This window comes from Streptomyces sp. NBC_01171 (assembly GCF_045039805.1).
Taxonomy (GTDB): Bacteria; Actinomycetota; Actinomycetes; order Streptomycetales; family Streptomycetaceae; genus Streptomyces.
In genome coordinates this window covers 4,157,686-4,617,915 of the sequence record NZ_CP108609.1, presented here as the reverse complement: position 1 = coordinate 4,617,915, position 460,230 = coordinate 4,157,686, and the positions used below count along the sequence as shown (strand labels likewise).

Here is a 460,230-nt window from a genome sequence, read left to right as displayed (position 1 = left end):
AGGTGAGTTCCTCGGTGAGGAAGAACCCGGTGACGAAGAAGCCGAGGACGGGTACGACGGTCTGGCCGACCACGGGCAGGAAGCCGAGCGCGAAGAGCAGGATGCCCCAGACGCAGGCGCGCACCAGGATGCGCAGGCTGTCGCGGGCGGAGATCCACAGCTCGCGCCACATGGGCCGGCCGGAGCTGGGCGCGGTGCCGTCGGGCGAGACGTCGGCGTCGGTCCGCTCCGAGAGGCTCTCGTAGAAGGGCTGGCCTATCAGCAGGGTGGCCGCCGTGAAGGTGAGGACGGCCAGCAGCAGCCCGAGGGCGAACAGGACGACGGTGAGGAAGCCCCGGAAGACGCCCTGCCAGGGGCTGGACCAGTCGTCGGCGAACGGGGTCGCCCAGGTGACGGCGTCGGAGCCCCACAGGGCGAGCGCGACCAGCACCACCACGTAGAGGACGAGGGTGATCAGGCCGGGCAGCAGGCCGAAGCCGTACTGCCGTCCGTGCTGTGCCACCCACCGCTGGCCGTTGAGGAGATGACGGAACCCCACCCCGAGATCGCGCATGGCGGGGACTTTACCCGCAGCCGCGTGGTTCAGGCGTCGAGCATGCGTCGCAGCAGGTCGCGCAGGGAGGAGCGTTCGGCGGTGGAGAGACCGGCGAGGGGTTCGCGGGCGAAGTGCAGGCCCTCGCGGAGATCGCGGGCGACCCGCTGGCCCTCGTCGGTGGCGGCGGCGAGCTTGACCCGCCGGTCGGCGCTGTCGGGGCGGCGCTCGACCAGGCCGCGCGACTCCAGCCGGTCCACGATCCCGGTCACGTTGGACGGCTCGCACTTCAGCCGCTGGGCGAGCTTGCGCATGGGCAGCGGCTCCAGGGCAAGGAGGCTGAGCAGGCGGGCCTGCGGGCCGGTGAGCGCGTGGGTGGCCGCCGCCTCCTCGTAGTCCGCGTGGAAGCGGGCCACGACGTCACCGATCAGCTCGACGACCTCCATGGTCAGGGGGTCGGCGGAGCGGTGACGCACGGTGGGACGCGGCGACTGGGTGGACATGCCGTCCAGGATACCGGGTTACTTGACATCCTGAAATATTTAGGAGCATGGTTGTTTCAGGTACTGAAGTAGTTTGAGGAAGAAGGCCCCCCACATGTCCGACTCCCCCGCCCTTCCCGCCGTGAGCCGCGAGTGGCACCTGTTGCAGCGCCCGGTGGGCTGGCCGAAGCCCGAGGACTTCGCGCTCGTCGAGGTGCCGATGCCGGTGCCCGGCGAGGGCCAGGTACTGGTGCGGAACGAATACCTCTCGGTGGACCCGTACATGCGGGGCCGGATGAGTGCCGCGAAGTCCTACTCCGCCCCGTTCGAGCTGGGTGAGCCGATGGAGGGCGGCGCGGTGGGCGTGGTCGTCGCCTCCGACGTCGACGGCATCGAGCCCGGCGACCATCTGCTGCACTTCCTCGGCTGGCGCGAGTACGCAGCCGTGGACGCGAAGCAGGCCGTCAAGGTCGATCCGGACGCCGCGCCGCTCTCCACCTACCTCGGCGTGCTCGGCATGACCGGCCTGACCGCGTACGCCGGTCTGCTGCGCACCGCCGGGTTCAAGGAGGGCGACATCGTCTTCGTCTCCGGCGCGGCCGGCGCGGTGGGCAGCCAGGTGGGTCAGCTCGCCAAGCTCAAGGGCGCCTCGCGGGTCATCGGCTCGGCCGGGTCCGACGAGAAGGTGCGGCTGCTGATCGACGAGTACGGGTTCGACGCCGCGTTCAACTACAAGGACGGCCCGGTGAGCGAGCAGCTCCGCGAGGCCGCGCCGGACGGCATCGACGTGTACTTCGACAACGTCGGCGGCGACCACCTCCAGGCCGCCATCGCCGAGCTCAACCTGCACGGCCGGATCGCCATCTGCGGCGCGATCTCGGTCTACAACAACACCGAGCCCGCCCCCGGCCCGAACAACCTCACCCGGCTGATCCAGACCCGCGGCCGGATCGAGGGCTTCCTGGTCGGCGACCACTACGACCTCCAGCCGGAGTTCGTCCGCGAGGTCGCGCCCTTGGTGGCGTCGGGCAAGCTGAAGTACCGCGAGACGATCGTGGAGGGCATCCAGAACACGCTGGAGGCGTTCCTCGGGGTGCTGCGCGGGGACAACACCGGGAAGATGATCGTCAAGCTCTGACCGGTGACGTACGGCCGGTGCCGGTCGTTGGACCTCACGGAGGCCGCATCCCTGGACGTGGGGTGCGGCCTCCGCCATGTCCCGGCGTCCCGGCTCAGCCGCCGAGCGCCGCCCGGTGCACGGCGGCGGCCAGCCGGTCGTTCTCCGGGGCCGCGCCGCCGGGGTGGGCGAAGCGGCGGCGGGTGTAGCCGTAGGCGAGGCCGCTGCGGGGGTCGGCGAACGCCTGCGAGCCGGACGCGCCGCAGTGGCCGACGGTGCCGGCGCCGAGGAAGGGGTGCCAGACCTCGGCCGTGCACTCGAAGCCGAGGCCGAACACCGCGTGGGAGCGGCACACCAGGTCGTGGCCGGCCGAGTGCGGCTGGCCGAACTCCGCGAGGGTGTCGCTCTTGAGCAGCGGCGCCTTCCCGTCCACCTCGCTGATCATCGCCGCGTACATCCCGGCCAGACCGCGCGCCGAGGCGACGCCGCCCACGGAGGCGGGGCCGTTCGCGCGGACGGCGCGGTCGTTCGGCAGCGACTCCAGGTCGGTGGGGGTGGGGGCGTGCTGGTTCCTGGCGATGGACGGCAGGGTGTGCGGACCGGTGCGGCGCAGCTCGGCCTCCGCCTGCTGGGCGGGGGTCGGCATCATCGGCTGGGTGGCGCGGAAGCGGGGCTCGCGGGAGGCGGGCAGGCCGAGGTGGAAGTCCAGCCCGTAGGGGGCGCGGACGCGCTCCTCGTACAGCTCCTGGACGGTGTGGCCGGTGGCCCGGCGGACCACCTCGCCGGTGAGGGCGCCCATGGTCAGCGCGTGGTAGCCGAAGGCGGTGCCGGGGCGCCAGAAGGGGCGCTGGTCGGCGAGGCGTTCGGCGAGCGCGCGGTCGTCGGCCAGCTCGGCCGGACTGAAGCCGGTGTCGGTGCCGACGAGTCCGGCGCGGTGGGCGAGCAGGTCGCGCAGGGTGAGGGTGCCCTTGCCCTCGACGCCGAACTCGGGCCAGTAGTAGGTGACTTTGCGGTCCAGTTCCAGGGTGCCGTCCTGCACCAGGAGGGCGGTGACCAGGTGGGCGGCGCCCTTGGTGCAGGAGAAGACGCCGTACAGCGAGCCGGCGTCGACGCCCTCACCCGCCCACAGGTCGACGACCCGGCGGCCGTCCACGTAGGCGCACAACTGGCCCTCGTAGTCCGGCAGTTCACCGGCGACGAAGGCGGCGAACTCCTCGCGCACCGCCTCGTACCCCTCGGCGACCGTGCCCTGGACGGTGCTGTCCTGTGTCATCCGGTTCTCCTCAACTGAGCCGCTGCTCGCTGCTCCTCCTCGCACGGCGCCGGTTCCGGCCGGCGCATTCCGAGGTCGTGTACGGCGAGATGTACCTGTTCGACTCAACCGCCGCAGGGCCCGGTTGGTGTCACCGTTGCCCCGGATGGCGTACTGCACGGGGTTCGTATGACCGGTGAGGGGACGCGGACGGGCGGCCGGGTCGTCGGGTCCGCCTACCCGGGACGGGGCGGGTCACCCCACGTCACCGCAGGGCCGGCCGCGCGTCCCCTAGCTGCACCACCACAGGAAGCGGTCGCAGGTCCTGGTGGGGGTGGGGTCGGGGGTGGGCTTGGCGGTGGTGGGGGCCGCCGTGGGGGTGGGGGTGGGCTTTTCCGGGGCCGGGTGGTTGGGGGCGGGGGCCTCGGAGTGCTGGGGGGTGGTGGCGGGGCTGTCCGTGGTGGGGTTCGTCGTCGGGGACTCGGACGCCTTCTTCGTGGGGGACTTGGAAGGGGAGGCCGAGGGGGAGTCCGATGCGGAGGCGGAGGTGCTGGGGGTGGTGGACGAGCCTGCCGTGGTGCCGGTGAGGGGGGCGCCCGTCCGGGCCGGGGAGACGGAGGCGGAGCCGCCGTCCGGGGAGGCGTCGCCGGAGGCGGCGGGACGGTCGAAGGAGAAGGGGGCGTCCGCGCTCAGTTCGGCGAGGCTCAGGGCGGCCGCCGCGAGGACGAAGCCGGTCGCCACGAGGAGGGTGCGGCGTCTGCGGCGGCGATGGGCCGCGGCCTTGCGGTCCCGGCGGCTGCCGTCGGGGGCCGGGTCCGGGTCGTCGTAGGGGTCCTCGGGCTCCGTGGGCGGCTCGTAGGTGCCGCGCCGGTCGGCCTGCCGGGGGACCTTGGGCTGCTCGGGGGCGGCCGGGGGTTCGGGCGTGGGGGCTGGAGTGTCTTCCCCGTAGGGGGCTGCGGGGTCGTCCTGCGGATAGGGGGCGGCGGGGGCGTCCTGCCCGTAGGGGGCGGCGGGGGCGTCCTGCCCGTAGGGGGCGGCGGGGGCGTCTTGCCCGTAGGGCGCTGCGGAGGTGTCCTGTCCGTAGGGGGCTGTGGGGGCGTCCTGCCCGTAGGGGGCTGTGGTCTGCCCGTAAGCGGGCGCCGGGAGGCTCTGCCCGTAAGGGTCCGCCACCCCGCCGGAGGGGACGGTGGCGGTCGGCACGACGGCTGTCAGGGCGGACGCGCCGCAGCCTGGGCAGGCGAGAGCGCCGTTGAGGTGCCGTCGGCACGGGTGGCAGTAGTCCATGACGCGGGAAGACTAGATTCCACTCGGGTCACGTTCCTAGGTGCCGCTGTGAAGGTTTGGTGCGGGAGAGACGGCTGCGCTCACGCCTATGCCGGAACCGTTACGTGTTCGCCCCATTGACACCCCCCGCGCCCCCTCCCTACTGTCACGCCAGCATTTCGAACGCATGACGAAATTTCGAACACCGAGGGGTGGACGGGCGTGCGTATCACCGGAATCAGTACCCATGTGGTCGGCACACCGTGGCGCAATCTGACCTATGTGCAGGTCCACACGGACGAAGGGCTCACCGGCGTCGGGGAGACCCGCATGCTCGGCCACACCGACGCCCTGCTCGGCTACCTGCGGGAGGCCGAGGCCAACCACATCGCGGGCTCGGACCCGTTCGCCGTGGAGGACCTGGTCCGCCGGATGAAGTACGGCGACTTCGGCCGGGCCGGCGAGATCGTGATGTCAGGGATCGCGGTGGTCGAGATGGCCTGCTGGGACATCAAGGGCAAGGCGCTCGGCGTACCGGTGTGGCAGTTGCTCGGCGGAAAGGTCACCGACCGCGTCAAGGCGTACGCCAACGGCTGGTACACCACCGAGCGCACCCCGGAGGCGTACCACGAGGCGGCTCGCGCGGTGGTGGCGCGGGGCTACCGGGCGCTGAAGATCGACCCGTTCGGCACCGGCCACTTCGAGCTGGACCACGAGCGCACCCGGTACGCCGTCTCCCTGATCGAGGCCGTGCGGGACGCGATCGGGCCGGACACCGAGCTGATGCTGGAGATGCACGGCCGCTTCTCCCCCGCGACCGCGATCCGCCTCGCCCGCGAACTGGCGCCCTTCGACCCCGCCTGGCTGGAGGAGCCGGTGCCGCCGGAGAATCTCAAGGCGCTGGAGAAGGTGGCCGCCAAGGTGGACATCCCGGTCGCCACCGGGGAGCGGATGCACGACCGGATCGAGTTCCGGGAGCTGCTGGAGAGCCAGGCGGCGGACATCCTCCAGCCCGACGTCGGCCACATCGGCGGCATCTGGGAGACCCGCAAGCTGGCCGCGACCGCCGAGACCCACTACCTGCTGCTCGCCCCGCACAACGTGGGCGGCCCGGTCCTCACCGCCGCCTCGCTCCAAGTCGGCTTCGGCACACCGAACTTCAAGATCCTGGAGCACTTCAACGACTTCGCGGACGCGGAGATCAAGACGGTGGTCAAGGGCGCCCCCGAGGTGGTCGACGGCTACTTCCACCTCTCCGACGCCCCCGGCCTCGGCGTCGAGCTGGACACCGACGCGGCGGCCGAATTCCCGCAGCAGCAGGCCCGGTTCGACCTGTGGGCCGAGGGCTGGGAGCGACGCCGGCCGAAGGGGACGAAGTGAGCGTCCAGGTGGTGGTGGAAGCGCCGGGCACGCACCGGCTGGAGCCCCACACGCCCCGCCCACCCGGCCCCGGCGAGGCGCAGGTCGCCGTGCACGCGGTGGGCGTCTGCGGCAGCGACCGCGAGCTGTACATGGGCAACCGGCCCGCGCCGTACGTGCGTTACCCGATAGTGCCCGGCCACGAGTGGTCCGGCACGGTCCGGGAGGTGGGTGCCGGGGTGCCGGCGCTGCTGGTGGGCCGCAAGGTGGTCGGCGAGGGCTTCCGCAACTGCCAGGTGTGCGCCCGCTGTCACGCGGGCGAGACGACGCTCTGCGAGGCGGGGTACGAGGAGACCGGCTTCACCCACCCCGGCGCGATGGCCCCCACCCTCACCCTGCCCGCCCGGCTGCTGCACCCGCTGCCCGACGACGCCGACCTCACCGCGGCCGCCCTGCTGGAGCCCGCCGCCTGCGTCGCGGCCGCCGCCCTGCTGGCCGACGCCCGGCCGGGCGAGCGGGTCGCGGTGGTCGGCACGGGGACGCTCGGGATGCTCGCGGTGCGGTTCCTCGCCGCGGTCTCCCCCGCCGAACTGCTGGTGGTGGGCCTCGACCGCGAACGCGAGGCGCTGGCAAAGGAGTTCGGGGCCACCGACTTCACCGTGAGCGGCCCCGGCCTACCCGGCGGCTACGACGTGGTGATCGAGGCCGCGGGCTCCGCCGAGGCAGCCGGTACGGCCGCCGCGCTGCTCCGGCGCGGCGGACGCCTGGTCCTGACCGGCATCCCCGCACCGGGCGCCGGGGGCCTGGACCCGGCCGACCTCGTCCTGCGGCGGCTGGAGGTGCGGACGGTCTTCGGGGCGCCCCCGGCCGCCTGGGCGCACGCGGTCCGGCTGTTCGGCGCCGGTCTGCTGGACCCGCTGCCCCTGGTGTCAGACCGGCTGCCACTGACCGAGTTCGCGCGGGCGGTCGAAACAACGGGGCCCGGAAAGGTGCTGCTGCTGCCCTGAACTGGGCGTACGGGCTCCCCTTGGGGCCCTCTCGCCCGAAGATCCGAACCCTGTCCGGCATACCGAACACGAAAGGCAGCCCGTGACCGACCTTTCCGCTCCGGCAGTCCGCAGGCCCGGGGAGCAGGCGCTCGCCGCTCTGGGGCTGGCCGCGCCCGCCCCCGACCCCGCCGACGCCTCCCCGCACCGCTTCCCCGGCGGCGGGAGCTGGCGTACCGAGATCCCGTCGTGCGAGGGTCCCGAAGCGCTGGCCGTCGTGCTCGCCGAGGCGGCGCGGCTGGACGTGCCGGTGCACCGGATCAGCCAGGGCAGCGGCGTCTGGATGCTCACGGACGCCGAGATCACCGAGATGGCCCAGGCGACCGGGGAACACGGCATCGAGCTGTGCCTTTTCACCGGGCCACGCGGCACCTGGGACACCGGCGGCGCGGTGCGCTCGGACTCGCGTGGCGGCGGGCCGCGCGCCCGGGGCCACGACGCGGTGGCCGGCTGTGTCGAGGACGCGGTGCGCGCGACCGAACTGGGCGTGCGCTGCCTGCTGGTGGCCGACGAGGGCGTGCTGTGGGCGCTGCACCGGGCGCGGGAGTCGGGGGTGCTCCCGGCGGACACCACCCTCAAGGTCTCCGCGCTGATCGGCCCGGTGAACCCGGTCTCCTACGCGGTGTTCGAGCGGCTGGGCGCCGACTCGATCAACGTGCCCGGCGATCTCACCCTCGCCCATCTCACCGAGATCCGCCGGGTGTCCGGCGCCCCCATGGACATGTACATCGAGGCGCCGGACGACCTCGGCGGCCAGGTGCGGATGTACGAGGTGGCCGAGCTGATCCGGCGCGGCGCCCCGCTGTACCTGAAGTTCGGCCTGTCGAAGGCGCCCGGCATCTACCCCTGGGGCGCCCACCTCCGGAGCGTCGCCCTGGACACCGCGCGGGAGCGGGTGCGGCGCGGCCGGCTGGTGCTGGACCTGCTCGCCCGGCACGGCGCTGACGGCGGCATGGCCCCGCTCGGCAGCCGCCTCCCCGGCCCCCTGCACCGCTTCCCCACGACCGCGTGACCGTACGACCCCCGCACCACGCACGGCCCGACCCGCTCAACGCCGAGACGAACAAGGACGGTTCCCCATGCGCGACCGGTACACCGCACGCCCCCGCAGAGTCGCCCTCGCCGCGACCGCCGTACTCGCCCTCACCCTGACCGCCTGCGGGCAGAGCGGCGAGGGCGGAGCTGAGGAGAAGGGCGGCGACAGCAAGGGCGGCACCATCGGCGTCGCCATGCCGACCAAGTCCTCCGAGCGCTGGATCGCGGACGGCGCCAACGTCGTCAAGGACCTGCGCGCCAAGGGGTACAAGACCAAGCTGGTCTACGGCGAGGACGACCCGGACACCCAGGTCGCCCAGATCGAGAACCTGATCACCCAGGGCGTCAAGGGCCTGATCATCGCGGCGATCGACAACAAGTCCCTGAACAACGTGCTCCAGGAGGCCGCCGACGCCCACATCCCGGTCATCGCCTACGACCGGCTGATCCTCGGCACCAAGAACGTCGACTACTACGCCTCCTTCGACAACGAGAAGGTCGGCGAGCTGCAAGGCACGTACATCGCGCACAAGTTGGGACTGGACGGCGGCAAGAAGGGGCCGTTCTCCATCGAGCTGTTCGCCGGCTCCAACGACGACAACAACACCAAGTACTTCTTCGGCGGCGCGATGAAGGTGCTCCAGCCGTACATCGACAAGAAGCAGCTCGTGGTGAGGTCCGGGCAGACCGCGCTCAACCAGGTCACCACGCTGCGCTGGGACGGCACCACCGCCCAGCACCGCATGGAGGACCTGCTGACCTCGGCCTACCGGTCCGGTCGGGTCGACGCGGTGCTCTCCCCGTACGACGGCATCTCCATCGGCATCCTGTCCGCGCTGAAGTCGGACGGCTACGGCGGGAAGGGCAAGCCGCTGCCGGTCGTCACCGGGCAGGACGCGGAGCTGGCGTCGGTGAAGTCGATCATCGCCGGGGAGCAGACGCAGACCGTCTACAAGGATCTCCGCAAGCTCGCCGAGGTCGCCGCGAACATGGTGGACGCGACCCTCAAGGGCAAGAAGCCCGAGGTCAACGACTCCAAGACCTATGACAACGGTGCCAAGGTCGTGCCCGCCTACCTGCTCCAGCCGGTCAGCGTCGACAAGGGCAACTACCGCGAGGTGCTGGTCGACGGCGGCTACTACACCGAGTCCCAGCTCAAGTGATGGCCGAATCCGACGACTTGGAAGGCGCGGCCATGGCGGGACCCGTGCTCGAGATGCGCTCGATCGTCAAGACCTTCCCCGGCGTCACCGCCCTGTCCGACGTCACCCTGACCGTCCGGCGGGGCGAGGTGCACGCCATCTGCGGGGAGAACGGCGCCGGGAAGTCCACCCTGATGAAGGTGCTCTCCGGGGTTCATCCGTACGGCAGTTACGAGGGCGAGGTGCTCTTCGAGGGCGACGAGTGCCGGTTCCGGGACATCCGGGCCAGTGAGCGCCAGGGCATCGTCATCATCCACCAGGAGCTGGCGCTGGTGCCGTATCTCTCCCTCGCGGAGAACCTGTTCCTCGGCAACGAGCACGCCCGGCGCGGTCTGATCGACTGGACCGAGACCCTGCGGCACGCCACGAAGCTGCTGCGCCGGGTCGGGCTTGACGAGCATCCGGAGACCCGGGTCGCGGACATCGGCGTCGGCAAGCAGCAGTTGGTGGAGATCGCCAAGGCGCTGGCGAAGTCGGTGCGGCTGCTGATCCTGGACGAGCCGACGGCCGCCCTGAACGACGAGGACAGCGGCAAACTCCTCGATCTCATCCTGGAGCTGAAGGCCCAGGGCATCACCTGCATCGTGATCTCGCACAAGCTGAACGAGATCCGCCGGGTCGCCGACTCGGTGACCGTGCTGCGCGACGGCCGCTCGGTGGAGACGCTGGACGTGCGGGCCCCGGGGACCACCGAGGAGCGGATCATCGCGGGCATGGTCGGCCGCGACCTCGACCATCGCTTCCCCGAACGCCCCCCGCATCAGGCCGAGTCGGGTGCGGCTCCCGCGCTGGAGGTGCGTGGCTGGACCGTACGGCATCCGATCGACCGGCAGCGCAAGGTCGTCGACGACGTGTCCCTCGAGGTGCGCCGGGGTGAGATCGTCGGCATCGCCGGGCTGATGGGCGCGGGGCGTACCGAGCTGGCGATGAGCGTGTTCGGCCGCTCCTACGGCCGGTACGCGGGCGGCACGGTGCTGAAGGACGGCCGGGAGATCCGTACCCGGACCGTGGCGGAGGCGGTGGGGCACGGGATCGCGTACGTCACCGAGGACCGCAAGCACTACGGGCTCAACCTGATCGACACCGTGCACCGCAACGTCTCGCTGACCGCGCTCGGCAAGGTGGCCCGGCGCGGGATCGTGGACGAGCACGCCGAGCGGCGGGCGGCGGAGGGGTTCCGTACCGCCATGAACATCAAGGCGCCGACCGTGCTGGAGCCGGTCGGCCGGCTGTCGGGCGGCAACCAGCAGAAGGTCGTCCTCAGCAAGTGGATCTTCGCGGACCCGGACGTGCTGATCCTGGACGAGCCGACGCGGGGCATCGACGTGGGCGCCAAGTACGAGATCTACACCGTGATCGGGCGGCTCGCGGCCGAGGGCCGGGCGGTGGTCTTCATCTCCTCCGAACTGCCCGAGCTGCTCGGCATGTGCGACCGGATCTACACCATGGCCGCCGGCCGGCTGACCGGCGAGGTGCCACGGGCCGGGGCCACGCAGGAAGCGCTGATGCGCCTGATGACCAGAGACGAAGAGGTGACGCCATGAGCGCGGACGTGACGGCCCCGGCCCCGCCGGAGCGCGGCGGGCCGCCCGCCGGGCCGGGCGTGCTCCGGCTGATGCTGGACGGCCTGCGCCGCAACATGCGCCAGTACGGGATGGTGATCGCGCTCGGCCTGATCGTGGTCCTGTTCGCGGTGTGGACCGACGGCGACCTGCTGCTGCCGCGCAACGTGTCCAACCTGGTGCTCCAGAACAGCTACATCCTGGTACTGGCGATCGGGATGATGCTGGTGATCATCTCGGGGCACATCGACCTGTCGGTGGGCTCGCTGACCGCGTTCGTCGGGGCGTTCCTGGCGGTGCTGAACGTACGGCACGACGTGCCCTGGCCACTCGCGCTGGTGCTGTGTCTGCTGGTGGGCGCGGCGGCGGGGGCGGTGCAGGGGTATCTGATCGCCTATTTGGGCATCCCGTCGTTCATCGTGACGCTCGCCGGGATGCTGCTGTTCCGAGGGCTGACGGAGATCCTGCTGAAGGGGCAGACCCTGGGGCCGTTCCCGGACGGGTTGCAGAAGATCGGCAACGGCTTCCTGCCCGCGTTCGGCCCCGACACCGACTACCACAACCCGACCCTGCTGCTGGGCCTGCTGCTGATCGCGGCCGTGGTCTGGCAGGAGGTCCAAGGGCGGCGCAGGCAACGGGAGTTCGCGCTCCATCTGCCTCCGCTCAGGCTCTTCGCGCTGAAGCTGGCCGCGCTGGTCGCCGCGATCCTCGCGCTGACCCTGCTGCTCGCCAGCTACAAGGGCGCCCCGATCATCCTGATCGCGCTCGGCGCCCTGGTCGTCGGCTACGGCTACCTCATGCGCAACGCGGTCTTCGGGCGCCATGTGTACGCGATCGGCGGCAACCTGCCCGCGGCGAAGCTGTCCGGGGTGAAGGACAAGAAGGTCACCTTCCTGGTCTTCCTCAACATGGGTGTCCTCGCGGCGCTGGCCGGTCTGGTGGTCGCCGCCCGGCTGAACGCGGCCTCGCCGAAGGCGGGCGTCAACTTCGAACTGGAGGCCATCGCCTCGTCGTTCATCGGTGGCGCCTCCATGAGCGGTGGGGTCGGCACGGTGCTCGGCGCGATCATCGGCGGGCTTGTCCTCGGGGTGCTGAACAACGGGATGAACCTGCTGAGCGTCGGCACCGACTGGCAGCAGGTGATCAAGGGGCTGGCGCTGCTGCTGGCGGTCGGCTTCGACGTGTGGAACAAGCGCAGGTCGGGGGCGTGAGGCGAGCTTTCAAGTGAAGTGGCTCACATGGAAGGCGAGTTGAACACCATCCCGGAGTCCTCCGTATGCATGGATGGCCCGCGTCCCCCGCGCGGGCCACCCGTCCTCGGAGGTCCCCTTGCCCGACAACGTCACCTCGTTGTTCCGCAGCGCCGCCGCGCACAGCCCTTCGATGGCGGCGCTGGCGCGGGAGAGCGACGGTACGGGTCCGGTGGACTTCTGCATCCCCTGCAACCCCTACTTCCCGACCCCGGCGATGTTCGAGGAGATGGCGTCCCGGCTGCGCGAGATCATCACGTACTACCCGAGCGGCGCCGACACCATCACGGCCGAGCTGTGCCAGTTGCTCCAACTGCCGCCGCAGTGCGTGGCGATGGGGAACGGCTCGACCGAGCTGATCACCTGGATCGACCATCTGCTGGTCCGGGAGTCGCTCGCGGTGCCCGTACCCACCTTCGGCCGCTGGACCGACCAGCCGATGGAGACCGGCAAGCGGGTCGACATGTTCCCGCTCCAGGAGGCCAACGGCTTCGCGCTGGACCTCGGCCGGTATGCCGAGTTCATCCGGGCGCGGGGTACGCGGGTGGCGGTCATCTGCAACCCCAACAACCCCGACGGCGGCTTCCTGCCCCGGCAGTCGGTGGTGCAGTTCATGGACGCGATGGCCGACCTGGACCTGGTGGTGATCGACGAGTCGTTCCTGGAGTTCGCCGACGCCGAGTCCGAGCCGAGCGTGGTGCAGGAGGCGATGCTCAGACCCAACGTGATCGTGCTGCGCAGCCTCGGCAAGAACTTCGGCCTGCACGGCATCCGGTTCGGCTATCTGGTCGCGAACCCGGGCCTGGCGAACAAGGTCCGCTCGATGCTGCCCAAGTGGAACCTCAACTCCTTCGCGGAGTACGTGGTGTTCATGCTGAAGCAGCACGGCGCCGAGTACACGCAGAGCCTGCTCCAGGTGCGGCGCGACCGGCTGGAGATGGCCAGCCAGTTGTCGGCCCTGCCGGGGCTCACGGTCTATCCCTCGCAGGGAAACTTCCTGTTCGTGCGCCTCCCGCTGGGCGCCGAGGGCACCGTGGTCCGGGACCGGCTGCTCACCGAGCACCGGATTCTGGTCCGCGAGTGCGGCAACAAGATCGGTTCGTCCAGCCGCTTCCTGCGGCTCGTGGTGCGCCCCGAGACCGACGTCCACCGTCTGGTGGCCGGTCTGGAGCAGGTGCTCTACGAGCCCGCCGTGCCCGAGCTGGGCTACAGCTCGGGCACGGCGGCGGTGGACCGGCTGGTCGGCGAGACGAACGGGGCCGGAGCCCGGCTGACCGCCTCCTCCGGCTCCCCCGTCATCGCCGCCGCCTTGGCCGCCGGTACCGGCATGCCGCTCCCCGCCGCCACGCCCCCACCGGGCGGCGGGATGCCGGCACCGGCGGCCCAGCCGTCCCCCGTCCCCCAGCAGGTCCCGCAACCGCCGGTACCGCAACGGGTCCCCACGCCCCCGCCTGCGGCACCCCCGGCCCCGATGGCACCCCCGCCCGTCCCGGCGCCCGCGTCCCCGTACCCGGCGCCGGCCGCCGCAGCCGTCGCTCCCACCCCCATGGCCGCCCCCACCCCCATGGCCGCCCCCACCCCCGCCCAGGCCCCCGTCCCCGCGCCAGCCGCCGCCCTGGGCCCCACTCCGCCCGGCGTCCCCGCGCGCGGGGGCCTCACGGCCGCCCAGGTGCGCGGGATGACCGCTCCGGGCACGCCGGCCGCCCCCGCCACGCCCGGCCTCACCCCGGCCTCCGCCTCCGGCTGGCCCAACGCCCAGAGCTGGCCGAACGCGGCGGGCGCGGGGGCACCGGCACCGATGGGCTGAGGCCGTCCGGCGGGTCATGGCGCTGACACGGAGTCCGGCACGCCCACCTGTGACGTTGCATCCGTTGCCGACTCCCCCGGCGGTCGGCTGCGCCCGCGCGGAGAGGCCCCGCCGCCCGGCGCACGCACGGGCCCCCGCTCACCTGGCCGATCGGCACCGCTGCTCACCCGCACCCCGATCCGCCGCCACCCCCGCCGAAGCCGCGTACACCCGTGCGAGCCCCCCGTACGCCCGCGATTTCCCCGCACCTCACCGCGGCGCCATCCCCCCGTACCGGGTGATTCACCCGCGCCGGAGCCCCCTTGGTCGGGCGGTAGCTGACGGGGCGTGGAGAATGGCCGGAGCCACGCTTCTTATGGGGGCCGACCGGAGGACGACCTTGGCGCTCAGCAGACGTACTTTCAGTGCCCTGACCGGCTGTGCCGCGCTCGGCTTCGCCATGGGCGGCAGCGGTGGGCCGGGGGCGCCCTCGGCGTTCGCGGCGCGCGGGGTGCCGACCGGGCCGCCGCCCGCACCGCCGCGTGCGGACGGCCGGCGGCACACCATCGGGTACGACTCGTACTCGCTGCTGGTCGACGGACGGCGGCTGGTGGTGTGGTCGGGCGAGATGCATCCCTTCCGGCTGCCGAGCCCGTCCCTGTGGCGGGACGTGCTCCAGAAGATGCGGGCGCACGGCTTCAACGCGGTCAGCGTGTACGTCTCCTGGAACTACCACTCCCCCGCCCCCGGCCGCTTCGACTTCACCGGCGTCCGGGACCTGGACCTGTTCCTGCGCACGGCCGCCGAGACCGGTCTGTACGTCATCCTGCGCCCCGGCCCGTACATCAACGCCGAGGTCGACGGTGGCGGCTTCCCCGGCTGGCTGACGGTGACCAAGGGCACCGCCCGCACCGCCGACCCCACCTATCTGCGGCACGTCGACGCCTGGCTCACACAGGTCGACCGGATCGCCCGCAGGCACCTGTACACCCAGGGCCGGGGCACGGTCCTGCTGTACCAACTGGAGAACGAGTACGACTCCCACGTCACCGAGCCGACCGGCCGGGCCTACATGTCCCACCTGTACAAGAAGGTGCGGGCGGACGGCATCGACGTACCCCTCTTCCACAACGACAAGGGGCGCAACGGCTATTGGACGCCGGGCTCCTTCGACACCGGTGGTGAGGAGGGCGGTTATCTGTACGGCTTCGACGGCTATCCCTCGCCCTCGCAGAACCCGCCGGACTGGGGGAAGTTCGGGCCGGGCGGGCCGAAGGGAGGGTCCACCGCCTCTCCGGACACACCGGGCTTCGTACCGGAGTTCGGCGGCGGCTGGTTCGACCCGTGGGGCGGTGCCTGGTTCGACGGCAAGGGGTACCCGGAGGCGCGGTGCACCCGTGACTCGGCCTACGAGCGCCGCTTCTACCTGACCAACCTGGCCAACGGCCTCACCCTGCACAACGTCTACATGACGTTCGGCGGCACCAGTTGGGGCTGGCTGCCCGCGCCGGTGGTCTACACGTCGTACGACTACGGCGCGGCCATCGACGAGGCCCGCAACGTCACCGCGAAGATGGCGCCGATGCACCAGTTGGGCCATCTGTTCCAGCGCGTGCCGGACTTCGCGCGGCTGGACCGGGCGTCGGACGTGACGGCCGCGGGGCTGAAGGTCTACCACCTGGCCAACCCGGACACCGGCGCGCATGTGTACGTCACGCGCAACGACGGCACGAAGCCGGTCACCGCCGAGCTGCCGACCAACACCGGGAAGCTGCGGATCACCGTGCCCGCCCGCGACGCCCGCATGCTGGTGACCGGACTGCGCCTGGGCAAGCGGAAGATGAAGCACAGCACCGCCCAGCCCGTGATGAGCGTGACGGCGGGCGCACGGGACGTCGCCGTGTTCGCGGGCCGCCGGGGCGACATGGCGGACCTGGTGCTGGACTGCCCGCAGGAGCCGAACGTCACCCGGCTCGACCCGGAGGCCGGCTGGGCGTACGAGCGCGGGGAACTGCACGTCAGCGCCCCGCTCGGGGAGGCCGGGCTGAGCCGGGTGCTGGTCACCGGGGGCGAGACCGAGACCCCGCTGGTGCTGCTCTTCGCGGACGACGACACCTCGATGCGGATCTTCCCGTACGACACCGCCGCCGGGACCCTGGTGGTGTACGGCCCCGCGCTGCTGCGCCACGCCGAGGTGCACGGCTCGGAGGTGCGGCTCTCCGGCGACCTCGACGGCGAATCGGTGATGGAGGTGTGGGGTCCGCGCGGCGTCGACACCCTGGTGTGGAACGGGCGCCGGGTGCCGACCCGGGTCACCCTCTCCGGCAGCCTGATGACGACCGCCCCGCTGCCCGGTGTGCCCGAGGTACGGCTCCCGGAGCTGACCGGCTGGCGCATGCGCACCGAGAACCCGGAGGCGGGCCCGAGCTTCGACGACTCCACGTGGCGCCGGGCGGACCGCACGTCGTCCCACAGCACCACCCCGGTCCCCAAGGGCGGCCCGGTGCTGTTCGCGGACGACTACGGGTTCCACTACGGGGACGTCTGGTACCGGGGTACGTTCAGCGGGAGTACCGGGATCGAGGCGGTCCGGCTCGCCTACAGTTCCGGCACCCAGGGGCTGTTGATGGCCTGGCTGGACGGGGAGCCGCTGGGCACCCACCGGCTGCCGGTGCCGGACAAGACCACCACGATCCGCAAGGGCACCTGGGAGGCGACGGCCACCTTCCCCGTCCGCCCGGAGCTGCGCTCCTCCGGCCGCCATGTGCTGTCGGTGCTGGTGCGGCGCATGCAGCACGACCAGGACGGCAAGGGCGACGACACCCACAAGGCGGCACGCGGTCTGACCTCCGTGTCCTTCACGGGGGCGGCGCCGAGGGTGTCCTGGCGGCTCCAGGGCGAACGGGCCGTGGACCCGGTGCGCGGCCCGCTGAACACCGGCGGGCTGTACGGGGAGCGGGAGGGCTGGCACCTGCCCGGCCTCCACGACCGGGACTGGGAGCCGGTGACCTTCCCGAGGGAGGAGCGGCGGCAGGGCGTCACCTGGTACCGCACCACCTTCCGGCTGTCGGTGCCGGGCGACGTGGACGCCTCGGTGGGACTGCGGCTGGAGGACGATCCGTACCGGGCCTACCGGGCGCAGATCTTCCTCAACGGCTGGAACATGGGGCAGTACATCAACAACGTGGGTCCGCAGCACACCTTCGTGCTGCCGAACGGGATTCTGCGCACACGTGGCACCAACACACTGGCCCTGGCGGTGCTGTCGGAGTTCACCACCCTGTCCGGGCCGGGCAAGGTGGGCCTGACCCTCATGGGGGCCGCCGCGGGCGGCCTCCCGGTGACTCCGGTCCCCTCCCCCGGCCACTGAACGGCCGTACGCGCGCGGGTGGTTCCCCGTTGAACAACACCCGCTGATCCGCATGACGTGGACACACCCGTGCGCGTACGCTCGGACGGTCCGGCGACGGCGTCGGGGCGAAGGAGGAGAGGGCGGCACATGGTCAGCGCGGACGCACCGGCGCGAGCGGCACGACTGGCCGCCCGGCTGCGCCCCTCCCGTCCGGCCCGTGCGATGCGCACCCTGGCCAGGCAACTCGCCGCCGAAGTGGCCGGGTTGCCGCAGCCTCCGACCGATGTGCGCGGGGTCTGCCGTGCCCTGTGCGCGGCCATGAGTGCGCGGCGCGGCGGGCGGCCGGTGGAGCTGCGGTTCGAGCGCTTCCCGGACGAGATCGAGGTCACCGGGCTGTGGGTGGAGTTCCAGGACTTCGACCTGGTCATCGTGGAGGAACGCGCCGAGGCCGTGCAGCAACTGGTCATCCTGGGACACGAGTTGTGGCATCTGCACGCCGGGCACCGGCACCATCCGCCGCTCGGCCCGGCCACCCTGGCGCTCACGGACGGGTCCGGCTGGGAGGGGACCGCGCTGACGGTGGCCGCCCGTGACGGCTCCCGCGAGGCCGACGAGGCGGCCGCCGAGGACTTCGGCCACCGCCTGGCCACCCTGTTCCGGTCCCGGCTGGGGCGCCCGAGCGAGCCCTTGGACCTCGTGCAGCGTTCCCTCGGCTATCGCGGCCGGGGCGGGGCCGCGCGGTGAGCGTGCCGGTCATGGAGCCCGCCGCCACCCTGCGGGACTTCTCGATCTCCTTCTGGATTCCGACGGCGGTGCTGGGCATCGCGCTGGTGATCAAGCTGCCCACGATCATCCGGCTGTGGCGGGACCCGCTGCTGCGCGCGGTCGGCGGTCTGCTGCTGCTGGCCTGCGGTGTCTTCGTGTTCTGCTCGCCGTCCACCATCGCCCGGGTGAACCGGCTGACCGGGGTGCCCAACATCTCGGCGCCCTGGTGCTACTCGCTGCTCACCGCGTTCTGCGGTTCCTGTCTGCTGCTGATCATCACCTGGCGCAACGGCCCCGACCGCTCGGCGGTCACCCGGCGGGCCCGGCGCTGGGTGGTGTCGGTGTACAGCGGGGTGATCGCCGTGCTGTGGGTGCTGTTCCTGCTGGCCGACGTGCCGGTGGAGCGGCTGCGGGACCTGGACACCTACTACGCCACCACTCCGTTCATGCGCGAGGAGATCCTGCTCTACCTCTGCGCGCACGCCCTGGCCTGTCTGATCACCGCGCGGCTGCTGTGGAACTGGGTGCGCGCGGAGGGGCTGGACGCCTGGCTGCGCTGGGGGCTGAAGCTGCTCGGCGCGGGCTACGTACTCAACCTGATCTTCGACGCGGTCAAGCTGGTCGCGGTCGGCGCGCGCTGGGCGGGCGGCGACCTGGACTGGCTGAGCACCGACCTCGCGCCGCCGATCGCCGCGCTGTCCGCCATCCTCATCGCGGTCGGCTTCATCCTGCCGCACGCCGGCCAGTACGCGAGCGACCGCTGGCGGGTCCGCCTCGCCCACCGCCAACTGCGCCCGCTGTACCTGCTGATGCGGACGTCGGCCGGTGAGGGCGTGCCGTTCGTGCTGCGGGCGACCCCGGAGCTGCGGCTGACCCGGCGCGAGACGTTCATCCGGGACGTGCTGCTGCCGCTGGCCCGGCACCTCGACACCGCCCTCGGCGCCCGCGCGTACGAGGCCGCGCTGAGCCTCGGCCACCCGCCGGAGCGGGCGCGGGCGCTGGCCTCGGCGGTGACCATCCTGGACGCGGTCGAGGCGAAGGCCCGGATGCCCGAGCCGCCCGCGACGGTGGCCGCGCCCGACACCACCGACCTGCTTCAGGAGATCGGGCCCGTCTCCCGGGCCCTCCGCCGTCCCGACGAGATCGCGGCGGTCCGTGCCCGTGCGGCCGCCGACCCAGCAGAGAGCGTTGCCGCACATGAGTGAAGTGAAGCCCACGGCCGTCGTGCTCGGCGGCTCCCTGGCCGGCATGCTCGCGGCCCGCGCCCTGGCCTCGACGGGCGCCCGCGTCACGGTGGTGGAGCGGGACGCGCTGCCCGCCGGGCCCGAGCCGCGCAAGGGGCTGCCACAGGCCCGGCACGTGCACCAGCTCTGGTCGGGCGGTGCCCGCGCGCTGGAGGAGCTGCTGCCGGGCGCGCGGGTCGCGCTGAGCGCGGCCGGGGTCCGCCGGGTGCCGATGACCACGGACATGGTGGCGCTGTCGGCGCACGGCTGGTACCGGCGCTGGCCGGAGTCGGCGTTCATGCTGCCGGCCGGGCGGGACCTGCTGGACTGGGTGGTCCGGGACCTCGTGCGGGCGGACGGCGCGATCGAGGTGCTGGACCGTACCGAGGCCCTCTCGCCGACCGGCACCGGCCGCGCGGTGACCGGGGTGCGGGTGCGCGCCGACGGCACCGAACGCACCCTGGACGCCGATCTGGTGGTGGACGCCACCGGGCGTGGCTCCCGTGCCGCGCACTGGCTGGCGGGGCTGGGCCTGCCCGAGCCGGAGCGCCGGGAGGTCGACTCGGGGCTGACGTACGCCAGCCGGCTGTTCCGGGCGCCGGAGGGAGCGCGGGACGGCTTCCCGGTGGTCAACATCGAGCCCGACCAACGGGGTTCGCGCATCGGACGCGGCGGGGTGCTGCTGCCGGTGGAGGACGGCAAGTGGCTCGTCACCCTGATCGGCGCCCGGACCGACGAACCGCCCTCCACCGGGGTCGAGTTCCTCCGGTACGCGCACGAGGAGCTGCGGCACCCGCTGGTCGGTGAGCTGCTCACCCACGCCGAACCGCTGACGGACGTCACGGTGACCCGGACGACCGCCAACCGGCGTCTGTTCTACGAGCGGTTGCCCGAGTGGCCCGAGGGGTTCGTCGCCCTCGGGGACGCCCTGTGCGCGCTCAACCCGGTGTACGGCCACGGCATGTCGGTGGCGGCCCGGTCGGCGCTGGCCCTGCGGGACACGGTGCTCCGGCGAGGCGGGCTCGGTGCGCCGGGTCTGGCCCGGCGGGCGCAGCGGGCGGTGGGCCGTACGGTACGGACCGCCTGGGACCTGGCGATCGGCGCCGATGTGTTCTACCCCGGCGCCACCCCGGCCGGCCCCACGGTCCGGGACCGCCTGGTCGCCGCGTACGTCGGCCGGCTGCTGCTCACCGCCACGGGCAACGGCCGGGTGGCGCGCCGGGTGACCGACGTGACCTCGCTGGAGGCGGGCGCTCAGGCGCTGCTCGCGCCGCGCATGCTGCTGGCGGCCGCCGTGGGCCCGCTGCGCCCGCCGCTGCCGGGACCGCCGCTGACGGCGCGGGAGCGGAAGGCGGCGGGACTCCTCTAGCCGTCGAACGGCGGCTGCGGCAGCCCCTCCCCCGCGCCCGGCACCACCAGCACCGAGCCCGCCAGGGGTATGGGCGCGGTGAGGCCGACGCGGGCGGTGGTGACGTACAGGTCGGTCAGGCCGGGGCCGCCGAAGGCGCAGGCGGTGGTGCGCGGGACGGGGAGCCGGATCTCCCGGTCCAGGGCGCCGGAGGGGGTGTAGCGGCGGACCGCTCCGCCGTCCCACAGCGCCACCCAGACGCAGCCGGCCGCGTCGACCGTCAGCCCGTCCGGGAAGCCCGCGCTCTCCTCGACGACGGCCAGGGTGCGCCGGTTCCGGACGCCTTCGCCGTCGTGGTCGAAGACGTCGACGCGGCGGGTGGGGCTGTCGACGTAGTACATCAGCGTGCCGTCCGGGCTCCAGCCGATGCCGTTGCTCACGGTGGCGTCGGTGAGGATCGGGGCGGCCGTCCCGTCGCCGGTCAGGCGGGTCAGGGTGCCGCCGCCGGGGGCCTCGTCGTAGCGCATGGTGCCGGCCCAGAGGGAGCCGTCGGGGGCGACGGCCGCGTCGTTGGCGCGTCGGCCGGGCACCGGGTCGCGGTGCAGCCAGCGGAGCGCGTCGTCGGGGTCGAGGAGGGCGACGCCGTCGCGCAGGTTGAGCACCAGGCCGCCGTGGGCGCGGGGCTTGGCGGCGCCGACGTGCTGGCCGGTGGTGCGGACCGTGCGGCGGCCGGTGGCGGGGTCGTAGGTGTGGACGCGGCCGGCCAGGACGTCCACCCACAGCAGGCGGGCGGTGGCCAGGTCCCAGGTCGGGCCCTCGCCCAGTTCCGCCGACGCCGCGACGGCGACCTCGTAGCCGCTCACGCCGCCTCCCGGTGGCCGAGCCGCTCGGAGAGTTCGGCGGCGCCCTGGACGGCGAGCGCCTCCAGTTCGGTACGGCGTTCCTCGCTCCAGCGGACCGTCGGCACCGAGATGGACAGCGCGGCGACGACCCGCCCGGTGCGGTCACGGACCGGGGCGGCGACGCAGCTCACGTCCGGGTTGGACTCCCGGCGCTCCACCGCGACCCCCCGGCGCCGGATCTCCGCGAGAGCGTCCCGCAGTCGGCCGGGGTCGGTGAGGCTGTGCGGAGTCATCGCGGTCAGCTCGGCGCCGTCGGGGACGCGTGCGGCCAGCTCCGGTGCGGGCAGCGAGGCCAGCAGCATCTTGCCGACGGCGGTGCAGTGCGCGGGCAGTCGGCGCCCGGCCGCGGAGACCATGCGGACCGCGTGCGTGGAGTCGACCTTGGCGATGTAGATGACGTCGGTGTCCTCCAGCAGCGCCACATGGACCGTCTCGTCACAGGTCTCGGCGACACCGCGGGCCACCTCCCGGCCCTCGGCGGCGAGGTCGAGCTGCTCGGCGTACCGGCTGCCGAGCTGGTACGGGCGCACGCCGAGCCGGTACCGGCCGGGCTGGCCGGGCACCGGGACCAGGTAGGAGCGGGCGGCGAGGGTGGTGACCAGCTCGTGCACGGTGGTGCGCGGGAGGCCGAGTCTGCGCACGATGTCGGGCGCGGAGAGCGTGCCGTCCCCGTCGAGGAACAGCTCCAGGATGTCGAGGGCCCGCGTCACGGCGGGCACGAGGCGTCCCACGTCCGGCCTCCTTGCCTGCTCTACGGGCGCAGCGGCCCGTGTTCGATACCCCGACCGGCGACCGGTGGGGCGAACACAGGCTAGTCAGCGCGGGTCGCGCGGGCAACGGTCGCCCGAGCGCCGGGCACCATGGGAAGCATGGCTCGCGACTTCTCCCTGGTGCTGCTGCGCCGCATGGCCGACCACAATCCGGAGCTGGCCGAGGACGCCCGCAGGCGGCTCGGCGCCTCCGCGACCGAGATGCGGGAGGCGAACAAACACTGGCAGGCCATGGCCCGTTCGCCCAGGTCACGCCCGGCGGCCTCCCGGTACCGCGCGGTGCTGGGCGAGCCGGAGTCGGTCGAGCCGCGCCGGGTCGGCGACCTGGACTGCGAGGCGTGGCGCTGGACCCTGCCCCTCTGGCCGGACCTGCGCTTCGAGGTGCTGGTCGGGCAGGGCGGGGCGGTCTGGAACGAGTGGCTGGTGCGTGCCCCGGACGCCCCGGCACCCGAGCTGAGCACGCTGGAGGACCTCACCCCGTGGTCCTGCACGCTGGAGGAGGTGGCCCGTGCCTTCGCCCCGGCCCGCCCGATCCAGGGCACCGCCCCGAGCCGCCAGGCGCTGGCCTTCACCGCGCCGGACCGGGACGGGGTACGGCACGAGATGGCCGCCGAGTTCACCTGGGGGCTGCTCCAGCGGACCGCGCTGCGGGACTGAGCCTCAACTGTCCTTCGCCGCCTGGATGATGAGCTGGGCGACACGGGACACGGACTCGGGGTGCAGGTCGAGGAAGAGATGGGGCTCGATGAGTTCCAGCTCCAGCACGCAGGGCTGCCCGTCCTCGCCGTCGATCAGGTCGACCCGGCCGTAGAGCAGTCGCTCGGCGCCGGCGGGTACGGCTGCCAACGCCCGCTCGGCGATGTCCCGTTCGGCGGCGGTCGGCTGCCACTTCTCCAGCCTCGGGTGGGCGGTCTTGTCGGCGTCGAAGGGCGTGCCGGAGACGAGGACGGCACCCTTGCGGCTGGCGTGCAGCAGGCGCCCGCCGAAGAAGTGGAGTGCCCGCTCGCCGCGTCGGTCGACGCCCCGCATGTACGGCTGCACCATCGCGGTCAGGCCCTCGGCGTGCATGTGCGCCAACTGCCGTATCGCACGCTCCCGTTCCTCCGGCGCGTACCGGGCCGCGTACCGGGCTCCCGCTCCCGAGGCGGGCTTGATCACGTACTCGTGCCCGGTCGGCAGGTCGGGTTCGGCGCCGGGCGGGAGGTAGCGGGTGGGGACGGTGGGCACGTCCGCGTCGACCAGTTCACCGAGGTAGCGCTTGTCGGCGTTCCAGTGCACCACGTCGGCCGGGTTGAGCAGCCGGGTGAGCGCGTCGACCCGGTCCACCCAGGCCAGGAACTCGGCGGTGCGCCAGGTGTAGTCCCAGGTGGAGCGGATGAGGACGAGGTCGTAGCCGGCCCAGTCGGCGTCCGGGTCGTCCCAGAAACGGGCCTCCGCGTCGGCGCCCGCCGCCCGCAACTCCGCGACCAGCCCGGCCAGATCGGGGTCCTTGCTGGGCGCGGTGCCGGGGTCGTAGGTGGCGAGGGCGATACGCGGCACGGCGGGCTCCCTGTCGTTGCGTCGGCTCGGTGATCGCGAGGCTAGCAACCACCACGGAACCGGCACACCCCTGTTGACCTTCCCCTACGGTGAAGCCCCAGCATCGGTGGCGAAGCGAGGAACCGGCCTTTCGAGGAGCCTGGACGGACATGGATCTGCTGACCATCGGCGCGTTCGCCAAGGCGTCCGGGCTCTCCCCGAAGGCCCTGCGGCTCTACGACGAGCTGGGCCTGCTGCGCCCCGCGCGCGTCGACCCGTACACCGGCTACCGCTACTACGCCGTCGCCCAGTTGGACCGGGCCCGGCTGGTGGCGTGGCTGCGGCGGCTCGGGATGCCGCTGGCGGAGATCCGCGCGGTGTCCGCCCTGACCGGGGCGGACGCGGCGCGGGAGGTCCGGGCCTACTGGGCGCGTGTCGAGGCGGAGACGGCCGTGCGGCGGGATCTCGCCGCGTTCCTCGTGACGGAGTTGACCGAGGCACCGAGAGAGGGAACCACCATGCTGGAGCTGCGCTGTGCCGCCCACTCCGACCGGGGGCACGTCCGCCCCGCCAACCAGGACACCGTCTACGCCGGCCGCAGGCTGCTCGCCGTGGCCGACGGCTTCGGCCCGGCGGGGGCTCCCGCCAGCGGGGCCGCCGTCGAGGCGCTGCGGTTCCTCGACGAGGAGGCCGGGCCGCGACCGGGCAACGTGCTGAACCTGCTGGCCGACGCGGTGCGGGGCGCGGGCGATGCCGTACGGGACGTCACGGAGGGGGCCGAGGACGCGGGCACCACGCTGACCGCGCTGCTCTGGACGGGGTCGCGACTGGCCCTGGCGCACATCGGGGACTCCCGGGCCTACCTGCTGCGTGAGGGCGGGCTGTTCCGCATCACCCACGACCACAGCGTGGTCCAGTCCCTGCTGGACGAGGGCCGCCTCACCCCGGCCGAGGCCGAGAGCCACCCGCAGCGGTCGCTGCTGCTGAAGGTCCTCGGCGGCGACCCGGACCTCCGGCTGCACGAGGCCCTCCCCGGCGACCGCTACCTGCTCTGCTCGGACGGCCTGACCGGTGTGGTCCCGGACGACCGGATCAGGGAGCTGCTCGCCGCCGCCCCGGACCCGGAGACGGCCGTACGGTCACTGGTCGACGCGGCCAACACCGCGGGCGGCCCGGACAACGTGAGCTGTGTGGTCGGGGACGTGGTGCCGCCCGTGGGGTAGGAAGGGGCTGTCGTACCCGGCAGCGAAGGAGTCCCCCGTGTCCTCCCTGTTCCCCGCCCTGACGGACCCCCGGACGGCCGGAAGGACCGCGGTGCGCTTCGGCGCGCGGTCGCTGTCGTACGCGGAGCTGGCCTCCGCCGCCGGGGCGGTGGCCGGACGGCTGCGGGGCCTCGGCCGGGTCGCGGTGTGGGCGACGCCCGAGCTGGAGACCGCCGTGGCGGTGACCGGGGCGCTGCTCGCCGGGACGGCGGCCGTGCCGCTCAACCCGAGGTCGGGGGAAGGGGAGCTGGCGCACATCCTCGCCGACAGCGACCCGGCGCTGGTGCTGACCGCGCCGGGCGCCGAACTCCCCTCCGTCCTCGCGGACCTGCCCCGGCTGGAGGTCTCCGGCACCGGGCGGGTCCCCGAGGGCACCTACGGGGACGAGGACCCGGCGCTGATCGTCTACACCTCCGGCACCACCGGTCCGCCCAAGGGTGCCGTCGTCCCGCGCCGGGCGCTCGCCGCGACCCTGGACGCGCTGGCCGACGCCTGGCGGTGGACCGGGGACGACGTGCTGGTGCACGGGCTGCCCCTGTTCCATGTGCACGGGCTCGTGCTGGGCGTCCTCGGCCCGCTCAGGCGCGGCGGCTCGGTACGGCACCTGGGCCGCTTCTCCCCCGAGGGCGTGACCCGCGAGCTGAACGACGGCGCGACCATGGTGTTCGGCGTGCCCACGATGTACCACCGGCTGGCCGAGGCCCTGCCGTCCGACCCCGAGCTGGCGAAGGCGCTCGGCCGGGCCCGGCTGCTGGTCTCGGGCTCGGCCGCGCTGCCCGTCCACGACCACGAGCGGATCGCGGCGGTGACCGGTCGCCGGGTGATCGAGCGGTACGGCATGACGGAGACCCTGATGAACACCTCCGTACGTGTCGACGGCGAGGCCCTCGCGGGCACCGTCGGCGTGCCGCTGCCCGGTGTGGAGCTGCGGCTGGTGGAGGAGGACGGCGCCGAGGTGACCGCGCGGGACGGGGAGAGTGTGGGCGAGATCCAGGTGCGCGGCCCGAACCTGTTCACCGGCTATCTGAACCGCCCCGACGCGACCGCCGCCGCCTTCACGGCCGACGGCTGGTTCCGCACCGGGGACGTGGCGGTGCGGGAGCCCGACGGGTACGTACGGATCGTGGGCCGGAAGGCCACCGACCTGATCAAGAGCGGGGGTTACAAGATCGGGGCGGGCGAGATCGAGAACGCGCTGCTGGAGCACCCGGCGGTCGCGGAGGCGGCCGTCACCGGCGAGCCGGACGCGGACCTGGGCGAGCGGGTGGTGGCCTGGGTGGTGCCGTCGGACCCCGGAACCCCGCCCGAACTCGCCGAGTTGGCCGGCCATGTGGCCGCCCGCCTGGCCCCGCACAAGCGGCCCCGCGTCCTGCACCTGCTCCCGGCGCTCCCCCGCAACGACATGGGCAAGATCATGAAGCGGGCGCTGACACTCCCGGGCCCCGGAGGCCAGCCCGACACGGCATAGTCCGGCCGAAACCCCCCATTCAGCGGCGCCCCGCCCGGCCCCCTCCAGAAGGCACCCGCGCCGGTGCCCGCGCAGGATTCCAGTGAGGCCCGCCGAATCCGGCGGCCTGCCCATGGTCAGCGCACTCGGGAGGAACTGCCGTGACCGTCAGCCTGGAGCAGTTGAGCCGCTGCCACTTCGCCGTCGACCTGGGCGCGGCCCGCACCCGCGTGTACGTGAAGGGCGCCGGACTGGTCGTCGACCAGCCCTCGGTGGCGGCCGTGAACACCCGTACCGGGGCGCTCATCGCGGTCGGTGACTTCGCGGAGCAGATGACCGGGCGCACCCCGCAGTACATCCGGGTGGTGCGGCCGGTGTCCGGTGGCACGGTGGTCGACATCGAGATGGCGCAGCGCATGCTGCGGCATCTGATCGGCGACCGGATGCGCCGCGCCCTGCGCCGCAAGCCCCGGCTGCGCGCGGCGGCCTGCACCCCGCACGAGGCGGACCCGCTGGCCCGCCGGGCGACGATCGAGACGCTGGTCGGGCTCGGCGCGCGCCGGGTGGAGCTGGTGGACACCCTGATCGCGGCGGCCGTCGGCTGCGGACTCCCGGTGGAACGCCCCGAAGCCAGCATGATCATGGTGTGCGGGGCGGCGGCCACCCAGGTCGCCGTGCTGTCGCTGGGCTCGATCGTCACTGCCGAGCGCGTTCCGGTGGGCGGCGAGGCGGTGGACCGGGCGATCGTGCAACACCTGCGGCACGCACACGAGTTGATGCTGCCCAGCCAGTCGGTACGACCGCTCCAGATCGCCCTGTCGGACAACGGCCTCACCCCGCAGGGCCCGTCGTCCACCGAGATCCACGGCCGGGACGTGGCCACCGGCCTGGCCCGCAGCGTGCGGGTGGACACGGCCGCGATGCGCGACGCGATCCACACCCCGCTGCTGGCCGTCCTCGACGGCATCGGCAAGGTGCTGCGGGACTGCCCCCCTGACCTGGTGGCCGACCTGGTGGACCGGGGCATCATGATGGTCGGCGGCACCGCGCTGCTGCCGGGCCTGGACAAGATGCTCCACGAGGCCATCGGCATCCCGGTGCACATCGCGGAACGCCCCGACATCTGTGCCGTGCAGGGCCTCGGCGCCATGCTGGAGGGGCGGATCGCCCCCTTGGTCCTGACCCCGCTGGCCGCCTGAAGCCCGCGCCGGGGTCTCAGTACGGCAGGACGCGCCCCGACGGCGTCCTGCGGTCGATCTCCTGGCCCCGCGGAGCCGCTGGCCGACGACTGACCCGCACTCGAATCTGACGCTCCACGTCACCCTCCTCCCAACCGACACCGAACACCGGTAGGAGGACGGTGCCCAGAACGCGACCGCCCCAAGCCCGCGCGGCGAAAAGAATGCGATCACCCCGTTCCCCGGCCCCACCGCCGGGGAACCGGCGCACCCGGCACACAACCCCCTCGCACACCCCTTGCATTAGAGTGCTGTCACTTCGTACGTCCGCGGCCCCGGAAACCGGGCGGCCGCCGTACCGGAAGTCACGTCGTTCGCCCCTCGCCGCGCCGTCCGCGCGCCGTGGGGCATGAGCATCTGGGGTGGGGATGTCCAGCCATCGGCTGTCCAAGAAGAGTCGTTACATCGCCTGGGCCACCGCGGGTGTCGCGGTCGTCGCCGGGGCCGGCATCGCGGCGCAGGCGTCCAGCGCGGCCACCGTCTGGCCCGCGCAGAAGACCTTCACCGGCCGCGCCTTCGACACCTGCACCGCGCCGTCCGCGGCGGCGATGAAGGCGTGGAAGACCGGCTTCTACGGCGCCGCCGCCGTCTACATCGGCGGCAAGAACCGCGGCTGCGCCCAGCCGAACCTCACCGCGTCCTGGGTGAAGTCGGTCAACTCCCTGGGCTGGAAGCTGATCCCGCTCTACGTCGGTGCCCAGCCGCCCTGCCAGAAGAGCGCCAACCCGGAGAAGATGACCACCACCAACGCGACGTCCCTCGGCGCGACGGACGCCAAGGACGCGGTGGCCAAGGCGTCGGCGCTCGGCATGAAGCCGGGCAGCGCGGTCTACCTCGACATGGAGCCGTACGACACCACGGACAAGGCGTGCAACAACGCCGTGCTGTCCTACGTCCGTTCCTTCACCAAGACGCTGCGCGGCAAGGTCTACCGGGCGGGCTACTACGGCTTCACCAGCTCCAGCGCGAAGGCGGTGGCCACGGCGACCGACAAGACCGATCTGCCGGGCAACCTCTGGTACGCCCTGTGGGACCAGCAGAACACCACCACGGCCGACTGGCCCTGGGACCCCAAGGCGTTCACCAACCACAGCCGCGCCCACCAGTACATGGTGAACAGCAAGGAGTCACGCGGCGGTTACCCGATCACGGTGGACCGCAGCGCGTGGGACGCGCCGGTGGCGATCGTCGGCTAGCAGGACGCGTCGAGCCGGCGTACGTGAGGGTCCACGTGCGCCGGTTCGTCTCAAAGAGCCTCTGTCACCTACAGGCTGAGCGTGATGGCCGCCCCGATGCCGCCCAGGCCGAGGGCGACGGCGGCCGGCCACCAGCCGCCGGACCCCCACCGGAAGAACCGGTCGAAGGCCAGCCGGCCGGGGCCGATGGCGGCGACGCCCAAGGCGACGACGGCGATGCAGACGCTGTACTCCACCCCGCCGTCGGACTCCCACAGACCGTGGGGGCCGGTGACCAGCGCCATCGCGTTGATCATGACGCCGATCAGCGCGGCGGCGGCCAGGGGCGTCAGCAGCCCGACGGCCAGGCCGAGCCCGCCGAGCAGCTCGGACAGCCCGCCGATGGTGGCGAAGACCTTTCCGGGCCGGTACCCGAGGCTCGCGAACCCCTTGCCGGTGGCGGTGAGCCCGTCGCCGCCGAAGATCCCGAACAGCTTCTGCGCCCCGTGGCCCGCCATCAGCAGACCGAAGGTGAGTCTGATGAGCAGCAGCCCCCAGTCGGCGGCGGAGCCGAACACGGCGCGGTCCGTGGTGCCGGCGGGTCGGTAGGTGCGCGTAGTGGTCATGGCCGATGCTCCGAAGACCCCCCACCTGGTTGGGAAGGTATGGGTGTCTCCCCCCGCACGTCCCTTCCCAGGCTATTAGCGTCCGGCCTGCAGCGCGCCCCAGGTGGCCGGGCCGACCTGACCGTCGACGCCGAGCGAGCGGCTGGTCTGGTAGTCCCGTACCGCCTGCTGGGTGCCCGAGCCGAAGTCGCCGTCCGCCGTGACGGTCCGCCCGAGCGCCGCGGTCAGGGCCCGCTGGAGCCGCTGGACGGCGGCGCCGGTGCTGCCCTGACTGAGCGCGGGCGTGCTGCCGGCCGAGAGCAGCGCGGTCCAGGTACGGGCGCCCACCACACCGTCGGCGCCGAGTCCGCGGGCCTTCTGGAAGGCGGTCACGGCGGCGGTGGTCTTCGTGCCGAAGCTGCCGTCGACGGTGCCCGCGTCGAAGCCCTGCGCGTTGAGCAGCGACTGCGCGGCCGAGACCTGGGCGCCGGTGGAGCCGGAGCGCAGGGTGTCGTACGAGGGGAAGCTGAGCTGGACCTCGCCGCCGCCGGTGCTGCCGCCGACCAACTGCATGTAGTAGGTCCAGTTCCAGTTCGGACCGGGGTCGGTGTGGTCGTTGCCGGGCACCTCGGAGTGGCCGACGATGTGCGCGCGGTCCTTGGGGATGCCGTAGCGGGCGCAGATGGAGGCGGTCAGCGCGGCGGACGAGCGGTACATCGCGTCGGTGAACCAGCTCGGGTCGTTCACGTACCCCTCGTGCTCGATGCCGATACCACTGGCGTTCCCGGAGCGGGCGTGCCAGGCGGTGTCCTTCTCGCGCACCATCTGGGTGATCTGGCCGTCCGAGGAGCGCACCACGTAGTGCGCGCTGACCTGCGACGACGGGTTCTGGAACCAACTGATGGTCCCGGCGTACGAGCCCTCGGTGACGTGGATGACGACCTTGCTGATCGCGGCCGTGCGGCCGACGGCGTAGTTGGCCGTGTTGGCCGGGACCCAGAGGGCGGAGGGGTAGTCGGGGCTCTGCGCGGCCGGGGCCAGGGCCGACCCGTAGCCGCCGCGCTCGGGGGCGACCTTCCGGGCGGGGAGGGTCAGCTTCTCGCCGCCCTCGGCGCGGGCGGTGACGCCCTCGGCCAGGAAGGTGTAGACGGTGTCGGCGTAGAGCTTGGCGGTGGCGGGGTCGGTGGCGCCGCCGTACCGGGCGAGGAGCGGGTACCAGGTGTCGGTGTCACGGCGCTCGGCCCGGCTCAGTCCGGCGTGGTCGGCGTAGGAGCGCAGGACGGCGGCGCCGCCGCGGATGTTGGCGGCGGTGTCGGTGCGCAGTTCGCGGGCGGTGTCGCCGGTCAGCCGGGACGCCAGCTCCAGGGTGTGCTGGTCGGGGTTGCTGACCAGGTGCATCACGCCGTAGCCGCCCGCCTGGCTGGGCAGGCCGTGGTGGCCCTCGAGGTGGGTCTCGCTGTAGCCGAGGGCGATCAGGAGGTCGCGAGGCACGCCGTACTCGGCCGCCGCGCTGCTGAAGGCGTGCGCGACAGGGCCCTCGGCTCTCTCGGTACGGGGCGCGGCGCCGGCGGGCTGCACGGTGGCGGCGAGCACGGCCAGGGTGCCGAGGCCGGCGAGGGCCGCGCGGGCCAGGGGTATCCGGGGCATGGGGGTGTGACCTTCCGGGTGGGGGCGGGGGATGTGGGGAGGCCGGGGACCTGGTGCGCGGTCCCCGGCCATGCCTGCGGGCGGTCAGATGGTGCCGCTCTCCCACCACCAGGCGCGGCCGAGGTCGGCGCGGCTGTCGACGTGCTGGTGGTCGACGTCGTACCGCTCAAGGCCGGAGAAGCCGCAGGTCTCGGCCTTCTGGTAGACCGTGCGGTTGGCGACGCCGGGCACGTCGAGGTCTGCCGCGGTGCCGTAGAGGTGCATGCTGTCGCTGGCGCCGCCGATCTCGGCGTTGTGCGCGATGCTGCGGAAGCCGGAGTTGACGGTGATCGGCACGTTGCCGAGCTTCTTGCGCAGCGCCTCCAGCTTGTACATGGCCCGGCGGGCGTTCTCCTTGACGGCGGCCGCGCTCACCTTGCCGCCGTTGAAGTTGCCGCTCGAACGGTCGTAGAACTCACTCCAGTTGAAGTGCGCGGTCGAACCGTCCGACTGCTCCAGGGCGTTGAGCTGGGCCTGGGTGGCGGGCCCGGCACTGCCGTCGACCGAGAGACCGTACGCGGCCTGGAAGCGGCGCACCGCGGCGGCCGTGCCCGGACCGAAGTCGCCGTCGATGCTCACCCGCGAGTGGGAGGCGGAGTCGGCGGCCCAGCCGGCGACCCGGATCTGAAGCTCCGTCACATCGGCGCCGGTGGCGCCCTCGTTCATGGTGCGCGTCCAGTTGTACGCCTGCGCGCTGCCCGAGAGCAGGACGGGCCCGGCGAAGACGCCCGCGGTGGCGGCGAGGGTGCCGCGCAGGACGGTACGGCGGTTCGGAGAGAAGGTCATCGTGAACTCCCTTTTGTTCGCGGTCAGAAGGCGAGCTGGAACGGGACGTTCTGGGCGTCGGTGTCGTAGGCGTGCACGCGGAGCTTGAAGCGGGTGCCGTCCTTGACGTCGGTGGCGACGGTCGCCCACTGGGGGCCGAACGTCGAGTAGGTGTTGCCGTGGTTGCACAGCGTGGTGTGGTCCACGAAGACGACGCAGGCGTCCAGGAAGCCGGTGGCCGAGCTGCTGAGCTTGATGTTGATGTCGCCGCAGCGCGAGGTGGTCGTGTAGGTGCCGTACTCGACCGCGGCGGTGGAGTAGCGGTAGGTGAGGGACACTGCGCCGCCGTAGCAGGAGGTGGCGGCGGCCTGCTCGGGCTGGGCGACGGCCGGCGCGGTGGCGCCGGCGGCGAGCAGCGCGGTCGTGGCGGCGAGGACGGCCGCCGTTCTCCGGGTGCGGGTCATGTGGGGTCCGATCACTTGGGGGCCATTACGCGGTGCCCTTACGGGGGTCAGAAGGCGATCTGGACGCGCGCGGAGGAGCCTTCGAGGTCGACGCCGAGGGGCACGGTGAACGTGCTGCCGTCCTTGACGTCGGTGGCGATGGTCTTCCAGCTCCGTCCGACCTTGGTCCAGTAGTTGCACTCGCCGACGCGGGTGAACTTCACGCAGGCCCAGACGAATTCGGCGTCGCCGCTGACCATGCGGAGGTTGATGTCGGCGCAGCGGGAGGTCGTGGTGTAGGGGCCGAACTCGACGGCGTCGCCGTAGCTGACGGTGACGGCGCCGCCGTAGCAACTGGTGACTGTCGAGGAGGTGTTGACGGGGGCGGCCGACGCGGTGGCGGGCGCCGAGACGGCGAGGGCCGCGAGCAGGGCCGCCGCCGCGGCCGGGTGGGTGAGGATCTTCGCCATCGGGTTCCTCCGGTGTGCGGAAGGTGCGGGTGGTGCCTCGGGGATCGGTGCGGCGGAGCGAGTTCATGCTCCGGTGTGCGCTTTCGGCTGTCATGCTCATTCGAACAGGGTGAAATGACGCCGGTGGAAAGGGTGTTGAGCGTGCTTCGCTTCCATTTCTCGGCGGAGGATCTGGCCAGGACACGGGTCGCCGCAGCCCCGCACGCCCTGTGGGAGATCGCCGCGAGCCTCCACCGTTTCCAGACGCCGGCCGGCCGCTGGGCCTACGCGCACTGGTACCGCACGGCCCGCGAGCGGTTACGGGAGGCGGGGCTGGAGAGCGCGGTACGGCAGATCCTGCTGCCGCTGTATCCGCGCGCGTCGTACTGGCCGGACTTCCTCACCCCGCTGGAGGGCGCCGCCGGTCTGGAGGCGGGGCTGAAGGCGATCCTGGCGACGCCCCCGGCCCGGGTGACGGCGGAACTGGCGACGCTGGCCCGGATAAGACGGGTGCCCCCGCACCTCGCCCGCCTGCCGGAGAAGGAGGCACGCAACGAGCTGGTGAGCGTCCTGCGGGCCTACCACCGCGCGGTGATCGAGCCGCACGAGGAGTGGATGCACGAGGGCGTGCACACCGAGCGCGTACGGCTGGCCCGGCACTCGCTCGACGGCGGCACCGACGGCCTCCTGGGCGGCCTGGGCCCGGCGGTGCGCTGGCACCATCCCCGGCTGGAGATCGGCACCTACCCGACGGAGCACGACATCCGCCTGCAGGGCCGGGGGCTGCTGCTGATCCCCTCCTACTTCTGCTGGAAGGGTCCGGTCTCCCTGGCCGACCCCGCCCTCCCCCCGGTCCTCGCCTACTCCCTCCACCACGAACCGCCCCGCCCGACCGCGGGCTCACCCTCCCTGGAAGTCCTCCTTGGCCGAGCGAGAGCGAGGGTCCTCCGCGCGACGGCCGCAGGCGCCACGACCACCGAAGCCGCCCACCGCGCCGGCGTCACCCCCGCCACCGCCACCCACCACACCACCGCCCTCCGAGACGCCGGCCTCATCACCAGCCACCGCCACGGCAACTCGGTCATCCACACCCTGACCCTGCTGGGGGCGACGATGCTGAGCCGGAACGTGCAGGAGGCCGTACCGGGGGCCGGCGGGTGAAGCGGTACCGCGCCGCACGCGCCTGGAGGTCCCGGACCACCTCGGGAGCCGCCCCCAAGGCATCTGCCGCGAAACGGAGTTCGTCGTCCAGCGTGCGGCCGGTGTGCAGCGACACGTCGGAGTTGAACGCGACGGGAACTCCCGCCTCCAGGAACGCGGGGAGCGGGTGAGCGGCCGGTCCGGGGACGGCTCCCAGGGCCGCGTCGGAGGTCAGGGAGACCTCCAGCAAGATCCCGTCACGCGCCATCCGCCGCAGCAGGGCGGAGCTGGTGGCCGCCGACACCCCGTGGCCGATGCGCTGTGCGCCCAGTTCGTCGGGCGCCCGCCAGATGTGCTCCGCGGGACCGAACTCCCCTGCGTGGACGGTCCGTCCTAGCCCCAAGTCGACCGCGGCACGGAAGAGGGGCACGGCAGGTCGTACGTCGGGGTGCGGGATCTCGTCGCCGGCGAGGTCGACGCCGGGGGCGTCGGTCGGGAGCGGGCGTTCATCTGGTTTTCATCTGGCGGGACGGGCGCCGTCGGGCGTCGCTGGATTGGCGCGTACATGCTCATGGCGCATCACCAACGCCCGCTGATCACGGAGGTCAGAAGTGTCCGGCAGAAACGTCCACCGCCGCGGCCGTGCCGCCATGGCGTCCGCTCTCGCCCTCGTCGCCGCCGCGGCCGGGCTGTGGTCGGGGCTCGGCGGGTCCTCCCCCGCCCAGGCCGCGTCCGCGGTGCCGACCCCGGACCACACGGTCGTCGTGGTCTTCGAGAACCACGCCTACAGTCAGGTGATCGGCTCTTCCAGCGCGCCGTACATCAACTCGCTGCGCACCGGCGGCGCGAGCCTGACCGAGTCCTACGCCGAGACCCACCCCAGCCAGCCCAACTACTTCGCCCTGTTCTCGGGTTCCACCCAGGGCATCACCGACGACAGTTGCTACACCCCCGGTTTCTCCTCCGCCCCCAACCTCGCCTCGGAGCTGATCGGCGCGGGCAAGTCGTGGGCCAGCTACAACGAGACGCTGCCCAGCCAGGGGTCGACCACGTGCAGCAGCGGCGACTACGCGCGCAAGCACAACCCGTGGTTCGGGTTCAGCAACGTACCGACGTCCAGCGCCAAGACGTTCACGCAGTTCCCCACGGACTACTCCACGCTCCCGCAGGTCTCGTTCGTCGTCCCCGACCTGTGCAGCGACATGCACGACTGCTCGGTGTCCACGGGTGACACCTGGCTGAAGAACAAGCTGGGTGCGTACGCGACTTGGGCGAAGACCCACAACAGCCTCCTCGTCGTCACCTTCGACGAGGACAACCGGCTCAGCGGCAACCGCATCCCGACGGTGCTGTACGGCCAGCGCGTGACGGCGGGCGCGACCTCGTCGACCACGTACAACCACTACGACCTGCTGCGCACGCTGGAGGACATGCACGGCCTGCCGCACGCGGGCAACGCCGCCTCCGCGAAGGACATCACCGGCATCTGGACTCCGTGACATGTATGTAGCGGACAGCCGCGCCGGGGCGCCCCGGACGGCCGCGTCCGCGGCGGACGCCGTCCGGCCCCGGGCCGGGCGGCGCCTCACCGCGGTCGCGCCCACCGTGCTGGCGCTCGGCACGGTCAGCCTGATCACCGACGTCTCCTCGGAGATGGTCACCGCCGTGCTCCCCCTGTATCTGGTGGCGGGCCTCGGTCTGTCCCCGCTGGGCTTCGGGCTGCTCGACGGGATCTACAACGGCGTCTCGGCGCTGGTCCGGCTGGCCGGCGGGCACCTCGCCGACCGGGGCGGCGGGCGCCACAAGTGGGTGGCGGGCGCCGGGTACGCCCTGTCGGCGGCCTGCAAACCCCTGCTGCTGGTGGCCCAGACGCTCACCCCGATCGGCCTGGTACTGGCCGTCGACCGCACCGGCAAGGGCCTGCGCACCGCCCCGCGCGACGCGCTGATCTCCCTGTCCAGCATCCCCGCGACCCGGGGCCGCGCCTTCGGTGTGCACCGGGCGATGGACACGGCGGGCGCGCTGCTCGGCCCGCTGGCCGCCTTCCTCGTCCTGCGCGCCACGGTCGACGGCTACGACGCGGTGTTCACCGTGAGCTTCTGCGTGGCGGTGGTGGGCGTCCTGGTGCTGGTGCTCTTCGTACCGGGCGGCACGGCCGCTCCTCTCGAGCAGGACGCCACCCGCGCGACCCTGCGCGCCGCCTTCGCCCTCCTGCGCCGCCGCGACCTGCGGCGCATCGCCGTCTGCGCCCTCCTGCTCGGACTCGCCACGGTCAGCGACTCGTTCGTCTACCTGCTGCTGCAACGGCGGCTCGGCGTGCCGGACCGCTGGTTCGCGCTGCTGCCGCTCGGCACGGCGGCGGCGTTCCTGCTGCTGGCGGTGCCCCTGGGCCGGATCGCCGACCGGGCGGGCCGCTGGCGGGTGTTCCTCGCCGGCCACCTCGCCCTGCTCCTGGCGTACGGCCTGCTCCTGTCCTCCTGGCACGGCCCCGCCCTGCCGTACGCCGTCCTGCTCCTGCACGGCGCCTTCTACGCGGCGACCGACGGCGTGCTGATGGCGGCGGCCGCCGACAGCGTGCCGCCGGAGCTGCGCTCGTCCGGGCTCGCGCTGGTCCAGACGGGCCAGGCGCTGGCCCGCTTCACCTGCTCGCTGTCCTTCGGCGCGGCCTGGACGGCGTGGGGCGACCGCGCCGCGCTCACCGGGTCCGCCGTCGCGCTGGCGCTGTGCGGCCTGGTCGCGCTCGTCCTGCGCCCCACCGTCTCCGAAAGGCCGGCATGACCCTGCGTTCGCGCGTCCTGATCCTGGTATCGGCGCTCGTCGTACTGGCGGGTGTCGCGGCGGCGTCCGTGCTGCACGCGTCGGCCCGGGCCGACCGCCTGGACCAGGCCCGTCCGGGCGGCCCGCGGATCGCCTCCGGACGGCTCACGCTGACCGGGGGCGGTCCCCGTGTGGTCTTCCGGAACATGGCGTGGGGCCCGCACCGCGACGAGCTGGTGTCGGCCCCGGCCGCCGACCCATCCGGACCGCGCACCGCGTCCGGCGTCAAGTGCCTGCGTTTCTACGCCGCTTCGGGCACCGGGGTGTGCCTGCGGGCGGTGCACGGGCCGGTCCAGGACACCTACCGCGCGGTGATCCTCGACGCCCACCTGAAGGAGCGGGCCCACTACGACGTGCCGGGCATCCCCTCGCGCGCCCGGGTCTCCCCCAGCGGCCGGTTCGCCGCCTGGACGGCGTTCGTCGGCGGTGACTCGTACGCCGGCACCGCCTTCTCCACCCGGGCGGCGATCGTCGACACCCGCACCGGCCGGCTGACCCCCACCCTGGAGGCGTACCGGATCGTCAAGGACGGCCGGCCCTACCGGGCGGCGGACGTGAACTTCTGGGGCGTCACCTTCGCGGCCGACGACCGCACCTTCTACGCCACCATGGCGACGCGCGGCAGCACCTACCTGGTCCGCGGCGACCTGCGCGCCCGCACGCTCACCACGCTGCACCCGAACGTCGAGTGCCCGTCCCTCTCCCCGGACGGAACCCGGATCGCCTACAAGAAGCGCGTCAAGGGCGCCCCCGAGGAGGCCCCCTGGCACCTGTACGTCCTGAACCTGAGCACCGGCCGCGAAACGGCCCTCGCCGAACACCGCAGCGTGGACGACCAATTGGTCTGGCGCGACAACCGCACCCTCGTCTACGCCCTCCCGGGCGACTACGGCGCCGACCTCTACACGGTCCGGGCCGACGGCACAGGCACGACCCACCGCCTGACAACTGCCGCGGTGTCCCCGGCGTACGTCGGCCGGGACGTACCCGGGTGATGGTGTGGGTGGGGCGGGTGGGACTCGAACCCACGGCCGACGGATTATGAGTCCGCTGCTCTAACCGGCTGAGCTACCGCCCCTCGCGGCGTGTCGCGTACAACTGTGCGCGCCGTCTGCCGCAGCATAGCCGCTCATACGATCTCCTGCTTCGGATGGTCGGCTTCCGCGCTGCTTCCCTGACCTGGAACGACTCCCCGAGGCTCTCCCGGACTCTCCCGGACATGAAAAAGGACCCCGCAGGGCCCTCGTTCAACGCGCTCCCCCGACTGGACTCGAACCAGTAACCTGCCGGTTAACAGCCGGCTGCTCTGCCAATTGAGCTACGGAGGACCGAAGCTCCCCCGACTGGACTCGAACCAGTAACCTGCCGGTTAACAGCCGGCTGCTCTGCCAATTGAGCTACAGGGGATCGCTTCGTCTGCATCGAACGCATCCACCTGGGTATTCGCCAGGGGGCGGACGCTCGCTGCGACACATACATTAGCGCAAGCAGGGGGGTGCTCCGCCAATCGGTTCCCCTCGGGCGCCGGCCCAGCACCACAGACCCCGTCAGGGACTACGCAAGGAAGGGTGGCCCACATGCGCTACCGGCTCACGTTCGTCGCCGGACTGGCCGTCGGATACGTACTCGGAGCACGCGCCGGCCAGCAGCGCTACGAGCAGCTCAAGAAGGCCGCTCGCGGGGTCGCGCAGAACCCCGCCGTGCGCAACACCGCCGAGACCGCCGCCCAGCAGGGCAAGGTCTACGCGGGCAAGGCGCTGCACACGGTCAGCGAGAAGGTCGGGGATCACGTCCCCGAGTCGTTCACCGACCGCGTCCGCTCCCGTCTCGGGCGCAACGGACACGGCCGGCCGGCCGAGGACGACTGGGGCACCAGCCACCCCTGAACCGGCCACCCCGCGCACGTGCCCCCTGAGCAGCGGCTCCAGGGGGCACAGGCGTACCGGCCGGAGCAGCCCGCGTTCTGCGGCAGAATTTGAGCCATGGGGATAGTCGCCGGGTTGGACAGTTCGCCCGCATTCACTCGCATCGTGGTCTGCGACACGGACACGGGGTCCGTGCTGCGCCAGGGGTACGCCCCGCATCCGCTGGACGTGCCGGACGGCGCCCCGCGGCCCAGTGACGTCGACCCGCAGGCGTGGCTGCTCTCCCTGGGGGAGGCCGCGGGCGGCGGGCTGCTGGAGGGCGTGCAGGCCATCGGCGTCTCCACGCAGGCCAACGCCGTGGTTCCGCTGGACGCGCAGGGCAACACCGTGCGCCCCGCGATGGCCGGGGCCGACAAGCGGGCCCAGGTGGCCGCCGCCGACCTGATCGACGCGCTCGGCGGCCGGGAGGCGTGGGCGCAGGCGGTGGGCTGTGTGCCGCAGGCCGCCCGGCCGGTGACCAAGCTGCGCTGGCTGGCGAAGAACGAGCCGGAGAACGCCAGCCGTACCGCCGTACTGCTCCAGGCGCACGACTGGCTGGTCTGGCAGTTGCTGGGCCGGCCGGTGCGCCGGACCACCGACCGGGGCGGCGCCTCGGGCACCGGGTACTGGTCCGCCGCCACCGGCACCTACCGGCCCGACCTGGTCGAGCTGGCGCTCGGCCACCAGGTGGCGCTGCCCGAGGTGATCGGCCCCGCCGACGCCGCGGGCACCACCCCGGAGGGGCTGCTGATCTCCGCCGGTACGGGCGAGACCATGGCCGCCGCGTTCGGCCTCGGCATCGGCCTGGGCGACGCGGTCGTCTCGCTGGGCGCGTCCGGTTCGGTGATGGCCGTGCACACCGAGGCGCTGGCCGACCAGACCGGGATGATCACCTCCCTCGCCGACGCCACCGGCATGCACCTCCCGGTCGTCACCACGCTGAACGCCGTACGGGCCCTGCGCGGCACCGCCGAACTCCTGGGCCTGCCCGACCTGGAGGCCCTGTCCGAGCTGGCGCTGCAGTCCACGCCCGGCTCGCACGGCCTGGTCCTGCTCCCCTACCTGGAGGGCGAGCGCACCCCCAACCTGCCGCACACCGCGGGCACCCTGGCCGGGCTGCGCCGGGAGTCGATGAAGGCCCAGCACCTGGCGCGGGCCTCCTTCGAGGGCATGCTGTGCGGGCTCGCGGACGCGCTGGACGTGCTGCGCGGCCGGGGGGTCGCGGTGCGCCGGATCTTCCTGCTGGGGCAGGCCGCCGAGCTGCCCGCCGTACAGGCGATGGCGCCGTCGCTGTTCGGGGTGCAGGTGGTCGTGCCGCAGCCCGCCGACTACGCCGCGATCGGCGCCGCCCGCCAGGCCGCGTGGGCCCTCGGAGCCGCGCAGGGCACCCTGGACCCGCGTACCCCGCCCGCCTGGCACGGGGCGGCCGCGCAGGTGCTGGAGCCGGGCGACGACCTGGCCGTGGGGCAGGCGGTGCGCCAGCAGTACGTGGCGGTGCGGGAGCAGACCCATCCGGGGGCGTTCCAGGCATAACCACCCGTACCGGTCGGAGCCGGCGGGGCACCCGATGGGTTAATCGGTTGAGGTAACACCGGTGGAGTGTCCGACGATAGGGCCATGGGCAGTTCCACCGCCCCACCGCCGACTCCGAGAGACAAGCGTGCTCATACGACTTCTGCGGACCTGTCTCAGGCCCTACAAGAAACCCATCGCCCTGCTGGTGGTGCTCCAGCTCCTCCAGACCAGCGCCACGCTGTACCTGCCCACCCTCAACGCGCACATCATCGACAACGGTGTCGTGGAGGGTGACACGGGTTACATCCTGACGTTCGGCGCCCTGATGATCGGCATCTCGCTGGTCCAGGTCGTCTGCAACATCGGCGCCGTGTACTTCGGCGCCCGTACCGCCTCCGCGCTCGGCCGGGACCTGCGTGGCGCGGTCTTCGACCGGGTGCAGTCCTTCTCCTCGCGGGAGCTCGGCCACTTCGGCGCGCCGTCGCTGATCACCCGTACGACCAATGACGTGCAGCAGGTCCAGATGCTGGTCCTGATGACGTTCACACTGATGGTGTCGGCGCCCATCATGTGCGTCGGCGGCATCGTGCTGGCCCTCGGGCTGGACGTGCCGCTGTCCGCCGTGCTGATCGCGGTGGTGCCGGTGCTGGGCATCTGCGTGATGCTGATCGTGCGCCGGCTGCGGCCGCTGTTCCGGTCGATGCAGACCCGGGTGGACACCGTGAACCGGGTGCTGCGCGAGCAGATCACCGGCAACCGGGTCATCCGCGCCTTCGTCCGCGACGAGTACGAGCACGGGCGGTTCGGGAAGGCCAACGGCGATCTGACCGAGATGCAGCTCGCCACCGGCCGGATGCTGGCGCTGATGTTCCCGATGGTGATGACCGTGGTGAACGTGTCGTCCATCGCCGTGGTGTGGTTCGGCGCGCACCGGATCGACAGCGGCGGGATGCAGATCGGCGACCTGACCGCGTTCCTCGCCTATCTGATGCAGATCGTCATGTCCGTGATGATGGCCACCTTCATGTTCATGATGGTGCCGCGCGCGGAGGTCTGTGCCGAGCGCATCCAGGAGGTGCTGGACACCGAGTCCAGCGTCGTGCCGCCGGTGGCGCCGGTCACCGAGCTGCGCGGACGCGGACATCTGGAGATCCGGAACGCGGGCTTCCGCTATCCGGGGGCCGAGGAGCCGGTGCTGCGCTCCATCGACCTGGTGGCGCGCGCGGGCGAGACCACGGCCGTGATCGGCTCGACCGGCAGCGGCAAGTCGACCCTGCTCGGCCTGGTCCCCCGGCTGTTCGACGCCACCGAGGGCGAGGTCCTGGTGGACGGCGTGGACGTCCGCGAGGCCGACCCGGCCCTGCTGGCCCGCACCGTGAGCCTGGTCCCGCAGAAGCCGTACCTGTTCGCCGGCACCGTCGGCAGCAACCTGCGCTACGGCAAGCCCGACGCCACCGACGACGAGCTGTGGGCCGCGCTGGAGACCGCGCAGGCCAAGGAGTTCGTGGAGCGGCTCGAGGGCGGTCTCGAGGCGCCCATCTCACAGGGCGGCACCAATGTGTCGGGCGGTCAGCGCCAGCGCCTGGCCATCGCCCGCACGCTGGTCCAGCGACCGGAGATCTACCTCTTCGACGACTCGTTCTCCGCGCTCGACTACGCCACCGACGCGGCGCTGCGCGCGGCGCTCGGCCGGGAGACGGCGGACGCCACCGTGGTGATCGTGGCCCAGCGGGTGGCGACCATCCGCGACGCGGACCGGATCATCGTGCTGGACGAGGGCCGGGTGGTGGGCTCCGGCCGCCACCACGAGCTGATGGCGGGCAATGAGACGTACCGGGAGATCGTGCTCTCCCAGTTGACGGAAGCGGAGGCCGCCTGATGGCCGGTCCCATGGGACGCATGATGGCCGGGGGCGGCCCCGACCAGCGGTCGATGGACTTCAAGGGCTCGGGCAAGCGGCTCGTGGCCCAGTTCCGGCCCGAACGGGTCACCATCTACGGCCTGCTGGCCTGCGTGGTGATCAGCGTGGCGCTCAACGTGATCGGCCCGAAGATCCTCGGCCAGGCCACCGACCTGGTGTTCGCCGGCATCGTGGGCCGGAAGATGCCCGCGGGAGCGTCCAAGGAGCAGGTGCTGGACTCGCTGCGCGCGCGGGGCCAGGGCTCCGTCGCGGACATGCTGCGCAGCACCGACTTCACCCCCGGCCAGGGCATCGACTTCGACGCGGTCGGCCGGGTGCTGCTGCTGGCCCTCGGGGTCTTCCTGGTCGCGGGTCTGCTGATGGCGGTGGCGACCCGGCTGGTGAACCGGGCCGTGAACCGCACGATGTACCGGCTGCGCGAGCAGGTGCAGACCAAGCTGTCGCGGCTGCCGCTGTCCTACTTCGACAAGCGGCAGCGCGGTGAGGTGCTCTCCCGCGCCACCAACGACATCGACAACATCGGGCAGACGCTCCAGCAGTCGATGGGCCAGTTGATCAACGCGGTGCTGACCGTCATCGGCGTGCTGGTGATGATGTTCTACGTCTCCTGGCTGCTCGCGCTGGTCGCACTGGTGACGGTGCCGCTGTCCTTCGTGGTGGCCACGCGGGTCGGCAAGCGGTCCCAGCCGCACTTCGTGCAGCAGTGGCGCACCACCGGCACGCTGAACGCCCACATCGAGGAGATGTACACCGGCCACACCCTGGTGAAGGTGTTCGGCCGTCAGGAGCAGTCGGCGAAGCAGTTCGCCGAGCAGAACGACGAGCTCTACGAGGCCGCGTTCAAGGCGCAGTTCCACAGCGGGGTCATGCAGCCGCTGATGATGTTCGTGTCGAACCTGAACTACGTGCTGGTCGCCGTCGTCGGCGGCCTGCGGGTGGCCTCGGGCACGCTGTCCATCGGTGACGTCCAGGCGTTCATCCAGTACTCCCGCCAGTTCTCGATGCCGCTGACCCAGGTCGCCTCCATGGCCAACCTGGTGCAGTCCGGTGTCGCCTCGGCGGAGCGGGTGTTCGAGCTGCTGGACGCCGAGGAGCAGGAGGCCGACCCGGTGCCGGGGACGCGTCCCGCCGAGCGGCGCGGCCGGGTGGAGCTGGACCACGTGTCCTTCCGGTACGACCCGGAGAAGCCGCTGATCGAGGACCTGTCGCTCACCGTGGAGCCGGGCCAGACGGTCGCCATCGTCGGCCCGACCGGCGCGGGCAAGACCACGCTGGTCAACCTGCTGATGCGGTTCTACGACGTCACGGGCGGCCGGATCTCCCTCGACGGGGTGGACGTCCGCACCATGTCCCGCGACGACCTGCGGGCCGGGATCGGCATGGTCCTCCAGGACACCTGGCTGTTCGGCGGCACCATCGCGGAGAACATCGCCTACGGGTCCTCGCGCGAGGTCACCCGCGGGGAGATCGAGGAGGCCGCGCGGGCGGCGCACGCGGACCGGTTCATCCGTACGCTGCCCGACGGGTACGACACGGTGATCGACGACGAGGGGACGGGGGTGAGCGCCGGTGAGAAGCAGCTCATCACGATCGCGCGGGCGTTCCTCTCCGAGCCGGTGATCCTTGTTCTCGACGAGGCGACCAGTTCCGTGGACACCCGGACCGAGGTGCTGATCCAGAAGGCGATGGCGAAGCTGGCGGACGGGCGGACGTCGTTCGTGATCGCCCATCGGCTCTCCACGATCCGGGACGCGGACACGATCCTGGTGATGGAGAACGGTGCGATCGTGGAACAGGGCGCGCATACCGCCCTGTTGGCGGCCGACGGCGCCTACGCGCGGCTGTACAAGGCCCAGTTCGCCCAGGCGGTGGCCGAGGTCGACTGAGGCAGGGCGGGGGTGGGCGCACGCGCCCGCGTGAGCGGGGTGCCGCTGCGCCCACCCGTGCCGCCCTGGGCACCGCCCAGGCCCTCTAGGCACCGGGGGAGGCACGACTGCCCGCAGTTCAGGCCGACGGGGCTGCAGTTCCCCAGGGGCGCGGGGAACTGCGCGACCGGCCACGACGGGCCCGCAGCCGGAATCAGTCCAGATATCCCCGGAGTTGATCCGCGTACGCGTGATCCCGGAGCTTGCTCAGCGTCTTCGACTCGATCTGCCTTATCCGTTCGCGCGTGACCCCGAAGAGCCGGCCTATCTCCTCCAACGTCCGGGGCCGGCCATCGGCCAGGCCGTACCGGAGCTGGACCACCTTCCGCTCGCGCTCACCCAGAGTCGACAGCACAGCCTCCAAGTGCTGCCGCAGCAGCAGAAACGCGGCCGACTCCACAGGGCTCGCCGCATCCCCGTCCTCGATCAGATCGCCGAGGGCAACCTCGTCCTCCTCCCCCACCGGCGCGTGCAGGGACACCGGTTCCTGCGCCAGGCGCAGGACCTCACGGACCCGCTCGGGTGGGAGTTCGAGGTGGGCGCCGACCTCCTCGGGGGTCGGCTCGTACCCTCGCTCCTGAAGCATGCGCCGCTGCACACGGACGACCCGGTTGATCAGCTCCACCACATGCACGGGCACCCGTATCGTGCGGGCCTGGTCGGCGAGGGCCCGCGACATCGCCTGCCGGATCCACCACGTGGCGTACGTCGAGAACTTGTACCCGCGCGCGTAGTCGAACTTCTCCACCGCGCGGATGAGCCCGAGGTTGCCCTCCTGGACCAGGTCGAGCATGGTCAGCCCCCGGCCCACGTACCGCTTGGCGACGGAGACCACGAGCCGCAGGTTGGCCTCGATGAGGCGGCGCTTGGCCATACGGCCCATGACGACGATCCGGTCGAGGTCGAGCGCGAGCCCGCTGTCGAGCACGGGGGTGGTGCTGAGCTTCTCCTCGGCGAAGAGCCCGGCCTCCACCCGGCGGGCGAGTTCGACCTCCTCGGCGGCGGTGAGCAGGGGGATGCGGCCGATCTCGCGGAGGTACTGGCGGAACAGGTCGGCGGAGGGGCCGCCGCTCTCGGTGCGGGAGGCGCCGCGCACGGGCGTCACGGGCTCGTCGTCGCCGCCGGTCAGCGCCTCGGCGGGCGGCTCGGGGGCGTCCTCGGGCGTGGGTTCCGGGGCCGTCTCCGGGTCGCCCTGGCTCTGCGCGGGCACGGCCCCGAGCAGGCCTGGCTCGGCACCACCGCGGACGGTACGGGCTGTCTGCGTGAGGGTGTGGGTCTGCACGGGGGCGACCTCCAGGATGATCGCTGCTCCGGGGGGTGTGCGGCAGCGGCGCGGCGGAGCGCGAAGTCGACGGCCTGCGCTCCGGGGACTCGGGCACCGCCCTCAGTGTGGGGTACGACACATCTTCGCCACGAGAGTCGTGCGGTGACTTTTTGCTTCCGGTCCGTGACCGCGTGGTGATCCTGGGACGCCGGGGAACGTCTAGAGGGCGGCCGGACCCTCGTGCTGGAGCGCCCGGTCGTACCGGGTGAGCACCATCATCTCGTTCTGGACGGCCGCCGACTGGGCCGGATCGGTGTTGCCGATGCGGGTGAGCGTGCTCTGCAGCTCGGTGAGGCGGCGGGTGACGGCGCGGCGCCTGATCTGCACCAGCACCATGCCCGCGTACGTCTCGTCGACCGTGCGGCGCATGATCGTCTCCACGGCCAGCTCGGTCACCATGGCCCGGACGGTGTCGTCGGGGGCGGCCTCGCGGACGCGGACCACGTACTCCTGGGGGTCCTGGGTGCCGAACTCGGCACCGCCGGCCTCCGCGATGGCCTGGCGGACGGCCGCGTAGGGGGGTGCGGTGAACTCGTCGAGGCCGTACGCGTCGAAGGCGGGAGAGACCAACTCCGGGCGCTGGAGGGCGAGTTTGAGCAGTTCGCGCTCGGTGGCGTAGACCGGGTTGCGCAGGGTGAGGGCGGGGCCGCCGGCCTGGCGGGGGGCGGCCTCCCAGCTCTGCTGGGGGGCGCGGGACTGCTGCGGGGCGGCGCCGCCCTTGCCGCCGCGGTCGCGGGCCCAGCGGGCGAGCTGGGCGACGCGCTTGACGACGAACTGGGTGTCGAGGATGCCGAGCATGCCCGCGAGGTCGACCGCGACCTCGTGCTGGGCGCCGCTGTTCTTGATCCGGGCGACGACCGGCGCGGCCTCGTCCAGGGCGGCGGCGCGGCCGGCCGGGGTGTCGAGGTCGTAGCGGGCGACGATCTGGCGCAGCGCGAACTCGAAGAGCGGGGTGCGCGGTTGGACCAGGTCGGCCACGGCCTCGTCGCCCTTGGCGAGGCGGAGTTCGCAGGGGTCCATGCCGTCGGGCGCGACGGCGATGTAGGTCTCGGCGGCGAACTTCTGGTCGTCCTCGAAGGCGCGCAGCGCGGCCTTCTGCCCGGCCGCGTCGCCGTCGAAGGTGAAGATCACGCGGGCCGAGCCGTTGTCCATCAGCAGCCGGCGCAGGATCTTGATGTGGTCGCCGCCGAAGGCGGTGCCGCAGGTGGCGATGGCGGTGGTGACCCCGGCGAGGTGGCAGGCCATGACGTCGGTGTAGCCCTCGACGACGACGGCCCGGCTGGACTTGGCGATCTGCTGCTTGGCCAGGTCGATGCCGTACAGGACCTGGGACTTCTTGTAGATCGCGGTGTCGGGGGTGTTGAGGTACTTGGGCCCGTTGTCGGACTCGTAGAGCTTGCGGGCCCCGAACCCGACGACCTCGCCGCCGATGTCCCGGATGGGCCACATCAGGCGGCCCCGGAAGCGGTCGATGGGGCCGCGGCGGCCGTCCTGGGCGAGGCCGGAGAGGATCAGTTCCTTGTCGCTGAAGCCCTTGCCGCGCAGGTAGCGGGTGAGGTGGTCCCAGCCCTGGGGGCTGTAGCCGACGCCGAAGTGGACGGCGGCGGCCTGGTCGAAGCCGCGCTCGGCGAGGAAGATCCGGCCGGTGTCGGCCTCGGGGCTGGTGGCGAGCTGCTCGGCGTACCACTGCGCGGCGATCTTGTGGGCCTCGACCAGGCGGATGCGCTCGCCGCGCTGGTGGGCGGGGTTGTAGCCGCCCTCCTCGTAGCGCAGGGTGATCCCGGCCTGGCCGGCGAGGCGCTCGACGGCCTCGGAGAAGGAGAGGTGGTCCACCTTCATCACGAAGGTGATGGTGTCGCCGCCCTCCTGGCAGCCGAAGCAGTGGAAGAGCCCCTTGCTCGGGCTGACCTGGAAGGACGGCGACTTCTCGTCGTGGAAGGGGCAGAGGCCCTTGAGGTTTCCGCCACCCGCGTTGCGAAGCTGGAGGTACTCGGAGACCACGGCGTCGATCGGGACCGCGTCCCGTACCGCCTTCACGTCCTCGTCGTTGATCCGTCCTGCCACGGATGAATTCTACGGGGGTCCGGGGACACTCCCCGCGCCCCCGGTGCTCAGGGCACCAGGTTCGCGAGCGGGACGTGCGGGTCGGCGAGCGCCTCCACGTCCACCTCGGCGCCGGAACGGATGAGGCGCTGGATGTGCTCTGTGACGTCCCACACGTTCACGTTCATCCCGGCGAGCACCCGGCCCTCGCGCACCCAGAAGGCGATGAACTCGCGCTTGCCCGCGTCGCCCCGGATGACGACCTGGTCGTAGGAGCCGGGGGGAGCCCAGCCGCTGTACTCCAGCCCCAGGTCGTACTGGTCGGAGAAGAAGTACGGCATGCGGTCGTAGGTGACGTCCTGGCCGAGCATCGCGCGGGCGGCGGCGGGACCGCCGTTGAGGGCGTTGGCCCAGTGCTCGACGCGGAGCCGGCCGCCGAGGAGCGGGAAGTTCGCCACGTCCCCGGCGGCGTGGATGTCGGGGTCGGAGGTGCGCAGGTGCTCGTCCACCGCGATGCCGCCGCCCACGGCCGGGTCGGCCAGTTCCAGGCCGGCCGCCTCGGCGAGGCCGGTGCGGGGGGCGGCGCCGATGGCGGCGAGCACGTCGTGCGCGGGGTGTTCCTCGCCGTCGTCGGTGCGGGCGGCGAGGACCATGCCGTCCTGGCCGATGATCTCGGTGAGCCGGACCCCGAAGTGGAAGCGGACACCGTGCTCGCGGTGCAGCTCGGCGAAGAGGTTGCCCAGCTCGGGACCGAGGGCGCCGTACAACGGGGCGGGTTCGGGCTCGATCACGGTGACCTCGGCGCCGTACTCGCGGGCGGCCGCGGCGACCTCCAGGCCGATCCAGCCGGCGCCCGCGATCACCAGGTGGCCGTTGTCCCGGCCGAGGGCGGCCAGCACGCCCTTGAGGCGCTCGGCGTGGGCGAGGCGGCGCAGGTGGTGGACGCCCGCGAGGTCGGTGCCGGGGACGTCGAGGCGGCGGGGTTCGGCGCCGGTGACGAGCAGCAGCTTGTCGTAGCGGATCAGGGTGCCGTCGTCGCCGAGGCGGACGGTCCTGGCCGCGCGGTCGATGGCGTCGACGGTCTGGCCGAGGTGCAGCTCGATGTCGCTCTGGGCGTACCAGGCGGGCTCGTGGACGAAGACGCTGTCGCGCTCCTCCTTGCCGAGCAGGTGTCCCTTGGACAGCGGCGGACGCTCGTAGGGGTGGTCCCGTTCGTCGCAGATCAGTATCACGCGGCCGGTGAACCCTTCCGCGCGGAGCGTCTCGGCCGCTTTCGCTCCGGCGAGCCCGCCTCCGACGATGACGAACGTCTGATCCGCGTCGACCACTTGATGCCTCCTCGTAAAGATGCCGCCTTCAGGCGAGCGTCCCGCACGCGGCGTGGTGCGGGAAGAGGGGGTGACCGGAAACGGGCCACCCCCTGTCATTTTCCCGCTACATATGCCCGGTCAGCCTGGCGTGCAGCGTGCGGGCGGACGCGTCGGTCAGCGAGGCGATCTGGTCGACGATGACCCGCTTGCGCGCGTGGTCGCTCTCCGCCTCGTCGAGCAACGCCCTGAACTGCGGTTCCAGGCCGTCCGGCGCGCGCAGGGTGAGCGCCTCGGCCAGCTCGGCGACGACGATGCGCTGATCGGCGCGGAGCAGTTCCTGCTCGGCGCGCTGCATCACGTACCGGTCGGCGACCGCCTTGAGCACCGCGCACTCCATGCGCACCTCGCGGGGTACGACGAGTTCGGCGCCGTACCGGGTGAGGCGGCCGGTGCCGTACGCGGCGCGGGTGGCGGTCTCGGCGGCGAGGCAGAAGCGGCCGATGAGCTGGCTGGTGGCGTCCTTGAGCCGGGACTGGGCGACCGCGGTGCCGTCGTAGCCGTGCGGCCACCACTCCTGGTCCAGGAGCCGGTCGAGGGCCTCGGCGAGTTCGGCGGGGTCGGTGTCGGCGGGGACGTAACGGCCGATGGCGACCTCGAAGACCGCCTCCCGTTCGGGGTCGGCGTGCAGGCAGTTGGGGTCGACGTGACCGGCGTGCAGGCCGTCCTCGACGTCGTGCACCGAGTACGCGACGTCGTCCGACCAGTCCATGACCTGCGCCTCGAAGCAGGTGCGGGTGCCGGGGGCCTCCTTGCGGACCCAGTCGAAGACGGGGCGGTCGTCGTCGTAGACGCCGAACTTGGGGGACGCCGGGTCGGTGGGGTGGGCGCCGCGCGGCCAGGGGTACTTGGTGGCGGCGTCCAGGGTGGCGCGGGTGAGGTTGAGGCCGACGGAGCCCTCGGGGGTGAAGCGCTTGGGCTCGATGCGGGTGAGGAGCCTCAGGGACTGGGCGTTGCCTTCGAAGCCGCCGATGTCGTCCGCGAACTCGTTCAGCGCCTGTTCGCCGTTGTGGCCGAAGGGGGGATGGCCGAGATCGTGCGCGAGGCAGGCGGCTTCGACGAGGTCGGGGTCGCAGCCGAGGGCAGCGCCCAGCTCGCGGCCGACCTGGGCGCACTCCAGGGAGTGGGTGAGGCGGGTACGGGGGCTGGCGTCCCAGGCGTGGCCGCGGGTGCCCGGCGTGACGACCTGGGTCTTGCCCGCGAGGCGGCGCAGCGCGGCGGAGTGCAGGATGCGGGCACGGTCGCGCTGGAAGGCGGTGCGGCCGGGGCGTTTGTCGGGTTCGGGTGCCCAGCGTTCGACGGAGGTCGGGTCGTAGGTCGAGGGGTGTGCGGTGCCTTCCATGCCTCGACAGTAAGCGCCGGTACGGACATCGCGCGGCAGGGGTGACGGAATTGTGGCGATGTGCGAGGTCGGAGTGAACCACACGGCCGCGATTCACGTCCTCCGGCACGGGATCGAACACAGGGGGCGGGATGAGGATCGGCCGACCGAGGCTGCCGCGCACGGTGCGGGGGCGCCGACGGCTGGTGCGGGCCGTGGTCGCGGGTTGCGTGCTCGCGCTGCTGCCGTCGACCTGGCTGTACGTCTCCACGGCGGACCGGCTGCGCACGGCGTCGGACGTGCCGCGCACCGAGGTCGCGGTCGTCTTCGGCGCGGGCCTGTGGAACGGCGGCCCGTCCCCGTACCTGGCCCACCGCCTGGACGCGGCGGCGCGCCTGTACCGCGCCGGCCGCATCAAGGCGGTCCTGGTCACGGGCGACAACAGCCGCAAGGACTACGACGAACCGAGCGCCATGCGCGCCTACCTCAGCCACCACGGCGTCCCCGCCCGACGCATCGTCAGCGACTACGCGGGCTTCGACACCTGGGACTCCTGCGTCCGCGCCCGCCGTATCTTCGGCGTCCACCGCGCCGTCCTGATCAGCCAGACCTTCCACATCCGCCGCGCCGTCGCCCTCTGTGAAGCGGCGGGCGTCTCGTCGTACGGCCTCGGCGTGGCGGCCGAGCACGACGCCACCTGGTACTACGGCGGCACCCGCGAGGTCTTCGCGGCGGGGAAGGCGGCACTGGACGCGGCCTTCCACCCGTCCCCGGAGTTCCTGGGCCCACAGGAGCGGGGCATCCAGCGGGCGCTGGCGAGCGCCCCTTAGGTCGCCGGTCCCCTGAGGGATCTCCACGCACCGTCACGCCCCGTAGGGGATCTCCACGAGAACGCCATCAGGCCCCCTGACGGCGCTATGGACATGACATGTCATGCCCTCTTAAATCTCTAGGACATCAGCGCCACCCCCACGCCTCATAGGCGCCTCACCCAGGGAGACCGATGAGCCGGATACGGCAGCACGTCCGAGGGTCCCGTCGCATTGCCACCGCCACTGCCGCCGTGGCGGCGGCAACCTTGCTGGTCACCGCCCTCTCCCCCGCCGCCCAGGCCGACGCCGGGCCCCGGCGGGCGACCACGCTCGCGGATGCGGCCTCCCTCCTCGTGGCGCATGCCGCGAGCCTCGGCCTCACCTCCGACCAGGGCACCAGTGTCCGGGACGTGATCGTCGACAAGGACGGTACGCAGCACGTCCGTTACGACCGCACTTATCGCCAACTCCCCGTGCTCGGCGGGGACTTCGTGGTGCATCTGAACTCCGGCGGCGGTTACCGCGGCGCCGACCGCGCCACCCGTACCGCGCTCGCGCTGCCCACCGTCACCCCGAAGCTGACCGGCGCGAAGGCGGCCGGGATCGCGGTGGACGCGCTGCGCGCCGCCAGCCCCCGGAAGCTGACACGTGCGAAGGCCAAGCCGGAGCTGGTCGTCGACGCCCTGCACGGCAAGCCGAGACTGGCCTGGCGGACCAACGCGGTCGGCCTGGACACCCTGGGCAACCCGGTGGGCCGTACCGTGCTCACCGACGCCCGCACCGGCGCCCGGATCGACGCCTGGGACAGCATCGAGACGGCGGCGGGCGACGGCAAGTCGCTGTACAGCGGCACGGTTCCGCTGGAGACGACCCAGTCGGGCTCGTCGTACCAGCTCAAGGACGCCACGCGCGGCAACACGTACACCGGCGACGCGGCCAACAAGACCGACCTGTGCATCCTCGGCATCTGCCTGAGCCGCGCCCCCTCGACGGTGTTCACCGACGCCGACAACCACTGGGGCACCGGCGCCACCGCCGACCGCGCCTCGGCGGCCGTCGACGCCCAGTACGGGACCGACCAGACCTGGGACTACTACAAGGACGTCCACGGCCGGAACGGCATCGCCGGCGACGGCAAGGGCTCGTACAACCGCGTCCACTACGGCAGCAACTACAACAACGCCTTCTGGGACGACAGTTGCTTCTGCATGACCTACGGCGACGGTGACGGCACCACCTTCGGCCCGCTGGTCGCGCTCGACGTGGCCGGGCACGAGATGACGCACGGCGTCACCTCCAAGACGGCCGCGCTGACGTACTCGGGCGAGTCCGGCGGCCTCAACGAGGCGACCTCGGACATCCTCGGCACGATGGTCGAGTGGCACGCGGACAACGCCACCGACAAGGGGGACTACCTCATCGGTGAGCGCATCGTGAAGCCCGGCTTCGGCAAGGCCGCGCTGCGCTTCATGGACAAGCCCTCCAAGGACGGCAACTCGGCCGACTACTGGAGCAGTTCGCTCGGCAACCTGGACGTGCACTACTCCTCCGGCGTCGCCAACCACTTCGCGTACCTCCTCGCCGAGGGCAGCGGCGCGAAGACCGTCAACGGTGTCTCGTACGACTCCCCGACCGCCAACGGCCAGTCGGTGACCGGCATCGGCCGGGACAAGGTCGGCAAGATCTGGTACCGGGCGCTGACGGTGTACATGACCTCCTCCACCAAGTACGCGGGCGCCCGCACGGCGACCCTGAACGCGGCGAAGGACCTGTACGGGGCCGGGAGCGCGGAGTACAACGCGGTCGCGGCGGCGTGGAGCGCGGTGAACGTGAACTGAGCCGGCTTCGACGAGCGGTGACTGACGGTGCGTCGGGGTCCGGCGCACCGTCTTCGCGTTCCCCCCGGCCGCACGCCATTCGTGTGCACTTGTTCCCCTGTCCTCCGTGCGCCTCTGACCTGCTGTTATGTCGTGCCGCCTCACCCGTGCGGGGGTGGCGGGCGCCACCCGTTCACCGCAGCGGGGGCGCCGGCTCGGGAGGCGGACCGGGCGCGGTGGCCTTTACCTCAAAAGGGCAGGGGCACGCCCCCTGGATCACACGGAACACGAGTCGGACAAGCTCTGGGGAGCACCATGCGACGCACCGCCCGTCTGCTGACCGGTACCGCGCTGGCCGTAGCCGCGGCCGGGCTCGGCACCGTTCCGGCCCACGCGGGCGCGGCGCACCTCACGCCCGGCAGCCTCCAGGTGTACCCGTCCACCGCGCTGCCCGGAAGCCAGGTCACGGTGAACACGGCGGCCTGCGGGGAGAAGGGCGCGGCGGTCGGCGACGCGGGGGCCGTGGGCGCGGGAACGTTCGCGCTGGCGCCGACCACGCACGACGGCGAGGCGATCGGGCAGTTCCAGGTGCCGGCGGGGGCGCAGCCGGGGACGTACGAGATCGTCGCGCGCTGCGTGGAGGGCGAGAAGCGGGTGACGGGGGACCTGAGGGTGACCATGGCCGGGGCGCACGGGCAGGTGCAGCCGCACGGCAGTGTGAAGACGGGGGTCGGTGGCGCCTTGGGCCCCGGCCCCGTACAGACCACGGCGGGTGTGGCGGCTCTGGCCGTCGCCGCCGCGGGCGGTACCTGGCTCCTGCATCGCCGGGCGAGAGGCGACGGGATCTGACGGACACCCTCCGCTGTCCGTCGCCGGTACCGCGAAGCCCCGCCCCCTAAGGGTCCGATGCCCCTCGTGACCCCTAGGGGGCGGGCCTTCCCCCAAGGGCTGTCTCCGGGAAGGGATTCCCATGCGCAGGATCGGTGACACCGCCATAGCCGCCGTCACGGCGTTCGCGCTCGGCACCGGTGTGTGGCTGCTCAGCACCGACACCGGTACGCCCCCGCAGCCGTCCGCCGCCGAGGGCCGCCCCGATCCGGGCGGCGAACGCGGCGCGGCCACGCCGCTGCTGGCGTCCCCGCCGACCCGCGTCCGCATCCCCGCGATCCGGGTGAACGCCCCCCTGATGGGCCTCTCCCTGACCTCCTCGGGCAGCCTCGACGTCCCACCCCCCGCCGAGAAGAACCTCGCCGGCTGGTACGAGGCCGGCACCACCCCCGGCGACACCGGCACCGCCGTCGTCGCCGGCCACGTCGACAACACCGAGGGCCCCGCCGTCTTCTACGACCTCGGCGCCCTGAAGCGCGGCGCCACGATCGAGGTGGACCGCGAGGACGCCACGACGGCGGTCTTCACGGTGGACGCGGTCGAGGTGTACTCGGCGAAGGACTTCCCCGACGAGAAGGTCTACGGCGCCTCTTCCCGCCCCGAACTCCGGGTGATCACCTGCGGGGGCGGGTACTCCAGGACGACCGGGTATCAGGGCAACGTGGTGGTGTTCGCGCACCTGACCGGCGCGCGCGGTACCTGACGGCACGCACCCGGTCAGTCGATGCCGGAGCGCTCCACCCCCGTCACGATCCACCGCTGGAAGACCAGGAAGACGACGAGCAGCGGCAGGATCGACACGGCGGCCGCGACGAACAGTTCGTGCAGCCGGATCACCTGGGCGGTGGTGAAGGACGACAGGGCCACCTGGACCGTCCAGGCGCTCTGGTCCTGGCCGATGACCAGGGGCCACAGGAACGAGTTCCAGGCGCCGAGGAACACGATCGTGCCGACGGCGGCGAACACCGGCCGCGCGTTCGGTACCACGATCAGCCAGTACGTACGCCAGTATCCGAGCCCGTCGACCTGCGCCGCGTCCTCCAGCTCGCTCGGGAACCCGAGGAAGTACTGGCGGAAGACGAAGCAGGCGAACGCCGAGAACAGGGTCGGCACGATCAGGCCGCGCAGCGTGGAGATCCAGCCTAGCGAGGACACCAGCACGAAGCTGGGCACGAAGGTGACGGCGGCCGGGATCAGCAGGGTGCCGAGGATGCCGTAGAAGACCTTGCCCGCGTGCCGGTAGGGGATGCGGGCGAGGCCGTAGCCCGCGAGGGAGGCGAGCAGCAGGGTGCCGAGGGTGGTGGCGACGGCGATCAGCGCGGAGTTGACCAGGGAGCGGGCGAAGGGGACGGAGGTGTCCGCGAACAGCTCGTGGACGTTGTCCCAGCGCAGCTCGTGCGGGAAGAAGGTCCACTCGGGCGAGGTGATGTCCCGCTCGCTGGAGAGGCCGTTGCGGAGCAGCAGGTAGAAGGGGATCAGGAAGAGCAGCGCGAGCGCGATCAGCACCGCGAGCCTCAGGGCCCGGCCGGCCCGTACGAGGGCGTCATCCATCGGCGTCGGTCCTCCCGAGCTTCAGCCAGCGCGCCTGGGCGACGGTCACGACGGCGATGACCAGCGCGAGGATCACGGCACCGGCGCTGCCCAGCCCGAGGTTCTGCCCCTGGCCGAGGGCGGTGTAGTAGAGGTAGACGAGCGGGGGGCGGGCGTAGGGCGGGTAACCGCGGGCGTCGGAGAGCAGGTTGTAGAACTCGTCGAACGCCTGGAAGGCGTTGACGACGAGCAGCAGCACCACCGCGACGGAGGTGGCGCGCAGTTGGGGCAGCGTGATGTGGCGCAGTACGGTCCAGCCCGGCCGGGCGCCGTCCACGGCGGCGGCCTCGTACAGCGCCGGGTCGATGCGCTGGAGCCCGGCGAGGATGAGGATCATGTAGAAGCCGGCCTGGAGCCAGAGCCGTACGGTCACGATGACCAGCCAGTACCAGGGCGGGTCGGGGGTGGCGAGCCAGGCCACGGAGTCGGCGCCGAACCAGCCGAGGACGGTGTTGGCGAGCCCGAACCGGACCCCGCTGAAGAGGGACATCTTCCAGATCAGGGCCGCGACGACGTAACTGCACGCGGCCGGCAGGAAGAACACCGACCGGAAGAACGCCCGCGCCCAGCGGACCCGGTTGACCATCAGGGCGAGGGTCAGGGAGACCACGTAGGTGGTGGGCACGATGAACGCGGTGAAGACGAGGAACGTCTTCAGGCTGTCCCTAAAGGCGTCGTCCCGCAGCATCGCGGCGTAGTTGTCCAGGCCGACGAAGTGCGTGGGCGTGACGGTGTTGTGCGCGTCGAAGAAGCTCAGGCCGACGCTCCACAGCAGTGGGACATAGGTGAACAGGGCGAGTCCGGCGGCGAAGGGGCCGACGAAGACCCAGAACCACAGCGCTGACCGGTGCTTCACCGCTTCTTCTTCACCCGGTCGAGTTCGGCGGTCACCTTCCGTACGACCGCCCGCACTTCGCTCTCCGGGTTGGCGCCGCCCTTGATGATCCGGACCAGGGCGTCCTGGTAGGCCGTCTGGCTCGCCGGGGTCCACAACAGGGGCTGGGCGTGGCCGTGTTCGGTGGTGAAGCGGACGGCGTCGGCGGCGGGGCCGGACCTCAGCCTGGCCGCCTTGCGGGCGAGGGAGATGCGGGCCGGTATGTGGAAGCCGTAGGAGAGGGCGAAGTCCTCCTGATGATCGGTGCGTTCGACCCACAGCCACTTCACGTACTCCTTGGCGGCCGCCCGGTGCCGGCTGCGCGCGCTGACGGCGGAGCCGTACGCGCCGACGGGGACGGCGGGGGCGCCGTGCGGGCCGTCCTTCGGGAAGGGCAACACCCCGAAGTCGTCGCCGAGTTCCTTGGCCACCTGGGGCAGCGCCCACAGGCCCGACCACTGCATGGCCGTGAGCCCCTGGAGGAAGGCGGCCGGGTCCGACCAGTCGGTGGGGGCGCCGAGCAGGAGGGACTTGTCGGCGTACAGGTGGTGGAGTTTGCCGAGGGTGCGGGCGGCGGCGGGGTCGTCGAAGCCGACCTTGCCGTCGTCGGTGACGAGCTGAAGTCCGGCCGCGTCCAGGGGGGTTCCGGAGAGGACGCCCGCGCCGCCGTCGTTGCCGAGGAAGAGTCCCTTGACCTTGGCGTCGGTGAGCCGCTTGGCGGCGTCCACGAGGGCGTCCAAGGTCGTGGGCGGCTCGACACCGGCGGCCCTGAGCAGGCTCTTGCGGTAGTAGAGCATCTGCATGTCGATGACCTGCGGGATGCCCCAGATCTTCCCGTCGTACGTCTTGGGCGTCAGCACGGCCGGGTTGAAGTCGTCCCTCACCCCGTCCAGCAGCTCGGTCAGGTCGACGACCTGGCCGCCCTGGATCTGGTCGAGCGTCGGACTCCCCTCGAAGACGTCCGGCCCGGAGTCGGTGAGCAGCGCGGCGGCGGTCTGCCGGTCGTAGTCGCCGGGCCGCCACTGCACACTGACGTCGGCCTTCTCGTACCCGGCGGCATACCGCTTGACGGCCTGCTCGGTCCCCGCCTCGCCGTACTGGTGGTACCACTGCGAGAGCCGCGTCCCGCCCTTGTCACCCCCGCGCCCCGTGTTGCCCCCGCAGGCGGCCAGCAACCCGACGCCCGCCCCCGCACCCAACAGCCCCCTGCGGCTGACCGCCATATGAGCACCTCCTCGCCTTCCGTCATCGATGCCCGGCCCGGCGATCAACGATGCGGGACGAGTACGAAGAGGGTGTTGCGACGGTGTGTCACGCCTGGGGGCGACCTTTCGTGAGGCGGCTCGTTGTGCCTTTCGTACGAAAGGAGAGCTGATGGTCGGCTCGTCGCACGAGGCGCTGCACCGCATCTTCCAGAAGGGCCCGGCCCTGCTGACGCGGGCGCTGCAGCGGGTACTGCACGTACCGTTCCCCGAACCGCACGAGATCGCCGCGCTGAACGTCGATCTCACCGAGACCGAGCCGGTCGAGCGCCGTGTCGACACGCTGCTGCGCGCGGAGACGGACGAGGGCACATATCTCCTCGTGGTCGAGTCCCAAGGCAAAGTGGACGACCGCAAGCGGGGCAGTTGGCCGTACTACCTGTCGTACCTGTACGAGAAGTACCGCTGCGAACCCGTCCTCATCGTCATCACCCAGAACAGCGCGACCGCCCGCTGGGCCGCCCAGCCCATCCGCCTCGGCTTCCCCGGCTGGCACTCGCTGACCGTCCGGCCCCTGGTGCTGGGCCCCGACAACGTCCCGGTGATCACGGACGAGCGGCAGGCCGAACAGGACGTACCCCTCGCGGTCCTTTCCGCGATGACACACGGACGCGGACCGCAGGCCGCGCCCATACTGGAATCACTCGCCACCGCCCTGAAGACCATCGACCCGGACAGCGCCGCGGTCTTCGTACAGTTCGTCGACTCATGCCTGGCCGACCCCCAGGCGAAGCAGATGTGGAGGGACCTGATGACCGCGATCCAGTACTTCTGGCGCCACCCGCTGGCGGAACAGGTGCGGGAGGAGGGGCGGGAACAGGGCTTGGAACAGGGCCGCGAGGAGGGCCGGGCCCAGGCCAAGGCGGAGATGGTCCTTCACGTCCTCGAGTGGCGCGGAATCCCCGTCCCCGAGCACGTCTGCGAGCGGGTGAACACCTGCGACGACCCGGACCAACTCGAACTCTGGGCCCAGCGCGCCGTCCACGCCACCTATGCCGAGGACCTGTTCGTCGAGGAGTGACCCCGGCCCCCCCAAAGAGGCGGCACCCCGGCACATCGCGCGCGGCTGACTCCCCCGAGCCGGGTAGTCAGCCGTCTGCCGTACCTGAGGGCACTTCGCCAGGAGCAGCCGTACTCGCCGCCGGGATACGCCTGCGCGACTCGGCGTTCGCGGGGAGTCTTGGCCCCGCCTGTCAGCGGGGTAGCCGCACTGGCATGACGAAGCGATGGGGCCTGGGGCCGTGGCTGCGACACCGTCCTCTCTCGGTAAGGCTGCTGGCGGTACTGGCTTACTTCTTTGCCGTGGCTGGGCTCGCAGCCCTGTGCTTCCACTGGGTGATGGGCAAGCCCTGGGACGACTCGCTGTCGTTCGCGCTGACGGTAACGACAAGTGGCCTTGGTGTCCTGTGCGGGGCCGCGATCATCCGCTGGAAGGACAGGAGGGACAACCACTGATCGTCAGCCGTACAAATGGCTGCGCTTGATGACCCGCCCGGCCACCATCATCCTTTGCCACTGAGAGACTTCACTACACCAATCACTGAAGACATCAGAGCAATAATCGCACCCATGCTGGCCAGCGCTGTGGTCGCGTTCGGAAAGAGTTCAGATGACATTTGACGCCACCTGCGACGCAACACAAGCGCCTTCAACTTCTGCCACTGATGGTGCTTGATATGGCAGCCGCGCAGAACTCCGCGTCCGTTGTTCCTGCACTGGTCCACGTCACCTCGGTTGAGCGCACCGCACGGCACGGGCGCCTGAAACAGGAACCAAAGAAAGCTGAGAGCAGATAAGACAGTGATTCCGATAGTCCCTATATCGGCAGTCAGCCACCCGGCGATAGCGACTATGAAAGCAGCGATTCCCCAGTAACGCCAGAGTTCATTCTTCTTCTTCTTCGCCATGCAGGCGGACTGTACTCAACCGATGAAAATGATCACAGGCGCACGGACGGCGCACAGTGTCACGGGCTGGAGCGAACCCACCGGACGGCGACGTAGCTTGACAGTCCCCCAGCCCACACCCAAAGAGGCGGCACCCCCGCACAGGGTGCCGCCTCTCTTTGGTGCCGGAGCCCGTCGGCGATCGGTGGTGAGGGTCGGGGACCGACGAGGGGCTCCGGGGGATGGGGGGTCAGCGGTGGTCGCTGCCCTCCGACTGGGTGGCTGCGCGGCCGGCTTCCAGGCGGGCTACCGGGATGCGGAACGGGGAGCAGGAGACGTAGTCGAGGCCGACCTCGTGGAAGAAGTGGACGGACTCCGGGTCGCCGCCGTGCTCGCCGCAGACGCCGAGCTTGAGGTCGGGGCGGGTCGAACGGCCCGCCGTGACCGCCGACTTGACCAGCGAGCCCACGCCGTCCTTGTCGATCGTCTCGAACGGGCTGACGCCGAAGATGCCCTTCTCCAGGTACGCCGTGAAGAAGGATGCCTCCACGTCGTCCCGGCTGAAGCCCCACACCGTCTGCGTGAGGTCGTTCGTGCCGAAGGAGAAGAACTCCGCGGCCTCCGCGATCTGGCCGGCGGTCAGCGCGGCGCGCGGCAGCTCGATCATCGTGCCGATCGCCAGCTTCAGCTTGGTGCCCGTCGCCGCCTCGACCTCCGCGATGACCTGGTCGGCCTCGTCGCGGACGATCTCCAGCTCCTGGACCGTACCGACCAGCGGGATCATGATCTCGGCGCGCGGGTCGCCCTTGGCCGCCTTGCGCTCGGCAGCCGCCTCCGCGATGGCGCGGACCTGCATGGTGAACAGGCCCGGGATCACCAGACCGAGCCGCACACCGCGCAGACCCAGCATCGGGTTCTGCTCGTGGAGGCGGTGCACCGCCTGGAGGAGGCGGAGTTCGTTCTCGTGCGGCTCCTGCCGGGACTCGGCGAGGGCCACGCGGACCGACAGCTCGGTGATGTCGGGCAGGAACTCGTGCAGCGGCGGGTCGAGCAGACGTACCGTCACCGGCAGCCCGTCCATCGCCTCGAACAGCTCGACGAAGTCCTGCTTCTGGAGCGGGAGAAGCTGCTTCAGCGACTCCTCGCGCTCCGTCTCGGTGTCGGCCAGGATCAGCCGCTCCACCAGCTCACGCCGGTCCCCGAGGAACATGTGCTCGGTACGGCACAGCCCGATGCCCTGCGCCCCGAACCGCCGCGCCCGCAGCGCGTCCTCGGCGTTGTCGGCGTTGGCCCGTACCCGCAGCCGGCGCTTGCGGTCGGCGAAGGCCATCATCCGGTGCACGGCCTCGACCAGCTCGTCGGCGTCGTCCGCGCCCGGGTGCATCCGGCCTTCGAAGTACTCCACGACGGGCGAGGGAACCACCGGCACCTCACCGAGGTACACCTTGCCGGAGGAGCCGTCGATGGAGATGACGTCGCCCTCCTCCACCACGTGCCCGCCCGGCACGATCATCCGGCGCCGCTTGGTGTCGACCTCCAGCTCCTCCGCGCCGCAGACACAGGTCTTGCCCATGCCGCGCGCGACCACGGCCGCGTGGGAGGTCTTGCCGCCGCGCGAGGTGAGGATGCCCTCGGCGGCGATCATGCCGTCCAGGTCGTCGGGGTTGGTCTCCCGGCGCACCAGGATGACCTTCTCGCCCGAGCGGGACCACTTGACGGCGGTGTACGAGTCGAAGACCGCCTTGCCGACCGCCGCGCCCGGCGAGGCGGCGATGCCCCGCCCGACCTGCTCGGCCCTGGCGTCCTCGTCGAAGCGGGGGAACATGAGCTGCGCCAACTGCGCGCCGTTGACCCGCTGGAGCGCCTCGGTCTCGTCGATCAGACCCTGGTCCACGAGCTGGGTGGCGATACGGAACGCCGCGCCCGCGGTGCGCTTGCCCACGCGGGTCTGGAGCATCCACAGCTTGCCGCGCTCGATGGTGAACTCGATGTCGCAGAGATCCTTGTAGTGGTTCTCCAGCGTCTCCATGATCTGCATGAGCTGGTCGTACGACGCCTTGTCGATGTTCTCCAGCTCCGCGAGCGGCACGGTGTTGCGGATGCCCGCGACCACGTCCTCGCCCTGCGCGTTCTGGAGGTAGTCGCCGTAGACGCCCTGGTGCCCGGAGGCGGGGTCGCGGGTGAAGGCGACGCCGGTGCCGGAGTCGGGGCCGAGGTTGCCGAAGACCATCGAGCAGACGTTGACGGCGGTGCCGAGGTCGTGCGGGATGCGTTCCTGGCGGCGGTAGAGCTTGGCGCGATCGGTGTTCCAGGAGTCGAAGACCGCGTGGATGGCGAGGTCCATCTGCTCGCGCGGGTCCTGCGGGAAGTCCCGGCCGGCCTCGGTCTTGACGGTCTTCTTGAAGGCGGTGACCAGCTTCTTCAGGTCGGCCGCGTCCAGCTCGGTGTCGACCTGGACGCCCTTGGCCTCCTTGGCCTTCTCCAGCGCCTCCTCGAACAGCTCGCCGTCGACGCCGAGGACGGTCTTGCCGAACATCTGGATGAGGCGCCGGTAGGAGTCCCACGCGAAGCGCTCGTCGCCGGCCTGCTTGGCCAGGCCCTTCACCGACTTGTCGGAGAGGCCGATGTTCAGGACGGTGTCCATCATGCCGGGCATGGAGAACTTGGCACCGGAGCGGACCGAGACCAGCAGCGGGTCGTCGGCCTGGCCGAGCTTCTTGCCCATCCGCTGCTCCAGCGCGTCGAGGTGCGCACTCACCTCGTCACGCAGTGCCGCGGGCTCCTCACCGCTGTCGAGGTAGACCTTGCACGCCTCGGTGGTGATGGTGAAGCCGGGAGGGACCGGCAGCCCGAGGTTGGTCATCTCGGCGAGGTTGGCGCCCTTGCCACCGAGCAGGTCCTTGAGGTCCTTGTTGCCCTCGGTGAAGTCGTAGACGAACTTCGCTACGTGAGGCTCTTTGTTTTCCGACACGGGTCTCGACTCCTTGAGGCCACGGTGGCTGCCCTGACGGCGAGGAACATACCCAGATCGAAGGCACCTTGGTACGTCCAGTCGTGCGTCATAAGCCTGTAACCAGCCGTCTGCCACAGGATCTAAAGCAAAAGCATGGCAAGGCCAGGGCCACGCGAGTGTTCACTTCTTGAACGGACGGGTGTGCGGCGACGCCACATCCTGCTCATATGAGCGATGATCGGCACGCTTGATTTCGATCATTGAACGCCGACGGGGTGGCACCGAGTGCCACTCCTTGGAGAAGTGCAGCCGCCCAAGATCCGCTCATCTGAGCGCGACCCTTATCAAGGGTGGCGAGAATCACGCTGCCACACGGCACCGGATTTCACCATGCGGACGCCGTTCCGGGCCGGAAACCGGGCCGTCACACACCCAGCGCGGTGAGCCGTTCCTCCACCCGCTCCGGGGCGTACAGGTGCTCCACGACCAGCGCGCCCGCGCCGATCAGCCCCGCCCGCTCCCCCAGCCGCGCGGTGAGGACGTCGAGGTGGGCGGTGGAGCGGGGCAGCGCCCGCTGGTAGAGCAGTTCGCGCACTCCGGTCAGGAAAGGCGTCCCGGCGAGATCACCCGCGATCATCAGCACACCGGGGTTGAGCAGGGTCACGACGGTCGCCAGTACGTCCCCGACCCGGCGTCCGGCCTCCCGCGCCAGGGCCGCCGCCTCCGGGTGCCCGGCGGCCAGCAGACCCCGTACGTCCGAGCCGGACGCGGCCGGCACGCCCGCCTCCCTCAGCCGCCGGGCCACCGCACCACCGCTGGCGACGGCGGCGAGGCAGCCGTACGAGCCGCAGCGGCACAGCGCCTCCGTGCCGACCCGGATGTGCCCGAGGTCGCCCGCGCCGCCGTCCACGCCCCGGTAGATCGCGCCGTCCACCACGACCCCCGCGCCGATACCGGTGGAGACCTTGACCAGCACGAACGCCCGGCAGTCGGGGTGTCCGGTGCGCTGTTCGCCGTACGCCATGAGGTTGGCGTCGTTGTCGACCAGGACCGGGACGGGTCCGGCGCCGGTGTGCTCGGTGAAGGCGCGGGAGAGGCGGCCCCTTATGTCGTAGCCGTCCCAGCCGGACATCATGGGCGGCTGGACCACCCGCCCGGTCTCGCTGTTCACGGGGCCCGGCACGCCGAGTCCGATGCCGCAGACCGCCTCCGGGGCGTGGCCGGTCTCGGTGAGCAGTTCGGCGAACCAGCGGCCCAGCCCGGCGAGGACCACCTCGGGGCCGTCCTCCACGACCAGGGGGCCGGAGCGTTCGGCGAGGATCTCCCCGGTCAGGGTGAGCAGGGCCGCGCGGGCGTGCCGGGTGTCGAGGTCGGCGGCGAGGACCACGGCGTGCGAGCCGTCGAACTCCAGGGTGATGGCGGGGCGGCCGCCGAGCGGTGAGTCCACCGGGCCGTTCGCACCCTCGCGCAGCCAGCCCGCCCGGAACAGCCGGTCCAGGCGCTGGCCGACCGTGGCACGGGAGAGCCCGGTCATCTGCTGGAGCGCGCCGCGCGTGACGGCCCGTCCGCTGCGCACCAGGTCGAGCAGATCACCGGCGCTCGTCTGAGCGCCGCCCCTGGCCGTCCTGCCGGGCTTTCCGGTCATGCCACCCCCTTGTGTTCCTCAAGTTTGCATTACATATTGGGTTTTGCGTGTTAAATAGACGTAACCCTGCGATAGACACAACCGAACCAGGTCGGCCGGACGTCTTCGGGGAGCCCCGAGTGGATCGCACTGCCCAGCTCACCGCACGTGTCACCGAGCGCGGGATCGCATACGATCCGCCCTCCACCGCGCCTCGGGGTGCATCGCTGCACGTCAGGGCGGCCCGTGTGCTGGCGGCCAACTGGACGGGCAACTCGACGGTCCCCTCCCGGAGCCTGTATCCGCACCAGTGGTCCTGGGACTCGGCATTCATCGCCATCGGGCTCAGGCGCCTGTCGCCGCTGCGGGCGCAGACGGAGCTGGAGACGCTGCTCGCGGCGCAGTGGGGGGACGGGCGGGTGCCGCACATCGTCTTCTCCCCCTCCGTGCCGCTCGACGCCTACTTCCCCAGCCCCGACTTCTGGCGCTCCTCCACCGCCGGGCGGGCCGCGGGCGCCCCGCGCACCGTACAGACGTCCGGCATCGTGCAGCCACCCGTGCACGCGCTGGCCGCCTGGCTGGTGCACCAGGCAGACCCCGGCCTGTCGCGGGCGCGCGGCTTCCTGGCGCGGGTGTATCCCCGGCTGGCCGCCTGGCACCGCTATCTGCTGCGCCGCCGGGACCTGGGCGGGGGCGGGCTGGTGTCGGTGGTGCACCCGTGGGAGCAGGGCATGGACAACAGCCCGTGCTGGGACGGCCCGTTGGCTCGCGTCACCCCGGCCGCGGCCCGTTCCTTCCGCCGCGCCGACCTCGACCACGGCACCCCCGAGGACCGGCCGACCGATCTGGACTACGGGCGGTACGTGCGCCTCGCGGCCGACTACCGGGACGGTGAATACGCCCACGGCGGCGGGGAGTTCGCAGTGGAGGACCCGTCCTTCAACGCCCTGCTGATCGCCTCCGAGCACGCCCTCGCCCGTATCGCCGCCGAGTTGGGCGCCCCCGGCACCGCCCGGCACGCCCGCGCCGAGCGGCTCACGGCGGCCCTGGTGGACCGGCTGTGGGACGACGCCTCCGGGATGTTCCTCTGCCGGGACCTGCGGGGCGGCCCGCTCCGGGAGCGGAGCGTGTCGGGCCTGGTCCCGCTGCTGCTGCCCGGCCTCCCCCGCGAGGTGGCCGGCGCGCTGGCGGGCACCCTGCGCGGCCCGCACTTCGCGGCGCGCACCGGGCTCGTGCCCAGCTACGACCTGCGCGGACCGGCCTTCGAGCCGAACCGGTACTGGCGGGGCCCGGCCTGGTTCAACACCGCCTGGCTGGTGGAGCGCGGGTTGCGCGCCCACGGCGAGAAGGCGGCGGCCGACGCCCTGCGCACCGCCTTCCTGCACGCGGCCGGGAACTCCGGGTTCGCGGAGTACGTCGACCCGGACACCGGCGAGGCGTGCGGGGCGCCGGGGTTCGGCTGGACCGCCGCGCTGACGCTGGACCTGCTGCACGACAGGGGCGGGGCTGTGGAGACAGGGGAAGAGGGAGGGGACCGGGGATGACTCATCTGCTCGTACGGGGAGCCACGTTCGCCGCGGTGGGCGACCGGGGAGACATCAGCGGGGTGCGCGGCGGCGGCCAGGTGGACGGGCTGTTCGTGCGCGACGCCCGGCACGTGAGCCGCTGGCAGCTCACCGTCGACGGCGCGGTACCGGAGGTGCTGCGCCCGGTCGGTGAGGGCGACACGGCACGCTGCGTACTGGTGCCGCGCGGCGGGCGCCAGGAGCCGCCCGCGTACACCCTGTGGCGTGAACAGGCCGTGGGTGACAGCTCGTTCGTGGAGTCGGTACGCATCACCGGCAACCTTCCGACGGCCACCACGGTGCGGCTCGCGCTCACCGTCGACGCCGACTTCACCGACCAGTTCGAGCTGCGCTCCGACCACCGCACCTACGTCAAGGCCGGTGCCGTACGCAGCCGCCGAGTCCTGGACGACGGAATCGAGTTCGGGTACCGGCGCGGTGAGTGGCGGTCCTGTACGACCATCACCGCCGACCCGGCTCCGGAGGCGGTGGAGGAGACCGGTACCGGTGCCCGGCGGCTGGTCTGGACGCTCGAACTCGCCCCGCACGGCGAGGCGGAGCTGCTGCTGCGGGTGGTGGCCCGCCCGCACGGCGACCGGCACGCGGTGCGCGTACCCCGCTCCCCGGCCGCCGTGAGCGGTGAACTCCGTGCGGCGGAGGAGGAGTTCATGGAGGGCGTCGCCTTCCCCACCGCTTGGCCGGAGTTGGCGGCCTCCTGTGTGCGCGGGCTGTCCGACCTGGCCACGCTCCAGGTACCGGCGCGAGGGCCGGACGGGGAGGGGCTGCGGGTGCCGGCCGGGGGCGCGCCCTGGTTCCTCACGCTGCTCGGCCGGGACGCCCTGCTCACCTCGCTGTTCGCCCTGCCGTACCGCCCGCGGTTGGCCGCCGCCACGCTTCCTGCGCTGGCCGCCACCCAGGCCACCGCCGACAGCGCCTCCCCGGTCGCCCAGCCCGGCAAGATCGTGCACGAGGTCCGGAACGGCGAGCTGGCCCACTTCGGGCAGGTGCCCTACGGGCGTTACTACGGCTCGGTCGACGCCACCCCGCTCTTCCTGGTCCTGCTCGGCGCCTACACCGAGCGCACCGGCGACACGGCCCTGGCCCGGCGCCTCGAGCCGCACGCCCGCGCGGCGGTCGGCTGGATGCTGGACCACGGCGGGCTGACCGCGCGCGGCTACCTCGTGTACCGCGCCGACGAGGGCGGCCTCGCCAACCAGAACTGGAAGGACTCCCCCGGCGCGATCTGCCGCGCCGACGGCACCCGGCCGAGCGGCGCGGTGATGGCGGCGGGCGCGCAGGGGTACGCGTACGACGCGCTGCGCCGCACGGCGTGGCTGGCGCGGACGGTGTGGGGCGACGGGACGTACGCGGCGCTGCTGGAACAGGCGGCGGCCGACCTGCGCGACCGCTTCCAGCGGGACTTCTGGCTGCCCGAACAGGCTTTCCCCGCCCTGGCGTTGGACGGCGACGGCCACCGGATAGACGCGCTCGCCTCGGACGCAGGGCACCTGCTGTGGTCGGGGCTGCTGGACAAGGAGTACGGGGAGGCCGTCGGGCGCCGGCTGCTGGAGCCGGACTTCTTCTCCGGCTGGGGCGTCCGCACGCTGGCCGCCGGCCAGGCCGCCTACCACCCGCTCTCCTACCACCGGGGCTCGGTCTGGCCGCACGACAACGCGCTGATCACCCTGGGCCTCGCCCGCTACGGGCTGCACGACGAGGCCCGCGCGGTGGCCCGGGGCCTGGTGGACGCGGCGGCCACCGCCGGACACCGGCTTCCCGAAGTGCTGGCGGGTTACGGCCGTGACACCCACCCCGAGCCGGTACCGTACCCGCACGCGTGTGTGCGGGAGTCCCGTTCGGCTGCCGCGCCGCTCGCCCTGCTCACCGCGGTCGGGGGCGCCTGAGACCGGCCTTGACCGGGCGTTTGCCCGGTATTTGCCGTAGGCCGTGAACAGCGGCCCGCGGCGGACCGTACGGAAGGACGGCGGGCCAGGCGGACCGGCCTCGAACGGTCCTGCCCAGCCTCCCCAGCGTGGCCCGCCGCCTCCGTCGTCACCGGCCTCGCGCGGAAGGACCTCCGGGTTGCCTCAGCAGAAGAACACGCATACGTCACCCGACGCGCCGGGGGGAGCGGGGGGTGGTCCCTCGGAGGGCTCCGCCGAAGGCCGCGGGGTGGTGGGCACCGAGACCCTTGTCGAGCACGGGAAGAGTGATGACCGGGCGGCCGGTGGGGACGCCGAGGCATCGGGAGCGAAGACTCACGGGGGCGGGGTGGACGCCCGTACCGGGGCGCGCGCCGGAACCGGGGTGAACGCCGGAACCGGGGCGGGCCCGGACGAGGTGGGGCCGGCGGAGGCGGGTCCCGAGGTCGGGGACGCCGTCCCGGAGGCTGCCGCCGCGCCTGAAGTCCGCCCGGAGAACGCCCCGGAGGCGGAAGCGGGCGGGGGCGCCAAGACCGGGGCCGAACCCGAGCCGGTCCCTGACTCCGACCCCGAAGCACACCCGCACGATGCCCCCCAGGGGGGGCCGCAGGCAGAGGCGGGCGGCACGCCCGAAGTGAAGGCCGACCCCGAGGGCGCCCCTGACTCCGGCCCGCAGGCGGAGGCGAGCCACGTGCCCGGGGCGAAGGCTGCCCCTGAGGGCACCCCCGAGGTCTCCCCCGGCGCGGCGACGGCCCATGCGCCCGACGCGAAGGCCGACCCCGAGGGCGCCCCCGAGGCCGCCTCCGACACCGGCCCTGACGCGGACCCCACCCCCAAGGGCACCCCCGACACCCCCGCCAAGCCACCCCGCTTCGCCCGCCTCACCCGCTGGCAGGCGGAACACCCCCGGCGGGCCCGCGTCCTCTCCCGGACCATCACCGTCCTGTCCGCCATCCTGGTCGTCTGCACGCTGGTGATGCCCGCGACCATCGTCGGCATCGGCCCCGCCAAGTTCTTCCGGCTGCCCGGAGAGGCGATCGTCGGGGCGGCCATCCTGCTCGCGCTGCCCAGGAAGCCCCGGGTGGTGCTCGCGGCGGCCAGCGGGGTCGCGCTCGCCGCTCTGACGGTGCTGAACTGGCTGGACATGGGGTTCAAGCAGTACCTGGGCCGGACCTTCAACCTGGTGCTGGACTGGAGCCTGCTGGGCGACGCGCAGTCGTACCTGGAGGACTCGCTCGGCCGGGCGGCCACCCTCGCCGTGACCGCCGGTCTGATCGTCCTCGTACTGTTGCTGTTCGCCGCGCTGGCCTACGCCGTCGTACGCCTGAGCAACGTCCTCGCCCGGCACTCCGCCACCGCGACCCGGGGCACGCTGATCGCGGGCGTCGTCTGGATCACCTGCTCCTCCTTCGGGGTGCAGCTCGCGGGCGTGCCCCTCGCCGCCGACAGCGCCGCCGTCACCCTCCAGAGCCAGACCGAGCGGGTGTCCGACACGCTCAAGGACGAGGCCGAGTTCCAGAAGGTCGCCAAGGTGGACGCGTTCGGCGCGACCCCGCCCGACCAGCTCGTGCCGGACCTGCGCGGCAAGGACATGATCTTCACGTTCATCGAGAGCTACGGCCGCAGCGCGATCGAGGACCCGATCATGGCGCCCGGCGTGGACAAGACCCTCGCCGTGCGCACCGAGGCGCTGAAGAAGGCGGGTTACCACGCCAAGAGCGGCTGGCTGACCTCCGCGACGTACGGCGGCAGCAGTTGGCTCGGCCACTCCACCAGCCTGTCCGGGCTGTGGGTGAGCAACCAGCAGCGCTACCGCACGGTGATGGCGAGCGACCACCTCAGCCTGACCAAGGTGTTCAAGAAGTCCGGCGCCTGGGACACGGTCGGCGTGATGCCGGGTGTCCAGAAGGCGTGGCCCGAGCAGAGCTTCTTCGGGCTGGACAAGGTCTACAACGCCTTCGAACTCGGCTACAAGGGACCGAAGTTCAGTTGGTCCACGATGCCGGACCAGTACACCCTGGAGCAGTTCCAGCAGCGGGTGCACGGCAAGAAGCACGCCAAGCCGATGATGTCGGAGGTCATCCTGACCTCCAGCCACCAGCCCTGGGGCCCGATCCCGAAGATGGTCGGCTGGGACGAGCTGGGCGACGGCTCGATCTTCAAGGGCATCGAGGCGGCGGGCAACAAGCCGGCCGACGTGATCGCGGACACCACCAAGTCCCGCCAGGAGTACGGCAAGTCGATCCAGTACTCGGTCACCGCGCTCACCGAGTGGCTGGAGCGCTACGGCTCCAAGGACACGGTTCTGGTCTTCCTCGGCGACCACCAGCCCATCGCCCGCGTCAGCGGCAACCACGCCAGCAGGGACGTACCGATCTCGATCGTCGCCAAGGACCCGAAGGTGCTCGACAAGATCGGTGACTGGGGCTGGACGGACGGCCTGCGACCCGCGCACGACGCGCCGGTGTGGAAGATGAACCTCTTCCGCGACCGCTTCCTGACCGCCTACGGCTCCACGCCGCACCCGAAGAAGGGCTGATCACCAGGGTCCCTAGGGGCCTTGAGGGCAGGGCCGGTCCCTCAGGGGGCCGGCCCTGGTGCCGTTCAGCCGCCGGAGGTGTCCAGCTCGGCGTCCTCGCTGACGCCCGCGCAGTCGTACGGGTCCTTCAGCCAGCCGTCCGGCAGGACCACCCGGTTGTTGCCGGAGGTGCGCCCGCGCGGGCCGTCGGCGCCGGTGGGCCACGCCTGGTCGAGGTCCAGCTCGTCCAGGCCGGCGCGCAGCTCCTCCAGCGAGGAGGTGATGGCGAGCCGCTTACGCATCTCGGAACCGACCGCGAAGCCCTTGAGGTACCAGGCGACGTGCTTGCGGAAGTCGATGACACCGCGTGACTCGTCGCCGAGCCACTCCCCGAGCAGCGTGGCGTGCCGGACCATCACGTCGGCGACCTGGCGCAGCACGGGCCGCTGGAAGTCGTCGCGGCCCTCGAAGGCGGCGACCAGGTCGGCGAAGAGCCAGGGCCGGCCGAGGCAACCCCGGCCGACGACCACGCCGTCGCAGCCGGTCTCGCGGACCATGCGCAGCGCGTCCTCGGCGGACCAGATGTCGCCGTTGCCGAGCACCGGGATCTCCGGGACGTGCTCCTTCAGCCGGGCGATGGCACTCCAGTCGGCGGTGCCGCCGTAGTGCTGGGCGGCGGTGCGGCCGTGCAGGGCGATGGCGGTGACGCCCTCCTCGACGGCGATGCGGCCGGCGTCGAGGTAGGTGATGTGGTCGTCGTCGATGCCCTTGCGCATCTTCATGGTGACCGGCAGGTCGCCCGCGCCGGAGACGGCCTCGCGCAGGATGGCCCGCAGCAGGTTCCGCTTGTACGGCAGCGCGGAGCCGCCTCCCTTACGGGTCACCTTGGGGACCGGGCAGCCGAAGTTCAGGTCGATGTGGTCGGCCAGGCCCTCTTCCACGATCATGCGGACGGCCTTGCCGACGGTGACCGGGTCGACGCCGTACAACTGGATCGAGCGGGGCTTCTCGGTCTCGTCGAACCGGATGAGCTGCATGGTCTTGTCGTTGCGCTCGACCAGCGCCCGCGTGGTGATCATCTCGCTGACGAACAGCCCCTTGCCCCCGCTGAACTCCCGGCACAGGGTGCGGAAGGGGGCGTTGGTGATCCCGGCCATGGGTGCGAGCACGACGGGCGGCACCACGGCGTGCGGGCCGATGGACAGCGGCTGGGTCATCAGGGGGCTCCGGGACGGATGTACGGCATGGGCGTCGTCCATTGTCCCTCACCTCACCCGTGCCCCTCCCCCTACGGGGCGGATCATGTTCGGGTACCGGACGGATCATGTAGGGGTCATTAGTTAGCCGCACTATCGAAGCGCGTACGATGGGGCGCATGCCCGAGCTGAGTCACCGGCGGCGGATACTGGTGCTCGCGATCTGCTGCATGAGCCTGCTGATCGTGAGCCTGGACAACACCGCCCTGAACGTCGCGCTGCCCTCGATGCAGCGCGAACTGCACGCCACCACCTCCGGCCTCCAGTGGACGATCGACGCCTACACGCTGGTGCTGGCATCGCTGCTGATGCTGGCGGGGTCCACGGCGGACCGGATCGGCCGCAAACGGGTCTTCATGGCGGGGCTGGTGATCTTCACCGCCGGTTCCCTGCTCTGCTCGCTCGCGCCGAACCTGGAACTCCTCGTGGTGTTCCGCATGGTCCAGGCGGTCGGTGGCTCGATGCTCAACCCGGTCGCCATGTCGATCATCACCAACACCTTCACCGACCCGCGCGAACGGGCGCGGGCGATCGGCGCGTGGGGCGCGGTGGTCGGCATCTCCATGGCCGCCGGTCCGCTGGCGGGCGGGCTGCTGGTGGAGTCGGTCGGCTGGCGCTCGATCTTCTGGGTCAACCTGCCGGTCGGACTCGCCGCCCTGCTGCTCACGCTGCGCTTCGTCCCCGAGTCCCGCGCGCCCCGGCCGCGCCGCCCGGACCCGGTCGGCCAGGTGCTGGTGATCGCCCTCTTCGGCTCACTGACGTACGCGATCATCGAGGCGCCGAACGCGAGCCTCACCGAGGTGCTCCCCTTCGCCGCCGTGGCCGTCGCGGCCCTGCTGGCCCTCCTGATCTACGAGCCCCGGCGCGCCGAACCCCTCATCGACCTGCGCTTCTTCCATTCGGCGCCGTTCAGCGGGGCGACCGGGATAGCGGTGAGCGCCTTCGCCGCGCTGGGCGGGTTCCTCTTCCTGTCCACGCTGTACCTCCAGAACGTACGCGGTCTCGACGCCCTGCACGCCGGCCTGTGGATGCTGCCCATGGCGGTGCCGACCCTGGTGTGCGCCCCGCTGTCCGGACGGCTGGTCGGCAGCCGGGGGCCGCGGCTGCCCCTGCTGATCGCGGGTGCGGCGATGACGGTGAGCGGCCTGCTCTTCGCCCTCTTCGAGGCCGAGACCTCCGACGTCACGCTCTTCCTCGGCTACGTCCTCTTCGGCATCGGCTTCGGCTTCGTCAACGCCCCCATCACCAACACCGCCGTCTCCGGCATGCCCCGCGCCCAGGCGGGCGTCGCGGCCGCGGTCGCCTCCACCAGCCGCCAGCTCGGCCAGACCCTCGGCGTCGCCGTGATCGGCGCGGTCCTGGCCGCGGGCATCGGCACCTCCCCCTACCGCGACACCTTCGTCTCCGCCGCCCGCACCGGCTGGTGGATTCTCGCCGCGTGCGGCGCTGCGGTCTTGATCCTCGGCCTCCTGACGAGCGGCCGCTGGGCCCACCGGACAGCGGAGCGGACGGCTGAGCGGCTGGAGACGGAGGAGGTCCGGCAGCCGGCGGGGGTGTCCTGACCTCGGCCGGCTGCCGCCCTCACCCCTCCAGCGCCATCGCGTGCAGCTTCTCCAGGCGCTCTCGGGACTCCTCGTTCTTGGGCGGGTAGATCACTATGCGCGGGCCTGGGTCCGGGGAGAGCCAGAGGTCGGTGTGTTCCAGGGTGAGATGGCCTACTTGGCGGTTGAGGAACTCCTTGGTCTTGGAGCGGTTGCCGACCACCTCGTAGCGCTCCCAGTGCTCGCGGAACTCGGGGTATGCCTGGAGGCGCTTGAGGAGCATCTTCCAGGCGGGTTCGCCCAGGTGTCCGGCGAGCGAGGCGCGCAGCCGGGCCGCCATCAGCCGCAGGGCCTCGTCGAGGTGGACGATGGAGGAGCGCCACTCGGGGTTGGAGTAGGCGAGGAGGATGCAGTTGCGGTCCTCGGGCGCGACGGCGTCCATGTCGCACAGCAGCCGGGCATAGGTGCGGTTGTAGGCCAGGATGTCGTACCGGCTGTTCTGCACCGCCGCCGGGAACGGCTCCATCTGGCGCAGGGTCGCGCGCAGCGCCGGGGTGATGCTGGGGCAGATCGCGGCGGGCGTCGGGTCGGCGGCCCCGGCCAACTGGAAGAGGTGGGCGCGCTCGCTGGGGTCCAGCATCAGGCTGCGCGCGAGGGCGTCGAGGACCTGCACGGACACCTGGATGTTGCGGGCCTGCTCGAGCCAGGTGTACCAGGTCACGCCCACTGCGGAGAGCTGCGCGACCTCCTCCCGGCGCAGACCCGGCGTACGCCGCCGGGCCCCGCGCGGCAGCCCCACCTGCTCCGGGGTGATCCGCTCGCGGCGGCTGCGCAGGAACGCGGCCAGCTCGTGGCGGCGGATCTCCGCACCCTTCACCTCGGGGGTGGCGCTTTCCTGGGCCATGGTCGTCATGGTTCCAGGGTGCCTCCGCCCGGACCCCGTTGCCAGGTACTCCTGCCACCAGGATGAGCGCCCGCCACTACCAGGCTCCGGGCGGGACAAGGGCCGTCCGAGGGCATTGGCGGGTACTTCCGGTACCAGGATCGGCACACTCTGGTACCCGTCTGAGGGTGGGCGCACGCTCGGGGGCATGACCGAGACCACCCTCTCCACCGCGCCGGCCGTACGCGCTCCGGCGGCGGCGCCCACCCTGAGCGGGGCGGGCCTGGTGACCGTCCTGCTGGCCGCCTCGCTCCCCCTGGTCGACTTCTTCATCGTCAACGTCGCCCTCCCCGCCATCGGCAGCGATCTCTCCGCGAGCGAGTCCCTGCTGGAGCTGGTCGTGGCCGGGTACGGCGTCACGTACGCCGTCCTGCTCGTGCTCGGCGGGCGCCTCGGTGACCTGTTCGGCAGGCGTCGGCTGTTCATCGGCGGGATGGCCGCCTTCGGGCTGACCTCGCTGGCGTGCGGGCTGGCCCCGGACGCGTGGACCCTGGTCGCGGCGCGGGCCGCGCAGGGCGCGTCGGCCGCGCTGATGCTGCCGCAGGTGCTCGCCACCATCCAGTCCACCACCGCCGGTGGCCGCCGCGCCCGCGCGATGAGCCTGTACGGCGCGACGGCCGGCCTGTCCATGGTGGTGGGCCAGATCCTCGGCGGTGTCCTGGTCGCGGCGGACATCGCCGGCACCGGCTGGCGCTCGATCTTCCTGGTGAACGTGCCCGTGGTCGTGCTCGGCCTGGTCCTCGCCGTCCGCCACGTCCCCGACACCCGCGCCCGGCACCCCGAGCCGGTCGACGTCCCCGGCACCGTCCTGCTGGCGGTGGCCCTGCTGGCGCTGCTCGCCCCGCTGACCGAGGGCCGCGCGACGGGCTGGCCGCTGTGGACGTGGGTCTCGCTCGCCGTGTTCCCGGTGGCGGGGTGGGCGTTCTGGACGGTGGAACGGCGCCTGGACCGGCTGGGCCGCACCCCGCTGCTGCCTCCGAGCCTGTTCGCCACCCTGTCGCTGCGACGGGGGCTGCTGATCGTGGTGCCGTTCTGCCTGGGCTTCAGTGGGTTCATGTTCGTCATCGCGCTGGGCCTCCAACAGGGCGCGGGTCTGGGTCCGGTACGTGCGGGTCTGGCACTGGCGCCGATGGCGGTCTCCTTCCTCCTCGTCTCGCTGGCCGGGCCCCGGCTGATCGCCCGCTTCGGCACGCGGGTGGTGGGCGCCGGGGCGGTGCTCCAGGGCGTGGGTGTGCTGCTGATCGTGCTGGCCGTGTGGCGGGACTGGCCCGGTCTGGGGCTCGCCGGCCTGCTGCCCGGCGCCGCCGTCGCCGGGGCGGGTCAGGCGCTCCAGCTCCCCAATCTGCTGCGGATCGTGCTCTCCGAGGTCCCGGCCGCCCGTGCCGGGGTGAGCAGCGGGGTGCTGGCGACGACCCAGCAGGCATCGTTCGCCCTGGGCGTTGCCACCCTGGGCGCGCTCTTCCTCACCCTGGTCCCGCACCTCGGCATGCGGGACGCCCTGCTGATCGCTCTGGTCACCCAGCTCACGGCGATCCTCACCACCGGTCTGCTGAGCCTGCGCCTGCCCCGCGAGGTGGGTTGAGCCGGACCCGTGTGAGAGTTCCCACGCGGGGTTCCGTCCCTCGCTCCGCCCCGTGTGCCGCACACTCCGGGCATGACCGACAACAGAATCGGCACCAGCGTGCGCCGATGGGACCGGCACGGCCGGGAACACGTCGTACGGGTGGAACGGGCCGGACTCCAGCGGACCTTCGGCTGCGGCACCTGCGGCTGGCGCCGGGGTACCCGGCACCTGCCCTGGACGCCGACGGACGAGCACCCGGCGACGGAGCACCTGGCCGAGGCCCACCAGGCGACGCTGGACCCGGCCCGGCGATGAGCCTGCCGGAGCCCTGCTCCCTCGGACCACGGGCTCCGGGCACGACGGATGGCATGGTCACCATCGCCCTACCGCCCAGGTGCCGAGCCCGAGTGCCGGTCTCGTGGCACCCGGCGCAAGCCGACCGGGCGACACCGCACCCCGAGCGGCGATGAGTTCACGGCGCCGTGGGAGTCGTACCCCATGACGACCCGCGCCGACCGGAAGGCCAGCCCCATGACCGCACTGCACGACACCCTGCGCCGGTATGTGGACGACGGGAGCCTGCCCGGCGCGGTCGGCCTCGTCGCCGTGGGGGACGAGGTGGAGGCGGTGGCCGTCGGGTCCACGGACACCCGCCGGACCGTGCCGCTGGAGCGGGACTCGCTGTTCCGGCTCGCCTCCATCACCAAGCCCGTGACCGCCGCCGCGCTGCTGATGCTCGTCGACGAGGGGCTGGTCGGCCTGGACGACCCGGTGTCGCGCTGGCTGCCCGAGCTGGCCGCGCCGATGGTGGTGCGCACGCCCGAGTCACCGGTGGACGACCTGGTGCCGGCCGAGCGGCCCATCACCGTGGAGCACGTGCTCAGTTCCCGGTGCGGATGGGGGTTCCCACCGGACTTCTCACTGCCCGCCGTGGCCCCGCTGTTCGAGCTGCAGCGCGGCGGGTTCGCCCCGCACGCGGTGCCCGCCATGGACGAGCTGCTGGCCGACCTCGCCAAGGTGCCGCTCCTCCACCAGCCCGGTGAGGCCTGGCTCTACAACACCTCCTCCGATCTTCAGGGCGCCCTGATCGCACGGGCGACGGGCCGGACACTGCCGGACTTCCTGGCCGAGCGGATCTTCGAGCCACTCGGCATGAAGGACACGGGCTTCTCCGTGCCGGAACGGGACCTGCACCGGCTGCCCACCGCCTACCAGCCCGGTCCCGATGGCGCCCTCAAGGTGGCCGAAGCCTTCGACGGCGGCTGGGACCGGCTCCCCGCCTTCCCCTCCGGCGCCGGCGGCCTGGTCTCCACCGCCGACGACTACCTGGCCTTCGCCCGGATGCTGCTGGCCGGCGGCGAAGCGGCCGGTGAGAAGGGCGGCCGCACGCTGCTCTCGCCGGAGTCCGTCGCTCGGATGACCAGCGACCAGCTCACCCCGGCCCAGCGAAAGAGCAGTCCGCTCTTCCTGGAGAGCCAGGGCTGGGGCTACGGCGGCTCGGTCGACATCGACCGCACCGAACCGTGGAACGTGCCCGGCCGCTACGGCTGGGTCGGCGGCACCGGCACCGCGGCCCATCTGGTCCCTGCCACCGGCAAGGTGACCGTGCTGCTCACCCAGGTCGCCATGACCGGCCCGACCCCGCCCGCGGTGATGCGGGACTTCTGGCGAGTCACGGCCTGACGCGGCTCACGGCCTGGCAGGGGCGCCCAGCCCCCGTATCAGCAGGTCCACGATCACCTTGAAGTCCTCCTCGATACCGGGCTGCTGCCATTCGCGCGCGTAACAGGGGTCGTGGAAACGGGCGGTGGCCTGGAAGACGGCGCGGGCCTCGGCGGCCGGGTCCGCGGCCCGGAAGGTGCCGGACTCGGCGCCGTCCTCGATGATCCGGGCGAGTTGGTCGGTGAGGTCGGTGATGTGCTCACCGACCGTCACGCCGCTCTCCTCGGCCAGCACGCTGTAGGTGGCGAACAGCTCGGGATCGTCACCCGCCTTGCGTCGCTTGGCCTCGAACAGGGCGGCGAGCCAGTCCCGCAGCCGCCGCTCGACGGGGGTCTCCTCACCGGCGATGACCGCGAGCCGCTCCGAGCTGCGGTCCAGCCAGCGCTTGGTGACCGCCTCCCGCAGCGCCGCCTTGGTACGGAAGTGGCGGTAGACACTGCCGTGGCTGACGCCGAGAGCGCGGGCCACGTCGACCACGGTGGCCTTGGCCGGTCCGTGGCGGCGCAGCACCTCCTCGGTTGCCTCGAGGATGCGCTCGGCGGTCAGGGTCTCGGTCGCTGCCATGCCTAGACCGTACCCGGCGCGCCGGTCACCGGTTCCTGCTCATCGCTCGCTGTCCAGCATGGCCATCTGCGCGGGCGCGTACCGCTCGCCGGCCGCCGCGTCGGCCGGGACGGCCTCCTCGATGGCGGCGAGGTCGGCCGCGTCCAGGGTGATGTCCAGGGCGCCCAGCGCCTCGGACAGCCGCTCGCGGGTGCGGGAGCCGATCACCGGCACGATGTCGGAGCCCTGGGCGAGGACCCAGGCGATGGCGATCTGGGCGACCGTGGCCCCCTTCTCTTCCGCGATCTTGCGGAGGGAGTCGACCAGGCTGAGGTTGTGCCGGAAGTTGTCGCCCTGGAAGCGGGGCGAGAAGGCGCGGAAGTCATCGGCGGCGAAGTCGCGGTCGGCCGAGATGTGGTTGGAGAGCAGGCCGCGGGAGAGCACGCCGTACGCGGTGACGCCGATGCCCAGCTCGCGCAGGGTGGGGAGGATCTCCCGCTCGATGCCGCGCGAGATCAGCGCGTACTCGATCTGGAGGTCGGAGATCGGGGCCGTGGCGGCGGCACGGCGGATGGTGTCTGGGCCGACCTCGCTGAGGCCGATGTGCTTCACCCACCCCTTCTCCACCAGTTCCGCGACGGCGCCGACCGTCTCCTCGATCGGGACGTCCGGGTCGAGGCGGGAGGGGCGGTAGATGTCGATGTGGTCCACGCCGAGGCGCTGGAGGGAGTAGGCGGCGAAGGTCTTCACCGCTGCGGGCCGGCCGTCGAAGCCCAGCCAGGCGCCGTCCGGGTCGCGCAGGGCGCCGAACTTCACGCTCAGCACCGCATCGTCACGGAGGTGGGCCGGGGCGGTGCGCAGGGCTTCGCCGACCAGCATTTCGTTGTGACCCATGGCGTAGAAGTCGCCGGTGTCGAGGAGGGTGACGCCTGCTTCCAGAGCGGCGTGCACCGTGCGGACGGCTTCCGGGCGGTCCGCTTCTCCGTACATGCCCGACATGCCCATGCAGCCCAGGCCGAGGGCGGAGACCTGGGGGCCGGTGGTTCCGAGATTTCGCGTGGAGATCGTCATGCGTCCAGCTTGGCACGTGGACTGACAGAATTCAATATCTGTCAGTTGTTAGTTGTCAGCGGATTCCGGGCAGACCCCGTACAGACACGAAAAAGCCCACCCTCCGACCCGGAGGACCGGGCGGGAGGGTGGGCGGAAATGCGAAGGTCAGGCGCCGATCAGACGCGCGGCGAGGTAGCCCTCGATCTGGTCGAGGGAGACCCGCTCCTGCTTCATGGTGTCGCGCTCGCGCACGGTCACCGCGTTGTCCTCGAGCGTGTCGAAGTCGACGGTCACGCAGAAGGGGGTACCGATCTCGTCCTGACGGCGGTAGCGGCGGCCGATGGCGCCGGCGTCGTCGAAGTCGATGTTCCAGTTCTGGCGCAGCGCCTGGGCGAGACCCTTGGCCTTCGGAGACAGCTCGGGGTTGCGGGAGAGCGGGAGCACCGCGACCTTGACCGGCGCGAGGCGGTGGTCGAGGCGCAGCACGACGCGCTTCTCCATCTTGCCCTTGGCGTTGGGCGCCTCGTCCTCGGTGTAGGCGTCGAGGAGGAAGGCCAGCATGGTGCGGCCGACACCGGCGGCGGGCTCGATGACGTAGGGGGTCCAGCGCTCGCCGGCCTCCTGGTCGAAGTAGGAGAGGTCCTGGCCGGACGCCTTGGCGTGAGCGCCGAGGTCGTAGTCCGTGCGGTTGGCGACACCCTCCAGCTCGCCCCACTCCGAGCCGCCGAACGAGAAGCGGTACTCGATGTCGGCGGTGCGCTTGGAGTAGTGGGAGAGCTTCTCCTTCGGGTGCTCGAACCAGCGCATGTTCTCCTCGCGCAGACCGAGACCCGTGTACCAGTTCCAGCGCTGCTGCATCCAGTACTCCTGCCACTCCTCGTCCTCGCCCGGCTTGACGAAGAACTCCATCTCCATCTGCTCGAACTCGCGGGTCCGGAAGATGAAGTTGCCGGGCGTGATCTCGTTGCGGAAGGACTTGCCCATCTGGGCGATGCCGAAGGGCGGCTTGCGGCGCGAAGTGGTCTGCACCTGGGCGAAGTTGGTGAAGATGCCCTGGGCGGTCTCGGGACGCAGGTAGGCGACGGAGCCGGAGTCCTGGGTCGGGCCGAGGTGGGTGGAGAGCAGGCCGGAGAACTGCTTGGGCTCGGTGAAGGTGCCCTTGTTGCCGCAGTTCGGGCAGTTGAGGTCGGCCAGGCCGTTCGCCGGGGCGTGGCCCTTCTTCTCCTCGTACGCCTCTTCCAGGTGGTCCGCGCGGAACCGCTTGTGACACGAGGTGCACTCGGTCAGCGGGTCCGTGAAGGTGGCGACGTGACCGGAGGCGACCCAGACCTCGGGGGCCAGGATGACGGACGAGTCGATACCGACCACGTCCTCGCGCGACGTCACCATGTAGCGCCACCACTGACGCTTGATGTTCTCCTTGAGCTCGACACCCAGCGGTCCGTAGTCCCAGGCGGCACGCTGTCCGCCGTAGATCTCACTGCAGGGGAAAACGAAGCCACGGCGCTTGCTCAGGCTGACGATGGTGTCGATCTTGTCGGCGGCCACGGTGCTCTCTTCATTACGACGACGGGCGTTGAAGCGAGATGCTTCCAGCGAATGATTCAGGTTACCGGCGCATGCTCCCCCACGGCCAAATCGGCCCCCGCCGGCCCCCCTCCCGAAGCCGTCGAAGCCCGCCCGAACCCTTACCAAGCCGACCCGGAGAATCCGCGTCGCGGGCTCCGGACGGTCAGCTTGTTGACAATCGTTTCCAACTTTGTTGAAAATGACTGTCATGAACGTACGACGACGCCTCATATCCGGGTCCGCGATAGCGGCCGTCACCGCGCTGGGCCTGGGGACACTGTCCGCCTGCTCGGACAGCAGCGCCGCCTCGGGGGACACGGGGAAGTTCGACGTCGTCGCCTCGTTCTATCCGATGGCCTACCTCGCGGAGCGGATCGGCGGGGACCACGCGCACGTGACCACCCTGACCTCGCCGGGCCAGGAGCCGCACGACCTGGAGATCAGCCCGCGGCAGATAGGCGGCCTGGAGCGTGCCGACGCCGTCCTCTATCTGAAGGGGCTCCAGCCGTCGGTGGACAAGGCGGTGGACCAGTCGCCGGTGAAGACGAAGATCGACGCGGCCACCCTGACCACGCTGGAGGAGCACGGCACCGAGGTCGGGGGTCATGCCGCCGGGCACGAGGACGAGCACGCGGACCACGACCACGAGGGGGAGAACGGCGAGGACCCGCACATCTGGCTCGACCCGGTGCGGTACGCCGAGGTGGCCCAGGGTGTCGGCCGGGCCTTCGAGAAGGCGGACCCGGACCACGCGGCGGACTACAAGAAGAACACCGCGGCCCTGGTGAAGCAGTTGGACAAGCTGAACACCGACTTCAGGGAGGGTCTGGCGCACACCCGGTCCAAGGTCTTCATCACGACCCACGCGGCCTTCGGTTACCTCGCCGAGCGCTACGGCCTCACCGAGGAGGCGATCAGCGGGCTCGACCCCGAGTCCGAGCCGAGCGGGGCCCGGGTGCGGGACCTCCAGAAGCTGGCCGAGGCGGACGGGGTGTCCACCGTGTTCTACGAGACGCTGGTCAGCGACAAGACCGCGAAGACCGTCGCCGGGGACGCGGGCCTGACGACCGATGTGCTCGACCCGATCGAGGGCATCACGAAGAAGTCGCGCGGCCAGGACTACCTCGCCGTCCAGCGGGCCAACCTCAAGGCCCTCCAGAGCGCCCTGGGGTCCAAGTGACGGGCCAAGTGACCGCTGCCGAGCGAGAGTCGGCGTCCGTGCTGACCCTGCGGGACGTGCGGGCCGAGCTGGGCGGGCGGCCGGTGCTGCGGGGCATCGACCTGAGCGTGCGGCCCGGTGAGGTCGTCGCGCTGCTCGGGGCCAACGGTTCGGGCAAGTCCACGGCCGTGCGGACCGCGATCGGGCAGGTGCCGGCCACCTCCGGTGCCGTCGAGCTGTTCGGGACGCCGCTGCGGTCCTTCCGTGAGTGGGCCCGCGTCGGCTATGTCCCCCAGCGCACCTCAGCCGCCGGGGGCGTACCGGCCACGGTGTCCGAGATCGTGTCCTCGGGACGGCTGGCCCGGACCCGCTTCGGGTTCTTCCGCAAGGCGGACCGGGAGGCGGTGGAGCGGGCGCTGGAGCTGGTCGGCATGGCGGACCGGGCCAAGGACTCGGTGACGGCGCTCTCCGGGGGCCAGCATCAACGGGTGCTGATCGCCCGTGCGCTGGTGTCCGAGCCGGAGCTGTTGATCATGGACGAACCGATGGCGGGCGTCGACCTCGCCAGCCAGGAGGTACTGGCCGCGACCCTGCGCGAGCAGGTCGCCGCCGGGGCGACCGTTCTGCTGGTGCTGCACGAACTGGGCCCGCTGGAGCCGCTGATCGACCGCGCGGTGGTGCTGCGGGACGGCTGTGTGCTGCACGACGGGCCGCCGCCGAAGGCCGTCGGCCAGCACGCCCTGCCCGGCCACGACCACGTGCATCCGCACGAGGGCGCCGAACCGATCCGTACGGGACTGCTGAGCTGATGGACTTCCTGAACTACGCCTTCATGCAGCGGGCACTGCTCGCGGCCGTCCTGGTCGGCGTCATCGCCCCGGCGATCGGTATCTACCTCGTCCAGCGCCGCCAGCCGCTGATGGGCGACGGCATCGGGCACGTGGCGATGACCGGCGTCGGCCTCGGCTTCCTGCTGAACTCGTCGCCGGTCTGGATGGCGACCCTCGTCTCCGTGGCGGGGTCGGTGCTGATGGAGCTGATCCGCTGGTACGGCAGGACGCGGGGCGACATAGCCCTCGCCATGCTCTTCTACGGCGGTATGGCGGGCGGTGTGCTCTTCGTCAACCTCGCGCCCGGCGGGTCCAACGCCAACCTCACGTCCTACCTCTTCGGCTCGCTGTCCACCGTGGCGCCGGCCGACGTGACCGCGATCATCGTGCTCGGCGCGGCCGTGGTCGCCGTGACGCTGGGGCTGCGGCGGCAGTTGTTCGCCGTCAGCCAGGACGAGGAGTTCGCGCGGGTCACCGGGCTGCCGGTGCGGGCCCTGAACCTGCTCGTCGCGGTCACCGCGGCGGTCACCGTCACCGTGGCGATGCGCGTCGTCGGCCTGATCCTGGTGTCGGCCCTCATGGTCGTGCCCGTAGCCGCCGCCCAGCAACTGACCCGCAGCTTCGCGGCCACCTTCGCGATAGCGGTCGCCTTGGGCGTGACGGTGTCCATCGGCGGCACGATCACCTCGTTCTACGAGGACGTCCCCCCGGGCGCCACGATCGTCCTCCTCACCATCGCCGCCTTCGCCCTCATGACCGCCCTGGCCACCCCCCTGGCCCGCCGTCGCGCCCGAGCGGCCCGCCCGGCCGGGGACCCGGTCGAGTGCGCGATCCCGGCGACGCGGACGGCGGGGGACGAGGTCGGCGTCTGACTTCGGGTCCCCTCACCCGGTCGGCTGGGGACCGGGGGGCAGCGCCTGACCTCCCGGACCCCGGACCTCGCGGAGCCCGGGGCCCAGACCGGCCGCGACCCGCCCTGACGGAAGCCCGCACCTCGGCGCTCGCGGGAAACCATGACCGATGACCGCACCGGACGCCCCCGACTCACCACAGCCCGCCCGAGCGCCACTCCCCACCACGCGACCGGCCGGTGACGAGGGCGGCGGTCAGGCCGCAAGGGGGCCAGAGAGCCGACCCCCTGCGAAAGGCCCCCAGGGGACACGCCGGTCCCCCCTCAGCTCCGGCCCAGCGCATGCTCCCGGCTTCCGCGCCTGACCGCCGGCGGTCCGGGCTGGCACAATGGGCCGGTCAGAGGCGCAGACATGAGGAGGCACCCGGTGACGACCGCTGGACCGCCCGTGAAGGGCCGTGCGACGAAGCAGCGCGCGGCGGTGGCGGCGGCCCTCGACGAGGTCGACGAGTTCCGCAGCGCGCAGGATCTCCACGACATGCTCAAGCACAAGGGCGACTCGGTCGGGCTCACCACCGTCTACCGCACCCTCCAGTCCCTCGCCGACGCCGGTGAGGTCGACGTGCTGCGCACCTCGGAGGGCGAGTCGGTCTACCGGCGCTGCTCGACGGGCGAGCACCACCACCACCTGGTCTGCCGCACGTGCGGCAAGGCGGTCGAGGTGGAGGGCCCCGCGGTGGAGAAGTGGGCCGAGGCCATCGCCTCCGAGCACGGTTACGTGAACGTCGCCCACACGGTGGAGATCTTCGGCACCTGCGCGGACTGCGCGGAAGCCACCGGCTGAGCCGGCCGACCCCGCACGCCAAGAACGCCCCCTGCCGGACCGGCAGGGGGCGTTCTGGCATCAACTCACGCGCAGGGGACGGCTAAGACGCCGAGTCGTCGCCCTTCATCGCCGCCTCCATCGCCAGCAGTTCCTCGTTCGGGACCGCGCCCCCGAACCGCCGGTCGCGGGAGGCGAATTCGACGCACGCTCGCCACAGGTCGCGGCGGTCGAAGTCGGGCCAGAGGACGTCCTGGAAGACCATCTCCGCGTAGGCGCTCTGCCAGAGCAGGTAGTTGGAGGTGCGCTGTTCGCCGCTGGGGCGCAGGAAGAGGTCGACGTCGGGCATGTCGGGGTAGTACAGGTACTTCTGGATGGTCTTCTCGGTGACCTTGGCCGGGTCCAGGCGTCCCGCCTTCACGTCCTCGGCGATGGCCTGCGCGGCGTCGGCGATCTCGGCGCGGCCGCCGTAGTTCATGCAGAAGTACAGGGTGAGGAGGTCGTTGTCCTTGGTCTGTTCCTGGGCGACCTGGAGTTCCTTGGCGACCGACTTCCACAGCTTGGGCATCCGGCCCACCCACCGCACCCGGATGCCCAGCGCGTCGAGCTGGTCGCGGGACTTGCGGATGAAGTCGCGGTTGAAGTTCATCAGGAAGCGGACCTCGTCCGGCGAGCGCTTCCAGTTCTCGGTGGAGAAGGCGTAGAGCGAGATGTTGCGGACGCCCGCCTCGATCGCCCCCTGGAGCACGTCGAGCACCTGCTCGGCGCCCACCTTGTGCCCTTCGGTACGCGGCAGCCCCCGCTCCTTGGCCCAGCGCCCGTTGCCGTCCATGACGATCGCCACGTGCTCGGGGACCAGCTCACCGGGAAGCTTCGGCGCGCGGGCGCCGGACGGGTGCGGTTCCGGCGCCTGGTACTCCCGGCGCCGGCCCCCCAGAAATCCGCGTACGACCATGCTTCTCGTCTCCTCAGCCGTGCTTGCTGCTTACTTCTCTGCTTACTTCTCTACGTATCGCAGGGAGCGCAGACCCCGCTCCAGATGCCAGTGCAGGTAGGCGGACACCAGGCCGCTCCCCTCGCGGACGTGCCGCGCCTCGGCCGCGTCCGCGGTCTCCCAGTCTCCCGTAAGCAGCGCGCCCAGCAGCATCAGGGTCTGCGGGGAGGGGACCACGCTGCCCGGCACCCGGCAGTCCACGCACACCGAGCCGCCCGAGGCGACGGAGAAGAACCGGTTCGGCCCCGGCATCCCGCACCGGGCGCAGTCACCGAAGGTCGGCGCGTAGCCGTTGACCGCGAGGGAACGCAGCAGGAAGGCGTCGAGGACGAGGTTGGAGGCGTGCTCGCCGCGCGCGAGGGTGCGCAGGCCGCCGACCAGGAGCAGGTACTGCTGTACGGCGGGCTCGCCCTCGTGGTCGGTGAACCGCTCGGCCGTCTCCAGCATGGCCGTGCCGGCGGTGTAGCGGGAGTAGTCGGTGACGATGCCGCCGCCGTACGGCGCGATCGTCTCGCTCTGGGTGCACAGCGGCAGCCCCCGCCCGACCAGCTCGCTGCCCCGCGCGAAGAACTGCACGTCGACGTGGGAGAACGGCTCCAGCCGGGCCCCGAACTTCGACTTCGTGCGCCGTACACCGCGCGCCACCGCCCGCACCCGGCCGTGGCCGCGGGTGAGCAGGGTGATGATCCGGTCCGCCTCGCCCAGCTTCTGGGTGCGCAGCACGATGCCGTCGTCGCGGAACAGACTCATGCCGTCCATTCTCGCCCACGCCCGGACCCGCGAAGGCGTCACTCCGGTTATCCGCCCCCGGCTGTGACCGGCCCCACGCCCGGCTCTACGATCCCGCTGGACGTGACGCATGTGTGCGCACGGGCCGCCTGTGGCGGCAAGGGGAGAGGCTGGACATGAGAACAGAGGCAGGCGGCGCGCGGGCGCCGCGGGGGAGACGGGCCAAGATATGGCTCGCCGCCGGGACCGTGCTGGTGGCGGGGACGGGCGCGGTCGTCGCCCTCCGCGCCACCTCGGGCACCGACACGGCGGCGGAGGGGCCCCACGTGGTGCACACCTCGGTGGACTCGCTGGACCTGACCGGTTCGGCGGGCGAGCGCGCGCTCGCGGCCCGCTCGACCAAGGCGTTCCGGATGCTGGCGGTGAGCTGGCAGGACCCGAGCGTCCGCCTCGACGGGACGGTGCGGGTACGCACCCGGTCGTCGGCGACCGGCAAGTGGACCGACTGGCAGGCGCTGGGCGCCGGGGACGCGCAGCCCGACCCCGCCGAGCGCGACCGGGCCGGAGTGCGCGGTGGCACGGCCCCGCTGTGGGCCGGGCCCTCCGACGGTGTACAGGTGAAGGCCGACGGCAAGGCGCTGCCGAAGGGCCTGACCGTCGACCTGGTGGACCCCGGCAACGGTGGTTCCACCACCCCCGCGATGGACCCGGCCGCGTACGCGATGCCCGGCGACGGCGAGGAAACCCCGACGGACCAGCCGACCGACCCCGGCACCTCCACCCCGGAGCAGACCCCGTCGGACGACCCGGCCGAGACCACGCCCGCGCCCACCGACTCCGCGACGGAGACGCCGGCCGAGACCACGCCGCCGCCCACCCCGACCGCCGAGCCCTCGCAGAGCACCTCGGCCGGAACGACCGCTCCCACGTCGCCCAGCGCGCCGACCTCGACGGCGCCGCCGACCAGCGCGTCGCCCACCGCGCCGGGCTACCTGCCCTCGCTGTCGGCCGCGTACCCCTCCTGCGCGAGCGCCTCGGCCGTGCCGCACACGATGCCGAGCCCGCTGCCCGCGCAGCCCCCGGCGACGAAGGTGCCCGCTCCCCCCTTCGTCACCCGCGCGGGCTGGGGCGCGGACGAGTGCGCCCGTGACACCGGTTACCCGGACTACGGCCACACGGTGAAGGCGGTGTTCGTCCACCACACCGACACCACCAACGCCTACTCCTGCGCCGACTCACCCTCGATCGTGCGCAGCCTGTACGCGCTGCATCTGCACCAGGGCTGGCGCGACCTGGGCTACAACTTCCTGGTCGACAAGTGCGGCACGATCTTCGAGGGCCGGTTCGGCGGCGCCGCGATGCCGGTGATCGGCGCGCAGACCTACGGGTTCAACACCGACTCGATGGGCATCGCCGCGATCGGCACGTACACCGACCTCAGCGGCGGTGACTCCACGGCCAGCACCATCCCCGGTGCGGCGCCGAGCCAGGCCATGGTGACCGCGATCTCCCGGATCGCCGCGTGGAAGCTCGGCATGTCGGGGGTCAGCCCGACCGGCACCAGTTCCCTGACCGAGGGCGCCAAGGACAGCTACGGCTTCACGTTCGGCACCGCGTACACCCTGAACGCCGTCTCCGGGCACCGCAACGGCTTCGCCACCGACTGCCCCGGCAACCAGCTCTACGCGAAGCTGGCCACCATCCGCTCCTACGCCGCCGGTCCCCCCGCGGGGGTCGGGGTCACCAGCGTGGACACGCCGTCCGGCGCGGTGCGTTCGGGCACCGGGTACGTCACCGGCACCACGGCGACCGTGCGCTGGTCCACGTCGACGCCGACCTCGCTGCTCTCGGGCGCGGAGGTCCTCGTGGACGGCACCTCCGTGGCGAAGGTCGCGGGCTCCGCGACGTCGGCCTCCGTCCCGCTCGCCTCGGGCCGCCACACCGTCCAGGTGCGGGCGACCCACGTCTCGGGCAAGACCGCCACCTCGGCTGCCGTCACGGTGACCGCCGACACCACGCGGCCCACCTACCCCACCGCGCCGTCCGCCCAGTTGGGCAAGGGCACGGTCAACACGGCGGCCGTGCCGGTGACGGTGACCTGGAAGGCGGCCGACGACAACGGGCTGCGTTCGCAGGCCGCCACCTCGCCGACCGCCAAGACCCTGACGGCCACCTCCACGAACTGGGCCACCACCGCCAAGTCGGCGACGGCGACCAAGTTCGGTCTCACCGCCACCGACCTGGCCGGCAACACGGCGACCACGTCGGTCACCCGGACCGCCACCCTCCTCCAGGAGAGTTCCGCCAAGGCCACCGGCACCTGGACCAAGCGGTCCAGCAGCAGCTACCTCGGCGGCTACTCGTCCAGCTCCGGCACCAAGAGCGCCTCGCTGACCTGGACCTTCAAGGGCCGTTCGGTCGCGTGGATCGCCTCGCGCGCAAGCACCTCGGGCGCGGTCCAGATCTACGTCGACGGCACCCTGCAGACCACCGTCGACCTGAAGTCGGCCACCACGGCCTACCGCCAGGCGATGTGGACCAAGACCTGGAGCAGTGCGGCCCAGCACACCCTGAAGATCGTGGTCGTCGGCACCTCCGGGCGTCCGACGGTCACGACGGACGGCATCGCGGTCCTCAACTGACCTGATGCTTCCAGGAAGCGGCCTTCACCGGACTCCGGTCCGGTGGAGGCCGCTTTCCTTGTGCGTGGCAACCCGTCGTCACGGCACCTCGCCTCTGCTGCGGGCATTCGCGTACGCCGTCGCCGCGCTGATCCGCTCCACAGGGGTCGCCGCCCGCACCCGGTCCGGCGGTACGTCCCACTCCCGGCCGCCGCCCAGCGGTCTGAGCTTCACATACGGTCCCTGGTGTCCCATGACCACGCCCACTCTGTTCGTCCCGGTGTCCAACGCGTACGAGCCCAATGGCGGTCGCGCCGCCTTCATCGCAGCGCCGCCGCGAGCAGCGCCGCCGTCTGCACGGAGCACCGTCCCAGCTCCACCAAGGGGATCGGGGCCTCGCAGGCCAGCGAGATGGGATCCAGCCCGAGCGAAGGCAACTTGATCCCGACCTTCTCCAATGCGGTCCGCAATTCCTCGAGGGTTCGCTCCGCTTCCTCGACCCGGTCCGCTGAATCCTGTGTGTTCACTGTCCGCATCACTTCCCTTCCGTCCCGCCCTTCACGCTTCGTGTCCTCACGGTGACGCTCCACAACTAGACTCGGAAGGGGCCTGGGCCCTACAAGCACGTGGCAGCACAAGGGGGTTGGCAGTGGCCAACGGTTCACGTCAGGCGGTCTGGGAGTTCTTCGGAACCGAGCTGAAGCGTCGCCGCGAGGAGGCGGGGCTCACCCAGACGGAGTTGGGGGCGAAGGTTTTCGTCTCCGGCGGGTACATCGGCCAGTTCGAGCAGGCGATCAGGAAGCCGCAACTGGATGTGGCCCAGCGGATCGACGAGGTGCTGCAAACCGAGGGTATTTTCGAGCGGCTGTGCAGAAAGCTGATCGATGATCCAAGGTATGCGGATTATTTCGCGCACGTGGTGGAGCTGGAGCGCCTGGCGACGCGGATCTGCGAATTCGCTCCCACGGTGGTTCCGGGCCTGCTCCAGACGAAGGAGTACGCACGTGCGGTCACCATCGCGGCCAACCCCTTCCAGGCCGACGAGCACGTGGACGAGATCGTCACCGCACGACTGGAGCGCTCGCTGATTCTCAGCGACGCTGCAAGGCCGGAGTATTGGGTGGCGCTGCATGAGAACGTGCTGCGCAGTCCAGTTGGAGGACCGACGGCCATGGCTGCTCAACTGGACCACATTGCCGGTCTGATGCGAGCTCGCACGGCCATAGTGACGGTAATTCCGTATGAGACCGGAGCGCACGCCGCCATGAACGGCTCGCTGAAGCTCATGGAGTTCGAGGACGCACCCCCGGTCGCCTATACAGAGACCTCGTTTTCCGGGACGCTGGTGGACGTACCGGCCGTGGTGAAGCGAGCCCAGCGCGCATACGATCTTCTCAGGGTCGCCACGCTGTCGCCGGAGGCGTCCCTGACCCTGATCGTTTCGGCGGCGGAGGACTTCAGACGATGCGTGAGTACGACCTGACCAACGCCCGCTGGCACAAGAGCAGCTACAGCAACGGCGAGGGCGGCGACTGCGTCGAGGTCGCAGCGGGAGTCCCCGGTGTCTTCCCCGTACGGGACAGCAAGGTCCAAGACAGCCCCGTACTCCTCCTCAGCGCCTCCGCCTGGGCCAACTTCATTGACGCCATCCGGCACTGACATCCGCACCCCGCGCCTCGACCTGCTCCCCCTGCGGGTCGAGCACGCCGAGGAGATGGCCGGGGTACTGGCCGACCCCGCCCTGCACCGCTTCATCGGCGGGAGCCCGTACACCCCGGACGCGCTCGCCACCCGGTACCGCCGACTCGTCGCGGGCTCCCCCGACCCCGAGGTCACCTGGCTGAACTGGGTGATCCGGCTGCGCGAGGACTCCCGCCTGACCGGCACCGTCCAGGCGACGCTCAGCGCGGCGAACGGCACCGCCGAGATCGCGTGGGTGGTGGGCACACCCTGGCAGGGGCGGGGCATCGCCAAGGAGGCGGCCGTAGCGCTGGTCGCGTGGCTGACCTCGTACCCGGTGCCGAGCATCACCGCGCACATCCACCCCGACCACCACGCCTCGGCCGCCGTGGCGAGGGCGGCGGGCCTCGCGCCCACCCCGGAGCGTCAGGACGGCGAGGTCCGCTGGGCGTGTGGAGGCCACGCCAGGGGCACTGGGGACTCCGGGAGGGAACATGACGCGACGACCCAAGCCCCGTGAAGCACCGGCCTGGACGAAGCCCGGATCTCAGGGGGTCTTCTGGCTGTACCTGTCGATGCTGGTCCTCAACTTCGCCGTACTGGTCGTGCGGGTCCTGGCAGGTGACGGAGGAGGCCGGATCGGCTCCTCCCTCGGCATCTGCGTCCTGTTCGCCTTGCTCCTCGTGGCGAACCGGTCGGCGCGGCGCAAGCGGTCGATGTCCACGCGCTAGACCAGTGGATCACTCAGCTCGATCGCTCGTAGCGCCGCCGCCAAGGCACGCTCGTCCCCCACGTCCAGCGCGGTGTCCGTCAGTTTGATGACGTGCTCGTCGCCGTGGGCAAGGGCTCGCTCGGAGAGTTCTTCGGGGGTGAGGGGGCCCGGTGGGGCGTAGGGGACGGGCGCGTCGGGTGCGTACATCGCCGTGACCGCCGCCGACGCCGTCCACGCGGCCCGCATGCTCGGGACCCACAGGTCTCTCGGCAGCGCGGGCAGCGTACGCAGTACCGCGTTGGGCGCCGTCGCCGCGTGCACCAGCATCGTCGGCTCGCCGTGGGCGTGGGTGGCGTACCGGTGGGTGGCGGCCCGGACGAGGTCGGTGAGGCGGCGGTGCGCCTCGTCCGGGTCGGTGACGTCCGCCGCCCAGACGGGCAGGCCCGTGACGCGGTCGAGCCGCGCGGGGAAGCCGCCGTCGCGTACGGCGACGGGCCGCACCGCGTCCAGCGCGGCGGCGGCGCTGTCGGCACCGGGCAGCGGGGTGAGCCCGGTGACGGGCCGGTGCCGAGCGGCCCAGTAACCCAGCCCGTGCGCAAGCTCGTTCACCCGTGGCCCGGTCTCCCCCGCCAGCAGTGTCCGCACCGCGTGCCCCACCCGGATCACCGGATGCGTGGACCCCCCGTACATGCCGGGCAGCAGCCTTGGCCACCACTCCGCGAGTACCTCACGCCACCCGCGCTCCCCCACCTCCCCCTGGAAGTACCCGACCCAGTCGGCCACCCGCCGCGAATCCCCCAGCGCGGCGGCCCAGTTGGCCTGAGTCACCCGCTCCACCCCGGCCGGGAACTCCTCCAGCTTCCGTGCGTACAGGCCGACCCACCGGTGCACGCCGGCCGCCTGCCCCCGCGCCACCAGCGCCTCCACGGCCATGGGCGCGTGGTTCGTGAGCCGGCCCATCCGCTCCGGCCCCGCCCCGTGCAGCCGCTCCAACGCCTCGTCCAGAACCCCGGTCTCATCCATGCCGAGGACGGTAGAGCGGGGTGCGGGGGCGGCGTAACGGCCGGAAGACCTAGGTCTGATCCGACCGGGACCTAGGTCAGACCCTCGCTTTCATAGCGCGCCAATGTGCTGCGGGCACTCTCGGTGTCGGGGTGCCGGCTGCCCAATACCCGGTCGAGATCGGCCACCGCCCGCCGCAGGAGCCTGAGGCCCTCTTCCCTGCGCCCGGCCTCCCAGTGGGCGACAGCGAGATTGCCGCGACCCGTCAAGGTCGCGGGATGGTCAGCGCCCATCAGCCGCTCCCTGTCGGCGACCAGCGCCCCCAGCAGGGCGACGGCCTCCTCCACTCGCCCGGCCCGCCAGTAGTGATAGGCGAGGTGATTACGGACGTTCAGAGTCTCGGGGTCCTCGTACCCGAGCAACCGCTCGCAATCGGCAATCAACTGTGGGAGCAGCTCACCGGCCTCCTCCACCAGGCCGGCCTGCCAATAGCAGTTGATGAGATTGAGGCGTGCGCCCAGGGTGTCGGGATGCTCGGCTCCCAACAGCCGTTCACTGTCGGCGATCACCCACCTCTGAAGACCTACGGCCCACACGGCCCGGCCCACCTCCCGGTAGGCGGTGGCCAGGTTGCTCCGAGCCGTCAGGGTGTGGGGATGCTTGTCCCCGAACTGCCGCTCGCAGTCGGCGACCAGGCACTCGAACAGGCCGACGACCTCCTCGGTGCGTCCCGTCTTTCCGTAGGAGATCGCGAGATTGTTCCGGACGCCGAGAGTGAGAGGGTGCCGGTCTCCCACCAGTCGCCGGCAATCGGCGAGCACCCGCTCCTGAAGGCCGACTGCCTCCGGCACCCGCCAGGCGTCCGCATAGGCAGTGGCCAGGGCGCTGCGCACCGTCAGGGTCTGAAGGTGTTCATGGCCCATCCGCCGCTCACAATCGGCGGTCAGTCTCTGCCAGTAGGCGAGGGCGGGCGCCACGAGCCCCGATCTGCTCAGGCTCTCACCGGCGCGGCCGAGAACCGCGTGAGGCACGGAGTCCCACAGGGAGTCGGATGCGTGGTCCGCGAGGGCGTCCGTGTTGGCGCGCAGGGTGGCCGCGAGGTCGGGGCGGAGTTGGTCGGGGTAGGGCCAGATGTTCACGAGTGCGTCCGCCGCCGCCTCGGCCAGCTCGGGCAGCCGCGCCTCGGGAATCCCCTCCCGCACAGCCCGAGCCGTCAGGGCGTGGATGCGGACGGCACGCGGCTCCGCGCGGGTGTCGCAGGTGATCAGGGCGTAGCGGTGGAGGAGGCGCAGGGCCTTGTGGGCCTGATCCGGGGAAGCCTCGTCGGGGGCGAGGCAGTCCAGGAGGGGCTGGGCGGACCACAGGGCGTGGGGGTGGCCGGCCGGGTCCAGGAGGGCCACCAGGCTGAGCGCCGTGGTGGCGAAGCCCGTCGTGTCGGCCGCTCGGGCGGCCTCCAGCGACAGCAGGAGGGTCGTGGTGATCTGGCGGCCGTAGCCCTCGGTGTCGGCCGACTCGGGGAGGGCCTGCTCCAGCGAGGTGCGGTGGTCCGTGAACAGGGCCAGGTACGCCGTACATGTCAGCTCCTCGTTGATCATGTACGCCGTGGCGTGGCTCAGGGCCAGCGGTAAGTGGCCCAGAGCCGAGGCGAGTTCGGCGACCTGCTCGTCCAGCAGGTGCCCCATGCCCTCACCCGTCAGGCGGGCCCGCACGAAGGCGTGCGCCTCCTCCGGGGTGTACACGTCGATGTCGATCCGGGTCCGGCCACCGCCCGTCATCCGGGCGTCCTTCAGCCGCGTGGTGGCCAGCACCCAGCCCGACCCCGTACGGCTCGCGGGCCACCACGACGTGAGGACAGCGGGGTCGGTCACGTCGTCCAGCACCACCAGCCAGCGCCGGGAGGTGGTCGTCAGCCACTCCAGGAACAGGCGCGCGTCCGCCTCCGGGTCGTGCCCCGCCGCGCCCGGCACGCGCACGCGTGCAGCGGCCTGCGCGTACTGGGTGATGACCTGCTGGGCCTCCGTCGCGGCCGCCCACACCACGAGGTCGTACCCCTCGGTCACCGCGTCGGAGGCGCAGGCGGCGGCCAGTTGGGTCTTGCCCACGCCGCCGCCTCCGGAGAGGACTTGGGTCAGGACGGCCGTCCCGGCGTTCGCCCGCGCGTCTTCCATCTGCTCGCGCAGGTCCTGCCGGGGCTGGAACGCGGACGCCAGGGCCGGTACCGGGCCGATCTCCACCGGCCATGCCACCGCTGCCGTCGGGGCGTGGTGGAAATGGATGTTGGCGACCCGGCTGTTCTCCCCGAGCGCGCTCCCCTCGATGCTGCCCCCGGCACCGACACCTCCGGCACCCACGGTCAGCCCACCGTCGGAGGAAGCCTCACCGCGCCCCCACCGCCACCGAGAGCGCGGACCGCCGGTGTCGTTCGCCCCAGCCACCCCGAACCCCCGTCCGCCTGGCACACCTGCCGTAAAACGTAGCGCTCCCCACCGCACTGGGTGAACATGTCCCTGTCGGACGAGGGGTGGGGGTCCTGATGACACGGACGTGGGTGTGGGTGACCGCCGTGGTGGCCGGGGCGGGCACCGTGGGGCTGGTCCTGGTCGCCGTGCTGGCGGACCTGGACACCGCCGGTCAGGCCGCGAGCGTGGTGGGCGCGGTGGTGGCGCTGGCCGCGCTGGTGGTCTCGGTGCTCGCGCTCTTCGGAAGCCCGACGCCCACGCCCGGACGCCGGGTACGCGCCGGACGAGGCGCCGTCGCCGCCGGAGGCGACATCACCGGCTCCGCCCTCGGCAAGAACGCCAAGGTCACCGGCCCTCGTACCCCCACCACCCGCGCCCGCCGGACCCACGACGACATCCGCGCGGGCCGCGACGGCATCGCCGCCGGAGGCGACATCACCGACAGCGCCCTCGGCGAGGGCAGCGAACGGTAGGCCCGCTCAGCCCGCCACCAGGCTCTTGAACAGCTCGCCCGGCACCGTGTCCGCCGCGTCCGGGACCGTCACGCGCACCGGCTTGCCGAGGTCCGCGAGGTTCATCGTCGCGGTCACCCCCGCACCGGCGAGGTTCATGGCCAGGCGGGTCCGTACGAGGCGGCCGCGGCCGTCGATCCAGGCGTCCGCGAAGGCGGGCAGGTCGGCGCCGAAGTCGAAGCCGCCCGCGATGCCGATCCGGAACTCGCTTCCGCCGCCCGCGAGTTCCCTTCACACTGAACCGGAAACCCCGCCCATGCCGACAGGCGGCCCCCGTCGGACGACCTTACGCGGCGCCGCTCCGCCGCAGCTCGAGGCGGGTGCCGGACCAGCTCCCCGCCACGTCCAGGGGCACCCGGCTGAGCCCGGCCGCCGTCGCGCTCTCCGCGATCTCGGCGGGCTCCACATACCCGTCGCGGCCGAGGTGGGGCGTCAGGAGCCAGATGGGCCCGCCGGAGGTGAGGCCGGTCAGGGCGTCCGTGAGCGCGTCGAAGAGGTCGCCGTCCTTCTCGCGCCACCACAGCAGCACCGCGTCGGCGAGGTCCTCACCGGCCGCGTCGGCCAGCGCGTCGCCGGTCCACTCCTCGACGGCCGCGCGCAGGCGGTCGTCGCAGTCCTCGTCCCAGCCGATCTCCCGCACGACCTGTCCCGCCGTGATCTCCAGCCGGTCCGCGAGCACCCGCTCCGCAGTGGTCATCGCCGTCCTCCAGTTACGTAAGGCCGCGATGCTCAACGCCGGGGGACTCCCGCGCGTCACGCCCCCCTGGTCAGGAGGGCATACGCGCCGCCGTAAGGACCCGTTCCACCACCTCGGCGGGGAGGAGCAGGGCCTCGCCGGCCGTGGCGAGGGCGGTGTGTTCGGCGGGGGTGTAGGGGCCGTCCGCGAGGGCGATGAGGGCGGCGTCCAGGAGGAGGGACTCGCGGCCCGGCGCGGCCAGGTGGGGGGCGAGGGCGCTGAGGGGGGTGCGGGGGTCGCCGCCGTCGAGGGTCATGGCGAGGCGTTCCGCCGCGTCCTCCTCGCAGCCCGCCGCGCGCACGGTCTCGGCCGCCGTCTCCAGTGCGGCCCGCGACCCGGTGCCCCCGGCGACCAGCACGGAGACGGCGACCGCGTGGACCGCGTCGCGGAGCAGGACGGAGAGGCGGCGGGTGGTGGGGTGGTCGAGGGTCTCCACACCGAAGCGGTGCAGACAGGAGGCGCACTCCACGACCGGCTCGGTCGTCCCGCGCGCCAGCAGGGGCACCCCGAGCACGGTGAGGCGTGTGCGGCCGGTGAGGCGCTGGTAGTTGCGGTCGCCGCCGCAGCCGGGGCAGAAGAACTCCCCGTCGCCCTGGGGCGTCCAGGCGGTGCGGGAGCCCAGGATGTGCCGGACGAACCCGGTGGCTCGGCCGTCTCGTCCCCGTACTGGCAGCACGTCGCACCTCCGCACGTAACCACGCGGCAACATCGCCGCGCTGGCGTGATGTTAGCCACATCACGGAGCCCGAGTCAGCACCCCGGACGAGACCGGCCCGTGACCTGCGACGTTCCCTGGCCGGAAGACGACGGTGCCCCGGCCGCCGTATACAGCGGCCGGGGCACCGAAGCGCCGGGTCGGGGCGGGGTCAGCGGGTCGCGCGGTTCACCGCGGAGACGACCGCCTTCAGCGACGCACGTGTCGTGTTCGCGTCGATGCCGATGCCCCACAGCACCTTGTCGCCGACCGCGCACTCGATGTAGGAGGCGGCCTGCGCGGACGCGCCCTCGCTCATCGTGTGCTCCTGGTAGTCCAGCAGGCGTACGTCCACGCCGACCGACTGCAGCGCGTCGAAGAACGCCGAGATCGGACCGTTGCCGGTACCGGTCAGCACGGTGTCCTCGCCGTCCACCGTCGCCTCCACGGTCAGCGTGTCCACGCCGTCCGTGTCGGTGGTCGACTGGCCGGTACGGACCTGGATGCGGCCCCACGGGTTCTGCGGGTTGGGCAGGTACTCGTCCTGGAAGGCGGCCCAGATGTCGCGCGGGGTGATCTCGCCGCCCTCGGCGTCCGTCTTGGCCTGGATGATCTTCGAGAACTCGATCTGCATCCGGCGGGGCAGTTCCAGCTTGTGGTCGTTCTTCAGGACGTACGACACACCGCCCTTGCCGGACTGCGAGTTGACCCGGATCACGGCCTCGTAGGAGCGGCCGACGTCCTTGGGGTCGATGGGCAGGTACGGCACCGCCCACTCCAGCTCGCCCACGCCGACGCCCTGGGCGGCAGCGTCGGCCTCCATCGCGTCGAAGCCCTTCTTGATGGCGTCCTGGTGGGAGCCGGAGAAGGACGTGTAGACCAGGTCGCCCACGTACGGGTGGCGCGGGTGGACCTCCATCTGGTTGCAGTACTCCCACGTGCGACGGATCTCGTCGATGTCGGAGAAGTCGATCTGCGGGTCGACGCCCTGCGAGAACAGGTTCATGCCCAGGGTGACCAGGTCGACGTTGCCGGTGCGCTCGCCCTGCCCGAACAGGCAGCCCTCGACGCGGTCGGCGCCGGCCATCAGCGCCAGCTCGGCGGCGGCGACCGCCGTGCCCCGGTCGTTGTGCGGGTGCACGGACAGGACGACGTGCTCGCGGCGGGAGAGGTTGCGGTGCATCCACTCGAACCGGTCGGCGTGCGTGGACGGGGTGGAACGCTCCACCGTGGCGGGCAGGTTGAGGATGATCTCGCGGCCCGGACCCGGCTGGTAGACGTCCATCACCGCCTCGCAGACCTCCAGGGCGAAGTCCAGCTCGGTGTCGGTGAAGATCTCCGGGCTGTACTGGTACCCGAACTCGGTCTCCGGGCCCAGCAGCTTCTCCGCGTACTCCACGACCAGGCGGGTGCCGTCGACGGCGATCTGCTTGATGTCCTCCTTGGAGCCCCGGAAGACCACCCGGCGGAAGACGGGCGCGGTGGCGTTGTACAGGTGGACGGTGGCGCGGCGGGCGCCCTTCAGGGACTCCACGGTCCGCTCGATCAGGTCCTCGCGGGCCTGGGTGAGGACGGAGATCGTCACGTCCTCGGGGATCGCGCCCTCCTCCTCGATGATGGAGCGCACGAAGTCGAAGTCGGTCTGACCGGAGGCGGGGAAGCCGACCTCGATCTCCTTGTAGCCCATCTTGACCAGTTGGTCGAACATCCGGCGCTTGCGCTCGGGCGACATCGGGTCGATCAGGGCCTGGTTGCCGTCGCGCAGGTCGGTGGAGAGCCAGCGGGGGGCTGCGGTGACGCGCTTGCCGGGCCAGGTGCGGTCGGGGATGTCGACCTGGTCGTACTGGCCGTAGCGCTGGAACGGCATGGGGCTGGGCTGCTGGCGGTTCGCCATGATCGCGTGGGCTCCTCGGAAAGTCCTTGGGACGGCCGACGACGCAACGCCAAAAGCACCGCGGGGAGGGGGTCGGCCTTGCTTACAGGCCCTCGCCGCGGCAGCTAAGGAGAAGCAGCCCGAAACGCATGATGCTGTGCAGCCTAACCGAGGCCCGCCGGGCTCGCGGGGGCGTCTCGGCATGCGGAACCGGAGCGGGTGGCGCGGACCCGTGATCGGGTCCGCGACGAGGGTCCATACCACTCGGTGACGCGGAGTGACGAGAGATATCACCGTATTTCATCAATCACGGTTACACCTAGTGACTTTGCCATCGCTCGGTGCGACCATTTATTGGCATGACGACCAACGGGGGCCATGAGCCCGTCTTCTGCACGATCGTGCCGCCGCACCTCCTCGACAAGCTCGCGCGCGACTCCGACCCGGCGCTGTCCGGCCCGGCCCGCCGCTCCCTGGAGCGGGACGCGTTCGAGCGCACCCGCCGCCGGCTGACCACCGTGATCGGCGCGCAGGCCGCCGCCACGGCCGCCGACGGGGACCAGCCGGACCGCACCATCTTCGACGCCGGGCACACCCAGAACCTCCCCGGCAAGAAGGTCCGCGCCGAGGGCTCCGAGCCGGGCCCGGACGCCACGGTCAACCGGGCCTACGCGGGCCTCGGCGCCACCTTCGAGCTGTATCTGAAGGTGTACGGCCGCCGCTCCATCGACGGCCAGGGCCTCCCGCTCAAGGCCACGGTCCACTTCGACAAGGACTACGACAACGCCTTCTGGAACGGCGAGCAGATGGTGTTCGGCGACGGGGACGGCGAGATCTTCCTCGACTTCACCATCCCGGTCGACGTCATCGGCCACGAACTCACCCACGGCGTCACGCAGTACACCGCGAACCTCGCCTACTTCGGCCAGTCCGGCGCGCTCAACGAGTCGCTGTCCGACGTGTTCGGCTCGCTGATCAAGCAGTACACGCTCCGCCAGACCGCCGCCGACGCGGACTGGCTGATCGGCGCCGGTCTGCTCGCCCCGCGCGTCCAGGGCCAGGCCCTGCGCTCGATGAAGGCCCCGGGCACCGCGTACGACGACGACGTGCTCGGCAAGGACCCCCAGCCCGCCGACATGCAGCACTACGTGCACACCGGCCGGGACAACGGCGGCGTCCACATCAACTCCGGCATCCCGAACCACGCCTTCTACATCGCGGCCACCGCGATCGGCGGCTACGCCTGGGAGAAGACCGGCCAGATCTGGTACGACGTGCTGACCGGCGGCAAGCTCAAGGAGGACGCCCAGTTCGCCGACTTCGCCACCCTGACCGTGAAGGCCGCCCGCGAGCGGTTCGGCGCGGGCGGCGAACTCCAGGCGGTGGAGAAGGCGTGGGAGGAAGTGGGGGTGGAGACGCTGTAGCCGCGGTGCCGGACACTGGGGTCATGCGTATCCAAGTACGGCGTACGGGCGGCTTCGCGGGCATCGAGCGGCAGGCCGAGGTGGACACCTCCGGGCGCGCCGACGCCCAGGAGTGGCGCACCCTGGCCGACCAGGCCCTGGCCGCCGCGCCGGGCACCCCGGTACCGGGTGTCCCGGACGGCTTCCACTACGAGATCACGGTGGACGGCCACACCGTCCACGCGGCCGACCCCCGGCTGACCGAGGCCCAGCGGGAGTTGGTGTCGCGCGTGTTGAAAGAGGGGGCCTGAGGGAGGGGGCCTAGGCGAGCTGTTCGCCGAGGAACTCCTCCCAGGTGCGCTTGCCGGTGTCCGCTCCGGCGAGGGTCAGGTTGTCGCCCGCGCGGTAGGCACGGCCCGCCTTGCCGGGGATGCGGATCCCCAGCATCGGGCGGCGCTTGCCGCGGGCCTGGAGGTAGCTCCGGCCCAGCTCGCCGAGGCCGTACACCCGGGGTCCGGCGAGGTCGGGGACGAGTCCGGCCGGGGCGCCGAGGGTGAGGTCGGTGAGGCGGGCGGCCACGTCGCGGGAGTCGACCGGCTGGAGGCGCAGTCCGCCCGGGACCGGGAAGACGGGCAGCTTGACCATCGACTCGACCATCTTCAGGGTGAGTTCGTGGAACTGGGCCGCCCGCAGCGTGGTCCACGGCAGTCCGGAGCCGGCGATCGCCTGCTCGGCGGCCAGCTTCGACCTGAGCCAGGCGAGCGGTACGCGGTCGGCGCCGATGACGGAGATGTACACGAGGTGCCGGACCCCGGCCGCCTGTGCCGCGCGCACCAGGTTGCCGGTGGCGGTGTCGTCGCCCTTGGGGCCGCCGGCGAGGTGGAGCACGGTGCCGACGCCGTCCAGGGCGGCGTCGAGTCCGGTGCCGGTGAGGAGGTCGACGCTCACGTGGTCCGGGCCGTCCCCGCCCTTGCGGGTCAGGACGCGTACCTCGCGGCCCGCCTCCCGCAGCAGGGGGACGACATGGCGGCCGAGCGTGCCGGTGCCACCGGTGACCAGGACGGAAGTGCTGGAGGTCATGACTGCTCCCAGTTTCGCGGGAACCGGAACGCTTGCGTCCAGGTCCCTTCGGCGGGTTCTCGGTGTTCTACTTCCGTGACACCCCGCGCGGAAGGAATGTGACAGGTGGACGACGGCAGTTGGTCGGCGGAGGTCTTCGAGCGGCACCGGGCGCGGCTGCGGGCGGTGGCGTACCGGATGCTGGGCTCACTGAGCGAGGCCGACGACGCCGTGCAGGAGACCTGGCTCCGGGCCGACCGGGCGGGCGCCGAGGGGGTGGAGAACATCGCCGGGTGGCTGACCACGATCGTCGGGCGGGTGTGCCTGAACCTGCTGCGCGCCCGGGACCGGCGGCACGAGGACCCGCTGGAGGCCCGGCCCGCCGACCCGGTCACCGGCCCGGGGGACGGGGGTGCCCCGGAGGAGGAGGCGGTGCTGGCCGACTCGGTCGGGGTGGCGCTGCTGGTGGTGCTGGACCGGCTCTCCCCGGCGGAGCGGCTGGCGTTCGTGCTGCACGACCTGTTCGCGGTGCCCTTCGACGAGCTGGCCCCGCTGCTGGAGCGTTCCCCGGCCGCCGTAAGGCAGTTGGCGAGCCGGGCCCGGCGCCGGGTCAAGGGCGAGGGCCCGCTGCCCAAGAGCGATCCGGTCCGGCGGCGCCACGCGGTGGAGGCGTTCCTCGCGGCCACGCGGGGCGGGGACTTCGACGCGCTGGTGGGTCTGCTCCACCCGGACGTGGTGCTGCACGCCGACCGGTTCGTGGTCCCGACCCCGGAGCCGGTCACGGTGGTGGGTGCCGGCACGGTCGCGCGGGGTGCGATGGCGGCGACCGGCCGGGCCCGGTTCACCGGTCTCGCCCTGCTGGACGGCTCGGTCGGCCTGGTCATGGCCCCGCACGGCCGCCTGGCCCTGATCCTCGCCTTCACCTTCGCGGAGGACGGCGGGATCATCGGGATCGAGGTCGTCGCCGACCGGGAGCGGCTGGCCACGCTCGACATCGTGCCGCTGGAGGACTGACAGGGGCGTTGACGCGGCGGGGGCCGGGTGCGGATGATCCGGCCCATGGTGACGGACGCGCACGGCCCTCTCCCCCGCTTCCCCGACGGCTTCCTGTGGGGGGTGTCGACCTCCGCGCACCAGATCGAGGGCGCCGCCGACCTGCGCGAACCTTCCGTGTGGGATGTGTTCACCGCCGAGCCGGGCCGGGTGAAGGACGGCTCCACGGCCGCCGTGGCCTGCGACCACTACCACCGCTACCCGGAGGACGTGGCCCTGCTGGCGGGCCTCGGCGTGGACGCGTACCGCTTCTCGATCTCGTGGCCGCGCGTGAACTCCCCCGGCGGGCCGGACTTCTACGACCGGCTGGTGGACGCGCTGTGCGAGGCGGGGGTCCAGCCGGTGCCGACGTTGTTCCACTGGGATCTGCCGGCCGGGCTCGACTGGCTGGACCGGGACACCGCGTACCGGTTCGCGGACCACGTCTGCGGTGTCGCGGACCGGCTCGGGGACCGCGTACCGCGCTGGATCACCCTCAACGAGCCCGCCGAGCACACCCTGTTGGGCCACGCCCTCGGCACCCACGCCCCTGGCCGGGCCCTGCTCTTCGACGCGCTCCCGGCCGCCCACCACCAGCTCCTCGCGCACGGTCTGGCGGTACGGGCGCTGCGCGCGGCCGGGGTGAGCGACATCGGCATCGCCAACTCCCACTCGCCCGTGGAGCCCGCCTCCGCCGACCCGGCGGACGTGGAGGCGGCCGTGTTCTACGACCTGCTCCTCAACCGCCTCTTCGCCGAACCCGTCCTGCTGGGCCAGTACCCGGACGGCACGGCCGCCTTGATGCCCGAGGGCGCCGAGGACGACCTGCGGATCATCGCGGAGCCGCTGGACTGGTACGGGATCAACTACTACGCGCCCGCCAAGGTCGGCGCCCCCCAGGAGAGGCCCACCGCGTTCGGCGGGGTGACGCTGCCCGCCGAACTCCCCTTCTCGCTGCGGGAGTTCGAGGGTGTGCCGGTGACCGACTTCGGCTGGCCGGTCGTCCCCGAGGCGCTGACCGGCCTGCTCACCGGGCTCCGGGACCGCTACGGCGACCGGCTCCCGCCCCTCGTCATCACCGAGAACGGCTGCTCGTACGAGGGACTGGACGACCAGGACCGCATCGCCTACCTGGACGGCCATGTCCGCGCCGTGCACTCCGCGCTCGCCGAAGGGGTGGACGTGCGCGGCTACTTCGTCTGGTCGCTGCTGGACAACTTCGAGTGGGCCGAGGGCTACGCCCGCCGCTTCGGCCTGGTGGACGTGGACTTCGCCACGCTGCGGCGGACCCCGAAGGCGTCGTACCGCTGGTACCAGGAGTCGCTGCGGGCGCAGCGCTGAACGGTCAGAAACCGAGCTTGCGGAGCTGCTTGGGGTCGCGCTGCCAGTCCTTGGCGACCTTCACATGGAGGTCGAGAAAGACGGGCGTGCCGAGCAGGGCCTCGATCTGCTTGCGGGACTTGATGCCCACGTCCTTCAGCCGCTTGCCCTTGGGGCCGATGATGATGCCCTTCTGGCTGGGCCGCTCGATGTAGACGTTGGCGTGGATGTCGAGCAGCGGCTTGTCGGCCGGGCGGTCCTCGCGCGGGAGCATCTCCTCCACGACGACGGCGATGGAGTGCGGCAGCTCGTCGCGCACGCCCTCCAGCGCGGCCTCGCGGATCAGCTCCGCGATCATGACCTGCTCGGGCTCGTCGGTGAGGTCGCCCTCGGGGTAGAGCGCCGGGCCCTCGGGGAGCAGCGGCACGATCAGGTCGGCCAGCAGGCTCACCTGCTTGCCGCCGGTCGCCGACACCGGCACGATCTCGGCCCACTCGAAGCCCAGCTCCTTGCCGAGCTGGTCGATGGCGATGAGCTGCTCGGCGAGGGTCTTGGAGTCGACCAGGTCGGTCTTGGTGACGATGGCGACCTTGGGGGTCTTCTTGATCCCGGCCAGCTCCTTGGCGATGAAGCGGTCACCGGGGCCGATCTTCTCGTTCGCCGGGAGGCAGAAGCCGATCACGTCGACCTCGGCCCAGGTGGTGCGCACCACGTCGTTCAGCCGCTCGCCCAGCAGGGTGCGCGGCTTGTGCAGGCCGGGGGTGTCGACCAGGATCAACTGGGCGTCGTCCCGGTGCACGATGCCGCGCACCGTGTGCCGGGTGGTCTGCGGCTGGTCGGCGGTGATGGCCACCTTCTGCCCGACCAGAGCGTTCGTGAGGGTGGACTTGCCCGCGTTGGGACGGCCCACGAAGCACGCGAAGCCTGCGCGGTGGGCGTTCTCGCCCGACCGCTCGGATGACTGGGTACGAACGCTCATGCCGACCATTCTCCCTGATCCGCGAGCCCGTGCCGCACCAGTGTCCGAAGCACCCCCGCGACCAGCGTCTCAGACCGCCGACGCGTGCCGAAACACCACGGAAACGCCCCTGTAGGCGACCGGAAACGCGCACCCGTGACCCTCTGACGAGCCCGCTCCCCCGGATCACTGGAGACGCCCGTGACCCTCGCCGCCGCGCACGCGGACACCGGTGACACCGCCTGGCTGCTCGCCGCCACCGCCCTGGTACTGCTGATGACACCGGGCCTGGCCCTGTTCTACGGCGGCATGGTCCGCGCGAAGAGCGTCCTCAACATGCTGATGATGAGCTTCGTGTCCATCGCCCTGGTCACCGTGGTCTGGCTGGCGGCCGGCTACTCCCTCGCCTTCACCGACGACCTCGGCGGCGGCCTGCTCGGCGGGCTGGAGAACGCCGGGATGGCCCACATCGGCCCGTCCGCACTGCACGGCACGGTGCCGACGCTGCTCTTCGCCACCTTCCAGCTCACCTTCGCCATCATCACGGCCGCCCTGATCAGCGGCGCGGTCGCGGACCGCACCCGGTTCGGGGCGTGGCTGGTGCTGGTGCCGGTGTGGACGCTGCTCGTATACGTTCCGGTCACGCACTGGGTGTGGGGGCCTGGCGGGTGGATCGGCGCGAAGCTGGGGGCGCTGGACTTCGCGGGCGGTCTGCCGGTGGAGATCACGTCCGGCGCCTCGGGACTCGCCCTGTGCCTGGTCCTCGGACCCCGGCTCGGCTTCAAGAAGGACGCCATGCGGCCGCACAGCCTGCCGATGGTCATGCTCGGCGCCGGGCTGCTGTGGTTCGGCTGGTTCGGCTTCAACGCGGGCTCCGCGCTCGGCGCGAACGGCCTCGCCGCGGCCGCCTTCCTCAACACCATGGCCGCCGGCTGCACCGGTCTGCTGGGCTGGCTCCTGGTCGAGCAGAAGCGGGACGGCCACCCCACCACCCTGGGTGCCGCCTCCGGCGCGGTCGCGGGCCTGGTCGCCATCACCCCGTCCTGCGGGACCGTCTCGCTGCTGGGTGCGCTGGTCGTCGGCCTGGCCGCGGGTGTCGTCTGCTCGTACGCGGTGGGCTGGAAGTTCAAGCTGAACTTCGACGACTCCCTCGACGTCGTCGGCGTCCACCTGGTCGGCGGGGTGATCGGCACGCTGCTGATCGGCCTGTTCGCGGACAAGGCCATGACCGGCGGCCCGCAGGGGCTGTTCCACGGCGGCGGGCTCGGGCTGCTGGGGCGCCAGCTCGTCGCGGTGCTCGCGGTCGCCGGGTACGCCTTCGCGGTGACGTACGGGCTCGGCAGGCTGCTCGACCGCACGATGGGGCTGCGCGCGAGCGAGGACGAGGAGCGCACCGGGCTCGACCTTACGGTGCACGCCGAGACGGCCTACGATCACGGGGTCCTGGGCCATGGCGCCCCCGTCGCCCCCGTCCGGAAGGCCGAGAGCCCCGCATGAAGCTCATCACCGCCGTCGTGAAGCCGTACCGCCTGGACGAGGTGAAGTCCGCCCTCCGCGACCTCGGCATCGACGGCCTCACCGTCACGGAGGCCAGCGGCTACGGCCGCCAGCGCGGCCACACCGAGGTCTACCGGGGCGCGGAGTACCAGGTCGACCTCGTCCCCAAGGTCCGCCTCGAACTGGTCGTGGAGGACGCGATGGCCGAGGACGCGATCGACGCCATCGTCCAGGCCGCCCACACGGGCAAGATCGGCGACGGCAAGGTGTGGTCCGTGCCGGTGGAGACGGTGGTGCGGGTGAGGACGGGAGAGCGGGGACCGGACGCGCTGTGACCAGCCCCCGGACTCTCGACGTCAGTCAGTCGTGACGGTCGACCTGACGACACCGTCAGCCCCGGCGAGCAACACCGGCGTGCCAGAACCCCCGAGGTCGGCGACAGCGGCAAGGTCCTCCGCCGAAAGACCTTCCGCCTCGCTCACCACAGCCGCCGCCTCCAAGGACTCGGCCCCGGAAGCCACCGCCATGGCCACGGCAGTGCGCAGCGCGCTGAGCTGAAGCGAGGGAAGCGACACCGCCCCGGCCGCGTACGTCCGCCCCGTCGAGTCCCGCACCGCGGCCCCCTCCGGCACCCCGTTCCGCGCCCGCACCGACCGCGCCAGAGTCACGATCTTCCGGTCCTCAGGATCAAGCTCGTTCTCGCTCATGCCCCGAGCATACGAACCCCGTCGTCCCCGTTCGCCAGCCACTCCAGCTTCGCCGCGGTGTCCGCCTCCGGCAGCGGGGTGTGCAGCACGATCAGCAGGTCGGGCCGGGCGGGCACCTGCATCGCCGTGGACTCCACCGCCAGCAGCCCGGCCCGTGGATGCATCAGCTCCTTGCGGATCTGCCCCTGGTCCTCGATGTCCCGCTCGGCCCACAGCGCGTTGAACTCCGGGCTGACGGCGCTGACTTCGGCCAGCACCGCCTGGAACCCCTCGTCCTCGGGGTGGGCCGCGCAGGCGGCCCGGAACTGCGCGACGACCGTACGCGCGTTGGTCTCCCAGCTCAGCGAGCGGCTCCGGAACAGCGGGTCGGCGAAGAAGTCGACCAGGCAGTTCCGGGTGGTGGGCCCCTGCCCCATGCCGAACACCGCGGTCGCCGCGGCGTTGTACATCACGCAGTTGTAGTAGCGGTCCATGATGTGCGCCGGATACGGCATCCAGGTGTCGATCAGCCGCCGCAGCCCGTCGCACATGTCCCGCCGTACCGCCACGACTTCGGGGGCGGGCGGGTTGAGGCCGGCCAGCAGGTACAGGTGCCGCAGCTCGGCGTCGCTCAGCCGCAGCACCCGCGAGACCGCGTCGAGCACCTGCGGGGAGACGGAGATGTCCCGCCCCTGCTCCAGCCACTGGTACCAGGAGGCGCTCACCCCGGCCAGCACCGCGACCTCCTCCCGGCGCAGACCGGGCGTACGGCGCCGGGCCCCGCCGAGCGGGAGTCCGGCCTCCTGCGGGGTGATCCGGGCGCGCCGGGACACCAGGAACTCCCGCAGCTCGGTGCGCCGTTCACTCCGTGCCGTCCCCGGCATGCGCGTCACGCTCGCCGTACCCGCCGTCGCAGCCACGTACCGGTCCCCCTCGTCGCCGTGTCTGGTGGTGCCACCACCACCATAAGTTCCGACTCCCCACGTTTCTTCCGGCCGTCGGAAGCTCTTTGCCATGGCGATCGACACCCCAGCCCCCGTAACTCCCCCTACGACCCTGCCGGTCGGCCCCGTCCGGCTCTCGGCGCGTGACCGGCTCGTCCTGTTCGTGCTGTGCGCGGCCCAGTTCATGGTCGCGCTCGACTTCTCGGTGCTGAACGTGGCGCTGCCCGAGCTGGGCACCGGACTCGGCATGAGCCGCTCGGCGCTGCAGTGGGCGGTCACCGCGTTCGCGCTGCCGTCCGGCGGCTTCCTGCTGCTCTTCGGCCGCGTCGGCGACCTGTTCGGCCGCCGCAGGCTGTTCCTGGCCGGGCTCACCCTGTTCGGCGCGGCCTCGCTGCTGGCGGCCCTGGCCTGGGACCCGGCGTCCTTCCTCACCGGCCGCGCCCTCCAGGGGCTCGGCGCGGCGGCGATCGTGCCGACCGGCATGTCCCTGCTGACGACCACCTTCCCCGAGGGCCCGGCCCGCGACCGCGCGCTCGGCATCTCCGGCACGCTGCTGTCGCTGGGCTTCACCACCGGCATGATCGCGGGCGGCGCGCTGACCGACGCCTTCGGCTGGCGCTCCACGATGGCGCTGCTGGCCGTGTTCGCGCTGATCGTGCTGCCGCTGGCGCCGGGCCTGCTGCCCGAGTCCCGCACCCCGGAGCGCCCCCGGCTGGACGTGCCGGGCGCCGTCACCGTCACCGCCGGTCTGCTGTCCCTGATCTACGCCCTGTCCACCGCCGCCGCACAGGGCTTCGGCCGGCCGGACGTTTGGGCCACCCTGGTGGCCGGGCCGGCGCTGCTGACCGCGTTCACCGTGATCGAGTCCCGTACGGCCGCGCCGCTGGTCTCGCTGCCGATGCTGCGCCGCCGCACGGTGGCGTGGGGCAACCTGGGCGGCCTGGTCACCTTCTCGATGATGTCGGCCGTGGTGTTCGCGCTGACCCTGTACCTCCAGGAGGTGCTGCGGCTCTCGGCGTTCGAGACCGGGCTGGTCTTCGGGGTGCAGGGCGTGCTGTCGGCGGTGGCGGGCGTGCTGGCGCCGAGGGTGATCGGCCGGTTCGGCGCCCGGCGCACGCTGGCCGGCTCGCTGGCCGGGCAAGGTCTGCTGACCGCCGCCCTGCTGCCGCTGAGCGCCGGGGGCTGGTCGGTGTGGCTGGCCGTGACCGCCGTGTCGCTGGCCAGCATGTGCCACCTCGGCGCGATCATCTCGTACGGCCTCACCGTCACCTCGGGTGTCTCCGACGGTGAACAGGGCCTGGCCACCGGCCTGGTGACCTCCACCCAGCAGGTCAGCCTCACGCTCGGCGTGCCCCTGCTGGGCGTGCTGGCCACCACCACCGACGACCTGCTGGCCGGCGTCCACACGGTGATCGCCCTGGCCGCGCTGATCGTGCTCGGCGCGGCCGCCCTGATCGCCCTCGGGCTGCGTCCCGTAAGGGTCCGGGCCTGACCTCAGTCCAGGGTCTGGGTGATCGCGCTGCGCGCGGCCGTGTGCTCCACGCGGCCGCGCGCGCCGTTGACCAGCGGCAGATACGGGGCGACGTGCCCGCACTCCACATCGGCGACGATCGGCACGCCCAGCGGGCCGAGCGCGTCGAGCACCGCCTCGTGCTGGGTCAGGGTGGGGCTGTCCGGGGCCTTGGTGCGGCCGACCAGGATCGCGGCGGCCCGGTCGAAGAACCCGGCGAGCCGCATCCCGTGCAGGGTCCGGCAGATGCTGAACGCGCTGTCCTCGCAAGCCTCCACGTAGACCAGCAGCGGCTCACCGGGGGCGAGTTCGGCGGTGTCCAGGTACGGGGTCCCGGCGACGTTGGCCAGGATCTCGATGCAGCCGCCGATCAGCCGGCCACTCACGTCCACGTCCCCGGTGCCGTCCAGCCGGGTCCAGGTGCCCTCGGTGTCCAGCCTCGGATCGCGGACCTCGGGGTGGCGGGCGAAGTCGTCCCATCCGCCGGAGCGGTACCGGCCGGGCGGGGTCTGGGTGAACGGGCCGCCCTGCGGCGCCTCCACGATGTCCAGCCAGGACAGCAGGCCCTGGGGTGTCCCGTAGGGGGTGTCCATGAGGTTGTTGCCGTGCACGGTGGGCAGCCCGGACAGCAGGGTCAAGGGCGCGAGCAGGCCCGAGACGTCGGAGTAGCCGACGACCCAGGTCGGTTCGGCCCGGCCGATCTCCGCGAAGTCCAGCAGCGGCAGCAGGTCGATTCCGGTCTCGCCGCCCCACGGGGGCACGACGGCCCGGATGCCGGGGTCGGTGAGCATCGCGGTGAGTTCGGCGGCGCGTTCGGCGGCCGGGGCGCTGAGGTGGCCCGAGCCGTCCATGCACCGGCCCACCGTCACCTCGTACCCGCGCGCCTTCAGGTCGGCCACGGCCACGTCGAGCCGGCCGCGCAGGGCGTCCGGGACCCCGCTGGAGGGCGAGGTCACGCCGATACGGTCTCCGGGGCGCAGGGGGCGCGGGTAGCGAGGCGTCATGCGGCGGATTCTGACACGGGGTCACCGCACCCCGTAGGGATTTTCAGGGGCGGTCGAGCTTCAGGCGCTCGGCCCTCGGCAGGCCCGCGACGACGAGGTCGTAGGAGTCCTCGACCAGTTCCTTCACCAGGGCGTCGGGCAGGTCGGAGTCCACCGTGACGGTGTTCCAGTGCCGCTTGTTCATGTGGTAGCCCGGCACGATCAGGCCCTCGTGGTCGGCGCGGAGGCGCTGGGCGTCCTCCGGGTCGCACTTGAGGTTGACCGTCAGGGGCCGCGCGTCCAGTGCCGCGAGGGCGAACATCTTGCCCAGCACCTTGAAGACCGAGGTGTCCGGGTTGAAGGGGAACTCCTCCTCCACCGCGTTGAAGGACAGGCAGAGGGCGCGCAGCTCCTGGGGCTTCATTCCGTGCTCTCCTCCCGCGCCGGGACCCCGGCGGGCTCGACCAGTACCGTCACGATCTTGTTCCGGCGACCGGCGGCGGCCTCGGCGGTCAGCTTCAGCCGTCGCTCGTCGGGCAGTTCGACCTCGGCGCTCGCACCGGCGATGGGCACGCGGCCCAGGGCCTTCGCGAGCAGTCCGCCTACGGTTTCCACGTCCTCGTCGTCGTACTCCTCCAGCCCGTACAGCTCGCCGAGGTCGGTGATGTCCAGGCGGGCGGTGACCCGGTGGCGGCCCTCCCCGAGGTCCTCCACGGGCGGGAGTTCACGGTCGTACTCGTCGGTGATCTCTCCGACGATCTCCTCCAGGATGTCCTCGATGGTGACGATCCCGGCCGTGCCGCCGTACTCGTCGATGACGACGGCGACGTGGTTGCGTTCCTTCTGCATCTCACGCAGCAGGTCGCCCGCGTTCTTGGTGTCGGGCACGAAGACGGCGGGACGCATCGCGGTGGAGACGAGGTCGTTCTCGGCGTCCCGGTTGATGTGCGTCTTGCGGACCAGGTCCTTGAGATACACGATCCCGACGATGTCGTCCTCGCTCTCCCCGGAGACCGGGATGCGGGAGAACCCGGAGCGCAGGGCGAGGGTGAGGGCCTGCCGGATGGTCTTGTACCGCTCGATGACGACCAGGTCGGTGCGCGGCACCATCACCTCGCGGACCAGGGTGTCGCCCAGTTCGAAGACGGAGTGCACCATGCGGCGCTCCTCGTCCTCGATCAGCGACTCCTGCTCGGCGAGGTCGACCATGGCGCGCAGCTCCGCCTCGGAGGCGAAGGGGCCGCGCCGGAAGCCCTTGCCGGGGGTGAGCGCGTTGCCGATGAGGATCAGCAGCGAGGGCACCGGGCCCATGACGCGGGCCAGCGGCAGCAGCACGTAGGCGGCCGCGGTGGCGGTGGAAAGGGGGTGCTGGCGGCCGATGGTGCGGGGCGAGACGCCGACGGCGACGTACGACACCAGCACCATCACGGCGATGGCGACCAGCAGGGCCTGCCAGGTGGCGTCGAAGGCGCGCAGGCAGGCGTAGGTGACGAGGGCGGCGGCGGCCATCTCGCAGGCGACGCGGACCAGCAGGGCCACGTTGAGATAGCGGGTGGGGTCGGCGGCGACCTGCGCCAGCTTGGCGCTGCCCCGGCGACCGGACTTGACGGCCTCCTCGGCGCGGAAGCTGGAGACGCGGGCGATGCCCGCCTCGGCGCAGGCGGCGAGCCAGGCCACGACGATCAGCGCGACCGCGCCGACCACGATCTGCGGACTCATTCGGGTACCGGCCGCCCTACGAGACGGTCGGCGCCGGGGACGGCCCGGTCAGGCCGCGCTCGGCCCGCCAGCCGTCGACGATGGCGGCCTGGAGGCCGAACATCTCGGCCTTCTCGTCCGGCTCCTCGTGGTCGTAGCCGAGGAGGTGCAGGACGCCGTGGACGGTGAGGAGCTGGAGCTCCTCGTCCATGGAGTGCTGCGTGGGGGCGTCCTTGCCCTGCTGGGCCGCGACCTCCGGGCACAGGACGATGTCGCCGAGCAGGCCCTGCGGGGGCTCGTCGTCGTCCTTGCCCGGCGGGCGCAGCTCGTCCATCGGGAACGACATGACGTCCGTCGGGCCGGGCAGGTCCATCCACTGGATGTGGAGCTGCTCCATGGCGTCGGCGTCCACGACGATCACCGACAGTTCGGAGAGCGGGTGGATGCGCATCCGGGCGAGCGCGTAGCGGGCGATGTCGAGGACCGCCTGCTCGTCCACCTCGGTGCCGGATTCGTTGTTGACGTCGATCGACATGGTCGTGCTGGTCTACTTCCCCTTGGAGCCCTTGGCGCCGGTCTTGCCCGTGCCCTCGTGGCTGTCGTACTTCTCGTACGCGTCGACGATACGGCCCACCAGCTTGTGCCGGACGACGTCCTGGGAGGAGAGGCGGGAGAAGTGGACGTCCTCGACGCCCTCCAGGATGTCCTGCACCTGGCGCAGACCGCTCTTGGTGCCGCCGGGGAGGTCGACCTGGGTGACGTCACCGGTGATGACGATCTTCGAGTCGAAGCCGAGCCGGGTGAGGAACATCTTCATCTGCTCGGGGCTGGTGTTCTGGGCCTCGTCGAGAATGATGAAGGCGTCGTTCAGCGTGCGGCCGCGCATGTACGCCAGGGGGGCGACCTCGATCGTGCCCGCCGCCATCAGACGCGGGATCGAGTCGGGGTCGAGCATGTCGTGCAGCGCGTCGTAGAGCGGGCGCAGGTACGGGTCGATCTTCTCGTACAGGGTGCCGGGGAGGAAGCCGAGGCGTTCGCCGGCCTCGACCGCCGGGCGGGTCAGGATGATGCGGTTGACCTGCTTGGACTGGAGCGCCTGCACGGCCTTCGCCATGGCGAGGTAGGTCTTGCCGGTACCGGCGGGGCCGATGCCGAAGACGATGGTGTGCTTGTCGATGGCGTCGACGTAGCGCTTCTGGTTGAGCGTCTTGGGGCGGATCGTGCGGCCGCGCGAGGACAGGATGTTCTGCGTCAGCACCTCGGCCGGGGTCTCGGGGCCGTCGCTCGTGCCGTTGTCGCTCGCCTTGAGCATCGCGATCGAGCGTTCCACCGCATCCTCCGTCATCGGCTGCCCGGTGCGGAGCACCAGCATCATCTCGTCGAACACACGCTGGATCAGGGCGACTTCCGCCGGGTCGCCGACCGCGCTGATCTCATTGCCCCGGACGTGGATGTCGGCCGCCGGGAAAGCCTTCTCGATCACGCGCAGGAGGGAGTCGCCGGAGCCCAGCACGGTCACCATCGGGTGCTGTGCGGGAACGCTGATCCGTGCTCTCGCCTGGTCCTGCGCGGAGGTGTGAGCTGTCGGTGTCTGAGTCATGGGCCGGCGCTGATGGCCTGCGATTCCTCCTCATCCCGGCCGCCCCCCAACGGCGGCCTCGCTCCTCCAGCCTACGCCGCTCCCCCGTCAACCCCGCAGCGGTTTTCCCCCATGGGGGTGGCGGGTGGGTGTCTACAGGTGCCTGCGACGCCTCGGCGGGTGAGGGGGTGGTCGGCGGGGCCGGACGAGAGGGGATGCCGGTCTGTCGGCGGACGCCGGGGGGGGTGCGCCTCGGCGGGGCGAGCCGGCGTGGCGTCGCCCCCGGCCGGTCCCGGGCGCCTGCGGCGGGCCTTGCGTCGGGCGGGCGAGGGTTGCGAGCCCCGCACCCAGGGATGCCGGGAGCAGCCTGGGAAGTGGGGTCGCCGATGGCGGTACGGCGTAGACCGAGCGGCCGCCGCCGGGCTGCGGCCCGCCCCCCTGGGCCGGGCGGGGCGAGGCGGGGGCGAGCGGCGACCGCCACCGGCTGACCGCAGGGACCGGCGCTGATGCCGGTGCCCGGGCCTACGTGTTGCGACCGAAGCCGATCGTCGGGACCGCTCGGCGGAGGGGCCAGGGGCGGTCCAGGTGGGTGGGGATGAGGGGGTCGAGGAAGGCGTAGCGGCGTAGGGCTGCCGGGTTCTGGGTCTCCAGGGACTGGACCCTGCGCCACCAGGCGCCGATCTCGGACCAGCCGGGGGCGGAGAGGGAGCCGCCGAATTCCTGGACGGAGAGAGCGGCGGTGAGGCCGGCGAGGGCGAGGCGGTCGGCGAGGGGCCAGCCGGCGAGGGTGCCGGTGACGAATCCGGCCACGAAGACGTCCCCGGCGCCGGTGGGGTCGAGGGCCTCCACCGCGATGGCGGGCACCTCGGCGGTCTCGCCGGTGCGCCGGTCCACCGCGTACGCGCCGTCCGCGCCGAGGGTGACGACCGCGACCGGTACGTGCTCGGTGAGGGCGTGCGCGGCCGCCTTGGGGCAGGTGGAGCCGGTGTACCGCATCGCCTCCTCCGCGTTGGGCAGGAACGCCTCGCAGTGCTCCAGGTCGGCGAGCCCGGCCAGGTCCCAGGCACCGGTGTCGTCCCAGCCGACGTCGGCGAAGATCCGGGTGCCCTCACGGGCGGCCTGGGCGATCCAGGGCGCGCGTCGACCCGGAGTGAGGGAGGCGACGGCGGCACGCGCGGGCGGCGGGCAGTCGGGCGCGGGCTCCTCCGGAGGCGGCTCGTGCCCGTGGGAGATCATCGTGCGCTCCCCCTCGTACGCCATCGAGACGGTCACCGGCGAGTGCCAGCCGGGCACCGTGCGCGAGGGGGTGAGGTCGATGCCCTCGCCCCGCGCGAGCGCGTCCCAGCAGTACTCCCCGTAGTGGTCGTCCCCGAAGGCCGCCGCCAGCGAGGTGCGCAGGCCGAGGCGGGCCAGCGCGGCGGCCATGTTGGCGACGCCTCCGGGGCTGGAGCCCATCCCGCGCGCCCAGGACTCGGTACCGCGCACGGGCGCCGTGTCCAGGCCGGTGAAGACGATGTCGAGGAAGACGGTGCCGGTGAGATAGACGTCCCAGGGCGGATCGCCGGGGGCACGCAGCGCGGCCAGCGGGTCGATCTGGGCCTGGTGGCGGGCTGTCTGGGTGAGGTGCTCCGGGTCGCCTCCGGTTTCCTCTCCGGCGATCGCGTGGGACGGCATCAGTGCGGGCTCCCTGACGTGGTACGGATCTGGCCAGTGTGCACCACCGACCGGCCGGTGACCGAGGGTTCGGCGGCCGGAATCCGATGCTTACGGGGGCTCGCGGGGGCGCGGGAGCCATGGAGAAACCCCCGGCGCTCGAGTCCCCAGCCGGAGCCGTCAGAGGGTTGCTCCCCGGGCAGAAGCGCGGGGTACGCCCACCAGCAGCCGCCACTGGGGGCACACCCAGCTCCGGGGCTCTCAGGCGGTGGGCCCGTTCACCAGCGGGGCATCACTGGGGTCCGCCAGGAGGGGTCCGCGAGGCGCATCACCGCGCTGTCGTCCCGGTCGCGCAGCGCGCCGTCGTCGCTCGCCCACCGGTGGTGGAGGCGGGCGAGGGCGTCCCGGTCGAGTTCGACGCCGAGGCCGGGCCGGTCGGAGACGGTGACGTGGCCCCCGGTGAACGGCACCCGCTCGCTGAGCACGTCCTCGCCCTGCCACGGGTAGTGGGAGTCGCAGGCGTGGTGCAGGTTCGGCACGGTGGCCGCGACCTGGGTCATCGCGGCGAGGCTGATCCCGAGGTGGGTGTTGGAGTGCATGGACACCCCGACCCCGAAGGCGGCGCAGATCGCCGCGAGGTGCCGGGTGTTGCGCAGCCCGCCCCAGTAGTGGTGGTCGGAGAGCACGACCTGCACGGCGTCCCGGGTGAACGCCTCCTTGATCTCCCCGAACGTGGTCACGCACATGTTGGTGGCCAGCGGCACCCCGGTCCGCGCGGCCACCTCGGCCATGGCGTCGGTGCCCAGCACCGGGTCCTCCAAGTACTCCAGCAGCTCGGTGAGTTCGTCCGCCACCTTCAACGCGGTCGGCACCGACCACGCCCCGTTGGGGTCGAGCCGCAGCGGCCGGCCGGGGAACGCCTCGGCGAGGGCGCGTACCGCCGCGACCTCCTCCTCCGGCGCGAAGACCCCGCCCTTGAGCTTGAAGGAGCTGAACCCGTGCCGTTCGGACAGCGCACGGGCCTGCGCGACCACCCCGGCCGGATCGAGCGCGGCACCCCACTCGTCCGCGTCCCCCTCGGGATGCGCGGCCCACTTGTAGAAGAGGTAGGCGCTGTACTCGACGGAGTCCCGCAGCTTCCCGCCCAGCAGCGCGTGCACGGGCAGCCCGAGCGCCCGCCCCTGCGCGTCGAGGCAGGCGACCTCGAAGGCGGAGAGCACGGACAGCCGGAGCTTGTCGGCGCTCTGCACCCCGCGCAGCCCGCCCGCGTCGACCGCGCCCCGCACCCGGCTCTCGTCCACCGCGAGGTCGAGCGAGAACAGCGCGTTCACATCCGTGACCGAGTGTCCGACGAGCCGGTCGGCCAGCGGGCGGGCCAGCTCCAGGTATTCGGTGTCGCCGTAGGTCTCCCCGAGCCCGGTCGCCCCGCCCGCCGTGACCACCTCCACGATCAGCCGCGGGGTGTACGGCTGGTGCACACCCTGCGTGTTGAGCAGCGGCGGGTCGGCCACCAGGACCGGGGTCAGCCGCACCTCGGTGATGGTCAGCTCCGGGATCACAGGGCGGCTCCCACGAGGTCGAGTCCGGCGGCGAGGAGGTCCTTGAGCGCGGCGAGGTCGGCGGCGGAGGGGTCGACCAGGGGCGCCCGTACGGGTCCGACGCGCGCGCCCCTGAGCCGGGCGGCTGCCTTGACCAGGGAGACGGCGTATCCGGGCACCCGGTCCCGGAGTTCGACGAAGGGGACGTAGAAGCCGCGCAGCAGCCGGTCGGCCGTGTCGTCGTCCCCGGCGCACAGGGCGGTGCGGAAGGCGGCGGCGATCTCGGGGGCGAAGGCGTGCACGGCGGAGGAGTACGCGGGCACCCCGACGGCGGTGTAGGCGCGGGCCTGGACCTCGGCGGTGGCGGCGCCGTTGAAGAAGAGGAACCCCTCGGGCGCGGCGAGGGTGAGCCGCTGGAGCCGGTCGAGGTCGCTGTGCCCGTCCTTGAGCCCGATGACGTTCGGGATACCGGCGATGCGCCGCAACGACTCGACCGTGTAGGCGACTTGGTCCCGCTGGTAGGCGATGAGCGGGAGCCGGGTGCGGGCGGCGAGGTGGGCGAGCTGGGCGACCAGCCCGTCCTGCGGGGCGGCGACGAGGTAGTGCGGCAGCACCAGCAGGGCGTCGGCCCCGGCATCCTCCGCGATGCGGGCGAAGCGGGCGGCCTGCGCCCAGCCGTAGCCGGTGCCGGCGACGACGGGGACCCGGCCGGCCGCCTCCTCGACGGCGACGGTGACGACTTGGCGGTACTCGTCCTCGTCCAGAGAGAAGAACTCCCCGGTGCCGCAGGCGGGGAAGAGGGCGCCGGGGGCGGCGGCGAGGCGGTCGGCCACATGGGCGCGGCAGCCCTCGGGATCGAGGGAGCCGTCCTCGTGGAAGGCGGTGAGCGGGAAGGAGAGCACGCCCGCCGCCATCCCCTGCCGCAGCCGCCGGGCCACGTCCTGCGGAGCGCCGCTCACCCGCACCATCTCCTCTTGTGAATGCCGTCCATGTATGAGAACAGAGGCTAGGTACACACACCGGGGCCGTCAATGGGGCGGAACGCAGGGCGGGTCCGCACGGACGGAGGGAGCGTCAGGGAGTGCACGGAAGCAGGCGGGCGCGGAGCGGGGGCGCGCAGCAAAGAGCCCCACCCCGCTCGGAAGCGGGATGGGGCTCTGTTCGGAGCGCCGGGCAGGCCTTGCACCTGCATTTCCCCGCAGGAAGCGGGGCGTCTTTCCTTGGACCACCAACGCACTGTCCGCCACCGGGAGTTCCGGCGACCGCGACGTGAACAACCATAGCGCATCCCGGAGTTCTGTGCGATCACCGTCCGAGCGTTCGAGCGCGAAATCAATTGTGCCTACCCGTGGCGGCACGGTCCAAACGTGATAGTGATCTGAATCACATCGGCCCAGCTTCTTCTCGAAACCGCGTGCTTGATACAACTTGCTCGCGCGCTCCCGTCGAACAGACGGCCGTCGCCCTTCCCCCCTCTTTCACTCCTCGTCGAGCTGTCGCTCACGCCTGCCCTGGGAACGCCCGTGTTCGCCCCCCGCTCCATGCCCTGGCCCCTCGTCGCCCTTTTCACGGCCGGGTACCTCGCCTCGTATCTGCTGCCGACCACGGTCGGCCGTCTCGACAGCGCGCTGCCGCTGTCCGCCACCCAGGCCGGTGCCATCGGCAGTGCCCTGCTGCTGAGTTCGGCGTCGGCCGGGTTCACGCTGGCCGCCCGCGTGGACCGGTTCGGCGCCCGCGCGCTGGCCCGGCTGGGGCTCGCCCTGACGGTCCTCGGCTACGGCTCGGCCGCCCTCACCGACTCCGTCCCCGCCGTGGTGCTGGGCGCGGTCGTCGGCGGGTTCGGCTCCGGCACGGTGACGGCGGTCGCCGCGAGCGGCATCGCCGCCGGACGCGATCCGCACCGGGCCACCACATCCGGGCTGCTCGTGGTCTCGGCCCTGGCGGGCGTGCTCTACCTGACGATCCCCCGCCTGGGTCCGGATCACGGGCTGCCGCTCGGCGCGGTGGCGCTGACCGCGCTCGCGGTGTGGCCGTTCACCGGCCGCCTGCCCGCCCGTACCGCCCCGGCGGCCGGTTCCGACGGCATACGCCGGCCGCTCCCCCACCGCCGGGCCGGGCTGCTGCTGGCCGCGACGATGCCCTGCTGGTCGCTGGCGCAGAACGCGCTGTGGGGCGTCAGCGGGCGCATCGGCCTCGGGCAGGCGCACCTCACCGAGATCACGGTCGGCGCGGTGTTCGCGGTCGCGCTGGGCGCCGGTCTGCTGGGCGTGGTCGGCGCGGGCGCCCTCGGCCCCCGGCTGGGCCGCGCGCTGCCGATCGGGCTGGGCACGGCGCTGATCGCGGGCTGCATCGCGCTCAGCGCCTCGGCCACCGACCTGCCGTCCTTCGCGCTGGGCGAGATCGCGTGGAACCTCTGCTACCCGGTGGTGCTGTCCTACGTGATCAGCCTGGCCGCCGCGCTCGACGCCCGCGGCCGCTGGGCGGTCCTGGTCGGCTCCGCCGCGTCGCTGGGCACGGCGGCCGGGCCGCTGACCGGCAGCCTGCTGTCGGACCGCGCGGGCTTCCCGGCGATGGGCGAGGTCCTGGCGGCGGCATTGCTGCTGGCGGCCGTCCCGATGACCGCGGTCGCCCTGCGGACGGCCCCCCGCCGGCTGCGGGTGGTGGAGATCCCGCTCGCTGCCGCCCCGCGCACCGAGGTGCCCCTCCGGGACCTGGTCCCCGTCGGCGAGGTCCCGCCGGCTCAGTTCAGGGACCTCCCCCTCGTGGGCATCTCCCTGGAGGAGACCCCCGTACCGGGCCGGGCCGTCAAGGACGTCCAGGCCGGGGAGATCCTGGTGGGCGGAGCCACCGTCCGGGACCTGTCCGCCAAGGGCATCCCGGTCGTGCAGATCCCCTTCACGGACACGTCCGGCGCGACCATCCCCGCCTGAGCCGTCCGGGAACGCGACAAGGCCCCCTTCCTCGAGGGGGCCCCGCGAGCATCCGGAAGCCGCTACGCATCCCGGCCGGGGAACTCGTACGCCTCGACCTCCGCCAGGTACCGCGCCCGGCGGGGCTCGTCGTCCTCCAGGAATGAGGCGAGGAAGGAGTTGCGGGCCAGCTCGCGCAGCCGGTCCTCGGAGAGGCCGAGGGTCTGCTGGACGGCGGTGAAGTTGTCGCCCGCGTAGCCGCCGAAGTAGGCGGGGTCGTCGGAGTTCACCGTGCACATCAGGCCCGCTTCCAGCATCGCCGGGAGCGGGTGGTCGGCCAGCGTGTCGACCGTGCGCAGGCGGACGTTGGACAGCGGGCACAGGGTCAGCGGGATGCGCTCCCGGACCAGCCGCTCGACCAGCGCCGGGTCCTCGACGGACCGCAGCCCGTGGTCGATCCGCTCCACCCCGAGCAGGTCCAGGGCCTGGACGACGTACTCCGGCGGGCCCTCCTCACCGGCGTGCGCCACGCGCCGCAGGCCGAGCGCGGCGGCGGCGTCGTAGACCTCGCGGAACTTCTCCGGCGGGTTGCCCACCTCGGCGGAGTCCAGGCCGACGCCGGTGATCCGGTCCAGGTACGGCTTGGCGGCGTCCAGGGTGGCGAGCGCCGACTCGGCGGACTCGTCCCGAAGGAAGCACATGATCAGCTTGGTGGAGACACCATGGGTCTCCTCACTGCGGCCGAGGGCTCGCCACAGCCCCTCGATGACGGTCCCCATCTCCACCCCGCGCGCGAGGTGGGCCTGCGGGTCGAAGAAGATCTCCGCGTGCCGCACACCCTGCGCCGCGGCGCGGGCGAGATAGGCGTCGGCCAGCTCCTCGAAGTCCCGCTCGGTGCGCAGGACGGCCATCAGCTCGTAGTACAGGTTCAGGAAGGACTGGAGGTCCTCGAACCGGTACGCGTGGCGCAGGGCCTCGGTGTCGGCGTAGGGAAGCTCGACGCCATTGCGCTCGGCCAGACGGAACGCAAGTTCCGGCTCCAGTGTGCCTTCGATGTGCAGGTGCAGTTCAGCTTTGGGGAGGGGCATCGAAATATCGTACGCCCGCGTTCGTACGCCTAGCCGCGCTTGGGGAGCGGCACGCGGTCCAGGTCGCGGGCCACGGTCAGCTCGCCCTCGAACCCGGCCGCGCGGGCCTGCCGCTCGAACTCGGCGGGGTCGGAGTAGCGCTGGCTGAAGTGGGTCAGGACGAGGTGCCGCACCCCGGCGTCCCGGGCCACGGTCGCGGCCTGGCCCGCCGTCAGATGGCCGTGCTCCTCCGCGAGCCGCACGTCCTCGTCCAGGAAGGTCGACTCGATGACGAGCAGGTCGCAGCCGTCGGCGAGGGCGTGCACACCGGGGCAGAGCCGGGTGTCCATGACGAACGCGAACCGCTGCCCGCGCCGCATCTCGCTGACCTCCTCCAGCGCGACCCCGCCGAGCGAGCCCTCCCGCTGGATACGGCCCACGTCGGGGCCCGCGATGTCGTGCGCGGCGAGCCGGTCGGGCAGCATGCGCAGCCGGTCGGGCTCGACGAGGCGGTAGCCGTAGGACTCCACCGGGTGGGAGAGCCCGTACGCCTCCAGGGTGTAGGAGGGAGTGGTGGCGAGGGGGCCGTCGGTGTCGACCGGCGCCTCGACGAGGTCGACCGTCTCCCGGTAGGCGGTGGCGTACCGGAGCCGGTCGAAGAAGCGCTGCCCGGAGCGCGGGTAGTGCGCGGTGATCCCGTGCGGCACCCGGTCCAGGTTGATCCGCTGGATCACCCCGGCCAGGCCCAGGCTGTGGTCGCCGTGGAAATGGGTGACGCAGATCCGGTTCAGGTCGTGCGCGGCGACCCCGGCGCGCAGCATCTGCCGCTGGGTGCCCTCGCCGGGGTCGAAGAGGATGCCCTCGCCGTCCCAGCGCAGCAGGTAGCCGTTGTGGTTGCGGTGCCGGGTCGGGACCTGGCTGGCGGTGCCGAGGACGACCAACTCACGTACGGACATCGAGGGTTACCCGGGGGGCCAGTTCAGACCGCGGCCGCCGAGGACGTGCGCGTGGGCGTGCCAGACGGTCTGGCCCGCGCCGCTGCCGGTGTTGAAGACGGTGCGGTAGCTCTCCAGGGATTCGCCCTCGGCGACTCCACGGGTCTCCACGAGGACGTCGGCGGCGAGGTGCGGGGCTTGTGCGGCCAGTTCCGCGGCGTTCTTGTAGTGGGCCTTGGGGATCACCAGGATGTGGGTGGGGGCCTGGGGGTTGATGTCCCGGAAGGCGAGCGTGGTGTCCGTCTCGCGGACCACGTCCGCGGGGATCTTGCCCGCGATGATGTTGCAGAAGAGGCAGTCTTCCTGGGGTTCGCCGGCCATTCGCTGCGCTCGCTTTCGCCGTCTGGGGTTGGCCTTGGCATCCTAGTTGTTCTTGTGCGGGTGCGTGGGGGCTGGTCGCGCCCCCGCCGCGGAGCCGCAGATCGACACAGCCCCGCGCCCCTAAGAAGTTGGCAGAGTGGGTGGTGTCTTTGCGGGCTGTCTCTCCAGTGCTTCCAGGGCCAGCCTTATCGCTTCGTTCAGTTGGGGGTCCTCGTCCGCTGCCCAGTCCTGGGGGCGCATCGGGATCTCCACGTCCGGGTCCACCCCGTGGTTCTCCACGTTCCAGCCTGCGCCCTCCAGCCAGAAGGCGTACTTGGGCTGGGTGATGATCGTGCCGTCCACCAGGCTGTAGCGGCTGTCGATGCCGATGACGCCGCCCCAGGTCCGGGTGCCGACCACGGGGCCGATGCCGAGGGCTCGGATGGCGGCGTTGACGATGTCGCCGTCGGAGCCGGAGAACTCGTCGGCGACCGCTACGACGGGGCCTCGGGGGGCGTCCTGTGGGTAGCTCTCGGGGCGCATGCCGCGGGGGAGGTCCCAGCCGACGATGCGGCGGGCGAGCTTCTCCACGATGAGCTGGGAGGTGTTGCCGCCGCGGTTCTCGCGGACGTCGACGACCAGGCCCTCGCGGGTGACCTCCACGCGCAGGTCGCGGTGGATCTGGGCCCAGCCGGGGGCCTGCATGTCGGGGACGTGGAGGTAGCCGAGACGGCCGCCGGAGCGTTCGTGGACGTGGGCGCGGCGGCCGGCGACCCAGGCGTGGTAGCGCAGCGGCTCCTCGTCGGCGAGCGGGACGACGACCGCGTGCCGGGGCTCGCCGCCACCGGCCGGGCCGATGGTCAGCTCGACGGGTTTCCCGGCCGTGCCGAGCAGCAGCGGGCCGGGCCCGGCGACCGGGTCGACGGGGTGGCCGCCGATGGCGAGGAGGGTGTCACCGGGGCGTACGGCGACACCGGGCGAGGCGAGCGGGGAGCGGGCGTCGGGGTCGGAGGTCTCCGAGGGCAGCACCCGGTCGACGCGCCAACTGCCGTCCTCGTGGCGGGAGATGTCGGCGCCGAGCAACCCCTGGCGGGCGCCTTCGCCCCCGTTGCCGTGCGGCATGACGTAGGCGTGGGAGGCGCCGAGTTCGCCGTGCACCTCCCAGAGGAGGTCGACGAGGTCGTCATGGGTGGCGACGCGCTCGAGCACGGGACGGTAGCGGTCCAGGACGCCGTCCCAGTCGACGCCGCCCATGTCGGGGCGCCAGAAGTTGTCCCGCATGAGCCGGCCCGTCTCGTCGTACATCTGCCGCCACTCGGCGACCGGGTCGACGGTGTGCCGGATGCGGCCGAGGTCGACGGTGACGCGGGCGTCGCCGTCCTCGTCGTCGGGGGCGCGGCGGTCGGCGGGGACGACCCGGAGCCTGCCGTCGCTCCACAGCAGGACGCGGCGGCCGTCGCCGCTGACCTCGAAGTCGTCGGCGTCGGCGGCCAGGTGCTCCAGCCGGTGCTGGGCGAGGTCGTACCGCTCCAGCTCGGTCTTGGGGTCGGGGGCGTCCGGGGTGGCGCGGGAGGCGCCGAGGACACCGCGCACCGGGTGGCGCAGCCAGAGCACGCCGTCCTTGGCGGCGCGCAGGTTGCCGTACCGGGCGGCCTCGACGGGGAAGGGCACGATGCGGTCGGCGAGCCCGTCGAGGTCGACGCGGGTCGTGGGGGTGCCCTCTGCGCCGGGGGTCTCGTCCCGGTCGGGGGTGCCGAAGGGGCGGCCGTGGCGCTGCGGGCCGAAGGGGGACGGTGTCGTCGCCGCGAGGGTGACGAGGTGCGGGCGGGCGCCCTCCACGAAGGCCAGGTCGAAGACGTGGGTGTCGAAGACGGGGTCGAAGGCGCGGTTGGAGAGGAAGGCGAGGTGGCGGCCGTCGAGGGTGAAGACGGGCTCGTAGTCGGCGAAGCGCAGCGGGGTGGCCTCGGTGACGGTGAGGTCGGTGGTGGCCGCGAGCCGGATCTGGGAGAGCGGGCGCGGGCCGGGGTGGGCCCAGGCGAGCCAGCCGGAGTCGGGTGAGAAGGCCAGGCCGTGCGGGTCGCCGTGCTCGCTGCGGTCGACCTCGCGGATCTCGCCGGTCTCCCGCTCGACCAGCAGCAGCCTGCCGTCGTGGGAGGCGACGGCGGCTCGGGTGCCGTCCGGGGACATGGCGAGTTCGAGGACGCGGCCGAGCTGTCCGGCGCCCAGGCGGCGCGGGGCGGTGCCGGGGGCCAGGCCGGTGGCGGGGGCGAACTCCAGCGCGTCGTCGCCCTCGGCGTCGGTCACCCACACCACCCACTCCTCGCCGCCCGCACGGAAGGCGCGCGGCAGCCGCGCCCGTACGCCGGGCTCCGCCGCGAGGGCGCGGGCCGGTCCGGCACGGTGGGTGACCCAGTGGACGGTGCCGCGCACGGCGACCGCGCTGCCGCGCCCGGTGTGGTCGGGGGTGGCGGAGTCCAGCCAGCGGGCGGCGTCCAGGACGAAGGGCTGGAGGTCGGTACGGGGCCCGCCGAGCCGGATGCCGGGGCGGCGCGGCTCGGCGCCGTCGAGGTCGTCCAGCACCCAGAGCTGCCCGGCACTGACGTAGACGACACGAGTGCCGTCGCTCGCGGCGTGCCGGGCGTAGAAACCGCCGAGCGGGGTGTGACGGCGCAGGTCGGAGCCGTCGGCGAGGGAGGAGTACAGGGCGCCGGTGCCCTCGTGGTCGGAGAGGAAGGCGATGCGGTCGCCGACCCAGGAGGGGTACTCGAGGTTGCCGTCCAGTTCCTCGTGCAGCCGGACGAACTCGCCGTCGCCGTCCCGGTCGATCCACAGCTTGCCCGCGGTGCCGCCCCGGTAGCGCTTCCACGCGGAGGCGTCCCGGTTCATCGAGGCGGACAGCAGCACGGTGTGCGGGCCGTGGGCGACGGCGCCGACGGGGCCGTACGGGAGGGTGGCGGCCGGACCGCCGTCGAGCGGGACGGTACGGGCCCAGCTGTGGCGGGTGCTGTGCCGTCCGGCCGCGCTGACCGCCAGCACCTCGCCGTCGGGGGTCCAGTCGCGGACCTGGGTGCGGGCGTTGCCCCAGTGGGTCAGGCGCCGGGAGGGCCCGCCGTCCACGGGGGCGGTGTGCACCTCGGGGGCGCCGTCGCGGCGGGAGGTCCAGGCGAGGGTGGTGCCGTCGGGCGAGATGCGGGGGTGGTTCACGGGGACCCCGTCGGCGCTGACCCGCCAGGCGCGGCCGCCGTCCAGTGGGGCGACCCAGACGTCGTCCTCGGCGGTGAAGGTGACCAAGTCACCCCGCACATGCGGGAATCGGAGGTACGAGGCGGCGTTTTCCGTGGCAGCACCGTGAGTCACGTGATCACCCTACGCGCGAACATCCGCCCCTGGACCCGGAATTGATCACTCCCCCTGGCACTCGCCCTGGACGTCACTTGCCCTGGACGGGCCGGCACGAGGGGTCGTTCTCGCACCACAGGGTGCGGGTGACGGTGACGGTCACCGTGGGCCTGGGCTGTCCGGGCGGCCGGTAGGTGGCGGGCGGGGTGTAGACCGGGGTGGCGTCGCAGTTGCCGAGCCCGCTCACCCGGAAGACCCGCCGTCCGCCGACCTTGGCGGTGAGGTTCCCGCGCACACAGGCCCCGTTCACCGCGCGGGTCACCTTGCCCGTGACGGTGATGTCCCGCCCGTCCTTGGTCTTCCCCTGGCAGTCGACGGTGACGACGGTGGACTCGCTCGGCGACCCACTGGCCGACCCGCCGTCCTGCCGCCCGGTACAGGTCAGCCAACTCACGTCCACGTCACGCTTCTTCAGCGCGTCGGTCGCCGTCGAGTCGGTGGTGTACGCGACCGAGGCCGCCCCCAGCTCCCCCGGCTGACACCCCGTCACCGTGCCCACCACGAGCACCGCGAGTCCACCGGCGGCCAGCACCCGCCCGGCCCCCGGCGCCCACCGATTCCACCTCGAAGCCCCCATACACTCCAGCGTGCCACCGCCACCCCCACGGCGGAAGGCCGCATACGGCCAGTCACCCGAACGTGCGGCACGTCCCTTTCAGGACCAGCGGCCGGTACGGCCGAGCAGGAGGGCGGTCGCCGCGGTGCCCGCGGTGGAGGTGCGCAGGACGGAGGGGCCGAGTACGCAGGCACGGGCGCCGGCCTCTTCGAAGAGGGCCAACTCGTCGCGGGAGACACCACCTTCGGGTCCGATGACGAGCACGATCTCGCCCTCGGCGGGCAGTTCGGCGGTGGCCAGCGGAACCGACTCGTGCTCGAAGTCGGAGTGCAGTACGGCGGCGAAGTCGGCCCCCGCGAGCAGCGCGGCGACCTGCTTGGTGGAGGCGGTGTCCGCTACCTCGGGGAAGCGGACCCGGCGTGACTGCTTGCCCGCCTCGCGGGCGGTGGAGCGCCACTTGCCCAGCGCCTTCAGCCCCCGCTCGCCCTTCCACTGGGTGATGCAGCGCGACGCCTGCCAGGGCACGATCGCGTCGACCCCGGTCTCGGTCATCGTCTCCACGGCGAGTTCGCCCCGGTCACCCTTGGGCAGCGCCTGCACGACGGTGATGCGCGGCCGGGGCTCCGGCTCCTCGCGCACCTCGGGCAGGTCGACGATCAGCCGGTCCTTGCCCTCGGTGCCGGTGACCCGGCAGACCGCGTAGCGTCCGGTGCCGTCGGTGAGGACGACCTCCTCACCGGGCTCCAGCCGCTTCACGGAGACGGCGTGCCGCCCCTCGGGGCCGTCGAGTACGTACCGGGTGCCGTCCGTGCGGAAGTGCTCGACGACGAAGACGGGCGCGGTCATCGCGCGCCTCCTCCCTGGGCTCGGATCGGTCGGTGCTGCCGCCCGAACTCACCGCGTACGAGGTTGAGTTCGGCGGCGAGGGTGCGGACGAGTTCGCCCGCGGGCAGCGGCCGGGCCAGCCGGTGGCCCTGGCCCGCCCACAGCGACATGCCCTGGGCGTCCCCGGCGGCGGTGGCGGCCTTGCGCAGCGGCGCGGTCAGGTGGTGCACGTCCGGGTAGGCGGCGGGCGCGTACGGCCCGTGCTCGCGCAGGAAGCGGTTGGTCAGGGCGCGCGCCGGGCGCCCTGAGAAGGCGCGGGTCAGCTCGGTGCGCGGGAACACCGGGTCGGTAAGCGCCCGCTTGTGGGTGTCGGGGGCGCCGGACTCGGGGGTGGCGAGGAAGGCGGTGCCGAGCTGGGCGGCGGTGGCCCCGGCGGCGAGGACGGCGGCGATCTGGGCGCCCCGCATGATGCCTCCCGCGGCGACGACCGGGATCTCGACGGCCTGCGCGACCTGTGTGACCAGGGACAGCAGGCCGAGGCCGGTGCCGTCGTTCTCCGCGAGGTCGCGGTGGGTGCCCTGGTGGCCGCCCGCCTCGATGCCCTGCGCGATCACCGCGTCCGCCCCGGCCCGCTCCACCGCGCGGGCCTCCTCGACGGTGGTGGCGGTGACCAGCGTGACGGTCCCGGCCCGGCGCAGCGCGGCCAGCACCTCCGGGTCGGGCACGCCGAAGTGGAAGGAGACGGCGGCGACGGGGTCGTCCAGCAGGACGGCGAGCTTGGCGTCGTAGCCGTCGTCGCGGCCGCCGTCGGGGTCGCCGGTCTCCGTCTCGTACCAGGCGGCCTCACCGGCCAGTTGCTGCGCGTACAGCTCGATGGCGCCGGACTCGGCGTGGGCGGGCTGGGGCAGGAAGAGGTTGACGCCGAAGGGGCGGCTGGTCAGCCCGCGCAGGCGTTTGATCTCGCGGTACATGCCGTCCGCGGTCTTGTAGCCGGCGGCGAGGAAACCGAGCCCTCCGGCCTCGGAGACGGCGGCGGCCAGTTCCGGCACGGCGACACCGCCCGCCATGGGGGCCTGCACGATCGGATGCACGACGAGATCGGCCAGTGCGGAGGACATGTCCGCATGGTGTCATGTCCGCCGGACTGGTCCGAATCCGGCCCGGGCGTGGGGGCGCACCGGGCGCCCCCCGCCGTCAGCGTCCGTTGAACGCGTCCTTCAGCCGGGAGAACAAGCCCTGCTGGCCGGGCTGGAACTGCCCCGTGGGCCGCTCCTCGCCGCGCAGCTTGGACAGCTCCCGCAGCACCCGCTCCTGCTCGGCGTCGAGCTTGGTCGGGGTGGTGACCTCGACGTGCACGATCAGGTCGCCCCGGCCGCCGCCGCGCAGATGCGTGACGCCCCGGTTGTGCAGCGGGATCGACTGGCCGGACTGGGTGCCGGGCCGGATGTCGACCTCCTCCATGCCGTCCAGCGTCTCCAGCGGCACCTTGGTGCCGAGGGCCGCGGCCGTCATCGGGATGGTGACCGTGCAGTGCAGGTCGTCGCCGCGCCGCTGGAAGGTGGAGTGCGGCAGCTCGTGGATCTCGACGTACAGGTCGCCGGCGGGGCCGCCGCCGGGGCCGACCTCGCCCTCGCCCGCGAGCTGGATGCGGGTGCCGTTGTCGACACCGGCGGGGATCTTCACGGTCAGGGTGCGCCGGGAGCGGACCCGGCCGTCGCCCGCGCACTCGGGGCACGGGGTCGGGACCACGGTGCCGAAGCCCTGGCACTGCGGGCAGGGGCGGGAGGTCATGACCTGGCCCAGGAAGGACCGGGTGACCTGGGAGACCTCGCCGCGGCCGCGGCACATGTCACAGGTCTGCGCGGAGGTGCCGGGGGCCGCGCCCTCGCCGCTGCACGTGTTGCAGACGACCGCGGTGTCGACCTGGATGTCCTTGGTCGTGCCGAAGGCCGCCTCGTCCAGCTCGACCTCGATCCGGATCATCGCGTCCTGGCCGCGCCGGGTCCGCGAGCGCGGGCCGCGCTGCGACGCCGTACCGAAGAACGCGTCCATGATGTCGGAGAAGTTGCCGAAGCCGCCGGCCCCGAAACCGCCCGCGCCACCGGCGCCGCCGGCCTGCGAGAGGGGGTCGCCGCCGAGGTCGTAGACCTGCTTCTTCTGCGGGTCCGACAGCACCTCGTAGGCGGCGTTGATCTCCTTGAACCGCTCCTGGGTCTTCGGATCGGGGTTGACGTCCGGATGCAGCTCGCGCGCGAGCCTGCGGAACGCCTTCTTGATCTCATCCTGCGACGCGTCGCGGCGCACGCCGAGAACGGCGTAGTAATCCGTGGCCACTTACGACTCCGCCAGGATCTGTCCGACGTACCGTGCCACTGCGCGTACCGCTCCCATCGTTCCCGGATAGTCCATGCGGGTCGGTCCGACCACGCCGAGCTTGGCAACCGCCTCGCCGCCCGAACCGTAGCCGACCGACACGACGGACGTGGAGTTGAGTCCCTCGTGGGCGTTCTCGTGCCCGATACGCACGGTCACGCCCGGATCTTTGGCTTCGCCGAGGAGTTTGAGGAGCACGACCTGCTCCTCCAGGGCTTCCAGCACGGGCCGGATCACCAGGGGGAAGTCATGTCCGAAACGGGTGAGATTGGCGGTGCCGCCGATCATCAGCCGTTCCTCGTTCTCCTCGACCAGTGTCTCCAGCAGAGTGGAGAGCACTGTGGAGACCGTACCGCGCTCCTCCGCCTCGAAGGCATCGGGGAGGTCCTCGACCAGTCGCGGTACGTCGGTGAACCGGCGCCCGGCCACCTTGCTGTTGAGCCGCGCGCGCAGGTCCGCGAGCGGTGCCTCGCCGAACGGGGCGGGGCAGTCGACCATCCGCTGCTCGACCCGGCCGGTGTCGGTGATCAGTACGAGCATCACGCGGGCGGGGGCGAGTGAGAGCAGTTCCACATGCCGCACGGTGGACCGGGTCAGCGAGGGGTACTGCACGACGGCGACCTGCCGGGTGAGCTGCGCGAGCAGCCGGACGGTGCGGGCCACGACGTCGTCGAGGTCGACCGCGCCCTCCAGGAAGTTCTGGATCGCGCGCCGCTCGGGCGCCGTCATCGGCTTCACGCCGGCGAGCTTGTCGACGAAGAGCCGGTAGCCCTTGTCGGTGGGGATGCGCCCGGCGCTGGTGTGCGGCTGGGCGATGAAGCCCTCCTCCTCCAGCGCGGCCATGTCGTTGCGCACGGTGGCCGGGGAGACACCGAGGCTGTGCCGTTCGGTGAGGGCCTTGGAGCCGACGGGCTCCTCGGTGCCGACATAGTCCTGCACGATGGCGCGCAGTACCTGCAGCCTGCGTTCGCTCAGCATGCGCACCTCCGTCACGTCGCCCCATGGCCCTTACGGTGTCCCGCCTGGCACTCTGCGTGTGCGAGTGCCAGACTTCCCCGGCCAGTGTACGGCCGTGGGGTGCTCACCGGGCAAGGTCGGTGCGGTCCGCCCGGCTTGTCCGCCGTTAGCGTCCGGGTATGACGGTGACTTGGGAAGACCTCGGATGGGAGCGGCTGGCCGAAGGGGTGGGCCGGTGCCGGCTGCCGGGCTGGGACTGCACGGTGGGGCTGGTCGTGGGCGCGGACACGGCGCTGGTGGTGGACGCGGGGTCGAGCCTCGCCGAGGGGGCCGCGCTGCGGGCCGCCGTGCGGACGCTGGCCGGACGGGATGTGACCCATCTCGCGCTGACCCACCCGCACTTCGATCATGTCCTGGGCGCCCCCGCCTTCGCCGGGGCGGAGGTCTACGGCGCGGTCGGGCTGGACGTGGTGTTCCGCCACGAGCGGGAGGCGCTGCGGCGGGACGCGGTCGAGCACGGTGTCCCGGCCGGGGAGGCGGAGGCCGCGGTACGCGCCCTGGTGCCGCCCGCGCACGCGGTGTCCGGCGAGTGGACGCTCGACCTCGGCCGCGGCCGCCAGGTGCTGCTGGCCAACGTCGGCCCCGGCCACACCGCCCACGATCTCGCGGTGCTGGTGCCCGGCTCCCCCGAGGTCGTCTTCTGCGGCGACCTGGCCGAGGAGTCCGGGGAGCCGCAGGCGGGCCCGGACGCGGTGCCGTCCCGCTGGCCGGACGCGCTGGACCGGCTGCTGGCCCTCGGCGGCGAGGACGCGCTGTACGTACCCGGTCACGGAGCGGTGGTCGACGCGGCCTTCGTACGGCGCCAACGCGACGCCCTGGCAGCGCGTTTCGGCGTGTCCTGAGTACCGGGCGGCGACTTCTCCTATCGTCTGCGGAATGCGCGACTACTCCCCCGACCTGACCGCCCCCTGGAAGAAGCCGCAGCCGGTGCCCGAGGTGGCGGCGGAGGCGGGACTGGTGGTGGAGGAGCCCGGTACCGGGTTCTGCGGGGCGGTGATCCGCTGCGAGGCGGGCACGGTGACGCTGGAGGACCGTTTCGGCAAGCACCGGGTGTTCCCGCTGGAGCCACGCGGCTTCCTGCTGGAGGGCCGCCCGGTCACCCTGGTCCGTCCGGCCGCCGCCCCGGTGAAGCCCGCCCGCACCGCCTCCGGCTCGGTCGCCGTGCCCGGCGCCCGCGCCCGCGTGGCCCGCGCCGGCCGGATCTACGTCGAGGGCAGGCACGACGCCGAGCTGGTCGAGAAGGTGTGGGGCGACGACCTGCGCATCGAGGGCGTCGTCGTGGAGTACCTGGAGGGCGTGGACGACCTGCCCGCCATCGTGGCCGAATTCGGCCCCGACGCGGACGCCCGCCTGGGTGTCCTGGTGGACCACCTGCTGCCCGGCACCAAGGAGTGGCGCATCGCCCAGTCGGTCACCAGCGACCACGCCCTGGTGGTCGGCCACCCGTACATCGACATCTGGGAGGCCGTGAAGCCGTCGGCCGTCGGCATCCCCGCCTGGCCCCGCGTCCCCCGAGGCCAGGACTGGAAGAAGGGCGTCTGCAAGGCCCTGGGCTGGCCGGAGAACACCGGTGCGGTGTGGCAGGCGATCCTGGCGAAGGTGACGTCCTATCGGGACCTGGAGCCGGAGCTGCTGGGGCGGGTGGAGGAGCTGATCGACTTCGTCACAGCCGAGGCGTAATGGCCCGGTTCAGTCCACCAGATCCCGCACCACCGCGTCCGCCAGCAGGCGTCCGCGCAGGGTGAGGGTGGCGCGGCCCTCGGCGTAGGGGGCGGGGTTCAGGAGGCCGTCGGTCAGGGCGCGGGCGGCGGCTGTCAGGCCGGCCGGCTTCAGGAGGGACAGCGGGACGCCGTCGCGCAGGCGGAGTTCCAGGAGGATGCGTTCGACTCGGCGGTCCTCCTCGGAGAGGAGTTCGCGGCCCGCGCCGGGGGTGCGGCCCGCGGCGAGGGCGGCGGCGTAGGCGCCGGGGTGCTTGACGTTCCACCAGCGCACTCCACCGACGTGACTGTGGGCGCCGGGGCCCGCGCCCCACCAGTCGGCGCCGCGCCAGTACAGCTCGTTGTGCAGGCAGCGGGCCGCCTCGGAGGTGGCCCAGTTGGAGACCTCGTACCAGTGCAGGCCCGCCGCGGTGAGCATCTCCTCGGCGATGAGGTACCGGTCGGCGTGCACGTCGTCGTCGGTCATCGGGACCTCGCCGCGCCGGATGCGCCGGGCGAGCTGGGTGCCCTCCTCGACGATCAGGGCGTAGGCGCTGATGTGGTCGGGGCCCGCGCCGAGCGCCGCCTCCAGGGAGGCGCGCCAGTCGTCGTCGGACTCGCCGGGGGTGCCGTAGATCAGGTCGAGGTTGACGTGCTCGAACCCGGCCGCGCGGGCTTCGGCCACGCATGCCTCGGGGCGGCCGGGGGTGTGGGTGCGGTCGAGGATCTGAAGGACGTGCGGCTTGGCGCTCTGCATGCCGAAGGAGAGCCGGTTGAAGCCCCCCTCGCGCAGGGTGGCCAGGTAGGCCGGGTCGACGGAGTCCGGGTTGGCCTCGGTGGTGATCTCGGCGTCGGGTGCGAGGCCGAACTCGTCCCGGATCGCGCCCAGCATCCGCACCAGGTCCGCGGCGGCCAGCAGGGTGGGCGTACCGCCGCCGACGAAGACCGTACGGACCTCGCGGGGGTCGTCGCCGAGCACCTTGCGGGCGAGCCGGATCTCCTCCACGACGGTGTCCGCGTAGTTGTCCCGCGAGGCGAGGACACCGCCCGTGCCGCGCAGCTCGGTGGCGGTGTAGGTGTTGAAGTCGCAGTAGCCGCAGCGGGTCGCGCAGTACGGGACGTGCAGATAGAACCCGAGGGGCCGCTCGGCGGCGCCGGCTAGCGCGGCGGCGGGCAGCGCGCCGTCGTCGGGGACGGACTCGCCGTCGGGGAGTGCGGAAGGCATGTCCTCCATTGTCCCGCACCGCGCGCCGGCCCCGTTCACTGCGCCTGGAGCACCAGCAGGGCGAGATCATCCTCGGGTGCGTCCTCACCGAAGCCGTGCACGAGGGCGCGGATGCGGTCCGCGATGTGCTCGGCGCTCAGGCCCGTACAGCCGGAGAGGGCCCGGGCGAGCCCGTCCCCGTCGTCGAACTGGTCGGTGCCGGACCGGCGCTCGGTCACCCCGTCGGTGACGCACAGCAGGCTGTCGCCGGGGCGCAGCTCGATGGTCTCGCTGGTGTAGGTCTCGTCCTCGACGACGCCGAGCAGGGTCTGCGGGCGGGCTGCGGTGCTGACCCGGCCGTCGGGGCGCAGCACCAGGGGCAGCGGGTGTCCGGCGGAGGCGAGGGTGCAGCGGACGCCGCCGTCGACGGGGGTCAGCTCGCCGTAGAGCAGGGACAGGAACCGGGTCTGCGGGCCGTCGCCGGGGGCGAAGGGTCCGCCTCCGGCGGCGATCAGGGCGCGGGCGGCGGCGTCGGCGGCCTCGGTGGCGTCGTCCAGGAGGAGCTGGTTGAGGCGGTCGAGGACGTCCGCGACGCCGTACCCCTCGCGGGCGAGCAGCCGGAGCCAGGGGCGGGCGAGCCCGATGACGACGGCGGCCTCGGGGCCCTTGCCCTGCACGTCGCCGACGGCGAAGCACCAGCGGCCGTGTCCGGCCGGGAAGAGGTCGTAGAAGTCGCCGCTGGGGCCGCCCTGGTCGCGGGGCTCGTACACGAGGGCGCTGGTCATGCCGGGGATCTCGGCGACCGCGCCGGGCAGCAGGCCGCGCTGGAGGACGGCGCTGATGGTGGCCTGGCGGGCGTACTGGCGGGCGGCCCCGATGGCGAGGGCGACCCGGCGACCGAGGTCCTCGACCAGGCCGGTGACCTCGTCGGGGAAGCCGAGCAGTCCGCAGCGGCCGATGAGGAGGGTGCCGAGCGGGCGGCCGCCGGCGACCAGGCGGTAGGCGAGGGCGGTGCCGTGGGCGCCCTCGGGGCCGAGCGCGGTGCCGGGCCAGGGGTAGGACTCGGGGCCGGAGGGCACGGTGTGGGGGGAGCGCGGGGGTTCCTTCTCCAGGGCCCGCTGGAGGTCCTCGATGCGGGCCTCGCTGGTGTGCCAGACCCGGGCGGGGCCGTCGCCGCCGCTGCGTACGGTCGCCTCGTCCTCCAGCCAGATGGCGCACCAGTCCGCGAGCCGGGGCACGATCAACTGGCCGGTGAGGGCGGCGACGAGGTTCTCGTCGAGCTGTCCGGCGAGCAGGTCGGAGGCTTCGGCGAGGAAGGTGAGCGCACCCCGGCCGAGCCAGTCCCGGTCGCCCGCGGCGCGCTGCGGCTGCGGGGCGAGGGCCTCGGCGGCGACCAGGGCGGGGGCGGGCGCGGGACCGTCGGGCTCCTGGGCGCCGCCGGGCGGCAGACGGGCCCAGACGGTCTTGCGGCCGGTGCGGTAGGTGACGCCCCAGGACTCGGCGAGCGTGGCGACCAGGCGCAGCCCGCGCCCGTGCTCGGGGGTGTCGTACGGGGCCTCGTCGGCGGGGTCGCGCGGGGCGCGGGCGGGGTGCTGGTCGTGGACCTCCACGACGAAGGCGCCGCTCTCCTCCAGCCGCCAGTCGACCTCGACCTCGGTGCCGGCGTGGACGACGGCGTTGGTGACGAGTTCGCTGACGACGGCGGTGGCGTCCTCGCCGAGCCGGGCGGCGCCGTCGGGGCCGGTGAGGCCGAGGCCGGCCCAGTCGGTGAAGGCGGCGCGGACCAGGGCGCGGACCGAGCCGGGGGCGGCGGGGCTGCCGGGGAGGGTGGCCCGGCCCTCGGCGAGCGGGCGCGTGCCGGAGGGCGCCGGCGCCTCGTCCGCCCCGGCGCCGCCCGCCCGCTGCGCGGGTATGGCCGCCATGTCCATGCGGCCAGCGTGACAGACAGGCGGGACGCATAAGCACCGAGTCACCGAAGTGAACGCTCGTGACGGCGAACTGTGTTACCGCCCGGCCAGAAGGCGGTCAATTCCGGTCATGGCCGAAAGAGACCCGTCGGGGCGGCCGAAAAACCACCCCGGTGGGTGCTCCTCACGCCTCGCGGGCCCCGTTGTACATCTCGTCGATCAGGCCCTTGTACTCCCGCTCGACCACGGGCCGCTTCAGCTTCAGGCTGGGCGTGATCTCGCCGTGCTCCACGTCGAGGTCGCGCGGCAGCAGCCGGAACTTCTTGATGGTCTGCCAGCGCTGCAGCCCCTCGTTGAGCTGCTTCACGAAGCCGTCGACCAGTTCGACGGTCTGCGGCGCGGCCACCACCTCGGCGTACGACTTGCCCTCGAGTCCGTTCTCGGCGGCCCACTGGAGGATCGCGGCCTCGTCGAGCGCGATGAGGGCGGTGCAGTAGTTCCGGTCGGCGCCGTGCACCAGGATGTTGGAGACGTAGGGGCAGACCGCCTTGAACTGGCCCTCGACCTCCGCGGGCGCCACGTACTTGCCGCCCGAGGTCTTGATGAGGTCCTTCTTGCGGTCGGTGATGCGCAGATAGCCGTCGGCGGACAGCTCGCCGATGTCGCCGGTGTGGAACCAGCCGTCGGACTCCAGCACCTCGGCGGTCTTCTCGGGCTGCTGGTGGTAGCCCTCCATGACGCCGGGGCCGCGCAGCAGGATCTCGCCGTCGTCCGCGATGCGCACCTCGCAGCCGGGCAGCGGCTTGCCGACCGTGCCGGTGCGGTACGCCTCGCCGGGGTTCACGAAGGAGGCGGCCGAGGTCTCGGTGAGGCCGTACCCCTCCAGGATGTGGATGCCGGCGCCCGCGAAGAAGTAGCCGATCTCGGGGGCGAGGGCGGAGGCGCCGGAGACGCAGGCGCGCAGTCTGCCGCCGAACGCCTCGCGCAGCTTGCCGTAGACCAGGGCGTCGGCGGCCTTGTGCTTGGCGGCCAGCGCGAACGGCACGGAGGCGGTGCCGGTGCGGCGGAAGCTGTCCTGGGACGCCTTGGCGTACTCGCGGGCGACCTCGGCGGCCCACTGGAAGATCTTGTACTTGGCCGCGCCGCCCTCGCGGGCCTTGGCGGCGACGCCGTTGTAGACCTTCTCGAAGATGCGCGGCACGGCGGCCATGTAGGTCGGCCGGACCACGGGCAGGTTCTCGATGATCTTGTCCACGCGGCCGTCGACAGCGGTGACGTGGCCGACCTCGATCTGGCCGGAGGTGAGCACCTTGCCGAAGACGTGGGCGAGCGGCAGCCAGAGGTACTGCACGTCGTCGGCGGAGACCAGGTCGGTCGACCCGATGGCCCGCGCCATGTAGGCCCAGTTGTCGTGCGGCAGCCGCACGCCCTTGGGGCGGCCGGTGGTGCCGGAGGTGTAGATGAGGGTGGCGAGCTGGTCGCGGGTGATCGCGCCGACCCGCTCCTTGATCAGCTCGGGGTGCTGCTCCAGGTAGGCGGTGCCGCGCTTCTCCAGCTCGGCGAGGGTGATCACCCAGTCACCCGTCTCGGCGCCCTCCGGGTCGATCACGACGACCTTGGTCAGCGCGGGCAGCTCCGCGCGCCGCTCCAGCGCCTTGGCGACCTGGGCGGCGTCCTCCGCGATCAGCACCCGGCTCTCGGAGTCGGACAGGATGAACGACGACTCGTCGGCGTTGGTCTGGGGATAGACGGTGGTGGTGGCACCGCCCGCGCACATGATGCCGAGGTCGGCCAGAATCCACTCGACCCGGGTCGACGAGGCGAGCGCCACCCGCTGCTCGGAGGCGATCCCCAGCTCGATCAGGCCGGCCGCGATCGCGTACACCCGCTCCGCCGCCTGGCCCCAGGTCAGCGACCGCCACTCGTCGGGGCCCTCGCCGGAGGCCGCCGGTACCGGGTACCGGTACGCCTCGGCGTCCGGTGTGGCCGCCACGCGCTCCAGGAAGAGGGCTGCCACGGACGGCGGACGGTTCTCGATCAGGGTCTGTGTGTCGCTCACGACATCCTCCGGGGCCCGCGACGGTGCGGCTGACTCGGTGCGGCTGGGTGGACTCACGCTGGTTCGAAGCTGTTGTTTAACCCGCGAGTAACTAGCGAGCAGGGATCAGGGTAAGGGGCGACCGGCCACCGCGTAAGAGGCCACGGCCTGTCACTTCGCACCGGAACCCCATCGAGATCCACCCCCGGACGGCCCCCGGTACGAGCGAGGGCCCGCCGTACGTGTGTACGACGGGCCCCACTTCGCCCGTTTCGCTCCGACAACTCGGCGCGGCTGCGGGCTACTTCTTGCCCTTGCCCGAGCTTCCGGCGCCGTCGTCACTGGAGAGCACCGCGATGAACGCCTCCTGGGGAACCTCCACGGAACCCACCATCTTCATCCGCTTCTTGCCCTCCTTCTGCTTCTCCAGCAGCTTCCGCTTACGGGAGATGTCACCGCCGTAGCACTTGGCGAGGACGTCCTTGCGGATGGCGCGGATGGTCTCACGGGCGATGACCCGCGAACCGATGGCGGCCTGGATCGGCACCTCGAACGCCTGCCGCGGGATCAGCTCGCGCAGCTTGGCGACGAGCCGGACACCGTAGGCGTACGCCTGGTCCTTGTGGGTGACCGCCGAGAAGGCGTCCACCTTGTCGCCGTGCAGCAGGATGTCGACCTTGACCAGGGAGCTGCTCTGCTCGCCCGTGGGCTCGTAGTCCAGCGAGGCGTAGCCGCGGGTCTTGGACTTGAGCTGGTCGAAGAAGTCGAAGACGATCTCCGCGAGCGGCAGCGTGTAACGGATCTCGACCCGGTCCTCGGAGAGGTAGTCCATGCCGAGCAGGGTGCCGCGCCGGGTCTGGCACAGCTCCATGATCGAGCCGATGAACTCGGACGGCGCGAGGATCGTGGCGCGCACGACCGGCTCGTACACGTCGCTGATCTTGCCCTCGGGGAACTCGCTCGGGTTGGTCACCGTGTGCTCGGTGCCGTCCTCCATGACCACGCGGTAGACCACGTTGGGCGCGGTGGCGATGAGGTCGAGGCCGAACTCGCGCTCCAACCGCTCCCGGATCACGTCCAGGTGCAGCAGGCCGAGGAAGCCGACGCGGAAACCGAACCCGAGGGCGGCGGAGGTCTCCGGCTCGTAGACCAGGGCGGCGTCGTTGAGCTGGAGCTTGTCCAGCGCCTCGCGCAGCTCGGGGTAGTCGGAGCCGTCCAGCGGATACAGGCCCGAGAAGACCATCGGCTTGGGGTCCTTGTAGCCACCGAGCGCCTCGGTGGCGCCCTTGGCCTGGCTGGTGACGGTGTCACCGACCTTGGACTGGCGGACGTCCTTCACACCGGTGATCAGATAGCCCACCTCGCCGACGCCGATACCGTCGGCCGGGCGCATCTCCGGCGAGCTGACGCCGATCTCCAGCAGCTCGTGGGTGGCGCCGGTGGACATCATCCGGATGCGCTCACGCTTGTTGAGCTGGCCGTCGATGACACGGACGTACGTCACGACACCGCGGTAGGAGTCGTAGACCGAGTCGAAGATCATCGCGCGGGCGGGGGCGTCCGCGTCGCCGACCGGGGCCGGGATCTCCTTGACGACCTTGTTCAGCAGCGCGTCGACGCCGAGGCCGGTCTTCGCCGAGACCTTCAGCACGTCGTCGGGGTCGCAGCCGACCAGGTTCGCCAGCTCCTCGGCGAACTTCTCCGGCTGCGCGGCCGGCAGGTCGATCTTGTTGAGCACCGGGATGATCTTGAGGTCGTTCTCCATCGCCAGGTACAGGTTGGCGAGGGTCTGCGCCTCGATGCCCTGAGCGGCGTCGACGAGGAGAACGGTCCCCTCGCAGGCGGCCAGCGAACGCGAGACCTCATAGGTGAAGTCGACGTGGCCCGGCGTGTCGATCATGTTGAGGATGTGCGTCGTGCCCAGGTCGGGGCCCTCGGTCGGGGCCCAGGGCAGACGCACCGCCTGGGACTTGATCGTGATGCCGCGCTCGCGCTCGATGTCCATGCGGTCGAGGTACTGAGCACGCATCTGCCGCTGCTCGACCACACCGGTGAGCTGGAGCATCCGGTCGGCGAGCGTGGACTTGCCGTGGTCGATGTGCGCGATGATGCAGAAGTTGCGGATCAGAGCCGGGGCGGTACGGCTCGGCTCGGGCACATTGTTAGGGGTCGCGGGCACGCAGGGTCCTGTCTCTTGAGGCGCCTTATGCCTCGGGTCGGATCTATACGTAGCTTCCATGGTCCCACGGGGAGCGACCGGGGAGCGTTTTGGGCCGCCGTCGGGGCCGCTGGTACTGTAGAGCGCTGTGCCTCATGCCCTCTCAGCGCGAGGCGCGACGATAAATTTCTGGATCACCGGTACGGGACCTCCAACGGGCCCGTGCCTGAACCTGTAAAGGCTTCTTTCGTGGCGAACATCAAGTCCCAGATCAAGCGGATCAAGACCAACGAGAAGGCTCGGCTGCGCAACAAGGCCGTCAAGTCCTCCCTGAAGACCGCGATCCGCAAGGCCCGCGAGGCCGCTGCCGCGGGTGACGTCGAGAAGGCCACCGAGTACCAGCGCGCTGCCGCGCGTCAGCTCGACAAGGCCGTCTCGAAGGGCGTCATCCACAAGAACCAGGCCGCCAACAAGAAGTCGGCGCTCTCGGCCAAGGTCGCGGACCTCAAGGGCTGAACCTCCTTCTGATCTGACCGCCGGAGGGACTCAGAGCGGGCCCTCTCTATCCGCTCCCGTCCGGCATCCCGAAGCCACACGCGGCCTGCGTTCGCCACGCGGGTGTGGCTTCAGCAGCTTGGTCCCAAGGCCCCGGTTCCCTCCCCTTCCAGGGAGGCGCCGGGGCCTTCGGCATGTCTGAGCCCCGGGCAGGGGTGTGGGTGAGGGGGTTGGCGCGGGCCCAGGTGTGCGGCTCGGGCCCGCGCCGCGTTGCCGCTACGCCCGCCCTCGGGAGCGCGCCGCCCTGGCGATGGTGACGACCGCCTTCTCCAGCGCGTACTCGGGGTCGTCGCTGCCGCCCTTCACACCCGCGTCGGCCTCCGCGACCGCGCGCAGCGCCACGGACACCCCGTCCGGCGTCCAGCCCCGCATCTGCTGCCGGACCCGGTCGATCTTCCACGGCGGCATGCCCAGCTCACGGGCGAGGTCGGCCGGCCGGCCCCCGCGCGCCGAGGACAGCTTGCCGATGGCCCGCACGCCCTGGGCCAGCGCACTGGTGATCAGCACCGGTGCCACCCCGGTCGACAGCGACCAGCGCAGCGCCTCCAGCGCCTCCGCCGTACGCCCCTCCACCGCCCGGTCGGCGACGGTGAAGCTCGATGCCTCGGCGCGGCCGGTGTAGTAACGGCCGACCACGGCCTCGTCGATCGTGCCCTCGACGTCGGCCACGAGCTGGGCCGCCGCGGAGGCCAGTTCGCGCAGGTCGCTGCCGATCGCGTCGACCAGCGTCTGGCACGCCTCGGGCGTCGCGGACCGCCCGAACTCCCGGAACTCCCCTCTCACGAACGCCAGCCGGTCGGCCGGCTTGGTCATCTTCGGGCAGGCGACCTCGCGGGCGCCCGCCTTGCGGGCCGCGTCCAGCAGGCCCTTGCCCTTCGCACCACCCGCGTGCAGCAGGACGAGCGTGATCTCCTCGGCGGGCGAACCGAGGTACGCCTTGACGTCCTTGACCGTGTCGGCAGAGAGATCCTGGGCATTGCGTACGACCACGACTTTGCGCTCGGCGAAGAGCGAGGGACTGGTCAGCTCGGCGAGGGTGCCGGGCTGCAACTGGTCCGGGGTGAGGTCGCGTACGTCCGTGTCGGCGTCGGCGGCCCGAGCGGCGGCCACCACCTCCCGCACGGCACGGTCGAGCAGGAGGTCCTCCTGGCCCACGGCAAGGGTCACCGGGGCGAGAGGGTCGTCATTCGCAGTCTTTCTTGCCATCACTGACAGCATCCCACGCGGCACCGACAACCAAGCGGGCCGCGCACCCTGGCCGTTCCCTGAGCGGACCCCGAGACGGAGGTCAGGGGCGTGGAGGGCGCGTAGGGCGGGAGTGGACGGAGGGGCAGGGCGCGCGGGCTCACGGCTCCTCGCGCCAGCCCTCCCACTCGGCGGCGAAGGCGTCCAGCTCGGCGGGGTCCAGCCGGGCAGCCTCGTCGCGCAGGACCAGCAGCCACTGGGCGTCCTCCGCGTCGTCCTCGCCGGCCAGCGCGTCCCGCACGAGCCGGGGCTCCTCGTCGACTCCGAACCGCGCCCCGAGCGCCTCGGCCGCCTCCTCGGCGGCGTCACGGTCGGGGAGCACCAGCACATGTCTCACATCACTCACGGGGCCATTGTCCGGCACGGCGAGGAGGCCGGGACGCGGGGCGGCTGTCGCCGGCTCTCAGCCCCTCGGCACGATCTGCACGTCCAGGTCGACCCGGAGGCTCGGCCCGATCGCCGCGATGCCAGAGGCCGGCGGCCCATGCGCCGGAAGTCACCCGAATTGGCCGCCCAGGCTCGCGCTCCGCACCGTGGGCACCGCAATCAGCCCGATCCCGAACCCGTCCCGGTACACCGCGAGCACCTCCTCGTCCGAGCCCAGCTCACGCGCCTCCTTCCGCCCCTCGGCGTCCGTGGTCGTCAACGTCCGTCCACTGAGCGTGATCCGCCCGCCGTCCGCCGTGATCCGCGAGCACACCAGGGACCGGGTGAAGTGCGACTCCGGCGAGGTCGAGTGCCACCACGCTCCCCCGCGGAAGTCCGGGAGCCTCCGGGGCCGCGTCTCCAGCCGGTACTGCGGCTTGCCGTCCCGCAGCACGTCCAGGTCCCCGCCGCCCGCCTCCACCACCCGGAACGTCCCACCGGGGTCCGCCTGGTCCCCGCGCTCGGCGAAGGCCAACGGGCAGTGGCTGTGCGCCCCGAAACCCACATCGGCGATGAGGTCGTCGCCCTCCACCGTCCGTACCCGCAGGGCGAGATGGTCGTACGGGATACCGAGCCGCCCCTCCTCTCCGTGGACCCGGCCTGCGAGGAGTTGGACCTCGTAGCCGAGGGAGGTGAGCAACAGGCCGAAGGCGCCGTTGAGTTCGTAGCAGAAGCCGCCCCGGCGGGCTCCGACCACCTTCTCCAGCAGGGCTGCCTCCTCCAGGACGACCGGCTCGCCCAGGTGGATCGACAGGTTCTCGAAGGGCACCGTCTGGAGGTGGCGCAGGTGCAGGTCCCGCAGGGCGTCGGTGGTGGGGCTCGGGGGGTGATCCGCGCCTAGGCGCTGGAGGTAGGCGTCGACCTGGCTGGGTTTCATGTGTTCAGTGTGGTGGGCGGTGCGGCGCTCAGTCCCGCATCACCTTCATCCCGCCGTGTGGTCCACCCGTCCCGGTCAGGGCGAGCGCGCCGTCCCGGTCCGTGCGCAGCACCGTGGCTCCGGCGGCGCGGAGGGCGGCCACGGTGGAAGGGGCCGGGTGGCCGTACGGGTTGTCGGTGCCGCAGGAGATGAGGGCTACTCGGGGGGCGGCGAGGCGGAGGAGGTCGGGGTCCTGGTAGGCCGAGCCGTGGTGGGCGACCTTCAGTACGTCCACGTGGGCCAGGTCGGCTGCCTGCGGTGTGCGGAGCAGCTCCCGCTGGGCTGGGGGTTCGAGGTCGCCGAGGAGGAGCAGGCGGAGGCCGGCGGTGTGGGCGAGGAGGATGATGCTGGCGTCGTTCGGGCCGTCGGGGGGCACCGGTTCATCGGCCCGTGGCCACAGGACGCGCCAGGTGAGAGGGCCCGCTCGGCGTTCCTCGCCTGCCCCGGCCGTGGTGAGGGGGATGTGGCGGGCGGCGGCCTCCCGGCGTACGGACTCGGCCTGGTCGGCGGGTTCGGCGAAGCCCGTGGTCTCGATCGCGGCTACCGACCGGCCCCTCAGTACTCCGGAGAGCCCTCCTACGTGGTCGGCGTGGAAGTGGGTGAGGACGACGAGGGGGATGCGGGTGACGCCCAGCTCGCGCAGGCAGCGGTCGACCGGCGCCGGGTCGGGTCCCGCGTCCACGACGACAGCGGCGCCGGGTCCGGCGGACAGTACGGTGGCATCGCCCTGGCCGACGTCGCACATGGCGAACCGCCAGTCGGGCGGGGGCCAGCCGGTGACCGCGCGGGTCAGCGGGGCGGGGCGTACGACCACCAGCAGCAGGAGCAGGACGAGCGCCCCGCACCACCAGGGGTGCCGGATCAGACGCCGCCCGAGGAGGACGAGGACCACGGTGACGGCGGCCAGCAGCAGCGCCCCCGGCCAGCTTCCCGGCCAGTCCACCCCCGCGCCGGGCTGGGCCGCGCCGGTACGGGCCACGGTGGCGATCCATCCGGCGGGCCAACCCGCGCACCACGCCAGCACCTTGGCCAACGGCATCGCCACCGGTGCCGCCGCCAGCGCCGCGAACCCGAGCACGGTCGCGGGGGCCACGGCCAGCTCCACCAGCAGGTTGCACGGCACCGCCACCAGGCTCACCCGCGCCGACAGCACCGCCACGACCGGCGCACACGCGGCCTGCGCCGCCGCGGCCGCCGCCAGCCCCTCCGCGAGCCGGGCGGGCACCCCGCGCCGCAGCAGGGCCTCGCTCCAGCGCGGCGCCAGCAGGAGCAGCGCACCGGTCGCCAGCACCGAGAGGACGAAGCCGTAACTCCGGCTCAGCCAGGGGTCGTACAGGACGAGCAGGAGTACGGCCGTGGCCAGTGCCGGTACGAGCGATCTGCGGCGACCGGTCGCCAGGGCCAGCAGGGCGACGGAACCGCAGGCCGCCGCCCGCAGCACGCTGGGGTCGGGGCGGCACACGATCACGAACGCCAGGGTCAGCGCGCCCGCGATCAGGGCGGTGGTGCGCAGGGACAGGCCCAGAAAGGGCGCGATGCCCCGGCGTTCGGCGAGGCCGGCCATGCCTGGTGGGCCGATGAGCAGGGCCAGCAGGATCGTGAGGTTGCTTCCCGAGACGGCCAGGGTGTGCGCGAGGTCGGTCGCCTTGAAGGCGTCGTCCAGCTCGGGGGTGATACGTGAGGTGTCTCCGACCACCAGGCCCGGCAGCAACGCCCGCGCGTCCGGGGGGAGTTCCTCGGTCGCCTCGCGCAGCCCGGCTCGGAGCCGGCCCGCCAGGCGTTGCGGGGCGGTCGGCCCCGATGCGATCTCCGGTGGCGGCCAGCTTCGTACGCGCAGGACGGCAGCGGTACGGTCACCGGCCGTCGTGGGGGGTGCGAGTCTGCCGGTCAGGTGGAGTCGGGTGGAGGGGAGCAGCCGGAGCCAGCCCGCCCGTGCCTCGGGTCCGCCGCCGTGGGCTCCGGGCGCAGGCACGTCGGCGTCCACGACGAGAAGTACGGGGCTTCGGGTGAGGGCCCCCTCCCCTCCCCCCACCCCCTCCTCCCCCACCCTCCGCACCTCACCCCGCGCCAACACCCCCACCGGCGCCGCGTGATCCCCCCGCACCCGGGGCTTGCTCAGCCACGGGTCCCCGGTCAGCTCCACCTCGACCGCCACCGTGCCGAACCTCCGCGCCACCTCCGGCACCGGTCCGCGCCGCACATCCGCCCCGTGCAGCCCCGCCGAGACGGCGGACGCGACGACACAGAGCAGTACCGCCGCGCCCGGAGCCCGGTACCGGCCGGGCCCCACCCGGAGCAGCGCGACCCCGACGACGAGGCAAGCGCCCGCCACCCCCAGGCTCCACGCCGGCGGAACATCCAGGACCAGCGCCGCCGTCGCCCACGCGGCGAGCGCGGGACCTGCGAGCCGCAGATCGACCGGGCCCTCCTGCCGGGGATGGGAGTCGCCCTTCCAGCCGGGGTCGGAGTCGGACTCAGCCCTCACGGCCCCACCCGAGCCCGGAGATCCGAGAACCGCCGGTCACCGATGCCGTCCACCTGGCGCAGCTCGTCCACCGAGCGGAAACCGCCGTGCTGGGTGCGGTAGTCGATGATGCGCTGAGCCAGCACCGGTCCCACACCGGGCAGCGTGTCGAGCTGCTCCACCGTCGCCGTACCGAGCGAGACCGGAGCCGAGGAAGCCCCGCCGGCCGGCGCCGCACCCACCCCTACCGGAGGCGGAGCACCCGACGCCCCCACCACGATCTGCTCCCCGTCCACAAGGAAACGAGCCCGGTTCAGCCCCTCCTCCCGCACCCCCGGCCGCACTCCCCCGGCAGCCTTCAGCGCGTCGGCCACCCGCGACCCCGACGGCAGCCGCCGAATCCCCGGATCACGAACCTTTCCGCTGACGTCCACCACGATCTGTCCACCCGGCGAAGCGGACGCGGAAACACCCCCCGACCCCTCCGCCCCCTTCACCCGCACCGGAGCCTCACGCACCACCTGCGGCGCACTCACGCTCTCCGTACGCCCCGCCCAGAAATGCTGACCGGCAAGCACAGCGGCCAGCGCCAGCACCACCCCGAGCGCCAGCACCCCCCGCCGCTCCACCCCGCACCGCGCCTGCACCCACATCGGCACCCGGTCCCGCAGCGCGAGCCCGGCCCGTTCACGCCAGCCGGAATCGGCACCCTGGGCCCCGGCGTCCAAGCTCCCCGGCGGCCCACTCCCCGACTCCCCCGGAGCCTCGCCGAACAACTGCCCGGCCCGCCGCCGCACCTCCTCCCCCGGCACCGGCGCCCGATGCCGCGCCCGCCCCCGCCCCCGTTCGGGCGGACGCCGATGCCGCACACGGCTGTCGGAGGTGGGCCCCCTGCCGGGACCGCTGGTCGGAGTGGCTGCACGGGTCAGTGATCGAAGTGTCATGACCCGAGGATCGGACACCCCGCCCCAAAAAGTGGATCTTGGTCAATTCCGGTGGAGAAGCCCCCGGTTGTGGACAACTCCGTCACCCACACGAGCCGCGCCCGCCCCAACCGAACGCCCAAGGACCGCCGGCACTCCTCACCGAGGCGAGACCACGACCCCCAGCAACCCAGGCCCCGTATGCGCCCCGATCACCGCCCCCACCTCGCTGACGTGCAACTCCGCCAGCCTGCCCACCCGTTCACGCAACCGGTCCGCCAACACCGCGGCCCGCTCCGGCGCGGACAGATGATGGACGGCGATGTCCACCTCCGCACCCCCGGCCCGCTCCACCACGATCTCCTCCAGCCGGGCGATCGCCTTCGAGGCGGTACGCACCTTCTCCAGCAGCTCGATCCGCCCGTTCTCCAGCCGGAGCAGCGGCTTCACGGCGAGGGCGGAACCGAGGAGGGCCTGGGCGGTGCCGATGCGGCCGCCCCGGCGGAGATAGTCGAGGGTGTCGACGTAGAAGTGGGCGGAGGTGCCCGCGGCGCGCTTCTCGGCGGCCGTCACCGCTTCGTCGACCGTGCCGTCGCCCTCCGCGGCCTCGGCGGCGGACAGGGCGCAGAAGCCGAGCGCCATGGCGACCATGCCGGTGTCGACGACCCGGACCGGCACCGGTGCCTCGCGGGCGGCCAGTACGGCCGCGTCGTAGGTGCCGGACAGCTCGGCGGACAGGTGCAGGGAGACGATGCCGTCCGCGCCCGTGTCCGCGACCTCGCGGTAGGTGCGGGCGAACTCCTCGGGGCTGGGGCGGGAGGTGGTGACCGGGCGCCGTTTCTGGAGGGCCTGGGCCAGGGAGCGGGTGGAGATCTCGGTGCCCTCTTCGAGCGCCTGGTCGCCGAGGACCAGGGTCAGCGGCACCGAGGTGATGCCGTGGCGCTCCATCAGCCCCGGCGGCAAGTAGGCCGTTGAATCGGTGACGATAGCGACATGGCGGGACATGAGCTGGAGGTTACCTGCCGTGGCTCCGGCACGGCAGTCCAGCCCCGGAGGAGGGCACCTGAGGGTCAGGCGGTGCTCTCCGGGCGCGGCTTCTTCTGCCAGGGGTAGGCGGGCCTGGCGGCGGGCGGGGTGATGGCCTGGGCTTCCGGTTCGTGGGGCCAGGTCTGGCGGCGGGTGGCCGCTTCGTCGGTGGCCGGGGCCTCGGGCCAGGGGGCGGTGGTCTGCGCCGAGGCGTTGGTCCAGTGCCGCAGGGCGCCCGCCTCGATGTCGATCTGGGAGCTGAGGGCGTCGAGGTCGTCCTCGGCGAAGCGGCTCGCGCGGTCGCGGGCGGCCCAGCGCAGGGAGTCGGCGGAGGCGGTGATGCGCTCGGTGCGGGTGCGCAGCTCCGGCAGGCGGGCGGTGAGCGTGGCGCGGTCGGGCTCGGACTCCAGGTGCTTGAGTACGACGTCCAGCTCGCGGCCGTGCACGCTGAGGCGCTCGAAGAGGCCGAGGGACTCCTTCAGCGAGGCGTCCTCGGCCGGGCCCGCGTGCAGCGCGTCCTGGGTGGCGCGCATGGAGGTGCGCAGGGTGAGCCGGAGCTGGGCGATCTCCCCGGCGGGGCCGGGGCGGGTGAGCGACTTGGCGCGCAGGGAGTGGTCCTCGACCGTACGGCGGCCCTGGGCGATGGTGCGGTCCACGCTGCGCTTGGCGGCGCCGACCGCCTTCACCGTGGCGTAGGTACCGAGGACGACGAGCAGCACGAAGAGCACGGCGAACACGGTGATCACTGCTTCCATGACGCGTTCCTCCTCAAGGCGCGGCTGCGAGCCGCCTCGCTCTGCGCCGCCTCGTTCTCCACGGTAAACGCAGCGGGCAGGCCCCGGGTTCCATCGGAACCCGGAACCTGCCCGTAGGGGATCACCCCGACACTCGCCCCGGCACCCGAAGCACCGGGCCCTCAGCGAGGCACGACCTCTCAGCCGCTGACGATGTTGACCAGCTTGGGCGCCCGCACGATCACCTTGCGGATCGGCGCGCCGCCCAGTGCGGCGACGACCTTCTCGTCGCCCAGCGCGGCCTTCTCCAGCTCCTCGTCGGAGATGTTCGGCGGCACCTCCAGGCGGGCCTTGACCTTGCCCTTGATCTGCACGACGCAGGTCACGGTGTCGTCGACCAGGTAGCGCGGGTCCGCCACCGGGAAGTCCTGGTGGACGACGGAGTCGGTGTGGCCCAGCTTGCGCCACAGCTCCTCGGCGATGTGCGGGGCCAGCGGGGCGATCATCAGGACCAGCGGCTCGGCGACCGTGCGGGGCAGGACGCCGCCGCTGCCGTACGCCTTGGTGAGGTGGTTGTTCAGCTCGGTGACCTTGGCGATGGCCGTGTTGAAACGCAGCCCCTCCAGGTCCTGGCCCACGCCGTCGATCGCCTTGTTGAGGGCGCGCAGGGTGTCCTCGTCGGGCTCGGCGTCGGTGACGGTGAGGGCGCCGGTGCTTTCATCGACGATGTTGCGCCACAGCCGCTGGAGCAGCCGGAACTGGCCGACCACCGCGCGGGTGTCCCAGGGGCGGGAGACGTCCAGCGGGCCCATCGCCATCTCGTACAGGCGCAGGGTGTCGGCGCCGTACTCGGCGGCGATCTCGTCCGGGGTGACGGCGTTCTTCAGGGACTTGCCCATCTTGCCGAGCAGCCGGGAGACCTTCTCGCCCTGGTACCAGAAGGCGCCGTCGCGCTCCTCGACCTCGGCGGCGGGGACGGCGATGCCGCGGCTGTCACGGTAGACGTACGCCTGGATCATGCCCTGGTTGAACAGCTTGTGGAACGGCTCCGCGGACGAGACGTGTCCCAGGTCGAACAGGACCTTGGACCAGAAGCGGGCGTACAGCAGGTGCAGTACGGCGTGCTCGGCGCCGCCGACGTACAGGTCGACACCGCCGTGCGGCAGGCCCTCGCGCGGGCCCATCCAGTACTGCTCGATGGCGGGATCGACCAGCTCGCGGTCGTTGTGCGGGTCCAGGTAGCGGAACTCGTACCAGCAGGAACCGGCCCAGTTGGGCATGGTGTTGGTCTCGCGGCGGTACTTCTTGGGGCCATCGCCCAGGTCCAGGGTGACGTGGACCCACTCGTCGTTGCGCGAGAGCGGGGTCTCGGGCTGGGTGTCGGCGTCGTCGGGCTCGAAGGTGCGCGGGCTGTAGTCCTCGACCTCGGGCAGCTCCAGCGGGAGCATCGACTCGGGCAGCGCGTGGGCGATGCCGTCCTCGTCGTAGACGATCGGGAAGGGCTCGCCCCAGTAGCGCTGGCGGCTGAACAGCCAGTCCCGCAGCCGGAAGTTGACGGTGCCCTCGCCGATGCCGGCCTCGGACAGCCACTCGGTGATGCGGGCCTTGGCCTCGGGGACGGCCAGGCCGTCCAGGGTGACGGAGTCGCCGGCGGAGTTGACCAGCTTGGCGTCGTAGGAGGCGAAGGCGTCGTCCCAGGTGGAGGTGTCGGTGCCGCGGCCGTCGGTCGGCTCGACCACGCAGCGGATCGGCAGCTCGAAGGCGCGGGCGAACGCGAAGTCACGCGTGTCGTGGGCGGGGACGGCCATGATGGCGCCGGTGCCGTAGCCCATCAGGACGTAGTCGGCGATGAAGACCGGGACCTGCTCGCCGTTGACCGGGTTGACCGCGAACACACCGGTGAAGACGCCGGTCTTGTCCTTGGCCTCGGCCTGGCGCTCCACGTCGGACTTGGCGGCGGCCTGCGCGCGGTAGGCGGCGACGGCCTCGGCCGGGGTGGCGTGACCGCCGGTCCACGCCTCGTGGGTGCCCTCGGGCCACGCCTCGGGGGTGAACTTCTCCACCAGCGGGTGCTCCGGCGCCAGCACCATGTAGGTCGCGCCGAACAGGGTGTCGGGGCGGGTGGTGAAGACGGTGATGCGCTCGCCGTCGACGGGGAAGTCGACGCGGGCGCCCTCGCTGCGGCCGATCCAGTTGCGCTGCTGGAGCTTGATGGCCTCGGGCCAGTCCAGCCCGTCCAGGTCCTCCAGCAGGCGGTCGGCGTAGGCGGTGATGCGCATGTTCCACTGGCGCAGCTTGGCCTTGAAGACCGGGTAGTTGCCGCGCTCGGAGCGGCCGTCGGCGGTGACCTCCTCGTTGGCCAGCACGGTGCCCAGGCCGGGGCACCAGTTGACCGGCGCGTCGGAGGCGTAGGCCAGCCGGAACTCGCCCAGGACGTCGGCGCGCTCGGCGGCGGTCAGCTCGCTCCACGCGCGCGTGTGGCCCGGTACGGGGCGCTCACCGGACTCGAAGAGGGCGACCAGCTCGGAGATCGGGCGGGCCTTGTTCGCCTCGTCGTCGTACCAGGAGTTGAAGATCTGGACGAAGATCCACTGGGTCCACTTGTAGTACTCCGGGTCGATCGTGGCGAACGACCGGCGCTTGTCGTGGCCCAGGCCCAGCCGGCGGAGCTGGGCCTTCATGTTCTCCATGTTGGCCTCGGTGGACACGCGGGGGTGCGTGCCGGTCTGCACCGCGTACTGCTCGGCGGGCAGGCCGAAGGCGTCGAAGCCCAGGGTGTGCAGGACGTTGTGCCCGGTCATGCGCTGGAAGCGGGCGTAGACGTCGGTGGCGATGTACCCCAGCGGGTGGCCGACGTGCAGGCCCGCGCCGGAGGGGTAGGGGAACATGTCCATGATGAACTTCTTGGGCTTCGCCGCCAGCTCGGCGTCGTCCGCCAGGTCGCCGGTGGGGTTCGGCGCGGCGTAGGTGCCGTCGACGTCCCAGAAGTCCTGCCAGCGTGCCTCGATCTCGGCCGCCAGGGCGGCCGTGTAGCGGTGCGGCGCGGCCTCCGCCGACGCGGCAGCGGTAGCGGCGGGGTTCGTCTCGCTCATGATCCTCAAAGCTCCATCGATCGTCTCTGCCCGCGGAAACGAAAAAGCCCCTCACACAGGAGGGGACGCCGCGCCGATGCCGACCGTCCGGTGCGACCGGTGGTCGGTACTGATCAGCGCGGCTCGCTAAGCAGAAGGCGTACAGCACGCATGGCGCTAGGGTACCGCAGCCCTTGAGCAAGCCGCGACGCGCTTGCGTATGCAGGTGAGACATGTCCGTACGGCCGCCAGATCTGAATCCGGGTCAAGGATTACTTCGCGTAACAGTCAGTAAGGGACGACGCCGCAGGTGATTCGTCCTTTGATAACAACGCAATAACTCAAACCTCGTACTGATCGGTATGGCTCCACCTAGAGTTCGGCAGCGGGACCGCCTTCCCGAAACTGCTCGGAGTTGCCCCCATGAACGCTCGTCGTAGTAACAGCTCGCTCCCCAAGCCCGGCCGGTCGGCCTATGGGGTGGCGTCCGCTGTCGTCCTGCTGCTCATACCGGTGATCGTGCTGGTGGGAGGCAGTCAGTTCCAAGAGTTCCTGAACTTCGGGGCGGGCGTGCTGTCCCTCGTCTCGCTGAGCTGTTCGGTCATCTGGGGCCTGGTCGCCCAGGACCGGGTGCTGCTCAACACCCGCCAGCGGATCATCGGCCAGGCGGTGCACCGGACGACGGCGGTCGCCTCGATCGCGTTCCTGCTGCTGCACATCACCACCAAGATCGCGCTGGACCACACCAAGCTGATCGCGGCCCTCATCCCCTTCTCCCTCGGCGTCACCGGCAGCGGCGGCCTGATCGGCCTGGGCTCCCTGGCCGGCCTGCTGATGGTCTTCGTCGGCGTCACCGGCGCCCTGCGCAGCAACTTCGCCACCCCGGCCCCCGTGGCCGCCCGCTGGCGCGCGATGCACATGCTCGCCTACCCCGCGTGGTGCGCGGCCCTGGTGCACGGGCTCTACGCGGGCCGCCAGGCCAAGCCGATCTTCGTGATCCTCTACGGCCTCTCCCTGCTCGGCGTGATGGCCGGCCTGGCGCTGCGCGCCGCTCCGCGCCCGGTCAAGCGCAGGGTCGCCGACCGCCTGGTCGATCTCTTCGGCGGCGGCGACTCCTTGGACCTGGACCGCCTGGAGGCGAGCCGGAGCCGCAGGAACGAGCCGGGCTTCGACAACCGCCGCGAACCCCGCCGCGCCCCCGAGACCCCGTCCGGCCCGCTGTACCAGTCCCCGGCCGCCCCCGCGCCGGACCCCGGCTTCGCCGCCGCCTACCGCACCGCGAACGGGCCGGGCCAGCAGTCCTACGGCGGCCAGGGCGGACGCCGGGACACCCCCCTGGACGCGCAGCCCACCGAGGCCATGCCCCGCATGAACACCACCGGCCCCGCGTCGAGCTGGCCGGTACCGTCCCCGCCCCCGGTCGGCGAGGCCCCGCCCTCCTCCTACGACCCGCTCCAGGACACCGGATACAACGTCCCCGCCTATGGCAATCCGGGCACCCCCGGATACGGCGGAAGTGATGTGTACGACACCGGTGAGACGAACGCCCGCTACGGGACGTACAACTCCTCCGAAACGTTCAACAGCGGTCCCGCCTCTGAAGCGATCCCCGGCGCCGGATACGACGCGCCGGGTTCGGGCGAGCCCTGGAACACGCCTTCCGGAGGCTATAGGTGAACGAGGCCCTTCCCGACGTCCCCGAGGTCCGCGTGGTCGGACTTCCCCAGCTCACGTCGGGTTTCGACCTTGTGGAGCGGCTCGACCTGCCCATGCATCTGAAGGTGCACGGGCCGCTCGAGCCGCTCGGCGGTGAGCAGCTCGCGCAGCTCGCCGAGAAGATCCATCTCAAGGGGCGCGGCGGCGCGGGCTTCCCCTTCCACAAGAAACTCCGCTCGGTCGCCGAGTCGGCGATCAAGAAGGGCGTACGGCCCGTCGTCGTCGTCAACGGCAGCGAGGACGAGCCGGCCTGCCGCAAGGACACGGTGCTGATCAACCGTGCCCCGCACCTCATCCTGGACGGCGCGCTGCTGTGCGCCGAGGCGATGGGCGCGCGCACGCTGGTGATCGGCGTGACCCGCGAGTCCACCCAGCGCTCGATGGAGGCGGCCCTCGCCGAGCGGGGGCTCAGCAATTCGCGCCGCTCGGCCCTGCGCGCCTGGGTGCAGCGCAACCCGGTGCGCATGGTCACCGGCGCCGCCGCCTCCCTGATCCGCTCGGTGGACGGTGGCCCGGCGATCCCGCCCGGCCGCAAGATCAGCGCCTCGCAGAGCGGCGTCGGCGGGGTGCCCACCCTGCTCTCCAACGCGGAGACCTTCGCCCAGTTGGCCATCGCCGCCCGCATCGGCCCCGAGCGCTATGGCAACACCGGTCTGTACGACGAGCCGGGCACGGTGATGCTGACGGTGTCCGGCGCGGTCGCCCGCCCGATGGTGATCGAGGCCCCCACGGGTGTGCCGCTGCGCTACATCCTCCAGCTGGCCGGCGCCCCGCCGGTGCCGCAGGGCGTGCTGACCGGCGGTTACCACGGCAAGTGGATCGACGCGGCGACGGTGAACGAGGCGGTCGTCTCCCGCAACTCGCTGGACGCGGTGGGCGGCGCGCTGGGCGCGGGCGCGATCCTGCCGATCAGTCAGGAGACGTGCCCGCTGGGCGAGTCGCTGCGGGTGGCGCAGTGGCTGGCCGACGAGAGCGCCGGGCAGTGCGGCCCGTGCTACCTCGGACTGCCCGCCGCCGCGCGGGGCATGGAGGACATCATCAACGGCGGCGGGCCGGCCGCGCTGGAGGCGCTGAAGCAGGTCGCCAAGAACGTGAAGCGGCGCGGGGCGTGTTCGCACCCGGACGGCTCGGCGATGTTCCTGGAGTCGACCATCAAGGCGTTCACGGACGATCTGGCCGCCCATGTCCTGGGCAACGGCTGCGGACGCCCCGTGGAGGGCGTGCTGCCGCTGTTCGAGGGCGGTCAGCTCCCAGCCGGGATCACGGGCGGCGCGGCGCCGGAGGAGTCCGGCGGCAGCCGCCAGAAGATCTACGTCGACTGGACGCTGTGCCGGGGCCACGGGCTGTGCGCGGACATCCTCCCGGAGGTTTTCGAGCTGGGCGCGGACGGCTTCCCGACAGTCGCCCAGGCCCAGGTCCCGCGCTACGCGGAGGCGAAGGCGCTGCGCGCGGTACGGCGCTGCCCGGCGCTCGCCCTGCGCATCGAGGAGGACACCCGCGGCCAGGCGCCCGCGCGGAACCTCCCGGTGGTCTCCCAGGGCCGGGGGCGGCGCGCACTGGGCCGCTGAGGCGACCGGGCGGGCCGCCCGAGAACGGACGGCCCGCCCGGCGGACAGGAAACTGCCAACACGACGAAGGCGGACCGTCTTTACGACGATCCGCCTTCGTTTTCTGTGGAGCTAAGGAGAATTGAACTCCTGACCTCCTGCATGCCATGCAGGCGCTCTACCAACTGAGCTATAGCCCCGTGCTGTTTTCCGCCCGGTTTCCCCGGCGGCGAAGCCAACATTACACGGACCCTGGGGTGGAACACCAAATCGGTTCCCACCCCGGCCCCGCACTCGATCCACACACGGACGGAATGTCCGTTATGCCGTGACGAAGGAGTAGAACCGCTTGAGCGTGCAGTGCTCCTCCAGCAGCCGGCCGTAGATCGGCTCCCCCTCGAGTTCGCGGTACGTCTCGATGGGGTCGCCTTTTATGATCAGCGCCCGTGCGCATTCCTCGCACCAGTACTGGTAGTCGGGGTTGATCGGCTCCATGTCGCGGACGATCGGGGTGCCGCTCCCGCACCAGTCGCACTTCCGCCTGTGTGCACCCATCGCTCAGCTCCAGCTGTGGCCGCAGGCCACGTGCGCGGAACCTCCAAGGATGCTCGCAGGCATCGCCACTCCCTCCCGTCGGGCCGAGCCCCCTTCCGGCCGTCTGATTCTGCCACGGCCGGGCCTGCACGGTCAGCGACGCCTCAGTACCGGTCCGGACACGGTCGCCCCCCGGCGAAGACCGTTCACAGAGGTATACGACCATGGAACGCGAACGACTCAAGCAGGGAGAAGCAGAAGATCCCGCCCCTCGAAGGGACGGGATCTTCATCACCGATCTCTGAACACTCGGCAGGAGTGTCGATCTGTGGAGCTAAGGAGAATTGAACTCCTGACCTCCTGCATGCCATGCAGGCGCTCTACCAACTGAGCTATAGCCCCTCGCGTTCTTCCCGCTCCGCGGGCCGAACAAGAAGAACTTTAGCCTGTGACCTGCCGGAAAGTGAAATCCGGGTCCCGAGGCCCTCACCTGCGGGCTTCGGCACGGCTCAGTCGTCGTCGCCGAGCACCGGCTCGGGCAGGCTGCCCGCGTTGTGCTCCAGCAGCCGCCAGCCGCAGGCACCCTCGCCGAGCACCGACCAGCAGCAGTTGGTCAGCCCGCCGAGGCTCTCCCAGTGGTGCGACTCCAGGCCGAGCAGCCGGCCGATCGTCGTACGGATGGTGCCGCCGTGGCTGACCACCACGAGGGTGCCGTCCTCGGGCAGCTTCTCCGCGTGCCGCAGCACGACGGGGGCGGCCCGGTCGGCGACCTCGGTCTCCAGCTCGCCACCGCCGCGCCGGACCGGCTCGCCGCGCTTCCAGGCGGCGTAGTCGTCGCCGAACCTGGCGATGATCTCCTCGTGCGTCAGGCCCTGCCAGGCGCCCGCGTAGGTCTCCCGCAGCGCCTCGTCGCGGACGACGTCGAGGCCGGTCAGGGCGGCCAGCTCGTCGGCGGTGTCCGAGGCGCGCCTGAGGTCCGAGGCGATGATCGCGTCCGGCCGCAGCGAGGCGAGCTGCCGGGCGGCCCTGCGGGCCTGGGCGATGCCGGTCTCCGTCAGCTCCACGTCCGTGGTGCCCTGGAAGCGGCGTTCGACGTTCCACGCGGTCTGGCCGTGCCGCCACAGGATGACGCGGCGGCCCCGGCCGGTGCTGTCGGTCACCTCACCGGTGGCGCTCATCAGCGCTCCTGGCCGGGCTCGTCACCGGCCTCGTCCGCGTGCAGCTTGGCGTGCTCCTCGGCCTTGCCGCGGGTGGCACGGGCCTCCTCGGGCAGCTCCAGCTCGGGGCAGTCCTTCCACAGGCGCTCCAGGGCGTAGAAAACGCGCTCCTCGCTGTGCTGGACGTGGACGACGATGTCGACGTAGTCGAGCAGGATCCAGCGGGACTCGCGGTCGCCCTCGCGGCGGACGGGCTTGGCGCCGCGCTCCTTCAGCAGGCGCTCCTCGATCTCGTCGACGATCGCCCGGACCTGGCGGTCGTTCGGCGCGGAGGCCAGCAGGAACGCGTCCGTGATCGACAGCACGTCGCTGACGTCGTAGGCGATGACGTCGTGGGCGAGCTTGTCGGCGGCCGCCTGGGCGGCGGTGTTGATGAGGTCGAGAGAACGGTCGGTGGCGGTCACTGTGTGGCTTTCGTTCGAGGACGGGGTGCGGTTTGCGAAGACTCGGGGTGGGCCGGCCGGGCGCGGGGCGCTGTCCGGAGGCACCAGGACTCCAAGGGTCTCACGCGCGGCCGGGCCCACCCCACGTGTTCCGGTGCTCACGTGGGGTGTGCCGCGCCGGTCAGGAGGCGGCGGGCCGGTAGTCCTGGCCGAGGACGACGAGGACGTCGGCGCCGGAGGAGACCGCGCCCTTGGTCACCGAGCCGGCGGGCAGGCCCAGGGTCTTGGCGACCTCGGCGGCGTTCTGCTTGTCGGCGGGGTCGGAGTAGACCACCTTGGAGGCGGACTGGGCGCCGGAGGCGGTGCCGCCCTCGATGAACCCGAAGCCGCCGCCCAGCAGGGTCACGCGGGCCTTCTCGGTGTCGTCCTTGGCGCCGGTGGCGTTCTGCACGGCGACCCGGACCGCGGAGCCGGCGTCGGGGCTCTTGGCGGTGCCGCCCAGGATGTTCTTGACCACGCTGTCGCTGGTCCCGGCGGTCAGCGTGCCGTCGCTCTGCACCGGCAGGGGGACCGTCTGGTACTTCCCGCCCTTGGCGAGGTCGGCCAGCCTGGCGAGGAAGGTGCCCAGGTCCTTGTCGGTCAGCGGCGGATCGAGGATCTGCGCGAGGGTCTGCACGGTGGTCGTCGCGGCAGACGGGTCGGACGACAGCTTGCGCAGCGCGCCCTGCATGACCTGCCCGAACCGCTTGAGCTGGGCGTTCTCGGTCTCGCCGGGGCCCCGGTAGGTGGCGTAGGCGACCGCCATCTTGCCGCTGAGGGTCTGCGCCCGGCCCCGGTGCACCAGCGGGGCGGCGCCCTTCTTCTTGGCGTCGGGGTCGGGCACGTCGGTGTCGGTGTCGATCTCGATGTTGCCGACCAGCTCGACGAGGTTCTGGAGGTAGGGCGTGTCCAGCCGCCAGGTGCCCTGGATGTCGGTGCCGAGGACGGTGTCGAGCTGGTCGCGGGTGCCGGAGGAGCCGTCGTCGTCCACCGACTTGGCGAGCGTGGTGGTGGTGCCCGAATCGTCGGTCAGCGCCAGGGAGTTGGGCAGCAGGACGGTGGTGCCGCGTTCGGTGGTGGTGTTGTCGACCAGCAGCACGGTGGAGGTGTCGCGCTTGCCGGTGTTGTGCAGGTGGACCACGATCACGTCCCGCTTCTGGGCGCCCGCGGCGACGGTGGTGCCGGTCGCGGTGCCGGGCGAGGAGACGCCGGGCAGCTTCCCGGCGTACCAGAGGTAGCCGACGCCGCCCGCCACGACCAGGGCGAGGACCACGCCGAGGGCGATGATCCGGCTGCGGGCGCGGCGGCGGGCCTCCTCGCGGCGCTCGGTGCGGTTCTCGGTGAACTTCAGCCAGTCGATGACGTCCTCGGACTCACCGTCCGGTTCCTCGACGAACGCGAACTCCCCGTCCTCGCCCGCCTTTTGACCCTCGGCCGGGGGCGCTTCGGTCTTGGCGTCCTCGTCGGGCCGCGTCTGCTGCGGGATGTACGCCGTCTGCTCGGTGACCCTGGGCTGCTGCCCGCTGGTCGCGGCCTGCCCGTAGGGGTCGTAGCCGGGGGCGGGTGCCTGGGAGCCGGTCCCGTACGGGTCGTAGGGGGCGTTCTGCGTCCCGTAGGGGTCGTAGCCGGGCGGTATGGGCTGTTGCTGCCCGGTGTCGTAACCGCCCTGGGCGTAGCCCTGTTGCTGCCCGTAGGGGTCGTAGGTCCGCTGTTGCGGCTGCTGTTGGCGGGACGGGACCTGCTGGTACACCGGGCGGCCGTAGTCGTCGTAGCCGACGATCTCGTACTGGTCCCCTCCGTACTGGTCGTCGCCGTACCCAGCTTCGTATCGGTCGTTCACCGGTGCCCCTCTCGGCTCACTCGCCGCGGTACAGCTCGCGCTTGTCGATGTAGCGGACGACCCCGTCCGGGACCATGTACCAGATGGGGTCCCCCTTGGCGACTCTCGCCCGGCACTCGGTGGAGGAGATGGCCAGCGCGGGCACCTCGACCAGGGAGACACCGCCCGCGGGCAGGCCGGCGTCGGTCAACTGGTGGCCGGGGCGGGTGACGCCGACGAAGTGGGCGAGGGAGAAGAGTTCCTCGGAGTCGCGCCAGGTGAGCAACTGGGCGAGGGCGTCGGCACCGGTGATGAAGAACAGGTCGGTGTCGGGGTTGAGGGCGCGCAGGTCGCGCAGCGTGTCCACGGTGTAGGTGGGGCCGCCGCGGTCGATGTCGATGCGGCTGACGGAGAACTGCGGGTTCTCGGCGGTGGCGATGACCGTCATCAGATAGCGGTCCTCGGCCGGAGAGACGTTTCGGTGCGACTTCTGCCAGGGCTGGCCGGTGGGCACGAACACCACCTCGTCCAGCCGGAACCGGGCGGCGACCTCGCTGGCCGCCACGAGGTGCCCGTGGTGGATCGGGTCGAAGGTGCCGCCCATGACGCCGAGCCTGCGGCGGCCCGTGCGGGCGGGGCCGTGGTCCGCCGAGTCCCGTGCCGGATCGTCCACGGTGCCCTCCGCCGGACCGGTAGGCATGTCCTGCTCTCCCATGCGTGCAGACCCTACCGGCCCGGCCTGCGGCTTCTCGCCGGGGACCGGCCGGGCTTCAGCGGTCGCGGTTGAAGCGGGTGGTGATCCACAGCAGGAGCAGCAGGATGAACAGGGCGCCGCCGCCGGTGATCGCGGGGTTGAGGCTGTTGTGGTTGCCGCCGTGCTCTGCGCCCTCGGCGGCGAGAGTGACCAACTGGGCAGCGGTGCTGTGGAGGCTCATCTTCAGCGTGACCTATCGCGTGTGGGCGGGATAAAGACGTCTGCCCATCGTAAGCGGGCACCCCCTCGGCGATCACGCCGACTCCGGCAAAGGGGCGTGCGGGGCCCACGGGAACCTCAGGGAGGCGTCAGTCGTCCTTCTGCTTGTAACCGCGCAGGAGGAACCAGCCGGTCAGCGCGCAGCCGACGACCATCACGATCAGCACGATCCGGAGCAGGTTGCCCGGCCCCTGCTGCTGGACGGCGCTCGACGCGGCCTCGGTCAGCCAGGCGGCTGCGGGGTGGTGCTCCATGACATGGCTCCTTAGGGGTGCTGCCCGTCCACGGTATATCCGCCTAGGCTGGGCCCGGTCCGGGGGGCGCAGCGGGTTTCCGAGACGCAGGGGGAAGACATGTCCGACGACCGCCACGAGCAGGCCGGCCACGAGCGTGTGCCGGGCCGGCACCGCAGCCGCTTTCCGGGGATCTCCTCGCGCGCCTACGAGCATCCGGCGGACCGCTCCGCGCTGGTGGCGCTGCGCAAACTGACCGGTTTCGACACGGTGTTCAAGGCGCTGAGCGGGCTGCTGCCCGAGCGGAGCCTGAAGCTGCTGTTCCTGTCCGACTCGGTGCGGGTCTCCGACCGCCAGTTCGCGCACCTGAGCGACATGCTCCGCGACGCCTGCTACATCCTGGACCTGGAGAAGGTCCCGGCGATGTACGTCACGCAGGACCCGAAGCCGAACGCGATGTGCATCGGCCTGGACGAGCCGGTCATCGTGGTGACCACCGGTCTGGTGGAGCTGCTGGACGAGGAGGAGATGCGGGCGGTCGTCGGCCACGAGGTGGGCCACGCGCTGTCCGGCCACTCCGTGTACCGCACGGTGCTGCTGTTCCTGACCTCGCTGGCGCTGAAGGTGGCGTGGATTCCGCTGGGCAATGTGGCGATCATGGCGATCGTGACGGCGCTGCGGGAGTGGTTCCGCAAGTCCGAGCTGTCGGCCGACCGGGCCGGGCTGCTGGTGGGCCAGGACCTGCGGGCGTCGATGCGCGGCCTGATGAAGATCGCGGGCGGCAACCACCTGCACGAGATGAACGTGGACGCCTTCCTGGAGCAGGCCGAGGAGTACGAGGCCGGGGGCGACCTGCGGGACTCGGTACTGAAGATCCTGAACGTGCTGCCCCGCTCGCACCCCTTCACCACGATCCGGGCGGCCGAGCTGAAGAAGTGGGCCGACTCGCGCGACTTCCAGCGGATCATGGACGGCCACTACCCGCGCCGCGAGGAGGACAAGGACGCCCGGGTGGGCGAGTCCTTCCGCCAGTCCGCCGCGAGCTACGCCAGCGAGGTGCGGACCAGCAAGGACCCGTTGATGAGGCTGGTCTCGGACCTCGCGGGCGGTGCGGGCGACCTGGGCGGCCGGGTGAAGCGGGGCTTCAACGGCTTCACGGGTCAGCCCCCCAAGGACGGTCCCGTGCAGGACGCCCCGGCAGAGGGCTGATCCACCGCCCGCCCGGCACTCACACGTGGGGCTGGGCGGTGTCGGCGAGCGTGCCGCACAGGGCCGGGGCGCCGGTCCCGTAGGGGTCGGTGCCCGGCGGTCCGCCCGCCTTGGCGCGCTCGCCGGCCAGCAGGGGCCGCAGATAGGCGCTGGTGTCCGCGTCGCAGGAGAGCGGGCCCGCCTGGGCGCTGGAGGAGGTCAGCCGGGTCTGGCCGATGCGCAGGGTGTCGCGGTCGAAGCGGAAGGTCAGTTCGCGGCGCACGGTGAACAGCGAGACCGGGGTCTTCCCCTCGGTGCCGGCGGCGCGCAGGGCGTAGACGAAGGTGCCGTCGGCCACGACCTGGAGGGTGGCCGCGTCGGTCTCGGTGATCCTGAGGGCACCCCGGGTGCGGATGTCGTCGTCGGCGAGGGCGGTACGGGCGGGGTCGAAGCGGACCATCCAGCCGGTGGGCGCGTGCCTGCCGTCGGCGGCGGGGGCGTCCATGCTCCGGTCGAACTGGTCGAGCTGGTCGGCGGCGATCAGGGCCCGGACGGGGCGTACCTGGCGGCCGGTGAGCACGTCGGGGTCGAGCGCGGAGTGCAGGACGTACTTGCGGGCGGTGTCGAGGGCCGCGAGGACCTGGCTGTCGGAGAAGTGCGCGGTGGGCTGGGAGGGCGGCAGCGGCATCCCGGCGAGGCCCACCGCGAACCGGGCGGCGGGGCTGCGCGCGTACAGCGTCCGGGCGTCGGGGGCGCCGGGCACCTGGCCGCGCGGGGCGAGCGGGACGACGCTGATGCGCAGCGGCTCGGTGGCTCTCTTCACGGGTGCTGCGCCGTACGGGTGGCGGAAGCCCATGAAGACGGCGGTGCCGAAGGCCACGGCGAGTAGTAGGAGGAGCACCATCGCCTGCCGGGTGATGCCCCGGCGCATGGGCGGGCGGCGGCGTACGGCGGGGGCGTGGTCGCTGACGCGTTCGCGGGCGGACGACTCCTGGAGCCGGGCAGCGCGGACGAACGACTCGTCGAACACGACGGATCGGTACTCGTCCTCGGCACCGCCGGGGGCGCCCTCGGGTGTGCCCTCCGGTGGGTCTCCAGGCCCGCCCATACCTTCAGAGTAGGTCGCGGCGGCCTCGGGTAAACGCGCTGGCACGCGACAACTTCTGACAGGTTCCCACCAAAAACGCCGGACGGGCGTCAGGGGGTGGGCGGGATCGCGGAGACGGCCGGCCGGGACTGCTCGGCGGTGAGGGAGGGCACGGCCGCGCCGTCCCGGCCGAGGCCGGTGGAGGCGGGGGCGGGCACCTGGTCGCGGCTGCCGGCGGAGGCGCCCCGGTAGACGGCGGCGAAGGCCAGCGCGACCATGCCGACGCCCATCACCACGGCGAGCAGCCAGGCCACGGGCCGGTGCCAGCGCAGCCCCGCGAGCGGGCCCTCGTGGCCGTCGTGGGCGTAACGGCCGTCGAGGTCGTCGTCGTCCAGGTCGTGGCCGAAACCGCTGCCCTCGGGGCCGTAGCCCTCGTCGTAGGGATCGGCGGGAGCGTGGGTGCGGCGGGCCTCAGTCTCGGACGCCTCGGCCCTTGCCTCGGCGGCGGCGAGGAGGCGTTCCACGGCGGTCGGCTCGTGGACGGTGGCGGCGGCGACGAAGGCCGCGTCGAACACCACGGAGGCGAACTCTTCGTCCGACATTCCGCGGTCGTGGTCGTCGTCGGGCTCCCAGCCGTCAGGGAACGGCGTGCCCCCCACGTCCTCCGGCACGGGTCCAGAGTAGACCTGGGGGGTCAATTTGGGCAGACGGTATGGAAATTCGTCCGTCGTCCCGTGGCCGCTTCGTGAAGGTGCTCAGGGGCGTACGTGGCCGTCGCCGGTGACGATGTACTTGGTGCTGGTCAGCTCCGGAAGGCCCATGGGGCCACGGGCGTGCAGCTTCTGGGTGGAGATGCCGATCTCCGCGCCGAAGCCGAACTGGCCGCCGTCGGTGAAGCGGGTGGAGGCGTTCACGGCGACGGTGGTGGAGTCCACCAGACGGGTGAAGCGCCGGGCCGCCTGCTGACTGGTGGTGACGATCGCCTCGGTGTGGCCGGAGCTCCACAGCCGGATGTGCTCGACGGCCTTGTCGAGGGAGTCCACCACGGCGGCGGCGATGTCGTACGACAGGTACTCGGTCTCCCAGTCCTCCGGCACGGCCTCCACGACGGTCGCCTTGGTGCCCTCGGCGTGGGCCAGCACACGCGGGTCGGCGTGCACGGTGACGCCGGCCTCGGCCAGCGCGTCCAGGGCGCGGGGCAGGAACGCGGCCGCGATGTCCTGGTGGACCAGCAGGGTCTCGGCGGCGTTGCAGACGCTGACCCGCTGGGCCTTGGAGTTGACCAGGATATCGATCGCCATGTCGATGTCGGCGTCGGCGTCCACGTAGACGTGGCAGTTTCCGGTGCCGGTCTCGATGACGGGGACGGTGGACTCACTGACCACGGTCTGGATGAGGGAGGCACCGCCGCGCGGGATGAGCACGTCGACCAGCCCGCGGGCGCGCATCAGCTCGCGCACGCTCTCCCGGCTCTCCCCCGGCACGAGCTGCACGGCGTCGGCGGGCAGCCCGGCGCCCCCGACGGCGTCCCGGATGACCCGGACCAGGGCGGTGTTGGACTCGTAGGCGGAGGCGGAGCCGCGCAGCAGGACGGCGTTGCCGGACTTCAGGCAGAGCGCGGCGGCGTCGACGGTGACGTTGGGCCGGGCCTCGTAGATGATGCCGACGACGCCCAGCGGGACACGGACCTGGCGCAGGTCGATGCCGTTGGGCAGGGTGTTGCCCCGGACGATCTCGCCGACCGGGTCGGGCAGTTTCGCCACGTCACGCACGTCGGCGGCGATGGCGCGGACCCGCTCGGGGGTGAGGGTGAGCCGGTCCACGACCGACTCGCTGGTGCCGTTCTCCCGCGCCTTGGCCACGTCGCGGGCGTTGGCGGCCACGATCTCGGCGGTGCGGACCTCCAGCGCGTCCGCGACGGCGAGCAGCGCGTCGTCCTTGTCGGCGCGCGGGAGCGGCGCGAGGTCGGCGGCGGCCGCCTTGGCCCGGTAGGCGGCCTGCGTGACCGGCGAGAGGGAGTCGTACGGGGAGAGCGTGGTCATGGGGGAAGGGTAGTGCGCGGCCCTGGGCCCTCCGGGGCTGTTCCACACCGCGAGACGGGGCAGAAGGAGCCCGTCAGAACGGGTGGACCCCTACGGGGGTGGCGGGTGCGGGGCCGTAGCCCTCGGCGATGCGCTGGTGGTAGGTCTCGCGGTCGATGACCTCCAGGCCGACGATCTCCCAGGGCGGCAGCCCGGCGGTCTGCCGGTGCTCGCCCCACAGCCGCAGCGCGACGGCGGCCGCGTCGTGCAGGTCGCGGGCCTCCTCCCAGTACCGGATCTCCGCGTGGTCACCGGCGTATCTGCTGGTCAGGAGGAAGGGGTGGTCGTGGGCGAGCTGCTCCAGGGCCCGCCGCAGATCCTGTACGGGGACGCGCTCCCCGGAGACGCTGAGAGTGACGTGCCACAGGCGGGGCAGGTCCTTGGGCTCCTCGTAGGTGTCCCCGGCCGCGACGCTCGTGAGAGCACCGCGGGACGCCGCCCCAGGACGGACTCGTCTCACGACGGCCTCCTTCACGCATGGCCCCTTGACGGGACGTGTCCCTTCAACACGCCCCCGCGACAAAGTTGAGCAGGCCGCAGGGCTCCGCGTGGCGGTTTTACGGAACGTCCCCCACCGGGGTCGTCCGGCCTGCCCGGCTTTTCCGGTGCCGGGCCGCCGGTCAGGGGTGCAGGAGTACCAGGTCGTCCCGGTGGACGACCTCGCGTTCGTAGGCCGGGCCCAGCTCGCGTGCCAGCTCGCGGGTCGAACGCCCGAGCAGTTGGGGCAGCTCCTTGGCATCGAAGTTCACCAGCCCCCGCGCCACCGCGTGCCCGGCCCGGTCCCGCAGCTCCACCGGGTCCCCGGCGCTGAACTCGCCGGTGACGGCGGCGATCCCGGCCGGCAGCAGGGAGCTGTGCCGCTCGACCACCGCGCGCACCGCGCCGTCGTCCAGGGTGAGGGAGCCCTGTGGGGTGGAGGCGTGCTGGAGCCAGAGCAGCCGGCCCGCGGAGCGCTTGCCGGTGGGGTGGAAGCAGGTGCCGGTGTCGCCGCCCGCGAGGGCGTCGGCGGCGTGCACGGCGTTGGTGAGCACCACGGGGATGCCCGCGGCGGCCGCGATCCGGGCGGCCTCGACCTTGGTGACCATGCCCCCGGTGCCGACGCCCGCCTTGCCCGCGCTGCCGATCTCCACCCCGCTGAGGTCGGCCGGGCCGCGTACCTCGGCGATGCGCGAGGTGCCGGGGCGGGCGGGGTCGCCGTCGTAGACGCCGTCGATGTCGGAGAGGAGGACCAGCAGGTCGGCGTGGACGAGGTGGGCGACGAGGGCGGCCAGGCGGTCGTTGTCGCCGAAGCGGATCTCGTCGGTGGCGACGGTGTCGTTCTCGTTGACGACCGGGAAGGCGCCCATCGCGAGCAGCTTGTCCAGGGTGCGGGAGGCGTTGCGGTGGTGGGCGCGACGGCTCATGTCGTCGCTGGTGAGCAGGACTTGGCCGACGCGGACGCCGTAGCGGGCGAAGGAGGCGGTGTAGCGGGCGACCAGCAGGCCCTGGCCGACGCTGGCGGCGGCCTGCTGGCGGGCGAGGTCCTTGGGGCGGCGGTCCAGCCCGAGCGGGGCGAGTCCGGCGGCGATGGCGCCGGAGGAGACCAGCACGATCTCCTTCTCCCCGCCGCCGCGCACCTTCGCCAGCACGTCGACCAGCGCGTCCACGCGGTCCGCGTCGAGTCCGCCGGCGGCGGTGGTCAGCGAGGAGGACCCCACCTTGACGACGATCCGCCGGGCCTCGCCCACGGTCTGCCTTGCGCTTGCCACTTGCCCGCTGTCCTCTCGCCCCGGTCCGTGTGCCCGCAATCTACGGGAATGCCGGAGGCCGGTGCAGCCGGGTTTCAGCAGGCGGACGGCCGGTGCGGTGAAGGTACGGCGTGCGGACGGGGCACGTTCTGCGACCATGGAGCCCATGCGAAAAGGCGGTGCGGTGCGAGCGGTTGCGGCTGCGATGGGCGGGGCGTTGCTCGTCCTGGGTGCGACGGGGTGCGGGGGTCCGGAGAACCCGGAGAACAAGGACGCGAGTTCCGCGCGGGCCCAGGACGACAGAAGGGCCCCGGAGGCCGACCTGAAGCGGGTACCGGGCGTCGGTGACCGGCTGTGGAAGCGCGTGCCCGAGGAGTCCCGGCAGGTGCTGGTCGTCTCCGGCAAGGGGCGGAACTCGGCGGACTCGGACGCGGCGCTGTACACGAAGCAGGGGTCGACCTGGACGCGGGAGCGCGCCTGGGCCACCCACAACGGCCGCAAGGGCTGGACGACCGATCACCACGAGAACGATCTGCGCAGCCCGGTCGGGGTGTTCACGCTGAGCGACGCCGGCGGGGTGCTGGCCCAGCCCAAGGCCAAGCTGCCCTACACCGAGTCGGCCACCTTCCAGGCGCCGCGCTACTGGAAGAAGTCGTACTGGCACGACTTCGACCTCGTCATCGCCATCGACTACAACCGCGTCAAGGGCACCCCGCCCAACGACCAGACGCGCCCGCAGGGGCAGTCCAAGGGCGGCGGCATCTGGCTGCACATGGACCACGGCAGCGGTACCTCGGCGTGCGTGAGCCAGTCGAAGGCGGACATGGAGTATCTGCTGCGGACGCTGGACCCGAAGCAGCATCCGGTCGTGGTGATGGGCGACCAGGCGGATCTGAAGGTGTGAATCACGTGAATTCCGCGTGACCCCGACAGCGAGAAGCGCCGGTGCGGAGGTCCGCACCGGCGCTTCTCGCTGTGCCGGGATCAGCCGTGGCGGTGGCGCCAGCCCTGCCAGGCGGAGTCGATCATCTCGTCCAGGCCGTGCCGGGCCGTCCAGCCCAGCTCGGCGTGGATGCGGTCGGCGGCGGCCACCACGCGGGCGGGATCGCCGGCGCGGCGCTCGGTGACCTCGGGGGTGAGGTCCTCGTGCCCGGTGGTCTTGAGGATGCGGTCCACCATCTCGCGGACCGAACTTCCCTCGCCCCGGCCGATGTTGAGGACCAGCGAGGTGCCCTCGGGGGCGGCCTCGCGCAGCCGGACGGCGGCGGCCTGGTGGGCGGAGGCGATGTCCTGGACGTGGATGTAGTCCCGTACGCAGGTGCCGTCCTCGGTGGCGTAGTCGTCGCCGAAGATGCGGGGGGCCTCGGACGCCTCCAGGCGCTCGAAGACCATGGGGATGAGGTTGAACACACCCTCGTCGGAAAGTTCCGGCGCGGCCGCTCCGGCGACGTTGAAGTAGCGCAGGCTGACGGCGCGCAGACCGTGGGCGCGGGCGGCGGCCGCGATGAGCCACTCACCGACGAGCTTGGTCTCCCCGTAGGGGCTCATCGGGGCGCACGGGGTGTCCTCGGTCACGAGGTCGACGTCGGGCATGCCGTAGACGGCGGCGGAGGAGGAGAAGACGATCCGCTCCACGCCGGTGGCCGTCATGGCGGCGAGCAGGGTCTGCAGGCCCGTCACGTTCTCGCGGTAGTAGTGGAGCGGGCGCTCGACCGACTCCCCCACCTGCTTCTTGGCGGCGATGTGCACCACGCCGGTCACACCGTGCTCGCGGAGGGTGCTTTCGAGCAGCTCCTGGTCCAGCACGCTGCCCACCACCAGCGGCACCCCGGCGGGCACCCGGTCGGCACTGCCCGTCGACAGGTCGTCGTACACGACGACGCTCTCGCCGCCCGCCGTCATCGCGCGCACCACGTGCGAGCCGATGTACCCGGCGCCTCCCGTGACCAGCCAGCTCATTCCAGGGCCTCCTCGAAGTTCATTACCGGCAGCAGACTCCTTGATGGCCCGGGGAAAATCGAATCCGACATCCCGTGACGGACAATCCGAAATCGGGCGTGAGCGGAGATATGAGATGGACCACTTCACGAAACGGAGGGAACGATTCGCGCTGTGGGAGGGTGTTGGCAAAGGGCGCACCCCGCTTCGGCTCCGGGTGCCCCACCGCCGCAATCATGGGGACTTGCCGGTCCTTGTACTCTGTGGCGGCGGCACGCTTGGGCCCGTCGGCGGACAGAGTTCACTCAGAGTTCACTCCGGTCCCGGCCCACACTCACGTGATCGGTTCTCGGAACAGGTTGTAAAGGATGCCCAAACTCTCTCTCGTCGTCCCTGCGTACAAGGTGCAGGCGTACCTCGCGGAGTGCCTCGACTCGATCCTCGAACAGGACTTTCCGGACTTCGAGGTCATCGCCGTCGACGACTGTTCCCCGGATGCCTCGGGCGCCATTCTGGACGAGTACGCCGAGCGTGACCCCCGAATTCACGTGATTCACCTCACGGAGAACGTGGGCCTCGGCCGTGCGCGCAACGCGGGCATGGAGAAGGCGACGGGCGAGTACCTCCTGTTCCTCGACAGCGACGACACCCTCACCGAGGGCGCGCTGCGGGCGATAGCCGGGCGGCTCGAGGCCGCCGGCGACCCGGAGATACTCGTCTACGACTACGCGCGCAGCTACTGGGACGGCAGAATCCTCCCCAACCAGCGCGCCGCCCTGCTCCGCCCCGACGGCCCGGAGTCCTTCCCGCTGTCCGAGCGTCCGCAGTTGCTGGACCTGCTCCAGATCGTCTGGAACAAGGCGTACCGCCGCGACTTCGTTCTCCGCATGGGCCTGAGCTTCCCGCCCGGCTACTACGAGGACGCCCCCTGGACGTTCTGCTCGATGATCAGCGCCGAGCACATCGCCCTGCTGGACCGGGTCTGCGTGATGTACCGCCAGCGCCGCGAGGGCGGCAACATCCTGAAGACGGTCAGCCGCAAGCACTTCGACGTCTTCGACCAGTACGGCCGCATCTTCGACTTCCTGGACGCGCACCCCGAACTCGACCAGTGGCGCGGGCCGTTGTTCCGCAAGATGACCGACCACTACCTCACCGTCCTCACCAAGCCCGGCCGGCTGCCGCAGAACGCGCGGGCCGAGTTCTTCCGCCGCGCCTCCGCCGACTACCGCGCCCGGCTGCCCAGGGGCTTCGCCCGGCCCGGCGGCAACCTCGGCCACAAGTACGCGATGCTGGAGCGGGGTTCGTACCTCACGATGGCGAGCGCGCTGGGCGCGGTGAAGCTCCGCCAGGCGGTCCGCCGCCGGGCCCGCACCACCCTGAACCAGTCCAAGCGCAACGCGATGGGCGTGTTCTACCAGTCCCAGCTCAAGCTGCCGCTGGACGAGAACCTGGCGCTGTTCTCCGCCTACTGGAGCCGCAGCGTCTCCTGCAACCCCGCGGCCATCGACGCCGAACTCGCCCGGCTGGCACCGAACGTGCGCCGGGTGTGGGCGGTCCAGGCGGACGCGGTGGACCGGGTGCCCGCGGGACACGAGTTCGTGCGGGTCGGCTCGCGCGAGTACTGGTCGGTGCTGGCCCGCGCCAAGTACCTCGTGAACAACGTGAACTTCGCGGACAGCGTGGTCAAGCGCGAGGGCCAGATCCACCTCCAGACCCACCACGGCACCCCGCTCAAGACCATGGGCCTGGACCAGCGCAAGTACCCGGCGTCCACCAACATGAGCTTCGACAAGCTCCTGGAGCGCTGCGACCGCTGGGACTTCAGCCTCAGCTCCAACCGGTTCTCCACCACGGTGTGGGAGCGGGTCTACCCCTGCTCGTACGTCTCGCTGGAGACCGGCTACCCGCGCAACGACATCCTCGTCAACGCCACCGCCGAGGACGTGCGGCGGGCCCGCGCCTCCCTGGAACTGGCCGACGGCACGCGGGCGTTCCTCTACATGCCGACCCACCGCGAGTACCAGGCCGGCTTCACCCCCAGCCTCGACCTGGTCCGGCTCGCCGACGAACTCGGCCCGGACGTCACGCTGATGGTGCGCGGCCACTACTTCTACGGCAACTCCCCGCACGTGGAGGAGCTGCGCCGCAGCGGCCGTATCGTCGACGTCTCGGGCCACCCGCGCGTGGAGGAGCTGTACCTCGCCGCGGACGCCCTGATCACGGACTACTCCTCCGCGATGTTCGACTACGCGGTGCTGGACCGGCCGGTCATCATCTACGCCTCCGACTGGGACATCTACTCGGCGGTGCGCGGCACCTACTTCAACCTGATGGAGGAGCCGCCCGGTGCGGTGGCCACCTCGCAGGCGGAGCTGATCAGGCTCCTCGAATCGGGCGAGTACGACGGGCCGGAGGCGGCCCGCTACCGTGACCGGTTCCGCAGGCGCTACTGCGAATTCGACGACGGCCACGCGGCCGAGCGGGTGGTGCGCCGGGTCTTCCTCGGCGAGGAGGGCATGCTGCCCCTCGTCCCGTTCGCCGACCGTCACCACGCACCGACTCCCCCGCAGGCGCTCGAACCGCTCGAGCGGGCCTGACCACTCATGAGGAGAGACAACCAGACCATGGCCCCTCGGCTCAGTGTGATCGTTCCCATCTACAACGTGGAGCGCTACCTGCCCGCCTGCCTCGACTCGCTGGCGGCGCAGACCTTCCAGGACCTCGAGGTCCTGATGGTCGACGACGGTTCGCCCGACGACTCGGCCGCGATAGCCGCCGAGTACGCGGCCCGCGACGAGCGGTTCCACCTCATCCGCAAGGAGAACGCCGGTCTCGGCGCGGCCCGCAACACGGGCATCGCCCACATGTCCGCCGACGCGGAGTACCTGACCTTCGTCGACAGTGACGACGTCATCCCGCCGGACGCCTACCGGCTGATGGTGAACAGCCTGGACGAGACCGGCTCGGACTTCGCCACCGGAAACGTCTTCCACCTCAAGGGTGAGCGCTCCTGGCAGGTGCCGCTGCTGAAGATGCTGGCCGGCGAGGCCCGCAAGCGCACCCACATCTCGAAGATCCCGAAGCTGGTCGCCGACCGCATCGCCTGCAACAAGGTCTTCCGCCGGACCTTCTGGGAGGGCCAGGGCTTCACCTTCCCCGAGGGCATCCTGCACGAGGACATCCCGGTGGTGCTCCCGGCGCACTACAAGGCCGAGGCGATCGACATCATCGGCGAGCCGACCTACTTCTGGCGGCTGCGCGAGGGCGAGTCGGCCCCGTCGATCACCCAGCGCCGCCGGGAGCCGCAGGCCATCCGCGACCGGGTCACCGCCGTCAGCATGGTCAGCGACTACCTCGCCCAGCAGGCCGGCGCCGAGTTCGCCGAGTACAAGCGCCAGTACGACGACCGCGTGCTCCGCGACGACCTGCGCCTGTTCCTGCGGGTCGTGCCGGACGCGACCGCCGAGTTCCACGAGGCGTTCCTGGAGGCGACCAACCGCTTCCTCGACACCATCGACCCGAAGATCGTCATGGCGCTCCCCACGGACCTGCGCGTCCAGTGGCTGCTGGTGCGCAAGCACGCCATGCCCGAGCTGATCGCCCTGCTGGCCTCCCAGCGCCGCAAGGACCCGGTCGAGGTCTCCGGCACCTTCCGCAAGTACGCCAGCTTCCGCACGCTTCAGGAGAGCGGCTTCGAGCTGCCCAAGGCGGCGCTGCGCATCGACGGCGACCTCGGTCTGCGCGCCCCGCTGCGCTCGGCGACCTGGCGCAACGGCAAGCTGCTGCTGTCCGGCGACGCCTACATCGACAAGATCGACATGTCGGCCAAGCGGAGCAGCCTGAAGGTCGTCCAGCTCAAGCGGTCCGGTTCGCGCCAGCGCATGTTCCTGCCGGCGAAGAACATCTACCGCCCGGAGACCACCACCGACTCCGGCCAGAAGCGCTACAACTACGACTGGGCCGGCTGGGAGCTGGAGCTGGACCCGGCCAAGCTGCGCAAGGGCGGCGCCTGGCGCGAGGGCCTGTGGCACGTCGGCATCAACGTCTACGCCTCCGGCCTGGTGCGCCGCAGCGCGGTGTGGGCCCGCGGCGGCGCGGCGGCCAACTTCGCGCCGTACCAGTGGCTCGACGACGACTTCCGGATGCTGCCGGTCGTGGAGCGCGGCGCGCTCAAGCTGCGCGTGGAGAAGGTGCGCGCGCTGATCACCGACCGCCGGATCACCGCGGACTCCGTCGAGATCGACGGCGAGCTGCGCACCGACCTGAAGTCCGGCGAGGAGCTGTCGCTGCGGCTGACCAACGCCAAGAGCGGCGAGGTCCGCTGGTACCCGATCGACGTCGGCCGTGCCGGTCAGCGCACCACGTTCCAGAGCCGGGTGCCGCTGTCCGACGTGGTGCTGCTGGCCAGCGAGGACATCGACGACCACGCCCAGCCGGAGCGCCGGCTGTGGAGTGTCGCGCTGCTGGCCAAGTCCCCGGACGGGACGCAGCGCCAGTTCGGCAGTGTCATGAGCGACGGCCTCGCGGACCTCTCCGCCGACGTGCCCGAGTCCTTCGGCGCGGCCGGCGCCAACCGCGAGGTCGCCCTGATCTCCGGCAACAACGGCTACCTGAAGATCGTCGGCCGCGTGCGCCGGGCCGTGCTGACCTCGGTCGCCGTCCGGGAAGGCAGGATCGCGGTCGGCGGCCGCGCCTCCCGCGAGCTGATCGGCTCGGAGCTGGTGCTCAAGGCCAGCAACCGCTTCGACGAGCGCAAGGCGTCGGTGGACTGGGCGGACGACGGCACCTTCACCGTCTCCTTCGACCCGTCCGTGATGGGCGGCTCCGGCGGGGTCCCGCTGAAGGCCGGCCGCTGGAACCTGCTGCTGCGCAGCGAGAGCGAGACCGTGCCGGACGCCGAGTTCGTCATCGACCGGCTCGCCTCCGCGCAGTTCCCGCTCCACACCGAACTGGGCGGCCGTCGCTACTGGTTCGAGAGCCGCTGGGGCGACTTCCCGCAGCTCAACTGCCGCTCGGAGCTGACCGACCTGGAGCGCGGCCCGTACCGCATGCTCCAGTTGCGCCGCGAGGTGTACGAGCCCGGGCGCGAGCAGCCGCTGCGCGACCAGGTGTTCTTCCTCAGCTACAACGGCAAGCAGTACTCGGACAGCCCGCGTGCCATGCACGAGGAACTGCTGCGCCGGGGCAGCGACATGAAGTTCCTGTGGGCCGTGCGCGACGGCCAGGTGGTCCTGCCGCCCACCGCCGACAAGGTCCGCATGTGGGGCCGGGAGTGGTTCGAGGCGCTGGCCACCTCGCGCTACATCGTCACCAACGGGCACCTGCCCGAGTGGGTGGAGCGCCGCCCCGGCCAGGTCATCGTGCAGACCTGGCACGGCACCATGCTGAAGAAGATCGGTCACGACATCGAGACCCTCTACTTCGACCGCGAGTACCAGAACCGGCTGGCGCTGGAGGCGAAGAACTGGAGCCTGCTGGTCTCCTCCAACCGCTTCTCCACGCCGATCCTCAAGCGCGCCTTCTCCTACGACGGTGAGATCCAGGAGGCGGGCTACCCCCGCAACGACTACCTGTACTCCCCGGACAAGGACAAGATCGCGGACAAGGTCCGGGAGTCGCTGGGCATCCCCAAGGGCAAGAAGGTCGTGCTGTACGCGCCGACCTGGCGCGACGACCAGTCGCACAGCGCCGGCCAGTACCTGTTCGACCTGCGGATCGACCTGGAGGACGCGCGCCGCCGCCTCGGTGACGACCACGTCCTGCTGATCCGCCGCCACTCCAACGTGGTCGACGCGGTGCCCGGCGCGGGCAACGGCTTCGTCTTCGACGCCTCGGAGTACCCCGACATCGCCGACCTGTACCTGGCGGCGGACATCATGATCACCGACTACTCGTCCGTGATGTTCGACTACGCCCACCTCAAGCGGCCGATGCTCTTCTTCACGTACGACCTGGAGCACTACCGCGACAAGCTGCGCGGGTTCTACTTCGACTTCGAGCAGGACTCGCCCGGCCCGCTGATCGACAACTCCGAGGACCTGGTGACGGCGATCCGCGACATCGACACGGTGTCCGCGGAGTACCAGGAGCGGTTCGACCGCTTCCACCACCTGTTCTGCGACCTGGACGACGGCCACGCCTCGGCGCGTGTCGTGGACCGGATGCTGGAACAGGCCAAGGAGATCTGAGCCCGAGCGCGTGAAGGGGCCGGGCCCGGAGGGAATGTCCTCCGGGCCCGGCCCCCTTTTCGTCCCGGTCTGCTCAGAGGCGGACGGTCTTCACCGCGAACTGGCCGGTCAGGGTGAAGTAGGGCCGCAGCTCGGTCTCCCGGCGGCGGACCTCCGGCCGCGGTCGCGGGGCCGGCTTCAGCACCCGCTTGGCCTCCCGGAGGGCGCGCTCGCCCAGCGAGAAGGCCCGCTCCTGGAGAGCGCCCGCCACGGGCTCCTCGGTGACGAGGACGGGCCTGGGCAGCACGAACACGTCGATCGGGCTGAGCACGTCGGTGGCCAGCTTCGCCAGCGCCACCCGCTCGGCACCGGCCGCCGGGCGCACCCAGAAGTCCCAGACGATCTCCGATCCCGTCCCGCCGGTGTGCTCCTCCGCCAGGGCCGCGCAGTCCACGACCGCGGTGACGGTGCCGTCCCCGGCGTCCTGGAGCGGGAAGGCCAGCACGCGCTTCTTGTCGCGCCGGTGCACCGCCTCCAGCACCGCGCCCTCGCCGACGGCCGCTCCCCACAGGGAGGCCCGCAGCCGCAGGGCCCGCTCGTCGACCTCGACGGGCCCGGCCTCGGCGTGCGTCGCGCGCAGCACGCTGCGCACCCGCAGCCGGCCGTCCTGGTCCCGGTGGGGCAGCAGCAGCGCGAGCGATGGGCCCTCGGTGCGGGGCAGTTCGACCGCGAGGAGGTCCCGCGTGTCGCACCCGTAGCCGTCGGCGGACAGCGGCACCTCGGTGCCGGCCGGGGTCGCCAGGGCCAACTGCCAGGTGCCCTGCGGGAGTCCGCCGTCCCAGGGCACGAGCGCGTCGCCACCGGGGGTCAGCGCGAACCGGCGCTCCTCGGGCGCCTTGCCCTCCCTGCGCAGCACCAGGTCGGCGCCCTCGGCGCTCTCGGGCAGCGGGCCCACCGCGATGTGCAGGCTCCCCAGGTCGTCGACGCGCACGGTGGCGTGCCGGGGCAGTTCCTTGCGGGCGTACGCCTGCGCGAGGATCTCCTCGAACCGCTCACGGCTCGCCGTCTCCTGGAACCGTTCGGCGCCGCGCACCGCGGCCTCGGCCATCTTCCGCCGCAGCTCGTCGTCCCGCACCAGCCGCAGGACGGCCTCCGCCATGGCGTCCACGTCGCCGCACGGCACGATCAGGCCGTCCTCGCCGTCGGTGAGGACGTTGCGCGGGCCGTGGTCGGCGTCCGTGCTGACGACGGGCAGTCCCGCCGCCATGGCCTCCACCAGGACGTTGCCGAACGCCTCCCGCTTGGAGGGCAGCACGAAGACCGAGCCCTTGCCGAACTCGGGCGTCACCGGCGCGGCCGGCCCCATCAGCAACACGTTGTTGGACAGCCCGAGTTCATGGATACGGGCCCGCAGGCGGGCCTTCTCGGCGCCGCTGCCGTAGATCCGCAGCGTCCAGTCCGGGGCCTCGGCGTGCACCCGCGCGAACGCCTCGACGAGCAGCACGTGGTTCTTGTTGTCGGTGAGATGGCCGGCGGAGATGACGACCTTGTTGGTCCCGCGCGAGCGGACCGGCGCGGCCGGCACACAGTTGGGCATCACCGCGAGCCGGTCGCGGACGCCGGGCACCTGCTCGGCGATGCTGTCCGTCTCCTCGGGGGTGAGCGCGGTCAGCGCGTCCAGGTGGAGGTACGCCGGGAAGAGCTTCTTCTTCATGTCGTCGGCGTAGATGAGCGGCATCGAGTGCTCCTGGGCGACGCGCAGATAGCCCCCCTGGGCGTGCGCCAGCAGCACGGTGATGCGCGGGTTGGAGCTGACCACCACGTCCGCGTCGGTCGTGGCGAGGTACTCCAGCAGCCGCAGCTCGGCCAGCCGGCTGACCACCGGCTTCTTCACCCCGGTGTTCGGCGGGTAGACCAGCGTGAAGCGGTCGGCCAGCGGATCGTCCACGTCCGAGACGGGCGAGTACGGGCGCAGGTCGGTCAGTGCCCGCACCCTCACCCGCGGGTCCAGCGGGAAGTACGACTCGTCGCGGACCTTGCGCAGCGCGACGATCTCGACCTCGTGCCTCTCGGCGAGCGCCCCGGCGAGGTTCTGGGTCGCGCTCACCACCCCGCCCATGTGGCAGAGGTCGCGGACCAGGAATGCGATCTTCACTGTGTGTTCTTCCCCCATGGCGCGTGAGCGCCTCCCTTGTTCCAAGTCAGGTGACTAGACGGGGAGAAGCGGTAAAAGGTTACTCGCCAAGAGGTCATATGTCGGTCACCTGCCCTCACCGGGCGTAACGCGAAGGCCGGGGGCGGCGCCGGAAACCCTGTTCAAAGGGGGTTTCCGGCGCCGCCGTCCCGGCCCGAGTGGCTGACTTTCGCTCCCTAGAAGGGCTCGAAGTCGTCGAACTCCTTCTGCGCCTCGTCGCGTTCGGCCTGGCGGTCCCTGCGGCGCTGGGCCGCCGGGCGCTCCTCCTCGAAGCGGTGGTCCTCGCCGCGGCGGCCGAGCATCTCGGCGCCGGCGGTGACGGTGGGCTCCCAGTCGAAGACGACCGCGTTCTCCTCGGGGCCGATGGCCACGCCGTCGCCCGCGCGGGCGCCCGCCTTCGTCAGCCGGTCCTCGACACCGAGGCGGTTGAGGCGGTCGGCGAGGTAGCCGACGGCCTCGTCGTTGTTGAAGTCGGTCTGGCGCACCCAGCGCTCCGGCTTCTCGCCGCGCACCCGGTACAGCGGCTCGCCGTCCAGCTCCTCGCGGGTGACGGTGAAGCCCGCGTCGTCCACGGCCTTGGGCCGGATGACGATACGCGTCGCCTCCTCCTGCGGCTTGGCGGCGCGCGCCTGGCCGACCAGGTCACCGAGGGCGTAGGTCAGCTCGCGCAGACCGGTGTGGGCCACCGCGGAGACCTCGAAGACGCGGTAGCCGCGTGCCTCCAGGTCGGGGCGGACCATCTCGGCGAGGTCCTTGCCGTCGGGCACGTCGATCTTGTTGAGGACGACGATGCGGGGCCGGTCCTCCAGGCCGCCGTAGCTGCGCAGCTCCTCCTCGATGATGTCGAGGTCGGAGAGCGGGTCGCGGTCGGACTCCAGCGTGGCGGTGTCCAGCACGTGCACCAGCACGGAGCAGCGCTCCACGTGGCGCAGGAACTCCAGGCCCAGGCCCTTGCCCTGGCTGGCACCCGGGATCAGACCGGGCACGTCGGCGATGGTGTAGACGGTCGAACCGGCGGTCACCACACCGAGGTTGGGCACCAACGTGGTGAAGGGGTAGTCCGCGATCTTCGGCTTGGCGGCGCTGAGCACCGAGATCAGCGAGGACTTGCCCGCGCTCGGGTAGCCGACCAGGGCCACGTCGGCGACGGTCTTCAGCTCGAGGACGACGTCCTGGAGGTCACCGGGCTCACCGAGCAGCGCGAACCCGGGCGCCTTGCGGCGGGCGCTGGCGAGCGCCGCGTTGCCGAGGCCGCCCCGGCCGCCCTGCGCGGCGACGTAGGAGGTGCCGTGGCCGATGAGGTCGGCCAGCACGTTGCCGGCCTTGTCCAGCACGACCGTGCCGTCGGGGACGGGGAGGACCAGGTCCTGGCCGTCCTTGCCGGAGCGGTGGCCACCCTCGCCGGGCTTGCCGTTGGTGGCCTTGCGGTGCGGGGAGTGGTGGTAGTCGAGCAGCGTGGTCACGGACTGGTCGACGGTCAGGATGACGTCGCCGCCCCGCCCGCCGTTGCCGCCGTCCGGACCGCCCAGCGGCTTGAACTTCTCACGGTGGACGGAGGCACAGCCGTGGCCTCCGTTACCCGCGGCGACATGCAGTTCGACGCGGTCCACGAAGGTGGTCATGGTTCGGTGCCTCCAGAAAAGTACGGGTAATACCTATGTCAACACGCGAAAGGCGGACCCGCCTTCCCGACCGGGAAGTGAGGTCCGCCTCGCGCAGCTTTTTACGCTCGCGGCCGTGAATCAGGGATTCAGGCGACCGGAACGATGTTCACGACCTTGCGGCCACGGTTGGTGCCGAACTCCACCGCACCGGGCAGCAGCGCGAACAGCGTGTCGTCGCCGCCACGGCCGACGCCCGCACCGGGGTGGAAGTGGGTGCCGCGCTGGCGGACCAGGATCTCACCGGCGTTGACGACCTGACCGCCGAAGCGCTTCACGCCGAGCCGCTGGGCATTGGAGTCGCGACCGTTCCGGGTGGACGATGCGCCCTTCTTGTGTGCCATGTCTTCTCAGTCCCTTACTTCGCAGCCGCGGGGATCTCAGTGACCTTGATCGCCGTGTACTGCTGGCGGTGGCCCTGACGACGGCGGTAGCCGGTCTTGTTCTTGTAGCGCAGAATGTCGATCTTCTGGCCCTTGTGGTGGTCCACGACCTCGGCCTGGACCTTGATGCCGGCCAGCACCCACGGGTCGCTGGTCACGGAGTCGCCGTCGACAACGAGCAGGGTCGAAAGCTCGACCGTGTCGCCAACATTGGCGGTGGAAATCTTGTCAACCTCAACGATGTCGCCGACAGCAACCTTGTGCTGGCGACCACCGCTGCGCACGATGGCGTACACGCGGATCTCACTTTCGCTCGAAGAACGGCACCCCCGCAGGCCAGCCGGACCGGCAGAACACCATGAACGACCTCTCCCGACCGCACCGGGCGACCGGGAGGAGAAGGTTTACGGGGATGTGGCATGTTCAAATGACACGCCGACGGTCAAGAGTACGGGGGGCGTCCCGTACGGGTCAAACCGGGCTCTGATCAGCGGTCCAGCGAGGCCCTGTAGGCGGCGTACGCCTGCCGGATCTGGTCCGGGGACAGGTCCAGGTGCTCCAGGATCGTGTACCGGCCGGGTCGGGTCTCCGGCGCGAACTCCACGGCCCGGACGAACTCGTCCACGCTGAACCCGATCTCCTCGGCCAGCACCGGCAGCCCGTGCCTGCGCAGCGAGGCGGCCATGAGGAAGGAGCCCTCGTGGTCGCCGCGCAGATGCATGGCGAAGGCGGCGCCGAGGCCCACCTGCTCGCCGTGGCTGGCGGCCCGCTTGGGGAAGAGCAGGTCGAGCGCGTGGCTGATCTCGTGGCAGGCGCCGGAGGAGGGGCGGGTGTGGCCGGCGATCGACATGGCGATGCCGGACAGCACCAGTCCCTCGGCGAGGACGGCGAGGAACGCGTCGTCGCCGCAGCCACCAGGGTGCCGGAGCACCGCCTCGCCCGCCTGGCGGGCCATGGCGGCGGCGAGACCGTCGATCTTCTCGCCGTTGACCCGGTTGGCCAGCTCCCAGTCCGCGACGGCCGAGATGTTCGACACGGCGTCCCCGATGCCCGAGCGCACGAAGCGCACCGGGGTCTCGCGGATGATGTCGGTGTCGATCAGCAGTGCGATGGGCGTGGGCACGCCGTACGAGCCCCGGCCCGCGTCGTTGTCCAGGATGGACACCGGCGAGCAGATGCCGTCGTGGGACAGGTTGGTGGCGACCGCGACCAGCGGCAGGCCGATGCGGGCCGCCGCGTACTTGGCGCAGTCGATGACCTTCCCGCCGCCGAGCCCGACCACCGCGTCGTAGCGGCCGGACTTCATCTCGTCGGCGAGCCGCACGGCGTCGTCCAGCGTGCCGCCGCCGACCTCGTACCAGGTCGCGCCCGGCAACTGCGGGGCGACCCGCTCGCGCAGCCGGGCGCCCGAGCCGCCGCTGACGGCGACGGCGAGGCGGCCGGAGTGCGAGATGCGCTGGTCGGCGAGGATGCTCGCCAGGTCGGCGAGGGCACCCGGGCGGATGTCCACGACGACCGGCGAGGGAATGAGCCGGGTCAGTATCGGCACGCGATCTCCCGTCCCTTGGCGAGGTCGTCGTGGTTGTCGATCTCGACCCAGGAGACGTCACCGATGGGCTGGACGTCGATGCGGAAGCCGCGGTCGACCAGCTCCTGGTAACCGTCCTCGTAGTAGAGCTGCGGGTCGCGCTCGAAGGTGGCGCGCAGGGCGTCGGCCAGCTCCTCGGCCGCGTCGCCCTCGATGAGGGTGACGCCGATGTACTCGCCCGTGGCCTCGGCCGGGTCCATCAGCTTGGTGATCTTCTGGACGCCCTTCTCGGGGTCCACGACGACCTTCATCTCCTCGTCCGCCAGGGACTTCACGGTGTCCAGCGCGAGGATGATCTTCTTGCCGTCACCGCGCGCGGCCAGCAGCGTCTTCTCGACGGAGACCGGGTGCACGGTGTCGCCGTTGGCGAGGATCACGCCGTCCTTCAGGGCGTCCCGGCCGCACCACAGGGAGTAGGCGTTGTTCCACTCCTCGGCCTTGTCGTTGTCGATCAGCGTGATCTTCAGGCCGTACTTCGCCTCCAGCGCGGCCTTGCGGTCGTAGACGGCCTCCTTGCGGTAGCCGACGATGACACCGACCTCGGTCAGGCCGACCTCCGCGAAGTTCCCCAGCGTCAGGTCCAGCACCGTCAGCGACTCCTCGTCGCCCTCCGGGCCCACCGGCACCAGAGCCTTGGGCAGGGTGTCGGTGTAGGGGCGCAGACGCCGTCCGGCGCCGGCCGCCAGCACGAGACCTATCATCGCGGGTTCTCCTTAACTTCCCCGGTTCACGGGGCGACTTCCCCGGTTCGCGGGGTGGGGGGTAAAGCCGTGTGGCCCTGTCGCGAGCGACAGGACCACACGAGGGGTGTTCGGTTCAGCTCTCGTCGTCCGGCGCGGGGACCGTGGTGGCCTTCTTCGCCGTCGACTTGGCGGCCGTCTTGGCGGTCTTGGCCGCCTTCTTGGCCGTCGTCTTCTTCGCCGTCGTCGTCTTGGCGGCCGTCTTCTTCGCGGCCGTCGTCTTCTTGGCGGCCGTGGTCTTCTTCGCGGCCGTCTTCTTCGCCGGTGCCTTCTTGGCCGCCTTGCGGGCGGTCTTCTTGGCGGGCGCGGCCTCCTCGGTCTCCGCCTCGGCGGCGGGCTCCTCGGTGGTGGCCGGCTCCGGCGCGGACGACGGGACGACCAGGACGGCCGCCTCCTCCGACGCGGTCGGCGCGGTGGCCTTGCGTACCGCGCGGCGGCGCGGACGGGCCGGGGCGGCGCTCTCCTCGGCCGCCGGGGCGGCCTCCGGCTGCGGCTCCGGCTCGGCCACCGGCGCGGGCTCGGCGACGGTCACCACGGCGGCCTCGGCCCCGGCCGGCGAACCGGCGGGCGCGGACACCTTACGGGTGACCCGGCGACGGGCGCGGCCCTTGGGCGCGGCCTCCTCGGCGGCGGGCTCCGGCGCGACCACCGGGTCCTCGGCGGCCATCGGCTCGGCGTGCGCCTCGGCGGCCGGCTCCGGCAGCACGGGGGTGGTGGCGGCCTCCTCGGCGGTGACCGACGCGGCGGTCGGTGCCTCCTCGGCGGCCCGCTCGAACCGCTCGGCCCGCTCGGTGGAGCGGCGGCTGCCCTCCTTCGGCGCACCGGCCGGGGCCGAGGCCCTACGGCCGGCCTTGCGGCGCGAGCGACCACGTCCGGCGGCGGCCTCCGCCTCGGCGACGGAGCTGTACAGCTCCTCGTCCGAGGTGAAGTCCGGCGCGGGCAGCGCGACCGGCTCGGCGGCCTCGGCGGCCACCTCGTCGACCGTCTCGGTCTCCATCGGCGCGGCGGTCTCGTGCTCGTGGACCTGCCCGTCTCCGCGACCGCGCTTCTTGCGCTTGCCGCCACCACCGCCACCGACGGAGGTGGGCTGCTCCATGTGCACGATGACACCGCGGCCGTTGCAGTGGACGCAGTTCTCGGAGAAGGACTCCAGCAGACCCTGGCCGACCCGCTTGCGGGTCATCTGCACCAGGCCCAGCGAGGTCACCTCGGCCACCTGGTGCTTGGTCCGGTCCCGGCCCAGGCACTCCAGCAGGCGGCGCAACACCAGGTCCCGGTTGGACTCCAGCACCATGTCGATGAAGTCGATGACGATGATGCCGCCGAGGTCGCGCAGCCGGAGCTGGCGCACGATCTCCTCGGCCGCCTCCAGGTTGTTCCTGGTGACCGTCTCCTCCAGGTTGCCGCCCTGGCCGGTGAACTTGCCGGTGTTGACGTCGACCACGACCATCGCCTCGGTCCGGTCGATCACCAGCGAACCGCCGCTGGGCAGCCAGACCTTGCGGTCCAGCGCCTTGGCGAGCTGCTCGTCGATCCGGTACGTGGCGAAGACGTCGACCTCGCCGGTCCACTTCTGGAGCCGGTCGGTGAGGTCGGGAGCGACGTGGGAGACGTAGCCGTGGATGGTCGACCACGCCTCGTCGCCGCTGACGATGACCTTGGAGAAGTCCTCGTTGAAGATGTCGCGGACGACCCGGACGGTCATGTCCGGCTCGCCGTACAGCAGCGCCGGGGCGTTGCCCGTCTTCGCCTTCTTCTTGATCTCCTCCCACTGCTCCTGGAGACGCTCGACGTCACGGCGCAGCTCGTCCTCGCTCGCGCCCTCGGCGGCGGTGCGCACGATGACGCCCGCGTCCTCGGGGACGATCTTCTTGAGGATGGTCTTCAGCCGGGCCCGCTCGGTGTCGGGCAGCTTGCGGCTGATGCCGGTCATCGAGCCCTCGGGGACGTACACGAGGTAACGGCCCGGCAGGGAGACCTGGCTGGTGAGGCGGGCGCCCTTGTGGCCGATCGGGTCCTTGGTCACCTGTACCAGGACCGGCTGGCCGGACTTGAGGGCGGACTCGATGCGGCGCGGCCCGTTGGCCATGCCGAGCGCCTCGAAGTTGACCTCACCGGCGTACAGGACGGCGTTGCGGCCCTTGCCGATGTCGATGAAGGCGGCCTCCATGGACGGCAGCACGTTCTGGACCTTGCCCAGGTAGACGTTGCCGACGTACGAGGTGGCCTGCTCCTTGTTGACGTAGTGCTCGACGAGCACGCCGTCCTCCAGGACGCCGATCTGGGTGCGCTCGCCGTGCTGGCGCACGACCATCACGCGCTCGACGGCCTCGCGGCGGGCCAGGAACTCGGCCTCGGTGATGATCGGCACGCGGCGGCGGCCCTGCTCGCGGCCCTCGCGGCGACGCTGCTTCTTGGCCTCCAGGCGGGTCGAGCCCTTGATGGACTGGACCTCGTCGGACGGCTCGGCGGCCTTGCGGGGCTCGCGGACCTTGACGACGGTGCGCTCGGGGTCGTCCGTGGTCGCCGGCTCGGCCTCGCCACCGGAGTCACCGGCGCGACGGCGACGGCGACGGCGGCGACGGCTGGAGCTGGAGCCACCCGACTCCTCGCCCCGCGCGTCCTCGGCGTCCTCGGCGTCCTCAGAATCCTCGGCGTCCTGCTCTGCCGTGTCCTCGGCGTCCTGCTCCGCCTGCTCGGCGGCCAGGTCGCCGGACTCGTCGTCGGTGTCCTCGCCGTTGTCGTCACCGTCGTAGGCGTCGCCACGGCGGCGGCGACGGCCGCCCCGGCGGCGACGGCGGCGCGAACCGGAGTCGTCCGAGCCCTCGGCGTCGTCGGAGTCGTCGCCCTCGTCCTCGGTGGGCTCCTCAACCTGCTCCGGCTTCTCCTCGACGGCGCGGGTCTCCTCGACGGGGGCACCACGGCGGCGACGGCGACGGCGGCCGTTGTCGGCGCGCTCGTCGGCGGCGGGCTCGGGAGCGGCGGTGGTCTCCTCGGGCTTCTCGGCCTCCTCCGCCTTCTCGGGCTCCCGGACACCGGCGGCCTGGGCCGCGGCCTCGGCGGCGGCGCGCTGCGGGGTCTGGAACCTCGGCTCGGTGAAGACCGGCGCCTGGAAGGTGGCCACGGCGGGCCGGGCGGTACGGCGGGGGGCGTCGCCCTCGGCGGGGGCGGGCGCGGAGAACCCGCCCGCGGCCTGCCGCACGGAGCGGCGACGGCGGCGGCCGCCCTCGGTCTCGGTGGGCGCGGGCTCGGACTGCGTCGCCTTGCGGGCGGGGCGCGGCTCGGCCTCGGCGGCCGGGGGCTTCTCCTCCGCCTTCTCCTCCGCCTTCTCCTCGGCGGCGGCCGGGGCACCGGCGGGCGCGGAGGCCCGGCGGGTGGCGCGACGACGGGCACGGCCGGGGGCGGCCTCGGTCTCCGGCTCGGGCTGGGCGACCGGCTCGGCTTCGACGACCGGCTCGGTCTCGGCGGCGGGGGCCTCGGCGGCCGGGGTCTCGGTGGGCGCGGTGACACGGCGGGTGGCGCGACGGCGCGTACGACCGGCCGGAGCGGTCTCGGCCTCGGCGGCCTGGGCCGGCTCGGCTTCGGTCTCGGCGGCGGGGGTCTCGGTGACGGCGGCCTCGGCGGCGGGCGCGGAGGCACGGCGGGTGGCCCGACGGCGCGGACGCGCGGCCGCGGCCTCGGCCTCCGTCTCGGCGGCCGGCACCGGCTCGGCGGGCTTCTCGGCGGCGGGCTTCTCGGCGGCGGGCTTCTCGGCGGCGGGCGTCTCGGCCTCGGGCGTCTCGGCCTCGGGCGCCTCGGCGGCCTTCGGCGCACCGGCCGGGGCGGAGGCGCGCCGGGTGGCGCGGCGGCGCGGACGCGCGGCGGGGGTCTCGGCGGCGGACTCGGCCGGCTCGGCGGCCTTGTTGTCCTCGGTGTCCTGGGCCACGTCGGCCTCCTCGGCCTTGTTGTCCTCGGCGGTGACCTGCGTGGGCGCCCCGGCGGGCGCGGAGGCCCGGCGGCGGGTGCGGCGCGGCGCGGGTGCGGCGGTCTCGGCAGCGGCGTCGGCGTCGGCCTGTTCGTCGGCGGACGCGGCCGGTACGGCCGGCTCGGTGACGGTGGCGGCCTCGGCGGCCGTCGGGGTCCCGGCGGGCGCGGAGGCGCGGCGGGTGGTGCGGCGACGCGGACGCGGTGCCGTCTCGGCGGGGGCCTCGGGGGCCTCGGCCTGCGGTACCGGTGCGGCGGCCTCGGGCTGCGCGGTGGTCTCGGTGCCGGTTCCGGCGGCGGGCGAACCCGCCGGGCGGGAGGCGGCGCGACGACGCCTGCGCGGGGGCAGCGTGTCGCTGGGGGTGTTCGGTTCGGAGCCCTCGTTGGGCTCGGTCGGTTCGAGCATGCGGGCATTTCTCCCGTCGGAGCTCCCGGGTCGCCGCGCCTGGTCCGGGGCCGGTCTCGTAAAGACCGGCCACCGCTGACGTCCGCGGCCCGCGCGATGCGCGGTGGCCGCCGTCCGGGGCGCGGGCGCCGCACGGGAGCACTCTCTGTCCTGTCTCGCCGGTTCCGTACGCCTTGTCGGTACGGCCTGGCGAAAGTCTTCTGGTCGGTGCGCTGCCCGACCCAGGTGGCTCCCGGATCAAAGGGCGGCGCTACGGCGTCCGTCCCTACGCGGGACCTTCCGGCGCCGGCGCCGTCGCGGCGGCAGCCGGTTCGGCCTTCGGGGCCTGGGCTGCCTCGCGGTCGGGCGCGAGCGGGTCGGTCACCGTGCCGGTCTCTTCATCGAACAGCCCCTGCGCCAGCCTGGTCACCGCTGCGGGGACCGGCGGCGCCAGGTCGGCCACGGCGCGAAGACCGGACAGGACGTCGTCGGGTCGTACGGCAGGCGTCACGTGCCGAACAACCAGGCGCAGTATCGCACAGGGCCGGTCGCTGGGCCTATCAGCCGACTCGTCCCGCGTTTCCAGGGTGACGACGGCGGCGCGGGCGTCGAAGGTACGGACGCCGTTCTTGGCCATCCGCTGCACCTCCACCGTCTCCGCCGCCATGAAGGCGTCGGTGGCGGCCTGGGCGTCCTCGGGGGCCACGCCGTCCAGCCGCAGCTCCCACACGGAGGCGGTGAGCCGGTCGGCGAGTCCTGAGGTGCGGCCCTCCACGGCGTCGACGATGTCGAGCCCGGCGGGCATCGACTCGTCGAGCAGGGCGCGCAGGGTGCCGGGGTCGCGCGGTGCGGTCAGCGCGATCTCCAGGTACTCCGCCTCACTGCCCGTGCCGGTGGGTGCGGCATTGGCGTACGACACCTTCGGGTGCGGCGTGAACCCCGCCGAGTACGCCATGGGTACCTCGGCGCGGCGCAACGCGCGCTCGAAGGCGCGCTGGAAGTCACGGTGGCTGGTGAACCGGAGGCGGCCGCGCTTGGTGTAACGCAGTCGGATGCGCTGCACCGCGGGTGCGGGCGGCGGGCCTTCGGGCTGTCGCTTGCCCAGTGTCCTAGTCCTTCGTGAGAACGGTCGTACTGCTACCAAGAGTACGTGGGTCGCGCGCCGGAGGTTCCCGCCGGTCCACCCCGACCTGCTGCCGGGGTTCCCCGAAGAGGGCCCGGCGCAGGTCCTGGCGGGTCTCGCGCACGGTGTCGCGGGCGGCGGCGAGGGTCAGCCGGGTGACCCGTCCCACCTCGCGCGCGGCCCGGGCGGCGGGCCGCAGCACCACGTCCCGTACGACGTGTCCGACCGGGGTGAGGACGGTCCGGTACACCCAGCGGGCGGGCTCCACGAAGATCCACCGGAAGAGGGTCCCCAGAGCGCGGCCCACGACGCGGGAGACGTGCCCGGCGACCCGCCAGGCGTGCCCGAGCGCGTCGACGACCTCCCGCGCGACCAGGGCCAGCACCCGGCCTACGGGGGCCAGCACCCAGCGCCACAGGGCGAGGGCGGGCAGCACGAACAGGATGCGGGCCGTCCAGTACAGGCCCGCCCCGGCGCCGGTGACGAGGACCTCGGCGAGCCACAGCAGGGCCCGCCCGACCGGGCTCAGCACCTGGACGTACAGCCACCGGGCCGGGACCACCAGCAGATGCCGGACGAGCCAGGCGGCGCCGGTGAACAGGCCGCACCCGACGGCGGCCAGCAGCGCGCCGACACCTCGCGCGAGCCGTGCCAGCCCCCGGCCGACCGGCGCCAGCAGGTAGGTGACCACACCCCGCGCGGCCCAGCGCAGCGCATGGCCGAGGGGGGTCAGGAGATGGGCGTGGACCCAGCGCAGCGGCGCGGCGACCAGCACGTCCCCGAGCCACCTCAGCGCGGTGCCCACCGGGACCAGCACCCAGCGCCACAGCGCCACGAAGGGCCAGACGAAGAGGGCCCGGCCGACCCACAGCAGCGCGCGGCCGAGGGGCCGCAGCACGGTGGCGTGCAGGAACCGTCCGGCCACGACCAGCGCGTCCCAGACCAGCCGTACCGGCACCACGAGCACCAGCACGACGATCCGGACGGGCAGCCGGAGGGCGACGACGAGGCAGCCCTCCGGGGGCTGTTGGGCGGGCGGCTTGTCGAGGTCCATACCCTGATGGACGCCGCTGACCCGGTTTTGGATGCCTTTTCAGCCCGCCGGTACCACCCGGGACTTGTACGTCTCCGGGTAGCGCTGGGTGAACTTGACCGCGATCACCAGCAGGACGACGGGGATGACCCAGTTGAACCAGTCGTCCTGGCCGGGGAAGTGGATGGCGAGCCAGGTGGAGGCCGTCATGATGGCGAAGGTGACGCCCCAGTACGTGGTGAGCACCCGGTTGATGTGCCGGAAGACCGGCGAGTTCCAGTACTGGCGCGGGGTCGACTCACGGGCGTACTGCGCGGTGAAGGGGTCGTACAGCAGCGAGGCGAACGCGACGACGGCGACCAGGCCGTTGGAGATGACCTGGGCGTAGGTCTCCAGCCAGAGCAGGTCCGAGCGGTTCAGGGCGAGGGCGAGGACGGAGAGGACGGCGAAGAACACGATGCCGGCCGCGTCGAGGACGCGGATCTTGCCGTGCAGCAGGTCCTGGGCGGACAGCACGAGGGCCGCGACCAGGGCGGCGAGGGCCGCGTACTGCCAGGTGCTGGGGCTGGCCACCACGCCGAAGATGATCCAGGGGGCGAAGGAGAGGAACACGCCGACGGTGCCGACGGGCTTCTTTCTGGGCGCGGTCTGTTCCGTGGTCGCCTGCTCAACCATGAGGACGTCCTCTCCTGAGGTATGCCGTCGTGGGATGCCGCGGGCCGCCCCCACACCCATCGTCGCGCCGCACTCCCCCGCCCGCACGCCGCTCGCTCGTGGTGCGGTGCGACGGCCTGGCACCTACCGTGAGAGGTGCGGTCCGGACGAGTGAGGGGTTCGCCCGGCATGCCCTGGAGCCGTCATGACGTATCGCTTCAGCGAGAACGACCAGTTCAACTACGAGATCCTGCTCGCCCTCGGTTCGGTGTGGCGGCGGGGAGCAGACGCGGGCGAAGTGCTCAGCACCGCCGCGTCGGTGGCGGACGGAGACGGGCAGGTGTGGTTCGACGCCTGGCTGGACCTGGGCCGCCGTGTCCGGGTGGAGGCGGAGGAGTGCGCGGCGGCCGGGCACCTGGTGAGCGCCCGCGAGGGCTGGCTGCGCGCGGCCGGCTATCTGGGCACCGCGATGGTGGGCGTGGACGCGGTACCCGACGCCGAGAAACGGGCGGCGGAGGCGTTCACCGAGCACCGGGCCTGCCTGGACCGGTTCCTGCTGGCCCTGGACCCGCCGGCCGAGCCGGTGTCGATCCCGTACGAGGGCACGACGCTCCCCGGCTATCTGGTCAGCCCGCCCGGCACGGACGAGCCGCTGCCGACGCTGATCGCCAACAACGGCAGCGACGGCCCGCTCAGCACGACCTGGACGCTGCTCGGTGCCCCGGCGGTGGAGCGCGGCTACCGCGTCCTGCTCTTCGACGGGCCCGGGCAGCAGTCGATGCTCTTCGAGCGCGGGGTCACTTTCCGGCCGGACTGGGAGAACGTCATCACCCCGGTCGTGGACTTCCTCCTCGCCCGTCCCGACGTGGACCCACGGCGGATCGCGCTGGCCGGGATCAGCCAGGCCGGGTACTGGGTGCCGCGCGCGCTGGCCTTCGAGCACCGTGTCGCGGCGGCGGTCGCCGATCCGGGGGTGGTGCGGGTGGCGGAGAGCTGGTGGCAGCACCTCGGCCCGGACCTGCGCACGCTGTGGGAGTGCGGGGACCGGGACGCCTTCGACGCGATCATCGGGGAGGCGCTGGAGCAGAACCCGGCGCTGGCCGCGACCTGGCGCTGGCGGGCCAAGCCGTACGGCATCGAGGCGCCCTACGACCTGCTCCGCGAGGTCTCGCGGTACGACCTGCTGACCGAGGTCTCCCGGCACGACCTCACCCGCGTCGTGGACCACATCACCACCCCGCTGCTGATCACCGACCCGGAGGGCGAGCACTTCTGGCCCGGCGCCTCGGAGCAGTTGTACGACGCGCTGCCCGGCCCCAAGGAACTGGTGCGCTTCACCGAGGAGGAGGGGGCGCATCTGCACTGCGAGCCGCTCGGGCGGGCGCTGTTCGAGGAGCGGGTCTTCGACTGGCTGGACGCCCGGCTCGCCGTCGCCGGCACGGCGTGATCAACGGGTTTGATCACCGTACGGCTGCGGGCGCGTAACGCCTTGACCTGACCACGCCAAAGCTATGGATTCCGGCCAGTACTGCTGCTTCCATGGGAAGCCACTCACGCACTTCCCAGGGGGGACGAGAAAATGCACTGGTACGTGGACGTGCTCAAGAAGTACGCGGTGTTCAGCGGTCGCGCGCGGCGGCAGGAATACTGGATGTTCACCCTGTTCAGCTTGATCATCAGCATCGTGCTGACGATCCTGGACAGCGCGCTGGACATCAACTTCCTCGCCGGTATCTACGGGCTGGCGGTACTGCTGCCGTCCCTCGCCGTCACGGTCCGCCGCCTGCACGACACGAGCCGCTCCGGCTGGTGGGTCCTGATCGCGCTGATCCCGTTCGTCGGCGCCATCATCCTGATCGTCTTCCTCGCCTCCGAGGGCAAGCCGGAAACCAACGAATACGGCCCCAACCCGAAGTACGCCCCGGCGGTCTGACGCCGGCCCAGCCACGACGAAGGGCCCACCGGATCTTCCGGTGGGCCCTTCGTCGCGTTCGTGCTCAGTGGGAGTGGCCGCTCGGGGTCGGGGCGGCGTTCTTCACTGCCAGGGGGAGGAGCTTCTTGCCCGTCGGGCCGATCTGGATGTGGGTGTCCATCTGCGGGCAGACGCCGCAGTCGAAGCAGGGGGTCCAGCGGCAGTCCTCGACCTCGGTCTCGTCGAGGGCGTCCTGCCAGTCCTCCCAGAGCCAGTCCTTGTCGAGGCCGGAGTCGAGGTGGTCCCAGGGGAGGACCTCCTCGTAGGAGCGCTCGCGGGTGGTGTACCAGTCGACGTCGACGCCGAACTGGGCCAGCGCCTTGTCCGCGCAGCCCATCCAGCGGTCGTAGGAGAAGTGCTCGCGCCAGCCGTCGAAGCGGCCGCCGTCCTCGTAGACCGCGCGGATGACCGCGCCGACGCGCCGGTCGCCGCGCGAGAGCAGACCCTCGACGATGCCGGGCTTGCCGTCGTGGTAGCGGAAACCGATCGAGCGGCCGTACTTCTTGTCGCCCCGGATCTTGTCGCGGAGCTTCTGCAGGCGCGCGTCGGTCTCCTCGGCGGAGAGCTGCGGCGCCCACTGGAACGGCGTGTGCGGCTTGGGTACGAACCCGCCGATGGAGACCGTGCAGCGGATGTCGCCCGAGCCGGAGACCTCGCGGCCCTTCTGGATCACGTGGGTCGCCATGTCGGCGATCTGGAGGACGTCGTCGTCGGTCTCGGTCGGCAGGCCGCACATGAAGTACAGCTTCACCTGGCGCCAGCCGTTGCCGTAGGCGGTGGCGACCGTGCGGATCAGGTCCTCCTCCGAGACCATCTTGTTGATGACCTTGCGCATGCGCTCGGAGCCGCCCTCGGGGGCGAAGGTGAGGCCCGAACGACGGCCGTTGCGGGTCAGCTCGTTGGCCAGGTCGACGTTGAACGCGTCGACACGGGTGGAGGGGAGCGAGAGGCCGATCTTGTCGTCCGTGTAGCGGTCCGCCAGGCCCTTGGCGATCTCACCGATCTCGGAGTGGTCCGCCGAGGACAGCGACAGCAGGCCGACCTCCTCGAAGCCGGTCGCGTTGAGCCCCTTCTCGACCATGTCACCGATGCCGGTGATCGAGCGCTCGCGCACGGGACGGGTGATCATGCCCGCCTGGCAGAAGCGGCAGCCGCGCGTGCAGCCGCGGAAGATCTCGACCGACATCCGCTCGTGCACCGTCTCCGCCAGCGGCACCAGCGGCTGCTTCGGGTACGGCCACTCGTCCAGGTCCATCACCGTGTGCTTGGAGACCCGCCACGGGACACCGGAACGGTTGGGCACGACCCGGCCGATGCGGCCGTCGGGCAGGTACTCCACGTCGTAGAACGCCGGGATGTACACCGCGCCCGTCTTCGCCAGCCGGAGGAGGACCTCCTCGCGGCCACCGGGACGGCCCTCCGCCTTCCAGCGGCGGATGATCTCCGTCATGTCCAGCACGGCCTGCTCGCCGTCACCGATGATCGCCGCGTCGATGAAGTCCGCGATCGGCTCCGGGTTGAACGCCGCGTGCCCGCCGGCCAGCACGATCGGGTCGTCGACCGTACGGTCCCGGGACTCCAGCGGGATGCCCGCCAGCTCCAGCGCCGTGAGCATGTTGGTGTAGCCCAGCTCGGTGGAGAAGCTCAGGCCGAACACGTCGAACGCCTTCACCGGGCGGTGGCTGTCGACGGTGAACTGCGGGACGCCGTGCTCCCGCATCAGCGCCTCCAGGTCCGGCCACACGCTGTACGTGCGCTCGGCGAGGACGCCCTGCTGCTCGTTGAGCACCTCGTAGAGGATCATGACGCCCTGGTTGGGCAGACCCACCTCGTACGCGTCCGGGTACATCAGCGCCCAGCGGACCTCGGCCTCGTCCCAGGGCTTGACCGTGGAGTTGAGCTCTCCGCCGACGTACTGGATCGGCTTCTGCACATGCGGGAGCAAGGCTTCGAGCTGCGGGAAGACCGACTCGACAGACATCGCGGCATTACCTTTGTGAGCTGACTGGGGGCATCTCCCGGCCGGAGGCTGGAAGGGTGACCATCAAGCCTAACCCGTTCGGACGCCTCCCCCGCACGCCGATCTCAGTGCGGGAACGCCGACCGGGCCTTCGCCCACCGGCGGGGCAGCTTCTCCTCCGTACGCCGCGCCGCCCGCTCCTCCCGCTCGTACAGCACGCCGTACGTGAACGCGCTCTCCCCCGCCGCGTGCGCCACCGCCGCCAGCTCGCGCAGGGTCTGCCGGGCCAGCACGCTGTCCTGGTGCTCGCCGAGCAGGCTGGTCAGCTTCTTCGCCGCGCGGGCCAGGGCGCGGGCGGAGCCTCGAAGCGCGGGGACGGCGGCCTCGGCGGCGTACCGGGCGCGCTTGGCCCGCTTACGGGCCTGGTGCAGGGCGTGGTCGCGGTCCTCGCCGGGCGGCAGGTCCAGCGCGGCCGTCACCAGCCGGGCCAGCTTGGCGCCCTCCTTCTTCAGGGCACGGGTCAGCACCTTACGCGGCTTCTCCGCCGCCTTCTTCCGCAGCGGCGGGTCGGCGAGCAGGGTGTCGAGGCTGTCCAGCAGGGCGAGATAGCGGGCGGAGTCCAGCACCCCGAGCAGATGGCCGCGGGTACTGCCGTGCCGGGCGGTCGCCCAGGAGGCGAGGCGCTCACGGACGGGACCGGTGACCTCGCCGGGCGGGACGGCGTCCAGGGCCTCCGACAGCCGTTCCGCCAGCACCTCCTGGTCGCGATCGACCCCGAGTTCGCGGGCCAGCCACTTCAGCTCGGCGGCGACCGGGTCGGTGGCGTCCCGGTCCAGCACCGAGCCGAAGCTGCGGAAGGCGGAGCGGAGCCGGCGGGTGGCCACCCGCATCTGGTGCACGGAGTCCGGCAGGTCCCGGCGGACACCGGGGTCACGGGCGAGGATCGCCTCGCGCTGCTCACGGAGGTACGCGAGGACGTGGTCCCCCGCCGTCACCGGCTCCGCCGCCCGCCCCGCCGACCGGGCACGGGAGCCGCCGGTGCGGCGCAGCGCCTCGGCCACCTTGGACGACGCCTTCGAGGGCCGCACCCCCGCCTCGGCGAGCCGCTCCTCGACGGCGTCCAGCACGGCCGGGTCGGCGCCGTCCGCCAGCTCCACCTCGATCTCGGTCCACCGGGCCGTGCCGCCCGCGCGGTTGAGCCGCTCGGCGGTCACGGTGTCCACGCTCGCCTCGGCCAGCAGCGCGCCGTCCGCGCCGAGCAGGTGCCGTACGTCGCGGGCGGACCGCAGCCGGACCACGGGGACCAGCTCGGCACCCCGGACCCGTGAGCGGACCAGCGCGGCGATCTCCTCGGGCAGGGTGTCCGAGAGCGGGGCCTGGATCTCGTCCCGGACACCGGGAGCGACCGGGAACTTCAGATGCCACCCGGCGTCCGCGCCCCCGGTACGGCGGCGCAGGGTGAGCGAGGCCGCGCCCAGCCGCTCGTCGGCGGTGTCGTAGTAGACGGCGTCCAGCTCGACCACGCCTCTGTCCACGACGTCCGCCACCGCGCCCGCCCCGGCCAGCTCGGGCAGCCCCCCGTCCGCCACCTCGTACTTCCGCTCGATCTCCCGCTTCACGTCCGTCATGAACCGAATCTAGAACGCGTCCGCGACCTCAACCAGCCCCCGGACACGGGTGAGGGCCGGGAGAACGACTCCCGGCCCTCACCCGGCACCGCTTCGGGCTCACGCAGACATCGGGCGCTGCGCTCTGATCGACTGCAACAGCCCCACGGCGATCCACACCGCGAACATCGAGGAGCCGCCGTAGGAGACGAAGGGCAACGGCAGGCCGGTGACCGGCATGATGCCCAGCGTCATGCCGACGTTCTCGAACGCCTGGAAGGCGAACCAGGCGACGATGCCGGCGGCCACGACCGTGCCGTACAGCTCGGTCGAGTCGCGGGCGATGCGGCAGGCGCGCCACAGGATGACGCCGAGGAGAAGGATTATCAGGCCGGCCCCGAGGAAGCCGAGTTCCTCGCCCGCCACGGTGAAGACGAAGTCGGTCTGCTGCTCCGGCACGAACTGGCCCGTGGTCTGCGAGCCGTGGAACAGCCCGGAACCGGTCAGCCCGCCGGAGCCGATGGCGATACGGGCCTGGTTGGTGTTGTAGCCGACGCCCGCCGGGTCCAGCTCCGGGTTGGCGAAGGCCGCGAACCGGTTGATCTGGTAGTCGTCCAGGATGTGGAGCTGCCACACCGCGATGGCACCGATGGCGCCGGCCGAGATGAGGCCGAACACCCAGCGGTTGGAGGCGCCGGAGGCGAGCAGCACGCCCAGGATGATGATCACCATCACCATGACCGACCCCAGGTCGGGCATGAGCAGCACGATGAGGATCGGCACCGCCGCCAGCCCGAGCGCCTGGAGCACCGTGCGGTGGTCCGGGTACGCCTTGTCGCCCGCGTCGACCCGCGCGGACAGCAGCATCGCCATGCCCAGGATGATCGTGATCTTCACGAACTCCGAGGGCTGGAGCGAGAAGCCGCCGCCGAGCACGATCCAGGAGTGGGCGCCGTTGACGGTGGAGCCGAGCGGGGTGAGCACCGCCAGGATGCCGGCCACCGAGAGGCCGTAGAGGATCGGCACCGCGTTGCGCAGGCCGCGGTGGCCCAGCCACAGGGTGCCGATCATCAGGGCGAGCCCGATGCCGGTGTTCATGAAGTGCCGGATCAGGAAGTAGTACGGGTCGCCCTGGTTGATCTCGGTGCGGTTGCGGGTCGCCGAGAACACCAGCAGGGAGCCGATCATCGACAGCGCGAGCGCCGCCAGCAGCATCGGCCAGTCCAGTCTGCGGGCCAGCGAGTCGCGGGCGAAGATCCTGGTCCAGCCCGCCCGCTTGGGGCCGTACCCGGAGACGGAGAAGGTGTTGCCGGTCATGTGCGCGTCCTCCGGCTCCCCCTCCGGCGGGGCCGCCTGCGGGTGTTGCTGTTGGTGTTGGGCGAGGGCGAGGTGGCGGGGGGCTGGTCCTCGTCGTTGCTGGTGTTGTTCTTCTGCGCGGCCTCCACGTCCTTGGCCGGGTCGCCGGCGATCTTCGGAGAGGCCACGGTGCCGTCGGGACGGACCTTCGGCAGGGTCTTCTGCGGCTCCGGCAGCATCGCCTTCTTGTTGTCGATGGAGCCGTCGCCCTGCACGCCGTACAGCGCGCTGTAGATGTTGCGCACGGCCTCACCGGAGGCTCCGGAACCCGTACCGGCCTGGGCGATCGTCATGATCACCGTGTAGTCCTTGGAGTAGGTCGCCAGCCAGGAGGTGGTCTGCTTGCCGTAGACCTCCGCCGTCCCGGTCTTGCCGTGCAGCGGGATCTTGTCCTGCGGCCAGCCGCCGAACTTCCACGCGGCGGTGCCCCGGGTGATGACGCCCGCGAAGGCGTCGTCCATGCCCTTGAGGGTGGCCTTGCTCACCGGCAGCTTGCCCGACGGCCTCGGCTTCAGATCGCGCACCGACTTGCCGTCCGCGCTGATGACCGCCTTGCCGATGCTCGGGTGGTACATCGTGCCGCCGTTGGCGACGGCGCCGTAGATCACCGCCTCCTGGATCGGCGTGACGAGGGTGTCGCCCTGGCCGATGGAGTAGTTGATCGAGTCACCCTCACGCATCTTGTTGCCCTCGAGGCAGTTCTCGTAGGCGATCTTCTCGACGTACGACCCGTCCTTCTTGCCGTACTTGCACCAGGCGTCCTTGTTGGCCTTCCAGTAGTCCAGCTTCCACTGGCGGTCGGGGACGCGGCCGGTGACCTCGTTGGGCAGGTCGACGCCGGTCTCCTTGCCGAGGCCGAACTGGTGGGCGGTCTTGTAGAAGAAGTCCTTGGGCTGACCCTTCTTCGGGTTGATGCCGCCGTCCTTCTTCCACTGCTGGTCGGAGAGGTAGTAGAAGACGGTGTCGCAGGAGACCTCGAGCGCCCGGCCGAGCGGGATCGGGCCGAAGCTCTCGCCCTCGAAGTTCTTGAAGACCTGGCCGCCCACCGAGTACGAACTCGTGCAGGGGTAGCGGCCGTTGAAGTCGTAACCCGCCTGGACCGCGGCTGCCGTGGAGACCACCTTGAAGGTCGAGCCCGGTGCGGCCTGGCCCTGGATGGCGCGGTTCAGCAGCGGGTAGTCGGAGTTCTTGCCGGTGAGGGCCTGGTAGTCCTTGGCGGAGATGCCGCCGACCCAGACGTTCGGGTCGTAGTCGGGCGCCGAGGCCATGGCGACGATGCGGCCGGTCTTGGCCTCCATCACCACGGCGGCACCGGAGTCCGCCTTGTAGTTGGTTCCGGTGATCTTGTCGAACTGCTGACGGGCGACCTTCATCGCCTTGTCCAGCTCGAACTCGGTCACCCGCTGGATGCGCGAGTCGATGCTGGTGACCAGGTTGGAGCCGGACTCCGCCGGGTCGGCCTGGGCCTTGCCGATGACCCGGCCCAGGTTGTCCACCTCGTAGCGCGTGACGCCCGCCTTGCCGCGCAGCTCCTTGTCGTACTGCCGCTCCAGGCCGGAGCGGCCGACCATGTCAGAGCGCAGGTACGGCGAGTCGGTGTCCTTCGCCTTCTGGATCTCCTCGTCGGTGACCGGGGAGAGATACCCGAGGACCTGGGAGGTGTTGGCCTTGCCGGGCGCCCCGTACCGGCGGACGGCCTCGGGCTCGGCGGTGATGCCGGGGAAGTCCTCGGCGCGCTCCCGGATCTGGAGGGCCTGCTTGGGCGTGGCCTCGTCGGTGATCGGGATCGGCTGGTAGGGCGAGCCGTTCCAGCAGGGCTGGGGGGTCTTGGCGTCGCACAGCCGGACCTTCTGCTGCACGTCCTCCGGCTTCAGGCCGAGGACGGCGGCGAGCTTGGCCAGCACGCCCTTGCCGTCGTCCTTCTGCTTGAGCAGGTCGGTGCGGGAGGCGGAGACGACGAGCCGCGTCTCGTTGTCCGCGAGCGGGACCCCGCGCGCGTCCAGGATGTCACCGCGCACGGCGGGGTCCACCACCTGCTGGACGTGGTTGCCGGACGCCTCCCGCTGGTACGCGGCGCCCTCGCGGATCTGGAGGTACCACAGCCGGCCGCCGAGGGTGCCGAGCAGGGAGAGCACGAGGATCTGGATGACGACCAGCCGGATCTGGACCCGTGGGGTCCGCCCGGTCTCGGGAATGTTGGTCACTGCTGCTGACTCCCCCTCTCAGCGCGGGAACTGATGTGCGCGTACGGATGATGAACGTGCGGCCGAAGTGGCCCGGTTCCGCCGGTTCTTCCCCGTTCGAGTGAATTCGAGTGGGTGGAATTCGGGGGCCGTCACAGCCGCTTGACCCCCTTGATCCGGCCGACGCGGGCGGAGCGGGTGCGGGCCTTGGCCTTCAGCGCGCCGAAGCCCCGCTGGGAGCCGATCCGCAGACCGGTGCCGGAGGAGAGCCAACCCGAGGAGATGTTCCCGGCCTTGGCGGCGGGGCCGGACTCGGCCAGCGGGTCGTTGTCCGCGCGGCGGGCCAGCCACATCACGCCGGGCACCACGAAGGGCGCCAGCAGCAGGTCGTACAGCGCGGCCGAGAACAGCAGGCCGGGCAGGCCGACATGGCGGGCGGCGGTGTCGCCGACCAGGGCGCCGACGCCCGCGTAGAGCAGGGTGGAACCGATCGCGGCGGCGACCACGACGGCCATCGGGCCGGTCGCGGACTTCAGCCTGCCGGTCTCGGGCTTGACCAGCCCGGCGAAGTAGCCGATGACGCACAGCACCAGGGCGTAGCGGCCGGCCGCGTGGTCGGCGGGCGGGGCGAGGTCCGCGAGGAGTCCGGCGCCGAAGCCGACCAGGGCGCCGCCGACATGGCCGTACACCAGGGCCAGGCCGAGGACGGTCAGGAGGAGCAGGTCGGGCACGGCACCGGGCAGATGGAGGCGGGCCAGGACACTCACCTGGATCACCAGGGCGACGACCACCAGCACGGTGGAGAGCAGGACGCGGTTGAGGCGCATGGGGGTTCAGCTCCTACTGCTGCTGGCCGTCGGTGTCGGTGTCGTCCGGCGCGGAGCCGTCCGCCGAGGGGGTGACCGTGACGGTCACCGTGGGCGTCGGGACCGGCTTGGGCTTGGCCGGGAGGACCTCGTCGCGCGGGTCCTTCTTCGGTCCCGCGACGACCACGCCGACGATGTCGAGCTTGCTGAAGCCGACGTACGGAGTGACGTAGAGCGTGCGGGTCAGGCCGCCGCCGGAGGGGTCGACGCGGGAGACCACGCCGACCGGCACGCCGGGCACGAACGGCTTGTCGGCCTGGGAGCCGAAGGTGATGAGCCGGTCGCCCTTCTTCACCTCCGCCTTGCCGTTGAGGAGTTCCACGCGCAGCGGGCGGTCGCCCTGGCCGGAGGCGAAGCCGAGTTCGTCGTTGCCCTCCATCCGGGTGCCGACGGTGAAGTCGGGGTCGTTGGCGAGCAGCACGGTGGCGGTGTCGGGGCCGACCGTGGTGACGCGGCCGACCAGGCCGTCGCCGTTGAGCACGGTCATGTCCCGCCTGACGCCGTCGTTCGCGCCCGCGTCGATGGTGATGGTCCAGGAGAAGCCCTGGGACGCTCCTATGGCGATGACCTGGGCGCCCTTGATGCCGTACTGGCCCTGGCCGGCCACCTTCAGCATCTTGTCGAGCTGGTTCAGGCGGCTGCGGGTGCGGTCGTCACTGCCCAGCTTGGCCTTGAGCGCCGCGTTCTCCTTCTCCATGACGGCGAGCCGGTCATGGCGGTCTCCGGAGTCCCGGACGGCGGAGACGGCGTTGCCCACCGGGTCCACCGCCGTGGACATTCCGTTCTCGATCGGGCCGAAGGCCGCGGCCGCGGCCTGCCGGGCTCCGTCGACCGGGGAGTTCCGGCCTCCGCGGATGTCCACCGTGATCAGTGCGAACGCGATGGCGATCAGCAGGACCAGGAGCAGCCGGCTCTCTTTCGTGTCCCTCACGTGCGGCGGCCGTGCCCTTCCTCTATAGGAATTGGGGGACCCCGATAAAGCGCCGTTGCCGATGCGCGAATCGAAGGGGGTCCGTTGGGGGAGCTTATGCCTCTATATCAACGATCCGCCGCACGAGAGCTGAAGTCTCGTACGGCGGAATCGAAGTGTCATGTCATCGGCGCGGCTGGGCGTCGAGCACCTGCTGCAGCGCCTCGAACTCCTCGACACACTTGCCGGAACCGAGCGCGACGCTGTCGAGCGGGTCCTCGGCGATGTGGATCGGCATGCCGGTCTCCCGGCGCAGCCGCTCGTCGAGGCCGCGCAGCAGGGCGCCGCCGCCGGTCAGCACGATGCCCCGGTCCATGATGTCGCCGGACAGCTCCGGCGGGCACTTGTCCAGGGTCGTCTTGACGGCGTCGACGATCGCGTTGACCGGTTCCTCGATCGCCTTGCGCACCTCCGCCGCGGAGATGACGACGGTCTTGGGCAGCCCGGACACCAGGTCCCGGCCGCGGACTTCGGTGTGCTCGTCGGAGTCGAGGTCGTACGCCGAACCGATCGTGATCTTGATCTGTTCGGCCGTCCGCTCACCCAGCAGGAGGCTGTACTCCTTCTTGATGTACTGGATGATCGCGTTGTCCAGTTCGTCACCCGCGACGCGGATGGACTGGGCGGTGACGATGCCGCCGAGGGAGATGACCGCGACCTCCGTGGTGCCGCCGCCGATGTCCACCACCATGTTGCCCGTGGCCTCGTGGACCGGCAGGCCGGAGCCGATGGCCGCGGCCATGGGCTCCTCGATGATGTGCACCTGGCGGGCGCCCGCCTGGGAGGAGGCTTCGATGACGGCGCGTCGCTCGACGCCGGTGATGCCCGAGGGCACGCAGACGACGACCCGAGGCCGGGCCAGATACCGCCGCTTGTGGATCTTCAGGATGAAGTAGCGGAGCATCCGCTCGGTGATCTCGAAGTCGGCGATCACGCCGTCCTTCAGCGGCCGCACGGCGACGATGTTGCCCGGCGTGCGGCCGATCATCTTCTTCGCTTCGGCGCCGACCGCGAGGATTCCACCGGTGTTGGTGTTGATCGCCACGACGGACGGCTCGTTGAGTACGATCCCGCGACCCCTGACGTACACCAGCGTGTTGGCGGTCCCGAGGTCGACAGCCATGTCACGGCCGATGAACGACATTGAGTTCCCCATCAGGATTCGACGGGCCTCCCCTGGAAGCTTTTGAGGGCTTTTCAGGTCGGCGAGGTGGGTGCGGTGACGTGAAGGCTTCCATCGTAGACGCGCCTGCACGAACACCGCGCGAGGGTCTTCGCCCATTGTCAGCAGATGGCGCGCCGCCTCGCTTGTGGAGACGGCCCATCGGGGGCATGCGTTCCCCCGAACGGCAACGCATATGCCGAGGGACGGCCGAAATGGTACGGCCGCCCGGGGGCGGGATATCCGGGGAGCCTGACGGCCCCTCAGAAAAAATTCCCTAAAACTCCTTACGGCGTGGCCAGGACTGGCCCGCACCGCACCGGTCAGTCACGGCCCGGAAAGAAAATCTTCACCTCGCGCTCGGCGGACTCCTCCGAGTCCGAGGCGTGGATCAGGTTCTCGCGCACGATGACACCGAAGTCGCCCCGGATGGAACCGGGAGCCGCCGCGATCGGGTCGGTCGGCCCGGCGAGCTGCCGCACACCCTCGATGACCCGCTCCCCCTCGACGATCAGGGCGACGACGGGGCCGGAGGACATGAACTCGACCAGCGGCTCGTAGAACGGACGGCCCACGTGCTCGGCGTAGTGCTGCTCCAGGATGCCCCGGTCCAAATTCCGCAGCTCCAGCGCGGCGATCCGCCAGTCGGCCTTGCGCTCGATACGGCCGATGATCTCGCCGATCAGGCCACGACGGACGGCATCGGGCTTGAGCAGGACGAGGGTGCGCTGGGTCACGGGAGGCTCCTTACGACTGACGTGCGGTGGCACGAGGTTACAGGGCGTGTCCGCGCCCTCGTCACGCAGCGTCAGCCGTAGGGGAGGAGCCGGCCTCGGCGGCGGCCGCGAAGCGGGCCTTGGCCTCGTCCACCTTGCGGCCGTAGTGGACCGAGGCCCACCACAGGGCCGCGAAGACGGCGCCCATGAAGTACATCATCGGGACGAAGAAGCCCGAGGCGATCAGGGCGAGCTGGAGGGCCCAGCCGAGGACGACGCCGCCCGGCCGGGTCACCATGCCGCACAGCAGCACGGACAGCACCATGGCGACCCCGCAGACCCACCACACCGTGGACACGGCCAGCGAGGGGTCCTTCATGGCGACCAGACCGGCGAACCCGATGACGAAGAACTCGCCGATCAGCGTCGATGAACAGAGCGTACGCACGAGCGGTTTACCTCAGCCCTTCCGAAGCAGCAGGCGTGCCTCGCCCACCGTGATGACCGAACCGGTGACCAGTACGCCGCCGCCGGCGAACTCGCCCTCCTCCTCGGCCAGCGTGATCGCGGCCTCCAGCGCCTCGGGCAGCCGGGGCTCGACCTGGACGCGGTCCTCGCCGAACACCTCGACGGCGATGCCCGCCAGTTCGTCCGCGTCCATCGCGCGGTGGCTGGAGTTCTGCGTGACGACGACCTCCGCGAAGATCGGCTCGAACGCCTCCAGCACCCCGCGCACGTTCTTGTCCGCGCTCGCGCCGACCACGCCGATCAGCCGGCTGAAGTCGAACGACTCCCGCACCGCCTCGGCGGTCGCCTCGGCGCCGGCCGGGTTGTGGGCGGCGTCCAGCACGACGGTCGGGGAACGCCGGACGATCTCCAGCCGGCCCGGTGAGGAGACGGCCGCGAACGCCTTGCGCACGGTGTCGATGTCCAGCGGCTCGGCGCGCTCGGCGCCGACGCCGAAGAACGCCTCGACGGCGGCGAGGGCGACGGCCGCGTTGTGCGCCTGGTGGGCGCCGTGCAGCGGGAGGTAGACCTCGGGGTACTCGCCGCCCAGTCCGCGCAGGGTGAGCAACTGGCCGCCGACGGCGACCTGGCGGTCCACCACGCCGAACTCCATGCCCTCACGGGCCACGGTGGCGTTCTCCTCGACGGCCTTCTTCAGCAGCACCTGGGCCGCGTCCACCGGCTGCTGGGCCATGATCACGGTCGAGTCCGGCTTGATGATGCCGGCCTTCTCGGTGGCGATCAGCTCGGGCGTCCCGCCCAGGCGGTCGGTGTGGTCCAGCGAGATCGGCATGACCACGGCGACGTCACCGTCGATCACGTTGGTCGCGTCCCAGCTTCCGCCCATGCCGACCTCGACCACGGCGACGTCCACGGGCGCGTCCGCGAAGGCGGCGTACGCCATGCCGGTGAGCACCTCGAAGAAGGAGAGGCGGTGCTCCTGGGCGGTGTCGACCATCTCGATGTACGGCTTGATGTCTTCGTACGTCTCGATGAAGCGCTCGGCGCTGATCGGGGCGCCGTCCAGGCTGATGCGCTCGGTCACCGACTGCACGTGGGGGCTGGTGTAGCGGCCGGTGCGCAGTTCGAAGGCGCCGAGCAGGGCCTCGATCATGCGGGCGGTGGAGGTCTTGCCGTTGGTGCCGGTGATGTGGATGGAGGGGTACGTGTGCTGGGGGTCGCCCAGTACGTCCATCAGGGCGGCGATCCGGGTGACGGACGGCTCCAGCTTGGTCTCGCCCCAGCGGGTGGCCAGCTCGGTCTCCACCTCGCGCAGGGCGCGGTCCACCTCGGGGTCCTCGGGGCGGGCCGGTACGTCGGCCTCCGGCGGGCCGCCCTGGGTACGCAGGGTGCGGCTGCCCGCCTCGATCACGGCGAGGTCGGGGTCGCGGTCGGTCTCCTCGGCGATGATGTCGTCGAAGTCGGCGAGGGGGTCGGGCGTGTCGTTGTTACCGGGCGAGTCGCTCACGTCGCCCAGTCTACGGAGGGGGTGCCGTGTCGCGCGTGGTGGTCCGACCGCGGGGCCCGTCGTGGCCGGTCGCGCGGTTCCCCGCGCCCCTGGGGAGCCACAGCCGGGCCTCGCTGAACTGTTCTCCCACTTGGCTGCGGGCAGTCGTGCCTCCCCCACTGCCTTGCGGGCCTGGGAGGTGCCCCCAGGCCGCGGGCAGACGACAGCCCCCGGCGCCTGCGCAGCGGGCCGGGGGCTGCTTACGTTCGCTTACGCCTGCGGCAAGCGGTCCAACTGGGACTGGAGGCGGAGCATGTCCTCCTCCGCCTTGGCCAGGCGGGTGCGGATCTTGTCGACGACCGCGTCCGGGGCCTTCGCGAGGAATGCCTCGTTGCCGAGCTTGGCCGTGGCGGCGGCCTTCTCCTTCTCCGCGGCCGCGAGGTCCTTCGCGAGGCGCTTGCGTTCCGCCGCGACGTCGATCGTGCCGGAGAGGTCGAGGGCGACCTCGGCACCGGCGACCGGGAGGGTGGCCGTGGCCGTGAAGGACTCCCCCTCCGGCTGGAGACGGAGGAGCTGGCGGATCGCCGCCTCGTGCGGGGCGAGGGCGGTGCCGGTCAGGGTGAGGCGGGCCGGAACCCGCTGCCCCGGCTGGAGCCCCTGGTCGGCGCGGAAGCGGCGGACCTCGGTGATGACCGACTGGAGGGACTCGATCTCCCGCTCGGCGGCCGCGTCCCGGAAACCGGAGTCGGAGGGCCACTGCGCGATGACGAGCGACTCGCCACCCGTCAGCGTCGTCCACAGCGTCTCCGTGACGAACGGAACCACCGGGTGCAGCAGCTTCAGCGTGACGTCGAGGACCTCGCCCAGGACCCGCTTGGAGACCTCGGCCGCCTCGCCGCCCGCCTGGAAGGTGGTCTTGGACAGCTCGACGTACCAGTCGAAGACCTCGTCCCACGCGAAGTGGAACAGCGCGTCCGACAGCTTGGCGAACTGGTAGTCCTCGTAGTACGCGTCGACCTCGGCCACGACCGAGTTGAGGCGGGAGAGAATCCAGCGGTCCGTGGCGGACATCGCGGACGCGTCCGGCAGCGGCCCCTCGATCGTCGCGCCGTTCATCAGCGCGAAGCGGGTGGCGTTCCAGATCTTGTTGGCGAAGTTCCGCGAGCCCTGGACCCAGTCCTCGCCGATCGGCACGTCGACGCCGGGGTTGGCACCGCGCGCGAGGGTGAAGCGGAGCGCGTCGGAGCCGTACTTGTCCATCCAGTCCAGCGGGTTGACCGCGTTGCCGAAGGACTTCGACATCTTCTTGCCGAACTGGTCGCGGACCATGCCGTGCAGGGCGATGGTGTGGAACGGCGGGGTGCCGTCCATCGCGTAGAGGCCGAACATCATCATCCGGGCGACCCAGAAGAAGAGGATGTCGTAGCCGGTGACCAGGACGGAGTTCGGGTAGAACTTCGCCAGCGACTCGGTCTGCTCGGGCCAGCCCAGGGTGGAGAAGGGCCACAGGCCGGAGGAGAACCAGGTGTCCAGGACGTCGGTGTCCTGGTGCCAGCCCTCGCCGGTGGGCGGCTGCTCGTCGGGGCCGACGCAGACGACCTCGCCGTCGGGGCCGTACCAGACCGGGATGCGGTGGCCCCACCAGAGCTGGCGCGAGATGCACCAGTCGTGCAGGTTGTCGACCCAGTCGAAGTACCGCTTCTCCATCTCCTGCGGGTGGATCTTGACCTTGCCGTCGCGGACCGCGTCACCGGCGGCCTTGGCGAGCGGGCCGACCTTGACCCACCACTGCATGGACAGGCGCGGCTCGATGGTGGTCTTGCAGCGCGAGCAGTGGCCCACGGAGTGGACGTAGGGCCGCTTCTCGGCGACGATCCGGCCCTCGGCGCGCAGCGCGGCGACGATGGCGGAGCGGGCCTCCAGGCGGTCCATGCCCTGGAAGGGGCCGTGGACGGTGATGACGGCGTGCTCGTCCATGACCGTGATGGACGGCAGGTCGTGGCGCTGGCCGATCTCGAAGTCGTTCGGGTCGTGCGCCGGGGTCACCTTGACGGCGCCGGTGCCGAACTCGGGGTCGACGTGCTCGTCGGCGACGACCGGGATGGAGCGGTCGGTCAGCGGGAGCCTGATCAGCTTGCCGACGAGGTGCTTGTACCGCTCGTCCTCGGGGTGGACGGCGACCGCGGTGTCTCCGAGCATCGTCTCGGCGCGGGTGGTGGCGACGACGATCGTCTCGTCCCCGTCGCCGTACTTCATGGAGACGAGCTCGCCGTCGTCGTCCTGGTACTCGACCTCGATGTCGGAGATCGCGGTGAGGCAGCGCGGGCACCAGTTGATGATGCGCTCGGCGCGGTAGATCAGCTCGTCGTCGTAGAGCCGCTTGAAGATGGTCTGGACGGCCTGGGAGAGGCCCTCGTCCATGGTGAAGCGCTCGCGGGACCAGGCGACGCCGTCGCCGAGGCGGCGCATCTGGCCGGAGATCTGGCCGCCGGACTCGCCCTTCCACTGCCAGACACGGTCGACGAACGCCTCGCGGCCGAGGTCGTGGCGGGACTTGCCCTCCTTGCCCAGCTCACGCTCGACGACGTTCTGGGTGGCGATGCCGGCGTGGTCCATGCCGGGCTGCCACAGGGTCTCGTAACCCTGCATGCGCTTGCGGCGGGTCAGGGCGTCGATGATCGTGTGCTCGAAGGCGTGGCCCAGGTGGAGGCTGCCGGTGACGTTGGGCGGGGGGATGACGACGGTGAAGGGCGGCTTGTCGCTCTTCTCGTCGGCCTCGAAGTAGCCCCGCTCCACCCAGCGCTCGTACAGCGGCCCCTCTACGTCGGCCGGCGCGTACTGGGTCGGCAGTTCGGTCTCGGGCGCTGATGGCTGCTGCTGAGCGTTCTCGGTCACGGGGGTCAGTTTAGAGGTGCCGCGGGGTGCTCCCGAAACGCGTTTGTTCTGTAACGGTGCGGCCCCCGGTGCCACCTGTTCTCCCGCCCTGGGCAAGGATGGCGGCAACACCTGAACATCTGGAGGGGAACCCAGCCATGAGCAGCAACCAGCCGGGCCCGTACGGCGGACAGCCCCCGCAGCCGGGTCCTTACGGTCAGGCTGGTCAGCCCGGCCCCTACGGGCAGCAGCCCCCGGCCCAGCCCGGCCCCTACGGCAACCCCGGACCGTACGGTCAGCCCCCGCAGGCCCCGCAGCCGGGCTACGGCTACCCGCAGTCCCCGCCGCCCCCGCCCGGTCCCCCCGCCCCGCCGCAGGCCCCCTACGGCTACCCGCAGCAGCAGGGCGTGCCCCAGCAGCCGGGCCCCTACGCCCAGCCGCAGCAGAACCCCTACGGGCAGCAGCCCCCGCAGGCCCCCTACGGGCAGGCCCCCTACGGCGCCCCGCAACCGCCGGTGCAGGGCCGCAACAACAGCAAGCGGAACGGGCTGATCATCGGAGCGGTGGCCGTGGTGGCCGCCGTGGCGGTGGGCGTCTACTTCCTGACCAGCGGCGGCGGTGGCGGCGGCGAGGTCGCCGACGACGGCCCGCACAAGCTTGTCACGCCCTCGACGGTGCTCTCGGAGTACAAGAAGGGCAAGAGCGACAACGGCGCGATGACCAAGGACGACCTGAAGGACGCCGAGAACTGGGGCGTGGAGGACCCGAAGGACGTCAGCGCCGAGTACGCGGCCGGGAACGTGGACAACCCGCTGAGCAAGAAGGTCATCGAGTTCGGCGGCGTGTACGGCACGATCGCGGACCCGGAGAAGACGGTGGACGAGCTGTTCGCCTACATGAAGGACCAGAGCAGCAAGGACGCCGAGCACAAGTACAAGCTGATCGGTGAGCCGAAGCGGTACGAGCCTGAGGCGCTCGGTGACGCGGTCCTCAAGTGCCAGCAGGCCAAGGGCGACACGTCCGGCAGCGGCGAGGGCGTGCCCAAGGAGATGACGTTCTCCTTCTGCGTGTGGGGCGACCACAGCACCGTCGGCTTCGTGATGCCGATGGACATCGCCACCCTGGCGGCGGGCCGCAGCAGCGACCCGGCGACGGACGCGGAGCTGACCGCCAAGTTCCGCGCGGCGGTCCGCGTCAAGGCGTGACCGGACGGACGAAAGAAGGGCCCCGGCCGGTCGGCCGGGGCCCTTCCTTGTGCTGCTGGGGGTTACGCGGTCTTCTGCTCGCCCTGGCCGCGCCCGCGGGAGTCCCTCGGGATCAGCGTCGGGTTGACGTTGGAGTGCACGACGTCGGCCGTGATGACCACGCGGGCCACATCCTTGCGGGACGGCACCTCGTACATCACCGACATCAGGACCTCCTCCATGATGGCGCGCAGGCCGCGCGCGCCGGTCTGGCGGAGGATGGCCTGGTCCGCGATGGCCTCCAGCGCCTCGCGCTCGAAGTCCAGCTCCACGCCGTCGAGTTCGAAGAGGCGCTGGTACTGCTTGACCAGGGCGTTGCGCGGCTCGACCAGGATCTTGAGCAGGGCCTCACGGTCGAGGTTGTGCACCGAGGTGATGACCGGGAGACGGCCGATGAACTCGGGGATCATCCCGAACTTCACCAGGTCCTCGGGCATGATGTCCTCGAAGATGTCCTTGGACGCCAGCTCGCGCTTGGAGCGGATGGTGGCGCCGAAGCCGATGCCCTTCGCGCCCGCACGCGCCTCGATGATCTTCTCCAGGCCGGCGAAGGCGCCGCCCACGATGAACAGCACGTTCGTCGTGTCGATCTGGATGAACTCCTGGTGCGGGTGCTTGCGTCCGCCCTGCGGCGGCACCGAGGCGGTGGTGCCCTCCAGGATCTTCAGCAGGGCCTGCTGCACGCCCTCGCCGCTCACATCGCGGGTGATCGACGGGTTTTCGCTCTTCCGGGCGACCTTGTCGATCTCGTCGATGTAGATGATGCCCGTCTCGGCCTTCTTGACGTCGTAGTCGGCGGCCTGGATGAGCTTCAGCAGGATGTTCTCGACGTCCTCGCCGACGTAGCCCGCCTCGGTCAGCGCGGTGGCGTCCGCGATGGCGAAGGGGACGTTGAGCATGCGGGCCAGGGTCTGGGCCAGCAGCGTCTTGCCGGAGCCGGTGGGGCCGAGCAGGAGGATGTTGGACTTGGCCAACTCGATGGCGTCCTCGCGGCCTTGGCCGCCGCCGTTCTCACCCGCCTGGACCCGCTTGTAGTGGTTGTACACCGCGACGGAGAGGGCCTTCTTGGCCGGTTCCTGGCCGACCACGTAGCTCTCGAGGAACTCGTAGATCTCGCGGGGCTTGGGGAGTTCCTCCCAGCGCACCTCGCTGGTCTCCGCGAGCTCCTCCTCGATGATCTCGTTGCAGAGATCGATGCATTCGTCGCAGATGTACACACCGGGACCTGCGATGAGCTTCTTGACCTGCTTCTGGCTCTTGCCGCAGAACGAGCACTTGAGCAGATCGCCGCCGTCACCGATGCGTGCCACGGTGTGCTTCCCCTTCGCCTGGGAGACGACTGGACACAGAACGGGTCCAACGACTCCTGGTGCTGCCTTATGTCGACGGTACCTTGCCGGGCCCCGTGTTCGGGCCCCCCTTGGCAGGGTTCACTTTGACGTGCACCCTGCCAAGAGGCCCCGGAAGTGCGCAACCGCGGTCAGCGGACCGCTTCGTTGTTCATCTTGCGGGTGGAGATGATCTGGTCGATGAGGCCGTACTGGAGCGCCTCCTCGGCCGTGAGGATCTTGTCGCGCTCGATGTCCTCGCGGATCTTGTCCAGCGGCTGGTTGGAGTGCTTCGCCAGCATGTCCTCGAGCTGCTCACGCATCCGGGTGAACTCCTTGGCGATGATCTCCAGGTCGGAGAGCTGACCGCGCCCGGTGGAGCCCGCCGGCTGGTGGATCAGCACGCGCGAGTTCGGCAGCGCCATGCGCTTGCCGGGGGTGCCGGCGGCGAGCAGGATGGCCGCGGCCGAGGCGGCCTGGCCCATGCACACCGTCTGGATGTCCGGCTTCACGAACTGCATGGTGTCGTAGATGGCCGTGAGGGCCGTCATGTCACCGCCGGGGCTGTTGATGTAGATCGAGATGTCCCGGTCGGGGTCCATCGACTCCAGGCACAGGAGCTGCGCCATGACGTCGTTGGCCGAGGCGTCGTCGATCTGGACGCCCAGGAAGATCACGCGCTCCTCGAAGAGCTTCGCGTAGGGGTCGTACTCGCGGACGCCCTGGGAGGTGCGCTCGACGAAGCGCGGGATGATGTAGCGGCTCTCGGGGCGGGGGCCCTCGTACATGCCGCTGGCGGCGCCGGGGAAGTTGCTCATGGGGTGTTCACCGTCCTGGTGGCGTTCTGGGAGCTGTCAGTGGCGTGCGTGCGGGGTGGCCGGGCCGGTCAGGCGCCGGTGCCGCCGCCTCCCGGGACGCCCGAGGCGTGCGTGATGATCTCGTCGATGAGACCGTACTCCTTGGCCTCTTCCGGGGTGAACCAGCGGTCGCGGTCGCCGTCGCGGATGATCGCCTCCACCGTCTGGCCGGAGTGCTCGGCGGTCAGCTCGGACATGCGCTTCTTCGTACGCAGCAGGTACTCGGCCTGGATCTTGATGTCCGAGACCGTACCGCCGAGGCCCGCGGAGCCCTGGTGCATCATGATGTCCGCGTGCGGCAGCGCGAAGCGCTTGCCGGCCGCGCCGCCGGTGAGCAGGAACTGGCCCATCGAGGCGGCCATGCCCATGGCGATGGTGACCACGTCGTTCGGGATGTACTGCATGGTGTCGTAGATCGCCATGCCGGCCGTCACCGAGCCGCCGGGGCTGTTGATGTAGAGGTAGATGTCCTTCTCGGGGTCGGCGGCGAGGAGGAGCAACTGGGCGGTGATCTTGTTGGCGATGTCGTCGTCGACCTGCTGGCCGAGGAAGATGATCCGCTCACCCAGCAACCGGTTGTAGACCTGGTCACCGAGGCCACCACCGATGGAGGGCTCGCCGGCGGCGGTAGGCATCAGATTCGTCACGTATCCACCTGCTCGTCTTACGACGGCGCCGGGCCGTCTCACGTTGTCCTGCGTGGTCCTGCTGGGGCTTCGTGGGGGTCCGGTGGCTCCCCTGCCCCTCGTATTCATGGACCCTAACGCTCTGGTCCCCCCGGTGAATCCCGTGGAAGCAGGTGTTCGCCGGGGGCGTAGTGCTGTGTGGTGATGCAGCAGGCCCCCGGGAGACGCGCTTCCGGGGGCCTGCTGTCAGGGTGAGGTGCCTCGGGCTCAGCCCTCGGTCTTCTCGTCGGTGGCCTCGGTGACCTCGGCGGTCTCCTCGGTCTCCTCGTCCTCGTCGTCCAGGTCGACGATCTCGCCGTTGGTGTCCTTGACCGTGGCGGCCTCGACCACGACGGCCAGGGCCTTGCCGCGGGCGACCTCGCCGACGAGCAGCGGAACCTGGCCGCCCTCGACGACGGCCTGGGCGAACTGGTCGGGGGACATGCCGGAGGAGGCGGCGCGGCGCATGAGGTGCTCGGTGAGCTCCTCCTGGTTGACGCCCAGGTTCTCCTTCTTCACCAGCTCGTCGAGGACGAACTGGGTCTTGATGCCCTTGACCGCGGCCTCACGGGTCTCGGTGTCGAACTCCTCGGCGGTCTTGCCCTGGATCTCCAGGTACTTGTCGAGGGTCAGACCCATCTGGCCGAGCTGGTGGTGCTCCAGGTTGTGCTTGCGGGTGTTGACCTCGTCCTCGAGGAGCTTCTCGGGGACGGGGACCTCGACCAGCTCGAGGAGCTTGTCGAGCACGCGCTCCTGGGCCTGGGTGGCCTGGTCGTACTGCTTCATGTTGGCCAGCCGCTTGGTGCTGTCGGCCTTCAGCTCGTCCAGGGTGTCGAACTCGGACGCGAGCTGCGCGAAGTCGTCGTCCAGCTCGGGCAGTTCGCGGGCGGCGACCTGGGTGACCTTGACGGTGACCTCGGCCTCGCGGCCGGCGGCGGAGCCGCCCTTCAGCTCGGAGGTGAAGGTGCCCTCCTCGCCGGCGGACAGGCCCTTGACGGCCTCGTCGATGCCGTCGAGCAGCTCGCCGGAGCCGATGGTGTAGGACACGCCGCTGGCGACGCCGTCCTCCAGCACCTCGCCGTCGACCTTGGCCTCCAGGTCGATCGTCACGACGTCGCCGTCCTCGGCGGCACGCTCGACCGGGGAGGTCGAGGCGAAGCGCTCACGGAGCTGCTCGACCGACTTCTCGACGTCCTCGTCGCTGACCTCGATGGCGTCGACCTCGACCTCGATGCCGGAGTAGTCCGGGATCTCCAGGGTCGGGCGGATGTCGACCTCGGCGGTGAAGTTCAGCGTCTCGCCGTCCTTCAGCTCGGTGATGTCGACCTCGGGCTGGCCCAGCGGGGTCAGCTCGGCCTCGTTGACCGCCTCGGTGTAGAACTTCGGGAGCGCGTCGTTGACGGCCTCCTCGAGCACCGCACCGCGACCGAACCGCTGGTCGATGACGCGGGCCGGGATCTTGCCCTTGCGGAAGCCCTTCACCGTGACCTGCTGGTTGATCTTCTGGTACGCCGCGTCGAGGCTGTCCTTGAGCTCCTCGAAGGGCACCTCGACAGTGAGCCGAACCCGAGTCGGGTTCAGGGTCTCCACGGCGCTCTTCACGGTTCGGTCTCCTTGTGGCTGACTTCTTGGGTTCTGCCGGAGCCAGACAGCCCCGGCGGATAGCCGCCCGGAGGAGTAGCAGGCCATGAGGCCGGACACACGGGCGCGCAGCTTGCATAGTAACCGCAGCCGGTCAGGGCCCCAAAAGGCGATCTTCACGACACCGTGAGCCGGTGGTCGGGGTGGCGGGATTTGAACCCACGGCCTTCCGCTCCCAAAGCGGACGCGCTACCAAGCTGCGCCACACCCCGTCTGGTGCGAGTCGTAGGGTACATGCCCCGGCCGGGCGCGTCGCCGCGTCGCGCGGGGCACCGGGTGCCGCGCCGGGGGCAGCCCAGTAGCAGCCCGGCGGACCGCCAGGTTCGCCCGCACGCCGGGGGCTCCGCTACGATGCCTCCAGTGCCGCGGTCACCGACGCGCGGTGCGCTCTCGCGGGCGTAGCTCAATGGTAGAGCCCTAGTCTTCCAAACTAGCTACGCGGGTTCGATTCCCGTCGCCCGCTCTGCACGACTCAGGGGCCCGGCAGCCGTCACGGCGGCGCCGGGCCCCTGAGCCGTTTCCGGGGGGCCGCGTCGGAGTCCCTCGGAAGGTGCTCCTCAGAAGCTGATGGAGTTGACCATCTCCGCTATCGAGTTGAGGAAGCGGCTGATGGAGGGCGCCATCCCGGTGGAGGCGAGGAAGAAGCCGAAGAGGATCGCCACGATGGCCGGGCCGGCCTTGATGTTCCCTCCTCGCATCAACACCACCAGGATGATCGCCAACAGCAGCACCACGGACAGTGAAATGGCCACAACTGATCACACCCTCGGTCGGTTCGCTCTCCCGGCCTGGAGGCACCGTGCAGCACACCTCCGCCAGAACCATCGTGCCACCAACCAGCCCTCTGTATGCGGCTAGTGACACATCGTCGGCCGGTCGTCCCGGCGCGGGGCGTGCCCGGGCCGCCAATTCGACGCCTCACCAGGGGTGATGGCGACGGTAATTGCCCAACATCATTTCCATACCCACACATCGACCGGGCGGGTAATTCGAATTGAGCGGGGACCGGTCGGCTATGACCCAATTCAGATGGATGAATCGGGACATCGAGGGGCAAAGAACCAGCCCTATTGTGCTCGCCATCACCCCGGTATCGCAGGCAAGTTGTGGGATTTACGGGGTATCCGAAGCCGATAAACGTGAATGACCTGGATGGTTTTACTGACTCACACACGCGAGGCTAGGGTGCCTGAGATGTTCGACGCCTCCCCGTCCCCCGGCCAGACCCGCGCGCCCACGCTCCCGGCTGCCCAGCCGGCGCCGGAGAGACCCGCCAAGCAGCGCGACTCGTTCTTCGACAACGCCAAGTACCTGGCGATCGTGCTGGTGGCGATGGGGCACTCGTGGGAGGCGCTGTACGCGGACAGCCGGATTCTCCGGTCGCTGTACATCTTCGTGTACACCTTCCACATGCCGGCGTTCATCATCATCTCCGGCTACTTCTCGCGCAGTTTCGACATGCGCCCGGACCGGCTGAAGCGCCTGATCACCGGTGTCGCCGTGCCGTACGTCGTCTTCGAGACGGCCTACTCCCTCTTCCGCGACCACTTCGGCCAGGACGGCGAGACCGGGATCACCCTGCTCGACCCGTACTTCCTGTCCTGGTTCCTGGCGGCGCTGTTCGTGTGGCGGCTGACGACCCCGCTGTGGAAGGTCGTGCGCCGGCCGCTGCCGCTGGCCGTCGGCATCGCCATGCTGGCCACCGTCTCCCCCGCGATCAGCAACGACCTCGACTTCCAGCGGCTGTTGCAGTTCCTGCCCTGCTTCGTGCTGGGGCTGTGCCTGAAGCCCGAGCACTTCCGGATGGTGCGTACCCGTGCGATGCGCATCGCCTCGGTGCCGATCGTCGCGGGTGCGCTGGTGGCGGCGTGGCTGGTGGTGCCGCACATCGACTTCGGCTGGTTCTACCGCCGGGACGCCGCCCAGGAGATGGGCGCCCCGTGGTGGACCGGCCCGCTGATGACGCTGGCCCTGCTCGCGTGCTCGGTGGTGCTGACGGCCTGCTTCCTGGCCTGGGTGCCGGGGCGCCGGATGTGGTTCACCTCGCTGGGCGCGGGCACGATCTGCGGCTATCTGCTGCACGGCTTCGTCCTCAAGTACACCCGCTGGGAGGGCTGGTACGACGCCCATTGGCTGCACAGCCCGCTCGGCGCGCTCCTGGTGACCTCCTTCGCGGTCACGGTCGTCACGCTGCTGTGCACGGCCCCGGTGCGCCGGGTGTTCCGGTGCGTGATGGAGCCGAAGATGGAGTGGGCGTTCAAGCAGGACCCCGCCCAGCAGGCGCGGGAGCGTCAACATGGCGGGCAGAAGCAGCCCGTACGGGAGAAGGCGAGCGTGTAGCGCCTCCCCCTCTATCCCTCTTCGGCCTGGCCGAGAAGCGCGCGCATCCGCGTGTACTTCTCGGCCAGTCGCCTGCGGGTCGGCTCGTCCAGCACCGCGAGGCGGGCCGGGTCGGCGTTGTGCGCGAGGTCGGCCCGCTTGACCAGGGCGGCGCCCGGTGTGGCGAGGATGCGGCGGGCGTACTCCTCGGACGGCTCGCCGGGGCGCTTGGTGAGGGCGAGCACGATGGCCTTGGTGCGCGGGGTGAGGGCGGCGCCGTCGAGCCACTCCTCGGTGAGCGCGTCGTCCTCGACGGCGTCGTGCAGCCAGGCCGCCGCGATCTGCTCCTCGTCGCCCCCGCGTGCCCGTACCCCGTCGGCGACGGCCGCGAGGTGTTCGGCGTACGGGCGGCCCGCCTTGTCGGTCTGGCCGGCGTGGGCGCGGCGGGCGAGGTCCTCGACCTGGGCCAGGGTGAGCGGGGTCGGTGTCATCGGCCCAGTCTGGCACCGGGGTTCAGCGGACGGGCGCGGATGCCTCGCGGCAGATCAGCAGCAGCGCGCGGTCGTCGTTGACGTCCTTGGCGACGGCCTCGATGAGGTGCCAGGCGGCACCGTGGAAGCCGCCGGCGACATAGCGGTCGGCCTCGCCGGTGAGGCGGTCGATGCCCTCGACCATGTCCCGGTCGGAGGCTTCCACCAGGCCGTCGGTGAAGAGCATCAGCACGTCTCCGGGCCGGAGGGTGCCCTTCATGGAGTCGAACTGGGCACCGTCGTACACCCCGAGGAGCGGGCCCTCGGCGGCCTTCTCCTCCCAGCGGCCGGTGCCCGCGCTGAGCTGGAGGCCCGGCGGGTGGCCCGCGCAGTACAGCTCGTAGTCGCCGGAGTCGAGGTCGAGCACCAGGTGGATGGAGGTGGCGAAGCCCTCTTCCCAGTCCTGGCGGAGCAGGTAGCCGTTGGCTGCGGGCAGGAAGGAGTGCGGGGGCAGCGAGCCGAGCAGGCCGCCGAAGGCGCCGGACAGCAGCAGGGCGCGGGAACCGGCGTCCATGCCCTTGCCGGAGACGTCGGTGAGGACGACCTCCAGGGTGCGGCCGCCGTTGGTGCGGGCGGCGACGACGAAGTCACCGGAGAAGGACTGGCCGCCGGCCGGGCGCAGCGCCATCTCGTGGTGCCAGCCCCTCGGCAGCTTGGGCAACTCGCTCTGGGCGCGGATGCGTTCGCGCAGGTCGAAGAGCATGGTGCCGCCGCGCCGCCAGGGCACGCCGACCCGGCTGCGGAACTGCGCGGTCAACAGCCCGAAGAACCCGCAGGCGGCGACGACCAGCACGATGCCGGGGGTGACCCTGGAGGGTCCCTCGGTATAGGGGCCGAGCCGTACCGACTCCACGATGAGGGCGGCGGCGGCCGTGGCGTACAGACCGAGCAGGCTGGCCGGGCGCAGCACCAGGCCGCCCGCGACGATCGGGATGACCAGGGTGGCCGGGGAGCACCAGACGGAGTTGGCCAGTGTGAGGGCCATGAGCGTGGGAATGGTGAGGAGCAGGCCGACCAGGGCGATCCAGTCGGGGCCGTCGCCGCGGAAGTAGTCCACCGCGCTTCTGCGCAGCGCGACACGGACCCGGTGCCACTGCATCTTCCACCGGGCCGTGAACGTCTCGGCCTTCGCGCGCCGTTCTCGTCCTGCTGCCATTAGTTCGGGACCCTATCCATCCAGCCGGCCGCATGGCACGGGAGGTCCCACTTGTCCCCCGTGCGGGGCTCACTTCGCGTTTCGACCACGCGGTCCGACTACACAGTGAACGGCACGGGAGGCCGTCCGCGCTGCCACCCGGCGGAAATTCCCCGCCCTCCCGGGCGGCAGGCTGCGCTTACTGGCAGGACGGAACGGGGCGCACGACCGGTTCACGGATGCGCACGGGGCGCACGGGGTTCAGCGGAGCTGGCAGCCGGGGCACCAGAAGAGATTGCGGGCGGCGAGGTCCGCGGTACGGATCTCGGTGCCGCAGAGGTGACAGGGCAGGGTGGCCCGGCGGTAGACGTAGACCTCGCCGCCGTGGTCGTCGACGCGGGGCGGGCGGCCCATCGCGTCGGGGGTGTGCTCGGGGCGGACGGTGTCGATGCGGTTGTGGCGCACGCCCTGGCGCATCAGGGCCACGAGGTCGGCCCAGATCGCGTCCCACTCGGCCCGGGTGAGGTCGCGGCCGGCGCGGTAGGGGTCGATGCCGTGCCGGAAGAGGACCTCGGCGCGGTAGACGTTGCCGACGCCGGCGATGATCTTCTGGTCCATCAGCAGGGCGGCGACGGAGGTGCGGCTGCGCCTGATCCGCTCCCAGGCGGTGGCCGGGTCGGCGTCGGGGCGCAGCGGGTCGGGGCCGAGGCGGTCGTGGATGGCCCGCTTCTCGGTGTCGGTGATCAGCGCGCAGGTGGTCGGCCCGCGCAGGTCGACGTAGGCGGTGTCGTTGGCCAGGCGGAGCCGGACGGTGTCGGTCGGCGGGGGCGCGGGGGCCGGGCCGAAGGCGACCTTGCCGAAGAGGCCGAGGTGGATGTGGACCCAGTCGCTGTCGCGGAAGCCGAGGAAGAGGTGCTTTCCGTGGGCGTCGGTGGTGGTCAGCTCCGCGCCGTTCAGCAGCTCGGCGGCGTCGGTGAACTTGCCCTGGGGGCTGGTCACCAGCGGGGCGGTGCCGGCGAAGCGCTCGGCGTAGTCCTGCGCCAGCCGGTGGATCGTGTGCCCTTCTGGCACGGCCGGGCGTCCTTCCTGGGTTTCCGAGGGCCCCCGCCGCGGTGGGGCGGCGGGGGCGGCGCGGCGTTACTGCTGGGGGTGGTGCGCCGGGATGGGCGGGAGGTCGCCGGTGTTCTCGTACTCCGTCAGCATGTCGATGCGGCGGACGTGGCGCTCTTCGCCGGAGAACGGGGTGTTGAGGAAGATCTCGACGAACTTGGTCGCCTCGTCCTCGGTGTGCATCCGGGCGCCGACGGCGATGACGTTGGCGTCGTTGTGCTCGCGGCCGAGCGCGGCGGTCTCCTCGCTCCAGGCGAGGGCGGCGCGCACCCCCTTCACCTTGTTCGCGGCGATCTGCTCGCCGTTGCCGGAGCCGCCGATCACGATGCCGAGGGACCCGGGGTCCGCGACCGTGCGCTCAGCGGCCCGGAGGCAGAAGGGCGGATAGTCGTCCTGGGCGTCGTAGATGTGCGGCCCGCAGTCGACGGGCTCGTGCCCCGCCGCCTTGAGCCACTCGACGAGGTGGTTCTTGAGTTCGTAGCCCGCATGGTCGGAGCCGAGATACACGCGCATGGACCGAGTGTGTCACGCCCGATTCCGGGCAGCAGCTCCGGGTTCGATCGGGGATATGTGAGACGGGCCATAGAACCTCAAGGAAACCTCAGGTAACAATCCGGATTCAGAGGTTCCCGAATTCGTTCCCCTCAGATTCACTGGACCGCCTCGTACACCGCTCGTGCGAGGCCCCGTACGACGTCGTACGACTGCTTCGCCGTCCGTACGGGAACCGCTCCACCGGCGCAAAGGAATTCCGTCCATGTCCCATGGTTCCGGGCTGCAAGCAGGTCTCAAGAACCGTCACCTTTCGATGATCGCTATCGGTGGTGTGATCGGTGCCGGCCTGTTCGTCGGCTCCAGCACGGGTATCGCCACGGCGGGCCCCGGCATCCTGCTGTCCTATGCCCTCGTCGGCACGCTCGTCGTCCTCGTGATGCGGATGCTGGGCGAGATGTCCGCGGCCAACCCGACCTCCGGGTCCTTCTCCGCGCACGCCGACCGTGCCCTCGGCCGCTGGGCCGGGTTCTCCATCGGCTGGCTGTACTGGTTCTTCTGGGTCGTGGTGCTCGCCGTCGAGGCGACGGCCGGCGCGAAGATCCTGGAGGGCTGGATACCGGCCGTCCCGCAGTGGGGCTGGGCGCTGATCGTGATGCTGGTGCTCACGGCCACCAACCTGGTCTCGGTGGGCTCCTACGGCGAGTTCGAGTTCTGGTTCGCCGGGATCAAGGTCGTGGCGATCGGCGCGTTCATCGTGGTCGGCGTGCTCGCGATCTTCGGTGTGCTGCCGGGTGTCCACAGCGACAAGGCGGGCCTGTCCAACCTCACCGCGCACGGCGGTTTCCTGCCGCACGGGCCGGGCGCGATCCTCACCGGTGTGCTGCTGGTCGTCTTCTCCTTCATGGGCAGCGAGATCGCCACGCTGGCGGCCGGTGAGTCGGAGAACCCGCAGCGTGCGGTCACCAAGTCGACCAACAGCATCATCTGGCGCATCGCGGTGTTCTACCTGGGCTCGATCCTCGTCGTGGTCTCGCTGCTGCCGTGGAACGACCCGTCGATCAAGACCGACGGTTCCTACGTCGCCGCGCTGAACTCGCTCGGTATCGCGCACGCCGGTCAGATCATGAACTTCATCGTGCTGACCTCGGTGCTGTCCTGCCTGAACTCGGGTCTGTACACCGCCTCCCGGATGGCGTTCTCGCTCGGTCAGCGGGGCGACGCTCCCAAGGCGTTCGCGAAGACCAATTCCCGCGGTGTGCCGATGACGGCCATCCTGGCCTCGGTGCTGTTCGGCTTCGTCGCGGTGTTCTTCAACTACAAGTTCCCCGACTCGGTCTTCCTCTTCCTGGTCAACTCCAGCGGCGCGGTCGCGCTCTTCGTCTGGCTGGTCATCTGCTTCTCGCAGCTCCGGATGCGGAAGATCATCCAGCGGGAGTCGCCGGAGAAGCTCGTCGTGAAGATGTGGCTGTACCCGTACCTCACCTGGGCCACGGCCGCCCTGATCGTCTTCGTCCTCGGCTACATGCTGACCGACACGGAACACGACGGCCGCGAGACGGTCCTCCTCTCCCTGATGGTCGCCGCGGTCGTCCTGATCATCGCCTTCGTGAAGCAGTCGATCACGGCGAAGAAGGGCCGGACGGAGATCCCGGCCACCGAGGACCCGGAGAAGGTCCCGACGGCCTGACACCCGCTTCAGCACACGCACCGGAGCCCGGTGCCGCGAGGAGACTTCTCGCGGCACCGGGCTCCGGTGCGTCGCCCTCTACCCTTCCGGCATGGTGACGCGGCGATTCGTCGGTGTGGGAGGGGTGCGGCTCGCATACCGGGTGTGGGGGCCGCCGGAGGGGCCGCCGCTGGTCCTGCTGCCCGCGCTGGGCGAGGTGAGCGGCGACTGGGACACGGTGGCGGCGGTGCTGGCGCGCGGGCGGCGGGTGTACGCGGTGGACCTGCGCGGGCACGGACACAGCGGCTGGCCGGGGGCGTACTCCCTCGAGCTGATGCGCGCCGATGTCCTGGGGTTCCTGGACGCCCTGGGGCTGGACCGGATCGACCTCGTCGGACACTCGATGGGCGGCATCGTGGCGTACCTCGTCGCGTCGGCCCAGCCCGGCCGGGTGGACCGGCTGGTCCTGGAGGACATCGGTGCCCCGTACCCCCGCCCGGCCACGACACCGGAGCGGCCGGACGGGGAGCTGCCCTTCGACTGGGCGATGGTCCGGGCCGTCCGCCGGCAGATCGACACCCCGCCCCCCGAGTGGTCAGCGGCGCTGGGCGGCATCACCGCCAGCACCCTGATCCTGGCCGGCGGCCCCCGGAGCCACATCCCCCAGGAGAGCGTCACCGAGCTGGCCCGCCTGATCCCGGACACCCGGCTGCGCACGATCCCCGTGGGCCATCTGATCCACCGGGAGGCGCCGGAGGCGTTCACGGGAGCGGTGAGCGAGTTCCTGGGCGGCCCGTCCGCCGGCCGGTAGACGGGCGAGGGAGCTGTCAGGAAACGGCGAAGGCCCGCCCCCTCTGTTCGTGGAGGGGGCGGGCCTTCGCCGTCGGGGTTCAGCTCTTGTTCGTCAGCTTCCAGGCCGTGGGGAGTACGCCCATCGCCAGGGCGGCCTTGAGGGCGTCGCCGATGAGGAAGGGGGTGAGGCCCGCCGCGATGGCCGCTGTGGCGGACATGTGGGCCGTGAGGGCGAGGTAGGGGACGCCCACCGCGTAGATGATGGCCTCGCCGAGGAGCATCGTGCCGGCCATGCGCAGCGGGGAGCGGTCCGCGCCGCGGCGGGCGAGGGCGCCGACGGCCGCGGCGGCGAGGAGCATGCCGATGACGTAGCCGAAGGAGACGGAGGCGCCGGAGCCGCCCTGGGCGAACCACGGCACACCCGCGAGGCCGGCGGCGGCGTACAGCGCGAGGGCGGCGAAGCCGCGGCGGGCGCCGAGCGTCGTGCCGACCAGCAGCGCGGCGAAGGTCTGTCCCGTCACCGGCACCGGCGAGCCGGGCACCGGCACCGCGATCTGGGCCGCGAGACCGGTGAGCGCCGCGCCGCCGAGCACGAGGGCGGCGTCGCGCACGCGCGAGGTGGGAAGGAGGTCGGCGAGGACGGCGCCGGGCCGAGCGGTGACGCTGGCGGTGCTCATGGGGACTCCGCGGGTCTGTGGACAGGGACAGGGGGCAACACCGTGACGCTATACCGGGCCTCGTACGCCGATCACCGTCTGTGCTCGACAAAGGCGTGAACAGGGGCTTGGTGGGCTTCGCACAAAGGATGCGTCTTACACCGGAGCCGGAGTGACACCGGTCACCGAGCCGCACCCCGCGCGGTAAACGGACGCAAGCATTCCGTAAGCAGGACGTCCGCATAGCGGACACTTCCCGTGCCCACCGGCCGGCTTCACCCAGACTGGGGGAGTTTTTACCCACCTACCGCACTGGACGAGCCGCGCCGATGCCCAGCACCACCACGCAAGCGCCCCAGGAGCAGAAGCAGGGCGTCCCGCTCTCCTCCGGCCTCAAACAGCGCCACCTGTCCATGATCGCCCTGGGCGGGGTGATCGGCGCGGGCCTGTTCGTCGGCTCCGGCGCCGGTATCGCCGCCGCGGGCCCGTCCATCGTCGTCGCCTACACCCTCTCCGGCCTGCTGGTACTGCTGGTGATGCGGATGCTGGGCGAGCTGTCGTCGGCGTACCCCTCCTCGGGCTCGTTCTCCGCGCACGCCGAGCGGGCGATCGGGCCGTGGGCCGGGTTCACGGTCGGCTGGTCGTTCTGGGTCATGCAGTGCACGGTGGTCGGCCTGGAGGGCATCGGCGCCGGGAAGATCGTCAGCGGCTGGCTGCCCGGGACCCCGCAGTGGGCCTGGGTCGCGCTGTTCATGCTGATCTTCTGCGGCGCCAACCTGACCGCGGTGAAGAACTTCGGCGAGTTCGAGTTCTGGTTCGCCGCCCTGAAGGTCGCCGCGATCTGCGCGTTCCTGCTGCTCGGCGTACTGGCCATCGCGGGTGTGCTGCCCGGCACCCACTCCCCCGGCGCCTCCCACCTCACCGACTTCCTGCCCAACGGTGGCGAGGGCCTGGTCCTCGGCCTGCTCGCGTCGGTGTTCGCGTACGGCGGTCTGGAGACGGTCACCATCGCGGCCGCCGAGTCCGAGGACCCGGTGCGGGGCGTGGCGAGCGCGGTGCGCACCACGATGTGGCGGATCGCGCTGTTCTACATCGGCTCGATGGCCGTCGTGGTCACCCTGGTGCCGTGGGACTCGAAGGAGGTCGTGGAGCGCGGCCCGTACGTCGCCGCCCTGGACAGCCTCGGCATCCCCGGCGCCGGCCGAGTGATGGACGTCGTGGTGCTGGCCGCGCTGCTCTCCGCGATGAACGCCAACATCTACGGCTCCTCGCGCATGCTGCACTCCCTGGTCCAGCGGGGTCTCGGCCCGAAGGTGCTGGCCAAGGTGTCCGGCGGGGTGCCCCGGATCGCGGTCCTGGTCTCCTCCGTCTTCGGATTCGGCTGTGTGCTGCTGAGCTACTGGCGCCCGGACGACGTCTTCATGTGGCTGCTCAACATGATCGGCGCGGTCATCCTGGTGGTCTGGATGTTCGTCGGCGCCTCCCAGCTCCTGCTGCGCCGCCGCGCCGAGCGCGCCGGTGACCCGCCGCCCGCCGTGCGGATGTGGGCGTTCCCGTGGCTGACCTGGGCCGCGCTGCTGGGCATGGTGGTGATCCTGGTCCTGATGGCCCGGCAGCCCGACACCCGCGTCCAGCTCTACTCCACCGGCGGCCTGACCCTGGCCCTGGCGGCGGGCGGTTACGTCTGGCAGCGGGCGCGCGCTCGGAGCTGAGCCCCGTAGAAGCCTCGAAGGCCCCCACGTGCACGACACGTGGGGGCCTTCGCGCACCCCCATGCCCGCGAGCAGCTTTTTGTTGCTAGCGTGTAGTTGCAAGTAAGTTGCAATAAGGCTCGGAGGGGACCCGCCCATGTCCGTCTACACGCTGCCCGAACTGCCCTACGACTACGCCGCGCTCGCGCCCGTCATCAGCCCCGAGATCATCGAGCTGCACCACGACAAGCACCACGCGGCCTATGTGAAGGGCGCCAACGACACCCTGGAGCAGCTCGCCGAGGCACGGGACAAGGACGCGTGGGGGTCGGTGAACGGGCTGGAGAAGAACCTCGCCTTTCACCTCTCCGGGCACATCCTGCACAGCATCTACTGGCAGAACATGACCGGTCCGAAGGACGGTGGCGGCGAGCCGCTGGAGCAGGACGGCGTGGGCGAGCTGGCGGACGCGATCAAGGAGTCGTTCGGTTCCTTCGCGGCCTTCAAGGCCCAGTTGACCAAGGCGTCGGCCACCACCCAGGGCTCCGGCTGGGGCGTGCTGGCGTACGAGCCGCTGAGCGGCCGGCTGATCGTGGAGCAGGTCTACGACCACCAGGGCAACGTCGGCCAGGGCTCGACCCCGGTGCTGGTCTTCGACGCCTGGGAGCACGCCTTCTACCTGCAGTACAAGAACCAGAAGGTGGACTTCATCGAGGCGATGTGGCAGGTCGTGAACTGGCAGGACGTGGCCCGGCGCTACGCGGCCGCCAAGTCCCGCGCGGACGTGCTGCTGCTGGCCCCCTGAGGACCGCCTGAAGTTCCCCGAGCGTCCCGCCTCGTGATCGTCTTCTCAACCTTCACCCGGCGGGCGGATGAAGGAAGCCCCCCGCGAGGACGTGACTCGCGGGGGGCTTCTTCACGCGGCGGCTAGAGGTTGCTGAAGTCCGGGCCGGCCGTGCGGCTGCGCTTCAGCTCGTAGAAGCCCGGCACCGAGGCGACCGCGAGGGTGCCGTCCCACAGGCGGGCCGCCTCCTCGCCCTTGGGGGCCGGGGTGACCACGGGGCCGAAGAAGGCGATCTGCTCGCCGTCCGGGCCGGGGACCGCGATGACCGGGGTGCCCACGTCCTGGCCGACCTTCTCGATGCCCTCCTTGTGGGAGGCGCGCAGCTCGGCGTCGAACTCGAAGTCGGTCTGGTCGAAGTAGTCGATCAGGTCGGCGGGCAGGCCGACCTCGGCGAGCGCGCCCACGACGGCCTCGCGGCTCGGACCCTCGCCCTCGTTGTGGATGCGGGTGCCGAGCGCGGTGTAGAGCGGGCCGAGGACGTCCGCGCCGTGCTTCTGCCAGGCGGCGGTGACCACCCGGACCGGCTGCCACGCCTTGGTGGCGAGCATCTCCCGGTACTCCTCGGGCAGCTCGTCGATGCGGTCCTCGTTGAGGACGGCGAGGCTCATGATGTGCCAGCGCACCTCGATGTCCCGGACCTTCTCCACCTCCAGGACCCAGCGGGAGGTCATCCAGGCCCAGGGGCAGAGCGGGTCGAACCAGAAGTCCACCGGGGTCTTGCCCGACGTGGTCGCGGTCTCGGACATTTCTCTCCTCGCAAGCAGGTCTTTCCCAGCGGCAACAGCGCCCTGGCCCGCGCAATTCCCCGATGCCGCCGGTCAGGGCCGCATGGCAGGATCGTGCCGTTCAGTGCCCCGCATCTTGCGACCACAAGGGAGTGCCGCCCGTGCCCGGTGAGAATCTGTCCCGCGACGAGGCCCGTGAGCGGGCCGCCCTGCTGTCGGTCGACTCGTACGACGTGGCGCTGGACCTGCGCTCCGCCGTGGGCGAGTCCGGCGGCGAGCCGCGGACCTTCCGCTCGGTGACCACGATCCGCTTCCGCTGCGCCGAGCCCGGGGCGACGAGCTTCGCCGACCTGATCGCGCCGGGCGTGACCGCGGTGTCGCTCAACGGCCGCGACCTCGACCCCGGCGAGGTGTTCGACGGCACCCGCATCGCGCTGGAGGACCTGGCCACCGACAACGAGCTGATCGTGGACGCCCGGTGCGCCTACTCCCGCACCGGCGAGGGCCTGCACCGCTTCGTCGACCCCGAGGACGGCGAGGTCTACCTCTACACGCAGTACGAACCGGCCGACTCCCGGCGGGTGTTCGCCAACTTCGAGCAGCCCGACCTCAAGGCGCCCTTCCGCTTCGAGGTCCGCGCCCCCGAGGGCTGGACGGTGTGGAGCAACGGCGCCGGTGAACTCGCCGACGGTGTCTGGCGGTTCGCGGAGACCAAGCCGATCTCCACCTACATCACCTGCGTGGTCGCCGGCCCGTACCACTATGTGACCGACTCCTACGAGCGGGTCCTGGAGGACGGGTCCAAGCTGGAGATCCCGCTCGGCGCGATGTGCCGCAAGGGTCTGGCGCCCTACTTCGACGCCGACGACGTCTTCCTGATCACCAAGCAGGGGCTGGACTTCTTCCACGAGAACTTCGACTACCCCTACCCCTTCGGGAAGTACGACCAGGCGTTCGTGCCCGAGTACAACCTCGGGGCGATGGAGAACCCCGGACTGGTCACCTTCCGGGAGGAGTACATCTTCCGGGGCAAGGTCACGCAGGCCTCGTACGAGGGGCGGGCCAATGTGATCCTGCACGAGATGGCGCACATGTGGTTCGGCGATCTGGTCACCATGGTCTGGTGGGACGACCTGTGGCTGAAGGAGTCCTTCGCGGACTTCATGGGCACCTTCGGCAACGTGGGCGCGACCCGCTTCAAGGACGCCTGGACGACGTTCGCCAACCGCCGCAAGGCATGGGCGTACCGCGCGGACCAGCTCCCCTCCACGCACCCCGTCACCGCCGACATCCGCGACCTCCAGGACGCCAAGCTCAACTTCGACGGCATCACCTACGCCAAGGGCGCCTCCGTCCTCAAGCAACTGGTGGCCTACGTCGGCCAGGACGCCTTCCTGGAGGGCGCCCGGCGTTACTTCAAGCGGCACGCCTACGGCAACACCCAACTGGCGGACCTGCTGTCGGTGCTGGGCGAGACCAGCGGCCGGGACATGTCGGGGTGGGCCCGCTCGTGGCTCCAGACGGCGGGCGTCAACTCCCTCACCCCGCAGGTGCTGGTGAGTCCCGAGGGCCGGATCGACGAGCTGGCCGTGCTCCAGGAGGCCCCCGAGTCCCACCCCGAACTGCGCCCGCACCGGGTGAAGGTGGGCCTGTACCGGCTGGGTGAGGGGGGCGCGCTGGAGCGCTACCGGAGCGCCGAGGTCGACGTCGAGGGCCCACGCACGGTGCTGGCGGAGCTGGCCGGCGCCGAGGTGCCGGACCTGGTGCTGGTCAACGACGACGACCTCACCTACTGCAAGATCCGCTTCGACGAGACCTCGCTCGCCACCCTCCGCGAGCACCTCGGCGACCTGACCGACCCGCTCGCCCGCGCCCTGTGCTGGACGGCGCTGTGGAACCTGACACGGGACGGTCTGCTGCCCGCGCGGGAGTTCGTGGCGCTGGTGCTGCGCTTCGCGGGCCGGGAGTCCGACATCGGCGTCCTCCAGATGCTGCACGCGTGGGCCGGCACGGCGCTGGAGCGGTACGCGGCCCCCGAGTGGCGGGCGACGGGCGGCGAGCTGCTGGCGCAGGGCGCGCTGAGGGAGCTGCGGGCGGCCGAGCCGGGCAGCGAGCAGCAGTTGGCCTGGGCGCGCTTCTTCGCCACGGTCGCCACCGGCGCCGCCGACCTCGCCCTGCTGAAGGACCTGCTGGACGGCACCGAGACGGTCGAGGGCCTCGCCGTGGACCAGGAGCTGCGCTGGGCGTTCCTGGAGCCGCTCGCCGCGCACGGGGTGGCGGACGAGGAGGTGCTCGCGGCCGAACTGGCCCGCGACGACACCGCGTCGGGCAAGCGCCACCAGGTGCGCTGCCTGGCCGCGCGGCCCTCGGCGGCGGTGAAGGCGCAGGCGTGGGCGCAGGTCGTGGAGTCGGACGCGCTGTCCAACGCGCTGGTGGAGGCGACCCTCGCGGGCTTCGACCGGCCGGGTCAGCAGGAGCTGACGGCGCCGTACGCGGAGAAGTACTTCGCGGTGCTGGAGCGGGTGTGGCGGGAGCGGTCGATCCAGATCGCCATGCACATCGTCAACGGGCTGTTCCCGGCCCACCAGGACCGGCCCGAGACGCTGGCGGCGACGGACGCGTGGCTGACGGAGCACGCGGACGCGGCCCCGGCGCTGCGGCGGCTGGTGCTGGAGGCGCGGGACGACCTGGCGCGGGCGCTGCGCGCACAGGCGTGCGACGCCGGCACCCGATCCTTGGCCTGAGCTTCAGCGCCCGGTGACCGTTACGGAATCCGGGCACGACGGCCCGTAACCCCTGGTCCTCCCCCGATCGGACCAGGGGTTTTCGCCGCCTACTCGGCACCCGAACACCCGTCCTTTAGTACCGTGTTGTCCGCATTTTTCGACGGATGTGTAACAGCGGTTACGGGTGGGCCGGAAGTGGGGCATTCCAGAGCCATGACGCACGACACCCCGCTCTCCCCCCGCCCGCTCCGCCACCTCACCGAGGTCCACCGCCGGGTCCTGACCGCCGCCCAGTTGCGCACCCACGGGGTGACGACGGCCGAGCTGAACGAGCGGTGCCGGGCCGACGGTCCCTGGCGGCTGCTGCTGCCCAACGTGGTCCTGCTGCACTCCGGGTCCCCCACGAACGAGGAGCGCCTGCACGGCGCGCTGCTGTACGCCTCCCGCGAGTCCACGCCAGGTGTGCCCGCCCAGCCGGGCGCGGGCGACCCGCACCGGGGGGTCTACGCCGAGGCGATGCTCACCGGTCTGGCCGCCCTCGCCCTGCACGGCCTGCCGTCCGCGCCCCCGCTGCTCTCCCTGGAGCACATCGACGTCCTGGTCCCGAGGCTGCGCCGGCTGCGCTCGACCGGGTACGTGCGGGTGGTGCGCACCCCGGACCTCCCGGCCGCGCGGCCGGTCGCGGGCCTGCCGGTGGCGCCGGTGGCGCGGGCGGTGGCGGACGCGGTGGCCCACCTGACGGACGCGGACACGGTACGGCTGCTGCTGACCGAGGCGGTGCGCGACGGGCACTGCGATCCGGCCGCGCTGGTACGGGAGTTGACCGAGGCCAAGCTGATGGGCCGGGCCCATGTGGTGGACGCGGTGGACTCGCTGGTGGCCGAGGGCCGCGCGGTCGCGGAGGACCGGCTGTACCGGATGGTCACGGGGTACGGACTCCCGGACCCGGTGTGGAACGTGGACCTGCGGCTGCCCGGCGGCCCCCACCTGGGTGGCCTGGACGCCTACTGGCCCGAGCAGGCGGTCGCCGTCGAGCTGGACACCCGGGCCCCGCGCCAGGACGAGGACGCGACCTGGTCGGAGTACGCCCGTAAGCGGGAGCACCTGGAGCGGCTCGGGATCACGGTCGTGCACATCACCCCGAAGAAGCTGAGGGAGTCGATGGAGCAGCAGGCCGCGGTGGTCCGTACGGCGCTGATGGCCGCCGGTGACCGCGACCCGGCCGCGTACGTGGTCGTGCTGCCCCGCTAGTCCCGTTCAGCGCGTCCCGACCGGCGGCCCGGGGTCCAGGCGGCCGGTGGGCGGGCGTTCGCGCCACAGGCGCAGGGCGGTGTCCACGAGGGAGACCCGGGCCAGCCCGGACACGGCGTCGAGGTCGTGCCAGGCCGCGAGGTCGGTGGAACCGCCCACCTCGTAGCGGAGTTCACCCCCGGTGACGTGCGCGGCGTACAGCAGCCGTATGCCGTGGTGGTCGACGGCGCGGCCGGGGAAGCGGCCGGGCAGCACCGCCCGGTTGGTGTGCACGCCGAGCAGATCGGTGACCTCCACCCGGTAGCCGGTCTCCTCGGCCACCTCGCGGCGCACGGTGTCGTACGGGTCCTCGCCGAACTCGGCGCCGCCGCCCGGCAGTACCCACTCGTGGCCGCCGCCCCGCGCGGGCGAGCGGGCGAGCAGGAGCTGTCCGTCGCGGACACACACGGCGTAGGCCGCCACCCTCAACTTGCGTCGCATGCCGGGACGTTAGCGCGACGGGCGAGGGAACCGAGTGAATTCGGGCTTATTCGGTCCCCAACCGCACACATCGCATCGCGGGTTTTCCCCATACATGGATCTCGATTCGGTCAACGAACCCCAAAATTCGGTCGCCTGGGAAAGGCTGCGCTGGTCCGGCACCGGACCTCGCGGACAACCCTCACCGACTAAGGGATGCGATGACCCACTCCCCCGACCGTGACCCGATACCCGGCCCGAGACGCCTGGCGCGCCTGACACTGGCCGCCGGCGTGGTCGCCGCCCTCTGCGCGGCCGGCCCCGTGCCGATGGCGCTGGCCGCCGACGCGCCGCCCGCCCAGGCCGCCGACCCCGGCGCCAAGCCCGCGCCCCGCAAGCTCGGCGCCGACGACGCCGACCGGCTCGCGGAGGCCAAGGCGGACGGCGCCAAGAGCGTCACGATGATGATCGCCACCGCGCCGGGCTCCACCGAGCAGGTCGCCTCCCAGCTCGACGCCGCCGGCACCGTGGGCCGCACCTTCGACAAGGTCGGCTACGTCCGCGCCACCGTCCCGACCGCCAAGGCGGACTCGGTCATCGCCGCCGCGGCCAAGCTCTCCTCGGTGCAGGCGATCGACCTGCGCCAGGAGATCCCGCTGGACGACCCGGCGCCGGGCGCGGACACCGCGAAGGACGCCAAGAACGCCCGTACGGCGGCCGCTTACCCGGCGCCCGGCAGCACGACTCCGGCGAAGAACCCGTACAACCCGTCGTTCGAGACCGGTGCCGTCGACTTCGTCGAGGACCACCCCAAGGCGGACGGGCGCGGGGTCACCATCGGCATCCTGGACTCGGGTGTGGACCTCGGCCACCCGGCGCTCCAGAAGACCACCACCGGTGAGCGCAAGATCGTCGACTGGGTCACCTCCACCGACCCCGTGAGCGACGGCGACGGCACCTGGCGGCGGATGACCGCGGCGGTCTCCGGCCCGTCCTTCTCCGTCGGCACCGGCGCGAACGCGGAGACCTTCAAGGCCCCGGCCGGCGCCTACAAGTTCAACTACCTGTACGAGTCCGCCACCACCGGCGGCGACATGCAGGGCGACCTCAACCGCGACGGTGACACCACCGACGCCTGGGGCGTGCTGTACGACCCGGCCACCGGCACGGTCCGCGTCGACACCGACGACGACCTGGACTTCGGCGACAACGAGCCGATGAAGCCGTACAAGGACGGCTACCAGATCGGCTACTTCGGCACCGACGACCCGAAGACGGACGTCGTCGAGCGCATCCCCTTCGTGGTCGAGATCCGCAAGGACGTCGTCTACAACGCCTCGGGCGCCAAGGCCGATTACGTCAACATCGGCGTGATCGAGTCCGAGCACGGCACCCATGTCGCGGGCATCACGGCGGCCAACGGGCTGTTCGGCGGCAAGATGAACGGTGCCGCGCCCGGCGCCAAGATCGTCTCCTCGCGCGCCTGCACCTGGTCCGGCGGCTGCACCAACGTGGCCCTCACCGAGGGCATGATCGACCTGGTGACCAACCGGGGCGTGGACATCGTCAACATGTCCATCGGCGGCCTCCCGGCGCTGAACGACGGCAACAACGCCCGCGCCGAGCTGTACACCCGGCTCATCGACACCTACGGCGTCCAGCTCGTCATCTCGGCCGGCAACTCCGGCCCCGGCGCCAACACCATCGGCGACCCCGGTCTCGCCGACAAGGTGATCTCGGTCGGCGCCGCCATCTCCAAGGAGACCTGGGCCGCGAACTACGGCTCGGCGGTGGAGACCCCGTACGCGCTGATGCCGTTCTCCTCGCGCGGCCCGCGTGAGGACGGCGGCTTCACGCCGACCATCACCGCGCCCGGCGCGGCGATCAACACCACCCAGACCTGGCTGCCCGGCTCCCCGGTCGCCGAGGCGGGCTACACCCTGCCGGCCGGCTACTCGATGCTCCAGGGCACCTCGATGGCCTCCCCGCAGGCGGCGGGCGCCAGTGCCCTGCTGCTCAGCGCCGCCAAGCAGAAGAACATCGACCTCACCCCGGCCGTGCTGCGCACCGCGCTCACCTCGACCGCGCACCACATCAAGGGCGCGCAGGCGTACGAGGAGGGCTCCGGCCTGATCGACGTCGTCGACGCCTGGACCGCGATCCGGCTCGGCGCCTCGGCGCACGAGTACACCGTCAAGGCCCCGGTCGACACCGCGATCGACGACGCCCTGAAGACCCCCGGCTTCGGCACCGGCCTCTACGACCGCGAGGGCGGCCTGAAGTCCGGCCAGCGCAAGACGTACGACGTCACGGTCACCCGCACCACCGGCGCCGACCGCGCGGTCTGGCACCTGCTGAGCTTCGCCAACGACCCGGAGCACACCTTCCGCGTCGTCGGCAGCCCGCTGGTGCGGCTGCCGCTGAACCAGCCGGTCACCGTCAAGGTGGAGGCCGCGCCCAAGACGGCCGGGCTCAAGAGCGCGATCCTCCGGGTGGACGACCCGCTGACCGTGGGCGTCGACAGGCAGATCCTGAGCACGGTCGTGGTGGCGAGCCCGGTGGACTACACCCGCTCCGTCTCCGGCTCGGTGCAGCGCAACAGCACCCGGTCCTACTTCCTGACCGTGCCCGAGGGCGCGAAGTCGCTGGAGGTGGCCATCGACGGCCTGAAGTCCGGCAGCCAGACCCGGTTCATCGCCATCCACCCCTACGGGACGCCGGTCGACAACACCAGCACCCCGTACTGCTACAACAACTACCTCGACGGCAACGGCTGCAAGCCCGACGTGCGCTCCTACGCTGACCCGCAGGCCGGTGTCTGGGAGGTCGAGGTCGAGGCGCGCCGCACCTCGCCCCTGCTGGACAACCCCTACAAGCTGGACGTCTCCGTGCTCGGCGCGGTCTTCGACCCGGAGACCGTGACCGTCCCCGAGGCCAAGGTGGGCGTCCCGGCCACCGCGTCCTGGAAGGTCACCAACAAGTACGCCGCGCTCGACGGCAAGCTGGTCGGCGGCCCGCTCGGTTCCGCGAAGGCCGCCCGTCCGGCGATCAAGGAGGGCGAGACCGCGACCACCACGGTGGAGGTCCCGGCCGGCGCCAAGTCCCTGGACGTGGCCATCGGCAAGGTCTCGGACCCGGCCGCCGACCTCGACCTCGCGGTGTACGACGCCGCGGGCAAGCTGGTCGCCCAGTCCGCCGACGGCGACTCGGAGGAGGCCGTCTCCGTCGCCTCCCCCGCCGCGGGCACCTACACGGTCGAGGTCGTGGGCTACTCGGTCCCGGCCGGTTCCACCGACTACGACTACCGGGACGTGTTCTTCTCCGACGCGCTCGGCGCCGTCACGGTCGACGACTCGGCCCCGGTGAAGCTCGGCACGGGCGCCTCGGCCACCGTGTCCGGCAAGGTCACGGCCGCCGCCGAGGCCCCGGCGGGCCGCGAGTTCTTCGGGCGGGTCCAGCTCGTGAACGCGCGCGGCACGGTCGCGGGCACGGCGAGCGTGCAGATCGGGAAGGTCACGCCGTAACCGGCTATCCCCTGGTGGAGGGGGCGGGCGTCCTGGTGGGCGCCCGCCCCTTCGGCGTGTGCGGCGTACGTCACACCTCCGTATGGCGGTGGGCCGGACGGGCAGGGACCCGGACAGCACGGCTTGCGGCCGACGGGTCCGGGGGAGGGAACTTCTGCGGCCGCTCCCCGCGCGGGACCGCAGGTCCGCGGGCCGTCCGAGGGGTACGGGTGTCCCTCACACCGGGCACACCCGTACAAAGGATTGGACACGCGGCCCTGTACCGGCCGCATGATGGAAAAGTGCCGGTCAAGCAAGTGACCCGGTACTGGGACAGACAGAGGGAGTCGTCGTGAGGGTCGGAATCGTCGGAGCCACCGGTCAGGTCGGCACGGTCATGCGCAAGATCCTCAAGGAGCGGGACTTCCCGGTCACCGAGCTGCGCCTGTTCGCCTCCGCCCGCTCGGCCGGGACCGTGCTGGACGGCGTGACGGTGGAGGACGCCTCGACCGCCGACTACTCCGGCCTCGACATCGTGCTCTTCTCGGCGGGCGGCGCCACCTCCAAGGCGCTCGCGGAGAAGGTCGCCGCGCAGGGCCCGGTCGTGATCGACAACTCCTCGGCCTGGCGCCGGGACCCCGAGGTGCCCCTGGTGGTCTCCGAGGTGAACCCGCACGCCATCGCCGACCGCCCCAAGGGCATCATCGCCAACCCGAACTGCACCACGATGGCCGCGATGCCGGTGCTGCGCCCGCTGCACGAGGAGGCCGGGCTCGAAGCGCTGGTCGTCGCCACCTACCAGGCCGTCTCCGGATCGGGTCTCGCGGGCGTGGCCGAGCTGCACGGGCAGGCGCAGAAGGTCATCGCCGACGCCGACAAGCTGACCCACGACGGCGACGCGGTGGACTTCCCCGAGCCGGGCGTCTACAAGCGCCCGATCGCCTTCAACGTGCTCCCGCTGGCCGGCTCCATCGTGGACGACGGCCTGCACGAGACCGACGAGGAGCAGAAGCTCCGCAACGAGTCCCGCAAGATCCTGGAGATCCCCGAGCTGAAGGTCTCCGGCACCTGTGTGCGCGTCCCGGTCTTCTCCGGGCACTCCCTCCAGGTCAACGCCCGCTTCGCCCGCCCGATCTCCGTCGAGCGCGCGACCGAGCTGCTGGCGCAGGCGCCGGGTGTCGCCCTGTCCGAGATCCCGACCCCGCTCCAGGCGGCCGGCCAGGACCCGTCGTACGTGGGCCGCATCCGCACCGACGAGACGGTGGACAACGGCCTCGCCCTGTTCATCTCCAACGACAACCTCCGCAAGGGCGCCGCGCTGAACGCGGTACAGATCGCGGAGCTGGTGGCGGCCGAGCTGAAGAGCTGACCGAACGCAGGCGCGCGCCCCAGGCATCCCGCGGGTGCCTGGGGCGCCGCTGTCACGCCTCGGTGAGCAGCGGGTCGTAGGGGGTGGACCGCCGCCGTCCGGACATGAAGGTGAGGAAGTCCTTCACGAACGCGCTGCGCGTGTACACGCCCGTCGCGTCGACGGTGTCGCGGTGGAACGCGGTGCGGAACAGGGCCCGGTACTCGTCCGCGTCGATGTGCTGGTTCCCGTCCTTGTCGGTGACGTCGAAGAGGACCTCGGCGACTCTGATCAGCGCGGGTCCGGCCAGGGCGGGAGCTGCCGCGGCGTACTCCTGCGCGCTGACCCGGCCGTCGCCATCGGCGTCGAGCGCCGTCTGGAGTTCCCGCCACCAGTCGGCGTAGGCGTTGTAGAGCCTGGTCTCCTCCGGTTCGTCCAGGTCGAGGCGGGTGGACATCTCCCGGGCCATGGCGGCGAGGTCCGGCCAGTCGAGAAAGCCGTCACCGGTCTGGTCCAGGACCTCGTGGAAGAACTCCTCGGCGCTGCGCCGCGTCCCGGTTCCTCCACTCGGGGCGGATTGTGCGGGGACGGGCTGCGCGGGTCCGGGCTGTGCGGGGACGGGCGTGATCAGCCGCAGCAGCGCGCCGGCGCGTTTCATCTGGTCACGCAGGGCGGTGACCGTCCGCATACGGGGGTCGTCACTCTCGGGAGAGAGCGCCAGCAGGTCGGCGACGCCTTGGGCGTGGACCCAGCCGCCGGGGAGGAAGCGGGCCAGCCCCGCGGCGAGGTACGTACCGTGCATCAGGGTCTGCGCACCAGGTGTCTCGGGCAGACCGGCCCGGCGGCGGAAGGACTCCGGCAGGGAAGCGACGGTGATCGCCCCGATGACCGGTCCGGCGACGGCCCGGCCGGTCCCCCACAGGGTGGGCAGGCCGGCCAGCAGCGGCGGCGCGGGGAGATGATCGAAGAGCTTGTAGAGGACGATGCGCATGGCCTCCGTGTTCTCCAGCTCCTCCTCGACCACGCGGTCGTAGTACGGCCAGAACTCGTGGAGGGTCGGCGGCAGGAATGCGGCATCGTCGCCCAGGGCGGTGTGGAACGCCTGGAATCCGGTGTACAGCCGTTCCATGGCGGCCTGTTCCATGGCTTGCCCACTCAGCCGGTGCATGGTGACGGCACTTTCGAACATGGTCGCCACCACCCAGGCGCGTGCGGCGGGGTCCATCGCGCTGTACGACCGGTTCCGCGCGTCGGTGCCGGTCATCCGCGCGTGCAGGCGGTTGAGCCGCGCGGACTCCCGGCGTCGCACCTCGTCGTCGGGGCCGAACATGCGCTGCGTGCTCAGCAAGGTGTTGCGCAGCCGCCGCCAGGGGTGGGTCACGAACGACGAGTGGTCGACGAGAGCCGCCCCGATCTGCGGGTGAGCGGCCTCCAGTACGGTCGCGCGGATGAGCGCCAGCGCCCAGCGCGGGTCGTTGAAGATTTCGGCATGCTCGTCCAACCGGTTCATGGGCGGGTCACCATCCCTGCTCGACGAATCCATGAGTCATCCGTTCACGTTCGACCGCACGCCGCCGAAGCGGCGGTCCCGTTGCCGATAGGCGTGCACGCACTGCACGAAGTGCGGCGCGCGGAAGTCGGGCCAGAGCACCGGCGGGAAGATCCACTCGGCGTAGGCGACCTGCCAGAGCATGAAGTTGGAGATGCGCTGCTCACCGGACGTACGGATGACCAGGTCCACGTCGGGCGTGTCCGGGAAGGGCAGGTGAGCGGCGAACACCTCCTCGTCCACGCCCTCGGCGGGCAACCCGCTGCGGATCAGCGACCGAGCGGCTTCGACGATGTCCCCACGTCCGCCGTGATCGAACGCGACCGTCAGCGTCATGCCTCGGTTCGCGCCGGTCAGCGTCATCAGGTCGGTGAAGTCCTGGGCCAGCGCCGCGGGAATCCGCGAATCCGTCACCCCGAGGAACCGGCAGCGGATACCGCGCGCGTGCAGCAAGGGGGCGTGCTTGCGCACCACTTGACGCACCAGTCGCAGCAGGAAATCGACCTCCGCGTCCGGACGCCTCCAGTTCTCGGTGGAGAACGCGTACAGGCTCAGCCACTCGACTCCGGCCGCCCGTGCCGCCTCGATGACGTCGATGACCGTCGCCTCCGCGGCCCGGTGCCCCGAGGTGCGCGGAAGCGACCGCTGCGCCGCCCACCGGCCGTTTCCGTCCATCACACAGGCGACATGACGCGGCACCTCGCGCCGGCCGGTGCCTTCCGGAGGAGATGGGGCGGAGCCGGGAGAGGGAGAATCGCCGGTCGCCCGCTGAGTGGCCATGACGCCCCTTCACTGCTCGTCTCCGCGGAGCGGGCCCGCCGGGACCGGCGCGCCGCCCCTGGGCAACAGAAACAGCGTGCCAGCGCCGGGTGCCGGGAGGAGGCCGAGGGCGGCCCTTTCACCCTTGGCGCTCCAGTGCGAATCGTTGCCGCCGTGGGGCCCTAGGGCCTGCGCACCTCGTACAGGTAGCAGCCGTACTCCACCGCCCTGACGTGTACGAGCGCCACCTCGGGGTCGGTGAACGCCTCGGTCAGGGCGGCCTCGAAGTCCCCGGGCGCGGTGACCAGGCGGCCGCCGAGGATGTGGCCGTCGTGGGAGTAGCGGCGCAGGACGCGGTGGGCCCCGGTGAAGGCGAGCCCGTCTTCGGGCGCCGGTCCGCCGCAGGGGTCGGCGTGGATGAAGACCGGGCCCTGCTCGTCGTACGCGCCCGGTTCGGCGCCGGTGTCCGCCGCCCAGCGGCGCAGGGGCGCGTAGGAGACAAGGGCGACGCGTTCGCCGGGCTCGCTCCGGCGCAGACAGCAGCGCAGCGGGGCGCCGCCCTCCGGGTCGGTGACGGCGGTCATCGGGCGCCCGGCGTCGTCCGAGGCACGCAGTTCCGCGAGGACCGGTTCGGTGATGGCGCGCGGGGTGTGAAGGGTCGTGGCGTGTGTCGTCATGTGTCCCAGGCTGGCCCTGCGAAGGCCCGGTGACCGGCGGAACAAGGACATCGCGTTCGCGGATCTCCCGTGGAAGGATGGCGCAACCCACACATAACGAGGAGATGACCGCGTGCCTGGCACAAACCTGACTCGGGAAGAGGCGCAGCAGCGGGCCGACCTGCTCAGCGTCGACTCGTACGAGATCGATCTCGACCTCTCCGGCGCGCAGGAGGGCGGCACCTTCCGGTCCGTGACCACGGTGCGCTTCGACGTGGCCGAGTCCGGCGCCGAGTCCTTCATCGACCTGGTGGCACCGGCCGTGCGCGAGGTGACGCTGAACGGGGACTCGCTGGACCCGGCGGAGGTCTTCAAGGAGTCCCGGATCGCGCTGCCCGGTCTGCTCGACGGCCGCAACATCCTGCGGGTGGTGGCCGACTGCGCGTACACCAACACCGGTGAGGGTCTGCACCGGTTCGTGGACCCGGTCGACGAACAGGCTTACCTGTACACGCAGTTCGAGGTGCCGGACGCGCGGCGCGTGTTCGCCAGCTTCGAGCAGCCGGACCTCAAGGCGACCTTCCGCTTCACGGTGACCGCGCCCGAGGGCTGGACGGTGATCTCCAACTCCCCGACGCCGGAGCCCAAGGACAACGTCTGGGCGTTCGCGCCGACCCCGCGCATCTCGACGTACATCACGGCGCTGATCGTCGGCCCGTACCACTCGGTGCACAGCGTGTACGAGAAGGACGGGCAGTCCGTGCCGCTGGGCATCTACTGCCGGCCCTCGCTCGCCGAACACCTCGACTCCGACGCGATCTTCGAGGTCACCCGGCAGGGCTTCGACTGGTTCCAGGAGAAGTTCGACTACGCGTACCCCTTCGAGAAGTACGACCAGCTCTTCGTGCCGGAGTTCAACGCGGGCGCGATGGAGAACGCCGGCGCGGTGACCATCCGCGACCAGTACGTCTTCCGGTCCAAGGTGACCGACGCGGCGTACGAGGTGCGGGCGGAGACGATCCTGCACGAGCTGGCGCACATGTGGTTCGGCGACCTGGTCACCATGGAGTGGTGGAACGACCTGTGGCTGAACGAGTCGTTCGCCACCTTCACCTCCATCGCCTGCCAGGCTTCCGCGCCGGGCTCCCGCTGGCCGCACGCGTGGACGACGTTCGCCAACTCGATGAAGACGTGGGCGTACCGCCAGGACCAGCTCCCGTCCACGCACCCGATCATGGCCGAGATCCGGGATCTGGACGACGTCCTGGTCAACTTCGACGGCATCACGTACGCCAAGGGCGCCTCGGTGCTGAAGCAGCTCGTGGCGTACGTCGGCGAGGACGAGTTCTTCCGGGGCGTGCAGGCGTACTTCAAGCGGCACGCGTTCGGCAACACGCGGCTGTCGGACCTGCTGGGCGCGCTGGAGGAGACCTCCGGGCGCGATCTGAAGACCTGGTCGAAGGCGTGGCTGGAGACGGCGGGGATCAACATCCTCCGTCCCGAGCTGGAGACCGACGCGGACGGTGTCATCACCTCCTTCGCGGTGCGCCAGGAGGCCCCGGCGCTCCCCGTGGGCGCCAAGGGCGAGCCGACGCTGCGGCCGCACCGCATCGCGATCGGCCTGTACGACCTGGACGACGCGGGCAAGCTGGTGCGCGTCAAGCGGGTCGAGCTGGACGTGGACGGCGAGCTGACGGCCGTGCCCGAGCTGACCGGCGTCCGCCGCCCGGCCGTGATCCTGCTCAACGACGACGACCTGTCGTACGCGAAGGTCCGCCTGGACGAGGAGTCCCTCGCGGTCGTCACCGAGCACCTCGGTGACTTCGCGGAGTCGCTGCCGCGCGCGCTGAGCTGGGCGTCGGCGTGGGACATGACGCGTGACGGCGAGCTGGCCACCCGTGACTACCTCTCGCTGGTGCTGTCCGGCATCGGCAAGGAGTCCGACATCGGTGTCGTGCAGTCCCTGCACCGCCAGGCCAAGCTGGCGATCGACCTGTACGCCGACCCGGCCGCCCGCGAGACCCTGCTGACCCGCTGGACCGAGGCCACGCTGGCGCATCTGCGCACGGCTGAGCCGGGCAGCGACCACCAGTTGGCCTGGGCCCGCGCGTTCGCCGCCACGGCCCGTACGCCGGAGCAGCTCGACCTGCTGGAGGCGCTGCTCGACGGTTCGCGGACCGTCGAGGGCCTCGCCGTCGACACCGAGCTGCGCTGGGCGTTCGTGGAGCGCCTCGCCGCGGTCGGCCGCTTCGACGAGGCGGAGATCGCCGCCGAGTACGAGCGCGACCGCACCGCCGCCGGCGAGCGCCACGCGGCCACCGCCCGCGCGGCCCGCCCGACCGCCGAGGCCAAGGCCGAGGCGTGGGCCTCGGTCGTCGAGTCCGACAAGCTCCCCAACGCCGTTCAGGAAGCGGTGATCATCGGCTTCGTCCAGACCGACCAGCGCGACCTCCTCGCCCCCTACACGGACCGCTACTTCGACTCCGTGAAGTCGGCCTGGGACTCCCGCTCCCACGAGATGGCCCAGCAGATCGCGGTCGGCCTCTACCCGTCGGTCCAGGTCTCGGAGGAGACCCTCCGCAAGACGGACGCGTGGCTGACGGCGACTGAGCCCACCCCGGCCCTGCGCCGCCTGGTCTCCGAGTCCCGCGCGGGCGTCGAGCGGGCGCTGAAGGCCCAGCGGGCGGACGCGGCTTCGGCGTGACCGGCCAGCAGTCGAGAGGGGGCGCCCGGCATTGTGCCGGGTGCCCCTCCTTGTCGTCACGACCGGCGCTCCCCCGCATCGCACACCGGGGCGGCCTTGAACACCGTCCAGACCGTTTTACCGGGGTTGTGGGCAGTCACCCCGAAGTCGTCGGCCAGCGTGTGCACAAGCCGCAGTCCCCTGCCGCCGGTCTCCTCTGCCCCGCCCTCCTTGACCACCGGCACTCCCCCGCCGCTGTCACGTACCTCGATGCGCACCGAAGCATCGTCAACCGTGAGGGCGAGTAGGAACTCGCGCCCCGGCGGCACCCCGTGCAGTACTGCGTTCGTGGCCAACTCCGAGACGCAGAGGTGGATGTCGTCCTGCCGGTCGCGGTACCCCCACTCCGGAAGGGTCTCGACGGCGAAGATGCGGGCAGCTCCGACGGATCTGCGAGCGCGGGGGAATCGTCGTTGCCGTAACAGGGGCATGGAGCACCACCTACTTGCGCCGAGGTACGAGATCGACCGAACCGTATCACTATTCACGAAAAGCAGACAGGTACTCTGAGAGTAGTCGGCCGAGACGGTTCGCCTAACGTGTAGACCGGCAAGCCCCGATACAGGAGGACAGCGTGAGTGACAGCAGGTGGGTCAGTTCCTCGATGCCGTATCTGACGCCGCGGGATCGGGGGCAGTCCGATGCGTGGGGCGCGGAGGCGGTGGCTCGCGGCGGGAAAGGTGGCCAGCGGATCGTGCATGCCGGCGAGGTGCCCGCGTCGGACGAGGTCGCCGATCTGCTCGGGGTAGCTGCCGGAGATGCGGTGGTTGTACGTCGCCGGATCATCGAACTCAACGGTCGACCTTGCGAGTTGACCGACACCTACTACCCGGCTGCCATCGCTCGAGGTACCCGCCTCGCCGAACGGGGCAAGATTCCCGGTGGTGCGGTGACCCTTCTCGCCGAACTCGGCCACCGTGGCGTCCGCGTGCGCGAAGACGTGACAGCCCGGATGCCCGGCCCGGATGAGCGCGAAGCCCTGCATCTGGAAGCCGACGAACCGGTCCTACGGTTGAGCAGGCTCACCTTGAACGACGCCGACCAGCCCATCCAGGCGGACCTGATCGTCATGCCCGCCCATCGTCAGCAGCTTCGCTACGAGATTCGGATCGGATGACCGTGCCCATCAACGACTCCGGCGCTCTCGATCGACGCTCCCTGCACGAGCGGATCGCCGCCGACCTGCGCGACGAGATCATGAGCGGCGACCTTGCAGCGGGCGCCAGCCTGCCGTCCACCGTCCAGCTCAAGGAGCGCTTCGCCGCCTCCAACGCCACCATCCAGAAGGCGTTGCAGATACTGAAGGACGAACAGCTCGTCATCGGCCGGGCCGGAGCAGCCGTCACCGTCCGCGAGCACCGGCAGCGCACCATGCGCCCCGCTTCGTACATGGCCCCGGCAGCGCCGGGAAAGCCGTACCGCTGGCTCACCGAGACGGCGAAGCGGGGAACGCGGGCCCACAGCACGCTGCTGGACGTCCGAGAGGCTCCCGCGCCTGCCGACGTGGCCGCCGCCCTGCGGATCACCGGCGATGAAACGGTGCTTCTGCGTCAACAGCTCCTCACCCTCGACGACGAGCCCGTGGAACTGGTGAGGTCGTACTACCCGATGGCCATCGCAGGAGGTACCGCCATCACGGAGAAGCGGAAGATCAGAGGCGGCACCCCGGCACTCCTGGCCGAACTCGGCTTCCCACCCCACACCAGCGTTGACCGGGTCTCCGCGAGGGTTCCGACGCAGGAGCAGTACCAAGCGCTGAGGCTGCCCAGCGATCTACCTGTGCTCCGCACCCTGCGTGTGGTGTTCAGCGACGACCGCCCCATCGAAGCGACCGTCATGGTCAAGGCAGGCCATCTCTATGAGCTTCAGTACGAGTTCTCCGCAGAGTGAGTGGGTCAGTCCGGCGGGCCCACGTGCTCAAGTAGCGCCTTCTCCACAGCTGTTGGCGTGGGGGACTTCGCCGACCAGGCGACGTAGCCGTCCGGGCGGATCAGGACGGTCGCCGGGCCGGGCCATGCGGAGGTGGTGAGGTGGGGCCGGCTGGGGTCCTCGTAGGGGGTCTGCGTCAGCAGGACGAAGTTGCCCGGCCGCAGAGCCTCGTAGAGGCGGGTGCCGGACGGCAGCGGGATGTCCGGGGCTCGTTTGCCGGTGAGGCCGTGGCCGTAGGAGTAGCCCAGGCCCGTTACCTGGTGGAGGGCTCTGCGGCGTAGGGCGGGGAAGTGGGTGACCGACTTCGCCAGGAGCGACCGGAGTCCCCGCGTCCAGGGGCGGTCGGCCATCGCCAGGCGGATCAGGGCGCCGCTGCTGCGGAGGACCGTGCGGCCCACCGGGTGGCGTTCGGCGTTGTAGGTGTCCAGGAGGGACGGGTCGGCGCGGCCGTCCAAGACCGCTGCCAGTTTCCAGCTCAGATTGGCCGCGTCCTGGAGGCCCGTGTTCATGCCCTGGCCGCCCGCCGGGGAGTGGACGTGGGCGGCGTCGCCGGCGAGGAAGACCCGGCCCGCGCGGTACGAAGGTGCCTGGCGTTCGTCGCTGTGGAAGCGGGACAGCCAGCGCGGGTCGCGCATGCCGTAGTCGCGGCCGAGGGCGACGCGGACGATGTCCTTGATCTCGGCGAGGTCGAGCGGGGCGTCGTCGGGGACGTCGTGGGAGCGGTGCCAGCCGACGACCCGGTGGTAGCCGTCACCGAAGGGGATCAGCAGGGCGAAGGCGTCCCCCGCCGTGCCCGCGGTGAGCAGGTCCGGCGGGTCCTCGGAGAGCCGTACGTCCGCGAGGACCACCGAGCGGATGACCGAGCGTCCCGGGAACGGCAGCCCCACCGCCTCCCGCACCGCGCTCCGCATCCCGTCCGCCCCGACCACGTACGAAGCCCGCAGCGGCTCCATGCCCCGCCCGAGGACGGTCACCCCGGACGCGTCCTGCGTCAGCGCGGTCACCTCGGCCTCGTGAAGAAACTCGGCGCCCGCCTCCCGCGCCCGCCGCTCCAGCACCCGTTCGACCTCGTACTGCGGGATCACCAGGACGTGCGGGAAGCGGGTGGGGAGTTCGGAGAGGTCGAGAGTGAGGCCGTCGAAGAGGCCGAGCCGGGTCATCGGGCGGCCGAGAGACTCGAGTTCGTCCGCGAGGCCCCGCATGTCGAGCTGCTCCAGCGTGCGGGCGTGCAGCGCGAAGGCGCGGGTGAGGTTGCTGATGCCGCGCGGCCGCTTCTCCAGCATGGTGACCGGGATGCCGGCCTCGGCCAGGTCACCGGCGAGGAGCAGTCCGGTCGGGCCGCAGCCCACTACGGCGACGCCGGTGGTGTCTGCCATCTGCGGCTCCTCGGTGGCACGGGGAAAGAAACACGCCGGGGACGCCGTCCAGACCCGCGCAGGCGGGAGGAGCGGCGCCCCCGGCGGTCAGGACCTACAGGTCCGTCAGCTCTTCGAGGCGGACGAGCCCGACCGCGACTTGTCCAGCACCATCACCAGTCCGGCGATGACGACGAACAGGCCCACCGGGATCAGCACGTACAGGCCGATGGTCTCCCAGGCGGAGAGACCGGGGCCGGGGTCGTCACCGTCGTCGCGGCTGAGCGCGAGCGCGGGGGACGACATGAGCAGCATCATCAGCGTCGTGCCGGCCGCCAGGGCTCCGGCGCGCAGGGCGTTCTTCTTGTCCACGCTCCCCAAGTTAGCGAACCGCCGTACCGGCCGCGCGTCCGGGGTGCCGTACGCGCGGCCGGTACGGCCCCTCAGGGCCCGCTGTGCCCCAGCCCCGCCTGCACCGCGGCGAGCAGCGCCCGCAGCCGCGGGGACGCGGTCAGCTCCTCCAACGGCACCGGACGCCCCTGCGGGTCGGACACCGGCAGGCGCCAGTTCGGGTACTGGTCCCAGGTGCCGGGCACGTTCTGCGGGCGCCGGTCCCCGATGCCGTCCGGGAGCCAGATGCCGACCAGTCGGGCCGGGGTGCGCAGCAGGAACCGGTGGAAGCCCTGGATCTCGGCCTCCTCGTCGCTGCCGGGCGGCCCCGCGGCCGGGGCGTCCAGCAGACCGAGGCTGCCCAGCAGGGCCAGCCACTCGGCGGTGTCCGCGACCGCGTCCGCCCGCTCGTCGGCGCCGGACTTGACGAGCAGGCCGAGCTTCTCGCGCAGATCGACGTGTTCGCCGGTGAGCCGGGCCGCCGTGGGCGGCAGGTCGTGGGTGGTGGCGGTGGCCAGGCAGTCCTCGCGCCAGCTCTCCGGGGGCAGCGGACGGCCGTCACCGGTCCAGTCCCGCTCGAACCACAGCACGGAGGTGCCCAGCACCCCGCGCCGCTGGAGCGTCTCCCGTACACCGGGCTCGACGGTGCCCAGGTCCTCCCCGATCACCAGCGCGCCCGCGCGGGACGCCTCCAGCGCGAGCAGGGCGAGCATCGCCTCGGCGTCGTAGCGGACGTAGGTGCCGTCGGTGGGCGGGCTGCCCTCGGGGACCCACCAGAGCCGGAACAGGCCCATCACGTGGTCGATGCGCAGCGCGCCCGCGTACCGGAACAGGGCGCGCAGCAACAGCCGGAACGGCGCGTGGCCGGACTCCGCGAGCCGGTCGGGGCGCCAGGGCGGCAGGCCCCAGTCCTGGCCGCGGGCGTTGAAGGCGTCGGGCGGGGCGCCGACCGACATCCCGGCGGCGAAGTGGTCCTGCTGGGACCAGGCGTCGGCGCCGACCGGGTGCACCCCGACCGCGAGGTCGTGCACGATCCCGATCGGCATCCCGGCCTCCACGGCGGCCCGCTGGGCGGCGCGGAGCTGCTGGTCGGTGAGCCAGGCGAGCCGGGTGTGGAACTCGACCCGGTCGGCGAGGCGGGCGCGGGCGCGCGCGGTCTCCGCCGAGCGGGGGTCGCGCAGCGGCTCGGGCCAGGTCCGCCAGTCCGGTCCGTGCTCCTCGGCGAGGGCGTACCAGGTGGCGTGGTCCTCCAGCGCCTGGCCCTCCTCGGCGCGGAAGGCGTCGTACGCGGCCTGCCGGCCGGGGCCGAGCGGGACCCGTACGACCTGCTCCAGCGCCTGGCGCTTCAGCTCCCACACCGCGTCACGGTCGATGAGGGCGCCCTTGTCCAGCACGTCGGCACGCAGCCGCTCGGCCCGCTCGCGCAGCCGGGGGTTCAGCTCGGCGTAGGAGTACTCCGGGACGTCCTCGACGCGCAGGTGCACCGGGTCGGGGAAGCGGCGGGAGGAGGGGCGGTACGGGGAGGGGTCGGTGGGAGCACCGGGTACGGCCGCGTGCAACGGGTTGACCTGCACGAATCCGGCGCCGTGGGTACGCCCGGCCCAGGCGGCCAGCTCGGCGAGGTCCCCGAGGTCGCCCATGCCCCAGGAGCGGTGGGACAGCACGGAGTAGAGCTGGGCGAGCAGGCCGTAGGAGCGGCCGGCCAGGGCGGGGAGGCGCTCGGGGGCGACGATGAGGTGGGCGTGGCCGGTGCGTCCGTCGGGTGCGGTGACGGTGACGTGGTGGACGCCGGTGGGGAGGTCGTCGATGCCGGTGTGCCGCTCGCCCTGCTCGGTGTCGATCTCCATCCGGGTGCCGGGCGGCAGGACGTCGAAGGGGTCCGGCAGGGCGGGGGTGCCGGTGCCGGCGGCGGGCTGGCCGGTCCAGCGGACCACGGTGGGCGGCAGCAGCCGTTCCCGCAGCTCGCGCTCCCGTTCGGTGAGCGCGGCGCGGACGGCGTCCGGGGTGCTCGCGTCGACGTCCATGGCGGCCAGGGCGGCGATCACGGCGGGGGCGGGCACCGCGACGATGATCTCCGGGGAGGGGCTGTAGGAGGTGGCGACGCCGTGCAGCTCCGCGAGCGCGCGCAGCTCCTCGTCGTCCAGCGCCGCGGCCATCTACTCGGCCGGGCCGAAGCGGACCGGGACGGGGTCGGCGTCACCGGTGAGCGGGACGGTGTCGGCGAGCGGGGGCTCGCTGGTCAGCGGCTCGGCGCCGGGCAGCGGCGGCTCGCTGGTGAGCGGCGCCTCCACGCAGGCGCTCTCCGCGCTGAACGCGCAGTCGGCGGGCGTCTCCGCCTCGGGTTTCCACTGGGCGGGCAGGAACAGGTGAACCGCTGCGGCCACGAGAGCCTCCTTGGTCACGGGGGGCGGGTGCGTTTTGCCGGATTACCCAGCCCTACCCAGCGACACGGATGCCACGCCCGCGCGCGGGAGTGATCCACCGCTCGGGGGCGGGGCGATAGAGGGGGTGTGAGACTGTTCCGCCCCATGGGGGGCCACCGGGAGAAGGACGACGGGTCCTTGCTGCGGGCCGTCGCGGCGGGTGATCAGGCGGCGCTCGCCGACCTGTACGACCGGCACGCGGGGTGGCTGCACGCCCGGCTGGCCCGGCGCTGCGCCGACCCGGAGGTGGTCCGGGAGGTGCTCCAGGACACCTTCGTCACGGTGTGGCGTTCGGCCGCCGCGCACCGGGGCGACGAGGCCGGCGGCTGGCTGTGGACGATCGCGGCCCGGCGCCTGGTCGACGCCCGCCGCGCCCAGGAGCGCACCGCCCGGGTGGCGCCGGAGCCGGAGACGGCCGCCGCCGCGCCGTCCGCCGAGGACCGGGTGCTGGCCGGTCTGGAGTACGGCGATGTCGGCACCGCCCTGGACCGGATCTCCCCCGAGCTGCGCGAGGTGCTGCGCGCGACCGTGGTCGACGGCCTGACCACCCGCGAGACGGCCCGGCTGCTCGGCATACCCGAGGGCACCGTCAAGTCCCGCGCCCGGCGCGCCCGTACCGAACTGCGGGCCGCTCTGGCGCAGTTGAACCCGTCCCCGCTGGGAGGCCCGGCATGAGCAGACAGTGGCACGTGAGCGACGCCCAGGCCGCCCGGTACGCCGACGGCTCCCTGCCGGAGCCGGACGCCTGGTCCCTGGAGAAGCACCTGGAGAGCTGTACGAGGTGCGCTTCCCGCGTCTCGGGTGCGGTGCGGGGCACGGCGGCGGACACGGTGCTCCTGGACGTACGGACGGCAGTGCTGGCCGCAGCGGGGCGGGAGGTGGCTCCGGTTCCCGCACAGGGGTCGGGAACCGGAGCCTTCGCGCGCCGGACCCGGCTCCTCTGGGCCGCCGGGCCCGCCGTACGCGGGGCGTGGCTGGTCGCCCTCCTGGTGGTGGCCGGGGGCGCCATGCTGCTCGGCCTCACCGGAGGGGCCCCGGGGGCGCGGACGCTGCTGCTGGCGATCGCCCCGGTGGTGCCGGTGGCCGGGGTCGCGCTGTCCTACGGCCCGCACGCCGACCCGCTGCACGAGGTGGCCGCGTCCACACCGGGCGGCGGGTTCCGGCTGGCCCTGACCCGGACGGCCGCTGTGCTCGCGGTGAGCCTGCCGGTGCTGACCCTCGCCGGCGCGCTGCTGCCGGCCTCCGGCGCCCCGGCCGCCGCCGCGTGGCTGCTGCCGGGGCTGGCGCTGACGCTGGCCACCCTGGCGATGGGCCCGCTCGCCGGATTCGGTACCGCCTCCGCCGTGACGGCGGGCGGCTGGCTGTGCGCGGTGCTCGCGCCTTCGCCGGGCGAGATCGCCGCCCGGCTGGCCTGGTGCCTCGACGGCGCCCCGGCCCAGTCCGCGTGGGCGGCCGCCGTCACCCTGAGCGCCCTGCTGCTGGCGGCCCGCCGCACCGCGTACGACCGCACTTACTGAGCCTCAAGGAGATCCCTTGTCCATCCGCGTCACCGGGCTGCGTGTCCGGCATCGCAGAACCGTCGCCCTCGACTCCGTCGACCTTGAGCTGGGCACCGGCGTCCATGGCCTGCTCGGGCCGAACGGCGCCGGGAAGACCTCGCTGATCCGAGTGCTCGCCACCGTGGCCCGCCCCTCGGACGGCCGGGTGGAGCTGCTCGGCCGGGACAGCGCCGACCAGCGCGAGCGCTCCGAGATACGGCGACAACTCGGCTACCTGCCACAGGAGTTCGGCTATTACCCGGCCTTCACCGTGCGGGAGTTCGTGGCGTACGTGGCCTGGCTGAAGGAGGTACCGGCGGACCGGGTCCCGGCCGCCGTGGAGCGTGCGGTGCGGCGGGTCGGTCTGGCGGACCGTATCGACGCGAAGATCCGGACGCTGTCCGGCGGCATGGTCCGCCGGGTCGGGATCGCCCAGGCCATCGTCAACGATCCGAGCGTGCTGCTGCTGGACGAGCCCACCGCCGGCCTCGACCCCGAGCAGCGGGTGGAGTTCCGCGAACTGCTGCGCGAACTGGGCGCCTCCGCCACGGTGGTGGTCTCCACCCACCTGGTGGAGGACGTGGCGGCCGCCTGCACGGAGGTCGCCCTGCTGGACGGGGGACGGATCGCGTACCAGGGCACCCCCGCCTCCCTGACCCGGCTCGGCGAGACCTCGGACGGACCCGGCGACCATCCGATCGAGCGGGGCTACACGACGGCGCTGCGCGCCCACCGGGCCACGGGTGCGCGGGAGACGGTGCGATGACCACCAGGACAGCCACCACCACGGCCACCGCCCCGGCCACGCCGAAGACCCGCGCCCCCCATCCCCTGCGCGCCGAAGCGGTCAGGGGTTTCGCCCCGCTCGCCGGGGCCGCCGTGCTGCTGATGCTAGGGGTGTTGCAGGCCGCCTCCGCCAAGAACTGGCAGGGCGGCTGGGCGGAGACCGCCGCGCTGACGCACAACGCGCTGCTGGTCGCCCTGCCGCTGGCCGCCGCGGCCGGCTGCTGGCAGGGCGGCCGCGAGCGGCGGCGGCGCACGGAGGAGCTGTGGGGGACGGCCGTGCGCGCGCCGCTCCACCGGCTGCTGGCCTCCGCTCTGCCGGTCGCGCTCTGGGTGGCCGTCGGCTACCTCGTCGCCGTCGCCCTGGCGGCGCTCGCCACCTGGCCGTACTCCGTGGGCGACCATCCGCACCTCACCCGGGTACCCGGGGACACCGCCGCACTGATGGCCGCGGCGCTGCTGGGACACCTGGTGGGCCGGGCCGTACCCACTCACCTCGCGGCCCCGCTGCTCGGGGTGGTCGGGTACGCGGGGCTCGGGATGGCGGCGCGCCAGAGCGCCCTGGACCCGCTCGATCCCGCCGCGTTCGCCGTGGCCGGCACGCGCCCTGTGTGGTGGCAGCCGCTGGCCATGGCCGCGTGGACGCTCGGCCTGGCCCTCGCCCTCACCCTGGCGTACGCGGCCCGGCGCCGGATGACCGCGCTGCTGCCACTGGCCGCCGCGCTGACCGCGGGCGCGCTGCTCGTGCAGGGCGGGAGCGGCCTGTGGCGGCCGGACCCGCTCGCCCACGGACAGGTGTGCGACACCTCCACCACGCCCGCCGTCTGCGTCAACGCCCGGTACTCCGGCATGCTCCCCGAGGTCCGCGCGGCCCTGTCCGGCATCACCGGCAAGCTGCACGGCGTGCACGGCCTCCCGGCGCGCTGGTCGGACCGGGGCGCCGATCCACGCGCCGGCGAAGCCCCGCTGCCGACGCTGGCGCCGTTCGGCTGGTCGGTCGTACGGGGGCGGCTGACCCATCCGGATCAGTACGCGTGGGAGGCGGTCGCCGCGCTGTCCGGGCGCGGCGGCTGCGAGAACGATCCGGCGCGCGTGCAGCTCGCGGATGAGGCCGTGCAGGCGTACCTGGCACCGAACCCGTTCCAGAGCCGCTTCGACGCCCTCGACGCCAAGAGGGACGCGGCCGCCCGAGCCCACCTGCGGGAACGTCTCGCCGCGCGGGCGAAGCTGGCCGGGATGGACGAGCAGCGGCGCCGGACCTGGCTGTCCGCGTACTTCGCGGCCCGCGCCGACTGCGCTCCCGAGGGGGTGCCGTCCCTGTGAGCACCCAAGGTCTCGTGCTCTACGCCCGCTCCCGCGCCCTCCCCCTGTCCCTGGCGGCCCTCGCCGCGACCACCGGCTTCGCCGTCTGGGCGGCCGGGGCCCTGGACGCCTACCTGGACCCCGACCGCCGGGTGCCGGTCGTCGCCCTCGCCCCGCTGCTGGCCGCCGCCGTGATCGGGGCGAGCCTGCACACGGCCTCGGACGAGCTGGACCGCACGGCCGTACGCCCCTGGTGGCGGCGCCGCCTGGCACACGTCGTCGCGCTCACCGCACTCGCCTCGGCCATGCTGTCGCCGGCGGTGGCCGGGCACGCGGACACGTTCGGGCCACCGGCGATGATCCGCAACACGCTGGGCTGCGTCGGGGTCACGGCGCTCGCCACCGTCGCCCTCGGGGCCCGGCTGAGCTGGCTGCCCGCCTTCGGATACGTCTCGGCCGTCTACCTGGCCTCTTCCGGGGCGCACGGCCGCGCGGCCACGGTGTGGGCGTGGCCGATGCAGCCGGGCCCGCAGCCGGGGGCCTGGGCCGCCGCGCTGACCGCCTTCGCGCTGGGCACCGCGCTGTACGCAGTCCGGGGGGCGCGTGCCGAGGGCCCCCGGGGCTGACTCCCCGTGACCAGCCGTGCGGCGCCTGCCACGGGGTGCGCGGGGCCCGGCTCGTCAGGCGGAGATGCCGTCGATCCGGGCCAGGGCGGCGTCCGCGCCGTAGGGCTGCAAGTACGGCAGCCAGCGGGGGTCCCGGTGGCCGGTGCCGATGATGCGCCAGGCCAGGCCGGTGGGCGGGGCCGGCTGGTGGCGCAGGCGCCAGCCGAGTTCCACCAGGTGCCGGTCGGCCTTGACGTGGTTGCAGCGGCGGCAGGAGGCCACCACGTTGTCCCAGACGTGCTTGCCCCCGCGTGAGCGCGGGATGACGTGGTCGACGCTGGTTGCGACGCCACCGCAGTACGCGCACCGGCCCCCGTCCCGCGCGAACAGCGCGCGCCGGGTGAGTGGAACGGGCCCCCGGTAGGGAACCCGCACGAAACGCTTGAGCCGGACCACGCTGGGTGCGGGGACTGTGACGGACGCGCTGTGCAGATAGGCGCCGGATTCCTCCAGGGAGACGGCCTTGTTCTCCAGGACGAGGACGAGCGCGCGGCGGAGCGGTACGACGCCGAGAGGCTCGTACGACGCGTTGAGGACCAGGACATGCGGCACGGGTGCCTCCTTGGGCGTCGGCGGCGCGTGGCTCGCGCCGGGACGATCTGGTTCAGTCTCCCCTCATGCCTGGTCCGAGCGCCACCATGTGCCGGTAACGGGCTCGAAGTGTTTTCGACCACATGAGCGGCGCCGTCCGGTCAGCATGGCCTGTTCAGGCACGGGCGGGGCAGGGTGCCTCCGGAGAACCGGCAAGAGGGCCCGCGATGCCCCGTTAGTGTGGTGGTTCTGTCCGTCCGGTGACCTTTCCGTGATCTTGCCCGCCCCCGCCGGCGCGGACCGCAGCACCATGGAGGTACCCGCCGTGTCCCTGCCCGTCGCCCTGCTGGCCGCCGGAGTCTCGCCGTCTCCCTCGCCATCGGGCTCGGACCCGGCCGTGCCGTCGCTCCAGGACGCCCAGGAGAACGCGGCCAACGCCGCGAGCTGGGTCGAGCAGAACTGGTCGACCTGGCTGGCGATGGGGCTCCAGATCCTGCTGATCGTGGTCATCGCCGTCGCGCTGCGCGCCGTGGTGCGCCGGGCCATCACCAAGCTGATCGAGCGGATGAACCGCACCGTGCAGGCGGTGGACCACACCGCGCTGGGCGGGCTGCTGGTCAACAACGAACGGCGCCGGCAGCGCTCGGCGGCCATCGGCTCGGTCCTGCGCTCGGTGGCGTCCTTCACCATCCTCGGCACGGCCGCCTTGATGGTGCTCTCCACCTTCCGGATCAACCTGGCCCCCCTGCTCGCCTCCGCCGGTGTCGCCGGTGTGGCGATCGGTTTCGGCGCCCGGAACCTGGTCACCGACTTCCTGTCCGGCGTCTTCATGATCATCGAGGACCAGTACGGCGTCGGCGACACCATCGACGCCGGTGTGGCGTCCGGCGAGGTGGTCGAGGTCGGCCTGCGCGTGACCAAGCTGCGCGGCGACAGCGGCGAGATCTGGTACGTCCGCAACGGCGAGGTCAAGCGCATCGGCAACCTCTCCCAGGGCTGGGCCACGGCCAACGTGGACGTCACCGTCCGCGCCGACGAGGACCTGGACAAGGTCAAGTCCGTGCTGGACGAGGTCGCGGAGAAGATGGGCAAGGAGGAGCCGTGGAACGAGCTGCTCTGGAGCCCCATCGAGGTGCTGGGCCTGGACAGCGTCCTGATCGACTCCATGGTCATCCGGGTCTCGGCCAAGACCATGCCGGGCAAGTCGGTGTCGGTCGAGCGCGAGCTGCGCTGGCGGATCAAGCGGGCCTTCGACAAGGCGAGCATCCCGATCGTCGGCGGTGCCACGGCCGTGGTCCCGGCGGAGGACACCCCGGACCCCTCGGCCACCGTCGCCGCGCCCTCGGCGTTCGCCAACTCCACCTCCCCGCAGTCCCTGGCGAGCAACCCGCTCACCACGCCGAAGCCTCCGGTCAAGTAACGGCCCCCGAGCGCCCCCGCGGTACGAACCGCGGGGGCGTGCTTCGTTGACGGACTCTCCCGCCTGCGCCTAGGTTCCTGCTGGCCGAGGAGCCCGTCGTACGCGAGGGAGTCGCCCGTGAGACTGACCGTGGTCGGCGGAGGTTCGACCTACACGCCGGAACTCGTCGACGGCTTCGCCCGGCTGCGGGACACGCTGCCCGTGACCGAGCTGGTGCTGGTGGACCCGGCGGCGGACCGGCTGGAGCTGGTGGGCGGCCTGGCCCGCCGGATCTTCGCCCGGCAGGGGCACCCCGGCCGGGTGGTCACCACCTCCGACCTGGACGCCGGGGTGGCGGGCGCGGACGCCGTGCTGCTCCAGCTCCGGGTGGGCGGACAGGCGGCGCGCGAACGGGACGAGACCTGGCCGCTGGAGTGCGGGTGCCTGGGCCAGGAGACGACCGGCGCGGGCGGCCTCGCCAAGGCGCTGCGCACGGTCCCGGTGGTGCTGGACATCGCCGAGCGGGTCCGGCGGACCAACCCCGAGGCGTGGATCATCGACTTCACCAACCCGGTCGGCATCGTCACCCGCGCCCTGCTCCAGGAGGGGCACCGCGCGGTCGGCCTGTGCAACGTGGCGATCGGGCTCCAGCGGAAGTTCGCCGCGCTGCTCGGCACCGAGCCGGGCCAGGTCCACCTCGACCACGTCGGCCTCAACCACCTCACCTGGGAGACCGCCGTACGCCTCGGCGGACCCGACGGCGAGGACGTGCTCCCCCGGCTGCTCGCCGAGCACGGGGACGCCGTCGCCGCCGACCTGCGGCTGCCGCGCCCCCTGCTGGAGCGGCTGGGCGCGATCCCGTCGTACTACCTGCGCTACTACTACCTGCACGACGAGGTGGTGGGCGAGCAGCGGGTCAAGCCCTCGCGGGCGGCCGAGGTCGCGGCGCTGGAGCGGGAGTTGCTGGCGATGTACGCCGACCCGGCGCTGGACGAGAAGCCCGCGCTGCTGGCCCGGCGCGGCGGGGCCTTCTACTCGGAGGCGGCCGTGGACGTGGCGGCGGCCCTGCTGGGCGGCGGGGGCAGCCCGTACCAGGTGGTGAACACGGTCAACGGGGGCACGCTGCCGTTCCTCCCCGACGACGCGGTGATCGAGGTGCCCGCCGCGGTCGGGCCGGCCGGGGCGAAGCCGCTTCCGGTGCCGGGCGTCGACCCGCTGTTCGCGGGGCTGATGGCGAACGTGACGGCGTACGAGGAACTCGCGCTGGACGCGGCCCTGCGCGGCGGCCGGGACCGGGTGTTCCGGGCGCTGCTGGCGCATCCGCTGGTGGGCCAGTACGCGTACGCCGAGACGCTCACCGACCTCCTGCTCTCTCACAACCGGGAGCACCTGGCGTGGGCGTGACCGGGACCGTCCTCGCCGTCGACGCGGGCAACAGCAAGACCGACGTGGCGGTGGTCGGCGCGGCCGGCGAGGTGCTGGCCACGGCACGCGGCGGCGGTTTCCGGCCCCCGGTGGTGGGCGTGGACCGGGCGCTGGACGCGCTGGCCGAGCCGGTGGAGCGGGCGCTGGCCGAGGCGGGGGTTTCGTACGTCTCGCACGTCTCGGCCTGTCTGGCCAACGCCGATCTCCCGGTGGAGGAGGAGCAGTTGGCGGCGGCGGTGACCGCGCGGGCGTGGGGCGCGTCGGTGGAGGTGCGCAACGACACCTTCGCCATCCTGCGCGCCGGGGTGGCCGAGCCGCGTGGCGTGGCCGTGGTGTGCGGGGCCGGCATCAACTGCGTCGGCATGTGCCCCGACGGCCGTACGGCACGCTTCCCGGCCCTCGGCCGCCTCTCCGGCGACTGGGGCGGCGGCTGGGGGCTGGCCGAGGAGGCGCTGTGGCACGCGGCCCGCGCGGAGGACGGCCGGGGCGAGCCGACCGAGCTGTCCCGCACCCTCCCGGCCCACTTCGGCCTCCCCACCACGGCGGCCCTGATCGAGTCCCTCCACCTGGGCCGGCTCGCCCCCGCCCGCCGCCACGAACTGACCCCGGTCCTCTTCGCCACGGCGGCCACCGGCGACCCCGTCGCGCACGCCCTGATCGACCGCCTGGCCGAGGAGGTGACCCTGATGGCCACGGTCGCCCTGACCCGCCTGGAGCTCCTCACCGAGCCGACCCCGGTCCTGCTGGGTGGCAGCGTCCTCGCGGCGGCCCACCCCCAACTCGACCAGGGCATCCGCACCCGCCTCACCGCTCAAGCCCCGCTCGCGGAGGCCCAGTTGGTCACCGCTCCCCCGATCCTCGGCGCCGCCCTCCTCGGCCTCGACCACCTGGGCGCGACACCCGAGGCACTGGAACGGGCCCGCCTGACCTGGGAACCCAGCCGCACCTGAACCACCCCCTACGGGAACGACCGGGGGAACCAAGGTGATTGACTCCGCGTGTTTCTGAACAGAGGGGGCAGAGCCCCGCTTCGCGCCCCGATCCGATCAAGATGCGGTGAAGGCGGGTGCGGAGGGGGGCGTAGGCGGCGATACTGGCGGCCAACGGATGACCACGGGGGAGGTCAGGTGACACAACCGCCGCAGAGCAGTGCAGCATTCGCACCGCCGGCCACCTCGGCCACCACGGCCATCCCCGCCCAGCGCGGCCGGTCCGGCCTGCCTCCCGTGCGACGCACCGCCTTCGCCGAGGGGGCCGAGCGGTTGCGGGACGCCGCGACCACCGAGCCGGGGCGGCTGCGGGTCATCGGGGCCGTACTCGCCCTGCTGGTCGTCGCGTTCGGGGCCGTCACCGCGTGGCAGAGCGGGGAACGGGCGACCGCCGCCGACGACGTGCTGACCCGTAGCCAGCCGCTCAGTTCGGGCGCGGCCGCGATCTACCGCTCGCTGGCCGACGCCAACACCGCCGCCTCCACCGGCTTCCTGGCCGGCCCCGGGGAGAGCGCCGCGAACCGGGAGCGGTACGAGGACGACATCCGTACCGCCGCCTCCGGCCTCGTCCGCGCGGCCGCCGACACCGAGCCGGGCTCCCCCTCCGAGGCCACCGTCCGCAAACTGAACCGGCTGCTGCCCGAGTACAAGGGCCTGGTCGAGCGGGCCCGCGTCTACAACCGCCAGGGCTACCCGGTCGGCGGCGCCTATCTGCGGTACGCCAACGAGAAGATGCAGACGGAGATGCTCCCGGCCGCCCAGGACCTGTACACCAAGGAGAACCAGCGGCTGGACGCCGACTACGCGGACGCCACCCCCTACCCCTGGGCGGCGATCGCGCTGGGCCTGCTCGCGCTGGCCGCGCTGGGGCTCGCCCAGTACCGGGACTTCCGCCGCACCAACCGCGTCCTGAACCACGGCCTGGTCGCCGCCTCGGCCGCGACCGTGGTGGTGCTGCTGTGGCTGGTCGTCGGCCACACCGTGGCCCGCTCCGGGCTGTTCGGCTCCTACGACCACGGCATCCGCTCGCTGAACGTGCTGCACAACGCCCAGATCGCCGCCCTGAAGGCGCGCGGCAACGAGAACCTGAGCCTGGTGGCGCGCGGAGCGGAGACCGTCGAGGTGAACGGCACCAAGCAGGACGCGTACTACTACGCCTTCGACCGCGACCTCGCGACGCTGGACGCCCGCCTCACCGAGGCCCGGCGGCTCGCCGACGACGACAAGGGCGGCGAACCGGTCGACTCGGCCCTCGGTGACACGGCCGAGTGGAAGGACCGGCACAAGGCCGCCCGGACCGAGGACGAGCGGGGCAACTACCAGCTCGCACTGGACCAGGTGATCGGCGCCGACGACACCACCGGCGCGGCCTTCGACGGCGTGGACCGGAGCCTGACCCGCGCCCTCGGCCATGAGCAGACGGAGTTCGACCGGGCCGCCACCGGCGGCCGGGACGCCATGACCGGGCTGCCCGAGGGCGCGGCCGTGCTGGGTGTCCTGGGCGCGGCGGGCGCGGTGTTCGGCATCGGGCGCAGGCTTTCGGAGTACCGGTGACAGGGGGCCAGGCGATGGAGGCGGCGCGGATGCGCACCCGGCTGCGCGGCTGGGGCGGGGTCGGCGCGATGGCGGTGCTGTGCGCGCTGGCACTGGCGTTCGTGACGCTGCTGCCCCGTACCCAGGCGCACCCGGCGACCGGTGCGGGACCGGTGGGCCGGAGCCTGGTCACCGGCAGCCCGGCCCGCGCGGACGACTGCGAGGAGTCGTCGGCGCAGAACCGCACCCCTCCCCCGTCCGGCGCGGACGGCCCGACCATCGACGCCATCAAGGCCCGCAAGGGCGACAGGCGCAAGCTGATCGTCGGCATCGACCAGAACAGCTACCGCTGGGGCTACCGCAATCCCAACACCGAGGGCGCGGAGCTGGAGGGCTTCGACATCGACCTCGTCCACCGCATCGCCGAGGACATCCTCGGCAGCCCGGACGACGTCCAGTTCAAGGCGATACCGACCAGCCAGCGCATCCCCGCGATCCAGGACGGCACGGTCGACATGGTGGTCCGCACGATGACCATCACCTGCGACCGGCTGCGTGACGTGGCGTTCTCCGCGCCCTACTTCAAGACCGGCCAGCAACTGCTCGTCCCCGACGCCTCCGGCATCAAGGGCTACGACGGGACGCTGGCCGGCAAGAAGGTCTGCACGGCGGCCGGTTCGACCGCGTACGGCAAGCTGAAGGCGGACCGCGAGCGCAAGGCGCTGCCCGCCACCACGGACTTCTCCGCGACCGTGCCCAACCAGTTGGACTGCCTGGTCAGGCTCCAGCTCGGCGAGGCGGACGCGGTGGTCACCGACGGCGCGCTGGCCGCCAGCCAGGCCGCGCAGGACCCCACGGTGAAGGTGCTGGGCAAGCCGTTCACCACCGAGTACTACGGCGTGGCGATGAAGAAGGACGCCACCGACCTGGTGCGCCGCGTCAACCGCGTCCTGGTGGGCTACCGGGCCGACGGCTGGCAGGCGTCGTACGACAAGTGGCTGTCGGCCACACTGGGCGAGGACGCGCGCTCCTCCAGACCGCCCGCCCCGAAGTACCTGCGCGAGAGCTGAAGCAAGCACGCACGGGCCAGACCGACCACACAGCAGCGAGAGGTGATCGATGGGCGTCACGGACCCCGCCGGGCCGGTGATGGACCGGGACGAGGTGGACCGTGCGCTGGCGCGGCTCGGCCAGGAGCACGAGGCCATCGAGACCTCGCTGTTCGCGCTCCAGGACCACGCCGGCCGCCGCCTCCTCGAGGGCGCCGAGCTGACCGGAGTGACCAAGGAGCGGTGGGCCGCCACGGAGGCGTCGATCACCCTGCTGTGGACCTGTTTCGACGCGTACACCGACGCGCTGCGCGAGGCCCGCGAGATCCGCTCCCGGCGCCGCTGGTCCAGCCGGGAGGACCTGGTGGAGCTGACCGGCCTGCTGCGCGGGGAGTCGGTCACGGTGGCGGGCGGCGCCCAGCCCTCGGGCTCGGCGGTGCTCAGCGAGAGCTTCACACTGGCCGCCCTGGTGGAGCGGATGAACGAGCTGTACGCGTCCTCGCTGGACATGGTGGTGGCCGCCGACGCCGTGTGGTCGGCGCTGCCCGCCCGCATCGACCTGCTGGCCGCCGAACTCCAGCGCACCCGCAGGCTGGCCCACTCCGTCGGCGTCCGCCCCGGCGAACACCCCTCCGGGGACGACCTGGAGGGCATCACCCGAACCCTGACCGAGCTGCGCGAGGAGGTCGTCCGCGATCCGCTGGCGCACTGGGTGCCGACCGGGGGCGGTTCGGCACCCGGCGGGGGCCGCCCGGACACCACGGTGTACGACCGGGAGGCGCGGGCGCTGGAGGACGTACGCCGGGAGATCGAGGCGGTGCTCACCGTCCGGCAGGACGCCGAGGAGCGGCTGATCCGGCTGCGGGACGTGCTCTCCCGCGCCGACCGCACCCTGGCCGAGGCGCGTACCGCGCGCGGTGAGGTGCTGGCGAAGATCGCCGCGACCGAGGTGCCGGTGGTGAGCGGCCCGCCGACCGTGCTCCAGGAGCAGTTGGCGACGGCGGCCGAGTACCGCCGCCAGGCCCGCTGGCACCGCCTCTCCCCGCTGCTGGAGTCGCTGGAGCAGCGGGCGGAGGACGAACTGCTGCGCGCCCGCGAGTCGTTGACGGCCGTCACCGCGCCGCTCGCGGTCCGCGCCGAGCTGCGTGGCCGCTTGGACGCCTACCGGGCGAAGGTCACCCGGCACGGCCTGGCCGAGGACCGGCTGCTGATCGAGCGGTACGACGCGGCCCGCCGGATGCTGTGGAGCGCGCCCTGCGACCTGCGCGTGGCCGAACAGGCGGTACTGCGCTACCAGCAGGCGGCGGCCGAACTGCTGGCCCCGCCGAGGGTCCCGGAGCAGTACGCGCCCGAGGACGGCGAGGGGGACCAGGAGTGAGCGAGGAACGGCGCACCTGCCAGCGGCCGGACTGCGCGGGCGCCTACGAGGACATGGGCGGCGGCGAGCTGTACTGCGACACCTGCGGGCTGGCCCCCGTGGTCTCCCCGGCGGCCCGACCGGCGCCGGAGCCGGTGGGTTCGGTCGGTTCGGCGCCGACCGGGATCAACGGCGGTGCCACGCGCAGTTCCTCGCAGTCCGCCCGCTCCCGGCGCTCGGTGTCGGGGCGGCTCTCCCGCTCGCTGTCGGGCAAGCCGGGCGGCCGCTCGGTGTCGGTGCGCGGCTCGGGCTCGGCCTCCGGTCCCTCGGGACGCGGGCGGCTGGGCGCCGGGCTGGTCGTGGTGCCGCAGGTGCCGAGGCCCGACCCGCGCGCAATGGTGCTGGACAACCCGGAGGTGCCCGAGCGCAAGCGGTACTGCTCCCGCTCGGACTGCGGGGCGCCGGTGGGCCGGGCGCGCGGGGAACGGCCGGGGCGTACCGAGGGGTTCTGCACCAAGTGCGGGCACCCGTACTCCTTCGTGCCCAAGCTGCGCGCCGGGGACATCGTGCACGGGCAGTACGAGGTGGCGGGGTGTCTCGCGCACGGGGGGCTCGGCTGGATCTACCTCGCGGTGGACCGGGCGGTGTCGGACCGCTGGGTGGTGCTCAAGGGCCTGCTGGACACCGGTGACCAGGACGCGATGGCGGCGGCGATCTCCGAACGCCGGTTCCTCGCGGAGATCGAGCACGCGGGCATCGTCCGGATCTACAACTTCGTCGAGCACCTCGACCAGCGCACCGGCTCGCTCGACGGCTACATCGTCATGGAGTACGTCGGCGGCAAGTCGCTGAAGGAGATCGCCAACGCGCGCCGCACCCCGGACGGCAGGCGGGACCCGCTGCCGGTGGAGCAGGCGTGCGCGTACGGCATCGAGGCGCTGGAGGCGCTCGGCCACCTGCACAGCCGCAACCTGCTGTACTGCGACTTCAAGGTCGATAACGCCATCCAGACGGAGGACCAGCTCAAGCTGATCGACATGGGCGCCGTGCGCCGCATGGACGACGACGAGTCCGCGATCTACGGCACGGTCGGCTACCAGGCCCCCGAGGTCGCCGACGTCGGCCCCTCGGCGGCCAGCGACCTGTACACGGTGGGCCGCACCCTGGCCGTCCTCACCTTCGACTTCCAGGGCTACACCACCGTCTACGCCGACTCGCTGCCCGACCCGGACACCATCGAGGTGTTCCGCCGCTACGAGTCCTTCTACCGCTTCCTGGTCCGCGCCACCGACCCGGACCCGGCCCGCCGGTTCGCCTCCGCGCAGGAGATGGCCGACCAGCTCACCGGCGTGCTGCGCGAGGTCGTCTCGCTGAGCACCGGGCAGGCCCGGCCCGCGCTGTCGACCCTGTTCGGGCCCGAAGTGCGAGTCACGGACGCCCAGTTGTTCCCGACGCTGGACGGCGAGGTGTCCCGCCTCGGCGCCCGCGCGCTGCCCGGCCCGGGTCGTCCGCCGGCCCTGCCGCCCGCGCTGGTCAGACCGGTCGACACCCCGGCCGCCGCGCTGGCGCTGCCCGTGCCGCTGGTCGACCCGAACGACCCGGACGCCGGTTTCCTGGCCGGCCTGAGCGCCTCCGCGCCGGGCGAGCTGCTCAGCGCGCTGGAGGCGGCCCCCGGCCAGGGCGTGGAGACCCGCCTGCGCAGGGTGCGCGCCCGGCTGGAGCACGGCGACCGGGAGGCCGCGCTGGCGACACTGGCCCGGCTGGACGAGGAACGGCCCGACGACTGGCGGGTGGTCTGGTACCGGGGCGTGGCCGCCCTGGTCACCGGCGACTTCGAGAGCGCCGCGCTCTCCTTCGACGCGATCTACGACGCCTTTCCCGGCGAGGCCGCTCCCAAGCTGGCGCTCGGCCTGTGCGCGGAGGTGCTGGGCCAGTTGGACAACGCCGCCGAGTACTACCGGCTGGTGTGGGCGACCGACCCGAGCTTCGTCAGCGCCGCGTTCGGCCTGGCGCGGGTGCGGCTGGCGAGCGGGGACCGGGCGGGCGCCGTACGGACGCTGGAATCGGTGCCGGAGTCGTCCATCCACTACACGGCCGCGCGGGTCGCGGCGGTGCGGGCGCGGCTGCGGCAACGCACGGCGGCCGCGGGTGACGTACCGTTCCTGGACGACCTGACCGCCGCGGCGGGCCAGGTCGAGGCGCTGGACGCGTACGGGCTGGACCCGGCGCGACGCGAGCGGTTGTCGGCCGAAGTCCTCGGCTGCGCCCTGGACTGGATACTCTCCAGGGGTCAGGACACCGCTCGGCCGGTCACCGGCGGGCGGGTGCTGCTCGGCAGCGGTCTGGACGAGCGGGGCCTCCGCTTCGGACTGGAGCGCGCCTACCGCACGCTGGCCCGGCTGGCGCCCGGCGGCGAGGAGAGGATCGAACTGGTGGAACGGGCCAACCGTTACCGCCCCCGGACGTGGGTGTAGTCATGTCACAGATGCCCCAGCAGGCCGCACTGCCCAAGTGCCCGAGCTGCGCGGAGCCGCTCGAACCGGGCGACCTCTTCTGCGGCGTGTGCGGATACGACCTGTCCGCCGTGCCCGCGCCACCCGCGGACCAGCCGACGCTGACCATGACCGGTACGCCGGAGGCGGACGTCGACTGGCCCGAGCCGGAGCCGGCCACCACCGGCGGCACCCACCGGGCCGCCGACGTGCCCGGCACCGACTCCGGCGGCTCCCCGCTGCACGCGCCCGAACCAGCCGCCTCCGGGGTGCGCTTCGACCGGCCCGCCGAGTCCACGGCGCCCAGCGAGCCCGAGGAGTACCCGCTCCAGGCACCCGACCCGCGTGCCGAGGCCCCCGCGCAGGTGTGCGTGGCCTGCCGCGCGGGCCGGGTGGACGGCGACGGCTACTGCGAGAACTGCGGGCACGCCCAGCCCCGCGAACGCGACCACATGGAGCGGGAGTCGGGCCCGGTGGCCGCGATCAGCGACCGGGGCCTGCGCCACCACCGCAACGAGGACGACTTCGCCGTAGCGCACACCGCGCTGCCCGACGGCTCCCCCGCCGCGCTCGCCGTGGTCTGCGACGGCGTCTCCTCCGCGACCCGCCCCGACGAGGCGTCCACCGCCGCCTCGCGGGCCGCCGGGGACGTGCTGCTGGCGGCCCTGCCGCGCGGTATGCATCCGCAGGCGGCGATGCACGAGGCGATCGTGGCGGCCGCGAAGGCCGTGGACGCGCTCGCCGGGGAGCCCGACGGCGCCCGCGAGCACGCCCCGCACCAGAACGCCCCGGCCTGCACGATCGTCGCCTCGGTGGTCGCCTCCGGCCTGCTGGTGGTCGGCTGGGTCGGCGACAGCCGCGCCTACTGGGTGCCGGACGACCGCTCCGCGCCTCCGGCCCGGCTGACCGAGGACGACTCCTGGGCGGCGCAGATGGTGGCGGCCGGCCTGATGAACGAGGCGGAGGCGTACGCCGACGAGCGCGCCCACGCCATCACCGGCTGGCTCGGCGCCGACGCCTACGAACTGGAGCCGCACACCGCGTCGTTCAAGCCCGACCGGGCCGGTGTGGTGCTGGTCTGCACCGACGGACTGTGGAACTACGCCGAGGCGCCCGACGAGATGGCCGAGGTGCTGCCCCCGGACGCGGCGGCCCGCCCGCTGCACGCGGCGCGGGTGCTGGTGGGGCACGCGCTGGACGCCGGGGGCCACGACAACGTAACAGTGGCCGTCGTGCCGTTCCCCACGCCGCCGCAGGGGGCAGGATCGGCCTGAGGCCGTCGCCGCGCGGGTGACCGCGCGCGGACGCGGCGGCCTCGCGCACGGGGAAGCACGGACAGGCACGGGGAAGGACGGGCGGACGCGGAGGGGACCGGTCCGCCCGAACGCACCGCCTCGCGGGGAGCGGGGCGTGTCCGAGGGGGATGTGAACCAGCATGGCCAATTTCGCCAAGCCGGGCGGGCCGCAGTTCTCGGTGGACGTCTACCAGAACGAGTTCCTGCCGGAGGGCGGCCGCGAGGTCAACGCCATCGTGACCGTGACGGCCAAGGGCGGCGGCACGCCCGCCGGGCCGGGCGCCTCGGCCGCCGTGGTGCTCATGGTGGACTGCTCGGGGTCGATGGACTACCCGCCCACCAAGATGCGCAACGCCCGCGACGCCACCGCCGCCGCCGTCGACACCCTGCGCGACGGGGTGCACTTCGGGATCGTCGACGGAACGCATGTCGCCCGCGAGGTCTATCCGGGCGGCGGCCGGCTCGCGGTGGCCGGCCCGACCACCCGCGCCCAGGCCAAGCAGGCGCTGCGCAGGCTGAGCGCGGGCGGCGGCACCGCGATCGGCACCTGGCTGCGGCTGGCGGACCGGCTGCTGGCCGGGGCGGACGTGTCGATCCGGCACGGCATCCTGCTGACCGACGGACGCAACGAGCACGAGTCGGCGGCGGAGCTGAAGGAGACCCTCGACGCGTGCGCGGGGCGGTTCACCTGTGACGCGCGGGGCGTGGGCACCGACTGGGAAGTGAAAGAAGTCACAGGCGTCGCCTCGGCGTTGCTCGGCACCGCCGACATCGTCGCCGATCCGGCCCGGCTCACCGAGGACTTCACCCGCATCATGGAGTCGACGATGGGCAAGGAGGTCGCCGACGTCGCCCTGCGGGTGTGGACGCCGGTCGGCACGCGCATCAAGTTCGTCAAGCAAGTGGCGCCCACGGTCGAGGAGTTGACCGACCGGCGCACCGAGGCGGGCCCGCGTGCCGGGGACTACCCCACCGGTTCCTGGGGCGACGAGTCCCGCGACTACCACCTCTGCGTGGAGGTCCCGGCGGCCGGACTGGGCCAGGAGATGCTCGCCGCCCGGGTGTCCCTGGTGGCGGCCCAACCGGACAGAGAGGTACAGAACCTCGGCGCCCAGGGACTCGTACGGGCGGTGTGGACCGACGACATGGCGGCCTCCACCTCACTCAACTCCCAAGTCGCCCACTACACCGGCCAGGCCGAACTGGCGCAGGCCATCCAGGAAGGGCTGGATCTCCGCAAAGCGGGCGATATGGATGGAGCAACGGCCAAACTGGGACGTGCCGTTCAGTTGGCGGGGGTGTCGGGGAACGCCGATACTGCGAAACTGCTTGCGAAGGTGGTGGACGTGGTCGACGCCCCGACCGGTACTGTGCGGTTGAAGGCGAAGGTCGCGGAGGCCGACGAGATGACCCTCGAGACCCGGTCCACGAAGACTGTTCGCGTCAAGAAGTGACCCTGGTGACAGGGACCCTGTAGACACCGATACCTCAGCAGAAGGGGTACCACCGACATGCCGACCTGCCCGAACGGACACCAGTCGGGTTCCGACGACTGGTGCGAGGTCTGCGGTCACCGCATGGCCGGTGCCGTGCCTCCGCCCCCGCCCCCGTCCGGCGGCGGCTACGGGTTCCCGCCGCCCCGCTCCGAGGGACGCCCCTCCCCCGGCGCACAGGCCGAGCTGTGCCCGCAGTGCCGTACGCCCCGCGAGGGCGGCGCGCCCTTCTGCGAGGAGTGCCGGTGGAACTTCCTGACCAACACCGCCACCTCGTACACCCCGGCGGCCCCGCCCCGGCAGCAGCAGCCCCGCTACCAGCCGCCGAGCCAGCCCTTCGGCGGCGGCGGTGACGGGTACGAGTACCAGGGCTCGCGGCCCTCGCAGGTGAACCGGCCGGCCGAGCCGATACCCCCGTTCGACAGCGAGCCCTCGGGCCCGACGCCGTTCGGCAACGAGCGCCGTCCGGCGTCCCCGCCGCCGCCCACCTCGGGCGGTCCGTCCCCGTTCGGCGAGCGCCGTCAGGGGCCTCCGCCGGGGTTCGGCGGGGGGCCGGGGCAGGGTCCGGGTCAGCAGGGTGGGCCTGGTCAGCAGGGTCCTGGGCCGCAGGGCCGGCCCGGAGGGCCTGGGCCGGGTCCGCAGGGTCCGGGTGGTCCCGGCTACGGCGGTCCGGGTGGTCCCGGCCGTCCCGGTGGCCCCGGCACGCAGGGTGGCCCCGGCGGCCCCGGCAGCCCGTCCGGTCAGGGCGGCCCCTCGGGTCCCCCGCCGTTCGGGCGTGAGCCCTCCGCCTTCGGCGCCGCCCCCTCCCGGCAGGCTCCTCCGCCGTCCGCGCCGTCCGGCTTCCCGCAGGAGACCGGCCGCACCCCGGCCGGCGGCCCGTCCTTCGCCGACGACGACTGGGTGATCCCCCCGCCGCCGTCGAACAACGGCCCGTCCGGCGGTCCCGGTGGCGGCTACGGATACCCGCAGCCCGGCACCGGCCAGAACCAGGGCTACCCCCAGGCTCCGCAGGCCCCGCAGGGCCCCGCGACCTGGACCGCGACCATCGGCCCGGACCGCGACTACTTCATGGCGATGATGCAGCGCTCGGGCCCCGAGGCCGCGGGCCTGAACCTGCCCGCGTACTCGCCCGAGCAGCAGCGCACGCTCACCGGCAACCAGGTCACCATCGGCCGCCGCCGGCACTCCACCGGTGACACCCCGGACATCGACCTGTCGGTGCCGCCGGAGGACCCGGGTGTCTCCCACCAGCACGCGGTGCTGGTGCAGCAGCCGGACGGCGGCTGGGCGGTCGTGGACCAGAACTCGACGAACGGCACCACGGTCAACGGCTCCGACGAGCCGATCCAGCCGTTCGTGCCGGTACCGCTCCAGGACGGCGACCGGGTGCACGTGGGCGCCTGGACGACGATCACCGTCCACCGCGGCTGACCAGGACGTTCACGGCAGCGGCCAGGCGTGGCGGCCCTCCGGGTCGTCCAGCCAGGCCCAGGCGCGCGGGCCGCTGACCGTGACGCCGTACCGTTCGCGGTCCGGCATGCCCGCGTCCTCCCACAGCACGTATGCCCGCGTGGGCTCCAGGGCGCCCCGGACGAGCCCGAGCAGGAAGCGGAACGACTCCTGCTCCCGCGCCCACCCCGGCAGCCCGCGCGTGGACACCGGCTGGGCGGGCGCCCCGCTCTCCCCGCGCAGCGGCACGAAGTAGGCGCCGGTGCGCAGGAAGCGGCCCTCGGCTCGGCCGGCATCGTCGACGTCCAGCGCGAGCAGTCCGTTGTTCAGCGGGGCGATGATCCGGGCGCCGGGCGCGCACTGGGCGATCCAGGGGCGCGGCACCGTGGGCAACATGCAGGTGGCCATGATCCGGTCGTAGGGGGCGTGCGCGGGCACCCCGTGCGCCCCGTCGCCGGTGACCACCACCGGGTGGTACCCGGCCCCGGCCAGGTGCTGCCGGGCGGGCTCGGTGATCTCCGGTTCCATGTCGACCGTCGTGACCAGGGAGTCGTCGCCGAGGCGGTGGGCGAGCAGGGCGGCGTTGTAGCCGGTGCCGGTGCCGACCTCCAGCACCCGGTCACCGTCCCGGACCCCCAGCGCGACCAGCATCCGCGCCATCAGCGAGGGCTGGCTGCTGGAGGAGACCAGCTCGCCGTCGTGCAGCCGGGTGGCCAGGGGTGCGTCCGCGTAGGCGCCGCGCGCCCAGCGCTCCCGCCCGGCCGGGTCGGGGTCGTCGGCCGCGTACCGCTCGTAGCCGCCGAGGACGCCGACGTAGTAGTACGGCACGAACAGGTGCCGGGGCACCTCGGCGAACGTCTCCCGCCACACCGGGTCCGTGCGCCAGGCGCCGTCGCGGTCGATCTGCCGGATCAGCGCGGCCCGCGCCTCGGCGGCCACCCGGGTCAGCTCGGAATCGTAGGCGCCCATATGTCCACAGTAGGCACGATCCGGGGGCGGCAGCGGCGGACGGTGGCCGGTCCTAGGCCTTGAGTCCTGGGCCCTGCGGTCTGAGACCATGGACGGGTGAACGAGATCCGACGTGGCACGCTTCAGGAGCAGACCTTCTACGAGCAGGTCGGCGGGGAGGAGACCTTCCGCCGGCTGGTCCGCCGTTTCTACGAGGGCGTCGCCGAGGACCCGCTGCTGAGGCCCATGTACCCGGAGGAGGACCTCGGGCCGGCCGAGGAGCGGCTCACCCTGTTCCTGATCCAGTACTGGGGCGGACCCACCACCTACAGCCAGGAGCGCGGCCACCCCCGGCTGCGGATGCGGCACGCCCCGTTCGCCGTGGACCGGGCCGCGCACGACGCCTGGCTGAAGCACATGCGGGACGCGGTGGACGAGCTGGAGCTGTCCGAGGAGCACGAGCGGACGCTGTGGAACTACCTGACGTACGCGGCGGCGTCGATGGTCAACACGGCGGAGTGAACGGGGCTCTGTGAGCGGGTCTTCGTGGACGGGGCTCTGTGAACGGGGTGTTCAGCGCACCGTGACGCCGAGTGCGCCCAGGCCCGCGCGCCGTACAACGATCGACCCGTAGGGGGTGCGCAGCCGCAGCCACGCCCCGGAGGAGAACAGACCGGTCTCCTCGGCCGTGGCCGGGTCCGGGGGCCGCAGGAAGCCCAGCGAGTGCGCCGCGTGCACGGCCCGCACCGGGAGCCGGGTGGGGCCGACCTCGCGGGACCAGATCTCCCGCCCGATCCGGTCCAGCTCGGCGCGGGTGCGCTCCTCGGGCGCCAACTCCTCGGTACGGGCCCGGAATTCGGCGACCGACTGGGCCACGGTCCGGTGCAGTGCGGCCGGCCCGGGCAGCCCCGGCTCGGGCCGCCAGCCGCCGCGCGGCGGCAGGACCCCGGCCCACGGGGGCCCGGTGACGGCGGCGGGTACGACGGCCGTGGCCGCGCGTTCGTCCACCGACTCCAGCAGTTCGCCGGCGGAGACGGTCATGTCGAGGGCGGCGTCCAGCCCGTCCTCGTACGGCTTGGCGAGGCGTACCGCGCGGACGGCCAGCACCTCGAAGGAGGGCGGGCGTCCGAACACGGCGAGCGCGGTCCCGGTGGCCTGGAGGCGTACCGCGGCCGCGCGGTCGTAGCGGAGCAGCCGGGTGAGGAAGGCGGCGAGGTCGGCCGCCTCCGTCTCGTCGGCGAGGTGGAGCACCGTCATGCGGCGACGGCCTTCTCCTCGGCGGACTCGTCCCGGTACTCCTGGAGGAACTCCCGCTCCTCCGCGGTGATCCGGCGCGGCCGCTGGCCCTCGAAGTCGAAGGGCACGACGACGGTGGAGGCCCGTACGTACACGGTGTCCGCGTCCTTCACCTCGTAGGTGATGGTGAAGGACGCGGCCCGGATCTCGGTGATCCACAGCTCGACGTCCACCGGGTGGTGCCGGTGGACGAGCTGCCGTTTGTAGTCGATCTCGTGGCGCGCCACGACCGAGCCCTGCTGGAAGTCCTTGTCCGGGCGGAACAGGAAGTCGATACGGGCTTCCTCCAGGTAGCGGAGGAACACCACGTTGTTGACGTGGCCGTACGCGTCCATGTCCGCCCAGCGCAGGGGGCAGCGGTAGATGTGGCGCAAGGTGCGATCAGCCCCGGGTCAGCTTCTTGTAGGTGGCGCGGTGCGGACGCGCGGCGTCGGCGCCCAGCCGCTCGATCTTGTTCTTCTCGTAGGACTCGAAGTTGCCCTCGAACCAGAACCACTTGGAGTCACCCTCGTAGGCGAGGATGTGCGTGGCGACCCGGTCCAGGAACCAACGGTCGTGGGAGACCACCACGGCGCAGCCGGGGAAGTCCAGCAGCGCGTTCTCGAGGCTCGAGAGGGTCTCGACGTCGAGGTCGTTGGTGGGCTCGTCGAGGAGCAGCAGGTTGCCGCCCTGCTTGAGGGTGAGCGCCAGGTTCAGGCGGTTGCGCTCACCACCGGAGAGCACGCCGGTCGGCTTCTGCTGGTCCGGGCCCTTGAAGCCGAACGCGGAGACGTAGGCGCGGGACGGCATCTCGACCTGGCCGACGTTGATGTAGTCGAGCCCGTCGGACACGACCTCCCACAGCGTCTTCTTGGGGTCGAGGTTGGCGCGCGTCTGGTCGACGTAGGAGATCTTGACGGTCTCGCCGACCTTGATGGCGCCGGAGTCCGGCGTCTCGAGACCCTGGATCATCTTGAACAGCGTGGTCTTGCCGGCGCCGTTCGGGCCGATGACGCCCACGATGCCGTTGCGCGGCAGGGTGAAGCTCAGGCCGTCGACGAGGATCTTCTCGCCGAACGCCTTGTTGAGGTCGTTGACCTCGACGACGATGCTGCCCAGACGCGGGCCCGGCGGGATCTGGATCTCCTCGAAGTCCAGCTTCCGCATCTTGTCGGCCTCGGCCGCCATCTCCTCGTAACGGGCGAGGCGGGCCTTGGACTTGGCCTGGCGGCCCTTGGCGTTGGACCGCACCCACTCCAGCTCTTCCTTGAGCCGCTTGGCGCGCTTGGCGTCCTTCTGGCCCTCGACCTTCAGACGCGTCTGCTTGGTCTCCAGGTAGGTGGAGTAGTTGCCCTCGTAGGGGTAGGCGCGGCCGCGGTCGAGCTCGAGGATCCACTCGGCGACGTTGTCCAGGAAGTACCGGTCGTGGGTGATGGCCACGACGGTGCCCGGGTACTTGGCGAGGTGCTGCTCCAGCCAGTTCACCGACTCGGCGTCGAGGTGGTTGGTGGGCTCGTCGAGGAGCAGCAGGTCGGGCTGCTCCAGGAGCAGCTTGCAGAGCGCGACGCGGCGCTTCTCGCCACCGGAGAGGGTGGTGACGGGCCAGTCGCCGGGCGGGCAGCCCAGGGCGTCCATGGCCTGCTCGAGCTGGGCGTCGAGGTCCCAGGCGTTGGCGTGGTCCAGCTCCTCCTGCAGCTTGCCCATCTCGTCGAGCAGCGCGTCGGAGTAGTCGGTCGCCATCAGCTCGGCGATCTCGTTGAACCGGTCGAGCTTGCCCTTGATCTCGGCGACGCCCTCCTGGACGTTCTCCAGGACGTTCTTGTCCTCGTTCAGCGGGGGCTCCTGGAGCAGGATGCCGACGCTGTAGCCGGGGGAGATGAAGGCGTCACCGTTGGAGGGCTGCTGCAGTCCCGCCATGATCTGCAGCACGGTCGACTTACCGGCACCGTTCGGACCGACGACGCCGATCTTCGCCCCCGGCAGGAAGTTCAGGGTGACGTCGTCGAGGATCACCTTGTCGCCGTGCGCTTTGCGCGCCTTGCGCATGGTGTAAATGAACTCAGCCAAGAGAAACCGTCCGGCAACTTGAAATCTGGCAGTGGGCAGATACACCCCATCTTGCCGTACGGCCACCCCTGGGAGGAAACGCGTGACCCCAGGACGCTCTGACATGGGGTTCCGCGGGTAGCGGCTCCGGCTCGGCTGTCACTGTCGGTCGTCCTCGGTCGGCCTCGGGCGCCCTCGCACGGCCCAGAGACGGCCCAGCGGGGCCAGGAGAAATGAGTCGCCCTCGTTGTCAGTGGGTGGGGCTATGGTGCGTCCGCCATCGAGGGCAACGCTTTGGGGAGGGCTGCTTTGGGAGCCAAGACGGGACTGCTGGTGTACGCCGACGGCGACGTGCCGGGGGTGCTGCGACGAGCGGGGGCAGCGGACCTTGATCGGACCGTCACGATGATGCGGCGGCTCTACCCAGGCTGGCAGATCGAGGAGTGCGAGGGCTCGACTCTCTGGGACGGCGTGTACCCACCGAAGGGGACGACGTACGCGGCCAGCTGGCCTGGCGTGGACGTCATCGGTGATCAGAGGGTGATGATCGATGCCCCCTCCCAGCTTCCCGAACACCTCGTGGCGGCAAGCGCCGGCCGACGGCTCGTCCTGCACGCCATGCACAGCGTCGTCGACTGGCTGGCATTCGCCGTGTGGGAGGACGGGCGTCTCGTCCGTTCCATGAGCCTGTCTCCGGACAGCGGCATCATCGAGAACATGGGCGAACCGCTCCCCTTTGAGCTGCCCTACTGGGCCGGAGACCGCCCGGCCGACGTCATCTCCTGGCCGGACGAGGACGAAGAGCCGTACCCGCTGCCGTTCCCCCCCTTGAAACTGGGCGAAGAGGCACTGCGAGCGCTGTGCGGGTTCACCCAGGAGGGTCGCCCCGAGCCGGACGACGTCGACGCAGACAACATCCGACTGCACGGCTTCCAGGTGCGGGACCCGCACGGTCCTGCCCCCGCGGAGCAGGAAGCGCAGCTGCAAAGGGCCATGGAAGCCATGGGACCGCCACGCGTGTACACGTTCGACCCCGACGGCTCGCTGATCGAGCGCGACGGCCCTTAGCTCACGACCTCTTCCTCCCGAAGCAACTTGGGTGGGCCTCCGGCCTTAGGCTGATGTGCTGCTCACCTGCGCCGATGGTCCACTGACGTCCGCGCTCGTCCGCCGGTGTTCGTCGGCGTTGTCACGCAGTTAGACACTCAGCCTTGCTCCATCTGCCGTGTGGAAACACCGGTGCAAGGGCGCTGACGGCCGTCCTACCATGAGGCTGCCTGCGTCGGCCGGCGCGCTGTAGACCCGCAGCACCGGCCCGTTGTGGAGGGGACCAGCCCGTTCGAGCCGGGCCAGGTGGGCTGACATCTGCTGAGCGGTTCGTTACGAGGTTCGCCAATGCCTCAGGGTGGGGCCATGGAACGGGAGCAGCTCGAACGGCTGCTGGGCGGCGGCGACGACACGTCGGCGGCCGCTCTCGCTGCACTCCGCGCCGACGCTTCATACGTCGTCTGGGACGGAATGACCTCACCCAAGGCACTCGCGACGGTCTACGGGCGCCGACTCCGTCACACCCTTCGGAAGGGCATCGAGACTTCCGGCTTGGCCCAGGCCGTGCAACGCCTCGACCTATACAGCCGACCGGTTCGACTGGGGCAGATCAGGACTGCCGACGGATCGTGGATCTTCATGCTGTTTCTCGACGCGGACGGCAGCACGCTGTTGGCGTGCACTGGCGTTCGGCGATCTCAACCAGGCTCGGCACGACCAGACACCTGCTGAACCGGCGCACGGCCAAACACGCTTTCCAAGTCTGTTGGCGCCTAGTAGCCGCGCGTACAGGGCCGTTCACCTGCGTTCATGGGTGGCCTGGCTACGGGAAGGACCCGGCACACGGTCTCGTCCGAGCAACGGTGAACGGGGCTGAATGAGACGGAAACTGAGACGGCCGCACTCTTCACCGCGGCACGGGGGACGACCCGCGGCCAGTTGCCGGAGCCACCGTCATTCGTGGAGCTAAGCAGCCTTGGGTCGCGCCGCACGTACGCCCGAGGCGGGCTCCTGTGCGTCCTCCAGCGGCAAGGTCTCGTCTTCCCCGAAGTCAGGGGCCTGGAAGGGCTTGGTCGTCGGAGGCGGCGATGTCGCAGTGGCGCAGCGGGGTTGCCCTTCCAGGGCGGAAAACAGTGACGTCAGGTCGATGAGAGGACTCTCTTTCGTTACAGGTCCCTGAATGGGCCTGGTGTGCCGTAACCGGGCACAGCGGTTCTACAGCTTGGTCATCTTGGCGTACGGGCTCAAGATCCGCATTTGCGCCGAGCGGAAATCCACGAGCGCCGCGACTCCATCCTCGATGCCGACTACTCGGCCGAGGCCGTACACGTCGTGTGTGACCTGGTCGCCCACGGCGAAGTGCTTGGGAGCCGGTGTGACCGGGGCCTTGAAGGGACTGGTCGGCAAATGACGCTTCGGCGCAGCAGGCTTTGTCATGACTCAGTATGAGCCTACGTGTATCCCGTTCGCTGTGGCCGTCGGCACAGATCCGGACGAGAACAACCGCATCATGCCGCTGACCTGGGGTTTCGAGACGCGGTGAGGCGAAACTGGACCGCAGGTCCCCTTCACTGACCGTGGCTACCCCCGCATCTCGCACGGTTGCACACGAACCTCAGCCGACGGCAGCCAGCCACGATGGAGCCCAGTCGCGCTACCGGTTCGTGTTGCCTACCAGAGCAAGCCGCGACGGCCGGCTCGGGCTAGCTAGCAGCTTCGTGGACCTCAGCTTGGGAAGCTTCGGTCATCTACAGGTGGCTTGCTGGGATGACCTGCGGTGGAGCGCTGGCAGGGCCAGTCTGGCCGGCGAAGTGGGTGCCCGTCATTCCCCGTGCTTCCCCGCACGTTCTGGCACGGGTGTGGCACGGGACGTTGGCTGCGCCATGGGTCTCCTCGAAAGCTATGATCCGCTGCCGACCCGCTGCTCCTGGCGGACAGGCGGGTCTTTCGAGGGGATTACGTGATCAAGCGAGTACACAGCGTCGCCGGGATGGCCCTGGTGACAGCCGTCGCCTTGTCCGGATGCGGCGGTACGAAGTCCGAGGAAGCGAAGCCCCCCTCGAGACATAAAGCGACGGCGACGGCAAGCTCAGACAGCCGGACCGTCACGCCCAGCACCGAGGGCGCCAACGACGAAGTCGATCCGTCACTCGCTGGCAACTGGGTCTATCTCGATCGCGGAGACTTCGCCAGACTCCTCATCGATGGCCGGCAAGTCAAACTGCTCGGCAAACACCACTGTCGAGGCAAAGCCTCCAAAGAGGACGGACTGCACGTCATCAGCGTTAAGTGCGATGACGGCAATACCGACCGGACTGTGGGGCGGGTGTACGGGCTGACCCAGGACGCCATGACCGTCGACTGGGAAGGGTTCGGAGCAGAGATTTTCCACCAGACCAAGCCCACGACTGGCAAGGGCCGTACGGGCGAGTAAGGCTGCCGGCCTGTGGCCGACGATGGCGAGAGGTTGGCTCCGAGACTTTGGGCGGGAGCTGCCATGGGGCGAGTGATCATGGCCCCGTAAGCTTCCGGCGAGTCGGGCAGTCTGTGGACCTGCCCGACAGGGTGAGATCTTCGGCCTGGCCGTCGACAGCATCGGAGACCTGGGCTGGGTCTATGTCCGGCAGCAGGTAAAGAAGGTACGCGGCACGCTGGTCTTCGCCCCGCCCAAGCGCGGCAAGCTCCGCGACGTTCCCCTCGACCCGGAGGTGTCGGCGGCGCTCCGCGAGCACATGGCGCGCTTCCCGCCGGTCGACGTGACCTTGCCCTGGCTGACTCCGGCCGGACCGAAGATCACGCACCGGCTCGTCTTCACCAGCAGCATCGGCGCCGCCATCTGGAGCCAGGGGTTCAACGACCAGGCATGGAAGCCTGCGCTGGCCTCCGCCGGCGTCATCCCGACCCCGGAGAAGGGGGAGCGCTACGCGGCGGCCCGTGAGCACGGGATGCACGCATTACGGCACTTCTACGCCTAGGTGCTCTTGGACGCCGGGGAGAGCATCAAGGCCCTGAGCCTCTACCTCGGTCACAGCGACCCAGGGTTCACCCTTCGGGTTTACACCCACCTCATGCCGTCCAGCGAGACGCGAACCCGGAAGGCCATCTCCTCGATGTACCGGGCCGCCGGTCAAACCCATGACAACTCTGAAGTGGCTCAGGCCGCCTGACGCCGCCCCTCACCAGTGGGAAACACACCGGTGAGGGGCCTTTCATAGGCAGCGCTGGGGTCCGCTCAGGCGCCAGACTCACGCCGGCGCCGGTACTCCTCCAACCAACTCAGCATGGTTCTACAGCTCCGCACGTAATTGAGCGCTGCTGATCGGCTCACAGTCTCTCCGCGTCGTTCGTGTGCAGCATCGTTCCTGAGACGGCGAAGGTCGTGAAGCGAGTGCTTGACATCGTGCGGGACACCAGGCAATGAGTCGATGACTCTTCCAATCGGCCGCAGTTGGGATGCCGCGCCACCAGGTGCGAGATCATAGAGAAGCTGTTCGATGGGCTGCCAAGCCGCAAGCATTCCGGCTGAGGGGCTGAGAGCTGCCATCAGCTCTGGGGTGCTCCAGTGCATCTCCGACAAGGACGCTCCCTCGTTGGAACGCTCAAAGAGACGACGCCTCTCATCCTCATAGGCCAGCTCCCGTTCTTCAACCGCTTGAATCCGCAAAGCTTCGTACCGTTGCGCTTCGGCTTCTACGACTTCTGCAGCCTCATGCTCGATTTGATGCGCTTGTTGGTTCTCCGTCCGGGTCCCAGTCTGTCGACCACCCTCTGTGGACGCCTCGCCAGGTTCCTCCGCAACCCCCTGGGTATCCCGTTGGGCCTGCCGAACAGCTGCCTCGGTCTCAGCGCTGATCTCGGCGACTTCATCCGAGAACTCGGCGTCCACACCAGGGGCACTCAGCGTACGGATTCGCCTGATCAGTCGAGCGATCTCCGGCTTGAACCGAAATGCAACGATGAGGAAGACGACAGGCCATACAAGAGCCTTGAGGTAGTCGAGGACCAAGCGCGCGATCTCCACGCGCACATCATCGCCGATTGGACTTACTCACGGGCGCGATTCCCGTAGGACGGTCCGGAGACGGCCCAAGCTGCCTGACACGGCCCCTCATCGGCAAAGAAACCGCTGGTGAGGGGCCTGTTGATGCCCTCTCGCGGCAAGTAACACCCCATCTTGCCGTACGGCCACCCCTGGGAGGAAACGCGTTCCTTCGGGGGGCTGTGAGCTGGGGGTACTTGTCAGGCAGGGCACGATGGGGCGGCGCTCATCGAGTCGGAGATGACGGAACACGGACCCTGGTGGTCAGGAAACGTCTACTTCCACCTGCCCCAGGACGGCTGACGCAAGGCGCAGCCGTCACTCCCCCGCCTTGTTCTCCCGCCCCCGCAGAATCACCAGCACAGCCCCGCCGATGACAACCAGCCCGATAGCCGCCCCCGTGATCACCGGCGTCAGCGCGGACCCACCGGTCGCCGCCAGGTCCGTCCCCCCAGGGGCCTCGTCCGGCAGGGTGACCGGGGTCGGCTCGCTCAGGGTCTGGGCGGAGGCGGCCGTGGCCGGGCCCTGGGTGGCGCAGTCGAGGACGCCCGTGAAGCGCTGGGTGAAGCTGCCCGGGCCGGTGACGGTGAAGTCGTAGGACTGGTCCTCCTTCAGGGGGACCGTGATCGTGTCGGCCTTGCCGGGGGCGACCGTGTGGGACGTGCCCATCAGGTCGAAGGTGAACGGCTCGTCGCCCTTGTCGGCGACCGTGACGTCCACCCCGCCCTTGGCACAGTTCTTGCGGGCCGAGATCGCCGGTACGGCACCCTCGGCCGCCCAGGACGCGTCGACCGTCGCGGAGACCGTGGACTCGCTGGAGCCGGCCAGGATCTGCGTCTGGCTGCGCGACTCGGAGGCGAAGGCGCGGCCCACCGGGACGGTGGTGGACGCCTGCACGGCCACCTGCACCGCGGCGTCCGGCGCGCCCTCGGGTATGTCGAAGTACAACTGGCTGCCGTCGTGCGCCGAGGTGATCACCTTGCCGGTGCGGTCGATGATCCGCATCCCCTCGGCCGCCGCGTCCGCCGGAGGCGAGACGATCACGCCGGCGGCGTCGGTGTGCACGGTCACCGGTCCCAGCAGGTCACCGGGGCGGCCGGAGACCGCGGGCGGGTCCAGCGTGAGCGAGGCCCGGGGCTCGGCCGCGGGGCGGGCGCTCTTCTCCAGGTAGTCCGCGAGCTTCTCCGCCTGCGGGTCCACCGCGTCGACCTTCGCCGCGTCCGAGTAGCGCCAGATGGCCACCTGCGTCCCGGCCGCCGCGTCCTGCTCGGTCAGCCCGGTCGCGCCGGCCTTGCGGGCGAGCGCGTCCAGGTCGTTCACCTGCGGGTACGAGTTCTGGAGTATCCAGCGGATGCGCCCGGCGTCCGGGTTGGCGCCCAGCGAGGTGCCGCTCCAGGGGGTCTCCTGGTACTTGGCGTCGCGCTGGGTGGGGTTGTGCAGGTCGACGCAGTACGTCTGGAGGGTGCCGCCGCCGTCCACGGACATGTCGAACAGGCCGGCCGGTACCCGCAGGTCGGTGCCACCGTCCTCGTGGATCACGGCCTCGCCGTACGCCTTGAGGCCGTTGATCGTGGCCGTCGCCCCGTTCTGCGCCTGCGGTCTGCCGTCGGCCAGGGCCGTACCGGCGCCGGACAGCACGCCCGCCGCCGCCAGCCCGCAGGCCAGAGTCAGGGCGCCGGCCCTCACGGGCGCGGTGGACCGGGTGAACCCAGAGAACGCAGAAAGCACAGAATTCCCCTTCGAGCAGGACCCGTTGGACTTGGGGGGCGGTCCCACCAGCAGAAATCACCAACCCCTAGGGGGTACGCCTGGGCATCCTATGGATCAACGGAGCCCCCACCCGGCGGTCGGATGGTCGTACGGCTGATCCGAGCTGTAATCGTTATCGCCAGCGCGCGTCTTGAGCTGGGCTTATCGACAAATCCACTGGTTTGGACGGGTTGTTCGCGGCGCATTCGCCGATAAGCCACGTCTCGGTCAGACGGTGGGTGACGTCATGTCACCAACACTGCCTTCGCGTCCTGTTGAGCCTCCGATGCCGCAGGAGGCGGTGTCTCCCACTGCGGCTCCGGACGCGTCTCCGCCCGAGGTGGTGTCTCCGGTTTCGCCGAGCGCCGGAACGCGGCCGTCCCCCGCGTCAGATCGTGGCCGATCGTCACCGCGTCGATGTCCGCCGACGCCCATGCCTGCTGCTGTCCCTCGCGCATCTCGGTCCGCACCTTCAGCCGGCCCTGCACCACGAGCGGCTGCCCCACCTCCACCGACGCGGCCACGTTGACCGCGAGCTGCCGGTTGGCCCACACCGTGAAGAAGTTGGTGTGCCCGTCGGTCCAGACGTTCTTCTCCCGGTCCCAGTACCGCGCGGTCACCGCGAGCCGGAACCGGGCCGACGGGCCGTTCGGCAGCTCTCGATACACCGGCCGCGTCGCCACATTGCCCACCACGCACAGCACGGTCTCGTTCATCGTGATCCCCTCCCTCGCCCGACGCTCATCGCCGGGCCGCCGGTGCCGCGACGAGCCTGTCCCGTACGGCTTCCTGTGCCGTGCGGCGCGCACCGGTCTCACTCGTGGCGCGCCGCACGACCGCCGATCACGAAGCCCGCCCATCCCCCCACTTCCTCACCGGGTCGGGCAGGCGGTGCGATCGCCGTGGCACCAGACTGCCCCCACCCCCGCCGATCCCGCCGGGCGCTGTGGACGACCACCCGCTTGTGGACAACTCCGTCACCCGATCAGGTGGTCCCGCCCTCCACAGGCCGCCACAGCCCACCCCGCAGAGCCCTACCGCCCGGCCCCCACCCCCGCGATCCGCCCGTACTGCTCCCGCACCTCCCGGTACCGCAACAGCTCCGCCGCCACCGGGTCCAGCACCCGAGCCCGTCCACAGCTCGCCGCCGCCTCCCGCAGCCGGCGCTCCGCCTCCTGCCCGTACCGCCGCGCAGGCCCCCGCGCCGCCAGCCGGCAGCCCCACTCCACCAGCGGCCCGCCCACGATCCCGCACAGCATCAGCAGCACCGGCACGCCCAGGTTCGGCGAGAGCACGCCCGCGATCTGCCCGACCAGCCACGCACCGCCGACGATCTGGAGCAGCGTCATCGCCGCCTGCACCAGCACCGCCACCGGCCACCAGCCCGGCCTGGGCGGGCGTCCCGGCGGCAGCCCCGCCTGGCCCGCCAGCTCGTCCAGCGACTCCGACAGCCCCTGCGACCCGCGTACGGCCGCCTCGCGCACCGCCTGCGCCCAGGGCGTGGGCAGCTCGGCGGCGGCCTGGTCGGACACCGTACGGACCGCCTGTTCCACCCGCTGGCGTGCGGTCGCCTCGGCGTCCGTCTGTTGGCGCACCGGCAGGCTGCCGGTCTGCGGGCCGCCGCGGTCCTGGTACCAGCGCCACAGCCGCAGCCAGGGCGTACCGCAGGCGCGGTTGGCGCTGCGTAGCCAGGCGCGTTCGGCGGCCTCCCCGGCGGCGGTGGCGCCGACCGCGTCCGCGAGCCGCCCGGAGAACTCCTCCCGCGCCTCCTCGCTGAGCCCGACGCCCTGCCCGGCGGCGTACACCGGCCGCAGGTCTGCGGCGGCCGCGTCCACGTCGGCCGAGACCCGGCGGGCCGCCGCGCCCCGCTCGGCCACGATCTTGGCGAGCACCTCGCGCAGGTCGGCGACGCCGTCCCCGGTGAGCGCGGAGAGGGCGAGGACGGTGGCGCCGGGTTCGTCGTACTCGCCGAGCGCGATGCCGTCCTCGTCCAGCAGGCGGCGCAGGTCGTCGAGGATCTGCTCGGTCGCCTCCGCGGGCAGCCGGTCGGTCTGGTTGAGGACGACGATCATCACCTCGGCGTGGCCCGCCATCGGCCGCAGATAGCGCTCGTGCAGCACGGCGTCGGCGTACTTCTCCGGGTCGACCACCCAGATGACCGCGTCGACCAGCTTGAGGACCCGGTCGACGTGCTCGCGGTGCTGTACGGCGGCGGAGTCGTGGTCGGGCAGGTCGATCAGGACAAGACCGCACAACTGCGCCTCGGCCTCGGCGCTCTGCAGGGGGCGGCGGCGCAGCCGGCCGGGGATGCCGAGGCGGTCGATCAGGGTCGCGGCGCCGTCGCTCCAACTGCACGCGATGGGCGCGGCGGTCGTCGGACGGCGCACGCCGGTCTCGGAGATGGGCACCCCGGCGAGCGTGTTGAACAACTGCGACTTGCCGCTGCCGGTCGCGCCCGCGATGGCGACGACGGTGTGCTGCCCGGACAGCTTGCGCCGCGCGGTGGCCTCGTCCAGGACGCGGGCGGCCTCGGCGAGGGTCTGGTTGTCGAGGCGGGCGCGGGACAGTCCGACGAGTTCGCGCAGCGCGTCGAGGCGGGAGCGCAGCGGGCCGTCGTAGGCCAGCGGCGCCGGAGGGCCGCTCGTCGCGCCGCGCGCGGGGGCCTCCGGGGGCGCGGCGCCCTCGGTGACGCGGCGGGCGATGAGGCCGTCGTCCCAGGAGACCTCGTCATCGGGATGCTGATCAGCCTCCACGCGCGCGTGCGGCTCCTCGTCGGCGGGGCCCGTGTCGTCGACGTGATCCATCTGGTCCTTCTGGGCGGCGGCGGTCACCGGTCACCTCTCCTTCTGCAGTACGGACAGCGCGGCGATGAGCTCGGCCTGCGACTCGGCGTGGACGTCCAGGGCGTCGATGGGGGCGAGGCGGCGCTCGCGTTCGGCGTGCAGGACCCGGTCGACGTGCTCGGTGAGCAGGCGCCCGGCTCGGTCACGCAGCCGCAGCGCGCCGTGCGCCCCGATCCGCTCGGCCAGCCCCTCGCCCGCCGTGCGCGCCCGGCGTCCGCCGAGCACGACGGCCGCGGCGAGCGCGGCGACCGTCTCGGCGTCGGGGGCGTTGCCCCGCTCCAGCTCGCGGACCTGGTCCTCGGCGTACTCCTCCAGCTCGCGCCGCCAGCGCCGTACGGCGAGGCCGATGCGGTGCTCGGCGCTCTCGGCGGAGAGGTCGCGGTCGGCGAGTTCCGGGGCGCGGGCGGCGGGTTCGCGGCGCCAGGACTCGTCGACGCGCTCGTCGGCGGCGGTGACGGCGCACAGCAGCAGCGCGCCGAGGCTCTCGGTGAGGGCGTCGAGGAGTTCGCCCGCGGTGCAGTCCAGCGGGAAGGCGCGCCAGCGTTTGAGGGCGTCGCCGGCGAGGACGGTGCCGGACTGGAGCCTGCCGCGCACGCGCGCGTGCTCGCTGTCGTAGGCGCCGTCCACGGCGGAGGTGAGGCGGAGGGCGGCCGCGTACTGGGCGGCCGCGGCGCTCGCCAGCTCCGGCATGCGGGAGGCCAGCGAGTCGAGCAGGCCGTACGCCGTACGGGTGAGGGCGCTGCGACGGGCGCCGGGGTCCTGGGCGTGGTGATGCAGCCAGGTACGCAGTGAGGCGACGGCGGAGGCGGGCAGCAGGCCGCCGCCCCAGGCCGACTCGGGCAGCTCGGGCACGGTGAACCGGGGCACCTCGCCGAGCCCGGCCTTGGTGAGCAGGGCGCCGTACTGGCGGGAGACCTCGGCGACGACCTGGTGCGGGACGCGGTCCAGGACGGTGATCAGGGTGGCGCGGTACTCCTTGGCGGTGCGCAGCAGGTGCCAGGGGACGGCGTCGGCGTACCGGGCGGCCGTCGTGACCATGATCCAGATGTCGGCGGCGCAGATGAGCTGGGCGGCGAGTACGCGGTTGTCGGCGATCAGCGAGTCGACGTCCGGCGCGTCGAGCAGCGCGAGCCCGCGCGGGAGGGTTTCGGCGGTCTCGACGCGGAGCACGCGCGCGTGGTCGTCGACGGGCGTGTCGCTGTCCTTGGCGGGTTTCTCCTGGTGGGGCACCCAGCGGCGGGTGAGGTCGGGCAGTACGCGCATGCCGCTGAACCAGTGCTGGTCCTCCGGATGGCAGACGAGTACGGGAGTACGGGTGGTCGGCCGGAGCACGCCCGCCTCCGTGACCCGCCGTCCCACCAGGGAGTTCACCAGGGTCGACTTGCCGGTCCCGGTCGATCCGCCGACGACGGCCAGCAGGGGCGCCTCGGGCGAGCGCAGCCGGGGGACGAGATAGTCGTCCAGTTGGGCGAGCAGCTCGTCCCGGTTGGCGCGCACGCGCGGGGCTCCCGCCAGGGGGAGCGGATAGCGTGCGGCGGCGACACGGTCGCGCAGAGCAGCGAGTGCGTCGAGTAGCTGAGGGCGTACGTCCAAGGTCACCACATGCGAAGAATGCCCAATTTTAGGGGAATTCTGAAGCATATGGACATGCCTGCGCGCCGAAGGGACAGACCGGACGGAAGGGATGACTGGGACGCGGGCCCCCTCCCGGCATAACGAGTGCACAACACCCGGCGCGTCAGGGCGCAAAAGCGATGCATGATTCGTACCCGCCTGCGATTATCTTGACCGCTTCACCGAACCTCCACATCGAGCCACGGAGGCGCGGCGACGGGGTCAAGGAACGGGGAGCTTTATCCTTGACCCGCACCAGGCCCCCGTAGCTCAGTGGATAGAGCAGGCGCCTTCTAAGCGCTTGGCCGCAGGTTCGAGTCCTGCCGGGGGCGCGTTTCCGGCCCTCCCTCGGGAGGGCTTTTCGCTGGTCGGGGGCGGTTTCTTCGGACGATCACATGAGCCTTCAGAGTCCGCCGCATGACCACCGACGGCGTCCCCGCGTGTCCCGAGTGCGGGCAGCCCATGAAAGCCGGCGGCCTCGTGCTTTCGAGGCGGGCGGACGACGGTCGGCGCCGGTCCCTCTGGCGGTGTGCCCCTCCTCCGGCCGGTCGACAGTTCCGGTGAGCCGGGCATGTCACACGCCGCGGCCATAATCCGTCTACCTCCCGGAAGGAATGTCGACCGGTGAGGAAGTGGGACAGTTGGACCTCGCTCTGTGGATCAGTGCCTGGACGCTGGCCGTCGTGGCTCTCGTCGGGGGTGTCAGCAAGACCTTCGTGCCGAAGGAGAAGCTGGCCGCCGCGCATGGGGGCGGGTGGACCGAGGGGGTCGGTGCCCGGAGCGTCAAGGCGCTCGGGGTGCTCGAACTGCTCGCCGCCGTCGGGCTCGTAGTCCCAGCCCTCCTCGACCGCGTGCCCGTCCTCGTCCCCGTGACCGCCGCCTGCTGGGTGCTGTTGATGATCGGGGCGATGCTCACCCACGGCCGGCGCCGCGAGTTCGGGTTCGTGGCGCTGAACCTGGCCTACCTCGCGCTCGCCGCCTTCATCGCCTGGGGGCGCATCGGGCCGGAGTCCTTCACCGGCTGAGGGTCCACCTCCCTCAAGGGACACATCCTCCCGAATCCCCCCACTCAAGATTCACCCCCCGTAAAAGGGTGATCCCCCACCTTTCCCCCGTGACCCCCTCCCCCGCCCGCCGTTGTACGGGAAGTGCGGTGGTGATCCCTGCCGCCTCCCCTCCCCCCGAGCGACATAAGGAGAACGTGATGTCTCGCATTGCGAAGGCAGCCGTCGTGGCCCTCGGCACCGGTGCCGTCATGGTCGGTGGCGCCGGTCTGGCGCTGGCCGACGCGAACGCCGGGGCCGCGGCCGTCGGCTCGCCCGGCGTGGGCTCCGGCAACGCGATCCAGGTTCCGGTCAACATCCCCGTCAACCTGTGCGGGAACACCATCGACGTGGTCGGCCTGCTGAACCCGGCCTTCGGCAACACCTGCGCCAACGTCGGCGAGCCCACCGAACCCACCGAGCCCACGCCGGTGGAGGAGACGCCCGAGGGCGGTTACGGCGACAGCGGCTACGGCAACTGACGTCTACCCTCCGCGAAGAGCCCCGGCCCCCTGAGCGCCGGGGCTCTTCGCGTGCCCGCCCGCCTCAGGCGTACCGATAGATCCCGCTCACATCCTCCAGCGAGTCCGGCGTGACGTTCCACGGCGGCATCCTGTCCAGCCGCGCGACGACCCGCCCGCGCTGCTTGTCACCGGGGCCCGGCTGGGCGGCCGGCAGGTAGCGGTGGCTCTTGTGCGCCTGCTGCCACCGGTACCACTGGTAGTCCAGGAAGGCGTGGTGCAGCCAGAACACCGGGTCGTTGACCGACGCCCCGCCGAGCATCACCCCGCCGACCCACCGGTGCACCCGGTTGTGGTTGTGCCAGGAAGCGCTGCCGCCGCCCGTCCCCCACCCCTCCAGCTTGTTGCGGAAGCCCCGCGTGACGGTCGAGTCCCACGGGGAGACGTCGTATGCCGGATCGTCCAGCGCCCACTGCAGTTCGCTCCTGGTGGGGAGCTGGATCGGAGAGGCGGCGCGGCCGAGGTCGCGGGTGAGGTACCTGCCGTCGGTGATGCCCTCCTTGATGGTCCAGTGCCCGGCCGCGTACGCGAACGGCCCGGTGGTCACCTGCCGGTCACTCCTGCGGCCGTTGCCGCCGAGGAGGTCCTTGGTCCAGGGCACCGACGTCGTGCCGCGGTCGCGGGTCCAGTCCCAGTACGGCACGGTCACCGAGGAGTCCACCCGGCGCAGCGCCCGCTCCAGCTCCAGCAGGAAGCGCCGGTGCCAGGGCAGGAAGGAGGGGGCCATGTGGGCGGCGCGCAGGCCCTTCTCGCCGTCCGCCGTGTAGTAGTCGATGTGCGTCCGCACGAAGTCGTCGTACTCGCCGCGCCGTTTGACCTCCAGCAGGGCGTTGACGAAACGCCGCTTCTCGCTCGCGGTGAGCGCGGCGGCGTTCTTACGCACGTACGCCATGCATGCCCCCCATCCCGTGTCCCGCGTGCTCGCCGCCGACCGGTCCGGGGGCCATCTCGCGCAGCCGCTGGCCGGGACCGATCTCGTCCGCGGCGGCACGGGCCGCCTCCAGCGGGGTGGCGTACGAGGTGTAGTGGTCGACCATGCTCATCCAGGTGCCGTCGGCGCGGCGCATCAGGTGCAGCGGGCGTCCGTCGAGGGTGATCTGCCACTCGTCCCCGCCCGCCCGGCGCGCGGCGGCCGGGACCAGGAAGCCCTGGATGCGGTGGCCGCGGTAGGTCTCGTGGAAGGTGTTGCCCTCCGGGTCCCCGGCCAAGGGCAGGGGACGGGAGGCGGCGACCACCGGCGCCAGTCCCAGAGCGGCCACCGAGGCCAGCAGGCCGCGGGTCACCTCCCGCCGCGAAGGTCTACCCTCTCTGACCTGCCGTTCCGTCCCCACGGCCACACCACCGGCACCGACGACCATCGCTCACTCCCTCGTCCGCAATCGGGCTTGTCCACAGCGGTAACCGCGCGGGGGCGCTCGGGGTCACCGCACAGCGGCCATCCGGGTAGGCGACGGAGGGTCAGCGCAGGCTGCGCGCCGGGAGCATGACGTGGGCGGCGGTCATCAGGGTCTCCTCGGCGCCGGCGAAGGCGGCCAGCGCGGCGGGGTCGACGGTCACACCGGGGCGGCCCTCGGGCCAGGCGCGGGTGGTGAAGACGAGGTAGGCGTGTCCGCGCCGGGCGACGGCGTCCAGCCACTCCGGCGGGGCGCCGGCCTGGGCGACGAGCTGGGGCATCCGGACGACGGCCTGGCCTGCCTCGACGAGCAGGGAGACGGGGAGGCTGGGCCGGGTGGCGCCGTCGATGACGGTGCCGATGGTCAGGCCGTTCATCTCCAGGAGCTGGGTGACAGCGGCCGAGGTGGCGCGCGGTCCACCCTCGGCGTCCCCGAGGGAGTACGCCAGCAGATAGGGCATGTCGCCGCCGTCGGGGGCCTCGCCGCTCCAGGCCAGGACGACGAGGGTGCCGAGGTCGGCGGCGCGGAAGGCTTCGCTTGTGGTTGAGGTCACCGCGCGACCCTATCCACGGCCGACGGGCCGACCGGGGGGCCGCTCACTCGTCCGGGGGACGGCCGGGAGGTGCTCCACACGATCGGGGGAAGCGGCCTCGAACACGAAAGGGAGGGCCGGTCCGCGCGGCGCGGTCCGGCCCTCCCTCCACGGTGGCTCAGCTCTGCAGCGGCAGACCGCCGAGCAGCGGGTTGTGCGTGTTCAGCGCGGTGGTGGCGCCCTTGACGGTGCTGAGGGCGGAGTGCTTGTTCTCGGTGTTCAGCGCGTCCGACTGGTGCTGGAGCGGCATCACGTCACGCACCGTCAGACCGCCCTTGGCGATCTGGTCCACGGCGCCGTTCAGGCTGCTGGGCGTCAGGTCGCCGGAGTAGGCGAACGCGGGCGCGGCGACGCCGGTGAGGGCGATGGAACCGGCCAGGACGGCGGCGGCCTTCAGGGACTTCATCATGTTCCTCTCCTCGGCAACTCGCGTCGCCACAGGGATGTCCGACGCCGTGTCCAACGAGTCGCGGCCGGAGCGGAAACCCTGTGTGCACAAGACATATGAAATCCCGCTCATTCAGGGGGCGATCACATACGACGGCGGCCCGGCCGTCCGCTCAAGCGATACGCGCGTGCGGACGGCCGGGCCGAGGTGTGCGTCCGACCTCAGTCGTTGGCGCAGGTGCTGCCGAAGGCCGGGTTCAGCAGGCCGATGACGTCGATGGTGTCGCCGCAGACGTTGACCGGCACGTGGACCGGGATCTGGACGACGTTGCCCGAGAGGACGCCCGGCGAGTTCGCGGCGGCGGCCTGCGCGCCGGAGTCGGCAGCGGCGATACCGGCACCGCCGGCGACGGCCGCCACGGCGGCGGAGGTCAGGACCAGACCCTTCGCAATACGCGACATGGAGAGGTGCTCCTTGAAAATCGAGACAAACATCCGGGCGGGCTGCCCGACGCAGTGTCAACGCGAGCCGCCGCGAGGGGTTGTGCCGCCAAAGGGGTGATCTCCGCGAGAACCGCGGCCGCATGTGCGGCCCGCTCGCGTCGTTGCGCCGCTCCGGCGCCCGCCCTCACTAGAGTCGCGGCCCTCTCCTCCGTACCAGGTCCGGACGCCGCGCGGGGCGGGCACCGGCTCACGCTCCAGGGAGGCACCGTGCCGCGCCGTCGTACGCCGGGCGCACGGAAGTGGCCGGGCGCGGGTCCACCGGACGACGTACCGCGGCGCACGACCGGCGCGGCAGAGCGCGTACGGGTACGGCGCCAGGCCGGCTACGCCATGCCGTCCGGACGCGGGCCCGAGGGTGGCCGATCTCGGGCGCTTCGCGCGGGCGCGGCGGTGACCCGCCGGGCCACCTGCTCGTTCCCCACCGGGACGCGGCGAGGGCCGGTGTGCTCTTCACCGCGGAGGACGCCCGGCAGCGAGGCGCGGTCCCGACCAGACCAGAGCGCCCCTGTGAGCGAGGTACCCCGCCCATGCACCAGCCAGTTTCCGACGCCCGAGAACGGGTGCTGCATGTCGCGCAGCCCGTCGACGGCGGAGTCGCGCGGGTCGTGCTCGACCTGGCGCGGGCCCAGCTCGCGGCGGGCGTGCGCGTCGTGATCGCCTGCCCAGGCGGCCGACTGGCCACGGAGGCACAGGAGATAGGCGCCGAGGTGCGGCTCTGGCGGGCCACCCGGTCACCGGGTCCCGCGCTGCCCGGCGAGGTACGGCGGCTCGCCCGCCTCGTCGGGGAGGTACGGCCCGCACTGGTGCACGCGCACAGCGCCAAGGCCGGTCTGGCCGCCCGCCTCGCCCTGCGCGGCCGCATCCCGACCGTCTTCCAGCCGCACGCCTGGTCCTTCGAGGCCGTCGGCGGGGGCACCGCCGCGCTCGCCCTGCGCTGGGAGCGGCTCGCCGCACGCTGGGCCGAACGGGTGGTGTGCGTCAGTGAGGCAGAGCGCGCGAGGGGCGTACGCGCCGGGGTGCGCGCCTCGTACGCCGTAGTGCCCAACGGCATCGACCTCGAACGGTTCTCCCCCGCGCCCGCATCGGCGGCCCGCGCCGGGCTGCCGGGGCTCGGGGCCGGACCGCTGGTGGTGTGCGTGGGGCGGCTGTGCCCGCAGAAGGGCCAGGACGTGCTGCTGGCCGCGTGGGAGCGGGTGCTGACCGTGCTGCCGGAAGCCCGGCTGGTGCTGGTCGGCGACGGACCCGACCGGGAGACGCTGAGCGAACTGGCGGTCCCCCGCGTGCTGTTCGCGGGTGAGGTCGCCGACGTACTGCCCTGGTACCGGGCCGCCGATCTGGTGGTGCTGCCCTCGCGCTGGGAGGGCATGGCGCTGGCCCCGCTGGAGGCGCTGGCCTGCGCGCGGTCCGTGGTGCTCAGCGAGGTGGACGGCGCCCGCGAGAGCCTGCCGCCCGCGCTCGCCGGAAGGTGCCTGGTGCCGCCGGAGGACCCGGAGGCGCTGGCCGCCGCCGTGACCGGGCTGCTGTGCGACGCGCCGCTGCGCGCGGACCTCGGCGCCCAGGGCCGCCGGCACGTCCTGACCACGCACGACGTACGGCTGACCGCCGAGCGGATCGCGGACCTCTACCGCGAGCTCCTCGGCACCCTGCCGTCCGTGTCCACCGAGCGCAGGGAGCCGACCCACCCGTGACCGCGGAAAGCATCGTCCCCTCGCCCAGCGCCTCCGGCATGGACTCCGGGTACGCCGTACGGAGCGCCCGGGGCTTCCGGTTCCCGGCCCGGCGCCCGCACTCCCCCACCGTCTCCCCGCTGCCCCTGCTCACCGCCGACCTCGCCGCCGCGCTGGCGGGCGCGGCCGTACTGGACGCGGCCGTGCGCGGCCCGCTCGTCGTCGGGGCACTGGTCGCCGGCGCCCTGCTGCTGCGGCCGCGCCCGGCACGCACGGTGACCGGTGTGCTCGACGAACTCCCCTCCGTCTGCGGCCGGATCGCGGTGGTCTGGCTGGCGCTCGGCGCGCTGACCGCCGCCTTGGAACCCGGCCGTGCCCTGTCCCTGCCCGCGCTGCTCGTCGGCTGGTCCGCGCACGCGGTGGTGGCCTGTGTCGGACGGGCGGCCGTACACCGGCGGCGCCGGGTGCTGCGGCTGCGGCAGCCGGGCACCGCGCTGGTGATCGGCCCCGCCGCGACCGCCCAGCGGGTCGCCGCCGCGCTGCTGCGGCAGCCGGACTGCGGGGTACGCCCCGTCGGCGTGGTCACCGACCACCCGGACGGCAGCGCCGGGCTCCCCGTGCTGACCTGCGGCGAGCAGGTCGAGCGGGCGCTCATCCAGAACGGCGTCGGCACCGTGCTCACCGTCGACCCCGCCGTGCGCACCGAGAAGGGCCCGCTGCTGCGGGCGCTGGCCGAGTCCGGCTGCGCGGTGTGGGAGGTGGACGCGGACTGCCCGGCGTACGAGATGCGGGACCAGCTCGCCGGGTTCTCCGTACGGCGGCTCGACCTCGGCGCCCGGCGGCGCGGCGGTGTCGGCAAGCGGCTGCTGGACCTGGTGGTGTCGGGCGCCCTGCTGGTGCTGGCCGCGCCGCTGCTGCTGGTCTGCGCGCTGGTGCTGCGGCTCAGTGAGGGTCCGGGCGTGGTGTTCCGGCAGGAGCGCATCGGCAAGGACGGGTGCCCCTTCACCCTGCTGAAGTTCCGCACCCACCGCCCGGTGGACGAGCGGGAGTCGGCGACCCGGTGGAGCGTGGCGGACGAGCGGCGGATGAACCCGTTCTGCCGGTTCCTGCGCCGGACCTCGCTGGATGAGCTGCTCCAGCTCTGGAACGTCTTCCGGGGCGACATGAGCCTGGTCGGCCCGCGCCCCGAACGCCCGTACTTCGTCACGCAGTTCAGCCAGTGCTACCCCGGTTACGCCGCCCGGCACCGGATGCGGGTGGGCATCACCGGGCTCGCGCAGGTCAGCGGGTTGCGCGGGGACACCTCGATCGAGGACCGGGCCCGGTACGACAACGCCTACATCGACAACTGGTCGCTGTGGCAGGACGTCTGCATCCTGCTGCGCACGGCGGCCGCCGTCGTGCGGTCCACCGGGAGCTGACGGATGAGCCTCGCGCTGCCGCTCGGCCGCCCCCGGCACTGGTCCCCGGTGCTGCCGGTGCTCGCCGTGCTCGTCCTGCTCGCGCTGCCCCTCTCCTCCAGCGAGGGAGGCGGCGCGGGCCCGGCCGACGCGGCGTCCGCGCTGGTCGTCGGGGCCTGCGTGGTGCGGCTGCTGCGGGAGCGGGCCCGCCCGCTGTCCGCCAGGTCCGCGCTGCTGCTGGGGCTGCCGGTGGCCGGGGCGGCGCTCGCCGCGATGGGCGCCGCCTCCCTGGGCGCGGGAGTCGCCGGACTCGGCCGCTACCTCCAGGTCTTCGTCCTCGTCCCGGCCGCCGTGCTCCTCCTGATCCGCGACCGCCGGGACTTCCGGCTGCTGGCCTGGGCGCTGGTGGGCCTCGCGCTCTGGCAGGGCGCGGTCGGCGTGAAGCAGTACGCCACCGGCACCGGTGCCTCTTACCAGGGCCGGATGATCCGTGCGGTCGGCACCTTCGGGCCGTACGACGTGATGGGGATGGCCACCGTGGTGGCGTTCGGACTGCTGTGCGCGGTGGGCCTGGCGCTGGGGAAGGCGCCGGTGCGCGAGCGGGCGGTCGCGGCCGGGTGCGCGCTGGCGCTGCTGGTGCCGCTGGCGCTCTCCTTCAGCCGGGGCGCGTGGATCGCCACCGCCGTCACCCTCACCGCGCAACTGCTGCTGGCCGGGGTCCGCCGGGCGCTGAAGGTGGGCGCGGTGGTGGTCGCGGCCGGGGTGGTGCTGGTGGGCGGCCTCGGGGTGGGCACGGCCATGCTCCAGGAACGGATCGACAGCATCACCAAGGTCGCCGACGCCCCCGACCAGTCGGTCACCGACCGGTACACCATGTGGGCGGCGGCCACCGGCATGTGGCGCGAACACCCGCTGACCGGCGTCGGGTTGAAGGGCTTCCCGGAGTACCGGGACGGGCACGCCTCGCTCGCGCTGTCCTCGGGCAGCGACACCGAGGGCGCGGGCGTCGGCTTCCGGAGGCAGCCGCTGCTGTCCCCGCACAACATGTACCTGCTGGTCCTCGCCGAACAGGGCCTGATCGGCCTGCTGTGCCTGGCGGGCGGCTGGCTGGCGATGCTGGTGCTCGGGCTGCGCGGCCTGCGGGCCGCCCACCGTACGGGCCGGGGTCTGGACTGCGCGCTGATCGGCTGCGGCCTGCTGCTGTGGCAGCTCGTGGACTTCGTGTACGCCGACATCGGCGGCCCCTCCACCGTGCTGACGGCGGTGTGCCTGGGTCTGGTGGCGTGGTGGGCGCTGGTGGGCGCGGGCCCGGAGGGTGCGCGATGACGCTGACGCCCGCTCCGGGACCGGAGACGACGACCCGGCAACCCCTGCCGCCCGAGCCCGAACACGCCCCGGTGACCCGGCGGTTCCTCGCGCGGGCCGCCCTGCTCACCGCCTCCCTGTCCGCCGCCGGTGCCCTGCTCGGGCTGGTCCGGGACCAGTCGCTGGCCCGGCTGTTCGGCGCCGGGCGGGACACGGACGCGTTCCTGGTGGCCTGGACGGTGCCCGAGTTCGCGGCCACCCTCCTGATCGAGGACGGGCTGGCCTTCGCGCTGATCCCGGCGTTCAGCATGGCGCTGGCCCGCCGCGCGCAGGGCGTTCCGGGAGATCCCGTACGGGCCCTGGTCAAGGGGACGCTGCCCCGGCTGACGCTGGCCTTCGCCGTGGTGGGGGCGGTGCTCGCGGCCGGTGCGCCGCAGCTCGTCCAGGTGCTCGCGCCCGGCCTGCCCGACCCGGCGCTCGCCGTGGACTGCTCCCGGCTCACCGCGACCTGTGTGCTCACCTTCGGGCTCGCCGGGTACTTCAGCGCGGCCCTGCGCGCCCACCGCCGCTTCCTGGCCCCGGCCGCGATCTACGTCGCGTACAACACGGGCATCGTCACGGCGATGTTCGCGCTCGGCGGGGTCTGGGGGGTGCGGTCGGCGGCGGTCGGGGTCGCGGCGGGCGGGGTGCTGATGGTCCTCACCCAAGTGCCCTTCCTGGTCGGCCGGTTACGCGGCCGTCAGACGGCGGAGCCGACGCCGGAACTCCCCTCGGCCAAGCCGCACTCGGTGAACCTGCCGCTGATGGCGACCGTGCTGCTGTTCGCGCTGTGCCGGCAGTCCCAGGTGCTGATCGAGCGGTTCCTCGCCTCCAGCCTGCCCTCCGGGGCCATCTCGCACCTGAACTACGCCCAGAAGATCGCGCAGATCCCCATGACGATGTCGATGATGCTGTGCACGATCACCTTCCCGGTGGTCGCGCGGGCGCTCGCCGAGGGAGACACCGAGCGCGCCCGGGTCCGGGTGGAACGGGACCTCGCGGTCGCCTCCGGACTGGTACTGCTCGGCACGGCGGCGGTCGTGGCCTGTGCCCCGCAGATCGTCCAACTCCTCTTCCAGCGGGGGGCTTTCACCGCCGGGGACACCGCGGCGACGGCGGGCGTGATGCGCGTGTACGCCGTCGGCCTGCTCGGCCAGACACTCACCGGTGTCCTGGTCCGCTCCTACTTCTCGGCGGGCCGCCCCACCTGGTACCCGCTCGGCGCCATGTCCGCCGGTGTGCTCGCCACCTGCGTCATCGGCGCCGCCACCGTCGGCACCTGGGGCGTGACCGGTATCGCCGCCGCCAACGCCACCGGCATCACCCTCACCGCGGCCCTGCTGCTCTCCGGGATGCGCGGCCCCCGGCACGGCAGGCGGCGCGGGGTGCCGATCCGCACCCGGCACGTACTGCGCGAGCTGAGCCGCCCGGCCGGAGCCGCGCTCGGGGCCGCGCCGGCCGGGGCCTGGGCCGCCACCCTGCCCGTCGGAGCGCTCGCGGGGCTCGCCGCCGGGGGCCTCACCGTGATCACCGTCTTCGTCCTGCTCGGCTGGGCCCTGGGCGTCCAGGGCTTCGCACCCGCCCTCCGTTCCGTACGCACCCACACCCGAAGGCTCGCTCATGCCGTCTTCCGTTGAGTCCGAGTCCGTCCTCCGCACCGGTTCCCCGGGGCCGGGCGGAGGAGGCCCCGTCCCGTGGATCGCCATGTACCACTCGGTCGGCGACTGCTCCGACGACCCGTACCGCGTCACCGTCACCCCGGCCCGGCTGGAGCGCCAACTGCGCTGGCTGCGCGGGCGGGGGCTGCGGGGCGTGTCGGTGGGTGAGCTGCTGGAGGCCCGCGCGCGGGGCGCCGGACGCCGCCTGGTCGGGCTCACCTTCGACGACGGGTACGCCGACTTCCTCACCGACGCGCTGGCGCTGCTGGCCCGCTGGGAGTGCACGGCCACCCTGTTCGTGCTGCCCGGCCGGCTCGGCGGCGAGAACGCCTGGGACCCCCTCGGCCCGCGCAAACCCCTGCTGACGGCCGACGCCGTGCGCGAGGCCCACCGGGCCGGGGTGGAGATCGGCTCCCACGGCCTGACCCACGTCGACCTCACCCACGCCGACGACCCCACCCTGGACGCCGAGACCGCCGAGAGCCGCGCCCGGCTGACCGAGCTGACCGGCGCCCCGGTCCAGGGCTTCTGCTACCCGTACGGCACGGTCGACCGGCGCGTGGTCGAGGCCGTACGCGCGGCCGGTTACGCCTATGCCTGCGCCATCGACCCCGGCGAGCTGAGCGGCCCGCACGCGCTGCCCCGCGTGCATGTCGGGCAGAACGACAACGCCGTGCGACTGTTCCTGAAGTACCGGCTGCACCGGCTGCGCCGCCGACCCGTGGCGGGGCTGTGATGCGGGCGCTGCACATCATCACCGGCCTCGGGGTCGGGGGCGCCGAGCAGCAACTTCGGCTTCTGTTACGCCACTTGCCCGTCGAGTGCGATGTGGTGACACTGACCAACCCCGGCCCGGTGGCCGCCGGGCTGCGGGCCGACGGCGTGCGGGTGGCCGACCTCGCCATGGGCGGCAACCGGGACCTGGCCGCACTGCCCCGGCTGGCCCGGCTGATCCGGCGCGGCCGCTACGACCTGGTGCACACCCACCTCTACCGGGCCTGTCTCTACGGCCGCCTGGCGGCACGGCTGGCCGGGGTACGCGCGGTGGTCGCCACCGAACACTCCCTGGGCGAATCCCAGATGGAGGGGCGGCCGCTCAACTCCGGCGTACGCGCGCTGTATCTGGCCGGGGAACGCCTGGGTCACTCGACGGTCGCCGTCTCCCCCACGGTCGCCGCCCGCCTGACCCGCTGGGGCGTACCGGAGCCGCGCATCGCGGTCGTCCCCAACGGCATCGACCTGGACCCCTTCCGCTTCGACCCGGAGCGGCGGGTGCGCGTCCGGACCCAACTGGGCGTCCCGGACGACGCGTTCGTGATCGGCGGCATCGGACGGCTGGCCCCCGGCAAGCGGTTCGTCATCTTGATCGAGGCCCTTGTCCAACTACCTTCCAACTGCCACCTGTTGCTGGTGGGAGGCGGCCCCGAAGAAGGTGCACTCCGCCGTACCGCCGCCGCAGCCGGAGTGTCCGACCGGGTGCTGTTCACCGGTGAGGTCCCCGGCCTCCCCGACGGCTCGCCCGGCCCCGACCTGCCCGCCCTGACCTCCGCCATGGACGTGCTCGCCGCCCCTTCCCCGGAGGAGGCGTTCGGGCTGGCCGTCGTCGAGGCGCTCGCGGCCGGGCTCCCGGTGCGGTACGCCTCCTGCCCGGCCGTCGAGGACCTCCCGCCGGAGGCCGCCCCCGACGCCGTGCGGGTACACGGCGGCGCCGACGCGTACGCCGCCGCGCTCGCCGGGGTCCGCGCCGCCGGGCCCGGCCCGCGCATCGTCCCGGAGGCGGCCCGCCACTACTGCATCACCCGCAGCGCCGCCCGGCTGATGGACGTCTACACCTCGGCGCTCACCCGTACGGTCCCGTCGCCCCGACACCCTCACGGAGGCAGCCCCTCATGACCGAGAATCCCACCCGGCGCCGTCGCACCGGCCGCCAGCCGGGCTCCCGTTCCCTGCCGCCCTGGTCGCTGGTGGCCGCCGGGGTGGTCGCGGGCGGGCTGATCGGGGGCGGGTACGGCCTGCTCAAGGCCCCCGCCTACACCGCGACCAGCTATGTCATCGCCGTCCCCGCCGAGCGCTCCGACACCTCCACCGCGCTCGGCTTCGCCCAGGCGTACGGCAGGGTCGCCACCCAGCCCGCCGTGCTCGCCGAGGCGCAGGCGCGGGCCGGGGTGCCGGTCAGCACCCTGGAGAAGAGCGTGCGCACCGCCACCTCGCCGGACGCCCCGATGGTCGCCGTCTCCGCCACCTCCGGGCAGCCCGCGCAGGCCGCCGCCATGGCCAACGCGGTCGCCGCCGCGCTCACCCAGCAGGCCGACGCCAGCAAGAAGGCCACCCACGTCGAGCTGTTCCAGTTCTCCCGAGCGGTCCGGCCCGCCGAGCCGTCCTCGGCGTCGGCCGGGGTGACCACGCTGGTCGGCGCGGGCGCGGGCGGGCTGCTCGGCGGGCTCGCGCTGCTGGTCCGGCCGGGCCGCCGGGAGGAGTCCGAGACCGCTCTCCCGGCCCCGCTGCCCGGTCCGTCCTTCGCCGCCGACGTCCACAGCCGGCTGTGACGGCGACGTACGCGGCGCGCCCCGCAGCCTTCGCGCGTCCCGCGCTCACCACCCAACTCCTCACCGACGAGATGGCGTTCGCCGCCCTCGCCCCGGCCTGGGGGCGCCTGCACCGGCGCTGCGCCACCGCGACCCCGTTCCAGAGCCACGCCTGGCTGCACTCCTGGTGGCAGTCGTACGGCAGGCCCGGCAGGCTCCGCGTCCTGCTGGTCCGCTCGGGCCGCGACCTGCTCGCCGCCGCCCCGCTCACCCTCACCCGGCACCCCTTCCCCGCCCTGGTACCGCTGGGCGGCACGGTCTCCGACTACGGCGACGTCCTGCTCGACGACGCCGACGACGGCCGCGCCCTCACCGCCCTGACCGACGCCCTGTGGACGGCGGCCCGCACCGCCCTGATCGACCTGCGCGAGGTACGCACCGGCGGCGCGGCGGAGCGCGTCTACGACCGCTGGCCCGGCCCGCGCCGCAGGGTGCCGGACTCCCTGTGTCTGGAGCTGCCCCCGGTACCCATGGACGAGCTGCTCACCCGGCTGCCGTCCGGCAAGGCCCAGCGGGTGAGGGCCAAGCTGCGCAAGCTGGCCGCGCTCGGGGTGGCCCGGCGCACGGCCGGTCCCGGTGAGGCGGAGGCCGCGGTGGCCCGGCTGCTGGAGCTGCACCGGCTCCAGTGGCAGGGCAGGAAGGTGACGCCCGAGCATCTGCGGCCCCGTTTCCAGGAGCACCTGGTTCGCGCGGTGGAGCCGATGGTGCGCTCCGGGGACGCGGTCGTCACCGAGTTCCGCATCGGCGAGGAGGTCGTCGCCGTCGACCTCACCCTGCTCTCCCCGAGCCTCGCGGGCGGCTACCTCTACGGCGCTCATCCCTCGCTGCGCGAACGCAAGGCGGACGTCGCCGTCATACTGCTGGACGCCTGCGCCGCGCACACCGCCGCGGGCTCCCACGGCACGCTGAGCCTGATGCGCGGCGACGAACCGTACAAGCACCACTGGCGCCCCGACGTGGCGCCCAGCGGGCGGCTGCTGCTGGCCCGCCGCCGTACCGCGCCACTGCTGTCGGCCGCGCTGTCCGACGCGGCGGCCCGGCGCCACGGCAAGGCGGCGCTGGCCCGCCTCGGCGAGCGCCGGGCCGGCTAGCTGGCGCCCGGCAGCCGGTCGAAGCGGAGGCAGACCCGGCCCCCGAGCCAGAACTCCACCCACTTCCCCATCGCCATCTCCGAGCAGTCGGGGGGCGTCTTGGTCCCGGACGAGGGGGCGGGGGTGGGGGTGACCGGGGCTGTCGGGGTCGGGGTGGGCGTCGGGGTCGGGGTCGGCGTCGGGGTCGGGGCCGGGGTGACCGCAGGGGTCGGCGTGGGCGTGGGCAGCCCCGTGCGCCCGTACAGCGTCGCCCGGTACACCTTCGCCGCCCTCGGGTTGGTCGGGCACTGCCAGACGCCGTGCGGGCAATAGTCGGTGAGGGTGTTGTAGAGCGGCCGGTGTTCGTCCATCCAGGCGAGCATCCGCCGCATGTACTCGGGGTTGTCGCCGTTGCGGAACAGCCCCCATTCCGGGTACGACACCGGCTTGCCGTGCGCCTTGGCGAAGTCGACGTGCGCCTGGAGGCCGTAGGGCTCGGTGATCTGCTCGTCGAAGGGCATCCCTGCGGGCTGGTCGTAGGAGTCCATGCCGATGATGTCGACGGTGTCGTCACCGGGGTAGCACTCGGTCCACGGCACGGCGTCCCGGCCCCTGCTGGGCGTGAAGTCGAAGCGGAACCGCTGTCCCGGCACCGCGCGCATGGTGGTGACGATCCGGTTCCAGTACGCCTTCCACGCCTCGGGGTCGGGCCCGCAGCGGTGGGTGTAGGTGATGCCGTTCATCTCCCAGCCGAGTACCAGCACGGTGTCCGGCACGCCGAGCTTGACCAGCTTCTCGGCGAGCGTGCGGAAGTGCCGGTCGAACTGCCCGGCGGCGGCCTGCCGTAGCAGCAGCCGTACCGCTGCGTCGGAGAGGTGCTCCTCGTTGCGCTCCTGCATCGGCACGTTGAGGACGAGGGTGCGGTCGGCCTTCTCGCGCCGCCAGTGCGCCCACGGTTCCAGGAAACCGGGCGAGCCCTCGATGTCCCTCCACTGTCCGCCCGGCAGATAGGTGTGCGCGACCTTCAGCTCGGCCCCGCCGAGCCAGTTGCTCAGGGCGGGAATCCGGGCGATCCCGAGGGGACCGGAGCCGAGGAACGCCCCGAAGTCGGGGCCCCTGTTGACGGGCGGGGGCGCCGGGGTGGCGGTCGGCGCGGGGACCGGTTCGGGTGCCGTCCGGTGCGGTCGGGCCGCGAAGCCGGGGGCGGCCAGGACGGCCGACACGGTGATGGCCGCGGCGAGGACGGACAGCCGTCCGCGCCGGGTCCTGCGCCACTGTGGAGCCATCGGCCCCTCCCTCCGCCCGGCCCTGCCCTCGCGCCTCGTCCGCGCCTGTACTGACACCCAGTCACACGCACCGGGTGCTCGCCAGCGCGGTTACGGCTTGCGGGTGGCCTCGGCCCCCGCGTGGGTGAACGGCGAAGGCCCCGCCGGAGTTCTCCGTGCGGGGCCGCCCGGCCGGCCGCTCCCGGCCCGTCGGCGTGGCGAGCTGCCGGACGGGACGCGGCCCGAAAGGATGCGTACGGCGCCGTGGCGGTACGGCGCCGTCACCTCTGGGTGCCGGGCGCTCGGGCCCGGCACCCGGTGGTCAGCGGTGTCGGGACATGGTCCGGCCGCGCCGGAACAGCAGGATTCCGGCAGCGATCAGCACGGCGCCGGCGCCCGAAGTGGCCCACAGCATGCGCGAGTTGTTACCGGTGTGCGGAAGGCTGGGCGGTGTGGTGTGCTCGCCCGGAGGGGGCGTGGTGTGCCCGCCGGGGGGCGGTGTCGTGTGGCCTCCGGGGGGTGGTGTCGTGTGGCCTCCGGGCGGGGGCGTGGTGTGCCCGCCGGGAGGAGGCGTGCTCTCTTCACCGCCGTAGGGAGGCGGAGTGGTCTCCTCACCGCCGTAGGGAGGAGGCGTGCTCTCGTGGCCGCCGTAAGGGGGAGGCGTGCTCTCGTGACCCCCGTAGGGCGGAGGGGTGGTCTCCTCGCCGCCGTAAGGGGGAGGAGACGTTTCTTCACCGCCGTAGGGAGGCCGAGTGGTCTCCTGGCCGCCGTAGGGCGGGGGCGTCGTCTCGTCGTGGCCGTACGAAGGCGGCTGGGTGGTCTCCTCGTCGTGGCCGTAAGACGGCGGAGGGGTCGTCTCCTCGTCGTCCCCGTACGAAGGGGGCGGCGTCGTCTCCTCGTCGTCGCCGTACGAGGCGGGCGCCGTGGTCACCGGGGCGCTCGGCTCGTCGTGGCCATAGGACGGCGGAGGCGTGGTCTCGTCGTCGTGGCCATAGGACGGCGGAGGCGTGGTCTCGTCGTCGTCCCCGTACGAGGCGGACGGCTTGGTCTCCTCGGCGCCGTACGCGGGCGGGGTCTTCACCGGGGTGCTCGGCTCGTCGTCGTCACCGTAGGACGACGGCGCGGTGGTGCGGGGCGCCTTGGGGAGGGCGTCCTTGACGCAGGCGTTGCCGACGGCCGGGTTCAGCGCGGCCGTCACATCGACGGAGTGCCCGCAGATGTTGACCGGAACGTGCACCGGCACCTGGAGGGTGTTGCCGGACAGCGCGCCGGGAGAGCCCTGTGCGGCTCCGTGCGCTCCCGAATCGGCGAGCGCCTGACTGACGTACAAGGACAGCACACCTGTCGCGGCGGCGGCCACGACCATGCCCTTGCTCAGGGTCTGTCGCAATCTCGTGGTCTTCCTGCTCGAAGAAGTGGGAAGGCCGGCCCCGGAACGCAGATTCACCTTGGATCAACGGTCCGGGGCCGGCCTGAACGCAGCCGTGGGGCTGGTGCCTTGCGTGGTACGCGTCAGTCGTTGACGCAGGCGTTGCCGAACGCCGGGTTCAGCAGGCCGATCACGTCGACGGAGGTGCCACAGACATTGACCGGGACGTGGACCGGGACCTGGATCGCGTTGCCGGACAGCAGGCCCGGCGAACCGACCGCGGCACCCTCGGCACCGGCGTCGGCGAAGGCGGGAGCCGCCCCACCCAGAGCCAGGATGGCGCCGGCGATGACAGCAGCGCTCTTCTTCATGGTCTTTCCCTTCTCTGCGGTCATGCCCTGTGACGGCCGAAGCCGAGCGAGCACAACTTGAACGGCTCGCACCATGACCGGCAGGCTGTAGAACGAGGAATAGACGGCGGAAGGAACTGTGGAACGCGCGTCGCCTGTCAATTCACTCGAACGCCCCCAGGGAATTGACAACATGGAGCAGCGAAAACCGCCCGGCGGCACGGGAAATCCGTGCTGCCGGGCGGTTTTTTTTCGGCGCTCGCGCGTGCGTCAGTCGTTGCCGACGCCGTTGCCCGCGAGGACGGAGACGTCGTCGACGAGGTGCGACAGCGGCTCGTCGTTCTTCGCCTGGGTGGAGTTCTCGGCGCACTGCTGGTTCTGCGGGGAGGACAGGACGGGGATGTCCTGGACACCGACGTTGACCAGGGCCAGCACCGACTGGACGTTCGCCTTGACCGGCAGGCCGACGCAGAGCTTGTTCAGGGAGCTCTGCACCAGCGTGGCCTGCGGGCTGAGGTCGCCGTTGGTCACGTTGTTGCCGAACGCCTCGGTGGCGCCGTTGCCGCTGAACGACGTGGTGCCCGTGTCGTTGCCGATGGCAAGCGCCTGAGGGGCCGCCGCCGCCGACACGCCCATGACGGACGCGGCGACCGCCGCCGCGGCCATTGCCTTCTTCAGCATTTCGCTTTCCTTTCCTGGCTGCTCGCCAGACGCTTTCCTGGCTGCTCGCCAGACTTTCGTTCCTGCGGAGACATCAACCCGAGGGGCGCCGATTGGTTGCGGTAAGTCACCCGATCGGATCGCTTCCGGTGCACGGAGGAGACGGAATTCCCCCGACGGCGCGCGGCCGTTTTCCCGCGCGCCCCGTCGGCCGTTGGAGTGAACGGGAGCAACCCCGTCCCCGGCCCGGCAGTTGAGCCGGGCACTCCGATGGACGGGGTTTCTCCAGAAGGGAATCGCAAGTGATCAAGAAGGTTCTGGCCGCCGCCGCGGTCGCCGCGTCCGTTGCCGGCGTCTCCGCCGCCGCGTCGCCGGCCCTGGCCATCGGCAACGACACCGGCACCACGTCGTTCAGCGGCAACGGCGCCTCCCAGGCGTTCGGCAACTCCGCGACGTACGGCAACATGAGCCCGCAGATGGCGCTCATCCAGGGCTCGCTCAACAAGCCCTGCATCGGCCTGCCCGCGAAGGTCAACGCCCAGTCCCTGGTGGCTCTGCTCAACGTCGGCGTGCAGGACATCCCGATCCTGTCCTCGCCGCAGAACCAGCAGTGCGTCGAGAACTCGACCCAGGCCAAGGGCGACGAGCCGCTGTCGCACATCCTGGACGACATCTCCGCGCTGTCCGGCAACGGCGCCGGCAACGACTGAGTCCTCCGCACGCTCGCGGGCCCCACGTGGGGCCCGGCCCTCCGGGCCGCCGACTCGATCGGCGGCCCGTCGGTGTTTCCGGGGCGGCTGCTTTCCGGGGGCGGCCGAGCTGAGGGGGGCGTTTGTGAACTCATCGGACTGCGCTGCCCCGATAGGGTCAAAGACCGCAACTTCGGCGACCGCTTCCCCGTTGACGATCACGCAGCTCCTCCCCGGAGTCCGCCTTTCGAAGGGAACCAACATGAAGAAGCTGTGGGCAACCGCGGCCGTCGCCGCCTCCGTCGCCGGTCTCGCGGGCGCGGCCGCCCCGCAGGCCCTGGCCATCGGTGACGACCACGGCACCACGTCGTTCAGCGGCAACGGCGCCTCGCAGGCGTTCGGCAACTCTGCCACCTACGGCAACATGAGCCCGCAGCTGGCTCTGGTCCAGGGTTCGCTGAACAAGCCCTGCATCGGCCTGCCGGCGAAGCTCAACGCCCAGTCCCTGGTGGCTCTGCTCAACGTCGGCGTCCAGGACATCCCCGTCCTGTCCTCGCCGCAGAACCAGCAGTGCGTCGAGAACTCGACCCAGGCCAAGGGCGACGAGCCGCTGTCGCACGTCCTGGACGACATCTCCGCGCTGTCCGGCAACGGCGCCGGCAACGGCTGATCGAGCCCCGCGCAGCGGCGGCCCACCGGTTCGGAACCGGTGGGCCGCCGTCGTGTGTACGGACCCCCGCTAGGACACGATGTCCTTGCGGGTGAAGCCCCGGAAGGCCAGGGCGAAGAGGACCAGGGCGTAGGTGACCGAGACCGAGGCGCCCTGGGCCATCCCGGCCCACTCCGCGTGCGGCTGGAGGAGGTCGGCCCAGGCGAACTGCCAGTGCGCGGGCAGGAAGTCCCGCCAGTGGCCGAGCGCGGTCACCGCGTCCAGGACATTGCCGACGATGGTCAGCCCGACCGCTCCCCCCACCGCGCCGAGCGGGGCGTCGGTGCGGGTGGAGAGCCAGAACGCGAGTCCGGCGGTGACCAGTTGCGAGACAAAGAGGTACAGCACCACCACGGCCAGCCGCCCGACCGCCGTCCCCGCCTCCACCGCCCCGCCGGTCGGCACGACCAGCGGACCCCAGCCGTACACGGCCGTGCCCACCGCCAGAGCCACCGTGGGCAGCAGGATCATCGCGGCCAGGCTCATCCCCAGCCCCACCACCAGCTTGGACAGCAGCAGCCGGGCCCTCGGCACCGGTGCCGCCAGCAGATAGCGCAGCGAGGACCAGCCCGCCTCGGAGGCGACCGTGTCCCCGCAGAACAGGGCGACCGGGATCACCAGCAGGAAGCCGGCCGACACGAAGAGGCTGACGGCGGCGAAGTTGGCGCCGGACGCGGTGGCCGTGTCCATCAGGGTGATCCGGCGCCCCCGCCCGGCCGGGTCCCCGCCGATCGCGAACGCGGCCAGCAGGATCAGCGGCAGCGCGGCCAGGATCGCGCCCATGACCAGCGTGCGGCGCCGCCCGAGCTGGCGGACGAGTTCCACGCGTACGGGCAGGGTGCGGGAGGCGCGGTAGCCGGGTGCCGTCTGTGCGCTCTCGGTGAGCGTGCTCACGCGGAGCCTCCGATCAGGGTGAGGAAGGCGTCCTCCAGACGCCGGTGCGGGCCGACGGAGAGCACGGGCACCTCCAGCCGGACCAGGTCCACGACGAGTTGGCCCGCGGTGTTGCCGGGTTCGAGGCGGATCAGCAGCCCGTCCTCGGCCTGTACGGCGGAGGCGACGCCGTCCAGCGCGGCCACCTTCTCCACGACCGGCTCGGCGACCGGGCTGCCGGTGCCGACGAGCAGGGTGTCGCCGGACCCGACGATCTCCCGGACCGGGCCCGCCTGGACCAGCCGGCCCCGGTCCATGACCACCAGGTGGGTGCAGGACTGCTCGACCTCGGCCAGGAGGTGGCTGGAGACGATGACGGTGCGTCCGGCGGCCGCGTACCGGATCAGCACCTGGCGCATCTCGCGGATCTGCGGCGGGTCCAGGCCGTTGGTGGGCTCGTCCAGGATGAGCAGGTCGGGCAGGCCCAGCATGGCCTGGGCGATGGCCAGGCGCTGGCGCATGCCCTGGGAGTAGGTGCGTACCGCGCGGGCCAGGGCGAAGCCGAGGCCGGCGATCTCCAGGGCCTCGGCCAGGTGGGCGTCCTCGGGCGGGCGGCCGGTGGCGCGCCAGTACAGCTCCAGGTTCTCCCGGCCGGTGAGGTGGGGCAGGAAGCCGGCGCCCTCCACGAAGGCGCCGACTCGGGAGAGGACGGGGGAGCCGGGACGGATGGCGTGGCCGAAGACCCGGATCTCGCCGCCGTCGGGCCGGATCAGGCCCATCAGCATGCGCAGGGTGGTGGTCTTGCCCGCGCCGTTGGGCCCGAGCAGTCCGAGCACTTGGCCCTTCTCGACACGGAAGGAGAGGTCGCGTACGGCGGTGGGGGCGCCCCCTGCTCGAGCGAAGCCGAGAGCTTGGGGGATGTCGGAGGACCGGGCGTAGCGCTTGCTCAAGTCGTTGATGACCAGCGGGACTTCGGCCAGTTCGGGATCGGGCGCGGGGGCGGTGGTGCGGCGGCGGGTGGTGAGGAGGAGGGCGAGGGCGGCTGCGGCGCCGGCGAGGGGGAGCCACCAGACCCAGGAGGGCAGCGGGGTGGCCGCGGTGGTGACGGCGGGGGCCGTGGGCACGCTCAAGGGGCCCTTGAGGGAGACCGTGTAGGTTGCGGGGGCGGTGGGTGAGGCGTAACCGAGGTCGGTGGTGGCGACGACCAGGCGGAGGCGGTGGCCCTGCTGCACCTCGTGGTCCACGGGCGGGAGGGTGACGGTGACGTCCTTGCCGGACTTGGCTCCGGTGATCCTGAGCGGGGTGACGAGCTGGCCGGGGAGCACCTGGCCGCCGCCGGGGCCGACGTCGTAGAGCTTGGCGAAGAGCACCGCGTCGGCGCTGGTGGACTTCACGTGGACGCGGGCGGTCGGGGTGCCGGTGATGCGGAGGGCGGTGCGCTGCGGCGGCGCGTCGAACTTGGCGTACTGGCCGGGGAAGTCGAGGGAGACGCCGGTGCCGAGGGCGGAGAGCTGGGCGAGGCCGCCTCCGCCGAGGCCGGGCAGCGCGGAGACGGCGGGCGGGCTGGCGCCGGCCGGGTTGGCGACGCGCTGCTCGCGGCCGGTGAGGGGGATGGTGCGGGGGTCGCCGCGCAGGCCGGGGTAGGTGCCGGCGGTGGCGCCCCGGCTGCGGGTGCTGCCGTCGGTGGAGTCGACGCCTCCGGTGCGGGTGATCCGGAAGGCGGGCCCGGTGCCGGTCGCCGTCTCGCCCTTGAGGTAGTGGTCGAACCACGCCCGCATCCGCCCCTGGACCCGGCCGGTCTCCAGGTCTCCCCCGTCGTGGCCGCCCGCGATCCAGTCGACCTTGACGGGCGCGCCGGTGGCCCGGATCGCGCGCTCGGCGGCGTCGGACTGGGCGAGGGTGAACAGGGAGTCGGTCTGGCCCTGGAAGAGCAGGGTGGGGACCTTGATCTGGTCGGCGACGGCGGCGGGTGAGCGGCGCTGGAGCAGGGCGCGGGCGTCGGCGTCGGGGGTGCCGGACTGGGCGACGCGCTGGTACATGGCGCACAGCGCGGGCTCGAACTGCCCGCAGCCACCGCCGGAGTTGAAGAAGACGCCGGTCCACAGCTTCTTGAACACGCCGTTCGGGAAGAGTGCGTCGGCGAGGTCCCAGTAGGTGATGGCGGGTGCGATGGCGTCGACGCGCGGGTCGTGTCCGGCCGCCAGCAGGGAGACGGCCCCGCCGTACGAGCCGCCCGCCATGCCGACGCGCGGGTCGCCGGGTTTGTCGAGGCGGACCTCGGGGCGGGTGGCCAGCCAGTCGATGAGCCGGGAGACGTCGGTGACCTCGTGCGCCGGGTCGTTGAGCCCGATCTTTCCTGTCGAGTGGCCGAACCCCCGTGCCGACCAGGTGAGTACGGCGTACCCGTGCCCGGCGAGGTCCTCGGCCTGGGCGCGCAGGTCGTCCTTGCTGCCGCCGAAGCCGTGGGCGAGGAGGACGGCGGGGCGTCGGCCGCCTCCTCCGGAGGTGAAGTACGAGGTGTCCACGCGGGTGCCGTCCGCCATGGTGAGGACCCGGTCGCCGCGGTGCGGGCGGGGCGTGTCGGACGCGGTCGCCGTCCACGTACCGGTGGCGGCCAGCAGTACGGCGGCCCCCAGTGCGGCGGCGGCCCGGCGGGGCCTCTTCAGCAGCCGGGGCACTCGAAGATCCATGACCCAACGGTACGGGCCGCCCTCCCCGCCGGACGGCCCCGCCGGGCTGAACCCCCGCCCCTCCTTCGGGAGTACGGGCCCGGCCGGGTGTACTGCGGGCGCGGTAGGGGGCCCGTTCGATCAGGCGCGGGTGTCCTCGGGGAGCGAGACCAGCCAGTGGGTGTCGCGGCGCGGCCGCAGGTACAGCGCCCAGTAGAGGGTGGCGACGGCGGTGATACCGCCGGTCCACAGCAGGTAGGCGGGCTCCTGCTGGACGAGGACGTAACCGAGCACGGCGATGAGCAGGACGGGTACGGCCGGCCACAGCGGCATCCGCCAGGCGGCGGTGTGCCGGTGGCTGTCGCGGCGGCCCAGCAGGGCGGCGACGGCGACGAGCAGGTACATGGCGGTGACGGACACCCCGGTGACGCCGTAGAGGGTGTCCAGGTCGACGAAGCAGAGCAGCGCGCCGGGGACGCCGACGGTGAGGGTGGCGACCCAGGGCGAGCCGAAGCGGCCGAGCCGGGAGAGCAGGCCGTTGACCGGGGTGGGCCACGCCTTGTCGCGGGCGGAGGCGAACAGGACGCGGGAGTTCTGGATGACCATCACGATGCCCGCGTTGACGATGGCGAGGGCGACGCAGAGGCTGACGAAGGTGCCGACGGCGGTGTTGGACCAGGCCGTCACCATGGCGCTGAGGTCGCCGCCGGTCAGCTCCTTCAGGTCGGTGGCGCCCATGGTGATGGCGGCGACCGGCACCAGGATGATCACGGTCGAGATGGCGAGGGTGGCGAGCACGGTACGGGCCACGTCCCGGCGCGGGTGCTCCAGTTCCTCGGAGAGGTAGACGGCGGTCGAGAAGCCCTGGGTGACGAAGAGGGCGATGGCGAGACCGGAGACGACCAGGGCGGCGGTGACGGGGTCGGTCCCGCCGTGGGCTCCGGCCACCTCCATGGAGACCAGGCTGCCGGCGCCCCGGTGGGCGTGGGAGAAGCCGAGCACGGCGACGACGGCCGCCGCGATCACCTCGAGGACCAGGAAGACGCCGGTGATCCAGGCGTTGGCGCGCAGGTCGAGCAGTCCGGCGAGGGTGGCGAGCAGCATGACCCCGGCGCCGGTGAGCGCGGGGTCCACGTGGACGAGGGGGGCGATGTAGTCGGCGGTGCCCATGGCGATGACGGGCGGCACGATCACGACGACCAGCAGCGACAGCACGAACACCAGCCAGCCCGCGAGGCGCCCGGCGAGGGTGGAGACCATGGCGTACTCGCCGCCCGCGCTGGGGATGAGGGTGCCCAGCTCGGCGTAGCAGAACGCCACGGCGATACAGAGCAGTGAGCCGATGGCGATGGTGAGCGCGGTCGCGGTGCCGAGGGTGCCGAACAGGTCGGGGACGACCACGAAGAGGGTGGAGGCGGGCGTCACGCAGGAGAGCGTCAGCAGGGTGCCCCCGACGACGCCGATGGAGCGCTTGAGTTTCCGCTGACCGTCGCCGGTCTGTTCGGCACTGGCTGGCTCGGCGGGGCGGAGCGTGTCGGTCATGCGGCGTCCGATCGACTCGTGCGGTGAGGACTCGGGCGGGAGCGGTATCGCCTCCGGCGGCTCGCTGTGTGTCGTACGTCTCGCTCCCGGCGCTGCATGGAACACCGACGAAAACCATCACGTCAATGGGTGTCCACCTACGGAATCCGCAGCCCTGACCTGCCTCCGGCGACGTAAACAGCAGCATCTCGTAGGCGCCTGCGCCCTTGTCGGCCGTACGGGAACCGCAGGCCCTGGCCGAAAAAAGACGGGCCCGAAGGCGGCGGAAACTGCCTTCGGGCCCGGATGTCCGCGTGGCTCAGTGGTTGCGCGGGAAGCCCAGGTCGACGCCGGCCGGGGCGTCGGAGGGGTCGGGCCAGCGGGTGGTGACGACCTTCCCGCGGGTGTAGAAGTGCGTGCCGTCGTTGCCGTAGATGTGGTGGTCGCCGAAGAGGGAGTCCTTCCAGCCGCCGAAGGAGTGGTAGCCGACGGGGACCGGGATGGGGACGTTGACGCCGACCATGCCGGCCTCGATCTCGAGCTGGAAGCGGCGGGCGGCGCCGCCGTCGCGGGTGAAGATGGCGGTGCCGTTGCCGTAGGGGGAGGCGTTGATGAGGGCGACGCCGTCCTCGTAGGTGTCGACGCGCAGCACGGACAGCACCGGGCCGAAGATCTCGTCCTGGTACGCCTTCGCGCTGGTCGGCACCTTGTCGAGCAGGGAGATGCCGATCCAGTGGCCGTCCTCGTGGCCCTCGACGGTGTATCCGGTGCCGTCGAGCACGACCTCGGCACCCTCGTCGGCGGCGCCGGTGACGTAGGAGGCCACCTTGTCCCGGTGGACCTTGGTGATCAGCGGGCCCATCTCCGAGGTGGGGTCGGTGCCGGGGCCGATCTTGATCTTCTCGGCACGCTCACGGATCTTCTGCACCAGCTCGTCGCCGATGGAGCCGACCGCGACGACCGCGGAGATGGCCATGCAGCGCTCGCCCGCCGAGCCGTAGGCGGCGGAGACGGCGGCGTCGGCGGCCGCGTCGAGGTCGGCGTCGGGGAGGACCAGCATGTGGTTCTTGGCGCCGCCGAGGGCCTGGACGCGCTTGCCGTGGGCGGAGGCGGTGGTGTGGATGTAGCGGGCGATCGGGGTGGAGCCGACGAAGGACACCGCCTTCACGTCCGGGTGCTCCAGCAGCCGGTCGACGGCCACCTTGTCACCGTGCACGACGTTGAAGACGCCGTCCGGCAGCCCGGCCTCGGCCAGGAGTTCCGCCAGCTTCAGAGCCGCCGACGGGTCCTTCTCCGAGGGCTTCAGCACGAAGGTGTTGCCGCACGCGATGGCCAGCGGGAACATCCACATCGGCACCATCGCCGGGAAGTTGAACGGGGTGATGCCCGCGACCACCCCGAGCGGCTGCCGGATCGCGGCCACGTCGACGTTGGTGGCGACCTGGGTCGACAGCTCGCCCTTGAGCTGGACGCTGATCCCGCAGGCCAGGTCCACGATCTCCAGGCCGCGCGCGACCTCGCCGAGCGCGTCGGAGTGCACCTTGCCGTGCTCTGCGGTGATCAGCGCGGCGACGTCGTCGCGGTGCTCGTCCAGCAGCGCCCGGAACTTGAACAGGATGGACGTGCGCTGGGCCAGCGAGGACTGTCCCCAGGTGGCGAAGGCGTCCTTGGCGGCGGCGACCGCCGCGTCCACCTCCTCGACGCCTGCGAAGGCGACCTTGGTGGTGACCTCGCCGGTCGCCGGGTCGGTGACCGGCCCGTACGTACCCGACGCGCCCTCGGCGGTCTTGCCGCCGATCCAGTGGTTGACGATCTTCGTCATGTCCTCGGGCTCCTTGTCACAGATGGCGGCGGCGGGCCGGCAGATGCCGTTCGTACAGCTCACGTGCCTTGACCGCGGACGGCCTGGTCGCGGTCTCGGCCACAGGAACATCCCACCAGGCCGCGGCGGGAGGCGCGCCCGACACACTGTCGGACGTTTCGGTCTCCACGTAGACACAAGTGGGAGTGTCGGCGGCGCGCGCCTCGGCGAGGGCCTCCCGAAGCTCGGAAACCGTCCGGGCGCGCAGCACCCGCATGCCCAGGCTGGCCGCGTTGGCGGCGAGGTCGACGGGGAGGGGCGGGCCGGTGAGGGAGCCGTCCTCGGCTGGGTACCGGTAGGCGGTGCCGAAGCGCTCGGCGCCGACCGACTCCGACAGCCCGCCGATGGACGCGTACCCGTGGTTCTGGATCAGCACCATCTTCACCGCCACGCCCTCCTGCACGGCGGTGACGATCTCGGTCGGCATCATCAGGTACGTGCCGTCGCCGACCAGCGCCCAGACGTTCCGCTCGGGCGCGGCGAGCTTCACGCCGAGGGCGGCCGGGATCTCGTAGCCCATGCAGGAGTAGCCGTACTCCAGGTGGTACTGGTCGCGGGCGCGGGTCCGCCAGAGTTTGTGCAGGTCGCCGGGTAGGGAGCCGGCCGCGCCCACGATGATGTCGCTCGCGTCCACCAGGGCGTCCAGCGCGCCGATCACCTGCGCCTGGGTCGGCACCGCCTCCGGGTCCCCGGCCGCGAAGCAGGCGTCGACGCGAGCCTCCCAGCGGGCCTTGCCCCCGGTGTACCCGGCCACCAAGGTGTGCGGCGCCCGGTGCCCGTGCATCCCCAGCGCCTCGGTCAGCTCGCCCAGGCCGCTGCGGGCGTCGGCGACCAGCGGCAGCCCGGCCATCTTGTGGCCGTCGAAGGGCGCGATGTTGAGGTTGAGGAAGCGCACACCGGGGTCGGCGAAGAGGGTGCCGGAGGCGGTGGTGAAGTCGGTGTACCGGGTGCCGACCCCGATCACCAGGTCGGCGCGGCGGGCGAGTTCGTCGGCGGTGTCGGTGCCGGTGTGGCCGATGCCGCCCACGTCCTGGGGATGGTCGTACGGCAGGGAGCCCTTGCCGGCCTGGGTGGAGGCGACCGGGATGCCGGTGGCGGCGGCGAACTCCGCGAGCGCGTCCTCCGCGCGGCTGTGGTGGACCCCACCGCCCGCGACGACGAGGGGGCGCCGGGCCTCCCTGATCACCCGTACCGCTTCGGCGAGTTCGGCCGGGTCGGCGCCGGGCCTGCGCACGGTCCACACCCGGTCGGCGAAGAACTCCTCGGGCCAGTCGTACGCCTCCGCCTGCACGTCCTGCGGGAGGGCGAGGGTGACGGCGCCGGTGTCGACCGGGTCGGTCAGCACCCGCATGGCCGCGAGCGCGCTCGGGATCAGGGCCTCGGGGCGGGTGATCCGGTCGAAGTACCGGGACACCGGGCGCAGGGTGTCGTTCACCGACACGTCGCCCGCATAGGGGAGTTCGAGCTGCTGGAGGACGGGGTCGGCGGGGCGGGTGGCGAAGACGTCGCCGGGGAGGAGCAGGACGGGCAGGTGGTTGACGGTGGCGAGGGCGGCGCCGGTGACGAGGTTGGTGGCGCCGGGGCCGATGGAGGTGGTCACCGCGTGGGTGGAGAGACGGTTCGACTGGCGGGCGTACCCGACGGCCGCGTGCACCATCGCCTGCTCGTTGCGGCCCTGGTGGTACGGCATCAACTCACGGTGCTCGAGGAGGGCTTGGCCGATCCCGGCGACGTTGCCGTGGCCGAAGACGCCCCAGGTGGCGCCGATGAGCCGCTGCCGAACCCCGTCGCGTTCGGTGTACTGGGCGGCGAGGAAGCGGACGAGCGCCTGCGCGACCGTGAGCCTGGTGGTCACCGGTAACCCCCTGTGTGGTCCGGATGGAAGCTGATCCGCCACTCCCGGTCCGCGCCGGGACCGGCCATCACGTTCAGGTAGTACATGGCGTGGCCGGGCTGGGCGATCGACGGGCCGTGCCAGCCGTCGGGTACGAGCACCGCGTCACCCGTGCGGACCTCGGCGAGCAGGTCGGCGCCGCCGGTACGGGAGGGGAAGACGCGCTGGTAGCCGAGGCCGCCGTCCTCGATCTCGAAGTAGTAGATCTCCTCCAGCTCGGACTCCTCCCCCGGCCGGTGCTCGTCGTGCTTGTGCGGCGGGTAGGACGACCAGTTGCCGCCGGGGGTGATGACCTCCACGGCGATGAGCCGGTCGCAGTCGAAGGCGTCGGCGGCGGCGAAGTTGCGCACCTGGCGGGCGCAGGTGCCGCTGCCGCGCTGTTCGACGGGGACCTCCGGCGCGGGGCCGTAGCGGGCGGGGAGTCGTCGCTCGCACTTCGCTCCTGCCAGGGCGAAGCGGCCTCCCGCGCCGGAGGCGATCTGGACCCGGCTGTCGCGGGGGGCGTACGCGAAGTCGGAGACTGCCGCGAACACGTTCTCGCGGCCTCGGATCTGGAACTCGTTCTCGTCAATTTGTACGGTACATGCACCCTGGAGGGGGAGCATGATCCATTCGGCGGCACCGGTGTCGAAGGTATGGGTGCCGCCCGCCGGCAGCTCCACGACGCGCAGGCGGGTGTGTGCCCAACCCTCCTGATCCGGCCCGATGTCGAGCGCGTACGGGCCGCTCGCGGCCTCGCCGTGCGGCAGATGGAGTCGGGTGCTGGTCATGCGGGCCCTCACAGCAGTCCTGCGGCGGTGTCCACGGCGGCGGCCACGTCGCCGTCCGCCGGGTACAGCAGTGTGCGGCCGACCACCAGGCCGCGCACGGTGGGCAGTCGCAGCGCGCCGCGCCACTTCTCGTACGCGGCGGCCTGCTCCTGCGGGGAGCCGCCGGTCTCGCCGCCGAGCAGGACGGCGGGCAGCGTGGTGGTCGCCATGACGTCGGCCATGTCGTCCGGGTTCTCCGTGACGGGCACCTTCAACCAGGTGTAGGCGGAGGAACCGCCGAGTCCGGAGGCGATGGCGAGGGAGGTGGTGACGGCCTCGGCGGACAGATCGTTGCGCAGGCGCCCGTCCGGACCGCGTCGGCAGAGGAACGGCTCGATGAACAGCGGGAGTCGGCGCTCCGCCATGGCGTCGACGGCACGGGCGGCGGACTCCAGGGTGGTCAGCGAGCCGGGGTCGGCGGGGTCGATGCGCAGCAGCAGCTTGCCCGCGTCGAAGCGGCGGCGCCGGATGTCCTCGGGGCGCGGTCCGGTGAAGCGGTCGTCCAGCTCGAAGCGGGCTCCCTGGAGACCGCCCCGGTTCATGGAGCCGAGGACGACCTTGCCCTCCAGGGCGCCGAGCAGCAGCAGATCGTCCAGCACGTCGGCGCCGGCCAGCACCCCGTCCACGCCGGGCCGGGACAGCGCCACGCACAGCCGGTCCAGCAGGTCGGCACGGTTGGCCATGGCGAAGGGCCGCCCGCCCGCGCCGAGCGCACCCCGCGCCGGATGGTCGGCGGCGACGATCAGCAGCCGCTCGCTCGGCCCGACCAACGGCCGCCGCACCCGGCGCTCGGCGGCCTCCGCGATGGCCTCGGGGTGCCGGGTACGGAGGTGGACCAGGGCGGCGACGTCGACCTGGGCGGTGCTCATCGCGGGGCTCCGGCACGAGCCGGGGTCCCGCTCATCGCACCGCTCCCGCCGCCAGCGCGGCCGACACCTCGTCCGGCGTCGGCATCGCCGACGAGCACTCCAGGCGGGAGGCCACGATGGCGCCGGCGGCGTTGGCGTGCCGCATGACGGTCTCCAGATCCCACCCCTGGAGCAGGCCGTGGCACAGCGAGCCCCCGAACGCGTCGCCCGCGCCGAGGCCGTTGAGGACGGTGACGGGCAGCGGGGGCACCTCCGCGCTCCCGCCGTCGCGGTGGACGGCGAGGACGCCCTTGGGGCCCTGCTTCACCACCGCCAGCTCCACCCCGGCGGCCAGTAGCGCGCGGGCGGCGGCGTGCGGTTCACGGGTGCCGGTGGCGATCTCCACCTCGTCCACGTTGCCGACGGCGACGGTGGCGTGCCGCAGAGCCTCGGCGTAGAAGGGGCGGGCCGCCTCGGGGTCGCTCCAGGCCGCGTTGTTCCAAAGAGCGGGCCGCCAGTCCAGGTCGAAGACCGTGATGCCGGACCGGGCGCGATGGGCGAGGGCGCCGAGGGTCGCGGTGCGGCTCGGCTCTTCGCTCAGGCCGGTGCCGGTGACCCAGAAGGCGCGGGCGGCGCGAATCGCGTCGAGGTCGAGTTCGCCGGGGTGGATCTCCAGGTCGGGGGCCTTGGGCCGGCGGTAGAAGTAGAGCGGGAAGTCGTCCGGCGGGAAGACCTCGCAGAAGGTGACCGGCGTGGGCAGGCCGGGCACCGGGGTGACCCAGCGGTCGTCCACGCCGAAGCCGCGCAGCGCCTCGTGGAGGTACGTACCGAACGGATCGTCACCGGTACGGGTGACGACCGCGGTTCGGAGCCCGAGGCGGGCCGCGGCGACGGCGACATTGGTGGCGGAGCCGCCGAGGAACTTGCCGAAGGACGACACCTGGGCGAGCGGGACGCCGGTCTGGAGGGGGTAGAGGTCCACCCCGATGCGTCCCATGGTGATCAGGTCGTACGCCATCGACTCCCCTTCATCAGGATTCCTCAGGACTCCACCCGGCAGGACTCTCCCCCGGCTTTCTAGTCCGGTCCGGTGAGCCCTGTCAACGTTTTGTCCAGACATTCGGACCAGCTATTGACACGCTTTCCGGGCGGCCCGCACGCTGGCGGCCATGACGTCGATGCCGTCCTCCCCGCTGTCCCGTGTCCGCGTCGGTTCGGCCCCCGACTCCTGGGGCGTCTGGTTCCCGGACGACCCCGCCCAGGTCCCCTGGCGGCGCTTCCTGGACGAGGTGGCCGCGTCCGGCTACGAGTGGATCGAGCTGGGCCCCTACGGGTACCTGCCCACCGACCCCGAGGTACTCGCCGAGGAGACCGCGCGGCGCGGCCTGAAGGTGTCGGCCGGGACCGTGTTCACCGGGCTGCACCACGGCCCGGCGGTGTGGGAGAAGACCTGGGAGCACGTCTCCGCCGTCGCCGGGCTGACCCGCGCGACCGGCGCCCGCCATCTGGTCGTCATCCCCTCCTTCTGGCGGGACGACCGCACCGGCGCGGTGCTGGAGCCGGCCGAACTGACCCCGGCCCAGTGGCGCGACCTGACCGAGCAGACCGAGCGGCTGGGCCACGAGGTGCGCGAGCGGTACGGCCTGACGATCGTCGTCCACCCCCACGCCGACACCCACATCGACACCGAGGCCCACGTCACCCGCTTCCTCGACGCCACCGACCCCGACCTCGTCTCCCTCTGCCTGGACACCGGCCACTACGCCTACTGCGGCGGGGACAGCGTCGAGCTGATCGAGACCTACGGCGAGCGGCTCGGCTACCTCCACCTCAAACAGGTCGACCCCGAGATCCTGGCTCAGGTCCGCGCGGACGGCACGCCCTTCGGCCCGGCGGTCGCGCGAGGCGTGATGTGCGAACCCCCCGCCGGGGTACCCGCGCTCGGCCCCGTCCTGGAGGCGGCGGCCAGGCTGGACACCGACCTCTTCGCCATCGTCGAGCAGGACATGTACCCCTGTGAGCCGGACCGGCCCCTGCCGATCGCCCGCCGCACCCGCGCGTTCCTGAGGTCGTGCGGCGTATAAACGCACCGCTGGACGTCCCGCACGCGGGCGTGCGCGACGGTCCCGCCCGTACGGGTCAACCCGCCACGCGTGGCGTACGCCCGCTTCTTCTGCTGCGGTTGTGTCACGAACGCGCCTCTCCTGTCACATATGTCGCGCGTACGCGGGTTGTCGGTCACACCCGTCCCACAGCCGCTTGCTCACGGTCACTCTGCGTCGTTGACCGGGCACAGGCTTGGTGATCACCAGCACAGCGCCGGGCTCCCTCGACGGCCGTCCCCCGGCCGCCGCCGCGGCGCGCGCAGGAGGTGCGACGCATGACCGACCGCAGGCTCTGGTCCTACAAGGAGATCGCGGCACACATCCGGGTGCAGCCGGACACCGTTCGGTCCTACCGGAAACACGGCCTGCTGCCACCGCCCGACCTCGTGGAGGGCGGCAAGCCCTACTGGTACGCCGACACCGTGCGCGCCTGGGTCGCCTCCCGGCCCGGCAACCGGGGCCGCAGAGACGGCTGACCCCCGCGCCACCCGACCAGGAACGCCCGTACGCCTCCCCCAGGGGACGGCGTGCGGGCGTTCGCCGTACTGCGACAAAGCGGGCGTATACATAGGGTGCTGGTGAATTCACCCCCACCTCGGCACCCCCTTGGGGAATACCCCCTAGGGGTATAGTGTTCGAAGAGTGGGGGTTCCCCCGAGGACCCCATGGGCATCAGGTGTCACCACCTGCCCCCGACCACGTGTTTGACGAGGAGAACGACATGAGCGCCCAGACCGACACCCCCGGCTCCGTCACCGCCGTCTACCAGGTGAGCGGCATGAGCTGCGGCCACTGCGAGGGCTCCGTCTCCGGCGAGATCTCCGAGCTCCCCGGCGTCAGCTCGGTGAAGGCCGTCGCCTCCACCGGCGAGGTCACCGTCGTCTCGGCCGCCCCGCTCGACGACGAGGCCGTGCGTGCCGCCGTCGACGAGGCCGGCTTCGAGCTGACCGGGCGGGCCTGAGCACCACCCCGCAGGTCCGCGCGGTTACGCGCGCGGACCGCGCAACCCTTCCCCGACCGGGCCGTACCGACCAGCTCATACTGGATTCCGTAAGGTCCGGTCCGATGTCTGGAGTCCGGGCATGACCAGTACCACCGCAGAGACAGGGCGTACGGCGCCCACGGCGGACGGCAACCGGGTCGAGCTGCTCATCGGCGGCATGACCTGCGCCTCCTGTGCCGCGCGGGTGGAGAAGAAGCTCAACCGCATGGACGGCGTGAGCGCCACCGTGAACTACGCGACGGAGAAGGCGAAGGTCAGCTTCGGCGACGGCGTCCGCGTCGCGGACCTGATCACGGTCGTCGAGAAGACCGGGTACACCGCCGAGGAGCCCCCGCCCCCGGAGCCGGAACCGGCCGACGACGCAGGCGAATCCGCCGGGCCCGCCGCGCGTGACCCCGAGCTGTCCGCGCTCCGGCAGCGGCTGCTCGTCTCCGCCCTGCTCGCCGTGCCCGTCATCCTGATGGCCATGGTCCCGCCGCTCCAGTTCGACAACTGGCAGTGGCTCTCGCTCACCCTCGCCGCGCCCGTGGTCGTCTGGGGCGGGTGGCCCTTCCACCGCGCCGCCTGGACCAACCTGCGGCACGGCGCGGCCACCATGGACACCCTGGTCTCGGTCGGCACGCTGGCCGCGTTCGGCTGGTCGCTGTGGGCCCTGTTCTTCGGCCACGCGGGCATGCCCGGCATGCGGCACGCCTTCTCGTTCACCGTCTCCCGCTCCGAGGGCACCTCCGTCATCTATCTGGAGGTCGCCGCCGGGGTGGTCGCGCTGATCCTGCTCGGCCGCTATCTGGAGGCCCGCTCCAAGCGCCGGGCCGGTGCCGCGCTGCGGGCGCTGATGGAGCTGGGCGCCAAGGACGTGACCGTGCTGCGGGACGGGCGGGAGACGCGGGTGCCGGTGGGCTCGCTCGCGGTGGGCGACCGGTTCGTGGTCCGGCCCGGCGAGAAGATCGCCACCGACGGCACGGTGCTCGAGGGCGTCTCCGCCGTCGACGCCTCCATGCTGACCGGCGAGTCGGTACCCGTCGATGTCTCCCCCGGCGACCGGGTCACCGGCGCCACCGTCAACGCGGGCGGGCGGCTGCTGGTCGAGGCGACCCGGGTCGGCGGGGACACCCAGCTCGCCCGGATGGCCCGGCTGGTGGAGGACGCGCAGAACGGCAAGGCCGAGGTGCAGCGGCTGGCCGACCGGATCTCCGCCGTGTTCGTGCCCGTCGTCATCCTGATCGCGCTGGGTACCTTCGGCGTCTGGCTCGGCGTCACCGGGGACACGGTCGCCGCGTTCACCGCCGCCGTCGCCGTGCTGATCATCGCCTGCCCCTGCGCCCTGGGCCTCGCCACCCCGACCGCGCTGATGGTCGGCACCGGGCGGGGCGCGCAGCTCGGCATCCTCATCAAGGGCCCCGAGGTGCTGGAGTCCACCCGCCGCGTCGACACCGTCGTCCTCGACAAGACCGGCACCGTCACCACCGGGCGGATGACGCTCCAGGAGGTGTACACCGCTCCCGGCGAGGACGAGAAGCAGGTGCTGCGGCTCGTCGGCGCCCTGGAGCACGCCTCCGAGCACCCCGTCGCCCGCGCCGTCGCCGAGGGCGCCGAGGAGCGGGTCGGCACGCTGCCCCCGGCCGAGCACTTCGAGAACGTTCCCGGCCGTGGCGTACGCGGCCGCGTGGACGGCCACGAGGTGGCCGCCGGACGGCTCTGGGACGACCTGCCCGGGGAACTGGCCGCCGCCCGCTCCAGGGCCGAACAGGAGGGCCGTACGGCCGTCGTGGCGGGCTGGGACGGGAAACCGCGCGCGGTGCTCGCCGTCGCGGACGCGGTGAAGAAGACCAGCGCCGAGGCGGTACGCGAACTGCGCGCGCTGGGTCTGACCCCGGTGCTGCTCACCGGGGACAACCGCACGGTCGCCGAGGCGGTCGCGCGCGAGGTCGGCATCGACGAGGTCATCGCCGAGGTGCTGCCCGAGGACAAGGTGGACGTGGTCCGGAAGCTGCGGCGCGAGGGGCGGACCGTCGCCATGGTCGGGGACGGGGTGAACGACGCGGCCGCGCTCGCCACCGCCGACCTCGGTCTCGCCATGGGCACCGGCACCGACGCGGCGATCGAGGCCGGGGACCTCACCCTGGTCCGGGGCGACCTGCGGGTGGCCGCCGACGCCATCCGGCTCTCCCGGCGCACCCTCGCCACCATCAAGGGCAATCTGGTGTGGGCCTTCGGCTACAACGTCGCCGCGTTGCCACTGGCCGCGGCGGGGCTGCTGAACCCGATGATCGCGGGGGCGGCGATGGCCTTCTCCTCGGTGTTCGTGGTGACCAACAGCCTGCGGCTGCGCCGGTTCCACTGAGGCGGGCCATGAAGTGCCGGGGATGGCCGGAAGAAGTCCCCCGAGGAGAAGTAAGAGTCCCTCTAGAGTCCGGCGCGCACCTCACATAAGCTCTTCACAAGGCTCGCGCATCTTCCTTACGCTTGGGTCCCGATCGCCGTATCGGGGCTCTTGCGCACCTATGGGACGTATGCAAGAGACGCAGATCACAGTGACGCGAACGTAACCATCGAAGGGGTTCGAAGGTCTAAGTTGGCGGTGTCAGTCCAGCGTCTTGGGGGGCGCCGGCTGGCATCTGGAGATGTCTTGGGGGACTTCTCCGGAGATGCGTTGCCGGGGCACGTACACCGGGAAGCTTTGAGCGGCCCTCCCAGCGTGCGCTGTCCCGGCAGACCGCAACCGTTTCACGTCACTGGAGCACGGCGGGTACGCCCGTCCTGCTCGGACAGCGAATTCAGGCGCTGTCTCTCCGAGCGCCCGGCCCGGATCCCGTGGGGGGAATCCGCACCGGGGCATGGGAAGGCGCCCTGGACGTCGGCCCGTGGGGGGACCGACGCCAGGGCGCCTTCCGCTTTTCTACGTGCTCAGCGCTGCTCGACCGGCACGAAGTCGCGCTCGACGACGCCCGTGTAGATCTGGCGCGGGCGGCCGATGCGGGAACCCGGCTCCTTGATCATCTCGGTCCACTGGGCGATCCAGCCCGGCAGCCGGCCGAGGGCGAACAGGACCGTGAACATCTCGGTCGGGAAGCCCATGGCCCGGTAGATCAGACCGGTGTAGAAGTCCACGTTGGGGTAGAGGTTGCGCGAGACGAAGTAGTCGTCGGAGAGCGCGTGCTCCTCCAGCTTGAGCGCGATGTCCAGCAGCTCGTCGGACTTGCCGAGCGCGGAGAGGACGTCGTGCGCGGCGGCCTTGATGATCTTGGCGCGCGGGTCGAAGGACTTGTACACCCGGTGGCCGAAGCCCATCAGGCGGACGCCGTCCTCCTTGTTCTTCACCTTGCGGATGAAGGAGTCGACGTCGCCGCCGTTGGCCTGGATGTTCTCCAGCATCTCCAGCACCGACTGGTTGGCGCCGCCGTGCAGCGGGCCCCACAGCGCGTTGATGCCGGCGGAGATCGAGGCGAACATGTTGGCCTGCGAGGAGCCGACCAGACGGACCGTGGAGGTCGAGCAGTTCTGCTCGTGGTCCGCGTGCAGGATCAGCAGCTTGTCCAGCGCGGAGACGACGACCGGGTCGAGGTCGTACTCCTGGGCCGGCACCGAGAACGTCATGCGCAGGAAGTTCTCGACGTAGCCGAGGTCGTTGCGCGGGTAGACGAACGGGTGGCCGATCGACTTCTTGTAGGCGTACGCCGCGATCGTCGGGAGCTTGGCCAGCAGCCGGATCGTGGAGAGGTCGCGCTGCTTCTCGTCGAACGGGTTGTGGCTGTCCTGGTAGAAGGTGGACAGCGCCGAGACGACCGAGGACAGCATGGCCATCGGGTGGGCGTCGCGCGGGAAGCCCCGGTAGAAGTTCTTGACGTCCTCGTGCAGCAGGGTGTGCCGCGTGATGTCGTTCTTGAACTTGGCCAGCTCGTCGACGGTCGGCAGCTCACCGTTGATCAGGAGGTACGCCACCTCGAGGAAGGTGGAGCGCTCGGCGAGCTGCTCGATCGGGTAGCCGCGGTAGCGGAGGATGCCCGCCTCGCCGTCGAGGTAGGTGACGGCGGATTTGTACGCGGCCGTGTTGCCGTAGCCGCTGTCCAGGGTCACCAGACCGGTCTGGGCGCGGAGCTTCCCGATGTCGAAGCCCTTGTCACCGACGGTGCTGTCGACCACCGGATAGGTGTACTCGCCGTCGCCGACCCGCAGTACTACCGCGTCGTTCTTGGTGTGCTCGCTCACGTCTTCCCTCACCGACTTAGTGCCTCATCTTCGAGGTGCCCTGACTGTCTCTACCATCCCCCATTTGGCTCAGGAGAGTGCACTCGGGGTCGCCACTTGGCCCACTGGCGGCACTCAGTGCCGTCAACCTGCTCATCCTGCCCCCTGGGCGGGGCATCCGGAAAGGCTCTGTGACCTTCGTGACTCATTTGATCGATCATTTTCGCCGACGCGTCCGGAACCGGCGAGCCTGAAGTCGAGCGCCGTGCACCGCCGGCCTGCCGACACCGTGCGTACGGCCTGCCCGATCGCCTTGCGCGAACCCACCAGCACCACCAGCTTCTTGGCGCGGGTGACCGCCGTGTAGAGCAGGTTCCGCTGGAGCATCATCCAGGCACCGGTGGTGACCGGGATCACCACGGCCGGGTATTCACTCCCCTGGGAGCGGTGAATGGTCACGGCGTAGGCATGGGCCAGTTCGTCCAGTTCGTCGAATTCGTACCCCACCTCCTCGTCCTCGTCGGTGCGCACCGTCAGGCGCTGCTCGACCGGGTCGAGTGAGGTCACCACGCCCACGGTGCCGTTGAAGACGCCGTTCGCGCCCTTGTCGTAGTTGTTGCGGATCTGGGTGACCTTGTCGCCGACCCGGAAGACCCGGCCGCCGAACCGCTTCTCCGGCACCTCGGGGCGGCCGGGGGTGACGGCCTGCTGGAGGAGGGCGTTGAGGGCGCCGGCGCCCGCCGGGCCGCGGTGCATCGGCGCGAGGACCTGGACGTCCCGGCGCGGGTCGAGGCCGAAGCGGGCCGGGATGCGGCGGGCGGCCACGTCCACGGTGAGCCGGCCGGCCTCCTCGGTGTCGTCCTCGACGAAGAGGAAGAAGTCGTCCAGTCCCTCGGTGAGCGGGTGTTGGCCCGCGTTGATGCGGTGCGCGTTGGTGACCACGCCGGACCGCTGGGCCTGGCGGAAGACGCGGGTGAGCCGGACGGCGGGCACCGGGCTCCCCTCGGCCAGCAGATCGCGCAGCACCTCCCCGGCGCCGACGCTGGGCAACTGGTCCACGTCGCCGACGAAGAGCAGATGGGCGCCGGGCGGTACGGCCTTGACCAGCTTGTTGGCGAGCAGCAGGTCCAGCATGGACGCCTCGTCCACCACCACGAGGTCGGCGTCCAGCGGGCGGTCGCGGTCGTAGGCGGCGTCCCCGCCGGGCTTCAGCTCCAGCAGCCGGTGCACGGTGGACGCCTCGGCGCCGGTCAGCTCGGCCAGCCGCTTGGCGGCGCGTCCGGTGGGCGCGGCGAGCACCACCTTGGCCCGCCGGGCGCGGGCGAGTTCGACGACCGAGCGGACGGTGAAGGACTTGCCGCAGCCGGGGCCACCGGTCAGGACGGCGACCTTCTCGGTGAGCGCGAGCCGGACGGCGGCCTCCTGCTCGGGCGCGAGGTCGGTGCCGGTACGGCCCTTCAGCCAGCCGAGCGCCTTGTCCCAGTTCACGTCCCGGAAGGCGGGCATCCGGTCCTCGCCGGTGCGCAGCAGCCGCGACACCTGGGCGGCGAGGGAGAGTTCGGCCCGGTGGAAGGGGACGAGGTACACGGCGGTGACCGGCTCCCCGCCGTCCGGTCCGGGCACCTTCTCCCGTACGACGCCGGGCTCCTCGCCCTCCTCGCCGGGGGCGGCCAGCTCGGCCAGGCACTCGATGACCAGGCCGGTGTCGACCTGGAGGAGCTTGACCGCGTCCGCGATGAGGCGTTCCTCGGGCAGGTAGCAGTGGCCCTGGTCGGTGGACTGCGAGAGGGCGTACTGGAGGCCGGCCTTGACGCGTTCGGGGCTGTCGTGGGGGATGCCGACGGACTGGGCGATCCTGTCGGCGGTGAGGAAGCCGATGCCCCAGACGTCGGCGGCGAGCCGGTACGGCTGGTTCTTGACCACGGAGATGGAGGCGTCGCCGTACTTCTTGTAGATGCGCACGGCGATGGAGGTGGAGACCTCCACGGTCTGGAGGAAGAGCATCACCTCCTTGATCGCCTTCTGCTCCTCCCAGGCGTCGGCGATGCGCGCGGTGCGCTTGGGGCCGAGGCCGGGGACCTCGATCAGACGCTTCGGCTCCTCCTCGATGATCTTCAGGGTGTCCAGGCCGAAGTGCCGGGTGATGCGGTCGGCGAAGACCGGGCCGATGCCCTTGACCAGGCCGGAGCCGAGGTAGCGGCGGATGCCCTGGACCGTGGCGGGCAGGACGGTCGTGTAGTTCTCGCAGGTGAACTGCTTGCCGTACTGCGGGTGGGAGCCCCAGCGGCCGCGCATCCGCAGCGACTCCCCCACCTGGGCGCCTAGCAGCGCGCCGACCACGGTGAGCAGGTCGCCGCCGCCCCGGCCGGTGTCGACGCGTGCGACGGTGTAGCCGGTCTCCTCGTCGGCGTAGGTGATGCGTTCCAGCACACCCTCCAACTCGGCCAACTGCCGTTCGCCCGTGGTGTTCCCCGTCTGTCGCGCCATGGGGCGACGGTACCGGCGGGGGCGGACAGTGAACCGCGTACCGGTCGCGCTCATCTGAGCAGGGTTCATCACGATCTGATTTCAGCCACCGGGGAGGGGCTTGTCCGGAGGCCGTGTAATCGATTCCAATCCTCCGGACACGTCGTTGTAAACGATTCCACAAGGAGGTGGAGCCGTCGATGGCGAGCATCAAGGACGTCGCCGCCGCGGCGGGTGTCTCCGTCGCCACGGTCTCGCGCGTGCTGAACGCTCATCCCTCGGTGAGCGCCGAGGCGCGCTCCCGTGTGCTGGCCGCCGTGGCCGCGCTGGGCTACCGGCCCAACGCCGTGGCCCGCTCCCTGCGCACCGACCAGACCCACGCCCTCGGTCTGGTGATCGGCGATGTGCTCAACCCGTACTTCACCGAGCTGGCCCGCTCGGTGGAGGAGGCGGCCCGCGCCCTCGGGTACAGCGTGATCATCGGCAACGCCGACGAGCGCCCCGATCTCCAGGACCATCACGTCCGCACCCTGCTGGACCGCCGGATCGACGGTCTGCTGGTCTCCCCGGCCCCCGGCGACTCCCCGCTGCTGCTGGACGCGTCCCGCGCGGGCACCCCGGTGGTCTTCGTGGACCGCTGGATCCCGGGCGCCGAGGTCCCGGTGGTCCGGGCCGACGGACGGCGGGCGGTACGGGACCTGGTGGCGCATCTGCACCTGCTCGGGCACCGGCGGCTCGCCATCATCGCGGGCCCGGCCGGCACCACGACCGGCAGCGAGCGGGTGGCCGCCTTCCGGGACGCGCTGGCCGCGTACGGGCTGCCGCTCACCGACGACCTGATCGGCCACGGCGACTTCCAGGCGGCCAGCGGGCGGCGGGTCACCGAGGGCTTCCTCGACCTGCCCGAACCGCCCCACGCGGTGTTCGCCGCCGACAACCTGATGGCGCTGGGCGCGCTCGACGCGATCCGGGCGCGCGGGCTGCGGGTGCCGGACGACATCGCGCTGGCGGTGTTCGACGACATCCCGTGGTTCGTGCACACCGACCCGCCGATCACCGCCATCGCCCAGCCCACCGGCGACCTGGGCCGGGCCGCCGTGCGTGCCCTGGTCGACCGGATCGAGGGGCGGACCGCGGAGTCCGTCACCCTCGACGCCCGGCTGGTGGTGCGCCGCTCGTGCGGGGCACCGGCGCCCGTACTCATTCCTCCCACGTCCCCCATGCGAAGGAGCACCCCCGTGCAGAGGAGCACACCGTGAGCGATCCCGACGAACTGCTGCGCGTCGAGGGCATCCGCAAGGCATTCCCCGGTGTGGTCGCGCTGGACGGCGTCGACTTCGGCCTGCGCCGGGGCGAGGTCCATGTCCTGCTCGGCGAGAACGGCGCGGGCAAGTCCACCCTGATCAAGACCCTCTCCGGCGCCTGCCCGCCCGACTCCGGGCGCATCCTGGTCGACGGCACCGAGGTCCGGGTGCGCAGCGCCCGGGACGCGGAGGCGCTCGGGATCGCCACCATCTACCAGGAGTTCAACCTGGTCCCGGATCTGACGGTGGCCGAGAACATCTTCCTGGGCCGCCAGCCGCGCCGGTTCGGCATGGTGGACCGGGGGCGGATGGAGGCGGACGCCGAGGTCCTGCTGAAGCGGGTCGGGCTGGACGTCTCCCCGCGTACCCGGGTGCGTGAACTGGGCATCGCCCGGCTCCAGATGGTGGAGATCGCCAAGGCGCTCAGCCTGGACGCCCGCGTGCTGATCATGGACGAGCCGACCGCGGTGCTCACCTCCGAGGAGGTCGGCCGGCTGTTCGCGCTGGTGCGCTCGCTGCGCACGGACGGCGTCGGCATCGTGTTCATCACCCACCACCTGGACGAGATCGCCGCGCTCGGCGACCGGGTCACCGTGATCCGGGACGGCCGCAGCGTCGGCCAGGTCCCGGCGTCCACGCCCGAGGACGAACTCGTCCGGCTGATGGTGGGCCGCTCCATCGAGCAGCAGTACCCGCGGGAACGCCCCGAGCGGGGCGAGCCGTTGCTCGCCGTCGAGGGGCTGACCCGGAACGGGGTCTTCCACGACGTGAGCTTCGAGGTGCGTGCCGGTGAGGTCGTCGGCATCGCCGGGCTGGTCGGCGCGGGCCGTACCGAGGTGGCGCGGGCGGTGTTCGGCGCCGACCCGTACGACGCGGGCTCGGTGAAGGTGCGCGGCACCGCGCTGCGCCGGCACGACGTGGACGCGGCGCTGACCGCCGGGATCGGTCTGGTGCCCGAGGACCGCAAGGGCCAGGGCCTGGTGCTGGACGCCTCCGTGGCGGAGAACCTGGGCCTGGTGACCCTGCGTTCGGCCAGCCGGGCCGGGCTGGTGGACCGCAAGGGCCAGTACGAGGCCGCCGGGCGGATCGCCGAGCGGCTGAACGTGCGGATGGCGGGCCTCGGCCAGCACGCGCGCACCCTGTCCGGCGGCAACCAGCAGAAGGTCGTCATCGGCAAGTGGCTGCTGGCCGACGCCGAGGTGCTGATCCTCGACGAGCCGACGCGCGGCATCGACGTCGGCGCCAAGGTCGAGATCTACCAGCTCGTCAACGAACTCACCGCGGCCGGCGCGGCCGTCCTGATGATCTCCAGCGACCTGCCCGAGGTGCTCGGCATGAGCGACCGGGTGCTGGTGATGGCCCAGGGCCGGATCGCGGGCGAACTCGAGGCCGCCGAGGCCACCCAGGACGCCGTCATGTCCCTCGCCGTGGGCACCCCCACGACCGACCCCAGTACCGAAACGGAGGCCCCCGGTGGCCACTGACACCCTCAAGAGCCGGGCGGACTCCGGCAGTTCCGCGGCGGGCGGCTTCGGCCGACTGCTGCTCGACAACGGCGCGCTGACCGCGCTGATCGTCCTCGTCATAGCCCTGTCGGTGCTCTCCGGGGACTTCCTCACCACCGACAACCTGCTCAACATCGGTGTGCAGGCCGCCGTGACGGCCATCCTCGCCTTCGGTGTGACCTTCGTGATCGTCTCGGCGGGCATCGACCTGTCGGTGGGCTCGGTGGCCGCGCTGTCGGCGACCGTGCTGGCCTGGAGCGCCACCTCGCACGGCGTACCGGTCGCCCTCGCGGTGGTCCTCGCGCTCGCCACGGGCATCGCGGCCGGCCTGGTCAACGGCTTCCTGACGGCGTACGGGAAGCTGCCGCCGTTCATCGCCACGCTGGCCATGCTGTCGGTGGCGCGCGGTCTGTCGCTGGTGATCTCCGGGGGCGTGCCGATCCCGTTCCCCGACTCCGTCTCGCACCTCGGGGACACCCTCGGCAACTGGCTGCCGGTGCCGGTGCTGGTCATGGTGGTGATGGGGCTGCTCGCGGCGTTCGTGCTGGGGCGGACCTACATCGGCCGGTCGATGTACGCGATCGGCGGCAACGAGGAGGCCGCGCGGCTCTCCGGTCTCCGGGTGAAACGGCAGAAGCTCGCCGTGTACGCGCTGTCCGGGGTGTTCGCGGCCGTGGCCGGTGTGGTGCTGGCCTCCCGGCTGTCCTCGGCGCAGCCGCAGGCCGCCGACGGCTACGAGCTGGACGCCATCGCGGCCGTCGTCATCGGCGGTGCCTCGCTGGCGGGCGGCACCGGCAAGGCGTCGGGCACCCTGATCGGCGCGCTGATCCTGGCGGTGCTGCGCAACGGCCTCAACCTGCTCTCCGTCTCCGCGTTCTGGCAGCAGGTCGTGATCGGTGTCGTGATCGCGCTGGCGGTGCTGCTGGACACCGTGCGCCGCAAGGCGGGGGCGACCCCGGTGGCGGCCGGTACCGGCGGCGGGAACCGGGGCAAGCAGGCGGCGACCTACGGGCTCGCGGCCGTGGTGACGGTGGCGATCGTCGGCGCGACCTCCTTCCTGCACGACCGCTCGGCCCCCGCGAACCCGAAGCTGGGCCTGTCGCTGTCGACGCTGAACAACCCGTTCTTCGTGCAGATCCGGGACGGCGCCCAGGCGGAGGCGAAGAAGCGGGGCGTGGACCTCACCGTCACCGACGCCCGTGACGACGCCTCCCAGCAGGCGGACCAGCTCCAGAACTTCACCAGCTCCGGCTACGGCGCGGTCATCGTCAACCCGGTCGACTCCGACGCGGCCGGCAACTCGGTGAAGGCCGCGGGCAAGGCCGGCATCCCGGTGATCGCCGTGGACCGCGGGGTCAACAAGGCGAAGGTGGCCGCGCTGGTCGCCTCCGACAACGTGGCGGGCGGCGAGCTGGCCGCGAAGACGGTCGCGGAGAAGCTCGGCGGCAAGGGCCGGATCGTCGTCCTCCAGGGCCAGGCGGGCACCTCCGCCGCGCGCGAGCGGGCCGAGGGCTTCGCCAAGGGACTGAAGCAGTTCCCCGGCATCAAGGTGCTGGCCCAGCAGCCCGCCGACTTCGACCGGGCCAAGGGTCTGGACGTGATGTCCAACCTGCTCCAGGCCCACCCCGACGTGCAGGGCGTCATCGCGGCCAACGACGAGATGGCTCTCGGCGCGATCAAGGCACTCGGCGCGAAGGCGGGCAAGTCGGTGCAGGTCGTCGGCTTCGACGGCACCCCGGACGGACTGAAGGCCGTCAAGAACGGCAGTCTGTACGCGTCGGTGGCTCAGCAGCCGACCCAGCTCGGCCGGATCGCCGTCACCAACGCCCTCAAGGCGCTGGACGGCGGCAAGGTCGCGCCCATGGTGAAGGTCCCGGTGAAGGTCGTCACCCGCGAGAACGTGGCCGGCTTCTCCGGCTGACCGCGCCTCAACATCCGTAAGGGAGCCTTGATGTACGACTACGACCTGCTGGTCGTGGGGTCCGCCAACGCCGATCTGGTGGTCGGGGTGGAGCGGCGGCCGGGTGCCGGGGAGACGGTGCTCGGCGGTGACCTGGCCGTCCATCCGGGCGGCAAGGGCGCCAACCAGGCGGTCGCCGCCGCCCGCCTCGGCGCCCGTACGGCGCTGCTCGCACGGGTCGGCGACGACGGTCACGGCCATCTGCTGCTGGACTCGCTCCGCTCGGCCGGGGTGGACACGACGGCCGTGCTGTCCGGCGGGGCGCCGACCGGGGTCGCGCTGATCACCGTCGACCCGTCCGGGGACAACAGCATCGTGGTCTCCCCCGGCGCCAACGCCCGCCTCACCGAGGACGACGTACGGGCGGCGGCCGGGGTGCTGGGCGCGGCGCGGGTGGTGTCGGCGCAGTTGGAGATCCCGCTGGAGACGGTGGCGGCCGTGGTGCGGGCGCTGCCCGAGGGCACCCGCTTCGTGCTGAACCCGTCGCCGCCGCGCCCGCTGCCCGACGAGGTGCTGGCCGCCTGCGATCCGTTGGTGGTCAACGAGCACGAGGCGCGGGTGCTGCTCGGTGACGGGGAGAGCGGCGACGATCCCGCCGACTGGGCCCGGCGTCTGCTGGCCCTCGGTCCGCGCTCGGTGGTGGTGACGCTGGGCGCGAAGGGCGCGCTGGTGTGCGACGCCTCGGGCGCGCGGGCGGTGCCGTCGGTGACGGTGGCCGCGGTGGACACCACGGGTGCCGGGGACGCGTTCACGGCCGCGCTGGCCTGGCGGCTGGGCGCCGGCGGGGAGTTGGCGGAGGCGGCGGCGTACGCGGCCCGGGTCGGCGCGGCGGCGGTGACCCGGCGCGGGGCGCAGGAGTCGTACCCGACGGCGGCCGAAGTGGCGGCGCTGGACGCCTGAGAAGTTTCGAGGGGGCGTCCCCGGTCGATGTGACCGGGGACGCCCCCTCGGCTTTCCCCCTACGTGCCGGAGCTTCGCAATCCCCCCACGGAATCCCCCCCGAAGCCCCGACGCGTAGTACGACACCGGGTGGCGGCGAAGGGTTGCACGCCCGTGGAAGATTTTTTTCGCGGGCCCCTAGTAGCTCAGGCCATGGCCGAGGGGATACAGCTCCTTGGCCGGGTCGTCCGCCCGCGCGATGGGCACCGGGAGCTTGCCGCGCGGCTTCACCCGGCCCGCGATCACCCGTGCGGCGGCCCGGAGTTCGACGTCGGTCCAGGAGTAGGCGGCCAGGTGCGCCTTGACCTCGGTGAGCTGGGCGACGTCGTACGGGTTGCGGATCGCCAGCGCGATCACCGGGCGGCCGGTGGCCAGCAGCCGTCGGGCCAGGGTGCGCTGGGAGCTGCCCGCGGTCACGTTGTACGTGGCCACGATCACCGCGTCGGCGTCCTGAGCGGCCTTGACCGCCTTGGCGATGCTGTCCGCCGTGGGTGCGGTGCCGGTGGACAACGCTGTTGCCTTGAAGCCGAGTTCGGTCAGCGCGGCGGCCAGTACGCCGGTGGGCGGGCCGGTGGTGCCGGACGGGGAGGCCGGGTCGGCGCCGACGACCAGGACCTTCGGCTGCCTGCGCCGGTCCAGCGGGAGCAGCCGGCCCTCGTTGACCAGCAGGGTGGTGGTGCGGTCGGCGATGCGATCGGCGGCCGCCAGGTGCTGCTTGCTGCCGACGATCCGGTCGACACCGCCGTGGAAGGGGCGGGCGGGCCGGAAGAGGCCGAGCTTCGCCTTCATGCGCAGGATGCGGAGAACCGATTCCTCCACGCGGGCCTCGGTCAGCTCGCCGTTGCGGACGGCGGCCAGCACCGCGTTCCAGGCCACGTCCATGGAGGGCGGGTTGAGGAGCTGGTCGACCCCGGCCTTGAGCGCGAGCACCGGCACCCGGTCGTCGCCGTACTTGGTGCGGACGCCCTCCATGCCGAGGGAGTCGGTGATGACCACACCGTCGTAGCCGAGTTCGCCGCGCAGGATGCCGGTGACGATCGGGTGGGAGAGGGTGGCGGGGTCGCCGGAGGGGTCGAGCGCGGGGAACTGGATGTGCGCGGTCATCACGGAGTCGATGCCCGCGGCGACGGCGGCCCGGAACGGCACCGCGTCCAGCTTGTCCCACAGTTCCCGGCTGTGCGTGATGACGGGGAAGCCGGTGTGGCTGTCGACGGCGGTGTCGCCGTGGCCCGGGAAGTGCTTGGCGGTGGCCGCGACTCCGGCCGCCTGGTACCCCTTCACCTCGGCCGCCACCAGGGCGCCGACGAGGGCGGGGTCGGCGCCGAAGGACCGTACGCCGATGACCGGGTTGGCCGGGTTGACGTTGACGTCGGCGTCGGGCGCGTAGTCCTGGTTGACGCCCATCGCGCGCAGCTCGGTGCCGGAGATGCGCCCGGTGGTGCGGACGTCGGTGCGGGAGCGGCCGGCGGCCAGCGCCATGGCGCCGGGGAGCAGGGTCGCGGGCTTGCCGATCCGGCAGACGGCGCCGTGCTCCTGGTCGGTGGCGATGAGCATGGGCAGCCCGCGCGGCCGGGACAGCGACGAGCGCTGGATGCCGCCCGAGAGGGCGGCGATCTGGTGCGGGTCGCGGGTGTTGTGCGCCCAGGTGAAGTAGATGATGCCGCCGACCCGGTACCGCTCGATCAGCTCGTCGGCGGTGCGGACGCCGAGTTCTGTCAGGTTGGCGTCGATGTCCGCCTGGTCGGGGGCGGTGGCGGAGTGGCCGTAGATCCGGGAGACGAAGAGCTGGCCGACCTTCTCCTCCAGCGTCATCCGCGCGATGATCGCGCGCAGCGCCGCGTCGTCCGGGGCGGCGGCGTGGGCCCTGCCGGAGGCGGCGGGGACGGCGAGCGCGGCGCCGAGGCCGGCCGCGCTCGCGAACAGGGACCGTCTGGAGGGCCCCGCGGTGTTTCCCGTGCTTCCCGTGCTGGTGTGGTGCACGTGCGCCCCTTCCGAAGGAGAGAACCGCTGAAGGAAACTTTCGGAAGTCACCAATATCCGGGAAGTTTCTTTCCGTCAAGGGAACTCACGGGGCATCACCCAGCGCGACCGTAAACGGCGAAGGGGGCGCCGGACGAGAACCGGCGCCCCCTCCCCCCCTGCCCTACGGGCGCAGCGCGGGCTCGCGCTCCACGTCCCGTACGTCCAGCCGGCCGTCGAACCGGGCCAGCGGCTTCGCCGCCGACGGGTCGGCCTGGACCGCCGGGGACGCCACGCCGGCCCACTTGAGGATGCGGGCGGTGGCGAAGGACCGCTCGTCGGCGACGAGCCCGGCGACGTTCGCGCCGTGGTTCATGCCGGGCGCGGTGAACACGTAGGCGTCACGGGCGCCCGCGCCGGGGCGGAACCGCTCCGAGCCCCACGGGTCGTTCTGCCCGTACACGAAGAGCATGTGCCGGGCGTCGTGCCGGACCCAGGAGTCCACGTCCCGCATGGCGCCCCGCTGGAAGCGCATCGGGATGGAGCGGGGCACGAAGTTGCGCGGCGGCTGGTAGCCGTAGCGGATCAGCTTCCGCTCGATGTGCGGGAAGTGGATGGTGGGCGCGCCGAGCTGGGTGCCCGCCTGGTAGTAGTACGGCGTGTACTGCTCCAGCCCCTGGTCGGTGTAGGCGGAGAAGCCGGAGATGGTGTCGACCGAGTCCCAGATCGCGTCGTCGGTCGCGGTGGCCGCACCGGACGGGATCGTGTCGCAGTCGGCGAGGCCGCTGTACTGCCAGAAGCCCCACACGTAGTCCAGGACGACGGCCTCGTACGCCTTGTCCAGCGAGCCGATGGTGGTGAAGGTGTAGCCGTTGTCGGCGGCGTACTGCGCGTACCGCCGCTCCAGCGGCTCGCGGCGGACCAGGGCCTCGCGCTGGACGGCGTTCAGCCTGTCGCGGCACTCCTTGGTGCCGACGTGCTCGAAGAAGCGGTCGTAGGCCGAGTCCTCGTCGTTGACCACGTCGTTGGGGGCGACGTAGGCGACGACGCCGTCCATGTCGCGGGGGTAGAAGCGCTCGTAGTAGGTGGCCGTCATGCCGCCCTTGGAGCCGCCGGTGGCCAGCCAGTTGGCGGAGTACAGCGGCTTCAGCGCCTCGTAGACGCGGTGCTGGTCGCTCGCGGCCTGCCAGATGTCCAGCTTGGGCCAGTCGGCCGGGGCGGGGCGGGACGGGGTGAAGAAGCGGTACTCCAGCGAGACCTGGTTGCCGTCCACGATCTGGGTGGGCTCTCGGCGCGACGGCGTGGTGGAGACGTTGTAGCCGCCGGTGTAGAAGACGGTCGGGCGGCTCACGTCCTTGTGCAGCACGGTGATGCGCTGCTGGAAGGTGCCCCGGTCCGGGTGCCGGTGGTCGACCGGCTGGGTGAAGTTCAGGACGAAGTAGCGGTAGCCGGTGTACGGCTTCTCCTCCACCAGGCTGATGCCGGGTATCGCCAGCAGCCGGTCCTTGATGTCCGTGGGTGCCGGCGGTGCGGTGGTGGCCGCCCCCGCTGTGCCCGCCGTGCCCAGTGTGCCGATGAGCACCGTGAGCGCCAGCAGCCATCTCAGCGCCTTGCGCATGCGCACTCTCCCCTGTGAGACAGATGTCCGCCGGAAGCTATCCGAGCAACTGTCTTCACACCAGAGGGGGTTGGTCGCGTGGCGCGATCAGCACAGAATCCAGCCGGAGCTGACGGAGCCCCGGCCGGCCGCCCCGTGCACCTTGACGCACCGGTGCCCGGCGTGGACGGTCACCGGTCCGGCGTGGTGCTTGTAGCGGCCCCGGTCGGTCACCGGCCGGTTGCCGCGCGCCTGCACGCTGACCAGGAGGACGCCGGAGCCGGGCTTCTTGGCGACGGTGGTGGCGCACACGTAGCCGTTGCTCCGGTAGAGGTGGACGGTGCCGGTCGGGAAGGGCAGGGCACGCACCTCGCGTCCCGCGCACCGCCCGCCGGTCGCCGCCTCGGCGGTGGCGGGGGCCGCGAGGGCGAACACCCCGGACAGGGACAGCGCGGTCGCGCCGAGTGCCGCCAACCGCCGTATCGCCCCACCGTTCACCGGTCGCCCCTCCCCGCCCCATGGGCACACTTTTGCGATCTACGTACTGGTGTACGGACGCGTCAGGTATGCCGGATGGTTGCGCGGCCGTCAGGGAAACGCGTCGCTCAGGAGATGACGCCGACCGGCTCCTCCGGCTCCGACTGGCCGATGAAGGTCCGCCACATGTCGGCGTACCGGCCGTCGCGGGCGAGGAGTTCGGTGTGGTGGCCGTCCTCCACGACCCGGCCGTGCTCCATCACCACGACCCGGTCGGCGCGGGCGGCCGTGGTCAGCCGGTGGGCCACCACCAGGGTGGTACGGCGGCCCGCGAGCCGGTCGGTGGCGTGGTTGACCTGCGCCTCGGTGGCCAGGTCCAGCGCGGCCGTCGCCTCGTCCAGCAGCAGCACGTCGGGGTCGACCAGCTCGGCGCGGGCGAGCGCGATGAGCTGGCGCTGGCCGGCCGAGAGGTTGCGGCCGCGCTCGGCGACCTCGTGCAGATAGCCGCCGTCGAGGGTGGCGATCATCTCGTGCGCGCCGACCGCCCGCGCGGCCGCCTCCACCTCGGCGTCGGTGGCGTCGGGCCGCCCGTAGGCGATGGCGTCGCGGACCGTGCCGGGGAACAGGTACGCCTCCTGCGGCACCACCCCGAGCCGGTGCCGGTACGAGGTGAGGTCGAGGGCGCGCAGATCGGTGCCGTCGGCGGTGACCCGGCCCGAGGTCGGGTCGTAGAACCGCGCCACCAGCTTGACCAGGGTCGACTTGCCCGCGCCGGTCTCGCCGACGAACGCCACGGTCTGTCCGGCCGGGATGGTCAGGTCGATGCCGGTGAGCGCCTCCTCCTCGTCGCCGTACGCGAAGGACACGTCCTCGAAGGCGATGTCGCCGCGCAGCGAGAGCACCTCCAGCGGGGCGTCGGCGGCCCCGGTGGAGGCGGGTTCGCGCAGCAGCTCCTGGATGCGGCCCAGCGACACCGTGGCCTGCTGGTAGCCGTCGAAGACCTGGGACAACTGCTGCACCGGGGCGAAGAACAGGTCGATGTAGAGCAGGTAGGCGACCAGCGCGCCCGTGGTCAGCGTGGCCGCCTCCACCCGCCCGGCGCCCGAGATCAGCACGGCGGCGGCCGCGACCGAGGACAGCAACTGCACGAACGGGAAGTAGATGGAAATCAGCCACTGGCCCCGGATACGGGCCTGCCGGTAGGAGTCGCTGCGCTCGGCGAACCGGCGCCCACCGTCCCGCTCGCGGCGGAACGCCTGCACGATCCGGAGGCCCGCCACCGACTCCTGGAGGTCGGCGTTGACCACCGACACCCGCTCCCGCGCCAGCTCGTACGCCTTCACGCTGGCCCGGCGGAAGAAGAAGGTGGCGAGGATCAGCGGGGGCAGCGTGGCGAACACGACGAGCGCCAACTGGATGTCGAGCACCAGCAGGGCGCCCATGATGCCGAAGAAGGTGACGACCGAGACGAACGCGGTGACCAGGCCGGTCTGGAGGAACGTGGACAGCGCGTCCACGTCCGTAGTCATCCGGGTCATGATCCGGCCGGTCAGCTCGCGCTCGTAGTAGTCCAGGCCGAGCCGCTGGAGCTGCGTGAAGATCTTCAGCCGCAGCGCGTACAGCACCCGCTCGCCGGTGCGGCCGGTCATCCGGGTCTCGCCGTACTGCGCGGTCCACTGCACCAGCACGGTGAGCAGGCCGAGCAGGGAGGCCGCCCAGACCGCGCCGAGGGCGGTACGGGTCACGCCCTCGTCGATGCCGTGCCGGATCAGCACCGGCAGCAGCAGGCCGGAGCCGGCGTCGACGGCGACCAGCAGCAGACTGACCAGCAGGGGGCGCCCGAAGCCGTGCAGCAGGCGGCGCAGCCCGTAGGAGTCCTCGGCACGGACCGCGCGGGCCTCGTCCACGTCCGGGGTGTCGGTGGCCGGGGGCAGCGCCTCGACCTGGGCGAGCAGCTCGGGGGTGGCCGGGGTGCTGGAGAGTGTCTGTTCCCTGGGGGTGCGGTCGCCGGTCCACAGCCGGGGGGTGACCCCGCGCTCGGCGTCGAACTCGGCGTCCAGCTCCTCGCGTACGGAGGTGTCCTCGGTCCGCTCGGCCGGGCGGGCGTGGCCCGGCGAGGGTGCGCCCAGCTCGTCGGGGTCGGTGAGCAGCCTGCGGTAGAGCGGACAGCGCTCCTGGAGTTCCTCGTCGGTGCCGAGGTCGACCAGGCGGCCGCCGTCCAGCACGGCGATGCGGTCGGCGAGGCTGAGGGTGGAGCGGCGGTGGGCGATCAGCAGGGTGGTGCGGCCCGCCATGACGTGAGCGAGCGCCTCGTGGATCTCGTGCTCGACCCGTACGTCCACGGCCGAGGTGGCGTCGTCCAGCACCAGCAGGCGGGGGTCGGTGAGCAGGGCGCGGGCGAGCGCGAGGCGCTGGCGCTGGCCGCCGGAGAGGGTCAGGCCGTGCTCGCCGACCTTGGTGTCGTACCCCTCGGGCAGCTCGCTGACGAACCGGTCGGCCTGGGCGGCGCGGGCGGCGGCCTCGATCTCGTCCTGGGTGGCGTCGGGGCGGCCGTAGGCGATGTTCTCGCGGACGGTGGCGGAGAACAGGAAGGAGTCCTCCGGGACCAGGCCGATCGCGGCGCGCAGCGAGTCGAGCGTCAGCTCGCGCACGTCGTGGCCGCCGACCAGGACGGCGCCGTGGGTGACGTCGTAGAAGCGCGGCAGCAGCAGGGAGAGGGTGGACTTGCCGGAGCCGGAGGAGCCGACGACGGCGAGGGTCTCGCCGGGGCGGATCTCCAGGCTGAGCCCGTCGAGCACCGGGCGCCCGGGGTCGTAGCCGAAGGAGACGTCGTCGAACTCGACGGAGGCGGGGGCGTCGGCGGGGAGGGTCTTGGTGCCGTCCTTCAGTACCGGCTCGGTGTCGATCAGCTCCAGGACGCGTTCGGTGCCCGCGCGGGCCTGCTGGCCGACGGTGAGGACCACGGCGAGCATCCGGACCGGGCCGACGAGCTGGGCGAGGTAGGTGGAGAAGGCGACGAAGGTGCCCAGCGTGATGTGCCCGCGCACCGCGAGCCAGCCGCCGAGGGCCAGCATCGCGACCTGGCCGAGCGCGGGGACGGCCTGGAGGGTGGGGGTGTACCTGCTGTTCAGCCGGATGGTGCGCAGCCGCCCCGCGAACAGCCTGCGGCCGACCTCGCGCAGCTTCCCGGTCTCCTGCTCCTCCTGCCCGAACCCCTTCACCACGCGTACGCCGCTCACCGCGCCGTCGACCACGCCCGCGACGGCGGCGGCCTGGGCCTGGGCGTACCAGGTGGCGGGGTGCAGCCGGGTCCGGCTGCGGCTGGCGATCCAGCCGAGGGCGGGGGCGACGGCCAGCGCGACCAGGGTCAGCGGGAGCGACAGCCAGGCCATGATGCCGAGCGAGATCAGGAAGAGCAGGACGTTCCCGATGGTCATCGGGAGCATGAACAGCAGGCCCTGGATGAGCTGGAGGTCGCTGGTGGCCCGGCCGACGACCTGCCCGGTGGACAGCTCGTCCTGGCGGCGGCCGTCGAGCCGGGTGATCGTGTCGTACATCCCGGTGCGCAGGTCGTACTGGACGTCCAGGGCGAGCCGGCCGCCGTAGTAGCGGCGGACGTAGGTGAGGACGTAGATCAGCACGGCGGCGCCGACCAGGGCGCCGGCCCAGGGGGCCATGTCCCGGGTGTGGTCGCCGATCACGTCGTCGATGATCACCTTGGTGATCAGCGGGACCACGGCCAGCACGGCCATCCCGCCCAGCGAGGCGCCCAGCGCCAGGACGACGTCCTTCGGATGGCGCCAGGCGTATCCCGCCAGCCGTCGCGCCCATCCTCGTTGCGGTCCCACGCGGGTGTCCTCCGTCGCTCTGCCTGATCTTCCGTGAGGCACAAACACGGGGGTGCGGGGGGGTATTCCGGGCGACGGTGTGTCGCCCGGCGGGCGGGGGGTCCGGGTTTGTGCTGGAATGCGTCGCGTCGTACGAAGTCTGTGCTGGAGGCGGGTATGAACGAAGGTGCCAAGGGCAACATCGACGTGCCGGACGCGGCCGACCTGGACGCGGCGGCCCGGCGGTACTGCGCGTCGGAGGGCTGGTCCCTGCCGGACGGCAGCTACCCGGTCCGGCCGGCGGACCTGCACGGCGCGGAGGATCTGCGCCGGGCGATCCACGCGGTGGGGCGCGGGCGGCGCGATCCGCACGACGCGATCCGGCGGCACGTCGAGGAGCGGGCGCGGGCGCTGGGTCTGACGGCGGAGATTCCGTCGGACTGGAACGCGGACGGGAGTCTCAGCCAGTCCTGACGCGGAGGCGGTACAAGCGGGTCGTCTGGGCCGGGTTCTGGTTGTCGTCGCTCACCAGGAGCACCTTGAGGGTGTGCGTGCCGCCCGTGACGGTCATCCCCTCGATGTTGTCGAGCAGCGGATTGGGCTGGGGCTGGCGGGCGGTCGCGCCGAGGGAGGGGCAGTCGGCGAGGTCCGCGAGCGGGGTCTTGCGGAGGGGGCGGACTCCGGGCTGCCCGGTGAGGTGCTCGACACGGGACGTGTCGGTGGCGTGACGGGGGTCCGCGAGGCCGAGCCGGACGGTGTTGCCGACGCCCGCCTCGAAGCCGCGCTCCAGCACGAGGAGACGACCGTCGGGGGTGGCCTGCACCTCGGGCACGCCCAGGCCGGCGTCGTCGGTGCGGTACGCGTACTGCGCGCCGAGGCGGAAGCGGCCGTGGTCCCGCGTCCAGGTCTGGAATCGGACGGTGCCGGGGTCGTCGCCGGCGAGGGCGTACTCCATGGAGGCGAGGAGGGTGCGGCCGCCGGGGAGGAGGGTGAGGCCCTCGAAGGTCTGGTTGGCGGTGGCCCGGCCGGCGGGGGTGACACGGAGGTCCGGCGGGACGGGGAGCTGCTCCAGGAGCTTTCCCTCGCGGGAGTACCGGCGTACGGAGGGCTCGGTCTCGGAGGTGACCAGTCTGCTGCCGTCCCGGTCGATGGCGAGCCCCTCGGAATCGAGGCCGCCGGGGAGCGTCACGGCTGCGGTCGGCCCCTTGGCGTCCAGCCGGAACAGGGTGGACCGGTCCGAGAGCGCGGCGAGCGAACCGTCGCGGTCGACGGCGAGGGCGGAGAGGTTGCCGACGTAGGTGCCGTCGTAGGTGGTCTTGTCGAGGGTGTCGGAGAAGCTGTCGATGGCGACGGACGCCGAACAGGCGTGATTGTGCTGGGCGTTGGCGTTCGCGGTGCCGGTGGCGGCGAGGGTGGTGGCGGCGAGGGCCGCGAGCACGGTTCGGGTGCGCATGCCGGTCACCGTAGGGCGTGCACGGTGACCGGCGGGAGAGCGCCCGGTGAAGGATCAGCCCTGCGGCGGGGTCGCGACGAACGCCTCGCGCGGGGTGCTGGTGGGGACGTACAGGGACGTCTTGGCGGTGGTGGGGACCAGGTCCTTGTGGATGACCTTGGCGACGTTCTGGATGGTGGTGACGCCGTAGTCCATCGTGCTGTTGTCCTGGGTCAGCACGGTGATCATGTAGTCGTGACCGCCGCCGTTGAAGGTGCCGAGGCTGTGGACGCGCCAGCCGTGGGTGGAGCGCTGGAGCCAGCCGTTCTTGACGTGCACGGCGACGGTGGAGGGGGCGCCGGCGGGGGTGCCCCAGCGCTGGGACGAGACGACCTTGCCCATCAACTTCAGGATGTACGCACGGGAGTTGTCGCTCAGCACCGAGTTCTTGGCGGTGACGAGCTTGAGCAGCTTCTGCTCGTCGGTGACGTTGATCTGGGTCAGGCCCCAGTAACCGTTCGCCCCCGGCGTCGTCTTCGTCATCCCGGCGGCCGCCAGGAAGCCCTTGACCTTCGTCGCGCCGAGCTGCTTCCACAGCTTGCTGGTCGCGGTGTTGTCCGACTTCGTGATCATCGCCGTGGCCAGCGAGGACTCGGTGCTGGTCAGGTACCGGTTGTGCTTCTTCGCGTCCCACAACAGGGTGGCCAGCACGGTCACCTTGACGGTACTGGCGGAGTCGTACGCGCTGGTCGCCCGCAGCGTGCAGGTGGTGTTGGTGGACCGCTCGTACACCCCGAGCGCGACACTGCCCTTGCGGTTGGCGAGCGCGGCGGTGATGTCCTTGCTCAGCTTGGCCGCGAGCCCGGCCTTGGCGGAGGTGCAGGTGACCGCGGTGGCGGCGGATGCGGGGGCGGCCCCGACAACGGGCACGAGCAGCGCTCCGCCGAGAACAGCGGCGAGCGCACCCTTACGGGCGCGGGGTGATATCCGATGCGTCATGCACGGATTGACTCTTGGGGAGGGGGGAGGGTTGCACTGGTGTTCGTGGAGGTGTGGGGGCGGCCGTTGTCAGCGCTCTGCGGATTGAGGGATGACCGGGTGTTCCGTCGGAGCGGGCTGCGTCAGCTCGCGGAGGGCTCGCTCTGAAGTCGAGCCCGGTTCCGCTGTGTAGGTGACCAGGCGGTGGCCCGAGGGAGTTGGGAGGGTCAGGGTTTCGAAGGTCAGGTCCATGGGGCCCGCCGTCGGGTGGTTGAGGTGTTTTTCGCCTGAGGTGCAGGTGCGGACCGGGTGGCGTTTCCAGAGGGTCGTGAATTCGTCCGAGTGGATTGCCAGTTGGCCCAGCAGGTCGGTCAGGCGCTGGTCTGGGGGTGGTGGGCGGTGACCTGGCGGAGGGAGGCCACCGGGCGTCCTCGCCGGCCGCAGGGCGCTTTGAAGCCGAGCCGGGTTGCCCCGGAGGCAAGGCCCAAGCGCCCGGGAACACCGCTACCGTGCCCCCATGGTCAACTTCGTACTCGTACCGGGCGCCCGCCTGGGCTCATGGGCCTGGGACGACGTCGTACCGCACCTGCGGGAAGCCGGTCACGGCGCCCATCCGCTGACGCTCTCCGGTCTCGCCGAGAAGCGGGGCGTCCCGGCCGGGCAGCAGACGCACGTGCAGGACATCGTCGACGAGGTCCTGCGGCTGGATCTGCGCGAGGTGGTCCTCGTGGGACACAGCTACGCCGGTGTCCCGGTCGGCCAGGCCGCGGAGCGGATCGGGGACCGCCTGGCGCACACCGTGTTCCTCGACTCCAGCGTCCCGGCCGACGGCGAGTCCTTCGCCGGGCCGTGGCCGGACATCGAGGCGTCCCTGACCCGGAACGACGGTTTCTGGCCGCCCGCCCCCGCATCCCACTTCGAGGGCCACGACCTCACCGAGCAGCAGATCGCCCGGATCGTGGCCCACTCCACGCCCCACCCGGGCCGCACCCTGACCGAGCCCGCCGCACTGTCCGGACCGCTCGGCGCCCTGAAGGCGACCTACGTCCTCTGCGCACCCGACGGGGAAGAACCCGACGACGACGTGGCCCAGTTGGTGGCCGGCGGCCACTGGCGGCTGGTCCGCATGGACACCGGCCACTGGCCGATGTTCTCCCGGCCGCGCGAGCTGGCACAGGTGCTGCTCGACACGGCGGCCGGGGAGTGACGGCGCGGGCGGCGGCCGGCTCGCCGAGGGGTCGCGCCAAACGACGCTCATGACAGGCAACTTGCCGGGTCTCGACACACAACGGTCACGTTCCCTTCACCGCCATTTATGCATGTCCATGTCACTCTCTGGTTGTCGACTCAATCAACCCGCGTAGATCGGCCCCCACATGACCGTGACGCACATGCACCGCTGGAAGGCTCCGGCACTGGCCGTTTCGGCCCTGCTCGTCGGCCTCACCCTGCCCACGGCGATCGCCTCCCCGGCGAGCGCGACGACGACCTCGTACGACACCACGTACTACAAGAACGCCGTCGGCAAGACGGGCGCGAGCCTCAAGTCCTCGCTGCACACCATCATCAGCAGCCAGAGCAAGATCTCGTACTCGGCGGTCTGGGACGCGCTGAAGGTCACCGACCAGGACCCGAACAACAGCAGCAACGTGATCCTGCTCTACAGCGGCGTCTCACGCGCCAAGGCCCTCAACGGCGGCAGCACCGGCGACTGGAACCGCGAGCACGTGTGGGCCAAGTCGCACGGCGACTTCGGCGAGGTGACCGGTCCCGGCACCGACCTGCACCACCTGCGTCCCGCGGACGTACAGGTCAACAGCATCCGTGGCAACAAGGACTTCGACGACGGCGGCAGCGCGGTCAGCGGCGGGGGCGGCAGCCTCACCGACTCGGACTCCTTCGAGCCGCGCGACGCGGACAAGGGCGACGTGGCCCGCATGATCCTCTACATGGCGGTCCGCTACGACGGGGGCGACGGCTTCGCCGACCTGGAGCCCAACGAGAAGGTCAGCAACGGCAGCAACCCGTACATCGGCAAACTGTCGGTCCTCAAGCAGTGGAACGACGAGGACCCGCCGAGCGCCTTCGAGGAGAAGCGCAACCAGGTCATCTACGACACCTACCAGCACAACCGCAACCCGTTCATCGACCACCCGGAGTGGGTCGACGCGATCTGGTAGACGCACGACAGCGGTGAACTTGCCCCGCGCGGGGGAAGTTCACCGCTGTCCGGCGTCCGGCGCGGCCGGTCAGCCCAGGTGGGTCGGCGCGAACATCCGCAGGACCGCGGGGAGCACGACCACCGAAGGGCCGGGCGTCGCCAGCGCCTTCGTCAGGTCCGCCTCCAGGGTCTCGGGGCTCGTGCGCACGCCCGGCACCCCGAAGGACTCGGCCAGCGCCACGTAGTCCGGGCGGGCCAGTTCCGTCGCCGTGGCCTGGCCGAAGGTGTCGGTCATGTACTCGCGCAGAATGCCGTAGCCGCCGTCGTCCACGATCAGCCAGGTGACGGGGAGGTCGTACTGGCGGGCCGTCGCCAGTTCCGCGATGGAGTACAGGGCGCCCCCGTCGCCGGAGACGGCGAGGACCGGGTGGGTGGGGTCGGCGGCGGCCGCGCCGAGGGCGGCGGGGAAGCCGTAGCCGAGGCCGCCCGCGCCCTGGGCGGAGTGCATGGTGTTGGCGCCGCGGGGGTCGAAGGCGGACCAGGCCCAGTAGGCGAGGATCGTCATGTCCCAGAAGGACGGCGAGCCGGCCGGGAGCGCCCGGCGGACGGACGCCAACACATCCTGTTCCAGGGTCAGTTCCTGCCCGGCGATACGGTCGGCGATACGGGCGAGCACGTCCCGGACCCGCTCCGGTGCCGTGGCGTCGGTCCGCTCGGTCACCGTCTCCAGCAGGGCCTGCACGGCGAGGCGGGCGTCCGCGTGGATGCCCAGCGCCGGGTGGTTGGACTCCAGCTTGCCGAGGTCGGCCTCGATCTGGATCACCCGGCCGCGCGGCTTGAACGTGTGGTAGTTCGAGGAGAGTTCACCGAGCCCTGACCCGACCACCAGCAGGACGTCCGCGTCCTCCAGCAGGTCGGTCATGTGCCGGTCCTCCAGCCATGACTGGAGGGACAGCGGGTGCTCCCAGGGGAAGGCGCCCTTGCCGCCGAAGGTGGTCACCACGGGGGCGTCCAGCTTCTCCGCCAGTTGCCGCAGCTTCTTCGAGGCGTCCGACCGTACGACTCCCCCGCCCGCGATGATCGCCGGGCGCTCGGCGCGGGACAGCAAGTCGGCTGCCACCGCCGTGAGTTCGACGCGCGGGGCGAGTTCCTCCGGGGTCGAGTCCGGTGCCGTCACCACCGGGAGCGAGGTTTCCGCGAGGAGCACGTCCTGCGGGATCTCCACCCACACCGGCCCGTGCGGAGCGGTGAGCGCCGACCGCCACGCCTCCGCGATGGCCGACGGGATCTGCGACTGCGAGCGGACCGTGTGAACCGACTTCACCACGCCCCGGAACGAGGCCGACTGGTCCGGGAGTTCGTGCAGATACCCGTGTCGTCCGCCGCCGAGCCCGGCCGTCGGGATCTGGCTGCTGATCGCCAGGACGGGCGCCGACGCCGAAGCCGCCTCCTGGAGGGCGGCCAGCGAGGTCAGCGCGCCCGGCCCGGTGGAGAGCAGCAGCGGCGCCGCCTCCCCGGTGATCCGGCCGTACGCGTCCGCCGCGAAGCCCGCGTTGTTCTCCACCCGCAGGCCGATGTAGCGCAGCGAGGAACGGCGCAGCGCGTCGAACATGCCGAGCGCGTGCTGGCCGGGCAGGCCGAAGACGGTCGTCGCGCCCAGCCCGGCCAGGGTCTCCACGACCAGGTCGCCGCCGTTGCGCCCCGGCGGGGGATTCAGGGCCGCCTCCGTCTGCGCCTCGGTCGGGCGGAGTTCCAGGTCGTGGTCGTGCGTCACGTCGCTTACGCGTCCTTCCGGGCCGCCGCGATCTGACGGCTCATGATGGTGGTGAGTTCGTACGCCGTGTGCGAGGCCGCGACCGACGTGATCTCGGCGTGGTCGTAGGCCGGGGCGACCTCGACCACGTCGGCCGAGACCAGGTTGCACGAGGCGAGGCCGCGCAGGATCTCCAGCAGCTCGCGGGAGGTCATGCCGCCCGCCTCGGGAGTGCCGGTGCCGGGGGCGTGCGCCGGGTCGAGGCAGTCGATGTCGATGGAGATGTACAGCGGGCGGTCCCCGATCCGCTGGCGGAGCTGGTCGGCGACCTCGTCCGCGCCCCGGCGGTAGACGTCGGCCGAGGTGACGATGCCGAAGCCCATCTTCTCGTCGTCGGTGAGGTCCTGCTTGCCGTACAGCGGGCCGCGGGTGCCGACGTGGGAGAGCGCCTCGGTGTCGAGGATGCCCTCCTCCACCGCGCGGCGGAACGGCGTGCCGTGGGTGTACTCGGCGCCGAAGTAGGTGTCCCAGGTGTCGAGGTGCGCGTCGAAGTGCAGCAGCGCGACCGGGCCGTGCTTCTTGGCGACCGAGCGCAGCAGCGGCAGCGCGATGGTGTGGTCGCCGCCCAGCGTCATCAGGCGCGCGCCGGTGCCGAGCAGGTCGTCGGCGGCGGCCTCGATGGTGTCGACGGCCTCGTTGATGTTGAACGGGTTCACCGCAATGTCGCCGCCGTCCGCGACCTGCGCGAGGGCGAACGGGGAGGCGTCCTGCGCGGGGTTGTACGGGCGCAGCAGCCGGGACGCCTCGCGGATGGCGTTGCCGCCGAAGCGGGCGCCCGGCCGGTACGAGACGCCGGAGTCGAACGGCACGCCGACCACGGCGACGTCCGCGCGGCCGACCTCGTCCAGGCGGGGCAGCCGGGCGAAGGTCGCGGGGCCCGCGTAGCGCGGGACGCGGGAGGAGTCGACGGGCCCGCGGGGCGTCTCGGAGCTGCTCATCGTGAAATGCCTTCTTCCTTGCGCTTCGTCGCGCATGTACTGCTTTCCGTACGACTCTACTGGTGAGCCGGGACCGGTTCGGACGGGAGTTCGGGGGACTTGCCGGCGAGGCGGTCGCGCCAGACGGCGAGGACGCGTTCGTCGGTGGGCTTGGTGGCCAGGGAGACCACCAGGTAGGCGGCGAGGGAGGCGAGCAGGCCGTAGTAGACGGGCTCGTTGGCGAGGATGCCGTAGCCCGCCATCAGGCCGATCACCGCGAGACCGCCGACGATCACGGAGGCCAGCGCCCCCTGCACGGTGCCGCGCTTCCACAGCAGCCCGCCGAGGATCGGCACCAGCAGGCCGCCGACGAGCAGGTTGTACGCGACGGTCAGCGCCTCGACCACGTTGTTCAGCGCGATGGCGGTGCCGATCACGCCGAGGCCCATGATCAGGATGAAGACGCGGTTGCCCTTCACCTCGTCGTGCTCCTCGCCGCCCTGCCGCACCATCCCGCGCAGCCGGGACCAGATGTCGTTGTTGGCGACGGTCGCGCAAGCGATCAGGGCGCCGGAGGAGGTGGACATCACGGCGGCGAGCGCGGCGGCCAGCACCAGGCCCCGGACGCCGATGGGGAGTTCGTCCTTGACGATGGTGGCGAAGGCGTCGTCCGGGCTGGCGAGCTTGGGGTAGAGCACCTTGGCGGCGGTGCCGATCACCGAGCCGGCCACCGCGTAGACCAGGCAGTACGTGCCCGACGCGGTGCCGCCCCACTTGGCGGTGCGGTCGTCGCGGGCGGTGAACACGCGCTGCCAGATGTCCTGGCCGATCAGCATGCCGAAGGTGTAGATCAGCACATAGGTGAAGATCGTCTCGCCGCCGATGCCCAGCGGGTCGAAGTACGAGGTGGGCAGCTTGGCCCGCATCCCCGAGAAGCCGCCCGCCTTGACCACGGCGATGGGCAGCAGCAGGAGCAGCACACCGATCGTCTTCACCACGAACTGCACCATGTCGGTGAGCGTGATCGACCACATGCCGCCGAGGGTGGAGTACGCGACGACGATCGAGCCGCCGAGGACGATCGCCAGGGTGCGGTTCATGTCGAACAGCACGTCGAAGATCGTGGCGTAGGCGATGGTCGAGGTGACCGCCAGCATCAGGGTGTACGCCCACATGACCACGCCGGAGATGACCCCGGCCCGGCCGCCGTAGCGCAGGTCCAGCATCTCGGAGACGGTGTAGACCTTCAGCCGGGCGATGCGGGCCGAGAAGAACACCGACAGGGCGAGCAGGCCGAGGCCGATGGTGAAGACCATCCAGGCGCCGGAGAGGCCGTACTTGTAGCCGAGGCCGACCCCGCCGATGGTGGACGCGCCACCGAGCACGATGGCGGCCATGGTGCCGGAGTACATGGCCGGGCCCAGTCTGCGGCCGGCCACCAGGAACTCGCTCTTCGACTTGGCGCGGCGCATGCCCCACCAGCCCATGGCCAGCATTCCGGCGAGATAGACGACGATCACTGTGTAGTCGACGGCCATGGGTTGGGGCCCTCCTTCGCGCGCTTGTCCGGTGGCGTGTCGTGCGGTGGCGTGGGGGTGTCGACGGCAGCGGTTCGCGGGGACATCCGCCCGTACCCGCGGCTGCCGTTCCGCCTAGACGATAGGTGGCCGGAAAGCGACTGCGAAGTGTACGTTTCATCCATATGAACGGGGTGGACAGGAGGATGTGCACACCATGTCGGAGCCGACCACCCTTGCCGTCCCGCCGACCCCGCCCGTGCCGCTGTCCGCGCTGCTGGCCCGCGAGGACCTGGGCCTGCGCCAGATCGCCGGTCCCCCGGCCCCGGACACCGTGATCCACTGGGCGCACACCTCTGAGATGGCCGACCCGTACCCGTATCTGCTGGGCGGCGAGCTGCTGCTGACGGCGGGGGTGCATGTGCCCGAGGCGGCGGGGGCGGGCGCCTACTTCGAGGACTACGTGTCCCGGATCGTCGCGGCGGGCGGGGCCGCCCTCGGCTTCGGGCTGGCCCCGGTGCACGACGCGGTGCCGCGCGCGCTGGTCGCCGCCTGCGAGGCGTACGGGCTCCCGCTGCTGGAAGTACCGCCCCGGACCACGTTCTCCGGGGTGGCCCGGGCGGTGTGGCAGCTCATGGCGCAGGCCCGCCTCGCCGAGCTGCGCCGGGTCACGGAGGCCCAGCAGAGCCTGGCGGCCGCCGCCTCCCGCCCCGACCCGGTCCCCTCGGTCCTGCGCCAACTGGCCCAGCGCCTCTCCGCCCACGCCCTCCTCCACGGCCCCGACGGCACGGTGATCGCGAGCGCGGGCCGCGCCCCGGTACCGGGCACTCAGGAGGCACTGCGGAAGCTGACGGCGGTGGTGCGGCCGTACACCGGCCCCGCGGACACCCCCCGGGAGGCCCCCACCTCCGCCACCGACGCCCTCGGTGACACCCAGCTCGCCGCCTACGCCCTCGGCGGGAGCAGCGGATTCGTGCTCGGCGTGGCCACCCGGCGGCGCGAACCGGCGGACCACACCATCGCCTCCGTCGCCGCCGTACTGCTCTCCCTGCTGACCGGCGAGCATCAGAGCGGGGCGGGCGCGGCCCGCTCCTCGGCGCTGGTGCGGCTGCTGCTGGGCGCGGCACCGGCGGAGGTGGCCGGGCTGCTGGGGAACGGCGGGCGGTGGCTCGTCGTGCACGCCCGGCCGGAGAACGGCACCCCCGACCCCGTGGGCGCGGCCGCCCTCGGGGCGGGGCTTGGCTCGCCCCTGATCGACCTGGGCCGTGACGTCGTACGCGTCCTCGTGCCCGCCGGGCGGGAGCCGGCCGCGCAGCCCGGCTGGACGCTGGGCGTCGGCGCGCCCGCCGAGCCCGCCGACTGGCCGTCCGCCGACGCGCAGGCCGCCCGCGCGCTGGCCCGCGCTCGCGCCACCCGCGCCCCGCTGGTCCGGCACGACGCCCGGCCGGGGCTGACGGAGCTGGTGCCGCGCGCGGACGCGGAGGAGCACGCGCGGGCCCTCCTCGCCCCGCTCGCGGCGGGTCCGGCGCTCACCGAGACCCTGCGTACCTGGCTCTCCCTGCACGGGAGTTGGGACCGTACGGCGGTCGCGCTGGACGTGCACCGCAACACCGTCCGCCAGCGCATCACCCGCTGCGCGGCCCTGCTGGACACGGACCTGGACGATCCGGACGTCCGCATGGAGCTGTGGTTCGCCCTGCGCCACCACTAGATCGTCCGGAGTCCCCCGGAAGAGGGGCGTCCCGGAGACGACGGATCGTTCGCTGCCCCACAATGGGGGGCATGCCGATATCCGGGACGCCCAGCCGTGCTCAGCTCGTCGACCATCTGGTGAGAACGCGGATCGCGGGGGACGTGGCCACGCCCCGCGAGAACAACCTCTCCCACTACCGCAGGCTGGCCAACGGCGACCGGCATTTCTGGCTCGGTCTGGAGCTGGGCGACCGCTGGACCGACGAGCAGGACGTGCTCGCGGTGATGGCCGAGCGGGTCGGCGTGAACGACGACGCCGAGCACCGGTACGGGCAGGACACCATCGACCCGGAGCTGACCGTCGCCGCGCTGGAGCGGCTCGCGCTGAGGTTGCGCAAGGCGGCCGAGGACAGCCAGCGGGTGCTGTTCGCCACCGGGCATCCGGGCGGCCTGCTGGACGTGCACCGGGCCACCGCCGCCGCGCTGCGCGCCGCCGGCTGCGAGATCGTCGTCATCCCGGAGCGGCTGCAGACCGACGAGGGGTACGTCATGCAGTTCGCGGACGTGGCCGTGCTGGAGCACGGCGCGACCCTCTGGCACACCCACTCCGGGGAGCCGATGCGCGCCATTCTCACCGGACTCGAGCGCGAGGGCCGCGAGTTGCCGGACCTCGTCGTGGCCGATCACGGCTGGGCCGGATACGCGGCGCAGCACGGCGTCGACGCTGCCGGGTACGCCGACTGCAACGACCCGGCGCTGTTCCTCGCCGAGGCCGAGGGCACCCTCCAGGTGGCGATCCCGCTGGACGACCACGTGGTCAGCCCCCGCTACTACGACCCGATGACGGCGTACCTGCTCGACCAGGCCGGCCTCGCCTGATCCCGCCCCCTGACGCGGGAGTGCGACCCCGCTCGGGGGCCGCACGTCTCGCTCAGGTTGCGGTGTTGTTGTCAGTGACCGCCGCCACCGTGACCGCCGCCGCCGTGACCGCCGCCACCGTGACCGCCGCCACCGTGACCGCCGCCACCGTGGCCGCCGCCGCCATGACCGCCGCCGTAGCCGCCGCCGTGGCCGTTGCCGTAGCCGCCGCCGTGGCCGTTGCCGTAGCCGCCGTCATGGCCGTTGCCGTAGCCGCCGTGGCCGTAACCGTTGTGGCCGTGGCCGCCCCAGTCGTTGTTGTTCCAGTTGTTGTGGCCCCAGCCCCAGTCGTCGTCGTCGTTGTCCCACCAGCTGTTGTTCCAGTTGTTGTGGTGACCCCGGTAGTCGTCGCTGTAGGAGCCGTGGTGGCCGTTCTGGGTCGCCGAAGCGGTGCCCGCCGTACCGATCGCTGCTCCGCCTGCCAGAAGAAGGCCGGAAGCGGAGAGAGCGACGAGTCGCTTCACGCGCTGTGATCGCATGGGAAATAACCTTCCATCGTCTCTCGCGGTCCCGATCTGGGCGCGAGGTGGATGGCCGTCACCGCGAAAAGGAAGATGCGGCACGGTCTTCAGGTGTCCGCAGTCTGCTGAGCGGTACGGTCCGGTGACCGCCGACGCCTGCGGGACACCCTGGGACGCATGACCGTCCCGGGCGCCGCGGCTGAGGTCCGGTACACCGAAATCCTCGTCGGCCGGGCAAACCGTTGCTGCGGCTTTCACTCATAGAGCCTAGTCCCCGATGCGTCGCGCGTCCTGTTGAGCGGTCTACTGAGTGACGGGTTGTCCCGGATGCCACCCGCACTGCGCGGACACCCTCGCAACCGAGGGCGCCGGGGTGGGTCAACCCCGGCGCCGGACAACGGATTTGACGCCTCAGTGCGGTACGCGGACCACGCCCTCCTGGACGACGGAGATGGCGAGACGGCCGTCCCGCGTGTAGATCCGGGCCTGGCCCAGACCCCGGCCGCCGTGCGCCGACGGCGACTCCTGGTCGTACAGCAGCCACTCGTCGGCGCGGAAGGGGCGGTGGAACCACATCGCGTGGTCCAGGGAGGCCCCGACCACGTCCCCGACGGCCCAGCCGCCGCGCCCGTGGGCGAGCAGCACCGAGTCGAGCAAGGTCATGTCGGACACGTAGGTGGCGAGGACGACGTGCAGCAGGGGGTCGTCGTCCAGCTTGCCGTTTGCGCGGAACCAGACCTGGCTGTGCGGCTCGCGCGGGGCGCCGAACTCCCCGTACGGCGGCTCGTCCACGTACCGCAGGTCGATCGCCTCGCGGGCCTCCAGGAAGCGCTCCACGACCTCGGGGTCGAGGTGGGCGTAGCCGCGAAGGCGCTCCTGGGACGTCGGCAGGGTGGCCGGGTCGGGCGCTTCGGGCATGGGGGCCTGGTGGTCGAGGCCGTCCTCGTACGCCTGGAAGGAGGCGGAGAGGTGGAAGATCGGCTTGCCGTGCTGGACGGCGACCACGCGGCGGGTGGTGAAGGAGCGGCCGTCGCGGATGCGGTCGACGCTGTAGACGATCGGCGCGCCGGGGTCGCCGGTGCGCAGGAAGTACGCGTGCAGCGAGTGGGCGGCGCGGTCGGCGGGGACCGTGCGCCCCGCCGCGACCAGCGCCTGCGCGGCGACCTGGCCGCCGAAGACGCGGGGGACGACGGCGGAGCGGGACTGGCCGCGGTAGATGTCCTCCTCGATCCGCTCGAGGTCGAGCAGATCGAGGAGGTCCTGAAGTGCCTGGCTCATGTCGTGTAGTTGTACCGGCCAGTCATTGCGGGGGCCTTACAGGCCCATGTCCTTGGCGATGATCGACTTCATGATCTCGCTGGTGCCGCCGTAGATGCGGTTGACGCGGTTGTCCGCGTACAGGCGGGCGATCGGGTACTCGTTCATGTACCCGTAGCCGCCGTGGAGCTGGAGGCAGCGGTCGATCACGCGGTGGGCGACCTCGGTGCAGAACAGCTTGGCCGAGGCGGCCTCGGCGGGGGTCAGCTCGCCGGCGTCCAGCGCCTCGGTGGCGCGGTCGGCGACGGCTTCGGCGGCGTCCACCTCGGCCTGGCAGGCGGCCAGCTCGAACTTGGTGTTCTGGAAGTGGGAGACCGGCTTGCCGAAGACCGTGCGGTCCTGGACGTACTGCTTGGCGAAGCGGACGGCGGCCTTGGCCTGGGCGTAGGCGCCGAAGGCGATGCCCCAGCGCTCGGAGGCCAGGTTGTGGCCGAGGTAGTAGAAGCCCTTGTTCTCCTCGCCGAGCAGGTCCTCGACGGGGACCTTGACGTCCACGAAGGCGAGTTCGGCGGTGTCGGAGGTCTTCAGGCCGAGCTTGTCCAGCTTGCGGCCGACGGAGTAGCCCTCGGACTTGGTGTCCACGGCGAAGAGGGAGATGCCGAACCGGCGGTCGTCCTCCTTCGGGGCGGAGGTGCGGGCGCAGACGATGACCTTGTCGGCGTGCACACCGCCGGTGATGAAGGTCTTGGCGCCGTTGAGGACGTAGTGCGTGCCGTCCTCGGAGAGCTTGGCGGTGGTCTTCATGCCCGCGAGGTCCGAGCCGGTGCCGGGCTCGGTCATCGCGATGGCCCACATCTCCTCGCCGGTGACGAACTTCGGCAGGAAACGCTTCTTCTGCTCGTCCGTGGCCAGCATCTTGATGTACGGGAGGGCGAGCAGCACGTGCACGCCGGAGCCGCCGAACTGGACGCCCGCGCGGGCGGTCTCCTCGTAGAGCACCGCCTCGAACTTGTGGCTGTCCATGCCGGCGCCGCCGAACTCCTCGGGCACGTTGATCCCGAAGATGCCCAGCTCGCCGAGCTTGTAGTAGAAGTCGCGCGGAGCCTGACCGGCGGCGAACCACTCGTCGTAGACCGGCACGACCTCGGACTCGATGAAGTCCCGGAGAGTCTCCCGGAACGCCTCGTGATCCTCGTTGAACACCGTACGGCGCACGCCGCCACCTCCACGTACCTCGGCATGACACAGGGCATGTCTAAGCGCTTGCTCAGGCAAGCCTACCGGCGGGTACGGAAGGGCGTCCAGGGGGTGGCGACCGTAACGCTCGTCACGCCTGTGCGGCGGCCGCCGCGAACGCCCCCCGTGCCATCCGGTGCAGCAGGGTCGCGGTCACCGCTCGGCCCGGGAGGGTGCCGGCCCGGCCGAGGTGGGGGGTGGAGTTGAGGAGGCCGAAGACGGAGTGGACGGCCGAGCGGGCGGCGGGTTCGGTGAGGGCGGGGTGGGCCTCGCGGACGACGCCGACCCAGAGTTCGACGTACTGGCGCTGGAGCTGGCGGACGAGCTTGCGGTCGCTGTCGCGCAGCCGGTCCAGCTCGCGGTCGTGGAGGGTGATCAGGGGGCGGTCGTCCAGGGCGAAGTCGATGTGGCCCTCGATGAGGGAGTCCAGCACCTCGGAGGCGCCCGCGTGGCCGTCCGTCTCCGCCAGGCGGCGGCGCGCGCCGGTGAGGAGCTGGCCGCTGATGCCCACCAGCAGCTCCGCCAGCATCGCGTCCTTGCCGGGGAAGTGCCGGTAGAGGCCGGGGCCGCTGATGCCGACCGCCGCCCCTATCTCGTCCACGCCCACGCCGTGGAACCCACGCTCGGCGAAGAGGCGGGCGGCCTCCTTGAGGATCTGCTGGCGCCGGGTCGGGGCGTCGGTTCTGCTGGCCATGCGGGTCATTGTAGACAGCGAGGTTAGCGGTCGTTAACCTGAGGGAAATGCGTTAACGCTCATTAACAAGGTGAGGGGTTCGCAGGATGCACGAGGCACCGGAGCTGACGAGCGCGGCGGATCCCGCGTCGACGGCCTGGCAGGCCAATGAACAGGCCCATCTCGCCCTGGGCGAGGAGCTGCGCGCCAAGCTGGCGGCCGCGGCCCTCGGCGGCGGCGAGAAGGCGCGCGCGCGGCACACCGCGCGCGGCAAGCTGCTGCCGAGGGACCGGGTGGACGCCCTGCTCGATCCCGGCTCCCCCTTCCTGGAGCTGGCCCCCCTCGCGGCCGACGGGATGTACGACGGACAGGCCCCGGCCGCCGGAGTCATCGCCGGAATCGGCCGGGTCAGCGGCCGCGAGTGCGTGATCGTCGCCAACGACGCGACGGTCAAGGGCGGCACGTACTACCCGATGACGGTGAAGAAGCACCTGCGCGCCCAGGAGGTGGCCCTCGACAACCGCCTGCCCTGCGTCTACCTGGTGGACTCCGGCGGCGCCTTCCTGCCCATGCAGGACGAGGTCTTCCCCGACCGCGACCACTTCGGCCGCATCTTCTACAACCAGGCCCGCATGTCCGCCGCCGGCATCCCGCAGATCGCCGCCGTCCTCGGCTCCTGCACGGCGGGCGGCGCGTACGTCCCGGCGATGAGCGACGAGGCGGTGATCGTCCGCGACCAGGGCACGATCTTCCTCGGCGGCCCCCCGCTGGTGAAGGCCGCCACCGGCGAGGTCGTCACGGCGGAGGAGCTGGGCGGCGGCGAGGTCCACTCCCGCGTCTCCGGAGTCACCGACCACCTCGCGGAGGACGACGCGCACGCGCTCAGGATCGTGCGGAACATCGTCGCCACCCTCCCCGCCCGCAAGGACGCCCCCTGGGAGGTGACGGCGGCCGTCGAGCCCAAGGTCGACCCCTTCGGGCTGTACGGCGCGGTGCCGGTCGATTCCCGCACCCCTTATGACGTCCGCGAGATCATCGCCCGCGTGGTGGACGGCTCGCGCTTCAGCGAGTTCAAGTCCGAGTACGGCCAGACCCTGGTCACCGGCTTCGCCCGTATCCACGGCCACCCGGTCGGCATCGTCGCCAACAACGGCATCCTGTTCTCCGAGTCCGCCCAGAAGGGCGCCCACTTCATCGAGCTGTGCGACCAGCGCGGCATCCCGCTGGTCTTCCTCCAGAACATCTCCGGCTTCATGGTCGGCAAGGACTACGAGGCGGGCGGCATCGCCAAGCACGGCGCCAAGATGGTCACCGCCGTCGCCTGCACCCGCGTCCCCAAGCTGACGGTCGTCGTCGGCGGCTCGTACGGCGCGGGCAACTACTCGATGTGCGGCCGCGCCTACTCCCCCCGCTTCCTGTGGATGTGGCCCGGCGCCAAGATCTCCGTCATGGGCGGCGAACAGGCCGCTTCGGTGCTCGCCACCGTCAAGCGGGACCAGATGGAGGCGCGCGGCGAGGAGTGGCCCGCCGAGGACGAGGACGCCTTCAAGGCCCCGATCCGCGCGCAGTACGAGAGTCAGGGCAGCGCCTACTACGCCACCGCCCGCCTCTGGGACGACGGCGTGATCGACCCGCTCCAGACCCGTCAGGTGCTCGGACTCGCCCTGACCGCCTGTGCCAACGCGCCGCTGGGAGAGCCCCGGTTCGGCGTCTTCCGGATGTGAGAGGGAGGGGAATTCGTGTTCGACACAGTGCTGGTCGCCAACCGGGGTGAGATCGCCGTACGGGTCATCCGTACGCTCCGTGCGCTCGGCGTGCGCTCGGTGGCGGTCTTCTCCGACGCCGACGCCGACGCGCGGCACGTCCGGGAGGCCGACACGGCCGTCCGGATCGGCCCGGCCCCGGCTTCGGAGAGCTATCTGTCGGTGGAGCGGCTGCTGGAGGCCGCCGCCCGCACCGGCGCCCAGGCCGTCCACCCCGGCTACGGCTTCCTCGCCGAGAACGCCGGCTTCGCGCGCGCCTGCGAGGAGGCGGGGCTCGTCTTCATCGGGCCGTCCGCCGACGCCATCGCCCTGATGGGCGACAAGATCCGCGCCAAGGAGACGGTGCGCGCGGCCGGGGTGCCGGTCGTGCCGGGCTCCAGCGGCAGCGGGCTGACCGACGCCGAACTGGCCGGTGCCGCCCGCGAGATCGGCATGCCGGTGCTGCTGAAGCCCTCGGCGGGCGGCGGCGGCAAGGGCATGCGCCTGGTGCGGGACGAGGCCGCGCTGGCCGAGGAGATCGCGGCCGCCCGCCGCGAGGCCCGCGCCTCCTTCGGCGACGACACCCTGCTGGTGGAGCGGTGGATCGACCGCCCCCGGCACATCGAGATCCAGGTGCTCGCCGACGGCCACGGCAACGTGGTCCACCTCGGCGAGCGCGAGTGCTCGCTCCAGCGGCGCCACCAGAAGATCATCGAGGAGGCGCCCAGCGTCCTGCTCGACGAGGCGACCCGCGCCGCGATGGGCGAGGCGGCCGTGCAGGCGGCCCGCTCGTGCGGGTACCGGGGCGCGGGCACGGTGGAGTTCATCGTGCCGGGGAACGACCCGTCCTCGTACTACTTCATGGAGATGAACACCCGCCTCCAGGTCGAGCACCCGGTGACCGAGCTGATCACGGGCCTGGACCTGGTGGAGTGGCAGCTCAGGGTCGCCGCCGGCGAGCCGCTGGGCTTCGCCCAGGAGGACGTACGGCTCACCGGGCACGCGGTGGAGGCCCGCATCTGCGCGGAGGACCCCGCCCGCGGCTTCCTGCCGTCCGGCGGCACCGTCCTGCTGCTCCGCGAACCTCAGGGCGACGGCCTCCGCACCGACTCCGGGCTCAGCGAGGGCACCGAGGTCGGCAGCCTGTACGACCCGATGCTGTCCAAGGTGATCGCCTACGGCCCCGACCGCGCGACCGCCCTGCGCAAGCTCCGCGCCGCCCTCGCGGAGACGGTCACCCTGGGCGTCCCGACCAACGCGGGCTTCCTGCGCCGGCTGCTGGCGCATCCCGCGGTGGTGGCGGGCGAACTGGACACCGGGCTGGTGGAGCGCGCGGTGGACGAGCTGATCCCGGCCGGGGTGCCGGAGGAGGTCTACGAGGCGGCGGCGGCCGTACGCCTGGAGGAGCTGCGCCCCACGGGCGACGGCTGGGTGGACCCGTTCTCGGTACCGGACGGATGGCGGCTGAGCGGGACCCCGAAGCCGGTGTCGTTCCCCATGCGCGTGCCCGGCGGGGAGCCTGTGGAGCACGCCGTGCGCGGCACCGGTGCCCACGTCACCCCCGACACGGTCAGCGTCACCCTGGACGGCGTCCGCCACACCTTCCGCCGCGCCGCCGACTGGCTCGGACGGGACGGCGACGCCTGGCAGGTCCGGGACCACGACCCGGTCGCCGCCTCGCTGAGCCGCTCCGCGCACGCGGGCGCCGACTCGCTGACCGCGCCCATGCCGGGCACGGTGACGGTGGTGAAGGTGGCCGTGGGCGACGAGGTCGAGGCCGGGCAGAGCCTGCTGGTGGTGGAGGCGATGAAGATGGAGCACGTCGTCTCCGCCCCGCACGCCGGCACCGTCGCCGAACTCGACGTGACGCCCGGCAGCACGGTCGCCATGGACCAGGTGCTGGCCGTCATCGCGCCGAAGGAGGAAATTTAAATGAGCGCCCTGCCCATGGTCGTCCCCGACCCCGGCCTGCCAACGCGGGTCCGCATCCACGAGGTGGGCGCGCGGGACGGCCTCCAGAACGAGAAGACGGCCGTACCGACCAAGGTGAAGGCGGAGTTCATCCGCCGGCTGCGCGAGGCGGGCCTGACCACGATCGAGGCGACCAGCTTCGTGCACCCCAAGTGGGTGCCCCAACTGGCCGACGCCGAGGAGCTATTCCCGCTGGTCTCCGACATGGACGCCGAGCTGCCGGTGCTGGTGCCCAACCAGCGCGGTCTGGACCGGGCCCTCGCGCTCGGGGCGCGCCGGATCGCGGTGTTCGCCAGCGCGACCGAGTCCTTCGCCAAGGCCAACCTCAACCGCACGGTGGACGAGTCGCTGGCCGTGTTCGAGCCGGTGGTTCGGCAGGCCAAGGACGCGGGCGCCCATGTACGAGGCTATGTGTCGATGTGCTTCGGCGACCCGTGGGAGGGCGAGGTACCGCTCCCCCAGGTGGTCCGGGTGTGCGCGGCCCTGAGGGACATGGGCTGTGACGAACTGAGCCTCGGCGACACCATCGGTGTCGCCACACCGGGCCAGGTCCGCGCCCTGCTCGCCCTGCTCGACGAGGCGGGCCTGCCGACGGCCGAACTGGGCGTCCACTTCCACGACACCTACGGCCAGGCGCTCGCCAACACCTACGCGGCGCTCCAGCACGGCGTCACCACCGTCGACGCCTCCGCGGGCGGCCTCGGCGGCTGCCCGTACGCCAAGTCCGCCACCGGCAACCTCGCCACCGAGGACCTGGTCTGGATGCTGCGCGGCCTCGGCATCGAGACCGGCGTCGACCTCGACGCGCTGACCGCCACCAGCGTCTGGATGGCGGGCCACCTGGGCCGCCCGAGCCCCTCCCGCACCGTCCGCGCCCTCGGCACCACGACACAGCCCGACAAGGACCAGTGATCAGCATGGACCACCGCCTCAGCCCCGAGCTGGAGGAACTCCGCCGCACCGTGGAGGAGTTCGCGCACGACGTCGTGGCGCCGAAGATCGGCGACTTCTACGAGCGGCACGAGTTCCCGTACGAGATCGTCCGCGAGATGGGCCGGATGGGCCTGTTCGGGCTGCCGTTCCCCGAGGAGTACGGCGGGATGGGCGGCGACTACCTGGCGCTGGGCATCGCGCTGGAGGAGCTGGCCCGGGTGGACTCCTCGGTGGCCATCACCCTGGAGGCGGGCGTCTCGCTGGGCGCCATGCCGATCCACCTCTTCGGCACCGAGGAGCAGAAGGCCGAGTGGCTGCCCCGGCTGTGCGCGGGGGAGATCCTGGGCGCGTTCGGGCTGACCGAGCCGGACGGCGGCTCGGACGCGGGCGCGACCCGTACGACGGCCCGGCTGGACCCGGACACCGACGAATGGGTCATCAACGGCAGCAAGTGCTTCATCACCAACTCCGGCACCGACATCACCGGCCTGGTGACGGTCACCGCGGTCACCGGCCGCAAGCCGGACGGCAAGCCGCTGATCTCCGCGATCATCGTCCCCTCGGGCACGCCGGGCTTCACGGTCGCGGCGCCGTACTCCAAGGTCGGCTGGAACGCCTCGGACACCCGCGAGCTGTCCTTCCAGGACGTCCGGGTCCCCGCCGCCAACCTGCTCGGCGAACAGGGCCGCGGATACGCGCAGTTCCTCCGCATCCTGGACGAGGGCCGCATCGCCATCGCCGCGCTGGGAACCGGGCTCGCGCAGGGCTGCGTGGACGAGTCGGTGCGGTACGCCAAGGAGCGGCACGCCTTCGGCCGGCCGATCGGCAGCAACCAGGCCATCCAGTTCAAGCTGGCCGACATGGAGATGAAGGCCCACACCGCCCGCCTCGCCTGGCGCGACGCGGCGGCCCGCCTGGTGGCCGGTGAGCCCTTCAAGAAGGAGGCCGCCATCGCCAAGCTGTACTCCTCCACCGTCGCCGTCGACAACGCCCGCGACGCCACCCAAGTCCACGGTGGTTACGGCTTCATGAACGAGTACCCGGTGGCCCGCATGTGGCGGGACTCCAAGATCCTGGAGATCGGCGAGGGCACCAGTGAGGTCCAACGCATGCTGATCGCAAGGGAGTTGGGCCTGACTGGCTGACGCCGGCGAATCGGCCGACGGGGGCGGGCGCCCCAGCCCTGGACATACAGCAAGGTTAGGCTAACCTTGCTTCGAATTGGTCAGGCGGTGTCCGCCCCGGTCGAAAGCAGTCATACCCATGCCCCACACCCGTGCCACCCACCTCACTCGTCGCGGCATCCTCGCCGCGGGCGGCGCTCTCGGTCTCGGCGCCGCGCTTGCCGCCTGTGGTGACGACAAGGGGAAGAGCGGTGGCTCCGAGGGGCAGGCCAAGCCCGGCAGGTCCGGAGCGTGGAGCTTCAAGGACGACCGCGGCCAGACCGTGAAGCTGGACTCGGTGCCCACGAAGATCGTCGCGTTCACCGGTGTCGCCGCCGCGCTGTACGACTACGGCATCGAGGTCAAGGGCGTCTTCGGCCCGACCAAGACGAAGGACGGCAAGGCCGATGTGCAGGCCGGCGACATGGACGTCAGCAAGCTGACCGTCTTCGGCAACGTCTTCAACCAGTTCAACGTCGAGGAGTACGCGGCCTTCGGCCCGCAGGTCCTCATCACCACCACCTTCGACCCCAAGGGCACCCTCTGGTACGTGCCCCTGGAGTCCGCCGGGAAGATAGCCAAGCTGGCGCCCAGCGTCGCCGTCTCGGTCTACGACCGCCCGCTCACCGGCCCCCTCCAGCGGATGTGGGAGCTGGCCGAGTCCCTCGGCGCCGACACCAAGTCCGCCAAGATCACCGAGGCCAAGAAGCGCTTCGAGGCGGCCGCGGCCCGGCTGCGCAAGGCGGCCAAGTCCCGCCCCGAGATCAAGGTGATGGCCGGCTCCGCCGCGCAGGACGCGTTCTACGTCTCCGGCACCAACCTCTCCGCGGACCTCGAGTACTTCAAGTCCCTCGGCGTGAACTTCGTCGAGCCCTCCGAGGCGGCCAAGAAGCCCACCGGCGGCTGGTTCGAGACGCTGAGCTGGGAGAACGTCGACAAGCACCCGGCCGACATCATCATCATGGACGACCGTTCCTCGGCCATCCAGCCCGCCGACATCACCAAGGCGACCTGGAAGAAGCTGCCCGCCGTCAAGGCCGGCCAGGTCATCCCCCGCTCCGCCGAGCCGATCCTGTCCTACGACAAGTGCGCGCCGCTGCTGGAGAACCTCGCCAAGGCCATCGAGACGGCCAAGAAGGTCAGCTAGCCCCTGCCCGTATGACCCCTTCCTGACGTTCAGGAGCCCCCCATGACGACGGCCGTAGCCGCCCCGTTCCGCTTCTTCGCCCTTGAGGTGGCCCGGACGAGGCGGCTCGGTCCGTCTCTGCTCCGCGTCACCTTCACCGGCCCCGAGCTGAGCGAGTTCCACTCGGAGGGCCGCGACCAGTCCCTCTCGCTGTTCCTGCCGCAGCCGGGGCAGAGCGAACCGGTGGTCCCGCTGGAGCTGGGCGACGACTGGTGGCACGGCTGGCGCGAACTCCCGGACGACGTGCGGGCGGTGATGCGCTCGTACACCCTGCGCGCGCTGCGGCGGGACCCGGACGAGATCGACATCGACTTCGCGCTCCACGGCACCGAGCCCGGCGCCCCGGTCCCGGCCGGTCCCGCCTCCCGCTGGGCCGCCGGTGCCGTCGCGGGCGACCGGGTGCTGCTGCTCGGCCCGGCGATCGCCGACAACCGGGCCATCCGGTTCCGGGCCCCGGAGGACACCGACCTGGTGGTGTTGTGGGGCGACGAGACCGCCGTACCGGCCGCGACGGCCGTACTGGAGTCACTGCCGGCGGGCACCCGCGTGCACGCCTGGCTGGAGGTGCCGCACGCCGGGGACATCCAGGACGTGCGCACCGAGGCGGACGCCCGCGTCACCTGGCTGGTGCGGCACGAGGGCGCCCCCTCGGCCGTCCAGGCCCTGCGCGCGGCCCAACTGCCGGCGCACCTACGCCCGTACGTCTGGCTCGCGGGCGAGGCTGGTCAAGTGCGTGAACTGCGGCGGCACTTCGTCGGCGAGCGCGGCACCGACCGGCGGCGCGTCACCTTCGTCGGCTACTGGCGGCGGGGACTGACGGAGGAACAGCTCCGCGCGAGCGCCGCGTAAGGAGCGGCCCCCCGGAGTGACGTGCGTCACCAGAGGGGTGCGATTAGAGATCTTCAGCTTAGGTTAGGCTTACCTAAGTTGAAGCCCGCGGAACTTCACTCCCCTCGTGTTTTCCCTCGGAGGACCCCCTCATGCGCTCGCACCTGCTCAATGGCCTCACCGCGGAGACGTACCGCCGCTCCGTGACCGAAGGAGTAGAGCGGGTGGCGGCCAAACTCGCCACCGCCGCAAGCCCGTTCACCGGCGTCACCGTCGACGGCCTCGCTCCCCGCGTCGACTCCGTCGACCTCGACCAGCCGCTCGGTGACACCGCCGCCGCGCTGGACGAGCTGGAGGAGGTCTACCTCCGCGACGCCGTCTACTTCCATCACCCCCGCTACCTCGCCCACCTGAACTGCCCGGTCGTCATCCCGGCCGTGGTCGGCGAGGCCGTGCTCACCGCGGTCAACTCCTCCCTGGACACCTGGGACCAGTCGGCCGGCGGCACGCTCATCGAGCGGAAACTGATCGACTGGACCAACGCCCGCATCGGCCTCGGAAGCGCCGCCGACGGCGTGTTCACCTCCGGCGGCACCCAGTCCAACCTGCAGGCACTGCTGCTGGCCCGCGAGGAGGCGAAGGCCGAGTCCTACGACCGACTGCGCATCTTCACCTCCGAGGTCAGCCACTTCAGCGTGAAGAAGTCCGCCAAACTCCTCGGTCTCGGCCCGGACGCGGTCGTCGTCGTCCCGGTCGACCACGACAAGCGGATGCACACCCTCGCGCTCGCCCACGAGCTGGAGCGCTGCGCCCAGGACGGACTCATCCCGATGGCCGTCGTCGCCACCGCGGGCACCACCGACTTCGGCTCCATCGACCCGCTCCCCGAAATCGCGGAACTGTGCGCGCAGTTCGGGGTGTGGATGCACGTGGACGCCGCCTACGGCTGCGGACTGCTCACCTCGCTGAAGCACCGCGGCCGCATCGACGGCATCGAGCGCGCCGACTCGGTCACCGTCGATTACCACAAGTCCTTCTTCCAGCCGGTGAGTTCCTCCGCCGTGCTGGTCCGTGACGCGGCCACCCTGCGGCACGCCACCTACCACGCGGACTACCTGAACCCCCGCCGCATGGTGCAGGAGCGCATCCCCAACCAGGTCGACAAGTCCCTCCAGACCACCCGCCGCTTCGACGCGCTCAAGCTGTGGATGACGCTGCGCGTGATGGGCGCCGACGGTATCGGCGAACTCTTCGACGAGGTCTGCGAACTGGCCCAGGAGGGCTGGCGGCTGCTCGCCGCCGACCGCCGCTACGACGTGGTCGTGGCGCCCTCGCTGTCCACCCTGGTCTTCCGCTACCTCCCGGCGACCGTCACCGACCCGGCCGAGATCGACCGCGCCAACCTGTACGCCCGCAAGGCGCTGTTCGCCTCCGGCGACGCCGTGGTCGCGGGCACCACGGTCGGCGGCCGCCACTACCTGAAGTTCACCCTGCTCAACCCCGAGACCACCGCGGCCGACATCACCGCCGTCCTCGATCTGATCGCCGGCCACGCCGAGCAGTACCTGGGAGAGTCCCTTGACCGCGCTTCCTGAAGCCAGTCCCGTCCTCGACTTCGTGGGGATCGGCCTCGGCCCCTTCAACCTCGGCCTGGCCTGCCTCACCGAACCCATCGAAGAGCTGACCGGCGTCTTCCTCGACTCCAAGCCCGACTTCGAGTGGCACGCCGGGATGTTCCTGGACGGCGCCCACCTCCAGACGCCGTTCATGTCGGACCTGGTCACGCTGGCCGACCCGACCTCGCCGTACTCCTTCCTCAACTACCTGAAGGAGAAAGGCCGGCTGTACTCGTTCTACATCCGGGAGAACTTCTACCCCCTGCGGGTCGAGTACGACGACTACTGCCGCTGGGCCGCCAACAAGCTGACCAGCGTCCGCTTCAGCACCACGGTCACCGAGGTCACCTTCGAGGACGGGCTGTACGCGGTGCACACCGACGCCGGTGACACCTACCGCGCCAAGCACCTGGTCCTCGGCACCGGCACCCCGCCGTACATCCCGGAAGCCTGCGAGGGCCTGGGCGGCGACTTCATCCACAACTCCCGCTATCTGGCGAACAAGGCGGAGCTGCAGAAGAAGCGGTCCATCACCCTGGTCGGCAGCGGGCAGTCGGCGGCGGAGATCTACCACGACCTCCTGAGCGAGATCGACGTCCACGGCTACCGGCTCAACTGGGTCACCCGCTCCCCGCGGTTCTTCCCGCTGGAGTACACCAAGCTCACACTGGAGATGACCTCTCCGGAGTACATCGACTACTTCCACGCGCTCCCCGAGGACACCCGCTACCGGGTCACCGCGCAGCAGAAGGGCCTGTTCAAGGGCATCGACGGCGAGCTGATCAACGAGATCTTCGACCTGCTCTACCAGAAGAGCCTCGGCGGCCCGGTCCAGACCCGCCTGCTCACCAACTCCGCGCTGAACAGCGCCGCTTACGAGCACGGCACCTACACCCTCTCCCTCCGCCAGGAGGAGCAGGGCAAGGACTACGAGCTGGACAGCGAGGGCCTGGTGCTGGCCACCGGCTACCGGTACCGCGAGCCGGAGTTCCTGAAGCCGGTACGCGAGCGCCTGCGCTACGACAGCCACGGCAACTTCGACCTGGCCCGCAACTACGCCATCGACGTCACCGGCCGCGGTGTCTTCCTCCAGAACGCCGGCGTCCACACCCACAGCATCACCAGCCCCGACCTGGGCATGGGTGCCTACCGCAACGCCTACATCGTCCGCGAGCTGCTCGGCTCGGAGTACTACCCGGTCGAGAAGACCATCGCTTTCCAGGAGTTCGCCGTATGACCTTCACGATCCGCCCGCTCGACCCCCTGAAGGACGCGAGCCTGGTGCATGGCTGGGTGACTGATCCGAAGGCCGCGTTCTGGATGATGCAGGACGCGACGCTGGTGGACGTCGAGCGTGCCTACATGGAGATCGCGGCCGACGAGCACCACCACGCCTTCCTCGGACTGGATGACGGGGTGCCGGTGTTCCTGATGGAGAGTTACGACCCCGCGCTCCGTGAGCTGGCCGGGCTGTACGAGGCCCAGCCGGGGGATGTCGGGATGCACTTCCTGGTGGCGCCCACCGACAAGCCCGTGCACGGGTTCACCCGGCGGGTCATCACCGCCGTGATGGCGCACCTGTTCGCGGACCCGCGCACCCAGCGGGTGGTCGTGGAGCCCGATGTGCGCAACACCGCCGTGCACGCCCTGAACGAGGCCGTCGGGTTCGTGCCCGAGGGCGAGATCGAGAAGCCGGAGAAGCGCGCCCTGCTGAGTTTCTGCACGCGGGAGCGGTTCGAGGCGGCGACGGGGGTGGCGGTATGACCCTGGCCGACTCCGTGGCCCACCTCTCCCCCGAGCGCTGGGACCAGGCCAACCGTCTGCTGATCCGCAAGGCCCTCGCCGAGTTCGCGCACGAGCGCCTGCTGAACCCCGAGCCGGACGGGGCTTCGGGCGAGGGGTACGTCGTCCGCAGCGACGACGGGCTCACCTCGTACCGCTTCTCGGCGGTGCGCCGGGTCCTGGACCACTGGCAGGTGGACGCCGGCTCGATCACCCGCACCCGCGAGGGCGCCGAACTGCCGCTCGCCGCACTGGACTTCTTCATCGAGCTGCGGGAGACCCTGGGGCTGAGCGAGGAGATCCTGCCGGTGTACCTGGAGGAGATCTCCTCCACCCTGTCGGGCACCTGCTACAAGCTGACCAAGCCCCGGGTGAGCGCCAAGGAACTGGCGGCAGCCTCGTTCCAGGACATCGAGACCGGGATGACCGAGGGCCACCCCTGCTTCGTGGCCAACAACGGCCGGCTCGGCTTCGGCGTCCAGGAGTACCTGGCGTACGCCCCGGAGACGGCGAGCCCGGTGAAACTGGTCTGGCTGGCCGCGCACCGCTCACGCGCCGCGTTCACCGCCGGTGCGGGCGTCGAGTACGAGGAGTTCTTCCGGCGCGAGCTGGGCGAGGCCACTCTGGAGCGGTTCCGGGGCGTGCTCACCGGGCAGGGCCTGGACGCGGACGACTATCTGCTGATCCCGGTCCACCCCTGGCAGTGGTGGAACAAGCTCAGCGTGACCTTCGCCGCCGAGGTGGCCCGCCGCAACCTGGTCTGCCTGGGCGAGGGCGACGACGAGTACCTGGCCCAGCAGTCCATCCGGACGTTCTTCAACCGGACGCACCCCGAGAAGCACTATGTGAAGACGGCGCTGTCCGTGCTCAACATGGGCTTCATGCGCGGACTGTCGGCCGCGTACATGGAGGCGACCCCGGCGATCAACGACTGGCTGGCCCGGCTGATCGAGAACGACCCGGTGCTCGCCGCGACCGGCCTCACGATCATCCGCGAGGAGGCGGCCGTCGGCTACCGGCACCTGGAGTACGAGCGGGCCACCGACCGCTACTCCCCCTACCGCAAGATGCTGGCCGCCCTGTGGCGGGAGTCCCCGGTGTCCCGCCTCGCCGAGGGCGAGTCGCTGGCGACGATGGCCTCCCTGCTGCACACCGATCACGAGGGCGCCTCGTTCGCGGGCGCGCTGATCGAGCGCTCGGGGCAGACGCCCGCCGACTGGCTGCGCGACTACCTGCGCGCCTACTACGTGCCGCTGCTGCACAGCTTCTACGCCTACGACCTGGTGTTCATGCCGCACGGCGAGAACGTCATCCTGGTGCTGGCGGACGGCGCGGTCCGGCGCGCGGTGTACAAGGACATCGCCGAGGAGATCGCCGTCATGGACCCGGACGCGGCCCTGCCGCCGGAGGTGCAGCGCATCCGGGTGGAGGTGCCCGAGGACAAGAAGCTGCTGTCGATCTTCACGGACGTCTTCGACTGCTTCTTCCGCTTCCTGGCCGCCAACCTGGCCGCCGACGGCGTGCTCACCGAGGACGCGTTCTGGGAGACGGTCGCGGAGATCACCCGCGAGTACCAGAAGGCCAACCCGCAGCTCGCGGAGAAGTTCGAGCGGTACGACATGTTCGCCCCGGACTTCGCGCTGTCCTGCCTGAACCGGCTCCAGCTCCGCAACAACAGGCAGATGGTGGACCTCGCCGACCCGTCCGGCGCGCTCCAGCTCGTCGGCCGCCTGGAGAACCCCCTCGCCGGGTTCTGAACCCGCACCGACGCACGGGCACCCCGGAGTGCGGTCCTCCGGGGTGCCCGTCGCCCTTTCGTCGGCTCGTCCTCGGCCGGCCGGTCCGTCCGCCGGCCCGTCAGCCCGTCAGTCCGCCGGCCAGGGGATCTGCGGCGAGCGGTAGTAGTTGATGCCGAGGGCGTCCCAGCGCGGGGCCTGCGCGGCCAGCCGCACCCGGTAGGCGTCCCAGTCGTGGGTGGCGGCCGGTGACCAGCCCAGCTCCGCCGCGCCCGGCAGCCGCGGGAACGCCATGTACTCGAGGTCGGCGGACTTCTTCAGCGTCTCCGACCACAGGGGAGCCTCCACACCCCTGATCGCCGAGGCGGGCACTCCGTCGAGATAGGCGCCCGGGTCCCAGTCGTAGGACCGCCGCACCTCCACCAGACCCGCCCAGTCCAGGCCGAGTGGGGTGTCCTTGGTGTACTTCATGTCGAGGTAGACCCGGTCGGCCGGGGACAGGATCAGCCCGGTGCCGTTCCGCGCGGCCTCGGCGACCTGCGCCTTCTCCGCCGCGCTGGTGCGGTCCAGGCCCCAGTACTGGGCGAGGGCGCCCTTGACCGGATGGGCGCCGGTGAGCTGGTGCCACCCGATGGCCGTCTTGCCGTACTTGGCGACGACCGGCTGCACGCGGTCCATGAACGTCACGTAGTCCGCGTGGCTGGTGGAGTGCGCCTCGTCACCGCCGATGTGCAGATAGCGGCCCGGGGTGATCGCGGCCAGCTCGCGGATCACGTCGTCCACGAAGTCGTAGGTGACCTGCTTGGGCACGCACAGCGAGCTGAAGCCGACCTGGGTGCCGGTGTAGAGCGGGGGCGCCACGCCGTCGCAGTTCAACTCGGCGTAGGAGGCGAGGGCGGCGTTGGTGTGGCCGGGCATGTCGATCTCGGGGACGACCTCGAGATAGCGGCTGGCCGCGTACCGGACGATCTCCCGGTAGTCGGCCTTGCTGTAGTGGCCGCCCGCGCCGCCGCCGACCTCGGTGGAGCCGCCATATCCGGCCAGGCGCGGCCAGGAGTCGACGGCGATACGCCAGCCCTGGTCGTCACTGAGGTGCAGATGCAGCTCATTGATCTTGTAGAGGGCGAGCTGGTCGATGTAGCGCTTGACCTGGGCGACGGTGAGGAAGTGCCGGGAGACGTCCAGCATGGCGCCCCGGTAGGCGTAGCGCGGGCGGTCCTCGACGGTGCCGCCGGCGATCCGCCAGGGGCCGGGCTGGACGGTCTTCTTCTCGACGGCCGCCGGCAGGAGCTGGCGCAGGGTCTGCACGCCGTGGAAGAGGCCGGCGGGGGCGGCGGCGGTGATGGTGACGCCACCGGCTCCGCTGTGCAGCCGGTACCCCTCGGCGCCGAAGTCGCCCTTCTGGAGGCGGAGTCGGATGCCTCTGCCGCCGCCGTGGTCGGTGAGCGGCAGCGGATAGCCGGTGGAGGGCCGCAGGATGCCGGTGAGGTAGGCGCCGATCCGGCGGACCTCGGCGGAGCCGTCCACCCGGACGCCGGTCTCGCGGGTGATGCGGTACGGGATTCCGCCCGGCTCGACCGAGGCGGGTGCCGGGACCACCCGGTCCAGCGCGGGCGGGGCGGCCGCCTGCGCGGCGGGGTTCGCGGCGAAGGTGAAGACACCGGCCGCGGCGACAAGCAGCAGTGATCCGAGGATTCGGGTCGTTCGGGGAGTGGTGCCGTGGTGCCGTCTCACATGCGCTCCCTTCGGATTTGGTCGAGACCACTCTCCCGCAGATCCGGGAAAACGATCCCCCCGTGGTGGCAACCGTCCAGCGGGACGGCCCCTTGTTCTCGACGGCGACGCCCCGCGGTTGACACCGGGGCGGGACGGGAACGTCAGCCCGTTCCGTCGTGAGCTGGGCGAACTCCGCGTACCGCTGCCCGCGTTGCCCGGTGTCTCGTTCGAGCAGGGGCGGCGGCCACGGAGGCCCTGACGCGCTGGTGCGGCGGTTGCGCGAACCGGGCGAGCCGCACCGCGAAGAGACGCTCACCGAGGGGGAGTTCGCCCCGGCCGAGCGGGCGGCCCTCGGTCGGCTGTGAGGACCTCCCGCTCCGGCCGGCGGCGCGACCCGGCCTTCCGCGCGGGCGCGTGGGTCTACTTCGCCCTGCGGGACACCGTGAAGTGGTCGATGCGCTCACCGGTCTCGGCGATGCCGGACACGGTCAGCGTGGTGTGCCGGCCCCTGGGCGCGGGGTTCACGTCCACGCGCAGGAAGGAGTAGTCGAGGTAGCGCACCCGGGACCAGGCGACGGTCTCGGGCCGCTTGCCGTCCTTGAGGTTGACGAAGGAGGAGACGGACTCCACCTCGTGCTCGTGCCCCTCGTAGGTGTCGGGCGCGGTGAAGGCGTACAGGCTGCGGCCGGCCGCGCCCGCGGTGACGTAGACGACGCCCTCGGTCTCGGGGTAGGCGGTGCCGCCGATGGGCAGCTTCTTGACGACGGTGTCGCCCTTGATCACGTCGGTGCGCTCGTACTGGTGGTTGTGGCCGTTGATGACCAGGTCCACGGTGTACTTCTCGAACAGCGGCACCCACTCCTGGCGCACCCCGCCCTCGGAGGCGTGCGCGGTGGAGGTGCAGTAGGCGCAGTGGTGGAAGAAGACCACCACGAAGTCGACGTCCCGCGCGGCCCGGTACTTCTTGAGCTGCGCCTCCAGCCATGTGGTCTGCGTGCCGCCGGAGATGCCGAGGTTGGCCGGGATCTCGTAGGAGATGTCGTTGGCGTCGAGGGAGATGACGGCGGTGTTGCCGTAGACGAAGGAGTAGACGCCGGGCAGGTCGGCCGCGTCGGGGCCGTTGTCCGGGAGGGACCAGCGGGCCTCCTCGCCGCCGTAGCCGTTGGGCGAGTACCAGGCTTCCATGTCGTGGTTGCCGTAGGCGGGCATCCAGGGGATCTGCTTGGCGACGGACTCGGTCTGGTGCAGGAACTGGTCCCAGGTGCGCGAGTCGAAGCCGGTGTCGGTGGCCTTGCCGGCGCCGGCGGGGTCGCCGTAGGCGATGTCGCCCGCGTGCAGGTGGAAGGCGGGGTTCTGGCCGAGGATCAGGGCGTTGTTGGCGAGGCCGTGGTAGCCGACGCCCTCGTCGCCGAAGGCGGTGAAGGTGAAGGGCGCCTTGTGGGCGGGGGCGGTGGTGAAGGTGCCGAGGGTGCCGAGCAGGTGGGGCTCGGCGGGGTCGAAGCCGTGGTGGCCGACTCCGTAGTAGTAGGTCTGGCCGGGGCGCAGCCGGCTCAGCTTCGCGTGCACGTAGTACTGGGTGTGGTCGCCGCTCGCGCCGACACCGGCCGGGGTGTGCAGGGCGCGGACCTCGGCGTCGATCCTGCGGGAGAGGTCCCAGGGGTGGGCGCCGATCCGGATGAAGGGGCGCTTCACGGCGACCGGCACCTGCCAGGAGACGGTGACCTCGGTGCGCGGGTCGTTGCCCCAGGCCAGGTGGCGGCCGAAGGGGGCGGCCAGCGCGCCGTCCACGTGCTCGGCGGCCCGCGGGGCCGGGGTCGGGGTCGCGGCGGCGGCCGGGGTGGCGGCGCCGGGCACGAAGGCGCCGCCCGCGACGGTGCCGAGGGTGACGGCGCCGCCCCTGATCAGGGTGCGCCGGGAGAATCTGCTCCGCAGGTACTCGTGCCGCTCGGCCATGCTCATCCGCTCGGCCAGCTTCTCGGGTACGCCCATACGAGGAATGTCCATGACCAGCAAAACTCGTGGCCGGCGGCAACGCCGTACCGGACGGGAAGTGGACACCGGGCGAACAGCGCGCCATGAGCGCGCCAACAGGCGCCTGCCCGGAATCGGGCACGATTCTTGCGAAACCGGCGCCCGTACCCGAAGATCTACCGGGTGCACGAGGAACTTGTCGATCATTTGACGCGCTCGACCCCGCTCAGCCGGGGCGAGGCGCTGCGAGTGATACAGGACGTGCTCGCCTTCTTCGACGAGACGACCCAGGACTACGTCCGTCGTCGACACCGAGAACTGCAGGCCCAGGGCCTGCAGAACGCGGCGATCTTCGAACGGATCGATGCGGACCTGAAATACCGCGCGGTGGCGCCGCCGGAGCTCACGCTCCGGCAGTTGCGCCGCATGGTCTATGGCTGAGAAGCCAGGGTGAGGGAGCTAATACATGTGCGGAATTGTCGGATACATCGGTAAGCGGGACGTCGCCCCCCTGCTGCTGGAGGGTCTCCAGCGCCTGGAGTACCGGGGCTACGACTCGGCGGGCATCGTCGTCTCCTCCCCGAAGTCGGCCGGTCTGAAGATGGTCAAGGCCAAGGGCCGGGTCCGTGACCTGGAGGCCAAGGTCCCCGCGCGCTTCAAGGGCACCACCGGTATCGCCCACACCCGCTGGGCCACCCACGGCGCCCCCTCCGACGTGAACGCCCACCCGCACATGTCGGCCGACGACAAGGTCGCCGTCGTCCACAACGGCATCATCGACAACGCCTCCGACCTGCGCCGCAAGCTGGAGGCGGACGGTGTCGAGTTCCTCTCCGACACCGACACCGAGGTCCTCACCCACCTCGTCGCCCGCGCGAGCGCCGAGAAGCTGGAGGACAAGGTCCGCGAGGCGCTCCGCGTGGTCGAGGGCACCTACGGCATCGCCGTGATGCACGCCGACTTCCCCGACCGCATCGTGGTGGCCCGCAACGGCTCCCCGGTCGTCCTCGGCATCGGCGAGAAGGAGATGTTCGTCGCCTCGGACATCGCCGCGCTGGTCACCCACACCCGCCAGATCGTCACCCTGGACGACGGCGAGATGGCCACCCTGAAGGCCGACGACTTCCGCACCTACACCACCGAGGGCACCCGCACCAGCGCCGAGCCCACCACCGTGGAGTGGGAGGCCGCCTCCTACGACATGGGCGGCCACGACACTTACATGCACAAGGAGATCCACGAGCAGGCCGACGCCGTGGACCGCGTGCTGCGCGGCCGCATCGACGACCGCTTCTCCACCGTGCACCTGGGCGGCCTCAACCTGGACGCCCGTGAGGCCCGCCGCATCCGCCGGGTGAAGATCCTCGGCTGCGGCACCTCGTACCACGCGGGCATGATCGGCGCCCAGATGATCGAGGAGCTGGCCCGCATCCCCGCCGACGCCGAGCCGGCGTCCGAGTTCCGCTACCGCAACGCGGTCGTCGACCCCGACACCCTGTACATCGCGGTCTCCCAGTCCGGTGAGACGTACGACGTGCTGGCCGCCGTGCAGGAGCTGAAGCGCAAGGGCGCCCGCGTCCTCGGTGTGGTCAACGTGGTCGGCTCGGCCATCGCCCGCGAGGCCGACGGCGGCATCTACGTGCACGCCGGGCCCGAGGTGTGCGTGGTCTCCACCAAGTGCTTCACCAACACCACGGTCGCCTTCGCGCTGCTCGCGCTGCACCTGGGCCGCACCCGTGACCTGTCGGTGCGCGACGGCAAGCGGATCATCGAGGGCCTGCGCAAGCTGCCCTCGCAGATCGCCGAGATCCTCAAGCAGGAGGAGCTGGTCCGCGAGCTGGCCGAGGAGTACGCGGAGAGCCGCTCGATGCTCTTCATCGGCCGTGTCCGGGGCTACCCGGTCGCCCGCGAGGCGTCCCTGAAGCTCAAGGAGATCACCTACATCCACGCCGAGGCGTACCCCGCCTCCGAGCTGAAGCACGGCCCGCTGGCCCTGATCGAGCCCGCCCTGCCGACGGTCGCCATCGTCCCGGACGACGACCTGCTGGAGAAGAACCGCGCCGCGCTGGAGGAGATCAAGGCCCGCAGCGGCAAGATCCTCGCGGTCGCCCACCAGGAGCAGGAGAAGGCGGACCGGACCATCGTGGTCCCGAAGAACGAGGACGAGCTGGACCCGATCCTCATGGGCATCCCGCTCCAGCTCCTCGCGTACCACGCGGCGAAGGTGCTGGGCCGTGACATCGACAAGCCGCGCAACCTGGCCAAGTCGGTGACGGTGGAGTAGATCCACGCCCCGAACACAGAGAAACGGACCCTCGCGCGAGCCGTCGTGGGGGTCCGTTTCCGTGCCGCTGCCCGTGCCACTGTCCTCGGCCGGTGGCCGTCACCCACCGGCCGGCAGCACGACTTCGCCTGCGGCGTCGGCCGTTGTATGCCCGGCAAGGGGACGAGGGACACCCCTACGCGCGAGTAGCTTCACGGTGCGCGAACTGGGTGCCCAAGAGGGGAAGTTGAGGCGTCAGGGGATCACGATGACGGGCCGCCGGGCCCGCTTGGTGAGCCGTCCCGCCACGGAGCCGAAGATGCGCCCGGCGATGCCGTGCGTGGAGCCGACGACGATCGCGTCCGCCTCGTACTCCCGCCCGACCTCCTCCAGTTCATGGCAGATGTCGCCGCCGCGCTCCACGAGAATCCACGGCACCTCGCTCAGATGGTCGGCGCAGGCGAGTTCCAGGCCGAGCACCTCGGTGCGGTGGTCGGGGACGTCCACGAAGACGGGCGGCTCGCAGCCGGCCCACACCGTGGTGGGCAGCCGGTTGGCCACATGGACGATGATCAGACCCGAGCCGGAGCGGTGGGCCATGCCGACCGCGTAGGCGAGGGCGCGCTCACTGGAGGTGGAGCCGTCGAAGCCGACGACCACTCCGTGCCGGAAGGCGGGATCGCAGGAAGGGCGTGCCTCTTCCGCCGCCAGGGGCTCGGCCGCCGTGGGTTCGGCTACCGGCCGCTTGCGGTCCGCGGGTTCGAAGAATTCGTGACCGGCCATGGCTGTCTCGGCGTCGTGATCCTTGTATGAAGGGGGACATCGTGCGGCGGAGCTGTGTCCGGGAAAGGTCTTCCCATGCCCATACCCCCAAGGGTACGGCGGCACGCCTCCCCGTCGCAGTTCGCGCACACGCTCCGTGAGCGGCCCTCCGGGACGTCCCCAGGGGTTCCAGGGAGCATGCACGAGCGGCGCCCCTTACGCAATGGTCGCTGCCCCGTACAGGCGGTTTTGCCGGGACCCGCCCCGGCATGGGGTGACCGTCCGGCTGTCCGCGCGTTGAACCCCCTGCAACCGACGTCCCCAGGGAGCCCATAGATGCCCGCACCCCGCTCCACGCCCGGCCCCGACGCCGCGCGCGAGGTGATCGGCTGGGCGGTGTTCGCCTGCGTGCTGGTGCCGGTGGTCCTGCTGTGGTGCGGTACGGCGCCGGTCGCGGCCGTGGGGGCGGGGCTGGGACTGGCCGGCGTCACCGTCGCCTGCCGGACGCTGCTGCGTCGCTCGCTGCGGGAGGCCGCGCGGGGAGTCGCAGATCACACGAGAGCCAGTACACCGGTCGACTGACCGGTTTCCGCACCCTCGAACGCTGGTTTTCAGCCAAGTTCCTAATATCGCTCCGGAGGGGTCCCAACCACCCCTCAACCCCCGTTCCACCTGCACAAACAGGGGTCGTTCGACCCGTCGCACCCTATGCGGTTTGGCCACCCCGCCCAGGCGTACTTCCCTGCACGCCCCACGAGTGCAACCCTTCGTGATCGAATGCTTCACGCCAAGTTGTCATGTCGACAATGCACCGCGTGTGGAACTGGCCACCGACAGACCGCGGGAGCCAGTAGATTTCGATCTTGATGTCTTACGGCGGGGGACTCGTGCAGGACCGAGGGGAAACGTGCAGGAGCGACAGACCCGAAGCGTAAAGGGAGCCGCGACCACCGAGGGGGGCTTAGCAGTATGAGCCACGACTCCACCGCCGCGCCGGAAGCCACTGTCCGGAAACTCGCCGGGCGACGCCGCAAGGAGATCGTCGCGGTGCTGCTGTTCAGCGGCGGCCCCATCTTCGAGAGTTCCATACCGCTTTCGGTGTTCGGGATTGACCGCCAGGACGCCGGAGTGCCGCGCTACCGACTGCTGGTGTGTGCCGGCGAGGACGGCCCGCTGCGGACCACGGGGGGCCTGGAACTCACCGCGCCGCATGGCCTGGAGGCGATCTCCCGCGCGGGCACGGTCGTCGTGCCGGCCTGGCGATCGATCACCTCGCCGCCACCGGAGGAGGCGCTCGACGCGCTGCGCCGGGCGCACGAGGAGGGGGCCCGCATCGTCGGCCTGTGCACCGGGGCGTTCGTCCTGGCCGCGGCCGGCCTGCTGGACGGCCGCCCGGCCACCACCCACTGGATGTACGCGCCGACGCTGGCCAAGCGCTATCCGTCGGTGCACGTCGATCCGCGTGAGCTGTTCGTCGACGACGGCGACGTGCTCACCTCGGCCGGTACGGCGGCCGGGATCGACCTTTGTCTGCACATCGTGCGGACGGACCACGGCAACGAGGCCGCCGGTGCGCTGGCCCGCCGCCTGGTGGTACCGCCCCGCCGCAGCGGCGGTCAGGAGCGCTACCTCGACAGGTCTTTACCCGAGGAGATCGGCGCCGACCCGCTGGCCGAGGTCGTCGCCTGGGCGCTGGAACACCTCCACGAGCAGTTCGACGTGGAGACGCTGGCGGCACGCGCCTACATGAGCCGCCGTACGTTCGACCGCAGGTTCCGCTCGCTCACCGGCAGCGCGCCGCTGCAGTGGCTGATCACCCAGCGGGTGCTCCAGGCGCAGCGGCTGCTGGAGACCTCCGACTACTCCGTGGACGAGGTCGCGGGCCGTTGCGGGTTCCGCTCGCCGGTCGCGCTGCGCGGGCACTTCCGCCGCCAGCTCGGCTCGTCGCCCGCGACGTACCGGGCCGCCTACCGGGCCCGCAGGCCGCAGGGTGAGCGGCCGGCCGAGCAGGAGCAGCAGTTCGCGCAGCACGGGGTGCCGCAGGGGCCGTCGGGTCTGCCGGGCCACGGTCCGGTGGCGGTGCCGTCGGTGCTGCACCCGGACCGGGACGGCGGAGTGCCGCTGCAGAGCCGCCGGCACGCGGCGGGCGCGGTGAGTCTGCTGCCGGGGCCGCGCGGGGGCGGCTGAGGATCACCGGCGGGAGGGGGTGAGGGAGGCTCGGTCTCCCTCACCCCCTCCTCCATGCGTTTCTCTGTGCGTACGGGCGGGTCCGGGGGGCTGTGGGTCCCCTTAAGGTGAGACACATGAACGATCGCATGGTGTGGATCGACTGCGAGATGACCGGCCTCTCGCTGTCCGACGACGCGCTCATCGAGGTGGCCGCCCTCGTCACCGACTCCGAGCTGAACGTGCTCGGTGAAGGGGTGGACATCGTCATCCGCCCGCCGGACTCCGCGCTGGAGACGATGCCGGAGGTGGTGCGCCAGATGCACACCGCGTCCGGGCTGCTGGACGAGCTGGCCGGGGGTACGACGCTGGCCGACGCCGAGGAGCAGGTGCTCGCGTACATCCGTGAGCACGTCAAGGAGCCGGGCAAGGCCCCGCTGTGCGGCAACTCCGTCGGCACCGACCGCGGCTTCCTGCTGCGCGACATGCCGACCCTGGAGGCCCACCTCCACTACCGGATCGTCGACGTGTCCTCCATCAAGGAACTGGCCCGGCGCTGGTACCCGCGCGCCTACTTCAACAGCCCGGAGAAGAACGGCAACCACCGGGCGCTGGCCGACATCCGCGAGTCCATCGCCGAGCTGCGCTACTACCGCGAAGCGGTCTTCGTCCCCCAGCCCGGCCCCGACTCCGACACCGCGAAGTCGATCGCCGCGAAGTACGTCCTGCCGCCGCAGTAGGCCACTGGGAACGCGTGCGCGGAAACGTGTGCGCGAGCACCCCCGAGAACCCTGTAGACTTCTTCTCGGCCGGTCGGGGAACGAAAGTTCAACCGCCGGTCGCGGTGGGTGTAGCTCAGCTGGCAGAGCACCTGGTTGTGGTCCAGGATGTCGCGGGTTCAAGTCCCGTCACTCACCCTGATCGACTTTGGGGCCGCTCCGTTTCGACGGGCGGCCCCGAAGTCGTTTCCGCGCCGCTGTCTCCCTCTGCCACCTTGCGTGTCATGTCCGCACAGAACCGTCGGCTGCCCCGTGGCCGATCCGGGCCGCTGACCTCGACCGACCTCAGCGAGTTCCTCGGCCCCCTGATGACCCACGTCACAGAGGTACGGTTTCCCGGGGGCCGAGACCCCCGGGCCTGCCCGGCGAGGGGATGCCTTCACGCCTCGGCGGCGGAACTCACGGTTTGTGGGTCACCCAGAGCAGTTCCGCCGGCCAGCGGTGGGCCCAGTCGGGTGGGTCGGTTTCGTTGTAGCCGTTGGGTGTTCCCGGTTCGGGGCGCGGCTCGATGAGGTCGTCGATGATGAGACCCGCGCCGCGCAGGACCCTGACCCAGTCGCCGTAGGTGAGCTGATAGCTGGTCGCACCGTCGCCTTCGGCGATGGCGTCCAGCCCGAAGTAGTCCTGCCGCAGCGTCGTGGTCACGCGGCCGGCGGTTTCGTCGTAGCAGGCTTCGAACCATGGGCTGGCGACGTTGAACACCAGGCGCCCGCCTCGGCCCAAGACGCGTGCGGCCTGTGGGACGGCCAGGTGCGGGGGCGCCCAGCTCAGCCCCCCGAAGTCGCAGAACACCAGGTCGAAGCTGTCGTCGGCGAAGGGGAGTTGTTCGGCGGCGCCTTGCACCAGCGGGTAGCGGGCCGCTCCCATCGCGCGGGCCGCCGCGGCGAGTTGGGATTCGGACAGGTCGAGCCCGACCACGGTGGCGCCCTCGGCGGCGAGCGCCCTGGACCACTGGCCGGCGCCACAGCCGAGTTCGAGGACGCGCTTGCCGGTGACGTCGCCCAGGGCGTGCAGGTGCGCGTCGGGGACGGAGTACATGCCCCACAGCCGGGGTGTGGCGCCGATCTGCGGATCATGCGCGTGCTGGTAGGCGCTGCTGATCCGGTTCCAGAGCCGCCGGTTGGCGGGGATGCTGTCCACGTGCCGACTCCAGCACTGCCTGCCGGGGGCGGTCAACACGATTAGGGCACTGACCGGCCCTCGCCTCGCTCTTGTGGCCACGCCCGGATCCCCCTACGAGGACTCCCGCCCCACCAGCTCCGTAGCCAGCACCGCCTGTCGCCGTTCCAACCCCCGCGTCCCCGCCGGCCGCCGGTCCGCGATCTCCGAGATGAGGAGGTCGATCATCGCGCGCCCCATCTCCTCTATCGGCTGCCGGACGCTGGTCAGCGGAGGGTCCATGTGGCGGGCGATGGCGGAGTCGTCGTAGCCGACGAGGGCCACGTCGGACGGGATGCGGCGGCCGGCCTCGCGGAGCACTTGGCGGGCGCCCGCCGCCGTCACGTCGGAGGCGGCGAAGACGGCGTCGAGGTCGGGGCGGCGGGAGAGCAGCGCGGTCATGGCGCGGCGGCCGCCGTCCTCGGTGAAGTCGCCGGGTTCGATGAGGAGTTCGTCCACCTCCAGGCCCGCGTCGCGCAGCGCGTCCCGGTAGCCGTCGACACGGCGCTGGGCGCCGTAGACGTCGGGGCGGCCGGTGATGTGGGCGATGCGGCGGCGGCCGCGGGCGAGGAGGTGCTCGACGGCGGAGCGGCCACCGCCGTAGTTGTCGGAGTCGACCGAGGTGAGGGTCTCCCCCGCCGACCGGGGGCCGCTGATCACGGCCGGGATCTCCAGCCGGTCCAGCAGATCCGGCAGCGGGTCGTCGGCGTGCACGGAGACCAGGAGGACACCGTCGACGCGGTGGGCGGAGAGGTAGTCCGCGAGCCGCTGCCGCTTGCGGTCGCTGCCCGCGAAGATCAGCAGCAACTGCCACTCGGTGTCGGCCAGTTCCGCCCCCACCCCGCGCAGCATGTCGGAGAAGTACGGCTCGGCGAAGAAGCGGGTCTCCGGCTCGGGCACGACCAGCGCGATGGAGTCGGTGCGGTTGGCCGCGAGGGCACGGGCCGCGGTGTTGGGGACGTACCCCAGCTCCATGACCGCCGCCTCCACGGCCGCGCGGGTGGCGTCGCTGACCCGTGGGGAGCCGTTGATCACGCGGGAGACCGTGCCCCGGCCGACCCCGGCCCGGGCGGCCACCTCTTCGAGCGTCGGCCGCCCGCCGCCCCGGCCGCCCCGCACTCCGTGGCTCGTCATGGCCTCCGCCTCTCTCCGCCGTACTGGTCCAACAGTGGCCCAAGCCGTCCGCACCGAAACCACTGTCCGGTTAACAGCCCTATAACTGAACCGCGTTGGCCGTGCGCACTCCCTTGACACCCCGCCCCGAACGGACGACTCTTCAACCCATCACGTGTGGGAGCGCTCCCACACTACCTGACACCTACATAACCCGCACGTTCCCCGCCCGAGCCGCAGCGAGTACGAACGGGCCCAGATCCACGCGATTTCCATGCAGTTGGCCGGGGGGTCGGCACGTCAGGCAACAGGAGGACGCAATGCGTACGAGCATCCGCAGGTCTCGCGGCACGGTGGCCATGATGGCCGCGGCCGCGCTGGCCACGGGTCTGCTGGCCGGCTGCGCCAGCGACTCGGACGACGGCTCGTCGGACGCGGGCGGCGGCGACGGCAAGGGCAACATCACGCTGACGGTCGGCACCTTCGGGGTCTTCGGCTACAAGCAGGCCGGTCTGTACGACGAGTACATGAAGCTGCACCCGGACATCAACATCAAGGAGAACGTCACCACCCGTACAGACGTGTACTGGCCGAAGGTGCTCACCCGCCTCCAGGCCGGTTCGGGCACCGACGACATCCAGGCCATCGAGGTCGGCAACATCACGGAGGCCGTGCAGACGCAGGCCGCCAAGTTCGTCGACATCGGCAAGGACGCCGACAAGTCCCAGTGGCTGGACTGGAAGCTCGCCCAGGCCACCACCAAGGACGGCCGGACGATCGGCCTCGGCACCGACATCGGCCCGATGGCGGTCTGCTACCGCAAGGACCTCTTCGCGAAGGCCGGTCTGCCCACCGACCGCGCCAAGCTCGCCGAGCAGTGGAAGGGCGACTGGTCCAAGTACGTCGACCTCGGCAAGCAGTACATGAAGAAGGCGCCCAAGGGCACCAAGTACGTCGACTCGGCGGCCTCCGTGTACAACGCCTCCCTGGGCGGCTCCACCGAGCGGAACTACGACAAGGACGGCAACGTCGTCTGGGACAAGTCCAAGGGCGTGAAGGACGCCTGGGACGACGCGATGAGCGTGGCCACCAGCGACATGTCGGCCAAGCTCAAGCAGTTCGACCCCACCTGGGACAAGGGCTTCGCCAACGGCACCTTCGCCACCGTGGCCTGCCCCGCCTGGATGCTCGGCTACATCGGTGAGAAGGCCGGCGACTCCGGCAAGGGCAAGTGGGACGTGGCGGCGGCGCCGACCGCGTCCAACTGGGGCGGCTCGTTCCTCGGTGTGCCGACCGCGAGCAAGCACCAGAAGGAGGCCGTCGCGCTGGCCAAGTGGCTGACCGCGCCGGAGCAGCAGGCCAAGGTCTTCGCCAAGCAGGCCAGCTTCCCCTCCACCCCGTCGGCGTACGCGGGTCTGAAGCCGCAGGCGGACACCACCGCGTACTTCTCGAACGCGCCGCTCACCCAGATCTTCTCCGACGCGGCCAAGACCATCCCGGCCCAGCCGCTCGGTCCGAAGGACAAGCCGATCGACACCGCGATCAGTGACATCGGCATCCTCCAGGTCGAGCAGAAGGGCAAGTCCCCGGCCCAGGGCTGGGACGCCGCGTCCAAGGAGATCAAGGACGTGCTCGGCCAGTGACCTCCAAAGAGGCTCTCGCGCATCCCGCGTCGAGCGCCGAGACCGCGCCCGGCATCCCGCCGGGCGCGGTCCGGGGCGCTCGGGGTCGCGGTGTGCCGGACGGCGCCCCCTCCTGGCGCAGCCGGCTGTACCGCTGGGACACGAAGGCGTCGCCGTACGCGTTCGTGGCCCCCTTCTTCGTGCTGTTCGGTGTGTTCACACTGGTCCCGCTGCTGTACACGGTCTGGTACTCGCTGCACGACGTGCAGTTGTCCGCGCTCGACCACCAGAGCTGGGTGGGGCTGGCCAACTACAGGAATCTGCTGTCCTCGGACTTCTTCTGGAACGCGCTGAAGAACACCCTCACCATCGGTGTGATCTCGACCGTCCCGCAGCTCATGGCGGCGCTCTGGCTGGCCCACATGCTGAACTACAAGCTGCGCGGCTCGACCGTGTGGCGCGTGGTGATGCTGACCCCGTACGCGACCTCGGTGGCGGCGGCGACGCTGGTCTTCACGCTGCTGTACTCGTGGGACGGCGGCATGGTGAACTGGGTTCTCCACTTCTTCGGGGTGGACGCGATCAACTGGCGTGAATCCGACCTCGGTTCGCAGTTCGCGGTGTCCTCGATCGTGATCTGGCGCTGGACCGGCTACAACGCGCTGATCTACCTGGCCGCGATGCAGGCCATCCCGGCGGACCTCTACGAGTCCGCCGCGCTCGACGGCGCCAACCGGCGCCAGCAGTTCTGGCACGTGACGATCCCGCAGTTGCGGCCCACCGTGCTGTTCACGATCGTCGTCTCGACCATCGGCGCGACCCAGCTCTTCGGTGAGCCCCTGCTGTTCGGCGGGGTCAGCGGGACCAAGGGCGGGTCGGAGCACCAGTACCAGACGCTCGGTCTCTACATGTACGACCAGGGCTGGATCATCGGCAACCTCGGCAAGGCGTCCGCCATCGCGTGGTCGATGTTCCTGATCCTGCTGATCATCGCCGCGGTCAACCTGCTGCTGACCCGATGGCTGAGGAGGTCCGATGACCACCGGTGACCTCGTTCTTCCCAAGACGCGCACGGGCTGGCGCCGGGCCACGGGGGCGGGCAAGCAGTTGCACGCCGGTCCGGTGACGTACGTGGCGCTGACCGTGTTCGCGCTTCTCTCGCTGGCGCCGCTGGTGTGGACGGCGGTCGCGGCCTCGCGCACCGACCGGCGGCTCGCCCAGGCCCCGCCGCCACTGTGGTTCGGCGGCAACCTGTTCAAGAACCTCGAGACCGCCTGGGACCAGGCCGGGCTCGGCCTGGCGATGTTCAACTCGCTGATCGTCGCGGGCACGATCACGGTCAGTACGGTGCTCTTCTCCACGCTGGCCGGCTTCGCCTTCGCCAAGCTGCGGTTCCGGTTCTCGGGGCTGCTGTTGCTGCTGACCATCGGCACGATGATGATCCCGCCGCAGCTCGCCGTCGTCCCGCTGTACCTGTGGATGAGCGACCTCGGCTGGTCCAACCAGCTCCAGACGGTGATCCTGCCGAGCCTGGTGACCGCGTTCGGCACGTTCTTCATGCGGCAGTACCTGGTGCAGGCGCTGCCGACCGAGCTGATCGAGGCGGCGCGGGTGGACGGGGCGAGCAGCCTGAGGGTCGTCTGGCACGTGGTGTTCCCGGCTGCCCGGCCCGCGATGGCGGTACTCGGCCTGCTGACCTTCGTGTTCGCCTGGAACGACTTCCTGTGGCCGATCATCGCCCTGAACCAGCAGAACCCGACCGTGCAGGTCGCCCTGAACGCCCTCGGCACCGGGTATGTACCGGACCAGGCGGTCATCATGGCGGGCGCGCTGCTCGGCACCCTGCCACTGCTGATCGCCTTCCTGCTGTTCGGCAAGCAGATCGTGGGCGGCATCATGCAGGGCGCGATCAAGGGCTGAACCGTCCCTAGGGGGCCGGGTCACCGACGCCCCGGCCCCTCCTCTTCCCCCCAGGTCTTCCCGACTCTCGATGGGAGCGCTTCCATGCCCGACTCCTCCTCCACGGTCTCCCCCGTGGCCTCCGAGGTCACCTTCCCGCCGGCCTTCCTCTGGGGGGCGGCGACCTCCGCGTACCAGATCGAGGGGGCGGTGCGCGAGGGCGGCCGTACGCCCTCGATCTGGGACACCTTCAGTCATACGCCTGGCAAGACGGCGGGCGGTGAGACCGGTGACGTGGCCGTCGACCACTACCACCGCTACCGCGACGACGTGGCCCTCATGGCGGACCTGGGGCTCGGCGCGTACCGCTTCTCCGTCTCCTGGTCGCGGGTGCAGCCGACCGGGCGGGGCCCGGCGGTGCAGATCGGGCTGGACTTCTACCGGCGGCTGGTGGACGAGCTGCTGGAGCACGGCATCAGGCCCGCCGTCACCCTCTACCACTGGGACCTCCCGCAGGAGCTGGAGGACGCGGGCGGCTGGCCGGAGCGGGACACCGCGCACCGGTTCGCCGAGTACGCGCACCTCGTCGGCGAGGCGCTGGGCGACCGGGTGGAGAACTGGATCACCCTCAACGAGCCCTGGTGCAGCGCCTTCCTGGGCTACGGCTCCGGGGTGCACGCCCCCGGCCGGACCGACCCGGTGGCCTCGCTGAAGGCGGCCCACCATCTCAACCTGGCGCACGGTCTCGGCGCTTCGGCGCTGCGCGCGGCGATGCCGGCCCGCAACCAGGTCGCGGTCAGCCTCAACTCGGCTGTCGTACGCCCGGTTTCGCAGGACCCGGCGGACCTGGCGGCGGCCCGGCGCATCGACGACCTGGCCAACGGGGTGTTCCACGGCCCGATGCTGCACGGCTCCTACCCCGAGTCCCTGCTCACCGCGACGGCCCCGCTCACCGACTGGTCCTTCGTGCTGGACGGCGACCTCGCCACCGCGAACGCCCCGCTGGACGCGCTGGGCCTGAACTACTACACCCCGGCGCTGGTCTCGGCGGTGACCGACGAGGTGAGCGGCCCGCGCGCGGACGGCCACGGCGCGAGCGAGCACTCCCCCTGGCCCGGCGCCGACGACGTGCTCTTCCACCAGAGCCCCGGCGAGCGCACCGAGATGGGCTGGACGGTCGACCCGACCGGACTGTACGACCTGCTGATGCGCTACACCCGCGAGGCACCCGGACTCCCGCTGTACGTCACGGAGAACGGCGCCGCCTACGACGACAAGCCGGACGCGGACGGCCGGGTGCACGACCCCGAGCGCGTCGCCTACCTGCACGCCCACCTCTCGGCGGTCCGGCACGCCCTGCGCGACGGCGCCGATGTGCGCGGGTACTACCTGTGGTCCCTGATGGACAACTTCGAGTGGTCCTACGGCTACGAGAAGCGGTTCGGCGCGGTCTACGTGGACTACGCGACCCAGGCGCGCACCCCGAAGTCCAGCGCCCGCTGGTACGGCGAGGCGGCCCGCACCGGCACGCTGCCGTCGGTGGAGTCGGCGGGCTGACCCGGACGCACGGGCGAGGCCCGGCGGTCGGGACACCGCCGGGCCTCGCTCGTCGTGCTGCCTAGTTGAAGGCGGCGAACGCCTTGGAGAAGGCGAACTTGTCCTGGGTGATCGAGCTGCACGTGGCGTCGGCGGTGGGCTTGGTGCCGCCGTCGCAACTCTTGTCACGGGTGCCGGACCACAGGGACAGCGAGCCGATGCCCTTGGACTTGGCGAAGTCGACGAGCTGGCCGGCGTCATCGACCTTGAAGATCTCGGTGGCCACGTCGTTGACACCGATCATCGGGGTGACGCCGACCGCCTTCCAGGCGTCGTCCTCGGAGAGCGCGAGGACACCCTTGATCTGGGCCTGGGTGGCGGTCGCGGCCTGGATCGCGTAGTCGCCCATGTCGCCGTTGTACGCCGGGCCGTAGTCCATCGCCATGATGTTGACGCCGTCGACGCGGACGCCGTTGGCCTTGGCGTCGGCCAGCAGGTTCACGCCGTCCTGGGTGAGGCCCTCGGGCATCACCGGGAGGGTGTAGGAGACGTTCAGGTCGGGGTGGGCCGCCTGGAGCTTGGCGATGGCCTGGGCGCGCTTGGTGTTGGCGGCGGTGTTGGGCAGCGCGCCGCCCTCGACGTCGAAGTCGACCTTGGTCAGCTTGAAGGCGTCGACGGCCTTGCCGTACGCGGCGGCCAGGGCGTCGGCGGAGGAGCAGGTGGTGGCCAGCTCCGAGCCGGAGGCGCCGCCGAAGGAGACGCGGACGTCACCGCCCTTGGCGCGCAGGTCGCCGATCTGGGCGGCCACGCCGTCGGCGGTCAGGTCGCTCACCCCGCCCCACTTGGGGGTGCAGCCGCCGCCGTCGGTGACGAAGGCCAGGTTGAAGTTCTTCACGCCGGTGGCGTCGGCGGTGCCCAGCAGGTCGAAGGCCGGGTAGAGCGAGGTGTCGACGTAGGGGGCGAAGCCGGCCGCCGCCTTGGTGCCGTTGCCCGCGCTCGTGGTGGGGACCGGCGTCTCCGGCCGGCTGGGGGTGCTCTGGGTGGGCGCGGGGGACTCGGGCTCGGTGGGACGGCCGCTGGGCTCGGGGGTGGCGCCGGGGTCGGCGGCGCACTCGGAGCCGTCGATCCGACAGCCGGTGGGGTCGCCCGCGCCGTCGACGACGAAGCCGACGGTGACCGACTTGCCCGCGGCCAGCCCGTCGGTGTCCCACTTGGCGGCCTTCACCGTGACGTGCTGTCCGCTCACACTGGACTCGGCGTTCCACAGCGAGCCGAGCTTGGCGCCGGCCGGGAGGTCGAACTCCAGGCTCCAGTCCTTCTTGGCCGCTCCGGTGTCGTTGGTGACCACGTACTGGGCGCTGTACCCGGTCGACCACTCGCTGGTCTTGGTGTACGCGGCGCCGACACCGGCGGCGTGGGCGACCCCCGTCACCAGGACCGCGCCGCCACCGGCCACGGCGGCCGCGACCACGCCGCCTATCGCCTTGTTCCTGCCACTGATCCTGCGCCGGTGCGTGCTCATTGGCGTGCCTGTCCTTCGTGCGGGGGTGGGGGGTGGTGGCAGCACGCTATCGATGCGGAATCCGGCAATCGGCTTATCAGGGACGGTGGTTGAAAGGCTTAGGGCGCGCTTAAGGAAGGGATCGGGACCGGTTAAAGGTCGAGACCAGTCAGCGGGTGGGTATCAGCCGGCGCCGCCTGCGTACGGTGCCCCGGTGGCCGCGTCCGGCGGGCTTGCGGGCGTCGAGCTGGAGCCAGATCCGCACCTCGGTGCCGCCGAGCACGGAGGAGCCGATGCGTACGTCACCGCCCGTGGACTCGGCCAGACGGCGCACGATGTCCAGGCCGAGCCCGGTCGAGCCCGCCGCACCGGAACCCCGGCCGCGGGCCATCGCCGCCCGCGGGTCGGATATGCCGGGGCCCGCGTCGGAGACCAGCACGATCACCGCGTCCTCGGCGTGGTGGACGTCGACCGCGAAGGCGGTGCCCTCGGCGGTGTGCCGGAAGACATTGCCCAGCAGGGCGTCCAGGGCGGCGGCCAGGTCGGCACGGGCCACCGGGACCCGTACCGGGCGCTCGGCACCGGCCACCCGCCACTTGCGGCCCTCGTCCTCGGCGAGCGCGGACCAGAACTCCATGCGCCCGCGCACCACTTCGGCCACGTCACAGCCCGTGCCGGGCCCGGCGGCCGCCGTCTGCGGCTTGGCCTCGCGGGCGGTACGGATGATCGTGTCGACCTCGCCCTCCAGTTGGGCCACGGCGGCGCGGGTCTGGTCGGCGGCGGCCCCGGCGCCCAGCGAGGCGGCGTTCAGCCGGAGCACGGTGAGCGGGGTGCGCAGCCGGTGCGAGAGGTCGGCGGCCAGTTCACGCTCGTTGGCGAGGAGCTGGACCACTTGATCGGCCATGGAGTTGAACGCGACCGCCGCGAGCCGTAGTTCGGTCGGCCCCTCCTCGGGGACCCGGGCGCCGAGCTGCCCCTCGCCCAGTTCGTGCGCGCCCTCCACCAGCCGCCGGGCGGGACGCACCATGCGCACCCCGAGCCGGTCGGCGACCGCGACGGAACCGGCGATCAGCGCGAGCCCCACGGCGGCGAGCACCGCCCAGGCCGTGCCCACCCCGTTGCTCATCGCGGCCTCGGGCACCCACACCTCGACCACCGCGATGGCACCGGAGCCGAGCGCGACCGGCTGGAGCAGGGCGGAGCCGCCGGTGACCTCGGTGGTGGACGCGCGGCCCATCCGGCGCACGGCCGCGATGTCCCGGTCGGCGGCCCTGCCCCGGCCGAGGTCGAGCGCGCCCCGGTCGCCGTCGGCGGGCAGGTGCACGGACATCCCGGAGTCGGCCCCGGCCGCGGCCACCACCCGCTCCAGCTCGTCCCGGTCGGTGGTGATGGACAGGGCGGGCGCCACGGCGGCGGCCTCGCGCTCGGCGCCCGCGAAGGCGCGGTCGCGGGCCATCTCCTTGACGACCAGGCCGAGCGGGACGGCGAAGGCGACGACGACCATGGTGGTCACCGCCAGGCAGACCTTGACCAGGGCCCATCTCATCGGGGCTCCCCCACGGCGGGCGGCTCCAGCTTGACCCCGACCCCGCGCAGGGTGTGCAGATAGCGGGGCCGGGCGGCCGTCTCGCCCAGCTTGCGTCTGAGCCAGGACAGATGGACGTCGATGGTCTGGTCGTCCCCGTAGGACTGCTGCCAGACCTCGGCGAGCAGTTCCTTGCGCGGGACGACCACGCCGGGGCGGCCGGCGAGGAAGGCGAGCAGGTCGAACTCGCGTCGGGTCAGGTCCAGTCGGGCGCCGTCCAGCTCGGCCTGGCGGCGCAGCGGGTCGACGGTGAGGCCGCCGACCCGGATCACCGGCGAGGACGGCGCCTCGGCGGCGCCGGAGCGGGAGCGGCGCAGCACGGCGGCGATGCGGGCGGAGAGGTGCTCGACCGAGAAGGGCTTGGTCAGATAGTCGTCCGCCCCGGCGTTGAGCAGCCGGACGATCTCCGTCTCGTCGTCCCGCGCGGTGGCGATGATGACGGGCACGTCGGTGATGCCGCGCAGCATCTTCAGCGCCTCGGAGCCGTCCAGGTCGGGCAGTCCGAGGTCGAGGATGACCACGTCGAACCGGAGGTGGGCGACCTCGCGCAGCGCCTCCAGCGCGGTGCCGACGCTGCGCACCACGTGGGCGGCGTCGGTGAGATGCCGGATCAGCGCCGAGCGGACGAACTGATCGTCCTCGACCACGAGCACACTTGCCATGCGCCGCACCGTACGCCATGCGGACCAGCGAAGTGCTGGCCTGTGGACAACTCCCTGTGGACAACCTTCGTGGCCAACTGCCCGTGCGCAACTGGGGTCGCCTGCGCGGCGCGTGGCGGCTGAGGCAGTATGGCCCCGATGCGCAGAGGACTCGTACACGTACTGGCGTGGCTGCTGGCCACCGCGGCGGCGACCACGCTGTCCTGGTGGGGCGTGCACACGGTGATGGCGGGCACCGCGTACGACCCCCCGCGCGCCGTGCCGATCACCGCGGCCGAGGCGGCGGCCCACGCCTCCACCGCGACGCCGACGCCCCCTACGCCGACCCCCACACCCACACCCCGCCGCACCTCGGCACCCCCGTCCCCCACCCCGACCCGCACCGCGCCTCCGGCCACCCCGACCCCGACTCCCCCGGGACCCACCACCCCCGCCGGGGACGTCAAGGCGTACGACACCGGCGGTGGCCGGGCGGTGTTCGACCTGGGCCCCGCGAGCGCGACCCTGGTCTCCGCGACACCGGGGACCGGCTGGTCGATGCAGGTGTGGAAGACGGAGACCTGGATTCGCGTCGAGTTCAGCCGCAGCACGGACCGGGTGACGGTCTTCTGCGACTGGCACGACGGACCACCGCACGTGGACGTGCAGACGTACTGAGGTGGTTCAGCGGAACACGGACGGCGGCGGAGCCGGTGAAGCGACCGCCGAGGTGTCCGTCACCGTGGGCGCGCCGCCGGTGAAGTCCTTCAGTTTCGGGCCGTGTTCGAGGCGGGCCGGGTGGGGGTCGGAGGCGGCTCTGCGGGTGAGTTCGGCCAGCGGGAGCGGGGTGTCGGAGGCGACCAGGATGGCGTTGCCGAAGCGCTTGCCGCGCAGCACCGCCGGGTCGGCGATCAGGGCGAGTTCCGCGAAGCGGGCAGCCGCCGTGGCGATCTGGCCGCGCAGGTGGGCGAGCGGGGGGCCGTCGGCGAGGTTGGCGGTGTAGACACCGCCGGGACGCAGGGCGCGGCGGACCTCGTCGAGGAACTCGGTGGACGTCAGGTGGGCCGGCGTGCGGGCGCCGCTGAAGACGTCGGCGACGATCAGGTCGGCCCAGCCGTCCGGCACCTTGGCGAGCCCCTCGCGGGCGTCGGCCGAGCGCACCCGTATCCGGGCGCCGGGGTCCAGGGGGAGTTCCCGGCGGACCAGTTGGACCAGGGCCGCGTCGCGCTCCACCACCTGCTGGGTCGAGCGGGGCCGGGTCGCGGCGGTGTAGCGGGCCAGGGTGAGCGCGCCGCCGCCGAGATGCACGGCCTGGACCGGCTTGCCGGGCGGAGCGGCCAGGTCGATGACATGGCCGATGCGGCGCTGGTACTCGAAGGACAGGTACGCCGGGTCGTCCAGGTCGACGTGCGACTGCGGGGCGCCGTCGATCAGCAGCGACCAGGCCCGCGCCCGGTCGGGGTCGGGTATGAGTTCCGCGAGGCCGCCCTCGACGGCCTCCACCACGGCTTCGGCGGCCGCCCTGCGCCGGTTGTCCCTGGACCTGCCCATCGGCCCATTCTCGCAGGTGGCCCGGGGGCCCGTCGCACGGTGCCCGGTCAGCGGCAACTGTCGGCGGCCTCGATCAGCCGGGCCGCCTCGCCGAGCGCCCGGCGCAGGGTCGCCGGGTCGGTGGCGAGGTCGGCCTCGCCGGGCGGCAGCAGCCAGTCGGAGCCCTGCACGGGCGGCTCGGGGTTCAGCCGGAGGCCGCGCCCGGAGGTGCGGACGCAGGTGCTGCCCGGCATGTCCCAGTGGCCGGCCGTGCCGGGTGGGACGAGGAAGCCGAGGGTGTCGCGGCCGTCGTCGTGCAGCACCGGGCCCACGCCCTCGGCGGCCTCGCGGCGCAGGATGTCGACGGCCTCAAGGCCCTGGCGGGTCGGCACCGTGACGAGGTCGCACGCCACGTCGCCGGGCGGCCGCGACCACGACGGCACCAGACACGGATCGGTGTTCGGACGGGTCTCCATGCCGGCCTCCAGCACGCTGCCTGTTGCGGTCCATGAGGTACAACGCGTGACGCCGTCAAGGGCTACGGCACAAGTGCGCCGCAAAGGATGGCAGTTCATGGCAGATCGTGGATGAGATATCCGTTTTGTAGCTAAACACTGCGTGTCGAACCGGACACAGCCTGTACGTTCTTGCCCCGCCGGACCCACGGGGTCACACGGGCGACCACGCCCGTGGAGCCTCCCGTTCCGGCATGGTTCGACGGTTCGCACGAGAGGACCGGCCATGGCGTCGTCAACCGATACCCCGGCGCAGCCCGACCGGCCGCCCCGCCCCAACACCGCCTTCCGCCAGGTGCGCGGCCGCCGTTCCCCCGCCGAGTTCGCCGCCCTGGTGCGGCGCGCGGCGCGGGAGATCGGCGAGCGGGTGAGCTGCGACGCGCGCTACGTCGGGAGAGTCGAGGCGGGTGAGATCCGCTGTCCCAACTACGCGTACGAGCGGGTGTTCCTGCACATGTTCCCCGGCCGCACCCTCACCGACCTCGGCTTCGCGCCGCGCTCGGCCGTGCGGGGGCGCGGCGCCCGCCCGGCCGCGCCGCCGGGCGCCGTCCCGGTGGCCGCGTACGAGCACCCTTACGACCCCCTGAACCACGAGGAGAGCGACGTGCTGCGTCGCGCATTCATGACCGGTACGGGCGCCACGGTGGCGGCCGCCGCCACGCTGGGCCCGCTGGGTATCGCCACGGACGCCTCGGCCGCCGCGCGGCGGCCGGGCACGTCGGAGGCGGCCGCCGTCGAGGAGGCCGTCCGGCACATCCGGCTGCTGGACGACAAGCACGGCGCGGACGGCCTGTACCGGCGCGCGGCGGAGCCGTTGCGCGCCGCGTACGCCCTGCTGGACGCGGGCGCGACCCGGCAGACCACCGCCGAGCGGCTCCACTCGGGCGCCGGTGAACTGGGCATCTCGGTGGGCTGGCTGGCCCATGACTCGGGCCGCTTCGACGACGCCCGTTCGCACTACGCGGAGGCGCTGGCCACCGCCCGGATGACCGGGGACGCGGGTCTGGAGGCGCACGCCTTCTGCAACACCGCCTTCCTCGCGCGGGACGCCGGGCGCCCCCGCGAGGCGGTCCGCGCCGCCCAGGCCGCCCAGCGGGTCGCCCGCCCGCTGGGCTCGCCCCGGCTGATGTCGCTGCTGGCGCTGCGCGAGGCGGGCGGCTGGGCGGGGCTCGCGGACCGCACCGGCTGCGAACAGGCCCTCGTACGCGCGCAGGCGCTGTTCGGGCGCGGTACGTCCGAGACCGACCCGGAGTGGATGAGCTTCTACGGCGAGGCCGAGCTGGCCGGTCTTGAGGCGCAGTGCTGGTCGACGCTGGGCGACTGGCGCCGCGCGGCCCGGCACGCCCGCCGCGCGGCCCGCCTCCAGGACCCGCACTTCTCCCGCAACATCGCCCTGTACACCGCCGAACTCGCCGACGACCTCGCTCGCGACGGGTACCCCGACGAAGCGGCCACCGCCGGTCTGCGCGTGCTGGACCTGCTCGCCCAGGTCCAGTCCTCGCGCATCCACACCATGCTGGCGGGCACCGCGCGGGTCCTGCTGCCCCACCGCCGCGCCGACGGAGTGGCGGACTTCCTGGACCGCCACGCGTCTCTGCCGCGCCCTCGGCGGGGTTAGTGATCGCGCGCCCCTCAGCGCCTCTTAACCGACCAGGTGCCCCGTGTCGTTCCAGCTCTCGATCGCCGGCTCGCCATAGGCCCAGCCGAGGGTGGAGAGGGAGGTGGGGTTGAGGCGCAGGCGGGCCGCGAAGTCGATGGGGAGGCCGAGCCAGCGGGCGCCGATGGAGCGCAGGATGTGGCCGTGGGCGAAGATCAGGACGTCGCGGTCGGCTGAGCGGGCCCACTGGACGACGTCGTCCGCGCGGGCGGTCACCTCAGCGAGGGTCTCACCCTCGGGGACCCCGTCACGCCAGATGAGCCAGCCGGGCCGTACGTCCTGGATCTCGGCCGGCGTCATGCCCTCGTAGGCGCCGTAGTCCCACTCCATGAGCGTGTCCCACGCCTCGGCGCGGTCGCCGAACCCGGCCAGCTCGCAGGTCTCGTGCGCGCGGACCAGCGGGCTGGTGCGCACCTCCACGTCCGCGAAACCGGCCGGCGGCGTCTGCCGCAGCCGCTCGCCGAGCAGCTTGGCCCCGCGCCGGCCCTCCTCGAGGAGCGGCACGTCCGTCCTGCCCGTGTGCTTGCCGGACAGCGACCAGGCCGTCTGTCCGTGCCGGGCCAGCAGGATGCGCGGTGCCATGGGGAACCTTTCCGGAAGAGGGACGCCGAGTGGACGCCGGGGAAACCCGTTCGCCGGGTCCTTCCATGATGGCGCACCCCGCGCGCGGGCAACCCGGTGGCCGATCAGGGCGTCTTCGAGAGCCGGAACGCCCGCGCGGACGGGCGGGCCGACACCGTAAAGTGTCACGGCGCCCGCGGGGGGTGCCAGGCAGCGCGAAGGGGGAGGGCGATCGGATGCCGCAGACCGAGGCAGCAAACACCGGGGCGGTGCCGCGTACCGGCCCGCGCTGGTGGACCGAACTGCCGCTGATCCTGCTGGTCTACGGCTGCTACAGCGCCGGCCGGCTCCTCGCGCGCGGGGACGTCTCCTCGGCCGTGGACCACGGTCTGGCCATCCTCCGGATCGAGAAGGCGCTGTACCTGAACGCCGAGCACCCGCTGAACCGTCTCTTCACGGCGGAGCCCTGGCTCGGGGTGCCGGCCGACTTCTGGTACGCCTCGCTGCACTACGTCGTGACACCCGCAGTGCTGGTCTGGCTGTTCCGGGCCCGTGCCGAGCACTACCGGGCGGCCCGCACCTGGCTGATGACGTCCACATTCATAGGGCTCATCGGCTTCACCCTGCTGCCCACCTGCCCGCCCCGCCTGCTCTCCCCCGGCCACGGCTTCGTGGACACCATGGCGCACTACAGCTCTTACGGCTGGTGGGGCGGCGAGGCTAGTGCCCCGCGCGGCATGGGCGGGATGACCAACCAGTACGCGGCGATGCCGAGTCTGCACGTCGGCTGGGCACTGTTCTGCGGGGTGGTGCTGTGGAAGTACGGGCGCACCCGCTGGGCCAAGATCGCCGCGGTCGGCTATCCGCTGCTGACCGCGATCGTGGTCATGGGCACGGCCAACCACTACTTCCTGGACGCGGTCGCGGGCGCGGCCGTGATGGGCGCCGGCCTGCTCCTGGCCCCGTACGTGACGTGGGCCGCGACGGCCGCTCGGCTGCGGCTCGCCGCCTGGGCGGCCCCGTTGCGGGCGGCCGGAAACACCGGTCCTGCTCCGATTGTCAGTGACGGATGCCAGACTTCCGCGGGTGAGCGAATTCCACGGCAGCGCGAGTCGCGGCTCGACCCCGCGGCCGGAACCGACGCCTCCCCCAGCGACGCGGGGGACGGCGCTGCGGCACCGGCTCGCTGAGCTGCGCGGTCCCGACGTACCGGCCAAGGCGCTGGACGCGCGCGCCCTCGCGGCGCTCGCGGCCAATCCGGGCTGCCGCAGACGCGCCATCCTGGACGGTGCCGGGGTGGACAAGGCCGCGCTCGCCGGCGCGCTGGGCGCCCCCTCGGACTACGGGCAGTCCCAGTTCGCGCTGATCCGGGGCAACACCTTCGAGGCCCGGGTGAAGGCGGACGGCGGCGCCGAGCTGCTGCGCCTCACCCACACCCTGCTGGACCCGGCCGCCGAAGCCCCCGCCGGGGCGGCGGTGCCGGACCTGAGCGCTCCGGGGCCCGAGGGCCGTACCGCGCGTACGGCGCTGGCGCTGCGCGAGGCGGTCGCGGCGGGCGGCTGGACGCTGCTGGACCACCCGATGCTGGCCCTGGACGTGGCGGGCTCGCCCGCCTTCCTGGAGCCGGACGCGGTGGTGGTGCACCCCGACGGCGGCTGGACGGTCGTGGAGATCAAGTCGTTCCCGATGCTGGACGGCTCGGCCGACCCGGCGAAGGTGGGCGCGGCCGCCCGGCAGGCGGCGGTGTACGTGCTGGCGCTGGAGGCGGTCGCGGCCCGGCTGACCCCGCCGCCCGCCGTACGGCACGAGGTGCTGCTGGTGTGCCCGAAGGACTTCTCCAACCTGGCCACCGCGCGCGCGGTCGACGTCCGGGCCCAGCGGGCGGTCACCGCGCGGCAGCTCACCCGGCTGACCCGCGTGGAGACGATCGCGGAGGAGCTGCCCGAGGGCACCTGCTTCGACCCGGAGCGACCGGCCGGTGAGCTGACGGCCGCCGTCGACGCGGTTCCGGCGACCTACGCGCCGGAGTGCCTGTCCTCCTGCGAGCTGGCCTTCCACTGCCGGGAGCGGTCCCGCGCGGCGGACGCGGTGACCCGGCTGGGCCGTCCGCTCCGCGCCGAGCTGGGCGGTCTCGGCACGGTCCAGGAAGTGCTGTCGGCGGCGCGGGGCGAGAGCGGAGATCCCGACGACCCGGTGGTGGCCGCGCTGCGCCGGGCCGCCGCCCTGCGCGCCGAGGCGCTCGCCGAGGCGGCGGACCGGGAGGCCGTGCCGTGTCCCTGATCGCCACCCTGGCCCGTCTGGAGGCGGTCGCCACCGGCCGGGCCCAGCCCGCCGCGACCGTCCGGCACCGCCATCTGTCCGACCGCCCGCTGGTGTTCGTCCCGCTGACCACCGCCGGTGAGACCGGGGCCCCGCTCGGCGCGCTGGTCGGCACCGACCGGGACGCGCCCCGGCTGCTGGTCGTGCCGCAGCCCCGCGACCGCGACCAGCGCTTCGCCTTCCTCGCCGAGCTGGCCGACATCGTGCTGCCGCACCTCGACTCCTGCGCCGAGGCGGTGGAGACGGCCGAGCGCACCGAGACCGACCCGGAGACCGGCAAGCGGGTCAAGGTCGAGGTCGACCTGTGCGTGGACGCGCCCCAGATCGTGGTCCCGAGCCGCGCGGGCCTGGACCTCGTACGGCTGCTGGGCCGCTCCATGCGGTTCCGGCGCACGGCCGAGCAGGAACCGGAGACGCCGTATCCGGCGCCGCCGCGCGTGCCGTTGCTGGGTCGCTGGCTGACGCACTACGGCGAGCGGTCCCGGGTGCCGGGCTCCTCGCTGCTGCTGGCGCTGACCGACGCGCTGTCCCGGCACTGGGCGACCGGGCAGTCCATGGTCGAGGACCAGCATCTGGGCGCCCTGCTGGCCTGGATCGACCCACCCGAGGGCGAGTCCGGCGCCGAGGCGGCCGCGCGGGCCGAGCAGGCGCGGGACGCGGCGGGCCAGTTGCTGTGTCCCCCGGCGGGCCCGGCCACCGACCCGGCGTTCGACAACAGGCTGCTGGCCCCGGCCATCGAGCGGTACGACCGGGCGCGCACCGCGCTGGCCGCCGCCGAGGACGCCCCGCGGGCCGAGGACCTGCTGACCACCGTCACCGCCGCCGAACGGGAGATCCGCGAGCTGGTCGAGAGCCGTACGAGGCCCACCTGGGACGCGGTCTGGCGAGGGCTCGACCTGCTGCGGGCGCTCCCCGAGGGCGGCCACGTCGAGGAGCGGTGGACCCGGGACCGCTGGTCGTTCACCGCGCACCGGGACCGGATCACCGCGGGCGAACCCCCGCAGCCGCGCCGGGACGACGCGGTGACCGCGGCCAACAAGCTGGCCGGCCGCGAGCGCGAGCAGGCCCGGCTGGAGGCGCAGGAGGCGCTCGACGACCCGCTGGTGATGGCGGCCCGGCGGCTGGCCGGGGAGGCGTTCGCGGGCGAGGTGACCGAGGTGGTCATGGCGTACAGCGAGGGCAAGCGGCCGAGCCCGCGTCCGCTGGTGACCGTGCGCACCGAGGACCGCCCGCACCTGGGCGAGCGCGCCAAGGTGTACCGCTCGCTGAACGGCAAGGCGCAGACGGCGGAGTTCGCCGGGTACGAGGGCGCGCCGGAGGACGGCGTGCTCGTGCTGCGGATCATGGACAAGATGGGCCGGGGCAAGGAGCCGGAGGCCGGTTCGGTGCCGGAGAAGGGCGACGCGGTGTGCTTCACCCTCTTCGAGCACGAGCAGCGCGGCGGTGCCAAGCTGCCCGACCCGGAGCAGACCCCGTGGACGCACGGCGGGCCGCCCGGTGAGCCCGTGCCGGAGATCCCGGACGCGGTGACCGAGGAGGACGTGCTGTGACGACCGTGGACTTCGACCCCTCGGCCGCCGCCACGCGCGCCACGGACGCGATCCTCGCCGACACCCTGCACGGCACCGAGCGCGGCGTGGTGGTCGACTCCCCGCCCGGCGCCGGCAAGTCGACGCTGGTGGTCCGCGCCGCGCTGGAGCTGGCCGGGGCGGGCCGCCCGCTGATGGTGGTGGCGCAGACCAACGCCCAGGTAGACGACCTGGTGCTGCGCCTCGCCGAGAAGGACCCCGACCTGCCGGTGGGCCGCCTGCACAGCAGCGACACCGACGCCTACGACAAGGCGCTGGACGCGCTGCCGAACGTCCGTACGTCGGCGAAGGCGGGCGATCTGGGCGGGCTCCCCGTGGTGCTGTCCACGGCCGCGAAGTGGGCGCACGTCAAGGTGGACGAGCCGTGGCGGCACGCCATCGTGGACGAGGCGTACCAGATGCGCTCGGACTCGCTGCTGGCCGTGGCCGGGCTGTTCGAGCGGGCGCTGTTCGTGGGCGACCCCGGCCAGCTGGACCCGTTCTCCACGGTGGGCGGCGACCAGTGGGCGGGCCTGTCCTACGACCCGTCCGCCTCGGCGGTGACCACGCTGCTCGCGCACAACCCCGGCCTCCCCCAGCACCGGCTGCCGGTGTCCTGGCGGCTGCCCGCGTCGGCGGCTCCGCTGGTGTCGGCCGCGTTCTATCCGTACACGCCGTTCCGCAGCGGGACCGGGCACGGGGAGCGGCGGCTCGCCTTCGCGGTGCCGTCGGACGGGTCGGGCCCGGACCGGGTGATCGACGAGGCGGCGGAGTCCGGCTGGGGGCTGCTGGAGCTGCCGGCCCGGCACACCCCGCGCACCGACCCGGAGGCGGTGCGGGCGGTGGCTCTGGTGGTGCGGCGTCTGCTGGACCGAGGGGGCGCGGCCGTCTCCGAGCGCGCGGAGACCCCGGCCCCGCTGACCGCCGACCGGGTCGCCGTGGGCACCGCCCACCGGGACCAGGCGGCGGCGGTCCGCGCGGCCCTGGCCGACCTGGGCGTGGCGGGCGTCACCGTGGACACCGCGAACCGGCTCCAGGGCCGGGAGTACGACGTCACGGTGGTCCTGCACCCGCTCTCCGGCCGCCCCGACGCCACCGCCTTCCACCTGGAGACCGGCCGCCTCTGCGTGCTGGCCTCCCGCCACCGCCACGCCTGCATCGTGGTCTGCCGCGCGGGCGTGAGCGACCTGCTCGACGAATACCCGTCCACGGAACCGGTCCAGCTCGGCACGCTGGTGAAGTTTCCTGATGGGTGGGAGGCCAACCACGCGGTCCTGGCGCACCTGGCCGAACACCGCGTACCACACCGGCCCTGACCGTAGGTGCGGGTCTGGCCCTGGGGCGGTCTTGCGTGGGCGCGGGACAATGGACGGTGGTCCGGCCGCAGGCGGGGCCGAGTGGAAGCGAACGTACGAGGAGGAGATGAAGACATGGCGGAGCCCTCGCCGCGTCGGAACGAACCGCGGCTACGCCCCGCGCCCCTGCTCTTCGAGCCCGCGGAGGCGGCCGCCGATCCGGAGCATTTCTTCGACCTGGAGTCGCTCGACGACCCGCGCGCCCTGCTGACGCGGGCCACCGAGCTGACCCAGGCGTTCCGCGCGGCGGCCGACCGGGCCATGGAGTTCCAGGCCGTGGCGGCGGCCCAGCTCGCCGACCCGCGCCGGTTCGACCGGCTGACGGCGGCGGACATCGCCGAGCGGGCGGAGTGGACCGAGGACTACGCCAGGAAGATGGTGGAGTTCGGCCGGGACCTGCTGCGGGGCGCCGACCCCGAGGGCCGCCGGGCGGTCGATCCGCACTAGCCGCGAGGGGACGACCCGCGCATCTGGCATATGCCAGGCGGGCAAGATACCCCCTCCCGCCCCCTGCTGTCCCCAATTTCCGCAACCCAGCGGAACCGGTCGCTCACCGGCGGTAGACCTGTGTGCATGACCAGTGCACCGGACATCACCGCCGCCACCGCCGAGGGAGCCGCCTGGCTCGCCTCCGCCGGAGCATATCCGCGCAGCACGCTCGCCTTCTGGGAGGAGCGGCCCGGCGCCCCCGTCGTGCTGCCCTGCGGCACGGTCTTCGACGTGGTGAGCGCGCCCTCGGTGTTCGGGCGCCGGATGCTGGACCGGTTATGGGGGGCGGAGGGGCCGGGCTGCGGGCCGGTCGCGGTGCACCGGGGCCGGACCCTGCTGTTCGCGGCGCCGGGCACGGCCCAGCGGCTGCCCTCCCTGCTGACCTGGGAGGAGTGGGGCCCGCGCACCCACGCCGTACCGCCGCTGCTCTGTCACGGCACCGGGGACGCGGTGACCGTCCCGGCACTGGAGGGCGACGCCTCCCCGGCCCCGGCGGGCTCCCGCTGGCTGGTCGCCCCGGACACCCGGCACCCCTGGCTCCCCGGCCCCGAAGTGATGCTCTGGGCGGCGGTGCGCGCGGCCCGGGTATCGATTTTTCCTCCCGCCGACCAGGATGCTAAGGTCTACGACGTCAGCAGGCGCCGCTAGCTCAGTTGGTTAGAGCAGCTGACTCTTAATCAGCGGGTCCGGGGTTCGAGTCCCTGGCGGCGCACAGACAACGAAGGCCCTCGCGCGAGCGGGGGCCTTTCGCGTACCCCGCCTCAGGCACCCTCCCCCGGTGTGATCCGTACCGTCCACGCCCCGGCCGGGGTGCGCTCCTCGACCTCCACCTTCACCCCGTCCCCCGGCACGGTGAAGCTCTCCCCCAGCGACACCGGCGCGTCGGCCAGTGGCGGGTAGACGGAGTTCTCCCAGCACCCCTCGGTGTGCGGGTGGGCGTCCACCACGTCGACCGGGCCGTCCCCGGACTCGACGCCGGCGCGCACCCGGTAGACGAGGATGCCCTGCTTGCACGCCGTACGGTCGTTCCCCACCGGGCCGCGGGCCTCGAAGGCGAGGGCGGTGTCCGCCCCGGTGCGCACCACGGCGAGCTTGGTGCCGTTGCCGAGCCCGAAGGCCGGGGTGCCGGACGCGCCCCGCACCGGCACCCCGGGCCCGGCCGCGAGCGGCTCCAGGGTGAGCCGGGTCGGGCCCGCGCCCCGTACGCAGGCCACCTGGCGGGGGTCCAGCCAGCCCAGCTTCCACTTGTGCCAGCCGAAGAGGTCCGGAGCCGCGCCGAACTGGCTGCCCATCAGGTCCCAGTCGCCGACGTGGGTGTCCCAGTCGTCCTTGGAGTCGGTCGGGCGGTGGTAGAGGTCGGGGAGGTCGAAGACGTGCCCGGTCTCGTGGGCGAGCACCAGCCGGTCGGGCGGGTGCTGCTCGAAGACCGTGACGACCCGGCGTACGTCGGTGCCGTCCAGCCGGACGGGCGAGTCGAGGTTGACGACCTTGGTGGCGTCGGAGTCGACGCCGGGCGCGTCCGGGTCGGCCACCAGGTAGACCACGTCGTAGCGGGAGAAGTCCAGTCCCTTGTCGGCCACGGCGAACGCGTCCCGCAGATAGGCGGAGCGGTCCGAGGGCGCCCAGTCCCGCTGTATGCGGTACGCGGTGGACGGGCGCGGCATCCGCAGCCAGCGGTCCATCGGGTGCGGGCGCAGGGTGAAGCGGCCGTAGGAGGACTGCGCGAAGTAGCGGCTGGTGGCCGGGAAGTGGTCGGCGGTCAGCTCGTCGGGGGTGGTGCGGGGGGCGGCGTCCGGGAAGGACAGGAAGACCAGGGCGGCGTCGAGCGTGCCCTGCGGGCGCGGGTAGGCGGAGTTCCAGGTGTCCAGGCCCTCGGAGTGGTGGGCGTCGGTGCGGTGCAGCGCGCAGGGCTCGGGCGAGAAGGGTTCGGCCACGGAGGGCCCGGTGAGGATCGAGGTCGCGGCGAGCGCCGACATCGTGGTGGCCACGGCGGCGGTGCTGCGCAGCTTGGGCACGTCTGGGACCTCCGGTCGCGGTTCGCGGGACACCGCCACCCAGACTGTGTGCTTATGTTGCGCTATGCCCTGTTTACCTGAACCGGAAGGGTGAGTACGCCCGTTTGCCCGTCCGGAGGACGCCCGGCGACCGACACCCCGAACCACTCACGGAACGTCACAAGTGGTCGTGGGCCTCAAGAACCCGTCCAGGTCCGGGCAGAAACGATCTGTCAGGAGGGCGGGTCGGTCGTGGAGACTGAAGACCGGCTGGAAGGGGCCGGGACCAGCCTCTATGATCGGCACACTTTCCGGCACGGACAGGGATCGAGTGCACTGCGGGAGCGAGCGGTGAGCGGAACGTCCGAAGGGCCGACGCCCGCGGCAGACCTCGACCGGTCAGCCGTGACCGACGGTGACCACATGACCTACCACCGGGTCTTCACGACGGCCCCGCTCCCCATGGCCGTGGTGACCCCCGACGGGCTGGTCGCGCACGCCAACACCGCCCTGGGAGCGTTGCTGGGCACGACCGCCGAGGCGCTGGCGGGCCGTCCGGCCGCCGACCTCGTGGACCTGGCCCCCGACCCGCACACCCGGCACGCCTACCGCGAGGTGCTCGCCGGACGCCGGGACCGGCTGCGCTGCACCCGGCACCTCAAACAGCCGGACGGCGACCCCGTATGGGTGCGGATCACCGTCACCCCGCTGACCGAGGGCACGCCGGGCGCCCTGCTGTCCGTCTCCGACATCAGCGCCCGCCGTGAACTCCAGGACCGGCTGCGGCATTTGCGGATGCACGACCCGGTGACCCGGCTGCCCAACCGCACCCTGTTCTTCGAGCGGCTGTCGGCCGCGCTGGAGGCGGAGCCGGAGGACGGGACCGGAACCGGGCGGATCGGCCTGTGCTGTCTGGACCTCGACGGGTTCAAGGCGGTCAACGACACCCTGGGACACCGCGTCGGCGACCGGCTGCTGGAGGCCGTGGCCAAGCGGCTGACCCATGTGGCCGAGGAGACCGAGGGCGCGCGGGCCGGTGCCCCGCTGGTGGCCCGGCTCGGCGGCGACGAGTTCGCGCTGCTCGTGGAGGACTCCACCGGCACCGAACAGCTCTCGGACCTCGCCGCCTCGGCGCTGCGGGCGCTGGAGGAGCCCTTCGACCTGGCCGGCCGGCGGCTGTCGCTGACCGCGTCCATCGGGGTGGTCGAGCGGCACACGGCCGGGACGACGGCGACCGGTCTGATGCAGGCCGCCGACACCACGCTGTACTGGGCGAAGGCCGACGGCAAGGCCCGCTGGACCCTCTTCGACCCCGAGCGCAACGCGCACCGCGTCACCCGTCAGGCCCTCTCCTCCACGCTCCGCCCGGCCATCGAGCGCGGGGAGTTCGCGCTGGAGTACCAGCCGCTGGTCGGCATGGAGGACGGGCGGCTGAGCGGGGTGGAGGCGCTGGTGCGCTGGAACCACCCGCAGTTCGGGATGCTGACGCCGAATCGGTTCATCCAACTGGCCGAGGAGGACGGCTCGATCGTGCAGCTCGGCCGCTGGGCGCTGGTCACCGCCTGCCGCCAGGCCCGGCAGTGGCAGCTCGCCCAGCCGGACGAGCCGCCCATCTTCGTCAGCGTGAACGTGGCCGTGCGCCAGGTGTGGGACTCCGACCTGGTCGCGGACGTGGCGAGCACGCTCACCGAGACCGGGCTCGCCCCGCATCTGCTCCAGTTGGAGCTGACCGAGTCGGCCGTGATGGGCTCCGGGGGCCGCCCGATCCAGGCGCTCCAGGCCCTCAGCGACATGGGCGTGCGCATCGCCATCGACGACTTCGGCACCGGCTACTCGAACCTGGCCTACCTCAGCAGGCTGCCGGTCTCGGTGCTGAAGCTCGACGGGTCCTTCGTGCGCGGCTTCCAGTACGAGGGCGGTGACCCGGGCCCGGCCGGGGCGGGGGCGGCCACCGCCAATCCGGCGGACGAGGTGATCGTGGAGGCGATGATCCAGCTCGCCCACCGGCTCGGCCTGACCGTCACCGCCGAGTGCGTGGAGACCTCCGCGCAGGCCACCCGGCTGCGCCGGATCGGCTGCGACACCGGGCAGGGCTGGCTCTACTCCCGCCCGGTGCCGCCGGACCGGATCACGGAGCTGCTCGGGGTGCAGAGCTACGCGGCGGGCAGGCCGTAGGCGTCGGCGATCAGCTCGTAGGAGCGCAGCCGCAGCTCGCCGCGGTGGGCGTGGCTGGTGAGCATCAGCTCGTCGGCGCCGGTGCGCTTCTGCAGGTCGTCCAGGCCCGCGCGGACCTCGTCGGCGGTGCCGTGCACGATGTTGCGGGTGAAGGAGGCCGCGAACTCCTCCTCCATCGGGCTGAATTCGTGCCGGGCGGCGTCCTCGGGGTCGGGGAAGAGGCCGGGACGGCCCATGCGCAGCCGGAGCATGTTGAGCGCGGTCGCGCGGACCTGGCGGCCCGCCTCGGCCTCGTCGTCGGTGGCGAGCGCGGAGACACCGATGAGGGCGTACGGCTCGGCCAGCACCTCGGAGGGGCGGAACGTCTCCCGGTACAGGTCGAGCGCCGGGATGGTGTTCTGCGCGGAGAAGTGGTGCGCGAAGGCGAAGGGCAGGCCCAGCATTCCGGCCAGTTGGGCGCTGAAGCCGGAGGAGCCGAGCAGCCAGATCACCGGCCGGTGCGCCGACTGCACGCCGCCGGGGGTGCTGCCCTGCACCGGGCCGGGGATGGCGTGGATACGGGCGTAGGGGTGCCCGTCGGGGAAGTCGTCGTCGAGGAACCGGGTCAGCTCGGCGAGCTGCTGCGGGAAGTCGTCGGCGCCCTCGTTCAGGGTGTCGGAGCGGCGCAGCGCGGCCGCCGTCGCCCCGTCCGTGCCCGGCGCCCGGCCGAGGCCCAGGTCGATCCGGCCCGGTGCCATGGCCTCCAGGGTGCCGAACTGCTCGGCGATGACCAGCGGGGCGTGGTTGGGCAGCATGACGCCGCCCGAGCCGAGCCGGATGCGGTCGGTGTGGGCGGCGAGGTTGGCCAGGATGACGGCGGGCGAGGAGGAGGCGACGCCCGGCATCGAGTGGTGCTCGGCGACCCAGTAACGGTGGAAGCCGCGCGCCTCGGTGAACCGGGCCAGCTCCACGCTGGTGCGCAGCGCGTCGCTCGCGGTGCTCCCGGCTCCCACGGTGACCAGGTCGAGTACGGAGAGGGGGACGGGGGCGGTGCCGTGCACGGCACCCCGGATCTCGTCTGCCGGCACGGTGGATGCCTCCTGTTTACGGCGTGCTCTGTCCTGTCGTGCCGTAACAGGAGGCAGTCCCCGCTTATTCCCCCGGCCTGGTCGGAGCCGGTCGTCAGAGCTGGACGACGGGTTCGCGGGTGAAGAGGGTGCCGAGGGTGTCGGTGTGCAGCCGGCGGTCGGCCAGCCGCAGCCCCTCCCAGACCGACACCTGGGACGCCGTGAGCACCGGCTTGCCGAGCGCGGCCTCCAGCGCGGACAGGTGGGCGGCGGTGCGTAGCGCGGTGTCGGGCAGCAGCACCGCCTCGGCGTCCGGGGTGTCGGCGGCCCGTGCCAGGGCCAGCAGTTCCGCCTCGTCGCCGTCGGCGGCCCGCTCGGCGGTGAGGGCGTCGACCTCGTCGGTGCCGGTCACCTCCAGCCCGCCGTCGGCCAGGAACGCCCGGAACAGCGCGGCGGTCTTCGGCGGGTAGGCGTGTGCGACGGCGACCTTGCGGACGCCGAGTGCCTGGGCGGCGTGCACGAAGCCCAGCGAGGTGGAGGAGGCGGGAAGTCCGGCCTGCCGGGCCAGTTCCGTCGCCTCGGCGTGCGCGCCCTTCCAGCCGTGCGCGAACCCGCCCGCCGGGCTCGTCCACACCACCGCCTCGGCGCCGGTCAGCCGCAGCCCCTCCATGGCCGCCGTGAGCCGTCCGGCGAAGTCCGCGCCGTGCAGCGGGTCCGCCGCGTGGGCGTCCTCGCCGGTGCCGGTGTGCACCAGGTCCAGCCGGACCGCGCCGGCGAGCAGTTGCTCGACGCGCGGGTAGTCGTCCTCGCCGCGATGGCCCGGGCAGAGGAATCCGATCGCTGTCATGTCGGCCTTTCTGTCTTCGTCCACGGTCTGTTCAGGGATCTCCCCTGCGACTTCCCCCGCTTCCCGCGAGGGCGCCCCGTGTGGCCCGCACGGCGGTACGGGCACCCCCGCTTTCGGTTCGGGTACCCAGCCGAAGCCGGATCGTCCCCCTCGGGGCGCGGCCCGTTGACGGCGCCGGGCCCCCGTGCCAGCGTGGGGCGACCGCGCGGGAGACGGGAGGTGGCAGGCCGATGACCGTCCCCACCCTGCTGGTGCTGGACGCCGATCCGCCGCCGAGGCTCGGCCGGCTCACCGGGCGGGCCAGGGTGCTGCACACCGACGACGAGGGCCTGGCCGCGCTGCTGCCGGAGGCGGACGTGCTGCTGGTGTGGGACTTCCGGTCGCGGGCGGTGCGCGACGCGTGGCCCGGCGAGGGGCCGCGCCCGGCCTGGGTGCACACGGCGAGCGCGGGCGTGGACCATCTGATGTGCCCCGAACTGGCCGCCTCCGACACGGTGGTGACCAACGCGCGCGGTGTCTTCGACCAGCCGATGGCCGAGTACGTGGCCGCGCTGGTGCTGGCGGCCGCCAAGGACCTCCCGCGCACGGTGGAGTTCCAGCGGGACCGCGTCTGGCGACACCGGGAGACGCGCCGGGTGGCGGGCACCCGCGCCTGCGTGGTCGGCTCCGGGCCGATCGGCCGGGCGATCGCCGCCACCCTGAAGGCGCTCGGGGTGAGGCCCGCGCTGGTGGGCCGACTGCCCGGCACCGGCGTGCACGGACCGGCCGACCTGGACCGGCTGATCGCCCGCGCGGACTGGGTGATCGCCGCCGCCCCGCTCACCGACCGGACGCGCGGCATGTTCGACGCGCACCGCTTCGGGGTGATGCAGCCCTCGGCCGTCTTCGTCAATGTGGGCCGGGGCGAGCTGGTGGACGAGCCCGCCCTCGCCGAGGCACTGCGCAGACGCTGGATCGCGGGCGCGGCGCTGGACGTCTTCACCACCGAACCCCTGCCCGCGGACAGCACGTTGTGGGACCTGCCCGGCCTGCTCGTCTCCCCGCACATGAGCGGTGACACGGTCGGCTGGCGGGACGAACTGGGCGCGCAGTTCGTGGACCTGTACGAACGCTGGGCGGCCGGAAGAGAGCTGGTCAACGTGGTGGACAAGAAGCGCGGTTACGTACCGGGCCACTGAACTCCCGCTGCGCGGCGCGTAATCGGCGCGCATGTCCCGTGCGGGCCTGGGTAGCGGCGCCGCCATGGCTTCTCGACTTGGCAAGGACACGGAAAGAATCCGGCCGGTGCGCCTGCGGGAGAGACGGGCGGTGCTGCTGGGCGCGCTGGCACTGGGCGGGGTGGGGGCGCTGGGCGCGACGGGGTGTACGCGGGTGGCGGCCGCGTCCGGCGAGAAGGGCGGCGACCTGCTGGACCGGCTGCGCGCGCAGGGTGTCGTGCGGCTGGGAATCGCCGGTGAGGTGCCCTTCGGGTTCATCGACCGGGACGGCAGGCTCACCGGGGAGGCGCCGGAACTCGCCAGGGTGATCTTCAAGCGGCTCGGGGTGGAGCGGGTGCAACCGGTGCCGACCGAGTTCGGCTCGCTCATACCCGGCCTGAACTCCCAGCAGTTCGACGTGGTGGCCGCCGGGATGTACGTCAACGCCGAGCGCTGCCGCCAGGTGATCTTCGCCGACCCGGACTACCAGATGAAGGACGCCTTCATCGTCCGCAAGGGCAACCCCAAGGGCCTGCGCTCCTACCGGGACGTGGTGCAGAAGAAGGCGCGGTTCGCCACCGGCGCGGGGTACGCCGAGATCCAGTACGCGGTCGAGGCGGGCTACCGGGAGAGCGACATCCTCATCGTGCCCGACCAGGTCGCCGGGCTGAACGCCGTGGAGGCCGGACGGGTCGACGTGTTCGCCGGTACGGCGCTCACCACCCGCGAGGTGGTCAAGAAGTCCCGGAAGGCGGAGTCCACCGAGCCGTTCGCGCCGCTGGTCGGGGGCGAACCGCACGTCGACGGCGGCGCGTTCGCGTTCCGGCCCGTCGAGACCCGGCTGCGGGACGCCTTCGACACCGAGCTGCGCGAGCTGAAGCGCACCGGTGAACTGCTGCGCATTCTCCGGCCGTTCGGGTTCACCGCGGCCGAGATGACGGACCTCACCGCGAAGGAGCTGTGCGGCGGATGACCTCGGGACTGTGGGAACTCGTCCTGCGGGGCGTCTGGACGACCGTCCAGCTCCTCGTACTGAGCGCGCTGCTGGCCTCGGCGGTGTCCTTCGCCGTGGGCATCGCCCGCACCGACCGGCGCCGGCTCGTGCGCTTCCTCGCGGGTCTGTACACCGAGGTGTTCCGCGGCACCTCGGCGCTGGTGATGATCTTCTGGGTGTTCTTCGTGCTGCCCATCGCCTTCGGCTGGCAGTTGGTCCCGCTGTGGGCGGGCACCCTGGCGCTCGGCCTGACGTACGGCGCGTACGGGTCGGAGATCGTGCGCGGCGCCCTGAACGCGGTCGACCCCGCGCAGCGCGAGGGCGGGATCGCGCTCGGCTTCACCCCCTGGCAGCGGATGCGGCTGATCCTGCTGCCGCAGGCGGTGCCGGAGATGGTCCCGCCGTTCTCCAACCTGCTGATCGAGCTGCTCAAGGGCACCGCGCTGGTGTCGGTGATGGGCATGGGCGACCTCGCCTTCAGCGCCAACCTGGTGCGGCTCGCCCTCCAGCAGAGCGCGGAGATCTACACGTACGTCCTGCTCATCTACTTCGGGATCGCGTTCGGGCTGACCCGGCTGATGCGGTCGCTGGAGAAGCGGCTGAAGGGTGGTGCCGCGTGAGGTGGGACTGGAACGCCGTGAGCGACTTCATGCCGTACTTCTGGCACGGTCTGCTGGTCACGCTCCAGGTGGTGGCGCTCGGCTCGCTGCTGTCGTTCTCGCTGGGGCTGGTGTGGGCGCTCCTGATGCGGGTGCCCTCGCGCTGGGTGCGCTGGCCGGTCGGTGTGGTCACCGAGTTCGTGCGCGACACCCCGCTGCTGGTGCAGTTGTTCTTCCTGTTCTACGTGCTGCCCGAGTGGGGTGTGACCTTCTCGGCGCTGACCACCGGTGTCTTCGCCATCGGGCTGCACTACTCGACGTACACCATGCAGGTCTACCGGGCCGGGATCGAGGCCGTGCCGGTGGGCCAGTGGGAGGCGGCGACCGCGCTGAGCCTGCCCCGGCGGCGGACCTGGACCGCGGTGATCCTGCCGCAGGCCCTGCGACGGGTGATTCCCGCGCTCGGCAACTACGTGATCTCCATGCTGAAGGACACCCCGATGCTGATGGTGATCACCGTGCTGGAGATGCTCGGCCGGGCGCGGCTGTTCTCGCAGGCGAGCTTCCAGTTCACCGAGCCGCTGACCGTGATCGGCGTGGCCTTCATCGTCCTGTCCTACCTGGCCTCCCTTCTCCTGCGAGCACTGGAGCGACGCTTTGTCCGCTGACATCACCCTGCCGAAGCAGAACCAGTCCGGTGAGCTGATCCGGCTGGAGAAGGTCACCAAGCGCTTCGGCGCGAACACGGTCCTCGACCACCTGGACTTCTCCGTGGACGCGGGCAGACACGTGACCCTGATCGGCCCCTCCGGGTCGGGCAAGACCACGATCCTGCGCCTGCTGATGACCCTCACCCGGCCGGACGAGGGCACCATCACCGTGGACGGCCAGGCACTCTTCCCGGCGCCGGAGAAGCAGGTCCGGGAGGTGCGCAAGAAGATCGGGATGGTCTTCCAGCACTTCAACCTGTTCCCGAACATGTCCGTGCTGCGCAACATCACCGAGGCCCCGGTCCAGGTGCTCGGGCTGTCCAGGGACGAGGCGGAGGCGCGGGCGCGCGAGCTGCTGGAGCTGGTCGGGCTCTCCGACAAGCTCGACGCGCGGCCCGCCCGGCTCTCCGGCGGCCAGCAGCAGCGGGTCGCCATCGCGCGGGCGCTCGCCATGCGCCCCCGGGTGCTCCTGCTGGACGAGGTGACCAGCGCGCTCGACCCGGAGCTGGTCGCAGGCGTACTGGACGTGCTGCGCGACATCGCCCGCGGCACCGACATCACCATGCTCTGCGTCACCCACGAGATGGGGTTCGCGCGGGACATCTCCGACCAGGTGCTGATGTTCGACCAGGGCCGGGTGGTGGAGTCCGGACCGCCGGAGAAGATCTTCGGCGACCCGGAGCAGGACCGCACCCGGGAATTCCTCAGCGCGGTGCTGTAGGCGAGCGGGCGCGGAGGCGGTTGTCAACGCCCCCTCCGCGTCCGCCCGTCGGCCGGTACCGTGGAAGCGATCCGCCGACCGGATCTCGCGGCCCAGGAAGCGAGCGCAGGGGGAGACCGTGGCGCCGATGCACGAGCCGACCGCCCCGTACCACTCGGCGAAGGACGCCCTGCGCGTGCTGGAGTCCGTGGCCCGCCACCCCGCCGGGGCCGACGCGGCCGGACTGGCCCGCGCGGCCGGTCTGGACCCCGGCCGGCTGACCGCCCTGCTGCGCATGCTGCGCCGCGAGGGGTACGTCGAGCAGACCGCCGACGGCGCCTGGATCACCGGCGACACCCTGCGCCGCCTCACCTCCGCCCACGACCACGACAGCGCCCTGCGCGAGAAGCTCCAGCACACCCTCGACCGGCTGCGGGACGTGGTCGGCGCGGCGGTCTACATCAGCCGGTACGAGGACGGCGAGGTGCGGGTCACCCAGTACGCGGCCGGGCCGAGTGCCCCCGCGGTCAACGAGTGGGTCGACTTCCGCTCCTCCGCGCACGCCACCGCGGTCGGCAAGAGCCTGCTGACCCAGCTCGACCACGACGCCCGGCGCGACCACCTGTCCCGGCACCGGATGGCCCGGCTGACCTCGCGGACGATCACCAGCGACAGGGTGCTGCTGTCCCGGCTGGAGTCCCAGCCGCCCACGGTCCCCGTGCTGGACCTCCAGGAGTACGCGGTCGGCACGGTCTGCGCGGCCGTCCCGATCACGGCCGGGGCCTCCGTCGGCTGCCTGGCCGTGTCGCTGCCGGTGGAGCGCGCGCACCGGCTGCGCCGGGCGGCGGACGCCCTCAACCGGCACGCGGCCCCGGTCCTGCTCTCCCTGGCGCTGTAGGTGGTCGCGAGGTCGGCGGGAGGTGGTCGGGAGCACCCCCGGGAACCGGGTAGTATTTTCTCTGTCGCCGGCCGCGAAAGCGGAAGGCGGGAGTCATGCGCCGCTAGCTCAGTTGGTTAGAGCAGCTGACTCTTAATCAGCGGGTCCGGGGTTCGAGTCCCTGGCGGCGCACATCTGTCGAGGGCGGGTCGGGAAACCGATCCGCCCTCGCGGTTTTCCTAGACCGCCGAGTGCGCGGAGACCGCGAAGAGCACGCAGCCCACGGCCACCACACCCATGAAGGCGACCAGCACTCCGGTGCCCAGGATCAGCCGCCCCCGGGCCGGCTGGAGCGCGGTGGCCCACTGCGGCCGCTCCGCCAGATAGCGCACCACCACGTGGTCGCCCGCCACCACGGTCGAGTCGCCGCCGACCTCGTCGAACCGGAACCTCTGGCCCTCGCGGGTGGTGAACTCGTACACATGGTGGAGCGTGCTGTGGACGGCCGCGTCGTGGCCGCCGCTCGTCTTCGTGTAGGTGGTGAGGCAGCGCCCCTCGGCGGTCAGGCCGTGGGCCCACGTCCGGCTGGTGCGCAGGGCGCGGCGGATCACCTGGACCGCGCCGAAGACACACCCGGCCATGATCACTCCGGGCACGAGGTAGAGCAGTGCGTCCATCAGGCCCCCCTGGGTCGGCACGCCGCTCCGATGGACCGGCGTGCCGTGAACGTACCCGTGGGGCAGGGCCGTTGGCCTCAAGCGAAGCTCAGAATGTGACGTCCGAGCAGGCGTAGAAGGCGTTCGCGGTGTCGGCCACGTTCCACACCGCGAGGATCACGTGGTGGCCGGTCAGCCCCCGGGGCAGGGTGCCGCTGTGGCTGAGCGTGGACGGCGGGCGCTGGCCGTTGTACGGCACCGAGAGGAACGGGGTCAGGTTGAGGTCGGACCGGGCCAGGGCGTGGTTCTGGTTCCAGCCCTGCTTGGTGACGTAGTAGGTGAAGTCGCTGGTGGCGTGCATGGCGGTGAACTGCCAGCGGAAGGTGTACGACTGGCCGCCGGTGACCCGGGTGGTGGGCCAGGCGCCGCCGGAGGGGGTGCTGGGGGCGTTGAGCTGGCCGAAGCGGCTGTTGCCGCCGCTGCAGAGCTGGCCGTCGCCGGGGCCGGCGCCGGGGAAGCCCTTGGGGCCCTCGACGCTCTGCGGCTCCCACTGGATGTCGCCGCAGTTCGCCACGGAGCCGTTCTGGCAGAGCTTCTGCCGGCTGACCGGCAGATCTGTGTAGCCGTGGCCGCTGGCGCCGCCGGTGGAGAGTACGAAGGCGCCGGCGGTGGCCATGCCGAGCACGGCCGCGGACAACGCTGACAACCTGGTCCTGGTACGCATGCTGCCGCTCCTGGGGAACGTCGTGGGGGAAGGTTCACTGAGCCGGGCTGTGCGGTGACGGTGCGATAGGTCCAGACCAAGTACCAGATTATTGCCGGGAGTTGAACGTGTCCATACCATCCGGCGGCATGCGTCAGGCCGGTTCCCGGCGGGCCGAGCAGAAGGCCACCGTGAGGTCCCGGACCAGTGCCTTGCGCTCGTAGTCGTCCAGCTCGACCAGCCCACGCGTGGTGAGCCGGGTGACCGTGTCCTCCACGGAGTCCACCACCGAGCTGAGCATGGTGGCCCGCTGCTGGGCGTCCAGCGCGGCGATCCGGCGCCGCTGCATGGCGGCGGCGACCTCGGGCGCGTACTCCACCCGGACCGGCTGCACGGAGAACACCTCCACCCCGACCGGCGCCACGTCGGCCGCGACCAGCCGGGTCAGCGCGTCTCCGGCCGCGTCCGCCCCGCTGCGCGCCCCGCCCGGCAGCTCCACCGGGACCCGCGCGAGGGCCGACTCCACGCATTCCCGCAGGTAGGTCTCGTGCTCCTCGATGCCGAGCAGCGCCCGTGCGGTGTCCCGCACCCGCCACACCACCAGCACCACCACACGCAGCGCCACCCCGTTCGCGTCCGCCGCCGGCACCGCGCCGCTGCGCCAGTGCCGCAGCCGCACATCGGCCCGGCGCCGCCGCAGCAGCGGGTTGATCCACAGCAGCCCGGTCCGCCGTACGGTCCCCCGGTAACGGCCGAACAGCCCCAGCACCCAGGCCCGTCCGGTGCGCCCGCGCGCCAGCCCGCCGAACCCGAACAGCCCCAGCGCCCCGGTGCCCGCGTATGCCGCCCACTGCGCGGCACCGAGCCCCGCACCGGGATGCAGGGGCAGTCCGAGCGCGTCCCCCGCGTACGACGGCAGCACCCCCGCCCACCAGGTGGTGGCCAGGCAGCCGGCGACCCCGCCGAGCCCGGCCAGCACCCCGGCCGCGCCGGGCAGCACCCGCGCCGGACGCTCCTGGAGCTCCGGGTCGGGGCGCAGTTCGGGCCGTCTGCGGACCGGCGCCGGGCGGCCGAGCCGGGGATGTTCGCCGGTGCCCTCCCGGCGGTTCACCACGGCGGGGCGCCGCGTCTCGGGGGCGCCTTCGTCGCGGAAGAGCAGGTGGACGGGGATCTCGGTGGTCGCCTCGTTGTGGATCAGCCGGGTCGGCCGGACGGCCGTCCCCGCGCCGCCCGGCAGGCTCTCCGGGTGTTCCTCGGGCTCGTGCGTGTGGGGTGTGGTCGTGCTCATGGGTGCCTCCAGCCTCCGCGCCGGGTGCGTCATGACAGGGGATGCCGGGCCGCGCGCGGACGCGGGGCCCGGGGGTGACCGGGCGCCTCAGCCGAACAGGCGGCGCCAGGTCTCGGGGCCCGGACAGCCGTCCGCCGCTCCGCCGCGCCAGCCCTGGGCGCGTTGGAAGGCTTCGACGGCACGCCGGTCCGCCTCGCTCCAGCGGGGTCCGGGTCCGGTGCCGAAAAAGCTGCCGAATCCTTTCTTCACCAGTTGCCGCCCGAGTTGGGTGACGTGGGCGTTGTTCGCGCCCGCCCGGAAGTACTGCTTGCCGGGGAAGGCCGGGACGCCGCCGGGGCCCGCCGAGCCGGCGGCGATGTCCTTGCCCGCGCCGGTGACCAGCAGCTCCCAGGTGCGAGGGCCGGGCAGCCCGTCGGCGGCGGAGCCGGTCCAGCCCTGGGCCTTCTGGAACGCCTGGGTGGCGCGCCCGTCGGCCTCGCCCCAGACCGGGCCGGGCCCCGTCGAGTAGTACCGGCCGCCGCCCCGGGCGACCAGCATCTCGCCGAGCTGGGTGACGTACTTGTTGTTCGCGCCGGGCCCGAAGTACTTGGTGCCCGGGAAGGGCACCGGGGTGGCCATCGGCTCGGCGCCCGCGGAGCCCGCGGTCACGCCCTTGTAGCGGTAGGGGACGTACTTGGTGGTGTTGTTCCAGTAGGGGTAGGGCGTGCTCTGGCGACGGGTGTGCGGGGGTGTCTGCTCGTACGCCGTGTAGGCGGTGTGGGTGTAGTCGGTCCAGCCGCCGAAGATCACGACGTGCGAGCTGCCCTGGGGGTCGGCGGCGTTGTGGAAGAGCAGGATGTCGCCGGGCTGGAGTTCCTCCTTGGTGATCTTCACCGCGAACTGGCCCAGGCTGCCCGTCCACTCGTTGGAGAGCAGCCCCCAGGCCATGGAGACGTAGCCCGAGCAGTCCTGGCGGTACCCGTCCGACCAGAACTTGGTCATGCTGTACGGCACCTGCGCGCTGACCCACTGCTTGGCCCGGTTGATGATCGCCGTCCGGGTGGTGGCGGGGGTCTTGGCCTGGGGCCGGGCGGGCGAGCCGGCCGGGCCGTGCAGGGGTGCGGTGCTGCCCTGCGGGGTGGCAGGGCCCTCGTCCGCCGCCGGGGCGCCGGGGCGGTGCGGGGCCGCGTGCGGGGCCGACGCCTGGGTGAGCGCGCCGGCCGCGGGGACGGCGCCGAGCACGGCGGACGCGGCGGCGGCCATGACCACGGCGCTCCGGGCGGCCGGGCGGCCTCCGGTACGGACGGACGCCGGGCGGGGGGCGAGCCGCCGCCACCGGACGCAGCCGAGGCAGTCGCAGTCGCTCACCGGATCGAATTCCTCGAACACCGGAGCCGGCATGCGATCTGCCTCACATTCGGGGTGGATATGTCCGCGTGTGTGCACGTTGATCAGTTTCACAACTGTCCGCGTGACGCGCATGTTGACGGTCCGAATGGTGCACGCCCCACCCAGGGGCCCCGCGCCGTCCATCGCCGGCGGTCAGGACCACCCCGGCGGGTCCTGTAGAGTTTTCCCGTCAGCAGGCGCCGCTAGCTCAGTTGGTTAGAGCAGCTGACTCTTAATCAGCGGGTCCGGGGTTCGAGTCCCTGGCGGCGCACAGACAACGAGCAGGCCCCCCGTGCGAACGGGGGGCCTGCTCGCGTTCCGGTTCACCGCAATGAACGGTTGTGACCGGTAAGTTCATCGGCGCGGCCCTCACGGCTTGAGGACGACCTTCTCGCAGCGGTCCTTCTTGTTCTTGAACAGGTCGTAGCCGGTCGGTGCCTCGGTCAGGGGCAGCCGGTGGGTGATGACCCGGGTGGGGTCGATCTTGCCCTGCTCGATGAGATCCAGCAGCCGCTTCATGTACCTGTGCACGTGGCACTGCCCGGTGCGCAGGGTCAGGGACCTGTTCATCCAGGCACCCGCCGGGAACTTGTCGATCAACCCGCCGTAGACGCCGATGACCGACACCACGCCGCCGCTGCGGCAGGACAGGATGGCCTGGCGCAGGGCGTGCGGCCGGTCCGTCTCGGAGCGGACCGCCTGCTTGGCGCGGTCGTAGAGGTGGACGTGGGAGGCACCGTGTGTGGCCTCCAGGCCGACCGCGTCGATGCACTTGTCGGGGCCCCGGCCGCCGGTGAGTTCGAGGAGCGCCGAGCGTACGTCGGTGTCCTCGAAGTTGATGGTGGTGTAGCCCTGGGCGGCGGCCATGTCGAGCCGGTAGGTCTCCTTGTCGATCGCGATGACCTTCTCCGCGCCCAGGACCCGGGCGCTGTCCATGGCGAACTGCCCGACCGGACCGGCGCCCCAGACGGCGACGACGTCACCTTCCTGGATGTCGCACATCTCGGCGCCCATGTACCCGGTCGGCAGGATGTCGGACAGGAACAGCACCTGCTCGTCGGTGAGGTCCGACCCGATCTTCAGGACGTTGGCGTCGGCGAGCACCACGCGGGCGTACTCGGCCTGGCCGCCGGCGAAGCCGCCGGTGAGGTGGGAGTAGCCGTAGATCCCGGCGGTGGGGTGGCCGAAGAACTTCTCCGAGATGCCGGCGTTTGGGTTGGTGTTCTCGCAGCACGAGTACAGCTTCGCGTGGCAGGACGCGCAGGCGCCGCACGCGATGGGGAAGGGCACGACGACCCGGTCGCCGACGCGCAGTTTGTCGCTGACGCCGGGGCCGACCTCGATGACCTCTCCCATGAACTCGTGGCCCATGATGTCGCCCTTTTGCATGGTGGGGACGTAGCCGTCGAGCAGATGGAGGTCGGAGCCGCAGATCGCCGTCGAGGTGATCTTCACGATGGCGTCGCGGCTGTTGAGGATCGACGGGTCCGGGACGTCCTGCACCTCGACGGAGTTGCGTCCGGTCCAGCAGTTCGCCTTCATGCCAGGGCCTCCTTCAGTTCGTCCTCGGTCAGCGGCCGGGCCGGGTGCTGCGGGAACTCGCGGCGGGCCCGCTTGCCGCCGGGTGCGCCCTCGGAGCGGACGACCTCGCCGACCTCCGCGATCTGCTTGAAGCGGCGCAGGTCGTCGTCCAGCTGCTGGTGCGGTTCCTCGCCGAAGTAGCGCGCCACGGCCTCGCCCAGCGCCCCGCCGGGCAGGTCGTAGCGCAGGGTCACCCGGATCTCCGTGCCCCGGCCGCCGGGGGCGGGCACGAAGTGGACCTCGCCGGAGTTGTCGATGTCGGCATCGTCCACCGACCGCCAGGCGATCAGCCGGCCGGCGACTTCCTCCGTGGTCTCGGCGTCCCATTCGACCGCCTTGCCGAACGGCGCGGCGGCCCGCCAGTGACTGGTGCCCGGGCCGGTGACGCGCACCTCCTCCAGGTGCGCCATGAAGTCCGGCAGCCGCTCCAGGTCCCTCCAGAGGGCGTAGACCTCGTCCGGGGACTGGACGACGGTGGTGGCCGCGGTCAGTTCCATGGGGGTACTCCTACGGGTGCGGGTCACGGCCGCGTAGACGTCCGTGACCGTGAGGGCGCTGACCGCGGCGGTCGCGGCGACGGTGCGGCTGAGTCCACGGCCGTCGTGGTTCTTCAGGGCCCGGGTCAGCATCGTCAGATCCATGAGGTCGCCGCCCACGCGGCTCCAGAGCCAGGCGGGGTGCGGCCGTCCCAGCAACCCGGCCGCCGCCGCCAGCTCGCGCACACCGACGGCCGTCGTGGCCGAGCGATGCCGGAAGGTGCCGTCCACCCCCAGGGCCCGGGCGAAGCCCGCCGGGGCGACGACCTGGGGCACACCCAGGAGCGCACTGGCCCAGCCCAGGCCGCGTACGAGCGGATCGTGCCGGAGGCGGGAGGTGGAGCGGGTGTCTGTCTTCATGAGTGCTCCCCACGTGCGGTGAGGTGAACGGAAGGCGGCCCACCTGGTGGCAGGGCATGACCGCGGCACCTGCGGTGACGAGACGGCGCGAAGAGCCTGACGCTCGGAAATCGCTACGACGGGTTCGGTGTCTCCGGCACGCCTCTGCGGCCCGTTCACCCGGATCAGGTGGAACGGTGATTCCGTCGCCGGCCCCCAGACGGGGCTTCCACGCTCCGACGGCGTGCCGTGCGGGTCCCCGTCGGCCCCCGACGCGAAACAACCCTTCACCGATCAATATTTTTCCCCGCGCGGCGTGCTCGGAGTCCCGGACAGGCTCCAGCGAGTGGAGGTCACGGTGGCGACCCCTCCCGTGGCGAGTGCGGCCGCCAGGGCTTTCGACAGACCCGGCACCAACCGCCACGGCTGGTGGGCGCGGACCATACCGCCGAGCGCCCTCAGGTAGCCGCGCGGCACGCGGACGCCAACGCCGTCGCCTGTCAGGGGTGTTCAGGCTCCCGTACCGGTGAGGTACGCGGAGACGACGACGTTGGCCGTGTAGGCGCGGGTGGTGCGGTCGTAGGTGCCGCCGCAGGTGATCAGGCGGAGTTCGGCGCGGCCGGGGTGGCGGGTGCCGTAGGCGCGGGCGGCGTCGAAGTGGTCGGCGGGGAGCACCTCGACGTCGTCGATGGTGAACCGGGCGACCTTGCCGTCCGCGCGGACCACCCGGACGGTCTCACCGGGTTCGAGGGTGCTGAGCCGGTAGAAGACGGCGGGCCGGGTCTCGGTGTCGACGTGGCCGACCAGCAGCGCGGTGCCGTTCGCGCCGGGCGCGGTCCCGGCGCCGTACCAGCCGACCACCCCCGGCTGGTCGAAGGGCGGCGGGTCGATGGCGCCCCGGCTGTCCAGTCCGCGCTTCACCACCGGTGCCTGGATGGCCAGCTGGGGGATGTCGACGCGCTGCGGGGCGGAGTCGGGCAGCGGGGTCGCCGGGGCGGGCAGGGTGATGCCGCCGAGTCCGGCGACGTCGCCGTGCGCGGTGCCCGCCGGGCTGTCGGGCAGCCCGGTCACGTCACGGCCCCAGAGCCAGAGTCCGAGCAGCAGCACGGCCCAGGCCACGGCCGTGACCAGCCGACTGGTGGCGCGCCCCTGCTCCTCGGACACCCCGGCGCCCGCTCAGCCGTCGTTCCGGCTCCGGCGGGACCGGAGCGCCCCGACCGTCACCGCCGCACAGCCGGCGAGGGCCAGCCCGGTCAGGGCCTGGGCGGCGCCGGGGCCGGAGCCGGTGGGGGCCACGGTGGCGAACAGGGTGCTGGTGTCCGCCCCGGAGGCCGTACCTCCGCCGCCCGCATGGACCGGGGCGACCGGGGAGGGCCCGGTGTCCGGCCCTGAGTCGGAGTCGGGGCGGGTGCCCTGCCCGGACTCGTCGACGCTGATCCGGCCGGTGAACGAGTAGTCGGCGCAGGTGATCCGCACGTCGTATGCGCCCGCCTTGAGGGAGGTGCGGACCCGGGTCTCCCCGGACAGGTCGCCCTGGCCGCCGGTGAGCCGGGCGTCCGAGACGAACGCGCTCGACACCGCCGTGCCCTGCGAGGCCGTGCAGCCGCGCACCCGCAGCGACACGTCGGTGCCCGGCAGCGGGATCGCCGGGGACACGGTGAGCCCGCCGGTGCCGTGCGTGCCGCCGCCGTCCGCCGCGTGGGCGACCGCCGGGGTGAACGCGGCGGCGGCGATGATTCCGGAACAGAGAGTGAGACGAAGTGAGCCCATCGTGAACCTCCAGATAGTGGGAGGTTCCCCCGTCCGGTGCTCACCCGCATCCGGACAGGGCGTCCGATTGCTCCGTACGGGTGGGGCCGGGTTTGAGTACTCGCTGATGCCGCAGGTCAGACGAGGTCTACGAGGTCCGCGATGGAGTCGACGACCTTGGACGGGCGGAACGGGTAGCGGTCGATCTCGTCCGCCTGGGTGACCCCGGTGAGCACCAGGAAGGTCCGCATCCCGGCCTCCAGTCCCGCGAGCACGTCGGTGTCCATGCGGTCACCGATCATCGCGGAGGTCTCCGAGTGCGCGCCGAGCACGTTGAGGCCGGCCCGCATCATCAGCGGGTTGGGCTTGCCGATGAAGTACGGCTTCTTCTTCGTCGCGGCGGTGATCAGCGCGGCGACCGAGCCGGTGGCGGGCAGCGCGCCCTCGGTGGAGGGGCCGACGTTGTCCGGGTTGGTGGCGAGGAACCGGGCGCCGTCGTTGATCAGCCGGACCGCCTTGGTCATGGCCTCGAAGCTGTACGTCCGGGTCTCGCCCAGGATCACGAAGTCCGGGTCGTGGTCGGTGAGGATGTAGCCGACGTCGTGCAGCGCGGTGGTCAGCCCGGCCTCGCCGATCACGTACGCGCTGCCGCCGGGCCGCTGCTCGTTCACGAACTGGGCGGTGGCCATCGCGGACGTCCAGATGTTCTCCACCGGCACGTCCAGGCCCAGCCTCTTCAGCCGGGCGTGCAGGTCACGCGCCGTGTAGATGGAGTTGTTCGTCAGCACCAGGAACGGCCGCTCGGCCTCCCGCAGCTTCTTCAGGAACGCGTCGGCGCCGGGGATGGGCACACCCTCATGGATCAGAACGCCGTCCATGTCGGTGAGCCATGACTCGATGGGCCTGCGGTCTGCCATGCGTACGTCCTCCAGCGAGTGTCTACCGACGGCTGAGGGGTCCAGGGTAGTGAGGTGGGAGGGGTTAAGGGGGTGGGGGTGGGGTGGGAATCGGGTGTCGGGGGAGGTGGGGGGCTTGGGGGCGCCGGCGGCTGACGTCAGCGGCGTTTGCGGGTCAGTAGCAGCGCGGTGGTGCCCAGGAGGACGAGGAGGGCGGCTACGGCTGCGAGGAGGGCGCGGGGCAGGGGGCGGCCGGTGTGGGCGAGTTCGGGGAGTTGGGGGTCGTCGGGGTTCTCGGCGTCGTAGGGGGCGGGCGGAGAGGGGTCGGCGGGTGCGGTGGTGACGGTGTCCGTGGGGGTGGGCTCCTGGGCGGCCGGGGTGACGCCCGCCTCCGTGGTGTCGGGGGCCCGGGAGGGGCTGACCGGGGTGCTTTCGGGGTCGGTCGGGTCGGAGGTCCCGCCGGGGTCGTCGGGGTCGGCCGGGCGAGCGGGCTCGTCGGTGCTCACCGGGCGGCCGGGCTCGTCGGTGCCCTGCGGGCGGCTGGGCTCCTCCGTGCCTGCCGGACGGGCGGGCTCGTCGGTGCCCAGCGGGCGGCCGGCTTCGTCCGTGCCCGTCGGGCGGGCCGGTTCGTCGGTGCCCAGCGGGCGGCCGGCTTCGTCCGTGCCCGTCGGGCGGGCCGGTTCGTCGGTGCCCAGCGGGCGGCCGGCTTCGTCCGTGCCCGTCGGGCGGGCCGGCTCGTCCGTGCCCGTCGGGTGGCTGGACTGGTTCGGGGCGGTCGGCGGGGCGGAGCCCTTCGTGCGGGCGGGGTCGGGCTCCTCACCGTCGATGTCGAAGACGTAGTCCTCGGACTCCCCCACCCAGTCCCCGTCCTGGCCTCGTCGCTGGACCAGCGCGGCCTTGGCGGTGACGTGGTCGGCGTACGCGTCGGAGGTGATCATCAGGCGGAGCTTGACGGTGACCGTCTTGCCGGGGGCCACGGTGTACCCGGCGAAACCGTCGGCCCCGACCACGCCGACCAGTTCCTGGTGATCGGTGCTCTCCAGCCGGACCGGGCGCCGCTTGCGTCCGTCGTAGAAATCGAGTTTGGCCTGCGAAGGCCGCAGAAGACGCTCGTCGTCGACGAGGACCACCACCGGATGGACGCCCGCGCACGCCTGCGCCCCGGTGTTGACGAGGTCGATGTACCAGGTGCCGGGCGCCCCGCCGGCCCGGTAGGTGCCGGGACCGTCGTGGATACGGGTGCCGAGCGGGAAGGAGCCGTCATCCCCCGCCGTACAGGGTGCGACGGCGGCCGCGGACGACCCGGGCGCGAGCACGGTGACCGCCACCAGACAGAGCGAGGCGGGCACGGAGGCGGACGCGGAGGAGCGGGACAGGGACAACGACAGGGCCGAGGACAATCGCATGAACACATGAACATGCCGGACCCCCATCCCCCAGCCCCGCGCCACTCCGGCCCCGCCCCCATCTCCGCCCGATCAGTGGACCCGGGCTGCGCCAACCGGCAGGGCTTCTCAGCCCCCCGCCCGCCCGAACACCGGCGCCAGCAGCAACTGCCCGGCCCCCACGGCCACCACCCGCTCCCCGCCCGGCGCCAGCCGCACCGGCACCGCGTCCCCGAGCATCCCCTCCCGCCGGGCCCGCGCCGCGAGAATCCCGGCGACCCCCTCGACGTACACCCCCGGCGCCGCGGCGACCGTCCGCCCGCCGAGCAGCACCCGGTCGATGTCGAGCAGCCCCGCCAGATTCCCGGCCCCCACCCCCAGCACGCGCGCCGCCTCGCCGGTCTCGCCCCGCCCGACGGCCGCCAGACACAGCGCCTCCAGGCACCCCCGGTCCCCGCACTCGCACAGCGGCCCGTCGAGCTGGATCACCTGGTGCCCGAACTCCCCGGCCCCGGTCCGCGCCCCCCGGTGCACACTCCCGCCGATCACCAGGCCCGCGCCGAGGCCCGTACCGAGGTGCAGGTAGGCGAACGACCCGCGTTCGCCCCCCGCCGCCAGCCCGAGCGCCGCCGCGTTGGTGTCCTTGTCGACCACCACCGGCACCCCGAGCCGCCCGGCGAGCGCGTCCCGCAGCGAGAATCCCTCCCACTCCGGGAAACCGGTCACCCGGTGCAGCACCCCGCCGACATGGTCCAGCGGACCCGGCAGCGCGACCCCGACTCCGAGCAGCGTCCCGGCGTCCGCGAGCCCCTGGCTCCCCAGTACCTCCGTGACCAGCGCGGTCACCTCGTCCGCGACCAGGGCGAGCACCGTCTCCGCCCCGCCGCCGAGGCCCGTGTCGCCGCGCCGCTCCCCCACCACGGTGCCGTCGAGGTCGAGCAGCACCACCCGCAACTCGTCCCGGTCCAGATGCACGCCCACCGCGTGCCCGGCCTCGGGGACCAGGCGCAGCACGGTGCGCGGCTTGCCCCCGGTGGAGGCCCGGCGTCCGGCCTCGGCGGCGAAGCCGTCCTCCCGCAACCGCGCGGTGATCTTGCTGACGGCCTGCGGGGTGAGCCCCGTGCGCTCGGCGAGTTCGAGCCTGCTGATGCCCTCCGCCCCGGCGCCGCGCAGCAGATCGAGCACGAGCGCGGTGTTGTGCGACCGCACCGCGAGCAGATTCGCCCCCGCCGGGTTGCTCCTCGTCCTGTTCACGGGTCCATTCTCCTCACCGCTTGCACTTTGGCAACAGCGTTGCGAAAGTAGGGAGCATGACTGGTACACCCCTCCGCGTCGGCCTGATCGGCTACGGCCTCGCCGGCTCCGTCTTCCACGCCCCGCTGATCGCCGCCACCGACGGCCTCGTCCTGGACACGGTCGTCACCTCGAACCCCGAGCGCCAGGAGCAGGCCCGCGCCGAGTTCCCGGACGTCCGCGTCGCCGCCACCCCGGACGAGCTGTTCGAGCGCGCCGGTGAACTGGACCTGATCGTCATCGCGTCCCCGAACAAGACGCACGTGCCGCTCGCCACCGCCGCCATCAAGGCGGGCCTGCCGGTCGTCGTGGACAAGCCGATCTCCGGCACCGCCGCCGAGGCCCGCGAGCTGGCCGCCCTGGCCGACGAGCACGGGGTGCTGCTCTCCGTCTTCCAGAACCGCCGCTGGGACAACGACTTCCTCACCCTGCGCAAGCTGGTGGCCGACGGCGCGCTGGGCGACGTCTGGCGCTTCGAGTCCCGCTTCGAGCGCTGGCGCCCGCAGCCCAAGGGCGGCTGGCGCGAGTCCGGCGACCCCGCGGAGATCGGCGGCCTGCTCTACGACCTCGGCAGCCACGTCGTCGACCAGGCCATCACCCTGTTCGGCCCGGTCACCCAGGTGTACGCCGAGGCGGTCGTACGCCGTGACGGCGCCGAGACCGACGACGACACCTTCCTCGCCCTGACCCACGCGAACGGCGTCCGCTCGCACCTCTACGTCTCCGCCACCACCGCCCAGCTCGGCCCCCGCTTCCGGGTGCTCGGCTCGCGCGCCGGCTTCGTGAAGTACGGCCTGGACCCGCAGGAGGCGGCGCTGCGCGACGGCGCCCGCCCCGGCACCGAGGCCGCGTGGGGCGTCGAGGAGGAGTCTCTGTGGGGCCGCCTGGGCGCCGGCGAGTCCCCGGTCACCGGCGGCGGCACCGCCGTGGAGACCGTGCCCGGCGACTACCCCGCCTACTACGCGGCCGTGGCCGCCGCAGTCCGGGGCACCGGCCCCAACCCGGTGACCGCGCTGGAGGCCGCCGAGACCCTCGACGTACTGGAGGCGGCCCGCCGCTCCGCCCGCGACAAGGTGACGGTGACCCTCTGATGACACAAGCGCAGAACGCCCCGAGCGTGGCGGACCTGGAGGCGCAGGAACAGCGCCTGGTCTTCCGTACCTTCACCTACGACGACGCCTGGGCGCTGGGCTCCCTCCTGGTCGAGCTGGGCCGGGAGCGGCAGGCGCCGATCGCCGTCGACATCCACCGCGCGGGCCAGCAGCTCTTCCACGCGGCGCTGCCCGGCTCGACCCCGGACAACGACGCGTGGATCGCCCGCAAGCGCCGGGTGGTGGAGCGCTACGGCTCCGCCTCCTACCTGGTCGGCTCACGCTTCCGCGCCAAGGGCACCACCTTCGAGGACTCGTCCCGCCTCGACCCCGACCGCTATGCGGCGCACGGCGGTTCCTTCCCGATCACCGTGGAAGGCGTGGGCGTCGTCGGCTCGGTGACCGTCTCCGGTCTGCCCCAGATCGAGGACCACCGGCTGGTCGTCGAGGCGCTGGAGCGGTTCTTGGAGGCGTGACACCCGCGCGGCTCCCTCCGGTCGGGCCTGTCGTGCACGACGATCGTTCGTGCACGACATCCAGCCGGAGGGAAAGATCCGATGAGCGACTCGACGAGCGGGAGCATCTCCAAGGCGGAGATCGGCCGGTACGGCGTATGGAGCCTTGGCCTGCGCAACGAGGACCCGGGCCGGCGCGGTGAGATCGGGGAGGCGGCGGCCGAACTCCAGGAACTCGGCTACGGCACCGCCTGGCTCGGCGGCTCCAGCGCGCCCGTCCACGCCCTGCCCCTGCTGGAGAAGACGGACCGGCTGATCGTCGGCACCAGCATCCAGAGCATCTGGCAGTACGACGCCGGGGAGAGCGCGGCCGGTTACGCCGAGGTGGAGGCCGCGCACCCCGGCCGCTTCCTGCTCGGCCTCGGCATGAGTCACGCCAAGCTGGCCGAGCAGTACCGGCGGCCGTACTCGGCGCTGGTGGAGTACCTGGACGCACTGGACGCGGCCGGTGTCCCGGCCGGGCGGCGCGTCCTGGCCGCGCTCGGACCGAAGACCGTACGCCTGTCGGGCGAGCGCTCCCTGGGGGCGATCCCCTATCTCGTCACCCCCGAGCACACCGCGCGGGCCCGCGAGATCCTCGGCCAGGAACCGCTGCTGGCGCCGGAGCTCGGCGTCGTACTGGAATCCGACCCGGCCCGCGCCCGCGAACTGGCCCGCGGCCACCTGGAGATGTACCTCCAGCTCCCCAACTACACCACCAACTTCCAGCGGCTCGGCTTCACCGAGGACGACCTGCGCGACGGCGGCAGCGACCGGCTGGTCGACGCGCTGTACGCCTGGGGCGACGACGACCGCATCCGGGAGAAGGTGAACGCCTTCCTCACCGCGGGCGCCGACCACGTCGCCCTCCAGGTCGTACACGAGGGCTCCCCCGACGACCTGCCCCGCGCGGCCTGGCGGAAGCTGGCGAACATCCTTCTCTGACCGTTCGCCGCCCTGGCCGCTCATGACAGCACCACTCGCTCCACCGCGCTCCAAGTCGTGCTGGTGACGACATAGAGCGCGGCGGCCAGGGGGACGACGGCGACGGTCACCAGGGTGAGGAAGGACAGGAACGGGGCCACCTTGCCGACCACCCCCTGGCCCGGCACGGTGCCGCCCGCCTGGACGGGGTTCTCGGCCGCCATACGCCTGGTCCGCCGGAAGTTGACGGTGGCGACGACCGCGACGACTGCGAACAGGACCAGGTAGACCAGGCCGGCCCCGCCGAAGATCCCGCCGCCCAGGGCATCGGTCCAATGGCCGCCGAGCGGGGCGGCGAGGAGGTCGTGGTCGAGGAGGGTGTTGGGCCCCTCGCCGATCGTGGCGTTGGAGAAGAGGTGGTAGAGCAGGAAGAACGCGGGGAGTTGGAGCAGGCCGGGCAGCAGGCCGGAGACCGGAGAGACCTTCGCCTTCGTGTGCAGCTCCAGCACCGCCCGCTGGAGCCGCTCGGGATCACGGGCATGCTTTTCGCGCAGCTCCGTGATCCTGGGCTGGAGCGCGGCGCGGGCCCGCTGGCCCCGGGCGGCGGCGCGGGCGAGGGGATGGGTGGCCAGCCGGACCAGCGCGGTGAACAGGATGATCGCGGCGGCGGTCGCGGAGGCGTGGAAGAACGGCTGCAGCAAGTCGGCGAGTTGCTCGACCAGGCGGGCGAAGACGGACATGGGTGGCCCTCCGTACGGGGTGGCGTCGTGCCGGGTGCGGGATGCGGCCAGGAAGCGGCCGGTGGCATGACGACCCGCGCGGGCGGGGCGGACAGACGGGTGGTGCGGCCCTACGCGCAGGTCGTCGGCAGGACCCGGCCGGGTGCCCGTGGCCTGCGGCGCCCCCTCGCGTCGGGGTCGCGCTGCGCCAGGAACGCCGTACGGCGGGCCCTGTCGCGTATCGCGGTACGGACGCGCGTCGGCGGGACGACGGGGACGCGGCGGGCGGTGAGGACCGAGCAGAGGGCGAGGGCGGTACCGGCGGCGGTGGTCGCGGCGAGCGCGACGGCGGTGGTGAGGTCGCCGGAGCCGAGCAGGGCGGCCTGGAGCAGCAGCAACTGGATGATCAACTGGGCCACGGCGAGCAGCGGCAGCAGGGCGCGCGTGACGGCGGAACCACTGTGCATCACCGACAGCACCCCCCTTCTGTGCCCCAACCCCGCGGTTACGGCCTGTACAAGCCCGTTCACCGCGTACAACGCCCGGTGTGCCGGCCCGGTTCCCGATCTTCGCCGGGAGTTGGAGAAATCTCCTCGTCGGGCGCCCTCCTCCGCTGTCACCCCTCGGCAGTACGGTGTCATGCATGCGCCCCGACACGCCTGCCGAGAACGTCGACCACACCGCCGAAGCGGCACGCCTGGAGCGGACCGCCGGCCTGTACCCCGAGGACGCGGAGGCCCTGCTGCTGCGCGCCGCGGCCCACCTCGAACTGTCCGGCGCCCGCCCCGCGGCGACCGCGCTCTACGACCGACTGCTGTCCTCCGCCGGCCCGCTGGAGCATCCCCACCTCGTCCGCGCCCTGAAGGCGGCGAACCTGTGGGAGTACGGCCACGAGGCCGAGGCGCGGGCGATCATCGACGGCATCCGCATGGCCGCTCCGCGGGACGCGGCGCCGTGGGTGATCGTCGCGGAGGCGCTGGAGTCGCACGACGAACTGGAGGCGGCGCACGAGACGTTCCACGAGGGCGCGGTCCTGCTGCTGACGGACGCGCCGGAGCCGCCGTACGCCACGCACCCCCTGCTCTTCGGCCGCCATCGGGTCCGCCGCATGCTGGGCCTGCCCCACGACACCTGGGACGCCCTCGCCGACACCCTCCATACCTCCCCGGTCTCCCTGGACGAACTCCACGACCCCAAGCGAGTCTGGTCCCTCGGCTCGGAGAACCCCGCGGAACTGGAAGCCGAGATCTCCCGCCTCCGAGCCGAACTCACCACGGCCCGCGAGGCGCTGTCCCGCCCGTACCCGGTGGCAGTCCTGCACTGGCCGGCCACGGAACTGACGGAACTGGTGGCGGCGTACCCGGCTCTGGAGTCGGAGTACACCTCCCACGCGAGCCACCTGGCGACCATAGAGACCTCTCTCCGAGAACTCTCCACCTCCGGCACCCCCAACCTCGGCATCGTCACCGGCACAGTCCCGTCGTACGAGGCGTTCGCGGCTTCGGAGGGGGCGTCCCCGGCGGACCCGGCGTTGCTTCCTGAGTACGCGACGACGCTGGCGGCGAGGGGGTTGGCGGTGGCTTGGCCGCCGCAGCGGGGGGCGGGGTGTTGGTGCGGGTCGGGCGTCTCGTACACGGAGTGCCACAGAGCGTAAGGGCGCCCGCGCGGCGGAAACGGCGCCGGCAGAATGTTGATGTGTCCCACGCAGCGCCCTCCTCCGCCGCCGTCTCCGCGCGCATGAGCCGCCAGGGGTCCCGCGACACGGCGCCCGAAGTCGCGGTCCGCCGTCTGCTCCACGCGGCGGGCATGCGCTATCGCGTCAACGTGCCCGTTCCCGGGATGCCGAGACGGACCATCGACATCGTCTTCGTCAGGGCCAAGGTGGCGGTCTTCATGGACGGGTGCTTCTGGCACGGGTGCCCCGAACACGCGACGCATCCGAAGGCCAACGCGGAGTGGTGGCGGGCCAAACTCGACAAGAACATGGCCCGCGACCTGGAGACGACGCGACACCTGCGATCGGCGGGCTGGACGGTACTGCGCTTCTGGGAGCACGAACCCGTCACCGACGTGGCCCGCCGTATCAGCGAGTCCGTGACCACAGCCCGGACGCTCCCGACGGAACCCCCGAGAGACGGGGTTGGCATCGATCGTGACACGACTCTTGGTAGACGCAATGATCCGACCCAATAATGTGGAGACCTTGTAAAAGGCAAAGCCGAAACTGTCCGCTGCCCTCTCGGGCACCAGGACGCTTCGGTGAACTGAAGTGCCAGTCCAGACACTTGATGAGCGGGAGCGGGGCGGCCGGGGCCAATGTCCGACGAGTTCGACGGTATGTACGACACGTTCAAGGCCCTCTTGGACACCTTTCCGCCCTCCGAAGCAGTCAAGCGTCTGGAGATGCTGGGCGTCGGCATCGAGGTGATCCAGCGAATCCGGGAACGCCACGAGCAGCAGACGATACGCATCAAGGAACTCGAAGAGCCGCATGCCGTCGTCCTCGGCAACCGTGACACCTGGTACACGGGCCCGCAGGACAAGGACAAGTGCTGGCCGGCGATCGTCGACCTGTTGCGCAAGGACGGTTGGTCCGAGGAGCCGGCCATTCGGAGTCTGGACGAGTCCTCTACGCGCGTGGTGTCATTGCTGAACCATCCGAAGGAGAACTCCTTCTCAACGCGCGGCCTGGTCGTGGGCTATGTGCAGTCGGGCAAGACCACGAACTTCACCTCCGTCATGGCCAAGGCCGCCGATCGCGGCTACAAGCTCTTCATCGTGCTGGCCGGTATTCACAACGGCCTGCGGCGCCAGACCCAGGCGCGACTGGCCCAGCAGCTCGTTGAGCCCAACCCGTCGCTGTGGTCGCAACTAACCATCGTTGAGAAGGACTTCACCCCCCAGGCGAACCCGGCCTCCTACTTCGGCAAGAGCAACAAGACGCACGTGCTGTGCGTGGTGAAGAAGAACGCGACAGTGCTGCGCAAGCTGGCACGGTGGTTGGAGGAGGCGTCCGACTACCTCCAGGACTGCCCGGCGTTGATCATCGACGACGAGGCCGACCAGGCGACGGTGGCGACCAAGTCCATCAACCCCCTGATCCTCGACATCATGAGCAACCTGCCTCGGTCCGCCTACGTCGGATACACGGCGTCCCCGTTCGCGAACCTGCTCATCGATCCGAGTGCCAAGGATCTGTATCCCCGCGACTTCGTCGTGAACCTTCCCAAGCCCAGGGGCCACTTCGGCACGGAGGTGCTGTTCGGGCGCTACGCGCTCGACGGCGAGGACCCCGAGCAGGTGGACGACGGTTACGACATGATCCGATCGGTGCCCCTAGACGACGTGGCGCGCGTCCGACCCGAGTCGCGCGCCGACATCGAGGGCTTCGAACCCGACATCACCGACACCCTGCGCCGATCCATCGAGTACTTCTGGTTGGTCACCGCGGCCCGCCGGGTGCGCCGCAGGGGCAACCCGCACAGCACGATGCTGATCCACACCAGCGTCAACACGGCCGTCCACAACAGCTTCAAGCGCCCGTTGGAACACCTGCTCAGGCGCACTGCCGAGTCGCTGGACGACATGGGCCTCCGGTCCCGCCTGCGCGATCTGTGGGACGAGGAGACCGCACGGGTTCCGGCTGAGGAACTGGGTGAGAAGAAGGTCGCGTTCGACGAGTTGGAGCCCGAGCTGCCCGGAGTGCTGCGGAACTGCCGCATCATCATGGACAACTCCAGCAGCGAAGACCGCCTCGACTACGAGAACGGGCCTGTCGTGGCAATCGCGGTGGGTGGCAACACCCTGTCCCGCGGCCTCACCCTCGAAGGGCTGTCGGTCAGCTATTTTGTCCGGGCCGTGTCGGCGTACGACACCCTGCTGCAAATGGGGCGCTGGTTCGGTTTCCGGAACGGCTACGCCGACCTTCCCCGCATCTGGATGACCGACGAGTTGGCCGAGTGGTTCAGGCATCTCGCCACTGTCGAGACGGAGATGCGGCGTGACATCGACACTTACATGACCGAGGCGGAAACGCCGCTCACCTTTGCCGTTCGTCTGCGCACCCATCCGGCTCTTCGCGTCACCGCTGCGGCGAAGATGCGCGACGCCGTGACCGCGGCTTCGTCCTATGGTGGCAAGCGCGTTCAGACGCACTACTTCCGAACCGACGCCGAGTGGCTCCGGGGCAACATCAAAGCCGCTCGTGACCTGGTAGCCGCCGCCACGCAGAACGCCGTGCGCATCGAGGAACGACAGTCGGAGGGTCGGTACCTCTTCCGCGACGTCCCGTACGACGCGGTCACTGACTTCCTGTCCGCATACAAGTTCCATGACAAGTCGCCCGAGAACGACGCGGACCTGATTACCGGATACATCCGGAAGCGGGTGAAAATGGCCGACTCCTTGCGGCGTTGGAACGTGGCGATCGTGGGAAACCCAGCGGGCGAACCGTTCTCCCTGACCAACAAGGTGAGTGTCGGACTCAGCACCCGTGCTCGTCTCGCCGTCACCACCACCGATCCGCACTTCGCCGACATCAAGACCCTCATGAGCCGCCGGGACGCGGCCGTGGACCTCGACGGCGACACCGCGAGACTGACCGAACAGCAGATCATGGACCTGCGTCACGCCCTGCTCCCGGACACCGGACTGTTGGTTTTGTATCCGATCGACAAGACGTCCACGCCCAGCCCCACCAAGAAACTGCGTGCTCCGCTCAATGCCGAGGAGCACGTCGTGGGCGTCGGCCTGGTCTTCCCCGAACCCCGGCAGGAGGACAGCACCGTCGAGAAATACATCTCGGCCGATCTCTCGGGTGTGCGCATCGAGGACGAGGACTACAGCATGCTCGTCGAGGGCGAGGACGCGTGAGCGAGGCCTCCCACCACGAGCTGCTCGAGCAGCACTGGACCGCGCTCGAGGCCGGGCGGGCCACGGGCGAGAACCGCTTGCGTGTGGCACAGCTACCGGTGGCAACGCACCGGGGCCCCTTGGTCGCAGGCGTGGACCACGACGGGTTCCGTCACATCCTGATACCTGTGCACACGCACCGAAAACTCCGCACCGGTCTCGACGGGCCGGTGCTCCGGTTGCGCAAGCGACCGCTGGAGGACGACGAGACGTACCAGACGTACGCCGACCTCTCCTGTCTGCGCACGGATCTCAACGACCTGTTCACGGAGCTCTGTACCGACACTCTGAGCGCTGTCGCCGCGCTCCCGGACAATCCGGTGAAGGCCCTCTACGGAGTTCTCGACCGCTGGAAGGCCCTCTTCCAGTCGCACAGCACCCCGCTCGGGCCCGAGCAGATGGCTGGGCTGTTCGGTGAGCTTCTGGTGCTGACCAGGCTCCTCGAACGCGACTCGAGCGCGCACCGGATGTGGCACGGCCCGCAGGGACACCGTCATGACTTCGTCGCCGGTAAAACGGCTGTGGAAGTCAAGGCCAGTGGCGTCGGCTCCGGCAGAAGAGCCCGCATTCACGGCCTCGACCAGCTCGATCCGCCGCCGGGCGGAACTCTCTTCCTGGCTTGGTTCCGTCTCGAGAGTTCCACTGCGCCCGACTCCGGGGTCGGATTGCTCGAGCTGTTGACGCAAGCTCTGCGGTCGTGCGACGACGAGAGCGCCCTTCTCGAACTGCTCGCGGCAACCGGCTATCGCGCCGTCGACGCGGAACGCTATCGGAACGCACGCTTCGAGGTGTGCGAGGAGAGGTGGTACCGCGTGGCGTCGGGTTTCCCGCGACTGACGACCCAGGTGCTCCTCGCGGCCGGTGTGCAGGCGAATGTCCTCGATGTCGAGTACACGATCGACCTGTCCACCGGCACGCCTACGTCCATGGAGGCCGACGAAGTAGCCTGCCTGCTCGACCAGTTGGTTCAGGAGTCGGTGTGACAGGTCCCAAGTGGTTCTCCCAGCCATACCCCCCGGACGGAGCGAGCGCCGCCGAGGGCATCCGCAACCAGTTGGGCCGCCCCGAACTGGACCTGCTCACCATCCTCGTTCGGGAGTCCGCCCAGAACAGTTGGGACGCGCGGCTCGCGCAGTCCGGCGTTCCGGTCGACTACCGCATCGACATGTGGACGGTCAGTCCCGCGCACTCCGCCGCCTGGCGGGAGTTGCTCCTGGCCGGGGCTCCCGGCGCGGACAGGTTTCCGCTTCGGGAGACTCTCAAGCGCGCCTCCATCCCGGTATTGGCGGTGTCCGATCGTGGTACGCGCGGCCTCGGAGGCCCGACCCGAGCGGACGACGCGGTCGGTCCCGACCGCGATTTCGTCTCCTTCATCCGCAACATCGGCGAGCCCCGGGACACCGCGCTCGGCGGCGGCACCTACGGGTTCGGCAAGGGCATCTTCTACCTGCTGTCACAGCCGGGCACGGTGCTCATCCACTCCCGGTGTCGCATGACAGACGGGACGTACGAGACTCGCCTGATCGGCTGCGCGCTATGGCAGAGCTACGTGGCGTCCGAGGGTCAGGGACGCCGGCGTTACACCGGCAGGCACTGGTGGGGGAACGTGTCCGACCAGGTCGTAGAGCCACTCGTGAACGACGAGGCCGACGCTGCCGCGCATCGTCTCGGCCTGAGGCCGTTCGGCCCACGGGAGACGGGGACGACCGTCCTGGTCGTCGACCCCAACCTGGAGGGGCTCGAGGCTACGGAAGCGGCCGACTACCTCTGCGACACGATCGCCTGGCACCTCTGGCCGAAGATGATCGATGTCGCCGGGAAGCCCGCCGCCATGCGCTTCACCGTCACCTGTGACGGGGTCCAACACCCGGTGCCCGACCCACGTGCCACCCGTCCGCTCAACATGTTCGTCGAGGCGTACGAACGAATGGTGGGCCCGGACGGCAGCAGTCTGGAGTGCTTCAAGCCGAAGAAGCACTTGGGTCGCCTGGGTCTGGTGAAGCGCATCATGCCAGCCCTCGAACCGACGCGCGCCTCGAGCATGATGGACATCGAAGACCTGATCCACCATGTCTGTCTGATGCGTCCCGCCGAGCTCGTCGTCACCTACCACGCAGGGCCGAAACCGCCGAGCACGAATCAGGGATACGCCGGGGTGTTCAGGGCCGACGAGACCATGGACGATGTCTACGCCAAGGCCGAGCCGCCCACGCACGACGCCTGGAACCCTCACTCTCTGGAAAGAAGTGAAAGCACTTTCGTACGAACCACTTTCCGACGCATCAACGAAGCGCTGGAGGGCCTGCTCTCGCTGAGCGGCGTGACCCGTCCGGGGGCGAGCAACGTGGCGCTGGGTGCTGCCAGTTCCATGTTCTCCGGACTCGTCGGTGGCGCCTGGGGAATCGGCGGAGCCACCGCCTACTCCAAGCCCGGCAGCACCGCGACCGGGCGACGCGGGCAGCCCGCCACGACGGTCCGCCCGACCGGGCGACCGGCATCGAATGACCCGACGTCCGATCCTGCGGCGGCAGGCGGGACGCACGATGACGAGCAGTCGTTCCCCGTCGGGTCGGAATCCGACCGGTCCCGGGCTATGGTCCGTCGACCACGAGTCCAGTACGTCGGTGACCCCTACTACGACGATCACTCGGACAGCACGGTACTGATCCAGGAATTCCGGCTCCCCGTTCCCGTGGCGCATCGCGTACGAATCGATCTGGCCGTCACTCTTCCCGGTACCGGTGGACGCGAGGTCGATCCGCCCATCGGAGCCGGCATGCCCGAGTTGATCGGTTGGGAAAACGAGGCGGGCCAGTCGTACGGCTCGGGGACACAGGTACTGCTCGGCGGCGACACCCTCTGGCGGGCGGTCGTCCGACCGGCGCCGGACACCATGACCGAAATCGGCATCAAGGTCGAGGCGGTGAAGACCCCGTGACGCGGCGCGTGCTTCCCTACCGCATTCCGTCGGAGGACACCGTGGGGGGCGAACAGTGGCGACTCGTGGTCGAGGACGGCGAGGTGCCGCTGCCCCCGGCGTTGCCGGACTGGGACTACCAGATGGATCTGCGCCTGCGCAGAGACGTTCGGGTCGACGTGGATCAGGTACGCCGACAGTCCGGGCTGTCGGCCGACGCCCCGCTCCTGGTCTCGACCGTGTGGACCGCCACGGGGTCGAACCTCAGTGGACCCGGCCAACACGTGCGGTTGACCCATTCGGGCCAGGACACGGCCCGGTTCGACTTCCTTCTGCACGGCGCCGATCTCGGTGGCCTGCTGCGGCTGGACACAGCCCTGGTCCTGGGCGAACGAAGGGAGACGGGCCGCGGCTCCTCACCGCGTCGGGCCGGGTCCGTGCTGTGGAGCGATCGGACCGAACTGCGCCTCCAGGGCGATGCCCCGCAGTTCCCCATGGCCGTGATCGACTTCGCCCGCACCTCGTTCCCGGACGGCGCCGCATGGCACCTCCAGATCAGTGGGGGCATGGAGCACGCGACCATGGGGGCTCTTCTCCTGCTCGTCAACGAACGGAACGAGGCCACGGCCACGGCGTTCCGAAACGCTGCGAGACCCCGTCCCATCGACCGGATCGTCCTTTCGGCCGTCTACGCGGATGCCGCCCGAATCATGCTGGAGCACGCACTGGCCCAGGACGACTTCACGGGGGACGCCGATTACCCGGACGAATCCCTGGGAGCCACTCTGCTGAACCTGTTCGAGGTGCTCTTCCCCGGACAGTCGATCACTGACGTCAGGCTGCGCCGGCACCAGTCACCCGCATCGTTCGCCTCGGACCTGCAAGCCGCCGTAAAAATCTTCGAGGTGTCGTGATGGGCTTCCTCTATCCTCGCCTCCTCACCGAGCAGGCAAGGCCGCTCTTCGAGGAGTACAGGCTTCTCACGATCGCGGAATTGTCCCGTCGTGTTGCCTTCAGCCATGATTCCGCCGTGTACGTGGCCACCGGCGGCGACCGTGTGGCCGGTGGCCAACTCCGCGAACTGCGCGAGGGTGTGCTCGACCTGGCGAAGCAGGCGGGTTTCCCCGAGAGTTCGGACCGCAGCGCCAACGCGAAGTTCGACCTGAGCCTGGCCGCCCTACTCCATGCCGAGATGGGAATGGTGCCCGCCGAGGCCGCGTCCCGCGACGTCTGGGCCTTTCTCGCACTCGTCCTCCTGCCGGACGTGGCGTTCTGGCGCTATCCGAGCCCTCCCAGGGACCGCGTCCTCGGTACCGATCTCACACGCCATGTTTTCGGCAGGCTCTGGTGGCGTGCTCAGCTCGTGCGCTCCCCCCAGGACCCGGAGCCTTATGCCGCGCTCGAGATTCTCGGTGAAGCGGCCTTCGATCAGATCTACGCGCGACGGGCCGCGCTGGGCGGCAGCCCACACCTCGTGCGGGCCATCCTGCGCGTCTGGAAGGACCTGGACCTCAGTGGCCTGAACGAGCGTGAAACGCTGCGCGACTTCCTCAAGCGGCTTCTGCGGCTCGCACCGTTCGTACTCTTCGACGGCGTGGAAGAACGTGCCCTCGACGAAGAGCTGCGCGCGGTCGCACAAGAATCCCTCGATGCGCAGCGAGCCACTCATCAGGTGTCGGAGAGCAAAGAGCCCTTCACCTTTCTGGAGATATGCGCCGGTGCGGGTGGGCAGGCCCTCGGACTCGAACGAGCCGGGTTCACACCGGTGATGCTCATCGACAGCAAGGCGGACTCCTGCTTCACTCTTGATCTCAACCGCCCCCACTGGGACGCCGTGTGCATGGACCTCGCCCAGTTCGACCCGAGGTCGCGGCCCGATGTCATGGGAGTGGACCTCATCAGCGGTGGTCTGCCACGGGTCAAGTCCTTGGCATCCGTCGGCCGGGCGGAGGACAACGAGGAACGCCGACTTCTGCGAGCGGCGGTTTCTCTCGCGTGCCAGGTACGACCGAAGGCAGTACTCCTCGAAAACGTCCCCGATCTGGTGGAGGGCGCCGAATTCGACGCCGACCGCGACTGGATCGAGAATGAGCTGAAGCAGGTCGGCCTGCACGCCAATTGGGCTGTGCTCAATGCGGCCGACTTCGGTGTCCCGCAAAACCGTAGGAGCGGGTTTCTGGTCGCTCTCTCGGAACCGTTCAACACCCGCTTCGCCTGGCCTGCCCCGAGCGGTGCGGCGCCGAGGACCGTGGGGGACGTTCTCGGCACGTCCATGGCGGCCCGAGGGTGGCCCGGTGCGGAGCGTTGGGCACGGGAGGCGAATCGCCCGGCGCCGGCACTTGTAGGTGGATCCGACAGGCGGGGCGGCGGCGACCTGGGCCCCACCGGCAGCAAGAAGGCGTGGGCGGCGCTGGGCGTGAACGGGAACAGCCTCGGCGACGAGCCTCCGGGCGCGGACTTCCCGGTGGACGAGCTACCCAAGCTGACGGTCGAGCAGGCGGCCATGATTCAGTCGCTTCCCCGGGACTGGGGGCTCTTCGGGGGCAAGACGTCCAGGTATCGTCAGGTGGGGCACGCGATGCCTCCCCCCTTGGCGACCGCACTGGGTCTCGCCATCGCCACCGCACTCCGAGGCTAAAATCCCCTCCATGGTCACACCCCGCCGCGTTGCCCCCGATCCGATCACAGTCGTCGACCTGTTCAGTGGATGCGGTGGCTTCACGCAGGGGTTTCACGAGTTCCGCCCGGTCGGTCGGGACGAGGACGGACCCGTCTTCCACAGCATCGCGGCCGTCGAGCACAACGTCGCCGCGGCAGCCACATACGCCGTGAACTTCGGAGCCCTTCGACCCGACGACAGGGTTCCGGCCGCCGGCGTCCATGTGGGAGACATCGAGGACTGGCAGCCGACCCCCGAGGCCCTCCACGCAGACGTGGTCGTCGGGGGCCCGCCGTGCCAGGGCTTCTCGGCGCTGAACCGCGAGAAAAAGGGTAGTGAGCGCAATCGGCTCTGGGAAGAGTACGTGCGAATTGTCGCCGAGATCCGCCCGAAAGTCTTCGTGATCGAGAACGTGGATCGCTTTCTCAAGTCGGACGAATTCCGCAGCCTCTTCAACGAGGTGCAGGAGGGCGGTAAGCTGTCCGAATACCGCCTGGTGAATCCACTCGGTCATGCACCATCCGCTTTCGACGCGGAGACGAGCAAGCGCTATCTGCTGAACGCAGCCGACTACGGGGCGGTTCAGGCGCGACGCAGAGCGATCATCATCGGCGTGCGGCGCGACATCGAGGACGGACGACCGTTCAGGTATCCCGCGACGACACATCGCCGCCGACCCAAGAAGGTCGATATCGCGGCCCCCATCGACGGACTTTCTGTAGCGGACCCCTACTGGCTCCCCGTGGACGGCGTCTTCGCGGAATCGGCCACCCGTCGCATCCAGGGCACCGAACTCCCAGACGGGAAGGAATTCATTCCTGAGGTGAATTCGGTCCAGCCAGGCATCTTCACCACACTCGACCTGCACTTCGGCAGAAACCCGGAGGCGCTCTCCCGCGCCCGGTACAAGGCCATTCCCGAGGGCGGAAACCGCAAGGACCTCCGCAACAAGTGGTACACGGTTGACGAGTCCGACGGCATCCGCATCTTCGACTCACCCAACCCACCGGGAGTCGTGACGCCCGTTCGCTATCTCTCCACCGAAAGCTGGGACAACCACAACACGGGTACCGGCGACGTCATGGGAAGGCTTCGGTACGGCGACCCCTCGGTCACGATCCGCACCGAATTCTTCAAGCCGGAAAAGGGGCGGTACCTGCACCCCGTGGACCCGCGGCCGATCACGCACTACGAAGCGGCACGAATCCAGGGATTCCCCCTGAATTTCCGGTGGTGCGGATCGAAAACGGAGATCGCCACTCAGATCGGAAACGCGGTCCCCATCCCTCTGGGCAAGGCGATTGCCGCGTCCATACACGCATACCTGCGTGGCTGAGCGGGCGCGCTCCCGCCGAGGGCGCTACGCCGCCGTCCCCAGCAACTCCGCCATCCCGAACAGCAGGGCGTAGCCCGGTGGGAGTTGGGAGATCAGGCGGGCGGTCGTCGGGGCGCCCGCACGCTCGGCGAGGACGTTCAGGACCGAGCTGACGTGCCAGCGGGCCGTCGCGGGGGTCGCGCCCTCTATGCGGGTCGCCATGGACTCGACGAACTCCCGCGCCGTGGGCTGGAAGATCTCGGGGGTGGTGGACGAGAGCCCCTCGCACGCCTCCGGGGGCAGGGCCTGGGTGAAGGTCGCGCGCGAGTCGTCGCTCAGCATGCCGCCGAAGCCGGACAGGACGGTTCGGGTGACTTGCTCGGCCTCCGCCGTCGTCGGGTACCGGCCCGTCTCGCGCACCGCCTCGACCAGGTCGGTCCAGTCGGAGGTCGGCGTGGACGTTCTCGGCTGCATGGTCGTCACGGTCATCGTGGGGGCTCCTCTTCCGGGACGTCGGGACAGCGAGGCTCCGATGCCCCGTGATCGCGGGGGCATGGGGGAGGTTTTCGGCCACTTCGGGCGAGGGTGACCCGGTCGGCGGGGGCTCCGTACCGCGCGTTAGCCTCGGCGGCAGGTATGCCGAACAAGGCATACGGGGACGACAGGAGACAAGTCATGGCCAAGGTTCCTGGCGCGGTGGTCGCCGCCACCGGCCTCGTCGGTGGGTACGGCGTCGCTCGTTGGACCAAGAAGCGGCCGCTCGGTGGGGTCGTGCTGGCCGCCGCCGGGGCCGTTGCCGCTCGGGAGTGGAACGCGCGTGCCGGGGCCCCTACGGCTGCCGCGCTGACCGGTGCGTACCTCGCCGGCTTCGCCGGATCGCACCCCCTCGCCAAGAAGGTCGGCGCCTGGCCGTCCGTCCTCGGCGTGGCCGGCGCGGTCGCCCTCGCCTCCTGGGCCTTCGCGGACCGCCGGAGCTGAGCACGTCGGGACCGGTGTCATCGCCCTCGCCTGTTCGGCCCTGGCCGCCCAGCGGGGCCGAACACCGCGTGGCCAGTGCCGTCGCTCTTGTCACCTGGCCCCTGGCTGACCATCAGGGCTGAGCACCTCGGAGCCGATGCGGTCACCCGCTCGGCCCCCGCCGACCGTCGGGGCTGAAGCGCTCGGCCGGCCGACCGCCCGGCTCAAGCGGCCGGGGCCGCCCGGCAGAAACGCGGACGGCCCCGGCTGCTGAAGACTCAGGTCCCCTACCCCACCCCCACCCCCTTCTCCCCCGCCCCCGAAGGCGCGGAAGACGACAGCGGCGTGGCCACGTCCTCCAGGGACCGACCCTCCGCCCGTACCGCCAGCACCGCCGCCACCAGACCCGCCACGCACATCAGCGCCGCGCCGATCTGGAAGGCCAGCACCGTGTCCCCCACCCGGCCGGTGCCCGTGAGGTCCGCGAAGATGAGCGGGCCGCTGATGCCGCCCGCCGCGGTCCCCAGCGCGTAGAAGAAGGCGATCGACATCGCCCGCGTCTCCATCGGGAAGATCTCCGAGACCGTCAGATACGCACTCGACGCCCCCGCCGAGGCGAAGAACAGGACCGCGCACCAGCACGCCGTCAGGGTGGTCGCACTCAGCGCGCCCCGGTCGAAGAGCCACGCCGTGGCGAACAGCAGAACGCCGGACAGCAGGTACGTCGAGGAGATCATCACTCGCCGCCCCACCGTGTCGAACAGCTTCCCCAGCAGCAGCGGACCGAAGAAGTTGCCGACCGCGATGACCGCGAAGTAGTAGCCCGTCCGGTCGGCCGGGACGTCGAAGAAGCGGGTGAGGATGGCGCCGAAGCCGAAGGTGATGGCGTTGTAGAGGAACGCCTGGCCGATGAAGAGGGAGAAGCCGAGCACCGCGCGCCGGCGGTAGCGGCCGAAGACGGTGCGGGCGATCTCCCGGAACGTCACGCTGCCCCGCCGGTGGATCTCCAGCCGGCCCTCCGGCGCGGGCAGCGGCTCACCCCGCTGCTCCTCGATCTTCCGCTCGATCCCGGAGACGATCTCCTCCGCCTCCTGGTCCCGGCCGTGGATCAGCAGCCAGCGCGGGCTCTCCGGTACGTGCCGTCGTACCAGCAGGATCACCAGCGCCAGGACCGCGCCGAGGGCGAAGGTCAGCCGCCAGCCGATGTTCTCCGGCAGGAAGGCGGTGTCCAGCGCCAGGATGGACAGCAGGGAACCGCCCACCGCGCCCAGCCAGAAGCTGCCGTTGATCATCAGGTCGACCCGGCCGCGATAGGCGGCCGGGATCAGCTCGTCGATCGCGGAGTTGATGGCCGCGTACTCCCCGCCGATGCCGAAGCCGGTCAGGAAGCGGAACAGGAAGAACCACCACGCCTCCGTCGACAGCGAGGTCAGCGCGGTCGCCGCGAGATACACCGCCAGCGTGATCATGAACAGCTTGCGGCGCCCGAAATGGTCCGTCAGGCGCCCCCAGAACAGGGCCCCGACACACGCACCGGCCACGTACAGCGCGGCCGCGGTGCCGGTGACCTGCCCGGAACTGATGGACAGCCCGCTGCCGGGCTCGGAGAGCCGGCCCGCGATGTTGCCGACGACCGTGACCTCCAGGCCGTCGAGAATCCACACCGTGCCCAGCCCGACCACGATCGTCCAGTGCCAGCGGGACCAGGGCAGCCGGTCCAGCCGGGCCGGGATGTCGGTGGTGGTCGAACCGCCTCCTCGCGGCGGCGTCACTGCTCCCGTGCTCATCGGCACCCCTCGCTCATCGGCACCCCTCTTCGTCGAAGGACGAGTTACGGGTGCCCGCACCGCGCCGGATCAGACCGGGCCGCCGGGCAGGCTCACCCGGCAGGACGCGCCGTTCAGCCGCCCAGCGCCCGCGACACGGTGTAGATCACCAGGCCGGCCAGCGAACCCACCACCGTGCCGTTGATCCGGATGAACTGGAGGTCGCGCCCGATGTGCGCCTCGATCTTGCGGGTGGTGTGCTCCGCGTCCCAGCCCGCCACCGTCTCGGTGATCAGGGAGGTGATCTCGTTGCGGTAGGTCGTCACCACGTGGACGGCCGCGCCCTCGATCCAGCGGTCGACCTTGCCCTGCATCTTCGGCTCGGTCGCCAGCCGCCGCCCGAGCGAGAGCAGCCCGGCCCGCACCCGCAGGCGCAGCTCGCTGTGCTCGTCCTCCGCCGCCGCGACGATCATCGCCCGGACGGCGGTCCAGGCGGACGCGATCAGGTCCTGCACCTCATCCCGCGCCAGCACCTCGCTCTTCAGCCGCTCCACCCGCGCCCGCGTCTCGGTGTCGGACTGGAGGTCGGAGGCGAAGTCGGTGAGGAAGCGGTCCAGGGCGGCCCGCGCGGGATGCGAGGGCATCTCCTGCATCTCGGTGACGAAGCGCAGCAGTTCCTTGTAGACGCGGTCGCCGACCTTGCGGTCCACGAAGCGCGGGGTCCAGCCGGGCGCGCCACCCTCGATGGCCACCATCACGTCGTCCCGGTGCCGCTCCAGCCACTCGTGGGCACGGCCCACCACCAGGTCGACCACGCGCCGGTGGCCGCCGTCGGCCACGATCCGGTCCAGCAGCTTGCCCACGGCCGGACCGATCTCCCGCGCGTCGGCCCGCCGGGTGATCGCCTCCCCCACCACCGCCTGCACGTCCGAGTCACGCAGCACGGTCAGCGCGCCGCGCAGCGCGGTGGCCAGCTCGGCGGTGACCCGGTCGGCGTTCTCCGGTTCGGCCAGCCAGGCACCGAGCCTGCTGCCGATGCCGACGGCGGAGAGCCGCTGCCGTACGACGTCCTCGGAGAGGAAGTTCTCCCCGACGAACTCGCCCAGGGAGACGCCGAGCTGGTCCTTCTTGGTGGGGATGATCGCGGTGTGCGGGATGGGCAGGCCCAGCGGGTGCCGGAACAGCGCGGTGACCGCGAACCAGTCCGCGAGCGCGCCCACCATCCCCGCCTCGGCGGCCGCCGCCACATAGCCCGTCCAGGGGCCCGCCCCCGAGTGCCCGGCCCAGGTGGCCAGGACGTACACCACGGCGACGAACAGCAGCAGTCCGGCCGCCGTGAGCTTCATGCGCCGTACGCCGCGCTGCCGCTCCTCGTCGGCCGCCGTGAAGGCGGTCATGGTCCGGTAGGAACCGGCCCGTCCGGCAGCCCTCGGCCGGGGGGTGCGCCCCGGCTCCGCCTCTTCCGTTTGCGCGCGTTCCATCTCGCTCCGCCCGATCGGTGATCCCGCACACACATTGTCCCTTCCCGTCGACTTACGGAACGGACCGGTAGTGCCCGGCGTCAGACTTGAGGGGGGTCGGGGCAGGTCCCGTCGACCGGGGTGCCCGTCAACTCCGTTCCCCCATATGCCGCATCATGGTGTATTGATCGTCCGGCTTCCCGTCTCCCGAGGAGAACAACGCCAGCGTGACCAAGCGCCACGGTTATGCCCTGCTCAGTGCGTTCGTCGCACTCGTCGTCGCCCTTTCCGTCACCGTCCTCATCAGGTCGGCGGCCGGCGACAGCACCTCGGGGTCCTCGGCCACGGGCCGGCGCCCCCACGGCTCGTCCGCCGCACCCGCCTCCGCGGGCACCTGGGTCGGCTCCTGGGCCGCCTCGCCCGTCGGCGCCGAGCCCGGCACCGAGGCCACCGGCCTGGCGGGCCGGTCGGTGCGCAACGTCGTGCACGCGAACACCGGCGGTACGAGCGCCCGCGTCACCCTGTCCAACCTGTACGGGCAGGCGCCGCTGACCATCACTCACGCCTCGGTGGCCCTCTCGGCGGGCCGGGGCACCGCGGCCGCCCGTGCGGAAACGATGCGGCGCCTGACGTTCGACGGCGCCTACGCCGTCACCATCCCGGCCGGCGGTCAGGCCGTCAGCGACGCGGTACGGATCGTCGTACCGCACGACCAGGACGTCCTGGTCACCACGTACTCCCCCACGCCCTCCGGGCCGGTCACCATCCACCCGCACGCGCGGCAGATCTCGTTCGTGGCTCCCGGTGACCGCACCGAGGAGGCGACGGGCATCCCGTACTCCGAGCGGAGCGCGTACTGGCGTTACCTGACCGCGCTGGACGTGCTCAGCAACGAGGCGGACGGCACGGTCGTGGCGTTCGGCGACTCCATAACCGACGGCATCACCTCGACCATGGGCGAGAACCGCCGCTGGCCGGACGTGCTGGCCTCGCGGCTGCGCTCGGCCGCCGCGAGCGGGGCGGACGTGCCGCGCTACTCCGTCGTCAACGAGGGCATCACCGGCAACCAGGTGCTGGCGAACGGCCTGGGCCGGCCCGCCGAGAACCCGAGCGGGCTGTCCCGCTTCGGCCGTGACGCGCTGTCCCGGCCCAACGTCAAGGTCGTCGTCATCGACCTCGGCATCAACGACGTCACGCACTCCCGCTCGGCCGCCGACGGCAAGAGGATCACCGACGGGCTGCGCACCTTGGTCCGCCAGGCGCACGCCCGCGGCCTGAAGGTCGTCGGCGCCACCCTGACGCCCTTCGGCGGCCACCGGACCTGGACCCCGGCGCTGGAGCGGATGCGCCAGGAGGTCAACGCGGAGATCCGGGCCGGCGGGGTGTACGACGCGGTGGTCGACTTCGACCTCGCCCTGAAGGACCCCCGCGACCCGCACCGGATGCTCCGCCAGTACGACTCCGGGGACCATCTCCACCCCAGCGACCTCGGCTTCCACACGATGGCCGAGACCCTGAACCTGTCGCTCCTCAAGGGCGCCGGACAGGCGGAGCTGTAACCCCTGGCGGACTCGCGGAAGGGGGCCGGGGATACTGGCCCCCATGACCCGCTTGATCCTCGCCACCCGTAACGCCGGAAAGATCACCGAGCTGAGGGCCATCCTGGCCGACGCCGGACTGCCGCACGAGCTGATCGGTGCCGACGCCTTCCCCGAGATCCCGGACGTCAAGGAGACCGGCGTCACCTTCGCGGAGAACGCCCTGCTGAAGGCGCACGCGCTGGCGCGGGCGACCGGGCTTCCGGCTGTCGCCGACGACTCCGGGCTCTGCGTCGACGTGCTGAACGGCGCCCCCGGCATCTTCTCCGCCCGCTGGGCCGGCCGGCACGGCGACGACACCGCCAACCTCGACCTGCTGCTCGCCCAGCTCTCCGACATCGCGGACGAGCACCGGGGCGCCCACTTCGCCTGCGCGGCCGCGCTGGCGCTGCCGGACGGCACCGAGCGGGTGGTGGAGGGACAGCTGCGCGGCGTCCTGCGCCACGCCCCCGAGGGCACGAACGGCTTCGGCTACGACCCGATCCTCCAGCCGGAGGGCGAGACGCGGACGTGCGCGGAGCTGAGCGCCGCGGAGAAGAACGCGATCAGCCACCGGGGGAAGGCGTTCCGGGCGCTGGTGCCGGTGGTGCGGGAGTTGTTGGGCTGAACACACGAGTGAGGGGCCGCCCGTCGGCGGCCCCTCGGTCACGTGCGGCCGGTGGGACTCGAACCCACACGGGCTTTCGCCCACAGCGTTCTAAGCGCTGCTCGGCTGCCAGTTACGACACGGCCGCGTGCATGGTCATGGTACCGGTCACGTCCCGGATATCCGAGGGGAGTGTCGACTGCCCCCTCGGCACCACGTGCTCGTGACGGCATGGCAGTTGGGACACAGGAACCGCAGGTTCTCGCGCCGGTCGTCGCTCCAGTCGCCGTTGATGTGGTCGACCTCCAGGGTCATGGGTCTGCCCAGCCACACGGGGCCGACCCCGCAGTCCGCGCAGACGTCGGGCTCGCCCACCTCCAGGAGCGCCCGGCGCAGCAGACGGGTTCTCGTCCGACGACTGCCGTCGTGCTGGATCAGGATGTCCGAGGCGCGCCGGAGTGGCACGGTGCCCGAACCGCCTCGCTGGTGCGCCTGCCCGAGGAAGTGGGAGGTGTCGAGGCCGTCCTCCGCCACCCAGCGGCGGAGCATGGTGCGTGCTCTGTTGTTGTAGGGCTCCAGGCCCAGCACGCGAAGCGTGTCCGCGACAGAGGTCGATCCCGCGACCGCCTCGCGCAGCACGTCGGCGGCTGGTCTGACATGTGCGACGCTCGCTCGCTTGCCCCGAGGCATGTGGGAGACGTCGATCCCGAAGTGATCGAAGCGCCGGAAGAGATGACGCCGGAGTTGCCCGTACGGTGTGGTGCCGAAGTAGGCGATGACCTCATCGATGTCGGCACACCGCGCGGCCGCTTCAGCCAGCCGGTCCCTGGTGTACCGCGCGCCGCCGCTCATGCGACACCGTCCCCGCCTCGCCCCTTGCCGCGTCCCCGGTAGCTGTCGGTTGTGGAGTGGCAGTTGGGGCACAGGAACCGCAGGTTCTCCGGTCGGTTGTCGCGCCAGTTTCCGTCGATGTGATCGACCTCCAGCGGCAGCGGGCGTCCTCTCCACACCGGCTCGACACCGCACTGGGCACATCGCTCTCGTCGGCCCATCGCGATGAGCGCCCCCTTGAGCCGATCACCTGGAATTCGCCGCTCCCGGCCGGTCAGCTGCTCGACGAGCAGTCCCTCCGGTGTCCGCGGCTGCCAGGCTTTGCCACGCTGGGTCGGTACCCGAAAGTGCGAGGTGTCGATCCCGTACGCCTTGATCCGTCGGCTGATGTGCGTGTGGTGCCCGCCGACGACGTCCAGCCCGAGATGACGAAGGACCTCGCACGTGTTCGTCGACGCGGCGACCGCTGTCTCGAGAATCTCCCGTGTCCACTTCACCCCCTCCCGCTCGAAGTGCGACGTGTCCACGCCCAGCATCTTCATCCGTCCCCACACATAGCGCCGCGTCGAACTCTTCGGATCCACCCCCAGCCTCTCCAGCGCCTCCGAAAGATTCCGCTCCCCCCGAGCCGCCTCTTCCAGCCGCTCCCTGGTGTACGTACTGGCCCCCATCGAGCCCCCTCCGTTCCGGCCGCGTGTTCGCCGCCCGGATGGAGTAACGAACCGGTTATCGGACAGTCACGCCCGGAAAACGCGAACGGCCCGCGCCGGGTCACCTCGGTGCGGGCCGTCGGGCGGTGGGGCGGGGCCCCGTGGGGTCAGATGCCCAGATCCTTGATGATCTTCGCCACGTGGCCGGTGGCCTTGACGTTGTACAGGGCGCGCTCGACCTTGCCGTCCGCGTCCACGACGACCGTGGAGCGGATGACGCCGGTGACGGTCTTGCCGTAGAGCTTCTTCTCGCCGAAGGCGCCGTACGCCTCCAGGACCTTCTTGTCCGGGTCGGCGAGGAGGGTGACCTTCAGGTCCTCCTGCTCACGGAACTTGGCGAGCTTCTCCGGCTTGTCGGGCGAGATGCCGATGACGTCGTATCCGGCACCGGCCAGCAGGGCGAGGTTGTCGGTGAAGTCGCACGCCTGCTTGGTGCAGCCGGGGGTAAGCGCCGCGGGGTAGAAGTACACGATGGTCTTGCGGCCCTTGTGGTCCGACAGGGACACCTCGTTCCCGTCGGCGTCGGGCAGGGTGAAGGCGGGGGCAACGTCCCCAGGCTCAAGTCGCTCGCTCATCCGCAAAGCCTAACCGGGTGCCCCTGCCGTGCGGTGTGGTGAAGAGCTGACAGACTGTTCGGAACAGCATCAGGAGATTTCGGAGGCCGTACGGTGGCGGAGACGTCGGACACCAGAACACCGGCGCAGATCGAGGCGGACATCAAGCGCCGTCGTGAAGTGCTGGCCGAGACGCTCGACGAGATCGGGGTGCGGGTGCACCCGAAGACGATCGTCGGGGATGCCAAGGCGAAGGCCGTCGCCGGCGTCGACCGTGTCTTCGGACGGGCGTACGTGCAGGTCAATCGAGTGATGACCGAGGTGCGGGACCAGTTCGTGGACGACGACGGCGCCCCCCGGATGGAGCGCGTCGTCCCCGCCGCGCTGATCGTGGCCGGGACGGTCGGGCTGATCGTCGCGGGGTCGCGCAAGCGCAGGCACCGCCGCCGGCGCTAGTAGGGGACGACTTGTACGACCGGGTCGCCGCGGCGGGGAGCCGTGGCGACCCGGAGGCGTGTCCGCGCCACGCGGGCAGGTAGGTTCGGGGGCGTGAGCGCCAACAGAGACGAGCAGAGCACCCCCCACCACGACAAGCTGCCCATCCGGATGCTGCACGACCGGGTCCTCGTGCGGCAGGAGACCGGTGAGGGCGAGCGCCGTTCGGGCGGCGGCATCCTGATCCCCGCGACCGCGGCGGTCGGACGCCGGCTGGCCTGGGCCGCGGTCGTCGCGGTCGGACAGAACGTCCGGACCGTGGAGCCAGGCGACCGGGTCCTGTTCGACCCGGAGGACCTGGCCGAGGTCGAGGTCCGGGGCGTGGCGTACGTGCTGATGCGGGAGCGGGACCTGCACGCGGTGGCCGCGGACCGGTTCGAGGGGTCGGAGGACTCCACCGGGCTGTATCTCTGAGCCGCCGCCGGAACATGTGAGAAGGGGCTGACGACCGTGGTCGTCAGCCCCTTCCCGTGTTCATCCGCTCCTACTGGCGCCGGGCCGTCTGCGGGGCGACGAAGCCCCCGGGCAGACCGGTCGTGCCGGGGTCGGCGCCGCCGCCCGTGCCGCCCGTGCCGGGCTGGCCGCCGGGACCGCCGCCGGTGGCGCCCCCGTCGGTGCCCCCGCCGTTGGTGGTGGCCGGACCGCCGCCGGCGCCGCCGTCGGTGGTGGTGTCACCGCCGCCCGTGGTGGTCGGGTCGACCGGGGTGGTGCCCTGGCTGGGGGTGCCGGTGGCGCCGCCGTTGCCCTGGCCGCCGTCGGTGGGCGTGGTGCCCTGGCTCGGGGTGCCGGTGGTACCGCCGTTGTCCTGGCCCGCGTCGGTACCGGGCGAGGTCGAGGGCCGGGTGCTGGGCGCGACCACGTCGGCGCCCGCCTGCAGTTCCAGGTCGAAGCCCGCGGCGGGCTTGCCGCGCAGCGCGTCCCGCGTGTACTGCGCCCAGATCTCGGTGGGCGGACCGCCACCGTTCATCCGGGCCACGCCGAGGGCTCCGTACAGCGGCTTGTGCTTGGCGGTGACCGGGTCCTGGCCCATCACGGAGACCACCGTGGCGAGGTCGGGGGTGTAGCCCGCGAACCAGGCGGCGGTGTCCTCCTCGGCGGTGCCGGTCTTGCCCGCGGCCGGACGGCCGGCGGCCTGCGCGGCCGTGGCGGTGCCGCCCTCGACCACGCTCTTCAGCACCGAGGTGGTGGTGTCGGCGGCCTCGCGGGTGACGGCCTGCTTGGTCCGGCGGCCGGGCAGGTCGACCGGCACGTTGTCCTTGCTGATCTTCTCGATGATCGTGTACGTGCCGTGCCGGCCGTGGTTGGCCAGGGTGGCGTACGCCTCGGTCATCTCCAGCACGCTGGCGGTGGCGGTGCCCAGCGCGATGGACGGGGACGGGTAGAGGTCGGGGGTGTCGGCCGGGATGCCGAGGTCGACCGCGGTCTCCTTGACCTTGTCGCCGGTGACGTCGGCGGCCATCTGCGCGTACACCGCGTTGACGGACAGGTCGGTGGCCTTGCGGACGGTGATCTGGCCGTACGACTTCTGGTCCTCGTTCTCCGGCGCGTACCGGCCGCCGGACCAGCCCTGCACGGGACGCATGTTGGTGCCGTCGTAGTACGCGTTGGGCGTGATGCGCTGGCCGTCCTGCGTGCTGGAGGAGTTCTGCACGGCCGAGGTGAACACGAACGGCTTGAAGGTCGAGCCGACCTGGTAGTCGCCCCGGGTCGCGCCGTTGGTGTACTGCTTCACGTAGTCGATGCCGCCGTACATCGCGACGATCTTGCCGGTCTTCGGGTCGATCGAGGCGCCGCCCGCGCGGACGTAGGTGTCGGCCTTGCGGTTCTTCTTGTCCAGCTTGGAGATGAGCTGGTCGTCGACGGCCTTCACGAAGGCGTCCTGCTTGGGCTTCTGGATGGTGGTCGTGATCCGGTAACCACCCGCGGCGAGCTGGTCCTTGGTGAGGATGTCGTGCCCGATCAGGTACTCCCTGACGGCCTCGACCAGGTAGCCGCGCTGACCGGACATGCCGGTGGAGACGGTCTGCTCCTTCGGCATCGGGAACTTCATCCCGGTGCGGTCGGACTGGCTCAGCCAGCCCTGGGCGACCATGCCGTCCAGGACGTAGTTCCAGCGGGCGAGCGCGGCCGGCTTGTTCTCGGGGTGGGCGACGACGTCGTACTCGCTGGGCGCGTTGACCAGCGCGGCGAGGTAGGCGGCGCGGGCCGGGTCGAGGTCGATCGCGTCGCGCCCGTAGTACGCCTGGGCGGCGGCCTGGATGCCGTAGGCGTTGCGGCCGAAGTAGCTGGTGTTGAGGTAGCCCTCGAGGATCTCGTTCTTCGACTTCTCCCGGTCCAGCTTGATCGAGATGAAGAACTCCTTGGCCTTGCGGGTGACCGTCTGTTCCTGGGCCAGGTAGTAGTTCTTCACGTACTGCTGGGTGATGGTGGACCCGGACTGCTTGCCCTTGCCGAGGGCGGTGTTCCAGCCCGCGCGGAGCATCGCCTTGGGGTCGACGGCGGACTCGGTGTAGAAGTCGCGGTCCTCGGCGGCCAGGATGGCGTGCTGGGCGGGCTTGGCGATCTGGGCGAGGCCGACGTTCTCGCGGTTGACCTCGCCGTCACGGGCGAGCTGGGAGCCGTCGGCGTACAGGTAGACGGTGGCCTGCTTGGTGGCCAGGGCGTTGGCGGCCGGGATCTGCACCATCGAGTAGCCGAGGAACAGCAGCCCGATGATCACGAGCACGCCCAGCACGAGCGTGCCGAGCACCATCCGCCAGGTCGGGAAGATCCGCCGCCAGCCGGTGCGCTTGGGGCGCTTGGGCTTCTTGCCCCCGCCGTCACCGGTGCCGCCGCCTTCGCCGCCGTCGCTGCCGTTCCCGCTCGCCTGTGAGGTCGCGGTGGGCTCGGACGGGGTGCGGGGCAGGACGCTGGTGGCTCCGGCCGCGGCGGCTGCGGCGGCCGGAGCCGCGGGGGGCTTGGGCGCGTCGGCGCCGGGCTTGGCGGTGTCGGGCTTGGGGGTGTCGCCGGACCGGGGCGCGTTGACCCGGCGGAGCACCTGCGTGCTCTCGGCGGGCGGCGGCTGGTCGGCCTTGACGCGCCGGAGCACCTGGGTGCTCTCGGGCGCCTGCTCCGGCTTGGCGCCACCGGTACGGGGCTTCGCGGACCCGGCCGGGGCGCTGACCCGGCGCAGCACCTGGGTGCTCTCGGCGGGCGGGGTGTCCGCCGCCGGGCTCTTGGCCGCCGGGGCCTTCGCCGCCGGGGTCTTGGCGGGCGGGGTCTCCTTGGCGCCGGACTGCGCGGGCACGGCGGAAGCCTGCCCGGACTCCTTCGCCGCCGGAGCACTCCTGGCGCCCTCGGCACCCTCGCCCGGCTTCTCCGCCCCGGGCTTACCGCCCGTCGCCGAAGATCCCGTCGCCGAAGATCCCGTCGCCCGGGGGCCGTTCGGGGTCGCGGAGTCGCGCGCGGGGGCGCTCTCCGGCTCGGCCTTCGCCGGCGCGCGGTCGGCCGGACTCTTCACCGGTTTCGCCTGCGGTTCCGCTGCTGCGGGCCCCTCAGCCGGCTGAGGTTCTTCCGGCGCCCCGCCCTCGTTCGGCTGCTGCGGCTGCGGCTCGTCGCTCATGTCGTGCACGGACTCCTGTTTCGTCGTACGTTCCCGTACGCCTCGTACGCCTTCTGCGCCCCCTGGTTGAAGACTCTCGCACCTGGTGAACCGTTCCCGGATTCCGGCACGCTTCGGTCACGGAAAACGCGTGGCCGTTCGCGGGGGCCGGGGCTAGGCTCCTGCGCTTCGGTGTCGAGCAGTCCGAGGAGGTGGACCGGCGTGGGCGCTGGACGGTTGTACGTGGCCGTCGCGGCAGGGGGATTCAGACGGTACGCGACCTACCGCGCGGCCACGGCGGCAGGGGTGTTCACCAATACCGTCTTCGGTCTGATCATCGTCTGCACCTACCGTGCCCTGTGGGACGCCCGCCCGCACTTGGGCGGATATGACCAGGCGCAGGCCGTGACCTACGTGTGGCTCGGACAGGCCCTGCTGTCCACGCTGGCGATCGGTGGCGGGGGCGTCGAGGAAGAGCTGATGGAGCGCATCCGTACGGGTGACGTCGCGGTGGACCTGTACCGGCCCGCCGATCTCCAACTGTGGTGGCTCGCGGCCGACCTGGGCCGGGCCTCCTTCCAGTTGCTGGGGCGGGGGGTGCTGCCCTTCCTCTTCGGGATGCTCTGCTTCCCCGCCTACCTGCCCTCGGACGCCGGCACCTGGATGGCGCTGCTGGTCACGCTGGCCCTGGCGATGCTGGTCGGCTTCGGCATCCGGTACCTGCTGGCGCTGAGCGCGTTCTGGCTGCTGGACGGCTCGGGCGTCACCCGGATCGCCTGGCTGGCGGGGTATTTCTGCTCGGGGATGCTGCTGCCGCTGAACGTCTTCCCGGGCACGCTCGGCGAGGTGGTCCGGGCGCTGCCCTGGTCGGCGCTGCTCCAGGCCCCGGCGGACGTGCTGCTGGGCCGGGCGGACCCGCTGGGCGTCTGGCTGTTCCAGGCCGGGTGGGCGGTGGCCCTGCTGGGCGCGGGGCGCCTCCTCCAGTCGGCGGCGACCCGTCGGGTGGTGGTCCAGGGTGGCTGAGTACGGCCGGGTCCGGGAGGGTGTGCGGGCGTACGGGCTGATCGCCGGGATGTGGGTGCGCTCCACGATGGCGTACCGGGCGTCGTTCGTGATGACCACCCTCGGCAACTTCGCGGCGACCTTCTTCGACTTCGTCGCGATCATGCTGATGTTCTCCCGCGTGGACTCCCTGGCGGGCTGGTCGCTGCCCGAGGTGGCCTTCCTCTACGGCCTGTCCGGAGTGGCCTTCGGACTGGCCGACCTGCTGATCGGGTCGATGGACCGGCTCGGGCGCCGGGTGCGGGACGGCACGCTGGACACCCTGCTGGTGCGCCCGGCGCCGGTGCTGGCGCAGGTCGCGGCGGACCGGTTCGCGCTCAGGAGGCTCGGCCGGGTGACGCAGGGGGCGCTGGTGCTGGGCTGGTCGCTGAGCCGGCTGGACGTGGACTGGACGCCGTTGAAGCTGCTGCTGATGCCGGTGATGGTGGCGGGCGGTTGCGGGATCTTCTGCGCGGTGTTCGTGGCGGGCGCGGCCTTCCAGTTCCTGGCGCAGGACGCCTCGGAGGTGCAGAACGCCTTCACCTACGGCGGTACGACCCTCCTCCAGTACCCGCCCGCGGTGTTCACCGAGGAGCTGGTGCGCGGGGTGACCTTCGTGCTGCCGCTGGCCTTCGTCAACTGGGTGCCCGCGGCCTATGTGCTGGGGCGCCCCTATCCGCTGGGGCTGCCGGGGTGGACGGCGTTCGTCTCCCCGCTGGTGGCGCTGGCCTGCTGTGCGCTCGCCGGGCTGGCCTGGCGGGCGGGACTGCGTTCGTACCGGAGCACGGGGAGCTGAACTGATGGCGGACGGCGAGGAGTTCATCGCGCTGGAGAAGGTCGGGAAGGTCTTCGAGGTGCGCAGGAAGACGGGGTTCCTCAAGCGGGAGCGGCGCGAGGTGCGGGCGGTGGACTCGATCTCGTTCACCGTGGCGCGCGGCGAGATGGTCGGCTACATCGGGCCGAACGGCGCGGGCAAGTCGACCACGATCAAGATGCTGACCGGCATCCTCACCCCGACCTCGGGCCGGCTGCGGGTGGCCGGGATCGACCCCTCGCGGGAGCGGACCCGGCTGGCGTCCCGGATCGGGGTGGTGTTCGGGCAGCGGACGACCCTGTGGTGGGACCTGCCGCTGATCGACTCCTACCGCCTGGCGCACCGCATGTACCGGATTCCGGACGGCCGGTACCGGGAGAACCTGGCCCGCTGTGTCGAACTGCTGGAGCTGGGCGACCTGTTGGACGTGCCGGTACGGCAGCTCTCGCTCGGCCAGCGGATGCGCGGCGACATCGCGGCGGCCCTGCTGCACGACCCGGAGGTGCTGTACCTGGACGAGCCGACGATCGGCCTGGACGTCGTCTCCAAGGCCAAGGTGCGCGGCTTCCTGAAGGAGCTGAACGCCGAGCGCGGCACCACCGTCCTCCTCACCACCCACGACCTGACGGACATCGAGCAGTTGTGCTCGCGGGTGATGGTGATCGACCACGGCCGCCTGGTGTACGACGGTTCGCTGACCGGGCTGCACGCGGCCGGGGAGGGTGAGCGGACGCTGGTGGTGGACCTTGAGCGGGAGCTGCCGCCGGTCGAGGTGCCCTCGGCGCGGGTGGTGCGCGTGGAGGGGCCCCGGCAGTGGCTGGCGTTCCCGGCCGGGCAGTCGGCGGCGCCCCTGGTGGCCCACCTCGCGGCCGCGTACCCGCTGGTGGACCTCTCCGTCCGCGAACCCGACATCGAGGCGGTCATCGCCAAGATGTACGCGGAGAAGGCCGTCTCGTAGTCTGCTGTCATGACCGACGACGCTGCTCCGGACCGCCGTTCCCCAGGTCCCGTCCCGGACCTCCGCGCCTCCGACGCCGACCGGGAGCGGGTCGTCGAGATCCTCCGCGACGGCCTGGCCGAAGGCCGCCTGGACATGGCGGAGTTCGAGGAGCGGCTGGAGTCGGCGTACCAGGCCCGCACCTACGGCGAGCTGGCCCCGCTGACCAGCGACCTCCCGGCCACCCCGGCCGCCGCTCCCCCGGTGTCCTTCACCAAGCGACCGGTGGACGACGGGAGTTGGGCGTCCCGGATCGTCGGCGGCGAGGGCACCTCGACCGGGGCGGTGGCGGTGCTGTCCGGGTTCCAGCGCAAGGGGCGCTGGACGATGCCGAAGAAGTTCACCTGCTTCGCGTTCATGGGCGGCGGCGAGATCGACCTGCGCGAGGCGTTCTTCGCGGACCGCGAGGTCGAGATCAACTGCGTGGCCGTGATGGGCGGTCTGGAGGTGATCGTGCCGCCGGGTGTCGAGGTCGTGGTGCGTGGCATCGGCATCATGGGCGGCTTCGAGCACCCGGACCGGGACGAGCCCGGCGACCCGGGGGCGCCGCGCGTGATCATCAGCGGGTTCGCGTTCTGGGGCGGGGTCGGCGTGGAGCGCAAGCTCACCCGGGCCGAGCGGCAACGGCTGAAGGAGCTGCGCCGTCAGGAGCGCCTGGACCGCCGCGAGGCCCGGCAGGAACTGCGCCGGGGCCGCCGCGACGGGCGCTGACCGCTACGGCGTGCAGACCTTGGTGAGCTCGCCTGCCGCGTCCGTGACCGGGCGCACGTCCGGGGTGCTGTCGCCGTTCCTGATGGCGGTCCGGACGTTCGAGACGGCCGAATTCAGGTCGTCCACCGCCTTGTTGACGTCGGCGTCGTCCGTGCGGTCGCCGATCCGGTCCAGGTTCGTCTCTATGGAGTCGAGCGAGGCGTCGGCCTGCGAGGGGTCGTTGGCGGCGTTCTCCACGGCCTGCTGGAGGTCGGTGACGCTGTCCGCGATGGAGTCGGCGGTCTGCACACAGTCCAGGGCCTTGTTCACGGCGTCGCAGCCGGTGGTGAGGCCCATGGTGAGCGCGGCGGCCGCGAGTGCGGCGATGGCGGTGGTACGGCGTCGGCGGCCGGCGGCCATGCGATGTCCCTCCCCAGGTACGGCTGGCCGGGCGCGCGGGATCGAGCCGCGCGCCCGTACCGTCCAAGACGCCGTCCGCCGGGGCGGGGTTGCCTGGGGGCGCTCGGGTTTTTTGGGGTGCCCTTTACCCGCCTGGTGCTATTCGGGCAGGGTCAGCGCGAGGGCGGCCCGCTGGAACTCGGTGAGTTCGGCGCAGCCGGCCACACCCAGGTCGAGCAGGGCGTTCAGCTCCTCGCGAGCGAAGGGCTCGGCCTCGGCGGTGCCCTGGATCTCGACGAAGCGGCCGTCGCCGGTGCAGACCACGTTCATGTCGGTCTCGGCGCGCACGTCTTCCTCGTAGCAGAGGTCGAGCAACGGGACGCCGTCGACGATGCCGACCGAGACGGCGCCGACCGTGCCGGTGAGCGGCTGCCGGTTGGCCTTGACCAGCTTCTTGCGCTGCGCCCAGGCGACGGCGTCGGCCAGGGCGACGTAGGCGCCGGTGATGGCGGCGGTGCGGGTGCCGCCGTCGGCCTGGAGGACGTCGCAGTCCAGGACGATGGTGTTCTCGCCGAGCGCCTTGTAGTCGATGACGGCGCGCAGCGAGCGGCCGATGAGGCGGGAGATCTCGTGCGTGCGCCCGCCGATCCGGCCCCGGACCGACTCGCGGTCGCCGCGGGTGTTGGTGGAACGGGGCAGCATGGAGTACTCGGCGGTGACCCAGCCCTCACCGCTGCCCTTGCGCCAGCGGGGGACGCCTTCGGTGACGCTGGCGGTGCAGAACACCTTGGTGTCGCCGAAGGAGACGAGGACGGAGCCCTCGGCGTGCTTGCTCCAGCCGCGTTCGATGGTGACGGGGCGGAGCTGTTCGGGGGTGCGGCCGTCGATGCGAGACATGCGGCTGAGCCTATCGGGAGTGACACGAGGGGCTCCTCCCCCATGGGAAGAAGCCCCTCGTGCCGGTGAGCGGAAGGCTCACATCATGTCTTCGATCTCCGCGGCGATCGGGTCGGCGTCGGTGCCGATGACGACCTGGATCGCGGTGCCCATCTTCACGACGCCGTGGGCGCCGGCGGCCTTCAGGGCGGCCTCGTCGACGAGCGAAGCGTCGTGGACCTCGGTACGCAGGCGGGTGATGCAGCCCTCGACCTCGTCGATGTTGTCGATGCCGCCGAGCCCGGCGACGATCTTCTCAGCCTTGGTGGCCATGTTCCTTCTCCCTGGTCCGAACTGGTCCGAACGAGAACCGTCCGAAGACTGGTCTACACCACCAAGGGGAACCCCACCAAACCGCCTCCCGGCTCGACACGTCCTGCACTCCGTGTAGCCCCACGGTCGCTATTTCACGGGTTCCTTATATCCGTGCCATCGTGCTACAACAGGTCTACACCACAAGTGGTGTAGACCACAGACGCTGCCGTCCCCTTCCATGGTCCCAGGGCGGCGCCCTGCCCATCTGGAGGAAGTTGTGACCACGGCCAGCGCCGCGCCCCCGGCCGAGAAGAAGAGGGGCGCCAAGGTGATGGGCGTCCTCCAGCGGATCGGCCGCAGCCTGATGCTGCCGGTCGCGGTGCTCCCCGCCGCCGCCCTCCTGGTGCGGCTCGGCACTGGTGACATGCTGGGGAGGCCCTCTTTCCCCGACTTCCTGACCAAGATCGCCTCCTTCATGGCGGCGGGCGGCAACGCGATCCTGGACAACATGCCGCTGCTGTTCGCGGTGGGCATCGCCATCGGCTTCGCCAAGAAGTCGGACGGCTCCACCGCGCTCGCCGCGGTCGTCGGCTACCTGGTCTTCAAGAACGTCCTGGCCACGTTCACCGACGAGAACGCGAAGCAGGTCGCGACGATCGCCGACGGCAAGGCAGTCCTGGTCGACGGGCCGGTGAACGCCGGGGTGCTCGGCGGCGTCGTGATGGGCCTCGTCGTCGCACTGCTCTACCAGCGCTTCTACCGCACCAAGCTGCCCGACTGGGCCGGCTTCTTCGGCGGCCGCCGCCTGGTACCGATCCTGTCCGCCCTCGCGGGCCTGGTCATCGGCATCGTCATGGGCTACGTCTGGCCGGTCCTCGGCGCCGGTCTGCACAGCTTCAGCGAGTGGCTGGTCGGTTCGGGTGCCGTCGGCGCGGGCATCTTCGGTGTCCTCAACCGCGCGCTCATCCCGATCGGCATGCACCACCTGCTGAACTCCTTCCCGTGGTTCCAGGCGGGCGAGTACCACGGCAAGAGCGGCGACATCGCGCGCTTCCTGGCCGGTGACCCGACCGCGGGCCAGTTCATGACCGGCTTCTTCCCGATCATGATGTTCGGCCTCCCTGCCGCCTGCCTCGCGATCGTGCACTGCGCCCGCCCCGAGCGCCGCAAGGTCGTCGGCGGCATGATGTTCTCCCTCGCGCTGACCTCGTTCCTCACCGGCATCACCGAGCCGATCGAGTTCACCTTCATGTTCATCGCCCCGGTGCTGTACGCGATCCACGCGGTGCTCACCGGTGTCTCCCTGGCGCTGACCTGGGCACTGGGCATGCGGGACGGCTTCGGCTTCTCGGCCGGCTTGATCGACTTCGGCCTGAACTGGGGCATCGCGTCGAACCCCTTGGGTCTCATCCTGGTCGGCCTGTGCTTCGCGGTCGTCTACTACGTGGTCTTCCGCTTCGCCATCACCAAGTGGAACCTCCCCACGCCGGGCCGCGAGTCCGACGAGGAGCTGGCCGAACTCCAGAAGGCCGAGGCCAAGTAACCCGGCCCAGGCACGCGCAAGGCCCCGGAACCCACTCGGGTTCCGGGGCCTTCGTCGTGCCCGGGGCCTACAGCTCGTACGTCATGCGGGGCACCGCCAGCTCCACCCTGCCGGTGAAGGTCTCGCGGGCGTGGGCCAGGTTGACCTCGGGGTCGGTCCACGGGGGGATGTGGGTGAGGACCAGCATGCGGGCGCCCGCGCGGGTGGCGGTCTCCCCGGCCTCGCGGCCGTTGAGGTGCAGGTCGGGGATGTTCTCCTTGCCGTGCGTGAACGCCGCCTCGCACAGGAACAGGTCGGCGTCCCGCGCCAGCTCGTCCAGCGCCTCGCTGACCCCGGTGTCCCCCGAGTACGTCAGGGACTTGCCCCCGTGCTCGATCCGGATCGCGTACGCCTCCACCGGGTGCCGCACCCGCTCGGTGTGCACGGTGAAGGGGCCGAGCTCGAAGGTGGACGGCTTGACCGTGTGGAAGTCGAAGACCTCGCTCATGGAGGACGCGGACGGCGTGTCGGCGTACGCCGTGGTCAGCCGGTGCTCGGTGCCCTCGGGGCCGTAGACCGGGATCGGCTCGCAGCGGCCGCCTTCGTGCCGGTAGTAGCGCGCCACGAAGTACGCGCACATGTCGATGCAGTGATCGGCGTGCAGATGGCTGAGGAAGATCGCGTCGAGGTCGTACAGACCGATGTGGCGCTGCAATTCGCCGAGGGCGCCGTTGCCCATGTCGAGAAGCAGCCGGAAGCCGTCGGCCTCGACGAGGTAGCTCGAACAGGCCGATTCCGCGGACGGGAACGACCCCGAGCAGCCGACGACGGTGAGCTTCATGGAGCGGAAACCTCCGTGGGCAGAAGCGGGTCGGGAAGCAGCAGGGCATGGTTGTGCGGTTCGTCGAGCGTAAGGCGCGAAAGCGCGGGTCGCTCCTTCGCCAGGGGCCGTTGTGGGCGAACTCACCTGTGCTGTCACCGGTTCGGCTGGACCGGGGGCGCACGGGGATGAGCGAGGGCGCGCGGCGGGCGGCGGGCGCCGGTAACGTCCTCCGCATGGACACGACCTGGTGGCTCGCGCTGGTGGCGGTGCTCCTGCTGGCCCTGGTCGCCACGCTGGTGGACGGCTGGGGGCGGGGGCACCGGCAGCGTCGTGGGCGCCGACGCCCGCCTGCCGCAGGGGAGTTGACGGGCCGTCCGCGCGCCGGTGACATCTGGTGGGCCGAGCCGCTGCCCTGTCTGGTGCTGGCGGTGCGCGACGGGCACGCCACGGTCGCCCGGATCACCGGCCGCCCGGAGGAGGAGCGGCCCGGACTGATCCCGCTGCCGGGCGGCGTCCTCGGCGAGGGGCCCCGCTTTCTCGACCCCGGAGAGCTGCACGAGGTACCCGTGGGGGATCTCCGGCACCGGGTGGGTGAGGCCGACCCGGCCCTGTGGGACCGGGTGCGCCACCTGGCGCGCTAGGCGGAGAGACGCGGCCGTGTCCGTCACCCTTGCGGAACCTGCCGGAGAGTGCCCGGCGAACGCGCTCCCTCCCGGTGGCTAGCCGATCCGCACGGTGACGCGGAACTCCTGGATGCCCTTGCAGGAGACCCCGCCCGGTGTGGTGGGCCGGGCGCACAGCGGGCGGCTGGAGGTCAGGTGGACGGTGCCGGTGCCGGCGGCACGGTAGGCGGCGGTGGCGTCGCCGGGCTGGAGGACGATCCCGGCGTTGATCGCGGTCAGCGCGTGGCCGCCCGCCCGGACCGGCTCCCACGGGCGGTTCTCGGTGCCGTCGAGGGTGAGCCGCAGCTCGCCGCCCCGCTTGAGACACACCGTCTTCCCGGCGGCGGCGGAGGTGAGCCGCACCTGGTCCGCGCAGCCGCCGGAGCGCGAGGGGACGGCGGACGGCCTGGCCGAGGCCGAGGGCGTGGACTCGCCCCCGCAGCCCGCGAGCAGCAGGAGCAGGGCCGTCGCCCCGAGGGCGCGGGACGTCGTACGGCGCATGGGGTCCGCCTCTCCGTGGTGGCCGGTGCCGTTCGGCACCGCTGGTGATGTGACGTGCCACCGACGCGATCGGCTCCCGGGGAACGCGCGCGTCCCGCGCGCGGACGGCTTCCGCGCGCGGGACGGGGTGCTGGTGCGGTTCAGCTCGTGGTGACGGCGGTGTCGTCCACGACGAAGCTGGTCTGCTGGGAGGAGTCCTCCACGCCGCTGAACTTCACGGTGACCGTCTGGCCCGCGAAGGACGACAGGTCGAAGGTCTTCTGCGCGTACCCGGAGGCGGCGTTGACGTTCGAGTACGTCGCCAGGGTGGTCGAACCGGCGGTCACGGTCAGCTTGTCGTACGCGGTGCTGCCCGTCTCGGCGGTGTCGATGTGCAGGTAGAAGGTGAAGCTGGCCCTGCAGCCGGCGGGGATGGTCACCGACTGGGAGAGCGTGTCGGTGTGGCTGGAGCCGTAGCCGTCGAGCCACGCCTTGTAGGAACCGGTGTGCGCGGCCTCGCCGGCGTCGTTGTTGATGACCCCGCTGCTGGCGGTCCAGGTGGTGCTGCCGGACTCGAAGCCGGGGTTGCCGAGGAGCTGCGCCGAGGTGCAGGTACCGCCACCCCCGCCGCCGGAGGTGAAGGCGGCCGTGCCGTTGGGGGTGCCCCAGCCGGTCGGGCCGTCGTAACCGGCCCGCGCGGTGCAGAAGTACGAGGTGGAGCAGGAGCCGTTGCTGCCGCTGGTCACGTCGTTGAGGTTCGCGGTGTGGCTGTAGGGGTACTGCGCCGGGTAGTCCGTGGCGCCCGGGGTGCCCGCGAGGGCGTAGACACCGGCGATGATCGGGGCGGAGGCGCTGGTGCCGCCGTAGACCGCCCAGCCGGAGCCGCCGTAGGTGTCGTAGACGGCGACGCCGGTGGCCGGGTCGGCGACGGCGGAGACGTCGGCCTCCATGCGCTTGGCGCAGCCGGTGTCGGTCTGCCAGGTGGGCTTCGGGTCGTAGGCGGAGCAGCCGGAGCCGGTGCCCTCGGTGGAGCTGGTGTGCCAGACGGACTCGCTCCAGCCGCGGGAGTTGGACGCGGTGGTGAGCGCGGTGCCGCCGACGGCGGTCACGTACTGCGAGGTCGCCGGGTACTCGGCGCCGTAGGCGGAGTCACCGGAGGAGACGGTGATGGCGACGCCCGGGTGCTTGAAGTACTGGGTGTCCTCGGTGGTCTGGCCGGACGCCTCGCCGCCGCCCCAACTGTTGGAGACGAACTTGGCGCCGAGGGAGACGGCCTCGTTCTCGGCGATGCCGAGGTCGGTGTCGTTCGCGGAGTTGGCCTCGACCAGGATGATCTTGCAGTTGGGGCAGACCGCGCTGACCATGTCGATGTCCAGCGCCTCCTCACCCGCCCAGCCCGTGTCGTTGGTGGGCAGCGAGGTGGTGGAGCCGGTCTGGCTGACCTGCTTGAAGCAGCCGTTGGCCTTGGTGCAGGCGGACAGGCCGTAGGTGGAGCGGTACGTGCCCAGGTCGGCCTCGGCGTTGGGGTCGTTGTATGCGTCGACCACGGCGACCGTCATGCCGGAACCGCCGGTGGAGGGCAGGCTGTAGGCGCTGTGCACGTTGGCCGGGGAGAGGCCGGAGGGGGTGGCGGCGGCGACCGCGGAGGCGAGCCGCTGCTTGATGTCGGTGCGGCGCTGGGCGAAGCAGGACGCCTGGCCGGGGTGCGCGGTGGCGCACAGATGGGTGGTGGGGACCTTCTGGCCGGCCTTGCCGGTGGGGTGGAAGGTCTGCCGGTCCGGGTCGGTCAGCGCCTTGTGGTTCTGGGTGGTGGGCGAGGTGGCGTGGGACGCGGCCGGGGTGGCGGGTCCGGCCGAGGCCGCGGGGGCCGCGCTGAATCCGGCGACGGAGAGGGCGAGGGCGGGGAGGGCGACGGCGAGGAGTCTGGGCAGACTCCGTCTCCGTCCGCCGGTGCGTGACACACGCATGGGGAACTGCCTCCATGGGGAAGTGGGGTTCTCGCTCTGGATTGGCAGGCACGTGACACGCGTAGCGGCGGCGAGGCGCGGTCATGAGCATGACATTCTCAGACGTCCGGCATGTCGCTGAACGTGACATGACAGGTCGCGGGAGGAACGTAGCTCCGGCGTGCCGAGGCCCGGCAGTACCGCACGGAATTCTTTGCTCCGCCATAGAAAGCGGTTGGCCCCCTCATAGGAGGGGGCTGACGCGATCTTGTGAGCTTCCCGGGTTTGACCGGAAGAAGCCTTGCGGGGAGCGGCCGGAGGAGGGTCAGGCCCAGAGCTGGCCGTGCAGCGTCTCGACCGCCTCTTCGGTGGTCGCGGCGGTGTAGACCCCGGTGGAGAGGTACTTCCAGCCGCCGTCGGCGACGACGAAGACGATGTCGGCGCTCTCCCCCGCCTTGACCGCCTTGCGGCCCACCCCGAGCGCCGCGTGCAGCACCGCGCCGGTGGAGACGCCCGCGAAGATGCCCTCCTGCTGGAGGAGTTCACGGGTACGGGCCACCGCGTCCGCCGAGCCGACGGAGAACCGGGTGGTGAGCACCGAGGCGTCGTACAGCTCGGGCACGAAGCCCTCGTCGAGGTTGCGCAGGCCGTACACCAGGTCGTCGTAGCGCGGCTCGGCGGCGACGATCTTCACGTCCGGCTTCTGCTCACGCAGGTAGCGGCCGACGCCCATCAGGGTGCCGGTGGTGCCGAGACCGGCCACGAAGTGGGTGACGGAGGGCAGGTCGGCCAGGATCTCGGGGCCGGTACCCGCGTAGTGGGCGCCCGCGTTGTCAGGGTTCCCGTACTGGTAGAGCATCACCCAGTCCGGGTGCTCGGCGGCCAGCTCCTTGGCGACCCGGACGGCGGTGTTGGAGCCGCCCGCCGCCGGGGACGGGATGATCTCCGCGCCCCACATGCCGAGCAGGTCACGGCGCTCGCGGGAGGTGTTCTCCGGCATCACGCACACCATGCGGTAGCCCTTGAGCTTGGCGGCCATGGCGAGCGAGATGCCGGTGTTGCCCGAGGTGGGCTCCAGGATGGTGCAGCCGGGGGTGAGCCGGCCGTCCTTCTCCGCCTGCTCGATCATGTGCAGCGCGGGCCGGTCCTTGATGGAGCCGGTCGGATTGCGGTCCTCCAGCTTGGCCCAGATCCGGACGTCGGGGGACGGCGAGAGCCGCGGCAGGCGCACCAGAGGTGTGTTGCCCACCGCGGCCAGCGGGGAGTCGTACCGCATGCGATCAGGCCATGCCGCCGGCCACGGCCGGCAGGATGGTCACGGTGTCGCCGTCCGACAGCTTGGTGTCGATGCCGTCGACGAAGCGGACGTCCTCGTCGTTCAGGTACACGTTGACGAAGCGGCGCAACTGGCCGCCGTCCACCATGCGGCCCTGGATGCCCGCGTGCCGGGTCTCGAGGTCGGCGAACAGGTCGGCGAGGGTCTCCCCGGTGCCTTCGACCGCCTTCTGGCCGTCGGTGTACTGGCGGAGGATGGTCGGGATGCGGACCTCGATGGCCATGGTTGCGGGCTCCTGTTCGAAGGTGTTCGTCGGGGCTGCGGCTCGGTACGTCAGCAGAAGGCGCGCACCACAGTCAGAACCATGGGCTCATCGTATCGATTCCCGGTCCACCGACCGGAATCCTGTCCCGGATGGCGGACGGTTTGTGACCAGGGAGCGGGATCAGTACGCCTCGACGACCTTGACCTCCTCCTCGGTGACCTCTCCGTCCAGGATGCGGAACGAACGGAACTGGAAGTCGCCGAGGCCGTCGGCGTCCGCCGTGGAGACCAGGACGTAGTGCGCGCCGGGCTCGTTGGCGTAACCGATGTCGGTCCGGGAGGGGTACGCCTCGGTCGCGGTGTGGGAGTGGTAGATGACCACCGGCTCCTCGTCGCGGTCGTCCATCTCCCGGTAGAGCTTCAGCAGATCCTGGGAGTCGAACTCGTAGAACGTGGGCGAGCGGGCGGCGTTCAGCATCGGGATGAACCGCTCGGGGCGCCCGGCGCCCTCCGGCCCGGCCACCACACCGCACGCCTCGTCGGGGTGGTCCTCGCGGGCGTGGGCGACGATCCGGTCGTACAGGTCCTGGGTGATGGTCAGCATGCGGGCCAGGATAGGGGGACGGGCCGTCCCGTACCGCAGTGCGGTACGGGACGGCCCGCATGGCGGACGCCTTGAGCGGCGGCCGTCGGGGGTGCCACGAGTACTCCCGGCGGCCAGGCGTCCTGGATGGTCCCTTGGCGGGGCTAGCCCACCTTCTCCAGCGCCGGCTCGTCACGCTCGCCGCTCTGCGGCGTGCGGGACTTCATGATCTTCCAGCCGATGCCGAGCGCGACGGCCCAGACGGCCATCACGTACAGGCAGACGCGGGAGTCGGCATCGTACGCGATCAGGCCGGTGACGAAGAGCAGGAAGACGATGGCGATGTACGAGCAGACCGAGCCGCCCGGCGCCGGGAAGGACGAGGCGGGCAGCTTGCCCGCGACGACCGCGCGGCGGTAGAGCACGTGGCTGATCAGGATCATCAGCCAGGTCCAGATGCCCGCGGCGGTGGCGACGGAGGTGACGTAGCCGAACGCCTTCTCCGGGACCACGTAGTTCAGGACCACGCCGATGCCCATGAACAGCACCGAGACGGTGATGCCGAGCGCCGGGGTCTTGGTGGAGGACAGCTTGGCGAAGACCCGCGGGGCCTCGCCGTTGTCCGCCAGGGTGCGCAGCATGCGGCCCGTGGAGTACATGCCGGAGTTGCAGGAGGACAGGGCGGCGGTGAGGACGACGAAGTTCACGATGCCCGCGCCGGCCGGGATGCCGATCACCGCGAACGCCTTCACGAACGGGCTGACGCCCGGCGCGAACTCGGTCCACTTGACCACGCAGAGGATGACGGTGAGGGCACCGACGTAGAAGAGGGCGATGCGCCAGGGCAGGGTGTTGATCGCCTTGGGCAGCGTCTTTTCCGGGTCCTCGGACTCGCCGGCGGTGACGCCGACCAGCTCGACCGCGAGGTAGGCGAACATGACGCCCTGGAGGGTCATCAGCGAGGAGCCGATGCCCTTGGGGAAGAAGCCGTCGAACTGGTACAGGTTCGCCACCGAGGCGGTGTCGCCGGCGGCACTGAAGCCGAAGGTCAGCACGCCGAGGCCGATGACGATCATGCCGATCAGGGCGGTGACCTTGACCATCGAGAACCAGAACTCCAGCTCACCGAAGAGCTTCACGGAGATCAGGTTGACGCCGAACAGGACCACCAGGAAGACCAGGGCCGTGACCCACCGTGGGACACCCGGGAACCAGTAGTTGACATAGATGGCCGCGGCCGTCAGCTCGGCCATGCCGGTCACGACCCACATCAGCCAGTACGTCCAGCCGGTGAAGTAACCGAAGAAGTCGCCGAGGAATTCGCGCGAGTACTCGGCGAACGAACCCGACACCGGGCGGTAGAGCAGCAGCTCGCCCAGGGCTCGCATGATGAAGAAGATGATCACGCCCGCGAGCGCGTACATGAGGATGAGGCTGGGACCGGCCTTGGCGATGTTCGCCCCGGCTCCCAGGAACAGACCGACTCCGACGGCGCCACCGATGGCGATCATCTGGACCTGCCGGCTGCCGAGCCCTCGCTCGTAACCCTCTTCAGGGGCTTCGGTGACCTTCTCAGAGGCCATGGTGGTGCGCCTTTCTCCATGCCGACCCGTGGCCTTCACTCGGCCTCGGATCGGGTCTCGATCCCCCCGGAACTGATGGAGTGAGCAGGTCACTGACCCGCTCGTGCCTGGCCGACGGTCGCCGGCTCGGTGGCGCACCCGGCCGAACATGGGTGGTGTTCGCCGGGCGATCGTGAAGATTTATCACGGCCGCAATATTGAGCAAAGGGGGGCTCTGTGGCGCACCACACAGGAAGAACCGGACAAAGTACGCCCAAATGCGTCAAAAACGGCCGCAACGGTAACGCGATCGTTATCCGGAGTTGAGCGTCCTCTGAGCGAACACAAAAGCCCCCCTAACCCGCCCCCTACGGGCACACCCGTGCAGAATCGGGCTTTACGGCATCAGGGTCGAGACGAGGGTCTCCTGGAGGCCGCCGAGCCAGAGATAGGCCAGCACCATCGGCTTGCGGGGGTCCTGGTCCGGGAGGCGGTACAGCGGGTCGGTGTCCTCCTCGTCGGAGATCTCCAGCCGGGAGCCGATGGCCAGGCGCAGGTCGTTCAGCGCGGAGAGCCACTGCCGGGACTGCTCGGGCGACAGCTTGAGCACCGCCTCCCCGCCCTCGGCCGACGACGCGACCTGGTCCAGGGTGCGGATGACCGCGAGCGCGTTCTCCCGCTTGCCGGCGCGCAGGTCGTTCTCGGTGTAGCGGCGGAACTCGGCGGAGTGCGCGCGCCGTTCCTCGGCGTCGGCCGGGTCGGCCGGCTCCTGCTCCGGGTCGGTGTAGGCGTCCGGGAAGAGCCGGCGCAGCACCGGGTCGGCGGGCGGCTCGCTGGGGCCCTCGGCGAACAGCTCGGCGAGCGGGTCGCCGCCGGCGTCCTGGGCGGGGCCGGGTCCGATCAGCTCCAGGAGCTGGACGGCCAGCGAGCGGATGATGGAGATCTCGACGTCGTCGAGCGCGACGGTCGCGCCGCCGCCGGGGAGCGGTTCGAAGTGTCCGGGCATCTGTGTCGGTTTACTTCCGGTCCTGCTGGAGGGTGGCCCACAGTCCGTAGCCGTGCATCGCCTGCACGTCGCGCTCCATCTCCTCGCGGCTCCCGCTGGAGACGACCGCCCGGCCCTTGTGGTGGACGTCGAGCATGAGTTCGGTGGCCTTGTCCTTGGAGTAGCCGAAGTACGTCTGGAAGACGTAGGTCACATAACTCATGAGGTTGACCGGATCATTGTGGACGATCGTGATCCAGGGGACGTCCGGCTCGGGTACGGCGAAGGTCTCCTCCGCCGATTCGGTGCGTTCGATCTCTACGGGCGCGGGTGACGTCACACAGCCATGCTGCCACGCACCCCAGAAATCGTCACACTGACGAAATGGGAGTACGCTGTCCTGCCATGAACACAGCGGACCTTGGGCTGCCGGTCGAAGTCCCGTCGACGGCGCTCTTCACGGACCAGTACGAGCTGACCATGCTGCAAGCCGCCCTGAAGGCCGGGACGGCCGAGCGGCGCAGCGTGTTCGAGGTCTTCACCCGCCGCCTGCCGCACGGCCGCCGCTACGGCGTGGTCGCGGGCACCGGCCGGGTGCTGGACGCGGTGACCAACTTCCGTTTCGACGCAGCGATGCTCGCCTTCCTGGGCGAGCGGGGGATCGTCGACGAGCCGACCCTGAAGTGGCTCGCGGACTACCGCTTCCAGGGCGACATCTGGGGCTACCCGGAGGGCGAGGTGTACTTCCCCGGCTCGCCGCTGCTGCGAGTCGAGGGCAGCTTCGCGGAGTGCGTGCTGCTGGAGACGGTGATCCTCTCCATCCTCAACCACGACTCGGCCATCGCGGCCGCCGCCTCCCGGATGGCCTCCGCCGCGGGCGGGCGGCCGCTGATCGAGATGGGCGCCCGCCGCACCCACGAGCTGGCCGCCGTCGCCGCGGCGCGCGCCGCCTACGTGGGCGGCTTCACCACCACCTCCGACCTCGCGGCGGGCTTCCGGTACGGCATCCCGACCGTGGGCACCTCCGCGCACGCCTTCACCCTGCTGCACGACCAGGAGCGGGACGCCTTCCGCGCCCAGGTCGACGCCCTCGGCGCGGACACCACCCTGCTGGTGGACACCTACGACGTCGAGGAGGCCGTCCGTACGGCGGTGGAGGTGGCCGGTCCCGAGCTGGGCGCGGTACGCATCGACTCCGGCGACCTGCTGCTGGTCGCGCACCGGGTGCGGCAGCAGCTCGACGACCTCGGCGCGACCGGCACCCGGATCGTGGTCACCTCCGACCTGGACGAGTACGCCATCGCCTCGCTGGCGGCGGCGCCGGTGGACGCGTACGGGGTGGGCACGCAGTTGGTCACCGGGTCCGGGCATCCGACCTGCTCGATGGTCTACAAGCTGGTCGCCCGCGCCGAGTCCGCCGACCCTTCCGCGGAGCTGGTGCCGGTGGCGAAGAAGTCCAGCGGCGGGAAGACCTCCATCGGCGGCCGCAAGTGGGCGGCACGGCGGCTGGACAAGTACGGGGTCGCGGAGGCCGAGGTCGTGGGCACCGGGGCGGTGCCGGACGAGCTGGCCGACCGCCAGTTGCTGGTGGAGCTGGTCAAGGGGGGCGAGGTCGTCGCGCGCGAGCCGCTGGACGCGGCGCGTGAGCGGCACATCGCGGCGCGGGGGAACCTTCCGCTGTCCGCGACGCAGCTCTCGCGCGGGGAACCCGTCATTCCCACGGAGTACCTGCACCTGCCCTCGGGTAGCTAGTGCGGGAGGCCGGAAGTCTCTAGGCTCGATTCCTTGGACCCCACTCGAAGGACACCACCATGCGCCGCGCCTTGATCGTCGTAGACGTGCAGAACGACTTCTGCGAGGGGGGCAGTCTCGCGGTGGCCGGCGGGGCGGACGTGGCCGCCGCGATCACCGAGCTGATCGGGCAGGCGGCCGGGTCCGGGTACCGGCACGTGGTGGCCACCCGTGACCATCACATCGCGCCGGGCGGGCACTTCGCGGACAACCCGGACTACGTGCACTCCTGGCCCGCGCACTGTGTCGCGGGCACGGAGGGCGTGGGCTTCCACCCCAACTTCGCCCCGGCGGTCGCCTCCGGCGCGGTCGACGCGGTCTTCGACAAGGGCGCCTACTCCGCCGCGTACAGCGGCTTCGAGGGCACGGACGAGAACGGTGCCACTCTGGCCGACTGGCTCCGCGCCCGGGGCGTCGAAGAGGTCGACGTGGTCGGCATCGCCACGGACCACTGCGTGCGGGCCACCGCCCTGGACGCCGCCTCCGAGGGCTTCCGCACGCATGTCCTGCTGGACCTGACGGCAGGCGTGGCCCAGCAGACGACGGACAAGGCGCTGGAGTCCCTCCGGGAGGCGGGCGTCCAACTGACCGGCAAGCCGGTGGTCAACGCGTAGTCCAGCCTGCGGGCCCGCCGTGGCTGGTCGCGCGGTTCCCCGCGCCCCTAGGTGGGCCCAGATCAGCCTCCCCAGGGGCGCGGGGAACTGCGCGAATGTGGACGACGGGCCCGCGGACGACCGCTAACGGCCGAGAATCTCCCGCGCGAGCACACGGGCCCGCGCCCACCCCTCGTCCTCGGCGAGAGCCGACAGACTCCAGTGGTCCACCGTGTGGTCGGCGCTCATCTCCGCGAAGACCGCGTCGATGGCCCGCAAGCCGGGCAGGAGCCCCTCGCCGAGCCGCCAGACGTCGTCGAACATGAGCGCGATCTCATCGCTCCCCACCCCGGCCCGCCGCACCCACTCCTGCTGCTCCTCGGCAGAAGCGGCCACCAGCGCGAGCGCCTCCCGCACCACCCTCACCCGCCGAGCGGCATCCCCCTGATCCATCCGGCAGACGCTATCCCTGAACCGCAGAGGATCGCAGCGCCCGGATGGGGCGCCACAGGCCCGTGCCCTCCACCGGGGCCGTGCGCCATATGAGGCCGTCGGGGTGGTGGAGGACGGCGGTGATCTCGTCGGGGGTGGGTGGGGCGGTGTTGCCGCGCAGGAACACGGACCACAGGCCGAGATTCCGCAGCCGGGTCAGGGCCCGCGCACGGTTGCCCGCATGGACGAGAACCCGTACCCCGGCGGCGCCGTGCGGCAGGTTCACCGCTACCACGACCGTCCCACCCGGCAGCTTGCAGAATCCTCCTGCGGCCATGCGGTCACATCCCCGTTCAGTCAGGTGTCAATAAGCGATCCACAGGACGCACCTAAACACGATCGGCGGCGACCCGCTAGGGGGTCACCGCCGATACGTCTCTGACCTGCGAAGATGTCGCTTACTTCGCCGCGGGCCCGACTTCCAGCTCGATCGTGGAGCCGTCGTCCGCCTGCTTCTTGATCTTGATCTTGGTGTTGGTGTCAGTGACCTTCACACCACCGGTGGGGTTCGACGGGTCCCAGTACGTGTGCGCGCGGTCGTTGAAGACCGACACCCCGTTCTGCGCCTTGATCTTCGTCGCCTTGCCCGCCTTGTGCAGCGTGATGCCGTCCGTCGGGTCGAGCGAGAACGGCGAGTCGTACGCCTGCATCCGGTTCCGCAGCAGCGTCCCGTCGGACCACTTCAGCGCGGTCGGGTGCGCGTCGACCGGCAGGATCAGACCGGTACCCGGGTGACCGTCGGTGTCGTTGGTGTTGTTGTCCGCCTGGGAGGTGTCCCACTTCCAGATCAACAGGCCGTCCTGGTACGGGTAGTGCTCCACCCAGTCGGGCCGGTCGGTACCGGTGTAACCGAAGTTGTACGGACCGACCTTCAGCGTCTTGTCGTACGACACGTACCGGCGGTTCTCCGCGAGGTAGTACTGCGCGTAGTCCTTGGTGAAGGACGCGCCGATGCGGGAGAACCCGGTCGCGGACCAAGAGGCGTCAGCCGTCTCGGCGTTGTCGGAGAACAGCGGCGCACCGTCCGCGGTGACCGTGATCTCGTCGGCCGCGAAGCCCTTCAGCGCCACACCGCCGTCGGTCTGGTAGCGGAAGCGGAGCTGGATCTTCTTGCCCGCGTAGGCGTCCAGCGAGTACGACAGCTTCTTGTAGCCGTCGAGGGTGCCGGTCAGCGCGGGCTTGTCGGAGCCGTCGCGCGGGATCGGCTGCCCGTCCACCGTGCCGTCCAGAGCGGTCCAGTTGGCGCCGTCCGTGGAGACCTCGGCGTAGAGGTAGTCGTAGCCGGCCTCGATGTCGTACCAGCCGTCCAGGCCCAGCGTGGCCTTGGACTTGCCGGTCAGGTCGACCGAACGGGTCAGCGTGTTCTTGAGGTTGTCACCGCTGCCGCTCCACCACTGGGTCGCGCCCTGGGCCGGGGTGACGATCTCGGTCTTGACCGCCTTGTCCGGCAGCGAGACCAACAGGGCCTGGCGGTACTTGGTGTTGTACTCCGCGAGACCGAGCTTGTGCCAGGAGGAGACACCCGCCTTGGCGGTGTCGTAGGTCAGCCAGCCGAGCTGGAGCTTGTCCCACGCGTTCATGTCGCCGGGCAGGTCACCGATGGAGTCCTTGCCGGTGCCGAGCCAGGAACCGGAGGACATCAGGGTCCAGAAACCGGTGGAGTTGTCGCCGCCGGCGGTGTCGTACTCGTCCGGCAGGCCGAGGTCGTGGCCGTACTCGTGGGCGAAGACGCCGAGCCCGCCGTTCTCCGGCTGGATGGTGTAGTCGCCGACCCAGACACCGGTGTCGCCGACCGGGGCACCGCCGAGCTTGTTGCCCGCCGGGCCGGTCGCACCCGCGTCGGTGCCGAACGCGTACCAGCGGTGCGCCCAGATGGCGTTCTCGCCCTCGGCGCCGCCGCCCGCGGACTCGTCCTCACCGGCGTGCACGATCTGGAAGTGGTCGACGTAACCGTCCGGCTCGTTGAAGTCGCCGTCGCCGTCGTAGTCGTAGCGGTCCCACTGGTCGTACTGGGCCAGGTCCGCCTTGATGGCGGCGTCCGACTTGCCGGCCGCCTTCTGCCCGGCGACCCAGGACTTCAGACCGTCGCTGACCACGTTCCACACGCTGGTGCAGTTGGTCTGGCCGCAGGCGTTGTTGCCGTAACGGGCCTCGTTGTAGGGGACCTTGACCCAGTCCGAGACCTCGCCCTCGACCGAGTAACGGCCCGAGGACTGCTTCTCGTAGTACTTCTTCAGGGACTCGGTCTTGGCACCGGTGCCGAAGTAGAGGTCCTGGTAGTGCTTCTGGTTGTAATCCGCCTGCCAGGCCGTGGAGTTGTCCTTCTTGCGGTCCGGCGCGGCGATCTTGTTGTGCAGCGGGCCGGGGGTGCCGCCGAACTTCGGGTCGGTCTGGTCCCCGAACTCCACCAGGATGGTGAAGATCTTGTCGGTCTTCTCCCGGCTCAGCTCGACGTACTTGCTGTCGCCCTTCTTGCTCCTGAGCTGGACGACCTTGGAACCGTTGCGCTCCTTCGCCGTGGCCTTGCCCGCGATGAGCTGGTTCAGGGCCTCCTGGCGCTGAGCGTCCTGGGTCTTGCTCAGCGGGCCGTCGAGGTCGTGCTCCCGCTGTCCGGCCGGAGCCGGGTCGTGCCGGTTCTCGGCCGCCGGGCGGGGCGTCGTGCTCGCCTCGGCCACGGCGAACGTGGCGAAGGTGGCGGACGACGCCGCGAGGGCCACGCCTATCGCTGCGGCTCTGAACGTCCAGGGTCTGCTGGTCACTTGAGATCCTCCCCCGCGCCGCGCGCACGGCAGGAGGGTTCCGGACCTTGGAAGATTCCGTGCGCGCACGATCAACGCGTGTAGTCAAGTGCCGCAATTTGACTAGAGGTTCAGCAGAAAAGACAGACCTTGA

The 460,230-nt window shown here is 71.8% G+C and carries 398 protein-coding genes, 13 tRNA genes and 4 pseudogenes (1 of these 415 only partly in view); 190 read left to right on the top strand and 225 right to left on the bottom strand.

The genetic code is table 11. The annotated features are described in order from the left end of the window. A protein-coding gene (locus tag OG448_RS21235; RefSeq protein ID WP_405556012.1) for an EI24 domain-containing protein crosses the window boundary here: on the bottom strand, positions 1-553 show its 5' portion. Its footprint begins 236 nt before the window's first position; the window shows 553 of its 789 coding nt (coding positions 1-553); its start codon is at positions 551-553; its stop codon lies beyond the left edge, outside the window. Between the two features lie 29 nt (positions 554-582). Then, a complete protein-coding gene (locus OG448_RS21230; protein WP_405556011.1) occupies positions 583-1,035 on the bottom strand; it encodes a MarR family winged helix-turn-helix transcriptional regulator in 453 nt (150 codons plus the stop codon). A gap of 94 nt (positions 1,036-1,129) precedes the next feature. On the opposite strand from OG448_RS21230, the gene OG448_RS21225 reads away from it, so the two are divergent. After that, complete coding sequence (locus tag OG448_RS21225) at positions 1,130-2,152, top strand: NADP-dependent oxidoreductase (RefSeq protein WP_405556010.1); 1,023 nt, start codon at positions 1,130-1,132, stop codon at positions 2,150-2,152. A 94-nt stretch (positions 2,153-2,246) separates the two neighbouring features. On the opposite strand, the gene OG448_RS21220 is transcribed toward OG448_RS21225, so the two are convergent. Further along, positions 2,247-3,404, bottom strand: a complete 1,158-nt coding sequence (locus OG448_RS21220; protein ID WP_405556009.1) for a serine hydrolase domain-containing protein — start codon at positions 3,402-3,404, stop codon at positions 2,247-2,249. 270 nt (positions 3,405-3,674) lie between these two features. Beyond that, entirely contained in the window at positions 3,675-4,667 is a 993-nt protein-coding gene (locus OG448_RS21215) for a hypothetical protein (protein WP_405556007.1), read from the bottom strand. 201 nt (positions 4,668-4,868) lie between these two features. Here OG448_RS21215 and OG448_RS21210 point away from each other — a divergent pair, with 201 nt between their 5' ends. The 11 genes from OG448_RS21210 (at position 4,869) to OG448_RS21160 (ending at position 20,595) form a co-directional block, all read left to right on the top strand. After that, the gene (locus OG448_RS21210; protein WP_405556005.1) at positions 4,869-6,026 is read left to right on the top strand and encodes a mandelate racemase/muconate lactonizing enzyme family protein; all 1,158 of its coding nucleotides are present in this window, start codon (positions 4,869-4,871) and stop codon (positions 6,024-6,026) included. Further along, positions 6,023-7,012, top strand: a complete 990-nt coding sequence (locus tag OG448_RS21205) for a zinc-binding dehydrogenase (protein ID WP_405556003.1) — start codon at positions 6,023-6,025, stop codon at positions 7,010-7,012. The genes OG448_RS21210 and OG448_RS21205 overlap by 4 nt, the downstream gene beginning before the upstream one ends. A gap of 82 nt (positions 7,013-7,094) precedes the next feature. Further along, entirely contained in the window at positions 7,095-8,063 is a 969-nt protein-coding gene (locus tag OG448_RS21200; protein ID WP_405556001.1) for a hypothetical protein, read from the top strand. Between the two features lie 67 nt (positions 8,064-8,130). Further along, positions 8,131-9,249, top strand: coding sequence for a multiple monosaccharide ABC transporter substrate-binding protein (gene chvE / locus OG448_RS21195; RefSeq protein WP_405555999.1), 1,119 nt, complete (start codon positions 8,131-8,133; stop codon positions 9,247-9,249). Between the two features lie 32 nt (positions 9,250-9,281). Further along, entirely contained in the window at positions 9,282-10,832 is a 1,551-nt protein-coding gene (gene mmsA, locus OG448_RS21190; protein WP_405555997.1) for a multiple monosaccharide ABC transporter ATP-binding protein, read from the top strand. Continuing rightward, positions 10,829-12,061: a multiple monosaccharide ABC transporter permease gene (gene mmsB, locus OG448_RS21185; protein ID WP_405555995.1), complete on the top strand. Its 1,233-nt coding sequence runs from the start codon at positions 10,829-10,831 to the stop codon at positions 12,059-12,061. Before mmsA (OG448_RS21190) ends, mmsB begins: the two co-directional genes overlap by 4 nt. 118 nt (positions 12,062-12,179) lie before the next feature. Continuing rightward, positions 12,180-13,907, top strand: a complete 1,728-nt coding sequence (locus OG448_RS21180; RefSeq protein ID WP_405555993.1) for a pyridoxal phosphate-dependent aminotransferase — start codon at positions 12,180-12,182, stop codon at positions 13,905-13,907. A gap of 379 nt (positions 13,908-14,286) precedes the next feature. Further along, positions 14,287-17,256: a beta-galactosidase gene (locus OG448_RS21175; protein WP_405555992.1), complete on the top strand. Its 2,970-nt coding sequence runs from the start codon at positions 14,287-14,289 to the stop codon at positions 17,254-17,256. Between the two features lie 129 nt (positions 17,257-17,385). Continuing rightward, positions 17,386-17,982, top strand: a complete 597-nt coding sequence (locus tag OG448_RS21170; RefSeq protein WP_405555990.1) for a toxin-antitoxin system, toxin component family protein — start codon at positions 17,386-17,388, stop codon at positions 17,980-17,982. 11 nt (positions 17,983-17,993) lie between these two features. Further along, entirely contained in the window at positions 17,994-19,208 is a 1,215-nt protein-coding gene (locus tag OG448_RS21165) for an MAB_1171c family putative transporter (protein ID WP_405555989.1), read from the top strand. Further along, the gene (locus OG448_RS21160) at positions 19,201-20,595 is read left to right on the top strand and encodes an NAD(P)/FAD-dependent oxidoreductase (RefSeq protein ID WP_405555988.1); all 1,395 of its coding nucleotides are present in this window, start codon (positions 19,201-19,203) and stop codon (positions 20,593-20,595) included. The genes OG448_RS21165 and OG448_RS21160 overlap by 8 nt, the downstream gene beginning before the upstream one ends. Here OG448_RS21160 and OG448_RS21155 read toward each other — a convergent pair. Further along, the gene (locus OG448_RS21155; protein ID WP_405555986.1) at positions 20,592-21,437 is read right to left on the bottom strand and encodes an SMP-30/gluconolactonase/LRE family protein; all 846 of its coding nucleotides are present in this window, start codon (positions 21,435-21,437) and stop codon (positions 20,592-20,594) included. The genes OG448_RS21160 and OG448_RS21155 overlap by 4 nt on opposite strands. Beyond that, the gene (locus OG448_RS21150; RefSeq protein ID WP_405555984.1) at positions 21,434-22,207 is read right to left on the bottom strand and encodes an IclR family transcriptional regulator; all 774 of its coding nucleotides are present in this window, start codon (positions 22,205-22,207) and stop codon (positions 21,434-21,436) included. The genes OG448_RS21155 and OG448_RS21150 overlap by 4 nt, the downstream gene beginning before the upstream one ends. 138 nt (positions 22,208-22,345) lie before the next feature. Between OG448_RS21150 and OG448_RS21145 the strand changes: the two genes are divergently transcribed. Then, the gene (locus OG448_RS21145; RefSeq protein ID WP_405555982.1) at positions 22,346-22,903 is read left to right on the top strand and encodes a hypothetical protein; all 558 of its coding nucleotides are present in this window, start codon (positions 22,346-22,348) and stop codon (positions 22,901-22,903) included. 3 nt (positions 22,904-22,906) lie between these two features. On the opposite strand, the gene OG448_RS21140 is transcribed toward OG448_RS21145, so the two are convergent. Then, a complete protein-coding gene (locus tag OG448_RS21140) occupies positions 22,907-23,785 on the bottom strand; it encodes a RimK family alpha-L-glutamate ligase (protein WP_405555980.1) in 879 nt (292 codons plus the stop codon). Between the two features lie 149 nt (positions 23,786-23,934). Here OG448_RS21140 and OG448_RS21135 point away from each other — a divergent pair, with 149 nt between their 5' ends. From OG448_RS21135 to OG448_RS21120, 4 genes are all read left to right on the top strand, one after another. Then, positions 23,935-24,987, top strand: a complete 1,053-nt coding sequence (locus OG448_RS21135) for a MerR family transcriptional regulator (RefSeq protein ID WP_405555978.1) — start codon at positions 23,935-23,937, stop codon at positions 24,985-24,987. A 37-nt stretch (positions 24,988-25,024) separates the two neighbouring features. Continuing rightward, positions 25,025-26,494, top strand: coding sequence for an acyl-CoA synthetase (locus OG448_RS21130; protein ID WP_405555977.1), 1,470 nt, complete (start codon positions 25,025-25,027; stop codon positions 26,492-26,494). Positions 26,495-26,634: 140 nt separating this feature from the next. Then, entirely contained in the window at positions 26,635-27,672 is a 1,038-nt protein-coding gene (locus tag OG448_RS21125; protein ID WP_405555975.1) for a rod shape-determining protein, read from the top strand. 407 nt (positions 27,673-28,079) lie between these two features. Continuing rightward, positions 28,080-28,907 carry a glycoside hydrolase domain-containing protein gene (locus OG448_RS21120; protein ID WP_405555974.1) on the top strand — a complete coding sequence of 276 codons (828 nt, stop codon included), beginning with the start codon at positions 28,080-28,082 and terminating at the stop codon, positions 28,905-28,907. A gap of 68 nt (positions 28,908-28,975) precedes the next feature. Here OG448_RS21120 and OG448_RS21115 read toward each other — a convergent pair whose 3' ends face one another. From OG448_RS21115 to OG448_RS21095, 5 genes are all read right to left on the bottom strand, one after another. Next, positions 28,976-29,512, bottom strand: a complete 537-nt coding sequence (locus OG448_RS21115) for a DoxX family protein (RefSeq protein WP_405555973.1) — start codon at positions 29,510-29,512, stop codon at positions 28,976-28,978. A 75-nt stretch (positions 29,513-29,587) separates the two neighbouring features. Further along, a complete protein-coding gene (locus OG448_RS21110) occupies positions 29,588-31,138 on the bottom strand; it encodes an N-acetylmuramoyl-L-alanine amidase (protein WP_405555971.1) in 1,551 nt (516 codons plus the stop codon). An 84-nt stretch (positions 31,139-31,222) separates the two neighbouring features. Then, a complete protein-coding gene (locus tag OG448_RS21105; RefSeq protein ID WP_030816217.1) occupies positions 31,223-31,963 on the bottom strand; it encodes a D-Ala-D-Ala carboxypeptidase family metallohydrolase in 741 nt (246 codons plus the stop codon). A 23-nt stretch (positions 31,964-31,986) separates the two neighbouring features. Next, positions 31,987-32,406, bottom strand: coding sequence for a hypothetical protein (locus OG448_RS21100; protein ID WP_405555969.1), 420 nt, complete (start codon positions 32,404-32,406; stop codon positions 31,987-31,989). A gap of 47 nt (positions 32,407-32,453) precedes the next feature. After that, on the bottom strand, positions 32,454-32,855 hold the full coding sequence (locus OG448_RS21095) for a hypothetical protein (protein ID WP_405555967.1): 402 nt from the start codon (positions 32,853-32,855) through the stop codon (positions 32,454-32,456). Between the two features lie 141 nt (positions 32,856-32,996). Here OG448_RS21095 and OG448_RS21090 point away from each other — a divergent pair, with 141 nt between their 5' ends. Continuing rightward, positions 32,997-33,995, top strand: coding sequence for a helix-turn-helix domain-containing protein (locus tag OG448_RS21090; protein ID WP_405555965.1), 999 nt, complete (start codon positions 32,997-32,999; stop codon positions 33,993-33,995). Here OG448_RS21090 and OG448_RS21085 read toward each other — a convergent pair. Beyond that, positions 33,916-34,443: pseudogene (locus tag OG448_RS21085) on the bottom strand (hypothetical protein); the annotation flags it as partial. The gene OG448_RS21090 and the pseudogene OG448_RS21085 overlap by 80 nt on opposite strands. A gap of 181 nt (positions 34,444-34,624) precedes the next feature. Here OG448_RS21085 and OG448_RS21080 point away from each other — a divergent pair. From OG448_RS21080 to OG448_RS21070, 3 genes are read left to right on the top strand one after another with little or no spacing between them, the layout of a single operon-like run. Further along, entirely contained in the window at positions 34,625-35,473 is an 849-nt protein-coding gene (locus tag OG448_RS21080) for an alkaline phosphatase family protein (RefSeq protein WP_405558879.1), read from the top strand. A 1-nt stretch (position 35,474) separates the two neighbouring features. After that, on the top strand, positions 35,475-36,752 hold the full coding sequence (locus OG448_RS21075; RefSeq protein WP_405555963.1) for an MFS transporter: 1,278 nt from the start codon (positions 35,475-35,477) through the stop codon (positions 36,750-36,752). Next, entirely contained in the window at positions 36,749-37,786 is a 1,038-nt protein-coding gene (locus OG448_RS21070) for a TolB family protein (RefSeq protein WP_405555961.1), read from the top strand. The genes OG448_RS21075 and OG448_RS21070 overlap by 4 nt, the downstream gene beginning before the upstream one ends. 9 nt (positions 37,787-37,795) lie before the next feature. Here OG448_RS21070 and OG448_RS21065 read toward each other — a convergent pair. From OG448_RS21065 to OG448_RS21055, 3 genes are all read right to left on the bottom strand, one after another. Further along, positions 37,796-37,869 (bottom strand) — tRNA-Ile (locus OG448_RS21065). Between the two features lie 177 nt (positions 37,870-38,046). Further along, positions 38,047-38,119 (bottom strand) — tRNA-Asn (locus OG448_RS21060). 6 nt (positions 38,120-38,125) lie between these two features. Next, positions 38,126-38,198, bottom strand: a tRNA-Asn gene (locus tag OG448_RS21055). Positions 38,199-38,368: 170 nt separating this feature from the next. Between OG448_RS21055 and OG448_RS21050 the strand changes: the two genes are divergently transcribed. The 4 genes from OG448_RS21050 to OG448_RS21035 all read left to right on the top strand — a co-directional run bounded on the left by OG448_RS21050 (position 38,369) and on the right by OG448_RS21035 (position 44,017). After that, the gene (locus OG448_RS21050) at positions 38,369-38,677 is read left to right on the top strand and encodes a YtxH domain-containing protein (RefSeq protein WP_391291657.1); all 309 of its coding nucleotides are present in this window, start codon (positions 38,369-38,371) and stop codon (positions 38,675-38,677) included. Positions 38,678-38,773: 96 nt separating this feature from the next. Continuing rightward, positions 38,774-40,228, top strand: coding sequence for an FGGY-family carbohydrate kinase (locus OG448_RS21045; RefSeq protein WP_405555959.1), 1,455 nt, complete (start codon positions 38,774-38,776; stop codon positions 40,226-40,228). Positions 40,229-40,355: 127 nt separating this feature from the next. Continuing rightward, positions 40,356-42,089, top strand: a complete 1,734-nt coding sequence (locus tag OG448_RS21040) for an ABC transporter ATP-binding protein (RefSeq protein WP_405555957.1) — start codon at positions 40,356-40,358, stop codon at positions 42,087-42,089. Next, entirely contained in the window at positions 42,089-44,017 is a 1,929-nt protein-coding gene (locus tag OG448_RS21035) for an ABC transporter ATP-binding protein (RefSeq protein WP_405555955.1), read from the top strand. Before OG448_RS21040 ends, OG448_RS21035 begins: the two co-directional genes overlap by 1 nt. A gap of 193 nt (positions 44,018-44,210) precedes the next feature. On the opposite strand, the pseudogene OG448_RS21030 reads toward OG448_RS21035, so the two are convergent. The 4 genes and pseudogenes from OG448_RS21030 to OG448_RS21015 all read right to left on the bottom strand — a co-directional run. Then, a pseudogene (locus tag OG448_RS21030) lies at positions 44,211-45,407 on the bottom strand (RNA polymerase sigma factor); the annotation flags it as partial. A gap of 132 nt (positions 45,408-45,539) precedes the next feature. Next, positions 45,540-47,444, bottom strand: a complete 1,905-nt coding sequence (gene dnaG / locus OG448_RS21025) for a DNA primase (protein ID WP_405555953.1) — start codon at positions 47,442-47,444, stop codon at positions 45,540-45,542. Between the two features lie 47 nt (positions 47,445-47,491). Then, a complete protein-coding gene (locus tag OG448_RS21020; RefSeq protein WP_405555952.1) occupies positions 47,492-48,751 on the bottom strand; it encodes an NAD(P)/FAD-dependent oxidoreductase in 1,260 nt (419 codons plus the stop codon). A gap of 106 nt (positions 48,752-48,857) precedes the next feature. Continuing rightward, entirely contained in the window at positions 48,858-50,132 is a 1,275-nt protein-coding gene (locus tag OG448_RS21015; RefSeq protein WP_405555951.1) for a deoxyguanosinetriphosphate triphosphohydrolase, read from the bottom strand. 131 nt (positions 50,133-50,263) lie between these two features. Between OG448_RS21015 and OG448_RS21010 the strand changes: the two genes are divergently transcribed. From OG448_RS21010 to OG448_RS20995, 4 genes are all read left to right on the top strand, one after another. Beyond that, positions 50,264-50,941 (top strand): vancomycin high temperature exclusion protein, encoded by a 678-nt coding sequence (locus tag OG448_RS21010; RefSeq protein ID WP_405555949.1) that lies wholly within the window; start codon positions 50,264-50,266, stop codon positions 50,939-50,941. Positions 50,942-51,114: 173 nt separating this feature from the next. After that, a complete protein-coding gene (locus tag OG448_RS21005) occupies positions 51,115-52,761 on the top strand; it encodes a M4 family metallopeptidase (protein ID WP_405555947.1) in 1,647 nt (548 codons plus the stop codon). 294 nt (positions 52,762-53,055) lie between these two features. Continuing rightward, positions 53,056-53,589, top strand: a complete 534-nt coding sequence (locus OG448_RS21000) for a hypothetical protein (RefSeq protein ID WP_405555946.1) — start codon at positions 53,056-53,058, stop codon at positions 53,587-53,589. A gap of 121 nt (positions 53,590-53,710) precedes the next feature. Continuing rightward, positions 53,711-54,331, top strand: a complete 621-nt coding sequence (locus OG448_RS20995; RefSeq protein ID WP_405555944.1) for a class F sortase — start codon at positions 53,711-53,713, stop codon at positions 54,329-54,331. A 14-nt stretch (positions 54,332-54,345) separates the two neighbouring features. Here OG448_RS20995 and OG448_RS20990 read toward each other — a convergent pair whose 3' ends face one another. The 3 genes from OG448_RS20990 to OG448_RS20980 are packed head-to-tail and all read right to left on the bottom strand — an operon-like array spanning position 54,346 to position 57,315. Continuing rightward, positions 54,346-55,179, bottom strand: coding sequence for a carbohydrate ABC transporter permease (locus OG448_RS20990; RefSeq protein ID WP_405555943.1), 834 nt, complete (start codon positions 55,177-55,179; stop codon positions 54,346-54,348). Beyond that, a complete protein-coding gene (locus tag OG448_RS20985; protein ID WP_405555941.1) occupies positions 55,172-56,074 on the bottom strand; it encodes a carbohydrate ABC transporter permease in 903 nt (300 codons plus the stop codon). Before OG448_RS20985 ends, OG448_RS20990 begins: the two co-directional genes overlap by 8 nt. Beyond that, positions 56,071-57,315 (bottom strand): ABC transporter substrate-binding protein, encoded by a 1,245-nt coding sequence (locus OG448_RS20980; protein WP_405555939.1) that lies wholly within the window; start codon positions 57,313-57,315, stop codon positions 56,071-56,073. Before OG448_RS20980 ends, OG448_RS20985 begins: the two co-directional genes overlap by 4 nt. 151 nt (positions 57,316-57,466) lie before the next feature. Here OG448_RS20980 and OG448_RS20975 point away from each other — a divergent pair, with 151 nt between their 5' ends. Together OG448_RS20975 and OG448_RS20970 are read left to right on the top strand one after the other, a co-directional pair. Continuing rightward, positions 57,467-58,375, top strand: coding sequence for a hypothetical protein (locus OG448_RS20975; protein ID WP_405555937.1), 909 nt, complete (start codon positions 57,467-57,469; stop codon positions 58,373-58,375). Positions 58,376-58,569: 194 nt separating this feature from the next. Next, positions 58,570-58,809, top strand: a complete 240-nt coding sequence (locus tag OG448_RS20970; protein ID WP_405555935.1) for a hypothetical protein — start codon at positions 58,570-58,572, stop codon at positions 58,807-58,809. A 47-nt stretch (positions 58,810-58,856) separates the two neighbouring features. Here the strand turns inward: OG448_RS20970 and OG448_RS20965 are convergent, their stop codons facing one another. From OG448_RS20965 to OG448_RS20955, 3 genes are all read right to left on the bottom strand, one after another. Further along, positions 58,857-59,261: a hypothetical protein gene (locus OG448_RS20965; protein ID WP_405555933.1), complete on the bottom strand. Its 405-nt coding sequence runs from the start codon at positions 59,259-59,261 to the stop codon at positions 58,857-58,859. A gap of 229 nt (positions 59,262-59,490) precedes the next feature. After that, positions 59,491-62,211, bottom strand: a complete 2,721-nt coding sequence (gene ppdK, locus OG448_RS20960; protein WP_405555931.1) for a pyruvate, phosphate dikinase — start codon at positions 62,209-62,211, stop codon at positions 59,491-59,493. Between the two features lie 406 nt (positions 62,212-62,617). Next, entirely contained in the window at positions 62,618-63,838 is a 1,221-nt protein-coding gene (locus OG448_RS20955) for an ROK family protein (protein WP_405555929.1), read from the bottom strand. Positions 63,839-63,957: 119 nt separating this feature from the next. Here OG448_RS20955 and OG448_RS20950 point away from each other — a divergent pair, with 119 nt between their 5' ends. The 3 genes from OG448_RS20950 (at position 63,958) to OG448_RS20940 (ending at position 69,843) form a co-directional block, all read left to right on the top strand. Then, positions 63,958-65,361 (top strand): MGH1-like glycoside hydrolase domain-containing protein, encoded by a 1,404-nt coding sequence (locus OG448_RS20950; protein ID WP_405555927.1) that lies wholly within the window; start codon positions 63,958-63,960, stop codon positions 65,359-65,361. Then, complete coding sequence (locus OG448_RS20945) at positions 65,358-67,286, top strand: glycogen debranching N-terminal domain-containing protein (protein ID WP_405555925.1); 1,929 nt, start codon at positions 65,358-65,360, stop codon at positions 67,284-67,286. The genes OG448_RS20950 and OG448_RS20945 overlap by 4 nt, the downstream gene beginning before the upstream one ends. 403 nt (positions 67,287-67,689) lie before the next feature. Further along, positions 67,690-69,843, top strand: a complete 2,154-nt coding sequence (locus OG448_RS20940; protein ID WP_405555923.1) for a CDP-alcohol phosphatidyltransferase — start codon at positions 67,690-67,692, stop codon at positions 69,841-69,843. A gap of 65 nt (positions 69,844-69,908) precedes the next feature. Here OG448_RS20940 and dusB read toward each other — a convergent pair whose 3' ends face one another. Continuing rightward, positions 69,909-71,039, bottom strand: a complete 1,131-nt coding sequence (dusB, locus tag OG448_RS20935) for a tRNA dihydrouridine synthase DusB (protein ID WP_405555921.1) — start codon at positions 71,037-71,039, stop codon at positions 69,909-69,911. Positions 71,040-71,197: 158 nt separating this feature from the next. On the opposite strand from dusB, the gene OG448_RS20930 reads away from it, so the two are divergent. Then, entirely contained in the window at positions 71,198-72,640 is a 1,443-nt protein-coding gene (locus tag OG448_RS20930) for an MFS transporter (protein WP_405555919.1), read from the top strand. Between the two features lie 19 nt (positions 72,641-72,659). Here the strand turns inward: OG448_RS20930 and OG448_RS20925 are convergent, their stop codons facing one another. Next, positions 72,660-73,532: a helix-turn-helix transcriptional regulator gene (locus OG448_RS20925; RefSeq protein WP_405555918.1), complete on the bottom strand. Its 873-nt coding sequence runs from the start codon at positions 73,530-73,532 to the stop codon at positions 72,660-72,662. Positions 73,533-73,710: 178 nt separating this feature from the next. On the opposite strand from OG448_RS20925, the gene OG448_RS20920 reads away from it, so the two are divergent. The 3 genes from OG448_RS20920 (at position 73,711) to OG448_RS20910 (ending at position 76,809) form a co-directional block, all read left to right on the top strand. Continuing rightward, positions 73,711-75,144 (top strand): MFS transporter, encoded by a 1,434-nt coding sequence (locus OG448_RS20920; RefSeq protein WP_405555916.1) that lies wholly within the window; start codon positions 73,711-73,713, stop codon positions 75,142-75,144. Positions 75,145-75,216: 72 nt separating this feature from the next. Further along, on the top strand, positions 75,217-75,441 hold the full coding sequence (locus OG448_RS20915; RefSeq protein ID WP_086694440.1) for a hypothetical protein: 225 nt from the start codon (positions 75,217-75,219) through the stop codon (positions 75,439-75,441). A 216-nt stretch (positions 75,442-75,657) separates the two neighbouring features. Continuing rightward, positions 75,658-76,809, top strand: coding sequence for a serine hydrolase domain-containing protein (locus OG448_RS20910; RefSeq protein ID WP_405558877.1), 1,152 nt, complete (start codon positions 75,658-75,660; stop codon positions 76,807-76,809). 6 nt (positions 76,810-76,815) lie between these two features. Here OG448_RS20910 and OG448_RS20905 read toward each other — a convergent pair whose 3' ends face one another. From OG448_RS20905 to OG448_RS20895, 3 genes are all read right to left on the bottom strand, one after another. Continuing rightward, entirely contained in the window at positions 76,816-77,412 is a 597-nt protein-coding gene (locus OG448_RS20905; RefSeq protein ID WP_405555914.1) for a TetR/AcrR family transcriptional regulator, read from the bottom strand. Positions 77,413-77,451: 39 nt separating this feature from the next. Next, the gene (locus OG448_RS20900) at positions 77,452-78,462 is read right to left on the bottom strand and encodes an aldo/keto reductase (RefSeq protein WP_405555913.1); all 1,011 of its coding nucleotides are present in this window, start codon (positions 78,460-78,462) and stop codon (positions 77,452-77,454) included. Positions 78,463-78,609: 147 nt separating this feature from the next. Then, a complete protein-coding gene (locus OG448_RS20895; RefSeq protein WP_018545240.1) occupies positions 78,610-79,992 on the bottom strand; it encodes a glycine--tRNA ligase in 1,383 nt (460 codons plus the stop codon). Positions 79,993-80,221: 229 nt separating this feature from the next. Between OG448_RS20895 and OG448_RS20890 the strand changes: the two genes are divergently transcribed. From OG448_RS20890 to OG448_RS20875, 4 genes are all read left to right on the top strand, one after another. Beyond that, entirely contained in the window at positions 80,222-81,193 is a 972-nt protein-coding gene (locus tag OG448_RS20890) for a metal ABC transporter substrate-binding protein (protein WP_405555911.1), read from the top strand. 8 nt (positions 81,194-81,201) lie between these two features. Next, on the top strand, positions 81,202-81,981 hold the full coding sequence (locus tag OG448_RS20885) for a metal ABC transporter ATP-binding protein (protein WP_405555909.1): 780 nt from the start codon (positions 81,202-81,204) through the stop codon (positions 81,979-81,981). Beyond that, a complete protein-coding gene (locus OG448_RS20880; protein WP_405555907.1) occupies positions 81,981-82,874 on the top strand; it encodes a metal ABC transporter permease in 894 nt (297 codons plus the stop codon). Before OG448_RS20885 ends, OG448_RS20880 begins: the two co-directional genes overlap by 1 nt. Before the next feature lie 405 nt (positions 82,875-83,279). Further along, entirely contained in the window at positions 83,280-83,696 is a 417-nt protein-coding gene (locus OG448_RS20875) for a Fur family transcriptional regulator (RefSeq protein WP_405555905.1), read from the top strand. An 82-nt stretch (positions 83,697-83,778) separates the two neighbouring features. On the opposite strand, the gene OG448_RS20870 is transcribed toward OG448_RS20875, so the two are convergent. Together OG448_RS20870 and recO are read right to left on the bottom strand one after the other, a co-directional pair. Further along, the gene (locus OG448_RS20870; protein ID WP_164189279.1) at positions 83,779-84,630 is read right to left on the bottom strand and encodes an isoprenyl transferase; all 852 of its coding nucleotides are present in this window, start codon (positions 84,628-84,630) and stop codon (positions 83,779-83,781) included. Positions 84,631-84,672: 42 nt separating this feature from the next. Beyond that, positions 84,673-85,419 carry a DNA repair protein RecO gene (gene recO / locus OG448_RS20865; protein WP_030814776.1) on the bottom strand — a complete coding sequence of 249 codons (747 nt, stop codon included), beginning with the start codon at positions 85,417-85,419 and terminating at the stop codon, positions 84,673-84,675. 155 nt (positions 85,420-85,574) lie between these two features. On the opposite strand from recO, the gene OG448_RS20860 reads away from it, so the two are divergent. Next, positions 85,575-88,040: an N-acetylmuramoyl-L-alanine amidase gene (locus tag OG448_RS20860; RefSeq protein WP_405555902.1), complete on the top strand. Its 2,466-nt coding sequence runs from the start codon at positions 85,575-85,577 to the stop codon at positions 88,038-88,040. A 78-nt stretch (positions 88,041-88,118) separates the two neighbouring features. Here OG448_RS20860 and OG448_RS20855 read toward each other — a convergent pair whose 3' ends face one another. Beyond that, positions 88,119-88,343, bottom strand: coding sequence for a hypothetical protein (locus tag OG448_RS20855; RefSeq protein WP_405555900.1), 225 nt, complete (start codon positions 88,341-88,343; stop codon positions 88,119-88,121). After that, positions 88,340-88,555 carry a hypothetical protein gene (locus OG448_RS20850; protein ID WP_391291688.1) on the bottom strand — a complete coding sequence of 72 codons (216 nt, stop codon included), beginning with the start codon at positions 88,553-88,555 and terminating at the stop codon, positions 88,340-88,342. The genes OG448_RS20855 and OG448_RS20850 overlap by 4 nt, the downstream gene beginning before the upstream one ends. A gap of 113 nt (positions 88,556-88,668) precedes the next feature. On the opposite strand from OG448_RS20850, the gene OG448_RS20845 reads away from it, so the two are divergent. Genes OG448_RS20845 through OG448_RS20830 form a run of 4 tightly spaced genes read left to right on the top strand, consistent with a single transcriptional unit; the run spans position 88,669 to position 90,430 of the window. After that, positions 88,669-89,502: a Scr1 family TA system antitoxin-like transcriptional regulator gene (locus tag OG448_RS20845; RefSeq protein WP_405555898.1), complete on the top strand. Its 834-nt coding sequence runs from the start codon at positions 88,669-88,671 to the stop codon at positions 89,500-89,502. Next, the gene (locus OG448_RS20840) at positions 89,484-89,678 is read left to right on the top strand and encodes a DUF397 domain-containing protein (protein WP_405555896.1); all 195 of its coding nucleotides are present in this window, start codon (positions 89,484-89,486) and stop codon (positions 89,676-89,678) included. The genes OG448_RS20845 and OG448_RS20840 overlap by 19 nt, the downstream gene beginning before the upstream one ends. After that, a complete protein-coding gene (locus OG448_RS20835; protein WP_405555894.1) occupies positions 89,659-90,219 on the top strand; it encodes a GNAT family N-acetyltransferase in 561 nt (186 codons plus the stop codon). Before OG448_RS20840 ends, OG448_RS20835 begins: the two co-directional genes overlap by 20 nt. Next, positions 90,194-90,430, top strand: a complete 237-nt coding sequence (locus tag OG448_RS20830) for a hypothetical protein (protein WP_405555892.1) — start codon at positions 90,194-90,196, stop codon at positions 90,428-90,430. Before OG448_RS20835 ends, OG448_RS20830 begins: the two co-directional genes overlap by 26 nt. Here the strand turns inward: OG448_RS20830 and OG448_RS20825 are convergent. Further along, the gene (locus OG448_RS20825; protein WP_405555891.1) at positions 90,427-91,434 is read right to left on the bottom strand and encodes a questin oxidase family protein; all 1,008 of its coding nucleotides are present in this window, start codon (positions 91,432-91,434) and stop codon (positions 90,427-90,429) included. The genes OG448_RS20830 and OG448_RS20825 overlap by 4 nt on opposite strands. Before the next feature lie 71 nt (positions 91,435-91,505). Next, complete coding sequence (locus OG448_RS20820; RefSeq protein ID WP_405555889.1) at positions 91,506-93,764, bottom strand: tetratricopeptide repeat protein; 2,259 nt, start codon at positions 93,762-93,764, stop codon at positions 91,506-91,508. Between the two features lie 182 nt (positions 93,765-93,946). On the opposite strand from OG448_RS20820, the gene OG448_RS20815 reads away from it, so the two are divergent. Beyond that, entirely contained in the window at positions 93,947-94,345 is a 399-nt protein-coding gene (locus OG448_RS20815) for a hypothetical protein (protein ID WP_405555887.1), read from the top strand. A 6-nt stretch (positions 94,346-94,351) separates the two neighbouring features. On the opposite strand, the gene OG448_RS20810 is transcribed toward OG448_RS20815, so the two are convergent. From OG448_RS20810 to leuA, 4 genes are all read right to left on the bottom strand, one after another. Further along, positions 94,352-94,483 (bottom strand): hypothetical protein, encoded by a 132-nt coding sequence (locus tag OG448_RS20810; protein ID WP_405555885.1) that lies wholly within the window; start codon positions 94,481-94,483, stop codon positions 94,352-94,354. A gap of 187 nt (positions 94,484-94,670) precedes the next feature. Next, positions 94,671-95,081 carry a DUF3052 domain-containing protein gene (locus tag OG448_RS20805; RefSeq protein ID WP_405555883.1) on the bottom strand — a complete coding sequence of 137 codons (411 nt, stop codon included), beginning with the start codon at positions 95,079-95,081 and terminating at the stop codon, positions 94,671-94,673. A 70-nt stretch (positions 95,082-95,151) separates the two neighbouring features. Next, positions 95,152-95,796 carry a TerB family tellurite resistance protein gene (locus OG448_RS20800; RefSeq protein ID WP_405555881.1) on the bottom strand — a complete coding sequence of 215 codons (645 nt, stop codon included), beginning with the start codon at positions 95,794-95,796 and terminating at the stop codon, positions 95,152-95,154. Positions 95,797-95,986: 190 nt separating this feature from the next. Next, entirely contained in the window at positions 95,987-97,708 is a 1,722-nt protein-coding gene (leuA, locus tag OG448_RS20795; protein ID WP_405555879.1) for a 2-isopropylmalate synthase, read from the bottom strand. A 338-nt stretch (positions 97,709-98,046) separates the two neighbouring features. On the opposite strand from leuA, the gene OG448_RS20790 reads away from it, so the two are divergent. Both OG448_RS20790 and OG448_RS20785 read left to right on the top strand, forming a co-directional pair. Further along, positions 98,047-99,111: a M4 family metallopeptidase gene (locus OG448_RS20790; protein WP_405555877.1), complete on the top strand. Its 1,065-nt coding sequence runs from the start codon at positions 98,047-98,049 to the stop codon at positions 99,109-99,111. 23 nt (positions 99,112-99,134) lie between these two features. Then, positions 99,135-99,401 carry a protealysin inhibitor emfourin gene (locus tag OG448_RS20785; RefSeq protein WP_391291701.1) on the top strand — a complete coding sequence of 89 codons (267 nt, stop codon included), beginning with the start codon at positions 99,135-99,137 and terminating at the stop codon, positions 99,399-99,401. A gap of 10 nt (positions 99,402-99,411) precedes the next feature. Here the strand turns inward: OG448_RS20785 and OG448_RS20780 are convergent, their stop codons facing one another. Beyond that, positions 99,412-100,170 carry an SDR family oxidoreductase gene (locus OG448_RS20780; RefSeq protein WP_405555874.1) on the bottom strand — a complete coding sequence of 253 codons (759 nt, stop codon included), beginning with the start codon at positions 100,168-100,170 and terminating at the stop codon, positions 99,412-99,414. Positions 100,171-100,275: 105 nt separating this feature from the next. Between OG448_RS20780 and OG448_RS20775 the strand changes: the two genes are divergently transcribed. Beyond that, entirely contained in the window at positions 100,276-101,163 is an 888-nt protein-coding gene (locus tag OG448_RS20775) for a sigma-70 family RNA polymerase sigma factor (RefSeq protein ID WP_405555872.1), read from the top strand. 33 nt (positions 101,164-101,196) lie between these two features. Then, entirely contained in the window at positions 101,197-102,522 is a 1,326-nt protein-coding gene (locus OG448_RS20770; RefSeq protein WP_405555871.1) for a GH1 family beta-glucosidase, read from the top strand. Between the two features lie 4 nt (positions 102,523-102,526). Here OG448_RS20770 and era read toward each other — a convergent pair whose 3' ends face one another. Beyond that, on the bottom strand, positions 102,527-103,480 hold the full coding sequence (gene era / locus OG448_RS20765; protein WP_164189241.1) for a GTPase Era: 954 nt from the start codon (positions 103,478-103,480) through the stop codon (positions 102,527-102,529). 180 nt (positions 103,481-103,660) lie between these two features. On the opposite strand from era, the gene OG448_RS20760 reads away from it, so the two are divergent. Both OG448_RS20760 and OG448_RS20755 read left to right on the top strand, forming a co-directional pair. Further along, positions 103,661-104,956 (top strand): ammonium transporter, encoded by a 1,296-nt coding sequence (locus OG448_RS20760; protein ID WP_405555869.1) that lies wholly within the window; start codon positions 103,661-103,663, stop codon positions 104,954-104,956. Further along, on the top strand, positions 104,953-105,291 hold the full coding sequence (locus OG448_RS20755) for a P-II family nitrogen regulator (RefSeq protein ID WP_405555867.1): 339 nt from the start codon (positions 104,953-104,955) through the stop codon (positions 105,289-105,291). Before OG448_RS20760 ends, OG448_RS20755 begins: the two co-directional genes overlap by 4 nt. 21 nt (positions 105,292-105,312) lie before the next feature. Here OG448_RS20755 and OG448_RS20750 read toward each other — a convergent pair whose 3' ends face one another. Together OG448_RS20750 and OG448_RS20745 are read right to left on the bottom strand one after the other, a co-directional pair. Then, positions 105,313-105,663 (bottom strand): cytidine deaminase, encoded by a 351-nt coding sequence (locus tag OG448_RS20750; RefSeq protein WP_405555865.1) that lies wholly within the window; start codon positions 105,661-105,663, stop codon positions 105,313-105,315. Next, positions 105,660-106,526, bottom strand: a complete 867-nt coding sequence (locus OG448_RS20745) for a helix-turn-helix domain-containing protein (RefSeq protein WP_391292341.1) — start codon at positions 106,524-106,526, stop codon at positions 105,660-105,662. Before OG448_RS20745 ends, OG448_RS20750 begins: the two co-directional genes overlap by 4 nt. A 130-nt stretch (positions 106,527-106,656) precedes the next feature. On the opposite strand from OG448_RS20745, the gene OG448_RS20740 reads away from it, so the two are divergent. Continuing rightward, a complete protein-coding gene (locus tag OG448_RS20740) occupies positions 106,657-108,078 on the top strand; it encodes an MFS transporter (protein ID WP_405555864.1) in 1,422 nt (473 codons plus the stop codon). A 2-nt stretch (positions 108,079-108,080) separates the two neighbouring features. Here the strand turns inward: OG448_RS20740 and OG448_RS20735 are convergent, their stop codons facing one another. The 8 genes from OG448_RS20735 to OG448_RS20700 all read right to left on the bottom strand — a co-directional run bounded on the left by OG448_RS20735 (position 108,081) and on the right by OG448_RS20700 (position 116,515). Then, positions 108,081-109,100: a S66 peptidase family protein gene (locus OG448_RS20735; RefSeq protein ID WP_405555862.1), complete on the bottom strand. Its 1,020-nt coding sequence runs from the start codon at positions 109,098-109,100 to the stop codon at positions 108,081-108,083. 43 nt (positions 109,101-109,143) lie between these two features. Next, positions 109,144-109,503: an MmcQ/YjbR family DNA-binding protein gene (locus tag OG448_RS20730; protein WP_405555860.1), complete on the bottom strand. Its 360-nt coding sequence runs from the start codon at positions 109,501-109,503 to the stop codon at positions 109,144-109,146. Beyond that, on the bottom strand, positions 109,500-110,798 hold the full coding sequence (locus tag OG448_RS20725; RefSeq protein WP_135790167.1) for a hemolysin family protein: 1,299 nt from the start codon (positions 110,796-110,798) through the stop codon (positions 109,500-109,502). Before OG448_RS20725 ends, OG448_RS20730 begins: the two co-directional genes overlap by 4 nt. Before the next feature lie 16 nt (positions 110,799-110,814). Then, on the bottom strand, positions 110,815-111,312 hold the full coding sequence (ybeY, locus tag OG448_RS20720; RefSeq protein WP_405555858.1) for an rRNA maturation RNase YbeY: 498 nt from the start codon (positions 111,310-111,312) through the stop codon (positions 110,815-110,817). 12 nt (positions 111,313-111,324) lie between these two features. Further along, entirely contained in the window at positions 111,325-112,377 is a 1,053-nt protein-coding gene (locus OG448_RS20715) for a PhoH family protein (protein WP_130333684.1), read from the bottom strand. Between the two features lie 501 nt (positions 112,378-112,878). Further along, on the bottom strand, positions 112,879-114,033 hold the full coding sequence (locus OG448_RS20710; RefSeq protein ID WP_405558874.1) for a carbohydrate kinase family protein: 1,155 nt from the start codon (positions 114,031-114,033) through the stop codon (positions 112,879-112,881). Between the two features lie 254 nt (positions 114,034-114,287). Beyond that, on the bottom strand, positions 114,288-115,568 hold the full coding sequence (locus tag OG448_RS20705; protein WP_405555856.1) for a glucarate dehydratase family protein: 1,281 nt from the start codon (positions 115,566-115,568) through the stop codon (positions 114,288-114,290). After that, positions 115,565-116,515, bottom strand: coding sequence for a 5-dehydro-4-deoxyglucarate dehydratase (locus OG448_RS20700; protein WP_405555854.1), 951 nt, complete (start codon positions 116,513-116,515; stop codon positions 115,565-115,567). Before OG448_RS20700 ends, OG448_RS20705 begins: the two co-directional genes overlap by 4 nt. Positions 116,516-117,070: 555 nt before the next feature. Here OG448_RS20700 and OG448_RS20695 point away from each other — a divergent pair. Further along, positions 117,071-118,477: an MFS transporter gene (locus tag OG448_RS20695; protein WP_405555852.1), complete on the top strand. Its 1,407-nt coding sequence runs from the start codon at positions 117,071-117,073 to the stop codon at positions 118,475-118,477. 62 nt (positions 118,478-118,539) lie between these two features. On the opposite strand, the gene OG448_RS20690 is transcribed toward OG448_RS20695, so the two are convergent. The 9 genes from OG448_RS20690 to hrcA all read right to left on the bottom strand — a co-directional run bounded on the left by OG448_RS20690 (position 118,540) and on the right by hrcA (position 128,949). Then, complete coding sequence (locus OG448_RS20690; RefSeq protein ID WP_405555850.1) at positions 118,540-119,544, bottom strand: adenosine deaminase; 1,005 nt, start codon at positions 119,542-119,544, stop codon at positions 118,540-118,542. Positions 119,545-119,573: 29 nt separating this feature from the next. Continuing rightward, positions 119,574-120,479 (bottom strand): ribonuclease Z, encoded by a 906-nt coding sequence (locus OG448_RS20685; protein WP_405555848.1) that lies wholly within the window; start codon positions 120,477-120,479, stop codon positions 119,574-119,576. A gap of 6 nt (positions 120,480-120,485) precedes the next feature. Further along, on the bottom strand, positions 120,486-120,839 hold the full coding sequence (locus tag OG448_RS20680; RefSeq protein WP_405555847.1) for a histidine triad nucleotide-binding protein: 354 nt from the start codon (positions 120,837-120,839) through the stop codon (positions 120,486-120,488). 120 nt (positions 120,840-120,959) lie between these two features. Further along, on the bottom strand, positions 120,960-124,109 hold the full coding sequence (locus tag OG448_RS20675) for a S41 family peptidase (protein WP_405558872.1): 3,150 nt from the start codon (positions 124,107-124,109) through the stop codon (positions 120,960-120,962). Positions 124,110-124,248: 139 nt separating this feature from the next. Next, the gene (locus OG448_RS20670; protein WP_405555845.1) at positions 124,249-124,794 is read right to left on the bottom strand and encodes a hypothetical protein; all 546 of its coding nucleotides are present in this window, start codon (positions 124,792-124,794) and stop codon (positions 124,249-124,251) included. A gap of 78 nt (positions 124,795-124,872) precedes the next feature. After that, on the bottom strand, positions 124,873-125,619 hold the full coding sequence (locus tag OG448_RS20665) for a 16S rRNA (uracil(1498)-N(3))-methyltransferase (RefSeq protein ID WP_405555843.1): 747 nt from the start codon (positions 125,617-125,619) through the stop codon (positions 124,873-124,875). Beyond that, entirely contained in the window at positions 125,616-126,716 is a 1,101-nt protein-coding gene (locus OG448_RS20660; RefSeq protein ID WP_405555841.1) for a nitronate monooxygenase, read from the bottom strand. The genes OG448_RS20665 and OG448_RS20660 overlap by 4 nt, the downstream gene beginning before the upstream one ends. 76 nt (positions 126,717-126,792) lie before the next feature. Beyond that, positions 126,793-127,932 (bottom strand): molecular chaperone DnaJ, encoded by a 1,140-nt coding sequence (gene dnaJ / locus OG448_RS20655; RefSeq protein ID WP_030814887.1) that lies wholly within the window; start codon positions 127,930-127,932, stop codon positions 126,793-126,795. Continuing rightward, positions 127,933-128,949 carry a heat-inducible transcriptional repressor HrcA gene (gene hrcA / locus OG448_RS20650; protein WP_361659997.1) on the bottom strand — a complete coding sequence of 339 codons (1,017 nt, stop codon included), beginning with the start codon at positions 128,947-128,949 and terminating at the stop codon, positions 127,933-127,935. A gap of 158 nt (positions 128,950-129,107) precedes the next feature. Between hrcA and OG448_RS20645 the strand changes: the two genes are divergently transcribed. Both OG448_RS20645 and OG448_RS20640 read left to right on the top strand, forming a co-directional pair. After that, entirely contained in the window at positions 129,108-129,830 is a 723-nt protein-coding gene (locus tag OG448_RS20645) for an MBL fold metallo-hydrolase (protein ID WP_405555838.1), read from the top strand. A gap of 34 nt (positions 129,831-129,864) precedes the next feature. Further along, the gene (locus OG448_RS20640) at positions 129,865-130,668 is read left to right on the top strand and encodes a DUF3097 domain-containing protein (RefSeq protein ID WP_405555836.1); all 804 of its coding nucleotides are present in this window, start codon (positions 129,865-129,867) and stop codon (positions 130,666-130,668) included. 9 nt (positions 130,669-130,677) lie between these two features. Here OG448_RS20640 and hemW read toward each other — a convergent pair whose 3' ends face one another. The 4 genes from hemW to lepA all read right to left on the bottom strand — a co-directional run bounded on the left by hemW (position 130,678) and on the right by lepA (position 138,013). Beyond that, on the bottom strand, positions 130,678-131,910 hold the full coding sequence (gene hemW, locus OG448_RS20635) for a radical SAM family heme chaperone HemW (protein WP_405555834.1): 1,233 nt from the start codon (positions 131,908-131,910) through the stop codon (positions 130,678-130,680). Between the two features lie 35 nt (positions 131,911-131,945). Continuing rightward, positions 131,946-133,811: a SpoIIE family protein phosphatase gene (locus OG448_RS20630; RefSeq protein WP_405558870.1), complete on the bottom strand. Its 1,866-nt coding sequence runs from the start codon at positions 133,809-133,811 to the stop codon at positions 131,946-131,948. Between the two features lie 169 nt (positions 133,812-133,980). Beyond that, positions 133,981-135,855: an AMP-dependent synthetase/ligase gene (locus OG448_RS20625; RefSeq protein ID WP_405555832.1), complete on the bottom strand. Its 1,875-nt coding sequence runs from the start codon at positions 135,853-135,855 to the stop codon at positions 133,981-133,983. 280 nt (positions 135,856-136,135) lie between these two features. After that, positions 136,136-138,013 (bottom strand): translation elongation factor 4, encoded by a 1,878-nt coding sequence (lepA, locus tag OG448_RS20620; protein WP_405555830.1) that lies wholly within the window; start codon positions 138,011-138,013, stop codon positions 136,136-136,138. Between the two features lie 228 nt (positions 138,014-138,241). Here lepA and rpsT point away from each other — a divergent pair, with 228 nt between their 5' ends. Beyond that, complete coding sequence (gene rpsT / locus OG448_RS20615; protein WP_030814907.1) at positions 138,242-138,508, top strand: 30S ribosomal protein S20; 267 nt, start codon at positions 138,242-138,244, stop codon at positions 138,506-138,508. A 255-nt stretch (positions 138,509-138,763) separates the two neighbouring features. Here the strand turns inward: rpsT and holA are convergent, their stop codons facing one another. From holA to leuS, 8 genes are all read right to left on the bottom strand, one after another. Continuing rightward, positions 138,764-139,753, bottom strand: a complete 990-nt coding sequence (gene holA / locus OG448_RS20610; RefSeq protein ID WP_030814910.1) for a DNA polymerase III subunit delta — start codon at positions 139,751-139,753, stop codon at positions 138,764-138,766. A 139-nt stretch (positions 139,754-139,892) separates the two neighbouring features. Beyond that, positions 139,893-140,138 carry a hypothetical protein gene (locus OG448_RS20605; protein ID WP_037856065.1) on the bottom strand — a complete coding sequence of 82 codons (246 nt, stop codon included), beginning with the start codon at positions 140,136-140,138 and terminating at the stop codon, positions 139,893-139,895. Positions 140,139-140,288: 150 nt separating this feature from the next. Then, positions 140,289-141,095 carry an arylamine N-acetyltransferase gene (locus OG448_RS20600; protein ID WP_405555827.1) on the bottom strand — a complete coding sequence of 269 codons (807 nt, stop codon included), beginning with the start codon at positions 141,093-141,095 and terminating at the stop codon, positions 140,289-140,291. Between the two features lie 28 nt (positions 141,096-141,123). Continuing rightward, positions 141,124-143,619, bottom strand: coding sequence for a ComEC/Rec2 family competence protein (locus OG448_RS20595; RefSeq protein WP_405555825.1), 2,496 nt, complete (start codon positions 143,617-143,619; stop codon positions 141,124-141,126). Next, positions 143,616-144,542 (bottom strand): helix-hairpin-helix domain-containing protein, encoded by a 927-nt coding sequence (locus OG448_RS20590; RefSeq protein ID WP_405555823.1) that lies wholly within the window; start codon positions 144,540-144,542, stop codon positions 143,616-143,618. The genes OG448_RS20595 and OG448_RS20590 overlap by 4 nt, the downstream gene beginning before the upstream one ends. Before the next feature lie 138 nt (positions 144,543-144,680). After that, positions 144,681-145,526 carry a DegV family protein gene (locus OG448_RS20585; protein ID WP_405555821.1) on the bottom strand — a complete coding sequence of 282 codons (846 nt, stop codon included), beginning with the start codon at positions 145,524-145,526 and terminating at the stop codon, positions 144,681-144,683. A 65-nt stretch (positions 145,527-145,591) separates the two neighbouring features. Further along, positions 145,592-146,302 (bottom strand): hypothetical protein, encoded by a 711-nt coding sequence (locus OG448_RS20580; protein WP_405555819.1) that lies wholly within the window; start codon positions 146,300-146,302, stop codon positions 145,592-145,594. A gap of 179 nt (positions 146,303-146,481) precedes the next feature. Then, on the bottom strand, positions 146,482-149,373 hold the full coding sequence (gene leuS / locus OG448_RS20575; RefSeq protein WP_405555817.1) for a leucine--tRNA ligase: 2,892 nt from the start codon (positions 149,371-149,373) through the stop codon (positions 146,482-146,484). Between the two features lie 402 nt (positions 149,374-149,775). On the opposite strand from leuS, the gene OG448_RS20570 reads away from it, so the two are divergent. Both OG448_RS20570 and OG448_RS20565 read left to right on the top strand, forming a co-directional pair. Further along, complete coding sequence (locus OG448_RS20570; protein WP_405555815.1) at positions 149,776-151,029, top strand: cytochrome b/b6 domain-containing protein; 1,254 nt, start codon at positions 149,776-149,778, stop codon at positions 151,027-151,029. Then, a complete protein-coding gene (locus tag OG448_RS20565) occupies positions 151,026-152,636 on the top strand; it encodes an NADH-ubiquinone oxidoreductase-F iron-sulfur binding region domain-containing protein (protein ID WP_391291739.1) in 1,611 nt (536 codons plus the stop codon). The genes OG448_RS20570 and OG448_RS20565 overlap by 4 nt, the downstream gene beginning before the upstream one ends. A gap of 106 nt (positions 152,637-152,742) precedes the next feature. Here the strand turns inward: OG448_RS20565 and OG448_RS20560 are convergent. The 9 genes from OG448_RS20560 to OG448_RS20520 all read right to left on the bottom strand — a co-directional run bounded on the left by OG448_RS20560 (position 152,743) and on the right by OG448_RS20520 (position 157,834). Continuing rightward, positions 152,743-152,815: transfer RNA gene (locus OG448_RS20560), tRNA-Ala, on the bottom strand. Positions 152,816-152,936: 121 nt separating this feature from the next. Then, the gene (locus OG448_RS20555; RefSeq protein WP_006136074.1) at positions 152,937-153,170 is read right to left on the bottom strand and encodes a hypothetical protein; all 234 of its coding nucleotides are present in this window, start codon (positions 153,168-153,170) and stop codon (positions 152,937-152,939) included. 308 nt (positions 153,171-153,478) lie between these two features. Further along, positions 153,479-153,551 (bottom strand) — tRNA-Ala (locus OG448_RS20550). A gap of 107 nt (positions 153,552-153,658) precedes the next feature. Next, a complete protein-coding gene (locus tag OG448_RS20545; RefSeq protein ID WP_405555801.1) occupies positions 153,659-154,327 on the bottom strand; it encodes a histidine phosphatase family protein in 669 nt (222 codons plus the stop codon). Next, complete coding sequence (rsfS, locus tag OG448_RS20540; protein ID WP_030814988.1) at positions 154,327-154,770, bottom strand: ribosome silencing factor; 444 nt, start codon at positions 154,768-154,770, stop codon at positions 154,327-154,329. Before rsfS ends, OG448_RS20545 begins: the two co-directional genes overlap by 1 nt. A 160-nt stretch (positions 154,771-154,930) precedes the next feature. Continuing rightward, complete coding sequence (locus tag OG448_RS20535; RefSeq protein ID WP_405555800.1) at positions 154,931-156,628, bottom strand: LytR C-terminal domain-containing protein; 1,698 nt, start codon at positions 156,626-156,628, stop codon at positions 154,931-154,933. Between the two features lie 16 nt (positions 156,629-156,644). Then, complete coding sequence (gene nadD, locus OG448_RS20530; protein ID WP_391291742.1) at positions 156,645-157,322, bottom strand: nicotinate-nucleotide adenylyltransferase; 678 nt, start codon at positions 157,320-157,322, stop codon at positions 156,645-156,647. A 55-nt stretch (positions 157,323-157,377) separates the two neighbouring features. Then, entirely contained in the window at positions 157,378-157,542 is a 165-nt protein-coding gene (locus tag OG448_RS20525) for a hypothetical protein (RefSeq protein WP_030814997.1), read from the bottom strand. Between the two features lie 127 nt (positions 157,543-157,669). Next, positions 157,670-157,834 (bottom strand): hypothetical protein, encoded by a 165-nt coding sequence (locus OG448_RS20520; protein WP_031183650.1) that lies wholly within the window; start codon positions 157,832-157,834, stop codon positions 157,670-157,672. A 99-nt stretch (positions 157,835-157,933) separates the two neighbouring features. On the opposite strand from OG448_RS20520, the gene OG448_RS20515 reads away from it, so the two are divergent. Then, positions 157,934-159,022 (top strand): M48 family metallopeptidase, encoded by a 1,089-nt coding sequence (locus tag OG448_RS20515; protein ID WP_405555798.1) that lies wholly within the window; start codon positions 157,934-157,936, stop codon positions 159,020-159,022. 19 nt (positions 159,023-159,041) lie between these two features. Here the strand turns inward: OG448_RS20515 and OG448_RS20510 are convergent, their stop codons facing one another. The 5 genes from OG448_RS20510 to proB form a co-directional block, all read right to left on the bottom strand. After that, on the bottom strand, positions 159,042-160,109 hold the full coding sequence (locus OG448_RS20510; RefSeq protein WP_405555796.1) for a hypothetical protein: 1,068 nt from the start codon (positions 160,107-160,109) through the stop codon (positions 159,042-159,044). Positions 160,110-160,198: 89 nt separating this feature from the next. Continuing rightward, positions 160,199-160,759, bottom strand: a complete 561-nt coding sequence (locus tag OG448_RS20505; protein ID WP_405555795.1) for a hypothetical protein — start codon at positions 160,757-160,759, stop codon at positions 160,199-160,201. An 84-nt stretch (positions 160,760-160,843) separates the two neighbouring features. Continuing rightward, positions 160,844-162,130, bottom strand: coding sequence for a glutamate-5-semialdehyde dehydrogenase (locus OG448_RS20500; RefSeq protein WP_405555794.1), 1,287 nt, complete (start codon positions 162,128-162,130; stop codon positions 160,844-160,846). A gap of 73 nt (positions 162,131-162,203) precedes the next feature. Then, positions 162,204-162,629, bottom strand: coding sequence for a hypothetical protein (locus tag OG448_RS20495; RefSeq protein WP_030815012.1), 426 nt, complete (start codon positions 162,627-162,629; stop codon positions 162,204-162,206). 160 nt (positions 162,630-162,789) lie between these two features. After that, a complete protein-coding gene (proB, locus tag OG448_RS20490) occupies positions 162,790-163,896 on the bottom strand; it encodes a glutamate 5-kinase (RefSeq protein WP_391292348.1) in 1,107 nt (368 codons plus the stop codon). A 157-nt stretch (positions 163,897-164,053) separates the two neighbouring features. On the opposite strand from proB, the gene OG448_RS20485 reads away from it, so the two are divergent. Next, on the top strand, positions 164,054-164,800 hold the full coding sequence (locus tag OG448_RS20485) for a L,D-transpeptidase family protein (protein ID WP_405555792.1): 747 nt from the start codon (positions 164,054-164,056) through the stop codon (positions 164,798-164,800). Positions 164,801-164,880: 80 nt separating this feature from the next. Here OG448_RS20485 and galE read toward each other — a convergent pair whose 3' ends face one another. Beyond that, positions 164,881-165,855 (bottom strand): UDP-glucose 4-epimerase GalE, encoded by a 975-nt coding sequence (gene galE / locus OG448_RS20480; protein ID WP_405555791.1) that lies wholly within the window; start codon positions 165,853-165,855, stop codon positions 164,881-164,883. Between the two features lie 347 nt (positions 165,856-166,202). Between galE and OG448_RS20475 the strand changes: the two genes are divergently transcribed. After that, positions 166,203-168,434: a CDP-glycerol glycerophosphotransferase family protein gene (locus OG448_RS20475; protein ID WP_405555789.1), complete on the top strand. Its 2,232-nt coding sequence runs from the start codon at positions 166,203-166,205 to the stop codon at positions 168,432-168,434. Between the two features lie 27 nt (positions 168,435-168,461). Beyond that, the gene (locus OG448_RS20470; protein WP_405555787.1) at positions 168,462-172,025 is read left to right on the top strand and encodes a CDP-glycerol glycerophosphotransferase family protein; all 3,564 of its coding nucleotides are present in this window, start codon (positions 168,462-168,464) and stop codon (positions 172,023-172,025) included. A gap of 73 nt (positions 172,026-172,098) precedes the next feature. Here the strand turns inward: OG448_RS20470 and OG448_RS20465 are convergent, their stop codons facing one another. The 10 genes from OG448_RS20465 to OG448_RS20420 all read right to left on the bottom strand — a co-directional run bounded on the left by OG448_RS20465 (position 172,099) and on the right by OG448_RS20420 (position 185,749). After that, on the bottom strand, positions 172,099-174,159 hold the full coding sequence (locus tag OG448_RS20465) for a glycosyltransferase family 4 protein (protein ID WP_405555785.1): 2,061 nt from the start codon (positions 174,157-174,159) through the stop codon (positions 172,099-172,101). Between the two features lie 215 nt (positions 174,160-174,374). Then, a complete protein-coding gene (gene obgE, locus OG448_RS20460; RefSeq protein ID WP_135794117.1) occupies positions 174,375-175,820 on the bottom strand; it encodes a GTPase ObgE in 1,446 nt (481 codons plus the stop codon). Positions 175,821-175,948: 128 nt separating this feature from the next. Next, the gene (gene rpmA / locus OG448_RS20455) at positions 175,949-176,203 is read right to left on the bottom strand and encodes a 50S ribosomal protein L27 (RefSeq protein WP_391291753.1); all 255 of its coding nucleotides are present in this window, start codon (positions 176,201-176,203) and stop codon (positions 175,949-175,951) included. Positions 176,204-176,217: 14 nt separating this feature from the next. Next, complete coding sequence (gene rplU / locus OG448_RS20450; RefSeq protein WP_030815038.1) at positions 176,218-176,538, bottom strand: 50S ribosomal protein L21; 321 nt, start codon at positions 176,536-176,538, stop codon at positions 176,218-176,220. A gap of 191 nt (positions 176,539-176,729) precedes the next feature. After that, on the bottom strand, positions 176,730-177,791 hold the full coding sequence (locus tag OG448_RS20445) for an iron-containing alcohol dehydrogenase family protein (protein WP_405555783.1): 1,062 nt from the start codon (positions 177,789-177,791) through the stop codon (positions 176,730-176,732). After that, entirely contained in the window at positions 177,779-178,531 is a 753-nt protein-coding gene (locus OG448_RS20440; RefSeq protein WP_405555781.1) for a sugar phosphate nucleotidyltransferase, read from the bottom strand. The genes OG448_RS20445 and OG448_RS20440 overlap by 13 nt, the downstream gene beginning before the upstream one ends. Before the next feature lie 115 nt (positions 178,532-178,646). Further along, positions 178,647-182,939 carry an Rne/Rng family ribonuclease gene (locus tag OG448_RS20435; protein ID WP_405555780.1) on the bottom strand — a complete coding sequence of 1,431 codons (4,293 nt, stop codon included), beginning with the start codon at positions 182,937-182,939 and terminating at the stop codon, positions 178,647-178,649. Positions 182,940-183,204: 265 nt separating this feature from the next. Next, on the bottom strand, positions 183,205-183,981 hold the full coding sequence (locus OG448_RS20430; protein ID WP_405555778.1) for a TIGR03936 family radical SAM-associated protein: 777 nt from the start codon (positions 183,979-183,981) through the stop codon (positions 183,205-183,207). Between the two features lie 46 nt (positions 183,982-184,027). After that, positions 184,028-185,095 (bottom strand): hypothetical protein, encoded by a 1,068-nt coding sequence (locus tag OG448_RS20425; RefSeq protein WP_405555776.1) that lies wholly within the window; start codon positions 185,093-185,095, stop codon positions 184,028-184,030. A gap of 39 nt (positions 185,096-185,134) precedes the next feature. After that, positions 185,135-185,749 (bottom strand): hypothetical protein, encoded by a 615-nt coding sequence (locus OG448_RS20420; protein ID WP_405555774.1) that lies wholly within the window; start codon positions 185,747-185,749, stop codon positions 185,135-185,137. A gap of 184 nt (positions 185,750-185,933) precedes the next feature. Between OG448_RS20420 and OG448_RS20415 the strand changes: the two genes are divergently transcribed. Then, complete coding sequence (locus OG448_RS20415) at positions 185,934-187,175, top strand: alpha/beta hydrolase family protein (RefSeq protein WP_405555772.1); 1,242 nt, start codon at positions 185,934-185,936, stop codon at positions 187,173-187,175. A 132-nt stretch (positions 187,176-187,307) separates the two neighbouring features. Beyond that, positions 187,308-187,661 (top strand): DUF805 domain-containing protein, encoded by a 354-nt coding sequence (locus OG448_RS20410; protein ID WP_405555770.1) that lies wholly within the window; start codon positions 187,308-187,310, stop codon positions 187,659-187,661. Between the two features lie 64 nt (positions 187,662-187,725). On the opposite strand, the gene OG448_RS20405 is transcribed toward OG448_RS20410, so the two are convergent. The 11 genes from OG448_RS20405 to OG448_RS20355 all read right to left on the bottom strand — a co-directional run bounded on the left by OG448_RS20405 (position 187,726) and on the right by OG448_RS20355 (position 203,369). Then, the gene (locus OG448_RS20405; RefSeq protein ID WP_405555768.1) at positions 187,726-189,681 is read right to left on the bottom strand and encodes a TIGR03960 family B12-binding radical SAM protein; all 1,956 of its coding nucleotides are present in this window, start codon (positions 189,679-189,681) and stop codon (positions 187,726-187,728) included. A gap of 104 nt (positions 189,682-189,785) precedes the next feature. Continuing rightward, the gene (locus OG448_RS20400; RefSeq protein WP_405555766.1) at positions 189,786-191,288 is read right to left on the bottom strand and encodes a CHAD domain-containing protein; all 1,503 of its coding nucleotides are present in this window, start codon (positions 191,286-191,288) and stop codon (positions 189,786-189,788) included. Between the two features lie 99 nt (positions 191,289-191,387). After that, the gene (gene rodA / locus OG448_RS20395) at positions 191,388-192,584 is read right to left on the bottom strand and encodes a rod shape-determining protein RodA (protein WP_405555764.1); all 1,197 of its coding nucleotides are present in this window, start codon (positions 192,582-192,584) and stop codon (positions 191,388-191,390) included. Beyond that, complete coding sequence (gene mrdA / locus OG448_RS20390) at positions 192,581-194,827, bottom strand: penicillin-binding protein 2 (RefSeq protein WP_405555762.1); 2,247 nt, start codon at positions 194,825-194,827, stop codon at positions 192,581-192,583. The genes rodA and mrdA overlap by 4 nt, the downstream gene beginning before the upstream one ends. 131 nt (positions 194,828-194,958) lie before the next feature. Beyond that, a complete protein-coding gene (gene mreD / locus OG448_RS20385) occupies positions 194,959-195,633 on the bottom strand; it encodes a rod shape-determining protein MreD (RefSeq protein ID WP_030814149.1) in 675 nt (224 codons plus the stop codon). Positions 195,634-195,646: 13 nt separating this feature from the next. Further along, complete coding sequence (gene mreC, locus OG448_RS20380; protein WP_405555760.1) at positions 195,647-196,603, bottom strand: rod shape-determining protein MreC; 957 nt, start codon at positions 196,601-196,603, stop codon at positions 195,647-195,649. 163 nt (positions 196,604-196,766) lie between these two features. Further along, entirely contained in the window at positions 196,767-197,786 is a 1,020-nt protein-coding gene (locus OG448_RS20375; RefSeq protein ID WP_020940056.1) for a rod shape-determining protein, read from the bottom strand. Between the two features lie 341 nt (positions 197,787-198,127). Further along, positions 198,128-198,541 carry a nucleoside-diphosphate kinase gene (gene ndk / locus OG448_RS20370; RefSeq protein ID WP_405555757.1) on the bottom strand — a complete coding sequence of 138 codons (414 nt, stop codon included), beginning with the start codon at positions 198,539-198,541 and terminating at the stop codon, positions 198,128-198,130. A gap of 61 nt (positions 198,542-198,602) precedes the next feature. Further along, positions 198,603-198,968: a DUF4233 domain-containing protein gene (locus tag OG448_RS20365; RefSeq protein WP_391291767.1), complete on the bottom strand. Its 366-nt coding sequence runs from the start codon at positions 198,966-198,968 to the stop codon at positions 198,603-198,605. 12 nt (positions 198,969-198,980) lie between these two features. Next, on the bottom strand, positions 198,981-200,495 hold the full coding sequence (locus OG448_RS20360) for a bifunctional folylpolyglutamate synthase/dihydrofolate synthase (RefSeq protein WP_405555755.1): 1,515 nt from the start codon (positions 200,493-200,495) through the stop codon (positions 198,981-198,983). 249 nt (positions 200,496-200,744) lie between these two features. Then, entirely contained in the window at positions 200,745-203,369 is a 2,625-nt protein-coding gene (locus OG448_RS20355) for a valine--tRNA ligase (RefSeq protein ID WP_405555753.1), read from the bottom strand. 137 nt (positions 203,370-203,506) lie between these two features. Between OG448_RS20355 and OG448_RS20350 the strand changes: the two genes are divergently transcribed. Beyond that, the gene (locus OG448_RS20350) at positions 203,507-204,553 is read left to right on the top strand and encodes a hypothetical protein (protein ID WP_405555751.1); all 1,047 of its coding nucleotides are present in this window, start codon (positions 203,507-203,509) and stop codon (positions 204,551-204,553) included. 62 nt (positions 204,554-204,615) lie between these two features. Here OG448_RS20350 and clpX read toward each other — a convergent pair whose 3' ends face one another. The 5 genes from clpX to OG448_RS20325 all read right to left on the bottom strand — a co-directional run bounded on the left by clpX (position 204,616) and on the right by OG448_RS20325 (position 209,295). After that, positions 204,616-205,902, bottom strand: coding sequence for an ATP-dependent Clp protease ATP-binding subunit ClpX (gene clpX / locus OG448_RS20345; protein WP_030814134.1), 1,287 nt, complete (start codon positions 205,900-205,902; stop codon positions 204,616-204,618). Between the two features lie 170 nt (positions 205,903-206,072). Next, positions 206,073-206,738, bottom strand: coding sequence for an ATP-dependent Clp protease proteolytic subunit (locus OG448_RS20340; RefSeq protein WP_405555749.1), 666 nt, complete (start codon positions 206,736-206,738; stop codon positions 206,073-206,075). A gap of 68 nt (positions 206,739-206,806) precedes the next feature. Then, complete coding sequence (locus OG448_RS20335) at positions 206,807-207,412, bottom strand: ATP-dependent Clp protease proteolytic subunit (protein WP_030814130.1); 606 nt, start codon at positions 207,410-207,412, stop codon at positions 206,807-206,809. Between the two features lie 258 nt (positions 207,413-207,670). Further along, positions 207,671-209,044: a trigger factor gene (tig, locus tag OG448_RS20330; RefSeq protein ID WP_391291771.1), complete on the bottom strand. Its 1,374-nt coding sequence runs from the start codon at positions 209,042-209,044 to the stop codon at positions 207,671-207,673. Between the two features lie 174 nt (positions 209,045-209,218). Next, a tRNA-Pro gene (locus OG448_RS20325) sits at positions 209,219-209,295 on the bottom strand. A gap of 180 nt (positions 209,296-209,475) precedes the next feature. Between OG448_RS20325 and OG448_RS20320 the strand changes: the two genes are divergently transcribed. Beyond that, positions 209,476-209,546, top strand: a tRNA-Gly gene (locus OG448_RS20320). 94 nt (positions 209,547-209,640) lie between these two features. Here the strand turns inward: OG448_RS20320 and OG448_RS20315 are convergent. Continuing rightward, positions 209,641-209,835 (bottom strand): hypothetical protein, encoded by a 195-nt coding sequence (locus OG448_RS20315; RefSeq protein ID WP_030814126.1) that lies wholly within the window; start codon positions 209,833-209,835, stop codon positions 209,641-209,643. Positions 209,836-210,277: 442 nt separating this feature from the next. Between OG448_RS20315 and OG448_RS20310 the strand changes: the two genes are divergently transcribed. Then, positions 210,278-211,423, top strand: a complete 1,146-nt coding sequence (locus OG448_RS20310) for an acyltransferase family protein (RefSeq protein WP_405555747.1) — start codon at positions 210,278-210,280, stop codon at positions 211,421-211,423. 11 nt (positions 211,424-211,434) lie between these two features. Here the strand turns inward: OG448_RS20310 and OG448_RS20305 are convergent, their stop codons facing one another. The 4 genes from OG448_RS20305 to OG448_RS20290 all read right to left on the bottom strand — a co-directional run bounded on the left by OG448_RS20305 (position 211,435) and on the right by OG448_RS20290 (position 214,690). After that, positions 211,435-211,893, bottom strand: a complete 459-nt coding sequence (locus OG448_RS20305; protein ID WP_405555745.1) for an HD domain-containing protein — start codon at positions 211,891-211,893, stop codon at positions 211,435-211,437. A 22-nt stretch (positions 211,894-211,915) separates the two neighbouring features. After that, positions 211,916-213,088: a PP2C family protein-serine/threonine phosphatase gene (locus tag OG448_RS20300; protein WP_405555743.1), complete on the bottom strand. Its 1,173-nt coding sequence runs from the start codon at positions 213,086-213,088 to the stop codon at positions 211,916-211,918. A gap of 240 nt (positions 213,089-213,328) precedes the next feature. Beyond that, positions 213,329-214,138 (bottom strand): Fpg/Nei family DNA glycosylase, encoded by an 810-nt coding sequence (locus OG448_RS20295; protein WP_405555741.1) that lies wholly within the window; start codon positions 214,136-214,138, stop codon positions 213,329-213,331. 66 nt (positions 214,139-214,204) lie between these two features. Next, on the bottom strand, positions 214,205-214,690 hold the full coding sequence (locus OG448_RS20290) for a ribose-5-phosphate isomerase (protein ID WP_391291776.1): 486 nt from the start codon (positions 214,688-214,690) through the stop codon (positions 214,205-214,207). 244 nt (positions 214,691-214,934) lie between these two features. Here OG448_RS20290 and OG448_RS20285 point away from each other — a divergent pair, with 244 nt between their 5' ends. Both OG448_RS20285 and OG448_RS20280 read left to right on the top strand, forming a co-directional pair. Next, positions 214,935-216,359: an amino acid permease gene (locus OG448_RS20285; protein ID WP_405555739.1), complete on the top strand. Its 1,425-nt coding sequence runs from the start codon at positions 214,935-214,937 to the stop codon at positions 216,357-216,359. Positions 216,360-216,450: 91 nt separating this feature from the next. After that, positions 216,451-217,149: an alpha/beta fold hydrolase gene (locus OG448_RS20280; RefSeq protein ID WP_405555738.1), complete on the top strand. Its 699-nt coding sequence runs from the start codon at positions 216,451-216,453 to the stop codon at positions 217,147-217,149. 79 nt (positions 217,150-217,228) lie between these two features. On the opposite strand, the gene OG448_RS20275 is transcribed toward OG448_RS20280, so the two are convergent. Continuing rightward, positions 217,229-217,807: a biotin transporter BioY gene (locus tag OG448_RS20275; protein ID WP_405555736.1), complete on the bottom strand. Its 579-nt coding sequence runs from the start codon at positions 217,805-217,807 to the stop codon at positions 217,229-217,231. A 308-nt stretch (positions 217,808-218,115) separates the two neighbouring features. On the opposite strand from OG448_RS20275, the gene OG448_RS20270 reads away from it, so the two are divergent. Together OG448_RS20270 and OG448_RS20265 are read left to right on the top strand one after the other, a co-directional pair. Continuing rightward, a complete protein-coding gene (locus OG448_RS20270; protein WP_405555734.1) occupies positions 218,116-219,498 on the top strand; it encodes an amino acid permease in 1,383 nt (460 codons plus the stop codon). Positions 219,499-219,634: 136 nt separating this feature from the next. Then, positions 219,635-220,282, top strand: coding sequence for a superoxide dismutase (locus tag OG448_RS20265; protein ID WP_405555732.1), 648 nt, complete (start codon positions 219,635-219,637; stop codon positions 220,280-220,282). Positions 220,283-220,404: 122 nt separating this feature from the next. On the opposite strand, the gene OG448_RS20260 is transcribed toward OG448_RS20265, so the two are convergent. Continuing rightward, positions 220,405-221,067, bottom strand: a complete 663-nt coding sequence (locus OG448_RS20260) for a DsbA family protein (RefSeq protein WP_405555730.1) — start codon at positions 221,065-221,067, stop codon at positions 220,405-220,407. A gap of 140 nt (positions 221,068-221,207) precedes the next feature. Between OG448_RS20260 and pepN (OG448_RS20255) the strand changes: the two genes are divergently transcribed. Together pepN (OG448_RS20255) and OG448_RS20250 are read left to right on the top strand one after the other, a co-directional pair. Then, positions 221,208-223,790 (top strand): aminopeptidase N, encoded by a 2,583-nt coding sequence (gene pepN / locus OG448_RS20255; protein ID WP_405555728.1) that lies wholly within the window; start codon positions 221,208-221,210, stop codon positions 223,788-223,790. 195 nt (positions 223,791-223,985) lie between these two features. Next, positions 223,986-225,023 carry a hypothetical protein gene (locus OG448_RS20250; RefSeq protein WP_405555726.1) on the top strand — a complete coding sequence of 346 codons (1,038 nt, stop codon included), beginning with the start codon at positions 223,986-223,988 and terminating at the stop codon, positions 225,021-225,023. A 6-nt stretch (positions 225,024-225,029) separates the two neighbouring features. Here the strand turns inward: OG448_RS20250 and OG448_RS20245 are convergent, their stop codons facing one another. Then, positions 225,030-225,503 carry an NUDIX hydrolase gene (locus tag OG448_RS20245; RefSeq protein WP_405555724.1) on the bottom strand — a complete coding sequence of 158 codons (474 nt, stop codon included), beginning with the start codon at positions 225,501-225,503 and terminating at the stop codon, positions 225,030-225,032. A gap of 200 nt (positions 225,504-225,703) precedes the next feature. Here OG448_RS20245 and OG448_RS20240 point away from each other — a divergent pair, with 200 nt between their 5' ends. Together OG448_RS20240 and OG448_RS20235 are read left to right on the top strand one after the other, a co-directional pair. Continuing rightward, entirely contained in the window at positions 225,704-229,006 is a 3,303-nt protein-coding gene (locus tag OG448_RS20240) for a S8 family serine peptidase (protein WP_405555722.1), read from the top strand. Between the two features lie 331 nt (positions 229,007-229,337). Then, a complete protein-coding gene (locus tag OG448_RS20235) occupies positions 229,338-230,354 on the top strand; it encodes an aspartate-semialdehyde dehydrogenase (RefSeq protein ID WP_391291787.1) in 1,017 nt (338 codons plus the stop codon). A 52-nt stretch (positions 230,355-230,406) separates the two neighbouring features. Here OG448_RS20235 and OG448_RS20230 read toward each other — a convergent pair whose 3' ends face one another. The 3 genes from OG448_RS20230 to OG448_RS20220 form a co-directional block, all read right to left on the bottom strand. Further along, positions 230,407-231,843, bottom strand: coding sequence for an oxygenase MpaB family protein (locus tag OG448_RS20230; protein WP_405555720.1), 1,437 nt, complete (start codon positions 231,841-231,843; stop codon positions 230,407-230,409). Between the two features lie 36 nt (positions 231,844-231,879). Further along, positions 231,880-232,662, bottom strand: coding sequence for a polyprenyl diphosphate synthase (uppS, locus tag OG448_RS20225; RefSeq protein ID WP_405555719.1), 783 nt, complete (start codon positions 232,660-232,662; stop codon positions 231,880-231,882). A 161-nt stretch (positions 232,663-232,823) separates the two neighbouring features. Further along, positions 232,824-233,318: a DUF1203 domain-containing protein gene (locus OG448_RS20220; protein ID WP_405555717.1), complete on the bottom strand. Its 495-nt coding sequence runs from the start codon at positions 233,316-233,318 to the stop codon at positions 232,824-232,826. A gap of 112 nt (positions 233,319-233,430) precedes the next feature. On the opposite strand from OG448_RS20220, the gene pepN (OG448_RS20215) reads away from it, so the two are divergent. Continuing rightward, the gene (pepN, locus tag OG448_RS20215; RefSeq protein ID WP_405555715.1) at positions 233,431-236,001 is read left to right on the top strand and encodes an aminopeptidase N; all 2,571 of its coding nucleotides are present in this window, start codon (positions 233,431-233,433) and stop codon (positions 235,999-236,001) included. A 56-nt stretch (positions 236,002-236,057) separates the two neighbouring features. Here pepN (OG448_RS20215) and OG448_RS20210 read toward each other — a convergent pair whose 3' ends face one another. Then, positions 236,058-236,471, bottom strand: coding sequence for an ATP-binding protein (locus OG448_RS20210; RefSeq protein WP_405555713.1), 414 nt, complete (start codon positions 236,469-236,471; stop codon positions 236,058-236,060). A 143-nt stretch (positions 236,472-236,614) separates the two neighbouring features. Here OG448_RS20210 and OG448_RS20205 point away from each other — a divergent pair, with 143 nt between their 5' ends. Further along, positions 236,615-237,157: a GntR family transcriptional regulator gene (locus OG448_RS20205; RefSeq protein ID WP_405555711.1), complete on the top strand. Its 543-nt coding sequence runs from the start codon at positions 236,615-236,617 to the stop codon at positions 237,155-237,157. Beyond that, the gene (locus OG448_RS20200; protein WP_405555709.1) at positions 237,154-237,930 is read left to right on the top strand and encodes a GntR family transcriptional regulator; all 777 of its coding nucleotides are present in this window, start codon (positions 237,154-237,156) and stop codon (positions 237,928-237,930) included. The genes OG448_RS20205 and OG448_RS20200 overlap by 4 nt, the downstream gene beginning before the upstream one ends. Before the next feature lie 5 nt (positions 237,931-237,935). On the opposite strand, the gene OG448_RS20195 is transcribed toward OG448_RS20200, so the two are convergent. From OG448_RS20195 to OG448_RS20180, 4 genes are all read right to left on the bottom strand, one after another. Next, positions 237,936-239,345 carry an FAD-dependent monooxygenase gene (locus OG448_RS20195; RefSeq protein ID WP_405555707.1) on the bottom strand — a complete coding sequence of 470 codons (1,410 nt, stop codon included), beginning with the start codon at positions 239,343-239,345 and terminating at the stop codon, positions 237,936-237,938. Positions 239,346-239,450: 105 nt separating this feature from the next. Continuing rightward, a complete protein-coding gene (locus OG448_RS20190) occupies positions 239,451-239,696 on the bottom strand; it encodes a hypothetical protein (protein WP_037855951.1) in 246 nt (81 codons plus the stop codon). A 71-nt stretch (positions 239,697-239,767) separates the two neighbouring features. After that, positions 239,768-241,870: a 4-alpha-glucanotransferase gene (gene malQ, locus OG448_RS20185; protein ID WP_405555705.1), complete on the bottom strand. Its 2,103-nt coding sequence runs from the start codon at positions 241,868-241,870 to the stop codon at positions 239,768-239,770. Beyond that, positions 241,871-242,098 carry a hypothetical protein gene (locus tag OG448_RS20180; RefSeq protein WP_135788671.1) on the bottom strand — a complete coding sequence of 76 codons (228 nt, stop codon included), beginning with the start codon at positions 242,096-242,098 and terminating at the stop codon, positions 241,871-241,873. Between the two features lie 144 nt (positions 242,099-242,242). On the opposite strand from OG448_RS20180, the gene OG448_RS20175 reads away from it, so the two are divergent. Genes OG448_RS20175 through OG448_RS20155 form a run of 5 tightly spaced genes read left to right on the top strand, consistent with a single transcriptional unit; the run spans position 242,243 to position 246,386 of the window. Beyond that, a complete protein-coding gene (locus tag OG448_RS20175) occupies positions 242,243-242,812 on the top strand; it encodes a sigma-70 family RNA polymerase sigma factor (protein WP_391291800.1) in 570 nt (189 codons plus the stop codon). Next, complete coding sequence (locus OG448_RS20170; protein ID WP_405555703.1) at positions 242,809-243,654, top strand: zf-HC2 domain-containing protein; 846 nt, start codon at positions 242,809-242,811, stop codon at positions 243,652-243,654. Before OG448_RS20175 ends, OG448_RS20170 begins: the two co-directional genes overlap by 4 nt. A gap of 16 nt (positions 243,655-243,670) precedes the next feature. After that, positions 243,671-244,441 (top strand): ABC transporter ATP-binding protein, encoded by a 771-nt coding sequence (locus OG448_RS20165; protein WP_405555701.1) that lies wholly within the window; start codon positions 243,671-243,673, stop codon positions 244,439-244,441. Then, positions 244,438-245,781, top strand: a complete 1,344-nt coding sequence (locus OG448_RS20160; RefSeq protein ID WP_405555700.1) for a hypothetical protein — start codon at positions 244,438-244,440, stop codon at positions 245,779-245,781. Before OG448_RS20165 ends, OG448_RS20160 begins: the two co-directional genes overlap by 4 nt. Further along, complete coding sequence (locus OG448_RS20155) at positions 245,778-246,386, top strand: hypothetical protein (protein ID WP_405555698.1); 609 nt, start codon at positions 245,778-245,780, stop codon at positions 246,384-246,386. The genes OG448_RS20160 and OG448_RS20155 overlap by 4 nt, the downstream gene beginning before the upstream one ends. A gap of 54 nt (positions 246,387-246,440) precedes the next feature. Here the strand turns inward: OG448_RS20155 and OG448_RS20150 are convergent, their stop codons facing one another. Continuing rightward, on the bottom strand, positions 246,441-246,977 hold the full coding sequence (locus tag OG448_RS20150; RefSeq protein ID WP_030814019.1) for an HNH endonuclease: 537 nt from the start codon (positions 246,975-246,977) through the stop codon (positions 246,441-246,443). Positions 246,978-247,266: 289 nt separating this feature from the next. Here OG448_RS20150 and OG448_RS20145 point away from each other — a divergent pair, with 289 nt between their 5' ends. The 10 genes from OG448_RS20145 to OG448_RS20100 all read left to right on the top strand — a co-directional run bounded on the left by OG448_RS20145 (position 247,267) and on the right by OG448_RS20100 (position 261,419). Continuing rightward, positions 247,267-248,376, top strand: coding sequence for a mechanosensitive ion channel domain-containing protein (locus OG448_RS20145; protein WP_391292351.1), 1,110 nt, complete (start codon positions 247,267-247,269; stop codon positions 248,374-248,376). Between the two features lie 117 nt (positions 248,377-248,493). Further along, complete coding sequence (locus tag OG448_RS20140; RefSeq protein ID WP_405555695.1) at positions 248,494-249,759, top strand: 6-phospho-beta-glucosidase; 1,266 nt, start codon at positions 248,494-248,496, stop codon at positions 249,757-249,759. Continuing rightward, positions 249,750-250,730, top strand: a complete 981-nt coding sequence (locus tag OG448_RS20135; RefSeq protein ID WP_405555693.1) for an N-acetylglucosamine kinase — start codon at positions 249,750-249,752, stop codon at positions 250,728-250,730. The genes OG448_RS20140 and OG448_RS20135 overlap by 10 nt, the downstream gene beginning before the upstream one ends. 177 nt (positions 250,731-250,907) lie before the next feature. Next, positions 250,908-252,323, top strand: coding sequence for a hypothetical protein (locus OG448_RS20130; protein WP_405555691.1), 1,416 nt, complete (start codon positions 250,908-250,910; stop codon positions 252,321-252,323). A 14-nt stretch (positions 252,324-252,337) separates the two neighbouring features. Beyond that, entirely contained in the window at positions 252,338-253,372 is a 1,035-nt protein-coding gene (locus tag OG448_RS20125) for a glutamate ABC transporter substrate-binding protein (protein WP_405558867.1), read from the top strand. A 49-nt stretch (positions 253,373-253,421) separates the two neighbouring features. Then, positions 253,422-254,729, top strand: a complete 1,308-nt coding sequence (locus tag OG448_RS20120; protein ID WP_405555689.1) for a hypothetical protein — start codon at positions 253,422-253,424, stop codon at positions 254,727-254,729. A 53-nt stretch (positions 254,730-254,782) separates the two neighbouring features. Further along, on the top strand, positions 254,783-257,182 hold the full coding sequence (locus tag OG448_RS20115; RefSeq protein ID WP_405558865.1) for a tetratricopeptide repeat protein: 2,400 nt from the start codon (positions 254,783-254,785) through the stop codon (positions 257,180-257,182). 2 nt (positions 257,183-257,184) lie between these two features. Beyond that, positions 257,185-258,474 carry a protein phosphatase 2C domain-containing protein gene (locus OG448_RS20110; RefSeq protein ID WP_405555687.1) on the top strand — a complete coding sequence of 430 codons (1,290 nt, stop codon included), beginning with the start codon at positions 257,185-257,187 and terminating at the stop codon, positions 258,472-258,474. A gap of 161 nt (positions 258,475-258,635) precedes the next feature. Then, positions 258,636-259,949 carry a vWA domain-containing protein gene (locus OG448_RS20105; RefSeq protein WP_405555685.1) on the top strand — a complete coding sequence of 438 codons (1,314 nt, stop codon included), beginning with the start codon at positions 258,636-258,638 and terminating at the stop codon, positions 259,947-259,949. 57 nt (positions 259,950-260,006) lie between these two features. Next, complete coding sequence (locus tag OG448_RS20100; RefSeq protein WP_405555683.1) at positions 260,007-261,419, top strand: FHA domain-containing protein; 1,413 nt, start codon at positions 260,007-260,009, stop codon at positions 261,417-261,419. Between the two features lie 9 nt (positions 261,420-261,428). On the opposite strand, the gene OG448_RS20095 is transcribed toward OG448_RS20100, so the two are convergent. Then, positions 261,429-262,406 (bottom strand): methyltransferase domain-containing protein, encoded by a 978-nt coding sequence (locus OG448_RS20095; protein WP_405555681.1) that lies wholly within the window; start codon positions 262,404-262,406, stop codon positions 261,429-261,431. A 96-nt stretch (positions 262,407-262,502) separates the two neighbouring features. Here OG448_RS20095 and OG448_RS20090 point away from each other — a divergent pair, with 96 nt between their 5' ends. Further along, positions 262,503-262,907, top strand: coding sequence for a globin (locus tag OG448_RS20090; protein ID WP_030813992.1), 405 nt, complete (start codon positions 262,503-262,505; stop codon positions 262,905-262,907). Positions 262,908-262,958: 51 nt separating this feature from the next. On the opposite strand, the gene OG448_RS20085 is transcribed toward OG448_RS20090, so the two are convergent. The 3 genes from OG448_RS20085 to ettA are packed head-to-tail and all read right to left on the bottom strand — an operon-like array spanning position 262,959 to position 265,727. After that, positions 262,959-263,642 (bottom strand): hypothetical protein, encoded by a 684-nt coding sequence (locus OG448_RS20085; protein WP_405555679.1) that lies wholly within the window; start codon positions 263,640-263,642, stop codon positions 262,959-262,961. Continuing rightward, positions 263,639-264,055: an acyl-CoA thioesterase gene (locus tag OG448_RS20080; protein WP_405555677.1), complete on the bottom strand. Its 417-nt coding sequence runs from the start codon at positions 264,053-264,055 to the stop codon at positions 263,639-263,641. The genes OG448_RS20085 and OG448_RS20080 overlap by 4 nt, the downstream gene beginning before the upstream one ends. A gap of 7 nt (positions 264,056-264,062) precedes the next feature. Then, on the bottom strand, positions 264,063-265,727 hold the full coding sequence (ettA, locus tag OG448_RS20075; RefSeq protein WP_030813984.1) for an energy-dependent translational throttle protein EttA: 1,665 nt from the start codon (positions 265,725-265,727) through the stop codon (positions 264,063-264,065). 288 nt (positions 265,728-266,015) lie between these two features. Here ettA and OG448_RS20070 point away from each other — a divergent pair, with 288 nt between their 5' ends. Next, the gene (locus OG448_RS20070; protein WP_405555675.1) at positions 266,016-266,774 is read left to right on the top strand and encodes a DUF6928 family protein; all 759 of its coding nucleotides are present in this window, start codon (positions 266,016-266,018) and stop codon (positions 266,772-266,774) included. Between the two features lie 345 nt (positions 266,775-267,119). Next, positions 267,120-267,485 carry a hypothetical protein gene (locus OG448_RS20065; protein ID WP_405555674.1) on the top strand — a complete coding sequence of 122 codons (366 nt, stop codon included), beginning with the start codon at positions 267,120-267,122 and terminating at the stop codon, positions 267,483-267,485. Between the two features lie 483 nt (positions 267,486-267,968). Here the strand turns inward: OG448_RS20065 and OG448_RS20060 are convergent, their stop codons facing one another. Further along, entirely contained in the window at positions 267,969-268,190 is a 222-nt protein-coding gene (locus OG448_RS20060; RefSeq protein ID WP_405555672.1) for a hypothetical protein, read from the bottom strand. Between the two features lie 523 nt (positions 268,191-268,713). On the opposite strand from OG448_RS20060, the gene OG448_RS20055 reads away from it, so the two are divergent. Continuing rightward, a complete protein-coding gene (locus OG448_RS20055) occupies positions 268,714-269,187 on the top strand; it encodes a hypothetical protein (RefSeq protein ID WP_405555671.1) in 474 nt (157 codons plus the stop codon). 106 nt (positions 269,188-269,293) lie between these two features. Next, a pseudogene (locus OG448_RS20050) lies at positions 269,294-269,920 on the top strand (tyrosine-type recombinase/integrase); the annotation flags it as partial. Between the two features lie 65 nt (positions 269,921-269,985). On the opposite strand, the gene OG448_RS20045 reads toward OG448_RS20050, so the two are convergent. The 5 genes from OG448_RS20045 to OG448_RS20025 form a co-directional block, all read right to left on the bottom strand. Then, the gene (locus tag OG448_RS20045; RefSeq protein ID WP_405555669.1) at positions 269,986-270,774 is read right to left on the bottom strand and encodes a hypothetical protein; all 789 of its coding nucleotides are present in this window, start codon (positions 270,772-270,774) and stop codon (positions 269,986-269,988) included. A 336-nt stretch (positions 270,775-271,110) separates the two neighbouring features. Next, positions 271,111-272,520 (bottom strand): TQXA domain-containing protein, encoded by a 1,410-nt coding sequence (locus OG448_RS20040; protein WP_405555668.1) that lies wholly within the window; start codon positions 272,518-272,520, stop codon positions 271,111-271,113. Positions 272,521-272,786: 266 nt separating this feature from the next. After that, entirely contained in the window at positions 272,787-273,257 is a 471-nt protein-coding gene (locus OG448_RS20035) for a single-stranded DNA-binding protein (protein WP_405555666.1), read from the bottom strand. Positions 273,258-273,575: 318 nt separating this feature from the next. Then, positions 273,576-275,345, bottom strand: coding sequence for a GTPase (locus OG448_RS20030; RefSeq protein WP_405558863.1), 1,770 nt, complete (start codon positions 275,343-275,345; stop codon positions 273,576-273,578). A gap of 30 nt (positions 275,346-275,375) precedes the next feature. Next, a complete protein-coding gene (locus OG448_RS20025) occupies positions 275,376-276,986 on the bottom strand; it encodes a dynamin family protein (protein ID WP_405555664.1) in 1,611 nt (536 codons plus the stop codon). 271 nt (positions 276,987-277,257) lie between these two features. Here OG448_RS20025 and OG448_RS20020 point away from each other — a divergent pair. The 3 genes from OG448_RS20020 to OG448_RS20010 all read left to right on the top strand — a co-directional run bounded on the left by OG448_RS20020 (position 277,258) and on the right by OG448_RS20010 (position 278,523). After that, a tRNA-Arg gene (locus OG448_RS20020) sits at positions 277,258-277,330 on the top strand. Positions 277,331-277,639: 309 nt separating this feature from the next. Further along, complete coding sequence (locus tag OG448_RS20015; RefSeq protein WP_405555662.1) at positions 277,640-278,023, top strand: DoxX family protein; 384 nt, start codon at positions 277,640-277,642, stop codon at positions 278,021-278,023. 179 nt (positions 278,024-278,202) lie between these two features. After that, entirely contained in the window at positions 278,203-278,523 is a 321-nt protein-coding gene (locus tag OG448_RS20010; protein WP_391291857.1) for a chaplin family protein, read from the top strand. A 64-nt stretch (positions 278,524-278,587) separates the two neighbouring features. Here OG448_RS20010 and OG448_RS20005 read toward each other — a convergent pair whose 3' ends face one another. From OG448_RS20005 to OG448_RS19985, 5 genes are all read right to left on the bottom strand, one after another. Beyond that, positions 278,588-279,454, bottom strand: coding sequence for a tyrosinase family protein (locus OG448_RS20005; protein ID WP_405555660.1), 867 nt, complete (start codon positions 279,452-279,454; stop codon positions 278,588-278,590). After that, positions 279,438-279,920, bottom strand: a complete 483-nt coding sequence (locus OG448_RS20000; protein ID WP_405555658.1) for a tyrosinase family oxidase copper chaperone — start codon at positions 279,918-279,920, stop codon at positions 279,438-279,440. Before OG448_RS20000 ends, OG448_RS20005 begins: the two co-directional genes overlap by 17 nt. Positions 279,921-280,020: 100 nt before the next feature. Continuing rightward, a complete protein-coding gene (locus tag OG448_RS19995) occupies positions 280,021-280,509 on the bottom strand; it encodes a DUF5949 family protein (RefSeq protein WP_405555656.1) in 489 nt (162 codons plus the stop codon). A gap of 157 nt (positions 280,510-280,666) precedes the next feature. Then, positions 280,667-280,954, bottom strand: a complete 288-nt coding sequence (locus tag OG448_RS19990) for a hypothetical protein (protein WP_405558861.1) — start codon at positions 280,952-280,954, stop codon at positions 280,667-280,669. A 203-nt stretch (positions 280,955-281,157) separates the two neighbouring features. Then, positions 281,158-281,397 carry a chaplin gene (locus OG448_RS19985; protein ID WP_405555654.1) on the bottom strand — a complete coding sequence of 80 codons (240 nt, stop codon included), beginning with the start codon at positions 281,395-281,397 and terminating at the stop codon, positions 281,158-281,160. 569 nt (positions 281,398-281,966) lie between these two features. On the opposite strand from OG448_RS19985, the gene OG448_RS19980 reads away from it, so the two are divergent. The 8 genes from OG448_RS19980 (at position 281,967) to OG448_RS19945 (ending at position 291,184) form a co-directional block, all read left to right on the top strand. Beyond that, positions 281,967-283,127 (top strand): glycosyltransferase, encoded by a 1,161-nt coding sequence (locus OG448_RS19980; protein ID WP_405555652.1) that lies wholly within the window; start codon positions 281,967-281,969, stop codon positions 283,125-283,127. Next, the gene (locus OG448_RS19975) at positions 283,124-284,527 is read left to right on the top strand and encodes an exopolysaccharide biosynthesis polyprenyl glycosylphosphotransferase (protein WP_405555650.1); all 1,404 of its coding nucleotides are present in this window, start codon (positions 283,124-283,126) and stop codon (positions 284,525-284,527) included. Before OG448_RS19980 ends, OG448_RS19975 begins: the two co-directional genes overlap by 4 nt. Positions 284,528-284,530: 3 nt before the next feature. Continuing rightward, the gene (locus OG448_RS19970; protein ID WP_405555648.1) at positions 284,531-285,832 is read left to right on the top strand and encodes an O-antigen ligase family protein; all 1,302 of its coding nucleotides are present in this window, start codon (positions 284,531-284,533) and stop codon (positions 285,830-285,832) included. Next, on the top strand, positions 285,829-287,487 hold the full coding sequence (gene murJ / locus OG448_RS19965; protein ID WP_405555646.1) for a murein biosynthesis integral membrane protein MurJ: 1,659 nt from the start codon (positions 285,829-285,831) through the stop codon (positions 287,485-287,487). The genes OG448_RS19970 and murJ overlap by 4 nt, the downstream gene beginning before the upstream one ends. A gap of 67 nt (positions 287,488-287,554) precedes the next feature. Further along, a complete protein-coding gene (locus tag OG448_RS19960) occupies positions 287,555-288,244 on the top strand; it encodes a polysaccharide deacetylase family protein (RefSeq protein ID WP_405555644.1) in 690 nt (229 codons plus the stop codon). After that, positions 288,244-289,401 (top strand): glycosyltransferase, encoded by a 1,158-nt coding sequence (locus OG448_RS19955; protein ID WP_405555642.1) that lies wholly within the window; start codon positions 288,244-288,246, stop codon positions 289,399-289,401. The genes OG448_RS19960 and OG448_RS19955 overlap by 1 nt, the downstream gene beginning before the upstream one ends. Next, positions 289,398-290,054 carry a lipopolysaccharide biosynthesis protein gene (locus OG448_RS19950; RefSeq protein WP_405555640.1) on the top strand — a complete coding sequence of 219 codons (657 nt, stop codon included), beginning with the start codon at positions 289,398-289,400 and terminating at the stop codon, positions 290,052-290,054. The genes OG448_RS19955 and OG448_RS19950 overlap by 4 nt, the downstream gene beginning before the upstream one ends. Further along, a complete protein-coding gene (locus OG448_RS19945) occupies positions 290,051-291,184 on the top strand; it encodes a GNAT family N-acetyltransferase (RefSeq protein ID WP_405555638.1) in 1,134 nt (377 codons plus the stop codon). Before OG448_RS19950 ends, OG448_RS19945 begins: the two co-directional genes overlap by 4 nt. On the opposite strand, the gene OG448_RS19940 is transcribed toward OG448_RS19945, so the two are convergent. The 4 genes from OG448_RS19940 to OG448_RS19925 form a co-directional block, all read right to left on the bottom strand. Then, on the bottom strand, positions 291,181-292,449 hold the full coding sequence (locus tag OG448_RS19940) for a glycoside hydrolase family 26 protein (RefSeq protein WP_405555636.1): 1,269 nt from the start codon (positions 292,447-292,449) through the stop codon (positions 291,181-291,183). The two genes, OG448_RS19945 and OG448_RS19940, sit on opposite strands and share 4 nt — an antisense overlap. A gap of 301 nt (positions 292,450-292,750) precedes the next feature. Further along, positions 292,751-293,818 (bottom strand): chaplin family protein, encoded by a 1,068-nt coding sequence (locus OG448_RS19935; protein WP_405555634.1) that lies wholly within the window; start codon positions 293,816-293,818, stop codon positions 292,751-292,753. A gap of 122 nt (positions 293,819-293,940) precedes the next feature. Then, complete coding sequence (gene chpD, locus OG448_RS19930) at positions 293,941-294,168, bottom strand: chaplin ChpD (protein ID WP_405555633.1); 228 nt, start codon at positions 294,166-294,168, stop codon at positions 293,941-293,943. A gap of 249 nt (positions 294,169-294,417) precedes the next feature. Next, on the bottom strand, positions 294,418-294,828 hold the full coding sequence (locus tag OG448_RS19925) for a rodlin (RefSeq protein WP_405555631.1): 411 nt from the start codon (positions 294,826-294,828) through the stop codon (positions 294,418-294,420). Between the two features lie 281 nt (positions 294,829-295,109). On the opposite strand from OG448_RS19925, the gene OG448_RS19920 reads away from it, so the two are divergent. Together OG448_RS19920 and OG448_RS19915 are read left to right on the top strand one after the other, a co-directional pair. Then, a complete protein-coding gene (locus OG448_RS19920) occupies positions 295,110-295,517 on the top strand; it encodes a rodlin (protein ID WP_405555629.1) in 408 nt (135 codons plus the stop codon). Between the two features lie 241 nt (positions 295,518-295,758). Further along, entirely contained in the window at positions 295,759-296,166 is a 408-nt protein-coding gene (locus OG448_RS19915) for a rodlin (protein WP_405555627.1), read from the top strand. Between the two features lie 69 nt (positions 296,167-296,235). Here the strand turns inward: OG448_RS19915 and OG448_RS19910 are convergent, their stop codons facing one another. The 8 genes from OG448_RS19910 to iolC form a co-directional block, all read right to left on the bottom strand. Further along, a complete protein-coding gene (locus OG448_RS19910) occupies positions 296,236-297,099 on the bottom strand; it encodes an ABC transporter permease (protein WP_405555625.1) in 864 nt (287 codons plus the stop codon). After that, the gene (locus OG448_RS19905; RefSeq protein WP_405555623.1) at positions 297,096-299,768 is read right to left on the bottom strand and encodes a CocE/NonD family hydrolase; all 2,673 of its coding nucleotides are present in this window, start codon (positions 299,766-299,768) and stop codon (positions 297,096-297,098) included. The genes OG448_RS19910 and OG448_RS19905 overlap by 4 nt, the downstream gene beginning before the upstream one ends. 120 nt (positions 299,769-299,888) lie before the next feature. Continuing rightward, a complete protein-coding gene (locus OG448_RS19900; RefSeq protein ID WP_405555621.1) occupies positions 299,889-301,289 on the bottom strand; it encodes an APC family permease in 1,401 nt (466 codons plus the stop codon). 298 nt (positions 301,290-301,587) lie between these two features. Further along, on the bottom strand, positions 301,588-303,090 hold the full coding sequence (gene mmsA / locus OG448_RS19895) for a CoA-acylating methylmalonate-semialdehyde dehydrogenase (RefSeq protein WP_405555619.1): 1,503 nt from the start codon (positions 303,088-303,090) through the stop codon (positions 301,588-301,590). A gap of 16 nt (positions 303,091-303,106) precedes the next feature. Next, positions 303,107-304,984 carry a 3D-(3,5/4)-trihydroxycyclohexane-1,2-dione acylhydrolase (decyclizing) gene (gene iolD / locus OG448_RS19890; RefSeq protein ID WP_405555618.1) on the bottom strand — a complete coding sequence of 626 codons (1,878 nt, stop codon included), beginning with the start codon at positions 304,982-304,984 and terminating at the stop codon, positions 303,107-303,109. After that, complete coding sequence (gene iolB, locus OG448_RS19885; protein ID WP_405555616.1) at positions 304,981-305,793, bottom strand: 5-deoxy-glucuronate isomerase; 813 nt, start codon at positions 305,791-305,793, stop codon at positions 304,981-304,983. Before iolB ends, iolD begins: the two co-directional genes overlap by 4 nt. Positions 305,794-305,801: 8 nt before the next feature. Then, on the bottom strand, positions 305,802-306,701 hold the full coding sequence (locus OG448_RS19880) for a deoxyribose-phosphate aldolase (RefSeq protein ID WP_405555614.1): 900 nt from the start codon (positions 306,699-306,701) through the stop codon (positions 305,802-305,804). 31 nt (positions 306,702-306,732) lie between these two features. Further along, positions 306,733-307,698, bottom strand: coding sequence for a 5-dehydro-2-deoxygluconokinase (gene iolC, locus OG448_RS19875; protein ID WP_405555613.1), 966 nt, complete (start codon positions 307,696-307,698; stop codon positions 306,733-306,735). A 151-nt stretch (positions 307,699-307,849) separates the two neighbouring features. Here iolC and OG448_RS19870 point away from each other — a divergent pair, with 151 nt between their 5' ends. The 4 genes from OG448_RS19870 to OG448_RS19855 all read left to right on the top strand — a co-directional run bounded on the left by OG448_RS19870 (position 307,850) and on the right by OG448_RS19855 (position 312,132). Continuing rightward, positions 307,850-308,764, top strand: coding sequence for a sugar phosphate isomerase/epimerase family protein (locus OG448_RS19870; RefSeq protein WP_405555611.1), 915 nt, complete (start codon positions 307,850-307,852; stop codon positions 308,762-308,764). A 296-nt stretch (positions 308,765-309,060) separates the two neighbouring features. Then, complete coding sequence (locus OG448_RS19865) at positions 309,061-309,261, top strand: MerR family transcriptional regulator (protein ID WP_350754265.1); 201 nt, start codon at positions 309,061-309,063, stop codon at positions 309,259-309,261. A gap of 245 nt (positions 309,262-309,506) precedes the next feature. Then, positions 309,507-309,746, top strand: a complete 240-nt coding sequence (locus OG448_RS19860; protein ID WP_405555609.1) for a heavy-metal-associated domain-containing protein — start codon at positions 309,507-309,509, stop codon at positions 309,744-309,746. Positions 309,747-309,867: 121 nt separating this feature from the next. Beyond that, a complete protein-coding gene (locus OG448_RS19855) occupies positions 309,868-312,132 on the top strand; it encodes a heavy metal translocating P-type ATPase (protein WP_405555607.1) in 2,265 nt (754 codons plus the stop codon). 563 nt (positions 312,133-312,695) lie between these two features. On the opposite strand, the gene OG448_RS19850 is transcribed toward OG448_RS19855, so the two are convergent. Together OG448_RS19850 and OG448_RS19845 are read right to left on the bottom strand one after the other, a co-directional pair. Beyond that, on the bottom strand, positions 312,696-313,997 hold the full coding sequence (locus OG448_RS19850; RefSeq protein ID WP_030816654.1) for a citrate synthase: 1,302 nt from the start codon (positions 313,995-313,997) through the stop codon (positions 312,696-312,698). 132 nt (positions 313,998-314,129) lie between these two features. Further along, positions 314,130-316,463, bottom strand: a complete 2,334-nt coding sequence (locus OG448_RS19845) for an ATP-dependent RecD-like DNA helicase (RefSeq protein WP_405555605.1) — start codon at positions 316,461-316,463, stop codon at positions 314,130-314,132. Positions 316,464-316,642: 179 nt separating this feature from the next. Here OG448_RS19845 and OG448_RS19840 point away from each other — a divergent pair, with 179 nt between their 5' ends. From OG448_RS19840 to OG448_RS19825, 4 genes are read left to right on the top strand one after another with little or no spacing between them, the layout of a single operon-like run. Further along, entirely contained in the window at positions 316,643-317,701 is a 1,059-nt protein-coding gene (locus tag OG448_RS19840; RefSeq protein ID WP_405555603.1) for a LacI family DNA-binding transcriptional regulator, read from the top strand. Then, entirely contained in the window at positions 317,698-319,230 is a 1,533-nt protein-coding gene (locus tag OG448_RS19835) for a sugar ABC transporter ATP-binding protein (protein WP_405555601.1), read from the top strand. Before OG448_RS19840 ends, OG448_RS19835 begins: the two co-directional genes overlap by 4 nt. Next, complete coding sequence (locus tag OG448_RS19830; protein WP_405555600.1) at positions 319,220-321,172, top strand: substrate-binding domain-containing protein; 1,953 nt, start codon at positions 319,220-319,222, stop codon at positions 321,170-321,172. The genes OG448_RS19835 and OG448_RS19830 overlap by 11 nt, the downstream gene beginning before the upstream one ends. 30 nt (positions 321,173-321,202) lie before the next feature. Further along, positions 321,203-322,111, top strand: a complete 909-nt coding sequence (locus OG448_RS19825; RefSeq protein ID WP_405555598.1) for a ribokinase — start codon at positions 321,203-321,205, stop codon at positions 322,109-322,111. Positions 322,112-322,288: 177 nt separating this feature from the next. On the opposite strand, the gene OG448_RS19820 is transcribed toward OG448_RS19825, so the two are convergent. The 4 genes from OG448_RS19820 to OG448_RS19805 all read right to left on the bottom strand — a co-directional run bounded on the left by OG448_RS19820 (position 322,289) and on the right by OG448_RS19805 (position 330,031). After that, positions 322,289-324,130 carry a glycoside hydrolase family 3 protein gene (locus tag OG448_RS19820; protein ID WP_405555596.1) on the bottom strand — a complete coding sequence of 614 codons (1,842 nt, stop codon included), beginning with the start codon at positions 324,128-324,130 and terminating at the stop codon, positions 322,289-322,291. A 163-nt stretch (positions 324,131-324,293) separates the two neighbouring features. Continuing rightward, the gene (locus tag OG448_RS19815; protein ID WP_405555594.1) at positions 324,294-325,727 is read right to left on the bottom strand and encodes a S28 family serine protease; all 1,434 of its coding nucleotides are present in this window, start codon (positions 325,725-325,727) and stop codon (positions 324,294-324,296) included. Positions 325,728-325,814: 87 nt separating this feature from the next. Beyond that, complete coding sequence (locus OG448_RS19810) at positions 325,815-326,204, bottom strand: hypothetical protein (RefSeq protein WP_405555592.1); 390 nt, start codon at positions 326,202-326,204, stop codon at positions 325,815-325,817. A 107-nt stretch (positions 326,205-326,311) separates the two neighbouring features. Then, positions 326,312-330,031 (bottom strand): ABC transporter ATP-binding protein, encoded by a 3,720-nt coding sequence (locus tag OG448_RS19805; RefSeq protein ID WP_405555590.1) that lies wholly within the window; start codon positions 330,029-330,031, stop codon positions 326,312-326,314. Positions 330,032-330,187: 156 nt separating this feature from the next. Between OG448_RS19805 and OG448_RS19800 the strand changes: the two genes are divergently transcribed. After that, on the top strand, positions 330,188-330,484 hold the full coding sequence (locus OG448_RS19800; RefSeq protein ID WP_405555588.1) for a hypothetical protein: 297 nt from the start codon (positions 330,188-330,190) through the stop codon (positions 330,482-330,484). On the opposite strand, the gene OG448_RS19795 is transcribed toward OG448_RS19800, so the two are convergent. The 3 genes from OG448_RS19795 to OG448_RS19785 form a co-directional block, all read right to left on the bottom strand. Next, on the bottom strand, positions 330,471-331,463 hold the full coding sequence (locus OG448_RS19795; protein WP_405555586.1) for an esterase-like activity of phytase family protein: 993 nt from the start codon (positions 331,461-331,463) through the stop codon (positions 330,471-330,473). The genes OG448_RS19800 and OG448_RS19795 overlap by 14 nt on opposite strands. Before the next feature lie 54 nt (positions 331,464-331,517). Continuing rightward, complete coding sequence (locus OG448_RS19790) at positions 331,518-332,441, bottom strand: serine hydrolase (protein ID WP_405555584.1); 924 nt, start codon at positions 332,439-332,441, stop codon at positions 331,518-331,520. Between the two features lie 69 nt (positions 332,442-332,510). Beyond that, positions 332,511-332,864, bottom strand: a complete 354-nt coding sequence (locus OG448_RS19785; protein WP_405558860.1) for a hypothetical protein — start codon at positions 332,862-332,864, stop codon at positions 332,511-332,513. A gap of 73 nt (positions 332,865-332,937) precedes the next feature. On the opposite strand from OG448_RS19785, the gene OG448_RS19780 reads away from it, so the two are divergent. Next, positions 332,938-333,627 carry an alpha/beta fold hydrolase gene (locus OG448_RS19780; RefSeq protein WP_405555582.1) on the top strand — a complete coding sequence of 230 codons (690 nt, stop codon included), beginning with the start codon at positions 332,938-332,940 and terminating at the stop codon, positions 333,625-333,627. A 169-nt stretch (positions 333,628-333,796) separates the two neighbouring features. Further along, complete coding sequence (locus tag OG448_RS19775; RefSeq protein WP_405555580.1) at positions 333,797-334,600, top strand: endonuclease I family protein; 804 nt, start codon at positions 333,797-333,799, stop codon at positions 334,598-334,600. Between the two features lie 69 nt (positions 334,601-334,669). Here OG448_RS19775 and OG448_RS19770 read toward each other — a convergent pair whose 3' ends face one another. Genes OG448_RS19770 through OG448_RS19760 form a run of 3 tightly spaced genes read right to left on the bottom strand, consistent with a single transcriptional unit; the run spans position 334,670 to position 338,849 of the window. Then, on the bottom strand, positions 334,670-336,355 hold the full coding sequence (locus OG448_RS19770) for a thiamine pyrophosphate-binding protein (protein WP_405555579.1): 1,686 nt from the start codon (positions 336,353-336,355) through the stop codon (positions 334,670-334,672). Between the two features lie 5 nt (positions 336,356-336,360). Then, a complete protein-coding gene (gene speB / locus OG448_RS19765) occupies positions 336,361-337,332 on the bottom strand; it encodes an agmatinase (protein WP_086691293.1) in 972 nt (323 codons plus the stop codon). A gap of 56 nt (positions 337,333-337,388) precedes the next feature. After that, positions 337,389-338,849: a sodium:solute symporter gene (locus OG448_RS19760; RefSeq protein WP_405555577.1), complete on the bottom strand. Its 1,461-nt coding sequence runs from the start codon at positions 338,847-338,849 to the stop codon at positions 337,389-337,391. 196 nt (positions 338,850-339,045) lie between these two features. Between OG448_RS19760 and OG448_RS19755 the strand changes: the two genes are divergently transcribed. Both OG448_RS19755 and OG448_RS19750 read left to right on the top strand, forming a co-directional pair. Then, positions 339,046-340,539, top strand: a complete 1,494-nt coding sequence (locus OG448_RS19755; protein WP_405555575.1) for a PucR family transcriptional regulator ligand-binding domain-containing protein — start codon at positions 339,046-339,048, stop codon at positions 340,537-340,539. 71 nt (positions 340,540-340,610) lie between these two features. After that, positions 340,611-341,399 (top strand): phosphatase, encoded by a 789-nt coding sequence (locus OG448_RS19750; protein ID WP_399572906.1) that lies wholly within the window; start codon positions 340,611-340,613, stop codon positions 341,397-341,399. A gap of 71 nt (positions 341,400-341,470) precedes the next feature. Here the strand turns inward: OG448_RS19750 and OG448_RS19745 are convergent, their stop codons facing one another. From OG448_RS19745 to OG448_RS19730, 4 genes are all read right to left on the bottom strand, one after another. Further along, positions 341,471-341,917: a hypothetical protein gene (locus tag OG448_RS19745; protein WP_405555573.1), complete on the bottom strand. Its 447-nt coding sequence runs from the start codon at positions 341,915-341,917 to the stop codon at positions 341,471-341,473. Between the two features lie 393 nt (positions 341,918-342,310). Further along, on the bottom strand, positions 342,311-343,177 hold the full coding sequence (gene tesB / locus OG448_RS19740; RefSeq protein WP_405555572.1) for an acyl-CoA thioesterase II: 867 nt from the start codon (positions 343,175-343,177) through the stop codon (positions 342,311-342,313). Between the two features lie 36 nt (positions 343,178-343,213). Next, the gene (locus OG448_RS19735; protein WP_350900368.1) at positions 343,214-344,371 is read right to left on the bottom strand and encodes an acyl-CoA dehydrogenase family protein; all 1,158 of its coding nucleotides are present in this window, start codon (positions 344,369-344,371) and stop codon (positions 343,214-343,216) included. A gap of 112 nt (positions 344,372-344,483) precedes the next feature. After that, on the bottom strand, positions 344,484-345,086 hold the full coding sequence (locus OG448_RS19730) for a TetR/AcrR family transcriptional regulator (protein ID WP_405555569.1): 603 nt from the start codon (positions 345,084-345,086) through the stop codon (positions 344,484-344,486). Positions 345,087-345,172: 86 nt separating this feature from the next. Between OG448_RS19730 and OG448_RS19725 the strand changes: the two genes are divergently transcribed. The 10 genes from OG448_RS19725 (at position 345,173) to OG448_RS19680 (ending at position 358,043) form a co-directional block, all read left to right on the top strand. Next, positions 345,173-346,789: a carboxyl transferase domain-containing protein gene (locus OG448_RS19725; RefSeq protein WP_405555567.1), complete on the top strand. Its 1,617-nt coding sequence runs from the start codon at positions 345,173-345,175 to the stop codon at positions 346,787-346,789. Positions 346,790-346,804: 15 nt separating this feature from the next. Next, on the top strand, positions 346,805-348,739 hold the full coding sequence (locus OG448_RS19720) for an acetyl-CoA carboxylase biotin carboxylase subunit (protein WP_405555565.1): 1,935 nt from the start codon (positions 346,805-346,807) through the stop codon (positions 348,737-348,739). Further along, complete coding sequence (locus tag OG448_RS19715) at positions 348,740-349,690, top strand: hydroxymethylglutaryl-CoA lyase (RefSeq protein WP_405555563.1); 951 nt, start codon at positions 348,740-348,742, stop codon at positions 349,688-349,690. Between the two features lie 5 nt (positions 349,691-349,695). Further along, positions 349,696-350,856 carry an acyl-CoA dehydrogenase family protein gene (locus OG448_RS19710; RefSeq protein ID WP_405555562.1) on the top strand — a complete coding sequence of 387 codons (1,161 nt, stop codon included), beginning with the start codon at positions 349,696-349,698 and terminating at the stop codon, positions 350,854-350,856. Between the two features lie 118 nt (positions 350,857-350,974). After that, positions 350,975-352,021, top strand: a complete 1,047-nt coding sequence (locus tag OG448_RS19705; protein ID WP_405555560.1) for an ABC transporter substrate-binding protein — start codon at positions 350,975-350,977, stop codon at positions 352,019-352,021. Between the two features lie 42 nt (positions 352,022-352,063). Beyond that, a complete protein-coding gene (locus OG448_RS19700) occupies positions 352,064-352,909 on the top strand; it encodes a siderophore-interacting protein (protein WP_405555558.1) in 846 nt (281 codons plus the stop codon). A 131-nt stretch (positions 352,910-353,040) separates the two neighbouring features. Further along, on the top strand, positions 353,041-354,483 hold the full coding sequence (desA, locus tag OG448_RS19695; protein ID WP_405555557.1) for a lysine decarboxylase DesA: 1,443 nt from the start codon (positions 353,041-353,043) through the stop codon (positions 354,481-354,483). Next, positions 354,467-355,741, top strand: a complete 1,275-nt coding sequence (locus tag OG448_RS19690) for a lysine N(6)-hydroxylase/L-ornithine N(5)-oxygenase family protein (RefSeq protein ID WP_405555555.1) — start codon at positions 354,467-354,469, stop codon at positions 355,739-355,741. Before desA ends, OG448_RS19690 begins: the two co-directional genes overlap by 17 nt. Beyond that, entirely contained in the window at positions 355,738-356,268 is a 531-nt protein-coding gene (locus OG448_RS19685; RefSeq protein ID WP_405555553.1) for a GNAT family N-acetyltransferase, read from the top strand. The genes OG448_RS19690 and OG448_RS19685 overlap by 4 nt, the downstream gene beginning before the upstream one ends. Further along, a complete protein-coding gene (locus OG448_RS19680; protein ID WP_405555552.1) occupies positions 356,265-358,043 on the top strand; it encodes an IucA/IucC family protein in 1,779 nt (592 codons plus the stop codon). Before OG448_RS19685 ends, OG448_RS19680 begins: the two co-directional genes overlap by 4 nt. Before the next feature lie 108 nt (positions 358,044-358,151). On the opposite strand, the gene OG448_RS19675 is transcribed toward OG448_RS19680, so the two are convergent. Further along, positions 358,152-359,756 (bottom strand): beta-N-acetylhexosaminidase, encoded by a 1,605-nt coding sequence (locus OG448_RS19675; protein ID WP_405555551.1) that lies wholly within the window; start codon positions 359,754-359,756, stop codon positions 358,152-358,154. 118 nt (positions 359,757-359,874) lie between these two features. Here OG448_RS19675 and OG448_RS19670 point away from each other — a divergent pair. Then, positions 359,875-359,991: pseudogene (locus OG448_RS19670) on the top strand (Tat pathway signal sequence domain protein); the annotation flags it as partial. 167 nt (positions 359,992-360,158) lie between these two features. Here OG448_RS19670 and OG448_RS19665 read toward each other — a convergent pair. Next, positions 360,159-361,727, bottom strand: coding sequence for a purple acid phosphatase family protein (locus OG448_RS19665; protein ID WP_405555549.1), 1,569 nt, complete (start codon positions 361,725-361,727; stop codon positions 360,159-360,161). A gap of 165 nt (positions 361,728-361,892) precedes the next feature. On the opposite strand from OG448_RS19665, the gene OG448_RS19660 reads away from it, so the two are divergent. Then, complete coding sequence (locus OG448_RS19660) at positions 361,893-362,150, top strand: hypothetical protein (protein WP_030816599.1); 258 nt, start codon at positions 361,893-361,895, stop codon at positions 362,148-362,150. A gap of 25 nt (positions 362,151-362,175) precedes the next feature. Then, complete coding sequence (gene glmS / locus OG448_RS19655) at positions 362,176-363,993, top strand: glutamine--fructose-6-phosphate transaminase (isomerizing) (RefSeq protein WP_405555541.1); 1,818 nt, start codon at positions 362,176-362,178, stop codon at positions 363,991-363,993. 234 nt (positions 363,994-364,227) lie between these two features. Here the strand turns inward: glmS and OG448_RS19650 are convergent, their stop codons facing one another. Further along, positions 364,228-364,755, bottom strand: coding sequence for a universal stress protein (locus OG448_RS19650; protein ID WP_161191216.1), 528 nt, complete (start codon positions 364,753-364,755; stop codon positions 364,228-364,230). Positions 364,756-365,070: 315 nt separating this feature from the next. Here OG448_RS19650 and OG448_RS19645 point away from each other — a divergent pair, with 315 nt between their 5' ends. The 4 genes from OG448_RS19645 to OG448_RS19630 all read left to right on the top strand — a co-directional run bounded on the left by OG448_RS19645 (position 365,071) and on the right by OG448_RS19630 (position 367,817). After that, a complete protein-coding gene (locus tag OG448_RS19645; RefSeq protein ID WP_405555538.1) occupies positions 365,071-365,316 on the top strand; it encodes a hypothetical protein in 246 nt (81 codons plus the stop codon). A gap of 387 nt (positions 365,317-365,703) precedes the next feature. Next, positions 365,704-366,921: a GlxA family transcriptional regulator gene (locus tag OG448_RS19640; protein ID WP_405555536.1), complete on the top strand. Its 1,218-nt coding sequence runs from the start codon at positions 365,704-365,706 to the stop codon at positions 366,919-366,921. Between the two features lie 116 nt (positions 366,922-367,037). Continuing rightward, the gene (gene orn, locus OG448_RS19635) at positions 367,038-367,640 is read left to right on the top strand and encodes an oligoribonuclease (protein ID WP_405555535.1); all 603 of its coding nucleotides are present in this window, start codon (positions 367,038-367,040) and stop codon (positions 367,638-367,640) included. A 104-nt stretch (positions 367,641-367,744) separates the two neighbouring features. Further along, positions 367,745-367,817, top strand: a tRNA-His gene (locus OG448_RS19630). A gap of 261 nt (positions 367,818-368,078) precedes the next feature. On the opposite strand, the gene OG448_RS19625 is transcribed toward OG448_RS19630, so the two are convergent. Both OG448_RS19625 and OG448_RS19620 read right to left on the bottom strand, forming a co-directional pair. Then, the gene (locus OG448_RS19625) at positions 368,079-368,819 is read right to left on the bottom strand and encodes a class I SAM-dependent methyltransferase (protein ID WP_405555534.1); all 741 of its coding nucleotides are present in this window, start codon (positions 368,817-368,819) and stop codon (positions 368,079-368,081) included. 93 nt (positions 368,820-368,912) lie between these two features. Continuing rightward, positions 368,913-369,971, bottom strand: a complete 1,059-nt coding sequence (locus OG448_RS19620; protein WP_405555533.1) for a LacI family DNA-binding transcriptional regulator — start codon at positions 369,969-369,971, stop codon at positions 368,913-368,915. A gap of 299 nt (positions 369,972-370,270) precedes the next feature. Between OG448_RS19620 and OG448_RS19615 the strand changes: the two genes are divergently transcribed. The 4 genes from OG448_RS19615 (at position 370,271) to OG448_RS19600 (ending at position 375,028) form a co-directional block, all read left to right on the top strand. Further along, positions 370,271-371,593 (top strand): extracellular solute-binding protein, encoded by a 1,323-nt coding sequence (locus OG448_RS19615; protein WP_391292012.1) that lies wholly within the window; start codon positions 370,271-370,273, stop codon positions 371,591-371,593. Beyond that, positions 371,590-372,621 carry a carbohydrate ABC transporter permease gene (locus OG448_RS19610; RefSeq protein ID WP_405555531.1) on the top strand — a complete coding sequence of 344 codons (1,032 nt, stop codon included), beginning with the start codon at positions 371,590-371,592 and terminating at the stop codon, positions 372,619-372,621. Before OG448_RS19615 ends, OG448_RS19610 begins: the two co-directional genes overlap by 4 nt. Beyond that, the gene (locus tag OG448_RS19605; RefSeq protein ID WP_405555529.1) at positions 372,608-373,492 is read left to right on the top strand and encodes a carbohydrate ABC transporter permease; all 885 of its coding nucleotides are present in this window, start codon (positions 372,608-372,610) and stop codon (positions 373,490-373,492) included. Before OG448_RS19610 ends, OG448_RS19605 begins: the two co-directional genes overlap by 14 nt. Before the next feature lie 84 nt (positions 373,493-373,576). Next, positions 373,577-375,028: a GH1 family beta-glucosidase gene (locus OG448_RS19600; RefSeq protein WP_405555527.1), complete on the top strand. Its 1,452-nt coding sequence runs from the start codon at positions 373,577-373,579 to the stop codon at positions 375,026-375,028. A 61-nt stretch (positions 375,029-375,089) separates the two neighbouring features. Here OG448_RS19600 and OG448_RS19595 read toward each other — a convergent pair whose 3' ends face one another. The 3 genes from OG448_RS19595 to OG448_RS19585 all read right to left on the bottom strand — a co-directional run bounded on the left by OG448_RS19595 (position 375,090) and on the right by OG448_RS19585 (position 378,755). Continuing rightward, positions 375,090-376,529 (bottom strand): cellulose binding domain-containing protein, encoded by a 1,440-nt coding sequence (locus tag OG448_RS19595; RefSeq protein WP_405555525.1) that lies wholly within the window; start codon positions 376,527-376,529, stop codon positions 375,090-375,092. Positions 376,530-376,677: 148 nt separating this feature from the next. Beyond that, on the bottom strand, positions 376,678-378,054 hold the full coding sequence (locus tag OG448_RS19590; RefSeq protein WP_405555524.1) for a sensor histidine kinase: 1,377 nt from the start codon (positions 378,052-378,054) through the stop codon (positions 376,678-376,680). Continuing rightward, positions 378,051-378,755, bottom strand: coding sequence for a response regulator transcription factor (locus tag OG448_RS19585; protein ID WP_405555522.1), 705 nt, complete (start codon positions 378,753-378,755; stop codon positions 378,051-378,053). Before OG448_RS19585 ends, OG448_RS19590 begins: the two co-directional genes overlap by 4 nt. Positions 378,756-378,893: 138 nt before the next feature. On the opposite strand from OG448_RS19585, the gene OG448_RS19580 reads away from it, so the two are divergent. Further along, the gene (locus OG448_RS19580) at positions 378,894-379,412 is read left to right on the top strand and encodes a hypothetical protein (protein ID WP_405555520.1); all 519 of its coding nucleotides are present in this window, start codon (positions 378,894-378,896) and stop codon (positions 379,410-379,412) included. A gap of 6 nt (positions 379,413-379,418) precedes the next feature. Here OG448_RS19580 and OG448_RS19575 read toward each other — a convergent pair whose 3' ends face one another. Further along, complete coding sequence (locus tag OG448_RS19575; RefSeq protein WP_405555518.1) at positions 379,419-380,285, bottom strand: spermidine synthase; 867 nt, start codon at positions 380,283-380,285, stop codon at positions 379,419-379,421. Between the two features lie 47 nt (positions 380,286-380,332). Next, entirely contained in the window at positions 380,333-380,740 is a 408-nt protein-coding gene (locus OG448_RS19570; RefSeq protein WP_405555516.1) for a hypothetical protein, read from the bottom strand. Between the two features lie 265 nt (positions 380,741-381,005). On the opposite strand from OG448_RS19570, the gene OG448_RS19565 reads away from it, so the two are divergent. Continuing rightward, positions 381,006-382,397: a hypothetical protein gene (locus OG448_RS19565; protein ID WP_405555515.1), complete on the top strand. Its 1,392-nt coding sequence runs from the start codon at positions 381,006-381,008 to the stop codon at positions 382,395-382,397. Between the two features lie 24 nt (positions 382,398-382,421). Here OG448_RS19565 and OG448_RS19560 read toward each other — a convergent pair whose 3' ends face one another. After that, positions 382,422-383,018: a histidine phosphatase family protein gene (locus tag OG448_RS19560; RefSeq protein WP_405555513.1), complete on the bottom strand. Its 597-nt coding sequence runs from the start codon at positions 383,016-383,018 to the stop codon at positions 382,422-382,424. 215 nt (positions 383,019-383,233) lie between these two features. Here OG448_RS19560 and OG448_RS19555 point away from each other — a divergent pair, with 215 nt between their 5' ends. From OG448_RS19555 to OG448_RS19525, 7 genes are all read left to right on the top strand, one after another. Continuing rightward, positions 383,234-384,187: a phosphatase PAP2 family protein gene (locus OG448_RS19555; protein WP_405555511.1), complete on the top strand. Its 954-nt coding sequence runs from the start codon at positions 383,234-383,236 to the stop codon at positions 384,185-384,187. Beyond that, entirely contained in the window at positions 384,084-385,277 is a 1,194-nt protein-coding gene (locus OG448_RS19550; protein WP_405555509.1) for a hypothetical protein, read from the top strand. The genes OG448_RS19555 and OG448_RS19550 overlap by 104 nt, the downstream gene beginning before the upstream one ends. Continuing rightward, positions 385,268-386,866: a hypothetical protein gene (locus OG448_RS19545; protein WP_405555507.1), complete on the top strand. Its 1,599-nt coding sequence runs from the start codon at positions 385,268-385,270 to the stop codon at positions 386,864-386,866. Before OG448_RS19550 ends, OG448_RS19545 begins: the two co-directional genes overlap by 10 nt. Then, positions 386,863-388,200, top strand: a complete 1,338-nt coding sequence (locus tag OG448_RS19540; RefSeq protein ID WP_405555505.1) for an AAA domain-containing protein — start codon at positions 386,863-386,865, stop codon at positions 388,198-388,200. Before OG448_RS19545 ends, OG448_RS19540 begins: the two co-directional genes overlap by 4 nt. A 114-nt stretch (positions 388,201-388,314) precedes the next feature. Further along, positions 388,315-388,686, top strand: a complete 372-nt coding sequence (locus OG448_RS19535; protein ID WP_405555504.1) for a hypothetical protein — start codon at positions 388,315-388,317, stop codon at positions 388,684-388,686. Between the two features lie 126 nt (positions 388,687-388,812). Then, a complete protein-coding gene (locus tag OG448_RS19530; protein WP_405555502.1) occupies positions 388,813-389,376 on the top strand; it encodes a bifunctional DNA primase/polymerase in 564 nt (187 codons plus the stop codon). Next, positions 389,367-389,440 (top strand) — tRNA-Lys (locus OG448_RS19525). Before OG448_RS19530 ends, OG448_RS19525 begins: the two co-directional genes overlap by 10 nt. 49 nt (positions 389,441-389,489) lie before the next feature. Here OG448_RS19525 and OG448_RS19520 read toward each other — a convergent pair. Beyond that, complete coding sequence (locus OG448_RS19520; RefSeq protein WP_405558858.1) at positions 389,490-390,704, bottom strand: M6 family metalloprotease domain-containing protein; 1,215 nt, start codon at positions 390,702-390,704, stop codon at positions 389,490-389,492. 369 nt (positions 390,705-391,073) lie between these two features. Here OG448_RS19520 and OG448_RS19515 point away from each other — a divergent pair, with 369 nt between their 5' ends. After that, entirely contained in the window at positions 391,074-392,897 is a 1,824-nt protein-coding gene (locus OG448_RS19515) for a putative bifunctional diguanylate cyclase/phosphodiesterase (RefSeq protein WP_405555500.1), read from the top strand. Here the strand turns inward: OG448_RS19515 and OG448_RS19510 are convergent. Together OG448_RS19510 and OG448_RS19505 are read right to left on the bottom strand one after the other, a co-directional pair. Continuing rightward, complete coding sequence (locus tag OG448_RS19510) at positions 392,876-393,964, bottom strand: LLM class flavin-dependent oxidoreductase (protein WP_350900455.1); 1,089 nt, start codon at positions 393,962-393,964, stop codon at positions 392,876-392,878. The two genes, OG448_RS19515 and OG448_RS19510, sit on opposite strands and share 22 nt — an antisense overlap. Before the next feature lie 94 nt (positions 393,965-394,058). Then, the gene (locus OG448_RS19505; RefSeq protein WP_391292053.1) at positions 394,059-394,790 is read right to left on the bottom strand and encodes a decarboxylase; all 732 of its coding nucleotides are present in this window, start codon (positions 394,788-394,790) and stop codon (positions 394,059-394,061) included. A 230-nt stretch (positions 394,791-395,020) separates the two neighbouring features. On the opposite strand from OG448_RS19505, the gene OG448_RS19500 reads away from it, so the two are divergent. The 7 genes from OG448_RS19500 (at position 395,021) to OG448_RS19470 (ending at position 400,058) form a co-directional block, all read left to right on the top strand. Next, positions 395,021-395,968: a D-2-hydroxyacid dehydrogenase gene (locus tag OG448_RS19500; protein ID WP_405555498.1), complete on the top strand. Its 948-nt coding sequence runs from the start codon at positions 395,021-395,023 to the stop codon at positions 395,966-395,968. A 64-nt stretch (positions 395,969-396,032) separates the two neighbouring features. Then, positions 396,033-396,959 carry an ectoine/hydroxyectoine ABC transporter substrate-binding protein EhuB gene (gene ehuB, locus OG448_RS19495; protein WP_405555483.1) on the top strand — a complete coding sequence of 309 codons (927 nt, stop codon included), beginning with the start codon at positions 396,033-396,035 and terminating at the stop codon, positions 396,957-396,959. Beyond that, positions 396,956-397,600, top strand: coding sequence for an ectoine/hydroxyectoine ABC transporter permease subunit EhuC (ehuC, locus tag OG448_RS19490; protein ID WP_405555472.1), 645 nt, complete (start codon positions 396,956-396,958; stop codon positions 397,598-397,600). The genes ehuB and ehuC overlap by 4 nt, the downstream gene beginning before the upstream one ends. Next, the gene (gene ehuD, locus OG448_RS19485) at positions 397,597-398,247 is read left to right on the top strand and encodes an ectoine/hydroxyectoine ABC transporter permease subunit EhuD (protein ID WP_405555470.1); all 651 of its coding nucleotides are present in this window, start codon (positions 397,597-397,599) and stop codon (positions 398,245-398,247) included. Before ehuC ends, ehuD begins: the two co-directional genes overlap by 4 nt. Beyond that, positions 398,237-399,010 (top strand): ectoine/hydroxyectoine ABC transporter ATP-binding protein EhuA, encoded by a 774-nt coding sequence (gene ehuA / locus OG448_RS19480; RefSeq protein ID WP_405555468.1) that lies wholly within the window; start codon positions 398,237-398,239, stop codon positions 399,008-399,010. Before ehuD ends, ehuA begins: the two co-directional genes overlap by 11 nt. Positions 399,011-399,128: 118 nt before the next feature. Continuing rightward, positions 399,129-399,887 (top strand): IclR family transcriptional regulator C-terminal domain-containing protein, encoded by a 759-nt coding sequence (locus tag OG448_RS19475; RefSeq protein WP_405555466.1) that lies wholly within the window; start codon positions 399,129-399,131, stop codon positions 399,885-399,887. A gap of 97 nt (positions 399,888-399,984) precedes the next feature. Next, positions 399,985-400,058, top strand: a tRNA-Lys gene (locus tag OG448_RS19470). A 47-nt stretch (positions 400,059-400,105) separates the two neighbouring features. Here OG448_RS19470 and OG448_RS19465 read toward each other — a convergent pair. The 4 genes from OG448_RS19465 to OG448_RS19450 form a co-directional block, all read right to left on the bottom strand. Next, positions 400,106-400,543: a DUF3592 domain-containing protein gene (locus OG448_RS19465; RefSeq protein ID WP_405555464.1), complete on the bottom strand. Its 438-nt coding sequence runs from the start codon at positions 400,541-400,543 to the stop codon at positions 400,106-400,108. Positions 400,544-400,631: 88 nt separating this feature from the next. Next, the gene (locus OG448_RS19460; RefSeq protein ID WP_405555463.1) at positions 400,632-401,246 is read right to left on the bottom strand and encodes a lytic polysaccharide monooxygenase; all 615 of its coding nucleotides are present in this window, start codon (positions 401,244-401,246) and stop codon (positions 400,632-400,634) included. A 133-nt stretch (positions 401,247-401,379) separates the two neighbouring features. Then, a complete protein-coding gene (locus OG448_RS19455) occupies positions 401,380-402,513 on the bottom strand; it encodes an SPFH domain-containing protein (RefSeq protein WP_405555462.1) in 1,134 nt (377 codons plus the stop codon). An 87-nt stretch (positions 402,514-402,600) separates the two neighbouring features. Beyond that, positions 402,601-403,893 carry a peptidoglycan-binding protein gene (locus tag OG448_RS19450; RefSeq protein ID WP_405555461.1) on the bottom strand — a complete coding sequence of 431 codons (1,293 nt, stop codon included), beginning with the start codon at positions 403,891-403,893 and terminating at the stop codon, positions 402,601-402,603. A 185-nt stretch (positions 403,894-404,078) separates the two neighbouring features. Between OG448_RS19450 and OG448_RS19445 the strand changes: the two genes are divergently transcribed. Beyond that, positions 404,079-404,152 (top strand) — tRNA-Lys (locus OG448_RS19445). A gap of 98 nt (positions 404,153-404,250) precedes the next feature. Here the strand turns inward: OG448_RS19445 and OG448_RS19440 are convergent. From OG448_RS19440 to OG448_RS19410, 7 genes are all read right to left on the bottom strand, one after another. After that, the gene (locus OG448_RS19440; protein ID WP_405555459.1) at positions 404,251-405,423 is read right to left on the bottom strand and encodes a zinc-dependent alcohol dehydrogenase; all 1,173 of its coding nucleotides are present in this window, start codon (positions 405,421-405,423) and stop codon (positions 404,251-404,253) included. Beyond that, on the bottom strand, positions 405,420-406,358 hold the full coding sequence (locus OG448_RS19435; protein ID WP_405555458.1) for an SRPBCC family protein: 939 nt from the start codon (positions 406,356-406,358) through the stop codon (positions 405,420-405,422). The genes OG448_RS19440 and OG448_RS19435 overlap by 4 nt, the downstream gene beginning before the upstream one ends. 489 nt (positions 406,359-406,847) lie before the next feature. Next, entirely contained in the window at positions 406,848-407,501 is a 654-nt protein-coding gene (locus OG448_RS19430) for a class F sortase (protein WP_405555456.1), read from the bottom strand. A 12-nt stretch (positions 407,502-407,513) separates the two neighbouring features. Beyond that, complete coding sequence (locus OG448_RS19425; protein ID WP_391292081.1) at positions 407,514-408,107, bottom strand: hypothetical protein; 594 nt, start codon at positions 408,105-408,107, stop codon at positions 407,514-407,516. Between the two features lie 116 nt (positions 408,108-408,223). Then, complete coding sequence (locus OG448_RS19420; protein ID WP_405555454.1) at positions 408,224-409,003, bottom strand: HAD-IIA family hydrolase; 780 nt, start codon at positions 409,001-409,003, stop codon at positions 408,224-408,226. 137 nt (positions 409,004-409,140) lie between these two features. Further along, positions 409,141-410,388: a hypothetical protein gene (locus OG448_RS19415; RefSeq protein WP_405555452.1), complete on the bottom strand. Its 1,248-nt coding sequence runs from the start codon at positions 410,386-410,388 to the stop codon at positions 409,141-409,143. Positions 410,389-410,496: 108 nt separating this feature from the next. After that, a complete protein-coding gene (locus OG448_RS19410) occupies positions 410,497-411,621 on the bottom strand; it encodes an ROK family protein (protein ID WP_405555450.1) in 1,125 nt (374 codons plus the stop codon). A 56-nt stretch (positions 411,622-411,677) separates the two neighbouring features. Between OG448_RS19410 and OG448_RS19405 the strand changes: the two genes are divergently transcribed. The 3 genes from OG448_RS19405 (at position 411,678) to OG448_RS19395 (ending at position 414,190) form a co-directional block, all read left to right on the top strand. Further along, positions 411,678-412,751, top strand: a complete 1,074-nt coding sequence (locus OG448_RS19405; protein ID WP_405555449.1) for a Gfo/Idh/MocA family oxidoreductase — start codon at positions 411,678-411,680, stop codon at positions 412,749-412,751. Then, on the top strand, positions 412,751-413,227 hold the full coding sequence (locus OG448_RS19400) for a heme-degrading domain-containing protein (protein ID WP_405555447.1): 477 nt from the start codon (positions 412,751-412,753) through the stop codon (positions 413,225-413,227). Before OG448_RS19405 ends, OG448_RS19400 begins: the two co-directional genes overlap by 1 nt. 81 nt (positions 413,228-413,308) lie before the next feature. Then, on the top strand, positions 413,309-414,190 hold the full coding sequence (locus OG448_RS19395; RefSeq protein ID WP_405555446.1) for an LLM class F420-dependent oxidoreductase: 882 nt from the start codon (positions 413,309-413,311) through the stop codon (positions 414,188-414,190). A gap of 20 nt (positions 414,191-414,210) precedes the next feature. Here OG448_RS19395 and yidC read toward each other — a convergent pair whose 3' ends face one another. Together yidC and OG448_RS19385 are read right to left on the bottom strand one after the other, a co-directional pair. Continuing rightward, positions 414,211-414,909, bottom strand: coding sequence for a membrane protein insertase YidC (yidC, locus tag OG448_RS19390; protein ID WP_405555444.1), 699 nt, complete (start codon positions 414,907-414,909; stop codon positions 414,211-414,213). Positions 414,910-415,019: 110 nt separating this feature from the next. Further along, entirely contained in the window at positions 415,020-415,355 is a 336-nt protein-coding gene (locus OG448_RS19385) for a DUF6412 domain-containing protein (RefSeq protein ID WP_405555442.1), read from the bottom strand. Positions 415,356-415,531: 176 nt separating this feature from the next. Here OG448_RS19385 and OG448_RS19380 point away from each other — a divergent pair, with 176 nt between their 5' ends. The 8 genes from OG448_RS19380 to OG448_RS19345 all read left to right on the top strand — a co-directional run bounded on the left by OG448_RS19380 (position 415,532) and on the right by OG448_RS19345 (position 426,711). Then, entirely contained in the window at positions 415,532-416,542 is a 1,011-nt protein-coding gene (locus tag OG448_RS19380; protein ID WP_405555440.1) for a hypothetical protein, read from the top strand. A 41-nt stretch (positions 416,543-416,583) separates the two neighbouring features. Beyond that, positions 416,584-417,081, top strand: coding sequence for a very short patch repair endonuclease (locus OG448_RS19375; RefSeq protein WP_405555439.1), 498 nt, complete (start codon positions 416,584-416,586; stop codon positions 417,079-417,081). Positions 417,082-417,204: 123 nt separating this feature from the next. Beyond that, on the top strand, positions 417,205-419,760 hold the full coding sequence (locus tag OG448_RS19370) for a Z1 domain-containing protein (protein WP_405555437.1): 2,556 nt from the start codon (positions 417,205-417,207) through the stop codon (positions 419,758-419,760). Then, positions 419,757-420,782 (top strand): PD-(D/E)XK motif protein, encoded by a 1,026-nt coding sequence (locus tag OG448_RS19365; protein WP_405555435.1) that lies wholly within the window; start codon positions 419,757-419,759, stop codon positions 420,780-420,782. Before OG448_RS19370 ends, OG448_RS19365 begins: the two co-directional genes overlap by 4 nt. Next, positions 420,779-422,737, top strand: a complete 1,959-nt coding sequence (locus tag OG448_RS19360; RefSeq protein ID WP_405555434.1) for a hypothetical protein — start codon at positions 420,779-420,781, stop codon at positions 422,735-422,737. Before OG448_RS19365 ends, OG448_RS19360 begins: the two co-directional genes overlap by 4 nt. Further along, a complete protein-coding gene (locus OG448_RS19355; protein WP_405555432.1) occupies positions 422,734-423,630 on the top strand; it encodes a hypothetical protein in 897 nt (298 codons plus the stop codon). The genes OG448_RS19360 and OG448_RS19355 overlap by 4 nt, the downstream gene beginning before the upstream one ends. Then, positions 423,630-425,354, top strand: coding sequence for a DUF6339 family protein (locus OG448_RS19350; RefSeq protein WP_405555430.1), 1,725 nt, complete (start codon positions 423,630-423,632; stop codon positions 425,352-425,354). The genes OG448_RS19355 and OG448_RS19350 overlap by 1 nt, the downstream gene beginning before the upstream one ends. 10 nt (positions 425,355-425,364) lie before the next feature. Continuing rightward, entirely contained in the window at positions 425,365-426,711 is a 1,347-nt protein-coding gene (locus OG448_RS19345; RefSeq protein ID WP_405555429.1) for a DNA cytosine methyltransferase, read from the top strand. A gap of 24 nt (positions 426,712-426,735) precedes the next feature. On the opposite strand, the gene OG448_RS19340 is transcribed toward OG448_RS19345, so the two are convergent. After that, positions 426,736-427,179 (bottom strand): DUF2267 domain-containing protein, encoded by a 444-nt coding sequence (locus OG448_RS19340; RefSeq protein WP_405555427.1) that lies wholly within the window; start codon positions 427,177-427,179, stop codon positions 426,736-426,738. A 186-nt stretch (positions 427,180-427,365) separates the two neighbouring features. On the opposite strand from OG448_RS19340, the gene OG448_RS19335 reads away from it, so the two are divergent. Continuing rightward, complete coding sequence (locus tag OG448_RS19335) at positions 427,366-427,668, top strand: hypothetical protein (RefSeq protein ID WP_405555425.1); 303 nt, start codon at positions 427,366-427,368, stop codon at positions 427,666-427,668. A gap of 266 nt (positions 427,669-427,934) precedes the next feature. Here OG448_RS19335 and OG448_RS19330 read toward each other — a convergent pair whose 3' ends face one another. Beyond that, on the bottom strand, positions 427,935-429,434 hold the full coding sequence (locus OG448_RS19330) for an MFS transporter (protein ID WP_405555424.1): 1,500 nt from the start codon (positions 429,432-429,434) through the stop codon (positions 427,935-427,937). A gap of 113 nt (positions 429,435-429,547) precedes the next feature. Next, the gene (locus OG448_RS19325; RefSeq protein ID WP_405555422.1) at positions 429,548-430,894 is read right to left on the bottom strand and encodes a DUF445 domain-containing protein; all 1,347 of its coding nucleotides are present in this window, start codon (positions 430,892-430,894) and stop codon (positions 429,548-429,550) included. A 206-nt stretch (positions 430,895-431,100) separates the two neighbouring features. Between OG448_RS19325 and OG448_RS19320 the strand changes: the two genes are divergently transcribed. Together OG448_RS19320 and rdgB are read left to right on the top strand one after the other, a co-directional pair. Beyond that, the gene (locus tag OG448_RS19320; RefSeq protein ID WP_405555421.1) at positions 431,101-432,432 is read left to right on the top strand and encodes an SGNH/GDSL hydrolase family protein; all 1,332 of its coding nucleotides are present in this window, start codon (positions 431,101-431,103) and stop codon (positions 432,430-432,432) included. Between the two features lie 43 nt (positions 432,433-432,475). Continuing rightward, positions 432,476-433,078, top strand: coding sequence for an RdgB/HAM1 family non-canonical purine NTP pyrophosphatase (rdgB, locus tag OG448_RS19315; protein WP_405555419.1), 603 nt, complete (start codon positions 432,476-432,478; stop codon positions 433,076-433,078). Between the two features lie 43 nt (positions 433,079-433,121). Here rdgB and OG448_RS19310 read toward each other — a convergent pair. The 4 genes from OG448_RS19310 to bcp all read right to left on the bottom strand — a co-directional run bounded on the left by OG448_RS19310 (position 433,122) and on the right by bcp (position 435,173). Continuing rightward, positions 433,122-433,205, bottom strand: a tRNA-Leu gene (locus tag OG448_RS19310). Positions 433,206-433,225: 20 nt separating this feature from the next. Further along, positions 433,226-433,909 (bottom strand): HNH endonuclease, encoded by a 684-nt coding sequence (locus OG448_RS19305; RefSeq protein ID WP_405555417.1) that lies wholly within the window; start codon positions 433,907-433,909, stop codon positions 433,226-433,228. After that, entirely contained in the window at positions 433,906-434,559 is a 654-nt protein-coding gene (locus tag OG448_RS19300) for an HNH endonuclease signature motif containing protein (protein WP_405555415.1), read from the bottom strand. Before OG448_RS19300 ends, OG448_RS19305 begins: the two co-directional genes overlap by 4 nt. A 146-nt stretch (positions 434,560-434,705) precedes the next feature. Continuing rightward, on the bottom strand, positions 434,706-435,173 hold the full coding sequence (bcp, locus tag OG448_RS19295; RefSeq protein ID WP_405555413.1) for a thioredoxin-dependent thiol peroxidase: 468 nt from the start codon (positions 435,171-435,173) through the stop codon (positions 434,706-434,708). 93 nt (positions 435,174-435,266) lie between these two features. Here bcp and OG448_RS19290 point away from each other — a divergent pair, with 93 nt between their 5' ends. Next, on the top strand, positions 435,267-435,608 hold the full coding sequence (locus OG448_RS19290) for a DUF3618 domain-containing protein (protein WP_405555411.1): 342 nt from the start codon (positions 435,267-435,269) through the stop codon (positions 435,606-435,608). A 150-nt stretch (positions 435,609-435,758) separates the two neighbouring features. Beyond that, entirely contained in the window at positions 435,759-436,061 is a 303-nt protein-coding gene (locus tag OG448_RS19285; protein ID WP_135788791.1) for a co-chaperone GroES, read from the top strand. Positions 436,062-436,131: 70 nt separating this feature from the next. On the opposite strand, the gene OG448_RS19280 is transcribed toward OG448_RS19285, so the two are convergent. Beyond that, positions 436,132-438,822: a transglycosylase domain-containing protein gene (locus OG448_RS19280; protein WP_405558855.1), complete on the bottom strand. Its 2,691-nt coding sequence runs from the start codon at positions 438,820-438,822 to the stop codon at positions 436,132-436,134. A gap of 627 nt (positions 438,823-439,449) precedes the next feature. Here OG448_RS19280 and OG448_RS19275 point away from each other — a divergent pair. From OG448_RS19275 to OG448_RS19260, 4 genes are read left to right on the top strand one after another with little or no spacing between them, the layout of a single operon-like run. After that, positions 439,450-440,250, top strand: a complete 801-nt coding sequence (locus tag OG448_RS19275) for an ABC transporter permease (protein ID WP_405555409.1) — start codon at positions 439,450-439,452, stop codon at positions 440,248-440,250. Between the two features lie 49 nt (positions 440,251-440,299). Next, on the top strand, positions 440,300-441,064 hold the full coding sequence (locus OG448_RS19270) for an ABC transporter permease (protein WP_405558853.1): 765 nt from the start codon (positions 440,300-440,302) through the stop codon (positions 441,062-441,064). A gap of 4 nt (positions 441,065-441,068) precedes the next feature. Then, positions 441,069-442,040, top strand: coding sequence for an ATP-binding cassette domain-containing protein (locus tag OG448_RS19265; protein ID WP_405555407.1), 972 nt, complete (start codon positions 441,069-441,071; stop codon positions 442,038-442,040). 9 nt (positions 442,041-442,049) lie between these two features. Further along, the gene (locus tag OG448_RS19260; protein WP_405555405.1) at positions 442,050-442,790 is read left to right on the top strand and encodes a DUF1707 domain-containing protein; all 741 of its coding nucleotides are present in this window, start codon (positions 442,050-442,052) and stop codon (positions 442,788-442,790) included. Between the two features lie 3 nt (positions 442,791-442,793). On the opposite strand, the gene OG448_RS19255 is transcribed toward OG448_RS19260, so the two are convergent. From OG448_RS19255 to OG448_RS19245, 3 genes are all read right to left on the bottom strand, one after another. Further along, complete coding sequence (locus tag OG448_RS19255; protein WP_405555403.1) at positions 442,794-443,189, bottom strand: hypothetical protein; 396 nt, start codon at positions 443,187-443,189, stop codon at positions 442,794-442,796. Between the two features lie 138 nt (positions 443,190-443,327). Next, entirely contained in the window at positions 443,328-444,065 is a 738-nt protein-coding gene (gene rph, locus OG448_RS19250) for a ribonuclease PH (RefSeq protein ID WP_405555401.1), read from the bottom strand. Between the two features lie 78 nt (positions 444,066-444,143). Next, positions 444,144-444,377, bottom strand: coding sequence for a glucose PTS transporter subunit EIIB (locus tag OG448_RS19245; protein ID WP_030810845.1), 234 nt, complete (start codon positions 444,375-444,377; stop codon positions 444,144-444,146). 259 nt (positions 444,378-444,636) lie between these two features. On the opposite strand from OG448_RS19245, the gene OG448_RS19240 reads away from it, so the two are divergent. Further along, the gene (locus OG448_RS19240) at positions 444,637-445,902 is read left to right on the top strand and encodes a PTS transporter subunit EIIC (protein WP_405555399.1); all 1,266 of its coding nucleotides are present in this window, start codon (positions 444,637-444,639) and stop codon (positions 445,900-445,902) included. A gap of 67 nt (positions 445,903-445,969) precedes the next feature. Here the strand turns inward: OG448_RS19240 and OG448_RS19235 are convergent, their stop codons facing one another. Continuing rightward, positions 445,970-446,722: an MBL fold metallo-hydrolase gene (locus tag OG448_RS19235; RefSeq protein WP_405555397.1), complete on the bottom strand. Its 753-nt coding sequence runs from the start codon at positions 446,720-446,722 to the stop codon at positions 445,970-445,972. Between the two features lie 215 nt (positions 446,723-446,937). Here OG448_RS19235 and OG448_RS19230 point away from each other — a divergent pair, with 215 nt between their 5' ends. Further along, complete coding sequence (locus OG448_RS19230) at positions 446,938-447,345, top strand: type II toxin-antitoxin system PemK/MazF family toxin (RefSeq protein ID WP_405555395.1); 408 nt, start codon at positions 446,938-446,940, stop codon at positions 447,343-447,345. A 78-nt stretch (positions 447,346-447,423) separates the two neighbouring features. Here OG448_RS19230 and OG448_RS19225 read toward each other — a convergent pair whose 3' ends face one another. The 8 genes from OG448_RS19225 to clpS all read right to left on the bottom strand — a co-directional run bounded on the left by OG448_RS19225 (position 447,424) and on the right by clpS (position 454,802). After that, positions 447,424-447,867, bottom strand: a complete 444-nt coding sequence (locus OG448_RS19225; protein ID WP_405555393.1) for a hypothetical protein — start codon at positions 447,865-447,867, stop codon at positions 447,424-447,426. Between the two features lie 140 nt (positions 447,868-448,007). Further along, complete coding sequence (locus OG448_RS19220) at positions 448,008-449,813, bottom strand: hypothetical protein (RefSeq protein WP_405555391.1); 1,806 nt, start codon at positions 449,811-449,813, stop codon at positions 448,008-448,010. A gap of 304 nt (positions 449,814-450,117) precedes the next feature. Further along, entirely contained in the window at positions 450,118-451,068 is a 951-nt protein-coding gene (locus tag OG448_RS19215; protein ID WP_405555389.1) for a PLP-dependent cysteine synthase family protein, read from the bottom strand. A 4-nt stretch (positions 451,069-451,072) separates the two neighbouring features. Continuing rightward, positions 451,073-451,351: a MoaD/ThiS family protein gene (locus OG448_RS19210; protein ID WP_405555387.1), complete on the bottom strand. Its 279-nt coding sequence runs from the start codon at positions 451,349-451,351 to the stop codon at positions 451,073-451,075. Between the two features lie 162 nt (positions 451,352-451,513). Then, positions 451,514-451,936, bottom strand: coding sequence for a M67 family metallopeptidase (locus OG448_RS19205; RefSeq protein ID WP_366573311.1), 423 nt, complete (start codon positions 451,934-451,936; stop codon positions 451,514-451,516). Between the two features lie 143 nt (positions 451,937-452,079). Further along, positions 452,080-453,498 carry an amino acid permease gene (locus tag OG448_RS19200; RefSeq protein WP_405555385.1) on the bottom strand — a complete coding sequence of 473 codons (1,419 nt, stop codon included), beginning with the start codon at positions 453,496-453,498 and terminating at the stop codon, positions 452,080-452,082. Between the two features lie 376 nt (positions 453,499-453,874). After that, the gene (locus OG448_RS19195; protein ID WP_405555384.1) at positions 453,875-454,483 is read right to left on the bottom strand and encodes a DUF2017 domain-containing protein; all 609 of its coding nucleotides are present in this window, start codon (positions 454,481-454,483) and stop codon (positions 453,875-453,877) included. 10 nt (positions 454,484-454,493) lie between these two features. Then, the gene (gene clpS, locus OG448_RS19190) at positions 454,494-454,802 is read right to left on the bottom strand and encodes an ATP-dependent Clp protease adapter ClpS (RefSeq protein WP_030810877.1); all 309 of its coding nucleotides are present in this window, start codon (positions 454,800-454,802) and stop codon (positions 454,494-454,496) included. A 65-nt stretch (positions 454,803-454,867) separates the two neighbouring features. Here clpS and OG448_RS19185 point away from each other — a divergent pair, with 65 nt between their 5' ends. Together OG448_RS19185 and OG448_RS19180 are read left to right on the top strand one after the other, a co-directional pair. Continuing rightward, positions 454,868-456,214, top strand: a complete 1,347-nt coding sequence (locus OG448_RS19185) for a nicotinate phosphoribosyltransferase (RefSeq protein WP_405555382.1) — start codon at positions 454,868-454,870, stop codon at positions 456,212-456,214. Between the two features lie 59 nt (positions 456,215-456,273). Then, a complete protein-coding gene (locus tag OG448_RS19180) occupies positions 456,274-456,867 on the top strand; it encodes an isochorismatase family protein (protein ID WP_405555380.1) in 594 nt (197 codons plus the stop codon). A gap of 123 nt (positions 456,868-456,990) precedes the next feature. Here OG448_RS19180 and OG448_RS19175 read toward each other — a convergent pair whose 3' ends face one another. The 3 genes from OG448_RS19175 to OG448_RS19165 all read right to left on the bottom strand — a co-directional run bounded on the left by OG448_RS19175 (position 456,991) and on the right by OG448_RS19165 (position 460,097). Continuing rightward, entirely contained in the window at positions 456,991-457,299 is a 309-nt protein-coding gene (locus OG448_RS19175) for a hypothetical protein (protein ID WP_405555378.1), read from the bottom strand. Positions 457,300-457,309: 10 nt separating this feature from the next. Then, a complete protein-coding gene (locus OG448_RS19170) occupies positions 457,310-457,615 on the bottom strand; it encodes a hypothetical protein (protein ID WP_405555376.1) in 306 nt (101 codons plus the stop codon). Positions 457,616-457,736: 121 nt separating this feature from the next. Continuing rightward, on the bottom strand, positions 457,737-460,097 hold the full coding sequence (locus OG448_RS19165) for an immune inhibitor A domain-containing protein (RefSeq protein WP_405555375.1): 2,361 nt from the start codon (positions 460,095-460,097) through the stop codon (positions 457,737-457,739). Positions 460,098-460,230 lie beyond the last annotated feature (133 nt).

Bases quoted from the DNA above. Each gene is read 5' to 3' on its own strand.
- OG448_RS20555 (WP_006136074.1), bottom strand. From the start codon at position 153,170: ATGGGTGCACACAGGCGGAAGTGCGACTGGTGCGGGAGCGGCACCCCG.
- uppS (WP_405555719.1), bottom strand. From the start codon at position 232,662: ATGGCCACTCAGCGGGCGACCGGCGATTCTCCCTCTCCCGGCTCCGCC.
- ehuB (WP_405555483.1), top strand. From the start codon at position 396,033: ATGGCTTCTCGACTTGGCAAGGACACGGAAAGAATCCGGCCGGTGCGC.
- OG448_RS20790 (WP_405555877.1), top strand. From the start codon at position 98,047: ATGACGACCAACGGGGGCCATGAGCCCGTCTTCTGCACGATCGTGCCG.
- OG448_RS20060 (WP_405555672.1), bottom strand. From the start codon at position 268,190: ATGACAAAGCCTGCTGCGCCGAAGCGTCATTTGCCGACCAGTCCCTTC.
- OG448_RS20435 (WP_405555780.1), bottom strand. From the start codon at position 182,939: ATGCTCGAACCGACCGAGCCCAACGAGGGCTCCGAACCGAACACCCCC.
- OG448_RS20660 (WP_405555841.1), bottom strand. From the start codon at position 126,716: ATGTCCTCCGCACTGGCCGATCTCGTCGTGCATCCGATCGTGCAGGCC.
- OG448_RS21000 (WP_405555946.1), top strand. From the start codon at position 53,056: ATGCGACGCACCGCCCGTCTGCTGACCGGTACCGCGCTGGCCGTAGCC.
- hemW (WP_405555834.1), bottom strand. From the start codon at position 131,910: ATGCCTTCCGCACTCCCCGACGGCGAGTCCGTCCCCGACGACGGCGCG.
- OG448_RS19225 (WP_405555393.1), bottom strand. From the start codon at position 447,867: ATGCGCCGTACGACGTCCCGCGCCCTCGGGGCGACGGCCCTGCTCCTG.
- OG448_RS19840 (WP_405555603.1), top strand. From the start codon at position 316,643: ATGGCGAGCATCAAGGACGTCGCCGCCGCGGCGGGTGTCTCCGTCGCC.
- OG448_RS20685 (WP_405555848.1), bottom strand. From the start codon at position 120,479: ATGTCCGTACGTGAGTTGGTCGTCCTCGGCACCGCCAGCCAGGTCCCG.
- desA (WP_405555557.1), top strand. From the start codon at position 353,041: ATGCGCTCGCACCTGCTCAATGGCCTCACCGCGGAGACGTACCGCCGC.
- OG448_RS19440 (WP_405555459.1), bottom strand. From the start codon at position 405,423: ATGAAGGCGAACTGCTGGACCGGACGCAACTCCGTCGAGGTGCAGGAC.
- OG448_RS21050 (WP_391291657.1), top strand. From the start codon at position 38,369: ATGCGCTACCGGCTCACGTTCGTCGCCGGACTGGCCGTCGGATACGTA.
- OG448_RS19380 (WP_405555440.1), top strand. From the start codon at position 415,532: ATGCGCCCCGACACGCCTGCCGAGAACGTCGACCACACCGCCGAAGCG.
- OG448_RS20770 (WP_405555871.1), top strand. From the start codon at position 101,197: ATGATCCGGCCCATGGTGACGGACGCGCACGGCCCTCTCCCCCGCTTC.
- ehuC (WP_405555472.1), top strand. From the start codon at position 396,956: ATGACCTCGGGACTGTGGGAACTCGTCCTGCGGGGCGTCTGGACGACC.
- OG448_RS20780 (WP_405555874.1), bottom strand. From the start codon at position 100,170: ATGACCTCCAGCACTTCCGTCCTGGTCACCGGTGGCACCGGCACGCTC.
- OG448_RS20095 (WP_405555681.1), bottom strand. From the start codon at position 262,406: ATGGGCGCCTACGATTCCGAGCTGACCCGGGTGGCCGCCGAGGCGCGG.
- galE (WP_405555791.1), bottom strand. From the start codon at position 165,855: ATGAGCTGGCTGGTCACGGGAGGCGCCGGGTACATCGGCTCGCACGTG.
- speB (WP_086691293.1), bottom strand. From the start codon at position 337,332: ATGAGCAGCTCCGAGACGCCCCGCGGGCCCGTCGACTCCTCCCGCGTC.
- leuS (WP_405555817.1), bottom strand. From the start codon at position 149,373: ATGAGCGAGACGAACCCCGCCGCTACCGCTGCCGCGTCGGCGGAGGCC.
- OG448_RS20860 (WP_405555902.1), top strand. From the start codon at position 85,575: ATGAGAACAGAGGCAGGCGGCGCGCGGGCGCCGCGGGGGAGACGGGCC.
- OG448_RS20000 (WP_405555658.1), bottom strand. From the start codon at position 279,920: ATGGTCGTCGGTGCCGGTGGTGTGGCCGTGGGGACGGAACGGCAGGTC.
- OG448_RS19265 (WP_405555407.1), top strand. From the start codon at position 441,069: ATGGCGGACGGCGAGGAGTTCATCGCGCTGGAGAAGGTCGGGAAGGTC.
- OG448_RS21010 (WP_405555949.1), top strand. From the start codon at position 50,264: ATGAGGATCGGCCGACCGAGGCTGCCGCGCACGGTGCGGGGGCGCCGA.
- OG448_RS20905 (WP_405555914.1), bottom strand. From the start codon at position 77,412: ATGGCAGCGACCGAGACCCTGACCGCCGAGCGCATCCTCGAGGCAACC.
- OG448_RS20105 (WP_405555685.1), top strand. From the start codon at position 258,636: ATGGCCAATTTCGCCAAGCCGGGCGGGCCGCAGTTCTCGGTGGACGTC.
- OG448_RS19195 (WP_405555384.1), bottom strand. From the start codon at position 454,483: ATGCCCGGACACTTCGAACCGCTCCCCGGCGGCGGCGCGACCGTCGCG.
- tesB (WP_405555572.1), bottom strand. From the start codon at position 343,177: ATGAGCCAGGCACTTCAGGACCTCCTCGATCTGCTCGACCTCGAGCGG.
- OG448_RS20290 (WP_391291776.1), bottom strand. From the start codon at position 214,690: ATGCGCGTGTATCTCGGCTCCGACCATGCGGGCTACGAACTCAAGAAC.
- rpmA (WP_391291753.1), bottom strand. From the start codon at position 176,203: ATGGCACACAAGAAGGGCGCATCGTCCACCCGGAACGGTCGCGACTCC.
- OG448_RS20725 (WP_135790167.1), bottom strand. From the start codon at position 110,798: ATGAGTCCGCAGATCGTGGTCGGCGCGGTCGCGCTGATCGTCGTGGCC.
- OG448_RS20730 (WP_405555860.1), bottom strand. From the start codon at position 109,503: ATGAAGCCCCAGGAGCTGCGCGCCCTCTGCCTGTCCTTCAACGCGGTG.
- OG448_RS20810 (WP_405555885.1), bottom strand. From the start codon at position 94,483: ATGAACCTCGCCGGTGCGGGGGTGACCGCGACGATGAACCTCGCGGAC.
- OG448_RS19925 (WP_405555631.1), bottom strand. From the start codon at position 294,828: ATGCTGAAGAAGGCAATGGCCGCGGCGGCGGTCGCCGCGTCCGTCATG.
- OG448_RS19725 (WP_405555567.1), top strand. From the start codon at position 345,173: ATGCACGAGGCACCGGAGCTGACGAGCGCGGCGGATCCCGCGTCGACG.
- OG448_RS20400 (WP_405555766.1), bottom strand. From the start codon at position 191,288: ATGACGGACGTGAAGCGGGAGATCGAGCGGAAGTACGAGGTGGCGGAC.
- OG448_RS19415 (WP_405555452.1), bottom strand. From the start codon at position 410,388: ATGCGATTGTCCTCGGCCCTGTCGTTGTCCCTGTCCCGCTCCTCCGCG.
- OG448_RS19980 (WP_405555652.1), top strand. From the start codon at position 281,967: ATGCACCAGCCAGTTTCCGACGCCCGAGAACGGGTGCTGCATGTCGCG.
- OG448_RS20630 (WP_405558870.1), bottom strand. From the start codon at position 133,811: ATGGCGGCCATACCCGCGCAGCGGGCGGGCGGCGCCGGGGCGGACGAG.
- OG448_RS19385 (WP_405555442.1), bottom strand. From the start codon at position 415,355: ATGCACAGTGGTTCCGCCGTCACGCGCGCCCTGCTGCCGCTGCTCGCC.
- holA (WP_030814910.1), bottom strand. From the start codon at position 139,753: ATGGCAAGAAAGACTGCGAATGACGACCCTCTCGCCCCGGTGACCCTT.
- OG448_RS19455 (WP_405555462.1), bottom strand. From the start codon at position 402,513: ATGAGCACGACCACACCCCACACGCACGAGCCCGAGGAACACCCGGAG.
- OG448_RS19710 (WP_405555562.1), top strand. From the start codon at position 349,696: ATGGACCACCGCCTCAGCCCCGAGCTGGAGGAACTCCGCCGCACCGTG.
- OG448_RS20375 (WP_020940056.1), bottom strand. From the start codon at position 197,786: ATGTCGTTCATCGGCCGTGACATGGCTGTCGACCTCGGGACCGCCAAC.
- OG448_RS20855 (WP_405555900.1), bottom strand. From the start codon at position 88,343: ATGAAGGCGGCGCGACCGCCATTGGGCTCGTACGCGTTGGACACCGGG.
- OG448_RS19255 (WP_405555403.1), bottom strand. From the start codon at position 443,189: ATGGCCGCCGGCCGCCGACGCCGTACCACCGCCATCGCCGCACTCGCG.
- OG448_RS19400 (WP_405555447.1), top strand. From the start codon at position 412,751: ATGACACAAGCGCAGAACGCCCCGAGCGTGGCGGACCTGGAGGCGCAG.
- OG448_RS20200 (WP_405555709.1), top strand. From the start codon at position 237,154: ATGACCGTGCCCATCAACGACTCCGGCGCTCTCGATCGACGCTCCCTG.
- OG448_RS20145 (WP_391292351.1), top strand. From the start codon at position 247,267: ATGGAGGTACCCGCCGTGTCCCTGCCCGTCGCCCTGCTGGCCGCCGGA.
- OG448_RS20805 (WP_405555883.1), bottom strand. From the start codon at position 95,081: ATGACCACTGCGGAGCGGGTGCTCGCGGACCGGCTGGAGATCACGGCG.
- OG448_RS20115 (WP_405558865.1), top strand. From the start codon at position 254,783: ATGGGCGGCGGCGAGCTGTACTGCGACACCTGCGGGCTGGCCCCCGTG.
- OG448_RS20035 (WP_405555666.1), bottom strand. From the start codon at position 273,257: ATGAACGAGACCGTGCTGTGCGTGGTGGGCAATGTGGCGACGCGGCCG.
- OG448_RS19595 (WP_405555525.1), bottom strand. From the start codon at position 376,529: ATGAGCACGCACCGGCGCAGGATCAGTGGCAGGAACAAGGCGATAGGC.
- OG448_RS19940 (WP_405555636.1), bottom strand. From the start codon at position 292,449: ATGGCTCCACAGTGGCGCAGGACCCGGCGCGGACGGCTGTCCGTCCTC.
- OG448_RS21225 (WP_405556010.1), top strand. From the start codon at position 1,130: ATGTCCGACTCCCCCGCCCTTCCCGCCGTGAGCCGCGAGTGGCACCTG.
- OG448_RS20515 (WP_405555798.1), top strand. From the start codon at position 157,934: ATGTCCGACGACCGCCACGAGCAGGCCGGCCACGAGCGTGTGCCGGGC.
- recO (WP_030814776.1), bottom strand. From the start codon at position 85,419: ATGAGTCTGTTCCGCGACGACGGCATCGTGCTGCGCACCCAGAAGCTG.
- OG448_RS20955 (WP_405555929.1), bottom strand. From the start codon at position 63,838: ATGACCGGAAAGCCCGGCAGGACGGCCAGGGGCGGCGCTCAGACGAGC.
- OG448_RS19845 (WP_405555605.1), bottom strand. From the start codon at position 316,463: ATGGCGCGACAGACGGGGAACACCACGGGCGAACGGCAGTTGGCCGAG.
- yidC (WP_405555444.1), bottom strand. From the start codon at position 414,909: ATGTCCGTCTTCGCCCGCCTGGTCGAGCAACTCGCCGACTTGCTGCAG.
- OG448_RS19535 (WP_405555504.1), top strand. From the start codon at position 388,315: ATGGCGGAGCCCTCGCCGCGTCGGAACGAACCGCGGCTACGCCCCGCG.
- OG448_RS19270 (WP_405558853.1), top strand. From the start codon at position 440,300: ATGTGGGTGCGCTCCACGATGGCGTACCGGGCGTCGTTCGTGATGACC.
- OG448_RS20830 (WP_405555892.1), top strand. From the start codon at position 90,194: ATGACGCGACGACCCAAGCCCCGTGAAGCACCGGCCTGGACGAAGCCC.
- OG448_RS20840 (WP_405555896.1), top strand. From the start codon at position 89,484: ATGCGTGAGTACGACCTGACCAACGCCCGCTGGCACAAGAGCAGCTAC.
- OG448_RS21005 (WP_405555947.1), top strand. From the start codon at position 51,115: ATGAGCCGGATACGGCAGCACGTCCGAGGGTCCCGTCGCATTGCCACC.
- OG448_RS20915 (WP_086694440.1), top strand. From the start codon at position 75,217: ATGACCGACAACAGAATCGGCACCAGCGTGCGCCGATGGGACCGGCAC.
- OG448_RS20750 (WP_405555865.1), bottom strand. From the start codon at position 105,663: ATGAGCGAGAACGAGCTTGATCCTGAGGACCGGAAGATCGTGACTCTG.
- OG448_RS21220 (WP_405556009.1), bottom strand. From the start codon at position 3,404: ATGACACAGGACAGCACCGTCCAGGGCACGGTCGCCGAGGGGTACGAG.
- OG448_RS21230 (WP_405556011.1), bottom strand. From the start codon at position 1,035: ATGTCCACCCAGTCGCCGCGTCCCACCGTGCGTCACCGCTCCGCCGAC.
- OG448_RS20160 (WP_405555700.1), top strand. From the start codon at position 244,438: ATGACCACCAGGACAGCCACCACCACGGCCACCGCCCCGGCCACGCCG.
- iolC (WP_405555613.1), bottom strand. From the start codon at position 307,698: ATGGCGTACGACCTGATCACCATGGGACGCATCGGGGTGGACCTCTAC.
- OG448_RS20275 (WP_405555736.1), bottom strand. From the start codon at position 217,807: ATGAGCACCGCCAGCGTCACCGCTCGGCCCGGCGCCGTCCTCGCCGAC.
- orn (WP_405555535.1), top strand. From the start codon at position 367,038: ATGAACGATCGCATGGTGTGGATCGACTGCGAGATGACCGGCCTCTCG.
- OG448_RS19860 (WP_405555609.1), top strand. From the start codon at position 309,507: ATGAGCGCCCAGACCGACACCCCCGGCTCCGTCACCGCCGTCTACCAG.
- OG448_RS20975 (WP_405555937.1), top strand. From the start codon at position 57,467: ATGGTCGGCTCGTCGCACGAGGCGCTGCACCGCATCTTCCAGAAGGGC.
- OG448_RS20665 (WP_405555843.1), bottom strand. From the start codon at position 125,619: ATGACCGCGCCCGTCTTCGTCGTCGAGCACTTCCGCACGGACGGCACC.
- OG448_RS20170 (WP_405555703.1), top strand. From the start codon at position 242,809: ATGAGCAGACAGTGGCACGTGAGCGACGCCCAGGCCGCCCGGTACGCC.
- OG448_RS19605 (WP_405555529.1), top strand. From the start codon at position 372,608: ATGACCACCGGTGACCTCGTTCTTCCCAAGACGCGCACGGGCTGGCGC.
- OG448_RS20110 (WP_405555687.1), top strand. From the start codon at position 257,185: ATGTCACAGATGCCCCAGCAGGCCGCACTGCCCAAGTGCCCGAGCTGC.
- OG448_RS21120 (WP_405555974.1), top strand. From the start codon at position 28,080: ATGTCCAGCCATCGGCTGTCCAAGAAGAGTCGTTACATCGCCTGGGCC.
- OG448_RS21035 (WP_405555955.1), top strand. From the start codon at position 42,089: ATGGCCGGTCCCATGGGACGCATGATGGCCGGGGGCGGCCCCGACCAG.
- OG448_RS19705 (WP_405555560.1), top strand. From the start codon at position 350,975: ATGCCCCACACCCGTGCCACCCACCTCACTCGTCGCGGCATCCTCGCC.
- OG448_RS20745 (WP_391292341.1), bottom strand. From the start codon at position 106,526: ATGCCGGGGACGGCACGGAGTGAACGGCGCACCGAGCTGCGGGAGTTC.
- OG448_RS19960 (WP_405555644.1), top strand. From the start codon at position 287,555: ATGTACCACTCGGTCGGCGACTGCTCCGACGACCCGTACCGCGTCACC.
- OG448_RS19880 (WP_405555614.1), bottom strand. From the start codon at position 306,701: ATGAGCACCGCCCAGGTCGACGTCGCCGCCCTGGTCCACCTCCGTACC.
- OG448_RS19815 (WP_405555594.1), bottom strand. From the start codon at position 325,727: ATGCGCAAGGCGCTGAGATGGCTGCTGGCGCTCACGGTGCTCATCGGC.
- OG448_RS20175 (WP_391291800.1), top strand. From the start codon at position 242,243: ATGGGGGGCCACCGGGAGAAGGACGACGGGTCCTTGCTGCGGGCCGTC.
- OG448_RS20120 (WP_405555689.1), top strand. From the start codon at position 253,422: ATGGGCGTCACGGACCCCGCCGGGCCGGTGATGGACCGGGACGAGGTG.
- murJ (WP_405555646.1), top strand. From the start codon at position 285,829: ATGACGCTGACGCCCGCTCCGGGACCGGAGACGACGACCCGGCAACCC.
- OG448_RS21080 (WP_405558879.1), top strand. From the start codon at position 34,625: ATGGCGTCCGCTCTCGCCCTCGTCGCCGCCGCGGCCGGGCTGTGGTCG.
- OG448_RS20210 (WP_405555713.1), bottom strand. From the start codon at position 236,471: ATGCCCCTGTTACGGCAACGACGATTCCCCCGCGCTCGCAGATCCGTC.
- OG448_RS20980 (WP_405555939.1), bottom strand. From the start codon at position 57,315: ATGGCGGTCAGCCGCAGGGGGCTGTTGGGTGCGGGGGCGGGCGTCGGG.
- OG448_RS19370 (WP_405555437.1), top strand. From the start codon at position 417,205: ATGTCCGACGAGTTCGACGGTATGTACGACACGTTCAAGGCCCTCTTG.
- OG448_RS20100 (WP_405555683.1), top strand. From the start codon at position 260,007: ATGCCGACCTGCCCGAACGGACACCAGTCGGGTTCCGACGACTGGTGC.
- OG448_RS20335 (WP_030814130.1), bottom strand. From the start codon at position 207,412: ATGCCTACCGCCGCCGGCGAGCCCTCCATCGGTGGTGGCCTCGGTGAC.
- OG448_RS20245 (WP_405555724.1), bottom strand. From the start codon at position 225,503: ATGCGACGCAAGTTGAGGGTGGCGGCCTACGCCGTGTGTGTCCGCGAC.
- era (WP_164189241.1), bottom strand. From the start codon at position 103,480: ATGAGCGTTCGTACCCAGTCATCCGAGCGGTCGGGCGAGAACGCCCAC.
- bcp (WP_405555413.1), bottom strand. From the start codon at position 435,173: ATGAGCGAGCGACTTGAGCCTGGGGACGTTGCCCCCGCCTTCACCCTG.
- OG448_RS19645 (WP_405555538.1), top strand. From the start codon at position 365,071: ATGCCCGCACCCCGCTCCACGCCCGGCCCCGACGCCGCGCGCGAGGTG.
- OG448_RS19285 (WP_135788791.1), top strand. From the start codon at position 435,759: ATGCTGCACGACCGGGTCCTCGTGCGGCAGGAGACCGGTGAGGGCGAG.
- OG448_RS19465 (WP_405555464.1), bottom strand. From the start codon at position 400,543: ATGGACGCACTGCTCTACCTCGTGCCCGGAGTGATCATGGCCGGGTGT.
- OG448_RS19775 (WP_405555580.1), top strand. From the start codon at position 333,797: ATGACCGTGACGCACATGCACCGCTGGAAGGCTCCGGCACTGGCCGTT.
- OG448_RS19300 (WP_405555415.1), bottom strand. From the start codon at position 434,559: ATGGGGGCCAGTACGTACACCAGGGAGCGGCTGGAAGAGGCGGCTCGG.
- malQ (WP_405555705.1), bottom strand. From the start codon at position 241,870: ATGGCCGCGGCGCTGGACGACGAGGAGCTGCGCGCGCTCGCGGAGCTG.
- OG448_RS20285 (WP_405555739.1), top strand. From the start codon at position 214,935: ATGTCCCATGGTTCCGGGCTGCAAGCAGGTCTCAAGAACCGTCACCTT.
- OG448_RS19530 (WP_405555502.1), top strand. From the start codon at position 388,813: ATGACCAGTGCACCGGACATCACCGCCGCCACCGCCGAGGGAGCCGCC.
- OG448_RS20870 (WP_164189279.1), bottom strand. From the start codon at position 84,630: ATGGTCGTACGCGGATTTCTGGGGGGCCGGCGCCGGGAGTACCAGGCG.
- OG448_RS20925 (WP_405555918.1), bottom strand. From the start codon at position 73,532: ATGACGACCATGGCCCAGGAAAGCGCCACCCCCGAGGTGAAGGGTGCG.
- OG448_RS20005 (WP_405555660.1), bottom strand. From the start codon at position 279,454: ATGGCGTACGTGCGTAAGAACGCCGCCGCGCTCACCGCGAGCGAGAAG.
- OG448_RS19600 (WP_405555527.1), top strand. From the start codon at position 373,577: ATGCCCGACTCCTCCTCCACGGTCTCCCCCGTGGCCTCCGAGGTCACC.
- OG448_RS20475 (WP_405555789.1), top strand. From the start codon at position 166,203: ATGCCCAAACTCTCTCTCGTCGTCCCTGCGTACAAGGTGCAGGCGTAC.
- OG448_RS20125 (WP_405558867.1), top strand. From the start codon at position 252,338: ATGGAGGCGGCGCGGATGCGCACCCGGCTGCGCGGCTGGGGCGGGGTC.
- OG448_RS19795 (WP_405555586.1), bottom strand. From the start codon at position 331,463: ATGCGCACCCGAACCGTGCTCGCGGCCCTCGCCGCCACCACCCTCGCC.
- rdgB (WP_405555419.1), top strand. From the start codon at position 432,476: ATGACCCGCTTGATCCTCGCCACCCGTAACGCCGGAAAGATCACCGAG.
- OG448_RS20240 (WP_405555722.1), top strand. From the start codon at position 225,704: ATGACCCACTCCCCCGACCGTGACCCGATACCCGGCCCGAGACGCCTG.
- OG448_RS20405 (WP_405555768.1), bottom strand. From the start codon at position 189,681: ATGTCTGTCGAGTCGGTCTTCCCGCAGCTCGAAGCCTTGCTCCCGCAT.
- OG448_RS20485 (WP_405555792.1), top strand. From the start codon at position 164,054: ATGGAGCCCATGCGAAAAGGCGGTGCGGTGCGAGCGGTTGCGGCTGCG.
- OG448_RS19745 (WP_405555573.1), bottom strand. From the start codon at position 341,917: ATGCGATCACAGCGCGTGAAGCGACTCGTCGCTCTCTCCGCTTCCGGC.
- OG448_RS19405 (WP_405555449.1), top strand. From the start codon at position 411,678: ATGACTGGTACACCCCTCCGCGTCGGCCTGATCGGCTACGGCCTCGCC.
- OG448_RS19325 (WP_405555422.1), bottom strand. From the start codon at position 430,894: ATGGAACGCGCGCAAACGGAAGAGGCGGAGCCGGGGCGCACCCCCCGG.
- OG448_RS20300 (WP_405555743.1), bottom strand. From the start codon at position 213,088: ATGGCAGCAGGACGAGAACGGCGCGCGAAGGCCGAGACGTTCACGGCC.
- OG448_RS20815 (WP_405555887.1), top strand. From the start codon at position 93,947: ATGACACGGACGTGGGTGTGGGTGACCGCCGTGGTGGCCGGGGCGGGC.
- OG448_RS21170 (WP_405555990.1), top strand. From the start codon at position 17,386: ATGGTCAGCGCGGACGCACCGGCGCGAGCGGCACGACTGGCCGCCCGG.
- rodA (WP_405555764.1), bottom strand. From the start codon at position 192,584: ATGACCGGCAACACCTTCTCCGTCTCCGGGTACGGCCCCAAGCGGGCG.
- OG448_RS20420 (WP_405555774.1), bottom strand. From the start codon at position 185,749: ATGGTTGAGCAGGCGACCACGGAACAGACCGCGCCCAGAAAGAAGCCC.
- OG448_RS20785 (WP_391291701.1), top strand. From the start codon at position 99,135: ATGCGTATCCAAGTACGGCGTACGGGCGGCTTCGCGGGCATCGAGCGG.
- OG448_RS20690 (WP_405555850.1), bottom strand. From the start codon at position 119,544: ATGCCCCTCCCCAAAGCTGAACTGCACCTGCACATCGAAGGCACACTG.
- OG448_RS20740 (WP_405555864.1), top strand. From the start codon at position 106,657: ATGGCGATCGACACCCCAGCCCCCGTAACTCCCCCTACGACCCTGCCG.
- OG448_RS20930 (WP_405555919.1), top strand. From the start codon at position 71,198: ATGCCCGAGCTGAGTCACCGGCGGCGGATACTGGTGCTCGCGATCTGC.
- OG448_RS21110 (WP_405555971.1), bottom strand. From the start codon at position 31,138: ATGCCCCGGATACCCCTGGCCCGCGCGGCCCTCGCCGGCCTCGGCACC.
- OG448_RS20280 (WP_405555738.1), top strand. From the start codon at position 216,451: ATGGTGACGCGGCGATTCGTCGGTGTGGGAGGGGTGCGGCTCGCATAC.
- OG448_RS19760 (WP_405555577.1), bottom strand. From the start codon at position 338,849: ATGGCCGTCGACTACACAGTGATCGTCGTCTATCTCGCCGGAATGCTG.
- OG448_RS19520 (WP_405558858.1), bottom strand. From the start codon at position 390,704: ATGTCGGCGCTCGCCGCGACCTCGATCCTCACCGGGCCCTCCGTGGCC.
- OG448_RS20585 (WP_405555821.1), bottom strand. From the start codon at position 145,526: ATGTCCCGCCATGTCGCTATCGTCACCGATTCAACGGCCTACTTGCCG.
- OG448_RS20270 (WP_405555734.1), top strand. From the start codon at position 218,116: ATGCCCAGCACCACCACGCAAGCGCCCCAGGAGCAGAAGCAGGGCGTC.
- OG448_RS19180 (WP_405555380.1), top strand. From the start codon at position 456,274: ATGCGCCGCGCCTTGATCGTCGTAGACGTGCAGAACGACTTCTGCGAG.
- OG448_RS20010 (WP_391291857.1), top strand. From the start codon at position 278,203: ATGTCTCGCATTGCGAAGGCAGCCGTCGTGGCCCTCGGCACCGGTGCC.
- OG448_RS19565 (WP_405555515.1), top strand. From the start codon at position 381,006: ATGGCGTCGTCAACCGATACCCCGGCGCAGCCCGACCGGCCGCCCCGC.
- OG448_RS19395 (WP_405555446.1), top strand. From the start codon at position 413,309: ATGAGCGACTCGACGAGCGGGAGCATCTCCAAGGCGGAGATCGGCCGG.
- OG448_RS20195 (WP_405555707.1), bottom strand. From the start codon at position 239,345: ATGGCAGACACCACCGGCGTCGCCGTAGTGGGCTGCGGCCCGACCGGA.
- hrcA (WP_361659997.1), bottom strand. From the start codon at position 128,949: ATGCTGAGCGAACGCAGGCTGCAGGTACTGCGCGCCATCGTGCAGGAC.
- OG448_RS21105 (WP_030816217.1), bottom strand. From the start codon at position 31,963: ATGACCTTCTCTCCGAACCGCCGTACCGTCCTGCGCGGCACCCTCGCC.
- OG448_RS20990 (WP_405555943.1), bottom strand. From the start codon at position 55,179: ATGGATGACGCCCTCGTACGGGCCGGCCGGGCCCTGAGGCTCGCGGTG.
- OG448_RS20520 (WP_031183650.1), bottom strand. From the start codon at position 157,834: ATGGAGCACCACCCCGCAGCCGCCTGGCTGACCGAGGCCGCGTCGAGC.
- OG448_RS19260 (WP_405555405.1), top strand. From the start codon at position 442,050: ATGACCGACGACGCTGCTCCGGACCGCCGTTCCCCAGGTCCCGTCCCG.
- OG448_RS19985 (WP_405555654.1), bottom strand. From the start codon at position 281,397: ATGTCGCGTATTGCGAAGGGTCTGGTCCTGACCTCCGCCGCCGTGGCG.
- ybeY (WP_405555858.1), bottom strand. From the start codon at position 111,312: ATGTCGATCGACGTCAACAACGAATCCGGCACCGAGGTGGACGAGCAG.
- chvE (WP_405555999.1), top strand. From the start codon at position 8,131: ATGCGCGACCGGTACACCGCACGCCCCCGCAGAGTCGCCCTCGCCGCG.
- OG448_RS20640 (WP_405555836.1), top strand. From the start codon at position 129,865: ATGCGCGACTACTCCCCCGACCTGACCGCCCCCTGGAAGAAGCCGCAG.
- OG448_RS20470 (WP_405555787.1), top strand. From the start codon at position 168,462: ATGGCCCCTCGGCTCAGTGTGATCGTTCCCATCTACAACGTGGAGCGC.
- OG448_RS19245 (WP_030810845.1), bottom strand. From the start codon at position 444,377: ATGGCCACCAAGGCTGAGAAGATCGTCGCCGGGCTCGGCGGCATCGAC.
- OG448_RS19585 (WP_405555522.1), bottom strand. From the start codon at position 378,755: ATGGCAAGTGTGCTCGTGGTCGAGGACGATCAGTTCGTCCGCTCGGCG.
- mmsA (WP_405555997.1), top strand. From the start codon at position 9,282: ATGGCGGGACCCGTGCTCGAGATGCGCTCGATCGTCAAGACCTTCCCC.
- OG448_RS21115 (WP_405555973.1), bottom strand. From the start codon at position 29,512: ATGACCACTACGCGCACCTACCGACCCGCCGGCACCACGGACCGCGCC.
- OG448_RS21215 (WP_405556007.1), bottom strand. From the start codon at position 4,667: ATGGACTACTGCCACCCGTGCCGACGGCACCTCAACGGCGCTCTCGCC.
- OG448_RS19330 (WP_405555424.1), bottom strand. From the start codon at position 429,434: ATGAGCACGGGAGCAGTGACGCCGCCGCGAGGAGGCGGTTCGACCACC.
- OG448_RS19460 (WP_405555463.1), bottom strand. From the start codon at position 401,246: ATGCGTACCAGGACCAGGTTGTCAGCGTTGTCCGCGGCCGTGCTCGGC.
- mmsB (WP_405555995.1), top strand. From the start codon at position 10,829: ATGAGCGCGGACGTGACGGCCCCGGCCCCGCCGGAGCGCGGCGGGCCG.
- OG448_RS20220 (WP_405555717.1), bottom strand. From the start codon at position 233,318: ATGACGACACACGCCACGACCCTTCACACCCCGCGCGCCATCACCGAA.
- OG448_RS19205 (WP_366573311.1), bottom strand. From the start codon at position 451,936: ATGCTGACCATCACCCAGGACCTGTACGACCGGATCGTCGCCCACGCC.
- OG448_RS19800 (WP_405555588.1), top strand. From the start codon at position 330,188: ATGAACGAAGGTGCCAAGGGCAACATCGACGTGCCGGACGCGGCCGAC.
- OG448_RS19950 (WP_405555640.1), top strand. From the start codon at position 289,398: ATGACCGAGAATCCCACCCGGCGCCGTCGCACCGGCCGCCAGCCGGGC.
- OG448_RS21145 (WP_405555982.1), top strand. From the start codon at position 22,346: ATGGCTCGCGACTTCTCCCTGGTGCTGCTGCGCCGCATGGCCGACCAC.
- OG448_RS20545 (WP_405555801.1), bottom strand. From the start codon at position 154,327: ATGAGCGCCACCGGTGAGGTGACCGACAGCACCGGCCGGGGCCGCCGC.
- OG448_RS21015 (WP_405555951.1), bottom strand. From the start codon at position 50,132: ATGGAAGGCACCGCACACCCCTCGACCTACGACCCGACCTCCGTCGAA.
- OG448_RS20230 (WP_405555720.1), bottom strand. From the start codon at position 231,843: ATGAACCGGTTGGACGAGCATGCCGAAATCTTCAACGACCCGCGCTGG.
- OG448_RS19700 (WP_405555558.1), top strand. From the start codon at position 352,064: ATGACGACGGCCGTAGCCGCCCCGTTCCGCTTCTTCGCCCTTGAGGTG.
- OG448_RS21160 (WP_405555988.1), top strand. From the start codon at position 19,201: ATGAGTGAAGTGAAGCCCACGGCCGTCGTGCTCGGCGGCTCCCTGGCC.
- OG448_RS20900 (WP_405555913.1), bottom strand. From the start codon at position 78,462: ATGACGATCTCCACGCGAAATCTCGGAACCACCGGCCCCCAGGTCTCC.
- OG448_RS19825 (WP_405555598.1), top strand. From the start codon at position 321,203: ATGTACGACTACGACCTGCTGGTCGTGGGGTCCGCCAACGCCGATCTG.
- OG448_RS20825 (WP_405555891.1), bottom strand. From the start codon at position 91,434: ATGGATGAGACCGGGGTTCTGGACGAGGCGTTGGAGCGGCTGCACGGG.
- OG448_RS20850 (WP_391291688.1), bottom strand. From the start codon at position 88,555: ATGCGGACAGTGAACACACAGGATTCAGCGGACCGGGTCGAGGAAGCG.
- OG448_RS19555 (WP_405555511.1), top strand. From the start codon at position 383,234: ATGCCGCAGACCGAGGCAGCAAACACCGGGGCGGTGCCGCGTACCGGC.
- OG448_RS20570 (WP_405555815.1), top strand. From the start codon at position 149,776: ATGAACGCTCGTCGTAGTAACAGCTCGCTCCCCAAGCCCGGCCGGTCG.
- OG448_RS20945 (WP_405555925.1), top strand. From the start codon at position 65,358: ATGACTCATCTGCTCGTACGGGGAGCCACGTTCGCCGCGGTGGGCGAC.
- OG448_RS20700 (WP_405555854.1), bottom strand. From the start codon at position 116,515: ATGGTGCGGGTGAGCGGCGCTCCGCAGGACGTGGCCCGGCGGCTGCGG.
- OG448_RS21135 (WP_405555978.1), top strand. From the start codon at position 23,935: ATGGATCTGCTGACCATCGGCGCGTTCGCCAAGGCGTCCGGGCTCTCC.
- mreD (WP_030814149.1), bottom strand. From the start codon at position 195,633: ATGCGCCTCAACCGCGTCCTGCTCTCCACCGTGCTGGTGGTCGTCGCC.
- OG448_RS19685 (WP_405555553.1), top strand. From the start codon at position 355,738: ATGACCTTCACGATCCGCCCGCTCGACCCCCTGAAGGACGCGAGCCTG.
- OG448_RS19570 (WP_405555516.1), bottom strand. From the start codon at position 380,740: ATGGAGACCCGTCCGAACACCGATCCGTGTCTGGTGCCGTCGTGGTCG.
- mmsA (WP_405555619.1), bottom strand. From the start codon at position 303,090: ATGACGAAGATCGTCAACCACTGGATCGGCGGCAAGACCGCCGAGGGC.
- OG448_RS20680 (WP_405555847.1), bottom strand. From the start codon at position 120,839: ATGGCCGGCGAACCCCAGGAAGACTGCCTCTTCTGCAACATCATCGCG.
- OG448_RS20415 (WP_405555772.1), top strand. From the start codon at position 185,934: ATGACGTATCGCTTCAGCGAGAACGACCAGTTCAACTACGAGATCCTG.
- OG448_RS20305 (WP_405555745.1), bottom strand. From the start codon at position 211,893: ATGACACCGACCCCGCTCACCCTGGCCCAGGTCGAGGACCTCGCCCGC.
- OG448_RS19340 (WP_405555427.1), bottom strand. From the start codon at position 427,179: ATGACCGTGACGACCATGCAGCCGAGAACGTCCACGCCGACCTCCGAC.
- OG448_RS19970 (WP_405555648.1), top strand. From the start codon at position 284,531: ATGAGCCTCGCGCTGCCGCTCGGCCGCCCCCGGCACTGGTCCCCGGTG.
- OG448_RS19200 (WP_405555385.1), bottom strand. From the start codon at position 453,498: ATGGCCTCTGAGAAGGTCACCGAAGCCCCTGAAGAGGGTTACGAGCGA.
- OG448_RS20715 (WP_130333684.1), bottom strand. From the start codon at position 112,377: ATGACTCAGACACCGACAGCTCACACCTCCGCGCAGGACCAGGCGAGA.
- OG448_RS20890 (WP_405555911.1), top strand. From the start codon at position 80,222: ATGAACGTACGACGACGCCTCATATCCGGGTCCGCGATAGCGGCCGTC.
- OG448_RS20670 (WP_405555845.1), bottom strand. From the start codon at position 124,794: ATGGGGGCTTCGAGGTGGAATCGGTGGGCGCCGGGGGCCGGGCGGGTG.
- OG448_RS20880 (WP_405555907.1), top strand. From the start codon at position 81,981: ATGGACTTCCTGAACTACGCCTTCATGCAGCGGGCACTGCTCGCGGCC.
- OG448_RS19715 (WP_405555563.1), top strand. From the start codon at position 348,740: ATGAGCGCCCTGCCCATGGTCGTCCCCGACCCCGGCCTGCCAACGCGG.
- dusB (WP_405555921.1), bottom strand. From the start codon at position 71,039: ATGACCCAGCCGCTGTCCATCGGCCCGCACGCCGTGGTGCCGCCCGTC.
- OG448_RS19345 (WP_405555429.1), top strand. From the start codon at position 425,365: ATGGTCACACCCCGCCGCGTTGCCCCCGATCCGATCACAGTCGTCGAC.
- OG448_RS19170 (WP_405555376.1), bottom strand. From the start codon at position 457,615: ATGGCCGCAGGAGGATTCTGCAAGCTGCCGGGTGGGACGGTCGTGGTA.
- OG448_RS19220 (WP_405555391.1), bottom strand. From the start codon at position 449,813: ATGCGTGTGTCACGCACCGGCGGACGGAGACGGAGTCTGCCCAGACTC.
- OG448_RS19305 (WP_405555417.1), bottom strand. From the start codon at position 433,909: ATGAGCGGCGGCGCGCGGTACACCAGGGACCGGCTGGCTGAAGCGGCC.
- OG448_RS19750 (WP_399572906.1), top strand. From the start codon at position 340,611: ATGCCGATATCCGGGACGCCCAGCCGTGCTCAGCTCGTCGACCATCTG.
- OG448_RS19870 (WP_405555611.1), top strand. From the start codon at position 307,850: ATGACGTCGATGCCGTCCTCCCCGCTGTCCCGTGTCCGCGTCGGTTCG.
- OG448_RS21095 (WP_405555967.1), bottom strand. From the start codon at position 32,855: ATGGCGAAGATCCTCACCCACCCGGCCGCGGCGGCGGCCCTGCTCGCG.
- OG448_RS19790 (WP_405555584.1), bottom strand. From the start codon at position 332,441: ATGACGCATCGGATATCACCCCGCGCCCGTAAGGGTGCGCTCGCCGCT.
- leuA (WP_405555879.1), bottom strand. From the start codon at position 97,708: ATGGCGAACCGCCAGCAGCCCAGCCCCATGCCGTTCCAGCGCTACGGC.
- OG448_RS20970 (WP_405555935.1), top strand. From the start codon at position 58,570: ATGACGAAGCGATGGGGCCTGGGGCCGTGGCTGCGACACCGTCCTCTC.
- OG448_RS20500 (WP_405555794.1), bottom strand. From the start codon at position 162,130: ATGACCACGCTCTCCCCGTACGACTCCCTCTCGCCGGTCACGCAGGCC.
- OG448_RS20910 (WP_405558877.1), top strand. From the start codon at position 75,658: ATGACCGCACTGCACGACACCCTGCGCCGGTATGTGGACGACGGGAGC.
- OG448_RS20350 (WP_405555751.1), top strand. From the start codon at position 203,507: ATGAGCAGCAACCAGCCGGGCCCGTACGGCGGACAGCCCCCGCAGCCG.
- OG448_RS21045 (WP_405555959.1), top strand. From the start codon at position 38,774: ATGGGGATAGTCGCCGGGTTGGACAGTTCGCCCGCATTCACTCGCATC.
- OG448_RS19175 (WP_405555378.1), bottom strand. From the start codon at position 457,299: ATGGATCAGGGGGATGCCGCTCGGCGGGTGAGGGTGGTGCGGGAGGCG.
- OG448_RS19435 (WP_405555458.1), bottom strand. From the start codon at position 406,358: ATGAAGACAGACACCCGCTCCACCTCCCGCCTCCGGCACGATCCGCTC.
- OG448_RS19210 (WP_405555387.1), bottom strand. From the start codon at position 451,351: ATGGCCATCGAGGTCCGCATCCCGACCATCCTCCGCCAGTACACCGAC.
- OG448_RS21070 (WP_405555961.1), top strand. From the start codon at position 36,749: ATGACCCTGCGTTCGCGCGTCCTGATCCTGGTATCGGCGCTCGTCGTA.
- OG448_RS20920 (WP_405555916.1), top strand. From the start codon at position 73,711: ATGACCGAGACCACCCTCTCCACCGCGCCGGCCGTACGCGCTCCGGCG.
- obgE (WP_135794117.1), bottom strand. From the start codon at position 175,820: ATGACCACCTTCGTGGACCGCGTCGAACTGCATGTCGCCGCGGGTAAC.
- OG448_RS20510 (WP_405555796.1), bottom strand. From the start codon at position 160,109: ATGGGCGGGCCTGGAGACCCACCGGAGGGCACACCCGAGGGCGCCCCC.
- OG448_RS20995 (WP_405555944.1), top strand. From the start codon at position 53,711: ATGCGCAGGATCGGTGACACCGCCATAGCCGCCGTCACGGCGTTCGCG.
- OG448_RS19855 (WP_405555607.1), top strand. From the start codon at position 309,868: ATGACCAGTACCACCGCAGAGACAGGGCGTACGGCGCCCACGGCGGAC.
- OG448_RS20440 (WP_405555781.1), bottom strand. From the start codon at position 178,531: ATGATAGGTCTCGTGCTGGCGGCCGGCGCCGGACGGCGTCTGCGCCCC.
- OG448_RS19575 (WP_405555518.1), bottom strand. From the start codon at position 380,285: ATGGGCAGGTCCAGGGACAACCGGCGCAGGGCGGCCGCCGAAGCCGTG.
- OG448_RS20590 (WP_405555823.1), bottom strand. From the start codon at position 144,542: ATGACACTTCGATCACTGACCCGTGCAGCCACTCCGACCAGCGGTCCC.
- rph (WP_405555401.1), bottom strand. From the start codon at position 444,065: ATGTCTCGCATCGACGGCCGCACCCCCGAACAGCTCCGCCCCGTCACC.
- OG448_RS20340 (WP_405555749.1), bottom strand. From the start codon at position 206,738: ATGAGCAACTTCCCCGGCGCCGCCAGCGGCATGTACGAGGGCCCCCGC.
- OG448_RS19215 (WP_405555389.1), bottom strand. From the start codon at position 451,068: ATGCGGTACGACTCCCCGCTGGCCGCGGTGGGCAACACACCTCTGGTG.
- OG448_RS19335 (WP_405555425.1), top strand. From the start codon at position 427,366: ATGGCCAAGGTTCCTGGCGCGGTGGTCGCCGCCACCGGCCTCGTCGGT.
- OG448_RS19755 (WP_405555575.1), top strand. From the start codon at position 339,046: ATGTCGGAGCCGACCACCCTTGCCGTCCCGCCGACCCCGCCCGTGCCG.
- OG448_RS19505 (WP_391292053.1), bottom strand. From the start codon at position 394,790: ATGACAGCGATCGGATTCCTCTGCCCGGGCCATCGCGGCGAGGACGAC.
- OG448_RS19915 (WP_405555627.1), top strand. From the start codon at position 295,759: ATGAAGAAGCTGTGGGCAACCGCGGCCGTCGCCGCCTCCGTCGCCGGT.
- OG448_RS19780 (WP_405555582.1), top strand. From the start codon at position 332,938: ATGGTCAACTTCGTACTCGTACCGGGCGCCCGCCTGGGCTCATGGGCC.
- OG448_RS19955 (WP_405555642.1), top strand. From the start codon at position 288,244: ATGCGGGCGCTGCACATCATCACCGGCCTCGGGGTCGGGGGCGCCGAG.
- OG448_RS20310 (WP_405555747.1), top strand. From the start codon at position 210,278: ATGTTCGACGCCTCCCCGTCCCCCGGCCAGACCCGCGCGCCCACGCTC.
- glmS (WP_405555541.1), top strand. From the start codon at position 362,176: ATGTGCGGAATTGTCGGATACATCGGTAAGCGGGACGTCGCCCCCCTG.
- OG448_RS19235 (WP_405555397.1), bottom strand. From the start codon at position 446,722: ATGAAGCTCACCGTCGTCGGCTGCTCGGGGTCGTTCCCGTCCGCGGAA.
- OG448_RS19425 (WP_391292081.1), bottom strand. From the start codon at position 408,107: ATGGGCTCACTTCGTCTCACTCTCTGTTCCGGAATCATCGCCGCCGCC.
- OG448_RS20260 (WP_405555730.1), bottom strand. From the start codon at position 221,067: ATGTCCGAGACCGCGACCACGTCGGGCAAGACCCCGGTGGACTTCTGG.
- OG448_RS19680 (WP_405555552.1), top strand. From the start codon at position 356,265: ATGACCCTGGCCGACTCCGTGGCCCACCTCTCCCCCGAGCGCTGGGAC.
- OG448_RS19900 (WP_405555621.1), bottom strand. From the start codon at position 301,289: ATGACCGACACGCTCCGCCCCGCCGAGCCAGCCAGTGCCGAACAGACC.
- OG448_RS19865 (WP_350754265.1), top strand. From the start codon at position 309,061: ATGACCGACCGCAGGCTCTGGTCCTACAAGGAGATCGCGGCACACATC.
- OG448_RS21100 (WP_405555969.1), bottom strand. From the start codon at position 32,406: ATGACCCGCACCCGGAGAACGGCGGCCGTCCTCGCCGCCACGACCGCG.
- OG448_RS19590 (WP_405555524.1), bottom strand. From the start codon at position 378,054: ATGAGATGGGCCCTGGTCAAGGTCTGCCTGGCGGTGACCACCATGGTC.
- OG448_RS20250 (WP_405555726.1), top strand. From the start codon at position 223,986: ATGACGCACGACACCCCGCTCTCCCCCCGCCCGCTCCGCCACCTCACC.
- OG448_RS20265 (WP_405555732.1), top strand. From the start codon at position 219,635: ATGTCCGTCTACACGCTGCCCGAACTGCCCTACGACTACGCCGCGCTC.
- OG448_RS20580 (WP_405555819.1), bottom strand. From the start codon at position 146,302: ATGGAAGCAGTGATCACCGTGTTCGCCGTGCTCTTCGTGCTGCTCGTC.
- OG448_RS20600 (WP_405555827.1), bottom strand. From the start codon at position 141,095: ATGAAACCCAGCCAGGTCGACGCCTACCTCCAGCGCCTAGGCGCGGAT.
- OG448_RS19640 (WP_405555536.1), top strand. From the start codon at position 365,704: ATGAGCCACGACTCCACCGCCGCGCCGGAAGCCACTGTCCGGAAACTC.
- OG448_RS19500 (WP_405555498.1), top strand. From the start codon at position 395,021: ATGACCGTCCCCACCCTGCTGGTGCTGGACGCCGATCCGCCGCCGAGG.
- OG448_RS19665 (WP_405555549.1), bottom strand. From the start codon at position 361,727: ATGGGCGTACCCGAGAAGCTGGCCGAGCGGATGAGCATGGCCGAGCGG.
- OG448_RS20755 (WP_405555867.1), top strand. From the start codon at position 104,953: ATGAAGCTCATCACCGCCGTCGTGAAGCCGTACCGCCTGGACGAGGTG.
- OG448_RS19560 (WP_405555513.1), bottom strand. From the start codon at position 383,018: ATGGCACCGCGCATCCTGCTGGCCCGGCACGGACAGACGGCCTGGTCG.
- nadD (WP_391291742.1), bottom strand. From the start codon at position 157,322: ATGGGAGAGCAGGACATGCCTACCGGTCCGGCGGAGGGCACCGTGGAC.
- OG448_RS19185 (WP_405555382.1), top strand. From the start codon at position 454,868: ATGAACACAGCGGACCTTGGGCTGCCGGTCGAAGTCCCGTCGACGGCG.
- OG448_RS19620 (WP_405555533.1), bottom strand. From the start codon at position 369,971: ATGACGAGCCACGGAGTGCGGGGCGGCCGGGGCGGCGGGCGGCCGACG.
- OG448_RS19450 (WP_405555461.1), bottom strand. From the start codon at position 403,893: ATGCCGGCTCCGGTGTTCGAGGAATTCGATCCGGTGAGCGACTGCGAC.
- OG448_RS19990 (WP_405558861.1), bottom strand. From the start codon at position 280,954: ATGAAGTCCCTGAAGGCCGCCGCCGTCCTGGCCGGTTCCATCGCCCTC.
- OG448_RS20065 (WP_405555674.1), top strand. From the start codon at position 267,120: ATGGAACGGGAGCAGCTCGAACGGCTGCTGGGCGGCGGCGACGACACG.
- OG448_RS19905 (WP_405555623.1), bottom strand. From the start codon at position 299,768: ATGGATCTTCGAGTGCCCCGGCTGCTGAAGAGGCCCCGCCGGGCCGCC.
- OG448_RS19615 (WP_391292012.1), top strand. From the start codon at position 370,271: ATGCGTACGAGCATCCGCAGGTCTCGCGGCACGGTGGCCATGATGGCC.
- OG448_RS20525 (WP_030814997.1), bottom strand. From the start codon at position 157,542: ATGAGCCTCCACAGCACCGCTGCCCAGTTGGTCACTCTCGCCGCCGAG.
- OG448_RS20085 (WP_405555679.1), bottom strand. From the start codon at position 263,642: ATGACGGTGCTCCACCTCGCCGACGAGACGGAGGCGGCCGACCTCGCC.
- iolB (WP_405555616.1), bottom strand. From the start codon at position 305,793: ATGACCAGCACCCGACTCCATCTGCCGCACGGCGAGGCCGCGAGCGGC.
- OG448_RS20030 (WP_405558863.1), bottom strand. From the start codon at position 275,345: ATGGATCACGTCGACGACACGGGCCCCGCCGACGAGGAGCCGCACGCG.
- OG448_RS19420 (WP_405555454.1), bottom strand. From the start codon at position 409,003: ATGGCAGACCGCAGGCCCATCGAGTCATGGCTCACCGACATGGACGGC.
- OG448_RS20645 (WP_405555838.1), top strand. From the start codon at position 129,108: ATGACGGTGACTTGGGAAGACCTCGGATGGGAGCGGCTGGCCGAAGGG.
- OG448_RS19730 (WP_405555569.1), bottom strand. From the start codon at position 345,086: ATGGCCAGCAGAACCGACGCCCCGACCCGGCGCCAGCAGATCCTCAAG.
- OG448_RS19230 (WP_405555395.1), top strand. From the start codon at position 446,938: ATGGACACGACCTGGTGGCTCGCGCTGGTGGCGGTGCTCCTGCTGGCC.
- OG448_RS21165 (WP_405555989.1), top strand. From the start codon at position 17,994: ATGGAGCCCGCCGCCACCCTGCGGGACTTCTCGATCTCCTTCTGGATT.
- OG448_RS19650 (WP_161191216.1), bottom strand. From the start codon at position 364,755: ATGGCCGGTCACGAATTCTTCGAACCCGCGGACCGCAAGCGGCCGGTA.
- OG448_RS19580 (WP_405555520.1), top strand. From the start codon at position 378,894: ATGCGCAGAGGACTCGTACACGTACTGGCGTGGCTGCTGGCCACCGCG.
- OG448_RS20410 (WP_405555770.1), top strand. From the start codon at position 187,308: ATGCACTGGTACGTGGACGTGCTCAAGAAGTACGCGGTGTTCAGCGGT.
- OG448_RS21075 (WP_405555963.1), top strand. From the start codon at position 35,475: ATGTATGTAGCGGACAGCCGCGCCGGGGCGCCCCGGACGGCCGCGTCC.
- OG448_RS20735 (WP_405555862.1), bottom strand. From the start codon at position 109,100: ATGACGCCTCGCTACCCGCGCCCCCTGCGCCCCGGAGACCGTATCGGC.
- OG448_RS19350 (WP_405555430.1), top strand. From the start codon at position 423,630: ATGGGCTTCCTCTATCCTCGCCTCCTCACCGAGCAGGCAAGGCCGCTC.
- chpD (WP_405555633.1), bottom strand. From the start codon at position 294,168: ATGAAGAAGAGCGCTGCTGTCATCGCCGGCGCCATCCTGGCTCTGGGT.
- OG448_RS20965 (WP_405555933.1), bottom strand. From the start codon at position 59,261: ATGGCGAAGAAGAAGAAGAATGAACTCTGGCGTTACTGGGGAATCGCT.
- OG448_RS20425 (WP_405555776.1), bottom strand. From the start codon at position 185,095: ATGGACCTCGACAAGCCGCCCGCCCAACAGCCCCCGGAGGGCTGCCTC.